Origin of the sequence: Hymenobacter sublimis (assembly GCF_023101345.1) — a bacterium.
GTDB lineage: Bacteria > Bacteroidota > Bacteroidia > Cytophagales > Hymenobacteraceae > Hymenobacter > Hymenobacter sublimis.
In genome coordinates this window covers 2,612,033-2,937,500 of the sequence record NZ_CP095848.1, presented here as the reverse complement: position 1 = coordinate 2,937,500, position 325,468 = coordinate 2,612,033, and the positions used below count along the sequence as shown (strand labels likewise).

Below are 325,468 nucleotides of genomic sequence, written 5' to 3'. Positions count from 1 at the left end.
GGCTTGGAAGCAGCCATTCCTTTAAAGAGTGCGTAACAGCTCACTGGTCGAGCGAGAGGGCATCGATAATACGCGGGCATCAAGTCCGGTACCGAAGCGATGGATTTAGCTTATAGCTAAGTGGTAGGGGAGCATTCTGGTCAGCGGAGAAGGTGACTTGTCAGAGTTGCTGGAGCGGCCAGAAAAGCAAATGTAGGCATGAGTAACGATAAAGGGGGTGAGAAACCCCCTCGCCGATAGACTAAGGTTTCCTGCTCAACGCTAATCGGAGCAGGGTTAGTCGGGACCTAAGGCTACGCCGAGAGGCTACGTCGATGGACAGCGGGTTGATATTCCCGCACTTATTTAGTGGAGTGATGCAGTGACGCAGAAGTGAAAGAGACGCGGGCGGACGGAAGTGCCCGTTAAAGCGTGTAGGTAGTGGGAGGGTAGTTAAGTACGCCCACCTAGCTGAAACGTGATAGTACCTAGCGGCTTCGGCCAATGGGATAGTTCTCCTAATCAGACTGCCAAGAAAACCTGCTAAGCGTTTACTGCTAGATAACCCGTACCGCAAACCGACACAGGTAGTCAAGGAGAGCATCCTGAGGCGCTCGAGTGAATCATGGCCAAGGAACTCGGCAAAATGGTCCTGTAACTTCGGGAGAAGGGACGCTTCCTCCAGTGATGGAGAAGCCGCAGTGAAAAGGCCCAGGCGACTGTTTAACAAAAACACATGGCTTTGCGAACGCGTAAGCGGAAGTATAAGGCCTGACACCTGCCCGGTGCCGGAAGGTTAAGAGGGGAACTTAGCGCAAGCGAAGGTTTGAATCGAAGCCCCGGTAAACGGCGGCCGTAACTATAACGGTCCTAAGGTAGCGAAATTCCTTGTCGGGTAAGTTCCGACCTGCACGAATGGTGTAACGATCTGGGCGCTGTCTCAGCCATGAGCTCGGTGAAATTGTAGTCTCGGTGAAGATGCCGAGTACCCGCCACGGGACGGAAAGACCCCGTGCACCTTTACTATAGGTTGACATTGATGCTGGACAACACATGTGTAGGATAGGTGGGAGGCTGTGAACCCGGGCCGCCAGGTCTGGGGGAGCCAACGTTGAAATACCACCCTTGTGTTGTTTGGCACCTAATCTGGAAACGGAAACAGTGTCTGCTGGGTAGTTTGACTGGGGTGGTCGCCTCCAAAAATGTATCGGAGGCTTTCAAAGGTCCGCTCAGTACGCTTGGTAACCGTACGCAGAGCGCAATAGCAGAAGCGGGCTTGACTGTGAGGCCTACAAGCCGAGCAGGGTCGAAAGACGGATATAGTGATCCGGTGGTTCCGCATGGAAGGGCCATCGCTCAAAGGATAAAAGGTACGCCGGGGATAACAGGCTGATCTCCCCCAAGAGCTCATATCGACGGGGAGGTTTGGCACCTCGATGTCGGCTCGTCACGTCCTGGGGCTGGAGAAGGTCCCAAGGGTTCGGCTGTTCGCCGATTAAAGTGGCACGCGAGCTGGGTTCAGAACGTCGTGAGACAGTTCGGTCCCTATCTGTGGTGGGCGTAGGATATTTGACAGGACCTGACTTTAGTACGAGAGGACCGAGTTGGACCAGCCGCTCGTGCACCGGTTGTGACGCCAGTTGCAGCGCCGGGTAGCGACGCTGGGATGAGATAAGCGCTGAAAGCATCTAAGTGCGAAACTCACCTGAAGATGAGATATCCGATAGAAGAGTCGTTGGAGACCACAACGTTGATAGGCCCTAGGTGTAGAGCGCGAAATCGCACAGCCGAGGGGTACTAAGGACTCGAACACTTCTGTAGCATACGTAGCTCACCTCTTTCTTTTTCCTACTCTGCCTCTATGTTAAAATACGACAGCCCTTGTCCGCTTCGGTGGACAGGATGCTGGCTTGATAATGGTGGCTTTAGCCCGGGTGTTCACCTCTTCCCATTCCGAACAGAGTCGTTAAGCCCCGGAGCGCCTATGGTACTGCCTTCACCGGCGGGAGAGTCGGTCGCCGCCAACCTTATCATTTATGTGCCTCGGCCCCCCGCGACTTCGTGCTGCGGGGGGCCGACGTGCGTTATCCCCCTATCCCTATGCTCCCCCTCGCCTCTACTCGGTAGAGCAGAGAGGCGGGGTACTTGCCTTGAATCGTTCAGTAGTACAACAACATTAGTATTTATCTACAACTAGATGATACATAGTGGATTGAACCTTGTAGTTTGATAGTGGGTAACTTGTTAATAGATATTAGGTGCATCATAAAGAGAGTCTTTGTGTTTATCTTCAAGGATTCACTTCTTACAGCATGGTTTTTACCTATCCGTGGTTTTTAATTGGGTTGGCTTCTATTGCTATTCCAATTGCAATTCACTTGTTTGAACTAAGGCGCCCACAAAAGCTGCTTTTTTCTAACGTAGAGTTTATTAGTGAGGTAAAGCTGGTTACTGCGCGTCAGCGAAAATTGAGGCACTTAGCAGTGTTAGCTGCGCGCATAGGTCTGTTGGGCTTTCTAGTTCTGTTGTTCGCGCAGCCCTTTATTCCTGCCCCGATAGAGTCGAAGTCAGATAATGGAACGGTAGGGGTGATACTGGACAACTCGCCTAGTATGCGTCGGCTGGGGCGTAATGAGCAGTCAGTGCTGGAGCATGGTATTCAAGAAGCTTCTGCGTTGCCTTTAGCTTTTCCCGCTACCGCACGTTACTCGTTGTTGCCTGCAGGAAAATCAGCTTTGGGAGCTCCAGAGTACCAGGTTGCAGTTGAGCAGATTCAGGCAACAGGTCAGAACACTGACTTAGGGCAATGGCTGCTGCAAAATCAGCAGCAACAAGCAGTTGATCCTTTGTTTGTCTTTTCCGATTTCCAGAAAAAAAGCTTTTCTACACAATCCATCCGTGAGCTTGATACTACTCGGCAGGTATTCTTGGTGCCGCTAGCTGCGCAAGATGGTCCTAATGCCTTTGTTGATAGTGTATGGCTTGATGATGCTTTCGTCCGGCAGGGAGTAGACTTGCGTCTTCGTATTCGCTTGCGGAACGGAGGGGAACAGCCGGCCACCAATTGTCAGGTTAAAGTATTTGTTGGTCGTCAACAGGCCGCTGCGCTGCAAGTCAGTGTACCAGCGCAGCAAACGGTGACAACTCAGGTCCGGGTGCGGTTGTCTGATGCCGCAGCACAGGCATGCCGAGTGGAGATAGAGGACTTTCCGGTTGACTTCGATAATACTTACTGCTTTACTCTGCAGCCTGCTACCCAAATTTCAGTGGTTGAACTGGCCACTGAGCAGCAGTTGGCGCGGCTCTACGCGAACGAACCTTTGTTCTCATATCGCCACGTTGGAACGCTGCCGTCAGATTATCAAAGCATACTCAATGCAAATTTGCTGGTGCTACGGGAGGCTCCTGCTATTTCAGTTGGGCTACGCGAAAATCTACGGCGGGCCGTCCAGCAAGGAGCAAGCGTGGTTGTTATACCCTCTGCTATTGGTAGTAGCCAGGAATCGTATACTCGGCTGTTTCGGGAATTAGGTGTTGGCTCAGTCCAATGGCAACCACAATCGAGCAGCGGACCTGTGCTACAGGAGGTTGCAATGCCCAGTGCGCAAAACCCGTTTTTTCGGGACGTCTTCACGAATGCCAACCAGCGGGCCGGCATGCCTAAGGCAGCACCCATACTAGGCTGGTCTCGTTCCGGTACTGATGTACTACGCATGCGAGATGGCCAAGAGTATCTAGCTGGTTTTCCCAGCGGCAAAGGAATGGTATATGTGTTTGCCGCCCCCTTGAATAGCCTTTACTCAGACTTTGCCCAACACCCCCTGTTTGTGCCCGTCATGTACCGCCTGGCCATGGAAAGCTATCAGCAGGAGCAGCTGCCCGCCTACCGGCTCAATCAGCAGACAATAGCGCTCCGTTTGCCGAAGCTGGAACAGGCCAGCCTCGCAGACAATGTGGTATACCGTTTAGTAAAGGACAGCCTTACCTATATTCCTGTTCAGCGTCAGCAAGGGGGCGTATTGCACCTAGATGTGCCGCCCGGATTGCAGGAGCCTGGTTTCTATAGCTTACAACGAGCCGGCAAGACAGTTGCTACCCTTGCTTTTAACTTCGATAAGCGAGAGTCAGACCTGCGCAGTTATTCTGCTGCTGAACTACGGCAACTGGTAGGGCCCAATCGGCCAAATATTCAGGTATATGAACCGGGGCAGGCGCAAACTGTGGCGGCGCACTACCGAGCCACGCGTGTAGGGGTTCCCTTGTGGCGCTACTGCTTATGGGGGGCGCTAGCTTGCTTACTGCTAGAAGGTGTGCTGTTGCGGTGGAACCGCCGTCCTGCTCCGGCAGCAGCCGTAGCTGCTTAGTTTGCCTGTTGACGTTGTATCTTGCCACTCCTATTATTCCTTGGCATTGGCATCAACTTCTCCTTCCTCACACCCGGTTCTGCGCACTGCCATATTGTATGGCTTTCTAACAGGAGCGCTCTGCATTGCCTGGGTGCTGTTCCTGCACCTGACCGACAACAATGCGTACGGTCCCAAACGGACGCTCTCTGACTTTTTTCCCCCGGTGGCGGCCGTTATAAGTCAAATTCTGTTGCGCCGCTACTACGCTAATGGTCCGGGCCTGGGCAAGTCTATTGGCGTCGGGCTACTCACTACCTTAGTTGGGGCCAGTGTAGCGGCAGTAGGATTGTACACTTTCTCGCAGCTAACGGGGCCTGCGCCTATTGAACAGCATTTGGCAGAGGCCCGTCAACTACTAACGAACGCCCAGGCTTTTTACCTAAAGCAGCCCAACGGACGGCAGCAGTATGAGGCAGCTCTACGCGACCTAGCACGTACGCCGGCCGCTTTTGCCCAGGATGAATTATTTAAGAAGATGATATTTGGGGTGTTGCTTAGTATCCCGGGTGGGGTGTTTTTGCGGAAATAATCTACCTTCCGCCCTCATAACAACCAAACATCCTCTGCTATGGAAAACACCGCTACCCCCGCCGTCACTCCAGCCTCGGTTGGCATTCGCTACGGCCTCATCGTTGGCATTGCTGGAGTTATCCTGGACCTGATCTTCAGGATGACAGGCCTGGGCTTCAAAATGCCCGTGGTGTCACTAGTGCTGATAGCTGCTCTCTGGATTGTAGGCATGGTGATGGCGCACAAGGAATTTAAGCGGAGTAACAACGGCTTTATGACGTACAAGCAAGGCATTGTCATCGGTCTGATGATTGGCTTGCTGTACGGCATCCTATCAGGTATTTTCAATTACGTATACATTAACTTCCTCGACACCAACTATGTGCAGTCCGTACGTGACTACACGGAGGAAACGCTCGCCAAGCTTAATTTGCCGGAAGAGGCAATGGAAAAAGGCTTGGCTGACTTCACCCAGGAGAAAATGGGTTCCGCGCTGTCGATCGTCAAAACAATCTTTGGAGGCGTAATAGGCGGTTTGATTTTATCCTTGATTATTTCGGCCTTCACCAAACATTCCCGTCCTGAGTTTGAGTAAGCGTCTTTCGCAGCATTTCCCCGTTGAGCTGTCCATTGTCATTCCCCTGCTCAACGAAGCCGAGTCTTTGCCAGAACTCACGCGCTGGATTCATCGGGTGCTTACCCAGCACGGGCTCACGTATGAAGTCATTCTGATTGACGATGGCTCGACGGATACTTCCTGGGAAGTAATTGAGGAGTTAGCGGCCGATGACGTGCACCTGCGCGGCATTCGCTTCAACCGCAACTACGGTAAGTCGGCGGCCCTGAACGTGGGATTCAAGGAAACTACCGGCCGGGTGGTTTGCACCATGGATGCCGACCTGCAAGACTCACCGGAGGAACTGCCGGGCCTCTACCGCATGATTACGGAGGAAGGCCTGGACCTGGTAAGCGGCTGGAAAAAGAAGCGCTACGATCCGCTCAGCAAAACCATTCCTACCAAGCTCTTCAACGGCGTCACGCGCTGGATTTCCGGCATCAATCTGCACGACTTTAACTGCGGATTGAAGGCCTACGACAGCCGCGTGGTGAAAAGTGTGGAGGTATATGGCGAAATGCACCGTTACATCCCGGTAATTGCCAAGTGGGCCGGCTTCCGCAAGATTGGGGAGAAGGTAGTGCAGCACCAGGAGCGCAAGTACGGTGTCACAAAATTCGGGTTGGAGCGGTTCGTGTACGGCTTCCTCGATCTAATGAGCATCACTTTCGTGAGCCGGTTTCGGCGGCGGCCGATGCACTTTTTCGGTACGCTAGGCTCCTTGTCGTTTTTAGTGGGCATGCTAATTACCCTGTGGCTGGTAGGGGAGAAGGTGTGGCTAGCCCAGCACAACCTGCACGCCCGCGACGTTACGGCACAGCCTCTGTTTTTCCTGGCGCTGGTCGCCGTTATCATTGGAATACAGCTGTTCCTAGCGGGTTTTCTAGCAGAAATGGTCCAACTGAACGGCGCCCACCGCAACGACTACCTAGTGCGGGAACGACTGAATTTGAAGTAACAACCCACATCGAAGCCGCCCTGCCCTGTATGGCAGGGCGGTTTTGTAGTAGCTTACGTGTATGAAAGTCGTCATTATTGGCCCGGCCTACCCACTACGGGGCGGACTGGCAACCTACAACGAGCGGCTGGCGCGGGCTTTCCGGGAGGCCGGCGACGAGGTGCGCCTGGTAACTTTTTCGCTCCAGTACCCTGACTTTCTGTTTCCGGGCCAGACGCAGTTCAGCACGGAGCCCGGTCCCAAGGACCTGGACATTGAGGTCAGCCTAAACTCAGTGAATCCGCTGAGCTGGTACAAGGTAGGCAACCGGCTGCGGCGGGAGCGACCCGATGTGGTCATATTTCGGTTTTGGCTACCCTTCATGGGGCCAGCCCTTGGTACAGTGGCTCGCCTGGTGCGCCGCAACCGCCATACCCGGGTAGTCGCCATCACCGACAACGTAATTCCGCACGAAAAGCGTCCCGGCGACCGTCCACTCACGCGCTACTTCCTGGCCGCCTGTCAGGGCTTCGTGACCATGAGCCGGGCCGTGCTGGCCGATTTGCGCCGCCTGCACTTCAAGCAGCCCGCCCTGTACCGGCCCCATCCGCTCTACGACAACTTCGGGCCACTTAAGCCCAAGGCGGAAGCCCTACGCACCCTAGGCCTCGATCCGCAGGTGGGGTATTTGTTATTCTTTGGCTTCATTCGAGCGTACAAAGGCTTGGACATTCTCCTGCAGGCCTTCGCGGATGAGCGCCTCACCAAGCTGCCCGTGAAGCTTATTATTGCCGGCGAGTATTACGAAGATGCAGCGCCTTACGAAGAACTAATACGCCAGCACCAGCTGGAAAATCGCCTGGTCCGAGCCACCGATTTCATTCCGAACGAAAAGGTGGTAGACTACTTCTGCGCCGCTGATATGGTGGTGCAACCCTACAAAAACGCTACCCAAAGCGGCGTCTCCCAAATTGCCTACCATTTCAGCCGCCCCATGCTGGTAACAGACGTAGGCGGGCTGGCTGAGCTGATTCCGAACGGCGAGGTAGGCTACGTGGTGCCGCCTACCCCCAAAGCCATTGCCGATGCCCTGGTCGATTTCTACGAGCAGGAGCGGGAACAGGAGTTTACGGCCGGCGTGTGGGCCAAGAAAAAGGAATTCTCGTGGGAGGTAATGGTAAAGGCTCTGAAGGAAGTGGCGCAGGTTAACGAACCAGCTGTATAATGGGCGCAGCTACACCGTATCGCGTTATCATAGGAAGCCCTGTCGATTACGAAGAGCTGGTCGCCTACGTCGTTATTGGAGGGCGAGACGTTGCACTGCTAAATCAGGATAATGGGCCAGATGATATCAGAGTAGAGTTTTTGCAAGAAAGCAAGAACGGCGCTGGAGTAGAGCTAAACACACTGCTTGAAGCTTTGCAAGCCGCCAAAAGAATTCTGTTGAACAAGTAGATCTTGTTACACGGCCACGCTGGCTCGCACGGCCTCAAACACCTTCTGCGCCGGCAAATCCTCCATGCAACTGGTGCCGAGCTTGCAGGAGCCGCGGTAAAAGCACACGCACTGGCGGTCAGGCTGCACGAGTTGGCCCCGGCCGTAGAGGTCAAATTCGTAGGGGTTGAAGATGTTATTCATCAGAACGGTGGGCTTGCGCAGGGCAATGCTGATGTGCATAGCCATGGTTACCTGCGTTACGATGCCGTCCATTTGGTGCATGAGGTTGATGAACTGCGGCAGCGGAAAGGTGCCCAGGTAAGCCGCGCCGGTAGCGGCTTGCAGGCGTTGGTTACGCTCCGCCTCTGCCTCGCCGCCCAGCAGCACGGGCGCGTAACCGGCCGCCTGCAGCTGGCTAATCAGGGTTTCCCACTTCTCATCTGACCACAGGCGGGTTGTCCACCGGTCGCCGCAGCCGGTATTCAGGCCGATGCGCGGGCGGCCCGTGGGCAGGGCGCTCCAGTTATAGCCCTTGTCTTCGTGGGTGTCAAAGACGTACTCCTCGCCCCGAAAATCGAACCCACTAAGCTCAAAAATTTCCTGCACGTAAGGCTTCTGATTCTGCAAGCTCAACTCGTCGAAGACACCAGTGAGGTACTTATGGTCAGCCAAAGCATTGCCGGGCCAAGCTACCCCGTACTGGGGGTGCAGGGTATAGCCAAACTTTCGAGTAGCCCGAATGGAGTCATGCAAGGCGCAGGCTTCCTTGTCCTTGTCCAGGTTGAATAGAATGTCGAATTCCCGCTGCTGCAGGTGTAGCACGGCGGGCAAGTCCAGCTTCAGGACCTCATCAATGACGCCTTGGGGCAAAATGGCGGGCGTCAGGGTCAGCCAGGTAATCTTGCTGGCCGGGTACTCCTGCCGCAGCCGCCGCAGTAACGGGGTAGTCCGAATCACGTCGCCAATGGCTCCGAGCTTGATAATTAGAATGCGCTGCTCAATGGGCGCGTAAACCGGGCAATTGGCGCACTGGTAGCCGTGCTCTTTGTTGGGGCGGCAAGGAATATCACCGCGGAAATGGCGGCAGTCAGGATGAACGGATACGCCGTTGGAAAGCTGGGGCACGGTACAGGAGCGGGATATGAGCCGGTAAAAATAGCAGGGCTACCTCAATAAAGCAGTTTCCTATCTTGACCAACCTAGCATGGGGTAGGAAAACTCCAGGGTTATTCCTCCTAAGTAATCAACTTACCTCACTTCACTATGCATGCCACAGTCCTCTGTTTAAACTACCTTACCGGTACAGAAACTACTTATGAATTAAGGATTGTAACACATGAAATAGCTTTCTAAATACTGCTACTGATTTGTGGCAGTATTTGGAAAGCTATTTCATATGTTACAAAAATGTAGTTGAGTGGCTTCTTCGCTTAAATTAGGGATAATTCTGGCTCCGCTGACTGCTATAAGGCAGGCCTCAGGTGAGTACGATTATACTGCTTTGAAAGTGTAAGCAGGAAACCAATAACTGTTCTTCCGGAGGGAGCGTGGAAGCACTTTGTTAGCGCAGCCTATATTCCTACATAGTTAGCGGGCGTAATGGCACGCAGCTCGCCCTTCACTTTGTCGCTGACATCGAGTGTGTCAATGAAGGCGCTGATGGTTTCCTCCGTGATGGCGCCGTGGGTGCGGGTTAGGGCTTTGAGGGCATTGTAGGGGTCGGGGTAGTTTTCGCGGCGCAGAATGGTCTGCAGGGCCTCCGCCACTACGGGCCAGTTGGCGTCCAAGTCGCGGCGCAGGGCTTCTTCATCGAGGGCCAGCTTGTTTAGGCCGCGCTGCAGGGCCGTCAGGGCAATGAGGGTGTGGCCTAGCGGGACGCCCAGGTTGCGCAACACGGTGGAGTCGGTCAGGTCGCGCTGGAGGCGGGAGATGGGCAGCTTGGCGGCTAAGTGCTCAAGCACGGCGTTAGCCAGGCCCAGGTTGCCTTCTGCGTTTTCGAAATCGATGGGATTGACCTTATGCGGCATAGCCGATGACCCTACTTCGCCCTCCTTGATGGTCTGGCGGAAGTAGCCCAGGGAAATGTACTGCCACACGTCGCGGGCTAGGTCAATCAGAATGTTATTGAGGCGCTTGAGGGCGTCGCAGAGGGCCGCCAGATGGTCGTAGTGCTCAATCTGGGTGGTGGGGTAGCTACGCTTCAGGCCCAGCCGGCCTTCCACAAACTGACGGGCAAAGTTGTGCCAGTTGGTGTCGGGGTAGGCCACGTGGTGGGCGTTGAAGTTACCAGTAGCGCCGCCAAACTTGGCCCCGAAAGGCACCTGCCCGAGCAGTTCCACCTGGGCATCGAGGCGGGCCACGAACACCTGAACTTCCTTGCCCAAGCGGGTAGGAGAGGCGGGCTGGCCGTGGGTACGAGCCAGCATGGGCACGGTTGCCCACTCAGTGGCGCGGGTAGCCAGCTGGTTGCGCACTTTCGCGTAGGCCGGCAGCAGAGTATGAATTAGGGCGTGCTGCAGGCTGAGCGGAATGGCGGTGTTGTTGATATCCTGCGAGGTCAGGCCGAAGTGAATAAACTCCAGGTACTGGCCCAGGCCCCGGGCCGTGAACTGGTCGCGCAGAAAGTATTCCACGGCTTTTACGTCGTGGTTCGTGATTTTCTCGTGGGCCTTCACGGCCTCGGCATCCTCTGTTGAGAAGCCCGTGTAGATGCTACGCAGGCCTTCGAGGGTGGCAGTGTCTATATCCTGCAGCTGGGGTAGGGGTAGCTCGCAGAGGGCAATGAAGTATTCCACTTCCACGAGCACGCGGTAGCGAATCAGGGCCAGCTCCGAAAAATAGGGAGCGAGCAGGGCCACTTGGCTGCGGTAGCGCCCATCAAGCGGCGAAACGGCGGTGAGCGGCGTAAGCAGGGCGTAGTCGACAGGTGCGGACATGCGTAGAAGGAAAAATTGGCCAGGACAGGCCAAAGGTAGGGGAAGCCCCGGCGCAAGCCAATCGGGGCGCGGGCCTTTTTCGCTACCTTTGTCGTCCGAGCGGCGGTGGGTTCGGCACGAATCTGGCAGGCCCGGCCGCGACTTCCTTTCTCCCGACCTGTTCGCGTGACTCCAGCTACCAAGAAAAAAATCGGCATTGGCCTCGGCATCCTGACGGCGCTTTTGCTCCTGGGCCTCAGTATTTTCCTGTTTAAGCGTCAGCAATTGCTGGATTACGCCCTGCAGCAGGTGAAAGCCAAAGTGGAGCGCAAGTACCCCGTGGTGCTAACCCTGGGCCCGGCCCGCTTCACCGACCTGAACACGGTGCAACTCAACGGCGTGAGCCTAGTGCCCACCGCCACCCCCGATACGCTGCTGCGGGCCCAGGTAGTGCGCGCATCCCTGAGCGTGCGTAGCCTGTTTGCGGGTCGCCCAGTGTTCAGCAACCTGGAAATTGACAATGCCCGCCTCAGCGCCCGGCAAACCCGCACCGGCCAGGACAACTACTCCTTCCTCTACAAAAAGAAGAAAAACCAGCCCGAGGTACCGCGCGATACTACCAAAGGCACGAACTACGGGCTGCTGGCTAACCAACTGCTGGAGGCGACTTTCGACAACATCCCGGAGGAAGCCGACTTCCGCAATTTCCTGGTTACCTACCGCAGCCCCCGCCACGAGGCGACGCTGACCATGCCGCGCCTAGCCATTGAGGACGGCGACATTACCGGCCAGCTCACGGCCGTTATCGACTCGGTGGAAAACCGGGTGGGCGTGCAGGGCCGCATTGATGCCAGCGACTACGAGGTGGATGCGCAGGTGTTTGGCCTGGAGCGCCGGCCCGTGGTGCTGCCCTACGTGCAGAGCCGCTACGGCGCCCGGGTGCAGTTTGACACCGTGCGCGTGAGCCTCAGCGACAAAGACCTGAACGGCGACGATGAGCTAACCGTGCACGGCACGGCCTCGGCCGCCAACTTCATCGTCAATCACCCCAAGCTTTCCGACAGCGACGTACGTTTCCCGCGCGGCGGCATTGATTTCGTGATGAAGCTGGGCCAAGCCTCGTTTGCGTTGGAAAAGGGCACGCGGGTGCTACTCAACCGCATGGAGCTGTTCCCGGAGCTGAGTGTGCGCCGCCTGCCGGTGCCCGAGCGGGTGATTGGCAAGGACATCAACGGCCTGACCAACCGCAACCAACTGCTGGCCGGCATTCAGCTGAAGTTGAACGTAGAGTCGGCCGAAACCAAGGCCAACGATTTCTTCGCCTCCCTGCCCGAGGGCGTGTTTGAAACCCTGGAAGGCACCCAGGCCGAGGGTACGCTCAAGTACCGCCTAATGGCCGATTTGGACATGAATAAGCTGGACAGCCTCAAGTTCAACTCGGGGTTGCAGGCCACCAAATTTCGCATCACCCACTTCGGCCGCGAAAACCTGAACAAGCTCAACGAGGAGTTCCCCTACACGGCCTACAACGACAAGGGAGACTCCGTGAAAACCTTTATGGTAGGCCCCTCCAACCCGGAGTTCACGCCCTACAACGAGGTGTCCGATTATCTGAAGGCGGCCATTATGACGGCCGAGGACCCGCGCTTTCTTACCCACCGCGGCTTCATGGAAAAGGCCTTTGTGAAGTCGGCCATTCAGAACCTGAAGGAGCGGCGCTTTGCCCGCGGCGGCAGCACCATTTCCATGCAGCTGGTGAAAAACGTGTTCCTGACGCGGAAGAAGACCATTGTACGCAAGGCCGAAGAGGCCCTGATTGTCTGGATTATTGAAAACACCCGTCTGGCCTCCAAGGAACGGATGTTCGAGGTCTACCTGAACATCATTGAGTGGGGCCCGAAAATTTACGGTATCCACGAGGCGGCGGAATTTTACTTTGATAAGCGCCCCGATAACCTCACGCTCACCGAAAGCCTCTACCTGGCCAGCATCATTCCCAAGCCTAAGTATTACCGCTACTCCTTTAACCAGTACGGGGAGCTACGGGGCTCGGCGCGCTACTTCTACCGCCTGATTGCCGGCTTGATGGCCCGTAAAGGCCTGATTGCCCAGAGCGACTATGAGAACCTGGGCTACGCCATCAACATCAACGGCCCGGCCCGCAAGTTTATCGTGCGCGCTACCCGCGACACGGTACGCACCGTAGTAGCCGCCGATTCCTCGCAGTACGAGCCCCTGAACCTGATTGATCTGCTGGGCGGCAATACTGCCCCCGATGCCGGCGTGAACACGGCCCAGGACGCGCCCCCCGCCCAGCAACCCGCTACCCCGCCTACCAAGCCGTAAGCCTATCGGTGGTTGATAAGACAGAAAACAAAAAGCCCGCAGCTACATGGTAGTTGCGGGCTTTTTGTGTGAAAAACACAGCGTTAGTTTAGTGCTCCTCCGTGGGAACGGGCGGCTGCTCCTTCTTGGGAAACAGCAGGGAAAGGACGATGGAGCCTCCCAGAATTAGACCCACAACGCCCAGGGAAACGCCCATCGGAATATGGGCCAGATCGGCTACCAGCAGCTTCGCGCCGATAAATATCAGGATGAGCGACAGGCCGTAGTGCAGGTAGTGAAAGAGGCGCATGAGGCCCTCCAGCGCAAAGTACAGGGCCCGCAGCCCCAGCAAGGCAAACACGTTGCTGGTGTACACAATAAACGTGTCGCGCGAAATGGCCAGGATAGCCGGAATGGAGTCGGCGGCGAAAACGACGTCGGTGGTTTCTACCATCACCAGCACGACCAGCAAGGGGGTAGCAAAGAGCGTCCCGTTCTGGCGCACGAAGAACTTGCCCTCGTGCAGGCGGTTGGTAATGGGCAAGTGCCGACTCAGAAACTTGACCACGGGGTTGTTGTCGGGGTCAATTTCCGGCTCGCCGCCGCTGGTTGCCATCTTAACGCCAGTGTACACCAGGAAAGCCCCCAGCACGTACAGCAGGAAGTGAAACTTGGCCAGCAGGGCCGCCCCAGCCAAAATAAAGGCAGCCCGCAACACCAGAGCCCCAATAATGCCCCAGAACAGAATCTTGTGCTGGTACTGCTGCGGGACTTTGAAGTAGGTGAAGATCAGCAGGAAGACAAACAGGTTGTCGACGCTCAACGACTTCTCAATCAGGTAGCCGGTCAGGAACTCCAGAGCGGCCGTTTCGCCCTGCCAGCGGTACACCAGGTAGTTAAAGCCCAAAGACAGCACAATCCAGAACGCACTCCAGCCCAGGGCCTCGCGCATACGCACGACGTGGGCCTTGCGGTTGAAGACGAGCAGATCGAGCAGCAACAGAACCAGTACGAAGGCATTGAAGCCAACCCAGAAGAGCGGGGTGTTTTCCATGGGCGGTAAGATACGGGGCCGCCGCAATATGCCGCGCCAGGCACCCGAACTGTGCCCGAAGTACTTACCGGGTTTCTGAGGCGGAAGTTGCGGACCGCACCGTTAAGGTAGCACTAGCCGTAACCGACTCGCCTGGGGCCGCCGCCCGGTTAAACTGTCGAAACCAGCTGCTGATCTTCATTTGCACCACGCCAAAGAGGGCTTCCTTGAAAATGCCCTTGCTCATTTTAGACGCGCCCCGAGTCCGGTCGGTGAAAATAATGGGCACTTCCTTGATGCGGAAGCCATACTTGTAGGCCAGCCACTTCATCTCAATCTGGAAGGCGTAGCCCACAAACTTGATCTGCTCCAGCGGGATAGTGCGCAGCACCTGGGCCGTGTAGCACTTGAAGCCCGCCGTGGCATCCATGATGGGCATGCGCGTAATCAGGCGCACGTAGGCCGAGGCAAAGTACGACATCAGTACCCGGTCCATGGGCCAGTTAACCACGTTCACGCCCTGAATGTAGCGCGAGCCAATGGCCAGATCGTAGTTCTGGTGGGCGCAGGCATCGTAGAGGCGAATGAGGTCCTCGGGGTTGTGGGAGAAGTCGGCGTCCATCTCGAACACGTACTCGTAGCCGCGCGCCAGGGCCCAGCGGAAGCCGTGGATGTAGGCCGTGCCTAAGCCCAGCTTGCCGGTGCGCTCCTCCAGAAACAGCCGACCAGTAAACTCCGGCAGCAGCCCGCGCACAATCTCGGCGGTGCCATCCGGCGAGCCGTCGTCGATGACGAGCACATCGAACGGTTGGGGCAATGAGAAGACCTTGCGGATAATTAGCTCCGCATTTTCCCGCTCATTGTAGGTTGGTATCAGGACGAGCCCGTTGTTCATTGCCGTAAAGGTAGAAGTTTGTTTCGTGTGCCCTAGCAGAGCCAGGCGGCAACCGCGCGCAAACTTCGGGTGGTAGCTACAGATGCAAAAACACGGTTCTGGGTTGCCTCTTTACCGGGTTGTGCCCTCTGGCTAACATGCGAAATGAAGGCTTAAGTTCTGGCCTTGGTAATTGGTAACAGAAGGAACCAGGCGCGAAAAGGAAGGCTGCCCCTAGCGCCCCGCCAGCGTGGCGGCCAGGGCTCGGGCGTGCCGTACGCAGTCGGGTACGCCCACGCCGGCCCGCCAGTTGGCCGTTACGTGCAGGCCCTGCAGGGCCAGGGCATCGGCGGCGGCGTGGGCCGGCCCAATGCGAGCATCAAACTGCGGAATGGCCCGCTCCCAGTAGTAGCGGTGCTGCCACAGGGGCTGTACGCCGGCGCCTACGCCGTAAAAGCGACTCAGCTCCTCGTGCACGGCGGCTTTCTGCATTTCTTCCGGCTGGCGGGCCTGGGCCTCGTACTGGCTACCCCCCACAAAGGTGGTAAACAGCACCTGCCCGGCGGGCACCCGGTCCGGGAAAATAGAACTGGTCCAGATGCTGCCGGCGGCGTAGGGCTGTTCCACCTTCGGGTGCAGGGCCCCAAATCCATCGAGCGGATGTTGCACCTCGGTGCGTAGGTAGGCCGTGTACACGGCCGTCATGGGGGGGTAGTACACCTGGGCCAAGGCGGCCGCCGCTTCCGGGAACTGCGCCTGCAGTAGCGGCGCGGCGGTGTAAGTAGGCAGGGTGAGTACTACCTGGTGATAAAGGCGGGGAGCTGGTCCGGCCGTGGTTTCCAGCTCCCAGCGGCCATCATCGGCGCGGCGATGCAAGGAGGTGACTCCCTGGCCGAAATGGGCGCGGCGCAGCTTCCGGGCCAGGGTATCAGGTAGGGTTTGCAGGCCTTCCCGGAGCGTGAAGATGCGGCGCCGACCCGCCGCCGCGCTTTTGCTTTTCATCAGCCCGCGCACTACCGAGCCGTGCTGCTGCTCCAGGGCCGCTAGCTGCGGAAATGTTTTGTGCAGCAGCAGTTGCTCCGGGTCGCCGGCATAAATGCCCGAAATGAACGGATTCAGGGCGTAGTCAACTACCTCCGCCCCGAAGCGGCGGCAAAAAAAGTGGGCCAGCGTTTCCTGCGGGTCGGCCGGTACGGCCGGGCGCGTTAGCTCGCGTAGGAGGTTAAACCGGGCTTTCAGGCTGAAGAAGGAGCTGGTCAGCAGCTTCGGGGGGGAGGCGGGCAACTGCTGGTAGCGGCCCTGGCGTAGCACGTAGCGGTTCTGGCTGACGGCCGCAGCGTCCTGAATCTGTGGGGTTAACCCCAGCCCTTCCAGGAGCTCCCGCAGTTCCTCGGATAGCTGTAGGGAGTTCGGGCCGGTTTCCAGCAGGTAGGGGCCGTGCTGCTCCGAGCGGATGGTGCCGCCGGGGCGGGGCGAGGCCTCAAACAAATCGTAGTCGATGCCGGCGCGTTGCAGGTACCAGGCCAGGGTAAGGCCCGAAATGCCGCCGCCCAGAATTGCAATGGCCATGGTGGGGTAGTGAAAAGAGTAGGGTCGCGTGCGGGGCCGGCCGACTGGATGGGCCACCAGCGGCCACAAAGGTACGCAGCCGGCGGTGGCCCATCCAGTCGGCCGGACCCGCAACCGGCGCGGCCGCGTACCTTTGGTTTCTGCTTACCCTGGCCCCAACTTCTTTCTACCATTTGCTGATGAATAAAGCTGTATTCCTGGACCGTGACGGCGTGCTGAACGAGGAAATCGGGCACTATGTCTGGGAGCTGGAGAAACTGGTGGTGCTGGAGGACGTGCCCGAAAGCCTGGCCCGCCTCAAACAAGCCGGCTACTACCTCATCGTGGTAACCAACCAGGCCGGCATTGCCAAGGGCCTTTATACCGCCGCCGAGGTCGAAGCCTGCTACCAGAAGCTGCAGCAAGCCACTGACCACGCCCTCGATGCCTGCTACTTTGCCCCATCCCACCCCAGCGTTTCGGAGTCGTTGTTACGTAAGCCTGATTCACTGATGCTGGAAAAGGCCCTGGCTCGGTTTCAGCTCGACCCCGACCAGTGCTGGATGGTGGGCGACCGGCTACGCGACATGCAGGCCGGCCACAAAGTAGGCGTGCGCGGCATTTTGGTTGGCAGCTCCGAGCCGGCTACCTACCAACCCCGCGTGGCCAACCTGCGCGCCGCCACCAACCTGATTCTGGCCGGTCGTTAGCCCCTGAAAAGCCAGCAGGGGCCTCCTTCCTTGGCGAAAGAGGCCCCTGCTGGCAGAGGAAGGAGGGTGGAAGCCGTGAGAGGTTACTGCCGCTCCGGCGGGGTAGCCGTGCTGGCCATGGCCGGGGCCGCCACACGGGTGTCGGGTTTGGTAGCTGAGTAAGCCGGGCACTTAGTCCGGCAAGAAGCAGTACCCATTAGCGCGACAACGCTCAATAGGAATAGTTTCTTCATGAGAAAATGCAATAAGATGAGGTGCAAAAGCCCAACCAATCAGTTCAACAGCAGCGCTTTCCACGAGTTAACGACTGGCTAACAGTGAAATTGTCTAGTTCGTTCTAAATAATAATTTATCTAATAAGTACAAATAAGCCTTCTCCCAACAGGAAGAAGGCTTTTGCAATACAGATTTGCTACCAAACGCTGCGGCAGCTTAGGCTTTTACTGACGCTCCGTAGTCGGGCCGTGCTGGGCCGTGATAGTAGAAGAAATGCGCGAGGCATCTTTCGTGCTGCTGTAGGCCGGGCACTGGGACTTTTTGTTGCAGGAGCTGAGCCCAAGGCCGGCTACGCAAGCGAGGAGTAGCAATTTTTTCATGAGAGTAGGTAGAATAAGCGAATGGGCCAGGCCCGAATGTACGTGTCAGCTGGTAAAGGTAGCCGAAGCGGCAACGGCTTGCAACTCACCGCGCCTCGACTTCGACCAGCGGCCCTCGGAACTCGATAAAAAACGGGAGCTTCCGGAAGAGGAGGCTCCCGTTTCTACTGCCTCTTACGACTGGTAGCCCAGAATCCGCATCATCGACTCGCCGGTTTGCTCCTCGGCAAAAACCCGGTCGGTGAGAGTGCCATCTTCGGCGCGGTCCAGAATGACCATTTTCGGGGCCGGAATCAGACAGTGCTTCACGCCGCCGTAGCCCGAGAGGCTTTCCTGGTAGGCTCCGGTGTGGAAAAAGCCCACGTACAGCGGTTTGGCATCGGCGGGCTTGCGCTCGGGCAGGAACACTTGGTAAATGTGCTTTTCGGCGTTGTAGTAGTCCTGAGAATCGCAGGTGAGCCCGCCCAGCTGAATTTTCTTGTACTGTTTGTTCCAGCCGTTCAGAGCCAGCATGATGAAGCGCTGGTTCAGGGCCCAGGTGTCGGGTAGGTTCGTGATAAACGAGCCGTCAATCATGTACCACAACTCCTTGTCGTTCTGCAGCTTCTCGTCCAGAATGCTGTAGATGGTTGCCCCCGATTCGCCCACGGTGAAAATGCCGAACTCGGTGAAAATGTCCGGCTCCGGCACGCCCTCTTCCTCGCAGATGCGCTTGATGGTGCGCAGCACTTCCGCAATCATATAGGGGTAGTCGTACTCCTTCTGAATGCTGGTTTGAATGGGCAGGCCGCCCCCAATATCAATGGTGGTGAGGGTAGGGCACACCTTGCGCAGCTCGCAATACTTGTGCACGAAGCGGCTCAACTCCGACCAGTAGTAGGAGGTGTCCTTGATGCCGGTGTTGATGAAGTAGTGCAGCATGGTCAGCTCAAAGCGCGGATCGTCCTTGATCTTCTGCTGGTAGAGCGGCAGCGCGTCGGTGTAGCGGATGCCCAGGCGGGAGGTGTAAAACTGGAAGCGCGGCTCCTCGTCGGAGGCCAGGCGCATGCCCACGTTGCACTTCTCGCGCACGTTGTCGTGGTAGTAGTCTACCTCGTTGGGCGAGTCCAGAATGGGCATGCAGTTCACGAACCCGTCGTTGATCAGGCGCGTGATTTCGTACTTGTACTCCTCGGTTTTAAAGCCGTTACAGATAATGTAGGTATCCTTCGTGACCTTGCCCTTGGCGTGCATGGCCCGGATGATGTTGGTATCAAACCAGCTGGAGGTTTCGATGTGGACGCCGTTTTTCAGGGCTTCTTCCACCACGAAGCTGAAGTGCGAGGCCTTGGTGCAGTAGGCGTAGGAGTACTTGCCCTGGTAGCCGGTTTGCTCAATGCCCAGGCGGAACCACTCCTTGGCCCGCTGAATCTGGGAGCTGATTTTGGGCAGGTAAGCGAGGCGCAGGGGCGTGCCGTGCTTTTCTACCAGCGCCATGAGGTCAATATCGTGGAAGCGCAGCTCGTTTTGCTCTACCCGAAACTCGTCGGTCGGGAAATCGAACGTCTGCGAAATCAGGTCGTGGTAGGTATCCATTAAAGGAGTTGCTGAGAAAAGTTATGTGAGGGAAAAGGCTGGGCGGGCAGGTAGCCCACGGCCGGCTATTCGGTTAAAGGTTGAGCTTACCAGATTTCTAAACCCGCCGGCTTTTTCCGAACTTAGGACCCGCAAAGATACCCCCTCGCCGGGGTTTTGGTTGTGCTTTGTTCGTTGGTTGCGCCGGAAGGTCCGCGCGCGTCAAGCCTGAGCGGAAGAGTTTTCGCTCAATCGGCAAGCATCTAAACCACCTAACCTCTTTTCTGCCAATGTAATATGCGACGCATTAAGCTTCTGGAAGTACGCTCCGAACTCGGGGCCGGAACCCGTGGTGCCAGTCTGGGCGTGGATGCCCTGAAGGTGGCCTGCCTCAACAAAGGTTCTGACTACTTCCGTCGGTTCAACTCGGTTAGCGTACCCGATCTGAACCACGTGCTCTTCGAAAAAAACCATTTTCCGAAGGCCAAACACATTGATTCTATCTACACGGTGCAAAAAGGCATTGCCAGCGCCGTAGAACAAACCTTGCGCTTCGGGGAGTTCCCGCTGGTACTGGCCGGCGACCATAGCAACGCCTCCGCCACCATTGCCGGCATCAAGGCGGCTTACCCCCACAAAACGCTCGGGGTGGTGTGGGTAGATGCCCACGCCGACATCCACTCCCCATTTACTACCCCCTCGGGCAACATGCACGGCATGCCGCTCGCCATCAGTCTGGGCGACGATAACCGCGAGTGCCAGCGCAACCACGTGGAGCCCGAAACCGAGTTTTTCTGGCAGAAGCTCAAAAACCTAGGCGAGCCCGGCCCGAAAGTGACCGGGGAGCACCTGATCTACATTGTGGTGCGCGACACGGAGTACGAGGAAGACGCCATCATTGACCGCCTGGGCATCAAAAACTACAAGCTGGACGAAGTGAAGGCCAAGGGCACCCGGCAGGTGGCGCGCGAGGTGTTCGAGCGCCTGCGCTTCTGCGACATGGTGTACGTGTCCTTCGACGTTGATTCCCTGGATTCGCGCTTTAGCAAGGGCACTGGCACGCCCGTGGAGGAAGGCCTCAACGTGGAAGAAGCCATCAGCCTGTGCCGCGCCCTGCTCGACAACGACCGGGTCGTGTGCTTTGAAATGGTGGAAATCAACCCTACTCTCGACAGCGAGAACACCATGGCTACCAATGCCTTCGACATTCTGGAAGCCGCCACCGACGCCATTCAGAAGCGCCTGCGCCTGGAGGAAGTGGTCAGCCGGTAGGGGCGGGGCTTGGTTGCCGGGCTGCTCAGGCGCTTGATAACCAGGAAAAAGCGGATACATTCGTGCCTACCCGTTGCGTTTGTATCCGCTAGTTTTCCCTGCCCATGAAATCAGGTTTGTTGTGTGCTTTTGGTTTGCTGCTGCTAGCCAGCTGCACCGCTACCCCTTCGGCTCCTGGCAACGCAGGCAGCAGGCCCACTCCCGTAGTGGTGAAAGACTCCATTACAGGCAGCGTGGCCTACCGGGAGCGAATAGCGTTGTCGCCGACGGCCGTGGTGCGGGTGCACCTGCTGGATGTTTCGCTGCAGGATGTAGCCGCCACTGTTATCGATTCGGTAACAATTCGGCCCAACGGACGGCAGGTGCCGCTGCCCTTTACCCTACGCTACGATACGGCCCGCATCCGGCCCAACTACACCTACACCGTGCAGGCCCGCATTACCGATGGCGGCCGGCTGCTGTTCCGCACCGACGTGGCCTACCCCGTGCTCACGCGCGGCAACCCCAAGCGTGTGGAGCTGCTGCTGCGCCGGGCTAGCCAGTAACTACAAGGTACACCAACCCCCTGTCATTCCGAGTGGGAGCGAGGACTCTGGGCTACTCAGTAGAAGCTGACCCAGATTCCTCGCTCCCGCTTGCAATGACAGTCGGTTCAAGGGTTTACCGGCTGCCCTGGCGGTAGGGTACGCCAAATAACCAGGACGTAAGCAAGGGCACAGCAAATACGGCTACCGTGAGAATCGTCAGGCCCACATCGGCGGTTTCGCTGGCCAAGAAGTGGCTGAACGGATGCTGGGGCAGGTAGTGCTCAAATAAGGAAAGCAGCAGCTTCAGGCCCAGAATGCCGATAACGATAAACGCGGCCGTTTCCAGGAAGGGGTACTTGCCCATGAGCAGCACAAAGGCCTGCGCCACCAGCCGCATGGCCAAAATGCCAATGAATACGCCCAGGCAAATCAGGATCAGGTTGTCGGTGAAGGCCACTACGGCAAACACGTTGTCGATGGAAAAGGCCAGGTCCATGAGTTCAATTAGGGCCACGGTAGCCCAGAACGGGCCCAGCAACCCCAGGGTGCTGCGGTAGAGCCAACTTTTCTGCTTGTCCACGTCTTCCTCCTCCGAGGAGCTTCGGCTGGCAAACTGGCTGTAAGCCAGGTACAGCAGGTACAGGCCGCCCAAGGGCTTCAAATACCAGAACTGAATGAGGTAGGAGGCAAACAGAATGCAGAGCCCCCGAAACACGTAGGCCCCAATGATGCCGTAGCGGAGAGCTTTTTGCCGTTGCTCCCGGGGTAAATCGGAAACCATGGTGGCCAGCACGGCCGCGTTGTCCACGGAGAGCAGGCTTTCGATGATGACGAGGTTGCCCACGATGGCCAGGGCGGCCAGGGGATTGTCGAGGATTTGCTGGAGATGGACGTTCATGCGTGGGGCGCAAGATACTGGTTGCAGCCATACACGTAGTTGTGGCGGCTTGGGTTGGGCCAACTTCGAGGTAGCCGCTTCCTGCTGGCACAGGCGCCCCACCACGCCCACGTATTTTTTCGGCGGCATCCGGCCGGGCTTTTTACCTTTGCAGCAGCGGCTGGCGCGTTAGCCCGCCGCGCTACCCCCGTCATGAAGCCGATTCTTTGGAGCCGTATGCAACGACGACTCTAGCGTAAGCTGGGGCCCGGTCGCGGTGCTATTCACTTCCCTGAGTAGCCGCCGGCTGGCTCGTAGTTTACGCGGTATTCGTTGTGACTTTTCCACTTAATCATCTTCCGGAAGCCTAGTATCCGGCTTCTTTTAAGCGATTCGCTTTCCGTGCAACAACTCGAACAAACCCTCAAGGCGGCCCTCGGCGCCGCTATTAAAAATGTATTTGACGCCGAGGTAGCCTCGCCCCAGCTTACGTTGCAGCCCACGCGCAAGGAGTTTGCCGGCCAGTTTACGCTCGTCACGTTTCCCTTCACCAAAACCCTGGGTAAAGGCCCTGAGCAAATCGGGCAGGGCATTGGCGAGTGGCTGGTGCAGAACGAGCCCCTGGTGAAAGGCTACAACGTGGTGAAGGGCTTTCTGAACCTAGAAATTGCTGATACGGCCTGGGTAGCGCTATTCGACCGGCTGCGCCAGCTGCCGGCCGGCTCACCCGTGGAAACCGGCGGCCCCCAGAACGTGGTGGTGGAGTATTCCTCGCCCAATACCAACAAGCCCCTGCACCTGGGTCACCTGCGCAACAACTTTCTGGGCTACTCCGTGGCCGAAATTTTGAAGGCGACCGGTGCTACCGTTAACAAGGTGAACTTGGTCAACGACCGGGGCATCCACATCTGCAAGTCCATGCTGGCCTATCAGCAGTATGGCAACGGTGAAACCCCCCAGCAGGCTGGTATCAAAGGCGACCATCTGATTGGCAAGTACTACGTGCTGTTTGAAAAGCATTACCGCGAGCAGGTGCGCCAGCTCGAAGCCGAAGGTGTTGCCGCCGACGTAGCCAAGCGCCAGGCCCCGATGATGCTGGAGGCCCAGGATATGCTGCGCGCCTGGGAAGCCAACGACGAGGCGGTGGTAAGTCTCTGGAAGCAAATGAACGGCTGGGTGTATGAGGGCTTCAACGAAACCTACCAGACCATCGGCGTCGATTTTGATAAGTACTACTACGAGTCGGGCACTTACCTGCTGGGCAAGGAGCGGGTAGAGGAAGGCCTGCAGAAAGGCGTGTTTTTCCGGAAGGAAGATGGCTCGGTGTGGGTGGACCTCAAGGAAGAAGGCCTCGACGAAAAGCTGCTGCTGCGCGCCGACGGTACCAGCGTGTACATCACCCAAGACCTAGGCACGGCCGAGCTCAAGTACCAGGACTTCAACTACGACCTCTCCGTCTACGTCATTGCCGACGAGCAGAACTACCACATGCAGGTGCTCAAGGCCGTGCTCAAAAAGCTCGACAAGCCCTACGCCGACGCCATTTACCACCTCAGCTACGGCATGGTGGACCTGCCCTCGGGCAAGATGAAAAGCCGGGAAGGCACCGTCGTGGATGCTGACGAGCTGGTGCGCGAGGTAGTAACCGCCGCCCAGGCCGCTACCCTGGAAAAAGGCAAAACCGAAGGCCTCACCGACGAGCAGGCCGCTGAGCTCTACCACATGCTGGGCCTGGGCGCCCTGAAGTACTACCTGCTGAAGGTCGACCCCAAGAAGCGCATGCTCTTCAACCCCGAAGAGTCCGTGAGCCTGGAAGGTCACACCGGCCCATTCATTCAGTACTCCCACGCCCGGATTTCGGCCATCCGCCGCAAGGCCGCCGAGCTGGGCATTGCCGAAGACGCCTCCCTCGCGAGCCTCACTGAGCTGCACGACACCGAGCGGGAACTGGTGCAGGAGCTGGGCCGCTACCCCGCCGTCGTAACCGAAGCCGCCCGCACCCAGTCGCCGGCCCTGGTGGCCCAGTACGCCTACGACGTAGCCAAGGCGTACAACCGGGTGTACACCGAAGTGGAAATCTTCCGGGAGGCCGATGCCACCAAAAAGGCCTTCCGCATTGCCCTGTCGGCCCAAACGGCGCAGGCCATCAAAACCAGCATGGGCCTGCTCGGCATCCAGGTGCCCGAGCGGATGTAATGTTCACTATCAAGGCTAGCGGAGCGGCATAGTTTGCCACAGCACTATAGTGTCGGCTCGCCGGATGCCTCGCGCCGTTTGACATAACGTTCTTATCCTCACCAGCAGCACCGCCCACTACGGGTGGTGCTGCTGTTTTTCTTTTGTCATCAACATTAAGTGAGAAGCGTATGCTACCTCACCAGCAGCCTATGAAAAGCGTAGCCGTGTATTGCGGTGCCAGCAGCGGCACCAACGAATTATTCACCCAGCAGGCCCAGGCTATGGGTCGGGCCCTGGCCGAGCGGGATATGACGCTGGTGTACGGCGGCGGCCGCGTGGGCCTCATGGGCGCCGTAGCCGACAGTGCCCTGGCCCACGGCGGCAAGGTAATCGGGGTAATTCCCGATTTTCTGGTGGAAAAAGAAGTAGAGCATCGGGGCGTCACGGAGTTGCACATCGTCAAGAGCATGCACGAGCGCAAGCTGCTGATGGCCGACCTGGCGGAAGGTTTTGTGGCCATGCCCGGCGGCTACGGCACCCTGGAAGAGCTGTTTGAGGTCCTGACCTGGGGCCAACTGGGCCTGCACCGCAAGCCCATTGGCGTGCTCAACGTGGCGGGCTACTACGACCACCTGCTCCGCGCCCTCGACCACATGGCCGACGAAGGCTTGCTGCGCCGCGAAAACCGCAACCAGCTTCTGAGCAACCCTAACCCGAACGTCCTGCTCGACGCCATGCTCACGTACCAGCCCCTGAACCTGGAAAAGTGGCTAACCTCACGCACTACCTAACTGGCTTGCACCGGGGTGCGCCGCAGCCAATACAACCTGCTATTGCCCAAAAAGCCCGACCTGCGCTTGATGCGGGCCGGGCTTTTCATGGTAAGCAAGATTATTCCGGCATGCGGTACACCACGGCGTTGCAGTTCATGCCGGCCCCCACGGAGGCAAATACGATGGTTTGGCCTGGGGTGATTTCGTTGCCGTTGAGCTGGCGCTTTACCAACAAGTCAAAGAGGGTAGGTAGGGTAGCCACCGACGAGTTGCCCAGCCAGGAAATGGTCATGGGCATGACTTCTTCTGGAATGGTGGCCTCGCCATACAGGTTGTAGAGGCGCTTGAGAATGGCATCGTCCATTTTGCCGTTGGCCTGGTGCAGCAGCAGTTTGTGCATGGCCGCCAGGGGTAGGCCGGCTTTGTCGAGGCAGTCTTTGATGGCCTGGGGCACGGTTTTGAGGGCGTACTCGTAGAGCTTGCGGCCTTCCATTTTCAGAAACAGCTCCTGACCCTCGTAGGCCGGGTTATAGGAAGCGCCCATGCGCAGCAGATGGGCCGCCTGCACGGTATCGGAGCGGGTGCTGTGGCACAGGATGCCCACCGGTTCGTCGCTTTCGCGGGCTTCCAGCAGCACGGCTCCGGCCCCATCCGCGTAGAGCATACTGTCCCGGTCGTGGGGGTCGCAGACGCGCGAAAGCACCTCGGCCCCAATGACCAGCACGCGGCGGGCGTCGCCGGAGCGCAGGTAGTAGTCGGCCTGAATGAGGGCTTGCAGCCAGCCGGGACACCCGAACGGGAGGTCGTAGGCAATGGTTTGCGGGTTTTCAATGCCCAGCTTGTGCTTGACCCGGGCCGCCAAGCTCGGGACGAAGTCGGAGCGCTTGTTCGTGGCGCTGACGTCGCCGAAGTTGTGAGCCACCAAAATATAGTCCAGCTGCTCTGGGTCGGCCCCGCACGATTGCAGCGCGTCCTGGGCGGCCAGAAAGGCAATGTCAGAAGTTACTTGGTCGTCGGTGACGTAGCGGCGTTCCTGGATGTCAGTGATTTGCGCAAACCGTTCCACAATTTCCGCCCCCGACTTGGGAAGCAGCGTGCCGGTGGCATCAAAGAACGTGGAAGAGATGAACTCCTCATTTTTAACAACGCGCGAGGGGAGGTAGCTGCCTGTTCCGGTAATGACAGAATGGAGAGTCTTACGCATAACAGAAAGTGCGGAATGAGGACGCAACTATGTGTAAAAGTAGGGCCTTTTTAGCAGTGGCAGCCGGCGGGGGCGAAAAACAACTCGCTGCAACGTGTACCTTCGTTTCTGACCAGGGCCTGAACATTGCGCCGGGCCGCCGGTTGCTTGCTGACTCTTTTTCCTTAATTCCCATGAAAGCTTTGCTCCTGTCGGGGCTGCTGGCCGCGGCCGGCTTTTCCTGCAACTTCACTTCGCCTCCTACCTCCGCCATGACCCCCGAAACCACCGCCCCGGCTACCGGCACCGTGTACGACTTCACCGTAAAAAGCATTGACGGTAAAGACGTAAAGCTCAGTCAATATAAAGGCAAAAAGCTGCTCATCGTGAATACGGCCTCGGAGTGCGGCTACACGCCGCAGTACAAGGAGCTGGAGGAGCTCTACCAAAAGCACGGCGACAAGGTAGTGGTGCTGGGTTTTCCGGCCAACAACTTCGGCGGCCAGGAGCCCGGCACGGAAGCCCAGATTGCCGCATTCTGCGAGAAAAACTACGGCGTTACCTTCCCGCTGTTCAGCAAGGTTTCGGTAAAGGGCGCCGACACGGCCCCGCTCTATAAGTTTCTGGCCGACAAAGCCAAGAACGGGGCCGTAGCCGATGCCCCGAACTGGAATTTTTGCAAGTATCTGGTAGATGAAACCGGCCACGTGGTGGCGTTTTACCCCTCCAAGGTAAAGCCTATGAGCGAGGAGCTGGTAGCGGCCATTCTGAAGTAATAGCTACCCTAACCCAGTGCGGCAGCCTGCCCCGCTTGTGCTTTTGGTGGCACGGCGGAGCAGGCTGCTTTTTTCGGCCCGAAGGTAGCAGGTTTCCTACCTTCGCGCTCATAACTAACCTCTGCCCGCATGGTACGCACCGTTATTTTTGACATGGATGGAGTAATTGTAGATACGGAGCCGGTGCACCGGTATGCCTACTACTGCCATTTTGAGGAGCTGGGCATTGCGGTTTCGGACGCGGAGTATGCCACCTTCACGGGCCGCTCCACCAAGAATGTGTACCAGCACCTCAAGGACAAGCACCACCTGGGCCAGCCGGTAGAAGAGCTGGTGATGATGAAGCGGGAGTTCTTTAACCGGGCCTTCGACGAAAAACCCGACCTAGACCTGCTGGAGGGGGTACGCGCCCTCATTGAAGATCTGCACGCGCACGGCCTGCAGCTGATCCTGGCCTCTTCCGCGTCCCACTCCACCATCGACCGGGTAATGCGGCGGTTCGCGCTGGGCCCGTATTTCTCCCACCTTGTTAGCGGCGAGGACTTTCCGCGCTCCAAGCCCGACCCGGCCATTTTCATGCACGCGGCTTCCCTCTCGCATGCGCCCCAGGCGGAGTGCGTAGTCATTGAGGATTCTGCCAACGGCGTAACGGCCGCCAAAGCCGCCGGCCTGTATTGCATCGGCTACAACAGTGCGCATTCCCCGCTCCAAGACCTGAGCCACGCTGATCTGGTAGTGGGGCACTTCAACGAGCTGACCGCCGCCCGGATTGCCGCCCTTGAAACCGTGTAGGTAGAGGCGCACACTTCAAAAGCACCCGATTCTGCTTTCCACTTATGGCATCTTCTTCCTCGGCCGCGTCTGCTACCCCCACGAGCCCAGCCAAAGCCTGGCTTTCCGCCTTTCGGCCCCGCACCTTGCCGCTGGCCCTAGCCAGCATTATGGCAGGCGGGTTTCTGGCGGCTAGCCACGGGCAGTTCCGCGGCGCGGTGGTTGGGCTGGCGGCCCTCACCACCATTCTGCTCCAGATTCTCAGCAACCTTGCCAACGACTACGGCGACTCGCAGAACGGGGCCGACAGCGTGCATCGCGAGGGGCCGCAACGGGCAGTGCAAAGCGGGGCCATCAGCCCCCAGCAGATGAAAAAGGGCATGGGCGTGTTCGGGCTGCTCTCCTTGCTGAGTGGCTTGCTGCTGCTGTGGGTAGCCCTGGGTACGGCCGGCGCCTGGGTTTTCCTGGCCTTCTTTGTGCTGGGCCTGTCCGCCATTTGGGCCGCCGTAAATTATACGGCCGGCGCCAAGCCCTACGGCTACGCCGGCCTCGGTGACTTGTCGGTATTCATCTTTTTCGGCATAGTAGGAGTGTGCGGCACGTATTTTTTGCAGGCTTACAGCCAGGTGGAAGTCTGGACGCAGGCCTTGCCGCTGCCGGTGCTGCTGCCGGCCGCCGCCCTGGGCTGCTTTGCCACGGCCGTGCTCAACGTCAACAACATCCGCGACATCCGCTCCGACGAGCTAGCCGGCAAAATCACGATTCCGGTGCGCCTGGGGCCGGTACACGCCCGGCGCTACCATTGGCTGTTGCTGCTGCTCGGTGTTGGCTGCGCCGTGGTCTACGTGGCCCTTACCTACCACTCGCCCTGGCAGTGGCTGTTTCTGCTGGCGGCCCCGCTGCTGTTGCGCAACGCTACCCAGGTATGGCAGCGCCAGGAGTCCATGCAGCTCGACCCGCTGCTCAAGCAAATGGCCCTCACCACGTTGGTGTTTACCCTGCTGTTCGGGGTAGGACAGGTGTTGTAAGTGGTTGTGGGAATTACACAGCATGAAGTGCTTGTACAGCTTCAGCAGCGGCGGCAATTTTCAAGAAAAACTTCTTGGCTTATCTACAAACGTCGTTTCAGAAAGGCAGAGAAGTTCAACTAGATAGCACCTGCCCCGCTTGTGGCTACCCCACCTTGGGTGAGCGTAATTCTTGGGAAATCTGCACAATTTGTCGGTGGGAAGATGATGGGCAGGATGAAGAGGAGGCCGACGAAGTTTGGGGTGGCCCAAATGGTGGCTACTCATTAACAGAATGGAGGTTGGAAGTAGCAACTATGCTAGCCGCCCTGCAAACTGATTCAGTAGACCTTCAGCCTGAGCAGAAGGCAATTGAGGCCATACTGAGAATCATACAGGTTACAATAGATACCTGCCAACACACCGATATAGTGGCACTGCAGAAACAAATAGAAACGCTGACACTACTATTCGATAAGCTCAATGATGGGCGAATAAGCCATTGAATAAGTGTTGGCCTAATAGGCAGTCGGTCGATATAACAAACGACGCTCTCCGAAAAAGAAGCCACCCGCCTTAGCAAGCTCCTAACCCTAGGCTTACTAAACCCAGCTTTGTCGTTTAAATTTATTATAGCACATCACAGCTTACTCCATGACAAGTAAGACTCACTCACTTATCTTATTGCTGTTATTAGCAACAAATTGTCATCGTGTAAACTCTAGTAACAATAGAGTATCTAAGAAATCAGATATAGATAATGGTTATATAATCAACATGAATAATACTATGCATATGGAATCGGAAAAAGCAATAATCGACTCTGTTGATTTAGTTACTTGTACAGTAAAATCTATTTTGTCTAATAAAGATAATAATATGAAGATATTGGTTCATTACCCACTACCCGGAAGTTGGACCTATAGAATAGCGAGGTCTGTTGGATTAAACTATAAAGAATTATTGGTCAGTAAAGGGTTTGACGAATCAAGAATTGATTACGATGGAAAGAAAATTACAACTGATAATCCTAGGAAATACTCCACTTATAACAAAATAGATTTCTATGTATACAAGAATCATGAATAATACACCTGCAATTTCATTATATAAGCTATAGCCGGTTTAAGAACGATGTACGTGGTACCGCAGTAGTTGAGCCGCGCGCTGACGTCCTGGTAGGTAATCTAGTCGATGGCGGTTTGGATTGCCTGTTCAGCGCCTAGCGAGTGCAGGCCTGAGCGTGGTGTAGCCTCCTCCATCAGATCTAAACAAACAATGCTCTCCGAAAAAGAAGCCACCCGCCTTAGCAAGTTGCTCAGCCTGGTGCTGCGCCACAACCCAGCTCACTTGGGCCTGACGCTGGAGGCGCAGGGCTGGGTTGAAGTTGATACGTTGCTGGCTCAGGCCAAGGCGCACCAGGTGCCGCTCACCCGCGAAAACCTGCAGTACATTGTGGAAACCAATGCCAAGCAGCGTTTTCGTTTCTCCGAGGATCAACAGCGCATCCGGGCCAGCCAGGGCCACTCGGTGGAGGTAGCGCTGGGCTACTCGCCCGTAACGCCGCCTACTGTGCTGTACCACGGCACCGCCACCCGGCACCAGGCTTCTATCCAGCAGAATGGACTTCAGAAAATGAGCCGCCAGCACGTACACCTAAGCGCCGATATAGCCACTGCCCGGCAGGTAGGCAGCCGCCACGGCCAGCCAGTAGTGTTTGCAGTAGAGGCCGCCCGCATGCACGCCGATGGCCACTCATTTTATCAGGCTGATAATGGCGTATGGCTGACAGAGGAGGTGCCGGCTCAGTATCTGCAATTGCTGCAAGGGTAGGGTTTCTGTGTGGTAGTGCTATAGTAGTACATTGTCTGTAAAGTATAGATTATAGATAAAAACGTCATTCCGAGTGCAGCGAGGAATCTCGCGTGCTGACTATGGAGAGCTATTTCAACGTCAGCACGCGAGATGTCTCGCCGGACTCGACATGACGTTCTTTTTATTTATTGCATATGTCCAAGGAAACGTAGTAGTCTGTTCTGGCAAAAACAAAAGCCCCCGTTGCAGCTGCAATGGGGGCTTTTCTTATTAAGCTTAATTCTTTATTCGGCGCTGGGAGCTGCTGGGGCAACCACTGTGGCCTCGGCGGCGCCACCTTCTGGGCGGGGGCCACGGCCACTGCGGTTGCGGCCGCCCCGCTTGCGGCGGCGCTGGCCTTCCGGTTTCTCGCCTTCAGCGCGCGGCTCGGTGCTTACTTCGCCCTCGGGACGAGGGGCACGTGGTTCGCGGGGCGGACGAGCTTCGCCTTCCGGCCGTGGGGGGCGCGGCTCCCGGCGGGGGCGGCTCTCGCTGCCTTCGGGACGGTCTTCGCGGGGTGGGCGCTGGTAGGGCTGGGCGGGGGCTTGGCCGGCATCCAGGGCCGCTAGGGCTGCCTGGGCTTTGGCAATACGCTCTTGCTGCTGGGCATCGGGTTTGCCATCACCGCGGCCTGGGTGCGCGCCACGGCCACTGCGGCCACCTTCGCCGCGCGGGCCTCGCTCACCTTCGGGGCGGGGGCCACGGTCGCGGCCGCCACCAGAGCCCCCGCTACGTCCCCCGCGCTCCGGCCGGCCACCAACTTTACCGCGCAGGCCGCTGAAACGTTTTGGGTCGAACTCCGGCGCTTCACCCAAGCCGAGCTCTTCGGTGATATTCTTTTTCTCGATTTCCCGCTCAATCAGCTTTTCAATCTTCACCACCCGGTCCTGGTCCTGGTCCGAAATGAAGGTAATGGCCGTGCCTTTGGTAGCGGCGCGGGCCGTGCGGCCGATGCGGTGCACGTAATCCTCGGCGGCGCGCGGAATGTCGTAGTTTACCACGTGGCTCAAGGAGTCAATATCAATGCCGCGGCTGAGTACGTCGGTAGCTACCAGAATGGGGAATTGCTTGTTTTTGAAGGCGCGCATGATTTCCTCCCGCTCCTCCTGGGTGCGGTCGGAGGAGATGCCGCGAGCCTCGATGCCGAGCTTGTTGATGGCCCGCACAATGCCGCCCACGGCCGCTTTCTGCGAGGTAAATAGCACCATGCTCTGCACATCCTGGGTTTTGATGATGTGCTCCAGCAGGTAAATCTTCTGGCGGTCGAAGGCCAGGTAGAATTGCTGGTCGATGCCGGCGGCGGGCTTGGATACGGCCAGACGGATTTCCTCGGGCTGATTTAGAATCTGCTGCGAGAACTCCCGGATTTTGTTGGGCATGGTGGCCGAGAACAGCAAGGTCTGGCGCTCCTTGGGCAGCTGCCGCACAATGTTGAGGATGTCATCGGAGAAACCCATGTCCATCATCTTGTCGGCCTCATCGAGCACCAAATACTTCAGGTCCTCGAACTTGACGTAGCCCATTTGCATGTGGGCAATGAGGCGGCCGGGGGTAGCAATGATGATGTCGGCGCCGGAGGTTAGGGCGCGCTTCTGCTGTTCCCAGCCTTCGCTTTTGCCCCCGCCGTAAATGGCAATGGAGCTGGCCTCTACAAAGTAGCCGAAGCCAGTTACCTGCTCATCAATCTGAGTGGCCAGCTCACGGGTGGGAACCAGCACCAAGGTGGAGGTAGTGCCGTGCTTGGCGTGTGAAATCTTATCGAGTAGGGGCAGCAGGTAGGCGGCCGTTTTGCCGGTGCCGGTTTGGGCGCAGGCTATCAGGTCTTTGCCTTCGAGAATGCGGGGAATGGCCTGCTCCTGAATGGGCGTGGCATTCTGGTAATTCATGGCGTCCACGCCGGCCAGCAGGTCGTCGTGGAGGTTAAAATCGTGAAACTTCAAGGTTCAGCGAATTAGGATGATGAAATGGCTGACCTTGTTGTCCGGTCAGCAAACCGCTTGTGTAATGCTAACAAAGATAGGAGGAATTCGTGCCCTGCCGTTGGGCTTTGGGTAGCGGTGGCAAGCCGGGCCTGGTTAGGCGGCCGGCCCCGCCAGAATTTCCAACTGCCAGCGTAGCTCCTCCGCTCGCACCGGAAACGGCTCACCTTCCCGGATGGTCTGGTACACGGCATCAAACAAGCCACTGTAGTTGCCCCGCGGCGCCGCTACAGCCGAAGTTGTGGCTTCGGCTTCGTGCATTAAAGTCAGCTGGCCTTCCGTGCCGGCGGGCTCCTGCCCATAGGGCGCGGCTGTGGGTAGTAGGCCCTGGTCAAGCTGGCTTTCCTGCACGTCGGCGCGCTGCTTGTGCAAGGAGCCGCGGGTGCCGTGCAGCACGTAGGCCGGCACCGGGGCCGCCGTCAGCAAACTACCCGTCACAAACACGTTCAGCCCGCCAGGGTAGGCCAAATGGAAGTGGAAGTAATCATCGACCTGGGAGCCGGGGCGGTGGCTGGCCAGGGTTTTGTGCACCCGCTCCGGCCACCCAAACAAACTCAGGGCCTGGTCGAGCACGTGGGGGCCGAGGTCGTAGCTAAGGCCGCTGCCGGGGGTAGTGGGGTCTTCCTTGAACACCTTGGCGTTCAGGGCCGCCTTGTACCGATCGAAGCGAAAGTGCACTTCCGTGAGCTGGCCCAGCTGCCCGCTCTCCACTACCTGCCGTACCAACTGGAAGTCGGAATCCCAGCGGCGGTTCTGGTAGGCTAGCAGGTGGAGGCCGCGTTCCTGGGCCAGCTGCAGCAGCTCGTCCAGCTCGGCGGGGGTAGTGGCCACGGGCTTTTCGAGGAGCACGTGTTTGCCAGCCAGCAGGGCCTGTCGGGCCAGCTCAGTGTGGGTGTTGTTGGGGGTGTTGATGATGACCAGCTCCAGGGCCGCATCAGCTAGCAGCTCGGCCACGCTCCCGTAGCTCTGCACGCCCGGGTACGCCTGGGCTGCCTGCTGGCGGGTGCGCTCCACCACGGCCCGTAGCGCAAAGCCAGGGTGGGTATGAATGAAGGGGGCGTGAAAAATGCGGCCCGACATGCCGAATGCCAGCAGGCCGGTTTGAATAGAGTTAGTCATATTGCGCGGGGAAGGGGCCAGGCCTAAGCGCCGGGCCGTAGTGGCACCAGCAACGCCAGGCGGCCGTTCAGTAACAATACTAGAGCCCACCCACCACAAACCAAAACCCGGCCCCTAAAAACTGCCCCATGCTCGACCGTTTCTCAACCCAGGCCGACCTGTACGCCCGCTACCGCATTGACTACCCAGCGGCGCTGTATCAGTGGTTGCTGCCCCGGGTACCGGGGCGGGAGCGGGCCTGGGATTGTGCCACCGGTAACGGGCAGGTAGCGGTGGTGCTGGCTGGGCACTTTGGGCAGGTAGAAGCCACCGACATCAGCGCCGCCCAACTGGCCCAGGCACCGGCCCTGCCCAACATCTGCTACCAGCAGGCCCCGGCCGAACACCCGCCATTTCCGGCCGGTAGTTTTGACTTAGTAACGGTAGCCCAGGCGGTGCATTGGTTTGATATGGCGGCGTTTAACGAGGAAGTGGCCCGGGTGCTGCGGCCGGGTGGGGTAGTGGCGGAGTGGGGGTACGGGCTGGTGAGCATCAGCCCCGAACTCGACCCGCTTATCCGGGAGTTTTACGCCCGCACTATGCGCCCGTACTGGGACGCCAACCGCTGGCACATCGACGATGAGTATGCCCGGCTGCCGTTCCCATTTGCGCGGGTGGAGCACGCCCGGTTCACGGTGCAGCGCCAGTGGTCGGCCGAGTGGTTTTTGAACTACCTGCGCACCTGGTCGAGCGTGGTGAAGTACGAGCAGCAGCACGGCCAGGATCCGGTATTGCGCATTGCCCAAGAGCTAACCCAGCGCTGGGGCCCGGACGAGCGGCTGGTGGAGTTTCCGGTATTTGCGCGGCTGGGCCGGAAAGAGTAAGCGGCAGTTGTCCACCGTTCGAATGAATCAGGTATCGGGGCGTACTTTGCTGGTATGACAAATGAAGAAAGTGCCGCGGCACTAACGGATTGGCAACCACGTAGCACGCAGGCTTCGACGCCCGTAGCAGAACTTCCCCTCAGCGGCCTGCGGGTGCTGGAGCTGGCCTCGGTGCTGGCCGGTCCGCAGGTGGGGCAGTTCCTAGCCGAGCTGGGAGCTGAGGTCTTGAAGATTGAGGCTCCCGCCGGCGACGTCACCCGCACCTGGCGCACGCCGGCCGAAACGGCTGCCACTACCGTATCGGTGTATTTTTCCTGCGCCAACTGGGGCAAGCAGAGCCGGGTCCTGGACCTGACTACCCCCGCCGGCCGCGCCGAAGTGCACCGCCTAGCTGTCACCACCGACATCGTGCTGGCTAGCTACAAGCCCGGCGACGCCGAAAAGCTGGGCGTGGATTACGCCACTCTCTCGGCCCTGAACCCGCGCCTGCTTTACGGTCACATCACGGGCTACGGGGCCACGGCCCGCCGTGCTGGCTATGATGCTGTGCTGCAGGCTGAAACCGGGTTTATGCACCTGAACGCCGCCGGCCCGGGTCAGGAACCCCAGAAAATGCCTGTTGCGCTGATTGATTTGCTTACGGCCCACCAACTCAAGGAAGGGCTGCTCACGGCCCTCTACCAGCGGGAACGAACCGGCCGCGGGGCCTTGGTGCAGGTTTCGCTCTGGGATAGTGCCCTGGCTTCGCTGGCCAACCAGGCCACGGCGGCCTTGGTTACGGGCCACGACCCCGAGCCGCTGGGCTCCGGCCACCCCAGCATCGTGCCCTACGGCACCGTGTACCAAGCCGCCGACGGGGTGCGCCTGCTGCTGGCCGTGGGCACCGATCACCAGTTTCAGCACCTATGCGCCGTGCTTTCGCGGCCGGAATGGCCCCAAGATGCTAGACTTCACACCAATGCGGCGCGGGTAGCGCACCGCGCGGAATTGGAGGAGCTGCTGCGCCAGCGCATTGCGGAAGTACCCGGAGCGGAGCTTCTGGGAGAACTGCAGCAACGAATGGTGCCGGCCGGCGCCGTCCGGACGGTGGGGGAGGCCCTGGCGCAAGCGGCAGCCCAACCCATGCTACTGCCCCCAAGCCCGGAGTTTCCGTACGCGGGTTTGCGCACCGTGGCTTTCCGCAGTTCTACTTGGCCAGTAGCCGAGCGCCTACCCCCGCCGCCAATGCTGAACAGCGCGGCCCCGGAAGTGGACCAGTAGAGATGTATAAAGCCCTCGATTACCCAATTTTTCGAGACCTGAAATGCGCCAAAATACAAGCACCACGGGAGAGTGTAAGCCGAAATTGGCGCGACTTGAGGCAAGGAACCGAAGCGTTACCAGAACTATGCAGGACTTGTTTTGCGTAGATAGGGCCTTACCTGGCAGCGTACAGCGCGCAGCCTTTTCGTTACGGGCGTGTCTGGTTTAGCCCTTTTGACTTGCTTTTTCATGGAAGAAACGCCCCCTACCACGCCCATCCTCGCCTCGCCCCCTCAAACCGACGACGGTACGCCCGGTGCCCCAACCGCCACTTCTAGCGGGGCCCCTAACACCGATGGCAATGCCCCCAACGCGCCCGGCGAGCCGGCTCCTACGCCCGCCGACCGTCTCGACCAGATTTTTGACGGCCTGAAGCAAAAGTCGTCGGCCAAGCAGGCCATCTACCGCAACACGCTGGCTACCTTCGATTTACTGCGCAAGGTGTCTCAGGAGTTGGTAGTAGAGCTGAGCCGCAAGATTACCCCCGTCGATTCTACCGTCATTATCGAGTACCGACCGATAAACGACATGGAGTTTCACATCCGCTTCTCCGGCGACTTGCTCGTGTTCGTGTTGCACTCCAACATCGTAACCTTCCCCGAAGAATACGGACCAATGGCTACCAAATACGTGCAGGACGACTTCCGGCGCCGGTTTTTTGGGCACATCATGGCCTATAACTTCATGGCCGACAGCATTAAGTATCAGCGCCTGAATGACCCCGGTTACCTGGTTGGGCGCCTACTGATTAACATCGACCAGCACTACTTTCTGGAAGGCGTACAGCAGCTAGAATTGCCTGACAACGACATGTCAGATAACCTGGTTACGGAAGACGCGCTGAAGCTTTTTGTGGAAAGCGCCATGATTGCCGCCGTCAACAACGACCTGATTGCACCCCCGCTCGACGACATCCAAAAAATTAGCGTGAAGCAGAAGCTGGAAAACCAGCAGGTTAGCCGCGGTAGCAAAGTAGGTTTCAGCTTCTCCAACGAGCAAAAACACATCAGCTACTGATATAGTGAGGTGGTGACTGAGTGAGGTGTTATGGTGAGGCGGAGCCGGCGCCATGTTACCTCTCGTGGTGACAAACCTGGTAAAGAAACACGCCCTTGACGTATGGTAGCGTCAAGGGCGTGTCACATGTCAGAGGGGTAGCATAGTGGGCAGGACGGATGGCTTCGGTGCCCTTGCCATGTCACCTCACTCAGCTACTACCTCACTGTCTTACCGCCGGAGGTAACCGATTCGCTCGCGCACTTTGTTGAGCACTTCGGAGCCGTAGGCCTGGGCTTTTCGGGCACCTTCGGCGAGCTTGCGGTCTACCTCGGGCAGGTTGTTGCTGTAGAAATTGAACTGCTCCCGCTCGGCGGCGAAACGTTGCACAATCAATTCGTAGAGGGCAGTTTTGGCGTGGCCGTAGCCGAAGCCGCCGGCTTCGTAGCGCTGGCGCATATCGGCAGTTTCCTCGGCCGTAGCTAGCAGGGAGTACAGCTTGAAAGTGGTATCTGTGTCCGGGTTTTTGGGGGCCTCCAGCGGGGTACTGTCCGAAACAATGCTGCGGATGGTTTTGAGCAGGCTCTTGTCGTCGGCAAAGATGTCGATGATGTTGCCGTAGCTCTTGCTCATCTTCTGACCGTCGAGGCCCGGTATGGTCATCAGCTCGGCATCCACGCGGGCCTGGGGCAGCACAAAGGTGTCGCCGTAGCGCCCGTTGAAAGCCGCGGCAATGTCGCGGGTAATTTCCAGGTGCTGAATCTGGTCTTTGCCCACGGGCACTACCTCCGCGTCATAGAGCAGAATATCGGCGGCCATGAGCACGGGGTAGGTAAACAAGCCAGCATTCACGTTCGAGAGCCGGTCGCTTTTGTCCTTGAACGAGTGAGCGTTAGCCAGCATGGGGTAGGGCGTGAAGCACGACAGGTACCAGGTCAGCTCTGCCACCTGGGGCACATCAGACTGACGGTAAAACAGGTTTTTCTCCGTGTCGAAACCGCAGGCCAGCCAGGCGGCCGCTACGGCGTAGGTGTTCTGGCGCAGCAGCTCGGCATCCCGCACGGTAGTGAGCGAGTGCAAATCAGCAATGAAATACAAGGACTCGTTGGCTGCGTTTTTGGACAGCTCAATGGCCGGAAGGATGGCGCCAAGCAGGTTGCCCAGGTGGGGGCGGCCGGTGCTCTGAATGCCGGTGAGAATGCGGGACATGTGGGGGTTATTGAGTTGCTTTCATACCACTAGGAAGCTTTACCCCCAAGTTGTAGGAATGCACGTAGTTGACGATGTTTTCGGGAGTGACGTTGCCGCTACGGCAGCGGTACTGAAGCTCGGGGTCCTGATCAAACAAGGCAGCCACGTCCTCCGGGTCACGGGTTTCCTTAGGCAGGGAGGGGGCCTTGTTGACGTTTAGCACTACGTAAGTGGATGAGCCTTGCTTGCGTAAGACTGGCAACGTGATGTAGCTGATGTAGTTGCCAGCTTGAAAGGTATAGTGGTAGGCGTAAAGCTCAATTGATCCTTGCTCAACTACTTCCAAAAAGATAGGATCGGGGCGTCGACGATCAAAGACAGCCCTGAATGGAAATGCGTCTTCGCGTACGTAAGCATGACCGGCCAGCTGGAATTCTTGAATCAGGCCCGGCTCATATTTCGTCGAGCCGCTTTCATTCTTGACAGTCAATTTAGCCGGTCCCCAGGCTCCAGCTTCTCTGTAGAAAAGCATTCCTTCCCCAGTAGTACCGTTGGTAAGCGTAAAAGCACCGGGTTGGAAACGTTGCGCATAAGTCTTGGTAAGGGAGCTTATGCTCACTAAGATGGCGCAGAGGGCTATTTTCATGAACCTTAATTTACACGCTCACATCGGCCGCGGCCTGCTGCTGCAATTCCTGGGTTTCGTCCCGGCCTACATACCGATCAATGAGGTAGTGGGCCAGGTAAAGCAGGGGCGTGAGCAGGATGGCGGCGGCAAATTTATACCAGTAGTTGGTGTTGGCCACGCTCAGCACCTGGTCAAAAGTCCAGTTGCCGAATACATAGAAGGCCACGAACAGTACCACAAAGGAATCGACGAGCTGGGAAATAAGCGTGGAGCCCGTGGCGCGCAGCCACACGTAGCGCCCACCCGCTACCCGCCGAAACCACTGGAACACCGAGGCATCCAGCACCTGCCCGATAATAAAGGCCGTAATCGAGCCGATAATAATGCCCAACCCCTGACGGAAAATACTCTGGTAGGCAAACTCAATGTTGAAGGGCCGGCCCTGGGCATCTTGGCTATTGACGTCGAGCCAGAACTGGGCCGGGGGCAGCTTGGTAGTGGCCAGAATCACGAGGAAGGCGTACAGAATCAGGCCCACCGTCAGAAAACTCACGCGCAATACTCCTTCGCGCCCAAAATATTCATTGATGATGTCGGTGGTAATGAACACCACGGGCCAAATGATAACGCCGGCCGTCAGGTTGCCGGGCAGGCCCAGCAGCGCATCCACGGAGAATATCTTTACCCCAATGATTTCGGCCAGCAGCGCATTCACAATGAAAATACCGCTGAGCACTAGGTAAAGCTGCTGCTTTTTGTGCGTAAAAGAAGAGGCCATAGAACGAGGGGAGAGAAGACGGGAGCCGCTTAAATCGGCCCGCTGCCGGTCAGGAAAATAAAGGAAGCCTACCCAGCCGCCCGCCTACTCGGTTATGCTTACCGATAGGCCTTCCACAGCTAGCTCCGTCCACTCAAACATGGTTTTGGCTTCAGCCAGCAGGGGCTCCAAGTCGCGGTAGCGGCTGGAAAAGTGACCGATGAGCAGGCGGTGCACCTCGGCGCGGCGGGCCAGCAAACCGGCCTGGCGGGCCGTGGAATGGTGGGTTACTAAGGCCCGGTCGCGCAAATCATCTAGGAAGGTAGCCTCGTGATACAGTAGGTCCACGTCGCGCACGAGGTCGGCCAGGCTTTCCGTGTACAGCGTGTCGGAGCAGAAGGCATAGCTGCGGGCCCGCTTGGGCGCCATAGTTACGTGCGCATTAGGCACCAGCAGCTGGCCCTGCGCATTGTGCACGTCCTCGCCCAGGGTTAGGGCGTGGAGCTGGGCGTGGGTGAGGCCGGGCGGCAACAGTTCAGGGAGCAGGCGGCGGCGCTTGGGCTTTTCCCGGAACAGGTAGCCGCAGCACGGAATGCGGTGGCGCATGGGCAACGTGTGCACCGTCACGTTCTTATCCTCGAAGATGAGTTGGTGCTGGGTGGTATCAACCGGAGTGAATTCCAGCTCGAAGCTCAGGTGAGTGTAGGAATGCCGAAACTGGCTGGTCAGCACCTCATCCAGGCCGGGCGGACCAAACAAGCGCAGCGGCTCCGTGCGCCCGTTCAGGTGCATGGTACCCAGCAGTCCGAAAAGCCCGAAGAAATGGTCGCCGTGGAGGTGGCTGATGAAGATGGTGTGGATGCGCTGGTGCCGGATTTTATGCTCCATCAGGCGACGCTGGGTACCTTCGCCGCAGTCAATGAGATACTGAGCATTTCCCACGGTCAGGACCTGCGCCGTGTGGTGGCGGTCCAGGAACGGCGTAGCCGAGGCACTACCCAGAATTTTCAGCTCGAACTCCAAAACTTAGCGATTAGCTACTAGCTGTTGGCCGCTAGCTATTGCCGTGAAAGAAACAACCGAGGGCCAGATTGCGCGGGGCAAAAGGCCGAAAAAGAAAAAGCTGTTGACCAGTAGCCGTCAGTGTAAAACTAACAGCCAACAGTCAACAGCTAACAGCCTCCAAAAAACTATTCTTTGCTAGTCAGATCCCGCTCAATAGCGTGCAGGAAAATCCGGTCGATACCTTCTTCCACCGTGGGCAAAATATGCAGCACCGACTCCAGCTTGGAAATGGTGATGAGCTTCATCACGTGGTCCTGCAGCCCCGTAAGCACCAGCAAACCACCGGTAGAGTTGCAGAGGCGGTTGGCAATCAGAATGGAGCTAAGCCCGGAAGAATCCGTGTATTTAACGTTGCTTAGGTCCAAAATCAGGTTGTTGATGCCCTCGGCATTCAGCTTCACGAATTCCGATTTCAGATCGGGCGCGACCGTCGTGTCGAGCTTCTTCTCGTCAATCGTGATAATCGTGTAGGTCTCTTTTTTATCTATTGAGTACTTCATACCGCAGGTAGTTCGGTGGTTATGGGAGTTGCGAAGGTAACAAAAAAACTATTCGGGCGTGAGCAGACGACAAAGGACTTAAAAAGTGCGGTAGAGCTGCACTACGGCCTCTTTTGTTTGCTCACGCCAAACGTCAGGGTACTCCAGGTACTCTGCCAGTCAGCGGATTGCGCGGCCGGGGCGGCCACCATGCGCACGGCGCCGGCAAGGTACTCACCCGGCCCGGATATACGAAACAGCACCCGGCCGTTTTGGTTACTGCGGAGCGTATGAAGTAGCACCGGCTGCGAGGTGGGGCTCCGGTACCACAGCCGCACCGGCTGGCCAGCTACCGGCCGGCCCTCGGCCAGCACGCGCACAGTAAGTCCGGCGCCGCTGGCTAGGGTAGGCGGGTTTTGCTCGGGTATCAGCTCCAGGGGCTGGCCCACCACGCGCGCCCACGTGCGGGCCGTATCGGCGGCAGCGGCGGGCCCCACCTGAATCAGGGTTTTAGCGCACCGCCGGTAGGCCTCGCGGCCCGGCTGCCCGGTTTGGCCCCGCTGCTGGCGTTGGGCCAGCACGTAATCAAGGCCCTCGGCTTGCAGGTACGCGGTGAACTGCTCGGCGGGTAGCGTAGTAAATGCATTGTTGGTAACCAAGGCCACCATATGCGTACCGGGCTGCCGCAGGGTAATGGTGGTTGCCAGCGTGTCGGTGGTCGTAGTCAGGGGGAGCAAATTGGCCGGATCAGCGCCGGGCGCGTAGTGGAGCAGCTGAATTACCCGGTTGCGGCGGCCGCCCCAGGCCTGCCCCTGAAACCCTTGACCGGTGAGGCGCCGCAGGTGCACCGTGGCGCCGGGCAATACAAAAAATCGCGCCGGCTCCAGCCAGAACTCATTGGCCAAGGCAGTGGTGGCAATTAGCACTGCCACTACCCCGGCTAGGCTACTCCTTATAATGGTGGACTTCGGCGTCACATGTAGCGGAGGCAAAAGCGCGTGTTTAATTGGGGTAGCGGCGGGCCCGTACCGGCGGCCCGTAGTCAGATAAAAGAGCAGCCAGCTTCAAGGACGGCGTAAGCTGGCTGCTGATGTAGTGGTGGGTGGGTTACCTACTGCCGTTCCAGGGCCAGCTGGTAGGCTCGGTCATAGTGCACGCGCAGGTTTTTCCAGTCGTAGAGCTCGGCGGAGCTTTCCACGTTGTTGCGCTGCATGATTCGTTCCCGACGGTTGAGTTGCACAAACTGCCAGAGCATTTCCGTCAGCTCCTCGGCCGATTCCTCGAAGCTCTTTTCCTGGCGCTTGACCACGTAAATACCCTTGGCCTCGTGCTCAGGCACGGTTTCCATCACGTAGTCGCCGAAGCCGGAAAGGTCACTGGTAATGGCCGGTACGCCGCGGGCCACGCACTCCAGCGGGGTGTAGCCCCAGGGCTCGTAGTAGCTAGGGAAAATACCCAGGTGGCAGCCCCGCACAAACTGCCCGTACTCCATGGCAAACAAGGGCGAGGTAGGCGATACAAAGTCAGGGTGATACACGATTTTTACCCGGTCGTGCTGGTTGTTGACCAGGTTGGCGCGCCGCACGAAGTTGAGAATGTCGTCGGTGGCATCATCCACCAGGTTGTGGGTGATGACGGGGGGTAGGTTGGTGGTTTTCCAGCTTTGCAGGGTGCGGCGGTAACGGAGCTTCCAGTAGTCGTCGACTAGGGCGTCGAGGTCGGGCAGGCGGTGGTCGGTGCCGGCCGCGGCGGCGTAAAACAGCCGCTCGCCCACCTGGCGCTCAATGGCCTCGCAGGTTTCCTGTACTTCATCCAGAATGGCCCGGCTCTGCAGCACCTGGGGGTTGATGCTGTGGAAGGGGCGTTTGGTGATAAAAAACATAACTACCTGGCCTTCCAGCCCACTCTGCTGGAGGCGGTAGTTGAGGCGGGCCAGGGCCTCCAGGGTCAAGTCAAAGCCTTTGTTATGATACTCGTAGCGCCCACTCGTGAACAGGTACAGGGTCTTGTCCAGATCAAAGGAGTAGCTCTGGAAGAAGTGCGCCATCACGAACTCGTGAATCTTGGACTTGTACTGCTGGTGCAGGTTCTGAAACTCGTGCAGGGCTACAAACCGCTCAATGTTCAGCCCGTTGGGTAGCACCGCGTCCGGAATTCGGTCGAGCAGGTAGATGCACTCCCGCACCGTCAGCTCGCTTACCGTGGTAAACACGTGGGCGCCGTGGGCCGCGGCCCGCTCCATGGTTACGGCGGGCTCAATGTTGAAGTGGCGCGCCTCCGCCTGCCACTCCACCTGCATGAGGTGGTCGTAGAAGTTGGGGTCGTTCATGGCCAGGTAGCGGCCCAACAGGGTGGCGTGGGTAGTAAACACCAAATGCAGGGGCACCTGGTCGCGGCGCAGGGCCGGAATGGCCACCCCCGTCATCCACTCGTGAAAGTGCGCTACCAGCCGTTGGGGTGGTACTACCTCGGCGGCCAGAATTTCCAGGAAGGTTTTTGCCAAGTCGCCGAAAGCTACTACCTGGTGCAGCAAATCGTCGGTATCGGGCGTTGGAATCGTGTGGTGGTGCCAGAGGTCCGATTTAATCTGACCCAACCGGGGGTAGGCCTGGAAAGGATTGATCAGCACCACGCGGGGCCGGCCCGTAACCAGCCAAATACCCAGGCAGATATCATAGCCACGCTTGCGCATTTCACGCACGGCCCCGGCAAACGGGTCGTTGAGGGCAGCCATCTGCTGGTCGTCGTAGGGCTCAAACTCGCCCTGGGCCTGGTTGGCAAAGTAGGGCCCCAGCAGGCAGTACCGGTCGTCCCAGGCCTGCACCGTGGCGGGTACTTTGCTGCGGATAACGGTATAAATGCCCCCCACCTGGTTGCAAACCTCCCAGGCTACTTCCACGAGTAGGGCGTCCGGGGCAATAGGATCGGGGGCGGGAGCGGGGACTTGCATGGGAAAGAGGATTCGGTGGGAGTAGCGGCAAGATATGGTTCTGGCAGGGTTTCGCACGTAAAAAGAGCGGTGATTTGCCGGCGCAGCCAGTTTTTTACTGTCGCCGCCGGCAAATCACCGCTCTTTCTACGCAAGAGTGCCGCCAGTAGGTCCTACTCCGGCTCCTGGGAAAGGATTAGCACTGAGTACGGCGCCAGCCCGAACGTACCGTGGAAGGGCTGGTCGTCATATACCCCGTATTCGGCCTCGGTATCCACGCTCTCAAAGTTGCCGAACTCCTGGTCGTAGCCTTGCCAGTCGGAGTTGAAGCGCACGCGCCACCGGCCCGCGCGCGGTAAGCCAATGGTGTAAGCGGGGTGAGAACGGTCGGCGAAGTTGCAGAGCACCACGGTGGTGTCGCCGGGGCCGCCTTGGTCGCGGCGGATGTAAGCCAGAATCTTATCCTCATTATTGAGGTGAGATATATCCACGCGCTGGCCCAGCAGGCCCCGGGTATTGCCGTTCAGGTTCCGCCGCAGCCGAATCAGGTCCTGGTAGAGGCGCACCAAGCCGGCGTGCGTTTCGGCCCGGCTCCAGTCCAGGGGCTGATCATCGGAGAAAGAGCCGTCGGCCAGCATGTTCTGGCCCTGAAAAATCATGGGAATTCCCGGAACCGTGAATACCAGCGCCGCGCCCAGGGTAGAGCGCTTCTTTGGAAACCAGGACGCGGCGTTGCCCGGCATGATTTCCTCCGTCACGCGCGCCTTGCCATTGGCTACCTCATCGTGCGACTCAGTATAAACGACCCGCTGGAAAGCGTCGCCATTATAGACGTTACTCACGGCTTCGGCCACGGCGTGCATGTTGCGGTCGGCATCGTGCGGGGTAGTTAGCGCGTCGCGAATGGGGTAGACGAAGCCCGCGTCCCACTGGGCCGAAAAGCCTTGCCCATCCTCCTCCGGCGCCCGGGTAATGTACTCGTTGCCCAGCAAGTCCTCGGCAATGGTAATCTTCCAGGGCATCACGGCCCGGATTTCCTCATTGATCCAACGCATCAAACTCCACCCTTCGGGCAAGTCGCGGGAGGCGTCGGTGGTGCCATCCACGTTGCGGATGTGGGCAATGGCGTCGCAGCGCAGCCCGTCCACGCGGTACTCTTCCAGCCACATCAGGGCGTTGTCGCGGATGTAGCGGCGCACGGCGTCGCGGCCGTAGTCGGGGCGGTTGTGGCCCCAGGGCGTTTCGGCGCGCCAGTCGTTATAAAAGTAGATGCCGCCACCGTCGTTTTCGCTCCAGCCGTCAAACTGCCACAAGTCTAAGTCGCCGGGGCCAAAGTGATTGTACACCACGTCCAAAATAACGGCAATGCCGCGGCGGTGGGCCTGCTTGATAAACTCCTTGAAGGCCACGGCCCCGCCGTAGTCGGTTTCAATGGCGAAGGGGTGGGCCGGGTTGTAGCCCCAGGACAAGCTGCCCGGAAACTCGGTGGCCGGCATTACCTCCACGGCATTTATGCCCAGTTCCTGCAAGTGGTCCAGCTTGTCAATGGCGTCCAGGAAAGTGCCGGGCCGGGTGGGGTCAGGAGCGTGAAAGGTCCCGATATGCAGCTCATAAACCACCAACTCATTCCAGGCGGGCATCTGGAACTGGTCGTTTTCCCAGTCGAAATCGGGGTCTGGCACCACGGAGTTACCGGCCGAATGGGTGACTTCGCGGGCGTAGGGGTCGTTGCGAACTAGCGCGCCGGTGGGCGTGGTGAGGTGAAATTTGTATTCAGTGCCCGGGGCAAGGTCCGCAAAGTCGGCGGCCCAGTAGCCCTCGGCTTCGGGGTTGAGCGGGTGGGTAGTGGCATCCCACTGATTGAAGGGGCCCACCAGGGCTACGGCCGTAGCCGCCGGGGCCCACACGCGGAAGGTGGTGCCGTGTTCGTGCGGAAGAGCGCCCATGCCGGCTGGCAGCACGGCGACGGGGAGAAGGTCAGTTTTAGGCATGGGTTGTCGATGGAAAGGAGCGGGGAAGCTCGACAACCGCTCATACTGCTTGCATACCTCTTAGGTTGTAGCACGGCAGCTAAGCCACTGAAACTGAAGGCAACGAAGCTGTTCTTAGCGAGAAATAGGCTCTGGGCCTACCCTACCGCGCACTACCACGTGGAACACGCGAGAGCCTGAGCCGATGCAGGGTACCCGGCCTGGTGTGCTGCGCTACCGTCCACCGCGGCTTAACAAGGTAAGGTTAGGCTGAGGTGACGGCGGTAGTCCAGCGGTTTTGCTGGCAGCGCGGGCAGGCGTGGTTTGGCTCCGCGGACTGGTTGCGCTCCAGGTGGCCGCAACGCAGGCAGGCGAAGGTGCCGGGCGCTTTCTTTTGCTGCTGAATGTACTCCTCATCCCAATCCGGAATTAGGGTAAGGCCGGGCTGGGGCGGTTCCTGGCGCAGCAAGGTAAAGTCGCCGTTGGCTTCCATGTAGAGCCGTTTCACCTCACCAAGCTGATCGATGCTGGAAGAGCGAAGCTGGGCAAATAGCCGCTCCTGGGGTAGTACTACCTCTCGCATCTTGTCCAGGTTCAGGCAGCCATCTTCCACCATAATGGCAATATCGTCCTGCGATGCCTCCTCGAACTTTTTGCTGTGTAGCGTTTGGGCGGCAATGTAGCGTTGGCCCAGCACAATAAGCAGGGTGATGCACAGGGGTGGCACCAGCCCCCGGTCGGGGGCTTGAATGGGTACCCCAATGGCAGCAGCTAGAGAAACCAGGGCGGCCATTTCGTTGCGACTGAGCTGAGCGCCCATGCGCTTACCCATGAGGCGCATAGCCAGCAGCAGCAAGCCGTAGAGAAAGGCCCCGCGCAAGAGGGTTTCCAGCAGAAAACTCCACGGCACATCGCCTAGAAAGAACCGCAGCGGGTCAAACAAATGAAAATCCTCGGGTTTCATAAGGCAACATAAAGGCGTGAACAGGAGGAGTTTATCGGCGGCTGGCCGGGGCCGGCAACTCGTGAGCGGGAGGGAGGCGGGCTAAGCCGGAGCTTACTGCACGGCCGCTACCCACTGCTGCTGTCCGCAGTTGGGGCAGCGGTTACCGGCGTGGTCGGTGGGGGTAGCCAAGTAGCCGCAGTAGTTGCAGGTTTTTTGGTCAGGCGCCGGGGGCTGGGTGCGGCGAAGCCGGTCGTCCTGCTCGGGTAGCACCGTAAGGCCGGGCACGGGCGGGGTGCGCTTGAAAACGCTGAAGGAGCCGTCGGCCTCCATATATACCCGCTTTACCTGCCCCAGATGGGTAACTTTTTCGGCCCGCAGCTGGGCAAAAAGCTGCTCGTGCGAAACCCGTTCCTGCCGGAGCTTATCAATTTGGAGCACCCCGTTCTTAGCCAGAATGGTTACGTCGCCCTGCAGTACTACCTCTACTTTTCGCCGTTTAACGGCCAACCAGTTGAGGCCCCGCTGCAGAAACAGCACCAGCAGCAGCAAGGCCACAGCCGGGAGCAGGCCCCGGTTCGGAATCTGCATGGGTACGGCCACAATGGCGCCGAGCGTAACCATTACGGCCAGCTCAGTTATGGTTAGTTGGGCATTCATGCGCTTGCCCATCAGGCGCATAATCAGCAGGAAAATGAAGTAGATGAGCACGGTGCGCACCACCACTTCCAGGGTAAAGGCCACGGGTGCATCGCCGAACAGGATGCGGTTCCAGTCGCTGAGGTGGATGTCTTCTTTCTTCATAGGGAGCCGAAACGTTTCGTCGTTGTTCGGGAGCCGAACGGCCAAGCCGCCCCAGCCGCTACCCCTTCTCCTCAGGGCTGAACGAAGAGGCCAGGCTGGTAGTTATACCGAAAAGCTGGAAATTGCCTCCGTATAAATGCGGCCTTCCGGATGGTGCTGGCCCTCCGGCATGCGGCCCAACACAGGCCTTTTGCCCAGCACTTGCCTGAGGGGTGGCGGCTGCTTTTTCGTAGCTGGCACCTCCCGCTACCTTCATTCCGTACTCTGCTTTTTTATCCGTGCCTCGTCCTAAACCTGTTATTTACGGCCTGTACTCTTGGACTCCCGAGTTCGGCCTGAGCTACCTGCATCCGGCCAACCGCCGCTCGTTTGAGTGGCTGGAGCCCCTGGGCAAAGTCTTCGAAAAGATTGATGAAACCGAAGACTGGATTTTGCTGCGCTACGATGAGCAGCAGTTTAAAGTCAGCCGCGACCTATTCCGGGAGCTGTACGGCAAGCCACCCTTCAGCTTCGGCGACGTGGTAGGCGAAGTGCAGCCCGAACCGGGCCGGCCGCCCCACCAGGGCCTTATTTCTGACGTGTTTTACAATGAAGCCACCGATACCTTCCGGTTTCAGCTAGTAGAAAAGAAGCGCAAACTCAAGCGCATCTTCGAAGCCGAAGAATTGCGCTTGGCCTGATGATGAGATAGTGAGATGGTGATTTCTGCGCTGTCATCCTGAGCATGTAGCTTGATGCGCCACATAGCTCAGGATGATGGACTTTTACTGTGTGACGGCGGCTTTTCTAGAGCCGAAGTGTTGTTACAGACCCACCACAATACCGGCGATAATGGCCACGGCGGCTAGCACTACCAGCGCCAAGTATAGCGGGAAGGCAAAGCGCCACCACTCGTCAAACCGCACGCCGCAGGCCGCCACAATGGCCATGAGGGCACCGTTGGTGGGCGTTATCAGCTCGCAGAGGCCGGCACCGTACTGGTAGGCCAGCACCGTTACCTGGCGCGAGAGGCCGATGAGGTCGGAGAGGGGCACGAGCAGGGGCATGGTGAGCACGGCCTGGCCACTAACGCTGGGCACGGGCAGGTGCAGGGCCGTGTGCACGCCCATCATGCCCAGGGCCGCCGTCCAGGCCGGTAAGCCCGCTAGCGGCGCCGACAGGCCGTTGACAATGGTATCCACAATCTGGCCCTGCTCTAGCACCACAAAAATGGCCCGGGCAAACCCAATGAGCAGGGCAGAAAACGCAATGTCGCGGAAGCCGGCAATGAAGCCTTCGGCCGTGCCCGTTAGGCCCAGCCCGCCTACCAGGCCTGCCACTACCCCCAGCGTGAAGAACAAAGCTGCCATCTGCTCAAACTCCCAGCCCAGCTGCAGCACCCCGTAGGCAAAGAAGGCAAACCCGCTGAATAGCAGCAGTAATACTAAGCCATGGTTGCGCCCGGCGGCCAGCGTGCCGGGGGTGGTGGCATCGGCAGTTTCCGGTTGCACCCGGTGGCGCAGGGCGTAGCGCACGGTGCCGGCTATCCAGATGGTGAGGGCCAGTAGCAGGAATGCCAGGCGGAAGCCGCCGCCGGAAAGCAGGGGCAGTTGGGCCAGCTTCTGGGCAATGCCCACCTGAAATGGGTTCAGAGGGCTGAAGGCCGCCCCCACCGCCGCCGAGCCAATACTAACGGCGGCGGCCGTAACGGTGGGGTAGCCAATGCGGCGCATCAAAATCAGTAGGACGGGCACTAGGGGCACAATTTCTTCCTGCATGTTTTCCAGGGCCCCCATGGTGGCAAACAGCACCGAAATAATGGGAATTACTACGGCCTCGCGCCCCTGAAACTTCAGCAGCAGCCAATCGACGCCCCGGCGCAGGGCGCCCGTCAGGTCGACGACGGTAAAAGCCCCGCCGGCCAGAAACACCAGGAAAATCACGGAAGCCGCATCTACCAGGCCCTTCGGAATATCCACCAGCGCCTGCAGGGGGCTGACGGGGGTAGGGGCCACCCGGTGGTAGGAGCCGGCCACCACTACCTCCCGGCCCGTCACGGTATCAGTATGGCGCTCAAATACGCCCGCGGGCAAGAGGTAGCTCAGCAGGCACGCCAGCAAAATAAACCCCACCAGCAAAACCAGCGGATGCGGAAAGCGAATCGTTTTCATGCCGCGAAGATGGGAAATGGTAAGATAGTGGAGGGGCGAGATGATGAAATGGTGAGCGAGGTAGGAAATGGTAGCATGGCGGGCATGTAGCACATCAAGCCCGCGCGGTGCTATCCGTCCTCACTCAGGGACGTGTCCTGGCGAGCGAGGCGCGGCCATTCTTTCTCTCTTATGCCACACACCTGCTAACTACCCTGACAAGCCCTTCCTCAATAGTCACACGTCAAGGGTTTGTTCTATTAAGGAGGGGTAGCACACTAGGCTAGACGGATGGCCTTGAGCTACCTCACCCCACTACGTCGCCGCCCGGAACTGGCAGGTGGTATCTTTGGGTTCTGGAGCTGCTCATGAAATTTGCCGAGTTCAAACAACTACATATGTTCCGCCAGGCCGAGCACCTGCGCCGCCACGGTCAGCTGCTGGCCGAGCGGCGCCAGGACAGCTTCCGCCTGCGCCTGTTTGCCGCCGCCGACTTCTACGCCGAGGAGTGGTGTGAGTGGGACGAGGAGCGTATTCTCTTTATTCATTTGTTTCAGCACCCGGCCGGCCTGAATGAATATCTCCACGCCATCCGGCTCCCCAAGGAGTTGTAGAACAGGGGCAAAGGAGCAGTGGTGTTTATAGTAGGTTCTCTATATTGAGCCGTGAAATTCTTCCGGCTGCTTCCTGTGCTACTTGCGCTCCTGAAGGCCGCTACTGGCTACGGGCTAGCCAGCCGCGCCTACGAGCTGCACCGCGACGAGTATCTCTACCTCAACTACGGGCGGCACCTGGCCTGGGGCTACTTGGAGGTGCCCCCGCTAACGGCCCTGCAAAGTTGGATTACGCTGGCTTTGGGCGGCAGTTGGTTTTGGGTGAAGTTCTGGCCCATTCTGTGGGGTAGCCTTACGGTGTACGTGGTGGCGCGGGCTACTCAGCGGCTCGGTGGCGGCGCGTGGGCTGTGGTGCTGGCGGGGCTGTGTTATATCGTCAGTGGGTTTGCCCGCCTCAACTTTCTGTTTCAGCCCAATTCCTTCGAGGTCTTTGCCTTCACTCTGGCTTGTTACCTGCTGATCTGCTACGTGCAGCGGCCCCGGCCGCAGTACCTCTACGGCATAGGGGTAGGGCTGGGATTGGCGTTGCTTAATAAGTATTCGGCCTTATTCTTTATTGCGGCCGTGCTGGGAGCCTTGTTAGCCACGCCCCTGCGGCGGGTGCTGGCTACCCGGGCGTTCTGGCTGAGCGCCGCCCTGGCCCTGGGGCTGTGGCTGCCAAACCTGCTGTGGCAGCTGCGGCATGGCATCCCCTTTCTGCAGCACATGCGGGAATTGCACGACACCCAACTGGTGTATGTTTCGGGAGCGGCGTTCTGGCTCGATCAGGCCGTGATGTGTCTGCCGGCTTTGTGGGTATGGGTGCCAGGCCTGCTGGGGCTGCTGCTGAGTCGGCCGCTGCAACCCTACCGGGTAGTGGGGCTGATCTACTGCGGGGGCCTGCTGCTGCTCACGTTGCTGCACGGCAAAAGCTACTACGCCCTGGGCTACTACCCCATTCTGTTTGCGGCCGGGGCCGTGTGGTGGCAGCAGCAGCTCAGCCGCTGGCCCCTCCGGGCAGCCAATGTGCTGCGCCCGGCCCTGCTGGTGTTGCCGCTGCTGCTGAGCCTTCCCTTCCTACCCATCCTGTTCACGCTCAACTCGCCGGCCCGCATGGTGGCGGTGGGCCAGCATTACCGCAGCACGGGTGCCCTGCGCTGGGAAGACGGGCAAGACCACCCCTTGCCCCAGGATTTTGCCGACATGCTTGGCTGGCAGGAACTGGCCGACAAAACCTGGCAGGCTTACCAGGCCTTGCCCGCCGCCACGCGGGCCCGCACGCTTATTCTCACGGCCAACTATGGGCAAGCCGGGGCCATCAATTACGTGAACCGCCACCGTCCGCTACCCGCGGCGCATAGTTTCAATGGCAGCTACCTGTTCTGGTTTCCTGGACCGGCGGCCCGCCACTGGGAGCACATCTTGGTAATAGACGACGAGCCCGACCCTGCGCTCGGCACGCATTTTCGGCAACTCCGCCGGGCCGGGGCAGTGCGCAACCCCTACGCCCGGGAGCAAGGCACGGCCATCCTAGTCGGTTCCGGCCCCGATAGTGTTATTGTTCGGCAAATCAGCCGGGAGCATCAGCAGGCGCTGGCTACCTGGGGGCGGTTCTAGGGCAAGGCTCCCGAAAAACCACGGGCTCCGGTGAGTGCCGGAGCCCGCCTAGGTAGGTAACGGGGGCAAGCTAGCCGCGCCGGCCACGGATGTTAGTGGCGCTCAATTTCCACTATTTCGTCCTGATTGAGCATAATGTTCAGGTCGTAGCGGGTAAGCTCCACGGGCTCCGGGGCAAAGTTTTCCGGCTTGTTCAGCTCCTGAGCCCCGGTTTCGGTGTCAATTTCATAGGTGTTTGCCAGCAGCTTTACGCTGTTGCCGGCCACTTCCTGCACTTTCAGTAGGGAGTAGTGCCCGTTCTCGGTGCGGATGTAGTACAGGTCGCCTTTGTGGGGCGCGGTAATGAAGGTCTGGTTGGCTTCCTGGCTGAGGCTGTTGCTTATTACGCCCCACACTACCCCAACGGCAGCCAGCGCCACCCCCACAAAATGCCACAGCGGCACGCTGGCCCGTTGTTTTACTGCCTGAAACTCCTGCCGTAGCTCGGGCGTCATTTCCTTGGGGCGCAGCACCTGCCGGCAGTGCCCGCACTCGGAGCCCCCGGTTTTGCCCAGCGGAAACAGGGGCACCCAGTATACGTGAGCATAGCGCCCCATAACGCTAACGCGCAGACTATCAGGGGTAGCGCAGGTAGGGCAGGAGCCGGCCACAGGTTCGGTACGCAGGTGAGAAGTTCGGTAGCCGTAGATAATCATACGCAGTGGTGGGAGGTAGGCAGAGGGGCGGGGTAGGTCCTGTGAAAGTGCTAAAAGACCGGGCAAATCAGGCTTCGCCGGGCTTCAAACATTAATATTCGGAAATATATAGAATTTCAGCACTAAAAAAGGGTAAACCAGCAGAACCCTAGCTCCAGCTGGTTTACCCTTTTTCAGTACTGTTGCACTGTTTATTGGTGGTGCTTACCGTTGTTGTGCGAACCGTTGCCCGAAAAAGTCGCCGGGGTTCCAGGTGGGGCGCTGCGGATTCTGGGCCACGAGGTAGCCAATCAGGAAGTTCAGCTGCACGTACTTCTTGCCGGCCTCAAAATCAAAGGTGCCGTTGATGTCGTCCTGGGGTTTGTGGTAGGTGAGGGCGCGCCACTTCTGCACCTGCTCGCTGAGGTTGTTCTTGCCGTCGGGGGTGCGGTTGCCGTACTTAATGTGCAGGGCCGGAATGCCCTGGGCCACGAAGCTGTACTGGTCGGAGCGGATAAACCGGTTTTGGTCGGGCTCGGGGTCTTCCTCCACCGTCAGGCCCAGGTAGCGAGCTGCTTCCTCCACCGGCTGGGCCAAGGACGAATGCCGGGCGCCCAGCGGTACCACCGATAGCAGCGGGGCAATGATGGTGGGCATGTCGGTATTCACATCGGCTACTAGCGCCGTTTTGGGTACGGTTGGGCGGGCGGCAAAGTAGGCCGAGCCAAGCAGGCCCAACTCCTCACCGGTTTGCAGCACCAGCAGGATGCTGCGCTTGGGCTTCTGCTTGAGGCGAGAATAGAGCCGGGCAATTTCTAGCACCGAGGCCACGCCCGAGGCGTTGTCGTGGGCGCCGTTATAAATGGAGTCGCCTTGCACGGGAGCCGCCACGCCTAGGTGGTCGAGGTGGGCAGAGTGCACTACGTATTCGTTGCGCAGGGTAGCATCGGAACCGGTAATTTTTCCGACCACGTTGTAGCTGTCGAAATCCTGGTAAGTTGACTGCCAGCTGGCCTCCAGCGTGCCGCGCAGGGCCACCGGCGCCGGCTGGCCCTGGCGCAGGCTGCTCAGCACCCGGGCCGTATCGGTGGCCGCATTCAGCAGCAACGCCTGCAAGCCCGCCGCCGACAGCGTACCGGTCATGTTTACGCCCGAGCCGCTGATAAAGCCCCGGGCCGCGGCCACCTTGCCATCGGCCCCCAGCACGCTGGTGGTCGACAACGGCCGGCTAGCGGCCGCCGAGGCCGGGGCCGGGCGCGGGGAGGCAAACAGCACCCCCACGGCGCCGTGCTGGGCCGCAGTTTGCACCAGCAGGGTTTGGTCCTGGCTGGCGGCGGCTACGGTGCTGGGGAAGCGGCGGGGGGCTCCGCGCACAATCACGACTACCTTACCCTTTACGTCCAGGCCCTGATAGTCATCGTAGCCTTGGTCGGGGGCCGAAATACCGTAGCCGGCAAAGGCTAACCCGGTAGCGGGTAGCTGGGCGCTGGCCTGCTCCGGATGCGGGTACAAGTGAATTTCAGCGGCGGGCAGGGGCAGGCTGCCCGCTACGGGTTGGTAGCGGATGGTGGGGGTAGGCTGGGCGGTGGCCCGGCGCAGGCGCACGCGCTGCGTGAACCCGCCATCCTCGCCGGCTGGCTGCACTCCGAAGCTTTTCAGCTGGCTGGTCACGTAGTCGACGGCCATTTGGTAACCGGGCGTGCCGGGCTTTCGGCCCCGGAGTTTGTCGTCGGCCAGGTACTGAATGTGGGCCTTCACGTCATCGGGCCGGACGCGGCTTAGGGCTTTGACTACGGGTTTCGGAACGGGCGGTGCTGGTGGCAAGGGTGCGGCGCTGGTCAGGAAGGCGCCCGCCGAGAAGAGGAGCAGGGAGAGTTTCATCGGGCCAACATACGCAATAGCCCCGCCAGTAGCTACCTGCCGAAGGGCCGGGCACTGGCGGGGCCACTCACGTAGCGCGCCGTTCGGGTTAGGCCAGTTGCTCTAACTCCTTGAGGTAGGCCTCAATACGAGCGGCGTGGGCATCTAGGCGCTCCAGGCCAGAGCGAGATTCTTCCAGCTGGCCGCCTTGGTACTGCTGCACCAGGCCGCGGCCCGTATCAATCATGCGCTGCAACTCCTGCTCCAGGCGCTGCACGGGCAGGGCGGCCCCGTAGCGGGGCTTCACCACCGAGTACAGCCACTCGCCCAGCGGATTCTGGCGCATAGAGAACAGGGTGGCGTCGGGCTCCCGCACTCCATAGAGGATTGAGCGCAGCCGCGACTTAAACAGCACCTGCTTGATGCGGGCCTGTTGAAAATCGAGGTGGGTTAAATCCATGAGGAGCGGGATAAAAAAGTAACTACAGAATTAGCGAGCATCAGGTCCGCTGTTTTCAAGGGCCTGACGGGCCTCTACTAAATCCGTCACGTCGTAGGCAAATACCGTGATGCCCGCCTTCTGGCCCTGCTCTTCAAATAGCTGGTAAGTGAAGTTCAGGTAGCTGCGCTGCAGCTGGCCCGAGCCGTCCCGGTCGAGGGCAATCTGTACCTCGTTGCCGATGAATGTCTTGCCCGTGGTGAACACCCCATCCAGCAGCCCAATAAAGCCTTGCTCAACTACCTCCGGTAGGGCCTCAGCCACGGTGCGGCCCACCAGCTCCCGGTGCGGGAACAGCCGCTGATAGGGCGGGTTTACGAACTCGAAGCGGTGCTCTGGCCCCCGCAAAATGCAGATGAGCGCCGGCGTTTGCATGAACAGGTTGTAGAACGTCTCGCGCTGCTGCTGCACCTGCTGAAACGCCTGGTACGACTGATCGGAGAGCAGGGCCTGCTGCTCGTTTTGCTCCAGCAGCTCCTGCACCATCAGCTTCTGGTCGTGAATATCGGTGCCGCAGCCTACCCACATGGTCACCTCGCCGGTAGCGTTGCGACGGGGTAAGGCCCGCACCAGCACCCAGCGGTAGTGCCCGTCGTGACGGCGCAGGCGGTACTCCATCTGCAGTTCGCTGTTGTTGTCGCGGGCTTGGTTCCAGAGCCGCTGCGTGGCCGCAACGTCGTCGGGGTGAATGTCTTCGAGCCAGCCCAAGCCCAGGCTTTCCTCCCGTGAGCGGCCCGTAAACTCCAGCCAGCGCGGGTTAAAGTAGTCCGTTTCGCCGGTGGGCAGGTTGGTCCACACCATCACGGGCAACGATTCCAGAATAAACCGGGTGCGCTCCTGCTGTTCGGCCAGCTCGCGCTGTACCTGCTGGCTGCGCAGTTCGGCACGGTAGCGCTCAGTTACGTCTTGGGTGCGCTGCAAAATGAATTCCAGGGTGCCCTGCTCGGTTAAAATGGGGTAGTGGGTGGCCTCCCAGTAGCGTTCCTCCAGGCCCCCGCCTTGCTCCAAAGGCCGCTCCAGGTCGTAGCGAATTAGGGGCATGGTGTGGGGCTGGTGGGTGCGCCGCACCTGCTCGTGCGACTCCCGAATGGTAGCGGCCGAGGCCTCGTCGGAGGCGGGGTAGGCTTCGAAGAACGGTTTGCCCACGGCTTCTTCCCGGCTTTTCATGGACACGCCCACGTGGCTGTTGGTGTTATCAACAATGGTAGCCGCGGCATCCGGCGCAATTAGCAGGAAGTTATCGGGCAGGGCGTGAAACAGTTTTTGATAGTCGACGGGAAAAGAAGAGGTAGGCATGGCAGATAGAGCAGGGAAAGGGAAGCGCAAGCCAGCTAAGCAAACCGAGCCGTAGCAACGAGGCCAGCTGATAGCCGGGCAAAAAACACTGGTTTAGCAAACCCGATCAGCAGAGGAATGTTCTGGCTGGAAAACGTATTTCGCTACCTCCAGCCGTAACGGCTGGGGCCGTCGAGGTGATGGGAACAAAGAAAAACGCCGGGAAAGTGCCGCCTAGCTTCGCACCATGTGAATGTGCGGAATGCCATCTTCGAGGTAGCCCTCACCTACCTGCTGAAACCCAAAGCTTTCGTAGAAGTCCTTGAGGTAGAGCTGAGCACCAATTTGAATGGGCTGCTCGCCGAACAGCGCCGCTACCGCCGCAATGGACTCGCGCAGCAGCTCCCGGCCCAGGCCGTAGCGCCGAAACTGGGGGCTTACCACCACCCGCCCAATGCTGGCCTCGGGGTAGCTAATACCGGCCCCAAACAAGCGGGAATACGCAGCCAGCTCGCCCGTTTCCGTGTGGCCCAGCAAGTGGGTAGCGGCTTGGTCCTGGCCGTCGAGGTCCTGGAAGGCGCAGGTCTGCTCGACCACGAACACCTCGGAGCGCAGCTGCAGCAGGGCGTACAGTTCCGCGAGGGTCAGGTCAGGGAAGGGTTTGGTGGTCCAGGTCAGGGTCATGCGGCGCGGATGAAAAGATGAAGCTGCAAAGATGCGGGGCAAGCGGGGATAAACCGTTGCTGGCGGCCACCTACCTGCTTATTTCAGCGCTTGGGCGGCCCGGGCCGTATATCCTCGTAAAAGAAGTTTGCCACCCGGGCGGGGGGTAGGGCCAGGCGACAGGTGCTGTCTGTTGCGCGTGGGCGCTTCTCCTGTAAGCCTGGGCCTGTGCTTACTTTTCTGTTCCGCACTACTCCCTGCTAGTCTATGAAAAACCTACTTGTGGCCGCGCTACTTCTGACCACGGCCGGGGCCTGCTCGCCCGTCCGGATTGAGTCCACGACCCAGACGCCGGGCGTCGATTTCTCAGCCTATAAAACCTACAACTTTCTCGACGTGACGGCCCGCAACGAAGCCGCTTTTGCCGGCGGGGGCGTCGGGATTGAGGAGTTGAAACAGGCGGTGGCGCGGGAGCTGGAAAGCCGCGGCTACCAGCGTGCCGACACCCCAGACCTGTGGGTAAACATTGGGATAGTGACCGAGGAGAAAGTGCAAACTCGGGAAACCAACATTCAGTTTGATGGTCCGCGCTACATTGGGCAGCGTCGCTACCGCTGGGAAAAGCAGCAAGTACCCGTCGGGACGTACCGGGAGGGCACGGCCACGGTTGATATCGTGGATGCGGCCCGTAACCTGCAGATCTGGCAGGGGGTAGCCGCCAGCACCCTCACCAAGGACCCCGCCCGGCTGGCCGCTCGCATTGACGAGGGCATTGCTACCATGTTCGAAAAATACCCCGTGCAGCCCCGCTAAACCAGCAGAAAACCCACGGCTGAGTCACTAAATGGCTAGGCCGCTCGTATGCCTATTCATCTAACCTGCCGCGGTAGTCGCCTGCAACCGACTGCTTGGCTTCCTTACTTTCCTACCTATGTCGAAAAAGTCCAACCTTACGGCCCTGATCGGGGCTTCGCTGGCCGCCCTGGCCGCCGGTGTTTACATTAGCTACACGCAGGGGAGCTGGCCGTTTGCTAGCCAGTCTACGGGCGAGTCGTCGGATGCAGATGCCTCGGCAGATTCCTCCTCCGCTGACAAGCAAGCCGCCCCAAAAGCAGCAGGTGCCGCCGCCGCCGTTGATGTGGCCCTGACCAACGAGGTAGCCAGCTACACCGAGCATAACCCCAACAATGCCGGCGACTTCACCGACGACGGGGCCACCGGCAACGCCGACTAGCCCCCCTGGCACCTACGCCAGCGTAGTGAGTCCTATTGTGCCCTACCGAGCAAAGCGAGGAATCTGAGTTAATCTCCTAATGAGTAACCCAGATTCCTCGCTTTGCTTAGCAGGATACGTGTTGGCTTTAACGGATATGTTATCGAGAACTGTTACCAGTGAAGTCGAAGGCTGTCATGCAGTGCGCAGCGAAGCATCTCGCGTGCTGACGACTGCAACGACGCCATGCGAGATGCTTTGCTGCGCTCTGCATGATGAGCTAACACAATTCAGAAACCCGGGCTGTTCACATGCACTAGGTGTACGAGTCTTACCCGAGCCGTAAACCGGACTTCATTCACTTCAGCTTATTAGGATATCACTCAGCCAGCCAGTTTGAGCCCTGTGCCCAGGAAGCGGCCGGCGGCTTACCGGCTGCCTACCTTGTCCAGCACGGCTACAACCTCCTTAGTTGATACTTTGCGGCCCGTTTCGGCGGCGCGGTAAATGGCCTCGAGTAGCTGCACGTCGCGCAGGCCCATTTCGCCGGGTACGCGGGTGGGTTTGTTCTGCAGAATACACGCGGCGAAATCATCCATCTGGCGGGCCTGCTGGGGCACGTTGGACAGGTTCATGGCGCCTTTGCTGGTTCGGCCCTGAATGCCGCCGTAGCCAAATGCTGGTTGCAGCTCCATGAAGCCCTGGGCCGTGTTGGCGCGCAGGCGGCTATTGAGGTTTTCGGCGTAGCTGGTGCGGCACTCGGCCACGGCTCCATCGGCGAATTGCATTTGCCAGTTTACGCCCGCTTCCACCTCCTTAAATAGCACGGGGTCGGTTTTTGGGGCAAACGAAGCCGTGACGGATACCGGCAGCTGGCCTTTGGTATATACCACGCCCTGCACGCAGTAAATGCCCATGTCCATGAGCGGCCCGCCGCCGGCCAATTCCTTGTCCACGCGCCAGGGCGTGTCGTTGTTAAACCGGAAGCCATTGTCGGCTACTAGGCTCTTGATGGGGCCCAGCACCTGCTGCTGGCCCAGGCGCATCATTTCCTGGTGGTGGGGCTCAAAGTGCAGACGGTAGCCGATGCTGAATTTCTTGCCTGCTTTCTGCATGGCCGCAATCATGCGCCGGCATTCATCGGCGGTAGGGGCCATGGGCTTTTCGCAGATAACGTGCTTGCCCGCCCGGGCGGCTCGCTCTACGTACTCGGCGTGCAGGCCCACCGGCAACACGATGTACACGATGTCAATGTCGGGGTTGTCGACAATCCGGTCGAAGGTCTGGTAGGAATAAATGTTCTTTTCCGGCAACTGGTATTGCTGCCGCCATTGAGTTGCTTTGGCCGGCGTTCCCGTCACGATGCCGGCCAGCTTACACAGCTTGGTTTGCTGCAGAGCCGGGGCCAGCTGGCCGGTGCTGTACTTGCCCAAGCCCACCAGGGCCACGCCCAGCGGCTTGGCACTTTGCCCAAATGGGGTAGTCGGCTCAGTGCTAGCTTCTTCCAACCACGACAAAGGTCCTCCCATAGCTGAGGCACCCACCAAAGAAGCTCCCGCCCCCAAGGCAAGAGTGCGCATAAATTCCCGGCGAGAAGCCGCGGAGGAGTTAGCCGGATCAAAGCTGGACATAACGTGAGTAGTTAGTGTATATACAGGTACCGTATTCAGGATGTGTGGGTTACGAAAAGAGCGTGGTTCGTCGCTGGGGTATGGCTAAGCGGTTCGTGCCGCTACCCATGACGATGCGCCACTAGGTAGCGCCCGGCCCCAGCTACCAGCCCTGGCCGGGGAGCTATAAGATGAAAGAGCTAGCCGCGCCTACTGCTGACGCAGGGCCGTGAGCAGGGCCGGGGCATTGCGCTCGGCCTCGGTTTTCTCCTGGGCGGTGAGGGTAGGTTTAAGCAGCAAGTCGAAGACAGGCTGCTGGGCGGCGGGTAGGCCCGCGCGCTTCACCCGCTGGTCTTTGGGTTTCAGCCGCTGCACCAGGGCGGTTACTTCCTGCAATGCCTTTTCCGGGCTGACTGTCCGCTTGCCGGCTAGCGGCGGGGTAGTGGCCAGCCCCCCGCCCGCGTATCGCAGCTCAATGATGCAGCCCTGGCAAGCCGTGCCTTTGGGCGCTTCCTCGGAGGGGCCGGAAGTAACGGTTGCACTGTCGGTGGCGAGGTAGAGCGTGGTGCCATCGGGGGAGAGGGCCAGGTCGCGGTAACGGACCGGGCCGCGGAAGTACATCAGCGTGTCGGACGCTACGCTCGTGCCCTGGTCGTGGAGCAGCAGCCGAATCAGCTTACCCTTTTTCAGCGCCGGAATCAGCAAGGAATTGTGCCAGCCCGGAATAGCCGTGCCAGTGTACACGGCCAGACTGCTGGGTGCTTCTGAATTCCAGGTTGGCTCATCGGGCGAGTGGGCGCGGGTGCGCTCCAGCACCGTGGTCAGGAACTGGTTGCTGAGCGGATAAAGCGAGGCAATAGGGTTGCGGTAAGAAGGCCCAATAAGAGCGGCATTGGCCTTTTCGCTGCTGATGGTGGGGTAGGTAGTGTGCCAGCGCCCGGGCAAACTGGCGTGGTGAGAGGCTGCGGCGGCCAGCCCGTTGTAGTTGCCATCGGCAAAGCCCAGTACCAGCGGATGCCCGTAATTCTTGCCCCGCTCAATTAGGTTAACTTCATCATCCGAAAATGCTCCGTGCTCCGAGGCGTACAGCCGCCCCGTGCCGCCCACCACGGCGTAGGCCAGCCCCTGAGCGTTGCGGTGGCCCAGGCTCCAGACGGCGCTTTGCCGGTTGGTATTGAAGGGGTTGTCATTCGGAATCCACTGGTCGGAGGGGGCGTGGTCGACGTCGGGCTCAATGTGGAAGCGCAACACTTTGCCCTCGTAGGAAGTGGGGCTCTGGGCATGGTTGGGCCGCCCACCGTTCTCAAACTGCCCCGCGCCCAAATCACCTACGGAATAAAACAGGTAGTCGCGGCCCGCTACGGGGGCTATAAGCAGGCGCCCGGCGTTGTGGTCGTTGCTGGCCGGAATGGTGTCGCAGAGGACGAGGGGCCGACTCAGGGTTTGCGCCCGAGCGTCGTACTCGTAGCGCACGAGCCGGGCCGTGAAGAAGTGGCCGCCGTAGTTGGGGGCGCTGCCGTTGCCCGGTTGGTCGGCCCCCGCATAGCGGTAAATGTAGCTCAGGTACACGTAGGGCTTGCTGGTGAGCAGCTGCGGGTGCAGGGCCAGGCCCATCAGGCCGCCCTGGGGCCAGGGCTTGCCCCCATCCAGGGAGTCCGGAATCTTGTCGTAGCGCGGGAATTCGCGGTTTTTGCTCAGGTCCAACACCACCTGGCGGGCACCCGTGGCGGGGTTGAGGCGGCTGACGCGGTAGCCGCGGGCTTCCGTCAGCCAGAGGAAATTGTCGGGCCCGTAAGTGACTTCCCACGGGTCGCTGAGCTTTTCCGCAAGCACGCGCCGGGTAAACTGCTCGCCCAGCGGGCCGGTAGTGGTTTGGGCCGCGGCCGAAGAAATGAAAAGTGCTCCTAAGCTCCACCACACCACAATTCGCACGCGCATCCACATAAGCTTCCGGATTAAAAGGCCTTGCCATCAGGCAGGTTTTCTTACTCCCCGGCTGCGGGTTATGTTATGCTTGACCTTGCGGAAACGTAGGGGTTTTGGCTAGTAGTGGGTTGCAATCTGGGCCGTGTCCATTCCCCGCACCGCATACGAAAGCTACTCGTCCTCCGGGAACTGACCCATGCCGCCGCTCTCGAAGTCGGCAATGGCCTGCACCAGCTCCCGGTTGGTGTTCATCACGAAGGGCCCGTAGGTAGCCAGTGGCTCCTCGATAGGCTCGCCGGCCAGCACTACCAGCACGGTATCCCCGGTGGCGGTGAGGTGTACGTCCGTAGAATCCCAGCCGAACACCACAAGCTGTTTCGTGACGGCCGGGCGGTTGCCGTGCATCGTAATAGCGCCTTTCACCACGTAAATGCCCATGTTGTAGTCGGCCGGCAGCGTAAGGGTAATGGCGGCGCCGGTGGGCAGGTGCACGTCGAGCAGGGTGATGGGGGAGAAGGTTGCGGCCGGTCCGGCTACCCCCTCATACGTGCCCGATACTACCCGAATGCGGCCGCGCCCATCAGCGGTAGCCACTTCCGGAATGGCTTCGGCGCGGATGTTTTGGTAGCGGGGTGGGGCCATTTTGTCGCGGGCGGGCACGTTCACCCAGAGCTGCAGCAGCTCCAGGGTGCCGCCGCGGCGGGCAAACTCCGGCTCGTGGCGCTCCTCGTGCAGCAGGCCCGCGCCGGCCGTCATCCACTGCACGTCGCCGGGGCCGAGGGTGCCGCTGTGGCCGGCCGTGTCGCGGTGGGCCAGGTGGCCCTCGTACACCACCGTCACGGTTTCAAAGCCGCGGTGGGGGTGGGGCGGGGTACCCAGGGGCGACTCGGTGGGAGCTACTGGCATGGGCCCGGTGTGGTCGATGAGCAGGAAGGGGCTGAGCTGCCGGATGCGGGGCCCTGGCATGGGGCTGGTCACGTCGAAGCCGTCGCCGACGAATTTCTTGTTGCCATCAATTACCTGAAAAATACGGCGGCCGGTCGTCGGGGTCATAAGCAAGAGCTAGGCTACGGGTAAGCAAGAAACGGGAGTAGCTGTTGCAACCGCCCTACCAGCGCCAGGGTTTTGTCCGAGGTGTTGGCAACGCCCTTTCGGCTGAGCTAGAGTGGGTTGATGGTAAATCAGAAGACCGTCATGCAGCGCGCAGCGAAGCATCTCGCGTGCTGACGACTGCAATGACTGCAACGACGCCATGCGAGATGCTTCGCTGCGCGCTGCATGACGGTCTTTTTTGACTCAAAATTTTCTACTGTACACACAGCTTAGAGTGCGTAGAAGGTGCTGCAATTACCTGTCAAACAGATGTTTATACTTTGCCTCTGCCTGACGGTATTTTCGCTATGCATCCGTTGCCAAACGGCTACTGCTTGCACCCTAATGCTACCTGCCAACCGGCCTGCAACTACAGCAACCTTTGCATGAATGGGTCGTGGAAATCGGGGGCGAAGTGGAGCACGTTGGGCAGGTGGGCAAACTCGGCGGGCTCGTGGGTGGTGGTGAGGATGACGGTTGACATGCCGGCATGTTGGGCCGCCTCGGCGCCTTTGGGCACGTCCTCGAACACGAGGCAGTCGGTGGGAGCTACGCCGAGCAGCTGGGCGGCTTTGAGGAAGGTTTCGGGGTGGGGTTTGCTCAGCGTCACGTCGTCGGCGCTGACGATGGCCGAGAAGTAGCGGCGAATGTTGAGGCCATCGAGCACGAAATCAATGTTGAAGGGAATAGCGGCCGAGCCGATGGCCAGCCGTACGCCGCGGGCGTGGGCCTGCTGCAGGAATTCCAGCAGACCCGGCAGCAGCGCCAGATGGGGCCGAAACTCCTGCTGGTAGCGCTGCTCCTTGCGCACGGCCAGCTCGTCCATTTCCGCCGCCGTAAACCGCTCGGGCCCAAACAAGCGCACCAGCACCTCCTGGTTTTTGCCGTACATCTGCGGCTTCACCTGCTCCCAACTGAAATTGCCGCCCAGCTCCGTGTTCAGGATGTGCTGCCAGGCGCTGGTGTGGTAGTCCATGTCGTGAATCATGGTGCCGTTGAGGTCGAAGAGAAAAGCTTTCATTAGAAGTAGGTCAGGGGACAGAAGCTGTGGGGGCAAGGGCCGGAAGTTGCAAATTTGGTCTGTTTACGGCGGTTAGGTCGCGGAAGCCGCGTATGCAGCAGAAATAGTCGGTGTCAGCAGGGCCGGCAACAACACTTCATCCGGCTTATCCGACGCTTCGGTAACAGCGAGTTTCAGGCGCGGCGGCAGCAGGCCACTTTTGGCCTACTACCTCGCTGCTACCCCCATGAAACGTTTGCTACTCCTGGCCTTCCTGCTGCTGGCCTCGGCCCTGCGCCTGCTGGCCCAACCCACTACCACCCTGAGCGGCACCGTGCATGACACCGCCGGCCAGCCGCTGCCGGGCGCTAACGTGTTCCTGAAAACGACCTTCGACGGTGCCACTACTGACTCCTTAGGCCGCTTCCGGTTTGAAACTCCGGCCGCCGGCTCCTACGTGCTGCAAGCCAGCTTGCTGGGCTTCGTGACGGTGGAGCGGCCGATTACGCTTAGCGGCCAAGCGGTACGGCTTGATCTTGTCCTGAAAAGCACGCCCCACGCCCTGGGTTCGGTCATTATTACGGCCGGGGCGTTTGAGGCCAGCGACGAGCACCGTAGTGCCGCCCTCAACACCCGCGACATTCAAACCACGGCCGGGGCTTTGGCCGATGTGGCGGCCGCGTTCAATACCTTGCCCGGCACCACCCGGGTAGGCGAAGACGGCATGCTGTTCGTGCGGGGCGGGGCCGCTTCGGAAACTAAGGTGTATCTGGATGGGCTGCTGGTGCAAAACCCCTACAACGCCACGGTGGCCGCCGTGCCCGCGCGCGGCCGGTTTTCGCCCAGCTTGTTTAAAGGCACCGTGTTCAGCACCGGCGGCTACTCGGCGCAGTACGGGCAGGCCTTGTCCGGAGTGCTGCTGCTAAACTCCACCGACCTGGCCCCGGAAACCCAGACGGGCCTGTCCGTCAGCTCCCTGTTCGTGGGTGCCTCGCAGGTGAAGCGCTGGGAGCGGACGTCAATAAACGCCTCCGTTGAGTACACCAACTTGACGCCCTACCAGCGCCTGTTGCCCCAAAACGTGACGTGGTTTCAGTCGCCGCGGGGGCTGACTACCTCCCTGGGGCTGCGGCACCAAACCGGGCCGGCGGGCATGTTGAAAGTGTACGGCCGCTGGAGCCAGCAGCAATTCCACATCGGGCAGCCCAGCCCCGAGCCGGCTGGCCACCAAACGGTAGGGCTGCGCAATGGCAACGGCTACCTCAACACCACCTTCCGCAGTCCTCTGCGCCGGGGCTGGAGCCTGCAAACCGGCCTGGGTTTCAGCCACGACAACCAGCACCTAGCTCCCGATACCGTGCGCATTGCTACCCAAGAGCAGGCCGTGGTAGGCCGGCTAGTGCTCATTAACGACTCGGCCGCGACGCGCTGGAACGTGAAAGTGGGCGCTGAAGTGCTAGCCCAGAAAGTCAGCCAGGTAGTGCAGCCCAACGCCGCCGTGGCAACTATTTACACGCTTTCTTTCCTGGAGAAAAGAGCGGCGGGCTTCGTGGAATCCGACTTTCAGCTCTCAGACCGGCTGGCCGGTCGCCTGGGTGGGCGGACAGAGTATTCGGTTCTACTGGGCCGCTGGAACGCCGCCCCGCGCCTGGCCCTGGCCTACCAAACCACCGAGAATAGCTCCCTGTCTGGGGCCTACGGGCGCTTTTACCAGAGCCCGGATAACGCCCTGCTGCTGGTGCAGCCCCGCCTGCGCTTCGAGCAGGCCACGCACTCAGTGCTCACCTACCAGTACACCCGCGACCGACAGTTGCTGCAAGCCGAGGCCTACTACAAAACCTACCGCCACCTCACCCGCTACGATGGCCAGAACCCCCGCAACCCCCAGGCCTACCACAATGGCGGCTCCGGCTACGCCCGCGGCCTGGACGTGCTGTGGCGCGACCGGAAAACCATCAACAACCTGGAGTACTACCTCAGCTACGGCTTTCTGGATACCAAGCGCCAGTACCGCCACGACCCCGTGGCGGCGGTGCCCACCTTTGCGGCCCGCCACAGCCTGTCGGTGGTTGGCAAGTACTGGGCCCAGCCCTTGCGCACGTTGTTCGGGGCCACGTACAGCTACGGCAGCCCCCGCCGCTACCACGACCTGAACGACCCCGAGCACGGCTACAACCAGGGCCAGCTGCCTAGCTACCAGGACGTAAGCCTGAATGCCAGCTACATCACCCGCCTGTTCGGGCAATATACCATCCTGCACCTGGCCGCCACCAACGTGCTGGGCCGCCCGAATGTGTTTGGCTACCGTTACGCCACCCAGCCCGCCGCCGACGGCACATTCAACCGGGTGGCCCTTACGCCCACGGCCCCGCGCATGCTGTTCGTGGCCCTGTTCATTTCCATCAACAAGCACAACACCTTGGATTTGAACGAGCGGCCGGAGTAGGGCCTCCCCCCCGGCCCCCTCTCCGCGGAACAGGGGGCCGGGGGGGAGGCAACCCATGAGGGCCGACGCTTCATCCGGCTTATCCGACACTTCGGTAACGGCGAATTTCTTTCTTGTTCGCCTCGGCTCACCTTTGAATCATCAACCACCACAAACCTTTCCTCCCCATGAAAAAGTCCTTGCTCACCCTCGCCCTGGTAGCCGCTTCTTTTGCCGCCGTAGCCCAGAAGTCCGCCCCTGCCACGCCCGCCGCTACCGCCGCTACCGCCGCCCCCGACTCCTACACCGCCCTGCTGGCTGCTACCATTCAGGAACTCATGAGCACCGGCGACCCGGCCAAACTCAAGCAAGCCGATGCCAAGTTGGAGCGCGCCGCCACCGTGGCCCCCCAGGATTGGCTGCCCCGTTATTACCAGGCCTATGCCCGCACCATTACCGCCTTCGTCAGCAAGGAAGATGACGACCAGCGCGACCAATACCTAAATCAGGCAGAAGCGGCCTTGGGCCAGGCCCGCAAGCTGGGCGGCGAGGCCTCGGAGCTGCTAGTGCTGCAGGCCTACATCTACCAGGCCCGGCTGAGTATTTCGCCCATGCTGCGCTCCATGCAGTACTCCAAGCTAGTGACGGAAACCCTCGCGGCGGCCAAAAAAGTCAACCCCGCCAACCCGCGCGTGTATCTGGTGCAGGCCAACAACTTGTACTACACGCCTTCCATGTTCGGGGGAGGGGCCGAGGTAGCCAAGCCCATCTTCCAGGAAGCTCACGCACGGTTCGCTACCTTCAAGCCCAGCTCGGTGCTGGCTCCCAACTGGGGCGAGCGGCAGGTAAAAGGCCGGCTGAAAAGCTACGAAACGGCCTCCGCCAACTAAAGTGGCACTTCTCCGCTACACCGCAACAGCAGCGCCATCGGGCCGGCGCATTTGTGTCGGCCCATCAGTCAAGGTGAATTGGCCACATGGGTAGGCTGCTGGTAGTGGGGTGTGGTATCTTTTCGCTTGCTTTATTCGCTCATCAGGAGTTGTTGTTATGCTTGAATCCGCCTTTCCATCGAATCGCCCGGCCCTAGCTACTGAGGAGGCGCTGCAGGCGCGAAGAAACTCCCTGGTCGACCTGGGGCGGCACTACCCCCACCGCAAATGGGCGTTCATGCTGGGGCTGATGCTGACGTTATCGGTGGGGCTGAGCTTCGTTTTTTGCCGGGGCTGTGCCGTGTGGAGCGAGGAATTTCTGGTCACCTTCGGCTATAACTTTTGCTATACCACGGGCCTGTGGCTGGCCAATGGGTTTCCCAGCGAGTGGCTCAACCGTCGCGTCGACTGGACGATTCAGCCCATCAAGCGCTTCCTGATTACGCTGGCCATGTCGTTGGTCTTGTCCCTGATTGTGATTTTCATCGTCACTACGGGCTTCAACGTGCTCCATCACCACCAGTCCTGGCGCTCCATTACGTGGCGCCCCTTCGTAATGCCCTTGCTGATTACGGTGGTCGTGTCGTTGTTTATGCACAGCCGCTCGTTTCTGCTGAGCTGGCGCGATGCCACCACCCAGGCCGAGCGCCTGCAGAAGGAAAACGCCCAGGCCCAGGCCGACAGCCTGCGCCGCCAGCTTGATCCGCACTTCCTGTTCAACTCCCTGAACGCGCTGACTTCCCTGGTCGAGGAAAACGACCCGGCCCGGGCCACGCGCTTTATCCGCCAGCTCAGCCAGGTGTACCGCTACGTGCTCGATAGCCAGGACCAGGAAGTGGTGCCGCTCTCCGACGAGATGCGCTTCGTGGAGGCCTACCTGTTTCTGCAGCGCACCCGCCTGGGCGAGGGCGTGCAGGTGGAAATGACCGTGCCCGCCGCGGCGCTGGAAACCCTGCTGGTGCCCCCACTGGCCGTGCAGCTGCTGCTCGAAAACGCCCTCAAGCACAACGCCACCTCCCAGCGCGACCCGCTGCAGATTCGCATTGCCCTGGATGCGCAGGCCCGCACGCTCACCGTCAGCAATACCCGCCGCCCCCGCCGCCTCCCGGACGGCGAATCGACGGGGCTGGGCCTGAAAAACCTGCGCGCCCGCTACGCCTTTCTCACCAGCCAACCCGTGCAAGTGCAGGAGTCGGCCACGGAGTTTGGGGTAGTACTGCCCGTGCTGGAGCTGCGGTAAGTTGCGGTGTTGAAAGCTGTAAAACCATCCACTTTCGGCATTCGGCCCGCACACTATCTGTCCACACCAAACGCCATCCTCACTCGCCTGCTCGTCACCAAACGTCACCCTCACCCACCGCTCGTCATCCTGAGCCCCGCGAAGGATCTTATCACGCCAGAATGACGAGCGGCAGAACGAGTAAGGTTGAAACGGCTTGCTCAGACGGGATTAGGTCCTTCACTGCGTTCAGGATGACGAGCGGTGGTCAATTTCTTCGCCTTTCCTCTTCCTACTCTTTCTGCCCTTCCTATCCTTCCAGCTAGCCTCTGTCTCTATGCCCTTAACTGCTACTCAACCCCTTCGCGCCCTCATCATTGAAGACGAACCCCTGGCTGCCCGCCGCCTCACGGAGCTGCTGCGCAAGCAGCCGCGGCCAGTTGAGGTAGTGGGTACGGCCGAATCGGTGGCCGAGGCGGAGGCCCTGCTGCACGCTGTGCGTCCCGCGCCCGATGTGCTGTTCCTGGATATTCACCTGGCCGATGGATTGAGTTTCGAGCTGTTTGAGCGCCTGGAAATCCAGAGCCCGGTCATCTTCACCACCGCCTACGACAAGTACGCCCTGCGCGCCTTCAAAGTGAACAGCGTCGACTACCTGCTCAAGCCTATTGACCCCGAGGAACTTACGGCAGCTCTGCAGAAGCTGGAGCGCCAACGCCAGGCCGCTACCCCCACCTTCGACGCCAACCTGCTGGCCCAGGTACTACGCCAGGCCCAGCCGGCCCGGGAGTATAAGTCCAGGTTTGTAGTGCGGGTAGGTGAGCACCTTAAGGCCATTCCGGTGGAGCAGATTGCCTACTTCGCCAGCCTGGAAAAAGTAACCCTGCTCCACACCCGCGAGGGCCGCAAGTTTGTGGTCGACTACACCCTGGAGCAACTCGAAGGCATGCTCGACCCCACCGAGTTCTTCCGCCTCAACCGCGCCTACCTGGCCCACGCCGAGGCCATCCACGACATCATCCACTACACCAACTCCCGCCTGCAAACCATCCTTAAGCCCACCGCCCCCGACAACGACACCGTCCTGGTCAGCCGCGAAAAAGTAGCCGCCTTCAAGGCCTGGCTGGATCGGTGAGGTGGTGAAATGGTGATTCGGTGAGTTGGTGAGTGAGTGAGTGAGTGAGTGAGTTGCCGTGCTGTCATGGCGAGGAGGCACGACGAAGCCATCCTTCTTCTCCATGTGACAAGCTTAGAAAAGTGACAAGCCCTTAACGTATGGTAGCGTCAAGGGCTTGGTCACATTATAAGGGGTAGCACGTTGATCAGGAAGGATGGCGTCGTCCTGCGTCCTCGCCATGACAACACTTCACTCCATCACCAACTCACCAACTCACCATTTCACTATCTCACCGCTTACCCTTCCAGCCAGCTTTTCACGGCTGCGGCCTTCTCCCGGCTTATTAGTACTTCCTCACTGGGGGCGGGGTGCAGGTCTAGTAGCAGTTTGCCGTTGAAGTGCGGGTGCAGACGCTGCACGGCGGGCAACTGGGCAATGAACTGGCGGTTGAGGCGGAAAAACTGGCGCGGGTCGAGTAGACTTTCGAGCTGCTCCAGGGTGTAGTCGACCACGAAGCGGCGGTTGTCGGTGGTGGCGAGGGTAGTGGTTTCGTGGCGGCTCTGGAACCAGGCTACTTGCGCCACGGGCAGGGGCAGGAGCTGCTCGCCGCTGCGCACCAGGAAGCGGGTTTTGTACTGGCGGTCGGGGCGGGGTAGGGTGTCGAGCAGGCGCTCCAGGCGGTGAGCAGAATCAGTGGCCGCCCCAGACGCTGGGGCGGCCGGCGCGGCGCGCCACTCCCGCAACTTCGTGAAGGCCGCCTGCAACTCGGCCAGTTTCACGGGTTTCAGCAGGTAGTCCACACTGTTGGCCTTGAAGGCCCGGATGGCGTAGGCATCGTAGGCGGTGGTAAAAATAACCGGGCTACGTACCAGCAGCTGGTCGAAGATTTCCAGGCTCAGGCCGTCGGCCAGCTGGATATCGGAGAGGATAAGGTCCGGGGCCGGGTTGCTGCTGAGCCACTGCACGGCGTCAGTCACGCTGTCGAGCACGGCCGCTACCTGGGCATCAGGGGCGGCTTGCTGAAGCAGGCGTTGGAGCCGCTCGGCGGCAGGGTACTCATCTTCGAGCAGCAGAACAATCATACCAGCGAAATGGTGAGATGGTGAGTTCGTGGGTAATTACTGGCAGAGGCGGCTGATGCTCTGGGCAAACAGGCGGGCTGCTTCGGACGGGAACGGCTGCTTCAGCGACTGGTAAAGTGTCGCTTCAAACGTCATGTTGAAGTACTCGGCGGTGCGGCGAAATGGCACCTCGAACCCTTCGGGCAGCTCCTGGTCGGAGCCCACGGCGAGCAGGAATACGTGCTTGCCACGCAGCCCCCGGCCCAGCTGCTTGTGCGGAGGCTCGGTCAGCTCAGTCAGGCGGTCAAAGAAGTCCTTCATGCTGCCGCTCATGCTGTACCAATACACCGGTGTGGCAAACACAACGACGGGATGGTGCAGCAGCAGGTCCGCCAGCGCAAGAAACGTGTCCTGGGCGGGGTACTCCTGCGGGTAGTTATACGGCGCCACCGGCCACTGCTGCAAATCAATTAGTTGGTGAGGAACATTAGTCAGCACCTGGGAAACCAGGCGGCGGGTGTCGCCATCGGAGCGGGCACTTCCCAGGATAACCAGGGGCTTGTTCATAGGCGTTATGATGCGTGAGCAAGCTCTCGGGAGGTGGTAATCCTCGCTCGGAGCTTGGTGATGAAAGCGGGGGTAGTACGTCTGGTTAGAAGGCCGTTTCAGCAGCCAGATGCAGGCCAAAGTACCACGTCCAGGCCATAAAGAACAGCTGCAGGGGCACCCGAAACCAGAGGTAGCGCGGGCCGGAGCCATCCAGGGTGCCCGTTTGGTAGTTGAGGTTTCGGCGAGCCGCCAGGATGTTCACCGGCAAAATCAGCAGGAAAAAAATCAGTAGGCAACCAGCCGTTATACCTCGCAGCGAGGGAAAGAGCAGGCCCACGGCCGCCGCCAGCTCCAGTACACCGGTGGCGTACACCCACGCCTTTTTCGCGGGCAGAAAGGCCGGCAGCATCTGCATCATGCCCTGGGTGAAGGCAAAGTGAGCGGCCCCAGTGAAAAGGAGCATAGCCGCCATAGCCCCGTTGCCGGCCAGCCGATAATCAGCTTCGCCCCGGAAGAAATACGTGCCGGCTACGAGCAAGCCAAACACGATCAGTAAGACAAACAGTGGTTTCATGAAGAGGAGAAGGAAAGGATAATCTACGCTGCCGGCAGCAGCGGCAGCCGCACCCGAAACCAGCCCTCCGCGGCGCTGATTTCCACCGGCTGCGGGGCCCGCAGCAGCTCGTAGCGGTGGCGCACGTTGCGCAGGCCGGTGCCAGTACCCGCCGCTAGTCCGGCGGTGCGGGGGCGCAGAGTATTTTCGACCACGAAGTAACCGGTAGCCACCTCGGCCCTGAGGCGCAGCTCCAAGGGGTGCTCCCGCGAGGCCACGTTGTGCTTCAGGGCGTTTTCGACCAGCAACTGAATGCTGAGCGGGGCTACGTGCAGCGGCAAGGCAGCGGCCGGAATCTGCTGCACTACCCGCAGGTTGTCGCGGAAGCGGGCCTTGTGCAGGGCCAGGTAGGTTTCCACGAAGGCCAGCTCCTCGCTCAGGGGCACGGTAGTCCGCTCGCGGGCCAGCAGCACGTAGCGGTACACGTCGGAGAGCTGCTCCACGAACTGCTGAGCCGGCTCGTTGTCGGGCTCAATGAGGGCCGAGAGGGTGTTGAGGGAATTGAACAGGAAGTGCGGATCGAGCTGACTTTGCAGGGCCTCGAGCTGGCTCTGCACCCCGGCGCTCTGCAGTTGCTCGGCCCGGCGCACGTTCTCGGCCCACTGCCGAAAGAAATTCCAACTTTCGTAAATAAGCTGAATGACGATGGTGGGCACCATGTTCAGCCCAAACTCAAACCAAAACGTGGACCAGGTGAGGTGCCCACCTTGCAGCAGGCCGGCAATACTGCCGAGGACCAGCGTTACGGCGGCCGTAATCAGGGTGTTGATGCTGGCCAGCAGCCACAGGCGCCGGGTCGTTTGCTCTACCCGCGGAAACCGGCGAAACAACCCGATCCAGAGGGCCCGCCCCGTCAGCCAAAACGAGCACGTAAAGCCAATCGAAATAACCCAGTTGAGCAAGAATATGGGCCCCGAGCGGATGTGCAATACGCCGCGGGGCAGCAGGACCAGCAGCGCCAGCACCGGAATGCCGATCAGCAGAAACCATCGGTCGTTGATGCGGATAGGGTTGGGACGCTCGGCGGTAGGTAGGGGCATGAGGTATTACTTGCGGGGCAGCTGCTGCACGAAGCTAACCACCGCTTGCCGAAACCGCGTGGGCTGCTCCAGAAACGAATAGTGCTTGCCCGGCAGCACCACTACTTGCTGCCGCGGAAACCGGAACGACTGAGGCGTGGCGCCGGTAGTTTGGTCATCTTGCCCCGCAATAACCAGCGTAGGCATGGTCAGTTGAGCGGTGGCAGGCACGTAGTCCTGGCCGTAGTCGGGTAGGCGGCCGCTGAACACCTGGGTAGCAAAGTCCTGGTTGGCAGGTACGGCCCGGCTCACGCGGCTGGCCCGGGCCGCCAAAGAATCGGCGGAGTACTGGAGCTGCCAGGCCAGTTTCTTCTGCTGTAAGGCGCCCATCACCATGCCAAAGCGCTGCATCAGGGGCAGGTTGGGGTTGGGTTGCTGAGCGGGAGGTAGCAAGGAGGTGCCGTACTGCAGCATGCTTTCCAAGGAGGCCGGCGGGTTTAGCACACTATTCACCAGTACCAGCGCCTGCACCCGCTTGGGGTATCGGGTGGCGTAGGCCGTGGCAATGGTGCCCCCGAACGAGTGCGCCATGACTACCCACTTCTCCAGGCCCAAGTGCTGGCGCAACTCTTCCAAGTCCTGCACCATGCGGGCCAGGGAGTAGTCCTGGCGCCGGGAGCTGGCCGAGCGTCCACTGCCGCGCTGGTCGAAGTAGATCATGCGCAGTGGGTCTTCGAGCCGGTTGCCGCCCAGCTTTTCAAACGAATAGCTGCCCGCCCCAGGGCCACCGTGCACAAACACGCACGGCGTGCCCCGCCCCGCCACCTGCACAACCAGTCGCACCGAATCGGAGGTGAGCAGGGTAGTAGTGCCGGCGGTGAGGGAGGCTGATTTCGTTTGCGCCCACAACTGGCCTAGGCTAGTGAGCAGCAGCAAGCCGGCGAGTAACGCGGCAAAGGGACGGAAGCGGGGGCGGGTCATGGGGAATGGGAAAGGAGGCGTGGACAAGCGGTATAACTAGGTCAAACATCCGAAAAGCGCGTCTTTACTGCCAGCACAATCCGGGCGAAGCGCTGCCGCAACGGGGCGAAACGGAAGAAAAGGCCAGGTCAAAAGGAATGCTACTACACCTATGCCACTACCATAAGAAAGCCCAGGTGCCAAGCATTGCTGCCTGACCCCTGGGCTTCTTGCACCCCACCCCTGGGTTGCTCTTAAATAATAGTGCTCATGCCGAGCTTGATGTTGTTGCGGTGCACCTCGCAATCAGCAATGTCGAGCACGCTGTAGGCAATGAAATTACCCACCTGCTCGGTGCTGTAGAGCGTGGTAGGGTTCAGTTCCGGCGTTACTACCCCTTGGTCGAGGGCGTGCTGCACGGCGTCGCGCACGCAGTCGGCTTCTTCTGGTAAGTCGAAGTGGTCGAGCAGCAGGGCGGCCGAGAGGATGGTGGCAATGGGGTTGGCAATGCCCTTGCCCTTGGCCTGGGGGTAGGAGCCGTGGATGGGCTCGAACAGGGCCGCTCCATCTCCCACCGAAGCCGACGGCAGCAAACCCAGGGAGCCGGCAATCACCGAGGCCTCATCGGAAATGATGTCGCCGAACATGTTCTCGGTCAGGATGACGTCGAACTGGCGCGGGTTGAGGATGATTTGCATGGCGGCGTTGTCCACGAACAGGTAGTCGAGGGCTACGCTGGGATACTTGGGGGCAATGCTCTGCACGGTTTCGCGCCAGAGGCGGGAGGTTTCCAGCACGTTGGCCTTATCTACCAGCGTGAGCTGATGGCGGCGCGTTTCGGCGGCTTGGAAGGCCCGGTGCGCAATGCGCAGAATTTCCTCCCGAGAGTAGGTGCAGTGGTCGTAGGCGCTGGTGCGGTCCTCGGAGCGGCCTTTCTCCCCGAAGTAAATGCCGCCGGTCAGCTCCCGGAAAATCAGAATGTCGGTGCCCTGAATCCGCTCGGCTTTCAACGGGGAATGCTCCAGCAGCTGGTCGTAGGCCGTGATGGGGCGGATGTTGGCGTACAGCCCTAGCGACTTGCGCAACCTCAGTAGCCCTTGCTCGGGGCGCACCTTAGCCGTGGGGTCATTATCGTACTTGGGGTCCCCGATGGCGCCGAGCAACACGGCATCGGCTTGGCGGCAGGCCTCTAGGGTAGCCGCGGGCAGGGGCGAGCCGGTGGCATCAATGGCGCAAGCGCCCATCAGCTGGTAGTCGAAAGTAAACTCGTGCCCGAAACGACTGGACACGGCCCGCAGTACGCGTACGGCCTCGTTGCACACTTCCGGCCCAATCCCGTCGCCGGGCAATACCACAATTCGTTTGCTTAAAATATCCATGCTCGCTGTTGTTCGTAGGCCGTAATGGCGGCCTCCTGGCTAATGAGAAAATCGATGTCGTCGTACCCGTTGAGCAGGCACTCTTTTTTGTAAGGGTCCAGCTCGAAGTGAATGGCCGCGGCCCAACCCGGCACCGTAAGCGTCTGGGCCCGCAAATCCACTGTCAGCATGGCCCGCGCGTCCTGTGCTACTACCTCGAATAACTTCTGCAACACTTCATCGGAAACCTGCAGCGGCAGCAGGCCGGTGTTCAGGGCGTTGCCCCGGAAAATATCGGCGAAGTAGCTGCTGATAACCACCCGGAAACCGGCATCATACAGGGCCCAGGCGGCGTGCTCCCGGCTGGAGCCGCACCCGAAGTTCTTGCCCGCCAGCAGTATCTGGTGGCCCCGGTAGCGGGCGTCATTCAGCACGAAATCCGCCTTGGGCTGCCCATCAGCCGTGTAGCGCCAGTCGGCAAAGAGGTTCTGACCAAATCCTTCGCGAGTTGTCGCCTTCAGAAAGCGCGCCGGAATAATCTGGTCCGTGTCTATATTTTCTATCGGCAGTGGCACCACGCCGGAGCGCAATGTTTGGAATTTTTCCATGGGGTGAGTGGGGGTAGGAATTCGTGTTGTGGACCCCACCCCAACCCCTCCCCGGTGGGGAGGGACTTAGGTTAGCATTACAACGACTTTTATACAGGACGTTGCCTAAGTAATCTAAGCCCCTCCCCATCGGGGAGGGGTTGGGGTGGGGTTACCTAGTTCACATACTGCGTGATGTCCACCAAGCGGCCTTCCACGGCGGTAATGGCGGCTACCAGGGGGCTGGCCAGCAAGGTGCGGGCGCCGGGTCCCTGGCGACCTTCGAAGTTGCGGTTGGAGGTGGACACGCAGTAGGCGCCGGCCGGAATCTTGTCGTCGTTCATGGCCAGGCAGGCGCTGCAGCCGGGCTCGCGCAGCTCGAAGCCCGCGTCGGCCAGGACCTTGTCGAGGCCCTCGGCAATGGCTTGCTGCTCTACCTGCTTAGAGCCGGGCACGATGATGGCCTCCACGTGAGCGGCCTTCTGCTTGCCCCGCACGTAGGCCGCTACCGTGCGCAAATCCTCAATGCGCGAGTTGGTGCAGCTGCCAATGAACACGTAGTTGATTTCTTTGCCCAGCAGCGACTCGCCCGGCTGGAAGCCCATGTAGCGCAACGACTTATCGAAACTGGTGGCCTCGCTACCCCCGTTGAGCACCGGAATGTTGGCCGAGAGTGGAATGCCCATGCCAGGGTTGGTGCCGTAGGTTATCATGGGCTGAGTGGCTGCGGCGTCGAACTGCAACTCGGCGTCGAACACGGCATCTTCGTCGGAAAACAGCGTCTGCCAGTACTCCACGGCCCGGTTCCAGTTCTCGCCCCGAGGCGCGAAGCGGCGGCCTTGCAGGTAGCGGAATGTGGTAGCGTCGGGGGCGATGAGGCCGCCGCGGGCCCCCATCTCAATGCTCATGTTGCAGACCGTCATGCGGCCTTCCATGCTCAGGCCCCGAATGGCGCTGCCGGCGTACTCCACGAAGTAGCCCGTCGCCCCGCCGGTGCCGAGTTGGGATATCACATACAGAATCAAGTCCTTGGCCGTTACACCGGGCTGCAGGTCGCCGTCCAGGGTGATGCGCATGCGCTTGGGCTTGTCGAGCAGCAGGCACTGCGAGGCCATTACCTGCGTCACCTGACTGGTGCCAATGCCAAAGGCAATAGTGCCAAACGCGCCGTGGGTAGAAGTATGGCTGTCGCCGCACACCATGGTTAGGCCCGGTTGCGTGATGCCCAGCTCCGGCCCGATTACGTGCACAATGCCCTGGTACTGGTGGCCCAGACCGTACAGTTCTACCCCAAACTTGGCGCAGTTCTCCGTGAGCTTATCTACCTGGGAGCGGGAAAGCGGGTCCTGAATCGGTTGGTTTTGGTGGCGCGTGGGTACGTTGTGGTCGGCGGTGGCTACAATCTGCTCCGGGCGGCGCAGGGTCAGGCCGCGGGTCGTCAGTTCCTCAAACGCCTGCGGGCTCGTGACTTCGTGAATCAAGTGGCGGTCGATGTAAAACACGGTGAGGCCACCGGCTACTTCGCGCACCACATGCGCATCCCAGATTTTATCGAATAAGGTTTTGGATGACATGGGAGAGGGGTGGGGCTTCTTAACAGAACGATATAGAGACGCGACACTTTGCGTCTCTATCATTGCTGATGTTGTTTAGGTTGTCCTTCCGACGCAGGAAGAATCTGGGTGAAATCGTTAGGAGTTTACCCCAGATTCCTCCTGCGTCGGAAGGACAGCTGAGGCTAGTCGTTCTACTACCATTCGTTCTGACGCCGAGACGCGGAGTGTCGCGTCTCTACAACCGTTTTGGCGTTAGCAAGCGAGGTCCTGCGCTCTGCTCAGGATGACAGAGACGTGTTTACCCAACGGCAACCAGTTGCTCCTGCTCTACCATCACGTGCAAGTCCTCGTCTACCACTTCCTTTTGGCGGTCGGCGAGGACGAGGAAGGAGGCGTAGGCCTTGTTGAGGGCGGTGCGGTCGAAGTCGTAGCCGATTTTCTGGAGGCGGTAGGCTAGGGCGGCGCGGCCGGAGCGGGCCGTCAGCACAATGGCCGAATCGGGCATACCTACTTCGCGCGGGTCGATGATTTCGTAGGTTTCGCGGTGCTTGATGACGCCGTCCTGGTGGATGCCGCTGGAGTGCGAAAACGCGTTGGCGCCCACAATGGCCTTGTTCGGCTGCACCGGCATGGACATGAGGTGGGACACCATAGCCGAGGTTTCGGCGAGTAGCTTGGTGTTGATGCCCGTCTCGAAATTGAGGTAGGGATGCTGGCGCAGGACCATCACAGCTTCTTCCAGGGCCGTGTTGCCGGCCCGCTCGCCTACCCCGTTAATGGTGCACTCTACCTGCCGGGCGCCGCCCAGCACGCCCGCAATGGAGTTAGCCGTGGCCATGCCCAAATCATTATGACAATGGGTAGACAAGCGCACGTGCTCAATGCCGCGCACGTTGTCGGCCAGGTACTTGATTTTGGCGCCGTACTCACTCGGCAGGCAGTAGCCGGTGGTATCGGGAATGTTGAGCACGGTAGCGCCGGCCCGGATGGCAGCCTCGCAGACGCGGGCTAGAAATTCGTTGTCGGTGCGACCGGCGTCCTCGGCGTAAAACTCCACGTCCTCCACAAAGGACTTGGCCAGTTTCACGGCCGCTACGGCTCGTTCCAGCACTTTCTCGGGGGTAGTGCAAAGCTTGAACCGAATGTGCGACTCCGACGTGCCGATGCCCGTGTGAATGCGCGGGTACTTGGCTGATTTCAAGGCCTCGGCGGCCGTGACGATGTCGTTTTCCACGGCCCGTGAGAGGCCACACACGGTAGCGTAGCGCGTTTGGGCCGCAATGGCCGCCACCGCTGCAAAGTCGCCGGGACTCGACACCGGAAAACCGGCCTCAATCACATCCACGCCGAGTAGCTCGAGCTGGCGGGCAATCAGCAGTTTCTCGTCCCGGTTCAGCTTGCAGCCCGGCACCTGTTCCCCGTCGCGCAGGGTCGTGTCGAAGATGTGGATTTTTTGCGTGGCCATGTCGTGCGGGTTCAGTCAGCGAAAAATGCTGCCCGCAAGTACATGGCCTCGGCGTGTCAGGAAAAACGAATTGCCGGTAGGCTTACTATTTCTAATGGGTGTATTTTGAAGTGTAACTAATTGATAATCATAATGAAATGTCTTATCGAAATACGATGACCAAATGCCTGAAAGCATATTCGCTTAGCCGTAGAGGGAACTTGCTTGGCTAACGACTAACGTAAAATCTCTTATCTACACTGCTTCAGCCTGTCGTTTGGAGGCGGCAAGAATTGCAGCAGGTTTACGGGTTAGAAGGTGGAAAAGTGCTGGAGCCTCTCATCTTTACGACCTCATGCTAAGCACTACCTCGCGTAGGCAGTCAGGGCTTTCACATCATATAACGGCTTCATTCAGAGGTTAGTAGCTCGTTCGCACGGTCTGGTTAGTAGCACAACGTCAGCTGCCGAGCTGCTGCGTTGCGCTCGGCATGGCAGTCTTGGTACTAACTACTTACAACTTCCAGTAACCGAACCTTCTTACCTCTACCAGTTGCTATTTGTGTAATTAAGTAAGTTACAATCAAGAATTTGACTGTAGAACAACCACAATGCCTAACGAAAGTACCGACCCGGTTTTTCAGCTTATCAAAACCCTGACCCGCACCGAAAAGCGGCACTTCCGCCTGTTTGCCAACCGCCAGGGCTCCACTGATGGGCTAAAGTTTCTGCAGCTGTTCGACGCCCTGGAAGGGCAGCTGCGCTACGATGAGGAGCGGATACTGACCCAGGTGCCGGCCATCAAAAAAGTACAAATAGCCAACCTCAAAGCCAACCTGTACCGGCAGTTGCTGGCCAGTTTGCGCATGTACCACGCCGGCCACCACCTCGATATTCAGCTCCACGAGCAGCTCGATTATGCCCGCGTGCTCTACAACCGCGGCTTGTACCAGCAGAGCCTGCGCATGCTGGAAAAGGTGAAGGCCACCGCCCAGCAGGCCGAAATGAAGCACATAGTGCTGCTGGTGCTAGATTTTGAGAAGCTGATTGAAGGCCAGTACATTACCCGCAGCCTGCGCGGCCGGGCCCGGGAGCTGTCGGATGAGGCCACGGACACGGTGCGGCACGTGGCGCGCGAGCATGAGCTGTCGAACCTGGCTTTGCGCATGTATGGGCGCTACCTCAAAATCGGGCACACCCGCAACCAGCAGGACCACGACAACATCACGGCTTATTTCCGGGCGGGGCTACCCATGCTGGACCCCCGGCAGGCCGGTTTCTTTGAGCAGCTGTACTACTATCAGGCCCACGTCTGGTACTACACCATCACCCAGAATTTCCGCCTGTGTTTTCGCTACGCCCAGAAGTGGGTAGACCTGTTCGAAGAGAACCCACTGATGCGCGAACAGCAGGCCATGCTCTACATCAAAGGCCTACACAATCTGCTGATTACGGCGCACAACCTGCTGTACTATAGCAAGTTCGAGCAGGTGCTAGCCCAGTTGGAAGCCTACGCCGCCGACCCCGATCGGCGCACCAGCCCCAACATTGACATGCTGCTGTTTCTGTACATCTACACCAACCGGCTCAATGGGTATTTCATGCGCGGACAGTTCACGGAAGGCCTTACCATAATTCCGGAACTGCTGGAAAAGCTGGACTATTTCCGCCTGCAGCTCGACTCGCACCGACGCTTGGTATTCTACTACAAAATTGCCAGCCTCTACTTCGGCAGCGGGCAGCCCGACAAAGCCATTGAGTACCTTAACAAGGTCATTTATTTCAAGGAAGCCAGCCTGCGCGAAGACATTCAGTGCTTTGCCCGCATCCTCAACCTGATTGCCCACTACGAGGCCGGCCGCGACGAGGCCCTGGACTACCAGATTCGCTCGGTGTACCGCTTCCTGGGTAAAATGAACGACCAGCAGCAGATGCAGGAGGCCATCTTCCAGTTCCTGCGTACCCTCGGCGACGTAGCCCCTTTCCAGCTGAAAGACGCTTTTGTGAAGCTCAAAAACCACCTCATCCGCATTGCCGAAAACCCCTACGAGCGCCGGCCCTTTCTCTACCTCGACATCATTTCTTGGCTGGAAAGCAAGATTGAAAACGTACCCGTGCAGGAAGTTATCCGGCGGAAATTCAAACAGTTGAAATAGAACAATATCAGGGGAGAAGGCTACCTGCTTTCCTGCTACCAAAGTTGCCGGAGTTGGCGTAGATTGGCCGCGAGCTACCTCTACCCTTGCGCCTTGCCTTCTATGGTTAACTTCTCCGCTGCCCGCCTGGCTTATCGTTGGATAGTATTCGCTGCTGGGCTGCTGGCCCCCGGCGCGGTGCGGGCACAGGAGCCCGCGGGACCTGCCGATGTGGTGCAGTGGGTGAATCCGCTGATGGGTACTGACTCCAAGCCCGAGCTGTCCAACGGCAACACCTACCCGGCCATTGCCCTGCCCTGGGGCATGAACTTCTGGATGCCGCAAACCGGCAAAATGGGCAGCGGCTGGGCTTACCAGTACAGCGCCGACAAAATCAGGGGGTTCAAGCAGACCCACCAGCCCTCACCCTGGATGAACGACTACGGGCAGTTTGCCCTCATGCCCATCACCGGGAAGCGGCGTTTCGAGGAGGATGCCCGGGCCAGCTGGTTTACCCACAAGGCCGAAACCGCCACGCCCTACTACTACCGCGTGTACCTGGCCGACCACGACGTAACCACGGAAATTGCCCCCACGGAACGCGCGGCCCGCTTCCGCTTCACCTTCCCACGCACCGACAGCGCCTATGTGGTACTGGACGCCCTGGACAAAGGCTCGTACGTGAAGCTGCTACCCCAGCAGAACAAGATTATCGGGTACACTACCCGCAACAGCAAGGGCGTCCCGGCGAACTTCAAGAATTACTTTGTGCTGGAGTTCGACCATCCCTTCACCAGCACAGCCATCTATCAGGATAAGCAGTTGAATGTGAACAGCCTGGAAGCGCAGGCCAACCACACGGGCGCCGTAGTAGGCTTCCGGACGCGCAAGGGCGAGCAGGTGAACGTGCGCGTGGCCTCGTCCTTTATCAGCCCCGAGCAGGCAGAAATCAACCTGCGCGAAATTGGAGCCGATGATTTCGAGGCCGTGAAGCAAAAAGCCCGGCAGGCCTGGAATCAGCAGCTCGGCCGCATACAGGTGGAGGGCGGCACCGATGACCAGTTGCGCACGTTTTACTCGTGCCTGTACCGCTCCCTGCTGTTCCCGCGCAAGTTTTACGAGCTAGATGCCGCCGGCAAGCCCGTGCATTACAGTCCCTACAACGGGCAGGTGCTACCCGGCTACCTCTACACCGATACGGGCTTCTGGGACACGTTCCGGGCCCTGTTTCCCTTTCTGAACCTGATGTACCCGAGCGTGAATGCCCAGGTGCAGGAAGGGCTGGTGAATGCCTACCTGGAAGGTGGCTGGCTGCCAGAGTGGGGCAGCCCCGGCTACCGCAACGTAATGATTGGCAATAACTCAGCCTCGGTGGTAGCGGATGCCTACCTGAAAGGCGGGCGCGGCTACGACATCAACAAGCTGTATGAGGCCCTGGTGCACGGGGCCAACAACGCCGGCCCGCTGACGGCGGTGGGCCGGGCTGGCGTGGACTATTATAATAAGCTAGGCTACGTGCCCTACGATGTGAAAATCAACGAAAACGCGGCCCGCACCTTGGAATACGCCTACGACGACTTCACGATATACCAGCTGGCCAAAGCCCTGGGCCGCCCCCAAAAGGAAATCAACCTCTACGCCCAGCGCAGCCAGAACTACCGCAACTTATTCGATAAAGAAACCGGCTTAATGCGTGGCAAAAACCAGAACGGCAAGTTTCAGACGCCCTTCAACCCCTTTAAATGGGGCGATGCTTTCACGGAGGGCAACAGCTGGCACTACACCTGGTCGGTGTTTCATGACGTGCAGGGCCTGATGGATCTGATGGGCGGCCGCAAGCCCTTCGTGGCAACCCTGGACACGGTATTTACTTTGGCGCCGGTGTTTGATGAGTCATACTATGGGGAGGTGATTCACGAGATTCGGGAAATGCAGATTGCCAACATGGGCAACTACGCCCACGGCAACCAGCCCATTCAGCACATGGTCTACCTCTACAACTACGCCGGACAGCCCTGGAAAGCGCAGTACTGGGCGCGCGAGGTGCTCAACCGCCTTTACCAGCCCACCCCCGACGGCTACTGCGGCGACGAGGACAACGGCCAGACCTCCGCCTGGTACGTGTTTTCGGCCCTGGGTTTCTACCCCGTCTGCCCCGGCACCGACCAATACGTGCTGGGCGCGCCGCTCTTTAAAAAGGTAACGCTGCAGCTGGAAAACGGTAAGCAGGTAGTGCTCAGCGCGCCTAACAACAGCGCCGATAACCGCTACATCCGCGGCCTGCAGGTTAATGGCCAGGACCATAATTACAACTGGCTCAGCCACCAGGCCCTGATGCAAGGCGCTACCCTCAATTTCGACATGGCCCCCACGCCCGCCACCACCCGGGGCACTACCCCGGAAGCCGCGCCGTATTCCTTTAGCAAGCCCCAAAAGGGGCGAAAGTAGGAAGTGAGGCAAGTGTAGCTCAGGCCCCATTGGGTAGGCCAGCCGAACTTAGGTTCCGTAGGCAATAACCAAAAAGCACGTCATGCTGAGCCCTGCGAAGCATCTCCACTGCTTTACTAGAACGTCGTGTTGAGCTTGTCGAGACATCTCGCGTGCTGACGTTGCCAAACTTGCGTCACACTTCGACAAGCGGACGCTAGATCAGGCATGACGTTCATTTATTGTACTCCCAGCGCCTACAAGCGAGCATTTAGCTACCGTTGAGAAGAGTGTGCCGTTACGTTGGGGGCACTTTAGAAATGTATTTTAAGCAGCGGAGTGCCGTGCAGCGCCTGCACGAACAGCCAGCCCACGGCCCCGGCGTACAGCGCGGCGCCCAGCCAGGTTAGGACCACGGCCTGCCGGGGGCGCCACTTGCTGCCAGCCCAGCCCAGCAGCGGCACCACTTGCAGGGAGTGCAGGCCCAGGAAGTGAGCAATGCGCAGGTCGCCGGCGCGGGTGCTCCAGCCGAGGCCAGGTAGGCCGGGGCCACCATCGGGGGCGCCTACCGTGTGCTGGTTTAAGTGAATCATCATGCCGCCTAGCAGGCTCCCGAGCAGGAACAGCAGCAATCCCAGCCGCACGCCCCACACGTAGCCCGCCGGACCATGCGGGCGGTGCCGCCACACCAAGTACACGGCCCACATAGTGAGGATGGTGTTCAGCATGATGAAGACCCCCATCAGGTTAAAAACCAGCATATCGAAGCCACTATCAATGTTGTAGTGGGAGGTAGTGCCGCGGGCCGCCTGCGTTACAATGCATACCATTTCAACCACCATGCTCAGGCCTACCCCCCAGCTAATGCGTCGCACTGACTTTTGCGCCGCAGCCGGCAAATCGGCCAGCAGCCAAGCCAGAGTCCAGAGGTAGAGCAGCCCCGATAGGGCAAACTTGGCCGGCTTTATCCACACCAAGTGGCCAGTAACCACGCGCTGGTCGAGGGGAAGCAGTGCCAGTGCCAGCACCAGCAGAGCCACGTGCCCCCAGCCCGCCCAGGACAGCACCGGATTAACGCGGTGCAATACGCGCAGCCAATCGGCCACGAAGGCCACCGGTGAGGAGAAGCCGTTGGCGGGCTGAGAAGTTGAGGTTGAAGCTGTTTTCAGAGGTAGGGTGGCAGACATAGGTACAGGAGTTAGCGGGTAGCACCAGAAACCGAATCCGAAACGTGGCGGCCGTAGAAGCGCCGCACCAAGGAGTAAAGCAGCAGCCCCACCGGGCCAAACAGGAAAGTAAGGAGCAGGCACGGCACCAGCAGCCAGTGTGGCACGCCGCGCCGCCGGGCATCCAGGCTTTCCCAGATGCCCAGGCTCAAATCGAAGCAGAGGTAGTGAAGCCAGCCGGCCAGCAGTGCCCACGGGTCTTGGAACAAAGCTGCTACCTCGGTTAGAGAGCTGAAGCCGCCCTGGCCCGCCTGCGGACTCAGGTAGTGACTACCAATCAGCAGAGCATAGGCGCCGGCCAGCAGTAGGGGTAGGGCGCCGCTCAGCACAACGGCTTGCGTGAGGCGCCAGCGCGGGGCCAGCACCAGCAGGGCCCAGCCCAGCAGGGCAAGTGGGTTGGCCACGGAAAACAGGAAAGCGGGCGTAAGATGCATGGCAAGAATGAGCTGATGACGCCGTAAACTTGCACGAAAAGCGTGGCCCCACCGCCGCTAAACCGGTCGAAGCAGCTGCCACGGCGGGTGAACCGTAGGCGGTAGCCGGGTGAGCTGAAGCACCGGCATACAACTAAGCCTACCAGAAGGCGTATTTTTGCGTTGTGGAAGCTGTTTGTTTATCCCGTTTACTACCTCTGGCTGGTGTGCTGCTAACGGCCGCGCCGGCCGCTGCGGTTGCCAGTGCGCCCCCCGCCGACGATAGTTCTTTTGTGCGTCAGGCCCACCGCCGCATCGTTTTTCAGTTAGATCAGCGCTTCTCCATCCTGAATGGGAAGATAGTGGGTATCAATGGCGTAAAAGGCGGCGTTGAATGGCGCGGCCGCTGGCGAGCGGGCGTGGGTGTGTACCGCCTCTCGGGTGGGGTACCTACCCGCATTGCCCAACCGGAAGGCACCCCGCCCGGCACCCGCGACGAGGTCCGGTTTCGCTACCTGGCCGGCTACGGCGAATACGTGTTTATCGGCAACCCCCGCTGGGAACTGAGCACGCCGTTGCAGCTCGGGGCCGGCAGCTACTATACCAAATACTACTTCCCCGACGGCGGTGTACGACGCACCAAGAGCCAGGTGCTGTTCCTGCTAGAACCGTCCGTGGGGGCCCACTACCGCATATTCCGCTGGATTGGCGTGGGTGCCGGTGTGGGCTACCGCCAGGTGTGGGCGGCCGGCAAACAACCCGAGGATGAGATGAGCGGCATCATTTTCTTCGGGCGCGTCAAGCTGTTTCTCGGCGACTTAATTAAGGTAGCGCGGGGCCATGAGCGGCTGTTCTCCCAGCACGGGCTAAAGCCTGAAAAATAAGGGCAGTAAACAGAAGTATGTAGTATAAAGAGGATAGTAAAAGCAGCCCGTCATCCGGAGGCGAAAACCTCTGAGTGACGGGCTGCTTTTGCTGCGTGCTGTTTATGGTTTTACCGTGCGCCGGCTACGCCTTTGGCCGATAAGGGCCGGCGCAGCACGTAGCGGCGCACGTATTCGCTGGGCTCCCCTTTGGTGTAGTTGATGGGCTGCTCCAGAATCTGCACAATTTCCCAGCCCCGGCTACCCATGTAATTAAGAGCGCTGATGGTGGTGGCAAATACCTGAATCTTGCCGGCCTCACGCACTACCTGCTCCGAGCCGCCCAGCTTTTCGTAGCCGTAGCCGAAATCCACGTAAATGTCGCCGCTCTTTTCCTTTTCAGGCTTACCAATGTTGACAAAGCCCGTGCGCATCAGCTCACAGAACTCGTAGCGCTCGGCCTCGGCCTGCACCGCTCGGGCGGGTTGCGCCGACTGGGCCTGCACTTGCCCGGCAGTAGCCAGCAGCACGGCTGCCACCAGGGTAGGGAAGAAATTTTTCATGGGGTGATTGGTTGGTAGAGAGGGTTCAGAGTATGTCTTTCGGTTATAAAGCTGACGAAGGAAAGGCGAAGTAGTAGCGCGGCGATTGTTTGCAAAGTACTACCGTGAATGTCCTGCCGACGCAGGAGGAATTGGAGTTAATCATCAAAGGCTAAATTCAGATTCCTCCTGCGTCGGCAGGACAGTTTTGGTTAATTATCAGCTTAAAGAAGCTAGTTGTAATTAGGCAGCAGGCGGTACTGGCGGCCGTATTCTAGCATCTGTTCGGCGAAGTTGGTTGGGTACTCCAGCTTCACGTCCACGATTTTGTCGCCTTGCTTGATGGGCACCAGCCGGGGCTGAATAAACCCGACGTAGGGCGCAATATGCAGCTTTTGGTAACGGGCCAATACTTCCTTGTGCAGGACCGGATCAACCTTTACCCCGTAGGTTTCAATCAGGGCCTTGCCGGCGGCGTAGTCGCCCTCGCTGGTGATGCGCTGCAGCTCCCGCAGCAGCTGCCCGAACAGGCCACGCAGCTTCTCGTAGTCATTGATGCGGAAGTAGGTGTTGCCCTCGCGGGTCACTTTCTCAATGACGTTTTCCTTGCGGCCTTTCTCGAAAACCCACCGGGCGACCATCTGGCGGTTGCGCAAGTGGGCTTCTTCCACCGTCTCGCCGAGTTGCAGGCGCACTAGCTGGGTCAGCAGGCCGTTGCGAATGTAGCTGTCGTACTCCGCCTTGGCTACGTCGGGGGAGGGCACCACGCCCAGCTGCATCAGCTTGGGGTCGGGCAGGTAGTAGAGAGCTACCAGGTCGGCGCGGGCTTCTTCTAGGGCCGAGGCGTAGCTTTTCAGGGTTTCTTTGGGCGTGCCCACGCCCTTATTGATCTGCCCCGAGGCGTGCCCGATTACCTCGTGCATGTCGGTGTGCAACTTGGCGGCCAGCTCCGCGTAGGTGCGGGCCCGCTGCTTTTCGGCTTCGTCCAAGGCAAACTCATCTAGCATGCCGCCTGCTTCGGCCGCGTTGCTGGCCTCCACAATGTTGCCCAGCTGCACCGATTTTGAGCCGTGCTCCTTCCGAATCCAGGTAGCGTTGGGCAGGTTAATCCCGATGGGCGTTTTGGGGGCCGTGGCGCCGGCTTCCACCACCACCGTAATCACCTTGGCCGTGATGCCTACCACGTTTTGCTTGCGGTGCTGGGCCAGAATGGGCGAATGATCCTCGAACCACTGGGCCTCGTTGCCAATGGCTTGAATGCGCTTGGTGGCCTCCAAATCCTTGAACGATACCACCGACTCGTAGGCGGCGCGGTAGCCCAGCGGGTCGCCGTACACCTCAATAAAGCCGTTCACAACGTCCGTCCTCGACTTGGTGTCGTGCACCCAGGCCACGTTGTACTCGTCCCACTTCTTTAGGTCGCCGATTTGGTAGAACTCCACCAGCTTGCGCAGGGCCAGCTCCTGCTCGGGCGTTTCGGCCACGGCGGCGGCCTTGTTGAGCCAGTACACCACCTTGGTCAGGGCCCCGCCGTACATGCCCTCCGTAAACCAGACCCGCTCCACAATACGGCTCTGCTTGTCCTTCACCAGCTTGGAGTTGAGGCCGTAGGATATGGGCTGCGAGTCTTTCTTGTTGATTTTCTTGCGGTAAAAAGCCTCTACTTCCGTCTGGGTCATGCCCTCGTAGTAGTTGGTAGCGGAGGTTTTCACCAGGTCTTTGCCCGCCTCCTGGTTTACCCGCTTAGGGGCCAGGTTGGGGTCGAAGAGGATGGGTTTCAGGGTAGCCAGGAACTTGGTCACCGACTCGCCCGGCTCCAGGGGCAGCTTTTTGGCATCGGTAGCAAATATCAGCTCCCGGAAATACTCGGGCGTGCACTCCGGCACAAACTTGCGCGTGCTGTAGTGGTGGTGAATGCCGTTGCTGAACCATACGCGCTTGGCGTAGGTAGCAAACTTTTCAGCCTGGGCTATTTGCTGCTGGTTGGTGCTGGCGGTACGGCGCTCCTCGTTGGCGGGCCACAAGGCCTCCACGGTGCGGCGCACCCGCAGGTTATGCCGGTAGTTCTGGTCGTAGGTAATGTCGCGCCCACTCAGGGCCGCCTCGTAGAGGTAGTAGAGCAGCTCCTTTTGGCGGGGCTCCAACTCCTCAAAACCGGGTACCTGGTAGCGCAGAATCCGCAGGTCGGCAAACTGCTCCATCACAAGCTGGAAGGCAGGGGTAGCCGGAACTGGCGGGGCCACCGGAGCGGATTCCTCCTGCGCAGCCGCCGCGGCCAGTTGCCCTACGACCTCCGTGGTAGCGCCCGTTACGGCCGTGGTCGGAGTAGTGGTGCGGGAGGTGCTGGCGCAGCCGCTACCTAGCTGAGTCAGGAGCAGAAAAGTAGCCGCCGAAAAACGCGTATGATTCATTGAGTATGTGCAGGGTAGGAATTTGTACAAATCAACGGATAATTTCACATAGCGAAGGTGAAATAGTGAGATGGTGAAATGGTGAGTGAGCGAATAAGTGAGTTTTCCGTGCTGTCATGGTGAGGGCACCAAAGCCATCCGTTCTCTCTTCGTGACCGGCCTAGTAAACAGACAAGCCCTTACTTCCAGCACGGAGGTAAGGGCTTGTCACGTTTGGAAGGGTAGCACGTTGGGCAGGACGGATGGCCACGCTTCGCTCGCCATGACACTTCACTCACTATTTCACCATCTCACTATTTCACCATTTGCAAAGTGTTGCGACGGTCTAGTTTGCCGGAGGGCGTGGCTTGGAACTGGGGCACGAAGACGAATTCTCGGGGCTGTTCGTATTTGTCGAGGCGCTCAGAGAGCAAGGCATGTAGCTGCTGCTGCTGGGCCGCGGCTAACGGCTCGCCCTCTAGAAAGGCCGTTACCTGCTCGCCCAGGCGCTCGTCGGGGCGGCCCGCTATAAAGGCGCGGCACCGCAAGCCCAGCTCCATAAGGGCTACCTCCAGCACCTGTTCCACCTTTTCGGCCTGCACTTTCACGCCACCGCTGTTAATCACGAAATCGGCCCGGCCCAGCCACTCGAAGGTGCGCGCGTCCAGCAGGTTTACCCGGTCGTTGGTGGTGATGAGCTGGTCCTGGGTTACATCGGCCCGGATGGTGAGGCAGCCGCGCTCATCCTGGCCCACGTGTATGCCGGAAAGTACGTGGTAGTAAGGCGTTGCATCAGGGCCGTTGAGGCGGCGCAGGGCAATGTGGGAGGCCGTTTCCGTCATGCCATACGTGAGATATACGGGCACCTGTACCTGCTGAATTTCCTGCTCCAGGCTTTTCTCCACGGCCGCGCCACCTACCAAAATGCCCTTGAGGCGGTTAAGGCGCGGGGCGTGACCGGCGGCCAGCACCGCCCGCAGCTGCAGGGGCACGAAGGAAGTAAAGTCGAATTCGGCGTCGGCTGGCACCAGGGCCAGCGGGTCGGCTTGAGGCTCCACAATAGTCAAGTGCATGCGTCGCTCGAAGCCCCGCACCAGCATCATCAGTCCGCCCACAAATTCGCAGTTCAGGCACACCAGCATCCGGTCGCCGGGGCCCAGGTCGAAGTAGTCGCCGGTGCGGCGGGCAGAGGCTGCCAGCTGCTGGCGCGTCATGGTCACGCGCTGGGGTAGGCCCGTAGAGCCCGAGGTTTGCAGCCCAAACTCCTGGGCCCCATTCAGCCACTGCCGGCAGAAATCCAGCACGCGGGCTTCGTAGCCGTTCAGATCGGTAGGGGAGTTGGCGGGATATTGCTGAATGTCGGCGTAGTGAAATTCGCGCCCATTGAGCAGCAGGGAATCGGGAAGGAGGGCAGAATCAGGGGCCATGCACGAGAAAGTAGGAGAACCAGAAAGAGCCGTATACGCATCTGCTCAGCTAAGCAGCCAGCGTTGGTAGGCTGGGGCGGAGGGGGCGGTAAGAAAGGCCAACACTAGCAGCAGAAACCCATAGGCCGGCAGTTCCAGGGCCCCGCGGCTCAGCGCGTAGGCAAGCAAGAAGGGCAACCCCAGCAAGCCCAGCAAGCTGTTGCGTAGAAAAATCCGGGCCTGGTAGATTCGCATGTTTTCCTCGGCCCGTCGGCGCAGGTTGGGGCGTAGCCGCCGGGCCAGCAGGTACAGCAGCAGCCCAACCACCGGCACCAGAGCTCCCAGCAGCAGCAAGGCCGGCCCGGAAGCTGAGGGTGGTGCCTGCCGAGTGCTCAGCCCTACCTGCTTGCCCATGGCTAGCACCACGCCCACCATTAGCAGGGCTTGCCCGCCGTAGTGCAGCCAGTGCAGGCGCCAGATGCGCCGGATGGCGTGGTGAAATTCCGCATCGGTCATGGGGCGTAACAAGCAAGTAAGACGGATGGCGGGAAAGAAGGCAGGAAGCAATGCCAAAGCTCAGGCACTACCACTTCGGCATACGGAACTACCGCGCACAGGGTAAGAAACCCACGGTGGAGCTTGACTTCTAGTACGTTAAACCTGTATCTTAAACAACGTCACTACCCGCTACCCGCCATGCTACTTGTCGCCCCTGGTCCCTTTGCCCTGGCCCGAACCTTTGTGTTCCGGCGCTACCTCACGTTGCGTAGCCACGTAGTTCGCCCCGTTGCCGCCCCGCCGGTTGTAGATGCGGCTCGCAAGGCCCGTAAGCTGCTGAAGAAGCGCGCAAAGGAGGAACGCCTGCGCAACTTCTTCGGCTGGTGCGAGGGCTGCGGCGCTTACGGCTCAATATTTTAGCGGCTGCCTAGCTGCTCCGCAAGTGCTTATGCAACTGGAATAGTTCAGTTGAGCAAGGGAGCCTGAATCAGGTAGCGTGTTTCTGGCTTTCGTCAACCAGCCTGCCGGGTGGCGCCGCCGACTGTGCGTGACGTTTTTCTTCGGCTATGCGAACAGCTTGAGGAGTAAAGTTTTGCGAGGCTGTGAGGCCTTATGTTGCGGCAATCATGGTGGTTACGGCCGACGACATCATGGTCATGTAGTAGTTGGCGCAGTGCAGGACGGTAAGCAACAGCAGGGCTTTGGAGTCGGAAGCCTCAAACTCCTCCGTGGTGGTAAACGTGTAGTTGTAGTTGAACTTGCTCCACTCAAAATCGGGCTTTACTACCAGTAGCTCCTGCTCGTTGCGGCCGCGTAGCACGTACTCGCTTTTGAGCATGCTCTTGGTTTTGAAGACGAAGGCGTGGCTGCTGTCATTGAGCTTGGACTTGAGGATGATGTTGCCATCCCAATTCATTTTAAAATTCAGCAGCACCTTGTCGTGGTCTTTCAACTCAATGGTAGTACCCCAAAATCCTTTGGGCTCTAGCTGAAACGCGGAGCCATCGGCCAGGGTAGCAACAGCCTTAAAGGAAAACCATTCGCTGTAGTGCAGGGCTCCTAAAGCGGTGCCATCAGCGGCCAGTAACTCAAAATCTCTCGTGCCGTTGGCTAGTATCCGGTACGCTGCCATAGTTCTTGGAAATACCTGTTAGTAGACCGCTCGCAGCATTTGCGGAGGTGAAAATGATGGCGCATTTGCGCCCCGCCAATATAGTGGGTAGCACGTAACGGAAACCTGCTTCAACGAAGATTCTCACGCGGAGCCCGCACAAAAAAGCCCACCCGAAAAATCGGGCGGGCACTGCGTTAAATGCTGAGTAGTGTAGGAAGCTGGGACCACCCGGCTTGTTGCCGAAGTGTGGTTTTACGTGCTCTGAAGGCCTGCTACTTGCCTTGGGCTGGCTGGTCTGGCAGCAGCTTGAAGTAGGTGGCTTTAAAGCGGTTGTCTACTACCTCGCCCTGCACCTCTGCCTTCCGGATGGCCTGACAGAAACCGTCCTTGGCGTGGGCGTCCCCGTGCGAGTCGATGGTGGTGCCGTCCACGAAATAGGCTTTGCCATCTAGGCGCACGGCCAAATCACAGCTTTTGCCCGGCAGGCCCAGTCGGCACTGCCCGCAGGAGGCCTCCACCACCCGCACTTCCTTGGCCTTATCGGGGGGAGCAGCACTCGTAGCCGGCGGGGTCGACTGGGCCTGCGCGGTGCAGATGGCGGTAAAGCTCAGTAACAGCAGAAGCAGGGCAGATTTCATACGGCTTCAAGTAAGACAGGAGAGATACGGCAATATAGCCAGCCGAGGGCAAAAGCAAGTAAAGCAACACGGCCCGCATCCGCCGAGGATGCAGGCCGCAATAGAACCTTTCGGAAAGGTTACGGGAACTTGGGATACTTCGAGAAGTCGGGCTTGCGCTTTTCCAGGAAGGCATTTTTGCCTTCTTTGGCTTCTTCGGAGAGGTAGTACAGCAGCGTGGCGTTGCCGGCCAGCTCCTGAATTCCGGCCTGCCCGTCAAGCTCGGCGTTGAAGCTGGATTTGAGCATACGCAGGGCCAGGGGGCTCTTCTCCAGAATTTTGTTGCACCAAGCCACCGTTGTTTCTTCCAGCTGCTCCAGGGGTACTACCTTGTTTACTAGGCCCATGTCGAGGGCTTCCTGGGCATTGTACTGGTCGCAGAGAAACCAGATTTCGCGGGCCTTCTTCTGGCCTACCACGCGGGCGAGGTAGGAGGCTCCGAAGCCGCCATCAAACGACCCTACGTTGGGGCCGGTTTGACCAAAACGGGCGTTTTCGGCGGCAATGCTCAGGTCGCACACCACGTGCAGGACGTGGCCGCCCCCAATGGCCCAGCCCGCCACCATGGCTACCACGGGCTTCGGGATAGAGCGAATCTGCTTCTGCAAATCCAGCACGTTCAGGCGCGGCACGGTATCCTCGCCAACGTAGCCGCCTTCGCCCCGCACGCTCTGGTCGCCGCCCGAGCAGAACGCTTTGCCGCCTTCACCGGTGAGGATGATGACCCCAATGTCGGTGCGGTTGCGGCAGATGTCCATGGCCTCAATCATTTCCTGCACCGTGAGGGGCGTGAAGGCGTTGTGGACCTGGGGGCGGTTGATGCTAATCTTGGCAATGCCGCCAGACTGCGTGAAGAGGATTTCGCGGAACTCCTTAATCGGAGTCCAGGTAAGTTGTTCGGCCATAGAAAGTGGAATAGAAAAAGCGTCAAACATTCCTGCCATTCCTTGAGCTTCACCCGGTGGAGGCAACATGCTTAGGATGACAAGTAGTGGGAAAGCATTACGTAAACGAAGATCTCACCGCCGCGCGGTACTGTTCGAAGAACTCGGCGTTGGTAGGGCTGTCAGTGGTGATTTCAAGCAGACTCGCGCCGGATTCGGGTGCAAAGAAAACCGGTAAAGCCGATTCTAGTTCGGCGAAGGTGCGGGCCGTGTGGTAGCGCAGGTGGAAATCACGCGCCGTATTCTCGGCCGTGAGCGGCTGGCGCGTCTCAAAAAACTCCTCCAGCTCCGGCTGCTGACGAGGCCCATCAATCAGCCGGAAAATGCCGCCGGCGTGGTTATTCAGCAGTATCACGCGCAGATTGGGGGTAGGGTAGTTGTGCCAGAAAGCGTTGCGGTCGTAGAAGAACGCTACGTCGCCGGTAAGCAGCACCACCGGCCGGCCGGGTTGGGCCAGAGCGGCTCCAATGGCCGTGCTGGTGCAGCCGTCAATGCCGCTGGTGCCCCGGTTAGCGAAGACCTCGACGGTGCGGCCGGCCGGTACCCCCAAAATGTTGGCGTAGCGCACAGCCATGCTATTGGCCAGGTGCAGGGCCGTGCGGTCGGGTAGCAACTGCAGGGCTCGATAAATGGCCGTAAACTCATTGAACGGCTGATGAGGCTGCTGCATAAACTCCCGCAGGAACCCCTCGGCCCAATTTTCAGCTGCCAGCCACGGCTTGAGGTAGGCCGCCTTGGCCGACGCTACCGCCTCGCTCAGGTGCGCGCCGCTGCCCGGCCACGTGAGGCGGAAAGAGCCAGTCGGGGCCGGGGGCACCGCCACGCGCGTAACGTCTGGAACGGCAGTGTGGGTGGGCGCAGGTTCGAATCCCGGCAGCTCCACTGAGCTTGTGGAATCAACTGGAATCGAACCAGTGACCTGCTGAGTGAGAGAGGTGACGAGCGGATTCGAACTGATTCCGTAGTCAGTAGATGGATTCTGAGGATCAGCCGAGACGTTGGCTTTAGAGCCTCCGCCTGCATTACCTCTCGAAACTTCTTGACTCATTACCGCAAAAAAGTCGGCCGGTTCCATGCGCACTACCTTGGTTAGCGACTGGAACGTGTCGGCTACTGCGCCGGCCGGCTGGATGTGCCAGTGCTGGGCTGGCTTGGCGGTACGCAGGTAGAGTTTGAGGGCCTTGGAAATCAACGACTGGCCGAAAGTAATTAGCAGTTCCGGTTTCAGGGCTTGCTTCAGGCCTGGCTCCGGAACGGCCATAAATACATCCTGCCGACCGAGGGGGCGCAGGCGCTGATCGAAGTAGGGGGCGGCGGGCAGGTGCAGGTTGGCAATCAAATCACCGACAACTGGCACCTGGTAGGCGGCCGCAAACTGGCGCACTGCTAACAATAACTCGGCGTTGGCGGGGTGCTGTCCGGCTACCACCAGCACGCGGCTGGTCGTTTGAATGGCTTCGCGCAACTCGTGCAGCAAGGCCGCGGGCAGCAACGAGCGGCCGGGCAGCTCCCGGGTCACCTTCACCGGCTCAAATTGAAGTTCTTCGCCCGCTTTAGGGTAGAAGGGCTCCCGCAGCGGTACGTTGACCTGCACCGGCCCGGCCGGAAACTGCTCGGCCATTCCAATGGCCTCCGACACCAAGCGCCCGGCGTGCCAGTGCGCATCGGTGTGACTGGTATCGGCGGGGAAAGTAAACGTGCCTTTGGCGTGAGCCCCGTACAGGTCGGCCTGCCGAATGGTCTGCCCGTCGAGCTGGTCTATCCACTCCGGCGGCCGGTCGGCGGTGAAGACTACCAGCGGAATCTGCTGAAAATAGGCTTCGGCTACGGCCGGCGCGTAGTTCAGGCCCGCCGTGCCGGAGGTGCACACCAGCGCCACCGCCCGCCGTTGGGCCTGGGCCAGCCCCAGCCCGATAAAGGCCGCGGCCCGCTCGTCGGGTACCGTGCGCACCGTAATGGCTGGGTGGCGAGCAAAGGCAATGGTTAATGGAGCGCACCGGGACCCAGGCGAGAGCACCACGTCCGTAATACCGAGCTGGGCGCAGATTTCGGGAATATTATGAACGGCTTGCAGGGAAGACATAGAGTAGGGGATAGAGGCAAAAGGAAGCAACAAAGAATGCTTCAACAAGCGAAAACCAACTCAGGCAAAATGAGCTGCTAACGGAAGTGGGTGAAACGCATCGGCTTCTGGTGCGCCCGTGAAGCCGTTACGCAGAATATCACGGGCATCTCACGTGCTAACAACTGCAATGACAGCCCACTGCATGCCTTGCTCTGCAAGATGGCGTCGTGATGTACTGTCCACACAACTTTGCATAGCACCAATAGTTCAGCTCACTCATGCAGAATAGCGCCAATGGTGCGCAGCTTCAGCTCGGTTTCCTGCCACTCGCGCGCGGGGTCAGAGTCAATGGTCAGACCGGTACCGGCGTAGAGAATGGCTTCCTGGGGCCGCAACTGCAGGCAGCGCAGATTCACGTAGAGACGGGCCACGCCGGCCTCGGGTAGGTTTACGGGACCCAGGAAACCAGCGTAATAAGCCCGGTCGTAGCCTTCCTGGCGGCGCAGAAATTCCAGGGCCGGCTGCTTAGGAACCCCACCCACGGCCGGGGTAGGGTGCAGGAGGCGGAGCATATCGGTGCCCAGGGTTGGGAAAGGAACCTGGGTGAGGTGCACGGCAAAATCGGTGCGCAGGTGCAAGAGCTGGCCGGCAGCCACGGTACGCGGACCCCGCTCGTCGTACTCGCGCAGGCGTAACTGCTTGAAGCAATTCACAATGTAGCGCGCCACCATGGCGTGCTCCTCCAAATCTTTGTGGGCCCACTTGGCGGTGGCCGGTATCATGCCCGGCAGCAGCGGTTGGGTGCCAGCCAGGGCCATAGTTCGGAAAACCTGGTCCTCGGTAATTTCAGCCAGCACCTCGGGGGTAGCGCCCAGCCAGGTACCCACTCCCGGCGCACTCACCAATGACACGAACGCATTAGGGTAACGCTCCTGCAGCTCGTCGAACGCCGCCAGGGCATCAAAGCCGGCCGGCAACAGCCTGCGCACGGCCCGGCTTGATACTACCTTGTGCACGGTGCCGGCCTCAATGGCCGCCACCCCGGCCGCTACCAGCGCCTCATAGTCGGGTTGGGAGGCGGTAGCTGGTACTGGCTGGCGGCTCAGGTGCCAGGGAAGGTCGGCCGTGGGTGGGAGGGTAGCAAAGCGCTGTCGTAGCTCCGGCAACCGGGCCGCCGCCGCCGAACTCACCTGAATTTCCTCCGGATGGGCCAGATCAAAGTACAGGTCGGCGGGCAGGAAAAGCGGCGGGTTGTGGTCGGAATCCCGGAAGGGAAAAAAGGCGAATCCCGCCGGGGCTGTGGGCTCCAGAGCGGGCGGCAACCCTACGTAGGCGGAATCAACTTTTAAGCTCACGCACAACCGGGCGTGCTGGGCGCCGGGTAGGCGCCAAAGCGCTACCGGCCGGCCGCTACTCAGGGCCAGCGCTACTAGTCGCCGCCGCCGATCCGCCACGGGCAGGTTGGGCTGCCAGGAAATGCGCTGCAGGCTGCTCATGCCTGGGGCTTGGCGGCGGGTAAGTCAATCACGGCCATAGTAATGCGGCTGATGCACACCAGGGCCCCGGTTTCCTCGTGGGTAATCCGGATTTCCCACACCTGGGTACTGCGGCCCACGTGCAGGGCCGTGGCCCGGCCTACCACGTAGCCGTCGCGCACTCCTTTGATATGGTTGGCGTTGATTTCCAGCCCCACGCAGGCTTGCTTGGTTGGGTCGAGCCGGGTGGCGGCGGCCACGCTACCCAGGGTTTCGGCCAGGGCCACGGAGGCCCCGCCGTGCAGCAATCCCATGGGCTGATGGGTGCGGCCGTCCACGGGCATGCGGCCTTCTAGGTAGTCGTCGGTGAGGGCGGTTAGCTCAATGCCGAGGGCGTCGGCCAGGGTGGGGCGGGTGTTTACCCAGTGCTTTATTTGCTCCAGCGTCATGCGTAAGGAGTGAGGGTCGAAAGTAGATGGCCACTGCAGCGGCTGGCAGTAGTAAAACGAGGCTACCCCCGTGGTAGAATAACCGCTTCCAGGCGAAAAAGTAGGTGGAAAGGCTGGCTGAGCGGCCCGATGGTGGCAAAACCAGCGAAACAAGCCAGCTTAAACACATCTGTGCAAGCGAAAAGCCCGTACTTTAACGGCAGACACAGCAAAACTAGGGGGAAAGTGAGCGTCAAAAAAATATACCTCATCCGCCACGGCCAGACCGATTTCAACGTGCGCGGCATCGTGCAAGGCAGCGGCGTCGACTCCTCCCTGAACGAGGCGGGGCACCGCCAAGCCGCGCGTTTTTTCGCGGCCTACCGCCACGTGCCCTTCAATAAAGTGTATACCTCCCTGCTGCAGCGTACCCACCAGTCGGTGCGCGGCTTCCTGGAGCTAGGGCTACCCCACGAGCAGCACGCCGGCCTAAACGAAATCAGCTGGGGCGTCCGCGAGGGTACCCGCATCACACCTGAGGAAGACGAAGAGTACCACCAAGTGCTGCAGGATTGGCGAGCCGGCCGCACTACCTCCCGCCTGTTGGGCGGGGAAAGCCCCGAGGAGGTAGCGGCCCGGCAGCGCCCGGTTATTGAACTGCTAACCTCTCGGACCGAGGAGGAAAATGTGCTAGTGTGCATGCACGGCCGCGCCATGCGCGTGCTGCTCTGCCAGCTGCTGGGCTACCCCTTACGTCTGATGGACTCATTCGAGCACCACAACCTCTGCCTTTACCAACTCGATTACACCGGCTCCATGTTCACCGTGCGCAACTTCCTAGACGTGCGCCACCTGCAAGAAAATCATGCCTAGTCCAGGGCTGAGGGTAGCCGGGCTGGTTGGGTTGCTTTGCGGGTGCACTGCGGAATGTGAAGAACAACGAATGGCGGGCGCCCCGTCGAACGCTGTAACACTTGCTGTAGCGGAGGCGGATACTAACAAGGAGAGCTTTAGCTGCTATTTTCCGGAGTATTGCTATCAGCTGCTAGCGGCTCAGCCTACTGCATCTGTCAGGCATCAAACCTTGCGTGGAAAGGCATTTGTACGCTTTACCGTTGATTCTACCCTACGGATCAGCTCAACTCGCATCATGGGTGTACGTCTGATCTGGAAGAAATCGGGCAAGCCTTACATGAGTACAGGAATGCAACCAGACTCAGCGAAACTGCAACAGTTTTTGCCGCTGGTTGGGCCTGCAGTGCAGCAACTAAAAATGGTGCCTACCGCGCGTACTGATCGGAAGGGGTGTGGGGTAGAGCAATGGGTGGTGCCGGTAACTTTCAGGTGAATGATGGTCTGAGGGTCCGACGCTTTTCTGCTGCAATGCTAAGAGTGCTTGCCCAGGCGAAAATTCGCTGTTTTGAGCCCAATCGTAGAAGAGGGGCTTTAGTTTGCACCCCCAGAAATTCGGGCTAATTTTGGCCCACTCAACCCAACGAAGACGCAGATGGCCGAACTCATAAAAATGCCCAAAATGAGCGACACGATGACCGAAGGGGTCATTGCTTCGTGGCTCAAAAAAGTAGGCGACAAAGTAAAATCCGGGGATATCCTGGCCGAAGTTGAAACCGACAAGGCCACGATGGAGCTGGAAAATTACGAAGACGGCACCCTCCTGCACATCGGCCCGAAGGAAGGCGAATCCGTGCCCGTTGATGGCCTGCTGGCTATTGTTGGTAAGGAAGGCGAAGATATTTCTAGCCTGCTAAGCGGCGGCACCGCGCCGGCTCCCGCAGCGGAAGCTCCTAAGGCAGAGGCCGCTCCGGCTCCCACGCCGGCCCCTAGCCCAACTCCAGCTGCCACACCTGCTCCGGCGGCTCCGGTTGCTGCGGCTCCCGCGGGCAACGGCAAGAAGGCAACCGTTATCCGGATGCCGAAAATGAGCGACACCATGACGGAAGGCACCATTGCCTCCTGGCTTAAAAAGGTAGGCGACAAAGTGAAGTCTGGCGACGTGCTAGCCGAAGTGGAAACCGATAAGGCCACCATGGAGCTGGATAACTACGAGGACGGCACCCTGCTCTATATCGGCCCGAAAGAAGGCGAGGCCATTCCCGTGGATGGCATTCTGGCTATCATTGGGGAAGAAGGCGCCGACGTGCAGGCCCTGCTCGGTGGTCAGTCGGGCGGTAGCGCCCCGGCTCCGGCTGCGGCCGCTGATACAGCAACTGCTCCCGCAACCAGCTCGGCCCCAGCTCCGGCCGCAGAGGCTGCTCCTGCTCAAAACGGTGGCCGCATCTTCGCCTCGCCCTTGGCCAAGAGCATTGCCAAAGACAAAGGTATTGACCTGAGCACCATCAAAGGCTCGGGCGAAAATGGCCGCATCGTTTCTCGCGACCTGGAAAGCGCCCAGCCATCAGCGGCCGTAGCGCCGGCGGCACCTGCCCCGGCCGCTGCTCCTTCGCAGCCAGCCCAGGCCGCCAACACCCAGTCGGAATACATTCAGGCCGCCTTGCCCGAGCAGCCGAAAGCCGCTCCGGCCCCAGTGGCTACCCCCGCGCCAACCGCCGCCGAAGGCACCTACACCGATACGCCAGTATCGCAGATGCGCAAGGTGATTGCCCGCCGTCTGTCGGAAAGCCTGTTCACGGCCCCGCATTTCTATCTGACGATGGAAATCCTAATGGACCGCGCCATGGAGGTTCGCACCCAGCTCAATGCCCTGTCGCCGGTGAAGCTGTCGTTCAACGACTTGGTTATCAAGGCTGCCGCTGTGGCCCTGAAGCAGCACCCCGCCGTAAACTCTTCTTGGCTCGGCGACAAAATCCGCCAGAACAAGGTGGTAAACATTGGGGTAGCCGTGGCCGTGGATGAAGGCCTGCTGGTGCCCGTAGTGCGCAACGCCGATGGCAAAGGTCTGTCGACTATTGCTACTGAGGTGAAAGAGCTGGCCGGCAAAGCCAAGAGCAAAAAGCTGCAGCCGAGCGAGTGGGAAGGTAGTACCTTCACCATTTCCAACCTGGGCATGTTCGGCATCGATGAATTCACGGCCATCATTAACCCCCCGGATGCCTGCATTCTGGCCGTAGGTGGCATCAAGCAAACAGCCGTAGTAAAAGACGGCCAGCTGGCCATTGGCAACGTGATGAAGGTAACCTTGAGCTGCGACCATCGGGTAGTAGACGGGGCCACCGGCGCCGCTTTCCTCCAGACGCTCAAGAGCCTGCTGGAAGACCCCATGCGCATGCTCATCTGATAACTCCAGCTAGAAGTAGAATAGAAAAGCCGGCCCATTAGGGCCGGCTTTTTTGTTGCAGAGGTGGGAAATGGTTTGCCAAACGGCCGTAGAGACGCGACACTTCGCGTCTCCTTATTGAACGGTCGGGGCTGCACCGTTAGGATAAACAACCTTAGCAACGAATGAGACGCGAAGTGTCGCGTCTCTACAGCCGTGCTAGTGCGGCACGGTACCTAGGCCTAACCCGTTCCGCTCCGTGCAACTGCGCAAGATTCGGATTGAGGCCGACTACAACCGGCGGTACTTTTGAGGAAACCCTACCTCCTTCCTTCTTATGCAACTTACGCAAGCTGAGCTGGATTACGCCCGCGTGGAGCAGGCCATTGGCTACATTGCCGCCCACTTCACCGCGCAGCCTTCCCTGCACGACATTGCCGCGCACGTACACCTGAGCCCGTTCCACTTCAACCGGCTGTTTACGCGCTGGGCGGGCACGAGTCCGCAGCGGTTTTTGCGGTTCCTGACCAAGGAATACGCCCGGCAGGTACTCTTGGAGTCGGGAGACATGCTGGCCGCTACCTACCAGGCGGGCCTGTCGGGCTCCAGCCGCCTGCACGATTTGTTTGTGACCTATGAGGCCATGACGCCGGCCGAGTACCGCGCCCAGGCCGCCGGGCTGGTCATTCGCTACGGCTTTCACCCCACGCCCTTCGGCGAGTGTCTGCTCAGCCTCACGGAGCGGGGCATCTGCGGTCTAACGTTTCAATCGGCAACTGAGCGAGAAACGGCCCTTACGCAGTTGCGGACTACCTGGCCCGGCGCCACTCTACTGGCCGACGAACCCGAAACGGCGGCCGTGGCGGCCTCGCTTTTCCAGGTGCCCGGCCCCACAGCTGCCCGGCCGCTACCCCTGCTGCTGAAAGGCACCAACTTCCAGATAAAGGTGTGGGAGGCGCTGCTGCGCATTCCGGCCGGTGCCGTGGTATCGTACCGGCACATTGCGGCGGCTCTGGGGCAGCCGGGCGCCAGCCAAGCGGTAGGCGGGGCAGTGGGTGCAAACCTAATTGGCTACCTGATTCCCTGCCACCGCGTTATTCAGCAGCACGGCGGACCGGGCGGTTACCGCTGGGGTAGCGCCCGCAAACAAGCGCTGCTGGCCTGGGAAGCGGCGCGCTCGGAGCCGGTTTCCCTTGGCTGAGCGGAGCGGGGGAAGTAGCAGGCCACGCCGTTATCGGCAAATATTTATTGCAAAAACCCTATACTTACCGGCGGTGGGAGCTACGCCGGCGGCACCCGATTGTGAATCGTTCAATCGAGCAAGGGTATGAAGCAGACTATACTGGCAGTAACGCTGTGTTTGGCCAGCGTTGGCGCTTTCGCGCAAGGGCAGACCATTTCAGGGCAAATAACAGACAGCGCGGGCAAGCCCGTGATTGGGGCCACCGTAGTAGAAAAAGGCACCAACAACGGTACGGCTACCGGCAACGACGGCCGCTTTACGCTACAGGCCCGCACTGCTACCCCGCGCCTGCAAATCAGTTCCATCGGGTACGCCACGCAGGAAGTGGATGCCGCCGGCGGCCAGGTAAGCATCCGGCTGACCGACGCTACTACGGGCCTCGGCGAAGTGCAGGTAGTGGGCTCCCGCAGCCAGAACCGCTCCGTCACTGATTCGCCCTCGCCGGTGGACATTATCGACTTGCGGGAGGTAACCACCAAAACCGGTCAGCTCGACGTAAACCAGCTGCTGCAGTTTGTGGCGCCCTCCTTCAACTCCAACCGCCAAACCGGCTCGGATGGTGCCGACCACGTGGACCCCGCCACCCTGCGCGGCCTCGGCCCCGACCAAACCCTGGTACTAGTAAACGGCAAGCGTCAGCACCAATCGGCGCTGGTGAACCTGTTTGGTACCCGCGGCCGCGGCAACACCGGCACCGATTTGAACGTGATACCGGCCGCCAGCATCGAGCGGATTGAGATTCTGCGCGACGGCGCCTCGGCCCAGTACGGCTCCGATGCCATTGCCGGCGTCATCAACATCGTGCTGAAAAGCTCGGTGAAGGAGTTGACTGCCAACGTGAACTACGGAGCCTACGACGCCAAATACCGTTTCGACGACGAGAACTTCGACGGCGGCAACTTCAACGCCAACCTTAATTACGGGGTTGGGCTGGGGCAGAAGGGTAGCTTCGTGAATGCCACCGTCGACTACAACCTGCGTGAGCACACCCAACGGGCCAATGTACCCAACGCCGATGGCCTGGCCCGCCGCGAGTACGGCGACCCGGAAATTCGTAACCTCTCGGCCTACCTCAACTCCCGGTTTGCCCTCAATGACCGGTCGTACTTCTACGTGTTCGGGGGCGGCAACAAGCGCCGGGGCGACGCCTACGCCTGGACCCGCTTTGCCGACGACGACCGGAACGTGCCCGCCATCTACCCCAACGGCTTCGACCCCATCATCAGCAGCGACATTTGGGATGCCTCGGCGGTAGCGGGGCTGCGCACGGCCCTGGGCGAGTGGGAGCTGGATGTGAGTAACAACTTCGGCTCCAACCGCTTCGAGTACGGGGTCAAGAACACGCTTAATTCCTCCTTGGGCGCTAGCTCGCCTACCTCCTTCAACGCCGGTGGGTTTCAGCTCCAGCAGAACGTGGTAAACCTGGGTCTGACGCGCAACTACAAAACCGTGCTGCAGGGCCTGAACGTGGCCGCCGGGGCCGAGTGGCGCCGCGAGTGGTACTCGCTGTTTGCGGGCGAAGAAGCTTCTTACGCCAATTACGACCCCCAATCCGGGGCGGCCAGCGGCTCCCAGGGCTTTCCCGGCTACCAGCCCACCGATGCCATTAAGGCCCAGCGCGACAACGTAGCGGCCTACGCCGATGCCGAACTAAGCGTAACCCAGCGCTGGCTGCTGGCCGGGGCCCTACGCTACGAGCACTACTCCGACTTCGGCAGCACGCTCAACTACAAGCTAGCTACCCGCTTCAACCTCACGGAGTTCCTGACCCTGCGCGGCACGTACAGCACCGGCTTCCGGGCGCCCTCCCTGGCTCAGGTAAACTTCAACTCTACCTTCACCAACTTCATCAATGGCGAGCCGGTGGAGGTGCTGCTGGCCCGCAACAACAGCGCTGTAACCCAGAAACTGGGCGTGCCCAGCCTCCAGCAGGAAACCTCCAACAACGCCAACATCGGCCTCACCAGCCGCATCGGTTCCTCCCTGAGCTTGACCCTGGACGGCTACTACATCAAGGTGAAAGACCGGGTAGTGCTCACTAGCCAGTTCTCCGCCGACGACCCCGTTATCGGCCCCGATTTGCAGGCCCTGAACGTGGACCAGGCCCAGTTCTTCGCCAACGCCGCCGACACCCGCTCCCTAGGCCTCGACGTGGTGCTGAGCCACACGCTACCCCTGGGCACCGGTCGGCTGAATTCCACGCTGGCGGCCAACGTCAACAACCTGAAAATTGACCGGGTGCGTACCTCAGGCCGGCTGGCGGGGAGGGAAGAAGAGTTTTTCGGGGCTCGGGAGCAGGCCTTCGTGAAAGCCTCAGCGCCGCCCTCCAAAATCAACCTGACCTTCGACTACCAGCTCGGTCGGTTTGGGGCCTTGCTGCGCTTTGTGCGGTTTGATAAGATTACGCTCATCGACTGGGACGGCGCCTCGATGGAGTATGACTCGCGCATCACCACCGACCTAACCCTGAACTACGCGCTAACCAACCACTTGCAGTTCATTGTGGGTAGCGCTAATCTGCTAAACCGCTACCCCACCTTGTTCGATCCGCAGCGCACGGAAACCGGCGGGGCCTGGGACCCGGTGCAGATGGGCTCGAACGGCCGGTTTTACTTTGCTAAATTGCAGGCCCGTTTCTGAGTTGGTGCCAGCCCTATCATCGTCTGTCATCCTGACGAAGGAAGGACCTTATCACGCCAGTGCGGTTGCCGTTGTTACGGTCCGGGCCAGCAGGGTAAGGTCCTTGCTTCGTCAGGATGACAGATGTTTTCAGCCGGCACTGCCCACTAAAAACTGCTTATTTGATATGAGAATCCGCTCCACTACCGTCCTGGGTGTGCGCCACAACGGCGAAATTGCCCTCGGCGCCGACGGCCAGGCCACCATGGACAAGCACGTGGCCAAGAGCAACGTGCGCAAGGTGCGCAAGCTCCACGACGGCAAAGTGGTAACCGGCTTTGCCGGTTCCACCGCCGATGCCTTCATGCTGCTCGATAAGTTTGAGGAGAAGCTGGGTAGCTACAACGGCCAGCTGCGCCGCGCCGCCATTGAGCTGGCCAAGGAGTGGCGCAAAGACCAGTACCTGCGCAAGCTGGAAGCCATGATGGTAGTAGCCGACAAGGATGAGCTGCTCATTATTGCCGGCACCGGCGACGTGCTGGAGCCCGACTCCGACGTAGCCGCCATCGGCTCCGGCGCCATGTACGCCCAGGCCGCCGCCCTGGCCCTGAAAAAGCACGCCCCCCACCTCACGGCCCGCCAGATGGTAGAGGATGCCCTGCACATTGCCGCCGATATCTGCATCTATACCAACCACAACCTGATGATTGAGCAGCCCAGCTAGAACTACTTTTTTCTAGTTCCCCTCCTCAGATGAGGAGGGGTTAGGGGTGGTTGAAACCGCAGAACGATAACTAGAGCTAGTTTCTCGCCCTAGTTTTTAACCACCCCCAACCCTTCCTTTCCAAGGAGGGGAGCCTAATACCAGCTTAGTCGTACCGGGCTGTCTACCCCTGCTTTTGTGAGCAACCCAGCCGCAATGGTACCTTATGCAGAATCTTCGATACAGGACTGCCGTATTGAACGATTCTACCCTCTTTTTTGATAGAACACCGAACCCCACTACCTCTGAACCTACGATTCGATGAACGTAACGAACTTCCTCAAGCACCACTACCGCCACTTCAACGCCGCTGCTCTGATTGATGCCGCCGAAGGCTACAACAAGCACCTCGCGGAAGGGGGCAAGATGATGATTACCCTAGCCGGCGCCATGAGCACCGCCGAAATGGGCATCCAACTGGCCGAGCTCATTCGCCAGGACAAGGTGCAAATCATCAGCTGCACGGGTGCCAACCTGGAAGAGGATATCTTCAACCTGGTAGCTCACGACTTTTACGAGCGGGTACCCAACTACCGCGACCTGACGGCCGCCGACGAGCAGGCCCTGCTGGAGCGCCACATGAACCGCGTAACCGATACCTGCATTCCGGAAGAGGAAGCCATGCGCCGCCTGGAGCACTCGGTGCTCAAGTTCTGGGAGCAGGCTGATAAGGCCGGCGAGCGGTACTTCCCCCACGAGTTCTTCTACCAGATCCTGAAGTCGGGTGAGTTGGAGCAGTACTACCAGATTGACCCCAAGGACTCCTGGATGCTGGCTGCTGCCGAGAAAAACCTGCCCATCATCTGCCCCGGTTGGGAAGACTCCACGCTGGGCAACATCTTCGCCGGCCACGTTATTTCCGGCGACATCAAGAACGTGCACACTGTGCGCACCGGCATTGAGTACATGATTTACCTGGCCGAGTGGTACACCAACCAGGCTACCGAGGAAAGCAAAGTAGGCTTCTTCCAGATTGGCGGCGGCATTGCCGGCGACTTCCCCATCTGCGTAGTGCCCATGCTGCACCAGGATCTGCAGCGCACCTCGGTGCCGCTGTGGGGCTACTTCTGCCAGATTTCGGATTCGACGACTTCCTACGGTTCTTACTCCGGCGCCGTACCGAACGAGAAAATCACCTGGGGTAAGCTGGGCCAGGACACGCCCAAATTCATCATCGAGTCGGATGCTACCATCGTGGCCCCATTGGTGTTTGCTATGGTGCTAGGCCAGTAATTGGCTGCCTAGATAGCCTATAAGAAAAAGCCTGCCGCTGAAGCTTCAGCGGCAGGCTTTTGGGTTTTATTATCCAGCACTAATAAGAAATACTTTCTGCTTCTCAAGGACTAACTTCCGGCGTTGGCTGTTTTAGCTGACTTCCTATTTCACTAGCCGCGTCAGTGCCTTGGACAGCGCGTCGCCTCGTAGGTTCATGGCTATGATTCTACCAGTTGGGTCTACTAAGAAATTCTGCGGAATAGCTTGGATGAAATAGGCGCGGGCAGTCTGGCCCTCCCAGCCCTTCAGATCGGCTACTTGTGTCCAGGGTAGCTGATCATCCTGAATAGCTTTCACCCATTTTGCCCGGTCCCTGGCCTCATCGAGTGACACGCCGAGCACGTCGAAGTTCTTGTCTTTAAACGTGTGGTAGGCTTTCGCCAGGTTTGGGTTTTCCGCGCGGCACGGGCCGCACCAACTGGCCCAAAAGTCGACCAACACGTATTTGCCGCGGTAGTTCGTGAGCGAAACTTGACGACCATCTGGCGTAGCTTGGGTGAAATTTGGGGCCATTTGTCCCACCTGCAACTCTATCTCAGGCTTAATGCCCAGCGTGTTTTGCTGAATTGTCGTCCGGATTTCCTCGGCTCGCGGGCTATTGAACGCAGCGGGTGACAGGGTAGGAAGCAAAGCCATCACCAGCGCGGTGTGTGTGGGGTCCTTGCTGATACTGTTCAATACGTACAGACTGATGGGCGACGTGGGGTGGGCGCGGACGAAAATAGAATCCAGACGGGTGCGTTCCCGCAGTAAAGCCGTGCGCTGTGCCTGCAGGTCCTGCCGGAACGCCGGCAACTGCTGCTCTGGCGTTCCGGCCCGCAGCGCTTTTTCCAGCACATTCAGTTGCCGAACAATCGGTTCTGCTGCAAACCATATCTCCCGCCAGGCATCTGTGAGCGGTGTGCCGCCCACTTGCGCGTTCTTGAGCGAATCGGGGCTAGTGAAGATGAGCGTACCTAGTTCAAGGTAAAAAACTGCCTTATGATCCGACATATCGTCCATATTCCGCCGCATGGAGAGCAATCCTTTAGTGGGTTCGTCCACGGTGCCCTTCAGTTCGAAGCGCCCTCCCTTTACCACCGCAGAATCTAACATCCTCCCGCTGCGCAAATAAACGTAGGTAGGCTTGCCGCTGTACGTAGTTGGACCCAGGCGGCCCTTCAGCATGAAGGGGACAGACGGTTGCGCAGCGGCCAAGCCCGGCACCAGCAGCAGAAGAAGCAGGTAGTTCTTCATGGGTAGTGGGTATTGAAATTGATTTTTAATTATAATACTCAAATAAAAATTTGGCGCTAGTAACATAACAGGTCTCGTACGGCTTCTGCTCCGGTGCTGTGCCCAACGGGAAAATCACCAGGGCTAGGACACGCCCAAGTTCATCATCGAGTCAGATGCTACCATTGTGGCCCCGTTGGTGTTTGCCATGGTGTTGGGCCAGTAATTGGCTGCATAGCTCTTAGTAAAAAGCCCGCCGCTGGATTCAGCGGCGGGCTTTTTCATTTCAGTGAGTCAGATGCTCATCAATGAAAGATTGAATGAGTGTGTCGTCCAGGTCGTAACGGGCGGGGGCACCTGCTGTAATATTATTAATACGATTCCAACTGGGCCGGAGGTCCTCCCACCGCTGCTTAATATGGCGTAACTCTGCCGGAGTAGTCACGAAAGACTGCTCATCGAGCACTGTTAGAACGTGCTGTTGCACTTCCCAGTTATTTCCTGCTGCCTCAAATACTATTTCAAATAGCTCAACCAGTTTTTTGCGGCAGTTTAATGCCTGCAGGGCATAGACTAATGTACCTCGATTTTGAAGGTTAGCCGGGTTTTTTATTGCTTTTAATAAAGGTATTACGGCATGATTAAACCGATTTTCACGGAATACAATAGCCACCGCATTTCGGACCTGAGCATTTTCATGCACCAATAAATCGAGCAAGAATCGACGGTTTCGGCGCTGCGTGGTTTTGTGAAATCTGCCCCCAAAATGGAATAGACGATAACAGGCGTTTCGTGCTTCATTCCGATCCGCAGAGAAAACCGCAGATTTTAAGTAAGTAAGCCGGTCTTTCTTCGACATGTAGGAAAATACCTGGATTGGGAAGTCTGACAAGATAACAGACTCACCGCTGGTCGTAAATATGAAGCTGCCTTATCCTCAACACCTAGCCCTGCCGTACTACCTCTTAGTATCGGCAAAGGCACTATTTCTACCTTGCCGACATCATCCCAGCTCTATGCTTCCGCTATGCCTCTTGACCCCGCCAGCTTCCTGCAACACGCCGCCTCCGACGAGAAAACGACCGTCTATACCAAGGCTACGGACGGTAGTATGCAGGAGCATCCGGCCCTGCTCATTGCCCAAACTAAAACGCAGAAGCTATTCATTACCCTAGAAAAGCGGCGACGCTACGTGACGCACACGCAGGTACCGGGCTCCAACGATGTAGAAATCGACTTTCTGCAGGACTACGAAGAAGTAGAGGCCCTGATGGAAGATGCTGGCCTAGATGGTATTCACGACGGGGAACAGGGTATCGTGTACCACAACCTGCTATTTCTGTTAATGAACCCGTGAGCGACGGAATAAGGCAACCGGGTAGTGTCATGGCTAGGGGCACGAAGTCGTCCTTCCTCTCCATGCCAAACACCCGATAATGTAACAAGCCCTTGACGCTACCATACGTCAAGGGCTTGTTACATTTCAGAGGGGTAGCACAGTGGGCAGGATGGATGACCTCGGTGCCTTCGCCATGAGCCAACTTTCGCTTATCGCCCCGTATAATCAGCTAGCAGGCCCTCGTAAATCCAGTTGGCTAGGGCCTGGCGATTGTCGGCTACCACGAAGCGACGCTGGTCTTTGCTGTTGCGGATGTTGCCCAGCTCCATGAACACGGCCGGGGCATGGCTGGTGCGTACTTCGTAGAGGCTGCTCCGAATGGAAACGTTGCCGGAGTAGGGGCGGGTAGGCTGGGCGCGTTTGTAGCGGGCCGTGAACACCTTGTGAATGTTCTTGGCCAGGCGCAGGCCGGCCTGGCTGTTCTGGTGGTGGTAAAAGAATACGTCGATGTTCTGGCCGGCGCTGCGGCTGTCGACGTGCAAGCTCAGCAGGCGCTGGTAGGCACCTTTGTGGCGAGCGTAGAGCTGGTTGACCTGGGTCATGCGCTGGCGCAAGCGGCCAAGCTGGCTGAGCGGAATGCGCTGCTGGGGGTAGGTCAGCTCGTCGTAGTCCATTTTCAGTACGCTCTCGTCCCGGATGCCGTCGTTGGGGTCCTGTACCATCATGTACACCGTAGCGCCGTGCTCCATCAGCACCCGGGCCAGCCGGATGGTTACGTCGTAGGCGTACTCATCCTCGGCCAGCTTGTAGGTGCCGTACTGGCCGATGGCACCAGGGTCGGGGCCGGCGTGGCCCGGCGAGAGGTAGTACACTGCCCCCCGTAGGGCTCGGTCGCGGACGGGCACCGGGCCGTAGGTGGGCCCGAAAAGCTTGGCCGGAAGCATGGGGGTAGTGCTGATGCCATGCGAAGTGGCAGCGCGGGTAGCTGGCGCGGTTCTGGCGCTGCTAGTGGCGCGGGGGGTAGGGCGGGGCAGCAGGTAGGTACGCCCAATAATGAGGCCGTTGCGCTTGGTTAGGTTGGCGCGGTTCAGTTGCTGAAACTGGCGCAGGTGCCGGCTCGGAGTCAGCCCGTTGTGGTAGAGGAGCGTGTTCACTCCGTCGCCCCGTTTGGCTACTACCCGCCGATACTTGCTCTGGCTGAAGGCAAGCGTGGAAATCAGAAAGAGCAGGACGAAGAGAGTAACTGAGCGCAAAAGCAGAGGAGGTGTGATGAGAAAAGAAAAGTGGCCAGCTGGCAAAAAAGCGGTGCCAAAGCCCGTCGGCCGGCGCTGATAGCTGCCGCAACGCTCCCGACACCGGGCCGCGGGCGTTACTACACTACAAAAAAGGCGTTAAATCCTTAGAGTACGAATAAAAAAGCCTGGCAGCTACCTTAATCCACTGGGTCAAACCTCTGGCAAGGGGCCACATTCGAGTGAAGCAGTTGCCGCGGGAACCTCTCGTGGCGCTACTTTCCGGGGGAAGAAGCCAGGCGGCCGGCAGCCCGCCGGAGCAAGCGCGGTACAACTAGTTGCAGTTTTTTTGCTTCTTCAACGCATGGCAACTACACCAATTCCAAAAAAGCTGCTGGCCCGTCAGCACGAAATAACGGCCGATTTTCTGCGGGCCATAGACCAGCACCTGGAGGATGTGGTAACGGGCCGCGTCACGGAAATGCTTGAAATTCGTGACCTGGCTGATCAGCTGCACATTCATCCTACCCATCTGAGCAATACCATCAAGCTGACCACCGGCCACCCGCCCTGCTACTATTTTGAGGCGCGCATACTGGACATTGCCCGGGAGCAGCTGCGCGACCCTAGCCGCTCAGTGGCTACCATTGCGGCCGGGCTTACCTATGACCCCTCCAACTTCACAAAGTTCTTTAAACGCTTTGCCGGGTGCACGCCCAAACAGTATCGGGAGCAGGTGTGGGCCGCGGAACGAGCCGCCTCAGAATCGGAAACTCTCACCATTTAAACGGAACTACTCACCATACTTTCCGGCGGGAGGCGCAGCACCTTTGCACTGTTCACTTCAACCCCCGAAAGCAATGAGTAACACGAAAATAGCCCTCGTTACCGGCGGCAGCCGTGGCCTGGGCAAAGACATGGCTTTGAGCTTGGCCCGCAAAGGCACCAACGTACTGATTACCTACCACAGCAAAAAGGACGAAGCCGAAGCCGTGGTAGCTGAAATTCAGGGCCTGGGCCAGCAGGCGGCGGCATTGCAACTGAATGTGGCCGACAGCAAGAGCTTCGACGCCTTTTTTGCGCAGGTGCGCACTACCCTACAGAGCGCCTTCCAGGCCGAGCAGTTTCACTTTCTCGTGAACAACGCCGGGGTAGCCCTGTATTCGGCCTTCGCCGATACCACCGAAGAGCAGTTCGACGAGATGGTAGCGGTTCACTTGAAAGGTCCCTTCTTTCTAACTCAAAAAGCGTTGTCCCTGCTGGCTGATGGCGGGCGTATTATCAATATCTCCTCGGGGCTGGCGCGTTTTTCCCTGCCGGGGTCCTCGGCCTACGCCAGTATGAAAGGCGCCATTGAAGTGCTGACGCGCTACCAGGCCAAGGAGTTGGGGGCCCGCGGCATTGCAGCCAACGTGGTAGCCCCCGGGGCCATTGCCACCGATTTTGGTGGCGGGCGGGTGCGCGACGATGAGCACCTGAACCAGTTTGTAGCGTCGCAAACGGCCCTGGGCCGGGTGGGCCAGCCCGAGGACATTGGCGGGGTAGTCGCCTTCCTGTGCTCCGAGGAAGGCCGCTGGGTGAACGCGCAGCGTTTGGAAGCCTCGGGCGGAATGTTTTTCTAGGCGGTCCTGCCTAACCTTCACTTCAGCGCCCAAGCAAACAGCCTCCCGAACGTGGTTCGGGAGGCTGTTTGCTTGGGCGAGGGTAGCACTAGCTCAGACGCGGAAGGCCGGACGCTCCGGGTTCCAGATGCCCCAAGGAATCATTACCAGCACAATCAGCAGGGCAATAAGAAACCAAGTGAAGGCTTTCTTGTGCTTCACAAGAGGGTCAACGGCTTTCTTGGACAGGGTGCGACCGATTTGGGCGGCTACCACGGCCAGGATCATGCCCACCAGGTGCTCCACGGCGAAAAAGCGGCTGCCGGCGTCTTTCATCACGGCGCTACCCGCTGTTTCGAAAGCCTTAAGGCCATAGGGGCTCAGGCTGAAATACAGAATTAGGCCTAGTAGCAACTGCAGGTGCATAGAGCCCACAAAGGCGGCGCCCATACCATTGTCGGCCCCCGTCCAAGGGCGACCCTGCCGGCCCGTAAAGGCCCGAAACACAGCAATCAGCCCGAAAATAACAACCAGCCAGCGGGTCCAGGAGTGCAAGGCGAGGACGATGGTATACGTATTCATAAAAGAAAAAAGGTGAGTTGGAAGCAGTAAAGGTCGCAGCCCGGCCGGAAAATGCAAGCCCGCGCCCGCTCACCTCTCATCAACGAGCAGCGGGTAAACGCACTATGGCGCTGCTCCCGCGCCTAAGCCTGCGACTCGAACAGGGTTGGTATGGGCTCATGCTTGTGCCCTTCAAAGGTGAAAATCTTCTCCGGCACGAAACTCTCTCCTTCCTGGCGCAGAATAGCTAGGTTGTTGATGCTGATTTTCAGGTTGAACGTGTGCTGGTTCAGGTACTGCATAACGGGGCCTAGCAGCTCCGGGGTGGTGTCGTGGAGGGCCAGGGAGATGTGGGGCAGCCAGCAGTCGGGCCCGCTAAACTTGTCGGTACGCAAGCAGAGCGGCGCGGTGGCCCGCAGAATGCGCTGGTGCAGGTTGTTCAGCGCATCGGAGCGCAGCACGGGAATGTAAATGACCGGGTTTGGGCCCGGAAAAACGCCCAGGCCGGTGGTAAATGCGGCAAAGGGCTGGGTGTGGCGCGCTACATCGCGGAGCGCCTGCTTCAGCGCCGACAGCTTCCGCACCCCAGCCAGCTGGTAGGTAATATGCGGATCGGGCGTAGCCTGCACATCATCGAGGCCGAATTCGGCTTCCAGGCTCTTAATCAGACGGTTAATCCGTTCCGCGCTCTGCGGATTCAGAAGAGAAGTTATGGCCAGCATCGGTTCTTTAACTGAAAGCACTACGGATTGGTTGGGCCGCGCCGGCACGCGGCCATGAATACGATACTGCCACCCAAAGTGGGCGGCGGCCTGAAAAGCAGCCGGCAGTAGTAGCCGGGCCCGTTAGGGGCACAAAATACAAGCCCCGGCAGACATGGCAAGCCGTCAGGGACAGAAATACCGAGGCTCAACAGCACCAGATCCGGCCCCGCCGCATCCACAACGCCGGGTTTCGAACCTTGGTTGGGGGCTTCCCCGTAAGCCAAGCCGTGCTACTCTCCCGCAAACCAGCTCCTACGCTTGCTCCTGCCTCGCCCCGGCGCCACTGGGGGCGCTGGCTGCTGCTGGGGGTAGGACTGCTTGTGCTACTCGTGGGCCTGGGAGTAACCTTTTTTCTGGACCCCTGGCTGCGTCGTACGCTGGAAGAGCAGGTGGCTCAAAGCACCAAAGGCCGCTACCAACTGCGCGTTACGGAATTCCGAACCAGCCTCTGGCAGCGCAGGGCTACCCTCCGCGGCCTGCACCTGCGCACAACCGCTGCCACTTCTCCCGATTCAGCGCGCCTGCCCCGGCTACAGCTGGCACTGGGGCAGCTGAGCATTAATGGGGTGGGCCTGCTGGCTCTGCTGCGGCGACAAGAAGTGCCAGTTGACAGCATCACGCTGGATTCCCTGACTTTGCATCTGGCCTCCCTACCCCAGGGCGGGAGCCAGCAGCCTTTGCATCAACGGCTTCCCTGCAAAGCAGTACGCCTTGGTCAGCTGGCCCTGCGCCACGTGCGCGCTACCTATGGCGCGGGCAACCAGGCTCAGGTACGGCTGGGAGAAAGCGCGGTAGTGCTGCAGGACGTATGGTTAAGTGCCGCCGGGGCAGCTGACTCCGGTCGGGTAGGCTACGCGGCGGCGGTAGCTGCGCAGGTAGCCGGAGCTACCGCGCAAGTGCCGGGCCACGAGGTGAAGTTGGTGCGGGCCACGTTTTCGACTGGGAGCCGGCAACTGCGGCTTGATTCGGTGCTGGTGCATCCGCGGAAGCCCATCAGCAGCGTCCGCAGCTCGGCCATGCGCGTGAGTTTAGCCCTGCCCCAACTGGTACTACGCGGACTGGATGCTGCTCAACTGAGTCGGCGCCGGTTCCGGGCTGATACGCTGCGCGCTACCCGTCCGCGCCTGGCCCTCACCCTGCCTACCCGAAAGCCACCAGTCCTGCACGAACTCCTGCAACCCTACCTGGCGGAGTGCCGGCTAGGCAGTATGCAAGTAACTGGCGGACAGCTGCGCGTGGCCGGACTGGCCCTGGCCCCAGCCCTGGCCGATGTGGCGGTAGCAGCTAACGGCATTCAGGTGCTGCCGCGCCAAGGAACTCCCACCGACATCTATTACGCCCGCGCCTGGCAGGTACGCACCGGCGCCGCCACTGCTACCCTGGATGCGCCCTATTACCACCTTTCCTGGCAGAGCCTGCGGGCAGACAGCCGGACGGGCCAGATGCAAATTCGGCAGGTGCTGGCCTTGCCCACCATGAGCGTGGTGGAGTTGGCCCGGAGCAAAAAGCACCAGTCGGCCCACGTTTCCGTGCGCTTGCCGGAGGTAGTGCTAACCGGCCTCGATTTTCCGGCGGCCGCCAACCAGCAGCAACTGCGCGCCACAGCCCTGCTGGTCCGGCACCCCCAAATCAGCACCCGCAGCGACGGGCGTTTTGCCACCAACCCGAACATTTCCGTGGTGACGCCCGAAATGCTGGGCCGCCTACCGTTTCAGTTTGCCCTTAACCGCTTTGGCATTCAGGACGCCACCCTGGCCCTGACCTTCCGCTCCCCCCGCGACCCGCAGCCCGGCGTCATGAGTATCAACCGCCTCAACGTCAAGTTGCGCAACCTCACCAACGACCCGCGCCGCATGAGTGCCGCTACCCCCCTGACGGGCGAGGCTACCGGCTGGCTTCAAAACCAGTGCGCCGCCCGCATGAGTCTGCGAGCTAACTTGCTGGATGCCAGTGGGCGGCATACGTTACGAGGGGAGTTTGGGGCTGCGTCGCTTTCCATGCTGAACTCCATGATTGTGCCCACCCGCGGCATTGCCATCCGTAGGGGCACGGTGCGCCGCATCCGGTTTCAGATGCAGCTGGACCGCACGGCTGCCCGGGGCACCATGTGGGGCGAGTACGCCGATCTGAAGCTACAGCTGCTTAACCAGCAAGAGCGGCCTGGTGTGCTGCACCGGGTAGGTACTTCACTAGTCAACGGTATCTTCATCCGCGACAATAACCCGCGCAAGCCCGGTCAGCCCCTACAAACCGGCATCATTGCCTCGAGCCGGGAACGGCGCTACTCCGTTTTTTCCCTCTGGCGCCAAGGCATGGTGAGTGGCCTGCTCCATAGCGCCGGTGTACCAGCCGGCATGGCCAAAAAGCTTAGTGAGGCGGAGTAACGCTCAACGAATGAGGTATTTATTGCCAGCAGCTTAGTTACGGTTACTCACCTTTGTACTCAGTGGGTTTAGCGTGCTGGCGTTGGCGGAGCGAGTTAGTTCACGCTGCTTGCGTGAGTTGCTGGGCACTATTTCCTGCCTAACGCGAGCTTATTTCTGCTGCCGGAGCCATGTGTAGGCCGAGGCCACGTCGTCGAAAGTAGCTACCAGGGGTTTTTCCAGGTAGCGCATCATTTTGTCGGCGGCTGCGCGGCCCTGGAAATCGGGGGCGTACACCCAGGCCAGGTAGCGCAAACCCGCCGCGTACATATCGCGCAGCCAGGAAATGCCCCAGGTAGTAAGCTGAAGAGCGGCTCGCGTGACGTTGGAGTTATCGTTCAAAATTTTTGCGGCAGGCCATTCACTTAAAACCGTCAGAATCAGGTCGCAACCCGCCCGGCCCGACTCCTGGTTATGCTCGCCCCACCAGTTCACGTAAAGCCATTTATTATGGTAGTCGTAGCTAATGGTAATGCCCGGCGAGTCAATAATAATATGCTGCATACATAAGAAAAAAGTAGACGATAGCTGCCTGTCAACGGGTCAGGAAACAGCCAAAAACCGGAATACTGGGTTCATCAGGTCTAGCTTGGAAAACGAGGACCGGATGAAGGACGGAATCAAGAGCCCGAAGCTACGGAGGAATCGAGCCTGCTGGTTCATGTACCGACATAAATTGTTGCCCGCGCCTGATAACGTGCTTTCTGGCTTTTGCATATGCAGTTAGTGCCTCCTTTGCTGGCAGCGGAAGGAATTTTCGGTCGGCCCTGGCCTGGCGCGTGCGCCGCATCGGATTCCCCTCTATCTTGACAGGCGAAACCCTACTTCTCTATGAACCGCCGACTATTTCTGCGCAACGGCTCCCTGGCCGGACTGGCGCTGTCCTCGTTTTCCCTCGCGGCTTGCTCCACGGGGGCGAAAAAAACACTACCCCGGAAGGCGCCGCCGCTGCCGGCGATGCCGCCGCTACCGATTTTGAACTGCACGAAGCCACGGTAACGGCGCTGCAGGAAAAAATGAAGAGCGGGCAGCTAACCGCCCGCCGCATTACGGAGCTGTACCTGGAGCGGATTGAGGCCATTGATAAGGCTGGGCCCAAGCTCCGGTCGGTTATTGAGGTAAACCCCGATGCGCTCAGCATTGCCGATACCCTGGACCAGGAGCGCAAAAACGGCAAGCTGCGCGGCCCCTTGCACGGTATTCCGGTGCTGATCAAGGATAATATTGATACCGCCGACAAGCAGCAGACCACGGCCGGCTCCTTGGCCCTGGCCGGCCACAAGGCAGCCCAGGACGCCTTCATTGTGAAGAAGTTGCGCGAAGCTGGCGCCGTGGTGCTGGGCAAAACCAACCTGAGCGAGTGGGCCAACTTCCGCTCCACGCGCTCCACCAGCGGCTGGAGCAGCCGGGGCGGCCAAACCAAGAATCCCTACATTCTGGACCGCACACCTAGCGGCTCGAGCGCCGGTTCGGGGGCCGCGGCCGCGGCCAACCTCTGCGCCTTGGCCATTGGCACCGAAACGGATGGCTCCATCGTATCTCCTTCGTCGTGCAGCGGGCTGGTAGGATTTAAGCCCACGGTGGGCCTATGGAGCCGCTCCGGCATCATTCCTATTTCGGCCACCCAGGATACAGCCGGCCCCATGACCCGCACCGTGCAGGACGCCGCCATTTTGCTGGGTGCCCTGGCTGGGGAGGATGCTGCCGACGCCGTAACCAAAGAAAGCGCGGGCAAAATACAGCCCGACTACACCACATTTCTGAACCCGAACGGGTTGAAAGGCAAGCGCCTAGGCGTGGAAAAAGGCCATCTGACCGGTGCTTCCGACGCCATTCCGCTACTTAAGCAGGCCGTGGAGCTGCTGAAAGCCCAGGGCGCCACGGTGGTAGAAGTAGAGGTAGAAAAGCTTACCGACCCCCTGGGCCAAGCCGAGTACGACGTGCTGCTCTACGAGTTCAAAGACGGCGTGAACAAGTACCTGGCTACGGCCGGCGCGAACGTGAAAACCCTCACGGATGTCATTCGCTTCAACACGGAAAACAAGGCCAAGGCCATGCCTTTCTTCCAGCAGGAAATCCTGGAAGCTTCTGACAAGCTGGAAGGCCTGGCAAGCCCCAAGTACCAGGCCGCCCTGCGCAAGTCGCACCAGGGTGCCCGCGCCGCTATCGACAACGTACTGCGCGAAAACAAGCTCGATGGTCTCGTTGCCATTACCAACGCCCCGGCCCGCTGCATCGACCTGATTAACGGCGACTCAGGCGGCGGCCCCGGCTTTTCTTCGCCAGCCGCCATGGCCGGCTACCCCCACATTACGGTGCCCATGGGGCAGGTACACGGCCTGCCCGTCGGCCTTTCGTTTGTGGGTGGAGCCTACCAAGAAGGGCCGTTGCTGACCTTGGCCTACGCCTACGAGCAGGCCTCTAAAAAGCGGGTAGTCCCGGAGTTCAAGGCGCCATTTGTAGGGTAGCCCCGCCCTAGTGCTCACACGCAAAAACCGCGCGGCCCTAATCGAAGCAGACTAGGGCCGGGCGGTTTTTGCGGTTAACTAGAATCAGTGGAGTAGTCTAGCGCTGCTCCTCTTCCGTGTGCTCCCCGCGGCTGGTGCGGGTGTTGGAGGAGGTAGCGCTGCCTGAGCCACCCTCGTCGCCGGCTTCCGCGTCAAGGTTCAGCTCGTAGCCGCCTACCCCGTAGGTGGGGCGGCCCGACGATTGGCCAACCGGGCTGCCATCCTGCCGGCCTTGGGCGGCGCGTTCAGCGAGGTCGTCGTTTTCGGTCACGTTATTGGTGGGGTCGTTGGTTGCCATAGCAGTAGTGAGTCGTTACATGAACAGATACGGCCTTATACGGCCCTAGCGCTATTCGTAGCCGATTTTCCGTCAAAAACCAGCTAACTGCCTGGCTGCGGTTAGGGTACGTACTGCTCCGTTACGCTGGTTACCACGTTCTGCCGGGTCTCAACGATAAAGGGAGCATAGCGAAATACATCCGTGCCTTGAGCTACCACCTCGGCGGGAGTAGCGTTGTACTGGCGCAGCTCACCGGTTTTGTTCCAGAGCGTTAGCACGGCCTGGTCAGCGAGGCGAAAGGTGCGCTGGCGCGGGCTGTCATTTACGATGTAGTAATCGTTGAAGACCGAGTAAATCGTGTCGCCGTTTTGCACGTCCACTTGAGCGTCGCCTTTACGCTGAGCTGCGGCCACGGCATCGGCTCCGTTTAGGAACTGGATGTAGTCGACGGTGACGTAGTACTGACCTTTCTGCTGGTAGAAGCGCCGGATGTAGCCGTGGTTGCGGCCGGTAGCACCCACCGTTTCCGTCGTCGACATCTCACCTTTTACGGCGGCCGGTACGTTGTCGCGGGCCTCGGCTACGGAGGTTTCCTGCTCCGAGCGGCAGGCGGCAACGACCAAAACTAGGGCAAGGGGTAGAGGAGAGAAAGGACGGTTCATGCACAGGTGTACGGGGTAGGGAAGAGGCAGTTTGGGCGGTTTACTACAAAAGCGGCGGCGAAATATCCCGTAATTGTAAATATTATCTTTGTTTAAGACTCACCACGGCTTTCCCATGGCTCCCATCACGCAGCTTTCCCAACTCGACTTCACGAAGACGTATACTTACGCCGACTATTTGACTTGGCAGCTCTCGGAGTGGGTAGAACTAATTCGGGGCCGGGTGCGCCTGATGAGCCCCGCCCCAAAGCGGCAGCACCAAGATATTACTCGCAACATCGAGTTTTCTATTATGCAGTTCCTGCGGGGCAAGCACTGCAAGATGTATCATGCTCCGTTTGATGTGCGTCTGACCCGCGCTACCCCCAACGGCGACGCCAGCATTGAAACCGTGGTGCAGCCCGATATCTGTGTCATCTGCGACCTGCAGAAGCTCGACGACCGCGGCTGCCTCGGTGCCCCCGACTGGATTATCGAAATCCTCTCGCCCGGCAACGTTTCCCGCGACACGAAGGAGAAGTTCGACCTTTACGAGGAGGTAGGCGTGCGCGAATATTGGATGGTAACGCCCGAGCAGAAAAACGTAGTAGTATGTCTGCTAGGCGAAGATGGCCGCTACGAGCTACGCGGCGAGTTTTACGCGCCCGGCCTGATTCCGGTGGCTACCTTGCCGGAACTGCAGATGGAGTGGGCGGAGGTGTTTGAGGGCGTGTAGTAAATCGGCTTTCGGTGAGCAAGTTGAAATTTCAACGGGTGTTGAATATTTACGCAACCTTCCCATCTTTGCATCAGTTAAAAGCAAAATGGCAGGCAGCCAAACGGGTCGCCTGCCACCACTTTACCGGTGTTCGAGCCAGTAGCTGACTACGGCTCTAATTACCGCTCCCAAAGCTGTTTTGCTCAGCTCTAGAAGAACGGGAAACCAACCAGCCTTGCTGACTTGTTTCCCTTCCGTACGCACTTTCTTCATTTCCGAGTAGAAGTTAGGGTGTACCAGCACCCACTTCTTGAAACCCCGGTCTGCTCCAACAGCCGGGGTTTCGCCGTTCATAGGCAACCGTGTTGGAGGGGTGTTTACCGTACGTTGCTGGCAAGATACAAGCTGTTGGTGGGCCTGGCAAAGTGCGGCAAACTTTATAGAGACTAGGTCATAAGTATAGAAATACCCTCCGTCCAAAACCCGTACCTTTGCAGCTTCATAGCAAAGTAGGATGATTTCCATTACCGACCTCGACTTTCATTTCGGCTCGCGTACCCTCTACGACAAGGCCAACCTGCATATTAAGCCCAAGGATAAGATTGGCCTCATTGGGCTCAACGGCCGGGGCAAATCGACGCTGCTGCGTATTCTGGTGGGTGAGTACAAGCCCGACGGTGGTAGCATCTCCATGAGCAAGGACGTGAGCCTGGGCTTCCTAAACCAGGATTTGCTTAGCTACGACTCCCACGAATCCATTCTGGTGGTGGCCATGCAGGCTTTTGCCGAGGCTCTGGAGATTCAGAAGAAGATTGACGAGGTGCTGCTGGAGTTCGAAACCAACTACACCGACGACCTGGTAGAAAAGCTGGCGACCCTGCAGGAGCGGTTCGAGGCTCTGGGCGGCTACACCATGCAGGCCCGCGCTGAGGAAATCCTGGAAGGCTTGGGCTTTACCACGGAGGAGCTGCAGCGCCCCCTGAAGCTGTTCTCGGGGGGCTGGCGCATGCGCGTGATGCTGGCCAAAATCCTGCTCCAGCAACCCTCGCTACTCCTGCTCGACGAACCAACCAACCACTTGGACTTGCCCTCCATTAAGTGGATTGAAAACTACCTGGCTGGCTACGAGGGTGCCGTTATCATCGTGAGCCACGACCGGGAATTCCTGGACCGCACCACCAACACCACGGTGGAGGTAACGGGCGGCAAGCTGGTGCCCTACGCCGGCAATTATAGCTTCTACCTCGAAGAAAAGGAAGAGCGCAACGCCATTCAAAAGGGCGCCTTCGAAAACCAGCAGGCCCAGATTCGGCAGGCGGAGCGCTTTATTGAGCGGTTCAAGGCCAAGGCCAGCAAAGCCAAGCAGGCCCAAAGCCGCGTGAAGATGCTGGATAAGCTGGAGCGCATCGACGACGTAGCCCAGGACGACGCCCGCGTGAACATCAAGTTCAACTTCACCGTCACGCCCGGCCGCCACATCCTACGCATGGAGCACGTGGGCAAGAAATACGGGGAGAAAACCATCTTCCGCGATACCCACGTCCACATTGAGCGCGGCGACAAAATTGCCCTTATTGGGGCCAACGGCAAGGGCAAGTCCACGCTGATGCGCCTGGTAGCGGGCTCGGAGGCGCCATCTGCCGGCAACCACCAGTTGGGCCATAACGTCATCATGTCGTTCTACGCCCAGCACCAGCTGGAAAGTCTGCGCATTGAGAATGAGATTCTGCAGGAAATGGTGGAGGCCGGCTCGAAGCGCTCAGAAATGGAGCTGCGCTCCGTGCTGGGCTCCTTCCTGTTCACCGGCGACGACGTGTACAAGAAAATCAAGGTGCTCAGCGGGGGCGAGAAAAGCCGCGTGGCCCTGGCCAAAACCCTGATTTCGGAGGCCAACTTCTTACTCCTCGACGAACCGACCAACCACCTGGACATGCAGTCAGTGAACATCCTGATTCAGGCCCTGGATCAGTATCAGGGTACCTACATCGTGATTAGCCACGACCGTTTCTTTGTGGAGAATGTGGCCAACAAAATCTGGTACATCGAAGATTACCAACTGAAGGAGTACCCCGGCACCTACAACGAGTACGAGCAGTGGCAGGAGGACCGCGAAAAGGCCGCTAAAAAAGCCGGCCTACCCTCGCCATCGGCTCCGAAACCTCTGCCCAAGGAGGAAAAGAAAGTAGACGCTACACCCGCCAAAACGCCTTCGCCCGACCAGAAGAAAGCCTTAAAGGAGCTGGCCGAGGTAGAAAAGAAGATTGACGAGCGGGAAAAGGAGCTGGCCCAGTACGAAGCTCAACTCGCCGACCCCCAGATCTATCAGAACGCCGCCCAACTCAAGGACGCTACCCTCAAGTTTGAGCAGGTAAAAAAAGAGCTAGCCCAGCTCAACGACCGTTGGGAAATGCTGGCGGAAATGTAGAACCCGCCTGATAAAATTGAAAAGCCCCGCCGGAAGCTATTTACTCAGGGCGGGGCTTTTGAGGTTTTAATATAACAGGATACAATAGTTTACTAAGTGCATCTGCATTATTTAGTATGGGTGTTGTGGTGATGCGCACAAATGGCTACTGATATGCATGCTCCAAGAATCAATGATAGTATGACATACAAACATGATCCATATAGATCTACGTGTAGAAACAGGGCATTCAGTATCATGCATAGAGCAGCGCCAACAGCTCCACCACCTAGCCCAGAGAATATTAGGTTGCATATATAAACAAACCGTGCGTCTTTCTGCTGCTCATATTCGCTTCTGTATTTCATAGCCAAGTAGGTTTTTCTTGTTGATTACGAATTTTGCATAAGTGCAAGATAGGACGTCGGATGATGAGAATGACTTCGATTTGTATTATAACTTTTGCATTGAGTAACATAGCTGATATAGCATACTAAAAGCGCCATACTGGAGCATTTTATATCAATAAACTACCCCCTGCATATCGTTCAAAGACTTAAGGAAGGCAATAATAGCCTGCTGCTCGGCTGGGCTTAGCTTAAGCTTGTCCTCGGCTAGAGTTTGGGTAGGAACGGAGAGGCCCAGGCCGGTGCCGCCGCCTCGGTTGTAGAAGTCCAGGACCTGCTCCAGGGTTTGGTACGCGCCGTTGTGCATGTAGGGAGCGGTAAGGGCAGCATTACGGACGGTAGGAGTTTTGAAAGCGTGTCGCTGGTGGGCAATGCCGTAAAGCAGAAACTTGCCTTGGTCGGTGTCCAGGGTTGGGTGCAGGGTATCGGCCGAGGTAGGCACGCCTAGCACTTCGCTTTCGGTTTTGTCGTAGAGGGGCGGCACGGTGCCGTTGAACAGGGGCAGGTAGTGGCAGGTACCGCACTGGGCCTTGCCCATGAACAGGTTGAACCCCAGGATTTCCCGGCTGCTCAGCACGGCCGTGTCGCCGCGCAGAAACTGGTCGAAGCGGCTGTTGAGGCGCACCAGGGAGCGGACGTAAGCCGCCACCGCACGTCGGATGTTGCGCTCAGTAACAGGCTCACGCTCGGTAGTAAAGGCCTGGGCAAATAGCTTGGGGTAGGCGCCTTTGCGCCGCAGCAGGGCCGGTGCCTCACTGAGCTGGCCGCCCATTTCGGCTTTGCTGGACACGACTGCGTGCACCTGATCTTCTAGGAAATGCACCCGGCTGTCGTAGAACTGATCGGGCTGCAGGGCGGCGTTGAGCAGGGTAGGGGTGTTGCGCTCTAACTCCGCCTCGGCCAGCAGGGAACGGTTCACGCGCAACCCATCCGCGTAAGCCTGGGTGGGCACGTGGCAGCTGGCGCAGGAGCGCCCGCCGCGCCCCGATAAAATAGGCTCTTGAAACAAGGCTTCGCCGAGGGCCAGCACCGCCGGAGTGGGCGCGGCCGCATCGGCGGGGGCAAAAAATCCGGGGTCAAATGCATCGGCCACGAAAAAGCTAGCCGCATCAGCCCGCACCGCCCGGCGGGTAGCTAGGAAGGGAATCTGCCGCTGCTGCTGGGCCTCGCGCAGGGCAGCCAGGGCCGGGTTGAAATAGCGCACGAAGAAACGGGCGCGGTCAAAGGAGTTGAAGTCTTGCCCGGAGGTGGCTACGGCCGCTTCGCAGCGGCGCAAATGGGTAGTGAGGGCTGCTGGCGCGTCAAACAGGCTTACTACCTCTCGGGTAGCCTGTAGGGTAACAGCCGCTTCGGGCAGGGAGGCGTGCGCCGCCGGGGAGTCGAAACCAGAAACTCCCTTGGCGGCCAGCCGGTACAGGTTCAGGCGCAGGGCGTCAAACACTTCGGCGTCGGAAAAAGCCAGGTGGGGAGCTTGGCGCTCCAACTGCTGCACCTGAAACAGCAGGTTGTCGATTTCCTGATGAACCAGGTCCCGGTTGGCGCGGGTATCGGGAGCCGCAAACACGATTTCTTCCAGCACCTGAAACCCGCTGGGCTGAATAACCTCGCCCGGCTCGCCCGGCTCCGTTTCGGGTAGGGCCGCCCCGTTGATGCGGCCCGCCGCGTGCGGGTAGTAATATTCCACGGCAAATTCCAGGTGCTTGTACTCCCGCCGGCAAGCGGCAAACTCAACTCGTAGGGCGGTGGTATCGGCCTGGTAGGTGCGCTGCTGAAAGTGGGTTAGGGCCGCGTGTAGGCGCTTCAAATGGTCATCGTAGTAGCTTTTTACCTGCTCGGCAGGCGTGCGGTGTAGCACCGCAAACGAAAACAGCAACCCCGACAAGCCCAGCAACAAAGAGCGGAGCGCGGCGGGGTAGCAGGTCAGATTGGAAGACATTAGAAGTAGAGTTTAACCCCTGGCAGGGCCGTCTCGGCTTGGCGTTGGGCCGCCGGGGTAAAGGCGTTTTGCTTGACGATGACAGTCTTCAGCTTCTTCAGCTTGCGCAGGGAGCGGGGCAGGGCCGTAAGCTGGTTGTCGTTGACAATCAGCATTTCCAGGGCTTGCAGCTGGCCCAGGCTGTTGGGCAGGGCCTTGAGTTGGTTGCCGGACAGGATAAGCACTTTCAGATTTCGGCAGCGGCCCAGGCTGGCTGGCAACTCCTCCAGCTGGTTGTTGGACAGGTTTAGCTCCTCTAGCTGGGTGAGGCCCTCCAGGCGGGCCGGCAGATGCTGCAGCTTATTGTCGTTCAGGTACACGTAGCGCAGGTTCTGCAGGCGGCCCAGCGAAGCAGGCAGGAACAAAAGCTGATTGTGCGAAACGTCGCAGTACTCAAGCTGGGTCAGCTGCCCTACCTGCTCCGGCAGGGAGGTAAAGTTGTTGTGGGCGCTCATGAGGTAGCGCAAGCTGTCGAGACTGCCAATGCTGGGTGGTAGTTCCGTGAGCATGTTCTGCTCAATCTGCAGCTGCCGCAGCCGGCGGAGGTTGCCAATGGTCGGCGGCAAATCCAGCAAACTGTTCTTATTGACGAATAACACCCGCAGGCTATCCAACTGCACCAGGTTGTCGGGAAGGTGGCGCAGGTGGTTTTCGTGGGCAAACAACAGCCGCAGCCGCCGCAGCTGCTCCACGTTGCCGGGCAGCAGTTCCAGATTTTGCCCCCGCAGGTTCAGCTCTGTCACGCAGGCCGGCTGGCGCAGGGCACCCGGCAGGGAAAAAGAAACTTTCGTGGGGCACTGGCCCAAGCACGTGTTGCCCTGCAGAAACTGCAGGGCAACAACTAGGATGGTTAGCAAGGAGACGACAGGCTGCTTCACAGCTTGCTGAACGGACGCGTGGTGGTGGTAGTAGCCGTTTTAATAACCAGGTAGTAATACCCGCTGCGCAGCTTGCCCACGGGCACCCGCAAGGTGTTGGCCCCGGCCGTAAGGGTAGCCGGCTGTTCCAATACGCGGGCTCCCACACTGGTCAGTACTTGCAGGGTAGCGGCTTCGCGCTGGGTGTGGGTTAGGTACAGCGTTAGCTCGCCGTCCTCAATGGGGTTGGGGTAGAGCTCCACCTTCGCCAGCTCTGGCTTGCCTTTGGTTGATGACAACGGGGTAGCCGTGCCCAGCGTGCCCTTGCGGCCAATTACCAAGGCCGTCGACTTGTTGAAGACCACCGACTGGCCCGCCGCATCCGTGGTAGCCAGCGAATTGGTTTCTTCGGGGCTTTGCATGGAAATAAAGATGAACCGCTCGTCGGGCGAGAAGGTCATGCCGGTTGGCTCGCAGCCGGCGGGCGTCACGGCAAACAGCTCCACGGCCGGCGCGGCCTGGGTGTGGCAGGGCTTAATCAGCCAGATGTGGTTCAGGCCCCCGTCCTGCAGCACGTACAGGTTGCCCTGGGAATCGAAGGTAAGGTTGTCGTTGCCGGTGCGCCAGGGCTCGGAAATGGAGCCTGAACCGTAGTTGATAGTATAGGCTTGGTTGGTTACCGTGGGCGAGTTGCCGGCGAAGATTTCAAAGTTGCTGACGGTGGTGCCGCTGGCGCCCGAGTCGGTGAAGCGGTAGATGGTGCCGGGGCCTTTGGCCGTGAAGTAGATCTGGCCGGTAAGCGGGCTGATTTCCACGTCTTCTACGCCATTGAAGCTGGTTGCGCCCAGGGCCCGGGCCGCTACCGTGGTATTGTTGCACTCGGCGGGCGTAGAGTTGGGTACCTGAATCCAAGTGCCGGAAGTAGCCGTGCCAATGGCTCCGTTCAGCTTCAGCGCGTACAGGGTACCCGCTCCCAGCTGGCCGGCGGTAGTGGCCACAAACTTGTATACAAAGCTGTTGGACGAGCCATCATCTGCCCCTTCGTAGGCGGTGCGCAGGTCGGCGGCTACCACAATGTTCTCGTGCTTCAGGCGGCCCATCTGCCACAGCTTGTCGGGCTTGCCGTCGCCGTTCTGGTCCTTCACGGAGTGCGTAGCCGGGTCGATTTCCACGTTCCAGCCCGAGTCCAGGTACCCATCGTTGTTGGTATCGACGGGGTTGGTAGGGCCCAGGTTTTCCTCGCAGGTCACAATGCTGCTCCAGGGCGTTACCGTACCCGAGCAGTTGTTGATAGTACCGATAACCGGCGCAAAATTTACGGGGTACTTGGCCGTCACGTTCCAGAGCTTGGAGGTGGCATTGAAGTTCAGGCTCAGCATGCTCACGCCCGAGGTAGTGCCGGAGCCCTCGTGGTTGATGGAGAGGTAGCCGTTGGTGCTGCTGCCGTTGATGGGGGCGTAGCCCGTGAAGTCGAAAGCTTCCAGCATGTTCCCATCGGCGGCGTTGGTGTAAGCGTTGCCGCCCTGGGCTAGCAGCTGGAAGGTGTGGGTAGCCGGCAGCCGCAGGTCTTGGGGCTGAGCGGAAGGCTGCACCGAGGTAAATCGGCTGATGTGGTCTGCGGGCAGGGTCGGGCAGGCCACCTGGGCCAGCGCAGAGGAAGTGCCGCCGCCCAGCAGGGCCAAGGCTAGAAGAGTAGGAGTAGGCTTCATAGGAGGGGGTTGAGATGCGCCGCAAGTACGAAAGCCACTATTTCCTCTGATTTACGTCCAAATTAACGCTATGTCAAGTTAGCGTGACGCCAATGTTACGGACTGGTTCAACCGGGTGCGTGTCGGCTCCGGCCGCCGGGTTGCTGCCTGTTCCGGAGCTTTTGGGGCAGCTACCCCGGGGGGGCATGCGTACTCCTACCGCCTACCCCGCCCCAGATGTTCGGGCTAACGCCTACATTCGTCTTTATGCGCTACCGTTTCCTTCCCGCCTTTCTGCTGCTTGCCGCCCCCGCCTGCGTGCCACTGGGTACGCCCATCACGGACCCCAACGCCGCCCGCCGGCCTGCCACGCCCGGGCAGCGCGGCCCCGAGTACTACGCCGACAAAACCCTGCGTTACGAGGATGCCATTTACAACCCCAACGTGCGCACGGTGCAGTGCTACGTGCCCACCGGACAGGCCAATGAGGTGTTCAATCCGCCCATTATTTCCCTGGGCCAGGGCCAGCCGGTGGCGCTGGAGTTCGACGTGTTGGGCGGGCAGGGCGAGCGGCTCACGGCCAAGCTCATTCACTGCGACCTGAACTGGCAGCCCTCCGTGCTCACCGACATGCAGTTTCTGTCGGAAATCAATGAGCAGACCATTACCGATTACCGCGCCTCCATTAGCACCAAAGTGCCCTACTACCACTACCGCCTCCAGATGCCGCGGGTGAAGCTCTCGGGCAACTACCTCTGGGTCGTGCAGGGCGCGGGCGGCACGCCGTTGCTTTCCCGGCGGGTGCTGGTGTATGAGGAAGGCGGGGTGCAGGTGTTTCTGAAGCAGGGTATTCCGGTGGCGGGGCAGGAGCGCTACACCCTGCAGCAGCTCGATTTCGGTATCCGCTACACCATGCAGCTGGTAAATCCGGTGCAGGAAGTGAAGGTAGTGCTGCGCCAGAACTACCGCTGGGACAACGCACACTATAACCTGCGGCCTACCTTCGTGCGCGACGCTGAGCGCCAACTCGACTACCAGTATTTCAACTTCGAAAATGCCTTTCCGGCCCTGAGCGAGTTCCGGTTTTTTGACCTGCGTACCTTCCGCTCCTTGGGCATTGGGGTAGCCCGTCTTGATGCCGAGGCCGCTCCCCGCACCGCCCTGCTCCAACCCGAAGCAAGCCGCAACGGCCAGGCATACTCCCAGTACGACGACATCAATGGGCAGCGCGTTATTGAGAGCCGGGAGTACGGCAACGGCGCCACCAACGCCGACTACCTCGATGTGACCTTTCAACTGCGCGCCGCCCAGCCCGCGCCCGGCCCGGTGTACGTCATCGGGGCCCTGTCCGACTGGCAATTTCGCGACGAGTTCAAGCTCACGTATGATGCCGCGGCCCAGCAGTACACCGGTCACGCCCTGCTCAAGCAAGGCTACTACAATTACCTCTACGCCGTGCAAACGCCCCAGGGCCCGAACAGCGTGTATTGGGAGGGTAGCCACCAGGAAACCGAAAACCGCTACGACCTGCTGGTGTATTACCGCCCGCCCGGTACTCGCACCGACCTACTCATCGGCTATCAGACCATTGGCGTAAACAGCCGCCAGCCGTAGCGCGGTTGTAAGCCGCTGGGTATATAAGCCGAAGCGCGGCGCAACCAGGAGTTGCGCCGCGCTTTTCGTAAGAGGCGTAGGTCTGAGGGTTAAGGATGGTTTTGGCGTACTACCGTCACATTCGCGCGGCCGTCTTGCACTACCGTGCTGCTCTGCCCGGAAAGGCCTTGGTACGTGCGAGCATCGTTCCCGAAACCGCTCTGTTGTTGAATAGCCAAGCTGTTGAAGCTGTCTTGGTCAATGTAGGCTTTGTTTCCGCCACTAGACCCGTTCAGCCCCTGCGTTTGATAAGCCCGGTTGTCGGAGCCGGTTTGCTCGATAGTGGCCTCATTGCGGGAGTCGCTGCCTTGGTATTGCTCGGCTGTATTGCGGTTGCCGAACTGGGTAGCAGTAGCTAGGTTATCAGCGGAAAGTTGCTTTTGCGATAAGCGATTATTGTTACCGAGTTGAACGCCGGTGGCCGTATTGCCAAGGTTGCTCTGCTCCTGGTAGCTCTGGTTTCGGTTGCCGGTAGAACTAATGGTGGCTCGGTTGCCGAAAGCCCCCTGTATCTGCTGCGCAGTATTATCATTACCGATTTGCAGCACGGTAGCATAGTTGCCTCTTCCTAACTGGTCCTGTACAGACGCGTTGCGGTTGCCCACTTGGGTTGTTGTGGCGTCAACACTTCCTACCTGAATTTGGGAGGCCCGATTGTCATTACCCATCTGCGAGGCCGTTGCCTGACTACCCAGGAAGTTGCCGGAACCTCGTTGAGACTGCGCAATGGCGTTTCGATTTCCGAGCTGGGTAGCCGTGGCCTGGGCATACCGGTCATCCTGCGTCTGGCTGATGTCGTTTCGATTCCCGGTCTGCGTGGCGGTGGCATCGTTTGAGTAGCCTACTTGACCGACCGTAATTGCGTTTTGGCTACCGTTCTGCGTGTCGGTGGCGGTGTTCTCGTCGCCGATTTGTTGCACGGTAGTGCGGTTGTTTTGAGCGTACGCAGTGCCGCTTAGCAAAAGTCCTAGCGCCCACGCCGATGCTTGTACGGTCTTCTTCATAAGGAAAGGATATGAGAGGTGAGGAATGTATGATGTAAGTAGTAAAATAATATTAAATATTGAAATAGTTTAATAAATATTTATTTCCAGGGCCCAATACTCATCGCACAGCTAAAGGAGCCGCAAACGGTAGTCCGAAGCAGTGGCAGATTGATGTTGATTGGGGGTAGATATACTGGGTAGTCAAAACCGGCACAGAATTAGCCTCGTGGGTAGGAGCACCGTAACCTTCGGGCCCTTGAGCCTCGTTGCAGGCCTATTCCGCCCTTCGGTACCATCACTTAGCTCTCTTCCTCCCATGCAACCCACTCTCACCTCTGTTCTGCACGCCAGTGCCACGCTGGCTTTGTTACTGCCGCTGAGCGGCTCACAGCCCGCTCCGGTTGCTGCAGTTGTTCCAGCCGCCCGTCCGGTACTGCCCGTGCAAGGTGCCCAACCCGACCCCTCCGTGGTGGCCCAATTTGGTCTGCTCAACGACTCCAAGCTCCAGAGCTACATTGATAGCAAAGGCATGCAGATGGGCAAGATTTCCGACCGCCCCGCCGATGTGAAAGGCTTTACCATCGTCGATTCGCCTATTATCAACGCCTTTGCTACCCCCGATGGCCACGTGTACTTTACGCGTGGCATTATGGCGCACTTCAACAACGAGGCCCAATTCAGCGGGGTGCTCGGCCACGAAATTGGCCACATCACGGCCCGCCACGGCCAGAAGCAGCAAACCCGCTCTACCATTGCCAACGGGGCACTTATTCTGGGTTCCATCCTCTCCAAGCGGGTAGCTTCCATTGCTCAGCCCGCCTCGCAGGTAGTGGGCCTGGGCCTATTGAAGTATGGCCGCGACGATGAAAACGAGTCGGATAAGCTGGGCGTGAAGTACTCCAGCAAAATTGGCTACGATCCAGCTTCTATGGCCGATTTCTTCCTGACTCTGCAGCGCACCGAGCAGAGCAGTGGTGCCGCTACCATTCCCACCTTCCTGTCGTCGCACCCCAACTCTGCTGACCGCTACACGAACGTGAAAAAGCTAGCCCAACAGGCTGAGCAGCAGGCCGGTCGCCAACTAGCCGTGAACCGCGACCAGTACCTGCGCATGATTGAGGGCCTGCCCTACGGCGACAATCCGCGCGAAGGCTACGTGGAAAACAGCGTGTTCTACCACCCCGATCTGAAATTCCAGTTTCCGGTACCCCAGGGCTGGAAGTCGCAGAACTCGCCCAGCCAGTTTCAGATGGCCGAGCCCAGCGGCAAGGCCGTTATTGTGCTGTTGCCCGCTGGCACTGGTACCCTTGATGCCGCCGCGCAAAGCCTTGCCCAGCAACTAAAGCTGCAGAACGCCCAAGCGAGCCGCACCACCATCAACGGCTTCCCGGCCGCTGTTATCCAAGGCGACCAGGTGGGGCAGGACCAGCAAACTGGCCAGCAGGGCATCACGGCCCGCACCCTGACTTTCATCATCCAGGACGGCCAAAACCTGTACGCTTTCGTGGGCCTAACTTCGCCTGCTGCCTTCGAAACCTACGCCCCGCAGTTCCAGCGCACGGCCCAGGGCTACCGCCGCCTTACCGATGCCGCCAAGCTTAACCGCCAGCCCGAGCGAGTACGCATCAAAACCGCCAAAGCCGGTCAAACGTTGGCTTCTGCTCTAGCCGCCAACGGAATTCCCTCCAAACGCTATGAGGAACTGGCCATCCTCAACGGCATGAAAACCACTGATAAAATGACAGCTGGAATGTTGTTTAAGGTGGTAGGAAGGTAGAAGTGTAGTTCAAACCACTGACCCGCTGCTTGTCCTTACTTGAGGAATGAGCAGCGGGTCTTGTTATTATGAACCCCTGAGTAGGGCTGATTTCTGTAGAGTAAGTAGAACAGTAAGATTAATTTGTAAGTCAGCGTACCGCATACGTTCAAAAGACCTATTGCCGAACGTGGGAATATTGTAGCCCATAGTCAACTTAAACGGCCGCCCTGCAATGCCTATTTCTGGCCTAATCTTCAGATTGCCACCAGTGAAATCAGTGTAATAAATAGTATTCAGCCCACATCCCATGAACCAGACGCTAGCCCAGGCACTTGCTTTAAAGCCTATGATGGGATGTCGACGCAACTCGAATTCTGTTGAGAGACCATAAGCCAAAACTGGATCTGGATGGCGCAAATCGTCAGTAGATAACATACGATACACCCCAATCTCTAGCAATCGTCGGTTGATGGTTTGTTGGTCTTCTCGGGAACTGCCTTGGAAATTGATTCCTGCCGCAAGCTTGTATAGTTGCACCTGCTGAGCTACTGCTGTTTGAGACAGTGAACTGCTTTCTGATTTAACCTGTGCCAGCGCTAGCAAAGGAGCGTGAAAAAGAAATAGCAGTAAACAGCAGTGTATATAGTTCATAGCGTCTTGGCTGATATGTATCAGCATATAAATCAAAGCGCCCCGGTCGAATGGTTCGACCGGGGCGCTCAAGGTACTGAGCAGCCGTAGAAGCCGTGTTATGCCTTCTTTATGAACTCCGTTTTGATAACCAACATACTGCCCCCGGCTTTGCCTTCAACCTCGCTGGGGCTGTTGGTGAGGCGAATGTTCTTGACCACAGTGCCGCGCTTCAGCGCCTGCGCCATGCCTTTCACCTTTAGGTCCTTGGTAATGGTAACGGAGTCGCCCTCGATGAGCAAGTTGCCGTTGCTGTCTTTTACTTCCATCGGAGGGGTAGGCTTATCACCTGAGAGTCGAACAGAATCCGTGTAATTCGGAAAATCCGTCTAAATCCGTGATTAAACGTTGAAGCGGAAGTGCATGATGTCGCCGTCCTGCACCACGTAGTCCTTGCCTTCCACGGCCATTTTACCGGCTTCCTTAATTTTCACTTCGGTCTTGTACTCCTGGTAGTCAGCCAGCTTAATCACCTCGGCCCGGATGAAACCCTTCTCGAAGTCGGAGTGGATGACGCCGGCGGCCTGGGGCGCTTTATCGCCGCGGTGGATGGTCCAGGCGCGTACTTCCTGCACACCCGCCGTGAAGTAGGTAATCAGGTTGAGCAGCGAGTAGGAGGCGCGAATCAGGCGGTTTAGGCCCGACTCGGTGAGGCCATACTCGGCCAAAAACATTTCCTTTTCCTCGGGGTCTTCCATTTCCGCAATCTGCGACTCAATGGCGGCCGATACCAGCACCACTTCGGCGCCTTCCTGGGCTACGTGGGCCCGCAAAGCGGCCGTGTGGGCATTGCCGCCCTGAATGCTACCTTCGTCCACGTTGGCCACGTAAATCACCGGCTTGATGGTGAGCAGCTGTAGGTCGGCTACTGCTTCCAACTCCTCGGGGGTAACCTGCACGGCGCGGGCGTTCTGGCCGGCTTCCAGGGCATCTTTGAAGCGCTGCAGGGCCACTACCTCTTTCTTGGCTAGGGCGTCGCCGCTTTTGGCCGAGCGCTCTGCTTTTGCCAGCTTCTTGTCTACGCTCTCCAGGTCCTTGATCTGCAATTCGGTGTCAATGACATCCTTGTCGAAGACGGGGTCTACGCCGCCAGCTACGTGCACAATGTTGGGGTCGTCGAAGCAGCGTACCACGTGAATGATGGCGTCTACCTCCCGAATGTTGGCCAGGAACTTGTTGCCCAGGCCTTCGCCCTTGGAGGCACCCTTCACCAGGCCCGCAATGTCCACGAACTCAATGATGGTAGGCAGCACGCGCTTGGGGTTTACCAGCTGCTCCAGAATCTGGAGGCGCTCATCGGGCACGGTAATGACGCCCACGTTCGGCTCAATGGTGCAGAAAGGGTAGTTGGCCGACTCGGCCTTGGCGTTAGAAAGAGCGTTGAACAGCGTGGATTTGCCCACGTTCGGCAGGCCGACGATACCGCAGCGGAGACCCATATGACGGTGAAATAGTGAGTTAGTGAGATGGTGAGTTGGGCCCAGGGCGCAATTCGTGGCGCAAAGGTACGGGGCTTTTTCCAAGGAAAGCACGGCTGGTTAAGCCAGCCGGCCCGGAACCTAGTGCCCGCCCCGTAAAGCCGACTGGATACTTGCCGTTCAGCTGGCCCTGAAGCCAAAACGGCGCGCCCAGGCTGAAGCCGGACGCGCCGTGTGGTAGGAAGCAGAAAAAAATCAGGTAGTAATGCGTGTTTCGCTAGGCTTCCGGATAAGGGTTAGTATGTCTCGTCGGTGGCGCGGGCCGTGTAGCCACCGTCGCGGCCTTCGTTGTCGTAGGCGGGGCGGGGGCGGTCCAGTTCGGCTACTTCTTCGGGGGTCAGCAGCTCCTCGCGCACATAGTCCACGGCGTCCTGCAGGGCATCCACGAACTTGAGGAAGTCTTCCTTATAGAGGAAAATCTTGTGCTTTTCGTAAGAGAACGTATCGTCGTCGCGCAGGCGACGCTTGCTCTCCGTAATGGTCAGATAGTAGTCCTGGCCGCGGGTGGCTTTCACGTCGAAAAAGTACGTGCGCTTACCTGCTTTAATGCGTTGGGAGTAAATTTCTTCCTGGTCGTGACGGTCTTCCACAGTTCCTTCCGGTAAAGTTTTGTTATTCCAAGATTATTGAAGTTCAGCGCAAAATACGTGCTTTCAGCTAGATATAAAAATTTGAAGTCCAGCTTTTTCATTTTCCCAGGCATTCATCCCAAAAATACGGCTTTAAGCAAAATATAAGGGTTATAAGGCCTGTTAGCCCTGGTTGCAGATGGCTGGTATAAAAGCAAGATAAATATCTACACATCACTATATAAAAAATGATCCTGCTGCTTCCTGTTTGATCAGCCTGTTATGCAGGAAAGCGTCCCTAGTCCTGGGTTTTTAAGTGGTTCCTTGCCCTGGCAAAGGCCATTATGGGAGCGGCCTCACCGAACCGGTGGGAGCTGGCAACTGTTGCGGCTGCAAGGGGCCGTATCAGCGGGTTTCCTTTGGTTTCCTTGTACCTTGGTGCGGGCCTCCGTCCCAAGAAAACCACCTCTGCCCGTTATGCCTCAAGCTCTCGACTTAGCCGCCGTTCGCTCGTTTGAAAATCTGGAGTTTCTGGCTCGCCAGCTGGTGGAGGGCTTTATCACGGGCCTGCACCAGTCGCCCTACCACGGGTTTTCGGTAGAGTTTTCGGAGCACCGCCTCTACAACCCCGGGGAAAGCACCCGCCACCTCGACTGGAAAGTGTTTGCCCGCACCGATAAGCTGTTTGTGAAGCGCTATGAGGAGGAAACCAACCTGCGCTGCCACCTGCTGCTCGATGTAAGCCCGAGCATGTACTACCCGGCTCCCACCCACGATAAGCTGCGGTTTTCAGTGCTTTGCGCGGCGGCCATTACTACGCTGCTGCAAAAGCAGCGCGACGCTGTGGGCCTCGTCACCTTCGCCGACCAGGTAGAGCTGCAAACGCCCGTGCGCTCTACCAGCACGCACCGTCACACCCTGCTCCTGACCTTGCAGCAACTGCTGGAGCGCCCCGCTACCCCCGGCCGCGCCCGCACCGATGTGTCGGGTGTGATTCATACCATTGCCCAGCAAATCCCGAAACGCTCCCTAGTCGTGCTGTTTTCGGATATGCTGGGCCGGGCCCCGGAGGAGCAAACCGAGACGCTGGCCGCCCTGCAGCACCTACGCCACCAGCACCACGAGGTGCTCCTGTTCCACGTCATGGACCGCGCCACCGAGGCTGATTTCAACTTCCAGGACCGGCCCTACCTTTTCGAGGACCTGGAAACCGGGCAAACCGTGAAACTGCAGCCCAGCCAGATTCGGGAACAGTACCAGACCACCATGCGCCAGTACGAGCACGAGCTAGCCCTGCGCTGTGGGCAGTACAAGATTGATTTCGTGCCGGTTGATATCCGCGAGCCGTTTGATAAGGTGCTGTACGCCTACCTGGTGAAGCGCGGCAAGGTGCGGTAAGTAGCTGCTAAGCTCATGGAACTGTGGTATTGCCGGGTATGCGGCCTTGATTACGACGAGTCGCCGTGGGGGCCCGATGGGCACTCACCGGATTACAGCACCTGCGCGTGTTGCGGGGTAGTGTTTGGCTACGATGATTACACCCCCAATTCGGCCCGGGGGTACCGCGCCCAGTGGCTGGCGGCCGGCGCGGTGTGGTTTTACCCGAACATGAAGCCGCAAAACTGGCAGATGAACACGCAACTGCAGCAGGTGCCCGCCCGCTACCACTAGGCTTCTGCGTACTTTTGCCCCATGGAATTGCTTAACCTGCTGTTTTTTGCCCTGCCTGTCTGCCTGCTGTCGGCGGTAATGACCGTTTACATTGCGCACATGTATGGCCGGCGGTTTTGGCCGTGGCTGCTGTTTGGGTTCTTTGTGCCCTTCATTTCCACCTTTATAGCCATTGGGCTGGGCATTTGGGATGCCCGCCGCAACGAGCGGAACGGCAACACCGGGGAGTAGCGCCTACCCCGGCTGGTTATCCAAGGATTGCCAGAGGTACTTGCTGGCCAGCGTGCGGTAGGGGCGCCAGGGCTCGGCTACTTCCAGCATCCGTTTGAGCAGGGCCCGGCCGGTTTCCGGCAGGCCGTAGTGCCGGCGCATGGCATTCTGAATGCCCAAATCACCCTCGGGAAATACGTCGGGCTGATCCAGGGCAAACATCTGCAGCATTTGGGCGGTCCAGCGACCTACCCCTTTAATCTGGGTAAGGTGGCGCGTAAACTCTTCCTCCGACAGCTGGCTGAGGTGGGCGTGGTCGAGCTGGTCCTGCTGGGCGAAATCGGCAATGGCCCGCAGGTAGCCTGCTTTCTGACGCGAGATGCCCGCCGCCCGCAGGTCTTCATCGGTGAGCAGAAGCAGAGCGGCCGGCGCCGGGTAGCCATCGGGCGGAAACAAGGCCTGTACTTTGCGCCAAATGGCAGCGGCCGCTTTCGTGGAAATCTGCTGGCTGACAATGGCTCGTAGCAACGCCAGGTACAAATCCTCGTGGGCGGAAGCCGCAATAGGACGACCCTGCCGGATAAGCGCGGCCAGTACCGGGTCGGCCTGGGTTAGGTGAAGCAAGGCAGGGTTAGCAGGAAGGGGCAAGGCGCTAGCAGACATGGGCAAGGAACAGCAGGGGAGAGGTTAAGCCAAAACAATATCCAGCAGTGAAGTCGGAATCAATACTTCCCCCAGTACTTCGCCGCTGAAGGACACGCGCAGGCCGCTGAGGTTATGGCCGAAGCAAGCTCCCGTATCGATGTTAAACACGTTGGCCGCCGCATTAAACGTTGGGACGCCCGCCGGGGTAGGCGTGTGCCCTACCACCTGGCGCCGGCCCATGTTGCGCAGGGGCCCGCGCCGCCAGAGTACCCCATCCATATCTTCTGGGTCCAGGGGAGTTGGCGTATCGGCAAAACCGGCGTGGCTGATGAGCAGGTGGTCATTCTCCCAGGTGAAGGGCCGCTGCTGAAGCCAGGCCAAATGCTGGTGCAGCAGCTCGCGCCGGCCCTGGTACTGCTGCACGGTGGCCCGTCCGCCCCAGCCCAACCAGGGCGGGTTGGGGCCGTCGGGCCCGAAGTGCTTCAGCATTTCGTACTCGTGGTTGCCCAGCAGAAACACCGTGCGGCCCGGGTGCCGGGCCTCCAGCTCAATAGCCAGCTGCACGCATTCGGGTGCAAATCGGCCCCGATCCACTAGGTCGCCGGTTTGCACCAGCAGCTCCTGCGCCGGCCGCCAGTGCCCCAGCAATTCCCGAAACGTATGGTAGCAGCCGTGCACGTCTCCAATAACGAAAAGGGAAGGATTCATGGGAAAGAGGTAGGTCGAGAGCAGGGGCAGGAGCCGAAAGATACGCGGCGGCCCCCTGAAGCGCCAGCTTATGCCGGCTGCGGGGTAGGAAATCCGCCCGGGTAGGGCCTGAGGCCTGACGCCTCCGGGCCTACTCGGGCGGATTTATTTCTTACGGGTACGAAGCAACGCGGGGCTACATAGCTGCCAGCACCGCTTCTACGCGGCTGATCATGGCGTCGTCAATATCCAGGTGGGTTACAAACCGAATCATTTGGGGCCCAAAGGAGGTAGCCCGAATGCCCTGCTGCTCTAGCCGGGCCAGGAACTGCTCGGCGGGGGTAGCTTCCTGGAGGCGGAAGATGACCAAGTTGGTTTCCACGGGCAGCACTTCCGCCACGTAGCTTTGGGCCGCTAGGGTAGCACCCAACTGCCGGGCGCGGCGGTGGTCGTCGGTGAGGCGCTCCACGTTGTGTTCTAGGGCATACAGGCCCGCGGCGGCAATGTAGCCAGCTTGGCGCATGCCCCCGCCCATCACCTTGCGAATGCGCTTGGTTTTCTGGATAAACGCCTGGCTGCCCAAAAGCACGGAACCCACCGGCGCCCCCAGGCCCTTGCTTAAGCACACCGAAATGGTATCGAAAATGCGGCCATATTCCTGGGCTGGCTGGCCGGTGGCTGCCAGGGCGTTGAAGATGCGCGCTCCATCGAGGTGGAGCGGAATCTGGTGGCGGCGGGCTACTTCGGCAATGCTTTCTAGTTCCCCCAGTCCGTAGCAGCTACCCCCGCCGCGGTTGTGGGTGTTTTCCAGCGAAATGAGGCTAGTAGTGGGGTAATGCACATTCACGGGGCGGATGGCGGCCTCTACCTGGGCGGCGGTCAGGCGGCCGCGGTTGCCCGGCAGCAGAGCCACCGAAGCGCCCGAATGGAAAGCAATGCCGCCTACTTCCCACAGATAAATGTGCGAGTTCTGCTCGCAGATTACCTCCGATAGGGGCTCGGTGTGGGCCTTAATAGCAATTTGGTTGGTCATGGTGCCGGAGGGGCAGAACAAGCCGGCTTCCAGCCCGAAATGGGCGGCGGCCTCCTGCTCCAGGGCCCGCACAGTGGGGTCCTCCTCGTACACATCGTCGCCCACGCGGGCCCGGAACATGGCCTCCAGCATAGACGGAGTGGGGCGCGTCACGGTATCGGAGCGCAGGTCAATCACAGAATCATTCATGGGTTAGGATAGGAAGGAAAAGCGGGAAAGGTTTCCCGGTTTCAAATTTAGTCGTTACTTTTGCCCCTCATTTAGTAGAAGACCTAAACCGACCCGGAAAAATGACCGTTACCCGTCTGAAGCGGAAGCACCGCAAGAACATTGCCCGCGCCAACAACAAGCAGCGCATCATTAAGCAATTGCTCCTCACGCCCGTTCTGAAGAACGTGGACCTCGACGAGCTGAAGGCCCGCTTCACCAAGAGCGACGCTACGACCGAAGCCGCCGCTTAGTCCGGACTTTGCGTCTGGTGCACCTACCCCGGTGTCGGTGGGTATCAAACCAGAATTCTCAAAAGCGCCTTTTCCTGCGGGAAGAGGCGCTTTTTTAATTGGTGGAAAGTGCATAGGTAGTCGTACGAGAGCTGCGCAAGGGAAAGGCCGGAGTCAAGTTAGCAAGGTGTTATTTAGGTCCCAGTTCCACCACTTGCAGCTGCTGCACCCGGCCCTCGGCTACGGCAAAGCGTAGCAGCGTGCGCACCTTGTGGAAGCCGTGGCGACCGGCTGCGCCCGGGTTAAGGTGCAGCAAACCCAGCTTCGGGTCGGGCATTACTTTAAGAATGTGGGAGTGGCCGCTAATAAAGAGGCCGGGGCGCTCCTGCTGCACCAGGGGCCGGGCAGCGGGGCTGTAGTGGCCGGGGTAACCGCCAATGTGGGTCATGAGCACCCGCAGGCCTTCCAGCTCGAAATTCTGCACCAGCGGCTGAGTGTGGCGCACGTCGGAACCATCGATGTTGCCGTACACGCCGCGCAGGGGCGCTACTGCCGCCAGAGCTTCGGCTACTTCTGCCGTACCAAAATCACCGGCGTGCCAGATTTCGTCGCACTCCTGCAAGTGGTGCAGAATCCGCTCGTCCAGGTAGCTGTGCGTGTCAGAAAGCAGACCAATTTTCTTCATACCGACGAAGGTAGTAGGCGCGGGGCAGGTTTCCTGCCGGCTGGTGCAGCTGCTTTATTTCGTAGCGGCGCAGCTTTATACAACACAACCGCGGACATCCCGTATCTTGCCCGACCCCGGAGGCTTTCGTTTCCGGGGAAATATGCTGTGTTTTGCAGCAACCCGCCTGAGTCCCCTTTTCGCCCCTCCAGATTACCCCGCGATGAACGTTTTCATCAACGATATTCCGCTGATTATCAAGAAGAACAGCGAGAAGATATACAAGCACAAGTACGACCTGATTTTAAATCCGGAAGATGAGTTCATCTCCAAGGATCTGATTGGGGATGTGCTCGTGCGCGACGTAACGGACGTGTTCGTGGACCGGTTGCTACGTCTGATGGAAGTAAAAAAGCTGAAAAAGCTAACTTCTCTTACCCTGCTGGCGCGCAAGAAAAAGCGTCTTATTCTGCATCTGAAAGATCAGTTTAAGATTGTGAAGGCGGCCGGTGGCCTGGTGGTGAAGGATGGTCAGATTCTGATGATCTACCGGCTAGGTAAGTGGGATTTGCCCAAGGGCAAGCTTAAAAAGGAGGAAGACCCCGCCCTGGGCGCCCTGCGCGAGGTGGAAGAGGAGTGCAACATCAAGGTGGAAATTGGGGAAGACCTACCCAGCACTTGGCACTCCTACGCTTACAATGGCAATAAAATCCTGAAGAAAACAAATTGGTACATCATGCGCTGCCTGGATGACTCCTTCATGAAGCCCCAGGCCGAGGAGTACATTGAGGAGGTGCGCTGGATGACTCCGCAGGACGCGCTGAACGTGCTCGATGAATCTTATGCCAGCATTGCGCTGGTAGTGCGCCATTACCTGAGTGAAACCGCGGGTCAGGCACCCGCCGACCACGAGTCCACTAAGTAGTATTTATTCGTTTAACGATGTTTGTGCCAATGCGCCCATTTCGTTACCTGCCGTTTGCGGTGCTGCTGGGAATGGCGGCCTGCACCGGCTCCCAAACCATTTCAGAACCCAATGACCCGAGCACGGGCAGCGTAGAGGCCGGCCGAAAGGCTGCCGTAGATGTACCGGCGCTGGTAGGCCGCAACATCGACCAGGTGCGCCGGGCGCTGGGTACCCCGCAAGAAGCTCGCGACCAAAAAGTAGGCGCCGAGCCCACGGCCGAACAAATGAAGTCGACGAAGGGCGAGGACTGGATCAATACGTTTGAGCGGAACGGTACGACCATCGTGGCCACGTTCCACGCCCGCACCCGCAAAGTGCGCGACCTAGTGCTGGTGGGCACGGATGAGGATGAAATTCTGCGTAACGGCAACCTCAGCCTAACGGCCACGGACTACATTGTGCTACCCGTTGTGAATCCCCAGAACAACCGCGCAATTGTGGGTATGCGCGTTGTAGCCCGGAAATAGCCCCAGACCGATTACAGTTCACGAAAAAGGCCGCCTCAACAATGTTGGGCGGCCTTTCTCATGGGTTCTTGTGGCGTGTTAGCCGGCCGCTGGCGGTAGCGGGAAGGGTACGAAATCATCGACGTTACCGCCGAAGCGGTGAATTTCGCGGATGATGGTACTGCTAATGGCCGCCAAGGGGGGAGAGGTAATCAGGAATACGGTTTCCAGGGCTGGGTTAACGTGGCGGTTGGCCTGGGCAATGGTGTTTTCGTACTCGAAGTCAGTGGTGTTGCGCAGGCCCCGGAGCAGGAACCGGGCACCTACCTCGCGGGCAAAATCGGCCGTTAGCCCCTTGTAGGCTTGCACTGACACCCGCGGCTCGTCCCGAAAAATCTCCTCAATTAGGCTAATCATCTGCTCTACGGGCAAGTAGCGCTGCTTGCTACTGTTGTTGCCGATGGCAATAATCACCTCATCAAACAAAGCCGTACCGCGCCGTACTACATCCAAATGACCGTTGGTGAAAGGATCAAAGGAGCCAGGAAACAAGGCAATTCGCATGACGCAGTGGTGAGATGGTGAACCTGTGAAATGATGGGTGAGTGACTTAGCGAGTTTGCAAAAGGCCTGTCATCCAGGGCGGAGTGAGGAAACTTTTCGCGAAAGCACAACGGGCGTAACAATGGCATGTACTGACGAGAGAAGGCCCCTCGCGCAAGATCCAGATGACGGATTTCTTACGGAACAAACGCGCCGTTTTACCAATTCGACATCTCACCCCTTAGCATAAGTGCAGGGCGTAGAGCTCGAAGTAGCGGTACTCAAAAACGTCGTTGAGGCGGTAGCTATAGCTCAGGTCGTAGGGGCGGTTGCCGAACCGGATGTTGCGAATGTACTTGCGTAGGATGGTAAAAAGCTCGGAATCGTGCATCAGGTCGCCCCACACCGTCACCAAGTCCTGGTCGGGGTTGAGCTGCAGCTCCTGCATTACCAGAATGGTGTAGTAAATAAGGTCCTCGGGGGTGCTAAAGGGAAAGACGTTGCAGAATTCCGGCTGCTTGTCGCGCATGGCTACCAGCGTAACTTCCTGGTGGCCAATGCTCAGGTAGATGCGCCGGGCGCTACCCTGCTCGTTCTGGTGGGCTATGCCTTCCAGCAGCGTGCTGGTGTGGTGCACCAACCGGCCCTCGGGGTAGGTAGCCCGAAACCATTCGGCCAGGCCCCGCTCCGCCGCAAACACGCTGCTGATTTCCAGGCCCGTGTGGGTGTAGCAATGAACGGACTCCCGCTGTGGGTCCGTGGCGTGGTGCAGGCGCAGATAAGCGGCCTCGTCGCCGGGGCGGAAAAGGGAAGCCGGCAGCAACGTAAAATGCCGGTTCTGAACGGCTAGCAGCACCCGGTTCCAGCCGGTGCGGCCTACCAACTCGTGCTCGGCGGCCAGGGCTTGCGCCTGCGTGGCTAGGGAGCTAGCACTGTCCGGAGCCGCATAATCTTCCAGGGCCACGAACTTATTGCGGCGCACATCGGCCACGCCCACGCGCAGGCCCGCCGCACCAGCAGTCAAGTAGAGGTTATAGGCCGATAGGTTGTCCAGGTCCAGTGTTTCGTCGTGCAAGCGGTGCAGGGCAACCGGGGGCATAAAGACGGTAGTGGACATAGGGGTAGGGCAAGAAGTGGGCACGAACAGAAACAATTGTCCGCTAAAGGTACGTAGGAGCCAGCCGACTCAAAAACCGGGTTGCAAACCGGCCCTACACAGCTAACAGGCCAGCAAATAGGCCAAAGGGCTGAACCCCACTAGGAGCCTACCCTTGTTGAAACCGAATCTGAGGAATAAACACGTCATCGGGGCTGATAATGTCGCGGAGTACGGGGTGGACCTGCGAGGGTAGCAGCTGGCCCAGCTGGCGCGGCGTGACAAACTCTAGGTGAGTGAGTAGTTGGGCTTCGGCGGCGTGTTCGGGGTCGCGGCCAAGGGTAGGCGTAGCAGTTACGTCGAGGGGGCGCACTTCAAAGAACAGCTCTAGGGCCTGCAGCGTCGGACTCCGGAATTCGTGCAGGTGTAAAAATCGACCTACACTAACGGCTAGGCCCGTTTCCTCTTGAAATTCCCGAGCCAAGCACTGCTGCAGCGTTTCCCCAAATTGCCAGCCCCCGCCCGGCGGCGACCAAAACGGCAACTGGTTGGGTAGCAGCCCGCGGTGGGCCGTAAGCAGCAGGGCATCTTCCCGAACCAGCAGGCCGCACACCCGAACCCGGGCAACGCCGGCGTAGGCTTCCAGCAGGGAGGCGGAAGGAGCCGCCGAAGAAAAGTCAGTCATAAAAAAAGCACAGCACCCGGGGCGGGCTAACGCGAAGACGCAAGCTTACGAAGAAAGCAGGCACGCGGGTTCATTAACTGCCGCCCCCAGGGTTTTAGTGTGCTCAACAGCGGCTTATTCCAGCCCACCAGCGGCTGGCAGCCCACCCCGGCGCACTGCCCGGCGCTGCCGCCAGCGCCGCAACCGAACCAGCACCCACACCACGGTGCCTACCGCCAGCGCGGCTACCAGCAACGGCAGCAGCAGCCCCAGGGCCGCGCCGACAATGGCCAGCAAGTTTTCAACCGTAGCCAGCACCGGGTTGCCCAGCCCAGCCGTGGTAACGGTAGAGCCCGCCCGCAGCAGGGAGGTGCCCGTTTGAATAATGCCCGCCGTGCCGCCTCCTACCAGTACGCCCAGCCCCCAGCGCAGCACCGGGGGCATGTCTGGCAGCGCCGAGGTCATCAGGATGGTGCCGGCCAGAAAGGCCGCCGGACCGGTAATGGTATCCAGTACATTATCAACCACGGGCAGGTAGTAACCCAGAATTTCGGCCACCGTGGCCGTGCCCAGCACCGCTACGGCCGGCCAGGTACCCAGCCACGCAAAGCCCACGGATGGGGTCAGGTACCCGGTACGGTAGGCTAGGGAAGCTGCTAGCAGCGGCACGAATACGCGGAAGCCGCTGCAGGCCGCCAGCGCCAAGCCCAAAGCACCCGCCAGAAGATAATCTAGATGTTCCATTGCCAACAGGCTGAGTACGAAGGAAAACCACGGGCACCGCGCGGGCCCTGCAACCTGCAAAATATACGGAACCTTGCGGGCATCACGGCAATTGCTTCGTCTGGCCTTGGTAGGAAGCTACTCCGCAGTCGGCTACGGGAGCAGCGAAGGGTGGGCCTGGAAAGCCCGAGCTTCGGGGCCCAGGTCAGGCCGGAGTCTGCTGTTTTCTTCCCAACTTGGCGGGCCGGCCAGCACCTCCAGTGGTGCCGCGCTCAATTGTTATGAAGTGGATTATTACGGTGCTACTGCTGCTGGTAGGCCGGCCTATGGTAGCACAACACGGGTACTGGGCCGCCGACTTTGATTCGCTTAACCACGTGTTGCGGCGCCAGCAAGCGGATACCGCTCGGGTGCGGACGCTTACCCACATGCTGGATGTAGTGGAGCTGACCGAAGTGCGGCGGCGCGTGCAAGTACTTCCCCTCCTGGATGAACTGTTCCGGTTGAACGCCCGCACGCAGCAGTTGGATGAAGCTCCGTACCGAGAGCTGCGGGCTGGCGTGAATTTCTGGGTGAAAACCCGCCAGCCCCGCCAGGCTTTGGATGCTCTGCACCAAGCCATTGAGCTGTTTGACGAGGCCCGGCACCCCATTCCTTTGCTTTTGATTGACCTGGGTCCGCTCTACAATGAGCTGCGGGAATCCGACGCCCGCTTTGCCTATCTTAGCCGCAAGCTCACGCAGTACCGGGTGCAGGGAGCCATTGAAAATCAGGCGGCTTGCTACCTGGTGCTGGGCGGCACCTTCCGCCACCGCGGCGACTACAACCAGGCCATTAGCTACTACCTGCACGCGGCGGACCTGTTTCAGGGGTTTCACCGCCGCTTATACACCAACGAGCTGATGGTGGCGGGCACAACCTACGCGGAGTGGGGCAACGCCCAGAAAGCACTGCAGTACCTAAAGCAGGCGTCAGAACTGAACCGGAAATACCGCATCAAGGGGCTCCAGCGCCTGTTTGGGCTGCAGGCCGTAACCAAGCTCTACCTGCAGCAGGGCAACCTTGTAGCAGCCCTGCGCTACGCCAATCAAACCCTGGAAACGGCCCGCCTCGACTCAGTCGATAAGCTGCCATTTACGGCGTACGGCCTCGTGCTGAAAAGCCAGGTGTTGCTGGCCCAGCACCAACCCCAGCAGGTAGGGCCCTTGCTCGCCCGGGCTCAGCAAATTGCCGATTCCCTGCGCATGCCTATCACGGGCCGCCCCGGTGAGTTTGCCCTCGATGCCACCTGGGCCCAGTATTACACTGCCCGGCAGGACTACCCCCGGGCCGATGCGGCCTGGCAGCGGGCCTACGAAAAAGCCACGGCCGCTAATTTTCAGATGCTGCGTCCCAAGTACTTAAAACAGATTATTCGCTTCCAGGATGCCCGGGGCGCGGCCGAGCCCCTGCGCAGGTACACCCGAATCTACCTCGACCTAATGGATACCCTGAATGCGGCCCAGGGCAACAACCTGCTGGCTCAGTACGAAGGAGAACGAATAGAACAGGCTCAAAACAACCAGATTATACGCCTGCGCCACGAAAAAAGCCTGCAGGGCCTACGCCTCCGGCAGCGGAATCAGTTGCTAGGGGTAGCGGCCGTGGCTATTCTATTGATTTCGGGGCTGGGCTTGGCCGTGTACCGGCAGCTGCACTTGAACAAGCAGACGTTGGCCCAGCTGCGCGCTACCCAACACCAGCTGGTACAGTCCGAGAAGTGGGCCTTCGTGGGCGAGGTATCGGCGGGCATCGCCCACGAGTTGCAGAACCCGCTTAACTTCATGAAGCGGTTTGCCGAGGTCAGTACCACCATGGTCGATACCATGCATGAAGTGGGTAGCAAGCCCGGGTTGGAGCAGAAGATTCTGCTGGGGCTGCGGCAGAATTTGCAGGAAATCAGCCAACACGGCATCCGGGCCTCCGCCATTATCAAAGACATGCTGGAGCACTCCCGCGCCGGTACCGGGCAGCGCGAGCCCACCGACCTGAACGCCCTGCTGCTGGAATACCTGCAACTGGCCCGGCAAAGCCCCGAGCTGCGCGACCAAGCCCTGACCGTTGGGGTTGAAACGGACCTGGCCCCCAATCTACCCTCACTAGCCATGGTGCCCTCTGATATGGGGCGCGTGCTGCTGAATCTGTTCACGAACGCCTTATATGCTGTGGCCCAGCGCCAGCAAACCGGCGAGACAAACTACCAGCCGCTAGTGAAAGTAGGCACCCAGGCCGGGCTGAATGGGGTGGAAATTTGGGTGCAGGACAACGGCGCCGGCATGTCGCCTGAGGTTTTAGCCAACATCTTTCAGCCTTTCTTCACTACCAAGCCCGCTGGTGAGGGCACGGGCCTGGGTCTTTCCTTGAGCTACGACATCGTGAAAAGCCACGGGGGCACCATCCGGGCCGAGTCGGAGGAGGGTAGGGGCTCGAGGTTTGTTGTAACCCTGCCGGGAGCTTAAAGCGGCGTAGCTTTGTTACCCGAATACACCCCTATGCTCTCCGTTAGAACTCCCTCCGTCCGCGACTATTTCCCCTACGAACCTACCCAGGACCAGGCTACACTGTTTCGACAGATGGATGGCTTTCTGGGCGACGCTTTGCCGGGGCGCAAGGCCTTTATTCTGCGCGGGTACGCCGGTACGGGCAAAACCACCGTGGTTAGCGCCCTGGTGCAGTGGCTGCACCGCATGGGCCGCAAGTACGTGCTGATGGCTCCTACCGGCCGCGCGGCCAAGGTAATGAGCACTTACTCGGGGGTAGCAGCCAGCACCATTCACAAGAAGATTTACCGCCAAACCAGCGGTTCGCCCAGCCAAGGCCTCTCGTTTCAGCGCCAGCCTAACCGCGCCCAAGACACGCTTTTCATCGTGGACGAAGCCTCGATGATTTCCGACGAAAAGGCTTTTGGCGAAAACGGCCTGCTCGACGATTTGATGAACTACGTGTTCGAGAAAACCTCGAACCGCCTGTTGCTCATCGGTGACACGGCCCAGCTGCCGCCGGTGGGCCAACTGCTCAGCCCCGCCCTCGACGCCGAGCTGCTGCGCCACCGCTTCCGCGCCCAGGTCGATTCGGTGGAATTGCGCCAGGTGATGCGCCAGGCCGAGCAGTCGGGGATACTGATGAACGCCACAGTGCTGCGCGAAGAACTGCGCGAGGAGCACCCCCAGATTACCTTTTTCACCAAAGGCTACCCCGATATTTTCTCGATGGGTGGCGACAAGCTGGAAGACGGCCTGCGCTGGGCCTACAAGAACTTCGGCCACGAGAACAGCACCATCATCTGCCGCTCCAACAAAAACGCCAACCAGTACAACCAGTACATCCGGCGCATTCTGTTTGAGGCCGAGGATGAAATTGAGTCGGGCGACTACCTAATGGTGGTGCGCAACAATTACTACTGGCTGCCCAAGGATTCAGAAATCGGGTTTTTGGCCAACGGCGACTTTGTGCAGGTAGTGAAAATTGTGCGGCTTACCGAGGAGTTCGGCTTCCGCTTCGCCGATGCCCGCGTGCGCCTCGTGGACTACCCCGACGAGCCCGACATGGAAATCAAGCTCCTGCTCGACACCCTGCACACCGAAAGCCCGGCCCTGCCCGCCGACCGAAACAAGGCCCTTTACGACGCCGTGAGTGCCGACTATGCCCACCTCGAAACCAAAAAGGAGCGGACCGCGGCTATGCGTAAGGACCCCTTTTTGAACGCTCTGCAAGTAAAATTCGCCTACGCCCTTACCTGCCATAAAGCACAAGGCGGACAGTGGCAGGCCGTTTTCGTGGACCACGGTTTCCTGAAGGAGGACATGGTAAACAGCGAATTTGCCCGGTGGCTGTACACGGCCGTTACCCGTTCCTCGGAAAAGCTGTTCCTGTTGAACTTCAACAAGAAACTGCTCGCCGACGAAACCCAGGACTGAAGTGTCCTTTCAAGCGTCCTGCTTGATGCGCAGAATGCTCGGAAGGACAGAAGTAGGCTGAAAAAGAACGGAACCTTGTTGGGTTGCTGTTGTTCTTCACGTCAGCTTCAGGGGCGCAGGTGAAAACTGGCACGTAACTTGGCTCGGGCCCCGAAACTCGTATTTTTGTTTACCTCCAACGCATTCAAGCTTTCATTCCATGAAAAAAGCACTTTTCCTTGCTCTTTCGCTGTCCGTAATGGGCTTGGCGGCCCAGGCACAGACGGCAGCCGTGAAGCCGGCCAATGCCCAAACCAAAGTGGCCGGCCCGCAAATCCAGTTTGAGGAAATGAAGTACGACTTCGGCTCCATCAAAACCGGCGACGTGGTAGAGCACACCTTTAAGTTCAAGAACGTAGGCACTCAACCCCTGGTGATTTCCAACATCGGCGTGAGCTGCGGTTGCACTACCCCCGATTGGACCAAGGAACCCGTGATGCCTGGCAAATCGGGCACGGTTACGGCCAAGTTCAATTCGGCCGGCAAAATGGGCATTCAAAACAAAGTGCTGACCATTGAGTCTAACTCGGCCGGTGGTAACGCCATGGTGTCGCTGGTGGGCGACGTGAAAGATGCCGCCGCGGCCATGAACGTAGCTCCCGCTTCCTCCGACGTATCGGCCCCCGCTGACGTGAAAGAAGCCAAGCAGAAAACCAAAATCAGCGACAATAAAATCAAAGCCAAGCGAAAGGCTTCCTAAGCAGTGCGCTTCGGTACAGAAAGCAAAAAGGCTTGCCATTCGGCAAGCCTTTTTTGTTTGGGGCAGCATCTTGCGCTATACGTGGCGGGCGGCCAGCAGCAGCACAATCCAGCCGGCAACAAGCAATACGCCCCCGATGGGCGTAACGGCCCCCAGCTTGGTAATGCCCGTCAGGCACAGCACGTAAAGCGAGCCGCTGAACACGAGCACGCCACCCAGCCACAGCCAGGCTACCGTGCCCAGACTGCGCAATTCCGGCTTTACGTGCAGCAAAATGCCTACCGCCAGCAAAGCCAAGGCGTGGTAAAACTGGTAGCGCACGGCGGTTTCAAACGTTTCGAAGCGGCCAGATGCTTCCAGCATTTTGCGCAAGCCATGCGCCCCGAATGCCCCGATGCCCACGCCCAAAGCCCCGAGCAGGGCTGCCAATTGAAGAATAAGACGAGCCGTCATAGGAGTCTGTTGGAGGTGTTAAGTGGTAGTGAACCGGTGGTTTATTGTTGTCAGTTACTGGTTGTTGGTTGTCAGACTAGCGCTCCTGTCGGCTACGCAACCACTACTCCCTGACAACGGTAAGCTACTCGTTAGCGGGAGCCAAAAATAGCGCTGCCCACCCGAATAAGCGTGCTGCCTTCCCGCAGGGCCAGGGGGTAGTCGGAGCTCATGCCCATAGAAATTTCCCGGAACGCCTCATCCTCAGCAAAGTACAGCGCTTTCAGCTTGTCGAAGTAGCCGCGAAGCTGCCGGAACTCCCGGCGCAACTGGTCCTCATCCGGGGTGTTGGTGGCAATGCCCATCACGCCGGTCAGGCGCACGTGCTGCAACCCCCGAAACTCCGCCGACTGCAACATCTGCTCGGCTTCCGGCAGGCTCAAACCTGTTTTGGTTTCTTCGGCGGCAATATGAAACTGCAGCAGCCCCTCAATCACGCGGTTGTGCCGGGCCGCTTGCCGCTCAATTTCCAGCAGCAACTTTAGGCTGTCGATGCTCTGAATGGTGTGCACAAAAGGAGCAATGTACTTGACCTTGTTGGTTTGCAAATGCCCAATCAGGTGCCACTGCACATCGGCAGGTAACTCCGGCTGCTTGGCCGCCATTTCCTGCACCCGGTTTTCGCCGAAGATGCGGGCTCCGGCCTCATAGGCTTCGCGCAGGCGCTCTACCGGATGCGTTTTCGTGACGGCCACTAGTCGGGCGGCCGTGCCGGCAAGGTCTTGCTGAATGCGGTGCAGGTTGTCGCGAATCACGGATTGAAGCGGATTAAATACAGAGGTACACGGATTTTGTGGACGACAAAGCTACATGCCTGCGCCGACAATGGCTTTTGACTAGCAATACAGCATCAGGGCTGGACAGTTCTTATAAAACTTGGTAAAGAGAAAGCCACGCAAGCAGCCTACGGTTTAGCCCTCAACTGCGCCCCTCATGAAATCTGAGTACCTCCGTGTTAAGCCGCTTCAATCCGTAATTTAGTCTTCCAGCGCATTGGTAAGGAAGGTGTTTTTCAAACCCAGCCACACTAGCCACAGCCCTAGGCACCAGAACAGGTAGATGCGGTAGTAGTCGCGGGTGTTGCGGTAGCGGGTCTGCTTGATTTCGGACTTCTCGTAGCGGTTAATCTGGGTGAAAACCTCGCGCAGGCCGGCGTTGTCAGTAGCGCGGAAAAATCGGCCTTCGCCGGCCTGGGCAATTTGCCGCATGGTAGTTTCATCCAGGCGCGTGGTAACGTAGGTGGTGCGGCCCGTCTCGTCGGTGCCGTAGGGCACCACGCCGTCCTGCCCCAGCCCAATAGTGTAGAGCTTCAGGCCGTAGGCGTGGGCCAGCTGAGCCGCCGTGAGCGGGTCGAGGGAGCCGGCCGTGTTTTCGCCATCGGAAATCAGGATGCATACTTTGCTGCGGGAGCGGGAGTCGCGCAGGCGGTTGGTGGCCACGCCCAGGGCCGTGCCAATGGCCGTGCCATCGTTGGCAATCATGCCCAGGCGCAAGCTCTGGAGGTTGTCGCGCAGCAAGTCGTAGTCGGTGGTGAGCGGGGCCAGGGAGTAGGCGTCGCCAGCAAACACCACCAACCCGATTCGGTCGCCCTGGCGCCCGTCGATAAACCCGCGGGCTACGCGCTTAGCAGCTTCCAAGCGGTTGGGGCGCAAATCCTGCAGCTCCATGGAGCCCGACACGTCCAGCACCAGCAGAATATCAATGCCTTCGCCGCTTTGCACTACCCGCTCATCGGTGCGCTGGGGACGGGCCAGGGCCAGAATGGCAAAGCCCATGCTCAGGGCCAGCACCACATCGGGCAGAAAGCGGAGCACCGTACTCCAGTCGCGCGGCAGCTGCCCGGCCACAAAGGCTACCCCCAACTTGGCTCGGTGCCGGCGAGCTAGAGCCCAGCGTAGCACAAACAGCAGGGGCACTAGCGGCAGCAGCAGCAGCAGGCGGGGCTGCTCCCAGGTATAGCTGGCCAGGGTAGCGTAGCGCACGCTATCCAGCACGGGAGCCAATACATCGGGCCAGAGCTGCGGCATAGGGCAAAAGTAGTGATTCGGCCGGTCTGGCGGCTAAGCCGCCGGAGCCTGGGGCCGCCGCGCCGTGCCTGCAGCCACGGGCTCACCTAGCTGACGCAATACGTGGGTGTACTGCCGCTCGGCAAAGCTGCGCAGCAACTCAAAAGCCAGGTCGGTTTCCGTATCGTCCTCGGAAAACTGGTTGCCATAAATAACCCGGTCGGCCAGGCGCAGGGCCAAGCTTACGTCGGCGTCGTTCTGGTAGTGGGCCACAATTTCGCGGGTGGTCAGGCTGGTGATGTTGTAGTCTTCGAGCGTGGAGAGGTAGTTTTTCCAGAGCGTAATGGCGCGCTCCATGTTGGTCAGGGAGCGGGACAAGGTGAAGCGCTCCACGTGGCGGGCGTACTGGGCCAGAAAGTAGGCGTGATTTTTCCGGAGCCGGTAGCGGCGGTAGCGTTGGCGCAGCCCGCGCCGGAAGCCCAGCACCACCGCGCCCACCAGCAGCAACAGCAGCGCGGTTCCCGCCAGCCAATACGGGTAGTTGAACTGGGGTTCCACGGGCAGCAGCTGCAAGTTCTGGCGCAGCACGGGCGCTTCGCCGGCGCCGGTGGGGGTAGGAGCGGTGCGCACCAGCCGGACCTGGGCCGGGGCGGTGGGCAGCAGCAGCGTGTCGCGGCCGCTGAGCACGGTTACGGGCAGTACCAGCGTCTGCACGGAGTCCAGGGCGAAGGTGCGCAAGCGGTACACGGCCCGGTCGAGGCTGCGGCCCTGGCGGGTGCGGGTGGGGTAGTAGCGCCGCCCCACGTATTCGAAGGGGCTGAAATCGGCGGCGGAATCGGGGAAGATGACCTCCAGGGTGGCTCCGTGCCGGTAAAAAAGCTCGTAGTCAATTACCTCGCCCACGCGCACGGTAGGCCGCTGAAACCGGCCAGTGGGGGCTTCGGAAGCCGCTGGAGCAGCTTGGGCCGCAGTTAGTTGTGGTAGTAACCCCAGCACGAGGCTCAGTAATACGGCTCGGGCAGCGGTGCTACTTGGTTGCTCAGAAAGAAAGCGGAGCACCTTACCCACGACCCCCACGCTGGTTGCGCCGCCGGAACAGATGCACCAGCTGCGGTACAAAATCCGTGTCGGTGGCAATGGACAGATATTCGGTGCGGTGACGGCGGCAGATCTGGCCAATCTGCTCCCGGTTCTGCTCGTAGGTAGCGCGGTAGCGGGCCCGAAAGGCGGCCGAAGACGTATTCACCCACACCGTGCGCCCCGATTCCTGGTCGTGGAGCGGAATGATGCCCAGGGGCGGAAACTCCCGCTCCCGCTGATCCAGCAGCTGCAGCACAATCAGGTCGTGCTTGCGGGCTAGCATGGTCAGCTCCCGCTCGTATTCGGCATCAATAAAGTCGGAAATCAAGAGCACGATGGTGCGGCGCTTGAGCAGTCCCAGGGCCTGCTTAATGCCGCCCGCCACGGCCGTGTGGCGGCTGCGTGGGGTTAGCTCAAACAGGCGTTTAATTAGCGAATAGGCGTGCCGAATGCCCTTGCCGGGAGCTAGGTACAGCTCCTTCTGGTCGGAAAAAGCCAGAATGCCGAGCTGGGCATCTTGCCGGGCGGCGGCCAAGGCCAGCACCCCACAAATTTCTCGGCCCACGTCAATCTTACGCCGGGCCGCAGCTCCTACCTGCTGGGAGGCGCTGACATCGAGCAATAAAAGCACCTGCTGCTCCCGTTCTTCCTTGTAGGTTTTTACGAAGGTGCCGTGCCCTTTGCTGGAAACGGCCCAGTCAATGGCGCGCACCTCGTCGCCGTACTGATACAGCCGTACATCATCAAACTCCAGGCCTGTACCTTTAAAAACGGAATGAAAATCGCCCTGTAGCTGGGCATCTACCGCCTTCAGAATGCGGATTTCCATTTGCCGAAGCTTGCGGACGAGGTGCTGGAAAGGCGAATCGGCGGGTTTCATTTAGACTAAACTACGGGTTCCTCCTAACTTTGCCACTGTGAAAAAATATTCGTTTCGTGTGATGACGTGGCTGGGCGCTTTAACCCTGCTGGTTACGGCCTGCCAGAAGCCGGATGAGGTAGCGCCCCCGCGCCAGCTGATTCCGCGCGAAAAGATGGTGCGCCTGCTCATTGAGCTCCACACGCTGGAAGCCCGTACCGACGCCGCCGGCCTGCCCACCGACTCAGCGCGGGCCTTATTTCACGTAGCCCAAAAAAATCTGTACTGGCGCTACGAGGTCAACGATTCCTCGTTCACGCAGAGCTACCGCTACTACGCCATCCACGATAAGGACCTGGATGAAATTTACGCCGCGGTGGTCGACAGCCTGGCCCTGCGCGAAGCCAAGCTGCAGCCCGCTGGCACGCCCCAAGGACCCGTAATCAACCGCAACTAAATTAGGCGGCTGCCATTGGGCACGGGCCCGGCCACGGTGGCCAGCACAATGTGGCCCTCAGCATCAGCGGCTCCGGTAACGAGCACCTCGGAAAGGAACTTGCCAATTTGCTTGGGCGGAAAGTTCACGACGCACAGCACCTGCCGCCCTAGTAGTTCGGCCGGCTGGTAATGATGCGTTATTTGGGCGCTGGACTTCTTCTGTCCGATTTCGGGGCCCAAGTCAATGAGCAGCTGGTAGGCCGGCCGCCGGGCCGCCGGAAATTCCCGCGCCTCTACAATCGTCCCGACCCGCACATCAACGCGTTCAAATTCAGCCCAGGTTAGCATATGGTGGAGTTGTGAAATTATGAAGTGGTGATTGAGTGAGGTAGCAGCGTAAAGCAACTACGCTATGGGCAGCAAAACCCAAGCGGCAAAGTGCAACTGCTCACGTAAAAAAGAAATTAACGCCGCTACGCTATCCTAACGCGGGGGCACGACGGAGCCACCCAACTTGACCAACGTGCTACCCCTCTGACATGTGACAAGCCCTTACCTCCAGCACAGAAGTAAGGGCTTGTCAGGCTAGAAAGCTTGTCATAGGCAGGGGAGGAATGGCTTCGGCGCCCTCGCCATGACATATTTGAATGCGAGGATGGGTAGCGCCGATCTGCTCGCCATGACAACTCACTCATTCACCCATTCACCGTTTTACTGCTTCACCAGGGCAAAGGCCTGTAGCTGCTGGAGTTTTTGCTGCACTTGCTGCTCCCAGGCTTGCTGGCGAGGGAGGTTCAGGCCATGATTGGTTTCCTGGTCGTAGCGGGCTTCTTCGCGCTGCCAGGTCAGGAAGGCCATTTTGGTGATGTTGCTGAAGGCCGGCTGCAGCTTTTCACAGTCGAACTTGACTAAGCTCAGCTTCTGGCGTAGCAGCCGGGCGTGCACCTCCGTCAGATCAAAATGTACCTGCTCGTGGCGCAACAGGGCTGGAGTGGCCCGTTTGGGGTCGCGCACCCACGACTCGGTGGGCACGAACACCGCCTGTACCTGAGCCGAGAAAACATAATCGACGCAGCCTACCTTGGCGTCAATGGTGGAAGAAGTAAGCGCCGCCAGCCGGTCGGAGGTTGGGCGGCTTTTGAAGTCTTCCCAAGTAAGCTGCCGGTCGGCCCGCCACTCAAGCCTGGCCGGAGCCGGCTTTGCGGCCGGGGCCGCCGCGGCCGGACCTTGCCCGGCGGTAAAGAAACTCAGTAACAAGGGCAGCGACAGAGGAAACAGCATGTAGCGCTAAAGAAGCTAACGAGAAAAGATAATCAGCTGGCAGAAACCTACGCCCGGCACCCGCACCTTGTACACCTTGGTGAGTTGTTTCTGGTCGGGCAGCAGATTCTGGCTGTGCTGCTTAACGCGCGGCGAGGGCCGCTTCGTTCACGGGGGTGGCGGTTAGTACCGGTCGGCGTCGGAAACGCAGCAGCAGCACGCCAGCCACCAGGCTCAGGCCCGTAAGCAGGCCCACCCACACGCCCGTAGCGCCCCAGCCCAGCCGGAAGCCCAGCACGTAGCCTAGGGGGAGGGCGGCGGCCCAGTAAGCCAGCAGCGCCACCACAGAGGGGACCTTCACATCCTCCAGCCCCCGCAACGCCCCCAGCCCTACCACCTGCAGGCCATCGGAAACCTGAAATGCGGCGGCAATGAGCAGCAAGGAGGCCGCCTGGGCCACTACGGCGGGGTCGTGGTTGTAGTACAGCGGGATGGAGTGGCGGCCCACTACCAGCAGCACGCCCATCAGGCTCATGAAGATGAAGGTGAGCAAGTAGGCCGCCAGCCCAGCCTGCCGGGCCCCGTGGGCATCCTGGCTGCCCAGGTGCTTGCCCACCCGAATGGTAGCCGCCGCCGCAATGCCGCTGGCCGCCATGTAGGTAACGGATGCCACGTTGATGGCAATATAATGTGCGGCTAAGTCGGTGGCGCCCAGCCAGCCAATCATAATACCTGAAAAGCTAAAGGCTCCCATTTCAAACATCATCTGCACGCCAATGGGTGAGCCCAGCCCCAGGAGGCGGCGCAGGACGGTGGCATCGGGCCGCAGGTTGCGGGCAGCAGCCTCGCGGTAGGGGCGCAGGCGCACGGCGCGCAGCACATAGGCGGCCATGAGTACGGCCATGAGCACGCGGGCCAGCAGGGTAGCCCAGGCCGCGCCCATCATGCCCAGCTCCGGCAGGCCCAGCTTGCCAAACACCAGCCCGTAGCAGAGCACCGCGTTCAGCACGTTGGCCTGAATGGAAAGCAGCATGGCCTGGCGGGTAAGCCCAAGGCCTTCGGCAAACTGCTTGAAGCCTTGAAACACCATCAGGGGTAGGAGTGAGAGAAACAGGACGCGCACCCAAGGCGTGGCTAGCGCTACTACCTCAGCGGGCTGGTTGAGGTAGGGCAGCACCGTGGGCACTAGCAGGCCGCACAAAGCCAGCACTACGCCGGCCGCCAGACTTAGCCACACCCCGTTCACCAGCAGCCGGCCCAGGCCGGCCACGTCGCGGCGCCCATCGGCGGCGGCTACCAGCGGCGTGATGCCCATGGTCAGGCCCAGGCCGAGGACCATGATTACAGTGTTCACGTTGACGCTGAGCGAAACAGCGGCTAGCGGAACCTTGCCCGTCTGGCCAACCACCATCCCGTCGCAGACGTTTACCAGCACATGACCCAGCTGGCTGAGCATCACGGGATAGGCTAAGTCGAGGGTGGGCAGCAGGTGGGAGCGAAGCGAGGAGCGGGAAGACATACGGCAGCAACAAGAAGCAGCAAAGGTACAACCTCCCGTTCCCGAACCTTTCATACCTCCTCCAGATAGTGGGGCCGGTCGGCCGACTGCGTCGGCCGCTTACCTGGCAGCAAACGGAGCGCCCAACCCCACGCGCAGCCGCTCCAGTGCTTGCTCCAGCTGGGCCATTGGCACCGCATAGGATAGCCGCCCGAAGCCCGGCGCGCCGCACGTTGCGCCATCCACCACTGCTACGCCAGCTGCCTGCAGGCGAGCTACCAGCTCAGCGGAGGCGGCAGCGGGTTCCAGCTCAGGGCGCAGGTAGGCGCGCAAATCCGGGAAAAAGTAGTAGGTCGCCTCGGCTTGCGGCGGGGGCACCTGGGGCAGCAGGGCTAGCTCCGTTTGCATTAGGTGGCGAGCGGGCTGCAGGTTCTCAACTAAGCCCCCAGCAATAGCAGAGGCGTTATGTGTGGCGGCCAGGGCAGCGTGCTGCTGCAGCACTGGCACGGCGCTACCCGTAGCGTGCAGCTTGGCCACGCAGGCCTGGGCTATAGCCCGGGGAGCCACCAAGTAGCCAATGCCCCAGCCAATCAGGGCCAAAGACTTGCTGTACCCATTCACCACCAGGTGCCGCTGGTGCGGGTCGGGGAAGCTGAGCAGGGTAGGCACTGGCTCGGGGCCGAACGTAATGCCGTTATAGATTTCGTCGCTGAGCACGAACAGGTCGGGGAAGTCTTGCGTCACACGCAGCCAGCCCGCTATTTCCGCCCGCGAGTACACCCGGCCCGTGGGGTTGTTCGGGTTGGAAAGAAGCACCAAGCGGGTTCGGGGCGTGAGGGCCGCCCGCAAGGTTTCGGGCGAAAGGGCATAGTTATCGGCTGAATTGAGAGGTAGGACCCGCACGATGCCCCCCGCCCGCGTAACTAGTTCCCAGAAGCCAAACCAATTGGGAGTAGGCAGTAACACCTCGTCGCCGGGCCGAAGAACGGCTTGCAGCAGGGCAAATAGCGCCGCTTTGGTGCCACCCGTCACGACTACCTGCTCAGGCTGAACCCGATCCGCCCCGGCCTGCTGGTAAAACTCGGCTAGCGCTGCCCGCAACTCGGGTAAACCAGCCACCTCAGCTACGGGCAGCGGCCCGGTTGCCTGCAGCAGGCGCAGGGCCGCTGCTGTAGCCACAGCTGGGGGCGGAAACGAGCCGTAACCGGAGGCTAGGTTAATTACATCAGGGGCAGAAGTGGCGGACATAGCGAAGTTAAGCGACCCCTCTGCCGTTCTGGCAAGGGCGGTGTCAGGGGGTGGGTTGCAGAATTACGTCCGCAAAATAGTCCTGGGCATCGGTAAAAAACTCCTGCACCGTAAAGCCCGCCGCCTCCGCGGTAGCCGCAATGCCGGAGCGGGTGAATTTGTAGGAATTTTCGGTGTGAATCATTTCCCAAGCGGCAAAGTCCACGGCCCAATTCAGGGTAGCGAACTGGACCGTTTGGGCCCGGGAACTCACCAGGAAGGACCGCACGGCTCCGCTCAGCGGGTCATAATCCGTGTAGTGCTGCCACTGGGCTAGGTCGAAATCAGCGCCCAGCTCCCGGTTTAGGCGGCGCAGCAGGTTCAGATTGAAACGGGCCGTTACGCCCTGGCTGTCGTCGTAGGCCGCCCGAATAAGCCGCGGGTTCTTTTGCAGGTCGAAGCCTACCAGCAGCCGGTCGTCGGGGGTGAGAGGTAGGGCCAAATTCTGCAGAAAGCGGTGCCGGTCCTCGGGGAGAAAATTGCCGATGTTCGAACCCAGGAACAGCACCGCTTTGCGGCCCGGCCGGCTGGCCATGAGCCGTAACGCATCGGCGTAATCAGCCACTACGGGCTCTACGTGCAGGGTAGGCAGCTCAGCGCGCAAGCTGGCAGCCAGTCCCGCCAAAGCAGCCTCCGAAATATCCACCGGCACGTAGGTAAACTGAGCTCCGGTTTCCAGCAGATGGCGCAGCAGAATCTTGGTTTTTAGTCCGTCGCCGGCCCCCAGCTCCAGCAGGAAAAACGGCTCCGTGGGCTCCTGCGGGCGCAGGGCGGCACCAATGGCGGCTTGGTGCTGGGTTAGCAGGGTAAACTCCGTGCGGGTAGGGTAGTACTCCGGCAGGGCCATAATCTGCTGAAACAGCCGGCTACCCTCGTCATCATAGAAATACATGGACGATAACGCCTTGAACGGCCGGCTCAGCCCCGCTCGCACGTGCTGCTGCAAGGCACTGGCCGGGGTGGGCGCGCTGCTGTCTTGTGCGGCGGTAGAGGTGTCGGTTGGGGGTAGGGCAGGGGCAGGGGCGGAAGCAGGAGCAGAACGCATAGCAGAGACGAGGGAAAGGAGACGCCGGGTGCCGGCCGCCGGGCGCAAAGTAGAACAATGCGTGTGAGCAGTAGCCAAGCAGTGCCGGGAAAGGTGCGGTGGCAGGCGGCCGGAATCAGCGGGCCAGCCGGATGCCTGTAAATTGCCAGCGCTTGTCGGCGTGAAAAAAATTGCGGTACGTGAGGCGAATGTGGCTTTGGGGGGTAGCGCAGGAGCCGCCCCGCAGTACCATTTGGTTAAGCATGAATTTGCCGTTGTATTCGCCCAGGGCGCCGGCCGCGCGCCGGTAGCCGGGGTAGGGGTGGTAGGCCGAATAAGTCCACTCCCAGGCGTCGCCGAGGAGCTGGTGGCACTGGTCAGTAGGGGCGTCTGGGGCCAGAGGTTGCGGGTCGTAGAGGCCACTTTCAAGGAAAGTGCCCGTGGGCGTGGCCCCGAACTGGCGGGCAGCAATTTCCCATTCCTGCTCCGTGGGCAGGCGGCAGCCCCGCCAGTGTGCGTAGGCATCAGCCTCGTAAAAGCTAATATGCGTCACGGGGGCGGCTAGGTTCACGGGTACCAGGCCGTGGTGGGTGAAGCGGTGCCACTGCCCGTCGCGCAGTACCCAGTACAGAGGAGCTTCCCAACCCTGCTGCTGCACCAGCTCCCAGCCCTCCCCCAGCCAGTAGCGAAAGTCGCGGTAGCCGCCGGCCTCCATGAACTCTAGGTATTCAGCGTTGGTAACCAGGCGGTTTTGCAGCTCGAAATCAGCCACGTAAGTATTGTGCGGGGCCTGCTCGTTGTCAAAGCAAAACCCTTCCCCGGCAAACCCAATGAGGTGAATCCCGCCCGCCACCGGCAGCCAGCTAACAGGCGGCGCCGGTGAGGTAGCCGTTGGCAAGGCCGGCGCCGGTTGGTAGGCCGGAGCCAGCGGACTGGTGCTGAGGATGTACTTGATATCGGTGGCTAGCAGCTCCTGGTGCTGCTGCTCGTGCTGCAGGCCCAGCTCAAAGAGTTCCTGAAACGCGGCCGGTAGCGTGTCTTGCAGGGCCAGCAGCTCCTCCATTTTCCCATCTACAAAAGCTCGGTATGCATACACCTCCTGCAAAGGCGGGCGCGACAACGTGCCGCGGTCAGCGCGGTTAACGCGGGAGCCCAGGGAGTTGTAGTAGGAGTTGAACAGGAAAGCGTAGTCGGGGTGGTAAACCGAGTAGCCCGGCAGGTATTCCCGCAGCAGAAACGTTTCGAAAAACCAGGTAGTGTGGGCCAAATGCCACTTTGGAGGGCTCACATCAATGACGGGCTGCACCACGGTATCCTCGGGCAGCAAGGGGTGGCACAGGGCCTCGGTTTGTTGCCGCACGGCGCGAAACCGGCTGAGCAGGGCCGGGGCAGCGGGGGCCGCGGCGGCATGTATGGGAGCAGAAGTCAGGTTCATGACGCGAAAAGTGAGAGGCTAGCACTCCTGCTAAACGGCAAACGGGGCGGGTAGTTTTGCGGCCAGATGGTGCGTAAGCTCGGCGGTACGTGTTTGACGTAAGGGCCGCGTATAATTACGGGCAGCTCCTCAGTACAAAGCGGTATTTTACAATTACAAATTGGTTTTTGGCCATTTCTCCGGCATCTTGAGTTACCTCAGGCCGTAAAAAGAACACTTTTCGACCTGAGTATTCCTTTCCACACTTACCCCACGAGCTATGAACACCAAATCTGCCAATCGCACAAACTCCACTGAAACGCCCGTTTTAAAGCGTCCGCGGGGCTTTGCCGCCATGGACCCCGCCACCCAGCGCCGCATTGCCAGCGAGGGCGGCCGCGCCTCGCACCAGAGCGGTCGGGGTCATCGTTTTACCTCAGAAGAAGCCCGGGCTGCTGGCCGTAAGGGGGGCCAAGCAAGCCGCGGCCGCGGCACGCAGGGCACTGCCGCTGAATAAGCTTACCACTGAGGACAACGACGGAGCTGGTTTTACCAGCTCCGTCGCTTTTATAGCGCCGCTCCGGCATCGGGCTTCCGATGCCGGAGCGGCGTTTGCCGTGGGGGCTACCCCGCCGCGGGGTGGGCCGTATATTGCCGCTCCTAGCCGTTCTGTACCTGCCACCCTGTTTGCCTTGCCATGCTCCAGCTCCGCCTTTCCCGCCGCGTGTTGCACTTTAATTTTCCGGCCCGGACTTCCCGCGGAGCCCTTACCGAGCATGTAGCGCACTACCTGCACCTGCACGACTCCGCCGAGCCTCAGGTGGAAGGCCTGGGCGAAGCGGCCCCGTTGGCTGGCCTCAGCCCCGACTACCGCCCCGATTTTGAAGCTACTCTGGAAGGATTCGTGCGGGAGTTCAACCGCCGCCAGCTCCGGGAACTGCTACCCGAGGAAGCCGCCGAACTGGTAGGCCCCGAGTGGCCCGCGCTACGCTTCGCCCTGGAAACGGCCGTCCTCGACCTGCAGCACGGCGGCCGCCACTTGCTCTACGACACGGCCTTTAGCCGGGGCGAGGCTGGCGTACCCATCAACGGCCTGATTTGGATGGGTGAGGCGGCTTTTATGCGCGAGCAGATCGAAAAAAAGCTGACCGAAGGTTACACCTGCCTGAAGCTTAAAATTGGCAGCCTCGACTTCGCCACGGAGCTAGACTTGCTGCGGGAAATACGGATGGTAGCGGGGCCCGAGCGTCTGACCCTGCGTGTGGACGCCAATGGCGCATTTGCCCCCACCGAAGCCCTGCACAAGCTGGAGCAGTTAGCCCGCTTCGAGCTGCACTCCATTGAGCAGCCCATCCGGGCCGGGCAGTGGGCCGCCATGCGCGAGGTGTGCCGCCACTCGCCGGTGCCCGTAGCCCTGGACGAGGAGCTGATTGGCCTGACGGAAGTCGCCCAGCAGGAAGCCTTGCTAGAACAAACCCGCCCCGCCTACCTGATTCTGAAGCCTACCCTGGTAGGTGGCCTCCAAGCCAGCCAAGCTTGGGCCGCCCGGGCCCAGGCTCAGGGCATTGGCTGGTGGCTTACCTCGGCCCTGGAGTCGAACGTGGGGCTGAACGCCGTGAGCCAGCTGGCTAGCAGCTGCGCCCAGCCCGGTTTTCCGCAGGGATTGGGCACCGGCCAGTTGTATCATAACAATGTGGCCGCGCCCCTGCGCATTCAGGAGGGCCAGCTCTATTACAATCCGCGGGGCGTGTGGGAGAGGCCAGAAGGCTGAGTTTTTGTTGGCAACAAAGCCTAGGTAGCGGGTGCACGGAATAGGATTTTTGGTTAACTTACCAGGCCCACCTTCCCACCCCTATGTTCGTGCTAGTCTGCGCTTTTCTGCTGTTTTCGGGCCGCGCTCGGGCGGTAGGAATCCGTATGCTGCTGGCCCTGGCACTTGGGTGCTGCTTGAGCGCCGAACCGGTGCGGGCCCAGCATGCCTCGTTTCACTTGGCGGGCAAGCAGAAGCACCGGGTTCATGTACCCTTCCTGTTGCAACGCAACCTGATGGTGCTACAAATCTGGCTGAACAACAAAGGGCCCTTCAATTTTGTGCTGGACACGGGCATCAACACCTCCCTGATAACCGATCCGCGTTTGGGCCAGGAGTTGAACCTATCGGTGGGCCGGCGCTTCCTGGTTGCCGGGGCCGGGGAGGAAAATCCGCTGGAGGCGTTTCACATACCGGCCGTGGCCGTGCGCCTGCCGGGCAAGGCAGAAGCACCGGCCCTGCCCTTTCTGATGCTCTCCGATGATGTGCTGAACCTGTCCGGCTACGTGGGCATCCCCATTCATGGCCTGTTGGGCTCCGACGTTTTTCAGAGCTTTGTGGTGGAGGTAAACCCCGCCGAAGAACTAATTACCCTGCACAACCCAGCCTCCTTTCGCGCCCCGCGCGGCCGGCGCTGGGCCCGCATCCCCCTGGATATGGAGGGGCGCAAGCCCTACGTTACGCTGCCCGTCCAGTTGAATGATTCCCTGAGCCTACCCCTAAAACTGGTACTCGACACCGGCGCCGGCCACGCCCTGTCGGTTGAAACCACCTCCGACGCGCGCCTGGCCGTGCCGCCTACCCGGTTGCGCACCCAACTCGGGCGCGGGCTCAACGGCAATATCAACGGGTATTTAGGGCGCGTACCGGCCCTGCAACTGGGGCGCTACCGGGTACCGGCCCTGTTAACTTCCTTTCCTGACGCGGCTGATGTAGCCATGCGGGCCGATGTACCCCGCAATGGCAACCTGGGGTTTGAACTGCTTAAGCGCTTTACCGTCATCATTGATTACGCCCACAACCAGCTGCTGCTCCGCCCCAACCTCACCTTCCGCGACCCATTTGAGCACGACATGTGCGGGTTTGAGGTGCTGGCGACGGGCCCAAACTACCGGCAATACCGCGTACTGCGCGTAGATGCGAGCGGCCCGGCGGCTGAGGCCGGCATTCGGCCCGGCGACGAAATTTTGTCCATTAATCTGCTGCCCAGTGATGCCATCAGCTTAACCCAGCTGAGCCGGCTCCTGCATTCAGCCGACGGCCGCACCCTCTTATTTGTGGTGCGTCGCTCCACCGGCGACCTGTTCACGACGGCCGTACGCCTGAAACGGCAGATCTAGTGCGGCCCAGCCCAGCAACTCCCGGCACAAAACCAAAACTCAGCTATTTGGGCTGGAGCGCAGCCATCTGCCCCGGCGGGGCGTAAACGCTCCGGAGCCAGCCCGCTGCACGCGTCGGCTTCGCTCGTCAAAATCCGTACCTTAGAAGCTGCCCCATTCCGGTTGCTTTCCCACGCCCGCCCATTTCTTCCGCATGGCTTACCCCTTGTCTGCCGCGCAGCTTCAGGTGCCACCCGCCATCCAGGCGAATCAGCATATCTACTCTGATTATTTCGACGAAAATTTCGTGGAAACCCTGGACCGCAACATTCTTCAGCTGCTCGACCGGGTCTGGTTTCGCTCGAAACTGGTGGGGTTCGAGAATTTCCCGCAGCGCAACCGGCCCGACCGGCCCCTGATTTTTGCCTCCAACCACTCCGGTATGGCTTTCCCCTGGGATGCCATGGTAGCCTTGTCGCACCTGTGGCGCCGCCTACCCAACCTCTCCGATTTACCCCGGCCCCTGTCGGCGCCCATGCTCTCCCAATCGGTACTGATGAATCCGTTTCTGGTGAAAAACTTCTGGAAGAAGTGCGGCTGCGTGGATGCTACTACGCTCAACTTCGAGACGATGATGTACTACCAGAAGCATAACCTGATGCTCTATCCCGAGGGAGTGGCGGGCATCGGCAAGGGCTTCAACCGGAAGTATCAGCTGCAGCGCCTAGCTACCAGCATCGTGCGCCTGGGCATTGAGCACCGCACCGATATTGTGCCCTTTTACACCATCAATGGCGAGTACCTGAATCCTCACGCCTACAGCTGGGATTGGGTGAACCGGCTAAGCAAGAAAATTGGTATTCCCTTTATCCCGATGGGCCCAATTCTGCTACTGGTGCTGCTGCAGCCGTGGTTTTTTTACATGGCGTTTCCCGCCAAACTCACCTTTGTGCTGGGGCAGCGCATCCGGCCCTACGAGCTGACGAACAAGGCTACCCCCGAGCTAACCCGCCCCGAATACGAAGAGCTGTCGGGCCAGATTCGGGACCGGATGCAGACGGAGCTGGACGCCGCCGTGCAGCAATACGGGCAGCAGCCCTACCGCTGGGCCGAGCTGTGGCAGCGCATCAAGGAGAACTGGCGCTACTTCCCGTTTTTCCTGCCCTGGGCCTGGCCGGCGCTGTTTCGGGAGTTTGAGCGCCAGTACGTGCACAACGGCCGCCGCGACTTCACCCTGGATTTGCGCAGGCCCGGTGCCTACTGGCGCATGCTGTGGCGCAATCCGTTCACCCTCACCTTCTTTATTCCCGTATTAGGGTGGATTCCCATTGCCATTCGCGGCTACAAAGGCCACCGAATCGGGAAAAGCCAACCTGCCAAGTGAATGGGCACCTGCTCCCACGTCTGGGCCACCCTTGTAATGAGCACAAGTTGGTTCTGCGTCGGGCGGGCCACGTAATCTGACGGGGGCTACCTCACTACCTAATCGTTCGTCATTCAATGCCCTCCACGCAGCATGTACTTTTAAAGCAACTTCTTACCGCCGCCACGGGACCACTAGCCCGGCGCCGGCCGGGACTGGCAGCTATGCGTCTGGCCCTGGAAGTTGCCTCCTTGGGTCAGCTCATGCCCTGGAACGTGTTTCTTAAAGATGCAGACGTGGACGGCATGGCCGCCGAATGGATACAACCGGCCGAAGCTACGCCGGGGCGGGTACTGCTGTACCTGCACGGCGGCGGCTACGTGCTGGGTTCCCTGAACACGCACCGGGCCCTAATCGGGGCTTTGGCCCAGCAGTGCGGGGTTAACGCCTTGGCCATCAACTACCGCAAGGCTCCTGAATACCCTTTTCCAGCGGCCCTCGACGACGCCCAGCTAGCTTACCGCTGGCTGCTGAACCAAGGCTACGCCGCCACTGACATTATTGTGGCCGGCGACTCGGCCGGGGGCGGCTTGGCGCTGGCCCTGCTGCTGGCCTTGCGAGCCAACCAGGAACCCCTGCCTGCCGCCGCCGTTGGCCTTTCCCCCTGGACCGATTTGGTGCTGCCAACTAGTGTGCTTCGGCGCGTGTGTCAGGAGGAAAGCCAGGTGCTGGAAGCCTTGGAAATCAGGGGATGGGGTCCGCTTTACGCGGCGGCCGCGTCTCTTGCGCATCCGTTGGTGTCGCCGGTGCGGGCTGAACTGTACGGCCTACCCCCGTTGCTCATCCAGATTTCCGACGCCGAGGTGCTGGGCGACGACGTGCTCCGGTTTGTGCAAAAGGCGCGTGCGGCCGGCTCGCCCGTAACCCTGCAGGTGTTCGAGGGGCTGGTGCACTGGTGGCATTTGTTCTGGCTCTTTCTGCCCGAGGCCCGTGTCGCCCTGCGCCGGGTAGCCGATTTTACCCATCAGGTGTGGGCGGCACCCGAAGCGGCCAAGGCGGCGTAAATGCTACCTCTGGCCCAGCACTACAACTGCCCGCTGCCTCGCTGCCAGTTCAGCATTATTAGGGGTAGGAGCGGTAAAAGATGGCCCCAGCCACGGTGTTGTACCTCCGGTTTTTGCGTATTCTCTTCATTCTCACCCTCATTTTCTAACTCCTTGGTTCCATGGAAGATCTGTTTAAGAAGTTCATCAATGCTGGCGTGGGCCTCGTTTCGCTCACCAACGACCGGGTGCAGAGCACCATCGACAAGCTGGTGCAGGATAGCAAACTCTCGGAGCAAGAGGGCGCCAAAATCATGGACGAGCTGAAGAAAAATACCGATACCAAGCGGCAGGAGCTGGAAAAGCAGTTTCAAGGCCTGGCTTCCCGCCTGATGAAAACCGCCGGCATTGCTACCAACGCCGACGTGGAAGAATTGAAGCGCACGGTGAAAGGGGGCTCGAAGTCGAAGGCCGCGGGTGCTTCTGACGACGCGGCCGCTACCTCACCCGCGGCCGGTAAGGTTAGCTCCACTTCCGTGAAGGCTACCACCACGGCCGCAAAAACCGCAGCGGCCGTGAAAGCCGCCAGCGCCAAAAGCGGCAACACCACCAGCAAGCCCAAGAAAGCAAGCACCCCGGAAAGCAAGGAAGAAAAGGCCAACAAAACGGCCGCCAAGAAAGCCATTTCGCCCAACGACAACACCTCAAGCAGCGGCAGCCAGCTCTCGTAGCTGATCGGCCAAACGCTCATCTGAAAACCCCGGTCATGCAGCATGGCTGGGGTTTTTATCTTTCTTCGTCGGAGGCTGGGGGTATCAACTCTCCGCCGCTAACCTAGTACTTTGGCGGTGGCAGCGGGTTGTAGTAGCTGCCAGGCATGCTCATTTTGCGCTTCATGTTCAAAAACACCATTTCCAACCTCACGCGCATCCGGCAGGTGGCCGAAGTGCTCATTCGCTACGGTTTTGAGGATGTGGTAACCAGCACGGCCCTCCGGCGACTGGTACCGCCAGGCCGGCGCCGCTCGTGGCAGGAAGGAGAGCAGGCCGTGTTTGAAACCACGCGCTGGCAGCGCATTCGCATGATTATCGAGGAGCTGGGGCCTACTTTTATCAAGCTGGCCCAGGCCCTAAGCAACCGCGCCGACCTGCTACCCCAACCCCTCATCGACGAGTTTGAGAAGCTGCAAAGCAACGTGCCGCCGTTTCCGGTGGCTCAGGCCCGCCAGATTATTGAGCAGGAGCTAGGTTGCCCGCTGGAAGAGGTGTTTACGGAGTTTGATGAGGTGCCTTTGGGCTCGGCCAGCATCGGGCAGGTGCACGGAGCCCGCCTGCTGTCCGGCGAGCGGGTGGTGGTGAAAGTGCAGCGCCCCGACGTACAGGAAAAAGTGCGCACCGACCTAAGTTTGCTGCACGAGCTGGTGCGCCTGACGGCCCCATTTCTGCGCCGCCAGGGCCTGAACAATCCCCAGGACATTGTAGATGCCTTCGAGCGGAGCATGACCAAGGAGCTGGACTACACCTCCGAGGCGCGCAGCATGGAGCAGTTCCGCAAGCTCTACGAGGACTATGACACGTTCTACATCCCGCGGCCCTACCGGGAGCTAAGCACTAACCGCATCCTGGTAATTGAGTTCGTGAGCGGCTGCAAGATTACCGACAAACCGCAGCTGCTGGAGTGGGGCCTGAGTCCGGAGAAAGTGGCCGAAACGGGCATGGACATCTACCTGACCCAGATTTTCGAATTTGGTGCCTTCCATGCCGATCCTCACCCCGGCAACGTGCTAGTGCGCCCCGACGGTACCCTGGTCCTCATCGACTTCGGCATGGTTGGGCGCCTGACCAAGCAGCAGAAATATGCCTTTGCCGGCGTATTCATCGGCATGGCCCGCCAGGATGCGCGCGGCATGGCCCTGAACTTCCGCCGCCTGGCCCTAACCTCGGAAATCCCCGATATGCGCGCCTTCGAGGCTGATTTGGCCCAACTAATCGAGGATTTTGCGACCCTCGATGTCAAGGAAATGAGCATGTCGGACCTGGCCGACTCCTTGCAGGGCGTCATTTACCGCTATAAGCTGCAGGTGCCCGGCGCCGTGTTTTTAATTCTGCGGGCCCTCGTGATTCTGGAAGGCATTGGTAAGGTGCTGCACCCGCGCTTCAATACCTTCGAGTTCGTGCGGCCCTACGGTACGCGCATCATTGCCGAGCAGTATTCGGCCGAAAACATCCAGAACGAGGCCCTGTACACCGGTACTCAACTGCTGGCCCTACTGCAAACCCTACCCACCGACGTCCGGCAAATCATGCGCAAAATCTCCCGCGGCGACCTGCGGGTGCGCGTGGAGCTGAGCGGCTACCAACTGCTCCTGCGCAAAGCTGACCAGCTAGTCAGCCGGGGAATTTTGGCGGCCGTAGCCGTAGCCATGATTGTGTTTGCCGGCCTGAGCTTGCTAGGCCGCTACCCCGCCTCTATGCCCTACCACCGCGGCCTACCGGTAGTTACGTGGTACAGCCTGGGAGTAGCCGCTTTCCTGCTCCTCATTCTGTTTATTCTGGGTACCAAGAACGAGCGGCGCGGGGAGTAGAAGGAAACTTGACGTAGCAGAGAGCCCCAGATGACAGCGTGCTAACGCAATACAAACTCATAACCTATCTGAGCACCTAGCAAGGCCATCCGAAGGGCCTTGCCCTCCGTCAGAATGCTCTGGCCATAGTGCAAACTTAGCAGAACATCGTGGCGAGGTGCCAGTGGTATCCATAAACCAGTTCCGGCTCTACCTTGAATATTAATTTGACCGGAGCGGTCGACCCGTGTTTCGCGGGTTGGAAGTACACTAGTGTACTTTTGACGGGTATAATATTCAGCATTTAGAGTCATGCCACCGGACAGCGACATGAACACAAAAGGCCGTACTCGTCCTGGTTGACCGAATGTCCTGCCTAACCCGATTCCTGCCATAAGACTGGTAATACGATACTTGTCAATCTGAGTGCTTGTAAACAGATTGGTGCCGGTGTACACCGAATATTCCTGCAAGCCACCACGTAGCTGTTGCACAGTTGCACTGCCAGATAGCCACCAACCGTTGGACCGTAAGAGGCGTAATTCTATCCCGGCTGTTGCTCCAGGCTGGAGATTGGCGTCGACACCTTCAGGCTTGGGTTTCCCGTCGAATGTTGAATAGATAGAGTATCCTATTCCAGTTATAATGCCTAGACGCAGCTGAGAGGTAGAAGATTTCGGCTTTATGGGCTTCCAGCTAGCGTCTACGCAACGGTTGTACTGCCGAAGGAGCAATACTATGTTGCGCGCTTCAAAACGCCGGGCTATTATTCGTTGGTCCGACCAATCTATTGATTTACAGTGGCTTAGATAGCGGTTGAACAGCAAGACCCAATTTCGAGCTGTCAACTCGTAAAGAGTGTCAGACGTAGAAGGTTGCAGCAAGAGCTCTGCACTATCAGACGAGGTAGTGTACAAACTAGCCGATCCTACTAAAAGTGGCCGCACGAAGCGTAGTGAGTCGCGGCCCGACTTTAGGCGTGCTAGCCGGCTGACGTACACGGTCCGCTGACCAATACTGTAGGCATGCGCCTGAGAGGGTCGAAAAAACCGAGGTGGCACTCCTGCCTGGGCGTAGAAGGCGACGCGCTGCACATCAGTTTCGGCTATGAAGCCTCGTAATGTGTCACCGTTGAGCGTAACCACATGACCTGGTAAGCCTTGGGCTTTTATTACGGTGTAGCTGAAGTAGCTGAGTAAAAAAAGAACTGAGGCGTACAATCGAACCATATAGAAAAGTGCAATGAGAGGAATAAAGACATAGAAAAAGCCTGAGCTACATCGCTCAGGCTTTCCGGGTACAATACTAGTTGAAGACGAGCTTACTTTAGCTGCATGTCATCAATAATAGCCTGAATTTTTTCGCCGGCGAGGCGGTCGGCTAGGTCATAATCCACGGCGGAGGCCAGGGGCTGGCGCACGCTGAAGTAGAACTTGATTTTGGGCTCGGTGCCGCTGGGGCGGGCCGATATTTTGCTGCCGTCTTCCAAGATGAACTGGAGCACGTTGGAGCTTTCCAGGCCGGTTTCAGTTTCCAGGTTGGTGCGCAGGTCGCGGATGCGGCCGGTTTTGTAGTCGCGCAGCTCTACCACGGGTTGGCCGGCAATGGTGCGGGGCGGGTTAGCGCGCAACTCGCGCATCATTTCCTGAATTTCCTCGGCTCCACGCTGGCCCTTTTTGGTTAAGGAAATCAGGTGCTCCTTATAGAAGCCATAGGTGGCGTACATGTGCACCATCTCCTCGTATAAGGTGTGGCCGTGGTCCTTGGCAACGGCAGCCATTTCGGCTAGTAGGGCGCAAGCAGAAATAGCGTCTTTGTCGCGCACGAAGGAGCCAATCATGTAGCCGTAGCTTTCCTCGCCGCCCCCAATGTAGTTCTGCTGACCTTCTAGGTCGCGGATGATGCCGGCAATGTACTTGAAGCCCGTCAGGGTCTGGTAGGCCTGCACGCCGTGGGCACGGGCAATGTCGCCGAGCACGTCGCTGGTTACAATGGTATAGACGATGAAGTCCTGCTCAGTCATTTTGCCGGCCTGTTTGCGGGCCGAAAGCAGGTAGTGCGTCAGTAGAGCAGCGGTTTGGTTGCCGTTTACCAGCACCCACTCGCCCTTGTTGTCTTTCACGGCAATACCCACGCGGTCCGAATCGGGGTCAGTAGCCAACACTAGGTCCGCATCGAGGGCTTTGGCCTGGTCCAGGGCCATTTGCATGGCTACTTTCTCTTCGGGGTTCGGCGACTGTACTGTGGGGAAGTTACCATCGGGCGTGGCCTGGGCTTCTACTACGTGCACGTTGGTGAAGCCAAGCTGGGCCAGGGCCTTGGGTACCAGCGTGATACCCGTGCCATGCAAGGGCGTGTACACAATCTTCAAGTTGTGCTGGCGCTGGATGGCGGTTGGGTTGATGCTCAACTCTTTTACCTTGGCCAAGTAAGCAGCATCCAGTTCGGCTCCAATCAGGTGAATCCGGGAAGAGTCAGCCTGAAAGCGCACTTCACTAACTGACTGGATAGCTTCTACTTCTCGGATGATGTTCTTGTCGTGCGGGGCCACTACCTGGGCGCCGTCGTTCCAGTACACCTTGAAGCCATTGTACTCCTTGGGGTTGTGCGAGGCCGTGACCACGCAGCCGCTCTGGCAACCTAGCTGGCGAATAGCAAACGACAACTCGGGGGTAGGGCGGAGGGCCTCAAACAGATACACCGTAATGCCGTTGGCCGAGAAAATGTCGGCGGCAATGCGGGCAAACTCCGGGCTGTTGTTGCGCGAGTCGTGGGCTATAGCCACCTTTATTTCCTGGCCGGGAAAGCTCTGAAGCAGGTAGTTGCTCAGGCCCTGGGTAGCCATGCCCAGGGTGTAGCGGTTCATGCGGTTGGAGCCGGGGCCCATGATGCCGCGCAAACCGCCGGTACCAAATTCGAGGTTGCGGTAGAAGGCGTCGGAAAGGAAATCCTCCTGATTTTCTGCCAGCATCTGGCGAATGGCCGACTGGGTTTCGGCGTCGTAGCTACCCGTAAGCCAGGTATTGATTTTCTCGTGAATGTCAGGCGTCAGGGCCATACGCGGGAAGGGTTGAACGGTAGGATTCGAATAACGGGAGTAAAGAAAACAGGTTTCCCGTGGTGTTGGGCATAGGTAATCAAACTTCCCGCATAAAGCACCCAAGAGCTAGCAGTTGATCCTTGGCTAGAAATAGTTGAACCTGAGCAAGGTTAAGTTCGGCGTTAGACTCAGTTTGCCGCGCGCAGATATAACCTTTGCGTCATCGGGCCCCAAAGCCGTTCAAGTAAAAGCAGAAAGCCCCGGTGCTGGTAGCGCCGGGGCTTTCTGCTTTTACTTTGACAATATATTTTATAGGTTACCGCGCAGGGCTTGCTCCCGCTCAATGGCTTCAAACAGGGCCTTGAAGTTGCCTTTGCCGAAGCTCTTGGCGCCTTTGCGCTGAATGATTTCGTAGAACACCGTCGGGCGGTCTTCCACGGGCTTCGTGAAGATTTGCAGCAGGTAGCCTTCTTCGTCGCGGTCCACGAGCAGGTTGAGGGCTTTGATGCTTTCCAAATCTTCATCGATGGCTCCAATGCGGTCCAGCAGGTCCTCGTAGTAGGCGCCCGGCACGGTCAGGAACTCCACGCCGCGGCGGCGCAGCTCGGTTACCGTGGCCCGAATGTCGTTGGTGGCAATAGCAATATGCTGCACCCCAGGCGAGTGGTAGTAGTCGAGGTATTCCTCAATCTGCGACTTTTTCTTGCCCTCGGCGGGCTCATTGATAGGGAATTTCACGTAGCCGTTGCCGTTGCTGACTACCTTCGACATCAGCGCCGAGTACTCCGTGCTAATGTCGTCGTCGTCGAAGGTTAGAAGCAGCTTAAAGCCCATAACGTCTTCGTAAAACTTCACCCATTGGTTCATTTCGCCCCAGCCTACGTTGCCTACGCAATGGTCCACGTGCAGCAAACCCACTGCGGCGCCCTGGGGCACAGTGCTGGTTTTGGCCACGAAACCGGGCATAAACGCGCCGCGGTAGTTGCTACGCTCCACAAAGGTGTGAATGGTTTCGCCGTAGGTATAAATGCCCGACAGCGTCACGGAGCCGTTTTCGTCCTCAATGGTGTAGGGCTCGAAGGCGGGCTTGGCTCCGCGCTTCGTGGTTTCCTCGAAGGATTTACGGGCATCGTCTACCCACAGGGCCATTACCTTTACCCCGTCGCCGTGCTGGGCTACGTGGCGCGTGATGTCGGAGTCGGGCAGCAGGGAGGTGGTAAGTACGAAGCGGATTTTGTTTTGCTGGAGCACATAGCTGGCCCGGTCGCGCACCCCAGTTTCGGGACCGGCATAGGCCACCAACTCAAAGCCAAACGCGGCTTGGTAGTAGTAGGCCGACTGCTTGGCGTTACCGACGTAAAACTCGACGTAATCGGTGCCATTGAGGGGCAGAAAGTCTTGGGCGGGATGGGCCTGAACGGCCGGAGAGGTCATAGTTTCCATGGGCGGAACGGATTGAGTAGCGGGTGGATGGGGTTACCTGGGTAAAAATACTGGTTTAGGTTAAATCATTCCCTTTCGGCTGAATAGAGCGGGTAGTGGTAATAGATGGCGTACCGGCGTCCTTAAATACGCAGGTTTAAAGATGAGCAGCTGCACCCGGTTAGGACATTCTTCGTAGAATTGGGACGAAAGCCGGATTCCCTATACGAAACTGCCGAATCCTCTTCACCTTTGTAGCCTTAACCCCTTGCTTTACCCTTATGAATCCGGAAGAGCTGAACCGCGCCCTCGTGGCCCTCATCGAGAAGAAAGCCGAGCTGCACAAGCTCACGTATGATGATGCCCGCTACGATGACGTAGAAGAAGAGCTGCACGACCTGGAAGACGACTTCAACGACGAATATGGCGCTTTCCTGGAAGCAGCCCTGGAAAAAGTCCACACCGACTTGGGTTCCGACACCGATGTGCTGCTGCCAACCGCCTACCTGCCCGCCAACACCAGCGGTACGCCCTCGCCCAAGGAAGGCGTCTGGATTGACTCCGAGAAATACTCCGGCAAAGAGGCCCGCCTAACCCTGGTGCCCAACCCCACGCGCCTCGTAATAACGGTTGGTAAAGCCGTGCAGCAGGAAGTCTGGAAAGCCTAAGGCTCAATAGAAAATAAAGAATGAGGAATGAAGAGTGAGAAAGTGGCTACCCCGCCGCACCTCACTTCTTGTTCCTCATTTTTCATTCCTGAGTATTCATCAAACAACATGTTATACCGCATTGCCGAACCCGCCGACTGGCAGCAGGCCCAGCAAACGGGCTTGTTTGTTAGCCCTGATTTAGCGGCCGAAGGATTTATTCATAGCTCGGAGCGCCATCAGATTCTGGCCACGGCCCGCCGCTACTACCCCGGCCGCACTGATTTATGGTTGTTAGAGTGGGACGAGGTGGCCTTGCGTAGTGCCGGTGTGCGCGTAGAACGGGAGTGGGTCGAAAGCCGGCAACAGCACTTTGCGCACGTGTTCGGGCCTGTGCCCCTGGCCGCCGTACGGCGGGTGTGGGTGCTACGACCCGATACGGCCGGCAAATTTCACTTACCCCCGGAGCTGGCGGAGTGAGAGTTGGAATTATTGTTGCTATTAGAAAATGCTATATAGGACGGAAGTGATTCTTGCTTTTGGCTCTTGTTTATTCGATTTCATGATTTCTTTTTTACCTCGATGCGTGTCTCGATGCTACTTATCGGTCGTGGGCTACCCGTGCTGCTGGGCCTGGTACTCTCGGCCTGCGGCGCCACTTCGTCTCTGAGCGTAACGCCCCGGCAAGCGAACGGCCCCTGGGTTAATGGGCACCCCACCAGCCTTATTCGCCACCCCGACAGCGTGCAGGTGCGCGCCGGTTTTATTCGCTCTGAGCCCGCGGAGCTAGTATTCGAAACGGAAATTACCAATACCTCCGACCGGCCTGTGCTGGTGGCTCCCGAAACCTTTTACCTGCTGCTACTGCCGCCCGACTCAGCCGCCGAAGCCACCATGACCAAAGGCATCTTTGACAGCCGGGTACCCGCCCTCAACCCCGAAGTGCAGCTGCAGCAGCTCCGCGCCAAGCTGGACAAGGAAGCTGACAAAGCTACTGGTGTCAGTTGGTTTGAAATTCTGACCAGCGCTACCCACATTGCCGAGGACGTAGCCAGCATCAGCAAAAAGGAAACCGCCGAGCAGGTTGCGGAGCGCGACTACCGCCACCAAAGCGACGAAGCGTACTTTGATGAGCAGCGCGAAAACCACGCCCAGAAAGCCGACCACCTGTATAGTCAGCACGAAAACCTAGCCGCCGTGGTTCTGCGCAAAACCACCCTGGAGCCCGGGCAGCGCGTGCGCGGCCACGTATATTTTCCGCGCAAAGATTACGCGAAGCGGCTACGGCTCGTGGTGTTCTTCGATGAACGGCCCGTGCAGTTCGAGTACACCCAAACCATGCAGCGGCACTAGGTTGGGTAAACAGTCGGAACTGTTGCTTTGCCTAAGTAGCCCTGTAGAAACGTCGCATCCCTTGTGCTTACATGCAGAATGGCAGAATCAGCACGCGAGAAGCTTCGCTATGCCCGGCGTGACAGTTATTAACCTACCCGGTAATACCTTCTAGAACCTACTGAAGTGTAAGTATCAGGCACGGCAAGACAGCTGCTACTCTGTAGGAGTAGGTTTCCGGAAGGGCTAGCCGAAAAACGTCTGGTATGCCCGGTGAAACTCTGAAAATAAACAGGACAGCAATTCGTTGAGTTATACTTTCCTGGAGCCTCTATTGCCAGACCTTATTGCTGTTGTATTAACGTGCATTTCTTCTACCGCGTCACGGAAGCAAAACACTGGATTACCGCTCAGAAAACAGGTTTTTTTGCCAGCCCCGACCTGTTAATTACCGGATTTATTCACGCCTCACCCCCGCAACAGGTGCTGGTTACGGCTGGCTTGTATTTTGCCACCGAGCCGGAGGTTCTAGCCCTGGAAATTGATATGGACCTGCTTCGCGCCGCCGGTATTGAGGTGGAACTACAGTGGCGGGAAGAGCGAGAAGCGACGTTTGCTCACATTTTCGGTCCTATTCCACTTAATGCCGTACGGCGTGTGCTCACCTTGCGTAGCAACGCAACCGGTCAGTTCCATTTCAGTCAACAGCCCGCGTCGTAAGCATTTCCGGCTGGCTGTTAGGTACAAAACAAAGCCCCGCTCCTAGCTGAAGCGGGGCTTGCTGTTTACACGAACTCGGCTAGTTCTAGCCACCGCTCGCCTTTGCTGTCCAGGTCGGCATCGGTGCGCTTGAGCTGGGCGGCCCAGTCGGCTAGCTCCTGGTGAGAACCGGTGCCGGAGTTGAGCTTTTCAATGAGTTGCTGCTTAACGACTTCCAGTTGTTCCAGCTCCTTCTCCAGGGTTTCGTATTCCTTTTTCTCGGCGAAGGTAGCCTTGCGCTTAGCCGCGGCTGGGGCTGCCACCGGTGCGGGCGGCGCGGCCACCGGCGCCGCCGATACCGTGCCTTTGGGTGGTCGGGCGGCTGTTTCGGCGTCCTGCTCCTTTTGCCACTCGCGGTAGTCGGTGTAGTTGCCGGGGAACTGCCGGATGTTGCCGCCGGGCTCCAGGGCAAACACCTGCTCCACCAGCGCGTCCATAAAGTACCGGTCGTGCGACACGATAATCAAACAGCCCTGGAAGTTGAGCAGGAAATCTTCCAGAATGTTCAGGGTGATGATGTCCAGGTCGTTGGTTGGTTCGTCGAGAATCAGGAAGTTCGGATTCTTGATGAGCACGCGCAACAGCTGCAACCGGCGCTTTTCGCCCCCGCTGAGCTTGCTAACCAAGGTGTACTGCTGGGCTGGCGGAAACTGGAAGTGCTGCAGAAACTGCGAGGCCGTAACGCTGCTGCCATCGGCCATTTCCACCACTTCCGCTACCTCCTTCACAATGTCAATTACGCGCTGCGAGGGGTCGAAATCCAGCTCTGTCTGGGTGTAGTAGCCGAACACGGTGGTCTGGCCGGCATCTACTACCCCCGAGTCGGGCGCGAGCTTGCCGGTGAGCATGTTCAGCAGCGTCGACTTGCCGGCGCCGTTCGGTCCTACTAGACCAATCCGGTCCTTTTTCTTGAACACGTAGCTGAAGTCCTTCAGCACCACCTTGCCGCCGAACTGCTTGTGCAAGTGCTCTACCTCGATGATTTTGCCGCCCTGGCGGGTGGTTTTCACCGATAGCTCCATTTCCGGGCCTTTCACGCGGCCCTTGGCTTTTTCCTGGGTGTCGTAGAAAGCGTCGATGCGGGCTTTTTGCTTGGTACCGCGGGCCTGGGGCTGGCGGCGCATCCACTCCAGCTCCTTGCGCAGCAAGTTGCGGGCCTTTTCCACTTCGGCCGTTTCCATCTGCTCCCGGTCGGCTTTCTTCTCCACGAAGTAGGAGTAGTTGCCCTGGTAGCGGTGCACGCGGCCCTGGTCCAGCTCCACAATTTCGTTGGCCACTTTATCCAGGAAATACCGGTCGTGGGTAACCATGAGCAAGGTGAGGGTAGGGGAGGCCAGCCGGTTTTCCAGCCACTCAATGGTAGCTAGGTCCAAGTGGTTGGTAGGCTCGTCGAGGATGAGCACGTCGGGCTCCTCAATGAGCACCCGGGCCAGGGCCACGCGCTTGCGCTGCCCCCCGGAAAGCTTGCTCACGGGCCGCTCCAGCAAATCACCGAGGATGCCCAGGCGCCCCAGAATTTGCTTTACCTGGGCGTCGTAGTCCCAGGCATTATAGGTGTCCATCAGCTCCATAACCCGTTGCAGGTCGTTGGCAGAATGGTTCGGGTCGTTGACGACGTGCTCGTAGTCGCGGATGGCAGCCAAGGTATCGTTCTGGCTGGCGAAGATGGTTTGCTCTACGTTTAGCGACTCATCGAACACCGGCTGCTGCCCCAGAAAGGACACCCGGATGTCTTTGCGCACGCTCACCTCGCCGCTGTCCGGCGGCTCTAGGCCGGCCAGAATGCGCAGCAAAGTGGTTTTACCCGAGCCGTTGATGCCTACCAGGGCCACACGCTGCCCCTGTTGCAGCCCGAAGTTCAGTTCCCGGAACAACCACCGGTCGGCGTAATTTTTCGAAAGATTCTCAGCAGAAAGCAGATTCATAGCCGCAAAGGTACGACCGGTCGGGTGGTGAAACAGGGAAATGGTGAAATAGTGAGGTGGTGCATGACGTGTCGTGGCGAGCGGGGCGCGGCCATTCCTCCTGACCAGCGTGCTACCCCTGGAATTGGGACAAGCGTTTGACGACTGTGCTAGCGTCGAGGGCTTGTCACGCTATTTGGTGTCTGGTCGTAAGAGAGGAAAGATGGCTTCGGTGCGCTTGCTATGACAGCACTTCACGTATTCGCTCATTCGCCACCTCACCATTGCACTATCTCACCTTATATATCCGGCAGTGGAAGTTACACGCCTGTAGTTGCGTGCGCATGGCCGGGGTAAACCCTTCGAACCCGTAGGCCGGTAGGGTGAGAAAGTGGGGCGCATCGAGGAGGCGGTGGTAGCTAGCCGGCGCGGCAACTGGCTGGCAGTTTGAGCTGAGCAGAGGATACAGGAAAGTGAAGTTGACAAGTAGCAGGGAGTCGGGTGGGGTAGCGGGCGGGGCGAAACGGCGCGCAGGGGGCACCGAGTAGTTTAGCAAGGGGCCAACGCCGCCTTCATTCAGGTAGCGCAGGGGAGCAGTGGGCGGCAGGTGGTAGGCGGCCAGCACATCGCGCGGATAGGCTAGGGCCAGATACGCCCGCCCGAAGCGCCCCAAGTGTACCAGCGCGGCTCCCACCAAAAGAACAGTGGCCGCCCGGCGCAGCAGGCCAGGGCGTAGCAAGTGCAGGGCGGTACCGGCATACAGCACCAGAAATGGCAGGAAGAAATGAACAAGTCGGCCGTAGAGCACCAGCTGATGGGCAAAAAACACGAGGCTGGCGTGGCCCAGCCAGGCGACTAGCGGCGCCAGGGCTACCACCCGGGTAAGCGGCGCCGGGTGCTTCGTGAGCAAAGCCCACAGACCAGGTAGCGCGAGCAGCAGCAACAGGCCACCCGTCGGTCCCTCCACCTGCCAGAGGTAGCGCGGTAGAAAAGAAAACCCTTCGCCGAAGTCGCCCTGATTTACCGTGGCCGGCAGATGCTGCAGGGTGCGCAGGTAGGAAATATGCCCCACCCGCGTCAGGATTTCCAGCGGAGCCACTACCAGTCCCGCGCCGGCCAGAAAGCCTAGCGCTGCCCGCTTCCATTGCGCCCGCCCGGTGGAGGCCAGCAGCATAGCCCCCGGCAGCAGAGGAGCGAAGTAGTAGCCCGGATACACCGCAAACGCCAACACGCCTAATGTGCCCGCCAGCAGGCCCCGGCGCCACGGGCTGCGTAGCGCCGCCGTGGGGGCAGAGAGGAGCACCAACGCCAGTAGCACCAGGCCCAGGGCCGTATCATAAGGAAACAAGTGCCGGACGTAGAGCTGGCTACTAGCCAAAGCCGAATACACGACCAGAACCACGTCGGCCGCGGCAACGGGCAGCCAGCGCCGGGCCAGCCGCCACAACAGCGCCATGTTCAGCGCCAACACCAGCCAGCCAAAAAGTTGGGGCAGTAACAAGGAGGCCGGGGAGGTAGGCGGTAGGTGCCAGAAATACTCAAGTGCAACCTGCCCGGCCGCCACAGGCAGGCGGAGCAGGGCATCGGCGGGACGGCCCTGGGTGTTGGCCAGGTGCAGACAGGCCAACTCGAAGTGGCCCTCCAGCATGGCTGCTACCGCCTCCACTGATTTTAAATGCCGCTCTTCATCCGGAAATGCCAGCGCCCCTCCGGTCGTCATGGCCCAGAGGCGACCCGCTAAAATCAGCAGCAGAGGTAGCCCCGGCCAGAGCCACCGGCCTCCGGCCGCCCGCGCCAGGGCAAATACGTTGGGCATAAAAACAGCGTAGCGGTTGCCGGCAATAAGCAGCCGCACCAAAAGGAATAAGCCGAAGCTACAAGAGGATATGCGACAAAGGCACGCGTTATGAGCCAGTTCGGGCCAAAAGAACCGCCTCCAATAGGGCCTGCAAAGTTAAATCACCCGCACTCGGTCGCGGTTGGTGTCGTCGCGCAGGATTTCCAGGCCCCGGTACGCCAGCGGGCGGCCGGTGTTGTGGGTGAGGGGGCCGCCATCGGCGTGCAAATGCGCCACATCGAGCACCAGCTGGGTGTATTTTCGCTCGCCTAACTCAATGGCGACGGGGCGGCCTTGGCCAGAATCGAAGCCAGCCAGGGCTTGGTCAATTTCTTCCAGAACTTTACTCATAACTCAGGACGGCACGCGTGAAGGCAGGAAATATAGGAACTTGTCGGGATTGTGTGCTAGCGGCTGCGCATTATCCTACGTAAACCGGCTGGCCTGACCTGTCTTGCTGGCGCTGCGCCGCCGCTTGGCACGGACCTCAGAACACCTCGTACCTTCGCCCGGCTATGGCATCAACTTCCCCTGACTTAACTACGCGGCCCATCGGCGTTTTCGATAGCGGCATTGGCGGCCTTACGGTGGCGCGGGCCGTTAACCGCGTACTACCCCACGAGCGACTCGTGTACTTCGGCGACACGGCCCACCTGCCCTACGGCGACAAAAGCACGGCGGCTATTCAGGCTTACTCAGTCAAAATCTGCGACTTACTGCTCAAGCAGCAGTGCAAAGTGATTCTGATTGCTTGCAACTCGGCCTCGGCCGCCGCCTATGAGCTAGTACGCGAGTACGTGGGCTCCAAGGCGCGGGTGCTGAACGTAATCGACCCCATTGTGGCCCACGTGGGTCAGCAGTACGCGGGCCGGACGGTGGGCCTCATTGGCACCAAGCAAACCGTGAACAGCAACGTGTACCGCAAAAAAATAGATGACTTGGATGCCGGCGTGCAGCTGCAGAGTTTGGCTACCCCGCTGCTGGCCCCCATGATTGAGGAAGGTTTTTTTGACAACACCATTGCCGGCAACATCATTGAAAGCTACCTCTCCAACCCCGGCCTGGAGGGCATTGAGGCCTTGGTGCTGGCCTGCACGCACTACCCGCTCATCAAGCAGCAGATTGCCGAGTTTTACCAGGGCCGGACGGAAGTGCTAGATGCCTCCGACGTGGTAGCGGCCCACGTGCAGCGCTACCTCACCGAAAACCACCTGGCTGCCCGCCCCGGCCCAGCGGCCTCCACGCACCATTTCTACGTATCAGATTTTACCCGATCTTTCGAGGAAAGCACCCGCATCTTTTTCGGGCAGGAAGTACACCTGGAGCACTACCCGTTGTGGGAGTAACGTGCCGGTTGCCCCACTCGCCCGCTTTCTATTATCCTTCGTCCTACTTACCTGACTTCCTATGAACAAGCCGTATTACCAACTCGGAGACTGGCGGCGCAACGTATTGCTGGTGGCAGCCGCCACGAGCCTGGGCCTGCTGCTACCCGCCTGTTCCGGCAACTCGTCTGACACGGAGCAGACCGCCCAGGGTAGCTGGGGCAGTGAAAGCAATGGCAACGCCGACTCCTACTCCGAAGGCGTTATCACGGAAATGACGGAGGTGAAGCCCGGCGAGTGGAAAATTACCGCCGAGCGGCCCGCCGGCAAAGAGGAAGTAGCCGCCGTGCTTCATCATTTCGATGGCAAGGTAGATACGCTGCAGGGCCAGGCGTTGCAGCGGCAAATGCAGGAGTACACCCGCGTAAACCCCGAAAACCGCGTGGGCGGCACCAGCATGATGGACATTCTCATGTGGGGCGGCATTGGCTACATGGCTGGCCGCTTCTTGACGCCCAACGTAGGCGCCTACGCCAACCCGGGTCTGGTGCAGCAGAACAACGGCTGGCGCGCCCGGGTAGCGAATGAGCGGGACCAAGGCCGGGGCTTCTTCGGCCGAGGCTTCGCCGGAAACCGAACGGCTGCTTCTTCCGGCATCCGGCCCAGCTCTAGTGTCACGCGGAGCACGGGCTACGGTCGGAGTAGTATCCGCAGCAGCGCCCCTAGCTCCAGCCGCAGCTCGGGGTTCGGCAGTCGGGGTGGCAGCCGCGGGTTTGGCGGCTAGAACCTAAGGTGCCAGCGCCCCAGCCGCGCCAGATACGCCTTGCTCTTTTACTCCGTTAGTTTGCCTTCCTCATGCCGAATACAATTCACTTATTGCCTTTATCGGGCGACGTAGCGCCTTCTGTGCGGGCCTTGGGCTGGGAGTGGGCGGTGGAAGATGCCTGCCAGAACTACGTGGCCCGCGAGGCCGTGCAGCTGCCCGAAGCCGAAGCCGACGCCTTACTGCAGGCCACGGATACGCTCTACGACCTGCTCGTGCAAAGCATTCCGGATGAGCTGCCCGACACGTTTCTGCGGGAGCTGGCCATTCCCGAGAACCTCTGGCAGGCTGTGCGCCATTCCTGGCACGATGAGCGACACTGGCACCTGTACGGCCGCTTTGATCTGGCCCAAACCCCCGATGGCCCCAAGCTGCTGGAGTTCAACGCCGATACGGCCACTGGTTTGCCCGAAACCGCCGTAGTGCAATGGGCTAGCCTTATGGCGGCTAATCTGGCTGACGATGACCGCCAAGCCAACGGCCTCTTTGAAGGACTGCAGGCCCAGCTGGCCCACTGGCAAGAACTGAACGCCGATCTGGAGCCTACCTTGTTATTGCTGCACCTACCCAATAGCGCCGAGGATGCCACCAACTGCACCCTTGTAGCGGAAGCCGCCGCCGAAGCGGGCTTTACTCAGGTGCACATCTGTTCCGTAGATGAAATGCAGGTAGCCGTGCAGGGGGAGGAGCGGGGCGTGTGGGCCCAAACCGCCCCCGAGCAGTGGCAACGCTTCAGCTTCGTATTCAAGCTGGTGCCCTGGGAGCTGCTGGCCGAGGAGGAACCCGACCTCACCCGCGACCTGACGGAGCTACTGCGAAGTCGTGACGTAATCATTGCCAACCCGGCCTACTCCCTGCTATTTCAAAGCAAGGGCATTCTGGCGTGGCTCTGGCAGTGCTTTCCGCATCATCCGCTTTTGCTGGAGGCGTCTCGCTCGGCTCTGACTGGGCATCAGGTAAGCAAACCCGTGTTGGGCCGGGAGGGGCAAGACATTGCCGAGCTAGGAGGCGCGGCGGGCGCGGCCAGCTCCGTAGCTGGCGACTACGCTGATCAACCGATTATCTACCAACGCTTTGCCGAGCTGCCCACCGATGCCAGTGGTCGTCTGTACCAAGCTGGGGTTTTCTGGGCGGGGGGCGCCTGCGCCATTGGCTACCGCCGCGAGGTCGGCATTATTACAAACCTGTCGGAGTTCGTGCCGCACGTGCTGACGTAGGGCCGTCGCCACAGCTTAGGCATTGTGCCGCGCTCTTCACCCCAAATGGTGAGGGGCGCGGCACACTTGTTTTTACGCTACGTGATATTATGGCAAGAATATATTTCAATAAATATAGTTTCAATGACTTGCATTATTTTGCTAAATAATTACATTTATACCGTCGTGTTGGCTACTACTTCACCACCGGCTTCTTTCTCTTCTTTCCAGCTTCTTGTCCTGAGTCAGCTTTGCCGTCTGAAGCTTCCTTGGTCGCATTTTACGCTCTTGTGGTGATGGCCTCTGCATCCAAACCAAAGTCATCCAGTGCTGCCCCTACCCCTATATTCTGGTGGCGACCTTGGGTGATGGGGCTCAGTTGTTGGCTTCTGCTCTGCCTGCTAGCTACCCGGGCACAAGCCCAAACTCCGGCTAAGCCTGGCCCCAAGCCCAAAGTTCAGAAAGAATCGGAGGCGGCTCCGCTGTCGGCTAAGAAGCTGGAGGAAGCCCTGCAGCTGCTGCTTAAAGCCACCTCTGACTCGGCCCAAAACCGGCAGCGCCGGCAGTTCCGTCCCACGGAGATTGAAGGGCTGGTGATGGACCAGACCATTACCAAAGTCGGCCACGACTTCTACGATGAGTTCTTTACCAAGTGGGAGGCTCCCGCAGAACTCGGCGACTATACCATCGTGATTCGGGAAAAGCCCGCCCGAGGCACCAGCACACTGATATCGGTTGAGGTGAACGACAACGAATTGGTGGAGCTACCCCTGCAGCCTAAAGCCGAGGCTATTGAAGAAATGGCCGCCTACGCCCTGGAGGTTGCCACCAGCTTTTTACAACAAACCCGCAACGAAAGCCGGCAGCTAGAGCGCGGCGGCCGCGCGCCGGTTGAACTTTTTTAATCTGCTACCTCACCCACATTCCTTTCTATATGACTCAGTATCTACTACGAGTAGCCTTGGTAGTAACGCTGGCCTTGGGCGCCCACTGCGCCACGGGTCAAGACCTGGTATATGAACCCAAAAACCCTTCCTTCGGGGGTGGCAACACGTTCAACTACGCTTGGCTGCTCAGCTCGGCGCAAGCCCAGAATACCATTGATGACCCGGCGGCTACCGTGAACAACCCTTTCCAGCAGGATCCGCTCAAACAGTTTGAGCAAAACCTGAACCAGCAGATACTAGGTCAGCTAGCCCAGCGCCTAATTGGCAACCAGTTTGGGAGCGGCGGCAATGGGCAGGGCTTGCAGGCCGGCAACTATACGGTTGGTTCCTACCAGATTAACGTGGTTCCTTCCAACGGAGGCTTCTCCATCCAGATTACCGATACCAGCACGGGTAATCAGACCACGGTAACCGTTCCCTACTTCTAAGCGCCGCTTCCCGGTAGCCCTATGTTGCTCGTTGTGTATCGTCGGTTGTTGGTTGTGTTGTTGCTATCCGGAGCCGTTACGGCTTGTGCTCCGTACTTTCATCAGCCCTTTAAAGTAGAGCAGGCCCGGCTGGGGGCCGAGGTACAGGGCAACCAGTTGCTGCGGCAGCTGCCCGAGCCGCGGGAGCGAATTGTAGCCGCAGTGTACAAATTCCGCGACCAAACCGGGCAGTATAAGCCCAGCCAAAATGGCTCGAGCTTTTCCACGGCCATTACCCAGGGCGGCACGAGCATTCTGCTGCGGGCCTTGGAAGAGTCGCGGTGGTTTAACCCTATTGAGCGCGAAAACCTGGGAAATCTGCTGAATGAGCGGAAAATTATTCGCTCTAGCCGGGCTGAGTACCAGGAAATGACGGGCCAGCGCCAGCCGGCTCTGCCTTCCCTGCTGTTTGCCGGTATCATCCTCGAAGGCGGCATCATCTCCTACGATGCTAACCTAATTACCGGGGGCGCGGGTCTGCGCTACTTTGGGGCCGGCGCCTCGGGCCAGTACCGGCAAGACCGGGTGACGGTGTATCTGCGGGCCATCAGCACCAGCACGGGCGAGATTCTCAAGACGGTGTACACTTCCAAAACCATCTTGTCTCAGCAGGTTGACGCTAGCTTGTTTCGCTTTGTGAACTTCAAGCGCCTGCTGGAAACCGAAACCGGCTTCACGTACAATGAGCCCACGGAAATGGCTGTTAAGGAGGCCATTGAAAAATCGGTGGAGGCACTGGTGTACGAGGGAATTCAGGAGCAGCTATGGGCCCCGCGCAATGAGGCCGACCGGAAAGGCCCCGCCCTGGCCGAATACCTGCAAGAAAAGCGGGAAAATGCCGACATAGATGTGCTGGGTCGGGTGCAGCGCGACCGGCGCGGCCGGATTGGCCTGGGCCTGAGCGGGGCTACCATCCGCTACAACGGCGACTTTAGCCGACCCCAGGTGCGGGGCGGCGGCGAGCTAAACCTGCGCTACCAGGCGGCCAACCCCAAGTTCTCAGGAGGCATCAATATCGGCCGCTTCGAGTTAGGCGCCGGCGACTTCTACCGGGAAACCTTTAACTACCTTGAATTGAGCGGGCAGTACCGCCTATTCCCGCGCGACCGGTTCACTCCTTATATAACCGTGGGAGGAGGGGTGACTACCCGCGCGGCTGGCGCTACTACCCAAACGGCGCTAGGGCATGTGCTAGGCGGAATAGGCATGGAGGTGTTGCCCACTGACCGGGTAGGCATAAGCCTAAGCGTTGATAACCACTATTACCTGACCGATCAGCTGGACCAATTAACCCTTGGCAAGTACAACGATTCTTACTGGGCTCTTCGCGCTGGCTTTACTTTCTACCTGGGCCGAAACAAAGGAAAAGTAACACCAGCGCCTGTTCGTTAAGCTCCTCTGTGCGTCGCTTATAAGGGATTTCATATATTCATAAAGTTATTATATAATTATGTTGGTAAAAATTATAACAATATTTATTGATGACGTCTTGACTTTTAACTTTTATAATATATGTTTGTATCATTCCTCCGGAGGGAATAAGAAATAGTGATTTAGTTCAATAAAAGTTGCCTCCCATTCCCCAAATCTTCCCCACCATGAAAAAAATCTCGTTCCTCGCTGCATCCCTTCTAGTAGCCGGAGGTGCTTTCGCCCAGGGCAATACTCAGTCATCCACATCTACAGGTAATGCAAACAGTGTTACAGTAACGCAGAGCGGTAGCTCCAGCTCGGCCGTTGGCACGCAGTTGGGTAATAGCAACGCCCTCACCCAGTCACAGTCCGGGGGCTCCAGCAACTCTGCAACTTCCAATCAGCGCGGTGATTCCCAGCGTGCCTTCCAGACCCAGGTAGGTTCCTCGAACACGGCCAGCGTTCGGCAAGGTGACGGCATGCCGCTAGACAATGGCAACCTCTCTACGCAAACCCAGACCGGTAACAGCAACAGAGCTTCCGCTCAGCAGCTCAGCGGTGCCAACACCTCTACCCAGGAGCAGACGGGTACTACGAACGAAGCCACTGTATTCCAGAGCGGCAGCGAAGGTAACGTAGCCCGTCAGCGTCAGCGCGCTTCTATTGATTATAGCGCCCAGGACAACAAAGCTAGCATCTCGCAGTTGGGTAGCGGCAACAACGCCGACCAGGACCAGCGTGGTTTGTTCAACGAAGCTACTGCCATCCAGGACGGGGTTGGTAACCGCTCTGCCCAAACCCAGGGCGTAATTGTGCACAGCTTCAATGGCCGCGCTTTCGTGGAGCAGATTGGTAACGGCAACTCGGCCTCGCAAACCCAGGTGTACGACAACCAGAACGCCCGGATTGAGCAGACTGGCAACAACAGCGTTGCTGTGCAGGAGCAGGCGTCGCTGGTTGACTTCCAGGCTGGCAATAGCGCTTACATCGACCAGGATGGTGACAGCCACTTCGCTCGTCAGCGTCAGCTGGGTGCCGCCAACCAGGCCAGCACCTACCAGGGCTCGAATGGCAATAGCAGCGACGTACTGCAAGTGGGCAACAACAACGTAAGCGTTGTAAAGCAGAACCACCCGTAGTTTCTGCGCTTAAACGTCCTGCCTAACCGGTAGAAGTCAGGTAGCACCTCTTGGAACCACCGGTTGGTCTGGGGGTGCTACCTACACGTTTAAGCCTACCCCTTGTAGCAGTTGAGTTGGCTTCTCTTGCTTCGTGCTTTGCCGGCTCCATGTTCCAGTTTTCTTCCTACCGAAAGCACCATGCCTACCCTCCAGTGGCAGGGTGCTTTTGGTCGTTAAAAAGAATTTTACCATTTGTATTTTTTTATTAAAAAATAAACCTATTTTTATAACGCCTCACCGTGGCTTTTGCCTCTATATTTCTATAAATCAGAGTAGTTACTTTCCTTTCATTGGTTTTTCCTTTTTGCATATGAAACCTACTACTGTGAAGTATGTACCGCTGGCCCTGCTGCTAAGTATTGGGGCCGCGCGGGCACAGGGCAACCGTGACCCGGACGGCGTAAGCACTGGGCAGCAACTCATTCAGGCCTTTGGCACTAGCCAACTGACCCCCAGCGAAGTGGCCGCCAGCGCAGCTGGTGTCAACCAGGCTACCCTGGTTCAGCAGGGCAATGCCAACGTGAGCACCATCAGCCAGACGCTGCTTAGCGCAGGGCAGGGCAACATGGCGGCCGTGCTGCAGAACGGCAACAACAATGCCGCCGCCGCGCTGCAAAACGGAGTGAATAACCGAACTACCATCACCCAGATCGGCAACAGCAACGTGGCCGTCAGTGATATTACTGGTTACAACACCGAGTCCACTGTTCTGCAGAACGGGAACCGCAACCAAGTGGAGCAGCAGCTTATCCGGGACAGCCAGCGCTACACCGTTGAACAGCTAGGCAATAACAACAACTTGGTGCAGCGCGAAACCAGCGGTACTACCCCTGGCTACAACGTGACCATGAAGGGGAACGGAATCCAGATTATGATTGAACAGGGCCGGGTTTCCCGTCTGCCCTAGCTCTAAGCACCACCAGGCCGGAATGGCTGGTATAAATCCGGCCTGGTGCTGCCGAGTGGTAGTAGCTTTTTCCAACGTGTACCCTCACCGCTAGCGTTGCTAATGCCATGAAGAGATACCTGCTTATTGCCGCTTTACCCTTACCCATGTCTATGCAACAAACGCTACCTGCTCAACCGGAACCTGCGCCCTGTCAGGCCCGCCTAGCCACCCACCAGGAAGGCAACATGCTGACCCTGATAGGGGAGGGGCAGAACAACACGGCTCACCCCATGCGCCTGCGCTATGAGCTCCTGACCAGCCGCCAGGGCAAAGCCGGTACCTCGCGCAATGCGCAATCTGGTAACGTAACGCTGGCCCCCAACCAAAAAGCTGCTCTATCCCAGACTTCCATCAACATCGCCCCTTCTGATCATTACCAGATTCATCTGCGCCTCTTTGATAGCCAGAACCATGTAGTAGCCCACGACTCGCTGCTACAATAACACTATATCTGTTCCTGCTAACTCTGGTACCCTCTCCGCTAGCGTTGCGCCCTGTTCCGCCTTCCACCCATAGCCACTCTATGTTTTCGTTTTTACGCCTAGCAACCCGGCTGCTGCTGGTTCTGTTGCTTAGCCAAGGTTTGTTTGCTTGTGAAGATACTACCGTTGAGCCTGGGCAAAATGGTACGTTAGAAGGAGTGGTGCTGGATGCTGTAAACAATCAACCCGTTGCTAACGCCGCTATTACCACCAACCCCGCTACCTCTTCCTACACCACTGATGCTCAGGGAAAATTCGCCATAGCAGGCGTGCCCTTGGGTAAATACGCCCTAAGTATCCGCAAAACGGACTACAAGCAGGAAACGGTAAATGTGCAGGTAAACCAGAATACTCCAACCGAGGTAAAGGTTATCCTGGAGCGGGCGGCCGGGTCGAACAAGCGCCCCAACGTTCCCACTACCCCAACGCCCACCGACCGGGCCACCAACCAGCCCACGTCGGTAACGCTCCGCTGGCGCTCTACTGACCCCGATGGGAAAACAGATACTCTTCGCAACGACGTTATCCTTTACGAAAGCGGCTCCACGGACCGTCGGCAACTGCTGAGTAACTCCCGCGACACGACCGTAGTGGCCAGCAACCTGAAGTACAATACTACCTACTTCTGGCAGGTAACCGTGCGCGACAAAGCCGGCGAAACGGTGAAGGGCGACATCTGGAGCTTCCAAACTAGGGCCCAGCCAGACAACCGCTTTTTGTTTGCCCGGGAGGAAAATGGGAATACCGATGTGTATTCCTCCGATGAAACCGGCGCCAATTTGCTTCGCCTCACCAGTTCGCCCTTCGTTGAAACCGCCCCGCAGCTAAGTCCTAACCGCGACCGGGTAGCCTACACCTCCAACGCAACCGGGCAATTCCAGATTTACACAATGAACCGGGACGGCTCCGATGCGCGCCAGGTAACCCTGATACCTGTGGATGGCTACTTTAACCAAGGAATCGGGTACCGCTGGTCGCCGGACGGGGCGCAGCTATTATATAGTAGTTACAACAAGCTCTACCGGATCAACCGCGACGGTACCGGTCTGACGCTGCTGGCCACGGCGCCCCAAGACCGCCATTTCCGCGAATGTGACTGGACGGCCCAGGGAAACCGTATCGTCGTGCAAACGGTAGGCGTCAGTGTATACGACGCGGAACTCTACCTGTTCAACGCCGATGGCTCGAACCGTACGCTACTCGTCAGCAACTTGCCGGGCCGCCTCGACTCGCCTTCATTCAGCGTAGATGGGCGGCGGGTGCTCTATACCCGGGACTTGGATGGCTACGAAGATGCGACGGGCCGGCAGCTAAACGCGCACATCTTCACGCAAAATCTTGATGGCACCGGAGTAGTGGACGTGTCAGCAGGCCCCGGCGGAACGTCTTCCACGAGCAAGGCGAACGGCTTCAACGACATAGTGCCCCGCTACGCTCCAGATGGCTCAAAGATCATCTTCGCGCAGGTTAACAATGTAAACCGCTCTACGCCCGATGTTTACAACGTAGACCTGGACGGCCGCAACCGCACCCGGTTATTCCAAAATGCCACCCTGCCTGATTGGAAATAGAAGACAGTAAGTTAAGATGAGGACGCAACGGAGCAAAGCACACAGCTTTGCTCCGTTTTTTTATGCCCTAACAGTTGATGAGCGTTTGTTCCGCGGCATTTGCTTAATGGTAGTAGCAATAACTCGTGGGCTGTGTAGGAAGTGTTTCACTTGGGTATTAGTGGTGAAGCCCGGTGCTACGATAATATACTAGTATGCAATTATCTATATAATAGATATTTAGCTAGCGTATTTTATTAGCCGCCTATCGTTTACCTTTGCGCGAAGGTCATAAATAGTATGCAGGATTACGCACAGAAACATGCATCTTTGCATTTAGCACAGAATAGAAACAAAGCTGGAGTGTAATTCTGCTTTCCTCTCTAAATGAAAAATCATATTCTATACTTAATAATATAAAGTAGGACTTCGTTGAGAGTTGATTGGCATGAATTGTGATACTCAGCCGCCTAAAGCAGTATATGAGAAAATGTAAAATGTATTATATAACCATTGAAAAGTACTAGTCTTTGGTATAATATCCCCGTATGTGTGCGTGGATCGACAGCCGGGTAGCAAGTCAGCTGTCAGACACCGTATCTATTTCTTACTCCTAGTTTTCTTTTGCAAACCTTCCCTTTCTATAACTCATGAAAAACAAGTACTTGAGTAACCACAAGCGAGGCCATTTGAGCCGCTTATGGGTCCTTCTGGTAATGCTGCTGGCCCTGCCGTTTATGGCGCAAGCGCAGTCGCTTACAGTTAGCCCCGCTACAACTGAAACTAATCCAGATGATTACGGCTCAGTTGCAATTGGGGCAGTTTCAACCCCTGCAAAACAGTATACCTTCACTGGCACCGGTTTATCGGGCAACATAACAGTGAGCTTTGCTAATGCAACCTCCTTCGAGGGTAGTGTTGACAACGTCAACTTCACAAGTTCATTAGTTCTACCATCTAGTGGTGGTACTATCTTTGTTCGTTTCAGACCCCAAAGGTTGGGAACTACTACTGATGAGTTTATTCAAGCTACTGGCCCTGCCAATCGTAGCACAATTTCTGCCTTTATAGATGTTCGTGGTACAGGTACGCCTGGTGCACCTACTATTTCGGTCGATCCTACTGCCCTTGGCTTTGGTAACCAAGTAACCAACACTACCTCGTCGCCGATGAGCGTAAATGTTACGGCTACTTCACTAACGGATGGTATCACAGTTACTGCTCCTGCTGGTTTCCAAGTGAGCACTACTGCCAATGGTACTTATTCGCAAACGTTGACCTTGCCCCAAACTGGTGGTGCTGTTAATACAACGGTGTTTGTAGTTTTCACCCCAACCGCTGCTCAGAACTACGTTGATGTAGTAACCTTTGCCAGTGCTGGTGCTACTACTCGTAATGTAAGTGTATCGGGTGTGGGTGTATTGCCTCCCGCTACCTTGGCGGTAAATCCTACCCAGCTTTCTTTCCCCAGCACCCAAGCCGGACAAGTTTCTGCTTCGCAAAACTTCACTGTTACGGGTTCTAATCTGACGGACGTTGTTACGGTGACTGCTCCCAGCGGCTTCTTGATTCGTCAGGGAACTTCGGGTAGCTTCGCCCAAACCGTTACACTGACTCCTGTTAACAACTCGGTCAACACTACTCTGCAGGCTCAGTTCGCTCCTACCGCAGCTGGCACTTACAGTGCTGCCATCACAGTAGCTACCGCTGGTAATGGTGGTGCTAGCGCCTCTGTAACAGTAACGGGAACTGCCACGGCTGCTCCTACCGGTCCGTTCATCGTAGTGGATCCTTCCTCACTGGACTTTGGTACCGTTACCAGCAGTGGATCAGCCCAGACGCTTTCATTCACTGTGAATGCTGGTAACCTGACGGCTCCTTTGGTGCTCACAGCTTCTAACCCTAACATCGAATTCCGTGATGCAACCTCTGGCGGCGACTTCGCCAAGGGTAGCCTTAGCATTGCTCCGAGCAACAACACTGTTTCGCCCCGTACTATTGAAGTGAGATTGGTGCAGACTATTGCTACTGGTCCGTTCACTGGTAACATTACTGCCTCTAGCACTGGAGCTACCTCGCAGGTTGTATCTATCACGGCAAACAACGCAACAGGTAACAACTCCTCTATTAACACTTCCGGCACTCTTCAGCAATTCTCAACAGTTCCAGGTGTTGCTTCTGCTGTGCAATCCTACCGCGTGTCGGGTACCAACTTGTTGCAAGACATTCGGGTAGCTGCGCCGACTTACTTCCAAGTATCCTTGGATCCTACGTTTGCTGGTATTACTACTACGGGTAACTCTATTACGGTTGCCCGGGTTGGTAACGACGTTCCTGAAACTACAGTTTACGTTCGTTTCCTGCCCCCAGGCGCCTTGGCTACTACCTCGGTTATTCTGAATTCCAGTGAGCCAGCCATTACCCAGGGTGTTTCGGTAGAAGGCACCAGCCGCCCTTCAGTGGCATTGAACAATGCGTTCCAGGAAGTACGGAACATTGTAATCAACACTACTTCGCCTTCTCAGGCACTGGTTATCAATGCCCAGCGTGTACTGCAGCCAGTAATTATTAGCAAGGCGCTAAGTAGCAACCCGTTGAATCCAAACAACGTCGAGCAGTTCGAGCTTTCGCTGGATAACGTAACCTTTACGAACTCCTTGACGCTGACTCCTAACTCGTCGACGTACAGCATTAACCAGCCCATCTACGTGCGGTACAAGCCAACGTACTTAGGCAGTGGCCAGTCAACGCTCCAATTCCAGAGCAATGACTTTGAGAATAAGGCAACTCAGTCTTTCGACCGTAACGCACTGCTCTCGGGTCGCTCGATTGACGTTGAGCCCACTATGCGTAATGTTCCTTCAGTGGTACGTGGCAACACTACGGCGACTGTAACCTTCAACTTGCCTGCTGACTATATTGCTCAAGGATATGGAGAAGGCCGTCTGATTGTAGCAAGCACTCAGTCGCAATTCCCGGCAGATACGCGGCCAGCTGACGGTACTGGTTACCAGACTGGTAACCAGATTTACGGTGCTGGTGACCAAGTTGCTCCTGGCTTCTATGTAGTGTATGCTGGTGCTAACCAATCAGTAGTAGTAGAAGGGCTGGACGTAGGTACTACCTATTACTTCTACACGTTCGAGTTCAACAATATCAACCCGAACCCAGCTGTACAGATTCAGGGCGCTGAAAACTACCTGTCGCCGCCGGTGCCGAATACCATTCCTGGTATCATTGCTCCTTCGCCGCTGCCCGTTACGCTGGTGTCGTTTGACGCCAAGGTTCGAGGTAGCAAAGTAGCTCTGACTTGGGTTACGGCTTCGGAACTGAACAACAAAGGATTTGAAGTAGAGCGTAGCCGTGATGGTAAGACGTTTGAGTCTATCCTGTCGCGGGAGGGTAAGGGTACTACAACCGCCCGTACTACCTATACTGCCGCTGATGAGCAGCCCCTGAGTGGTACTTCGTACTACCGCCTCAAGCAGACGGATTTTAACGGTACTACCAGCTTCAGCTCACCAGTAGTAATCAACTTCCTCCGTTCCGGCGACGTCACGATGTATCCGAACCCAGTGGAAGATCAGTTGACCATCGAATTGGGTGGCGCTACGGAAGGTGTAATGGTAAGCATCACTGATGCCAGCGGCCGCACGATTCGGAGCCAGAAGCTAGATGCTACCGGCAAGCTGAATATGGGTGACTTGAAAACCGGTACCTACTTGGTAACAGTAGGCGAAGGCGACGCAAAAGTGACGCGTCGTATCGTGAAAAAGTAAAGTCAGCTTACGGCATAATAGAAAAGCGTCATCCTCAAAAAGGGTGGCGCTTTTTTATGTTGGTATGCTACTGGCTTAAATTATATCATACTGATTCCAATCGTTTTTCTTTAGAACCAGTATAAATCCGAATAATCTCCCATTACCAAAACTCCACCTCCCATGAAAACTTCCCTGAAATCATTTCTAGCCGTAGCAGCCTTCCTCACCTTCGCTGCATCTTCTTGCTCCGAACAGACCCAGAAAAACGCGGAAGCTACCGCTGATAGCGCCGCTTCTGATGTTAGCAATGCTACCGATCAGGCCGCCGATGCTACTAGCAATGCTGCCGATAATGTGCAAGCTGACATGGCACCCGAAGCCGGTGACACGGCCGTAGTTCAGAACAAGGAGGCCGATAAGCTAGTAGAAGAAGTGCCTGAAAAGCAATAGTTTCTTCGTTGCTGAATACGTGTGAATAAATAACTCTTACCATATAGGGTAGGAGTACAATAAAAAAGCCCAGGTTAAAAACCTGGGCTTTTTTATTGTACTCAACTAGTATCGTTACACCGAAAAACTCTCCCCACAACCACAGGTGCGGGAAGCGTTAGGGTTATCGAAAAAGAAGCCTTTGCCGTTGAGCCCATCCGAGAAATCGAGCTGGGTACCGGCTAGGTACAGGAAGCTCTTCATGTCAACCACTACCCGTACGCCTTTGTCCTCAAACTCCTGGTCCATGGGCTTGACTTCATTGTCGAAATCAAGCTTGTAGCTTAGGCCGGAACAGCCGCCGCCAGCCACGGAAGCCCGCAGACGATAGGTAGTATCCAGTTCAGCATCTTGCATGAGCTTCTCAACTTTCTCCTTGGCTTTGTCAGAAACGGTAATCATGGGTAAAAAAGCTAATCCGGTCCGCAGGCAATGGCGTCCAGGTGAATGTCAGATAGAGAACACCAAAGATACGGCGCTTGTTCAGAAACATTCTAAGAACTAGGATTCAGGACTACGCTGAATACAGTAATTGTGGTTAGGTCGCGGCCATAATAGAGCTTATCTAACGCTTCGTACACGTTGTGAGCCCGGAAATAAGAGGTTTGCAGCTCTTTGTCGCCACGTGTGCGCCACTGGATGGTGTAGGAGCTTTCTTCGTCCCGATAGCGCTGCACGTACGTCAGCATCTTGCGCAAGGCTTCCAACTTATCGGAACCCACCTCATACCGGAATAGGAAGCTTTGGTGGTGGCGCGGATTAACGGTAATCAAATCCAGGCGAGTTTGCCCATCTAACTGCCGAAATTCAAACAACAAGTTACCTGCTCCCAAACCCAGATAGTCTTCTATCTGACGTTGTATCCGGGCGCTTTCAACGTGCACGTTGGTAGGAGAAAAGTCCATGGCGTAAAGGTGAGATACGAAAAAGGAGAGGTGAGAAGCAGACTATTTGCAAGTCTTGCTTCTCACCTCTCACTTCTGGTCCTAGTGAGGACTTAGTGGTGCGACTTCGGCATCTCCAGCTCCGGCAAACCGTTCTTTACGCGGTAATCGTTGATAGCTGATTTGATAGCGTCTTCGGCCAGCACGGAGCAGTGAATTTTTACGGGCGGCAGCGCCAGCTCTTCCACAATCTCCATGTTGTCAATGGCCAAGGCCTCATCTACAGTTTTGCCCTTGAGCCACTCGGTAGCCAATGATGACGACGCAATGGCTGAACCGCAGCCGAAAGTCTTAAACTTAGCGTCGGTGATGGTATTGGTAGTCTCATCTACCTCGATTTGCAGACGCATTACGTCGCCGCACTCGGGAGCACCAACCAACCCAGTACCCACGTTCTTTTTGCTCTTATCCAGCGTGCCTACGTTGCGCGGGTTGCTGTAATGGTCGATTACCTTATCGGAGTAAGCCATGGCTTTATTTTCTTCAATTAAGAGTTATCAGAGTAAGTTGCCTGTTAGCAGCAGGTGCTCCAACAGGCAACTAAAGTTCTAGTGTTCAGCCCACTCAATGGAGTTGAGGTCAATGCCTTCCTTGAACATCTCCCATAGGGGCGACATTTCGCGGAGTTTGGTAACGGCTTCTTTTACGTGGTTGATGGCGTAATCGATTTGCTCGTCGGTGGTGAAGCGGCTCAGGCCAAAGCGCAGGGAGCTATGGGCCAGGTCGTCGCTCAAGCCTAGGGCCTTCAGTACGTAAGAAGGCTCCAACGAAGCCGAAGTGCAGGCAGAGCCCGAAGACACAGCTAGGTCTTTCACGCCCATCATCAGGCCTTCGCCTTCTACATATTTAAAGGAGATGTTGGCTACGTGGGGTAGGCGGTGCTCACGCGAACCGTTCACGTAGCTTTCCTCTAGAGTCAGCAACTCCTGCTCCAGCCGGTCGCGCATGGCGCTCAAACGAGCGGTATCAGCGGCCATATCCTGCTTGCATAGCTCGCAGGCTTTGCCTAGACCCACAATACCGGGTACGTTCAGGGTGCCCGAACGCATGCCGCGTTCGTGACCGCCACCGTCCATCTGGGCCGTTACCTTCACGCGCGGGTTTTTGCGGCGTACGTACAACGCACCTACTCCTTTAGGGCCGTACATCTTGTGGGCCGAAAAAGCCATCAGGTCGATGCCGTCAGCAAGTACATCCACCGGAACTTTGCCAACTGCCTGAGTGCCATCGGTCATGAACAGAGCGCCGTGCTTATGGGCAATCTGGGCAATTTCGCGGATGGGCTGAATGGTGCCGGTTTCGTTGTTGCCGTACATGATGGTCACCAGAATGGTTTCTGGCGTCATGGCTGCTTCCAACTCTTCCAAGCTAATCAGGCCTTCAGCGTTAACGGGCAGGTAGGTTACGCGGCCGCCTAGCTTTTCAATATGCTTGCAGGTGTCGAGAACGGCTTTGTGTTCCGTGGTGGCGGTGATGATGTGGTTGCCCTTCTGCGAGTACATTTCGAAAACGCCCTTAATGCCGAGGTTGTCGGATTCAGTAGCGCCCGAAGTGAAGATAATTTCTTTGGGGTCACAGTTAATCAGGCTGGCAATTTGCTCGCGGGCGTAATCCACGGCCTCCTCGGCAGCCCAGCCGAAGGGGTGGTTGCGCGAAGCGGCGTTGCCGAATACCTCGGTCAGGTACGGCATCATGGCCTCCAGGACGCGCGGGTCGAGGGGCGTAGTAGCGTTGTTGTCGAGGTAAATAGGTAGCTTGAGCATGGCTCGGGGGTCTGGTTTCAGCGGAGAATCATTCGCAGGTAGAACACAAAAACCACAGAACAGGTTTTACTTTCTTCCCACATTTGCAGTGCAAAAGTAGAACAAATCCAAAGAAGCCGCGCTATGCGGCTACCTCGCATTTTCGACCAACCCATGCTCACCAACCTCGAACATCTCGGCCTTGCCGTCAAAGACCTAGAAGCGGCCACGGCCCTGTATACTACCCTGCTGGGGCAGGCGCCCTACAAGCGGGAACATGTAGCCTCTGAGGCCGTGGATACAGTGTTTTTTCAAGTAGGCGGCTCGAAAATAGAGCTGGTAGCCGGCACCTCGCCTGAGAGTGCCATCACGCGCTACCTGGACAAAAAGCCGGAGGGAATTCACCACGTAGCTTTCGAGGTAGACGACATCCGGGCTGAAATGGCGCGGCTGCGGGCTGAAGGGTTCGTGTTGCTGAACGAGGAGCCCAAGCCCGGTGCCGATAATAAGCTGGTGTGTTTCGTGCATCCTAAGTCAGCGGGTGGCGTGCTCGTGGAGCTGTGCCAGAGTATACAATAGGGTGTTGAGGCCTTGGGAGCTTAGGGTCTTGGATGGTATTCCGGCGGTGCTGAAACGCCTTCTGCATTCCATGCCCGAAACTCCAAGGCCATAACATCTTAAATCACCAAAAAGCCAAACCATCAAACTCCCAAGACCTTAGGCCCCAAAGTTCCTAAGAACCCAAATCATATGAATACTAAATTCTTTCGTGAGGAGGTAGACGCCGCCGTGGATGCGCTGCTGATGCAACAGGTGATTCTCTACCCTACGGATACCGTGTGGGGCCTGGGCTGCGACGCCGAACTGCCCCGCGCGGTGGAGCAGATCTATAAGCTGAAAAACCGCCCGCCCGAAAAGGCCTGCATTGTACTGGTGGCCGACGCGGAAATGTTTGCCCGGTACGCCGCCGTAGTGCCCCCAAACCTGCCCGAACTGCTGGCCGCCCAGCAGCGGCCTACTACGTACGTGGTGCCCGGCAGCCGCCACTTAGCCCCGAACCTACTGGCCCCCGATGGCACCATTGGGCTCCGGGTGGTGCAGGCGGACGAATTTTGCCAGAAGATAGTGCGGCGCCTGGGGCACGGGGTTGTTTCTACCTCGGCTAACCGGAGCGGAGAAGCCACGCCGGCCGTGTTTGCCGAAATTGACCCGGCCCTGGTGCGCCAGGTGGACTACGTAGCGCACTGGCGCCAAGACGACCAGAACCGCGCCGCGCCCTCGCGGGTAGTGCGGGTAGGGCCCGCCGGCGAGTTGGAGGTGTTGCGTGATTAGGTTGCTCTGGAATGAGCCTTGCAAAAGCCGAGGCCGTACCTTTGCCGCTCAACGTACTTTCGCATGAACCAGCCGCACTTACCCGCTCTTCCGTTGTTTCAAACCATTGCCGATGCCGCCGGCGAACTAGGCTACCCCGCTTACGTGATTGGGGGCTACGTTCGGGATTTGGCCCTGGGCCGGGAAAGTAAAGACGTAGATGTGGTGTGCGTGGGCGACGGCATTGAACTGGCCCAGACCGTAGGACGCAAGCTGCCGGGCCGCCCGCGCGTAACGGTATTCAAGAATTTTGGGACGGCCATGTTGCCTACCCCCGAAATTGAGGTGGAATTCGTCGGAGCCCGCAAGGAAAGCTACCGGGCCGACAGCCGGAAACCGGAAGTAGAAGCTGGCACGTTGGAGGAAGACCTGGCCCGCCGCGACTTCACTATCAACGCCCTCGGGCTCAGCCTAAACCCAGCAGACTTTGGGGCTTTGGTGGACCGCTACGATGGCATGGGCGACTTGCAGCGCAAGCTTATCCGGACGCCCCTGGACCCCGACGTAACGTTTTCCGACGATCCGTTGCGCATGCTGCGAGCCATTCGGTTTGCTACCCAGTTGAACTTCGATATTGAGCCTGACACGTTCGACGCCTTGGCTCGCAACAAGGAGCGCATTAAGATCATTTCGCAGGAGCGCATCACCACGGAGCTCAACAAAATCATCATGGCTCCGAAGCCTAGTTATGGCTTTAAGCTGCTGTTTCAGTGTGGCCTCTTGCACCTAATCTTTCCGAAAATGGCCCAGCTCTATGGGGTTGAGAAAGTGGGGCAGCACGCGCATAAAGACAATTTTTACCATACCCTGCAGGTGCTGGATAATGTAGTGGCGGCTGGCGGCGACCTATGGCTGCGCTGGGCGGCTATCTTGCACGACATTGCCAAGCCGGCCACCAAACGCTACGACAAGCGCGTGGGCTGGACCTTCCACGGGCACGAAGACAAGGGCGCGCGCTGGGTGCCCGGCATCTTTACCGACCTGAAACTGCCCCTAGGCGAAGAAATGCGCCAGGTGCAGAAGCTCGTGCGCCTGCACCTGCGACCCATTGCTTTAGTTAAGGAAATCGTGACGGACTCGGCGGTGCGCCGGTTGCTCTTTGAAGCCGGCGACGACATTGACCGCCTAATGCTGCTCTGCCGGGCCGATATTACCAGCAAGGACCACCAGCGCGTGGCGCGCTACCTGCGCAACTTTGATGTGGTAGAGCAGAAGCTCAAGGAGGTAGAAGAAAAGGACCACCTGCGCAACTTCAAGCCCGTCATCACTGGCGAAATCATTATGGAAACCTTCCGCCTGCGGCCTTCCCGGGAGGTAGGCGAGCTGAAGGAAGCCGTGCTGGAAGCCATTCTCGACGGCAAAGTCCGCAATGAGTACGAAGAGGCTTTCCCCTTCCTCTTAGCACTAGGCCAACAAAAAGGTCTCGAAGCAGTGAAGTAGCGAGGTGGTAAACAGGTGAGCCTGCTGTACTGGCATGGCAAGCAGCGCGACATCATCTGTCCTGCCCAACGTGCTACCCCTCAGAACATGACAAACCCTTGCCGTTCGCACTAACGGCAAGGGTTTGTCATGTTCTTGGCTTGTCACAAGAGAGAGAAGAATAACGGCGTGCCCCTCGCTAGGACAACTCACACTTTCACCACTACTCAGGAAATAAGTGAAGGAAGCCGGACCTTCCTGTTGCAGCAGGGGGGGTAGGTCACGGCTTCCTTCGGGTCTCACCTTTTCACTCACTCAAGATAGACCCTTGTATGCGTTGCGCAGGCGCAGGGTGGTAGATGTAAGGAGTGGGCACCTAGTTGCCTGAAAAGTATCGGGGCAACGCTGGTTATGTGCATTTTCGAGGTATAGAACGGAGTAAGTTAAGGAGGGTTACAGCTGGTCAGGAAAACGCTGGCGGGGGCATAACCACGTAGTATTTACGGCCTTGGGGGAACAGATAAGTTAGTCAACGGCCCGGATGGTGGCGGCTCCAATGGCCTCGCGGCGCACAGTACCGGGCTTGCCGCTATACTCAATCAGGCTCGCACCGACGGCATTTGCTTCTAGCTCCTGGGTGACCTGTACGCGCACCTTGCTGGCTCCAATGGCATCAATATCGGCGCGTTGAGCCGTAAACTCGGCGGCGGCTACTTCGCAGGCGCCGGTGCCTTCTACCTCTAGGTTGTTGGCGCTGCCTTGCAGAGCGGCCTGGCAACCGCCGGCTAGTTCCATGCGCAGTTCCTGCAAATCTCCCTGCAGGCGGAGCTGGCTGCCGCCGGCCTGTTGCACGCGCAAGTTGCCGGAATTGAAGCCGTTTACCTGGGCCCGGGTACCACCTACCAAGCTTAGCTCATTGAGTTCTGGTAGTTCAATGGTCAGCAATACTTCCTCCGTGGAGCCGCGGCGAGAGTCGAACAAGTCGCGGTTGCGGGGGCTGATGGTCAGCTCCTGACCGTCGCGCTCAATCTTGATGTCGCGCAGGGCACGGCCGCTGCCAGCCGCCCGTACGCTGTAGCCGCTGCCCTGGCGTACTACAACCCGGTAAGGACCCACAACGCTCAGGTGGTCAAAATCTGTTTCGTCGAAGCGCTGCCGCTCTGAGCCGTAGGAGTTTTCATCGGTGCTGAAGGATTCCACGCCGCCGAAGTTCAGGCTAATATCGGCGTCTTCACGGCCCTCGTTGTAGTCGTCATTGTCCTCGCCTTCCTCCCGCTCACTGTTAGGGCCGCCGCGCAGGTCGGCTTCCGTGCAGTTCACGCACGCTACCTTGTTGCCCTGCATCCGGAACAAGAACTTCTCGGGGTGGTAGGGCTCTTGCTCATTCACGAAATCCTCGGCGTTCAACCAGTCGGCAAACTGCTCCGTCATGCGGAACGTACGGCCCTGGGGCACCAGCAGGCGCAGGCGCATTTCCTGGTCGCGGTAGCGGGCGTTGGGCTGGTACGTGAAGTGGTCGTCTACGCTCAAGGTCGAGTCGTTGAGTACCCGCAGCGTGTGCAGGGTAGAGGTGGCGGCCGTACGGCGGGCCAGCGAATCGGTAGCGCCCTTGGCCGAGATGATGCGCTCCAGGCGGAGCACCTGGCCGCTGTCGATACCCACGATGTCCAGGTCTACCCATTCGTCATTCTCGAGCTGGCGGCGTTCCAGCACCAGCGACGAACGAGTCAGGCCATTGAGCGGCACGGTTTGGGTAATTTCTTCCTGCCGCTGAAACTCACGAGCCAAGCGGGTACCTGCCACCGAGCTGCCTACCACGCCCAGCAACCACAAGCCCAGTAAGCTCAACGACGCGGTGCGGTTCAGGATGGTGCGCCGCAGCAGCAGCCCCAGGCCCGAAAGCAGCAGGGCCAGGGCCGGAATGGCCGTGAGCAGGTAGAAGCTCAGGACGGCCAGCGGCGAAATATCATTGAAGAGGACAAAGGGCTGGAACGGACCGAAGTCAAGGTTGTCAGAGGCCGAAATCACGCCCAGACCCACACCCATCATGATGGTGCTGGCCAGTAGCCACCCAAAGCCCGTGAGCACCAGAATACCCCCGGCTACTACCCGGATGATAGAGCCCAAAGAGTTAATCAGCGGGCTGATATTGGTAAAGAAGTTCTCCAGAAAAGTACCAACGGGCCGGTTGTTCACGGGCGTGCCGCCTTCTTCAAAAGGGCTGTTACGCAGGTTGTTATCCAGGGCCGACAGGGTTACCGCGTCGCCGCGCATGCGGAGCTTGTCGGAGGCGGTTTTCGCCTCCGGCAAGAGAATCCACAGGATGATGTAGAGCGGCAGGGCGAAGCCGCCGGCAAACAACCCCACAATGAACAGAATCCGAATCAGGACCACATCTACCCGGAAGTACGCCGCTAGCCCCGAGGAAACGCCCCCGACTTTGCCCGTATCCGTGTCGCGGTAGAGTTTTTTAAACACGGGGTCCTCGTTGGTAGGCGTGCCGTCGAAGCGGGTAGGCAGCACCACCCAGAGGATGATGTAGGTCAGGACGGATACTACCGGCAGCTTCTCGCCAAACTCTTCCATCAGCGTGTCATCAAACAGAATTGGAAGCACGATGAGCAGAAGCAGGAAGCCCAGCCGAATCCAGAGCGGATTGATGACGAAGTACCGGGCTAAGCCGGCCGCTACCCCCGCCACCTTGCGGTTGGCCATGTCGCGGTAGAGACGTTTGGTGCCCTCTGCCTCTTCCGCGGGGGCGGTGGCAGACGAACCCGAGCCCGTGTTACTACCGGCCGAGTAACCGGCGGAAGTACGGGGGCCGGTGTAGGTGCCCTGGGCCGAGCCCGTAGCCACGGCTTCGGCCAGGATTTCCTCGTCGTCCTCGGCCTCGTCGGCGGTCTGGAAGTCGCTCACGCGACCCATTTTGGCGGTCATGGCCTCCACGTCTTCCAGCGTAATCACCTGCTTAAGCCCCGAGAGGCGGGCGGCGAACAGCTCGGCGATGCGGCTTTCGATATCGGCCACGATTTCCTCGTGACCCCGGTAGCCGCTGAAGTGGGCTTTCACTTCCGCCAGGTAGCGGCTGAGCACGTCGTAGCCATCTTCCTCAATGTGGAAGATCATGCCCTGAAGGTTGATGCTGATATTCTTTTTCATCTCAGTGCTGCAACAATTCAAGAATAACTGGAAGGTGAGCGGGCAGGCTGGTTAAAGCAACGGCTCCGCGGGGAGGGCGCTGCCGTTGGCGTGGGGCTTCTGGCGAATGATGCGGATGGAGTCCTGGACTTCTTCCCAGGTCAGGCGCAGCTGGTGCAGAAACTCCTGGCCGGCTTCGGTGAGGGTGTAATACTTGCGGGGAGGGCCACTGGTAGATTCTTTCCAGGTGTAGTCCAGCAGGCCCGCGTTTTTGAGGCGCGTCAGCAGCGGGTAGAGCGTGCCTTCCACCACAATCATGCGGGCGGAGGTAAGCTCTTCGAGCATGTCAGACGCATAGACCTCCCCGCGGGCAATGATTTCCAGGATGCAGAACTCCAGGATGCCCTTCCGCATCTGCACTTGGGTGTTCTCGACTTTCATGGGCTGAGGCAGATATCGGTGAAGAATGAGTCAAAGATATGTAAAGGTACTATGTAACACAAGGTACTGGGTAAAAATATTTTTGGTTGCGCTTCAAACCGAAAATTTGGCTGGAAGGGAAGAGAGAAACGGTTACCAGCAAGTGACTGACCGAAGTTAGCTTGCCCCGGCAACGGGTAGGGGAGGTGCCAAACCAGGCTCAGGTGAGGGTTCTAAGGTTTTCGGGCGGCGTGTTTACCCGCTGGAAACCAGCGTTAACCGAGAAGTACAATCCAGCTCGCACTATTAATGAGTATCTTGCGTTGCTGCCGCGTTACCTTTCCCTAGTTGTTATCTGGTTTACTTCTCTATGCCGCACTTTTTCCGTTGTACTTCGCTGGTGCTGGGCCTGGGGCTGAGCGTGGGGGCCCTGGCCCCGGCTTTCGCCCAAACCAAAACGCCCAAATACAGCAATGAATTTTTGAATATTGGGGTTGGGGGCCGGGCCCTGGGTATGGGCAAAGTACAGGTCAGTCTGGCCGATGACGCCACGGCCGGCTACTGGAACCCCGCCGGACTGGCCAGCCAGAAAACCAAGTACGATGCCGTGCTCATGCACTCCGAGTTGTTCTCGGGCATCGTAAAAAACGACTACGCGGCCTTTTCCATGGCTCTCGACGATAAAAGCGCCATTGGGGCCAGCTTTATCCGGTTGGGCGTAGATGACATTGCCGACACCCGGGCCCTGGTCAATGAGTACGGCTACATCAACTACGACAACATCCGCTACTTCTCCGTCGCCGATTACGCCCTGCTGCTCACGTACGCCCGCAAGATTGGGAATATAGAAGGCCTGCAGGTGGGAGCCAACGCTAAGGTGGTGTATCGCAACATCGGCAGCTTCGCCAATGCCATTGGGTTTGGCCTAGATGCCGGCGCTCAGTACCAGCGCAACAACTGGCGCCTGGCCCTCATGGCCCGCGACATCACCACTACCTATAATGCGTGGTCAATCAATTCGGAGGAGTACGAAGGCTACGCCGTTGAGACGGATGCCATTCCGAAAAACAGCACCGAAATTACCCTGCCCACGTTTGTGCTGGGCGTTGGGCGCACGGTAAAGCTCCCGAACGAATTTACCGCCACGGCCGCCGTGGACTTGGAGCTGACCACCGATGGGCAGCGCAATACGCTCGTTTCATCGAAAGTCGTGAGCCTGGACCCGCGGGCCGGCCTGGAGCTGGGCTACAAGCAGTTGGTGTATTTGCGCGGTGGCGTGGGTAACATCCAGCAGGTCCAATCCTTCACTGGTAAGGAAGAATGGAAGATGCAGCCCAGCTTAGGCGTCGGACTGGCCCTGAGCGGCCTGCGCCTGGACATGGCCCTCTCGCGCCTGGCCGTGGAAAAGTTGGGGCGACAGTCGCAGCCTACTTCCATTATCGTTTCGCTGGGTTACGGCATTAAATAAAGCAGTTCCCGGTAGTAGCCCGTCAGGCAGCCTACGGGAAACCTATCCAATTACAGAGAAATACTAATTGTCTTTCCTATGAAGCAAGCTTACCAGCAACAATGGTGGCTCTTGTTCCTGCTCCTGGTGCTTAGCGCGGCGGGAGCCCGCGCCCAATCCGGGCCTTATGGCAACGAGTGGATTGTACCGGGCCAGCAGTACTACAAAGTGAAAGTAGCCCGCGACGGGCTCTACCGCCTCGATTACCAATACTTGCAGCAGGCGGGCATTACGGGTGTGAGTCCGCAGCGCCTGCAAGTATGGCGGCGGGGTAGGGAGGTAGCGGTGCACGTAGGTGGCAACCAGACTACCCTAGACCAGAGCACGTTCATCGAGTTCTTCGGCCAGAAAAATGACGGCACCCTCGACCGGGGCATGTTCAAGAACGCCGCCGACAACCCTCAGCCCTACTATAGCCTGTTCACGGACACGGCCGCCTACTTTATTACCTGGTCGAGCACGGCCCAGGGCCGGCGCATGGCCCAAACCAACCCAGCTGCTACGGCCACGCCGCATGCCCGCCGGATCCGGCAGCCCCTGCGCGTATTCTCGAACTCCTACAATACCATCAACGACGAGACCAATGTGTACAACTCCTGGTCGGAGCGGGGGGAAAATTTCCTGAGCGATGAGTTTGCCACTCAGCCCTTCGTCGTGGCCTTTGACTCCGTGTGGGCCGTGGCCAGCGGCGGGCCCGTGCCGCGGGTAACGCTGCAGGTGGTGGGCAAAACCATGGGCCAACACCGCACCCAGGTTAGCGTAGTAGAAGCCAACGGTACTACCCGCGTGCTGGGCACGCTTAATTACGCCAACTTCGACTACGCCCGCGGCTCGTACGAGCTACGGGCCTCAGACCGCAACGCCAACGGGCGGGTGCAGCTGCAGCTAACCCAGCTTCTGGGCAACACCTCCAACAGTGTGCGCGGTGACCGAGCCCGGGTGGCTTACGCCCGCCTGACCTACGCACAGAACAGCCGCTGGCCCCAGCGCCAGACCCAGCTGTTTTTTGCCAATGACTCCACTCTCACCGGCGGGCCGGCGTACTACCTGCTCGACTCCATTCCGGCCACGGTGCGCGGCTACGACGTCACCGACCCTTACTCCGTGCAGCGCGTGGAAGGCCAGGCGGGCACTGCTGCCACCCAGCGGGGCTTCGTATTCGCGGATGCTACCACGGCCCGGACCCGGCAACTGCTGCTGGCCGACGCCAGCCGCGCCCTGGTGCCCCGGCCAGCTCAGCGCGTGTACTTCCGTACAATTTCGCCGGCCGCGCACAACTTCCTGATTGTAACCAGCCGGGTGCTCATGCACCAGGCCGGCACCACGGCCAACCCCGTGCGAGCCTATGCCAACTACCGGGCTAGCACTGGCTGGGATACGCTGGTCGTGACATCGGAATTACTTTACGACCAGTTTCACTACGGGGAGCGGTCCTCGCTGGCGGTGCGGCAGTTTGCCCAGTGGATGCTGGCTGGTAGCTCCCGTGCTAAATCGTTGCTGCTGCTGGGCAAAGGCATTGGGGTAAGCGAGTTCTGTGGCGTTTCCTTCCGCCGAGACCCCGAAAACTACCGCGACTGTCTGGGCTTTACCGGCAGCTCCGCTGTGGTGCGCAACCTAGTGCCGGCCAGTACCCGCGGTATTTCGGATATCTTTTTCACGGCCGACTGGCAGAATGGCGACTACCGGCCGCGCATGAGCACCGGGCGCATTGCCGCCCAGACGCCCCAGCACGTACTCAACTACCTCAACAAGCTCAAGGAGCACGAGGCCCTGGGCTACGCCCCCTGGCGGCGCAACGTGTTGCACATGGTTGGCAGCATTAATGCTACCGAGGCGGTGGTCTTTGAAAACTACCTCAACAAGTACGGCACCTACGTGCGGCGCCCACCCTTCGCTGGCAACGTGGTAAAAACCTACCGCCGCGCCGATTACCCGGGTACGATTCCCGGCGCTACCCCGCCCTTGAACCTGGCCGCTGATTTCAACGCGGGTCTATCGTTTATTTCTTATTTCGGGCACGGTGGCCCCCAGACCTTGGCCTGGCAGATTGCCCGAATTAATGATGCCGCTAACGGCTTCGCCAACCAGGGCAAGTACCCAGTGTGGTATATCAGCGGCTGCTCGGCGGGCAACGCGTTTACCTCCTACGGCTCCTTCGGTGAGGACTACATGCTGGCTGAGAACAAAGGGGTAGTTGGCTTTCTAAGTGAGTCGGACCTGGGCTTTGACCCGGACCTGGACGCCCTGCACACCGAAATTGTGAAGCTGCTGTTCTCGGACCCCACCTGGTACGGCAAGCCCGTGGCGGAGGTGCAGCAGGAAGCCGTGCGGCGCCTGCAAACCAATGGTAGCGCCTCCAGCATCGCCGGCCTGATGAATACCGTCTGGCAAGGCGACCCGGCCCTCAAGCTGTTTTCTCCCCTGAAGCCCGACTTCCAGACCGCTAATAGCCAGTTACAGGTTTCGCCGAGCATCATCCCGATTACGGCTGCCCGCTTTGACTTGAAAGTGACGGTCAGCAACCCCGGCCGCAGTGCCACCGGCACGCTCGATATTCGGGTAACCCGGAGCTACGGCAACGGTCGGGCCAACGAGGTGTTGCTGTTCGAGAACCTGCGCCAAGCCCGCCGCGACACCACCTACACGCTCAGCATCACCAACCCCAGCACGGGTAGTATTGCTGGCCTCAATACATTCTTGGTAGAAGTTGACCCCGCCAATAAAATTGACGAATCGGACGAGACCAACAACCAAGGCACACTTACCTATACCTTCCTGACGGGCGGCGTAACGGCGCTGAGCCCGCCCGAATTCGGGATTGTGGGTAGCCGGTCGGTGCGGCTAGTAGGCCAAAGCAGCGTACTTACCGTGACCAGCCGCGAGTACGACATGGAACTGGACACGGTCCAGACCTTCAACAGCGCTCAGCTCAAAACCAAGCGTGTGGCCGCCGTGATGGTACCGGAGTGGAGCGAAACCCTCCCTAGCTTCGCCGGCCGCGACAGTGTGGTGTGGTACTGGCGCCTGCGCCTGCACGCTCCGCAGGGCGACGAAAGCCCGGATTGGGTGGTAAGCTCCTTCCGCGTAATAAACGGCCGCAACGGCGGCTGGTCGCAGAGTCACCCGGGCCAGTTCCGCCGCGACGAGCGCAGTGGCATTGAGGTAGCCGTGCCCGGTGGGCAGTGGAGCTTCAATGCTGGCACGCAGGAAGCTACCGTAACCTCTACCCGCATCGGCCCGGCCCGGGAGTGGCAATCAGTCTTCCACACCATCCGAACCAGCACTAACAGCAACTACACGCTTCGGCTGTTGGGCGTTGACTCGCTGGGGGTAGTGACAGTACTCAACCCCAACATTACCAGCCGCACACTGGCCTTAACCGGCATTTCGGCCCAGAAGTACCCTTACCTGCAGCTGCAAGCGGTGCTGCGCCAAACCGGTAGCGGTCCGGCTCCGCAGCTAGAGCAGTGGCTGGTAACGTACCAGGGCATTCCTGAGGGCGTGGTTCGGCGGGATGTGGTGCTGGCCTCTGCGCCAGCGGCCTATGATGCCGCCACGCTGGCCCAACAGGCCCGCACAGGCACGCTGACCATTCCGGTAAGCTTCCAGAATGTGGCCGACTTCGACTTCACCGACCCTTTGGTAGCCTACATTCTGGTGCGCGACAATGCCAACCACATCGTACAGAAAAACGTGGTGTTCCGGGGTAGCCCACTGTTGGCGCACTCCCAGCGCACCTACGAGGTGAAGTTGAACATTGTAGGTCTGACGGGCACGCTCAGCGGACAGGTGGTCCTGAACCCTCGCCGCCAACCCGAGCAGTATTACTTTAATAACGAGTTGCCGCTGCCGAGCTTCGAGGTGGAAAACCGGGACACGCCGCCGGTGCTGGATGTGGCCTTTGATGGTCGCCACCTGCTCAACGGTGACATCGTTTCGACTCAGCCCATCATCAGCATTCAGCTGCGCGACGCGGACCGGCTGCGCCCTATGAAGGACCGTTCGGCCTTTATCGTGACGCTGACCCGCCCTAACGCTACGGCCTCCGTGCCGGTTGATCTGAATGCGGCGGGCATCACCTTCGTGGCCGACTCGGCCCAGGGTACGGCTCGGCTGGAGTATCAGCCTGGCAAGGCTACCCCTCTGCCCGATGGGGTATACACGCTGGAAGTGCAGGGCCGCGACGGCTCGGGTAACTTAGCTGCCTCGGAGCCCTACCGCATTACGTTTGAGGTAATCAGCAACACGAGCATCACCAACGTTTTCCCGTACCCAAACCCCGTAATCAGCAAAACGAAGTTTGTGTTCACGCTCACGGGTAGTACCGTGCCGCGCAATATGAAAATTCAGATTGTGAGCCTGACGGGCCGGGTAGTTAAGGAAATTATGATGGCCGACCTGGGGCCGCTGCGCATCGGTAACAACGTATCGGAGTATGCCTGGGACGGCACCGACGACTACGGCGACCGGCTGGCTAATGGCACCTACCTCTACCGGGTGGTCCTAGACGACCCCGAAGGCCAGTTCAAGCAGCGGCAAACCAGCGCCGATAAGGCCTTCAAGAAAGGTTGGGGCAAGCTGGTACTGCTCCGCTAGCGGTGTTGTAGCGAGTTACTAATTCGGTGAGTTGTTGTTCTTTCAAAGGCCACAATTCACCACGTAAAAAGCCCCGGCAGAAATACTGTCGGGGCTTTTTGTTGTACTTGAACCAAGGAAATATCTAAGCTTAAGCTGCCAAGCTGTCAAATCTACTAAAGCACTGAATTATTACCTCGCCGCTACCGGCGCCGCAGGGTCACGAAGCTGAAGGCGTAGGCGTGCTTCTCGTCAGGTTCGTGCCGCTCCCGGGATTCTTCGCGCCATTCTGCTGGGCTCAGCGGCGGGAAGGTCACATCACCCTCAAATGAATGGTGTACTTCAGTCAGGTACACCACGTCGGCGGCGGGTAGGGCTTGGCGGTATATTTCTCCACCCCCGATAATGAATACTTCCTCATCCAGGGCACGAGCTGCTTCCAGGGCTTGTAGCACACCAAAGGCCGTCTGACAGCCTTCTGCCTGCCAGTCGGTCTGGCGGGTTACCACTAGGTTGATCCGATTAGGGAGAGGGCGGCCGATGCTCTCGAAGGTGCGCCGACCCATGACGATGGGATGGCCCTGGGTGAGCTGCTTGAAGTGTTTTAAATCCAGGGGCAAGTGCCAGAGCAGCCGGTTTTCTCCCCCAATAACGCCGTTTTCAGCTACAGCTACTACGAGTGCAGTCATATGTGATAGTAGGTAGGTACAGAGTGAAAATAGGTTAGGTGCATGAGGCCGGAGACAAGCGTCCCGTCGTACTGCTCCGGACTATCAGAACAGTGTCATTCCGAGCAAAGCGAGGAATCTGGGTTACCTTTTTTTGCTGGAAGCCAGATTCCTCGCTTTGCTCGGAATGACAAAAATACGTGCTGGAGCCCCGCTGCTGGGGTGCTTCGTTATACGGTTAGCCGGCCAGCGAGGCGACATTGAAGCCCCGCAGAAACTCAACCACGGGCATCCGCTTTTTGCCTTCCAGCTGCACGGCCAGCAAATCCAGCAGGCCGTTGGCAGTTTGCACGCGCAGGTAGTGGCGGCCGTCGGTAAACCAGCGGCCGGGGGTGGAAACGTCGGGTCCACTGGCTTCCTCATCGTCGAGGGGCTGAGCCTTGAACACCTTGAGCGTGCGGCCATCGGGTAGCTGGGTAAAGGCCGTGGGAAGGGGGGAGAGGCCGCGGACCAGGTTGGCCAAGGCCGGCGCCGATTGGTGAAAATCTAGGCGGCCAGTTTCCTTTTGGAGCTTGGGCGCCGGTCGCAACTCAGGCAGCTCGGGTTGCGGGATGCTAGGCGCCGTGCCCGCCGCAATGGCCTGCACGGAGCGCAAGGCCAGCTGGGCACCGGCTGTTTTCAGCTTTTCATATAAGGTGCCAAAGTCATCTTCGGGGTCAATATCCACAGCATCCTGGTAAATCAGGTTACCAGTGTCGATTTCGTGACGCAGGAAAAAGCTGGTGACGCCCGTGCGCGTATCGCCGTGAATGAGGGCCCAGTTGATGGGTGCTGCCCCGCGGTACTGGGGCAGCAAGGAAGCGTGAATGTTAATGGAGCCCAACCGCGGCATGTTCCAAACGGCTTCGGGCAGCATGCGGAAGGCCACAACTACCTGCAAATCGGCAGCGTAGCTTTGCAGCTCCTGCTGAAACTCGGGAGCCTTCAGGTTGGTCGGCTGCAGCACCGGTACACCGTGGCGCCCAGCGGCCTGCTTCACCGCTGACTCCTGGAGCTGCCGCCCCCGGCCGGCGGGCTTGTCGGGAGCCGTTACCACAGCCACTACCTGGCCACCGGGCCAAGCTAGTAAGGCTTCGAGGGTAGGCACCGCGAATTCGGGCGTGCCCATAAAAATGAGACGGAGGGGAGTTGATGCGGCCAGTGAAGTCATAGGGGCAAAGGTAGAAATCCTGGCCTCCTGAGCCGCGTAGGTTAGGAGGCCAGGATTTCTACTTGAAATCAGGGTAGAGCAGATACTTCTGGCGGAGCGCCTTGTACTGGCCCAGCTTCGGCTCCCAGGACTGGCGGATTTCCTGCTCAGTTTTGCCGGCTATGATTTGCTGGCGCAGGGCGGCGGTGCCCGCCAACCGCTCAAAGCCTTTGTTAAAGAAATTGGCTTTGTCGGTGCTCTGCTGGTAGAAATCGAGCAGGTATTTCAGCGTAAAACCCACCTCGTTACCAGTTTGGCGCAAATCTAGGCCGTAGCAAAGCTTGCCGTTTTGGGGTGGGGAGGTGGAGGCGGTGTTGGGGGTCGGGGTAAAGCTGAACGGGCGGGTTTTGGGCTGGGTGGGCGCGCCAATCACCTCAAAAGGTGTAGCCGTGCCCCGACCCACGCTCACGTCGGTGCCTTCAAACAGGCATAGGCTGGCGTAAAGCGCCACGGAGTGGGCCGTGGGCAGGTTGGGGGAGGGGCGCACCGGCAGTTCGTAGCGCGTCTCGTGGGTGTAGCCCTGCATGGGAATGACGGTTAGGCGGCACTGGCGTTTGCCCTCCAGCCACTTTTCCCCGTTAATCATCTGGGCCAGCTCGCCTACCGTCAGGCCGTGCACAATGGGAATGGGGTGCATGCCCACGAAGGTTTTAAACTCGGGCTCTAGCACGGGCCCATCCACGTACCAGCCGTTAGGATTGGGGCGGTCCAGCACCAGTATCTCCTTGTTTTGCTCCGCCGCCGCTTCCATCACGTAGTGCATAGTGCTAATGAACGTGTAGAAGCGCGTGCCCACATCCTGAATGTCGAAAATCAGCACATCCACGTCGCGCAGCATTTCCGTGGTAGGCTTTTTAGTGGCCCCGTACAAGCTGAGAGCGGGCAAACCACTACGGGCATCCTTGCCGTCCTTGATGGTGGCGCCATCGGCAGCTTCGCCCCGGAAGCCGTGCTCCGGCCCGAAAATCACTCGCACATTCGCGCCTTGGGCCAGCAGCGTATCAACCAAAAAGGCCCTTCCTACCTTGGCCGACTGGTTAACCACCACGCCTACCCGCTTGCCTTTCAGAAGCGGCAGGTACCGGCTGAACTGCTCGGCTCCCACGCGCAAAGGCTCGGCGGCCGGCAGTAGCACTTGGGGCGGAGAGGCCAGCGTTTGCCGCAGGGGAGCATTACTGGTATCCGGTGCAGGCTGCTTGGCGGCTGAGGCTGCTTGGGGCGCGCGGGCGCAGTCAGAAAGGAAAAGAGAAAGGCCTAGTAGGCTCGCAGACAGGATGGAAGGCATAGGCGGGGCGGGAAAGTGGAAAACTGCCGGGATTCGTCTAGCTTTACGCCGGTGAACGTCTCGCAGTACATATCTAATAAGATCGATGGGGCCGATGCAGGTTCATTTACCTCGTCGGTGACAAAGATAGCCATCATCAGCATTGCCATGGGATTGGCCGTGATGGTGGTGTCGTTTGCTATTCTGGAGGGCTTCCGCAACGAAATCCAGAACAAAATCTTCTCCTTCGGCTCCCACTTGCAAATCAGCAAGTACGATACCAATAACTCCCTGGAAGTAGAGCCCATTGGGGGGCCACGGCTGGTAAAGCAGCTGCAACACAACCCACAGGTATCTTCCATCCAGCCGTTTGCCCGCAAAACGGCCATCATTAAAACCAAGGAGGAAGTGCTAGGGGTAGTGCTGAAAGGCATTGACGAGAAAAGCGGCCGCTCGCCCATGCGCCAAAATCTGGTCAGCGGCAAGTTTCTGACGTTCTCGGACACGGCCGCCAGCAACGACGTGCTGCTCTCGCGCAAGGTGGCCGATAAGCTCCGCCTTAAGCCCGGCGACAAGGCCCTGTTCTACTTCATCCAGAACCCGCCCCGGGTGCGCCAGTTCACGGTGCGCGGCATCTACCAAACCGGCCTCGACGAGTTCGACGAAGCCTACGTCATCGGCGACATTCAGCAGGTGCGCGACCTAACCAGTTGGCCCGACTCGCTGGTGGGTGGGCTGGAAATCACGCTCAAGGACTTCAACCGCCTGGACCCCGTAGCTGACAACCTTTACGAGAACCTGCGCTACGACTTAAAACTGGACAAAATCACGGACCAGTACGCCCAGCTCTTCGACTGGCTGAAGCTGCTGAACCGCAACGTGGTTATCTTCCTGGTGCTGATCATCTTCGTGGCCACGTTCAACATGGTAGCCACCATCTTCATTATGATTCTGGAGCGCACCAACATGATTGGGGTGCTCAAGGCCATCGGAGCTACGGATAACCAAATTCGGAGCATGTTCTTTTTCCGGGGCCTGAGCCTGACGGTGCGGGGCATGTTCTATGGCAACCTGATTGGGCTGGGCTTCTGCGCCGTTCAGTACTTTTTCCACCCCATCCCGCTGGACCCCGAAAACTACTACATGGATCGGGTGCCGATTCACTGGGACCCGCTGATGATAGTGGTGCTCAACGCCGCTACCTTCCTCACCTCCCTGCTGGCCGTCCTAATTCCGACCTACCTGATTTCGCGCATTAAGCCCGTAGTAGCCATCAAATTCGACTAAGGCTTAGCCTGGTTTTTTGCGGCGACCCACAAAAGCATGCGGAGAGTAGTCGAGACAGAAGCTTATAACTTCAGATAGTATAAAGCCTGTCATCCTGAGCGGAGCGAAGGACCTTCTCACGTCAGAACGCTTGTCGTTTCAACATGAGAAAGTCCTTCGCTCCGCTCAGGATGACAGGCTTTTTTACAGAACTTGGCCGGACGCATCCGTTAGGGAAAGTGGCCCACTACAGCCACTGGCTCTGCAAAATCAGGTTAGGATCGGGGCAGAGGGCAGCCCACTTCTCGCGCTCCTCCACCAGTCCTACCCCCGGAAAGTCGCCGGAGCGGCCTTCCAAGTCGGCAATTACTTGGAAGTGCAGGTGGGGCGGCCAGTCGCCGTTTTCGGGGGCGGGGCCTACCTCCGTGAAGGTGTCGCCTTTTTCGATGCGCATGCCGGGGCGAAGCAGCAAGGTTTCGCGGCGGGTGAGGTGGCCGTAGAGGGTGTAGAAAACGGTGTCTTCGAGTTGGTGCTGCAAAATGACGGTAGGGCCATAGTCGCCGAAGTTGTCGTTGTCCTGCACGCTGTGCACTACCGCGTCGAGGGGGGCCAGCACGGGCGTACCGGCCCGCAGCCACACATCCACGCCTAGGTGCAGGGAGCGGGCGGGCACGGTGGGGTCGCCGAACAGGCCGGGGCTGCGGCGGTAAATCACCCGGTTTTCCAGGTAGCCGCCTACCCCAATATGCGCATCTTGAGCCGCCAGGAGCCGCGCCACCAACTCCTCAAAGGCGGGCGTGTCGCGCAGATCGGCGTTCTGAAGCAGCGGATTGGCGGCCGTAAAATCGAGGCGGGCTACATCGGGGGCGCTGAGGTCTACGGGTAGAACCGGGCCGAATTCGTGCTGATGGCGTTCGAGTAGGGAAGCGAGCATGGAAAAAAAGTCAGGAGTGGCAGCACGCGAAGCGAGGTACCTAGAGGGAAGTCAGGAGGAAACCGTTGCGCGACTACGTATTAAACCTTTGGCTGCCCAGGCGAGTAGGTGGCGGTACGAAGCCGCCGCCCCAAGTAGCCGCAAGATTTTGTACGTAGCATCAACGCGGCGCAAGCTACAGCGTACGCCACATTATCCCGTATTTTCGCCCTTTATTCAGCCCAGACTTTCAGTCCCAAGTCCTCTTCCATGAGCAGTGCCTACCTAACGCTTACTGTCGTTGAGCTAACCCAGGAAACGCCCGATGCAGTTACCATTCACTTCGAACGTCCCGACCGTCAGGCAATTGCCTGCCAGCCCGGCCAGTTTCTGACGTTGATTTTACCTTGTGGCCCCGGCGGAAAAAAGGAGCGCCGGGCTTACTCCCTGAGCAGCACCCCCAATGAAGCGCCGCGCCTGGCCGTAACAGTGAAGCGGGTAGCGGGCGGTCTGGTCAGCAACTATCTGCTTGATACGGTGCGAGTAGGGCAGCAGCTGGAAGTGATGGCCCCACTGGGCAACTTCACGCTGGTGCCCCAGCCCAAGTCGGCCCGCTCCATTGTGCTAATAGGGGCCGGCTCGGGCATTACGCCCCTGATGAGCATGCTCAAGGCGGTGCTGCGCGAGGAGCCCCAAAGCCATGTGCTGCTCGTGTACGGCAACCGCAACGAGGAAGCGGTGATTTTTGCTACCCAGCTCCGCCAGCTGGAGCAGCAGTACGCCGGTCGTTTTCAGGTGGAGCACGTGTATAGCCAGCCCAAGAATCCTACTAGTGGGCACCTGCACACCGGCCGCCTCAACCGCACCATGCTCCTGCGCATTCTGGAGCAGCGCCACCAGTTTCCGGCTGCTCAGGCCGAGTACTTCCTCTGCGGGCCCGATGGCCTGATGGTAGAAGCGCAGGCGGCCCTGGAGCTGCTTGGAGTGCCCGCCAGCCGCGTCCGCCGCGAGAGTTTCGTAGCCGCCGCCGACGCTTCCGAAACGGCGGCTGCCCAGCCCAGCGGCCACGGCGACGTATCGACGGCACCCGACGATACGCCCGGGGCCTATACTGTCACCATCAACTATGAGGGGTCAGAATACCAATTCCCCGTGGCGCCCAACCAAACGATTCTGGAGGCCGCCCTCGATCAGGACATCGATTTGCCCTACTCCTGCCAGGCGGGGCTGTGCACGGCCTGCCGCGGCAAGTGCCTTTCGGGCAAGGTGCATCTTGATGAGCGGGAAGGCTTATCGGATGCGGAAATAAAACAGGGCTACGTGCTGACTTGCGTTGGTCACCCGCTGACCAGCGACGTAGTAATTGAAATCGACTAGCCAGCTGCCGCCGGTTGTGAGCCCGAGAAAAATAATTCGGTATTCTTGAGCTTCCTTCAGCGGCGGCGCGTACGTGGATAGGGCCCTTCCAGTCTGGTGCGGGCGGTACTGCTGGCTCGGGATTAAATACATATCCCAGTAAACCCAAGGCGGCAAAACTGATCTATGAACAAGCAACATTATGTTGCTACATTGTTCAAACTTACGAAGCCCGTTTCTGGTAGTACCTTCTCCGGCAACCAGTGCGGTCTGCTTCTACTTTCTGATTCGATTATGACATACTCCGCTCCCGCGGCCGAGCTGGCAACTGAAACCCAGCGGCCGCCCCGGCACTACCTTCCTGAGTCGTTTACTGTTACGGATTGGGAGGCCATTGAACCCTTCTTTATTGAACTGCGCGACCGGGCCATTCACTCGGCTCAGGAACTGGAGCAGTGGCTCTTAAACCGCTCAGAGCTGGAAGCGGTACTGAGCGAGGATTTGGCTTGGCGCTACATCCGCATGACCTGCGACACCCAAGACCAGCCCCAGGCGGAGGCGTTCCAGTACTTCGTGAGCGAAATTGAGCCCAACGTGGCGCCCTACGACCACGCCCTGAACGAGAAGATGATGGCTTCTCCGTTCCTGGACGAGCTAGACCCGGCCCGCTACCGGGTGTTCGTGCGCTCAGTGCGCCAGGCCCTGGAAATCTACCGGGCCGAAAACATTTCGCTCAAAACTGAAATCAGCACCAAGCAGCAGCAGTACGCCGCCATTGCCGGTGCCATGACGGTAACGCTGGATGGGGAAGAGCTAACCCTGCCCCGGGCCGCCGACCGCCTCAAAAGTCCCGACCGTACCGTGCGTGAGCAGGCTTGGCGGGCCATTCAGGAGCGCCGCCTGCGGGATGCTCAGCCTCTGGACGTGCTCTATACCGAACTCATTCAGCTACGCCATCAGGTAGCGCGCAACGCGGGTTTTTCTAACTTCCGCGACTACATGTTTGCGGCCCTGGGCCGCTTCGATTATACCCCGCAGGACACCTTTAACTTCCACCAGGCCATCCGCGAAACGGTGGTGCCCCTGATTGACGACCTGGACCTGGAACGCCGCCAGGACTTGGCCCTGCCTGAGCTGCGCCCCTGGGACCTAGACGTGGACGTATCGGGCAAGGCGCCGCTACGGCCGTTTGAAACGGGCGAGGAGTTGCTGGAGAAAACCGTCACGGTGTTCGACCGCCTCGACCCCTTCCTGGGCCAGTGCCTGCGCACCATGCGCGACATGGGCAACCTCGACCTGGAATCTCGCAAGGGCAAGGCGCCCGGCGGCTACAACTACCCCCTGGATGAAACCGGCGTGCCGTTCATTTTCATGAATGCCACCAGTTCCCTGCGCGACGTGGTAACCATGCTGCACGAGGGCGGCCATGCCGTGCACTCCTTCCTGACCCGCCGCCTACCCCTCGGGGCCGACAAGCACCCCCCATCTGAGGTAGCGGAGTTGGCATCCATGAGCATGGAGCTGATCAGCATGGACCACTGGAACGTGTTCTTCACGGATGAGGATGAGCTGCGCCGAGCCAAGAAAACCCACCTCGAAAGCGTGCTCGAAACCTTTCCTTGGGTAGCTACCATCGATAAGTTTCAGCACTGGGTGTACGAAAACCCGAACCACACGCTGGCCGAGCGCCACCAGCACTGGACGCGCATTTTCGATGAGTTCAACCAGCGCACCGTGAGCTGGCAGGGACTGGAGCACGCCAAGCCCTACCTCTGGCAGAAGCAGCTTCACCTGTACGAGGTTCCGTTCTACTACATCGAGTACGCCATGGCCCAGCTCGGGGCCATTGCCGTGTGGCGCAACTTCCGCCAGAATCCGCAGGCGGCTCTGCAGGGCTATCAGCGCGCTTTGGCCCTGGGCTACACCGCCCCCATTAGCGAAATCTACGCCGCCGCCGGTATTCGTTTCGACTTCAGCACGGAGTACCTGCGTACTCTCGCCGACTTCGTGCGCGACGAAATGGCCAAGTTGTAAGCAAGAATTTGCTTTAACCAAACAGGGGCAGCCGAACACTTCGGCTGCCCCTGTTTGGTTATATACTGTATGTCACGCAAGGCAAATGCTTCGCTACCCCATAAAGTACACCTGAAACGCTCAGGGGTAAGAAGTCTAAGCTGCCGTTTGTCCTTCCGACGTAAGAGGAATCTGGGTTAGACTCCAAGGGCTTAACCTAGATTCCTCCTGCGTCGGGATGACAAACGGCGTGAGGTTCGCTGCAACCGACTAGTTCTGCAGCGTGAACAGGGGTAGGGGCTTGAGCTTGATGTACTTGCCACCTAGCTGCTCTAGCTCAGCAGTATGCACTTGCAGGTAGTTGTTGAAGCGACTCGCGGCCTGGTCATAACGGACGCGGAAGCTAACCAACTCCGCATCGGCGGACTGAATCTGGTCAGTGAGGGTTTTGACGGGTGCCGATGGCTCCCGGTCAGCGGGCAGGGCCACGGCGTACACCACGCGTAGCAAGGAATCCTGGGCCGCGTCGTAGGCATCAATCCGCGCCGATTCGGCCATGGTTTGCTGGTCGTAGCGGCGGCGCACTAGCCGGTCGTTGGCGTACTGCAACTGAGCCAGCTGCGTCCGGTCGATGCCGGGTTGGGCGCTTAGTTCCCGCAGCAGCTGGCGGGTGTCGCGCAGCTTGCCATCGTCGGAGGCCACCATTTCGCTCCAACGCGAGTCCACTGAATCCTGTAAAATATCGAGCTGTACTTTGACGGCCTGGGCCGAGGCCGGATCAATGCTCTTGGGGGTGCGGTTGCAGCTAATCGTAGTAAGGGTGGCCAGGGCCAGAAACAGGGAAGTAAGACGCTTCATAGAAGGACAAAAGAGAGTAGCAGTAGGCCAACGAATATTCCCCAAAAAACGCTCATTAAACAAGCGCAACTACTTGAAATTATACTACTGTATTAGCTGCTAGCCGCGCGAAAAAGCAGGGCCAGAATGCCCGGCCGCGGGACCCGGAGGTAGCGCCAAGCTAAGCCGCTGGCCTTAACGCCGCGTAGCCCGTGTTCGTACTAGTCGTCCGGCAGCGTACCTTTGCGCCCACTTCCTGTTGCCCCGCCGGGGTAGCAGCACCAGGCTTCTCCTTCGTATCCTTATTGCCTCTATGACGCCCCTCGATAAAGTCGGCGAATTTGGTCTGATCCGCCGAATTCAGGAAAACATTCAGCTTACCCAGCCTAGCACCATTCTGGGCATCGGCGACGACGCCGCTATTCTGGCCCCGCCTGCCGGGCAGGAGGTCGTTATCAGCACGGACCTGTTGGTGGAAGGCGTCCATTTCGACCTCACGTTCTGCCCGCTCAAGCACCTAGGGTACAAAGCCGTGGCCGTGAACGTCTCGGATATTGCCGCCATGAATGCCCTGCCCACCCAGCTGGTAGTAGCCCTAAGCGTGCCTTCGCGCTTTTCCGTAGAAGCCATCGACGAGCTGTACCAAGGCATGCGCCTGGCCTGCGAGGCCTACAACGTGGATTTGGTGGGCGGCGACACTACCGCCAGCCGCTCGGGCCTGACCATTGGTATTACGGCCCTGGGGCAGGTAGCTGCCGGCGAGGCCGTGCGCCGCAGCGGAGCCGGTCCCAACGACCTGATTTGCGTAACCGGCGACTTAGGCGGCGCTTTCCTAGGCCTGCAGGTGCTGGAACGCGAAAAGCAAGCCTGGCAAGCCGACCCCGAAACCCAGCCTGAGCTAGAGAAGTACCCCTACGTGCTCCAGCGCCAACTGCGCCCCGAGGCCCGCATGGACGTAGTGCACGAACTGCGCGATTTGGGCGTGGCGCCCACCAGCATGATTGACGTGTCGGACGGGCTGGCTTCCGAGGTGCTGCACCTGTGCCAGGCCAGCGGCACCGGAGCCCGCATCTTCACCGAAAACCTGCCCATTGCCAACCCTACCCTGGAGGTAGCCGAGGAATTCAACCTCGACCCCATCATGTGCATGCTCAACGGCGGCGAGGACTACGAACTCCTGTTTACCGTGCCCCTCTCAGCCCACGATAAACTCAAAAACCACCCCGATATCACCATCATCGGCCACATGGTCGACAAGAGCGAGGGCGCCAACCTCATTACCAAAGCCGGCCAGCCCGTGCCGCTCCGCGCCCAGGGTTTCCAGCATTTCGAGTAACACACCCGTCATTGCGAGCCGGAGGCGAAGCAATCCGTCCTGTACAAAGTGCTACCCTTGAAAACGCGACAAGCCCTTACCTCCACCACGGAAGTAAGGGCTTGTCAACTTATTAGGTGTGTGGCGAAAGACAGGAAGGATGGCTTCGGTGCTCTCGCCATGACCAACGTTTTGGCTAATCCTCGGGGTAGGGGATGTAGACGAAGTTGGTAAACTCCTCGTCCAGCACGAACAGGCAGCAATACTCATCGGCGTCGCGGTAGGTGCTCTGGAAGGCTTCGATGCCCTCCTGGCCCACAATGCCCTGCTGCACAAACAGCTCTAGGTAGCTGGCGAAAACATGCCACTCCAGGTTGGCTTCGTCGGCGTTGATCAGCAGGCCACCCAGCGGCACTTCTTGACGGGCAAATACAAAGATGGGATACTTCGAAATATCCCGCTTGCGGATTTGAGAAGAAGCCTCGCTGAGCGTATCAGAAACGGCAGCGAAATCCTTGGTGATGGTGCCGAGGTATTTGCCGTTCAGTTCGGGGTCGTTGGTGTAATCCATGTTGGGGTTTTATGCAAGTCTGATAGGTTTCCACAACAAGTAGAAAGCTATGCCATAAGCGAGTCCATTAGTTGCTGCTGCAGATATCAATATGAAATTTAAATGCTGCATGTCGACTTCTGTACTCTTTCGAAAAACGAAAGTCAAAGACGATACGATGAATATCATTAATCCATACATGCACATAGTTAAAGCAAACTGAACGAGGTTTAGCCTACTGTGCAGACGCTTAATGTATTTTCTGGGTAATTGAATAAAAAGGACATTATAGGCTAAACTCACAAACCAAGAGAAGCAAGAAAACCATAGCATATCTTTCCCTAGGGAATAATCCCAGAAATAGTATAATCCTGCTAAAATAGATACTTGCATAGCTGTCCAGCCTGCAATAAAGGCTGAGAACGAAGCAAGGGAATAGCTATTCATAACATGTAGTCTACTTCAACTCCAGCAGCACCACATTCTCCACGTGGTGGGTGTGCGGGAACATATCTACGGGCTGCACTTTCACCACTTTATAAGCCTCATCTAGCAGCTCTAGGTCGCGGGCCTGGGTGCCGGGGTTGCAGCTGACGTACACGATGCGGGGGGCGCGCATTTCCAGTAGGCGAGCTACTACGTCGGGGTGCATGCCGGCGCGGGGCGGGTCGGTGATGACCACGTCGGGGCGGCCGTGCCGGGCAATGAACTCGGCGTTGAGCACGTCCTTCATGTCGCCGGCGTAAAACTCCGTGTTGGTCGTGCTGTTAATCTCGGAGTTAATGTAGGCGTCTTTCACCGCCGACTCCACGTACTCCACACCCACTACGTGCTTGGCCTGCCGGGCCACAAAGTTGGCAATGGTACCAGCGCCCGTGTAAAGGTCATACACCAGTTCTGAGCCGGTGAGCTGGGCAAACTCGCGGGTGATTTTGTAAAGGTTGTAGGCGCCTTCCGAGTTGGTTTGGTAGAACGATTTCGGCCCCACGCGGAAGCGCAACCCTTCCATTTCCTCGTGAATAAACGGCTCGCCCTTGTAGCACACCACCTCCAGGTCGTGGAAGGTTTCGTTGCCCTTATCGTTGAGCACGTAGTTCAGGGAGGTTATCTGCGGGAACCGCTCATAGATGAAATCTAGCAAAGGCAGCAGGGCATCATGGGCGTAGTAGCACTGCAGAATCACCATCAGGTCGCCGCTGTTGGCCGTTCGGATGATGAGGTTGCGCAAAAAGCCCTGCTGGGTTACCAGGTTGTTAAAGGGTAGGTCGTGCTCCAGGGCGTAGTCGCGGATGGCCAGCCGAATCTGGTTGCTGGGGTCGGGTTGCAGCCAGCAGTGGTTCACGTCCAGGATCTTATCGAAGCGGGCCGGCGTGTGAAAGCCCAGCACGCGCCGCTCGTAATCGTGGCCGCTGTTGATTTGCTCGTTAGTCAGCCAGCCGTTGTGGCTGAAGGTGTATTCGAGCTTGTTGCGGTAGTACGTCTGGTCGGGGGAGGGTTGGATGGGTAGGATTTCTGGCAGGGCTACTTTGCCAATGCGCTGCAAGGTGTCGGCCACCTGCTGATGCTTGAACTTGAGTTGAGTTTCGTAGGCCAAGTGCTGCCACTTACAGCCCCCGCAGGTGCCAAAATGCTCACAGAACGGCGTTACGCGCAGGTCGGAGTACTTGTGGAAGTGCGTGGGCACGGCTTCCAGAAAGTTCTTTTTAGCCTTGGTTACGCGCAGGTCCACCACGTCGCCGGGTGCCACTTGCGTTACAAAAATGACCAGGTTCTCGCGGCGCACCAGGCATTTGCCCTCCGCTACCATGTCGGTAATTTCGACCTCGCGGAGCAGTTCCGCCGGAATGTTTTTTACTGATTTCCTCACAAGAGCAAAGGTAATCACGGATTCAGACGGATGTTGAGGATGACGCGGATTTCGTAGGGTAGCGGGGCCACTGGAACGCCAGGTGGCGGGCATGAAAGGGCGCGGGCATGCTCTCCTAGCTGCCACCTCCGGCGGCTGTGGTAAGTCAGAGAGGTTGAGTTGGGGCGGGTGAGGTAGTGCGGCTGCGTGCCGGGTAGCAACGGGTAGGTCAGAGCCAGCCAGGGCCGCCGGTTACCTTTCAGTAAAGCCAAGGTTGCGGTGGGCCTGGGCGTAGGCAACGTCCGGGCCAGCAGCCCCACCAGTTGCAGCAACAACGCCAGCCAGTAGCAGGCAGGGCCGAAAAAAAGCGCCGCCCGGATTTTCCGAACGGCGCTTTTCAGTGGAGTATTGCTAGTTAGCGGGCAATTTCAAACCAGCCCTTGTAACTAGTGCCGTTGTCGAGCTTGAACAGGTAGTAGTACACTCCGTTGCCGCAGCCCTCGCCCCCGAAGTTGTTGCGGTAGTTACGGGTTTCGTACACCTGCTTGCCGTAGCGGTTGTACACCGAGAGGGTGTTGCTGGGGTAGAGCTGCACGTTGTCAATTACCAGCACGTCATTTTTACCGTCGGCGTTGGGCGTGATGATGTTGTAGAAGCCCAGCTTGTTTTCGAACGTCACGCAGGCATCGTTGGAGCTGGCCGTGCGGGCTACGGCATCGGTGCTGATGGCCTGCACCCGGAAGCACTGGCTAAAGCCCGACCGGCTGGAGGGCAGCGCGTACGTGAGCGTGGCGCCGTTGACCACGGCTATCTGCTCGGCCATGCCGTTGTCGGCCACGCGGCTTACCCGGTACTCCTGCACCGTAAAGCCCTGGTAGGCCGTCCAGGTAACCTGCACCGTGCCCTGCTGGCGGGTATCAGTGGCCTCAGCGGCGGTGGCTTTGGTCAGAATGGTGGTGTGCTGGGTGCTGCTCAGCAGCGTACCACAGGCATTAGTCAAATCCACCCGGTACTCGTAGGCATTGGCGTCGGCGTCGGCGGTTTTATCCGTGAAGCTGGTAGCGGTGTTGGCCGCCGTGCCTACCGCCGTGAAGGTGGCCGTGCTGCCGGCGTCGCGGCGCATAATGCGCACTTGGTTGGTATTACCGGTATTATTGGGTACGGCCAGGGCCAAGGTTACGCTTCGGTCGTTGGCCGCGGCGTCTACGGAAGCCGCCGTCAGGCTTACCGTGGCGTTATCGGGCCGGATAGTGAAGGTAGCCGCGCAACTCTGGCTGGTCGTTTCCGTCACGCTCAGCGTCACGTTACCGCTGCCCGCGGGCACGTCAAGCCGCACCGCATTGGTGCCCTGCCCGCTTACGAGGGTAGCCCCGGTAACCGTCCACTGGTATAGGCCGCCCGGGAAGTTAGCCACGGAATAGGTTAGACCCGTGCGGGCCTCGGGGCAGTAGCTCGGCGGGCCGGCAATAGTTAGCGGCGCCACTACCTCAAAGGCTTTGGTGTATACCTGCCCCACGCAGCCGTTAGCGTTGGTTTCCCGAATGGTGAGGGTGTACGGCGTAGCACTGGCAGCCGGCGTAGGCAGCGAAACCGTGTTGCCGGTGCCCGTCAGGGTAGTGCCGTTCAGCGTAAAGGCGTAGGTAGAAGTGGCCGCGCCCGGCAGCGCGAAGCTCAGGGAAGTGGTACTAGCGCACACCCGGCTCGGGCCGGTAATGGCTAGGTTGGTAGCCGGACCAGGCAGCACGTTCACGTACAGCGTGTCGCTCACGCCCCGGCAAATGCCGCCGGCTGGGTTGCTGGATTCCGTCACGACCAGCTTGGCCAGGCCGGGCTGGGTGAAGTTTACCTGAATGCTGGCCTGCGAGGTCGATACCTGGGTACCGCCCACAACCTGCCAGGCGTACACCGAGCCGTTGGTGTACTGGGTTTGGTAGGTGAAGGGCCCGCCCGTCTGGCAGACTTGCACCGGGCCCGTGGGCCGGGCCGTAGCCAGTTGCTGATTAACGCGCACGGGCAGTACCACCGTATCGGAGGAGCACCCGAAGGCGTTGAGCTGGAAGACTTGCACGCTGGCCGTGGTGGAGGCCGTGCCCCAGTTCACGGTAATGGCGCTGGTGCCTTGGCCGCTGGCTACGGTGCCGCCCTGCACTCGCCACTGGTAAGCCGTGCCGCGCGGATTCCGAATGCTATAAGCCACGCCCTGCACCGTGGGACACACCGAAACGCTGCCCTGAATGCTGTCAGCCGCCGGACGCGGGTTGACGGTCACGCGCACGGTGGAGGTAGCAGTACAGTTCTGCGCCGTGGTGGCAGTGAGAGTGTAGGTCAGGGTCAGGGGCGCGCCAGTGCGGTTCACCGCCATCAGCACAGGCCGGGCCGTGGTGGCATTGCTCAGGCCGGTGGCCGGGCTCCACTGGTAGGAGTAGCCTGGCAGGGCCGCAGTGCCCAGCGTCACTTGCTGGCCGTCGCAGAGGGTTGTATTGGGGCCCGCGTTAGCCACGGCGGCGGGGTTCACCGTTACCCGTACGGTGCTGGTGGCTACGCAACCGTTGGCCGTAGTAGCCGTGAGGGTAAACGTGTAGAGCTGCGGGGTAGTAGTGGTGTTCGTCAGGCTGAAGACAGGCTGGGCGGCGGTGGCGCTGCTTAAGCCCGTAGCAGGACTCCACTGATACGTAGTGCCCGTTACGGCCGCGGCGCCCAGGGTCGTACTTTCCCCGGAGCACAAGGCGCGGTCAGGGCCAGCCGCAGCCACGACGGCTGGGTTTACCGTCACCCGCACGGTGCTAGTAGCCGTGCAGCCATTGGCCGTGGTAGCAGTAAGTGTGAAAGTGTACTCTTGCGGGGCAGTGCCGGTATTTGCTAGGCTAAACACGGGTTGGGCGGCCGTGCTGCTGCTGAGGCCAGCCGCGGGGCTCCACTGATAGGTAGTACCAGCAACAGGCGTACTGCCCAGAGTCGTTGGCTCACTTGAGCACACGGCCCGGTCGGGGCCGGCATTGGCTACGGCCGCCGGATTCACCGTTACCCGCACGGTGCTAGTAGCCGTGCAGCCCTGAGCGGTGGTGGCCGTGAGGGTATAGGTGTGCACCTGGGGGGCGGAGCCAGTATTCGGCAGGTTGAAGGTAGGCTGAGCGGCCGTCGTGCTACTCAGGCCCGCGGCCGGGCTCCAGGCGTAGGTGGTGCCGGCTACTGGTGCAGTTCCAAGGGTAGTGGTTTCCGCGGAGCATACGGCCCGGTCGGAACCGGCATCCGCTACGGCGGCCGGGTTTACCGTTACTTGCACGGTGCTGGTGGCCGTGCAGCCGGCGGCCGTCGTTACCGTAACCAAGTAAGAAAGCGTCTGGGGTGCGCCGGTGGTATTGCTGGGCGTCAGCACTGGTTGAGCGACAGTAGCACTGCTTAGGCCCGTGGCCGGGCTCCACTGGTAGGTAGAGCCGGCCAGCGCCGCCGTACCGAGCGTAACTGGCACCCCCGAGCAGGTGGTGCGGCTGGGGCCGGCATCCGCTACCGCCACCGGATTCACCACTACCTGCACGGTGCTGGTAGCAAAGCAGCCGTTGGCGGTAGTAGCCCGCAGCGTGTAGGTAAAGGTTTGTGCGGCCCCCGTTGTGTTCGATAAGGTGAGGGTAGGTTGGGCCGCCGTAGCGCTGCTCAGCCCGGTGGCCGGGCTCCACTGGTAGGTGTAACCCGTCAGCGCCGCCGTGCCGAGCGTGACTGGCGCGCCGGAGCAGGTCGCCAAATCGGAACCGGCATTAGCCACGGCCGTGGCCGTGACCGTTACCGTCACCTGCCGCGAGTACGTGCAGGTGCCGTCGGTGCTTTGCACGGTGTAGGTAGTCGTTTGGGTGGGAGTAACTGTAATGCTGGCCCCGGTGAAGGTTTGTCCACCCCCGGTCCAGGTGTAAGTCTGGCCACCGCTGGCCGTTAGGGTAGTGGAGCCGCCCAGGCAGATGCTCACGTTGGGGCTGGCCGTTAGGGTGCCCGCGGCGCGCAGATTCACCGCCTTAAACGCCGAATCAGTAGGGCAGCTTAGCACCGACAGGCCCTGCACCCGCAGGGAGCCCGCTGAGGCCGCGCCCCACAGCACCTGAATGGTGCGGCCCGTTGCGGAGCCCTGAATCGTGCCGCCGCGCACTACCCAGCGGTAGGCCCCCGTAACGGGGCCCTGCGCGGTGTAGGTGCGGGCCTGGCCCCGGTCGCACACCACGGAGTCGCCGGCAATGCGGTTGGGGCCGCTGGCGCGCGTCACGGTAATGCGAAAAATCTCGGCAATGCTCTTGCTGCTACACGTGTTGTCCGACACAGTCACGACCACGTCGTAAGGGGTAGCGCGGGCATCGCCGCAGCGCGAAGCAAACCGGAATGCGCCGGTTACGGGGCTGGTTCCGCTCACGGAGGCCCCCCCAATGGGAGTACCGCTGGGCAGCGTGCCCTGGTTGTTGTTGAGGCTGGCGTTGAAAGGCCCGTTACCATCGAGCAGCACGCTGTTCACCCGCATCACCAACGACTGGTTTTCCGGGTCCGAGGCCACAATGTTGAAGTTCACGGTCTGGCCTTCCTCAATGGTGTAGTCGCGGATGGACACGGAGGGCGGACTAAACACCGGCGCCTGGTTGGGCTGGCACACCCTGGAAACCAGCTGAATATCGCGCCGAGTAGTGCCCACTAGCACCTCTCGGCCATTCACGGTGCGGTACTCTTTCACGTCCACAGCCACAACAAACTTGCCCTGAATGCGGGTTGCGTACCGGCTCAGGCCGGTGCTGGCATTTAGAGAGGCGAAGCTGCCGGTACCCGGCCCGAACGGCTGGGTTTGGCTGTAACCCGTAGCGTAATCTACGGGTAGAGGCGGCGGGGTGAAGTTGCCGAAGGGCGGGCTGCCCTGGTAGGGCGTGCCAAACGTGTAGGTCAGCCGGTCGCCATCGGCGTCGTAGGCGTTGTTGAGAATGAGGCTGGTGTCGCCCTGGCAAATAACAGCCACGGCCGTATCCGAAAAGACCGGGGAGGTGTTGGGCAGTAGGGGCGGGGCAATGTCGGCGTAAAGCGTCATGTTGGTACCCCCTGGGTTCAGCAGGTTGGTCACGTCCACGTTGCGCGCGGCATCGGTGTACACGGCGTAATAGCCCTCAAACGAGTTCGGCAGGTTCACTACCGTTACGTACTTGGCCAGCGTAACGCGGGGCGGCCGGCTATTAGGCAGGGTGCAAGTACCCGGCGAGGGCGGGGTAATTTCCACAAAGCTGGTGCGCGGCACAGTAACCGACATAATTCGCGCCCCATTCTGCGACTTATTATAAAAGCTGATGTCTACGCTCAGGCGGCCATCGGGCGCCACTGAGCCCGACTCCTTGTTCAGGTATACCAGCACCGTAACCTGGTAGCGGAAGGGAGCCGTAGTTGGCCCGTTGGCATCCAGGTATTTATAATTCATTTCACCACCCAGCAAGTGGGTAGCCGCGGCGGGCAGTGCCCCCACCGTAAGCCAAATCAACAGCAGGAAACAGGTGCGTAGTAAACGTGTTGGCATAGAATAAAAAAGAAGATGCAAGGAAAGAAGCCCGGCTGGCGCCGTATGGCTAAAAAGTCAAATTCAGGCAAGGCTGTCGGCTAACCGAAGCTAGGCCTCAGCATAGCCGGCCCAGCGCACCGCGGCCGCCAGCGCAGGTAGTAGCGGGTGCTTTAGCACCTCAGCACGGGTAGTAATAGTAAGGGCGTCGCTACCAGCGGAAGCAAGTCGCACAAACAGGCGCGTTTACTTAAGGCTATGGGCACATGAACGGATAATAATCAGGATGTTAACGGCTATTGCTTGTCCACTCACGATAGTGCATTGTAGCGTGTTGATAGCAAAAGTACCTTCTGCGTTCCAATCCTCCCAATGGTAAATTTCCGGTCTGCATCCCCCGTTTTCAGAAAGCCGCCGCGGGTTAGTAGCACTGTACGGCAAGCCTGACTGCCTTTCTGCAGGGTAAGGCGGTTTGGACAGCAGAAAGAAACGAGTTCAGCTAGCTGCGCCAAACGCCCATTTATACAGCGTGTTTTTTTGCTCTGAATCACACGAAAAGGCTGGGGCATACAAAGCAAAGGAAACACCGGTACGGCGTAGCTCGAAGATAGTGACAATAGCGTGATAAAATACAATTTGTGCTTCGACCACGCGCTCCATGTCCTGTCAGCGGCGTAGTGCTATAAGGCTAGTTGAGGCTCGTTAGTGGCATTATGCTGGCAGAATTACCCGTAGTTTTGCGCGCTTTCCAGCCGGAGGGCATCTGGTTATTTCCTTTTCATGAAAGACAACGTAGTGCTCATTACGGGCGGTACCTCCGGCATTGGCCGGGCTACTGCTCTGGCATTTGGGCGGGCCGGGGCCCGCGTAGCCATTACCGGCCGCGACGAAGCCCGTTTGCAGGATACGGCCCGGGAGCTGGCCAGCCTCGGAATCAGTCACCTAGCCATCCGTGCCGATGTGGGGGTAGAGGCTGATTCGGAGCGGGCCGTACAAGAAACCGTGGCCGCTTTTGGCCGCCTGGACGTGCTCATCAACAATGCGGGCATCAGCATGCGGGCCCTGTTCCGCGACGCCGACTTGGACGTTATCCGGCGCCTGATGCAAACCAATTTTTTTGGGACGGTGTACACCACCAAGTTTGCTCTACCCCACATTACCCAGGCCAAAGGCTCCATCGTGGGCGTCAGCAGCATTGCCGGCTACCGCGGCCTGCCGGGCCGAACGGGTTACTCGGCTTCGAAATTCGCCATGCACGGCTTTCTAGAGGCCCTTCGCACCGAGTTACTGCCCCAGGGCGTGCACGTGCTGCTGGCTTGCCCCGGTTTTACGGCCTCCAACATCCGCAACGTGGCCCTGGCCGCCGACGGTTCGGCCCAGGGTGAGTCGCCGCGGAATGAGCAACAGATGATGAGCAGCGAAGAAGTGGCCCAGCACCTGCTCCGCGCCGTGCAGCAGCGCCGCCGCGACTTGGTGCTGACCGGTCAGGGCAAGCTCACGGTGTTCCTGAACAAATGGCTGCCGGGCCTAGCCGATAAGCTGGTGTTAAACCATTTTCGGAAGGAAGAGCCCGACTTTACCCTCTAAGCATCTTGCCCCAACCGCACCGAAGCCGGCCGTTTTTTCTAGAACGGCCGGCTTCGGCGTTACTGCCTGATAATTTTATCTCATTCAACCAGCAGTAAATCGGGGCGGCGGATGTAGGCGTCGCGGCCCTGCCACTGCACGCGGTACCAAATGTCGTGCTGGCCTTGCACCTCGAAACGGTCGCCGGCGGCGGCTGTTGTAAGCCAAGCTGAACCCGCGCTAGGGCCAGCCATGAGCGGTGCCCGCGGCCGCGACACCAGCCCTACCCGGCCCGGCCCCAGCAGGTTCAGGAACAAGCCCAGCACGAGCAGGTAGGTAGCATACATGGCCCACCAAGCGCGGTCGGCGGTGCGGCGGCGCACCAGCAGCAGCGTACCGCCAGCCACGGCTAGTGCTAGCAGCACCTGCAGCAGGCGGTAGTAGTAGCGCTGGACGGTAATGGCCAGGTTTTGCCGCCAGGTATTGGGGTAGCCCGTTAGGCGGTGCTGCTGGGCGATGTCCACCATTTTTTCCCAGGTAGTATGCCGGGGCTGCCAGGCCTGGGCCAAGCTCAGGTAATAAAGCGCCGCCGGATAATGCCCGAGACCCTCCTGAGTATAGGCCATGCGCAACAGCTGCTGCGCCGACTGTACACCGTCCTGCTCCCGTACGCGGCGGTAGAGCGGGTAGGCCTGCTCTGGACGACCCGTTTCAAACAGGGAATCAGCATGCAGAAGGCGTGGAGTAACTTTTTGGGCCTGAGCCGCTTGAAAAATCAGGGCTCCAAAAAGGAAAAAAAGGAGGACTTTTTTTAGCAAAACAGTTGCACGGTTAAACTTGGGCCTCTACTTTTGTGCCACAATCAGCGAAAAACATTCGCCGTTTGCAAAGAAAACAAATGATTCTGTAGCTCAGCTGGTAGAGCAATACACTTTTAATGTATGGGTCCTGGGTTCGAATCCCAGCGGGATCACCACCGCCCTGGTTGCCACTGGCAGCCAGGGCGTTTGCTTTACCAGAGATTAGGTCCGAAGCCTGCTTCGGTTACCGATGAGGTGATAGGTCACGCCGTTATTGCCTGGGCTGTTAGCCGTCAATACGAGTGAATCCTCTACATACTTCTGGGCTGGCCGGCGGCTTATAGTTGCGCCACGCAGAGTTCTAAAAACAAACAGCTCCGGCCAACTGGCCGGAGCTGTTTGTTTAGTAACACGAGTAGTGCGGTAGCCAATGCTTGGCTGTGCGCAGCATAAGCGCCGGAGAGCGGTTAAGATTATGGCCGCAAGGCGGCATAACAGCTTTTATGCCATCAGCCTCGTTGCGCTAAGCCAGGCTTTTTTCCCGCTGCCGCATCCGCTGGTGAAGGGCCGTGTTTTTGGTGCGCAGGGCCGCTTGCACGTCCGAGGCCGCCATGCGGCCAGTTTCGGCGGCGCCATTCATGAAGCCCTGGTACCAGGCGCTGCAATGCTCACCGGCGAAAAATAGGTTGCCCACGGGTTTGCCTTCGGCCCCGGCAATAGTGCTGAACTGTCCTACCCGGTAGCAGGCGTAGCTAGCCAGCGTGTGCGGGTGCGTAGGCCAGTGGAAGCGCTCAACCTGGCCGTTGAAGGCGGCCTGCGTACCCGGCCAGGCCTTTTCCAGTACGGGCAGAAACTTGCCGGCCTGCGACTGGGCCGAACCGGAGCCCACAGCTACGCCCGCTTGTCCGCCCAGATAGACGGTAAACGCCGTCTGGGTGGTGGGCTGCAATTGGCCGCTGTCCCAACCACTCTGAGCCGTCTGGTCGGAGAACAGGTAGCCAGTGTAGCCATTGTTGCGCCAGGGCCGGCCATTAAAGCCCAAAAATAGCTTGGCATTGGTACCGTAGCCCAGGTTCTGGATGGCGTTCAGCTTCCAAGCGGGCAAGGCTACCTGCAAATCTACCGTCCGCAGAATGGTAAAAGGAATGGTCAGTACCACGTAATCGGCTACCACGGTGAGGCGAGTGCCGCTGGCTTGCTCGAACGTTAGGTGGTATTCGCTACCCTGCTGGCTCAGGGCCACGAGCTTGTGCTGCAGCGTTACCTGACCGGCTAACTGCTCGTGCAGGGCATCGGTGAGCTGCTGGTTGCCACCCTTAATTTTGTAGCGTTCATCGCTAACACCAAAAATGTCAAAAGTGCCCTTGCTGGTGTCGGCCGAGAACAGCCACAGGAAGTTAATCGAGGTCTGGTCATTTACTTCCCGTCCGTACTCGGTCAGGTAGGCCACTTCCAGCAACGTCCGGATCCAGCCTGTCATGTGAATCGAGTCGAAATAGGCGGCAATCGACATCTGATCAAAGCGGGCTGCGGCCGCGTTCATCTTCTCGAAGGTGATAGTGCCCGGCAGCGAGCGAATATCAGCCTGCATTTGCCGCGCGTACGGCTGGAAAGCGGCAATTACCTGCGCTACGGTGTACTGCTTGCCCCCGAAGAAATAGGCGTCCTTTTGCAGCACGGTTTCGCTGGGCGACTCTACATCGTAGAGAGGCAAGCCAAACTCCTGGGCTAGCTGCAGCATGTCGGCGTGGCCGCTGTCAATAAACTCGCCTCCCAGCTCCGTGGTGAGCCCAGGACCCATTAGGCCGCGGGCGGTGAAAATGCGGCCCCCGGCCCGGTTGCTGGCTTCGTACACGCGGGCCGGCACGCCAGCTTTCTTGAGCTGATAGGCGCAGTTCAAACCGGCCATGCCTGCCCCCACTACCACTACCCGCGGGGCTACCCCCGTAAGCGAGCCCAGGCTTTGCTGCCTTTGCGGCTCCAACGCAGGCTCCACTACCTCCGTGTCGCAGGCAGATAGCAGCCCGCCGGCGCTAACTAACAGGCCCATTTTGGCTGTGTTAGTGAGAAAGTCGCGTCGCGTCTGGCTGGTAGCCATTTCGGCAAGCTCATCGGCCGAGGGAGCCCCCGGCTCGTTAGCGACTACGGCCAGTCGGAAAGCTTGCTGTAAGGAGCGCAGCAACTGCGTGCGGGCCTGGGGAATAGAAGAAGTAAACGGTAGCTTCATGTGGGTAGGCGTATGAGTGGAAAGTATGAAGGATACTAATGAAAGTATGAAGGATACTAATGATGGAGCGCGGCCTGGGCAGTGGTAGCAACATCCGCTGCTTCCACTGCCCGAGTCGACTTACTTTTTAACCGGCTCAACAATCCACTCCCGGATTGCTTCCTGGGCCTGGGGTGAGAATATTTCCTTGGCTTGCCCGTTCACCAGGGGCCACTCCTTGGGGTCAGGCTGAAACAAATGGTTGACGCCGGGTAGCTTGCGGCTGACCACGCTTTTGTTATTTTTCAGGCCTTTCGCCAGGGGAGCCATGTTAGCGTCGGCGGCCACGTACAGGTCGGCCGTTCCGTTGAGCAGCAGCACGGGGCACTTCACGTCGGGAAGCTTAGCAATGGGGTTAAACGACAGGAATTGCCGGTAGCGGGCCGAGGTAAGCTCGGCGGCGCTGGCTTTAGCTGCCGCCGGATCCATGGAGGAATTGTTTTGGCGCAGCATGTTGGCCACAATGGCCTGTGCTTGGGCGTCATCGGGAGTTTGCCGAATGATTTCGAGCATGGCCTGCTGGCGCTTCACAGCTTGTTCAACCTGTGCTTGATCCGTACCCAAGGAGCGCAGCACATTGGTTTGTTGCTGAATAACAATGTCGCTGCCAGGCAGCCCGTGCGCGGCCAGGGCCACTACAAAGGCGGGGGGGAGGGGTTGAGCCGCCGCCAGCAGGGCCACGTTGCCACCCTCACCGTGCCCAATAATACCCAGGCGGGTTAAATCTACCTCGGGGCGAGTACGCAGGAAGTTTAGCGCCGCCTGCACGTCCGTTACCACGTCGGAAATGGTAGCTGGAGCCGCCGAGCCGCTGGAGCCGCCCACACCCCGGTCATCAAAGCGCAGAACGGCAATGCCACGGCGGGTTAGGTAGTCGGCCAGCGCGCCCATAGGGCGGTAGTCGCCTACGGTGCCGTCCCGGTCCTGGGCTCCGGCGTCGGAAACCAACACGGCGGTCGGGAACGGCCCTGTGCCCGGGGGTAAGGACAACAGGCCGGCTAGGCGGAGTGCCTCCTGGCTGCTGGTAAACGTCACTTCTTCTTCCTGGTAAGGGGGCGTCAGTCGGGTTTTGGCGCCCGCCACGGCCGAGGCCGGCACCAGCTGCAGGGTCAGGGGCGTTTTGAAGCCATTTTGGCGCCAGGTGCCCTGTACTTGTTGCCCGCTGGCGGAAAGCTGCCCGGTAAAGCGGCTACCTACCTGCTCAGCCACGAAGCTTACCGAATCGCCCTGCACTTCCACGGCCACTGAAATACCGCTCACCCGTTGAATGGGCACATCCAGGGTCGCAAAGTAGCTGCCACCGGTCAGCGGCACTACCCGGAAAACCACTTCCCACTGACCACCAGGTACTTTCAACGGGCCTTTCCAGAGCCCATCGAGGGGAGAAGCAGGAGCTCGCAGAGGGGCAGCGGCCGCCAGCACGCTGTGCAGCAGCAACAGGATAATAACATACGAAATAGCGTAGTGCTTCTTCATACAGGAGGTAGTAGAGCTAAGCAAAAGAAAACGGCTCCCGGACCGGCCGCTTCTCCCCGGCAGGGAAGGTAGGCCGCCGGCCCGGGAAACTGGTAGCCCGCAGCTTACAGGCCGAAGTTATACACTGCCTTTAGGTAGAAGAACGTCCCGTTGAAGTTCATCTGGTGGGAGTGGTAAGGCAGAATGTCGAAGTCGTAGGGCAGGTAGGAAGGCTGGCCGTACTTGTTTTGGAAGTAGGCGTCGAACTCAGCCTGGGTTTTGAAGCCGATTGGGGGATTACCGTTGCGGGCAGCTTCGGCAATGGTGTTAGGCTGCACATTGAACAAGTTGTTCACGCCGGCCGTGAGCTGCAGGGCCTGCTTGGGCTTGTAGCTCAGCTGCAGATCCGTGGTCAGCCGGGGCTTGAACACCAGATAGTAGCTGCCTTCAGCCAAGGGGTCAAAGTTGAAATCGTAGCTGCTAACCTGCCCGTAGCGGACGTTGCGCACCAGTAGGTTAAACTTGCCTACCTCGTAGCTCGTGTTTAGAATGAGCTTGCTCTTGGGGTTACCCGTCTCAATCAGCGAAAGCTGGCGCTGATCCACATAGTTATTACCCAGGTCGTCGTCGCTCTGCAGCTTGGCAAAAGCTGTTGGCACGTCAATGCTACGGATGGTGTTGCGGTTGAAGTTAGCCGCCAGGCTGGCCAGGAAGTTGCCGCGACCCACGGGGCGGCGGTAGCTGGCTACCAGGTCCAGGCCCTGGGTGCGCGTGTTTACCGCGTTAGTAAAGAACTGGGCGTTGGTGGCGTTGGCTTGGGTGAGGGCCGCATCCAGGGCCGGCGTGATGCCCTGGCCCAGCAAACCCGACAGGATAATCCGGTCATCAATGGCAATCTGATAGGCGTCCACCGTGAAGGTCAGGGCGGGCGAAGGCGTCAGGATCAGGCCGGCGCTAAAGTTGCGCGACTTTTCGGGCTGCAGGGCCGGAATACCGGCCGCGCGGGTTACCTCGCTCTGGTTGTTGAAGATACCCGTGTACACTACCCCGTTATTGACGGGTAGTAGCGTGAGCTGACGGTACAGCGCCTGCTGCAAGGATGGAGCCCGGAAGCCCGTGTTGTAGCCAGCCCGCACCGAAAGAAACTTGGCCAGCTGCAGGCGGGTGTTCAGCTTGTAAATGAAGGCCGAGCCAAAGTCTGAGTAATTCTCAAAGCGTACGGCCGTGCCAATCGTCCACTTTTTGGTGATGTCAGCTTCCACGTCCACGAAGCCCCCGATGTTGTTGCGGTTGCCCTCGATGGCTGCCGCGGGGTCAAAGCCGATAAAGCCCTGAGCGCCACCCGAGGCCCCGGCGGCACCCCTTCCGTAATCCTTCCAGGAAGCCTCTTCACCAGCAAAAATTAGGTAGTTCTCGGTGCGGTACTCCGTGCCGAAGGCTACGTTGGTGCCGGCCAGTACCTGCGGAAACAGCCGGCTCAGGGTGGCGTTGGTTACGTTCTGGCGGAACTGCAGGCCGCCGGCATCAAACTGGGTAGGCGAGGCCGTACCTAGGGTGCTGTTAAGCGTGTTGCTGACATCGTAGTGCATGCGGTTGAGGCCCACTACGTGGCTGACATCCAGCTTCCACTGACCTAGGCTAGCCGTAATGCCGGCCGCCCCGGACGCATCATGAATGCGCGTGTTGATGTTGGGCTGGTAGCCCAGGGGGAAGATGCTATCCACAATGTCGGCGGGTTGGGCCGAGGGTAGCACCCAAGGCGCAACGGCTCGGCCGCGGCGGTAGTTAAAGCCCCCAAAGGAGTAGAACGATACCTTGTTGCTGAGCGGAGCGCCCAGGTTATAGAGCAGCCGGTAATTGCGGATTTTGGCGTCGCCGTTTACCTGCTCGAAGTCCCGGTAAGTTTTGCCGTTCGCGGCTAGCGCGGAATCTTCGGAGGCGCGGTTGCTGGAAAATACTGGCCAGGAATTGAGGCTGCGCGAGTACTGGCGGGTAGTGGCGCCGCGGTAATCCACGTCGCCGGTCAGGTTCAGGAAGCCTTTCTGGCCCAGTTTAAAGCCTTTGTTTAGGCTAAACAGGGTGCTCAGACCGTCGCCGGCGCTGGTAATGCCCGTGCTCAGCAGCACGTTGCCACCTTTGTTGTCGGCGCGCAGGTTGATGTTCATAACCCCGGCAATGGCATCGGAGCCGTACTGGGCCGCGGCGCCGTCGCGCAGCACCTCAATCCGGTCAATGGCATTGGAGGAAACCGTGTTCAGGTCATAGCCTACGTTGCCCACGCCACGGCTACCGAGTAGGTTAATCAGGGCCGTGGTGTGGCGGCGCTTGCCGTTCACTAGCACCAGCATCTGGTCCGGGCTCAGGCCCCGTAGCGACGACGGATCGACGTGGTCGGCCCCGTCGGCGGAGGTTTGGCGGGTCGAGTTAAAGGAAGGCACCGAGTAGTTCAGAATCTGGGTCAGATCAGTCTGGGGCCCGGTGGCCAGCAGCTCACGCATGTCAATTACGTCTACCGGTACCGCGGACTCCAGCACCGTGCGGTCAATCCGGCGCGTACCCACTTGCACCACGTCGGGGGCTAGCGCAATGCTGAGCTGCACCGCTTTATCAGCAGACAGGAACACGTTGGTAATCACCTGAGTACGGAAGCTAGGCTGCGTTACCTGGACGGCAAAGGGCCCGCCAACAAGTGCATCCGGAATGCTAAAGATGCCCGCCGAATCGGTGGCCGCGGCGCGGCGCAGTCCCGTGGGCAAGTGAATGGCCGTAACGGCCGCTCCGGCAACAGGGCTACCCGTTACGGACACTACAGTGCCACCCAGGGCTGCCGTAGCTGTTTGCCCCCAGGTTGTATGAATAGTACAAAAAACAAGGCAGGTTAACACCAGCCACACGCGGGTAAAAGTTGGGTTCATTCAAATTCTAATTTTAGGAATAATAGTGTAAGATCGTATCAATTTGACTCGATTCGCAAGACGACTTTCACTATTTCCATAGCATGTAGTTATTTTGATGTAATAATTATATTATATCTTACTTTAATCAAGAAAACATAGAAGAAACTGGATATTCATGCTCTTGTTTTATCGTTTGGTCTTTCCCAATTCAAGTCCAATGGAGCGTTTGTTGCTTTGCATTTCTCGGTGAAAGCCGTAAAAGCCTACCTGATTTTTAGGGCAAAGGCTCTACCCTTTCCTTTTCGCCTGGACTACTGTTGTGTGAACCGAACCTGGCGGTGGCCGGTGAAGTGCAAATCATAGCCGCTCCTCTTGGGGTAGAAGAAGCCTGTTGTCGGGCCGTATCAGCGGGTTAGGACGCAGTTTGAGGTAACCTCAACAGTAGTAGAAGACTAGAGTGCTACCTTTGCCCGATGAACTACGCCTTCTTGCAGCAGTTGCTGGCCGCCGTTGAAAAATATGAGGCGCAGTCTTTACCCGATCAGCCCAACCAACTGGCAGACTTTTCTCACTGGCTACAAGCCCATACCAGCGCCCCCCCAGACACAACTACCGTTAGTCGGGAGCAAGTACACGTCCGGGAGTTTGATGAGTCACGCATCAGCAAGCTCATCACCTTTCTATCCCGCTACGCCCGCTCGTATTCGCGCCTGGCCCTGCGCGATTCTCCCCTGACTACCCTGGAAGACTTCACTTACCTGGCTACCCTGAACGCCTACCAGCCCCTGAGCAAGACGGATCTGATAGGACGGAACATCCACGAAAAATCAGGGGGCATGGAGGTTATCCGGCGCTTACACAAGCAAGGACTGGTTACGGAGCAGATGCACTCGCATGATCGGCGCAGCCGTGTACTCATGCTTTCAGATAGTGGTCGGGAGGTATTGTTCCAGCTTTTTGAGCGCATGGAGCAGGTAGCGCGTGTGCTGGCCGGCAACCTGAACACGCCTGAGCGCCAGCAGCTTCTGTATCTGCTGCTGAAATTGGACGCGTATCATTACCCGCGCTTTCATCAGCAGCGGGCCAAAACCCTGGACGAACTGCTGGACGCCTATGAGCAATAGCCGGCCTACCTGCCGCCGTAGGCTTGCAACGCTGTGCCGCTTTCCGGTGGCTGCCCTGCTGGCAAGACCAAGGGATTGCCAGCGGCCAAATATGGGCGCGCCCGCCACTTGGGGGCATCCATCACCAGGGTAACCAGCAAGGCGTGGGGCACAGTCACGACGGAAGCCGCTAGTACTACCAGTCCCAGCCAGGCATTCTGGGCCGGAAGCCAAGTGCCACCTAGGGCATGCGCGCCGGCTAGCAACACCAAACTCGCGGCCAGCATGGGCCAGGCGCGACGGGCGAAAAATAGCAGCTTCCGCCGCCCCCGTGCGCCCAACCGGCTCGGCCCCGCCGCGTAGCCAAGCAGGGGCGCAAGCCGCAAAATGTGCTGTAAGCTGTGCCAAAACACGAAATACACGCCCAGGGCCAGCAAGGGCGGCCAACTGCTGAACAAGCACGCTAGCAAGCACACTTCCCCCACATCGCGCAGCCAGCGGCCAGGTAGGCGCTGCCAGCCCAAGTACGCCCACAACCCCAGGTGTCCGGCTAGTACCAGCCCTAGCAGCCCTCCGGGTGCGTAGGAATCAAGCTGAGCGGGCGGGGCGCCGGTCAGCAGCAACAGCCCATTCACGTGCCCTACCGTTTCAGCGGGCCAGAAGTACGCCGGCAGCGCCAATAGCAAGACTCCACGAAGTAGGCTGTGCGCCAACCAAATGCCACGCTGCGGGTAGGCCGGCGCATCAGCCGAACCCCAGTGCCAGGCAGTCAGGCCAAAAAAGAAAACCGCCGCCACGCCTGGCCACTGCCACCACACCAACCCAACACCCCCGGCCAAGCCGAGGTAGCCGAGCCCAAACCGCACCTGGTACACCCAGCGGGAACCCCGGACCGGACGATACACGGGCCACACCAGCTGGTCGCAGGCGCCGTGGGCAACTCCCAAGCCCAGCAGGCCCACGAGCAGCACCGGCCCCAACACGGTGGTGGCATAGGCCGGAAACCGGACGAGCAGGCAGCAAGCGGCTACCAGCGCATAGGAGCAAGCCTGCCCCCAGCTTAGGCAAGTAAATAGGCTGCCGCCGGGTAGGGGAGGTAGTGATAGAAAACGCATACTATAAAAGAGCCGCTAACCAGATTTCTTAGCCCGAAGCGCAACCGGACCGCGCGTAACCCAGCCAGCTACGGGTAGAAAGCAGTATATGGGCCGCTGCCGCTACACTTCCTGCAACAGCAGCTGCATGCGGCGGATGCCTTCCTCGTTCAGGGGTTTGGTGAAAAATCCTTTTACCTCACGGTGAGCCAGCAGCTTGCTGGAGTCCTCGGGGTTGATGGAGGAAGTAAGAATAAAAATATTCACGGGGTGGGGGAGGGCTAGCGTAGCGCAGGCATCCAGAAATTCCCAGCCATCCATCAGGGGCATGTCCAAATCTAGCAGGATAAGGTCTGGGAGGGGCGCTTGCTGCTGCAGGCACCCTTGCAGTTGGTCAAAGGCCTGCTGTCCGTTGGTGTAGGTTTGCACCTCACTGCTGAGCAAGTTCTTTTTCACGATTAACTCTGAAATGACGGAGCTAATTCGGTCATTTTCAATGACGTATACTAATTTTGGCGCTTTTGCCACGGGCGGGTGAGACATAATAAGGACGGCAACAAATTCCGAGCCTAAGACGGACGTAGGGTTTCTACCGCCAATAAGATAGTGACCCGCTTATGCAGACCAAGGGCCTATTGGAAAAAGATAACTGCGTAACCCAAGCTGGGAAAAATTCTCGATTCAGGATTAAAAATTTGATAGTTCGTTATTTGTTTGAAACAATGAGGTTATTTTGAGTTTACTACACAATACAAAGAACCACACGGCTCTGTTTAACGCCAAGTAGAAGTATTCTTTTCGCAAGAAAAGCTACTGGCGTACCGAACTACGTAGCTGCTTCCGCCTATTTGTTACCCTTTCACCACTAGCTCCTACCCCATGCCCCTGCGACCATTCTTTGTTCAGCTTTACAAGCAGTTGTAATACAATGAGTTATTTAGAGCAAGAGCTGCGCGCATTACAAGCCTCAGACGAAACCGTTTTTGACTTTATCCAGGAATCAACGCTGGCTGGGCTGTGGTACTGGAACCTGACGGGGGACCAGGAGAAGTGGGCTACTGCCAAATTCTGGCGTAGTCTGGATTATGAGCCCGATGCTCAGTTCAACCAGGCGGCGGCTTGGAAGGCAGCCATTAGCCCCGAGGAGGAAACCGCTACGGCTGAGTACATAGCCACCAGTATTGCCGATCATACCTACTCCTTCGACCAAGTGGTACAGGCTACCTGCCACGATGGCTCGACGATGTGGCTGCACTGCTGGGGGCTGGTGCTGCGCAACAACCTGGGGCAGCCCCACCGCCTGCTCGGGGTGCTGGTAGACATTACCCGGCAGCGCAACGAGGAAATCAGCGCCCAGGAAGTAGCCGGCCACTACGGGGCAATTCTGGGCAACCAGTCGGTGTACATTATCCGGACCGACGCGCGGGGCAACTACACCTACGTGAACGATTTCTTCTACGAGCGTTTCGGGCTGGACAGCAAAATCATCGGCACCTCATCCCTGATGAGCATTATTGAGGAGGACCGCGCCAAGTGCCTGGTTACGGTGGGCCTGTGCTTTGAAGAGCCCAACGTGCCCCACCAGGTAATTTTGCGCAAGCCCTACCACGACAATGCGGTGAAGTCCAACCACTGGGAGTTCAAAGGGATTGTGGGCAGCAACGGGGAGGTAGTGGAAATTCAGTGCGTGGGCTACGACGTGACGCTGCTGGTAGACAATTTGGAGCGGTCCAAGCAGCTGCTGGCCCTTACCAACCAGCAAAACGCCCGGCTTCAGAACTTCGCCTACATCATTTCCCACAACATCCGCTCGCACTCCGCCAACCTGACGGCCCTGGTAAAATTCCTGCAGAACGCCACGGATGAAGCCCAGGCCACCATGTTTCTGGAGATGCTCAAAACCAGCACCGACAAGCTGGCCGAGACCATCATCAACCTGAATGAGATTGTCACGGTTAATAACATGGGTTTGCAGCCCAAGGAGATGCGCGGCCTGCGCCAGGAGGTAAGCCGCACTCTGGAGGCCATGAATGTTCTGATTCACGAAAGCCAATTAACTGTTACCCTGAACATTCCGGAGGAAGTAACAGTACAGGTAGTACCCGCCTACCTAGACAGCATTTTGCTTAACCTGCTCAGTAACGCCATCAAGTACCGCTCGGCAAGTGCTTCGCCGCAACTAACCCTGGATAGCTACCGCGAGGGCGACTACACCGTGCTAAGTGTGGCCGATAACGGGCGGGGCATTGACATGGCCCGCAACCACAACAAGATTTTTGGGATGTACAAAACCTTCCATGACAATGAAGACGCGCGCGGGCTGGGCCTTTTTATTGTGAAGAACCAGATTGAAGCCATGAACGGCAAAATTGAAGTCGCCAGCGAAGTTGGCGTGGGTACTACCTTCAAAGTGTACTTTAGTGAAATTGTTTGAGTTAGTATATGTCATTGAGGACGACTTCATTACGTCCAAAATCACGGAGTTGTATCTGCAGCAGCACGGGGCGTTCAAGCGCGTGCAAAAGTACAAGAACGGGCAGCCCGCCCTGGACGCGCTTCACCGCGCCTCCGACCAGCCCGCCAAACTCCCAGATTTGATTTTGCTAGACCTGAACATGCCCGTCATGGATGGCTGGGAGTTTCTAGACGCCCTTTCGGCCGAGCACTGGCCCAAGCCCGTGCCCGTGTGCGTGCTCACCTCCTCCATTAACCCCGACGACATCAAAAGGGCCACCTCCTACACCGCCGTGCAGGGCTACTTTATCAAGCCCATGGATGCCCACTTGGTTGATGAAATGGTGCAATTGCTGGAGTAGAGAGCCGCGCCACTACCCCAAGCGGCGGAAAGCTAAATGCAGAAAACCATGGAGTTCTGCAGCTCGTCGCCGTCGTAGATGGTAGCAATGCCCACTTTGGTGGGGTGGGGGTCGAGTAGGGTTGCGTTGTGCTTGGGCGAGTTCTGATAGGCGCGCAAAATCTGGCCCTCAATGCTGCGAAGGTTACCGGGCCGCATGCCCCGAAACCGCACGCAGTTCTCGTAGCCGTAGCTTATAAAGCCGCTGGCTTTCTCAAATCGGTGCCCCACGGCCGCCAGCCGCTCCCGCGGCGTGGGGTAGAGGGGGTGGTAATGGCCGTGGGTGCGGTGGGTAAGGTTATAGATGGCTTGCAGGCGGGCCGCTCGACAGGCCGTTTCACTGAGTACCAGGGGTGGCAAGCCAGCCCGCTGACGGTAGGCATTGCACTGCCGGAGCAACTCCCGGGCGGTGTCCACATCGGCCCACTGCTGAACGGGAGCAGCAGTTTCCCGATGCCCGGACCCGACGACGTTACTGAGCGACGTGAAACACGTCAGCAGCAGCACATAAACGTAATTCATGAGGTATTAAAGAAAGAAGATAAGGGGGCCAGAAGGACCGGAGCCAGCAGCTGAGCAGCCCGCTGACAGCCAGCCATTTGTCCGCCGTTCTGTTAGCAAAAAAGCCCAATCAGAACCTGAACGGTTGTCAGGTTGCAAGTAGTATGCCAGGCCCCAGCTAGGAAGCCAAGCGGCGGGCAAGAGCGCCCAAGAATACGCAGCAAGAGCCACCGTATTAGAAGGCAAGCTGCACGCCAAGGGTGGTCCAGCGGTGGGTGCGGCCACCCTGAAACTCGGGCGAAATCCACGTTAGCGCACCTTCCAGCCGCACGCCCGCGTAGCCTACGCCTACCGTGCCCGTGCCGCGCGCCACGGCCCGGCTAACGGCGGATGTGGGCAGCACGTACGGTGAGCGGCGGTTCAGTAGCCCCCCTTGCAAGGTGGCATTGTATCCCACCAGCCGACCTTCTAGCTGCGCCTGGGCGTAGGCTTGCACCAGTGGCTGCCCCGCGCGATTACCCCGCGAGGCAACACCCAACGACTCAAAAGCCGAGGGCCGCTGCCCTAACCGCACAGTGGCACCCGTTCCGGCGTAGGTGTGCAGCGTGCCTACCGATGCGCTAGCCTGCCCGGTTAGCTCCAAGAAGTGCCCCAGGGCCAGCAGTTGCTTTTCTAGCCGGCCTTCGTAGCCCAGCACCAGGTCAGTTCGCACTTGGTAGTCCCAGCCGCGCGGGGTGGGGGCCCCCAGCCATTCGTGCAGTTTGGTTTGAAAGCCTTTGGCTCCCGCGGCCGGCCCTATAAAGCCCACATTCAGGGCGGTAGTTATGAGCAAGCGGCGGGCCGGGTGCCGGGCCACGCGCAGCAAATCAGCGTAGATGTAGGAGGCGTAGGGCCGGTCGCCTACCCGAATGAAAGGGTCCTGAATTCGCAGGGGCGTAAACCCATCGTAGTGCAGCCGGATGCCGTGATACAAGATACTGCCGTGCGGAACGGGCCCCAGGATTCGGTTTACCGGTGAGTGCTGTAGCGCCGGGCTTACCAGCAGCAAGGTCATGCCCTGGGTGAAGTAGTAGTCCGTACGCAGGAAGGCGTCGTTGGCAAAGGAGTAGGCCAGCAGTCGGTCGGGGCTGGTGCGCGTGCTGTCCGCGCGGTCCTGGGCATAGCCCGCAGCAGGAACTACCAGCAGCACGAGTACACCCAGCAACCAACGCAGCATAAACAGGAAAAGGAGAGGATCAGCAAACCTACGTAGCTGCCACCACAAGCGGGTTGGTTGCTGTGGGTGATTACCGCGCAGGTGAAAGTATAATCAGACCTACGTAGTAAAATGGCAGAAGTAACCACTTGGTAACCTGGGTTTTTACGGGTGCAACCAGGGTAGCCTATTCCTTGCTTCAGCGCTTGCCTTGCTTAGCAACTCTACCGGTGGAAATATTAGCTGTGGGGTCCGAGCAATTCCGGTTGGGTTACGCAGATGGCTTCACCAAGCCGCAACTGCCCCGCTACTTTAGAAGGGGGCTGCTGCAGAAAGTGGCGAAAGTCATGCACCAAGTGGCTTTGGTCGTAGTAGCCGTAGTGTTCCAGTAGGGAGCCCCAGTCTGGGGTAGCACCGTGGCGGCCCGGGTGCGGCAAGTCGGCCAACACCAATCGGAAACGCAGAAAACGAGCTGCTTCCTTGGCTGAAAAGCCCAAGTATTTCTGGAAGCGCAACTGCACGGCGCGCTCCGAGCGGTGACTAGCCGCAGCCAGCACCTTGAGCGGATTTAGGTGGGAGCCCGGCGCCAGCAGAGGCAAGTGCGCCAGTAACTCAGCCTGGGAGGCGTCGGTCGCTCGCAGGTAGGGTAGGCAAAAAGCAGTGAGCATCGACCCAAGCTGAGCCGGGCCGGAGCAAGACCGCAGTTGCTCCCAAAGCTCGGTAAAGCACCGGTGGCCAACCAAGGCATCCGGGTCAGTCAGGCCAGGGCCCAGAGCAACGACGGGAATCTGAAACAAACGGTAGAAGCCTGCCAGGGTGAAGGTAACGGCCAGCACCCGCGCGCCGCCCGCTAGCCGGTACTGCCAAGCCGTTTTCACTGGCCCAAGTAGGCCGCTGCCTACCAGCGGATACACCGGGGCCAGGGCCGCGCTGGTGATGGGCCATACTTCGGCGCGGCCCGGCCCGAGGTCAAAGAGCAGCACTACCTGAAAAGCGGGTAGCAACGTGCGCACCACGGGCGCCGCCCCCGGCTCAGTGGTGAAGAGTACTAGGTGCTGGATAACCTCCCGCAGAACGGGCGGCGGTAGCATGAAGTGCTCTTGCAGGGAAGAGGGCAGGGCAGACACGGGCAGCTTCGTTTTCTTACAAGTTTACGCGGCAAGGGCCAGATAGCTTTGTCACAGCTTCTTCCCCTAAGGTAGTACTCGCTTTACTCTCACGAGCGGAACCCTCACGAGCAGACGCTACCCCACTGTTCACTTTTCTACATTCTTACGCTCATGAAGCATTCTTCTGTCTCCGCCCTGCCGGCTACCGGTGTTGCCCCAACTCTGCTTATTTCCGGTGCTACTGGCACGGTTGGCACCCAACTTGCCCGGCGGTTGGCGGCCCAGGGCGTACCATTCCGGGCCCTGGTCCGCGACGTAAATAGCGCGCCGGCAATGGCCTTGCAGCAGCTGCCGGGAGCCGAACTGGTGACCGGCGACCTAAACGACCCCGCTAGCGTGGGGCGGGCGCTGGTGGGCATGAAGCGGGCCTTCCTACTCACGCCCTCCTCGGCCCAGGCCGAAGCCCAGCAGGTGGCTTTCGTAGAGCAGGCCCAACTAGCAGGGGTGCAGCATGTGGTCAAGCTTTCACAATGGGCGGCCGAGGCTGAGTCGCCGGTGCGGTTTCTGCGCTACCACGCCGTGGTGGAGGCCGCCATCCGGGCCAGCGGCCTCGCGTACACGTTTTTACGCCCCAACCTATTTATGCAAGGCTTGCTGGCATTTCAGGGTACCATTGCGGCGCAAGGCCAGTTTTTCGCCCCTGTCGGGGAGGCGCGAATCAGCGTGGTAGACGTGCGCGACATTGCCGCTGCCGCCGCGGCTGCCCTCACCGAAACCGGCCACGAAAACCGCACCTACGACCTGACCGGTCCCCAGGCCCTCACCCACGCCGACATGGCGTGTGCACTGGCCCTGGCCACCGACCGCCCCGTAACTTTCCTTGATGTGCCCCCGGCGGCCATGCGCGGGGCGCTGCTGGGCCTGGGCATGGATCCCTGGATGGCGGAGGGGTTGGTGGAAGATTACGCCCACTACCACCGCGGAGAAGCGGCCACCGTGGCGCCGGGCGTGCAACAGGCCACCGGCCGCGCCCCGCGTTCCTTTGCCAGCTTCGCCCGCGACTATGCCCCCGCTTTTGGCGCTCCGGCTCCGGTAGTAGCTCTCTAGTAGCATCTGCTCCCGCAGGAATCGGCCGGTCTACTATGCTATCCGCGCCACGGGGTAGGAGGCTGCCGTGCCGGAAGCATGCCGCGAGTTGGCTAGGTTGGTGCTAGGTAGCTGAGGCGGAGCAAGGATGCCGGCAGAAGTGGTAGCTGGTGGTGTGGTGGCATCCTGGGGTAGAAGCAATGCCAACCGGGGAACATCGTTGTACCTTGCGTAACGTCCACGTTCTTCTCGCTTTCCACGTCCTTATGGCTGCTTCAGAACCCTCCGTGCCACCTGTTCGTCCTTCCGCTGCCCGCCTGGAAAAAGCGCGCAAGCGTGACCGGGTGAAGGAAGCGTTTTTCCTGACTCAGAATGTCGTGCGCGGTAACGTACTGCATAACACGGGAGGGGCCTTTCACGTCATGCGGCTGCTGTCCATTCACAAGATGCCCGCCGGCCTGTTGGCTCCTGAGCATCCTTGGGTGACGGGACTGCTGCCTAACTCGGAAGAACCCATCTGGCCGCGCAACCTCGTGTTTCGTACCCCAGTGGGTACGCAGTGGGCCAAAGCCGACTACGTACCGGAGCCGGATGAAGCCATCGTCGGGAAAGTGGGGCGCTTCTTGGCAGCCATGGTGCGCAAGTCGGTGGCTACGCCGGAAATCCCGCACGGCCCGCAGCGGCGCATGCCCCACGCCATCAACTACCTGCACGGCGCGGTGCACTACAACGGCCTGTCCTTGCTTTTCAACACCTTCGCCGAGGCCATGCAGTACCTAGCCGATACGCGTTTTCGTCAGGAGCTGCGCCGGCTGATTCGTCAGGAAGGGCGCGAAGTCACACTGGTGTTTCGCGAGCGAAACTATGACCCGCAGGAGTTTGCCTACTTCTCGGCCTTCGTCATGTCGCACTTGCCCTGGTTTGCCAACGTCAACGGGGCGGGGCGCAAGGTCATGTGGGGCAATCCTTCCCCGTACCCGGCCGTGAACATCATCAATGGGGCTTGGGTAGCCGACATTAGCCGCTTGCGCCACGGAGATGCGCTAGGCATCGTGCGCCCGCCCGTGGAGGCGGGCTGCTACTTTCAGGGCGACTACGGCGTGCCCACTCGCGACTTCCATTCCCTGGAGCGCCTGCACGCCTACCTGATCAATCAGTGGGTACGACGCCGGGGCTTTCGTGGCGGACTTTACTTTGTGGACCGGCGGCGCGTTGAGCCCGAGCGCTACCAACAGTACCTGGCATCAGATGGGCAGCAGTGGACCGGCAATCAGCCCCTGCCAAACCCTCTGCGTCAGCGCTGGTTGCGCTGGCGAGCTAAGCGCAAGCCGGGCCAGCCCTAAGCTACCCCAGCCTGGCCCCGAAAACCTGCCAGTTGCCTGCGGCTCGGCCTTGGCAGGTGGCTGCGCTGGTAGTTAGTGTTAATTTGTTTTATTTAACTGCTTATAAGATAATAGCTTATAAACTGTAACGGCTGGCGGAAGTATTACCGTAGCGTGACTTTTTCTCCGCTTCTGGCGGCTTTGTAAATGGCGTCCAGCACGCGCAGGTCTTTTCGTCCTTCTTCCCCAGAAATGTGAGCCGGCAAGGGCTTGTCTTCCAGTAGGTAAGGAGCAATTCCATCGAGCTGGGCAGCTTGTTGATTAAGCACGGGAAAGTTGAATGCGCCCTGGCTGCTCTTGCCCTGGAATGGGCCGTAGCTCAGGCCCGGGCTCAACTCAAAGGAGCCGTTATCGGCCGAGGCAAAAAACCGGTCGATGTTGCACGTAGAAGTGGTAGTAGAAGTACACACGGCCCCGCTGGGAAACGTTAGCTGCCAGCTGATGGACTCCTCTACCTCCTTGAATAGCTCCGGCATGGTAACGGGCCCGAATTGCGCCGTAACGGCCACCGGCTCCTCCCCAAGCACGTAGCGGCTGCTTTGCACGCAGTACACCCCCAGGTTCATGAGCGGGCCGCCGCCGGCCAAGGCTTTCTTTAGGTGCCAGTCGTCGGGGCTGATACCGGCCAGCCGGTACCCCAGGGAGGACTCAATCAGGCGGACTTGCCCAAACAACTTTTCCTGACCCAGCCGTTTGATTTCCTGGTGGTGGGGCTCGTAGTGCAGGCGGTAGCCCACCGCTAGTTGCACTCCGGCCTTCTTGCAGGCCGCTATCATTTCCTGACAATCCTGTTCGGTCAGGGCCATGGGCTTCTCGACAATCACGTGCTTACCGGCCCGGGCTGCCCGCAACGTAAACTCCTTGTGCAGGGCGTTGGGTAGGGTAATGTACACGGCATCAATAGCTTTGTTGGTCAGAATCTTATCAAAGTTCTGGTAGGAGTATACATTCTTCTCGGGGATGCGGTGGTCGGTGCGCCACGCGGCGGCCTTGGCCGGGGTACCCGTAACGATTCCGGCCAGCTGGCAATACTGTGACGCCGCCAAGCCCTCCCGCACCAGGTTTGCGTACCGACCCAGCCCGCAGAGGGCCACTTGGAGCTTTTTGCCGGCATACAGCGGAGCCTGCTTCTCCGCAGAAAACGCAACGGAAGGCAAGAACGCCGCGGCGCCTACCCCTACACCAAGCTGCTCAACAAACCTGCGCCGGGATACTTTTTTCATGGGACTGGGGAGGGAATAGGGGAACGACTAACGAGTGAAATGGGCCAATGTCACCTTCGCCCGGGCATGGTAGCGAAGTGAATAGTGGGCGAGTAACGCACTACCGCCGGGTTAAGGTATGGAAGGTGAGGTGAACTATGCAGCAATGTGCCCCGCCCAATTACTCTACCCTCTGGTTTCTGCCGGTGCGCTTAAGTGTGGCGGCAGTTTGTGTGCTAGAAGCAGCGGTTTGTGTAGGCCGCCCGGCAGTAGCCCGCCCGACCTTTGCCAGGCAAACAAACCACATACTCCTACTAACCTTCTTACTAATGAACAGCGTTGCACAAGTTGCTCTGGGCCGTCAAGGCCTGCACGTTTCAGTCCAGGGGCTGGGCTGCATGGGCATGTCAAACTTTGCGGGCGGCACTATCTACGGCACCCCCAACGATGCGGAAAGCATTGCTACTATTCACCGCGCCCAGGAATTGGGCGTCACCATGCTCGACACGGCCGATGTGTACGGCCCGTTCGCCAACGAGCGGCTGGTGGGCCAGGCCATTGCCGGCCGCCGGGCGCAGTACACAGTGGCCACCAAGTTTGGGTTTGCCATTGGCGCCGATGGAAACTGGAACGGGCGCTACAATGGCCGGCCTGAGTACGTGCGCACCTCCATTGAGCGCTCCTTGCGCAACCTGGGAACCGAGTACGTGGACCTCTACTACCTGCACCGCCTCGACCCAGAAACGCCCATTGAAGAAACCGTAGGCGCCATGAGCCGCCTCGTGGAGGAGGGCAAAGTCCGCTACCTGGGCCTCTCCGAAGTATCCGCAGACATCCTGCGGCGGGCACACGCCGTGCACCCCATCACAGCCCTGGAAACCGAATATTCCCTCTTTGATAGGGGCGTGGAAGAAAACGGGGTGCTACGCGCTACCCAGGAAATGGGCATTGGCTTCGTAGGCTATTCGCCGCTGGGCCGGGGCTTTCTGTCGGGTACCATCAAGACTCCGGACGACTTCGAACCCACCGACTCGCGCCGATTTTTTCCGCGCTACCAGGGCGAGAACTTCCACAAAAACCTGGAGCTGGTAAACACCCTCCACACCCTGGCGGCGGCCAAGGGCGTGAGTGCAGCGCAGCTGGCCCTGGCGTGGGTGCTAGCCCAAGGGGTAGTGGCCATTCCTGGTACCAAGCGCCGCCCGTATCTGGAAGCGAATGTAGCCGCCACCAGCATCCAGCTCAGCCCCGCCGAGCTGGCCGAGCTGGATGCGGTGCTACCCGTGGGTAGCGTCGTTGGCGGAGCTTACCCCGAAGGCATGTAAATTGGGGCAGCGGGCCGGCCGTGTCCTTGTGCGACTTTTGTATCATTCGTTTCTGTGTACTTCCGCATGAAGCCATCCTCCCAAGCGTTTCAGGTGCTAGCCACGGTTACGGACTACACCCGGTTGTACGGCTTGCCGGCGCCGGCGCATCCGCTGCTCACGCTCATTGACTTGCGGCGGAGTCGGGAGCTGGGGCAAGCGGCTGGCGCGCCGCCCGTAACGGCACCCGTTATTCTGCAGTTCTACTCCGTTTTCCTGAAACGGGGCCTGAACGGGCCGCTGTACTACGGGCACCAACCCTACGATTTCAGCGAGGGTGTGCTGGGCTTTTCGGCTCCCGGCCAAGTGTTTCGCGTAGATGAGAGCCTGGATATTTCGGGGGTTAGCGGGTGGATGCTGCTGTTTCACCCGGACCTGCTGGCCCGCTACCCCCTGGGCCAGCGCATAGCCGACTATACTTTCTTTTCCTACGATGTACACGAGGCCCTGCACCTGTCAGCTCAGGAAGAACAAAGCCTCGACAGCCTGCTGCACAGCCTCAAGCTAGAGCACGAGCGGCCCATTGACGCCTTTAGTCAAGATGTGCTGGTTTCGCAGCTGGAAGTGCTGCTCAACTACGCCAACCGCTACTACCACCGCCAGTTTCTGACCCGGCGCACCCCGGCGCACGATTTGCTGACCCGTTTCGAAGCCCTGCTAGGGGCCTACTTTGCGCCCGGCAACCAACTACCCCTGCCTACGGTGCACTACTTCGCCGAGGCCCTGCACGTGTCGCCCGCTTACCTGGGCGACATGCTGCGGACCCTGACCGGGCAGACTACCCAGCAGCACATCCATCACAGCCTGATTGAGAAAGCCAAACAGCTGCTGCTCACCACCTCCCTGACCGTGAACGAAACTGCCTTTCGGCTGGGCTTCGAGTATCCGTACTATTTCAGTCGGCTGTTCAAAAGCAAAACCGGCCTGAGCCCGGCCGCCTTCCGCTTCTCGGCCCAGTAAGCTGTGTAGGTACCGCAGCTTGGGTATATTGTGTTGATAGAAAGTGAGTTGTGAACTGAGAGTCGTGCGTGCCGCTTTGATCAAGTAGCTTGCAACGTGGTGCACTGCTCCCCACCGGCACGCTAGTCTAGTTTAATCCAACCTTGCCTTTCATAGACTCAAGTAGTTTGCCCGAGTCAAAGCCGACGCCTTTTTTGAACACGATTTCCATGCGCCGAACCTGCTGGATGTCCTGCTCCGGGTCGCCACTGAGCAGCACCAGATCCGCCTGCTTACCCGCCTCAATCGTGCCTATTTCCTTGTCCCGGTTTAGGTAGCGGGCTCCATTCAGGGTGCTGATTTTAATGGCTTCAACCGCCGTGAAACCAGCTTCTACCAGTAGCTCCAGCTGCCGCCGGTTGGCGTACCCGGCAATGGTACGTCCGGCCCCGGTGGGGTCGGTGCCCGCCACCAGCAAGCCGCCGGCATCATAGAACTGCTTTTCCCAGGCCATTTCCTTTTTAAACAGGCGTACGCTGGCCGTATCGCGCCGCTGGTTCTGCTGCCAGGTAGCCGTTTCGCGCTCCTGCAGCTGCGGAATCAGTGCCTCCAAACCACCGCCCAGCACTACCTCGCGGTTGGTGTAGGGCTCGAAAACGGGCAGGGTGGAGGTAAGCGTGACTTTTTTGCTGACCAGCAGCCGAATCAGGTCCTGCATGGCCAGGCTGTTCACCGGTAGCTGCAGCAACGACTGACGCCCGGCGGGATAATCTGCCACATCAACTGCCTTGTTGGGTACAAAATCCGTGCTGGCCATAAACCCGTGCTCCAGGTTATCAATGCCAAGCTCCGCGGCCTCCCGATACGTAATGGAGCACAGGTGCCCGGTTACCTTGAGGTGGCGGGCATGGGCCTCGCGCACCACGGCGGCCAGGTCGGCGCGCGTGGCGTGCATGTACATCTTAAAGGAGGTACAGCCTTTATTGGCCCAGAAAACCGTGGACGCGGCCGCATCGTCGGGGCCGTTGATGGTGTTCAGGGCCGGAATATCCAAGCCCGGCTCTTCCATGTAAGGAGCCGTTACGTCCATTTCGGGACCAATGAGCTTGCCCTCCCGAATCATGCGCTGAATGGCTAGGTCGGTTTGCGGCTCAATGCTGCCCGCCGTGCGAATGGTAGTAGCCCCGCCAGCCAAATATAGCCGAGGAAAGGAGTAGGGCATCTGGGCAATGTTGAAGTAGCCGCCCGCCGGCATGGTGTAATACAGGTGCTCATGCAGCATTACCAGGCCTGGAATCAGGGTTTTGCCCGCGCAATTGATTACCTGAGCATCAACGGGAACCTTCACCTTCTTCACCGGACCTACCTGCACAATGCGCCCGCCTTGCACTAGCACGGTTTGGTGCAGCCGCGCCGGGCTACCGGTACCATCAATCACCTTGGCATCAACCAAGGCAATGGAAGGGCTACTTACCTTGATAAACTCCCGGACCTGCGGGGTAAACTGCTGGGCCCGGCCGGGCATAGTGGCCGCAAGAAGCAGCCACGCGCCTAGCAAACAGCGCAAACGGATAGAGAAAGGCAGCATCAGGTTGGTAGACAAGGGTAGTAGGTAGGCTGCAAGATAAGAGAACGGCTGGCCGCTGCCCTCACCTCCGACACCGACTAAGCTTACTACCTGCCTAAGGGCTTCCGAGCTTTGGGTAACGCCTTGTTTGCGGGTACTTTTTCGAAGCGCAAGGGTTTGGTAAATGGAAGTACAACCTCCAAGCCGGTTACCCGGTGCTGGGCATCTTGCAGCACTGTGAAGTCGAATTTGTCGCGGCCGGTATCGTGGGTAGTTAGCGCCGTGAAGTGCTGGTTGTGGTGGTGCTGGGCAAATCCCTGAAAGCCGTAATACTGAAAATGTAGCTGATTAGCAGCGGGTTGGGTAAGCGTGATAGTGCCGTAAGCCGGATGCACATATTCCCTGATGCAGGCCGGGAGCAGGGCCAAAGCCGTTTTGTCCTGGATGGGTAGGGGAGTGAGCAGTTCTTTATCAGTGGCCTTATTAGCCTTGGCAATAACAAACTGCTCGAAATCAGTCATTCTTGCATAGTTATCATCCACGAAAATATTTGTGGCATAACGGATTAGCAGGTTTTGCAGCTCCGTCTGCTGGTTGCACATGATGACGATGCCGAACCCGTTTAGTGGCATCAATAAAATGCGGCTGCTTTGGCCGGCCGTTCGGCCATCGTGGTAAATGATGTTTCGCTTGGTGTCAACGTCCCAGCCAATGCCGTAGAATATTTCCTCGGCGGCATTGCGCACGGTTAGGGGGCTGGTCAGGTAGGCAAACTGCTGAGGCGAGAGGAAGGGCTGGGAGCCGAGCGCGCCCTTGTTCACCAACATACTTAGCCAAGTGGCCATGTCGGTAATGGTGGAGCTGATGCTGCCGGCCGCGCCGCTGGCATCTAGGTTGGTGTGGGGCACTATAGTTTTGCCGTCGTTGCGGTAGCTGAGGGTATGCTCCGCATACTGCAGGAACTCCCGGGAGGTAGCAAACGACGCGTGCATGCCCAGGGGCTGAAAGATTCGGCGCCGGACTAGCTCTTCCCAGGGGGTAGCGGTGGCTCGCTCTGCCAAAATGCCGGCCACCATGTACAGCAGGTTATTGTAAAGAAACTTCTCCCGGAAAGTGCCATTAAAGCTCAGAAAGGGAAGTTTCGTTAGTACTTCCTTTCCGGTAAATGCCGGCCCATAGAGCAGGTAGTAATGTTGGTCGAGCCCAACTCGGTGAGTGAAGATATCTTGGAGGGTAGCGTTTTGGGTGGCGTAGGCATCTGCCAGCGTGAATTCGGGCAAGTGCCGGCGGACTTTATCATCCCAACTCAATACGCCTTCCTGCACCAGCTGAGCGGTAATCACCCCGGCAAAGGCCTTGGTACAGGAGCCGATTTCAAATAGCGTGTTGTTGGTGACCGGCAACTGTTTGGCCACGTCGCGGTAGCCCAGGCCGCCCTTGTACACCAGTTTTTTGTCGTGCAGAATGGCAATGGCCATGCCGGGGTTGTGCGCTTGCTGCCGAAGCGAATCGGTTAGCTTCAGGAAGTAAGCTAGCTTTTGCTCCACAGTTTTGCCAGCCGGCAACCGAGCCCCCGCTCGGCCTGGGCTCGGTTCAGGCCATCCTATTTCCGCCGCTTGGGTTGGAGAGGCGAACAGGGCCAGCGTGCAGAGCAGCCCGAGTAGTACTGCTCGGTACCGGGGCTGCCAGCTGCGGCAGGCAACGGTTTGGTTGGCGCGGGCGGGCAGGGGTAGTAAAAAAAACGGGGTCGTTAGTTGGCTCAGCGGGGAATGGCACATGGCTCCTTACGTTTACATGACCTGGTAGTGGCGCCAGGCCCAGCAAAAGTGAGAAGCCACATCCGCCGCCGCGACGGACTAAAAAAGTCGAACTATTTATTCTTCTACCTACACCGTTCGGCTTTAGCGAAGAGGCGTTCGACTTTTTGCAACTGGTTTTTAATCAGATGTTTAAAATCGAGTGCGGCGCTGAGCCAGCCTCGGTTACGTGGCCTGCGGAGGCTGCACCTAGGCCGTGCGGTACTGGGTTGGAGTTAGGCCAGTGTGCTTTTTGAAGGAGGTGTTAAAGGAGGATTTCGAGTTGAAGCCAACCGCGTAGAGCACCTCCAGAACTGTCACTTTGCCCTGGGCCGGGTCTTTCAGCAGGTGCCGGGCCTTGGTGATGCGGTACTCATTCACAAAGTCGAAGAAGTGCTGATTTAAATGGTGATTAATTAACCAGGACAGTTCGCGCACGGGCATGTTGACCTGCCGGGCCAACTCTTGCACGGTTAGCTCCGCATTGAGGTAGGGCTCTGCCTGCTCCATGTAAGCCCGGAGTCGGGTAATCTGGGCCTCGATTTCTGGGCTTCGGGCGGCTGGCCCAGTAGCTGGGGTTGGGCACGGGGCCTCTGCCAAGGGCTTGATGGTTGAATCGATGCTGCGAAAAAGCTCGGGGTGGTGCAGGGCCTTGAGTACGCACCAGCACATCATGGCTGTGGCATTGAGCCCCACCCACACTTCCATGCCGGTGAACAGCTCCTGGTAGGAGGTAAAGCGCAAAGCTTGTTTTACCAGTACCAGAACGTGCAAAAACGTCAGGATCAGGGTTAAGCGAAACAACCAGTGGTAGGTGATGCTGGAGGGGTTAGCGTAATTCTCCGCGTAGGTGCGCCGGTAGCGCCGCAGGGTGCGAAAGGCGGCAACGGTATAGAACCCGAATTGCAAATGCCCTAGTACCCGACTAAAGATAATTTCGGGCATTGCCCCAAACTGGTGCAGAAACGCTGTTTGGGCCTCGAAATCGGTCAGATAAAACCGCGGCAGCAGTACAAGGGTAAGGAGGCCGAAGGGCAGCAGGTGCCACCAGTGCTTGGCCCGGAACCGGAAATCAGCGTAACAAACCGCCAACACATATAGGTAGTAGGCGGGGTTGATTAGCGTGTTCAGGGTGATTTTAAACAGGAGCACTGCCGGGTAGCGCTGCAAAAAATCGTTCAGAAACCAGGAGCTGATATCGGCTGCATTCAGCAGGATAAACGCACTGAACAGCACATTGCTCAGGCGGTTTTTCGTGCTGACAGTCAGTAGAAACACGGCCAGCAAACACGAAATAAAGACAGCCAGTAAACTGATAAGCTGGATCAGACTTGTATCGTGCATAAGTGAGGGGTAGGGAGGCAAGCTACCAAGATATTCAAATCAGCGACTGTTACGGTCTTTTTCACGCCCCTCTCATAGCGGCTGCCGGGCCTGTGGCGGCAGCAACCATTACCTAGCGCTTCGCTTGATTTGCCTAGTTCTAGCTTTCCGGCCCGGCCGGAGCAGCAGCCCGCAGCAGGGGGGCCACGCGCGTACCAAGCAACTCAATGGCGCGCAGCAGGCTGTCGTGGGGCAAGGTAGCCACGTCCATCTGGAAGGTGACCCGCGAAATGCCGCCCAGCGCTTCACTGTGGCGCAGAATCTTGGCCACTACTTCCTCGGGGCTACCAACCAGCAAGGCTCCCAGCGGGCCCGCCTGGGCCATAAACTGCGCCTGCGTTACGGGGGAGCCGCCCCGCTCCCGGGCCCGACTGGTAAACGTGCGGGCATAGCCCGGATAAAACTCTTGCTGAGCTTGTTCGGTTGTGGGAGCCACGTAACCCAGGGAGTGCAGGCCCACCTGCAACTGCTCAGCCGAGTGGCCAGCCCGCCTTCCTGCTTCCCGATACAAATCAACCAGGGGGCGGAAGCGGTGCGTTTCACCCCCAATAACGGCCACCATCAGGGGCAGGCCCAGCGTACCGGCGCGCGCAAAGGATTGGGGCGTACCTCCCACGCCCACCCACACGGGCAGCGGCTGTTGCAGGGGGCGCGGATAGATGCCCTGCCCCGTCAGGGCGGGCCGAAACCGGCCGGACCAGTGCACGCGCTCCTGGGCCCGGATGGCGAGCAACAGATCAAGCTTTTCGGTAAATAAGGCGTCGTAGTCGTCGAGGTCGAAGCCAAAGAGCGGGAAGGCTTCAATGGAAGAGCCCCGGCCCACCACCAGCTCGGCCCGTCCCTGGGAAAGAAGGTCGAGGGTAGCAAACTGTTGGAACACCCGCACCGGGTCTGCCGCGCTGAGCACCGTAACGGCGCTGGTCAGGCGAATGCGCCGGGTGCGGGCGGCGGCCGCGGCCAGAATAACCGCCGTTGCCGAGTCAAGGTACTCCGGCCGGTGATGCTCCCCAATACCAAATACGTCCAGACCCACCTGATCGGCCCGCTCAATCCGGTCGAGCAGCTGCCCCATTGCTTCGGAGCGAGTAAGGGTAGTGCCGGTCCCATTATCTAGAAGGGCGGCCGCGAAACTGTCGATTCCTACTTGCATAAAGCTGTTGTTGAGGTTACTAAGTGCGCTACACCGCAACTAGCAGCGGGAGCAGTAGAGGGGTAGGAGCGCGCATAAACTACGCCCGCCCTACGGGGGCAAGTACTACGCAGGAGGCTTGGGTAGGCCCCGTTGGCGCGCGGAGGCAAGGTCACGTAGCCGCTGATTTTGCTCCCGGACCAAGCGTCGGTGCTTGGCTTGCCCCACCACCTGCGCCCCATAGATGCCGGTGTGCCCCGAGAATAAATACGCTACCACGCAGGTCAGGCCCAGGTACACCCCGGCCTGGGCGCCAAACAGCTCTAGCCCCATGAAGGTACAGGCCAGCGGCGTGTTAGCTGCTCCCGCAAACACGGCCACAAAACCCATGGCGGCCAGCAGGGCCACGGGCAGCGGCAACACCACCGCCAGGGCTGAGCCCAGGGTTGCTCCAATAAAAAACAACGGCGTAACCTCTCCGCCCTTGAAGCCGCACCCCAAAGTAAGGGCCGTCAGCGCCAGTTTGAGCAGGAAGTCTTGGGGTGGAAGCGGGGTCTGGAAAGCAGCCACAAGGGTAGGAATGCCCAGGCCGATATATTTGGTTGTACCAAGCGCAGCCACGGCCAGCGCCACCAGCAAGCCGCCCAGAGCGGGCCGTAGCGGAGGGTAGGAAATCTGGGCAAACCAGCGGCTAACCAGATGCGTGAGGGCGGCGAAGCTGCGGGCCACAAGGCCAAACAGTAGCCCGCAGCCGGCAGTCAGCAGGAGATTTAGGGCGGTGACCCCCCCGGTTTCCAACTGCGGGTACGGGGTGTGACCCACGCCCCAAGCGCGCGTAACCAGGTCGGCAAGGATGGCGGCCAGAAAGCTCGGCCCAATGGCCTCATACCGGATGGCGCCAATCAGAAAAACCTCCAGCCCGAACAAGGCCCCCGCCAGGGGCGTGCCGAACACCGAGGCAAACCCGGCACTGATACCCGCAATCAGCAGAATTTTACGGTCGCGGGGGCGCAAGCCGAGCAGGCGCGTGAGTTGGTCGGCCAGGGTACCGCCTAGCTGAACCGCGGTGCCTTCGCGCCCGGCCGAGCCGCCGAACAAGTGCGTGGCCAGCGTCCCGAATAGCACGAGCGGCGCCATGCGCAGCGGTATCACCCGCCGTGGGTTATGAATTTCCTCCAGAAGCAGGTTGTTGCCGCTACCTACCTGCTGCCCCCAGTAGTGGTAGGTAGCCCCCACCAGGAAGCCCCCGGCGGGAAGCAGCCAGATAACAGCGGGGTGCGCCTCTCGCCATGCCGTAACGTAATCAAGAGCCAGCAGGAAGAAGGCCGAAGCCGAACCCACCAACAGGCCCACGACAGCGCAGATCAGCCCCCACCGGCCCAGAAACAGCAGTTGCTGCAGCGGCTCCTGGGGTAGGGCAGCCCTCACAAACGAGAAGCGGGATTGAAAAGGAGCCACAAACAGGTGAAAAATGCTGCCAACGCCCCCAGTTCAGAAGCGGTCCGCCTGGAAGTTGGGCCTGCGGCTGGCGTTTCGTCGAAAGCGCGAGCAGCAGGCCCAACGCTAACAAGGAAGGCAATGCGTGCGAAACGAAAACCGAAAGAGCCTAACCTGCCTACCCGGCCGCGGGGTAGGCGGCCCTGAGCACAAAGGCGTTGAACAGCTTAGCGGCCGAAATCGTCCTGAACGCGCACAATATCGTTTTCGTCGGAAGGCTGGCTGGCATCGGTGTGCTGCCATATCTCGGCAATGGTGCCCCAGCCATCGAGGCCAATGAGGCGGTGCCGCTCGCCTTGCTGCAGGGTAATTTGCTCGCCCGGGCCGTAAGTTTTCAACTCGCCTTCCTCATCAGTCGGGCTGGTGATGATGCCCACCGTGCCTTCTACTACCCGCCAGATTTCGGCGCGGCGGTAATGATACTGCCACGAGAGGCGCTGGTGCGGAGCTACCAGTAACACCTTGGGACTAAGCTTGCCCGAAATGCGTAGGTCATCCACCGACAGGCCGTCGAAATACGTGTCGGCGAATTGCTGGGCCTGGTTCTCATCGATAACGAAGAAGCCGCCCCAGGGGCGCGTCTGGTCTCGTTGGGTAATGCCAAAGCCCTGCTGCTGGAGCTGCGCTTCAATCTGCTGAAATACCTGTGGTTTGGACAGTTCAGAACTCATACGCAGAGTAAAAGAAATAAGAAAGTGAAAGTAAAAAGGACTCGGCAGCGGCGGCTTAATGTGCCGGCTGCGGCTCCCGCGAACGGTGCAGGGAGGAAGTGCGGATAATAAGCTCGGGCTTTAGAATGAGGTGGGGCGGTTCGTAGGCTGGGCCGCGCTTGAGCAGCTGTAGAAACAGGCGCACGGCCGTTTCGCCCATTTGCTCCGCCCGCTGGTCTACTACCGTCAGGTGGGGCTCCGTCATGGTAGTGAAGGGCTCGTTGCTGAAGCAGGCCAGGGCAATGTCCTGGGGTACGCGCACGGGTTTCTCCCGCAACACTTCCAGGGCCCCAACGGAGGGAATGGCGTAGGCGGCAAACACCCCGTCCAGGTTCGGCACCAGGGCCAGCAGGTGTTGCATGGCCAGCCGGCCGGCGTCGTGGGTTAAAGCCGGCAGGGAATACACGTGCTGCTCGTCGAAGGGTAGGCCGTGAGCCTCCAGGGCAGCTTTATAGCCTAAAAAACGGTTGCGGCTGGTGTTCAGGTGCTGGGGGCCGGCCAGGTGGGCAATGCGGGTGCAGCCCTGCTCAATCAGGTGGCGTACGGCCTGGTAAGCCCCCTGGAAGTCATCGAGCACCACAGCCATGCTGCGAGGCAAATCCGGGGCCCGGTCGAAGAATACCAGCGGCGTGCCTTGCCGCCGGACCTGCTCAAAGTGCTGCACCTGGTCGAGGGTAGTAGCCGACACCGACATCAGAATGCCTTCTACCTGGGCCGCCAGCAGGGTTTCAATGTTGCGCTGCTCGCGCCGGACGTCTTCGTTGGACTGGCACAGCAGCACGTTGAAGCCTTCGCGGGTGGCTACCTTCTCAATGCCATTCATAACGGCCGGAAAAAAGTAGCCCTTGATGTGGGGCACAATGACGCCGAGAGTTTTGCTGTGGCCTTTGCGCAGGGCCGCGGCCAGTTGGTTGGGGCGGTAGTTCAGCTCCTGGGCCAGGCGCCGCACTCGCTCTTTGGTGGCTTCCCCAATATCCCGGTGGTCGGCCAGGGCCCTTGAGACGGTGGATGTGGACAGGTTCAGCTGTTGGGCTAAGTCTCGAAGGGAAGTTTGCTGCTTTTTAACGGCCATAAAGTGGTGCCTTCACAGAGAACAGGCGGTGCTCCCGTGGCAAGTAACAACCCAGACGGCAAGTGAGCCACAAAAAACTTGTAAACCCGCAAAAAGCTCCGGCCGAGCCCGCCCCTCGTTGCTCCGTAGCCTGGGTAGCGCAGCAGCACGCACACCCCAGGTAATTGCGCGCGTTACTCTAAACTTAAGGCCTTCAGCACCCGCTCCTGATCCGATAAATCACCCACCAGCTGACGAACCAAGCCCGGCCGTTTTTTCACCAGGCAGGGAATACCAAGCAGGCTTTCCTGGCCGGCACGCTCGGGATGTTCATTCAGGTCAACCACATCCAGGGTATGTCGGCCCGAGAGATACTGCGCGCATATACGCTGAATATTGGCTAGGGCGCGCAAGGACTTGGCGGTGCTACCCACTACAAACAGGTGCAACTCGTATTCCAATTCAACCAAGGGAAGGTCTTGTCCGGCAGAAACAGGGAAAGGTACCATATACAAGACGCACGCTAACAAATACAGCCAAAGAGAGTACGGCTCAGGAAGCCAGCCCCGAAAACCTGCAAAAGGTGGCTTATCCCTTTGGCGCTCCGCAACGAAACTACCCGGGCTTTTACGCGCCTGCCCGCCATAAGGATAACCTTACGGCGGGCAGCGCTTACGTATAGCCAGTAATGGGAGGCTACCTAACCGGGTACTATTACAGTTTTCGCACCCAAATGTTGCGGTAGCTGATGGGCTCACTTTTATCGCCATGCGCCTGGAGCTTGATGGGAGTGGGACCGTGGGCTTGTTGGTAGCTGGGCTGCCCGATGTAAAGCGTTGGCCCCGAAAGCGCCACGTTATGCTGCACCACTACCCCGTTGAAAAGCACCGTCACGCGGGCTGGCGCCTGCACCGAGCCATCGGCCTTAAAAACGGGAGCTGTCCAAAGTACGTCGTAGCTCTGCCACTCGCCGGGCTTGCGGGCGGGGTTGGCCAGGGGCACGTGCTGCTTGTAGATGCTACCGGCCATGCCGTTCACGTAGGTTTTGTTCTGGTAGGAGTCCAGAATCTGCAGCTCGTAGCCTAGGTCGCCCTTGCCCAGGGAAGCCAGAAACACGCCGCTGTTGCCGCGCACTTGGCCAGTGCCTTCAATGGTAGCCGGAATGCGCCATTCCAGGTGCAGCTGGTAATTAGTGAAAGTCTGTTTGGTTTCGATGTTGCCGTTGGCCTTGTCCACCGTCAGCAACCCGCCCGCTACCTTCCATTTGGCCGGCGCAGCGCGGTTTTCCGTTGACACCCACTGGCTTAGGTCTTTGCCATTAAATAGCACCAGGGCGTCAGCGGGTGGCGGTGGGAAACTGGGAGTAGCCGCTACGCTTTTTGGCACGGGCTCCCACACTTCGGTGGCTTCGGGTTTGCCGGTTTGTTGGGCCTGAGTCATGAGGGGAGTGCTAAGCAGAAACGCAGAAACGAGGACAGCAGGCTTCATAGAAAGCAGGGCAGGTAGGAAGTCGATGGAAGTCAGTTGAACGGGTTATTCCGAGCAGAGCGAGGAATCTGGATTTATCTCCTGAAATATGAACCCAGATTCCTCGCTACGCTCGGAATGACATTATACATCACACAGCTGAATGGCTTGGCGCAGGGAGGCCAGCTTATCGGCTTGCTGGGGCATGAACTCCTGGGCCACGTACCCTTGGAAGCCGGTGGCTTTGATGGCGCGCATAATGGCCGGGTAGTTCAGCTCCTGGCTGTCCCCGATTTCGTGGCGGCCCGGTACGCCGGCCGTGTGGTAGTGGGCAATGTAGGGGTGGTACTCCGTGAGGGTGCGAATCACGTCGCCCTCATTGATTTGCATGTGGTAGATGTCGTAGAGCAGCTTGAAGTTTTCGGAGCCCAGGCGCTTGGCCAGCTCCACGCCCCAAGCGGTTCGGTCGCACTGGTAGTCTTTGTGGTCGATTTTGCTGTTGAGCAGCTCCATGACCAGCACTACCTTGTGCTGGGCGGCCAGCTTCACCAGGGGCTGCAGGCCCCGCACGCAGTTAGCCCAACCGGCTTCATCCGAAAGGCCCCGGCGGCTGCCGCTAAAGCAAATCAGGTTAGTGTAGCCGGCCTGGGCTACCCGCGGAATCATCTCGGCGTACTGCTTCTGTAGCTGGGCGTGAAACCGTGGGTCGTTGAAGCCGTCGGTGAGGTTGATTTCGGCGCCGTTGCACATGGGCGAATCGAGGCCGTATTTCTTCAGCGTCGGCCAGTCCTTGGGCCCCACCAGGTCAATCCCCTGGATGCCCATTTCCTTGGCGGCTGCGCAAAGCTGCTCCAAGGGCAGGTCCTGGAAGCACCAGCGGCACACAGAGTGCTTGAAGCTGTTTTTCAAGGTAGTAAGCGCTTGTGCTCGTTTGTCATCGGGGGCGCAGGCACTGCCAATACCCAGGGTTCCGACGGCGGCCGTAGTAGTGAGCAGACCTTTAAGTGCAGAGCGGCGGTTCCAGGTGCTCATGGGACTAGGTAGCTTGGGTTGCCAACGTGGGAGCCGCATCAACGGAGGCCTGTTCAGTGGCCTGGGGCTGGGCGCGGTCCTTGAACATGAGCAGGAACAGCAGCACTACACCTCCCGCAATGGCGGCCGGAATCAGCCAGATCATGCGCCAGTCGTGGGTGCCGCCGGGGGTCTGGTAGTTGTCGAAGATGCGGCCCGAAAGCAGGGTGCCGATGAGCATGCCTACCCCGTAGGTAGCCAGGGTAATAAAGCCCTGGGCCGAGCTTTTGAACCGTTCCCCGGCTAGGTTATCAGTGTAAATCTGGCCCGTTACGAAGAAGAAGTCGTAGCAGATACCGTGCAGCACAATGCCCACAATCAACATCCAGTAGTTGCTTTCGGCATTGCCGTAGGCAAAGAACACGTAACGCAGCACCCAGGCCAGCATGCCAATGGCCAGCATTTTCTTCACGCCCAGGCGGCTGAAAAACACCGGAATCAAGAGCATAAACAGCAGTTCCGATACTTGCCCCAAGCTCTGCACGCCGGCGGCGGCTTTCATGCCTACTTCGTTCAGGAAGGGGTTGGTGAAGCCGTAGTAAAAGGCCAGCGGAATGCAGATGGCAATGGAGGCCAGAAAGAAGATAAGGTAGGAGCGGTTCTTCAGCAAGCCGATGGCATCTAGGCCCAGCATATCGCCCAGGGAGCTGGCCTGACCGCGCTTCACGGGCGGGGTAGCGGGCAGCGTAAAGCTGAACAACCCCAACAGGGCCGAAGCGCCGGCCGCCATCAGGAAGGTAGCCTGCAGGCTACCGCTCTGCTCCCAATTCAGCCACCCAATAGTTAGGCCGGCCACAATCCAGCCCAATGTACCCAGCACCCGGATGGTGGCAAACTCCTTCTGCGGATTCTGCATCTGCCGAAACGCAATGGAGTTGACCAGGGCCAGCGTGGGCATGTACAAAATCATGTAGGTCAGGATGCTCGGGTAGAAGGAGCTGAAGTCGGGGGCCGTGGAGGCGCGCCAGAGCAGCAGCGCCCCGGCCAGGTGCAGTACCCCGAGAATCTTCTGGGCCGAGAAAAACCGGTCGGCAATTAGCCCGATGATAAACGGCGCCACAATGGCCCCAATGGACTGGGTCAGAAACGCTACCCCTACCTGCGTGCCGGAGGCGCTCAGGTTGCGCAGCAAATAGGTCCCCAGCGTCACGAACCACGCGCCCCAGATGAAAAACTCCAGGAACATCATGATGGACAGCTTAATCCGGGTAGTGGTATTCATAAGCGGTAGGAATAGGGGAAGGAAAAGGCTGACTATCTAGAACAGTAGTATTTGAAAAGCACGTGGTCTTGTCATGCTGAGCTTGTCGAAGCATCTCTACCTCTGGCTAACTCCTATCGTGAGGCCGAAGCGGCAGAGATACTTCGACAAGCTCAGCATGCCACGATTTGCTTGCTTTATGGCCTTTTAGGCGTGGCAAGCCTTTGGGCGTGGTATGTTACGTGTATTCTGAAACTACTTCAGAGTCAGGATATAACGCACCATTTCCTCGGCGTCGGCTTTGGACAAGCCGGGGTGCGGGGTCATGGCGATGTCGCCCCAGTTGCCTTTGCCGCCGGTTATGACCTTGCCGGCCAGCATGCTGACGTTGGCGGCCGTGGCAGGATATTTTTCGGCTACGGCCTTGTAGGCGGGCCCGAGCAGCTTCTCGTTTTCGCGGTGGCAACCCGTGCAGTCGGCGCCCTCAATTAGCTTGGCACCCTTGGCTACCGCGCCCCCGGTTGGGGCCGTGCCGATTTTGGTGGAGTTGGTATCTATCTGGGGCTGGTGGGCCACGGCCGTTACGTTGGAGCCGGTGGTGCTGTCGGTGTCCAACGTTTCTTCGGTATCGGCCAGGGTATAGTCTTCCTTGGCAGCAGGCTTTTCGGAACCAGAGCCGCAGGCGGCCAGGCTAGCGCAGAAGCTGAGGAGTAGGATGGCGTTTTTCATGGAAAGGAATCAGGGTAGTTAAAGACCAAGCAGGGTTTTGTTGCGGGCTTCATCGGTGCCAGCCGCCGCAAAATCGTCAAAGGCTTTGTCCGTGACGCGGATAATGTGGTTCTGGATGAAGGTGGCCCCTTCGCGGGCCCCATCTTCGGGATGTTTCAGGGCGCATTCCCACTCCAGCACGGCCCAGCCGGGAAAGTCGTAGGCGGCCATTTTGCTGAAAACGGCTTTGAAATCGACCTGCCCGTCGCCGAGGGAGCGGAAGCGGCCGGCCCGGTCGAGCCAACTCTGGTAGCCCCCGTACACGCCCTGGCGGCCCGTGGGGTTAAACTCGGCGTCCTTGACGTGGAAGGCCCGAATCCGCTCGTGGTAAATGTCAATGTACTCGAGGTAGTCCAGGCACTGGAGCACGAAGTGGGAGGGGTCGTAGAGTAGGCAGGCGCGCGGGTGCTGCTGCACTTTGTCGAGAAACATTTCGTAGCTGATGCCGTCGTGCAGGTCCTCGCCGGCGTGCACCTCGTAGCACACGTCCACGCCGCACGCATCGAAAGTGTTCAGGATGGGTAGCCAGCGCCGGGCTAACTCCGTGAAACCAGTTTCGACGATGCCGGCCGGGCGCTGGGGCCAGGGGTAGACCATGGGCCAGAGCAGGGCCCCGCTGAAGGTGGCGTGAGCCGTCAGTCCCAGGTTTTGGGAAGCTTTGGCGGCGTATTTGAGCTGTTGCACGGCCCACTCCTGGCGGGCTTGGGGGTTGCCCCGCACCGCTTCCGGCGCGAAGCCATCGAACAGCTGGTCGTAGGCGGGGTTCACGGCCACCAACTGGCCTTGCAGGTGGGTAGAAAGCTCGGTGATTTCCAGCCCCGCCGCCTGCACTTTGCCCTTTAGCTCGTCGGCGTAGGTTTTGCTCTCGGCGGCCAGCTGCAGGTCGATAAAGCGGCTGTCTAGGGTTGGGAGTTGTACTCCTTTAAAGCCCAGGCTACTAGCCCACTGGCAGATGGACTCCAAGCTGTTGAATGGGGGCTGATCGGAAATGAACTGCGCCAGGAAAATAGCAGGTCCCTTGATGGTTTTCATGGTTTAGCTGTTAGCTGATGGCTGTTAGCTGATGGCTACGGGCTGTTTTGTCATAAGAGCTAACAGCCAGCAACTATCAGCTAACAGCTAAACGGAGTCCACTTTTGCTCGGAGCGGCCCGAGGCAATGACGTTTTCAATGAAGGCCATGCCGCGCACTCCCTCCGCAATGCTAGGGTAGTCCAGGGCTTCGGGCGGGGCGGTAGTGCCACTTAGGTCGGCTTGCAAACTCAGGGCGAAGTTGCGGTAGAGGTTGGCGAAGGCTTCGAGGTAGCCCTCGGGGTGGCCGGCCGGGGTGCGGGTGTTGTGCTGGGCGTAGGAGCTGACGTAACCCGTGCCCGCCCGGCGGATTTCCGTGGGCCGGTCCAGCCACTTCACCAGCAGGGTGTTGGCATCAACCTGCTGCCATTCCAGCCCGCCTTTTTCGCCGTACACGCGCAGGCGCACGTTGTTTTCCTCGCCGGCCGCTACCTGGGTAGCTACCAGCACCCCACTGGCTCCGCCCGAGAGGCGAAGCAGCACGGCCCCGTCGTCATCGAGCTGGCGGCCGGGTACTACCGTGTTAATGTCGGCGCACAGCTGGCTAACCTGTAGGCCAGTCACATATTCTAGCAGGTTGAAGGCGTGAGTGCCAATGTCGCCCATGGCCCCGGCCACGCCGCTCCGGGCGGGGTCGGTGCGCCAGGCGGCCTGCTTGTTACTGCCGCCTTCCTCAAAGGTGCTAAGCCAGCCCTGGGGGTACTCCACGTAGGCCTTGCGGATGGTGCCCAGCTCGCCGGAGGCTACCAGCTGCCGCGCTTCCTTTACCATGGGGTAGCCGGTGTAGGTATGCGTCAGGCAGAAGCGGCAGTTGCTGGCTTCCGCCACGGCTTGCAACTCCTTGGCCTCGGCCAGGGAAAATGTCATAGGCTTATCCAGGATGACGTGGAAGCCGTTTTCCAGGGCTAGCTTGGCGGGGGCAAAGTGCAAATGGTTGGGCGTCACGATGGACAGCACCTGCACCCGCTCCGTTTCCGGCCGTTGCTTTTCCCCATAAATCAGCTCCTCAAACGAGCCGTAGACGCGTTCCGGCGCCAGGCCCAGCAGCTGCCCGCTGGCCCGGGAGGTTTCGGGGTTGCTGCTAAAGGCGCCGGCTACCAAGTCGTAGAGGCCATCCAGGGCGGCGGCATGACGATGAACCGCGCCAATAAATGCGCCTTGTCCGCCGCCAATCATGCCTAATCGTAATTTCATGCTATTCAAGTACGCAGATCATTCTTTGTATCTGCTGATAGTAGAGACGCAACACTTCGCGTCTCAATTGTTGCTGACGATGTTTAGGCTGTCATTCCGAGCAGCGCGAGGAATCTGGGTCAGCTTCTTGTGAGTAATCCAGATTCCTCGCGCTGCTCGGAATGACAGATAAATGCTGCTTTTCAAGGCTGGAGCGAGGGCACGCGATGCTACCCGGCCCCTAGGTGGTAGCCCAGGCCCGGTCGCCTTTTTTATACGGCACGCAGCCATCGTATTTGCCTGGCACGGGCAGGTAGCGTAGGGCCTTGGTGCTGCCTGTCTCGGAGGTAAAGTAACCCAACAAGGTCAGTTCCTTGATCATGCGGAAGTAGTGGTTGGGCGCCTCCCGGGTTTTGGTTTTGCTATAGTTTTTCTGCTCCGCGTCGAGGGCCGTGAGTAGGGCCGTGCGCTGGGCCGGGTCCAGCTCCATAAAACCCTTGCCGTTTTTCTTTTGGCTGGCCTGCTCCAGCTGGGTCAAGCCTTTCAGGAAAATCTGTTGGTCTTCCGGCTTGTAGCAGTCTTTCACCATTACGGCCATAAAGGAGCCCACGTCGGCAGCTTTGGCGCCGGGCGTTTTGGTGGTAGGCAGAATGGTTTCGCCCACTTCGTTGAGGTAGGCTACCTGCTCTTGGCTGAGAAAGGGCTTTTCCTGCTTCTTAACCGTGGCCTTTTTCTCTTTCTCCGCCTCGGGCGAGGAGCAGCTGGTCAGGAAATAGTCGCCCCCGATGAGGGTGCCACCCATGATGAGGGCCACCCGGGCTACTGCGTCTCTTCTGTTCATAACAGGCTGATATTAGACGTTTTGCTTTTTCAATTCCCCCACCGCGTGGTCGACGGCGCGGGCCGTGAGGGCCATGTAGGTGAGGGAGGGGTTTTGGCAGGCCGCGGAGGTCATGCAGGCCCCGTCCGTGACGTACACGTTGGGCGCATCCCAGACCTGGTTGTACTGGTTGAGCACCGAGGTTTTCGGGTCGCGGCCCATGCGGGCGGTGCCCATCTCGTGGATGCCGCCGCCCATGTTGTAGCCGTTGTTGTAGGTTTTTACGTTTTTGAGGCCCGCCTTTTCCAGCATTTCCTGGGCATCCTGCATCATGTCGATGCGCATTTTCTGCTCGTTGTCGCGGATGGTAGCGTCCATGGCCAGCACCGGCAGGCCCCACTTGTCCTTCTTGGTTTTGTCGAGGAAGATGCGGTTGTCGTGGTAGGGGAGGGTTTCACCGAAGGCTCCCAGGCCCATGGTCCACTGGCCCGGCTCGGTGAGGGCGTCCTTGAAGTCGCCGCCGAAGCTCATTTCGGCAATTTCCCGGCTCCAGCCTTCCCGGCCGGCTCCGCCCTGGTAGCCAAAGCCCCGGATGTAGTCGCGCTTGTCGCCGAACAAGTTGCGGAAGCGCGGCACGTAAATGCCGTTGGCCCGCCGCCCGTACACGTATTTGTCCTCGTAGCCGGGCATCTCGCCGTGGGCCCCCACCCGGAAGTGGTGGTCCATTACGTTGTGGCCCAGCTCCCCGCTGCTGCTACCCAGGCCTTCGGGCCACACGTCGGTGGCGGAGTTCATCAGCACCCAGGCCGAGTTCAGGGCCGAAGCGTTGAGGAAGACGATTTTGGCGAAGTACTCGTAGGTCTGGTTGGTTTCCGCGTCGAGCACTTCCACGCCCTTGGCCCGCTTGGTGTCCTTGTCGTAGAGGATGCGCGTGACAATGGAATGGGGCCGCAGCGTGAGGTTGCCCGTGGCCACCGCCGCTGGCAAGCTGGCCGACTGGGTGCTGAAATAGGCTCCGAAGGGGCAGCCCAGCCAGCACTTATTGCGGTACTGGCAGTTGGTGCGGTTGTTATGGGGCTTGGTGATGTTGGCCGTGCGCCCAATCACCATGTGGCGGTCCTTGTAGTTTTTCTTGATGCGGGCCGCTACGTCTTTTTCCACGCAGTTCATTTCCATGGGCGGCATAAAGTCGCCATCGGGGAGCTGGGGTAGGCCGTCCCGGTTGCCGCTGATGCCCGCGAACCGCTCGGCGTGGCTGTACCAGGGCGCCAGGTCCTTGTAGCGGATGGGCCAGTCGACGGCTACCCCATCCTTGGCGTTGGCCTCAAAGTCATAGTCGCTCCAGCGGTACGACTGCCGCCCCCACATCAGGGAGCGGCCGCCCACCTGGTAGCCCCGAAACCAGTCGAAGGGCTTGACCTCCACGTAGGGGCTTTCCTTCTCATTTACCCAGAAATCGAGGTTACTCTCGTTCAGGGTGTAGTCCCGACCCAGGACGGGGTAGTCCTTGATCATCTGCTGGGTTTTGCCCCCGCGGTGGGGTAGCTCCCAGGGCGCTGCGTTGGCATTCACGTAGTCTTTGATGTGCTCTACGTTGCGGCCCCGCTCCAGCATGATGGTTTTCAGGCCCTTCTCCGTCAGCTCCTTGGCGGCCATGCCGCCCGAAATGCCGGAGCCGATGACAATTGCATCGTACGTGTTATTTGCCATGTACTTGTGGGAATTAAGGTAGCGCAGTTTCCGGCGGGTAGGTGCGGCTTGTTAGTGGCTGATTTTCAGGTGGAATAAACCAACAAGCAGCACCTGCTTTATACCAGGGTGCGCTTGATGTGGGTGATGCTTTTCTTGATGCTGTCGAAGGGGGAGCCGGGCGTCTGGTCTTGCTCCACGAAAAAGTACTTCATGCCCGATTTGCCGGCCTGGGCGAAGATGCGCTTGAAGTCGATGACCCCGCTGCCTACCTCCGTAAAGTCGCGCTTGGGCGTCTTGTCCATGTCCTTCACGTGCCAGAGCGGGAAGCGGCCAGGGTGCTGCTGGAACAGGGCCACGGGGTCCTTGCCGGCTTTGGTGGCCCAGTACAGGTCCAGCTCCATCTTCACCAAGTCCTTGTCGGTGGCGCGGAGCAGCACGTCGTAGGGCACCTGGCCCTCCAGGGGCATAAACTCGAAGTCGTGGTTGTGGTAGCACATCTGCAGACCGGCCTTCTTGCACCGTTCTCCGGCCTTGTTCAGGCGGTCGGCTAGCAACTTGTAGTGGTCGAGGTTGCCGCGCTCCGCCTCCGAGAGGTAGGCGCACACCATGTACTTTACCCCGGCCTGGGCCGCATCGTCCACGGCTTTGTCCCAACCGTAGAGCATGGTGCCCTGTACCGGTTGGTTTTGGTATTGCTCCTCGCCGAGGCGGTAGTGGCTGCTGGGCATGATCAGGCCTGCCTGCTTAAGCTGCTTGGCAAAGGCGGCCGCCGTCATGCCGTAAAAGTTCTGGCTGCCCGTGTAGGTAGCGCCCTCCACGGAAGTATAGCCTAACTGCGCCACCTGAGCCAGCGTACCCGCCGGGTCCTTCTGCATGGCGTCGCGGACGGTGTATAGCTGCAGACCGATGTAAGACTTGGGGGCGGAAGCAGCGGCAGCTACTAGGGAAGGAGCCAGAAAAGCACCTGCCGAAAGCAGGCCGGCAGACTTTACAAAAGCACGGCGGGATGTACTCATAGAAGAAAGGAATAAGAAGGCGCGAAACGTAGACAGCAGCAAAAAACAAAGCCCGCGTATCGTGTGAAAAATGCCACACCACAGGGATTCTACCCGTCTAGCTACCGCCAATGTATTATTCCTTCTGTCGAGAATCCAAGCATTATTAACCCCTTGCAAAGCATAATAAAGGGCTGTAAGCCAAGGCTTATACACTTACTACACACGCGGGCCTTACATATGGGTCCGTTGCAGCCTGCAACGCAATTTTCCCGCGTAGGAGCATACACTTACAGCACACCCGTAATCTTAATACGTTGGTTTGCTTTTTATTAACAAACCAGCAGTTACTTACCCAGGATAAAGCTAAAATCTGCCCGGTGAGTGTATGCTTACCTACCCTGTTGGGTTGGGTGTAATGTACTATATATAAAAATCATAATGTGTTCAATAGCCTTGGGTTTGGGCACGCAAAAGCCCCTTGATGAATGGTAGCTGCTACCGTTCATCAAGGGGCTTAGTTGGGGAAGTGGTGCTCTATTGCTGAGCCTGGCGCTTCTTCAGTTCCTCGTACGTTTTCTGCGACTGAGCGTACTGGCGTTCTACTTCCAGGCGCAGGGAGCCGGTTAGGGTCTGGCTGCTGAGGGCGTCCTCGTAGGCTTTCAGAGCCCACTCTTCGCCGTAGATGTTAGACCCGAGAATGGCTTTTTCGTCGGCGCCGGTCAGTGCGGCTTTGGCATCCATCCAGCGGCGGTAGAGCTTGCCCTTGAGGGTGGTGCTGGTTTCGCGGCCGCCGCCTAGCTCGCGCAGGTGGTCGTTTAGCTGGTTGGCAAAGCGCTGGCTCTGGCTGACGAGCTGCTTGTAGTAGCCACGCTGCTGGGCATCCTGGCTTTCGTCTACGGCCCGCTGGTAGCCCTCAATCCGGTCATTTACAAAATAGAGCAGCTCGCGCAGGGTGCTGGTTTCGTCGCCCTCACTAGCGGCGCCTTTCTTGCTGCGGTTGGTGAGCACGGCGGCTCCAATCAGGATAAGGGCTCCGCCTACCACTTTTTGAGTAGTGCTGAGCTTACCGATGCTGGAGCTGGCTTTCTTTAGCGAGGGGCCCAGCTGGTTGAGCAGGCCGCCTAAGTTGTCTTTGCCAATGAGTTGCTGGGCCTGATCCAGCAGGGAGCCATTCGAATTCGTATCGGAGCCGGCTGCGGAGTTTGTTTGTGGTTGGTTCATACAGGTAGTAGCTAAGGTTGATCAGCTACCCCTTACGGTTGTTCCTCACAGTTCGTTAACCTGTTTTTCAACTTGCCAAGTTTTCGCTGGCGGCTAGCTCGTCCTTGGTTTCCGTTGGTAAGCCGGAAAGCTGCCCCGCAAACTTCCACCAGCCCCATTATTTGCATAGGCTGAAAAAACAAGCGGCACTCTCGTAAGAATGCCGCTTGCTACAACTTAAATCAACTTATCAGGGGTAATTGGCAGCTCCCGAATTCGCTTGCCGGTGGCGTTAAACACGGCGTTGGCAATGGCGGGGGCTACCCCAATAATGGCAATTTCGCCAATGCCTTTGGTACCCAAGGCATTCACGTGCGGGTCGGGTTGGTTGACGAAAGCCACCTGCACATCCGGCGAATCGGCGTGTACGGGCACGTGGTAGTCGGCGAAGTCTTTGGTGACGTAGCGGCCGAATCGGTCGTCGATGCGGGCGTGCTCCATCAGGGCCATGCCGATGCCGCCCACGGCGCCGCCTTTCATCTGGTTGCCGGCGGTTTTCTCATTAACAATGGTGCCGGCATCGGCGCAGGAAACCAGTTTGCTAACCCGCACCTCACCTGTAAGCTGGTGTACCCGCACCTCCGCAAAATGCACCGAAAAGGAGTACATGGAGTACTTCTGGCCCTCGCCGCCGGGCTTGGCTTCTACCGTTGCAGAAACGTTTTGCTGTCCATTCTGCCGTAGAATGTCGCTGTAGGATATTTTAACGCTAGGGTTGTTGCGGAGACTAATCTGCAAGGGCAGCTTGCCATTGGCATCATTGCGCATCACCGTTTGGCCGCCTTCGAACGTAATATCTTCCGCTTTGGCAGTGCTGAAAGCCGCTCCAGCCAGGGTGCGCAGCTTGTCTTTCAGGGCCAGGCAGGCTTCCTGGGTGGCCGGACCCACGCTGTTTACGGTGGAGGAGCCGCCCTGAGTGCCGGCCTTGGGGAAGGACGAGTTGCCCAGCTCAAAGCGAATATTATCGGGTGAAATACCCAAAGTATCGGCCGCAATCTGGGTCATGGCGGTGCCGGTGCCGGGGCCAATATCGGTGGTGGCGCATTGGAGCAGTACGGTGCCGTTGGGCAGTAACTGGGCGCCTACGGTGGCCGCGCCGCGGTGCGCCCCGAAGGTGCCTACCCCCATGCCGTAGCCAATCAGCCAGTCCCCGTCGCGCAGGGAGCCGGGCTTGAGCTGGCGCTTATTCCAGCCAATGCGGTCCGCCCCTAGCTGGTAGCATTCTTTCAGAAATTTGGTGCTCCAGGGCTTGTTCTTCTCCGGGTCCTCGTCGGTGTAATTGCGCAGGCGGAACTCCAGCGGGTCCAGGTTCAGCATATAGGCCATTTCATCCATGGCCGACTCCAGAGCAAACGCGCCGGTGGCCTCGCCGGGGCCGCGCATCCAGATGGGCGAACCAATGTCCAGGGCCGCCAGACGGTAGCGCGTCGTCACGTTCGGCGACTGATACATCATGCGCGTCTGAGCCAAGGTCGATTCAGTAAACTCCTCATAGCTAGAAGTTTGACCAATGCTCTCGTGGGTGATGGCCGTGATTTTACCATCGGGCGTGGCGCTCATGCCCAGCTTTTGCCAGGTGTAAGGCCGGTAGCCTACCATCGTGAACATCTGCTCCCGGGTCAGCATCAGCTTCACGGGTCGGTTTACCACCTTGGCCGCCAAAATGGCCGCCGCCTCGTGGGGCCAGCTGTGCAGGGCGTTGCCGAAAGCGCCGCCTACGTAGGTAGCAATGACTTTTACGTTTTCCTCGGGCAGGCCCCACTGCTTGGCAAAGTCGCGGCGGGTAGCCATAGTGCCCTGGGTCTTATCGTAAAGCGTGAGCCGATCGGGCGCTTCCCAATGAGCCGTAATGGCTTGCAGCTCCATGGGGTGATGCACTTCGGTGGGAATCACGTACTCGCTTTCCAGCTTCACGGCGCCCGTTTTGTAGGCATCTACCTGGCCGCGCTGGTAGTCGTTCATCGGGTTCTTGGGGTTCTTCTTGGCTGCGGTGGGCAAGAAGGCTTTGTCGGCGTTGGCCTCCAGGTTGGTTTGGTGCGCTTCCTTAGCATACTGCGCCTTCACGAGCCCAGCGGCGTAGCGGGCCCGCTCCCAGCTGTCGGCCACCACCACAGCAATGGGCTGGTCGTTGAAGCGAATCTTGTCGTCGTTGAACACCTGCAGGGGGTTGCCCTGGGTTTGCGGCTGCGAGGGGTCCTTGCCTTCGGGCTTGGGGCCCGGGGGCTTTGGAGCGTTGAGGTGGCTGATAACGGCCAGCACGCCCGGGGCCCGCTCGGCCGCTTTGGTGTCAAGGCCAGAGAGGCGACCTTTCGTGACGGTGCTACCCACCAGCACGGCGTAGGTGATGTTGGGCAACTGGTATTCGGCCGAGTAGGTAGCCGCGCCCGTTACTTTCTGGTGGCCGTCGACCCGGTTCATCGGCGCCCCGATCTGCTTTTTCGGCTTGGGTTGTTCGTTCATGAGTTCGGGGCGTTAGGCGGCGCTAGCGGCGGTTTTCAACGCCTGAATGATGGTGTTGGGGCCCAGCGTGAGCTTGTAGGCGTTGTGCTTGAAGGCTTTGGCACCTTGCATGGCCACGGTGGCCGCCTGCCGGAAGGTTTCCTCGGTGGCGGGCTTGCCTACCAGGGCCTGCTCGGCAGCCGTGAGGCGCCAGGGCTTGTGGGCCACCCCGCCCATGGCCAGGCGGGCGGCCTTAATGGTGTTGTTGCTGTCTAAGTCCAGAGCCGCGGCTACGGAGAGCAGGGCAAACGCGTAGGAGGCCCGCTCGCGCACTTTCTGGTAGTGCACGTGCTTGGTAAAAGGCCCATCCGGAATATCCACAGCGGTAATTAGCTCGCCGGGCTCCAGGGTAGTGTCTTTCTGGGGCGTGTCGCCGGGCAGGCGGTGCAGCTCGGCAAAGGGGATGCTGCGGTTGCCCTTGGGGCCGCTCACCTGCACCGTAGCATCGAGGGCCACCAGGGCCACGCTCATGTCGGAGGGGTGCACGGCAATGCACTTATCGGAAAAACCGAAGATGGCGTGCATGCGGTTGATGCCTTCCAGGGCCCCGCAGCCCGTGCCCGGCTCCCGCTTGTTGCAGGGCATGGCCGTGTCATAAAAGTAGGAGCAGCGGGTGCGCTGGAGCATGTTGCCCCCGATGGTAGCCATGTTGCGCAGCTGGGCTGAAGCGCCGGCGTTCAGAGCCAGGGCCAGCAACGGCTGCCGTTCGCGCACCTGCTTGTCGTCGGCTACCGTGGAGTTTAGGGCCAGGGCTCCGATGCGCAGCTTGCCGGGGTCGTGGTCAATGCGGGTCAGGGGTAGGCGGTTGATGTCCACCAGCTTCTGGGGCGTCATCACTCCGCGCTTCATCAGGTCAACGAGGTTGGTGCCGCCAGCAATGAAGGTGGCCGTAGCATCCTTGGCTACCGCATCAATGGCAGCCTGTTGCTTGGTAGGGCGGACGTATTGGAACTGATTCATGCTGAGTCGTTATACTTTTTGCCCGCCGCCTTTGACCTCCTGAATGGCGGCCACAATGTTGGAGTAAGCGCCGCAGCGGCAGATGTTCCCGCTCATGTACTCCCGGATTTCGCCCTCCGAATCGGCTTTGCCCTCCCGGATGCAGGCCACGGCCGACATAATCTGGCCGGGGGTGCAGTAGCCGCACTGGAAGCCGTCGTGCTTCACGAAGGCCTCCTGCATGGGATGGAGCTTGTCGCCGTCGGCCAGGCCCTCAATGGTGGTAATTTTCTTACCCTCGTGCATCACGGCGAAGCTTAGGCAACTGTTCACCCGTTGCCCGTCCACGTGCACCGTGCAGGCCCCGCACTGCCCGTAGTCGCAGCCTTTTTTGGTGCCGGTTAGGTTGAGGTTTTCGCGCAGGAAGTCCAGCAGCGTGGTGCGGGGCTCCACCGATGCCTTGTGCTTAACGCCGTTTACTTCCAGCTTCAGCGGAATCTTCTCAAAAACGGCGGCCACTTTCTCGTCCAGCTCGTGGGCGGCGGCCTGCACCAACGGCCCCGGCACCAGGGCCATAGCCGTCAGCACCGACGATTGTTTCAGGAAGCTCCGGCGGGCCTCGTCGTGGCCGCTGCCGGGCGTGTCGTGTTCAGGGTTCATAGCTCTAGCTAGTGGAAAGGGTCAGGGGAAAGTCCAGACGCGGACAAAGACGCGGCACAGCCGCCGCAGTTGCGGCGGGCATGGATCAGTAACCAGCGTTCCAGACTTAAGTTAAGCACAAGTCCAGGAAATTCATCCTATAAAAACCCGAAAAAAGCCTGCTGTCCGCGGCCAAGCACAACCGTTTCAACCAGCCACCGCATCGGCTAGGCTACGGCAAGCAGAACAAAAGCCGGGGCATATCAGGCTGTAAACAAGGGCGCTACCCCGCGGCTAGCTGCCGACACTCAGCGTGGCGCGGGCAGCTTGTCAGGTGGTCGTTGACGAGGCCGGCGGTTTGCATTAGGTTGTAACACGTCACCGGCCCGGTCATGACGAATCCGCGCCGCTTTAGCTCCTGGCTCAGGGCCAAGCTGGCCGGCGTAGAAACCGGCGGTGGATTGTCGGAGCTACGCTGGACATCAAGCGGCTTGCCCCCGACAAAGGCGTAAAAGAAGGGCAGAAGCTGCGCTTGGCCGCCTACCTCCCGGCGGAGTTGCAACCAGGCGCGGGCGTTCTGAATGGTAGCTTCTAGCTTGCGGCGGTTCCGGATGATGCGCGGGTTCAGTAGCAGCTCCTCTACTTCCGCCTCTCTAAACCGGGCCAGCTTCTCTGGGTCGAAACCCGCCAGCAACTCCCGGAACGCCTCGCGCCGCCGCAGCACCACCGGGAAGTCGAAGCCTAGTTGAAAGGTGTGGAGCACCAGGTACTCAAACAGAATGTCCGGGTCTGCAACCGGCTCGCCCCACTCGTGGTCATGGAAGCTTTGGAGCAGCTCGTTCTGCTGCATCCAGTGGCAAGGCGGGGGAGGGTTCATCGGGAAGCTGTGGGGTAGGAGGTCGTACGCTAACGCAAAACCTGCTCCCTCAGATTTCAAGCTACTATACTAGCTCCTGGACAGTAGCTGTAGGAACCGCCGCTATTCCAGCTTCGGGCATTGACTATACTAGCTATAATTGTCATGCCGAGCAGCGCGAGGAATCTGAGTTACTCATCAGAAGCTAAACCCAGATTCCTCGCGCTGCTCGGCATGACAACGGGCTGTTACTTTCCTACGGTTACTTCCTTGGGCTGGCGCGACACCAGGTCCACGTCGGTGATTTGCTGGGGGAACCAGACCACCATTTCGCCCTTGCCGCGGTTGGCCCAGGCGTAGTAGGGAATGGCCGTTAGGGTCTGGCGGGTGGTGCTGATGGAGTTGTTAGCGGCATCAATTTGCACGGCAGGCACGGTGGCCTGGAGCTGCATGATGCCGTTAAGTACTTCGGGCTGGTAATTGGTAGTGAAGGAGGTAGCAGCCGGCACGATGAGGTTGCTAGCCTTGCCATTATTGTCCTTCCACTCAGCGCAGTACACCACGGGGCCGCGCTGCAGGGCCACCCGGCCTAGGTTGTCCTGCACTTTGGGGTTGGCCACTACCTGGCGCACGTCCATGGGTAGTTTTACTTCTACCACGTCGCCCCGGCGCCACTTGCGGGGTAGCACGGCATAGCCCTGGCGGGTGGTGTACTGCACGGGCTTGCCGTTTACCGTGATGCTTACCTTCTGGTCTGATGTCGTGGCGAAGCGGTACAGATCAGAGGGGACGGCCTCGTTGCGGGCCCAACCGGGCAGGCGCACCAGCAGGTTGAAGTCGGTGGTAGCGGCGGGGCTGATGGTGAACTTCAAGTCGCCCTGCCAGGGGTAGTTGTGTTGCTGGGTGATGCGCACGGCCTTGTTGTTCACTTTCAAATCGGTAGTGCCGCTGATGAACAGGTTGGCGTACACGTCATGGCCCTTCTGGGCGTACACGTAGCCCGGCAAGGAAGGCATCAGGCGGGCCATGTTGGTGGGGCAGCAGGAACAGTCAAACCAGCCGGCGCGCTGGGGCTCGGTCTGGGGGAAGCTCGTGCTGTTTTTGATCTGCATGGCGTTGGAGTAGAAAAAGGACTTACCATCGAGCCCTACCCCCGAAATCAGCCCGTTGTAGAGTACTTTCTCCAGCACGTCCACGTACTTCGCGTCGCCGTGGAGCTGGAACATGCGCTGGTTCCAGTACACGTTGGCCACGGCGGCGCAGGTTTCGTTGTAGGCCGTGGTGTTGGGCAGCTCGTAATTGCCCCCGAACCGCTCGCCGCCGGGCACGGCGCCGGTGCCGCCCGTCACGTAGAGCTTCTTGCTGACCATGTTCTGCCAGATGCTGTCCACGGCGGCTAGCAGCTTCTGGTCGCCGGTGAGGGCGGCTACGTCGGCCATGGCGGAGTACAGGTATTCGGCGCGCACGGCGTGTCCTTCGGCTTCGCGCTGGTCTACTACGGGCTTGTGGTCCTGCCAGTACGAGCCGTTGCGCCACGCATCGGGGCTTTTGGGGTCGTAGCCTTTGTACTTGCCACGTTCCTCCAGAAAAAACTTAGCTGTGCTTAAGTACTCGGGCTTGCCCGTAACGCGGTAGAGCTTCACCAGGCCCATTTCCACAATCTCGTGGCCGGGTGCTACCCCGCGCTTGCCTGGCCCAAATACGGAGCATACCAGGTCGGCGTTTTTGAGGGCAATATTCAGCAGGCTTTTCTTGTCCGTGGCCTCGTAGTGCGCTACGGCGGCTTCGTATAGGTGGCCCGAGTTATACAGCTCGTGGCTTAGTTCCCGCTCCTTTACCCAGCGCTCCGGCCCGGCCCACTCGTGGGGGTGAGCCGGGTCGATGGTGCGGGCGGTATAGAGGTAACCATCGGGCTCCTGAGCGGCGGCCACTTTCTTGATCAGCTCGTCCATGTACTCGTCCAGCTTCTCGTCGGGGTAGAGCTTAAGCGAGTACGAGGCGCCTTCAATGGTCTTGTAGATGTCGGTATCGTCGAAGGGAAAGATGGTAGCAAACTTGCCCGACTTGGCCGCGGCCATTTCAAAGTTCTTGACCCGACTGGTGGCCTCGCACCGCTGAAACGAGGCCGGAATGGTCACGTCGGTGTTGGTTTTGAGGCGGGGCAGCCAGAAGTTATCGGCCAGCTTCACCTTGGTAAACGAAACCGCCTGGATGGGGTAGTCAGACCGTTTTATTGATTGGGCAAAGCCGGGTGAGCTTAGCAAACCGAGCAGGGCCAGGGAAGGAAGGAAGCGTTTCATAGGAAGGTAGGATGTAGAGGTAAGAAGCTAGAATTAGGCAGCTAGTTCCCCTCCTTGAAAATGTCGCGCATCAAGCAAGGTGAGCCAGGGGTGGTTGAGGGACAGCAGAACGATTACTGGCTTTAGTTTTTAGCGCTAGTTTGCCTCACCCCAAACCCCTCTCCGAAGGGAGAGGAGAGTAGTTGCCAGCTCTATTTCTTGGTTTTTGAAATCCGGTACAGCTTGGCGCCGTGTCGGCGCACGTAGGGCGCAAACTCTCCCGTAGCGGCGGTGGTAGTCTTGCCGGTCCACAAGTCCCGGACGGTGCAGGGGCCCATTAGGCCTAGTTGCGCCAGTGCTACGGAGACGCGGGCGGAGTCGGCGGGCATGGGTCGGAAGGGGTTTTTGGTAAAGACCAAAAACTGCAGCGTGCCGCCGGTATTCTGCGCGGCGCCCGCATTGTCGAGGCCAGCGGTGGCTTGGAAGCGGGTGAAGCCAGTGGGCAGGTCGTACTCAATCATCGAGTTGGAGTGAGTACCAATGCCCTGGTCGTATTTCTTGCCCGCCACCAGCAAGTCGGCACCCGATACGCTCTTGTTCGCAGCTGCTTTGCCCCAGCCAGCGGAAGCCGTTTTCCAAGGCAGAGAAGTAAGTAGCACGGAGTTGGAGCCGTTGCGAAGCACCGGGTTCAGCCAATTGGCGTGGTCCCAGGCAATATCGTCGCCCCCGTCGCGCACGTTGAGGTAGAGCTTGGATGCGCCGCTGATGTCCACGTCTACGGGCTGGCTCTGGCCGGGCGTTTGGCGAGTAATAACGGCGCTGGCCCAGGCAGCTTCCGAGGCGGGTGCTAGTTCCTGATCCTGGGCGTTGAAGAGGGCCAGGAACTTGTCGCCGGTGTTAGGGTCGTCGGCGGTCCAGGCAATCAGGTTGTCTTTCCGAAACAGCTGGCGGTTGTTGGTGCTGGTGCGGTGCATGGCTAGCACGTCCTTGTTCGTGAGCAAAGACAGCGTGAAAGCGTCGTTGCTGGGCAAATCGCCGCCGAACATGAGCGGGGAGCGGAAGATGCTCCACAGGCTCATGAGCGTGTACTGCTCGTCGCGGGTGAAGCGCGACATCCGGTCGTCGCCGCGCTCGGCCCGAATGCCGATGCGGCCCAGCGGGAGCATGTCGGCATCGGGGTAGGCGCCGGGGCGGATGTAGGGCGCCCAGCGGTTGCACACCTCGAAGTGCTCCTTGAGTTGCTCCCAGGAGTCCCAAAAGTCGCCGACGGTGCGCCACATGTTGGCGTGCTGCTGCACGTGCTTGGCCTCTGTAATGGGCGTTTCGCCGGGTGAGGTGCTGAGCACAATTCGGCGGCCCGATAAGTCAATAGCCCGCCGGATCATTTCTACCTCCGGCTTGTGGTAGGGCGAGGACAAGTCGTCAACCTTCACAAAATCAACTCCCCAGCTGGCGTACAGCTGGAACAGGGAGTTGTAGTACTCCTGGGCCCCGGGCCGCCCGGCCACCACCGTGTACATGTCGTGGAGCCAGCCCGCTTGGCCTTCCTTGGAATAAATGTCGGCGGCCGTGGCCTTGCTGCCGAGGATGGGCAACTGCCGCTGCACCGCTACCACCGGCACCCCGCGCATGATGTGAATGCCGAATTTGAGCCCCCGGGCGTGCAGGTAGTCGGCTAGAGGTTTGAAGCCCTTGCCACCCGCCGCCGAGGGAAACCGGTTCGGGGCCGGCACGAAGCGGCCGTACGAGTCGATGTTCCAGTCGGGGTTTTTCTCGTTGTAGCCGTGGGCCGTGTCGTTGCCCACGTACCAGCGGATATCTACTACCACGTACTCCCAGCCGCTGCTTTTCAGGTAGCGGGCCATGTAGTCGGCGTTGGCTTTCACCTCGGCTTCGGTCACAGTAGGTCCGTAGCAGTCCCAGCTATTCCAGCCCAGGGGCGGGGTAGGGGCCCACTGGTGGAAATCGGTTTTGGCAGCAGCCTTCTGCGCTGTTGCGGGGGTAGCAGCCACTACGCTGGTTAACAGAAAACCGGCTGTAAGCTGCGTCAGGGTGCGTCCTCTCATCAGGCGTTGAAGTTTGCCAGCGGGCCCCTCAGCTCTTCTCCTAGGAAAGCCGAGGGGCCACTGTTTATTGCACAACTAGTTTCTGGGTGTAAGTGCCTTGCCCCCCGCTCACGTGCAGTAGGTACAGCCCGGCCTTGAGGTTGGCCTCCACCACCACCGATGGCTGGCCGGTGCTGGTGCGGGCGTACACCTGACGGCCGTGCACGTCGGCCAGCGTGATGGTAACGCCCGAAGCGGCCAGCTCCTGCCCGAGCGCCACCGTGAAGCGGCCCCGTTCGGTGGGGTTGGGGTACACGCTGAACTGCGCGGTGTTGGCACTCTGGGTTGCCAACACCCGGGCGCTGGTGGCCGGGGCAATGGCCCATTTCTGGCAGTTGTTACCGAGGTAGTCATAGAGGGCCAGCTGCACGCCGGCGGTGCTGGAGCAGGCCGGCACTTCCACAGCGCGTCCCCCATTCACCGACGACAGCACGTACTGGCCGGTGCTGGCCCGCTCCACCTTGAAGCGCTGATTGGCGGCCCCGTTGTATGGATACAGCTGGAGCTTGGCGCCGTTGTTGGGGTTATTGGCAAGGACATCGGCGGCCAAGCCGGCCCCCACGGCCGAGGTGATTTTGTACTCCCCGTTGCCGTCGGGCGTGAGGTTCCACTGCTGGCAGGCTAGGCCGGGGGTGCTGGTGCCCTGGGCAATGGCCTGGCCTTGCACGCCGGTGCAGCCCCAAGCATCCCACACCAGCCCGCTGTTTGCGTTGGCAAGCGTATAGCGGCCGGCCGCCAGCCAGTCGCGGGTGATGAAGGGCCAGGCCGCGGCATCCCAGCCCATGTTGCCCACACTCAGGCGGGCGCGACCGTTCTGGTTGCTGTCGTAATAATGGTGGGTGAGGTAGTTGGCGCCGTTTTCCTGGAACAAGCCCACGTGGCCCGGGCCCACATAATTGCCCTTGGTAGCAATAAGGGTAGTGCCACCGTTCTTGTTTAAGTCCACCCCGTTTTTATCTAGGTAAGGCCCCGTGATGCTGGTGGAGCGGCCAACCTGAATGTAGTAGGTGCTGCTGGAGCCCTGGCAGCAGGCTCCTTTGTTGATGAACAGGTAGTAATAGCTGCCGTTGCGCACGATGTAGGGCGCTTCGCTGCCGCTGTTGTTGCGCGTCACACCGTCGGCGGCTACGTTGCCGGCCAGCCAGCTGAAGCTGGTGCCCGAGCGTTTGCCGGTCAGGCCATCGAGCTTAATCAGGCCAATACCTTTGAAAAACGAGCCGTAACTCATCCACAACCCGCCGCTGGCGTCGGTCACCACGGCCGGGTCGATGGCGTTGGAGGCGCTGCTGCCCGTGGTCGAAATAACCTCGCCCTGGTCTATCCACTGGTAGTTAGGGTTAGCCGGGTCCAGGGTTACGTTGGTGGCCAGCCCGATGGTGGAAGTGTTGGAGCCGAACGTAGAAACCGAGTAGTACAAGTAAAACTTGCCGTTGCGGTACACGCACTCGGGGGCCCAAAAGTCGCCGGTAAAGCCGGGTACTTTACTTTGAATCCAGCTAGGGTAGGAGCCGGCCGCAAACACCGGCCGGGGCCCCGATTGCCAGGTTACCAGGTCAGTAGAGTACATGGCATAGATGCCCGTGCCAGTCGTGAAAATCCAGTACGTATTGCCATCCTTGACAATGGTAGAGGGGTCGTGGCAGTTGTCGTTGCCTTGGAGGGCCGAGGCCCGGAAGCTAAGCCCAGCCGTGAGAGCCAGCAGCAAGGCCAGCAGGCGCAGGGCCCGCCAAGTAAGGTGGCGGCCAGCCCGCACGCGAGCCAGGAGTAGGGTAGACGTGGTGTTCATGGTAGTGGGTTTTGGATTGGAAGAACACAGAGCGAGTTTTCAGAAAGCACAACGGGGGCATGAACACGATAGTCACGCCCCCGTTGTGGTGGTACTAGCGGCCCTTGGCAGAAGCCGCGTGATAAAGGCTACCTAGTAGCCGCTACCAGAACTTGACGTAGAGCGCCGTGAGCATCAGCATGGTGATGACGATGAGCGACATGGTCTGGGTACTCACGCGGAACATGCTGGGACTGAGCTGAATGGCCCGTGGGTTCACCACCGGCCCGGCCAAACTCACGCCCACCATCAGCACGAAGGTGAAGGCAAACGAAAGGCCCATGCAGATCAGGAAGGGGATTTCGTAGGCCCCGCGCCCGTTCGGGAAGGCTGTGTACAGAATGGTTTCCGGGCCTAGCACCGTGGGAGCGTAGTTGTTGAAGAACACCGATAAGGCAAAGCCGGCCAGAATGCCCACGATGCCCGCCGTAGCAGTGGTGCGCTTCCAGAACATGCCCAGCAGGAACACGGCCAGAATACCGGGCGAGATAAAGCCCGTGTACTTCTGAATAAACTGGAAGCCGCCTTCGCCCCCAATGCCCAGCAAATCTTGCCAGGTCATGGCCACGCTCAGCACAATAGCCGCCAGAATGGTCACCCGGCCTACCCACACCTGCTTTTTCTCCGTGGCGTCCTTGTTGAGGTAGCGCTTGTAGATGTCGAGGGTGAAGATGGTGGAAATAGAGTTGACCTTGCCCGCCAGGGAGGCCACGATGGCCGCCGTCAGGGCCGCCATGCTCAGGCCTTTCAGGCCGTTGGGCAGGAAGGTGAGAATGGCGGAGTAGGCGTTATCGGAGTTGAAAGAACCGGTAGAGGACATTTCGGCCTGCAAGCCGCCGTTTTGGTACAGCACGTAGGCGGCAATGCCGGGCAGCATCACAATCACGGGCATCATCAGCTTCAGGATACCGGCGAACAGAATGCCGGTGCGGGCCGTGTGCAGGTCGGCGCCCAGAGCGCGCTGGGTGATGTACTGGTTGCAACCCCAGTAGTTCAGGTTCACAATCCACTGGCCGGCGAAGTACATGGCAATGCCGGGCAGGGCCAGGTACTTGTCGATTTCCACCTGGGGCGTGGCCTGGGTGGGCTTGTCGAAAATCATGCGGAAGTGGTCAGGGGCGCGGTCCATGAGGGCCGTGAAGCCGGAAATGGCCCCGCCGTCCAGGCCAAACTGGTTGCTTACCAGCGTCAGGGCAATGTAGGTGGTTACCAGGCCGCCTACCACCAGCACCACCACCTGAATCACGTCGGTGTAGCCCACTACCTTCATACCCCCAATGGAGATGAAGAGCGAGAACAAGGCCAGTAGCACAATGATGACGTGAAAACTGTCGCCCCCAATCAGGTTGCTCAGGGCCAGGGCCCCGAGGTAGAGAATGGAAGTCAGGTTAACGAGCACGTAGAGAAAGAGCCAGAAAATGCTCATAATCAGGCTCAGGGTGGAGTTGTAGCGCTGCTCCAGAAACTGCGGCATCGTGAAGATTTTATTCTTCAAATACACCGGCATAAAGAACACGGCCACAATAATGAGCACCACGGCCGCCACCCACTCGTAGGCGGCCACGGCTACCCCTACCTTAAAGCCCGAGCCCGACATGCCGATGAACTGCTCGGCCGAAATATTGGAGGCAATCATGGAGGCTCCGATGGCCCACCACGTCAGGGAGCCTTCGGCCAGGAAGTAGTCTTTGGTACTCTGCTCGGCTTTCTGCTTGCTCTTGTAGATGTAAAACCCGTAGGCCGAAACCCCAATCAGGTACACAAAGAAGACGAGCAGGTCAAGCGTAGTAAGGTTATTACGCATGGAATATGGGAAGGCGGGCTGTTGAAGTGTGGGAAAGGGGAACTAGACAGTAGGCTGAAATGACCGTCCTGCCTGATCTGGCAGGACAGTTACCTTGGCAACGTCAGCCCGCGAGATTCCTCGGTAAGCTCGGAATGACGTTCTAGTTAGCGTAGCGGCTTACCGCTGGCTGAAGGCCACGTCGTTGTAGCGCAGCTCGTTTTTGAAGGTGCGCAGCTTGGTTTCGTCGTCGATGATGACGTACTCGATGCCGGCCATTTCGGCGAAGTCCTCGAGGTACTCGGCCGTCAGGTTCTGGCTGTAGCCGGTGTGGTGGGCACCGCCGGCGTAAATCCAGGCGGCCGCGCCTACGCTCAGGCTGGGCTTCACCTGCCAGAGCACGCGGGCTACGGGCAGCTTGGGCAAGTCCTGCTCCGGGGCTACGGCTTCTACCTCATTCACTACCAAGCGGAAGCGGTGGCCGAGGTCCACGATGGTAGCATTCAGAGCCGGGCCGGCGGGGCAGTTGAACACCAGACGGGCCGGATCAGCCTTGCCCCCGATGCCCAGCGGATGTACTTCTACCTTGGCTTTGCCTTCCGCAATGGTGGGGCAGATTTCCAGCATGTGGGAGCCGAGTACCTGCTCGTTGCCGGGCTGGAAGTGGTAGGTGTAGTCTTCCATGAAGGAGTTACCGCCGGGCAAGCCCGCACCCATTACTTTCATGGCGCGCACCAGAGCTGAGGTTTTCCAGTCGCCCTCGCCGCCGAAGCCGTAGCCCTCGGCCATCAGGCGCTGGGTAGCAATGCCGGGCAGCTGGGCCATGCCATGCAAATCCTCGAAGGTATCGGTGAAGCCGATGGCCTTGGTGTCCTGCAGGAACTGGCGCATGCCCACCTCAATGCGGGCCGCCTCGCGCAGGCTTTCACGCTGCGCGCCGCCTTCACGGAGCGAGTCGCCCAGCTCATATTCCTGCTCGTAGGTAGCCAACAGCGCGTTCACCTGCTCGTCGGTGGCCTGGTTGATGACGGCTACCAAGTCGCCGATGCCGTAGGTGTTCACCGAGTAGCCAAACTTCAGCTCGGCTTCTACCTTGTCGCCTTCGGTTACGGCTACGTAGCGCATGTTGTCGCCGAAGCGCACGATGCGGGCGCCCTGCCAGTCGGCCCAGGCCGAGGCCGCGCGGGCCCAGATGCTGAGGCGCTCGTGCACATCAGCGCTCTGCCAGTGGCCCACTACCACCTTGCGCTTGAGGCGCAGACGGGCCCCAATGAAGCCAAACTCCCGGTCGCCGTGCGCCGATTGGTTGGTGTTCATGAAGTCCATATCAATGTCGCCCCACGGAATGTCGCGGTTGAACTGAGTGTGCAGGTGGGCCAGGGGCTTTTGCAGAATCTTCAGGCCGTTGATCCACATTTTGGCCGGCGAGAAGGTGTGCATCCATGCAATCAACCCCACGCAGTTCTTGGTGGTGTTGGCCTGCTGCACCAGTTGGTAAATCTCATCCGGACCCGTCAGCACCGGCTTATACACGATTTTGATGGGTAGGGCAGTACCCAGAGCCTCGGCAATCTGCTGGGAGTGCTGGGCTACCTGCTCCAGGGTTTCGGGGCCATAGAGGTGCTGGCTACCGGTGATAAACCAGGCTTCGTAGTGGGAAATGTCAATCATATGCTTGGGGTGGAGATGTCAGAGAGTTATCAGACAGAAGGAGGCGAAGCTGAAGTATTCCGCACGCTGATGTTGTAGTGCTATTGTCATGCAGAGCCGGAGGCGAAGCATCTCGCGGGCTGACACCTAATTACTACTGCAACATCAGCGCGCGAGATGCTTCGCTGCGCTCTGCATGACGGACGTTTTATCGTTCTTGGTAAACAGCTTCCTTACGACTGCCCGTAATAAGAATGCACGCCGTGTTTGCGCTCGTAGTGCTTTTGAATCAGGGCGTCTTTGAGGCGGGGCACGTCGGGGCGGAGGGTGCAGCTGAGGTAGGCTATGCGGGCTACTTCTTCCAGCACGGCGCTGTGATACACGGCTTTTTCCACGGTTTTGCCCCAAGTGAAGGGCGCGTGGTTGCTCAGGAGCACCATTTCCACTTCCTCGGGGGAGAGGCCGCGGCGCTGGAATTCGTTGATGATCTGCCAGCCGGTTTGATGCTCGTAGTCGCCGGCAATCATGGCGTCTTCCATGGGCGGGGCGCAGGGAATATCGGCCGTGAGGTGGTCGGCGTGGGTGGTGCCCAGGATGGGGATGTCGAGCTGCGCCTGTGCCCAGGCCGTGGCGTAGGTGGAGTGCGTATGCACGATGCCGCCAATGTGCTCCCAGTGGCTGTAGAGCACCGCGTGGGTTTTGGTATCGGAAGAAGGCCGCTTAGTGCCTTCCACTATCTCATTGGCAAAGCTCACGATGACAATGTCTTCGGGCCGGAGGGTAGCGTAGGGCACGCCGCTGGGCTTGATGGCAAACACCCGCTTCTCCCGATCCACTACGCTGGCATTGCCGAAGGTGAACAGCACCAACCCCAGTTGGGGCAGCTGCATGTTGGCCTCGTAGCAGGCCTGCTTTAAGTCTTGATACTGGCTCATGCTTGGTCGACTAACTCCGTTTCGGCCACTTCGCCGGGCTGCAGTTGGGTAGCGTGTTCTACATACTGCCCGAAGGCCTGGTACTGCTCGTAGCGGCGCTGATAGTCGGCTACGCGGGCAGGGTTGGGGGTATAGGTTTCGGCGAAGCCGTTGCCCATAGCCTTCTGGGCGGTTACTACATCGGGGTGGATGCCGGCCGCTACGGCCGCGTACATGGCCGAGCCCAGGGCGGGCGCCTGGTCCGATTCGGCTACCTTGATGGGGCGGTTCAGCACGTCGGCCAGGGTCTGCATCATAAAGCCCGACTTCTTGGCCACGCCACCTAGGCCAATGACCTGCTTAATCGGAATGCCTTCCTGCTCGAAGCGCTCCACAATTTGCTTGGAACCGTAGCAGATGGACTCCACCAGGGCCCGGAAAATCTGCGGGGCTGAGGTGCCCATGGTCAGGTTCATGATAGCGCCTTTCAGGGCCTGGTTGGCGTCGGGCGTACGGCGGCCGTTCACCCAGTCCAGGGCCAATACCTGCGATTCTTCGGGGTTTACGGCCGCGGCGGCTACGTTCAGCTCGGCCATCATCTTGTCGCTCAGCTCCTCGCGCAGCGCTGCCTGCTGCTCCGGGGTTAGCACCGAGGATTGGGGTAGCAAGGTGCGCAAGGGCCACTCAATCACCCCACGGAACCAAGCCAGCAAGTCGCCCACGGCCGACTGCCCAGCCTCCAGGCCCAGCATGCCCGGAATCACCGAGCCATCGACCTGCCCGCAGATGCCGGGCACTAGCTTGCCGCCTACCTCGTCCATGGGGGCCACCACAATGTCGCAGGTGGAAGTACCCATCACCTTCACCATGGAGTACGCCTCAATTTCGCCCGCCACCGCGCCGGCGTGGGCGTCAAAGGAGCCCACGGCTACCACGGTGTTGGTGGTCAAACCCAGGCGCTGGGCCCACTCTTCCGACAGGTTGCCGGCTACTTCATCGGCGGTGTAGGTTTCTTCGAACAGCCGCTCGCGCAGGCCGACTAGTTTGGGCTCCAGCAGGGTCAAGAATTCTTCGGAGGGGAGGCCACCCCAGCTCTCGTGCCACATGGCTTTGTGGCCAGCGGCGCAGCGGCTGCGCTTAAAGGTTTTCAGCTCGCCGCCGGTGAGCAACAGGGTCAGCCAGTCGCAGTGCTCCATCCAGGAGTAGGCGGCCTGGGCCACGGCTTCGTCCTCGCGTACTACGTGGGCAATTTTGGCCCAGAACCACTCCGAGGAGTAAATACCACCTTCAAACTGGGTGAAATCTTCGCCACCCCAGGTGCGGGCTTTCCGGTTGATTTCGGCGGCTTCGGGCAGGGCCGTGTGGTCTTTCCAGAGCACGAACATGGCGTTCGGGTTTTCTTCGAAGCCCGGCTTTAGCGCCAGGGCTACCCCGTGCTCATCCACGGGACCGGGCGTGGAGCCGGTGGTGTCGACGGCCAGACCTACAATCTGCTCGGCTGGCACCTTTTGGGCCACGCGGCGCACGGTAGCCTCTAGGCCTTCAATGTGGTCTAAGGGGTGCTGGCGAAACTGGTTTTTGGTGGCATTGCAGTAGCGCTGCTCCTTCCAGCGGGCGTACAGATGCACGGCCTGGGCAATTTCAACGCCGGTATGAGCATTCACCAGCACGGCCCGCACCGAGTCGGAGCCGTAGTCGATGCCAATAACGTAGGCATCTGTTGAGGTAGGAGTTTGCACGGGAAAGGTGAGTTAGTGATTCAGTGAATTAGTGAGGCGTGAGATGGTGAACAGGTAAGGTTGCTGTTCTATGGGCGCTATTGGAGCCGCTAGCACAGCAAACGCGCTAGTCCACCATCTCACCAGTTCACTTACCGCCGCACGCCAAACGTGTAGGTAGTCGTGGATTGCAACGTCTGGCCCGGCTGGAGAATGGTGCTCGGGAACTTGGGCTGGTTGGGCGAATCGGGGAAGTGCTGGGTTTCCATGCAGAAGCCCGCGTGCTTGCCGTACACCGTGCCGCCTTTCCCGCGCAGGGTACCATCGAGGAAGTTGCCGGTGTAGAACTGCAGGCCGGGCTCGGTGGTCTGCACCGTCATGGTGCGGCCCGAGGTAGGCTCGTACACGGTAGCGGCTGGGTGCATGCCGCTGGCCTGGTTCAGCGCCCAGTTATGGTCGTAACCGCCGGGCACCTGCCCAATCCGCTCCCCAATGGCGTGGGGCGTAGTGAAGTCAAAGGGCGTGCCTTTGACGGGGCGCAACTCGCCGGTCGGGATGAGTCCCGCGTCGACCACGTTGTAACGGTCGGCGTCAATAGTTACCACATGGCCCAGAATATCCTTACTCTGACCCAGGCCCAGGTTGAAGTAGGCGTGGTTAGTCAGGTTGACGGGGGTAGCCTTATCGGTGGTGGCTGAGTAGTCGATCTTTAGAGCGTCGTCGTTGGTGAGCGTGTACACCACCTTCACGGTGAGGTTGCCGGGGTAGCCCTCTTCGCCATCTTTGCTCAGATAGGTGAGCGTCAGCGTCTGCCCGTCGGCGGACGTACCGGGCTGAGCCTGCCATATTACCTTATCAAAACCCTTTTTGCCCCCGTGCAGGGTGTTTACGCCGTTGTTCTTGGCCAACGTATATTCCTTGCCATCGAGGGTGAACTTGCCCTTGGCAATGCGGTTGCCGTAGCGCCCAATCAGGGCTCCAAAGTAGGGCCCCGATTTTAGAAATTCTGGGCTCTGGTAGCCGCTCACGTTGTCAAAGCCGAGTACTATGTTGCCGAGCTTACCCGCTTTGTCGGGCACCAGCAGGCTCGTGACGGTGCCGCCGTAATTCGTGATGCTTACCTGCAGGCCGTGGGTATTGGTGAGCGTATAGAGCTGCACTTCGGTGCCATCCAAAGTCTTGCCGAACGAGGCCGAGGTAGGGGCCGACGCCGCTGTGGTCGTAGCAGTTTGAGTGGAATCAGTCATGGTTTGGGAAGCACCGGCGGCCGAGTGTTCATTGGGAGCTGACTGGTTGCAGCTGGCTACCAGCAGGAGCCCAGCCACACGGCTGGTCCATGCACCGACACGGTTACGTTTTGTCATGAGCGGAGGAAGTGGGAATTTTTGTGAGGGAGGTAAAAACGCAAGGAAGTAAACTTGATAAGCAGATTATATAGATAGTATAACAATGGATTGTGTAAGAAAGTAGATAGCACAAATAATTGATATACACTTAGTTATGCAAAAGCTCTGTTCGAGTTACATCCTTCCTGATGGTGAAGAAATGGCTAATGTGCGTGTAAAGTAGAAAATCCTTTTGATTCTACACAATCGTTTGTGTTTGTCAAAGAAAAAAAGCCGGTAGAAAGGTCGAGAATACGGCCTCTCCACCGGCTAAGTCGAGTTTATAGAACGGTTATCTTTTGTGTTAAAGAGCCACTAGGTCGGCGTACGCACACTACGTAGACCCCTGGCTGCAAACCAGCCGCTACCGACAAAGTGGTCTGCTGCTTGCCAAAAACGTGTTGGTACACCACCGCCCCCAGCAAATTGCGGACTTCCACCTGCGTAATCTCCCTGATTGGTTGGGTGCCTAACTCAACGGTAAACCCTTGCTGCCCGGCCGGAACCGGATATATACTGATGTCCTGTAGCTGCGCACCCTTCACCGCCAGTGGTGTGTTAGTAGGCGTAAGCGACCAGCGCTGACAACTGCAACCATTATAATCCCACAGCCCCAGTTGCTGCCCGGCGGCAGTAGAGGCATTCGGTACTTCCACCACCCGGTTGCCATTTAGTGAAGCGAATACGAGTGTTCCATTCGCCGCCCGGTCAATGTGAAAGCGCTGGCAGTCGTCGTCAGTGTAAGCCCCGAGTTGGAGTTTAGCACCAGCGGCATCAGAGCATCCGGCCACGCTAGCCGTTAACCCCCCTTGCTGATTGGTAACACGGTAGTCACCATTACCAAGGGCGGCGAAATTCCATTGCTGACAAGGTTGATTACTGAAGGTATTTTGGGTGATAGGAGTGCTACCACTGGCGCAACCCGCTTCCCACACAAGGCCACTAGTCTGCGCTGTACTGATGACATAGCGGCCCGCTGTCACCCAGTCGCGACTGATGCTAGGCCAACCAGCAGTTGTCCAGATGAGCTGAGCCAAGCCTAGTTTAGGGACACCACCATCATACGAGTCGTAGTAGTGGTAGGAAAAATAGTTGACACCTCCTTCTTCCAGAATTCCGGCGTGCCCTGGCCCTCGGTAACGGCCTGACCCGCTTAACAGAGTCGTACCGCCGCCATTGTTAAGGTCAACACCCTGCTGGTCGAGAAAAGGCCCGGTGGGGGAAAGGGAGCGTCCTACTAGGATATGGTACGTACTGAGCGCGCCCTGACAGCACGTACCACGATTAAGAAACAGATAGTAGTACCCATCGTGCTCCTTAATGTAGGCAGCTTCCGCACCATTATTTCCTACAGCGAACTGATTGGTGTTAAGTAATTTGCCGCTAGTAGGGTTAAGCTCTACTACCCGAATACCACCGAAGTAAGACCCATAGGTTAGCCACACGCGGTTGTTGGCGTCGCGAAAAATGGCGGGATCAATGGCGTTAGGTTGCGATGAGTTAATAGCCGTGCTGGAAATCACTTCGCCCTGATCAGTCCAACGATAATCAGGGCTGTTGGGGTCCAGCGTGGGGTTTGTAACCAGGCCTATTGCTGAGAAGCCCGATCCAAACGTGGAACACGAGTAATACAGGTAGTACTTCCCATTCATAAAGAAGCACTCAGGAGCCCAAAATAAGCCTGCAAAACCAGGCACCTTACTGTTGATCCAACTTGGGTAGCCATTGTTTGGAAACACCGGACGCGGCCCCGGCCTCCAGTGCACCAAGTCAGTAGAATACAGGCTATATATGCCGTCACCAGTTGCGAACGTCCAGTACGTGTTGCCGTGCTTAATAATAGTGGAAGGATCGTGTAAGCCAGGCTGCCCCTGCAATGCCGTCGCCCGAAAGACGTGACCGCCAAGCAGCAGCATTACGACCAACAGCAGGCGTATTATCCGGGAAGGAGAGGGTAGAGAAATAGACATCATGGGTGGAGATGAGGGTGATAAAAGACGGGTGAGCCCCTTGTAGGTCTACTCGCCCGCTGGCTTACGAATGGGCATGTTGGGGGCCACTGGAGAGCCAAAATTTGGCGTTCCATCACTGTTCCAGCTGAACTTTTGCATGCGAGGGCTACGCTTGTCGAAGCAGCCTTCCCCCGGGTTGTTATTTGCGTGGTAAACCAGCCAATTTTCGCTTCCATCCTTGGATACGAAGAAGCCATTATGGCCCGGAGCATACACGTTACCGCTCGGGTTTTTCGTAAACACCGGCTGCGCCGACTTACGCCACGACGTTGGCAACATAGGGTCGGCTGTAGTAGTGGTGCGAAGCATGCCCAGGGTATAGTCGTCGGTGCCGCAGAAGCTGGCGGAGTAAACAAGGAAAGTCTGGCCGTTGCGTTGCAGAATCTCTGGCCCCTCATTCACATAGGGTGGGCCCACATTTTCCCAAGGGTATTCCGGATGGCTAAGCTCTACGCGTGGTCCGGTTAGGGTCCAGGGGTTGCTCATTTTTGAGATATAAAGGCGCTGGATACCGTCGCGCCCATTATGGCCCGACCAGATAAAATAGCGGTTACCGTTCTGCTCCAGCACGGTGCCGTCGATAGCCCAGAAGTCTTCTGTAGGGTTAAAGATGCGACCCTTGTCAACCCATGTGCCGGTAGTCGGATCAGCACTTGCATTTTCGAGCACCCAGGTGCGCTGCTGGCCTAAGTCGGGGCCAGCCGGGCCGGCTGAGTAGTAGAGGTACCATTTGCCATCAAAGAAGTAGAGCTCAGGCGCCCAAAGGTTGCCCGCCGCCGCGCCCGTAGTAGGTGGCCGCCACACAATAGTTGCAGTGGCCAGAGGCAGATCAGACATCTTGGCCGTTTTCCAGATGCGCAGGTCGTTATAAGTAGTATGTAAGTAGTAGTAATAGCCATCTTTCTGCGCCACAAACGGATCGGCCCCGGTAGGCAGCAGCGGATTAGTAAACGTGGTGCTGGATGGAGCTGGCGCGGGTGGTGAAGGAGTTACTGGCCGGGCTGCTTGATCTTTGCCGCAGCCACCCACGGCCAGCAGCAGACTAAGTAGGCCACCATACAAGAGACTGGACGAAGAATATTGCACAAGTCAGGGAAGCAGATGATGGAGCCAAGCAAGAGGCTTGGCACCCAAAAAGCCGCTCCGGTACTGGACCGGAGCGGCTGTTGGCAGGCGATGCGTGCGCAGGTTACAGACCTATGCTAGTAGCCAGGGTTTTGCTTTACACCTGGGTCAATGTCAATATCGCGCTGCGGAATGGGTAGCAGTTTGGAGATGCCGAGGCGGAAATTGTTAAAATCGGCATCGCGGTTTTTTAACTCGTCAATGCCGGCCTGCGTATCCATCAGGCCCCAGCGTAAAATGTCGTACCAGCGGGTGCCTTCGCCAGCTAGTTCTTTGGCCCGCTCACTACGGATGAGTGGGCGCAACGTAGCTGCCGTGTAGGTGCCGGTAAGCGGGGCCAAATTCACGGAAGGCCGCTGCCGCACCATATTTACTAGCTGCACCGCATCGGCAGTGCGGCCAAGCTCCGTCAGTGCTTCGGCTTGCATCAGCAGCACATCGGCGTAGCGAATTACACGATGGTTGATGCCAGAGGTGAAATTTTCGTTCGTGCGGGTTCGGTCGTTAAGGTACTTGCGCCAGTATTGTTGAGAAGGATTCCAGCCCCATTCTGCAAAGGTTTTACCATAGAAGCGCTCCGGATTTCTGTTGCTAATGATGCTTACGTCGCGGCGCGGGTCAATCAGATGCCGGGTGGTGCTACCGGGCGCAAAGTTTACCGTCGAATCTCGGTACTCATCTAGTAGCCAGCGCCGGGGCTGCACGTCGGCAAACGTAGGGCCGGGAGGGCCGAAGAAGTTAGGCCGGTCGTGGCTTTCCGAGGCGGCGGCGTTGTCCTGCCCCTGGCCCAGTTCTAACACGGCACTTGTGAACTGTACCTCAAACAACGATTCAGAGTTGTTTTCATTGGCGTCCGTGAAGTTGTCGAGATAGTTCGGTACCAGTGAGTATTTGCCGGAATTAATGATTTCCGTAAATAAGGCGGACGCTTCTGAGTACTTGCGCTGGTGCATGTACACGCGAGCCAGTAACGCCTGCGCTGCTCCCTTCGTAACGCGGCCTTTTTCAGCTGCGCTGTATTCGAGAGGTAGATTTGGAATGGCGGCTAATAGATCGGCAATAATCAGAGCTTCTGCTTCGGCTTGTGTTCCTTGTTTAACACGAGTAGTAATCGTAGACTCGACCGTTATCAAGGGGATATTGCCGAAGAAGTAAGCCAGGTCGAAGTAGGATAGCGCCCGAATAAACTGCGTTTCTGCCAGCAGACGTTTTTTCAACGTCTCATCCATAGTAATGCCTGGTACATTGGTCAGCACCTGATTGGTGCGGAAAATGGTGCGATAGTAGTCGTTCCAGGCGAAGGACGAAATGAAAAAGTTATTATCAGGAGTAAGGAAGCGCGTGAAATTGGCTAGCTCCACGAATGGGCTTTGGCTGTAAGATTCATCGGAGCGGTGGGCCATAAAGTGCCAGCTCCGGTAGTAAACAGCAAACTGTTGTAAGCCCGAATAACAGGCGTACACGCCCTTTACGGCGTCATCGGAGGTTTTCCAGAACTCAGCCGTAGTTGGAGCGTTCGGGTTAGTTTTATCCAGCAAATCCTTCTCGCAGCCCGTGGTAGTGAGAAAAAGACCGCCAGCGCACAGCAGCGCAACCAGCTTATTGGTTTTCATATTCTTGGGAGGTAAAATCGGTTAGGCCAGCGCAGCTCAGTTCCCTGAGCCTCGCCACACACTACTAGAAATTGAGTTGCACGCCACCAATGACCGTGCGCACGTTGGGGTACGAGCCGTCATCAATGCCACGGCTAAAGAAGCCGGTACCAGGCGTTTCAGGGTCGAAGCCGGTGTACTTGGTGAAGGTCAGTATGTTGGTGCCTGTCACGTAAAAGCGCACAGAGCCTAGGCTGGGTACCATACTGGTTAGGCTTTTCGGAATGGTGTAGCCAAGCTGAATGTTCTTGAGACGCAAGTAATTACCGCTTTCAAGCCACCGCGTGGTGTTAGCTAGGGAGTTTTGACCGGCGGCAATGCCTAAGTTACCTGCTCCGCCACCTTGTAGGAGTCGGGGCGTCGTTGTCGAAGGGTTATCGGGCGACCAAGGAGTTACGTCAGCATCGTAGTTGTTAGGCCCATTGTAGCTTTCCAAAGCCCGCTTGGCTACATTATATACTTTGTTGCCAAGCGAGGACTGCAGGAACAGCGACAGGTCAAAGTTCTTGTAACCTGCATTCAGATTTAGCCCCAATTGAATCTTAGGAATGGCACTACCTACAAATACGCGGTCTGCAAGGTCAATTTTACCGTCGTCATTAGTGTCCTTATAGCGCACGTCGCCGGGCGAGGCATACGCTTGAATAACGGTGCCGTTCGACGATTTATGGTTGTTTACCTCTTCCTGCGTTTGGAAAATACCATCGAATGGAATTAGAAAGAATTCACCTACCCCACGCCCAAGTTGCGTGCGAGTAGGGCCCTCACCGCCCCCAATCGTCTGGCCTTCAACCGCCACCTTAGTAACCTTATTCTTCACCGTAGTTAAGGTAAAGTCGGCGCCATAGGTGAAGGATTCTTTGTTCTCGTGGTAGCCAAGGGCCAATTCCAAACCGCGGTTCTCGAGGCTGCCTGCATTTTGCAGCGGATTACCGCCGAAGTTACCCAGGTACGTGGGCACTTGCACTTCGACAAGCGCTTTGCGAGTTTCGGCAACGTAGTAGTCAACGGAGAAGTTGAGCCGGTTATCTAGTGTAACCAAGTCGAAGCCGATGTTTTTGGTAGCGCGCTCCTCCCACTGCACATCAGGGCTGTTCAACCGAATCTGCGAAGCTCCGTTTACGATCTGCTGGTTTGTGCCAATGACGTAGTTAATATTCTGACCCACAAATGCGTAGGGCAGATAGTTGTCATACAGAGCTTCATTACCGATAACGCCGTAGCTGGCCCGCAGCTTCAGGTTATTGATTTGGGGTAATGCCGACTTAAAGAAATCTTCCTCGCTAATGCGCCAGCCCAGCGAGACGGCCCCAAAATCGGCCTGCTGGTTTTGCTTGGCAAAGCGCGACGACGCGTCGCGGCGTCCGCTCAGCGAGAGCAGGTAGCGGTTTTTATAGTCGTACGTAGCCTGCGTGAAAAACGAGCGGATGCCGTATTCCGTTGATCCGCCAAGGATTGCGCCCTTTTGGGTACCGGCACTCAACTCAAAGTAGTACCGGGGAGACGAGGTGAAGTTTTGAGCTCCTGCCTGCACGTTATGCTGGCGGTAGCTCTGCACACCATAACCCACCAGCGCGTTGATGTGGTTTTCGCCTAATGTCTTGGTGAAATTCAGCGTATTCTCGGCCATTAGGTACGTGTCATAACCTAAAAACTCATTCAGCGAAGCCGAGGTAATTTCTGTGTTCTGCCGGATGATGCCGGTTTTCTGGGCATCCACGTTGGCATAGGTGTGCAGGTTCAGGCCTACGTTCAAACGGTAAGTCAAGAAATCGAAAATCGATACATCGGCGCTGGCATTACCAACCAGTCTGTTTTCAGATTGAGTACGACGCAACAGTTCCTGGGCACCCACCGGGTTGGTGGCAAAGGTATTGAGGCGGGTAGAGCCTACCCCAAAGCCACCCTTAAGGTTGGTAGGGTCGTACACCGGAATGCTCGGAATCATCAATAGCACGTCAATGAACGGCACACCGTTCAGGAGCGTGGCATCGGTATGCAAAAACTGCAAATTTTCCTGAAACCGGAACCGGCCGCGGCTTATGCCTGAGTTCAAACGCAGACTGTAGCGCTTAAAGTCAGGGCCTTTTACAATGCCTTCCTGGTGGAAATAATCTCCTGAAACCAAAAAGTTGCTAGAACTTTTGTCGCCGACGCTACCGCCGCCAATAGTCAGATTGTAGTTTTCACGGCGGCCAACCTGAAGGAAGGCATCCTGCCAATCGGTATCGACACTGGGGTCGAAAGTGCCACCCTCCGATACTGGTACGGCGCCCGATAAGCTGTTCTGGCCTGCGTTGAGAATGTCGAGGCCCGCATTGCTATAAGCAACCCGCGCGCGTTGCGCCCACTCACTGGCGTTGGTGAGATTATACTTTTTGCGCGCCTGATCTACACCAACGTACCCATTAAAGCTGATGGTTGGTGTACCTGCCCGGCCCTTTTTAGTTGTAATCTGAATTACTCCATTAGCGCCGCTAGAGCCATAAACGGCCGTTGAAGAGGCATCCTTCAGTACAGTTAAGGTTTCAATATCATTGGGGTTCAAGCTACGCGGATCCGTAGTCCAGACACCATCAATGACGTAGAGCGGACCCGTATTGGCTAGGCCAAGCGAACCAATGCCGCGAATCGTTACTACTGGCGCGTCGCCGGGGCCACCAGTGCCTTGCACGTTCACTCCAGGGGTACGGCCCTGCAACTGCTGGGCTACCGTTGGTACGGGTGTTTTATTGGCTTCCTTTACATCGAGGCTGCTAGTAGCGCTGGTCAGGTTTTGCCGGTCTTGGGCTAGGTAACCTACCACTACTACCTCCGAGAGGCTGCGGCTGTCGGGAGCAAGGGCCACATTGACGGAAGTGCGGCCGCTGATGGGTACTTCCTGAGCGGTGTAGCCGACAAAGGAAAACTGCAGCGTGCCATTGTCGGGGGCGGTTAGCGTGAAGCGGCCGTCGGCATCGGTTTGGGTACCTACGGTGGAGCCCTTGACGATGACGTTCACGCCCGGCAGCCCACTGCCTTTTTCATCTACCACGCGGCCAGACACGGTAATGTCAGCGCGAGAAGCGGCAACTTGATGAGAGGAAGATTCATTGGCAATACCAACGGTGTGGGCAAGCGCAGGCTGCAGGGGTAGGCAGCAGAGCAGGGCTGGAATGGTAGCCCGGCGCATCTTGGGTATAGGCTTTTTCATGTAAGAGGGTGTGGGAATTATGGAAAGACTAACACAATCGTTTGTGTTTTTATTCTTCACAAACGATTGTGTACAGGAGTACAAAAAAAGGCTCGATGGAAAATACGGACCTAGGAGGTTCTGAGAAGGGTAGTGGGGTGAAAATCTACCCTTGAGCAGCAGCAATAACTTGGGTGAGTAAGATTAGCGAAATCGTAACAAATTACCAACAAATTATTACAGGTCTTTTTATGGAAAGCCTATTCACTGCTAAAAAGCAACGCTTCAATACGTATACTGTAGTGCATGAAACGGCATTGTACGCAGACCGGCACTACTTGCCAGGAGTTGTCGCGGGCAAGTACCTGAGTAGTATTACTAAGTAGCCGCGGCTAGTTTGCTGCTGTTCCTACACCATGACGGTAAGTGCTTTCCTGGCGTGTTGGGTTGTTAGACACTAACTGCTTGAGAAGCAAGCTCTACACAACGCAGCTGGCAGCAACCTTCAGGGCAGAACCGCAACCTTTAGGGAGGTGGGCTGCAGTTTCAGGCGAGCGGCCAACAGTCCAATAGCGGCTCCCAGCCCAGCAACCAGAGCAAAGGACACGCGCAAGCTCAGGACTTCCGCCACTAGCCCGATCAGCGGCGGACCCAGCAGAAATCCCAAGTAGCCAATGGAAGAAACCGTAGCTAGCGCCACACCCGGCGACACCGTAGTGGATTGGCCGGCCGCGCTGTAGGCCAGCGGCGTAACGGAGGCAATGCCAAAACCTACCAGTAAAAACCCTACCCCTGCGGGCACTACCGCGGGCCAGGCCACTGCTAACAGCAACCCGAGCGTAATCAGGGCGCTGCTGAGTTGCAGCATGCGTTGGGTACCGAAACGGTGGGTGAAATAATCGGAGATAAAGCGACCCAGGGCCATGGTGCTCATGCACGCCACGTACCCGGCCGTAACCAATGAAGCATCAGGCTGCACTACCTTCTGAAAGTACACCCCGCTCCAGTCAAACATGCAGCCCTCGCACAGCATCCCGCAAAAGGCAATCAGGCCGATGCGCAGCAGGTAGGGCTCTGGTCGGCGCAGGCTGGAGCCGCCGGCATCAGGGCCCGTATCCAGAGATAGGGTGCGCTGGTGGGCTAGCAGGGTGAGCAGTAGCCCGCTACCCGTTATGAGCAGGAAGTGTTCGAGCGGGGTGTAGCGCCACTGGAGCAGGAGGGTGCCCACGGCCCCGCCCAGAAAGCCAGCCAAACTCCATAGCCCATGAAAGGAGGCCATGATGGGTTTGCCGTAGGCCGCCTGCACGCCTATGGCCTGAGTATTCACGGAAATATTAAGCAGGTTGCCTGCAAAACCAAACAATACCAGACTGCTTGCCAAACTCCAAAAGCTGCCCGCCCAGCCCAGCAGGGGCAGAAAGCCCGCGTACAGGCAAGTAGCCGCCAGCACTACCAGTCGGCTGCCGTACGTGTGCACCAACCAGCCTGCTACCGGCAAGGCCAGCATGGAACCTACGGGCAGGGCTAGCAGCAATTGGCCCAGCTCGCCCTCACTGAGCTTCAGCCGCAGCCCGATGTCGGGAATACGGGAGGCCCAGGAGGCGAAACACAGACCGGCCACAAAAAATAGGGCGCTAACCGCTACCCGGTGCTGGACGGGAGTACGCTCCGCCATAGAAAAATATGGTAAGAAAAAGCGGGGAGAGCCCAAGGCTTTCCCCGCTTCACAGTACTACTAGCAGTACCCATCAGCCCCGAAACAGGGGCAGGGCACTTGCTTCACCAAGACAACAACGGCCGTGCGCTACTCCGGCCAGGCAAGCACAGGGCCCGTTAGGCCGGGGTGCTGGCCAAGGCTTCTTGGCGCTTCTGCTCCAGCACGCGCATCAGCTTGCCGAAGGGCTCCGTGAACTTCTGGGCACCTTCCTGCTCCAACTGGTTACTCAGGGCTTCCAGGTCGAGGCCCAATTCCGGCAGCCGGTCGAGCACGGCTACTTCCTGCTTATCGGCTAGGCGGTTGGCCGGCTGACCTTTGGCACGGTAGAAGTCCAGGGTTTCCACTGGAATAGTGTTGACCGTGTTGGGGCCGATGAGGGCTTCCACGTACTTCAAATCGTCGTAATTGGGGTTCTTGTTGCCGGTGCTGGCCCAGAGCAGGCGCTGGGGCTGGGCACCTTGAGCCCGCAACGCCTCCCAGCGCGGACCAGCAAAAATTTCCTGGAATACCTCATAGGCGCGCTTGGCGCTGGCAATAGCTACTTGCCCCACCAGGCTCTGCGCCAAGGCCCCTTTCTCGCCACCTTCCGCGGCCAGCTTTTCCAGCTGGGGGTCAATCAGCACGTCAATCCGGCTCAGGAAAAAGCTAGCCACCGAATCAATCCGGCGAATGGGCTTGCCGGCCGCTGCCCGGTCTTCGAGGCCCGCCAGGAAGGCTTCGGCCACCAAACGGTAGCGCTCCACGCTGAAAATCAGGGTCACGTTGACGTTCACGCCCGCGGCAATCAGCTGCCGAATAGCTGGTAAGCCCGCCGGGGTAGCAGGCACCTTAATCATTACGTTGGGGCGGTTTACCGTTTGCCAGAAGTGCAGCCCTTCCGCTACCGTGCCCTCGGTGTCGTTTACCAGCTCCGGCGATACTTCCAGGCTCACGTACCCATCGCCGCCGTTTTCGGGGTGGTCGTAGAGGGGGCGCAGCAGGTCGCAGGCCTGCTGCACGTCGGCCATGGCCAGCTCGGCGTAAATCTGGTCGGCCGAGAGGCCCTGCTGGGCCAGCCGGCGGATATCGTCGGCGTAGTCGTCGGAGCCGGCAATGGCTTTCTCGAAAATGGCGGGGTTAGAGGTTACGCCCCGCAGTCCATCTTCGGTAATCAGGCGCTGTAACTCCCCGTTGTGCAGGATGTTACGACGGATATAATCCAGCCAAATGCTCTGGCCGAAGTCGTGAATGGCAACAAGTGGGTTCATATGTGTGGGTGGTGTTGAAGTAGTAGAAATGTGAGAAAGTAAGTGGAAGGTGGGCAGTATACTCCGTAGTAAAGAGGTAAAAAGGACGTCATGTTGAGCTTGTCGAAGTATCTCGCGGGCTGACTCTGAATGACTGCCCTACATCGGCCCGCGAGATGCTTCGGCTACGCCTCTGCATGACCGTTACTTCACAACCTCAGCACACAAGATGCTTCATGCCGTTCAGCATGCCGTTCTGTTAAAGCCAACAAGTATTACGACAGAACTTCCTTCTTTTCAATTTCGGCGGGCTGCCCCTGCAGTACGTGGTGGGCCTGCTTGACTACATTCTCCACCGAGAAGCCGAACAGCTCCAAAACCGCCTCGCCGGGCCCCGATTCGCCGAAGCGGTTCATGGCAATGACGGTGCCCTCATCGGTTACGTACTTGTGCCAGCCCATGGGCGAGCCGGCCTCAATAGCCACGCGCTTGCGAACCGTGGGAGGCAGCACCTGCTGCTGATAGACCTTGTCCTGCTTCTCAAATAGCTCCCACGACGGCATGCTTATTACGCGGGCGGCCACGCCTTGTTCCTGTAGCGCTTCCTGGGCTTGCAAGGCCAACGCTACTTCCGAGCCCGTAGCCAGCAGCAGCAGCTGGGGCTGGCCGCCTTCGGCTTCGCGCAGGATGTAGGCGCCGCGGGCCACGCCCTCCCGAGCCGAGCCGAACTGGCTTGGGTCGAGCACCGGCAGCTTCTGGCGCGAGAGAATAAGTACCACCGGCGACTTGGGGGTAGTCAGGGCCACGCGCCAGGATTCCACGGTTTCGTTGGCATCGGCGGGGCGCAGCACCACAATGTTCGGGATGGTGCGCAGGGCCGCCACCTGCTCCACGGGCTGGTGGGTGGGCCCGTCCTCGCCCAGCCCGATGCTGTCGTGGGTGAAGACGAACGTCGCGGCCGACTCGGCCAGGGCCGTGAGGCGGATGGCGCCGCGCATGTAGTCGGAGAAGGTCAGGAAGGTGCCACCGTAAGTGCGCACACCGCCGTGGTGGGCCATGCCGTTCATGGCCCCGCCCATGGCGTGCTCCCGCACCCCAAACCAAATGTTGTTGTGCTCATAGGAGCCGGGCTGAAAGCTCACGGCCCCGCTGGTGGGCATTTCGTTGGAACTGGCCAGGTCGGCGGAGCCCCCGAACAGGAAAGGTACCGACTGCTTCAGGGCGTTCAGGGCTTTGCCCGAGGCCTGGCGGGTAGCCAGGGCGCCATCGGCGGCGGTAAAAACGGGCAGCGAGGCATCCCAGCCTGCGGGCAGCTCACCCGCAAACGAAGTTCGGAACAGTTCCCACGCTGTTGGGTACTCCTGCCGGAACGCCTCTGTTTTCTGCTGCCATTCTGCCTGAAGTTGTGCGCCGTGCTGCCCGGCCTCGGCCAGGTGCGTGCGTACTTCCTCGGGTACGATAAAGGTGGCTTCGGGGTCGAAGCCGAAAAACTGCTTGGCTTTTTTCAAATTGTCGGGGCCCAGCGGCGAGCCGTGCACTTTGCTGGTGCCTTCTTGGGGGCTGCCGTAGCCAATGATGGTTTTCACCGAGATGATAGAGGGCCGCTCCGTATCCTGCTGGGCCGCCCGAATGGCCGCCTCAATGGCATCCAGGTCGTTGCCGTCGGTCACGCGCTGGGTATGCCAGCCGTAGGCCGCGAAGCGGGCCAGGGCATCCTCGGTGTAGGAAAGGTTGGTGGGCCCGTCCAGGCAGATATCGTTGTCGTCGTAGAGGTAGATGAGCTTACCCAGCTTCAAGTGGCCGGCTAGGGAGGCTGCCTCGGCCGCAATACCCTCCATCAGGTCCCCATCCGAAACGATGGCGTAGGTATAGTGGTCCATCAGGGGGTAGCCGGGCTGGTTGTACACGGCCGCCAGGTGCGCCTCGGCCATGGCCATGCCCACCCCGTTGGCGAAGCCCTGACCCAGGGGGCCAGTAGTGACTTCCACGCCCGGCGTGATGTTGGACTCCGGGTGGCCCGGCGTTTTGGAGTGCAGCTGCCGGAAGGCCTTCAAGTCGTCCATGGACAAGTCGTAGCCGTAGAGGTGCAGCAGGCTGTAGAGCAGGGCCGAGCCGTGGCCGGCCGACAGCACAAACCGGTCGCGGTTGGGCCACTTAGGGTCCTGGGGGTTGAAGCGCAGAAAGCGGGAAAACAGCACGTAGGCCATGGGCGCAGCCCCAAGCGGCAGGCCCGGGTGCCCAGAGTTGGCCGCCTGTACCATGTCGACCGACAGCAGCCGGATGGTGTTCACGCTTAGTTCAGCGGGGGAAGTAGCAGAGTTAGTCACGGGAAGTCAGAAAAGGGTAGGACAAATGCCAAGCTACGGCTTCGCGGGGCCTTGGGCTAGGCTCAAGTGAAGCGGAATAAGAGAAAAAGGACCGGAATCGATACCGTAATCGGTGCCGGTAGCTGGCAGTCTGGCAAGTAAGTTGAAAAGTAGGGTTTGTTGGCAATATGCACAAACGATTGTGCGCTGAAACAACGGCTTTGTCCTAAGGTTGTACTACCGGCCAGCCCGCTGCATCCCAGCTAAGCTTTTCCAGCCGAAGCTTGGAGCGGCCCTTGTCAGCCGCGTCGTAGCCGTGGAAAACCAGATAATCGGTCTGGTCGAAGGTGTACACCGAGTTATGGCCCAGGCCAAACCAGTTCTTGTCGCCGGCCAGCACCTGGGTACCGCCGCCCTGCTCCAGGGGAGTGCCGGCCTTGTCCAGGTAAGGACCGGTAACGGCTTTGGCGCGACCCACCATAATCTTATACGTGCTTTGCGGGCCTCGGCAGCAGTAATCGAAGGACGTAAAGAGGTAGTAGTAGCCGTTCCGACGGAAGATGAAAGGCGCTTCAATGGCCCCGTCGCCGGGCAAGGAATCGTTGAGTTGAGGGGTGCGGGGGCGCTTGGCAATAGTGCGCCACTGCTCAGGCTGGGCCGGGGCCGTAAGGTCGGGGCGGAGCTTAACCAGCTTGATGCCTTCCCAAAAAGAGCCAAACGACAGCCAGGGCGCACCCGCCTCGTCGCGGATCAGGTTAGGGTCGATGGCGTTCCACATGTCGCGCCCCGGCACCGACTGCACTACCCGGCCCTGGTCTACCCACTTGTAGTCTTTGGAGGTAGGGTCTAGGGTTTTGTTGGTAGCCAGCCCAATGCAGGACGTATTCTTACCAAAGGCCGAAATCGAGTAGAATAACGAATACACGCCGTTGTGAAACGAAATATCGGGTGCCCAAATGTGGTTGTTCTTAAACCCTGGCACGGCCTGGGTGGCCCAGGCGGGGGCTTCAGCAAAAACAGGCTTTTCCCGAGTCCAGGTCTTACGGTCCTTCGACGACCACACCGCAATGCCGGGCCCCGTGCAGAACATGTAGTACGTGCCATTCTGCTGGGCCATTACTGGGTCGTGGGCCGGAATAAGCGTCGGAGCGGTTTGGGCCCGGGCCTCCACCACAGTCAGCAGCAAAGCTAGGGGTAGCAGGCACTTTCGTAGGGCTGAATACATAAACGATTGTGTTGAGTGGAAGAGGCATTGACTGTGCCGGCCAACGAATTACTTCGCGGGCTTCACGCCTTCCGTCGTCATAACCACCCGCTTCATCGTCCCATCCTTATTATAGTAGAGGTAGTCAATGCAAACAGAGCGGCGGAATGAGCCCCCGTCAGTTGGAATGCTACCGTTGTGGTAGATGAAGTAAGACTGGCCCTTGAAGTCGATGATGGCCTGGTGGTTGGTGTTGGAGTTGCCGGCTACCTCATTGAGCAGGCCCTTGAATTCCCAGGGGCCTTCCGGGCTGCGGCTCATGGCATAGGCAATCTTCTCAGGAAACTGGTAGGCGTAGCTTAGATAGTACCAGCCACCGCGCTTGTGCACCCAGGGTGCCTCCGTGAAGTTGGGCAGGGTCGTCACCTTATTAATGGGCCCGTCCAACTCCGTCATATTGGACTTGAGCTTGGCCCAGTAGCAGTTCGTATTGCCCCAGTAGAGGTAGGCCTGGCCTTTGTCGTCCACGAATACAGTGGGGTCGATGTCGTCCCACATGATGGGGCTTTCGGTCAGGTTGTTGGTAATCAGGGCCGAGCCCCGGGCGTCCCGGAACGGGCCCGTCGGGCTATCAGCCACGGCTACCCCAATGGCCTTGCCCGGCACGGAGCCGTGCTCTACGGCCGCGTACCAGTAGAACTTGCCGCCTCGCTCAATTACCTGGGAAGCCCAGGCATCATCCTTGGCCCAGGCAAAGGCCTTGACGTTCAGGGGCGAAGCATGCTCTTTCCAGTGCACCATGTCCTGGGAGGAGTAGCATAGCCACTCGTGCATCACGTAACCGTCGCGGCGGGGCGGGGCCTCGTCGTGGCCGGTGTAGAGGTACACGGTACCGTTGTGTACCAGAGCAGCCGGGTCGGCGGTGTACTTGTCTTTAATAACTGGGTTGCTAGCCACGGGCACCGGGGCCGCCTGCCCCAGCGCCGCGGTGGGCGCTAGGGTAGGGGCCGCCAGCAGCAAGCTGGCCAGCAGGGGTAAAGCGGCGGGAAGCAGGGCGTTTTTCATGGGTTGGGGGGCCATTGCTTAGCGCTTGCCGGGAATGCGCAGCACCGTGAACGAGTTAGGGGCCAGCGTGTAGGTTACGTTCGAGGAGGAAATCTTAAACGACTCGTCCTTGGGGGCAACGTTCATGGGCTGGTTTAGGCTGTTCACGGCGTTGAGGTCGTTGCTGGCCAGCACCGTGGCTTTGCCGGTTTTGCCCAGCTTTTTCACGCCTTGCAGGCTAACCGTAACGGGCCGGGCCTCGGGCGAGTAGTTCACCAGCTTCACAATGATTTCCCCGGTTTTATCGTCGGCGGTGGCGCTGCTGAACAGGTTTTCGGCCCCGTTCTTGGCACCCGCCCCGCGCTGCACCGGTAGCATGGTAGTGCCGGGGTTGGTACTGTACATCTTTTGCACGTAGTAGTTGGGCGTGCCGTAGGCCTTCAGGTTGTCAAACCAGATTAGGTCCGGCGTCCACTGCCAGGCATCCACGTGGGCGAACAGCGGGGCGTAGGAGGCCATGATAACCTTATCGGCGTTGCGCTCCAGGCCGGTCATGAAGGCGGCTTCCGAAATGGCACAGTCCCAGCTATTCTTGTTGTCGGGGCTCCCGATGGCCACGCTCTGGGCGGCGTACTCGCCGGCGAAAATCTTACTGCCGGTGGTGGGGTAGTTGTCGTAGCGGCCCACGTTCTGGCGGAACCACTCGGGCTTGGCGTAGTAATGCTCGTCAATAACCTCGGCCTTCAGCTCGCGCAGACGCTCCGTGGCCTTAGTGAACAGCTCCCCGTCGGGGCTCGGACCGGCGCTGGATACAATGTTGATGCTGGGGTACTTGGCCTTCACGGCTTTCATGAACGGCTCGTAGCGCTCCAGATACTGGGGGCCCCACTGCTCGTTGCCAATACCGATAAACTTGAGGTTGAACGGAGCGGCGTGCCCCATAGCCACGCGCTTAGCGCCCCAGGTGGAGCTGGCTGGACCGTTGGCAAACTCAATCAAATCCAGCGCGTCCTGAATAAACGTTTCCAGGGACGGATCATCGTCGGCGTGGTTGTGGCCGGTGCTGGCTGAGGCGCTGGGGCCGCTGCCGCCGCCCGTGGCCGCGCTGCTGATGGGAGCCAGCTCCGAGGAGTTAAACTGGCAGGCCATGCCCACGTTCAGAATGGGCACGGGCTCAGCCCCGATGTCCTCGGAAAGCTGGAAATATTCAAAGAAGCCCAGCCCGAACGACTGGTAGTAATCGGGGGTGGAGCGGTGCCGGAACTCCATGTTCCAGCGGTTAATCAAGGGCACGCGGGAGGCCAGGTCGCCGATGGATTCCTTCCACTGGTAGCGCTCCGACAGGGTCCGGCCCTCCACGATGCAGCCGCCGGGAAAGCGCAGGAAGCCGGGGTTCATATCCTTGAGCAGCTGCACCAGATCAGTGCGCATGCCGTTCTCCCGCTGGTTATAGGTGTCTTTCGGAAACAGCGACACTACATCAATATCCAAGGTTCCGGCGCCTTCCAGCGTCAGCTTAAGCTGGGCCCGGGCCGCCGTGGCGGAGGGTTTTAACACAACGGTGTACTTCTTCCATTGGTCGGTGAGGCCCGTAACCTGGGTTTCGGCCAGTACGCGGCCCGAGGTAGCCGCTTCGGGCCCCGACCCCGGGCGCCCTTGCTCTTCCAGAGCCACCCGCAGGCCACTCACGCTACCCGGCCCGCGCCGCAGATACACCGAAAACGTATACTCGGCGCCCTGCTTGACGCCCATGCCCCGGAAGCCTTCGTTTACCAGGCCCGCGTCGGGATTGGCCGTGCGGGCCGTTAGGCGCGCAAAGTGGTTGTTGGTGGCGCTGATGGGCCGCTCGCTTACCACGGTGTACGTCTGCAGGCCGGCCCCGCCCCGAATGGCGTTCCAGCCAATAAAGTGCTGACCCTGAATCTCAAACGATTTGTTTTTGACCAGCTCTGGGTACAAGCCGCCATCAGCCGCGAAGTTGATGTCCTCGAAGAAGAGGCCGTACATGGTTTTGGCGATGGGTGCGCCGGGCTTATTAACCTGGACCGTCAGGGTGTTGGCCGCCGTGGGTTTGGTTTGGGCTAGGGCAGCAGGTAAACCAAGGGCGCTGCACAAAGCCAGGCCCGTAGCCAACTGCGCAATACGGGTGGGGGAAGATGTGGGCATAGGAGAAAGGGAAATGAGCGAAGTGCGGGTAAGCTGGTGGGTTGACCTCGGCCGCGGGCAAAGCGGCGGAGTTAAAACTTTCGGTGGCACCCTGGCCGGTAGAAGGAATACCGAATTGGAAATGGCACAATCGATTGTGTAAAGTAATAAGAAAAACTCAACATGCCGGCAGTTTATTTCGCAAATCAGCTTGCGGCCGGATAATCAAGCGCAGAAGAGTTATATTTAGGCTCTGCCTCCTACTTCACTAGCAGAATCAGCAGCGGGTTCTTCCTGCAACGCTGCCCATAAGATTACAAATTCTACTATCTTTACACAAAGCATTGTGTAGCGCCTTATAGTATGGCTCCCCGAAAAAAGCAAGCCCCGGATTCAACTACAACCAGTCCCGTTTCCATGGCCGATCTGGCCCGGGAGCTAGGCGTGTCCATGACCACCATTTCGCGGGCGCTCAGTGACCACCACAGCATTGGGCCGGCCATGAAGCAGAAGGTGCTCAAGCTGGCTAAGAAGTACAACTACCAGCCCAACCGCCTGGCCTCGGCCCTGCGCAAGGGCAAAAGCCAGCTGCTTGGCATTGTGGTGCCCTACATTGAGGGGCGGTTTTTCCCGTCGGTGGTGCATGGCATTGAAACGGCCGCCAGCCGGGCGGGCTACAACGTTATTATCTGCCAGTCGAACGAGGACGTGGCCCAGGAGCGGCGCAACCTCGACATCCTGCTCAGCGCCCAGGTGGCGGGTATTCTGGTGTCGCTCTCGCGCACTACCCTTGACTTCCGCCATTTCGAGAAAGTGCGCGGCCGGGGCCTGCCGTTGGTGTTTTTCGACCGGATTGTGGAGGGTGACAACGTAAATGCCGTGGTGCTCGACGACCAGGAGGGTGGCTACGTTTCTACCCGCCACCTGCTCAACCAGGGCTGCCGCCGCATTGCCCACCTAGCCGGTCCCCAACACCTGAACATTTACAAAAACCGCCGCCAGGGCTACCTCGATGCGCTGCGGGAAGCCGGTTTGCCCGAAGACGAAAGCCTGATTCTGTACTCGGATATGGCCCAGGACCAGGGCGCCGAGGGCATGCGCCAGCTGCTGGCCCTACCTACTCCCCCGGATGGCGTGTTTGCCGCCGGTGACTACTGCGCCCTTGGGGCCCTGCAGGAAGCGCACCGCCAGGGCCTGCGCGTGCCCGAGGACGTGGCTATTTCTGGTTTCAGCAACGAAACCTTCACCGTCATCACCCAGCCTCCCATCACCACCATCGACCAGCGCTGTGAGGAAATGGGCCAGGCCGCCGTGCGGCTGCTGCTGGAGTTGATTGAGGCCGACGGCCGCCCGTTTACCCCCCGCCAAGTGGCCCTGCGGCCGGAACTGCTGGTGCGCGGCTCCTCCGACCGCCTGCCCCCGGCCCCGGCTGGCCCCCTGCGCGACCCCTCGGCTAAGTTTATCGGGACGGTTGCCTAGTAACCCCGCCGGCCGCTGCTACCCTTCATGACGGACTACCTGCTCTTCCTAGACACGGAAACCACCGGCCTGCCTACCCGCTGGGACCGGCCCCACAGCCAGGAAAATGCCTGGCCCAGCGTGGCGCAGGTAGGGTGGGTGGTCTACACCGGGCAGGGCGAGTTCGTGAAGGCCGATCAGGCCTACCTCCAGATTCCAGCTGGGAGTATGCCGGCCGCCGCCATTGCCATTCACGGCCTGACCCCGGAGTTCTTGCAGGCGCAGGGGCAGCCCCCGGAACCCGTCTTGCGCCGCCTGCTCCAGGATTTGACCACGTACCGGCCCCGCGTGGTTGGGCATTTTCTGCGCCTTGATTTTCACGTGTTGGGAGCAGCCTTCGCCCGGGTAGGGCTACCTAACCCACTGCCCGGCCTGCCGCAGTTCTGCACAATGGCGGCCACCTGGCCCCCACTGCCGGGCGGCCCGGCGCGCCGCCTTCGCCTGCATGAGCTGCACGAACTGCTGTTCGCTGAACCCCTGGCGCACCACCACGACGCCTACGTGGACGCCGTAGCCACAGCCCGCTGCTTTTTCGAGCTGCGCCGCCGCGGCTTGCTTCCCGAAGAAATCCTGGAGGGCCAGCAGCTCCTGACCGTGCCGGAGGGTAGGCCGCTAGGCTGGCTGGAGCCCGGGGGGTGGTGGCTGGGCCTGCTGGTGGCGGGGTTGCTTCTGCTTGTATATTGGCTGCTCTATGGATAATCGCCTTGCTTTTCTTCGTACCGTTGCGCCCTTCAACCTCCTGCCCGAGGAGGTGCTGCTGGGAGTAGTAGACCTGCTGCAGGAAGTGCGCCACCCGCGCGAAACGCTGCTCTACCAGCAGGATACGTCCAAGGTGCGCAGCCTCGATATTATTGTGGAGGGCAAGTACGAAACGTTCTTCTATGACAGTCAGCAGCACAAGCGCCTGCCCGAGGTGTATGGCCCCGGCACCTGCTACGGCGGCATGTCCATTCTGCTCAACAAGAAACGCTCCTTGCGCACGGTAATCGTGCACAAGGGCACGCGCGTGCTCCAGCTAGCCCGCCGCGACTTTCGAGCCCTGTGCCAGGCCTACGGACCGTTCTTTCACTACTTCACGGCCCGCTACGGGGAGCGGATGCTCAACGAGGAGTTTGCCCACTTCGTGAAGCCCGTTAACCCGCCGGAGCAGAACTTTCTGGTGGCCGATCAGCTGTTCTCCCGCCGCATCAGCACCGTGGAGGTGCGCGAGCTGGTGACCTGCCCCGGCAGTGAGCCGATTTACGAAGTGGCCCGGCGCATGGCTGCCGCCAAGGTCAGCTGCCTATTCGTGACCGATACCGACACGGGGGCCATCAGCGGCTACTGCACCGACATTACCCTGCGCGACTCCGTAATTGCCCGCCAGTTGGATGCGGCCCGGCCGGTGGCGGACGTGGCGGCCACCCCGCTGGTGTCTATTTCGCAGGATGCCTTCGTGTATGAGGCCATTCTGCTGATGTTTCAGACCAAAACCCGCTACCTGCTGGTGGAGCGGGCCGGCGAGTACGTGGGTTTCCTGAGCCGCAATAAGCTGCTCAGCGACCTGGCCCAGTCGCCATTCATGTTCATTCAGGCCGTGAAGCTAGCCCAGGGCACCCGGGAGCTGAAGCGGCGCTGGCAAATGGTACCCGACATCGTCAACCAGCTCCTGAGCCGGGGCGTGAAGGCCGACATCGTGAACCAGGTGATTTCCACCGTGGCCGATACCATTGCCCTGAAGGTGATTGAAAACGTGCTGGCCGAGCTAGGGCCGGCCCCGGCCAAGTTCGTGTTCATGGTGCTGGGTAGCGAAGGCCGCCAGGAGCAAACTCTGCTCACGGACCAGGACAACGCCATCATCTACGAGGACAAGGCCAACGAGCAACGCGAGCTGGTGCGGGAGTACTTCCTGCGCTTTGCCACGGCCGTTTCCGACCAGCTTAATCACATTGGGCTGCACTACTGCAGCGGGGGCTTCATGGCCAAGAACCCCAAGTGGACCCATTCCCTCTCGCACTGGAAGCGCAACTACCACCAGTGGATGAGCGAATCGAACCCCGAAACGGTGATGCAGTTTGCTACCTTCTTCGACTGCCGCTACCTCTACGGCGAGGCCAGCCTGATGCGGGAGCTGCAGGAGTTTCTGCGCCAGGAACTGGCCCAGCCCCTGGAGCGCTTCCTGTTCTTCATGGCCAAAAACGCCCTGCAGTACGAGCCCCCGCTGACGTTCTTCCGCAACATTCGCACCTTCGCCCAGGAGGGCCAGCAGGTGTTTGACCTGAAAAAGGCCATGACCCCAATTGTGGACCTAGTGCGGGTGTACGCGCTGCAGCACCAGCTGCTACCCACCAACACCGGTGAGCGGCTGGCCGGACTGCGGGAGCAGGGCGTGTTCAATGCCAAGGAAACCCAGGAACTGCTGCAGGCCTACTACTACCTGATGGGCATGCGCCTGCAGAAACAGGCCCGCCAGATCATCAATGACCGCACTACCCCCACCAACTACCTGGACCCGACCTCTCTTACCCAGGTCGAACAAGTCACGCTTAAGGAAATATTCAAAGTCATCAGTGACTTTCAACTCAAAATCAAGGTCAGTTTCACGAAGTCATTGTAGGTGTTTTTCTGGTGGGCGGCTGCCGGGGCTCGAATAGGAGAAGGCGTAAAATGGAGCTGGAAACCAGGGAATTATCTAGCCTTGGTTGTGCGTTGAGTACGAGCTTCCGCACGGAAGCTCTCTATTAAGGTGCCTCCAGGTTTATGCTCTTATTTGATTCGCCGTCTTTTACAATATTTCACAAGCAGGAGCAGAACTGGCTCCACGTAGAGTTGCGCGGAACCCACACGCCACGTTTGGTGGAGGAAAACTGCAGCCTGCTACTGGCCGCTGTGCGCAGCACCCACAGCCAGAAAGTTCTGAACGACTCCACTGAACTGCTGGATGGCTGGGCGCCTACCACGCCGTGGTTGGGGCAGACTTTCTACCCCCGGTTGGTTGAGGAAGGAATTACATCCATGGCCGTGCTAAACGCCATGGACTGGCCCGGGCGGCTGTGCATCCAGGCCATGCTGCGCCACACCCAGCAGCCCACGGTGCAGCTCTTCGAATTTGACGAAATGACCACCGCCCAGCAGTGGCTATATACCAACTAGGGTAGGGTATTCCGCTGATAACGCCGACTTGTTTGCCTAGATCTGGCCCGCTTGGCAGGTGGTAAATTTGCGTAAAATCCGCAGGGTAAATACGGGTTTTGACGGGCTTAAATGAGGAGCCTGGCTTCTAGCTTTGCAGTGTTTCTTGGAATAGTATATACCAAATCTACTGTAAGTGCCAGCTCAGACGTTAACTATTCAGTTCGGGGGGCCTCCTACTAACCAGGGGGTAAGTGTGCGCGGCACCTGCAGCACCGCGGAAGAGGCACAATGTCTGCAAGAGGCTCTGAACAAGGCCATTGCCCGCGGCAGCGACACGCTCTGGGTTGATTGCCAACAGCTACGTAGCGTTTCTTATGAGGGGCAGCAGGCTATATTTCAGGCCGAGCAGCAGGCCCGGCTGGCCCACCTCATTATTTACTGGTGTGGCATGTCCAGCGCCCTAATTCAGGAACTCTCGGCTACGGGCTTATACCTGCTGTTGCGCAGCCTGCCCGCTACCCGCTACCAGGGTCCGGAACACGTGCGGCAGGGCAAGGCAACCGTGTTTGAGTGTTAAACAAGCCAGAAAACAGCGGGCCTTCTGCGGGGTACGTTTTGCCCGCCAACCGTGGGGTGCTGGGCGTATGCGGGTGGCAGGCGCCGGGTGGCGCAGAACTGATTTATTCGGGTAGGGCAATCTGGTTAGGGTAATGCTAGCGTACGTAAAAGAGCACCATCCTAACTTGCTTATGCATTTTCAGGCGCCTCCTGCCTCCATGCCCGTTGCAGAACAACATGCCTGGGCGAAACGGTTGCTGCAGGCAGAGTACATTTCTGGCATCAGTCAGGAAGGCACAACGCTGGTGACGGCTGCCACGATGCAGCTACTACAGCGCTACGTAACGGGCGAATTTTCCCTGCCCGAATTCATTGTATTACAAACCCAACGACTCCGGGGCTGGTAGCCCCGGAGTTGTTGCATGGGGGCTAGTTGTCCTGCTGAAGCCAGGTTCGAGCTACGTCTTCCTCCGTAAAATATTGAAACAAAGGCGGATTAGTGCCCAGGGCCTGCCCCACGGCCCGTGCGGCCTGCCGGCGCACTGTGTCTTGGCTTTCTACAATGGCGCAGCGGTTGTAAGCGCATTCCTGCACGGCCCGCGGAATCCAATGCTCCACAATCCAGCGTTGCTCAGCTAGGGGTAGGGGCTGCCGCTGCCGCTGGTCGGTGAGTAGCTTACGCGCCGCATGATGCCGCAGCGCCTGCAACGTGTGTGCGTAGATGGACTGCAACTCGGGGGAGCTAATGGGAGCATCAGACCAGGTGAGCTGTACAAACCCCGCGAGGTCGTAGGTAATGCTACCCAGCGGATTGCGGTAGTACTGCAGAATAGAGGACATACTAACTCAGGGCGGGAACAGGGTGGGCCCGGGCAGCAAAGCGGCCGACGCCGTAAAAGCGCGGCCGCGTACTCGCGCCCGGTAGAGAGGCGAAAGTACGCAGCCGCGCATCGTGGGCAGCAGTTTTTCGATGAACGGCCCCCTCTACCAGGTGACCAGCTGCCCCGCTTCCCTACCTCCCGGGGCCCTGACATGCCCGCAAGAGCACCCTCTGAGCTCGTGTGAGAGGTAGGACAACGGGCTACGCCAGCGGCCGGGCTTGCCCTTTAGTTATTGCGCCGGAACGTGAGGTAGTCGAGGTAGTAAAGGACTTTCACCGAAAGGGAGTTGTTGTGGGGTGTATTGATGGTGTTGTTGAAGTTGTTGAAATACTGCGGAGTAGCCTCCTCGGCCAGCAAAAAGGTGGAGCCCGCATTCTTCCAAACGATGCTGACTTGGGAGCCGGGCGCAAACCACCAGGAGTACACCGCGTCCACGTTGAAGGCATTGTAGGTATTGTCGCGGTTGCGGCGGTAGTCTACCAGCGTTTCCTGGCCTCCGGGGCCGAGGGCGGCGAAATCGGCGTAGCGCACGTTGCTGGTGTAGTGGCGCGTACGCAGGGTAAACGACATGCGGTTGGTAAAGGTGTACGCCACGGATACGACGTTGGAAACGGTGGCCACGTCGCGGCGGCCCAGCATAAGTTGGCCGAGGAAGGGCTGGTCCAGCACCTCCTGGGCACTCAGGCCGCCGTTCACGTAGCCAATCTGGTTATCGGCCAAGCTCCAATCCAAGCTGTAGCGGAAAGTAAGGTGGTCATTGACGCGGTAGCGGGGGTAGAAACCGGCACTGTAGCGCAGGCGCCGCGCCCGGGCCAGGCGCTCATCTAGGCCGTAGAGGCGGCCGCCGGCATTCACGCCGTACGCGAATTTGCGGCGGGAGTCGGAGTTGACAAACAGCACGATGCCGGCGTTGCCGGGCACGCGCACAAAGTACTCGCCCAGCGGGAAGGTGCGAGGCTCGTAAAAGTCGTGGGTGACGGGGCTGGCGTCGAAATCGTAGCCCACCTGCAGAAAGCTTTTGGTAAAGGTGGTGTTGAACCCGGTGTAGAAGTTCATGTTCTGGTAGCGGGTAGGCTTGTAAAGCAGCGAATGACTCACCTGCCCGAAAAAGGCCATGTTGTTCACCTTCCAGAAGGGCTTAAACTTGCGGTAGGCTGCGTGCACCGACTGCCGGATGTTGTTGTTGCCGAACAGAATGCCCAGGTCGTTGGGGTTGTAGGAGGCTGACTCGATGCCGTGGTGGAGCCCCCAGGTAAAGCTGCCGCTGATTTTGCCGACGCCCAGCTGGTACTTGTAGCCGTCCTGGTCGTCAATCTGCTGCTCGGAGCCGAACACGGTGCCGCGCCGCCGCGAGTACACCAGGCTGCCATCCACGGCGTAGGCGTTTTTCTTGTTGGCGAAGCGGAACAAGCCGCCGGTTACATTGGCGTCGTAGGTGCTACCCCAGCGCGTAACGTTGGTATTGATGAGCGAAACGTAGGAGTTGTTCTTCAGGCTCTGGTCCAGCACCATGATGTTGTAGTTGCTGAACGGCTGGGTGAGCACCTCCCGCTGCTGGCTGGTTTCGTCGTTGCGCACGGTGGCATACACGTCGTTGCTCAGGGCATTGAAAAAACCCACCCCCAGGCCGTTTTTCGTGCGGCCCGATACTTTGGTGGCGTTGAGCAGGCGCGTTTCGGCCGGGTTGCGCACTAGCTTCTCCTTGCTACCCAGCGGCACGCCGTAAAACCCGATGGGGGTAGCGCCCACGCGGCGAGAATAAAACAGGTTGCCCTTGTTGAACAGCTCCGTGCCTTCGGTGAAAAACTGGCGGTTTTCGTTGAACTGTACCTCGAAGGGCGAGAGGTTCAGCACTTGATTGTCGCTCTGCACCTGCCCAAAGTCGGGCACCAGCGTGGCGTCCAGAGTGAAGCTTTCGTTGATGCCCCACTTCACGTCGGCTCCGCCGTTGAAGTTGGTCGTAGTGCGCCGGGTGGCCTCCGCGTTCAGCGGATTGTGGTTGACGTAGGCCGAGACGTAAGGCGTGAGCGAGAGGCGCAGCGGGGGCTTGATGTCGCGCACCCCGCGCAACTCCCCCCACTGGTTCACAAAACCATTGACGGCCGGTTTTACCTCATTCCAGAAAAACTGGGCGTTGTCGCGCTTGCGCTGGCGGGCAAAGTTGAGGCCCCAAAGCTGCTCGGGCGCATTACTAAACCGGAGTGCGGAGTAGGGAATGCGCAGTTCGGCAATCCAGTCGGTGCCGCGCATGCTGGTGCGCGCGTCCCACACGGCATTCCAGTTGAAATCCTCGCCCCCGGCCGGGGAGTAGCGCGCATCCAGCTGCACGCCGGAGGTAGTAACAGTGAAGTTGTAACCGTTTAACTGATCCTGGTAAGTGTCCAGGAATACTGAGAATAGGTCGGTGTTGCCGAAATGGTCCCGCTGGGTCATTTCGCGCAGAATGGAGTCCTGGGCCACATCGTGCATCACGGCCCCGATGTAGAGGTTGGCGTCATCGTAGAGGATGCGCACTTCCGTTTTCTGCTTTTCCGGCACGCCGGGATTGGGGCGCTGCTGCACAAAATCAGAAGCCACGGGGGCCTGCTGCCACACCGCCTCATCCAACACGCCATCAAGCTTGATAGCCTGCGTAATGCGTACGGCCTGCAGCTGGCGCTTGGGAGCCGGCGTGGTAGCCGCGCCCGCTACCGGGGCCGCCGCCTGGGCCAGAGCCGAAAGGTGGGCGCTTGCCCAGCACCCCAACAGCAGCAGGAAAAAACGCAAAGTAAAAAGTGCTTTCATAGCCGAAGAGGGGAATTTTGGAGGGCTAATGGGAGGACGTAAGGATTGAAAAAGGCGGGGCATAGCGGGGGCTGGCAGCGGTTAAAACCGCGCTTGGCTAAAGCCCAACGGAAGGGGTAGGGTAGGAGGGGCGAAAGGCCGGGTGCTCCGGCGGCGGGCGCTAGTGCGGGGCCCTGGTTGCAGCCAGAAGCCCCGCGGCGAGGCCACTCACTTCGCCTTGCGGATGTAGATATTTCCGTTCAGAGTTTTCATCATGAACTCGGCGCCGCCGCCGTTGAGCTTGCCGCTCGTCCAGCTTTCCTGGCTCACGCGGTAGGTGCCGTCCTTGGTCGTGCGAGTCACTTTGGGCGCACTATTATCAACGGTCAAATCAAAGTCGCTGTAAATTTCGCCCCGGTCCGACTTGAGCTTCAGATCAGCCTTGGCCCGGGCGGGCAAACTCACGTCAATCTTGCCATTGACGCTGGAAAAGGCCATGGGCACGCCGCCGGTAATGTCCTTGAAGGTCGATACAATGTCGCCGTTTACGGTGTTGAGCACGGCCGAGCCCGCTACGTCTTCCAAACGAATGGAGCCATTGACGTTAGAAATTTCCAGCTCCCCGGCCACATTCTGCACCGAAATATTGCCTTCGTTGACGGTAGCCAGCTGCAGGGAAAACTGCCGGGGCACTTTAATCACAAAGTCCACTGGGTTCTGCCACGACTGGGTTTTCAGGTACACGTGGTTGTCTTTTTCCTGGGCCGTAACATCGAGGCCATTAACCCGCGACAGGCGGCGCATGCCGTTGGGGGCAACCTCCTCGGAGGAGCTGGACTCGCGGCGGCTGGCGCGGTTGGCCACGTCAATCACCACGTCGCGGCCGCTGGTACCTTCCACCCGAATCGAGCCACCGACAAGTTTCAGGTGGAGCACTCCGGGCTTACCCGGCGAGCTGAGGGCTACGGTAAGTTGTTCTTTGCCTGCTTGCTGGGCCATGAGCGGCCGGGCCCCCGCCAGTACTAGTAGGGTCAGAAGGGTACGAAAAAGGATCTGGTTCATCGGGTTTGCTGTTTGATGGTGACGTTGCCGTTGATGGTTTCAAAGCGGAAATCAGGTCCGCCTTTGCCCAGCCGCACGGCCGTCTCCTTGCTGATTTTGTATTTAATGCTCTGGCCGTCGCGCTGCTGATTTTGCGTCACGCGGGCGGGCAGTACTTCGGCCTTCGGAAAATCGGTGTACATCTCGCCGTGCATGCTCTTAAAGTAGAGGTCCGCGGATACGGAGGCAGGGTAGCTCACCAGAATGTTCCCGTTGATAGTATGGTAGGAGGAGGCCTGGGTAGGAGCGGCGGCGTAGCTGACCTCCACGTCGCCGTTTACGGTGTGGGCCAGCGTGGCCTGCTGGGCGTTTTTGATGCTGACGGCCCCGTTCACGTTGCGGGCCTGCAGCGGCCCGGTTACGTCCTGAACTTGTACTTTGCCCCCGTTCACCGTTGAAACGCGCACTTCCATGCCGGCCGGTACTTTCAGGGTGTAGTCGAACTGGTAGGAGTAGCGCGGCCGCTCGTCGTTTTTCCAGTTGTCGCGGAAGCGGTCCGGCTGGTTTTGGCGCCTCGGCCGCGAGTCTTGGGGGCCGGCCACGTAGAGTAGCACACTGTCGGCGTGCTGCTCGAAACCGGGTTGGGCCTCTTTCTGCCCCTGGGCCAGCAGCTCCGCGCTGGGGGCCTTAATGGTTTTGGTGATTTCAACGACTACCGTTTTGCCGCTGTAGCCCTGCACCGTCACGGAGCCGAAGATGTTGTAGAGGGCCAGGGTAGCGCGGCTGGCGTCGCCGGCAATGGTGAACTCGCGGGTGATTTTCTCGGTGGCTTCGCGGTTCTGAGCCTGCAGGGAGCAGCTAGGCAACCACAGCAGCAGGCAGGTTAGGCTGAGTAGGGGGAGGAGTTTCATGGTGGGTAGATGAGGTAGAGGGATGAGGCGCCCGGTCAGTAGACAGGGTTTCAATGCTTTGCTCGATTTTGTCTTTCACCTGCTCGTTCAGGTTTTCCTGCTGAAGCAGCTTGCGCAAGGGGCGCACCGAGCCGCGCTCCTGCAGTTGCACCATCACATCGGCCAGCGCCGACTGCACCAAGGGCGAGTCCTGGAGGGTGAGGGAGCGAACCAGCCCCTGCCGCACCATGGGGTCCTGGCTCAGGCCCGCCAGCACTTCCAGCGAGGCTAGCCGCACGTTCACGTTCGGGTCCTGATTGAGGGTGCTGAGCAGGGCCGCCACTACCCGTTCGTTGGTGGGCGCAACTTCCTCGGCGTAGCTCACGGCCCGCAGGCGCTGCACGGCCGAGGGGTTATTGAGCAAAGCCAGCACCTGGGTTTGCTGCTTCGTAGTAGCAGCCAGGGCGGGGGCTTCGGCCGGTTGAGACCGAACGGCTACCTCGGACGTCTCCGCGGTACCTTTCAGGCCGTAGCCGGCCACCAGTCCTACTAGTAGCAGGGCTAGGCTAGTAGCCAGCCGCACGGCGTAGGCCGGCTGCCACCAGGCCCGCAGGCGGGCCAGCAACGCGCCCAACGACCAGCGCTGCCGCCGTTGCTCTGCGCGTTGGAACTCAGCGAGCAGGGAGTAAAAGTTGGGGCGCAGCTGCTCGCTGGGCTCCGGCACGGGCAAGTGGCCTAGGTTATTCCACAGCGCCTGCACCGTTGCCAGCTCCTGCTGGCAGCCGGGGCACTGGGTTAAGTGGGCTTGCACGGCCTGGTGCTGGTCAGCTGGCAGGGTGCCCGCCAGCCAGTCCATCAGCTCCTCTTGTACGCCCTCACAGTTCACGGACTTTGCTTCCATTTTCCAGTTTCAAGTAGATATCCTTCAATTGGCAGAGGGCCCGGTGCGCGCGCACCTTCACGGCTCCTACCGTAGTGTCGAGCAGTTGCGCTATCTGCTCGTATTTCAGCTCCTGGAAGCGGCTCAATACGAGCACTTCCCGTTGGTCGGCGCTGAGTTTGGCCATGGCCCGGTGCAGAAGCGCTACCTCCTGGGTCCGTTGCAGACCGGCATCGGCGGTGGGGCCGCCAGCAATTTTTTCGGCCCAGTCGGCCACGTCCTGGTGGTGGAGGGAGGCCTTGTTTTTCTTGGCGGCATCAGCTAGCACGTTGCGCGCCAAATGGTACATCCAGGTCCGAAACTCGCCCTCCCCGTTAAAGGTGTGACGGTACTTCAGCATCCGGTAGAACACGTTCTGCACCAAGTCTTCGCTGGCGGTGCTGTTGCCATTGGAGTGGTAGAAAAACGCGAACAGCGCCCGGTGGTACCGCTCAAACAGCAGCCCCATCTTATCGACCTGGCCGGCCTTTACCTGCAGCATGAGCGAGTTGTCCGTAAGCGAGTTCAAGCCGAGGGTCGGTAAGAGGTGGGAGCGAATTCGGCGGTGGAAACTTCGCCTTTTCCCGAAGGTTACAGCTTCAGCAGAAATTATTTTTCGAACCTGCTTTTTACCTGCTGCTAGTGGCGGCAATAGCAGCGGCAGCACAAAGCGTAGGCGACGCCCCAGCGGCTCGCGCCAAGAAGCGTCGGGGCCAGGCAAGCCAATAAAAACCGGGTACCGGTTAATACTGATTTTAATCTCCGTATTAACCTCAAAGCCAACCAGCATAATCTTTCAAGACCTGGTTATTGGTAGGCAAATAGCTGATATGTAGTAAGTTGTACAGGGTGCCTGCGCCGGCTGTTCTCGAGCTCAACCTTAACGCCAACTCCGGAGCACCGTATGAAGAGCAGTCAGCCTGCTTGGGCTGCGTTTTCTGTTCTCTTATCCCACTACTATGTTCGACAAACTGGAAACCTTAGATGACCTGCTAGAAATGCAGCTCAAAGACCTGTACAGCGCCGAAAATCAACTGGTGAAAGCCCTGCCCAAAATGGCTAGCAAAGCCAAAGACGCCCGCCTGCGCCAGGGTTTCGAAATGCATTTGCGCGAAACTGAAAAGCAAGTAGAGCGTTTGGAGCAAATTGGCCAGACCCTGGGCATTGATCTGGACGGCCACACCTGCAAAGCCATGGAAGGCCTGATCGCGGAAGGCCAGGAAACCATGTCGGAGCGGGCCACTGATGAAGTGATGGACGCCGCCCTGATTGCCGCCGCACAGCGCATTGAGCACTACGAAATTTCGGGCTACGGCACCGCTGCTCACTACGCCGAGCGCCTGGGGCAGCAGCAAGTAGCTAGCCTGCTGCAGCAAACCCTCAGCGAGGAGCAGCACACCGATACCAAGCTGAACGAACTGGCTAAGAATTACATCAACGCCAAAGCCGTTTAAGTACCCGTTCTCCTGTGATGCCTCAGGCTGTACTCGTTGCAACGAGTGCAGCCTGAGGCATATTTCTTTCAACTGACTACTCCCATGCCTACCAAAAAACGTACTCTCGCAGCTTCTTGCCCCGTTCCCAAGGGTAAACTATTACTGATTGGCGGCCATGAGCACAAGGGCGATGCGCCGGAAGATGATGAACAGGCGGCCCGCAACGTAAACTTTGCGCCAGAAGCCATTTTGCGCCGCCTGGCCGACGAAATTGGCAACCGGGGGCCGCTGGTGGTAATACCCACTGCTTCCGAAGAACCCCACGAGGCGGCCCAGGATTACGTGCGGGCATTTCACCGCATTGGGGGGCCTACGGTGGAGGTCCTGAACATTAAAACCCGCACTGAGGCCAACAACGAGGAATTCATTCGGGTGCTGGATACGGCCGGCGGCGTGCTCTTTACCGGTGGCGACCAGTTGCGGCTTACGGCCTTATTGGGCGGCACGCTTATGCAGCGGTGCCTGCACGAGCGGTATTCCAATGAGGAGTTTATTATTGCCGGCACCAGCGCGGGAGCCACGGCCATGAGCACGCCCATGATTTACCAGGGCCGCAACGATGCGGGCTTTCTAAAAGGCGAAATTCACATCACAACTGGTCTGGAGTTGATGCACGACGTAGCCGTGGATACGCACTTCGTAGCGCGCGGCCGCATTGTGCGCATGGCCCAGATTCTGGCTACCAACCCAGCCTGCGTGGGCATGGGCCTGGAAGAAGACACGGCCGTACTCGTAACGGAGGGCCGGGAACTGGAAGTGCTGGGCAGCGGGCTGGTTATCATCCTGGATGCGCGGTCCTGCAGCTCCACTAACATCCACGAAATAGCCCCGAATACGCCTTTCACCATGCGCGGCATCGACCTTCACTTGCTGGCCAGCGGCGAGCAGTACACCCTACCTATTCAGCCCCGGCTGTACGCCTAATCGAGCCTTACGGTCTTTACCCAATAAGGCCAAGCTGCCGCCGGAGAGTTAGGTGGTGTGAGCAGACTAGAACTGTTGCACCCTGTATGGTAGTCGTGGATCAACTGCTAACAACTCTTAGTAGCTGTCTTGGCTCACTGAATCCGCGAGGCTTTGCGCCAGCTGCCTGTTTTGGACAATAAGAGAATGGCCCGTCGTGCAAATGCTTTGCACGACGGGCCATTCTCTTATTGGCTACAGGTTTGCTAATGCTGCCAGCTATGCCTCTTTAATCAGGCCTTTTTCCATGGCGTATTTAATGAGAGCGGCCGTGTTTTTCACCTGCGTTTTTTCGATGATGTTCTGGCGGTGCGTTTCGATGGTGCGCTTGCTGGTGAAAAGCTTGTCGGCTATTTCATTGGTAGTCAGTCCTTCCGCAATCAGATGCAGCACCTCCCGCTCCCGGTTCGACAAGTCGCTAGATTTCTTGAGCTGCTCCTCGCCGTAGCTGCCCGTCAGGTTCAATACCTTCCGTAGCATAACCAGTCCCAGCTCACTGCACAAGTAGGGCTTGCCCGCCGCCACGGTGTGCAAGGCTACTACTATTTCCGACTTGTCAGCGTTTTTTAGCACGTAGCCGTGGGCGCCGGCATCGAGCACCTGACCAATGTTCCGCTCGTGGTTCAGCATGGAAAGAATGAGAATGCGCGTGTCCGGAAACTCTTCGCGCAAGCGCTTGGTAGTAGCCAGACCATCGAGCACGGGCATATTCATGTCCAGCATCACCACATCGACCGGAGTGGTGGGGAGGCGCTCTAGCAGTTCCTGCCCGTTGCCTGCTTCCGCAACAATAGAGAGGGTAGGCTCCGTGGCTAAGGCGGCGCGTAAACCTTCCCGCACAATGGCGTGGTCATCAACTAAAAAAATTCGAATCATGCCAGAGAAGAGTAAGGGCCAACCAAACCGGGTAGGAGGTCAGCTGGCGGCGGATTAGAAGGGAGGTGAGGCGCCTCGAACCCCGGAGTATACCAATGGGGCAAGAATAACGCTTCGCTGTTTTTGCCGCAACATCAGCTAAAAAGGCAATAGTTGCATCCAGCCTCACCAGTATACGAGTCTGGGGTGGGAAGATTAAAACGGTTGCAGCGGCGGTGGCTATTACCGGCATTTGGTGGCCGCTATGTGCGGTTTAAAGGGGGTAGCTAGCCCGCTGGTACCGTCTACGTATTAATCACCTCCGTTTTTATTCCAAGAAAAACCAGTATTTATTCTTTTTACATATTTTCAATTCTCTGAAGAGATTGTCCGTATAGCCGAAGGAAATTTTGTGGCTGCCTGCGCTTGGGCACTCTCTATGCGGGGTGCCAAGGCCAGAAAAGCTTAGTACCTCACGTTGATATTCTTCCTATGTATAGAGCACGAATGCCCTGGTTAGCAACTCTTTTGGTTAGTGGCGCTTTAAGCCTAGGCGCCTGCAACGGCGACAAAGGCCGCGACGCCAACACCGCCACCAGCCCTGATGCCAGCGGCGACATGGACAGCAACGGCAGCGCCGACATCAACGGCTACCCCGATGCTACCTCCGATTCTATCAGCGCTGCCCCGGAGTCGCAGGGCGGCTCCACTACCGCTCAATCATTGCCCGACGAGACGAAGGGCGCCGGTTCCCCGGAAACGACGGCCCCAGTGGGCGGCGTGGGCGGTAATACCACTAGTGGGGGCGGCTCTACTTCGGGCAGCGGTAACGGCTCGACTGGCTCTACCACGGGGGGCCAGTAAGCCCTGTTGTACTAGCTCTGTACGCTACTTTTTCAACTTTCTTTTCCTCAACCATACTCTTTCTGCGCTATGAAAAAAGCATCTGTTTTCCTCGGTTCCGCCTTTATCGCCGCCTTTGTTGCCGCGGCTGGCATTGAAGTATCGTCTGCTACCCCCACTGCCACGCTGGAGCAAGGCACCACTACCGGTGGCACGGGCGGCGGCAGCACATCGGGCACTACTACTAGCGGCTCCACCACTTCGGGCGGAACTACTAGCGGCTCCACTTCCGGTTCCATGACTTCGGGTGGTACTACCAGCGGTACTACTTCCGGCTCCATGACCTCGGGTTCTACCTCGGGCAGCACTACTTCGGGTGGCAGCACCTCCGGTTCGGGCTCCATGACCTCGGGCGGCAGCACCAGTGGCTCTACCTCGGGCTCCGGTTCAATGACCTCTGGCTCCAGCACCTCCGGCCGTTCTAGCCGCTCGGGTTCTACTAAGGCAACCAAAAAGACTTCTTCGGGCCGCACCACTTCGGGCCGTACTACCTCCGGCCGCACCACTAGCGGGGGCAGCACTTCGGGCTCTACTAGCGGTAGCACCACCTACTAAGGCTGCCTAGGCTGCCTTTTTTCCGAGCCTGATAAGAACCCTGAAGCGGCCTGCTACGCACTGGCTGGCGCATTCGGGGTTCTTGTCGGGCTCGGAATGGTATAGGCCCGCCAAGCCGCCGCAGCTGCGCGGCCGGGTGGGTTCTGTCTGCTCTTTTCTCTTCTGTCCGGATACGGCATGCCAGCTCTATATACGGTGTTGCGGCGTTTTTTTGAGGTTGACTTACGTGCCCTGGCCCTGTTGCGAGCGGCCGTGGCTATTGTTCTGCTCATTGATATTGGTGTCCGCAGCACCGATTTAGAAGCGTTTTACTCCAACATAGGCGTGCTGCCCCTGTCCGTGCTGTTGGAGCACAGCTGGAATCCGTATGAGTTTTCCTTGCATGCTAGCAGTGGCTTGTGGCAGGTGCAGGCTGTACTGTTTCTGCTGGCCGCCGCCGCCGCCGTAGCCTTGCTGCTCGGCTACCAAACGCGCCTAATGACGTTTTTGTCCTGGGTGCTGCTGGTGTCGGTGCAGAACCGTAACCCCCTGATTCTGCAGGGCGGCGACGATTTGCTGCGGATGCTTTTGTTCTGGGGCTTCTTTTTGCCCTGGGGACGGGTGTACTCCCTGGATGCCCGCCGTAAGCCCCTGCCCGCCAGCATGACGTACGCCAGTGCAGCCACGCTGGCCTACGTGGTGCAGTTGGCGCTGGTGTACTGGTGCACCGCCTTACTTAAAAGCAGCCCGGAGTGGCACCAAGAAGGTACCGCCCTGTACTATGCCTTCAGCCTCGACCAGGTAGTGCTGCCCGGCGGCCGGCTGCTGTATCCGTACCCGGGCCTGCTCCAGGCCTTTACCTGGATGACCTTTTACCTGGAAATGCTACTGCCCTGCGTGCTGTTCATTCCGTGGCGGGTACCGTGGTGGCGGCTGCTTTTTGTGGGAGTAATATACGGCTTTCACCTTGGAATCAGCCTGACGCTCTTCGTGGGTCTGTTTTTCCTGATTAACTGGGCCTCGGTGCTAGGGCTGCTGCCCGGCAGCGCCATGGATTGGTTGGAGCGCAAGCTGGTGCCGGCTTACCAGCGCCTCGGCCCCCAGGTGGCGGCGCGGCTGGTGCAGCCCTGGAACACGCGCCTGGCCCAGTGGCGTAGCGGCGTGCGGCTGCGGGTAGAAACGTCGTTGGAGCTTTCTGAGGGCTTTCGGAATCTGCTGCGGGCCGTGCGCGAAGGGGCGGTGCTGGGACTGCTGGCCTACGTGTGCTGGTGGAACCTAGACAGCATCGTTCGGCCCGAGTGGACCATGCGCCAGCCCATGCGTTGGTTGGGCTACCTAGTACGCACCGATCAGCATTGGGGCATGTTTGCGCCCTCCGTATTCAAAGACGACGGCTGGTACATTCTCGATGGTACCACCCAGGATGGCCGTCACGTCGATCTGAACCAGGAGGGTAGGGGCACGACCCTAGAAAAGCCTGCCTCCGTGGTTTCCCTGTTCCGCAACGACCGGTGGCGCAAGTACTCGGAGAACTACCTGTTCGTGGATAACTCCTTTATGCGGCCCTATTACTGCAACTACCTGCTGCGCATCTGGCACGAAAACCCTACTCATCCGCCCCTGCGGCAACTCGATGTCATTTACATGAAGGAGGTGTCACTGCCTGATTACAAAGTGGCCGCTCCTACCCGGGAAGTGTTGTGCAGCTGCGCCCTACCCGCTCCGTCTGCCCGCTAACGGCAGTAGAGAAGTACTCTCTCTTTGTTCACTTTTTCGTTCTGCTTATGTCTGCTTCAACCCCCAAAGCCACCGATACCCGCGCCAACACGCCCGCCCTGCACCCCGTGGTGCCGGGGT

General features: G+C 59.1%; 276 protein-coding genes, 1 tRNA gene, 2 rRNA genes and 1 pseudogene (2 of these 280 cut by a window edge). 113 read left to right on the top strand and 167 right to left on the bottom strand.

What is annotated here, in order from left to right; translation table 11 throughout:
• The 7 genes from MWH26_RS12260 to MWH26_RS12230 all read left to right on the top strand — a co-directional run.
• A 23S ribosomal RNA gene (locus MWH26_RS12260) occupies positions 1-1,799 on the top strand; it begins 1,103 nt to the left of the window's first position.
• 95 nt (positions 1,800-1,894) lie between these two features.
• A 5S ribosomal RNA gene (gene rrf, locus MWH26_RS12255) occupies positions 1,895-2,006 on the top strand.
• A gap of 285 nt (positions 2,007-2,291) precedes the next feature.
• Positions 2,292-4,343 (top strand): BatA domain-containing protein, encoded by a 2,052-nt coding sequence (locus MWH26_RS12250; protein WP_247974520.1) that lies wholly within the window; start codon positions 2,292-2,294, stop codon positions 4,341-4,343.
• A 46-nt stretch (positions 4,344-4,389) separates the two neighbouring features.
• Positions 4,390-4,914 (top strand): DUF4199 domain-containing protein, encoded by a 525-nt coding sequence (locus tag MWH26_RS12245; protein WP_247974519.1) that lies wholly within the window; start codon positions 4,390-4,392, stop codon positions 4,912-4,914.
• A 39-nt stretch (positions 4,915-4,953) separates the two neighbouring features.
• Positions 4,954-5,490: a DUF4199 domain-containing protein gene (locus MWH26_RS12240; RefSeq protein ID WP_247974518.1), complete on the top strand. Its 537-nt coding sequence runs from the start codon at positions 4,954-4,956 to the stop codon at positions 5,488-5,490.
• A complete protein-coding gene (locus MWH26_RS12235) occupies positions 5,483-6,469 on the top strand; it encodes a glycosyltransferase family 2 protein (protein ID WP_244696900.1) in 987 nt (328 codons plus the stop codon). The genes MWH26_RS12240 and MWH26_RS12235 overlap by 8 nt, the downstream gene beginning before the upstream one ends.
• 61 nt (positions 6,470-6,530) lie before the next feature.
• Complete coding sequence (locus tag MWH26_RS12230) at positions 6,531-7,673, top strand: glycosyltransferase (protein WP_247974517.1); 1,143 nt, start codon at positions 6,531-6,533, stop codon at positions 7,671-7,673.
• A 236-nt stretch (positions 7,674-7,909) separates the two neighbouring features.
• Here MWH26_RS12230 and MWH26_RS12225 read toward each other — a convergent pair whose 3' ends face one another.
• Positions 7,910-9,010: a glycosyltransferase family 9 protein gene (locus MWH26_RS12225; RefSeq protein WP_247974516.1), complete on the bottom strand. Its 1,101-nt coding sequence runs from the start codon at positions 9,008-9,010 to the stop codon at positions 7,910-7,912.
• Positions 9,011-9,456: 446 nt separating this feature from the next.
• Positions 9,457-10,821, bottom strand: a complete 1,365-nt coding sequence (purB, locus tag MWH26_RS12220; RefSeq protein WP_247974515.1) for an adenylosuccinate lyase — start codon at positions 10,819-10,821, stop codon at positions 9,457-9,459.
• Between the two features lie 165 nt (positions 10,822-10,986).
• Between purB and MWH26_RS12215 the strand changes: the two genes are divergently transcribed.
• Entirely contained in the window at positions 10,987-13,146 is a 2,160-nt protein-coding gene (locus MWH26_RS12215; RefSeq protein ID WP_247974514.1) for a biosynthetic peptidoglycan transglycosylase, read from the top strand.
• A gap of 88 nt (positions 13,147-13,234) precedes the next feature.
• Here MWH26_RS12215 and MWH26_RS12210 read toward each other — a convergent pair whose 3' ends face one another.
• The 3 genes from MWH26_RS12210 to hemG all read right to left on the bottom strand — a co-directional run bounded on the left by MWH26_RS12210 (position 13,235) and on the right by hemG (position 16,601).
• A complete protein-coding gene (locus MWH26_RS12210) occupies positions 13,235-14,179 on the bottom strand; it encodes a TerC family protein (protein ID WP_247974513.1) in 945 nt (314 codons plus the stop codon).
• Between the two features lie 64 nt (positions 14,180-14,243).
• Positions 14,244-15,053: a polyprenol monophosphomannose synthase gene (locus MWH26_RS12205; protein WP_247974512.1), complete on the bottom strand. Its 810-nt coding sequence runs from the start codon at positions 15,051-15,053 to the stop codon at positions 14,244-14,246.
• 213 nt (positions 15,054-15,266) lie between these two features.
• Complete coding sequence (gene hemG, locus MWH26_RS12200) at positions 15,267-16,601, bottom strand: protoporphyrinogen oxidase (RefSeq protein WP_247974511.1); 1,335 nt, start codon at positions 16,599-16,601, stop codon at positions 15,267-15,269.
• A gap of 179 nt (positions 16,602-16,780) precedes the next feature.
• Between hemG and MWH26_RS12195 the strand changes: the two genes are divergently transcribed.
• Complete coding sequence (locus MWH26_RS12195) at positions 16,781-17,290, top strand: D-glycero-alpha-D-manno-heptose-1,7-bisphosphate 7-phosphatase (RefSeq protein ID WP_247974510.1); 510 nt, start codon at positions 16,781-16,783, stop codon at positions 17,288-17,290.
• Between the two features lie 83 nt (positions 17,291-17,373).
• Here MWH26_RS12195 and MWH26_RS12190 read toward each other — a convergent pair whose 3' ends face one another.
• The 3 genes from MWH26_RS12190 to MWH26_RS12180 all read right to left on the bottom strand — a co-directional run bounded on the left by MWH26_RS12190 (position 17,374) and on the right by MWH26_RS12180 (position 19,461).
• Positions 17,374-17,523, bottom strand: a complete 150-nt coding sequence (locus MWH26_RS12190; protein WP_247974509.1) for a hypothetical protein — start codon at positions 17,521-17,523, stop codon at positions 17,374-17,376.
• Between the two features lie 207 nt (positions 17,524-17,730).
• A complete protein-coding gene (locus tag MWH26_RS12185) occupies positions 17,731-17,886 on the bottom strand; it encodes a hypothetical protein (RefSeq protein WP_244696888.1) in 156 nt (51 codons plus the stop codon).
• A 174-nt stretch (positions 17,887-18,060) separates the two neighbouring features.
• Positions 18,061-19,461, bottom strand: coding sequence for a type III PLP-dependent enzyme domain-containing protein (locus tag MWH26_RS12180; RefSeq protein ID WP_247974508.1), 1,401 nt, complete (start codon positions 19,459-19,461; stop codon positions 18,061-18,063).
• 276 nt (positions 19,462-19,737) lie between these two features.
• Between MWH26_RS12180 and MWH26_RS12175 the strand changes: the two genes are divergently transcribed.
• The gene (locus MWH26_RS12175; protein WP_247974507.1) at positions 19,738-20,712 is read left to right on the top strand and encodes an arginase; all 975 of its coding nucleotides are present in this window, start codon (positions 19,738-19,740) and stop codon (positions 20,710-20,712) included.
• 104 nt (positions 20,713-20,816) lie between these two features.
• Positions 20,817-21,257 carry a YbaY family lipoprotein gene (locus tag MWH26_RS12170; RefSeq protein ID WP_247974506.1) on the top strand — a complete coding sequence of 147 codons (441 nt, stop codon included), beginning with the start codon at positions 20,817-20,819 and terminating at the stop codon, positions 21,255-21,257.
• Between the two features lie 115 nt (positions 21,258-21,372).
• On the opposite strand, the gene MWH26_RS12165 is transcribed toward MWH26_RS12170, so the two are convergent.
• A complete protein-coding gene (locus MWH26_RS12165) occupies positions 21,373-22,137 on the bottom strand; it encodes a MeeY/MeeF family manganese export membrane protein (RefSeq protein WP_247974505.1) in 765 nt (254 codons plus the stop codon).
• A 381-nt stretch (positions 22,138-22,518) separates the two neighbouring features.
• On the opposite strand from MWH26_RS12165, the gene argS reads away from it, so the two are divergent.
• On the top strand, positions 22,519-24,312 hold the full coding sequence (gene argS, locus MWH26_RS12160) for an arginine--tRNA ligase (RefSeq protein ID WP_247974504.1): 1,794 nt from the start codon (positions 22,519-22,521) through the stop codon (positions 24,310-24,312).
• Between the two features lie 191 nt (positions 24,313-24,503).
• On the top strand, positions 24,504-25,085 hold the full coding sequence (locus tag MWH26_RS12155; RefSeq protein ID WP_247974503.1) for an LOG family protein: 582 nt from the start codon (positions 24,504-24,506) through the stop codon (positions 25,083-25,085).
• 100 nt (positions 25,086-25,185) lie between these two features.
• Here the strand turns inward: MWH26_RS12155 and MWH26_RS12150 are convergent, their stop codons facing one another.
• Positions 25,186-26,271: a 3-oxoacyl-ACP synthase III family protein gene (locus MWH26_RS12150; protein WP_247974502.1), complete on the bottom strand. Its 1,086-nt coding sequence runs from the start codon at positions 26,269-26,271 to the stop codon at positions 25,186-25,188.
• 173 nt (positions 26,272-26,444) lie between these two features.
• Between MWH26_RS12150 and MWH26_RS12145 the strand changes: the two genes are divergently transcribed.
• From MWH26_RS12145 to MWH26_RS12130, 5 genes are all read left to right on the top strand, one after another.
• Complete coding sequence (locus MWH26_RS12145; RefSeq protein ID WP_375374017.1) at positions 26,445-27,026, top strand: glutathione peroxidase; 582 nt, start codon at positions 26,445-26,447, stop codon at positions 27,024-27,026.
• A 129-nt stretch (positions 27,027-27,155) separates the two neighbouring features.
• Positions 27,156-27,818 carry an HAD family hydrolase gene (locus MWH26_RS12140; protein WP_247974501.1) on the top strand — a complete coding sequence of 221 codons (663 nt, stop codon included), beginning with the start codon at positions 27,156-27,158 and terminating at the stop codon, positions 27,816-27,818.
• A gap of 44 nt (positions 27,819-27,862) precedes the next feature.
• Positions 27,863-28,825 carry a 1,4-dihydroxy-2-naphthoate polyprenyltransferase gene (locus tag MWH26_RS12135; RefSeq protein ID WP_247974500.1) on the top strand — a complete coding sequence of 321 codons (963 nt, stop codon included), beginning with the start codon at positions 27,863-27,865 and terminating at the stop codon, positions 28,823-28,825.
• A gap of 74 nt (positions 28,826-28,899) precedes the next feature.
• Positions 28,900-29,310: a CPCC family cysteine-rich protein gene (locus MWH26_RS20265; protein WP_375374016.1), complete on the top strand. Its 411-nt coding sequence runs from the start codon at positions 28,900-28,902 to the stop codon at positions 29,308-29,310.
• A gap of 772 nt (positions 29,311-30,082) precedes the next feature.
• Positions 30,083-30,637 carry an RNA 2'-phosphotransferase gene (locus MWH26_RS12130; protein ID WP_247974499.1) on the top strand — a complete coding sequence of 185 codons (555 nt, stop codon included), beginning with the start codon at positions 30,083-30,085 and terminating at the stop codon, positions 30,635-30,637.
• Between the two features lie 266 nt (positions 30,638-30,903).
• Here the strand turns inward: MWH26_RS12130 and MWH26_RS12125 are convergent, their stop codons facing one another.
• The gene (locus MWH26_RS12125; RefSeq protein WP_247977091.1) at positions 30,904-32,544 is read right to left on the bottom strand and encodes a DEAD/DEAH box helicase; all 1,641 of its coding nucleotides are present in this window, start codon (positions 32,542-32,544) and stop codon (positions 30,904-30,906) included.
• A 189-nt stretch (positions 32,545-32,733) separates the two neighbouring features.
• Positions 32,734-33,756: a Gfo/Idh/MocA family protein gene (locus tag MWH26_RS12120; RefSeq protein WP_247974498.1), complete on the bottom strand. Its 1,023-nt coding sequence runs from the start codon at positions 33,754-33,756 to the stop codon at positions 32,734-32,736.
• Positions 33,757-33,884: 128 nt separating this feature from the next.
• Between MWH26_RS12120 and MWH26_RS12115 the strand changes: the two genes are divergently transcribed.
• From MWH26_RS12115 to MWH26_RS12105, 3 genes are all read left to right on the top strand, one after another.
• A complete protein-coding gene (locus MWH26_RS12115; RefSeq protein ID WP_247974497.1) occupies positions 33,885-34,619 on the top strand; it encodes a class I SAM-dependent methyltransferase in 735 nt (244 codons plus the stop codon).
• Positions 34,620-34,673: 54 nt separating this feature from the next.
• On the top strand, positions 34,674-35,879 hold the full coding sequence (locus MWH26_RS12110; protein ID WP_247974496.1) for a CaiB/BaiF CoA transferase family protein: 1,206 nt from the start codon (positions 34,674-34,676) through the stop codon (positions 35,877-35,879).
• Between the two features lie 231 nt (positions 35,880-36,110).
• Positions 36,111-36,938 carry a hypothetical protein gene (locus MWH26_RS12105; RefSeq protein ID WP_247974495.1) on the top strand — a complete coding sequence of 276 codons (828 nt, stop codon included), beginning with the start codon at positions 36,111-36,113 and terminating at the stop codon, positions 36,936-36,938.
• Between the two features lie 210 nt (positions 36,939-37,148).
• Here MWH26_RS12105 and trpS read toward each other — a convergent pair whose 3' ends face one another.
• The 10 genes from trpS to MWH26_RS12055 all read right to left on the bottom strand — a co-directional run bounded on the left by trpS (position 37,149) and on the right by MWH26_RS12055 (position 47,683).
• Entirely contained in the window at positions 37,149-38,126 is a 978-nt protein-coding gene (gene trpS, locus MWH26_RS12100; RefSeq protein WP_247974494.1) for a tryptophan--tRNA ligase, read from the bottom strand.
• Positions 38,127-38,133: 7 nt separating this feature from the next.
• Positions 38,134-38,754 carry a hypothetical protein gene (locus tag MWH26_RS12095; protein WP_247974493.1) on the bottom strand — a complete coding sequence of 207 codons (621 nt, stop codon included), beginning with the start codon at positions 38,752-38,754 and terminating at the stop codon, positions 38,134-38,136.
• Positions 38,755-38,764: 10 nt separating this feature from the next.
• A complete protein-coding gene (locus MWH26_RS12090) occupies positions 38,765-39,514 on the bottom strand; it encodes a queuosine precursor transporter (RefSeq protein ID WP_244696871.1) in 750 nt (249 codons plus the stop codon).
• 84 nt (positions 39,515-39,598) lie between these two features.
• Positions 39,599-40,516, bottom strand: a complete 918-nt coding sequence (locus MWH26_RS12085; protein ID WP_247974492.1) for a ribonuclease Z — start codon at positions 40,514-40,516, stop codon at positions 39,599-39,601.
• A gap of 167 nt (positions 40,517-40,683) precedes the next feature.
• A complete protein-coding gene (locus tag MWH26_RS12080) occupies positions 40,684-41,058 on the bottom strand; it encodes an STAS domain-containing protein (RefSeq protein WP_044002696.1) in 375 nt (124 codons plus the stop codon).
• Positions 41,059-41,159: 101 nt separating this feature from the next.
• On the bottom strand, positions 41,160-42,014 hold the full coding sequence (locus MWH26_RS12075) for a DUF4198 domain-containing protein (protein ID WP_247974491.1): 855 nt from the start codon (positions 42,012-42,014) through the stop codon (positions 41,160-41,162).
• Positions 42,015-42,148: 134 nt separating this feature from the next.
• A complete protein-coding gene (locus MWH26_RS12070; protein ID WP_247974490.1) occupies positions 42,149-43,987 on the bottom strand; it encodes a glycosyltransferase in 1,839 nt (612 codons plus the stop codon).
• A gap of 152 nt (positions 43,988-44,139) precedes the next feature.
• Positions 44,140-45,957 carry an alpha-amylase family glycosyl hydrolase gene (locus tag MWH26_RS12065; protein ID WP_247974489.1) on the bottom strand — a complete coding sequence of 606 codons (1,818 nt, stop codon included), beginning with the start codon at positions 45,955-45,957 and terminating at the stop codon, positions 44,140-44,142.
• A 244-nt stretch (positions 45,958-46,201) separates the two neighbouring features.
• Positions 46,202-46,900 carry a DUF421 domain-containing protein gene (locus MWH26_RS12060; protein WP_247974488.1) on the bottom strand — a complete coding sequence of 233 codons (699 nt, stop codon included), beginning with the start codon at positions 46,898-46,900 and terminating at the stop codon, positions 46,202-46,204.
• Between the two features lie 93 nt (positions 46,901-46,993).
• Positions 46,994-47,683, bottom strand: coding sequence for a DUF421 domain-containing protein (locus MWH26_RS12055; RefSeq protein ID WP_247974487.1), 690 nt, complete (start codon positions 47,681-47,683; stop codon positions 46,994-46,996).
• Positions 47,684-47,961: 278 nt separating this feature from the next.
• Between MWH26_RS12055 and MWH26_RS12050 the strand changes: the two genes are divergently transcribed.
• Positions 47,962-48,363: a DUF6960 family protein gene (locus MWH26_RS12050; RefSeq protein WP_244696865.1), complete on the top strand. Its 402-nt coding sequence runs from the start codon at positions 47,962-47,964 to the stop codon at positions 48,361-48,363.
• A gap of 123 nt (positions 48,364-48,486) precedes the next feature.
• On the opposite strand, the gene MWH26_RS12045 is transcribed toward MWH26_RS12050, so the two are convergent.
• Positions 48,487-49,833: a YfcC family protein gene (locus MWH26_RS12045; protein ID WP_247974486.1), complete on the bottom strand. Its 1,347-nt coding sequence runs from the start codon at positions 49,831-49,833 to the stop codon at positions 48,487-48,489.
• A 347-nt stretch (positions 49,834-50,180) separates the two neighbouring features.
• Here MWH26_RS12045 and MWH26_RS12040 point away from each other — a divergent pair, with 347 nt between their 5' ends.
• Entirely contained in the window at positions 50,181-50,426 is a 246-nt protein-coding gene (locus MWH26_RS12040) for a hypothetical protein (RefSeq protein ID WP_244696863.1), read from the top strand.
• 75 nt (positions 50,427-50,501) lie between these two features.
• Entirely contained in the window at positions 50,502-52,022 is a 1,521-nt protein-coding gene (locus MWH26_RS12035) for a glycosyltransferase family 39 protein (protein ID WP_247974485.1), read from the top strand.
• A 92-nt stretch (positions 52,023-52,114) separates the two neighbouring features.
• Here MWH26_RS12035 and MWH26_RS12030 read toward each other — a convergent pair whose 3' ends face one another.
• The 5 genes from MWH26_RS12030 to MWH26_RS12010 form a co-directional block, all read right to left on the bottom strand.
• Positions 52,115-52,717, bottom strand: coding sequence for a hypothetical protein (locus tag MWH26_RS12030; protein ID WP_244696861.1), 603 nt, complete (start codon positions 52,715-52,717; stop codon positions 52,115-52,117).
• 204 nt (positions 52,718-52,921) lie between these two features.
• Positions 52,922-54,577, bottom strand: a complete 1,656-nt coding sequence (locus tag MWH26_RS12025; RefSeq protein ID WP_247974484.1) for a M28 family peptidase — start codon at positions 54,575-54,577, stop codon at positions 52,922-52,924.
• 88 nt (positions 54,578-54,665) lie between these two features.
• Positions 54,666-55,016, bottom strand: a complete 351-nt coding sequence (locus tag MWH26_RS12020) for a hypothetical protein (RefSeq protein WP_244696858.1) — start codon at positions 55,014-55,016, stop codon at positions 54,666-54,668.
• Between the two features lie 30 nt (positions 55,017-55,046).
• Positions 55,047-56,351, bottom strand: coding sequence for a PAS domain-containing protein (locus tag MWH26_RS12015; RefSeq protein WP_244696857.1), 1,305 nt, complete (start codon positions 56,349-56,351; stop codon positions 55,047-55,049).
• 213 nt (positions 56,352-56,564) lie between these two features.
• Complete coding sequence (locus MWH26_RS12010; protein ID WP_244698663.1) at positions 56,565-57,014, bottom strand: GNAT family N-acetyltransferase; 450 nt, start codon at positions 57,012-57,014, stop codon at positions 56,565-56,567.
• Positions 57,015-57,260: 246 nt separating this feature from the next.
• On the opposite strand from MWH26_RS12010, the gene MWH26_RS12005 reads away from it, so the two are divergent.
• Together MWH26_RS12005 and MWH26_RS12000 are read left to right on the top strand one after the other, a co-directional pair.
• The gene (locus MWH26_RS12005) at positions 57,261-57,806 is read left to right on the top strand and encodes a DUF4136 domain-containing protein (protein ID WP_244696856.1); all 546 of its coding nucleotides are present in this window, start codon (positions 57,261-57,263) and stop codon (positions 57,804-57,806) included.
• A 118-nt stretch (positions 57,807-57,924) separates the two neighbouring features.
• Positions 57,925-58,227 carry a hypothetical protein gene (locus MWH26_RS12000; protein WP_247974483.1) on the top strand — a complete coding sequence of 101 codons (303 nt, stop codon included), beginning with the start codon at positions 57,925-57,927 and terminating at the stop codon, positions 58,225-58,227.
• A gap of 407 nt (positions 58,228-58,634) precedes the next feature.
• Here MWH26_RS12000 and MWH26_RS11995 read toward each other — a convergent pair whose 3' ends face one another.
• The 4 genes from MWH26_RS11995 to MWH26_RS11980 all read right to left on the bottom strand — a co-directional run bounded on the left by MWH26_RS11995 (position 58,635) and on the right by MWH26_RS11980 (position 63,855).
• Positions 58,635-59,837: a Gfo/Idh/MocA family protein gene (locus tag MWH26_RS11995; RefSeq protein WP_247974482.1), complete on the bottom strand. Its 1,203-nt coding sequence runs from the start codon at positions 59,835-59,837 to the stop codon at positions 58,635-58,637.
• A gap of 189 nt (positions 59,838-60,026) precedes the next feature.
• The gene (locus tag MWH26_RS11990) at positions 60,027-61,760 is read right to left on the bottom strand and encodes a PQQ-dependent sugar dehydrogenase (protein ID WP_247974481.1); all 1,734 of its coding nucleotides are present in this window, start codon (positions 61,758-61,760) and stop codon (positions 60,027-60,029) included.
• A 153-nt stretch (positions 61,761-61,913) separates the two neighbouring features.
• Positions 61,914-62,795 carry a pirin family protein gene (locus MWH26_RS11985; protein ID WP_247974480.1) on the bottom strand — a complete coding sequence of 294 codons (882 nt, stop codon included), beginning with the start codon at positions 62,793-62,795 and terminating at the stop codon, positions 61,914-61,916.
• 409 nt (positions 62,796-63,204) lie between these two features.
• Complete coding sequence (locus MWH26_RS11980; RefSeq protein WP_247974479.1) at positions 63,205-63,855, bottom strand: HAD family hydrolase; 651 nt, start codon at positions 63,853-63,855, stop codon at positions 63,205-63,207.
• 226 nt (positions 63,856-64,081) lie between these two features.
• Here MWH26_RS11980 and MWH26_RS11975 point away from each other — a divergent pair, with 226 nt between their 5' ends.
• The 4 genes from MWH26_RS11975 (at position 64,082) to MWH26_RS11960 (ending at position 69,542) form a co-directional block, all read left to right on the top strand.
• Positions 64,082-66,280 carry a TonB-dependent receptor gene (locus MWH26_RS11975; RefSeq protein WP_247974478.1) on the top strand — a complete coding sequence of 733 codons (2,199 nt, stop codon included), beginning with the start codon at positions 64,082-64,084 and terminating at the stop codon, positions 66,278-66,280.
• A 167-nt stretch (positions 66,281-66,447) separates the two neighbouring features.
• The gene (locus MWH26_RS11970) at positions 66,448-67,149 is read left to right on the top strand and encodes a hypothetical protein (RefSeq protein WP_247974477.1); all 702 of its coding nucleotides are present in this window, start codon (positions 66,448-66,450) and stop codon (positions 67,147-67,149) included.
• Positions 67,150-67,306: 157 nt separating this feature from the next.
• Positions 67,307-68,428, top strand: coding sequence for a sensor histidine kinase (locus MWH26_RS11965; RefSeq protein ID WP_247974476.1), 1,122 nt, complete (start codon positions 67,307-67,309; stop codon positions 68,426-68,428).
• Positions 68,429-68,744: 316 nt separating this feature from the next.
• Entirely contained in the window at positions 68,745-69,542 is a 798-nt protein-coding gene (locus tag MWH26_RS11960; protein ID WP_247974475.1) for a LytR/AlgR family response regulator transcription factor, read from the top strand.
• A gap of 278 nt (positions 69,543-69,820) precedes the next feature.
• Here MWH26_RS11960 and MWH26_RS11955 read toward each other — a convergent pair whose 3' ends face one another.
• The 9 genes from MWH26_RS11955 to MWH26_RS11915 form a co-directional block, all read right to left on the bottom strand.
• A complete protein-coding gene (locus MWH26_RS11955; RefSeq protein WP_247974474.1) occupies positions 69,821-70,606 on the bottom strand; it encodes a LytR/AlgR family response regulator transcription factor in 786 nt (261 codons plus the stop codon).
• 36 nt (positions 70,607-70,642) lie between these two features.
• The gene (locus MWH26_RS11950) at positions 70,643-71,152 is read right to left on the bottom strand and encodes a flavodoxin family protein (RefSeq protein WP_247974473.1); all 510 of its coding nucleotides are present in this window, start codon (positions 71,150-71,152) and stop codon (positions 70,643-70,645) included.
• Between the two features lie 85 nt (positions 71,153-71,237).
• Positions 71,238-71,708: a DoxX family protein gene (locus tag MWH26_RS11945; protein ID WP_247974472.1), complete on the bottom strand. Its 471-nt coding sequence runs from the start codon at positions 71,706-71,708 to the stop codon at positions 71,238-71,240.
• Positions 71,709-71,731: 23 nt separating this feature from the next.
• Positions 71,732-72,787 carry a sensor histidine kinase gene (locus MWH26_RS11940; protein ID WP_247974471.1) on the bottom strand — a complete coding sequence of 352 codons (1,056 nt, stop codon included), beginning with the start codon at positions 72,785-72,787 and terminating at the stop codon, positions 71,732-71,734.
• Between the two features lie 6 nt (positions 72,788-72,793).
• The gene (locus tag MWH26_RS11935; protein ID WP_247974470.1) at positions 72,794-73,747 is read right to left on the bottom strand and encodes an alpha/beta fold hydrolase; all 954 of its coding nucleotides are present in this window, start codon (positions 73,745-73,747) and stop codon (positions 72,794-72,796) included.
• 233 nt (positions 73,748-73,980) lie between these two features.
• Positions 73,981-75,105, bottom strand: coding sequence for a 3-isopropylmalate dehydrogenase (gene leuB, locus MWH26_RS11930; RefSeq protein ID WP_247974469.1), 1,125 nt, complete (start codon positions 75,103-75,105; stop codon positions 73,981-73,983).
• A complete protein-coding gene (gene leuD, locus MWH26_RS11925; protein ID WP_247974468.1) occupies positions 75,093-75,692 on the bottom strand; it encodes a 3-isopropylmalate dehydratase small subunit in 600 nt (199 codons plus the stop codon). The genes leuB and leuD overlap by 13 nt, the downstream gene beginning before the upstream one ends.
• Positions 75,693-75,847: 155 nt before the next feature.
• Entirely contained in the window at positions 75,848-77,245 is a 1,398-nt protein-coding gene (gene leuC / locus MWH26_RS11920) for a 3-isopropylmalate dehydratase large subunit (RefSeq protein ID WP_247974467.1), read from the bottom strand.
• 280 nt (positions 77,246-77,525) lie between these two features.
• Entirely contained in the window at positions 77,526-78,692 is a 1,167-nt protein-coding gene (locus MWH26_RS11915) for a 2-isopropylmalate synthase (protein ID WP_247974466.1), read from the bottom strand.
• 589 nt (positions 78,693-79,281) lie between these two features.
• Between MWH26_RS11915 and MWH26_RS11910 the strand changes: the two genes are divergently transcribed.
• Together MWH26_RS11910 and MWH26_RS11905 are read left to right on the top strand one after the other, a co-directional pair.
• On the top strand, positions 79,282-80,826 hold the full coding sequence (locus MWH26_RS11910) for a hypothetical protein (RefSeq protein WP_247974465.1): 1,545 nt from the start codon (positions 79,282-79,284) through the stop codon (positions 80,824-80,826).
• Positions 80,827-80,928: 102 nt separating this feature from the next.
• Positions 80,929-83,253 (top strand): GH92 family glycosyl hydrolase, encoded by a 2,325-nt coding sequence (locus tag MWH26_RS11905; protein ID WP_247977090.1) that lies wholly within the window; start codon positions 80,929-80,931, stop codon positions 83,251-83,253.
• Positions 83,254-83,546: 293 nt separating this feature from the next.
• Here the strand turns inward: MWH26_RS11905 and MWH26_RS11900 are convergent, their stop codons facing one another.
• Both MWH26_RS11900 and MWH26_RS11895 read right to left on the bottom strand, forming a co-directional pair.
• Positions 83,547-84,419: a hypothetical protein gene (locus tag MWH26_RS11900; RefSeq protein WP_247974464.1), complete on the bottom strand. Its 873-nt coding sequence runs from the start codon at positions 84,417-84,419 to the stop codon at positions 83,547-83,549.
• Between the two features lie 11 nt (positions 84,420-84,430).
• Entirely contained in the window at positions 84,431-84,892 is a 462-nt protein-coding gene (locus MWH26_RS11895; protein ID WP_244696834.1) for an ABA4-like family protein, read from the bottom strand.
• A gap of 206 nt (positions 84,893-85,098) precedes the next feature.
• Here MWH26_RS11895 and MWH26_RS11890 point away from each other — a divergent pair, with 206 nt between their 5' ends.
• Positions 85,099-85,755: a hypothetical protein gene (locus MWH26_RS11890; protein WP_247974463.1), complete on the top strand. Its 657-nt coding sequence runs from the start codon at positions 85,099-85,101 to the stop codon at positions 85,753-85,755.
• Positions 85,756-85,865: 110 nt separating this feature from the next.
• Here MWH26_RS11890 and MWH26_RS11885 read toward each other — a convergent pair whose 3' ends face one another.
• From MWH26_RS11885 to MWH26_RS11870, 4 genes are all read right to left on the bottom strand, one after another.
• Entirely contained in the window at positions 85,866-86,297 is a 432-nt protein-coding gene (locus tag MWH26_RS11885) for a hypothetical protein (RefSeq protein WP_247974462.1), read from the bottom strand.
• A 212-nt stretch (positions 86,298-86,509) separates the two neighbouring features.
• The gene (locus tag MWH26_RS11880) at positions 86,510-88,687 is read right to left on the bottom strand and encodes a dipeptidyl-peptidase 3 family protein (RefSeq protein ID WP_247974461.1); all 2,178 of its coding nucleotides are present in this window, start codon (positions 88,685-88,687) and stop codon (positions 86,510-86,512) included.
• Positions 88,688-88,980: 293 nt separating this feature from the next.
• Positions 88,981-90,093: an AMP-binding protein gene (locus MWH26_RS11875; RefSeq protein ID WP_247974460.1), complete on the bottom strand. Its 1,113-nt coding sequence runs from the start codon at positions 90,091-90,093 to the stop codon at positions 88,981-88,983.
• Positions 90,094-90,138: 45 nt separating this feature from the next.
• Positions 90,139-90,588: a hypothetical protein gene (locus tag MWH26_RS11870; protein ID WP_247974459.1), complete on the bottom strand. Its 450-nt coding sequence runs from the start codon at positions 90,586-90,588 to the stop codon at positions 90,139-90,141.
• A gap of 180 nt (positions 90,589-90,768) precedes the next feature.
• Between MWH26_RS11870 and MWH26_RS11865 the strand changes: the two genes are divergently transcribed.
• Complete coding sequence (locus MWH26_RS11865) at positions 90,769-90,990, top strand: hypothetical protein (protein ID WP_244696828.1); 222 nt, start codon at positions 90,769-90,771, stop codon at positions 90,988-90,990.
• Between the two features lie 190 nt (positions 90,991-91,180).
• Here MWH26_RS11865 and MWH26_RS11860 read toward each other — a convergent pair whose 3' ends face one another.
• The 6 genes from MWH26_RS11860 to MWH26_RS11835 form a co-directional block, all read right to left on the bottom strand.
• On the bottom strand, positions 91,181-91,702 hold the full coding sequence (locus tag MWH26_RS11860) for a hypothetical protein (protein WP_247974458.1): 522 nt from the start codon (positions 91,700-91,702) through the stop codon (positions 91,181-91,183).
• A gap of 254 nt (positions 91,703-91,956) precedes the next feature.
• The gene (locus MWH26_RS11855; RefSeq protein ID WP_247974457.1) at positions 91,957-92,322 is read right to left on the bottom strand and encodes a DUF6370 family protein; all 366 of its coding nucleotides are present in this window, start codon (positions 92,320-92,322) and stop codon (positions 91,957-91,959) included.
• A gap of 119 nt (positions 92,323-92,441) precedes the next feature.
• Positions 92,442-93,266: a 1,4-dihydroxy-2-naphthoyl-CoA synthase gene (gene menB, locus MWH26_RS11850; RefSeq protein ID WP_247974456.1), complete on the bottom strand. Its 825-nt coding sequence runs from the start codon at positions 93,264-93,266 to the stop codon at positions 92,442-92,444.
• Between the two features lie 97 nt (positions 93,267-93,363).
• Positions 93,364-95,388, bottom strand: coding sequence for a 2-succinyl-5-enolpyruvyl-6-hydroxy-3-cyclohexene-1-carboxylic-acid synthase (gene menD / locus MWH26_RS11845; protein WP_247974455.1), 2,025 nt, complete (start codon positions 95,386-95,388; stop codon positions 93,364-93,366).
• Between the two features lie 254 nt (positions 95,389-95,642).
• Positions 95,643-96,866: a chorismate-binding protein gene (locus tag MWH26_RS11840; RefSeq protein WP_247974454.1), complete on the bottom strand. Its 1,224-nt coding sequence runs from the start codon at positions 96,864-96,866 to the stop codon at positions 95,643-95,645.
• A complete protein-coding gene (locus MWH26_RS11835; protein ID WP_244696822.1) occupies positions 96,863-97,294 on the bottom strand; it encodes a hotdog fold thioesterase in 432 nt (143 codons plus the stop codon). Before MWH26_RS11835 ends, MWH26_RS11840 begins: the two co-directional genes overlap by 4 nt.
• A gap of 225 nt (positions 97,295-97,519) precedes the next feature.
• Here MWH26_RS11835 and MWH26_RS11830 point away from each other — a divergent pair, with 225 nt between their 5' ends.
• The 6 genes from MWH26_RS11830 (at position 97,520) to MWH26_RS11805 (ending at position 106,366) form a co-directional block, all read left to right on the top strand.
• Positions 97,520-98,146 carry a histidine phosphatase family protein gene (locus MWH26_RS11830; protein ID WP_247974453.1) on the top strand — a complete coding sequence of 209 codons (627 nt, stop codon included), beginning with the start codon at positions 97,520-97,522 and terminating at the stop codon, positions 98,144-98,146.
• A gap of 634 nt (positions 98,147-98,780) precedes the next feature.
• Entirely contained in the window at positions 98,781-100,529 is a 1,749-nt protein-coding gene (locus tag MWH26_RS11825; protein WP_247974452.1) for a pyruvate dehydrogenase complex dihydrolipoamide acetyltransferase, read from the top strand.
• Between the two features lie 316 nt (positions 100,530-100,845).
• Entirely contained in the window at positions 100,846-101,709 is an 864-nt protein-coding gene (locus tag MWH26_RS11820) for a bifunctional transcriptional activator/DNA repair enzyme AdaA (RefSeq protein WP_247974451.1), read from the top strand.
• A gap of 126 nt (positions 101,710-101,835) precedes the next feature.
• Positions 101,836-104,391 carry a TonB-dependent receptor gene (locus tag MWH26_RS11815; protein ID WP_247974450.1) on the top strand — a complete coding sequence of 852 codons (2,556 nt, stop codon included), beginning with the start codon at positions 101,836-101,838 and terminating at the stop codon, positions 104,389-104,391.
• Positions 104,392-104,557: 166 nt separating this feature from the next.
• Positions 104,558-105,094 (top strand): ATP-dependent protease subunit HslV, encoded by a 537-nt coding sequence (hslV, locus tag MWH26_RS11810; RefSeq protein ID WP_244696817.1) that lies wholly within the window; start codon positions 104,558-104,560, stop codon positions 105,092-105,094.
• A 300-nt stretch (positions 105,095-105,394) separates the two neighbouring features.
• Positions 105,395-106,366, top strand: coding sequence for a deoxyhypusine synthase family protein (locus tag MWH26_RS11805; RefSeq protein ID WP_244696816.1), 972 nt, complete (start codon positions 105,395-105,397; stop codon positions 106,364-106,366).
• Positions 106,367-106,510: 144 nt separating this feature from the next.
• Here MWH26_RS11805 and MWH26_RS11800 read toward each other — a convergent pair whose 3' ends face one another.
• The gene (locus MWH26_RS11800) at positions 106,511-107,644 is read right to left on the bottom strand and encodes a TlpA disulfide reductase family protein (protein ID WP_247974449.1); all 1,134 of its coding nucleotides are present in this window, start codon (positions 107,642-107,644) and stop codon (positions 106,511-106,513) included.
• Positions 107,645-107,718: 74 nt separating this feature from the next.
• Between MWH26_RS11800 and MWH26_RS11795 the strand changes: the two are divergent.
• Positions 107,719-107,849: pseudogene (locus MWH26_RS11795) on the top strand (deoxyhypusine synthase family protein); the annotation flags it as partial.
• Positions 107,850-107,909: 60 nt separating this feature from the next.
• On the opposite strand, the gene MWH26_RS11790 reads toward MWH26_RS11795, so the two are convergent.
• On the bottom strand, positions 107,910-108,482 hold the full coding sequence (locus MWH26_RS11790; protein ID WP_244696814.1) for a hypothetical protein: 573 nt from the start codon (positions 108,480-108,482) through the stop codon (positions 107,910-107,912).
• 168 nt (positions 108,483-108,650) lie between these two features.
• On the opposite strand from MWH26_RS11790, the gene MWH26_RS11785 reads away from it, so the two are divergent.
• On the top strand, positions 108,651-108,980 hold the full coding sequence (locus MWH26_RS11785) for a hypothetical protein (protein ID WP_247974448.1): 330 nt from the start codon (positions 108,651-108,653) through the stop codon (positions 108,978-108,980).
• A 191-nt stretch (positions 108,981-109,171) separates the two neighbouring features.
• Here the strand turns inward: MWH26_RS11785 and MWH26_RS11780 are convergent, their stop codons facing one another.
• Complete coding sequence (locus MWH26_RS11780) at positions 109,172-110,215, bottom strand: N-acetylmuramoyl-L-alanine amidase family protein (protein ID WP_247974447.1); 1,044 nt, start codon at positions 110,213-110,215, stop codon at positions 109,172-109,174.
• A 343-nt stretch (positions 110,216-110,558) separates the two neighbouring features.
• Here MWH26_RS11780 and MWH26_RS11775 point away from each other — a divergent pair, with 343 nt between their 5' ends.
• Together MWH26_RS11775 and MWH26_RS11770 are read left to right on the top strand one after the other, a co-directional pair.
• Positions 110,559-110,981 carry a helix-turn-helix domain-containing protein gene (locus tag MWH26_RS11775; protein WP_247974446.1) on the top strand — a complete coding sequence of 141 codons (423 nt, stop codon included), beginning with the start codon at positions 110,559-110,561 and terminating at the stop codon, positions 110,979-110,981.
• A 73-nt stretch (positions 110,982-111,054) separates the two neighbouring features.
• On the top strand, positions 111,055-111,816 hold the full coding sequence (locus MWH26_RS11770) for an SDR family oxidoreductase (RefSeq protein WP_247974445.1): 762 nt from the start codon (positions 111,055-111,057) through the stop codon (positions 111,814-111,816).
• A gap of 93 nt (positions 111,817-111,909) precedes the next feature.
• On the opposite strand, the gene MWH26_RS11765 is transcribed toward MWH26_RS11770, so the two are convergent.
• Together MWH26_RS11765 and MWH26_RS11760 are read right to left on the bottom strand one after the other, a co-directional pair.
• Positions 111,910-112,377: a hypothetical protein gene (locus tag MWH26_RS11765; RefSeq protein ID WP_247974444.1), complete on the bottom strand. Its 468-nt coding sequence runs from the start codon at positions 112,375-112,377 to the stop codon at positions 111,910-111,912.
• 122 nt (positions 112,378-112,499) lie between these two features.
• Entirely contained in the window at positions 112,500-113,078 is a 579-nt protein-coding gene (locus MWH26_RS11760; protein ID WP_247974443.1) for a 2'-5' RNA ligase family protein, read from the bottom strand.
• 269 nt (positions 113,079-113,347) lie between these two features.
• Here MWH26_RS11760 and MWH26_RS11755 point away from each other — a divergent pair, with 269 nt between their 5' ends.
• The gene (locus tag MWH26_RS11755) at positions 113,348-115,504 is read left to right on the top strand and encodes a DUF748 domain-containing protein (RefSeq protein WP_247974442.1); all 2,157 of its coding nucleotides are present in this window, start codon (positions 113,348-113,350) and stop codon (positions 115,502-115,504) included.
• A 150-nt stretch (positions 115,505-115,654) separates the two neighbouring features.
• Here MWH26_RS11755 and MWH26_RS11750 read toward each other — a convergent pair whose 3' ends face one another.
• Positions 115,655-116,047 (bottom strand): hypothetical protein, encoded by a 393-nt coding sequence (locus MWH26_RS11750; RefSeq protein ID WP_244696806.1) that lies wholly within the window; start codon positions 116,045-116,047, stop codon positions 115,655-115,657.
• Between the two features lie 398 nt (positions 116,048-116,445).
• On the opposite strand from MWH26_RS11750, the gene MWH26_RS11745 reads away from it, so the two are divergent.
• Positions 116,446-118,011: an amidase gene (locus tag MWH26_RS11745; RefSeq protein ID WP_247974441.1), complete on the top strand. Its 1,566-nt coding sequence runs from the start codon at positions 116,446-116,448 to the stop codon at positions 118,009-118,011.
• Between the two features lie 97 nt (positions 118,012-118,108).
• On the opposite strand, the gene MWH26_RS11740 is transcribed toward MWH26_RS11745, so the two are convergent.
• Together MWH26_RS11740 and MWH26_RS11735 are read right to left on the bottom strand one after the other, a co-directional pair.
• Positions 118,109-118,348 carry a hypothetical protein gene (locus MWH26_RS11740; protein ID WP_247974440.1) on the bottom strand — a complete coding sequence of 80 codons (240 nt, stop codon included), beginning with the start codon at positions 118,346-118,348 and terminating at the stop codon, positions 118,109-118,111.
• A gap of 101 nt (positions 118,349-118,449) precedes the next feature.
• Positions 118,450-118,992, bottom strand: coding sequence for a hypothetical protein (locus tag MWH26_RS11735; protein WP_247974439.1), 543 nt, complete (start codon positions 118,990-118,992; stop codon positions 118,450-118,452).
• A 115-nt stretch (positions 118,993-119,107) separates the two neighbouring features.
• Between MWH26_RS11735 and MWH26_RS11730 the strand changes: the two genes are divergently transcribed.
• Positions 119,108-119,707 (top strand): Uma2 family endonuclease, encoded by a 600-nt coding sequence (locus tag MWH26_RS11730; protein ID WP_247974438.1) that lies wholly within the window; start codon positions 119,108-119,110, stop codon positions 119,705-119,707.
• Between the two features lie 123 nt (positions 119,708-119,830).
• On the opposite strand, the gene MWH26_RS11725 is transcribed toward MWH26_RS11730, so the two are convergent.
• Positions 119,831-120,214, bottom strand: a complete 384-nt coding sequence (locus tag MWH26_RS11725; protein WP_247974437.1) for a hypothetical protein — start codon at positions 120,212-120,214, stop codon at positions 119,831-119,833.
• Here MWH26_RS11725 and MWH26_RS11720 point away from each other — a divergent pair.
• Positions 120,204-122,114 (top strand): ABC-F family ATP-binding cassette domain-containing protein, encoded by a 1,911-nt coding sequence (locus tag MWH26_RS11720; RefSeq protein ID WP_247974436.1) that lies wholly within the window; start codon positions 120,204-120,206, stop codon positions 122,112-122,114. The genes MWH26_RS11725 and MWH26_RS11720 overlap by 11 nt on opposite strands.
• Positions 122,115-122,615: 501 nt before the next feature.
• Here the strand turns inward: MWH26_RS11720 and MWH26_RS11715 are convergent.
• The 3 genes from MWH26_RS11715 to MWH26_RS11705 are packed head-to-tail and all read right to left on the bottom strand — an operon-like array spanning position 122,616 to position 127,041.
• Entirely contained in the window at positions 122,616-124,436 is a 1,821-nt protein-coding gene (locus tag MWH26_RS11715; protein WP_247974435.1) for a cytochrome-c peroxidase, read from the bottom strand.
• The gene (locus MWH26_RS11710; protein ID WP_247974434.1) at positions 124,436-125,332 is read right to left on the bottom strand and encodes a leucine-rich repeat domain-containing protein; all 897 of its coding nucleotides are present in this window, start codon (positions 125,330-125,332) and stop codon (positions 124,436-124,438) included. Before MWH26_RS11710 ends, MWH26_RS11715 begins: the two co-directional genes overlap by 1 nt.
• Before the next feature lie 17 nt (positions 125,333-125,349).
• A complete protein-coding gene (locus MWH26_RS11705; protein ID WP_247974433.1) occupies positions 125,350-127,041 on the bottom strand; it encodes a PhoX family protein in 1,692 nt (563 codons plus the stop codon).
• Between the two features lie 246 nt (positions 127,042-127,287).
• Between MWH26_RS11705 and MWH26_RS11700 the strand changes: the two genes are divergently transcribed.
• Complete coding sequence (locus MWH26_RS11700; RefSeq protein ID WP_247974432.1) at positions 127,288-128,634, top strand: type IX secretion system plug protein; 1,347 nt, start codon at positions 127,288-127,290, stop codon at positions 128,632-128,634.
• Positions 128,635-128,723: 89 nt separating this feature from the next.
• On the opposite strand, the gene MWH26_RS11695 is transcribed toward MWH26_RS11700, so the two are convergent.
• Positions 128,724-129,677: a hypothetical protein gene (locus MWH26_RS11695; RefSeq protein ID WP_247974431.1), complete on the bottom strand. Its 954-nt coding sequence runs from the start codon at positions 129,675-129,677 to the stop codon at positions 128,724-128,726.
• A 298-nt stretch (positions 129,678-129,975) separates the two neighbouring features.
• Here MWH26_RS11695 and MWH26_RS11690 point away from each other — a divergent pair, with 298 nt between their 5' ends.
• On the top strand, positions 129,976-131,436 hold the full coding sequence (locus tag MWH26_RS11690; protein WP_247974430.1) for a M48 family metalloprotease: 1,461 nt from the start codon (positions 129,976-129,978) through the stop codon (positions 131,434-131,436).
• A gap of 66 nt (positions 131,437-131,502) precedes the next feature.
• On the opposite strand, the gene MWH26_RS11685 is transcribed toward MWH26_RS11690, so the two are convergent.
• The 4 genes from MWH26_RS11685 to MWH26_RS11670 form a co-directional block, all read right to left on the bottom strand.
• A complete protein-coding gene (locus MWH26_RS11685) occupies positions 131,503-132,096 on the bottom strand; it encodes a hypothetical protein (protein WP_247974429.1) in 594 nt (197 codons plus the stop codon).
• Between the two features lie 71 nt (positions 132,097-132,167).
• The gene (locus tag MWH26_RS11680) at positions 132,168-132,377 is read right to left on the bottom strand and encodes an alkylphosphonate utilization protein (protein WP_247974428.1); all 210 of its coding nucleotides are present in this window, start codon (positions 132,375-132,377) and stop codon (positions 132,168-132,170) included.
• A 72-nt stretch (positions 132,378-132,449) separates the two neighbouring features.
• Positions 132,450-133,547, bottom strand: coding sequence for a redox-regulated ATPase YchF (ychF, locus tag MWH26_RS11675; RefSeq protein ID WP_247974427.1), 1,098 nt, complete (start codon positions 133,545-133,547; stop codon positions 132,450-132,452).
• A gap of 275 nt (positions 133,548-133,822) precedes the next feature.
• Positions 133,823-134,176, bottom strand: a complete 354-nt coding sequence (locus MWH26_RS11670) for a DUF3276 family protein (RefSeq protein WP_247974426.1) — start codon at positions 134,174-134,176, stop codon at positions 133,823-133,825.
• Between the two features lie 456 nt (positions 134,177-134,632).
• Between MWH26_RS11670 and MWH26_RS11665 the strand changes: the two genes are divergently transcribed.
• Genes MWH26_RS11665 through MWH26_RS11655 form a run of 3 tightly spaced genes read left to right on the top strand, consistent with a single transcriptional unit; the run spans position 134,633 to position 136,057 of the window.
• Positions 134,633-135,553: a DUF58 domain-containing protein gene (locus MWH26_RS11665; protein ID WP_247974425.1), complete on the top strand. Its 921-nt coding sequence runs from the start codon at positions 134,633-134,635 to the stop codon at positions 135,551-135,553.
• Positions 135,554-135,568: 15 nt separating this feature from the next.
• Entirely contained in the window at positions 135,569-135,826 is a 258-nt protein-coding gene (locus tag MWH26_RS11660; RefSeq protein WP_247974424.1) for a hypothetical protein, read from the top strand.
• A gap of 21 nt (positions 135,827-135,847) precedes the next feature.
• Entirely contained in the window at positions 135,848-136,057 is a 210-nt protein-coding gene (locus tag MWH26_RS11655) for a hypothetical protein (RefSeq protein WP_244696787.1), read from the top strand.
• 3 nt (positions 136,058-136,060) lie between these two features.
• On the opposite strand, the gene MWH26_RS11650 is transcribed toward MWH26_RS11655, so the two are convergent.
• The 3 genes from MWH26_RS11650 to MWH26_RS11640 form a co-directional block, all read right to left on the bottom strand.
• Positions 136,061-136,699, bottom strand: a complete 639-nt coding sequence (locus tag MWH26_RS11650; RefSeq protein WP_247974423.1) for a DNA-3-methyladenine glycosylase family protein — start codon at positions 136,697-136,699, stop codon at positions 136,061-136,063.
• A 24-nt stretch (positions 136,700-136,723) separates the two neighbouring features.
• A complete protein-coding gene (locus MWH26_RS11645; protein ID WP_247974422.1) occupies positions 136,724-137,389 on the bottom strand; it encodes a metallophosphoesterase in 666 nt (221 codons plus the stop codon).
• 175 nt (positions 137,390-137,564) lie between these two features.
• On the bottom strand, positions 137,565-138,590 hold the full coding sequence (locus MWH26_RS11640; protein WP_247974421.1) for a threonine aldolase family protein: 1,026 nt from the start codon (positions 138,588-138,590) through the stop codon (positions 137,565-137,567).
• A gap of 101 nt (positions 138,591-138,691) precedes the next feature.
• Here MWH26_RS11640 and MWH26_RS11635 point away from each other — a divergent pair, with 101 nt between their 5' ends.
• Positions 138,692-138,862 (top strand): hypothetical protein, encoded by a 171-nt coding sequence (locus MWH26_RS11635; protein ID WP_244696784.1) that lies wholly within the window; start codon positions 138,692-138,694, stop codon positions 138,860-138,862.
• Between the two features lie 169 nt (positions 138,863-139,031).
• Here the strand turns inward: MWH26_RS11635 and MWH26_RS11630 are convergent, their stop codons facing one another.
• The gene (locus tag MWH26_RS11630; RefSeq protein ID WP_247974420.1) at positions 139,032-139,526 is read right to left on the bottom strand and encodes a metallophosphoesterase family protein; all 495 of its coding nucleotides are present in this window, start codon (positions 139,524-139,526) and stop codon (positions 139,032-139,034) included.
• A gap of 202 nt (positions 139,527-139,728) precedes the next feature.
• On the opposite strand from MWH26_RS11630, the gene MWH26_RS11625 reads away from it, so the two are divergent.
• The gene (locus MWH26_RS11625; RefSeq protein WP_244696783.1) at positions 139,729-140,430 is read left to right on the top strand and encodes an NUDIX hydrolase; all 702 of its coding nucleotides are present in this window, start codon (positions 139,729-139,731) and stop codon (positions 140,428-140,430) included.
• Between the two features lie 29 nt (positions 140,431-140,459).
• Positions 140,460-140,939 carry a hypothetical protein gene (locus MWH26_RS11620; RefSeq protein WP_247974419.1) on the top strand — a complete coding sequence of 160 codons (480 nt, stop codon included), beginning with the start codon at positions 140,460-140,462 and terminating at the stop codon, positions 140,937-140,939.
• 78 nt (positions 140,940-141,017) lie between these two features.
• On the opposite strand, the gene coaD is transcribed toward MWH26_RS11620, so the two are convergent.
• From coaD to MWH26_RS11600, 4 genes are all read right to left on the bottom strand, one after another.
• Positions 141,018-141,482, bottom strand: coding sequence for a pantetheine-phosphate adenylyltransferase (gene coaD / locus MWH26_RS11615; RefSeq protein WP_247974418.1), 465 nt, complete (start codon positions 141,480-141,482; stop codon positions 141,018-141,020).
• Between the two features lie 220 nt (positions 141,483-141,702).
• The gene (locus MWH26_RS11610; protein ID WP_244696781.1) at positions 141,703-142,578 is read right to left on the bottom strand and encodes a DUF3822 family protein; all 876 of its coding nucleotides are present in this window, start codon (positions 142,576-142,578) and stop codon (positions 141,703-141,705) included.
• A 148-nt stretch (positions 142,579-142,726) separates the two neighbouring features.
• Positions 142,727-143,242 (bottom strand): NUDIX domain-containing protein, encoded by a 516-nt coding sequence (locus tag MWH26_RS11605; protein ID WP_247974417.1) that lies wholly within the window; start codon positions 143,240-143,242, stop codon positions 142,727-142,729.
• 114 nt (positions 143,243-143,356) lie between these two features.
• Positions 143,357-143,965: a DUF4126 domain-containing protein gene (locus MWH26_RS11600; RefSeq protein ID WP_247974416.1), complete on the bottom strand. Its 609-nt coding sequence runs from the start codon at positions 143,963-143,965 to the stop codon at positions 143,357-143,359.
• A 260-nt stretch (positions 143,966-144,225) separates the two neighbouring features.
• Between MWH26_RS11600 and MWH26_RS11595 the strand changes: the two genes are divergently transcribed.
• From MWH26_RS11595 to MWH26_RS11585, 3 genes are all read left to right on the top strand, one after another.
• Entirely contained in the window at positions 144,226-146,442 is a 2,217-nt protein-coding gene (locus tag MWH26_RS11595) for an ATP-binding protein (protein ID WP_247974415.1), read from the top strand.
• Positions 146,443-146,475: 33 nt separating this feature from the next.
• Positions 146,476-147,900, top strand: coding sequence for an ATP-dependent DNA helicase (locus MWH26_RS11590; RefSeq protein WP_247974414.1), 1,425 nt, complete (start codon positions 146,476-146,478; stop codon positions 147,898-147,900).
• Positions 147,901-148,099: 199 nt separating this feature from the next.
• Positions 148,100-148,639, top strand: a complete 540-nt coding sequence (locus tag MWH26_RS11585) for a DUF1573 domain-containing protein (RefSeq protein WP_247974413.1) — start codon at positions 148,100-148,102, stop codon at positions 148,637-148,639.
• Between the two features lie 75 nt (positions 148,640-148,714).
• Here the strand turns inward: MWH26_RS11585 and MWH26_RS11580 are convergent, their stop codons facing one another.
• From MWH26_RS11580 to MWH26_RS11560, 5 genes are all read right to left on the bottom strand, one after another.
• Entirely contained in the window at positions 148,715-149,092 is a 378-nt protein-coding gene (locus tag MWH26_RS11580) for a DUF423 domain-containing protein (protein WP_247974412.1), read from the bottom strand.
• 131 nt (positions 149,093-149,223) lie between these two features.
• Positions 149,224-149,886, bottom strand: a complete 663-nt coding sequence (locus MWH26_RS11575) for a YggS family pyridoxal phosphate-dependent enzyme (protein ID WP_247974411.1) — start codon at positions 149,884-149,886, stop codon at positions 149,224-149,226.
• Between the two features lie 222 nt (positions 149,887-150,108).
• The gene (locus MWH26_RS11570) at positions 150,109-151,158 is read right to left on the bottom strand and encodes a vWA domain-containing protein (protein ID WP_247974410.1); all 1,050 of its coding nucleotides are present in this window, start codon (positions 151,156-151,158) and stop codon (positions 150,109-150,111) included.
• 33 nt (positions 151,159-151,191) lie between these two features.
• Positions 151,192-152,133: a hypothetical protein gene (locus MWH26_RS11565; protein ID WP_247974409.1), complete on the bottom strand. Its 942-nt coding sequence runs from the start codon at positions 152,131-152,133 to the stop codon at positions 151,192-151,194.
• 64 nt (positions 152,134-152,197) lie between these two features.
• Positions 152,198-153,097 carry a DUF58 domain-containing protein gene (locus MWH26_RS11560; protein WP_244696775.1) on the bottom strand — a complete coding sequence of 300 codons (900 nt, stop codon included), beginning with the start codon at positions 153,095-153,097 and terminating at the stop codon, positions 152,198-152,200.
• Positions 153,098-153,134: 37 nt separating this feature from the next.
• Between MWH26_RS11560 and MWH26_RS11555 the strand changes: the two genes are divergently transcribed.
• Positions 153,135-153,533 (top strand): DUF4296 domain-containing protein, encoded by a 399-nt coding sequence (locus MWH26_RS11555; protein WP_244696774.1) that lies wholly within the window; start codon positions 153,135-153,137, stop codon positions 153,531-153,533.
• On the opposite strand, the gene MWH26_RS11550 is transcribed toward MWH26_RS11555, so the two are convergent.
• The 6 genes from MWH26_RS11550 to egtB form a co-directional block, all read right to left on the bottom strand.
• Positions 153,530-153,862, bottom strand: a complete 333-nt coding sequence (locus MWH26_RS11550; RefSeq protein WP_247974408.1) for a tRNA-binding protein — start codon at positions 153,860-153,862, stop codon at positions 153,530-153,532. The genes MWH26_RS11555 and MWH26_RS11550 overlap by 4 nt on opposite strands.
• Before the next feature lie 363 nt (positions 153,863-154,225).
• The gene (locus MWH26_RS11545) at positions 154,226-154,795 is read right to left on the bottom strand and encodes a DUF922 domain-containing protein (protein ID WP_244696772.1); all 570 of its coding nucleotides are present in this window, start codon (positions 154,793-154,795) and stop codon (positions 154,226-154,228) included.
• A 121-nt stretch (positions 154,796-154,916) separates the two neighbouring features.
• Positions 154,917-156,293: an MATE family efflux transporter gene (locus MWH26_RS11540; protein WP_247974407.1), complete on the bottom strand. Its 1,377-nt coding sequence runs from the start codon at positions 156,291-156,293 to the stop codon at positions 154,917-154,919.
• 99 nt (positions 156,294-156,392) lie between these two features.
• Positions 156,393-157,520 carry a pyridoxal phosphate-dependent aminotransferase gene (locus tag MWH26_RS11535; RefSeq protein WP_247974406.1) on the bottom strand — a complete coding sequence of 376 codons (1,128 nt, stop codon included), beginning with the start codon at positions 157,518-157,520 and terminating at the stop codon, positions 156,393-156,395.
• 43 nt (positions 157,521-157,563) lie between these two features.
• Positions 157,564-158,604 carry an L-histidine N(alpha)-methyltransferase gene (gene egtD / locus MWH26_RS11530; protein WP_247974405.1) on the bottom strand — a complete coding sequence of 347 codons (1,041 nt, stop codon included), beginning with the start codon at positions 158,602-158,604 and terminating at the stop codon, positions 157,564-157,566.
• Between the two features lie 115 nt (positions 158,605-158,719).
• Entirely contained in the window at positions 158,720-160,018 is a 1,299-nt protein-coding gene (egtB, locus tag MWH26_RS11525; protein ID WP_247974404.1) for an ergothioneine biosynthesis protein EgtB, read from the bottom strand.
• A 259-nt stretch (positions 160,019-160,277) separates the two neighbouring features.
• Between egtB and MWH26_RS11520 the strand changes: the two genes are divergently transcribed.
• The 7 genes from MWH26_RS11520 (at position 160,278) to MWH26_RS11490 (ending at position 168,116) form a co-directional block, all read left to right on the top strand.
• The gene (locus tag MWH26_RS11520) at positions 160,278-160,514 is read left to right on the top strand and encodes a KGG domain-containing protein (RefSeq protein WP_244696769.1); all 237 of its coding nucleotides are present in this window, start codon (positions 160,278-160,280) and stop codon (positions 160,512-160,514) included.
• Positions 160,515-160,694: 180 nt separating this feature from the next.
• Positions 160,695-161,768 (top strand): o-succinylbenzoate synthase, encoded by a 1,074-nt coding sequence (locus MWH26_RS11515; RefSeq protein ID WP_247974403.1) that lies wholly within the window; start codon positions 160,695-160,697, stop codon positions 161,766-161,768.
• 83 nt (positions 161,769-161,851) lie between these two features.
• Positions 161,852-163,147, top strand: coding sequence for an aspartyl protease family protein (locus tag MWH26_RS11510; RefSeq protein WP_247974402.1), 1,296 nt, complete (start codon positions 161,852-161,854; stop codon positions 163,145-163,147).
• A 193-nt stretch (positions 163,148-163,340) separates the two neighbouring features.
• On the top strand, positions 163,341-164,510 hold the full coding sequence (locus MWH26_RS11505; RefSeq protein WP_247974401.1) for a lysophospholipid acyltransferase family protein: 1,170 nt from the start codon (positions 163,341-163,343) through the stop codon (positions 164,508-164,510).
• A 116-nt stretch (positions 164,511-164,626) separates the two neighbouring features.
• Positions 164,627-165,553 (top strand): alpha/beta hydrolase, encoded by a 927-nt coding sequence (locus MWH26_RS11500; protein WP_247974400.1) that lies wholly within the window; start codon positions 164,627-164,629, stop codon positions 165,551-165,553.
• Between the two features lie 161 nt (positions 165,554-165,714).
• Positions 165,715-166,263: a phasin family protein gene (locus tag MWH26_RS11495; RefSeq protein ID WP_247974399.1), complete on the top strand. Its 549-nt coding sequence runs from the start codon at positions 165,715-165,717 to the stop codon at positions 166,261-166,263.
• 146 nt (positions 166,264-166,409) lie between these two features.
• The gene (locus MWH26_RS11490) at positions 166,410-168,116 is read left to right on the top strand and encodes an ABC1 kinase family protein (protein WP_247974398.1); all 1,707 of its coding nucleotides are present in this window, start codon (positions 166,410-166,412) and stop codon (positions 168,114-168,116) included.
• Positions 168,117-169,416: 1,300 nt separating this feature from the next.
• Here the strand turns inward: MWH26_RS11490 and MWH26_RS11485 are convergent.
• Positions 169,417-171,153 carry a phospho-sugar mutase gene (locus MWH26_RS11485; RefSeq protein ID WP_247974397.1) on the bottom strand — a complete coding sequence of 579 codons (1,737 nt, stop codon included), beginning with the start codon at positions 171,151-171,153 and terminating at the stop codon, positions 169,417-169,419.
• A 291-nt stretch (positions 171,154-171,444) separates the two neighbouring features.
• Entirely contained in the window at positions 171,445-172,578 is a 1,134-nt protein-coding gene (hppD, locus tag MWH26_RS11480) for a 4-hydroxyphenylpyruvate dioxygenase (RefSeq protein WP_247974396.1), read from the bottom strand.
• A gap of 260 nt (positions 172,579-172,838) precedes the next feature.
• On the opposite strand from hppD, the gene MWH26_RS11475 reads away from it, so the two are divergent.
• The 4 genes from MWH26_RS11475 (at position 172,839) to MWH26_RS11460 (ending at position 175,256) form a co-directional block, all read left to right on the top strand.
• Positions 172,839-173,225 (top strand): hypothetical protein, encoded by a 387-nt coding sequence (locus MWH26_RS11475; RefSeq protein WP_244696759.1) that lies wholly within the window; start codon positions 172,839-172,841, stop codon positions 173,223-173,225.
• 108 nt (positions 173,226-173,333) lie between these two features.
• Positions 173,334-173,684, top strand: coding sequence for a DUF952 domain-containing protein (locus tag MWH26_RS11470; RefSeq protein ID WP_247974395.1), 351 nt, complete (start codon positions 173,334-173,336; stop codon positions 173,682-173,684).
• Positions 173,685-173,786: 102 nt separating this feature from the next.
• Complete coding sequence (locus tag MWH26_RS11465) at positions 173,787-174,557, top strand: hypothetical protein (RefSeq protein ID WP_247974394.1); 771 nt, start codon at positions 173,787-173,789, stop codon at positions 174,555-174,557.
• Positions 174,558-174,899: 342 nt separating this feature from the next.
• Positions 174,900-175,256, top strand: coding sequence for a DUF952 domain-containing protein (locus tag MWH26_RS11460; RefSeq protein ID WP_247974393.1), 357 nt, complete (start codon positions 174,900-174,902; stop codon positions 175,254-175,256).
• A gap of 65 nt (positions 175,257-175,321) precedes the next feature.
• Here the strand turns inward: MWH26_RS11460 and MWH26_RS11455 are convergent, their stop codons facing one another.
• The 3 genes from MWH26_RS11455 to MWH26_RS11445 all read right to left on the bottom strand — a co-directional run bounded on the left by MWH26_RS11455 (position 175,322) and on the right by MWH26_RS11445 (position 179,387).
• Positions 175,322-177,220 carry an ABC-F family ATP-binding cassette domain-containing protein gene (locus MWH26_RS11455; protein ID WP_247974392.1) on the bottom strand — a complete coding sequence of 633 codons (1,899 nt, stop codon included), beginning with the start codon at positions 177,218-177,220 and terminating at the stop codon, positions 175,322-175,324.
• A gap of 268 nt (positions 177,221-177,488) precedes the next feature.
• Complete coding sequence (locus MWH26_RS11450; RefSeq protein ID WP_247974391.1) at positions 177,489-179,015, bottom strand: hypothetical protein; 1,527 nt, start codon at positions 179,013-179,015, stop codon at positions 177,489-177,491.
• 138 nt (positions 179,016-179,153) lie between these two features.
• On the bottom strand, positions 179,154-179,387 hold the full coding sequence (locus tag MWH26_RS11445) for a hypothetical protein (RefSeq protein ID WP_188558266.1): 234 nt from the start codon (positions 179,385-179,387) through the stop codon (positions 179,154-179,156).
• Between the two features lie 164 nt (positions 179,388-179,551).
• Here MWH26_RS11445 and murI point away from each other — a divergent pair, with 164 nt between their 5' ends.
• From murI to MWH26_RS11385, 12 genes are all read left to right on the top strand, one after another.
• Positions 179,552-180,382, top strand: a complete 831-nt coding sequence (gene murI, locus MWH26_RS11440) for a glutamate racemase (protein ID WP_247974390.1) — start codon at positions 179,552-179,554, stop codon at positions 180,380-180,382.
• Positions 180,383-180,443: 61 nt separating this feature from the next.
• Entirely contained in the window at positions 180,444-181,145 is a 702-nt protein-coding gene (locus MWH26_RS11435) for a Cj0371 family chemotaxis-regulating polar lipoprotein (RefSeq protein ID WP_247974389.1), read from the top strand.
• 71 nt (positions 181,146-181,216) lie between these two features.
• The gene (locus MWH26_RS11430) at positions 181,217-182,401 is read left to right on the top strand and encodes a glutathionylspermidine synthase family protein (RefSeq protein ID WP_247974388.1); all 1,185 of its coding nucleotides are present in this window, start codon (positions 181,217-181,219) and stop codon (positions 182,399-182,401) included.
• 347 nt (positions 182,402-182,748) lie between these two features.
• The gene (locus tag MWH26_RS11425; RefSeq protein ID WP_247974387.1) at positions 182,749-183,285 is read left to right on the top strand and encodes a CsgE family curli-type amyloid fiber assembly protein; all 537 of its coding nucleotides are present in this window, start codon (positions 182,749-182,751) and stop codon (positions 183,283-183,285) included.
• 29 nt (positions 183,286-183,314) lie between these two features.
• Complete coding sequence (locus tag MWH26_RS11420) at positions 183,315-183,755, top strand: curli production assembly/transport component CsgF (protein ID WP_247974386.1); 441 nt, start codon at positions 183,315-183,317, stop codon at positions 183,753-183,755.
• Between the two features lie 21 nt (positions 183,756-183,776).
• On the top strand, positions 183,777-185,186 hold the full coding sequence (locus MWH26_RS11415) for a CsgG/HfaB family protein (RefSeq protein WP_247974385.1): 1,410 nt from the start codon (positions 183,777-183,779) through the stop codon (positions 185,184-185,186).
• A gap of 206 nt (positions 185,187-185,392) precedes the next feature.
• The gene (locus tag MWH26_RS11410) at positions 185,393-186,346 is read left to right on the top strand and encodes a hypothetical protein (protein WP_247974384.1); all 954 of its coding nucleotides are present in this window, start codon (positions 185,393-185,395) and stop codon (positions 186,344-186,346) included.
• 352 nt (positions 186,347-186,698) lie between these two features.
• Positions 186,699-187,295 carry a hypothetical protein gene (locus MWH26_RS11405; protein ID WP_247974383.1) on the top strand — a complete coding sequence of 199 codons (597 nt, stop codon included), beginning with the start codon at positions 186,699-186,701 and terminating at the stop codon, positions 187,293-187,295.
• A 146-nt stretch (positions 187,296-187,441) separates the two neighbouring features.
• Positions 187,442-187,780 (top strand): curli-like amyloid fiber formation chaperone CsgH, encoded by a 339-nt coding sequence (gene csgH / locus MWH26_RS11400; RefSeq protein ID WP_244696744.1) that lies wholly within the window; start codon positions 187,442-187,444, stop codon positions 187,778-187,780.
• Positions 187,781-187,860: 80 nt separating this feature from the next.
• The gene (locus tag MWH26_RS11395) at positions 187,861-189,390 is read left to right on the top strand and encodes a carboxypeptidase regulatory-like domain-containing protein (RefSeq protein ID WP_247974382.1); all 1,530 of its coding nucleotides are present in this window, start codon (positions 187,861-187,863) and stop codon (positions 189,388-189,390) included.
• Between the two features lie 1,148 nt (positions 189,391-190,538).
• The gene (locus MWH26_RS11390; RefSeq protein ID WP_247974381.1) at positions 190,539-193,148 is read left to right on the top strand and encodes a T9SS type A sorting domain-containing protein; all 2,610 of its coding nucleotides are present in this window, start codon (positions 190,539-190,541) and stop codon (positions 193,146-193,148) included.
• A 162-nt stretch (positions 193,149-193,310) separates the two neighbouring features.
• Positions 193,311-193,580, top strand: coding sequence for a hypothetical protein (locus MWH26_RS11385; protein ID WP_244696740.1), 270 nt, complete (start codon positions 193,311-193,313; stop codon positions 193,578-193,580).
• Between the two features lie 114 nt (positions 193,581-193,694).
• Here the strand turns inward: MWH26_RS11385 and MWH26_RS11380 are convergent, their stop codons facing one another.
• From MWH26_RS11380 to MWH26_RS11365, 4 genes are all read right to left on the bottom strand, one after another.
• Positions 193,695-194,021 (bottom strand): HesB/IscA family protein, encoded by a 327-nt coding sequence (locus MWH26_RS11380; RefSeq protein ID WP_244696739.1) that lies wholly within the window; start codon positions 194,019-194,021, stop codon positions 193,695-193,697.
• A gap of 92 nt (positions 194,022-194,113) precedes the next feature.
• A complete protein-coding gene (locus tag MWH26_RS11375) occupies positions 194,114-194,524 on the bottom strand; it encodes a hypothetical protein (RefSeq protein ID WP_244696738.1) in 411 nt (136 codons plus the stop codon).
• 92 nt (positions 194,525-194,616) lie between these two features.
• On the bottom strand, positions 194,617-195,033 hold the full coding sequence (gene iscU / locus MWH26_RS11370) for a Fe-S cluster assembly scaffold IscU (RefSeq protein ID WP_188558280.1): 417 nt from the start codon (positions 195,031-195,033) through the stop codon (positions 194,617-194,619).
• A 78-nt stretch (positions 195,034-195,111) separates the two neighbouring features.
• Positions 195,112-196,326 carry an IscS subfamily cysteine desulfurase gene (locus tag MWH26_RS11365; RefSeq protein WP_244696737.1) on the bottom strand — a complete coding sequence of 405 codons (1,215 nt, stop codon included), beginning with the start codon at positions 196,324-196,326 and terminating at the stop codon, positions 195,112-195,114.
• A gap of 153 nt (positions 196,327-196,479) precedes the next feature.
• Here MWH26_RS11365 and mce point away from each other — a divergent pair, with 153 nt between their 5' ends.
• The 3 genes from mce (at position 196,480) to MWH26_RS11350 (ending at position 199,116) form a co-directional block, all read left to right on the top strand.
• Positions 196,480-196,884: a methylmalonyl-CoA epimerase gene (gene mce, locus MWH26_RS11360; RefSeq protein ID WP_247977089.1), complete on the top strand. Its 405-nt coding sequence runs from the start codon at positions 196,480-196,482 to the stop codon at positions 196,882-196,884.
• A gap of 171 nt (positions 196,885-197,055) precedes the next feature.
• Positions 197,056-197,637, top strand: coding sequence for an L-threonylcarbamoyladenylate synthase (locus tag MWH26_RS11355; protein ID WP_247974380.1), 582 nt, complete (start codon positions 197,056-197,058; stop codon positions 197,635-197,637).
• 63 nt (positions 197,638-197,700) lie between these two features.
• Positions 197,701-199,116 carry a CCA tRNA nucleotidyltransferase gene (locus MWH26_RS11350; RefSeq protein WP_247974379.1) on the top strand — a complete coding sequence of 472 codons (1,416 nt, stop codon included), beginning with the start codon at positions 197,701-197,703 and terminating at the stop codon, positions 199,114-199,116.
• 504 nt (positions 199,117-199,620) lie between these two features.
• Here MWH26_RS11350 and MWH26_RS11345 read toward each other — a convergent pair.
• Complete coding sequence (locus MWH26_RS11345; RefSeq protein ID WP_247974378.1) at positions 199,621-202,254, bottom strand: PspC domain-containing protein; 2,634 nt, start codon at positions 202,252-202,254, stop codon at positions 199,621-199,623.
• A gap of 51 nt (positions 202,255-202,305) precedes the next feature.
• Positions 202,306-202,674 (bottom strand): PadR family transcriptional regulator, encoded by a 369-nt coding sequence (locus MWH26_RS11340; RefSeq protein WP_244696730.1) that lies wholly within the window; start codon positions 202,672-202,674, stop codon positions 202,306-202,308.
• Positions 202,675-203,023: 349 nt separating this feature from the next.
• Here MWH26_RS11340 and MWH26_RS11335 point away from each other — a divergent pair, with 349 nt between their 5' ends.
• Both MWH26_RS11335 and porU2 read left to right on the top strand, forming a co-directional pair.
• On the top strand, positions 203,024-204,121 hold the full coding sequence (locus MWH26_RS11335; RefSeq protein ID WP_244696729.1) for a putative type IX sorting system protein PorV2: 1,098 nt from the start codon (positions 203,024-203,026) through the stop codon (positions 204,119-204,121).
• Between the two features lie 78 nt (positions 204,122-204,199).
• Positions 204,200-208,756 carry a putative type IX secretion system sortase PorU2 gene (gene porU2, locus MWH26_RS11330; protein ID WP_247974377.1) on the top strand — a complete coding sequence of 1,519 codons (4,557 nt, stop codon included), beginning with the start codon at positions 204,200-204,202 and terminating at the stop codon, positions 208,754-208,756.
• Positions 208,757-208,938: 182 nt separating this feature from the next.
• On the opposite strand, the gene MWH26_RS11325 is transcribed toward porU2, so the two are convergent.
• The 3 genes from MWH26_RS11325 to MWH26_RS11315 form a co-directional block, all read right to left on the bottom strand.
• A complete protein-coding gene (locus MWH26_RS11325; RefSeq protein ID WP_247974376.1) occupies positions 208,939-209,424 on the bottom strand; it encodes a dihydrofolate reductase in 486 nt (161 codons plus the stop codon).
• Positions 209,425-209,641: 217 nt separating this feature from the next.
• Positions 209,642-210,613 (bottom strand): methionyl-tRNA formyltransferase, encoded by a 972-nt coding sequence (gene fmt, locus MWH26_RS11320; RefSeq protein WP_247974375.1) that lies wholly within the window; start codon positions 210,611-210,613, stop codon positions 209,642-209,644.
• A gap of 58 nt (positions 210,614-210,671) precedes the next feature.
• Positions 210,672-211,937 carry an exo-beta-N-acetylmuramidase NamZ family protein gene (locus MWH26_RS11315; protein ID WP_244696725.1) on the bottom strand — a complete coding sequence of 422 codons (1,266 nt, stop codon included), beginning with the start codon at positions 211,935-211,937 and terminating at the stop codon, positions 210,672-210,674.
• Positions 211,938-212,054: 117 nt separating this feature from the next.
• Between MWH26_RS11315 and MWH26_RS11310 the strand changes: the two genes are divergently transcribed.
• Positions 212,055-213,203, top strand: a complete 1,149-nt coding sequence (locus tag MWH26_RS11310) for an ABC transporter permease (RefSeq protein ID WP_247974374.1) — start codon at positions 212,055-212,057, stop codon at positions 213,201-213,203.
• A 226-nt stretch (positions 213,204-213,429) separates the two neighbouring features.
• Here MWH26_RS11310 and MWH26_RS11305 read toward each other — a convergent pair whose 3' ends face one another.
• Positions 213,430-214,116, bottom strand: coding sequence for a peptidoglycan DD-metalloendopeptidase family protein (locus tag MWH26_RS11305; protein WP_247974373.1), 687 nt, complete (start codon positions 214,114-214,116; stop codon positions 213,430-213,432).
• A gap of 249 nt (positions 214,117-214,365) precedes the next feature.
• Here MWH26_RS11305 and MWH26_RS11300 point away from each other — a divergent pair, with 249 nt between their 5' ends.
• Positions 214,366-215,472 carry a ferredoxin--NADP reductase gene (locus tag MWH26_RS11300; protein WP_247974372.1) on the top strand — a complete coding sequence of 369 codons (1,107 nt, stop codon included), beginning with the start codon at positions 214,366-214,368 and terminating at the stop codon, positions 215,470-215,472.
• Between the two features lie 273 nt (positions 215,473-215,745).
• Complete coding sequence (locus tag MWH26_RS11295) at positions 215,746-217,485, top strand: M3 family oligoendopeptidase (protein WP_247974371.1); 1,740 nt, start codon at positions 215,746-215,748, stop codon at positions 217,483-217,485.
• A gap of 249 nt (positions 217,486-217,734) precedes the next feature.
• Here MWH26_RS11295 and MWH26_RS11290 read toward each other — a convergent pair whose 3' ends face one another.
• Entirely contained in the window at positions 217,735-218,322 is a 588-nt protein-coding gene (locus MWH26_RS11290; RefSeq protein WP_244696721.1) for a hypothetical protein, read from the bottom strand.
• A 292-nt stretch (positions 218,323-218,614) separates the two neighbouring features.
• Between MWH26_RS11290 and thiL the strand changes: the two genes are divergently transcribed.
• A complete protein-coding gene (thiL, locus tag MWH26_RS11285; RefSeq protein WP_247974370.1) occupies positions 218,615-219,637 on the top strand; it encodes a thiamine-phosphate kinase in 1,023 nt (340 codons plus the stop codon).
• 175 nt (positions 219,638-219,812) lie between these two features.
• On the opposite strand, the gene MWH26_RS11280 is transcribed toward thiL, so the two are convergent.
• The 5 genes from MWH26_RS11280 to MWH26_RS20150 form a co-directional block, all read right to left on the bottom strand.
• Positions 219,813-220,187 carry a hypothetical protein gene (locus MWH26_RS11280; protein WP_171593189.1) on the bottom strand — a complete coding sequence of 125 codons (375 nt, stop codon included), beginning with the start codon at positions 220,185-220,187 and terminating at the stop codon, positions 219,813-219,815.
• A gap of 436 nt (positions 220,188-220,623) precedes the next feature.
• Entirely contained in the window at positions 220,624-222,033 is a 1,410-nt protein-coding gene (gene rlmD / locus MWH26_RS11275) for a 23S rRNA (uracil(1939)-C(5))-methyltransferase RlmD (protein WP_247974369.1), read from the bottom strand.
• A 14-nt stretch (positions 222,034-222,047) separates the two neighbouring features.
• Positions 222,048-222,347: a hypothetical protein gene (locus MWH26_RS11270; RefSeq protein ID WP_247974368.1), complete on the bottom strand. Its 300-nt coding sequence runs from the start codon at positions 222,345-222,347 to the stop codon at positions 222,048-222,050.
• Between the two features lie 80 nt (positions 222,348-222,427).
• Complete coding sequence (locus MWH26_RS11265) at positions 222,428-227,539, bottom strand: PKD-like domain-containing protein (protein ID WP_247974367.1); 5,112 nt, start codon at positions 227,537-227,539, stop codon at positions 222,428-222,430.
• Between the two features lie 90 nt (positions 227,540-227,629).
• Positions 227,630-227,752, bottom strand: a complete 123-nt coding sequence (locus tag MWH26_RS20150) for a hypothetical protein (protein WP_262921949.1) — start codon at positions 227,750-227,752, stop codon at positions 227,630-227,632.
• Positions 227,753-228,298: 546 nt separating this feature from the next.
• On the opposite strand from MWH26_RS20150, the gene MWH26_RS11260 reads away from it, so the two are divergent.
• Positions 228,299-229,105: an SDR family oxidoreductase gene (locus MWH26_RS11260; RefSeq protein WP_247974366.1), complete on the top strand. Its 807-nt coding sequence runs from the start codon at positions 228,299-228,301 to the stop codon at positions 229,103-229,105.
• Positions 229,106-229,185: 80 nt separating this feature from the next.
• Here MWH26_RS11260 and MWH26_RS11255 read toward each other — a convergent pair whose 3' ends face one another.
• Positions 229,186-229,902, bottom strand: a complete 717-nt coding sequence (locus MWH26_RS11255; RefSeq protein ID WP_247974365.1) for an SH3 domain-containing protein — start codon at positions 229,900-229,902, stop codon at positions 229,186-229,188.
• 82 nt (positions 229,903-229,984) lie between these two features.
• On the opposite strand from MWH26_RS11255, the gene MWH26_RS11250 reads away from it, so the two are divergent.
• Positions 229,985-230,060, top strand: a tRNA-Lys gene (locus tag MWH26_RS11250).
• Between the two features lie 347 nt (positions 230,061-230,407).
• Here the strand turns inward: MWH26_RS11250 and MWH26_RS11245 are convergent.
• From MWH26_RS11245 to MWH26_RS11235, 3 genes are all read right to left on the bottom strand, one after another.
• Complete coding sequence (locus tag MWH26_RS11245; protein ID WP_247974364.1) at positions 230,408-232,111, bottom strand: flavin monoamine oxidase family protein; 1,704 nt, start codon at positions 232,109-232,111, stop codon at positions 230,408-230,410.
• 120 nt (positions 232,112-232,231) lie between these two features.
• A complete protein-coding gene (locus tag MWH26_RS11240) occupies positions 232,232-233,626 on the bottom strand; it encodes an alpha/beta hydrolase family protein (protein ID WP_247974363.1) in 1,395 nt (464 codons plus the stop codon).
• Between the two features lie 104 nt (positions 233,627-233,730).
• Entirely contained in the window at positions 233,731-236,520 is a 2,790-nt protein-coding gene (locus MWH26_RS11235) for a TonB-dependent receptor (RefSeq protein WP_247974362.1), read from the bottom strand.
• A 455-nt stretch (positions 236,521-236,975) separates the two neighbouring features.
• Between MWH26_RS11235 and MWH26_RS11230 the strand changes: the two genes are divergently transcribed.
• A complete protein-coding gene (locus tag MWH26_RS11230) occupies positions 236,976-237,626 on the top strand; it encodes a MarR family winged helix-turn-helix transcriptional regulator (protein WP_247974361.1) in 651 nt (216 codons plus the stop codon).
• A 5-nt stretch (positions 237,627-237,631) separates the two neighbouring features.
• On the opposite strand, the gene MWH26_RS11225 is transcribed toward MWH26_RS11230, so the two are convergent.
• Together MWH26_RS11225 and MWH26_RS11220 are read right to left on the bottom strand one after the other, a co-directional pair.
• A complete protein-coding gene (locus MWH26_RS11225; protein WP_247974360.1) occupies positions 237,632-238,720 on the bottom strand; it encodes a Brp/Blh family beta-carotene 15,15'-dioxygenase in 1,089 nt (362 codons plus the stop codon).
• Between the two features lie 102 nt (positions 238,721-238,822).
• The gene (locus tag MWH26_RS11220; RefSeq protein ID WP_247974359.1) at positions 238,823-239,242 is read right to left on the bottom strand and encodes a response regulator; all 420 of its coding nucleotides are present in this window, start codon (positions 239,240-239,242) and stop codon (positions 238,823-238,825) included.
• Positions 239,243-239,627: 385 nt separating this feature from the next.
• On the opposite strand from MWH26_RS11220, the gene MWH26_RS11215 reads away from it, so the two are divergent.
• Positions 239,628-241,133, top strand: a complete 1,506-nt coding sequence (locus tag MWH26_RS11215; protein WP_247974358.1) for a sensor histidine kinase — start codon at positions 239,628-239,630, stop codon at positions 241,131-241,133.
• Positions 241,120-241,515, top strand: a complete 396-nt coding sequence (locus MWH26_RS11210; protein WP_244696700.1) for a response regulator — start codon at positions 241,120-241,122, stop codon at positions 241,513-241,515. Before MWH26_RS11215 ends, MWH26_RS11210 begins: the two co-directional genes overlap by 14 nt.
• Before the next feature lie 32 nt (positions 241,516-241,547).
• On the opposite strand, the gene MWH26_RS11205 is transcribed toward MWH26_RS11210, so the two are convergent.
• From MWH26_RS11205 to MWH26_RS11195, 3 genes are all read right to left on the bottom strand, one after another.
• Positions 241,548-242,075 carry a CAP domain-containing protein gene (locus MWH26_RS11205; protein WP_247974357.1) on the bottom strand — a complete coding sequence of 176 codons (528 nt, stop codon included), beginning with the start codon at positions 242,073-242,075 and terminating at the stop codon, positions 241,548-241,550.
• Positions 242,076-242,289: 214 nt separating this feature from the next.
• The gene (locus tag MWH26_RS11200) at positions 242,290-243,270 is read right to left on the bottom strand and encodes a lipid A deacylase LpxR family protein (RefSeq protein WP_247974356.1); all 981 of its coding nucleotides are present in this window, start codon (positions 243,268-243,270) and stop codon (positions 242,290-242,292) included.
• A 218-nt stretch (positions 243,271-243,488) separates the two neighbouring features.
• Positions 243,489-244,376, bottom strand: a complete 888-nt coding sequence (locus MWH26_RS11195) for a helix-turn-helix domain-containing protein (RefSeq protein ID WP_247974355.1) — start codon at positions 244,374-244,376, stop codon at positions 243,489-243,491.
• Between the two features lie 153 nt (positions 244,377-244,529).
• Here MWH26_RS11195 and MWH26_RS11190 point away from each other — a divergent pair, with 153 nt between their 5' ends.
• Together MWH26_RS11190 and MWH26_RS11185 are read left to right on the top strand one after the other, a co-directional pair.
• Positions 244,530-245,465 carry an SDR family oxidoreductase gene (locus MWH26_RS11190; protein WP_247974354.1) on the top strand — a complete coding sequence of 312 codons (936 nt, stop codon included), beginning with the start codon at positions 244,530-244,532 and terminating at the stop codon, positions 245,463-245,465.
• A 245-nt stretch (positions 245,466-245,710) separates the two neighbouring features.
• On the top strand, positions 245,711-246,787 hold the full coding sequence (locus MWH26_RS11185; RefSeq protein ID WP_247974353.1) for a hypothetical protein: 1,077 nt from the start codon (positions 245,711-245,713) through the stop codon (positions 246,785-246,787).
• A gap of 143 nt (positions 246,788-246,930) precedes the next feature.
• Here the strand turns inward: MWH26_RS11185 and MWH26_RS11180 are convergent, their stop codons facing one another.
• The gene (locus tag MWH26_RS11180; RefSeq protein ID WP_247974352.1) at positions 246,931-248,049 is read right to left on the bottom strand and encodes a Gfo/Idh/MocA family protein; all 1,119 of its coding nucleotides are present in this window, start codon (positions 248,047-248,049) and stop codon (positions 246,931-246,933) included.
• Between the two features lie 308 nt (positions 248,050-248,357).
• Between MWH26_RS11180 and MWH26_RS11175 the strand changes: the two genes are divergently transcribed.
• Together MWH26_RS11175 and MWH26_RS11170 are read left to right on the top strand one after the other, a co-directional pair.
• A complete protein-coding gene (locus MWH26_RS11175) occupies positions 248,358-249,350 on the top strand; it encodes an aldo/keto reductase (RefSeq protein WP_247974351.1) in 993 nt (330 codons plus the stop codon).
• A gap of 66 nt (positions 249,351-249,416) precedes the next feature.
• Positions 249,417-250,349 (top strand): helix-turn-helix domain-containing protein, encoded by a 933-nt coding sequence (locus tag MWH26_RS11170; RefSeq protein ID WP_247974350.1) that lies wholly within the window; start codon positions 249,417-249,419, stop codon positions 250,347-250,349.
• Between the two features lie 127 nt (positions 250,350-250,476).
• On the opposite strand, the gene MWH26_RS11165 is transcribed toward MWH26_RS11170, so the two are convergent.
• The 40 genes from MWH26_RS11165 to MWH26_RS10970 all read right to left on the bottom strand — a co-directional run bounded on the left by MWH26_RS11165 (position 250,477) and on the right by MWH26_RS10970 (position 307,197).
• Positions 250,477-251,916, bottom strand: a complete 1,440-nt coding sequence (locus MWH26_RS11165) for an amidohydrolase family protein (protein ID WP_247974349.1) — start codon at positions 251,914-251,916, stop codon at positions 250,477-250,479.
• Between the two features lie 86 nt (positions 251,917-252,002).
• Entirely contained in the window at positions 252,003-253,673 is a 1,671-nt protein-coding gene (locus MWH26_RS11160; protein ID WP_247974348.1) for a serine hydrolase domain-containing protein, read from the bottom strand.
• A gap of 228 nt (positions 253,674-253,901) precedes the next feature.
• The gene (locus MWH26_RS11155; RefSeq protein WP_247974347.1) at positions 253,902-255,035 is read right to left on the bottom strand and encodes a helix-turn-helix domain-containing protein; all 1,134 of its coding nucleotides are present in this window, start codon (positions 255,033-255,035) and stop codon (positions 253,902-253,904) included.
• 139 nt (positions 255,036-255,174) lie between these two features.
• Positions 255,175-256,224 (bottom strand): Atu2307/SP_0267 family LLM class monooxygenase, encoded by a 1,050-nt coding sequence (locus MWH26_RS11150; RefSeq protein WP_247974346.1) that lies wholly within the window; start codon positions 256,222-256,224, stop codon positions 255,175-255,177.
• A gap of 105 nt (positions 256,225-256,329) precedes the next feature.
• The gene (locus MWH26_RS11145; protein ID WP_247974345.1) at positions 256,330-257,661 is read right to left on the bottom strand and encodes a voltage-gated chloride channel family protein; all 1,332 of its coding nucleotides are present in this window, start codon (positions 257,659-257,661) and stop codon (positions 256,330-256,332) included.
• A gap of 206 nt (positions 257,662-257,867) precedes the next feature.
• The gene (locus MWH26_RS11140; RefSeq protein ID WP_247974344.1) at positions 257,868-258,371 is read right to left on the bottom strand and encodes a cupin domain-containing protein; all 504 of its coding nucleotides are present in this window, start codon (positions 258,369-258,371) and stop codon (positions 257,868-257,870) included.
• A gap of 55 nt (positions 258,372-258,426) precedes the next feature.
• Positions 258,427-259,482, bottom strand: coding sequence for a LacI family DNA-binding transcriptional regulator (locus tag MWH26_RS11135; RefSeq protein ID WP_247974343.1), 1,056 nt, complete (start codon positions 259,480-259,482; stop codon positions 258,427-258,429).
• 173 nt (positions 259,483-259,655) lie between these two features.
• A complete protein-coding gene (locus tag MWH26_RS11130; RefSeq protein ID WP_247974342.1) occupies positions 259,656-259,970 on the bottom strand; it encodes a circadian clock KaiB family protein in 315 nt (104 codons plus the stop codon).
• A gap of 205 nt (positions 259,971-260,175) precedes the next feature.
• Positions 260,176-260,949 (bottom strand): 3-keto-disaccharide hydrolase, encoded by a 774-nt coding sequence (locus MWH26_RS11125; protein WP_244696685.1) that lies wholly within the window; start codon positions 260,947-260,949, stop codon positions 260,176-260,178.
• Between the two features lie 123 nt (positions 260,950-261,072).
• Entirely contained in the window at positions 261,073-261,960 is an 888-nt protein-coding gene (locus MWH26_RS11120; RefSeq protein WP_247974341.1) for a hydroxypyruvate isomerase family protein, read from the bottom strand.
• Between the two features lie 4 nt (positions 261,961-261,964).
• Entirely contained in the window at positions 261,965-263,221 is a 1,257-nt protein-coding gene (locus MWH26_RS11115; RefSeq protein WP_247974340.1) for a nucleoside permease, read from the bottom strand.
• Positions 263,222-263,455: 234 nt separating this feature from the next.
• Entirely contained in the window at positions 263,456-263,929 is a 474-nt protein-coding gene (locus tag MWH26_RS11110) for a c-type cytochrome (RefSeq protein ID WP_247974339.1), read from the bottom strand.
• A gap of 18 nt (positions 263,930-263,947) precedes the next feature.
• Positions 263,948-265,000 carry a sugar phosphate isomerase/epimerase family protein gene (locus tag MWH26_RS11105; RefSeq protein WP_247974338.1) on the bottom strand — a complete coding sequence of 351 codons (1,053 nt, stop codon included), beginning with the start codon at positions 264,998-265,000 and terminating at the stop codon, positions 263,948-263,950.
• An 80-nt stretch (positions 265,001-265,080) separates the two neighbouring features.
• A complete protein-coding gene (locus tag MWH26_RS11100; protein ID WP_247974337.1) occupies positions 265,081-266,232 on the bottom strand; it encodes a Gfo/Idh/MocA family protein in 1,152 nt (383 codons plus the stop codon).
• Positions 266,233-266,452: 220 nt separating this feature from the next.
• The gene (locus tag MWH26_RS11095) at positions 266,453-267,052 is read right to left on the bottom strand and encodes a gluconate 2-dehydrogenase subunit 3 family protein (protein ID WP_247974336.1); all 600 of its coding nucleotides are present in this window, start codon (positions 267,050-267,052) and stop codon (positions 266,453-266,455) included.
• A gap of 12 nt (positions 267,053-267,064) precedes the next feature.
• Positions 267,065-268,741, bottom strand: coding sequence for a GMC oxidoreductase (locus tag MWH26_RS11090; protein ID WP_247974335.1), 1,677 nt, complete (start codon positions 268,739-268,741; stop codon positions 267,065-267,067).
• A 98-nt stretch (positions 268,742-268,839) separates the two neighbouring features.
• A complete protein-coding gene (locus tag MWH26_RS11085; protein ID WP_247974334.1) occupies positions 268,840-269,739 on the bottom strand; it encodes a sugar phosphate isomerase/epimerase family protein in 900 nt (299 codons plus the stop codon).
• 516 nt (positions 269,740-270,255) lie between these two features.
• Positions 270,256-270,942 (bottom strand): ferritin-like domain-containing protein, encoded by a 687-nt coding sequence (locus tag MWH26_RS11080; RefSeq protein WP_244696677.1) that lies wholly within the window; start codon positions 270,940-270,942, stop codon positions 270,256-270,258.
• A 216-nt stretch (positions 270,943-271,158) separates the two neighbouring features.
• Positions 271,159-273,441: a xanthine dehydrogenase family protein molybdopterin-binding subunit gene (locus MWH26_RS11075; RefSeq protein ID WP_247974333.1), complete on the bottom strand. Its 2,283-nt coding sequence runs from the start codon at positions 273,439-273,441 to the stop codon at positions 271,159-271,161.
• Between the two features lie 12 nt (positions 273,442-273,453).
• Positions 273,454-274,440, bottom strand: coding sequence for an FAD binding domain-containing protein (locus MWH26_RS11070; protein ID WP_247974332.1), 987 nt, complete (start codon positions 274,438-274,440; stop codon positions 273,454-273,456).
• Between the two features lie 9 nt (positions 274,441-274,449).
• Complete coding sequence (locus MWH26_RS11065; protein ID WP_247974331.1) at positions 274,450-275,079, bottom strand: (2Fe-2S)-binding protein; 630 nt, start codon at positions 275,077-275,079, stop codon at positions 274,450-274,452.
• 262 nt (positions 275,080-275,341) lie between these two features.
• A complete protein-coding gene (locus tag MWH26_RS11060; RefSeq protein ID WP_247974330.1) occupies positions 275,342-275,935 on the bottom strand; it encodes a DNA-3-methyladenine glycosylase I in 594 nt (197 codons plus the stop codon).
• A 227-nt stretch (positions 275,936-276,162) separates the two neighbouring features.
• Positions 276,163-278,214 carry a glycoside hydrolase family 127 protein gene (locus MWH26_RS11055; protein WP_247974329.1) on the bottom strand — a complete coding sequence of 684 codons (2,052 nt, stop codon included), beginning with the start codon at positions 278,212-278,214 and terminating at the stop codon, positions 276,163-276,165.
• 191 nt (positions 278,215-278,405) lie between these two features.
• Positions 278,406-280,259, bottom strand: coding sequence for a beta-L-arabinopyranosidase (locus MWH26_RS11050; protein ID WP_247974328.1), 1,854 nt, complete (start codon positions 280,257-280,259; stop codon positions 278,406-278,408).
• A 64-nt stretch (positions 280,260-280,323) separates the two neighbouring features.
• Positions 280,324-282,084: a family 43 glycosylhydrolase gene (locus MWH26_RS11045; protein ID WP_247974327.1), complete on the bottom strand. Its 1,761-nt coding sequence runs from the start codon at positions 282,082-282,084 to the stop codon at positions 280,324-280,326.
• Between the two features lie 142 nt (positions 282,085-282,226).
• Positions 282,227-283,927 (bottom strand): sodium:solute symporter family transporter, encoded by a 1,701-nt coding sequence (locus MWH26_RS11040; RefSeq protein WP_244696669.1) that lies wholly within the window; start codon positions 283,925-283,927, stop codon positions 282,227-282,229.
• A 159-nt stretch (positions 283,928-284,086) separates the two neighbouring features.
• Positions 284,087-285,577: an L-arabinose isomerase gene (araA, locus tag MWH26_RS11035; protein WP_247974326.1), complete on the bottom strand. Its 1,491-nt coding sequence runs from the start codon at positions 285,575-285,577 to the stop codon at positions 284,087-284,089.
• A gap of 212 nt (positions 285,578-285,789) precedes the next feature.
• Complete coding sequence (locus tag MWH26_RS11030; protein WP_247974325.1) at positions 285,790-286,491, bottom strand: L-ribulose-5-phosphate 4-epimerase; 702 nt, start codon at positions 286,489-286,491, stop codon at positions 285,790-285,792.
• Positions 286,488-288,209 (bottom strand): ribulokinase, encoded by a 1,722-nt coding sequence (locus MWH26_RS11025; RefSeq protein WP_247974324.1) that lies wholly within the window; start codon positions 288,207-288,209, stop codon positions 286,488-286,490. The genes MWH26_RS11030 and MWH26_RS11025 overlap by 4 nt, the downstream gene beginning before the upstream one ends.
• Positions 288,210-288,340: 131 nt before the next feature.
• Positions 288,341-289,552, bottom strand: coding sequence for an aldose epimerase family protein (locus MWH26_RS11020; RefSeq protein ID WP_375374015.1), 1,212 nt, complete (start codon positions 289,550-289,552; stop codon positions 288,341-288,343).
• A gap of 302 nt (positions 289,553-289,854) precedes the next feature.
• Entirely contained in the window at positions 289,855-291,546 is a 1,692-nt protein-coding gene (locus tag MWH26_RS11015; protein ID WP_247974323.1) for a family 43 glycosylhydrolase, read from the bottom strand.
• Positions 291,547-291,591: 45 nt separating this feature from the next.
• The gene (locus tag MWH26_RS11010; RefSeq protein ID WP_247974322.1) at positions 291,592-292,671 is read right to left on the bottom strand and encodes a glycoside hydrolase family 43 protein; all 1,080 of its coding nucleotides are present in this window, start codon (positions 292,669-292,671) and stop codon (positions 291,592-291,594) included.
• 116 nt (positions 292,672-292,787) lie between these two features.
• Positions 292,788-294,323 (bottom strand): RagB/SusD family nutrient uptake outer membrane protein, encoded by a 1,536-nt coding sequence (locus tag MWH26_RS11005; RefSeq protein WP_247974321.1) that lies wholly within the window; start codon positions 294,321-294,323, stop codon positions 292,788-292,790.
• 64 nt (positions 294,324-294,387) lie between these two features.
• Positions 294,388-297,555: a SusC/RagA family TonB-linked outer membrane protein gene (locus MWH26_RS11000; protein WP_247974320.1), complete on the bottom strand. Its 3,168-nt coding sequence runs from the start codon at positions 297,553-297,555 to the stop codon at positions 294,388-294,390.
• Positions 297,556-298,039: 484 nt separating this feature from the next.
• Positions 298,040-299,209 carry an MFS transporter gene (locus MWH26_RS10995; protein ID WP_247974319.1) on the bottom strand — a complete coding sequence of 390 codons (1,170 nt, stop codon included), beginning with the start codon at positions 299,207-299,209 and terminating at the stop codon, positions 298,040-298,042.
• A 158-nt stretch (positions 299,210-299,367) separates the two neighbouring features.
• Complete coding sequence (gene tal / locus MWH26_RS10990) at positions 299,368-300,498, bottom strand: transaldolase (protein ID WP_247974318.1); 1,131 nt, start codon at positions 300,496-300,498, stop codon at positions 299,368-299,370.
• Between the two features lie 254 nt (positions 300,499-300,752).
• Complete coding sequence (tkt, locus tag MWH26_RS10985; RefSeq protein WP_262921948.1) at positions 300,753-302,804, bottom strand: transketolase; 2,052 nt, start codon at positions 302,802-302,804, stop codon at positions 300,753-300,755.
• A 205-nt stretch (positions 302,805-303,009) separates the two neighbouring features.
• Entirely contained in the window at positions 303,010-304,008 is a 999-nt protein-coding gene (locus MWH26_RS10980) for an arabinan endo-1,5-alpha-L-arabinosidase (RefSeq protein ID WP_247974317.1), read from the bottom strand.
• Positions 304,009-304,056: 48 nt separating this feature from the next.
• Positions 304,057-305,052: a glycoside hydrolase family 43 protein gene (locus tag MWH26_RS10975; protein WP_247974316.1), complete on the bottom strand. Its 996-nt coding sequence runs from the start codon at positions 305,050-305,052 to the stop codon at positions 304,057-304,059.
• Positions 305,053-305,070: 18 nt separating this feature from the next.
• Positions 305,071-307,197 (bottom strand): alpha-L-arabinofuranosidase family protein, encoded by a 2,127-nt coding sequence (locus MWH26_RS10970; protein WP_247974315.1) that lies wholly within the window; start codon positions 307,195-307,197, stop codon positions 305,071-305,073.
• Between the two features lie 342 nt (positions 307,198-307,539).
• Between MWH26_RS10970 and MWH26_RS10965 the strand changes: the two genes are divergently transcribed.
• From MWH26_RS10965 to MWH26_RS10935, 6 genes are all read left to right on the top strand, one after another.
• Complete coding sequence (locus tag MWH26_RS10965; RefSeq protein ID WP_247974314.1) at positions 307,540-308,655, top strand: LacI family DNA-binding transcriptional regulator; 1,116 nt, start codon at positions 307,540-307,542, stop codon at positions 308,653-308,655.
• A gap of 27 nt (positions 308,656-308,682) precedes the next feature.
• Positions 308,683-309,393 carry a 3'-5' exonuclease gene (locus MWH26_RS10960; RefSeq protein ID WP_247974313.1) on the top strand — a complete coding sequence of 237 codons (711 nt, stop codon included), beginning with the start codon at positions 308,683-308,685 and terminating at the stop codon, positions 309,391-309,393.
• Positions 309,386-311,290, top strand: a complete 1,905-nt coding sequence (locus MWH26_RS10950; protein ID WP_311136861.1) for a DUF294 nucleotidyltransferase-like domain-containing protein — start codon at positions 309,386-309,388, stop codon at positions 311,288-311,290. Before MWH26_RS10960 ends, MWH26_RS10950 begins: the two co-directional genes overlap by 8 nt.
• A 143-nt stretch (positions 311,291-311,433) precedes the next feature.
• On the top strand, positions 311,434-311,826 hold the full coding sequence (locus MWH26_RS10945) for a hypothetical protein (protein WP_247974312.1): 393 nt from the start codon (positions 311,434-311,436) through the stop codon (positions 311,824-311,826).
• A gap of 175 nt (positions 311,827-312,001) precedes the next feature.
• Positions 312,002-312,385 (top strand): STAS domain-containing protein, encoded by a 384-nt coding sequence (locus MWH26_RS10940; RefSeq protein ID WP_247974311.1) that lies wholly within the window; start codon positions 312,002-312,004, stop codon positions 312,383-312,385.
• Positions 312,386-312,584: 199 nt separating this feature from the next.
• Positions 312,585-312,773, top strand: a complete 189-nt coding sequence (locus MWH26_RS10935) for a hypothetical protein (RefSeq protein ID WP_229728734.1) — start codon at positions 312,585-312,587, stop codon at positions 312,771-312,773.
• A 22-nt stretch (positions 312,774-312,795) separates the two neighbouring features.
• Here MWH26_RS10935 and MWH26_RS10930 read toward each other — a convergent pair whose 3' ends face one another.
• The 6 genes from MWH26_RS10930 to MWH26_RS10905 all read right to left on the bottom strand — a co-directional run bounded on the left by MWH26_RS10930 (position 312,796) and on the right by MWH26_RS10905 (position 319,389).
• Positions 312,796-313,206: a hypothetical protein gene (locus MWH26_RS10930; RefSeq protein WP_247974310.1), complete on the bottom strand. Its 411-nt coding sequence runs from the start codon at positions 313,204-313,206 to the stop codon at positions 312,796-312,798.
• A 266-nt stretch (positions 313,207-313,472) separates the two neighbouring features.
• Positions 313,473-316,031, bottom strand: coding sequence for a DUF5916 domain-containing protein (locus MWH26_RS10925; protein ID WP_247974309.1), 2,559 nt, complete (start codon positions 316,029-316,031; stop codon positions 313,473-313,475).
• A 207-nt stretch (positions 316,032-316,238) separates the two neighbouring features.
• Positions 316,239-317,072, bottom strand: a complete 834-nt coding sequence (locus tag MWH26_RS10920) for a DUF4097 family beta strand repeat-containing protein (RefSeq protein ID WP_247974308.1) — start codon at positions 317,070-317,072, stop codon at positions 316,239-316,241.
• Positions 317,069-317,962: a DUF4097 family beta strand repeat-containing protein gene (locus MWH26_RS10915; RefSeq protein WP_247974307.1), complete on the bottom strand. Its 894-nt coding sequence runs from the start codon at positions 317,960-317,962 to the stop codon at positions 317,069-317,071. Before MWH26_RS10915 ends, MWH26_RS10920 begins: the two co-directional genes overlap by 4 nt.
• Positions 317,910-318,842 (bottom strand): zf-HC2 domain-containing protein, encoded by a 933-nt coding sequence (locus MWH26_RS10910; RefSeq protein WP_247974306.1) that lies wholly within the window; start codon positions 318,840-318,842, stop codon positions 317,910-317,912. The genes MWH26_RS10915 and MWH26_RS10910 overlap by 53 nt, the downstream gene beginning before the upstream one ends.
• Positions 318,817-319,389, bottom strand: a complete 573-nt coding sequence (locus MWH26_RS10905; protein WP_311136860.1) for an RNA polymerase sigma factor — start codon at positions 319,387-319,389, stop codon at positions 318,817-318,819. The genes MWH26_RS10910 and MWH26_RS10905 overlap by 26 nt, the downstream gene beginning before the upstream one ends.
• Positions 319,390-319,819: 430 nt before the next feature.
• Between MWH26_RS10905 and MWH26_RS10900 the strand changes: the two genes are divergently transcribed.
• On the top strand, positions 319,820-320,314 hold the full coding sequence (locus MWH26_RS10900; RefSeq protein WP_244696647.1) for a YciE/YciF ferroxidase family protein: 495 nt from the start codon (positions 319,820-319,822) through the stop codon (positions 320,312-320,314).
• 84 nt (positions 320,315-320,398) lie between these two features.
• Positions 320,399-321,280 (top strand): cyanophycinase, encoded by an 882-nt coding sequence (locus tag MWH26_RS10895; RefSeq protein WP_247974305.1) that lies wholly within the window; start codon positions 320,399-320,401, stop codon positions 321,278-321,280.
• Between the two features lie 258 nt (positions 321,281-321,538).
• On the opposite strand, the gene MWH26_RS10890 is transcribed toward MWH26_RS10895, so the two are convergent.
• A complete protein-coding gene (locus tag MWH26_RS10890; RefSeq protein WP_244696644.1) occupies positions 321,539-322,195 on the bottom strand; it encodes a response regulator in 657 nt (218 codons plus the stop codon).
• Positions 322,196-322,681: 486 nt separating this feature from the next.
• On the opposite strand from MWH26_RS10890, the gene MWH26_RS10885 reads away from it, so the two are divergent.
• The 4 genes from MWH26_RS10885 to MWH26_RS10870 form a co-directional block, all read left to right on the top strand.
• The gene (locus MWH26_RS10885) at positions 322,682-323,038 is read left to right on the top strand and encodes a hypothetical protein (RefSeq protein WP_247974304.1); all 357 of its coding nucleotides are present in this window, start codon (positions 322,682-322,684) and stop codon (positions 323,036-323,038) included.
• A 69-nt stretch (positions 323,039-323,107) separates the two neighbouring features.
• A complete protein-coding gene (locus MWH26_RS10880) occupies positions 323,108-323,632 on the top strand; it encodes a hypothetical protein (protein WP_244696642.1) in 525 nt (174 codons plus the stop codon).
• A 177-nt stretch (positions 323,633-323,809) separates the two neighbouring features.
• Positions 323,810-325,348, top strand: coding sequence for an HTTM domain-containing protein (locus tag MWH26_RS10875; protein ID WP_247974303.1), 1,539 nt, complete (start codon positions 323,810-323,812; stop codon positions 325,346-325,348).
• A 47-nt stretch (positions 325,349-325,395) separates the two neighbouring features.
• Positions 325,396-325,468, top strand: the 5' portion of a protein-coding gene (locus tag MWH26_RS10870; RefSeq protein ID WP_247974302.1) for an MBL fold metallo-hydrolase. 947 nt of this gene lie beyond the right edge of the window; the window shows 73 of its 1,020 coding nt (coding positions 1-73); its start codon is at positions 325,396-325,398; its stop codon lies off the right edge, out of view.

What these genes read in the sequence shown, in the direction of transcription:
- MWH26_RS10995 (WP_247974319.1), bottom strand. Translation starts at nt 299,209, where the DNA reads ATGGCGGAGCGTACTCCCGTCCAGCACCGGGTAGCGGTTAGCGCCCTA.
- MWH26_RS11955 (WP_247974474.1), bottom strand. Translation starts at nt 70,606, where the DNA reads ATGATTGTTCTGCTGCTCGAAGATGAGTACCCTGCCGCCGAGCGGCTC.
- MWH26_RS12045 (WP_247974486.1), bottom strand. Translation starts at nt 49,833, where the DNA reads ATGAAAACGATTCGCTTTCCGCATCCGCTGGTTTTGCTGGTGGGGTTT.
- MWH26_RS11605 (WP_247974417.1), bottom strand. Translation starts at nt 143,242, where the DNA reads ATGACTGACTTTTCTTCGGCGGCTCCTTCCGCCTCCCTGCTGGAAGCC.
- MWH26_RS12210 (WP_247974513.1), bottom strand. Translation starts at nt 14,179, where the DNA reads ATGGAAAACACCCCGCTCTTCTGGGTTGGCTTCAATGCCTTCGTACTG.
- MWH26_RS11315 (WP_244696725.1), bottom strand. Translation starts at nt 211,937, where the DNA reads ATGCCTTCCATCCTGTCTGCGAGCCTACTAGGCCTTTCTCTTTTCCTT.
- egtD (WP_247974405.1), bottom strand. Translation starts at nt 158,604, where the DNA reads ATGCGTTCTGCTCCTGCTTCCGCCCCTGCCCCTGCCCTACCCCCAACC.
- MWH26_RS11080 (WP_244696677.1), bottom strand. Translation starts at nt 270,942, where the DNA reads ATGAACCAACCACAAACAAACTCCGCAGCCGGCTCCGATACGAATTCG.
- araA (WP_247974326.1), bottom strand. Translation starts at nt 285,577, where the DNA reads ATGATTGACATTTCCCACTACGAAGCCTGGTTTATCACCGGTAGCCAG.
- MWH26_RS11415 (WP_247974385.1), top strand. Translation starts at nt 183,777, where the DNA reads ATGTTGCTCGTTGTGTATCGTCGGTTGTTGGTTGTGTTGTTGCTATCC.
- MWH26_RS11815 (WP_247974450.1), top strand. Translation starts at nt 101,836, where the DNA reads ATGAAGCAGACTATACTGGCAGTAACGCTGTGTTTGGCCAGCGTTGGC.
- MWH26_RS11840 (WP_247974454.1), bottom strand. Translation starts at nt 96,866, where the DNA reads ATGAGCAGCCTGCAGCGCATTTCCTGGCAGCCCAACCTGCCCGTGGCG.
- MWH26_RS11000 (WP_247974320.1), bottom strand. Translation starts at nt 297,555, where the DNA reads ATGAAAAAGCCTATACCCAAGATGCGCCGGGCTACCATTCCAGCCCTG.
- MWH26_RS11505 (WP_247974401.1), top strand. Translation starts at nt 163,341, where the DNA reads ATGGCTTACCCCTTGTCTGCCGCGCAGCTTCAGGTGCCACCCGCCATC.
- MWH26_RS11140 (WP_247974344.1), bottom strand. Translation starts at nt 258,371, where the DNA reads ATGAGTTCTGAACTGTCCAAACCACAGGTATTTCAGCAGATTGAAGCG.
- MWH26_RS11500 (WP_247974400.1), top strand. Translation starts at nt 164,627, where the DNA reads ATGCCCTCCACGCAGCATGTACTTTTAAAGCAACTTCTTACCGCCGCC.
- MWH26_RS11170 (WP_247974350.1), top strand. Translation starts at nt 249,417, where the DNA reads ATGAAGCCATCCTCCCAAGCGTTTCAGGTGCTAGCCACGGTTACGGAC.
- MWH26_RS11280 (WP_171593189.1), bottom strand. Translation starts at nt 220,187, where the DNA reads ATGGATTACACCAACGACCCCGAACTGAACGGCAAATACCTCGGCACC.
- MWH26_RS11965 (WP_247974476.1), top strand. Translation starts at nt 67,307, where the DNA reads ATGCTTGAATCCGCCTTTCCATCGAATCGCCCGGCCCTAGCTACTGAG.
- MWH26_RS11590 (WP_247974414.1), top strand. Translation starts at nt 146,476, where the DNA reads ATGCTCTCCGTTAGAACTCCCTCCGTCCGCGACTATTTCCCCTACGAA.
- MWH26_RS11085 (WP_247974334.1), bottom strand. Translation starts at nt 269,739, where the DNA reads ATGAGTACATCCCGCCGTGCTTTTGTAAAGTCTGCCGGCCTGCTTTCG.
- leuD (WP_247974468.1), bottom strand. Translation starts at nt 75,692, where the DNA reads ATGGAAAAATTCCAAACATTGCGCTCCGGCGTGGTGCCACTGCCGATA.
- MWH26_RS11685 (WP_247974429.1), bottom strand. Translation starts at nt 132,096, where the DNA reads ATGCTGATACATATCAGCCAAGACGCTATGAACTATATACACTGCTGT.
- MWH26_RS11405 (WP_247974383.1), top strand. Translation starts at nt 186,699, where the DNA reads ATGAAACCTACTACTGTGAAGTATGTACCGCTGGCCCTGCTGCTAAGT.
- MWH26_RS11230 (WP_247974361.1), top strand. Translation starts at nt 236,976, where the DNA reads ATGAACTACGCCTTCTTGCAGCAGTTGCTGGCCGCCGTTGAAAAATAT.
- MWH26_RS10900 (WP_244696647.1), top strand. Translation starts at nt 319,820, where the DNA reads ATGTTCGACAAACTGGAAACCTTAGATGACCTGCTAGAAATGCAGCTC.
- MWH26_RS11485 (WP_247974397.1), bottom strand. Translation starts at nt 171,153, where the DNA reads ATGGCCCTGACGCCTGACATTCACGAGAAAATCAATACCTGGCTTACG.
- MWH26_RS11550 (WP_247974408.1), bottom strand. Translation starts at nt 153,862, where the DNA reads ATGCTAACCTGGGCTGAATTTGAACGCGTTGATGTGCGGGTCGGGACG.
- MWH26_RS11980 (WP_247974479.1), bottom strand. Translation starts at nt 63,855, where the DNA reads ATGAAAGCTTTTCTCTTCGACCTCAACGGCACCATGATTCACGACATG.
- MWH26_RS10895 (WP_247974305.1), top strand. Translation starts at nt 320,399, where the DNA reads ATGCCTACCAAAAAACGTACTCTCGCAGCTTCTTGCCCCGTTCCCAAG.
- MWH26_RS12130 (WP_247974499.1), top strand. Translation starts at nt 30,083, where the DNA reads ATGCTCTCCGAAAAAGAAGCCACCCGCCTTAGCAAGTTGCTCAGCCTG.
- MWH26_RS11235 (WP_247974362.1), bottom strand. Translation starts at nt 236,520, where the DNA reads ATGAACCCAACTTTTACCCGCGTGTGGCTGGTGTTAACCTGCCTTGTT.
- MWH26_RS11040 (WP_244696669.1), bottom strand. Translation starts at nt 283,927, where the DNA reads ATGCGTAATAACCTTACTACGCTTGACCTGCTCGTCTTCTTTGTGTAC.
- MWH26_RS10875 (WP_247974303.1), top strand. Translation starts at nt 323,810, where the DNA reads ATGCCAGCTCTATATACGGTGTTGCGGCGTTTTTTTGAGGTTGACTTA.
- MWH26_RS12170 (WP_247974506.1), top strand. Translation starts at nt 20,817, where the DNA reads ATGAAATCAGGTTTGTTGTGTGCTTTTGGTTTGCTGCTGCTAGCCAGC.
- leuB (WP_247974469.1), bottom strand. Translation starts at nt 75,105, where the DNA reads ATGGATATTTTAAGCAAACGAATTGTGGTATTGCCCGGCGACGGGATT.
- MWH26_RS11305 (WP_247974373.1), bottom strand. Translation starts at nt 214,116, where the DNA reads ATGCTCGCTTCCCTACTCGAACGCCATCAGCACGAATTCGGCCCGGTT.
- MWH26_RS12065 (WP_247974489.1), bottom strand. Translation starts at nt 45,957, where the DNA reads ATGCCTAAAACTGACCTTCTCCCCGTCGCCGTGCTGCCAGCCGGCATG.
- MWH26_RS10915 (WP_247974307.1), bottom strand. Translation starts at nt 317,962, where the DNA reads ATGAAACTCCTCCCCCTACTCAGCCTAACCTGCCTGCTGCTGTGGTTG.
- MWH26_RS11915 (WP_247974466.1), bottom strand. Translation starts at nt 78,692, where the DNA reads ATGGCCACGCAAAAAATCCACATCTTCGACACGACCCTGCGCGACGGG.
- MWH26_RS12145 (WP_375374017.1), top strand. Translation starts at nt 26,445, where the DNA reads ATGAAAGCTTTGCTCCTGTCGGGGCTGCTGGCCGCGGCCGGCTTTTCC.
- MWH26_RS11610 (WP_244696781.1), bottom strand. Translation starts at nt 142,578, where the DNA reads ATGTCCACTACCGTCTTTATGCCCCCGGTTGCCCTGCACCGCTTGCAC.
- fmt (WP_247974375.1), bottom strand. Translation starts at nt 210,613, where the DNA reads ATGACTTCACTGGCCGCATCAACTCCCCTCCGTCTCATTTTTATGGGC.
- MWH26_RS11910 (WP_247974465.1), top strand. Translation starts at nt 79,282, where the DNA reads ATGCCTAACGAAAGTACCGACCCGGTTTTTCAGCTTATCAAAACCCTG.
- MWH26_RS11420 (WP_247974386.1), top strand. Translation starts at nt 183,315, where the DNA reads ATGACTCAGTATCTACTACGAGTAGCCTTGGTAGTAACGCTGGCCTTG.
- MWH26_RS11655 (WP_244696787.1), top strand. Translation starts at nt 135,848, where the DNA reads ATGGAATTGCTTAACCTGCTGTTTTTTGCCCTGCCTGTCTGCCTGCTG.
- MWH26_RS11115 (WP_247974340.1), bottom strand. Translation starts at nt 263,221, where the DNA reads ATGAATACCACTACCCGGATTAAGCTGTCCATCATGATGTTCCTGGAG.
- thiL (WP_247974370.1), top strand. Translation starts at nt 218,615, where the DNA reads ATGACGCCCCTCGATAAAGTCGGCGAATTTGGTCTGATCCGCCGAATT.
- MWH26_RS11345 (WP_247974378.1), bottom strand. Translation starts at nt 202,254, where the DNA reads ATGAAAAAGAATATCAGCATCAACCTTCAGGGCATGATCTTCCACATT.
- MWH26_RS11425 (WP_247974387.1), top strand. Translation starts at nt 182,749, where the DNA reads ATGGGGCTCAGTTGTTGGCTTCTGCTCTGCCTGCTAGCTACCCGGGCA.
- MWH26_RS11625 (WP_244696783.1), top strand. Translation starts at nt 139,729, where the DNA reads ATGAACGTTTTCATCAACGATATTCCGCTGATTATCAAGAAGAACAGC.
- MWH26_RS12090 (WP_244696871.1), bottom strand. Translation starts at nt 39,514, where the DNA reads ATGGCCTCTTCTTTTACGCACAAAAAGCAGCAGCTTTACCTAGTGCTC.
- MWH26_RS11700 (WP_247974432.1), top strand. Translation starts at nt 127,288, where the DNA reads ATGCGCTACCGTTTCCTTCCCGCCTTTCTGCTGCTTGCCGCCCCCGCC.
- MWH26_RS11730 (WP_247974438.1), top strand. Translation starts at nt 119,108, where the DNA reads ATGGCTCCCATCACGCAGCTTTCCCAACTCGACTTCACGAAGACGTAT.
- MWH26_RS11585 (WP_247974413.1), top strand. Translation starts at nt 148,100, where the DNA reads ATGAAAAAAGCACTTTTCCTTGCTCTTTCGCTGTCCGTAATGGGCTTG.
- MWH26_RS11635 (WP_244696784.1), top strand. Translation starts at nt 138,692, where the DNA reads ATGACCGTTACCCGTCTGAAGCGGAAGCACCGCAAGAACATTGCCCGC.
- MWH26_RS11875 (WP_247974460.1), bottom strand. Translation starts at nt 90,093, where the DNA reads ATGGCCCCTGATTCTGCCCTCCTTCCCGATTCCCTGCTGCTCAATGGG.
- MWH26_RS12205 (WP_247974512.1), bottom strand. Translation starts at nt 15,053, where the DNA reads ATGAACAACGGGCTCGTCCTGATACCAACCTACAATGAGCGGGAAAAT.
- MWH26_RS11740 (WP_247974440.1), bottom strand. Translation starts at nt 118,348, where the DNA reads ATGGCAACCAACGACCCCACCAATAACGTGACCGAAAACGACGACCTC.
- MWH26_RS11770 (WP_247974445.1), top strand. Translation starts at nt 111,055, where the DNA reads ATGAGTAACACGAAAATAGCCCTCGTTACCGGCGGCAGCCGTGGCCTG.
- MWH26_RS11515 (WP_247974403.1), top strand. Translation starts at nt 160,695, where the DNA reads ATGCTCCAGCTCCGCCTTTCCCGCCGCGTGTTGCACTTTAATTTTCCG.
- MWH26_RS11790 (WP_244696814.1), bottom strand. Translation starts at nt 108,482, where the DNA reads ATGTCGAAGAAAGACCGGCTTACTTACTTAAAATCTGCGGTTTTCTCT.
- MWH26_RS12000 (WP_247974483.1), top strand. Translation starts at nt 57,925, where the DNA reads ATGTCGAAAAAGTCCAACCTTACGGCCCTGATCGGGGCTTCGCTGGCC.
- MWH26_RS11380 (WP_244696739.1), bottom strand. Translation starts at nt 194,021, where the DNA reads ATGATTACCGTTTCTGACAAAGCCAAGGAGAAAGTTGAGAAGCTCATG.
- MWH26_RS11535 (WP_247974406.1), bottom strand. Translation starts at nt 157,520, where the DNA reads ATGTCCGCCACTTCTGCCCCTGATGTAATTAACCTAGCCTCCGGTTAC.
- MWH26_RS11950 (WP_247974473.1), bottom strand. Translation starts at nt 71,152, where the DNA reads ATGAACAAGCCCCTGGTTATCCTGGGAAGTGCCCGCTCCGATGGCGAC.
- MWH26_RS11020 (WP_375374015.1), bottom strand. Translation starts at nt 289,552, where the DNA reads ATGACAAAACGTAACCGTGTCGGTGCATGGACCAGCCGTGTGGCTGGG.
- MWH26_RS11620 (WP_247974419.1), top strand. Translation starts at nt 140,460, where the DNA reads ATGCGCCCATTTCGTTACCTGCCGTTTGCGGTGCTGCTGGGAATGGCG.
- MWH26_RS11495 (WP_247974399.1), top strand. Translation starts at nt 165,715, where the DNA reads ATGGAAGATCTGTTTAAGAAGTTCATCAATGCTGGCGTGGGCCTCGTT.
- MWH26_RS11225 (WP_247974360.1), bottom strand. Translation starts at nt 238,720, where the DNA reads ATGCGTTTTCTATCACTACCTCCCCTACCCGGCGGCAGCCTATTTACT.
- MWH26_RS11120 (WP_247974341.1), bottom strand. Translation starts at nt 261,960, where the DNA reads ATGAGCACCTGGAACCGCCGCTCTGCACTTAAAGGTCTGCTCACTACT.
- MWH26_RS12005 (WP_244696856.1), top strand. Translation starts at nt 57,261, where the DNA reads ATGAAAAACCTACTTGTGGCCGCGCTACTTCTGACCACGGCCGGGGCC.
- MWH26_RS11045 (WP_247974327.1), bottom strand. Translation starts at nt 282,084, where the DNA reads ATGAACACCACGTCTACCCTACTCCTGGCTCGCGTGCGGGCTGGCCGC.
- MWH26_RS10890 (WP_244696644.1), bottom strand. Translation starts at nt 322,195, where the DNA reads ATGATTCGAATTTTTTTAGTTGATGACCACGCCATTGTGCGGGAAGGT.
- MWH26_RS11200 (WP_247974356.1), bottom strand. Translation starts at nt 243,270, where the DNA reads ATGCTGCGTTGGTTGCTGGGTGTACTCGTGCTGCTGGTAGTTCCTGCT.
- menB (WP_247974456.1), bottom strand. Translation starts at nt 93,266, where the DNA reads ATGGCCGAACAACTTACCTGGACTCCGATTAAGGAGTTCCGCGAAATC.
- MWH26_RS11015 (WP_247974323.1), bottom strand. Translation starts at nt 291,546, where the DNA reads ATGATGTCTATTTCTCTACCCTCTCCTTCCCGGATAATACGCCTGCTG.
- MWH26_RS12240 (WP_247974518.1), top strand. Translation starts at nt 4,954, where the DNA reads ATGGAAAACACCGCTACCCCCGCCGTCACTCCAGCCTCGGTTGGCATT.
- MWH26_RS11470 (WP_247974395.1), top strand. Translation starts at nt 173,334, where the DNA reads ATGTTATACCGCATTGCCGAACCCGCCGACTGGCAGCAGGCCCAGCAA.
- MWH26_RS11865 (WP_244696828.1), top strand. Translation starts at nt 90,769, where the DNA reads ATGCTACTTGTCGCCCCTGGTCCCTTTGCCCTGGCCCGAACCTTTGTG.
- MWH26_RS11975 (WP_247974478.1), top strand. Translation starts at nt 64,082, where the DNA reads ATGAAACGTTTGCTACTCCTGGCCTTCCTGCTGCTGGCCTCGGCCCTG.
- MWH26_RS11060 (WP_247974330.1), bottom strand. Translation starts at nt 275,935, where the DNA reads ATGAACCCTCCCCCGCCTTGCCACTGGATGCAGCAGAACGAGCTGCTC.
- tal (WP_247974318.1), bottom strand. Translation starts at nt 300,498, where the DNA reads ATGAACCCACTTGTTGCCATTCACGACTTCGGCCAGAGCATTTGGCTG.
- MWH26_RS12180 (WP_247974508.1), bottom strand. Translation starts at nt 19,461, where the DNA reads ATGGATACCTACCACGACCTGATTTCGCAGACGTTCGATTTCCCGACC.
- MWH26_RS11995 (WP_247974482.1), bottom strand. Translation starts at nt 59,837, where the DNA reads ATGTCCAGCTTTGATCCGGCTAACTCCTCCGCGGCTTCTCGCCGGGAA.
- porU2 (WP_247974377.1), top strand. Translation starts at nt 204,200, where the DNA reads ATGAAGCAAGCTTACCAGCAACAATGGTGGCTCTTGTTCCTGCTCCTG.
- MWH26_RS11410 (WP_247974384.1), top strand. Translation starts at nt 185,393, where the DNA reads ATGAAAAAAATCTCGTTCCTCGCTGCATCCCTTCTAGTAGCCGGAGGT.
- MWH26_RS10920 (WP_247974308.1), bottom strand. Translation starts at nt 317,072, where the DNA reads ATGAACCAGATCCTTTTTCGTACCCTTCTGACCCTACTAGTACTGGCG.
- MWH26_RS12135 (WP_247974500.1), top strand. Translation starts at nt 27,863, where the DNA reads ATGGCATCTTCTTCCTCGGCCGCGTCTGCTACCCCCACGAGCCCAGCC.
- ychF (WP_247974427.1), bottom strand. Translation starts at nt 133,547, where the DNA reads ATGGGTCTCCGCTGCGGTATCGTCGGCCTGCCGAACGTGGGCAAATCC.
- MWH26_RS11095 (WP_247974336.1), bottom strand. Translation starts at nt 267,052, where the DNA reads ATGAACAGAAGAGACGCAGTAGCCCGGGTGGCCCTCATCATGGGTGGC.
- MWH26_RS12030 (WP_244696861.1), bottom strand. Translation starts at nt 52,717, where the DNA reads ATGATTATCTACGGCTACCGAACTTCTCACCTGCGTACCGAACCTGTG.
- MWH26_RS11430 (WP_247974388.1), top strand. Translation starts at nt 181,217, where the DNA reads ATGCCGAATACAATTCACTTATTGCCTTTATCGGGCGACGTAGCGCCT.
- MWH26_RS11295 (WP_247974371.1), top strand. Translation starts at nt 215,746, where the DNA reads ATGACATACTCCGCTCCCGCGGCCGAGCTGGCAACTGAAACCCAGCGG.
- MWH26_RS12025 (WP_247974484.1), bottom strand. Translation starts at nt 54,577, where the DNA reads ATGAAACTCTCCCTGCTCCTCTTCTCGGCGGGCGCCTTCCTGACCAGC.
- MWH26_RS10960 (WP_247974313.1), top strand. Translation starts at nt 308,683, where the DNA reads ATGACGGACTACCTGCTCTTCCTAGACACGGAAACCACCGGCCTGCCT.
- coaD (WP_247974418.1), bottom strand. Translation starts at nt 141,482, where the DNA reads ATGCGAATTGCCTTGTTTCCTGGCTCCTTTGATCCTTTCACCAACGGT.
- MWH26_RS12230 (WP_247974517.1), top strand. Translation starts at nt 6,531, where the DNA reads ATGAAAGTCGTCATTATTGGCCCGGCCTACCCACTACGGGGCGGACTG.
- MWH26_RS12070 (WP_247974490.1), bottom strand. Translation starts at nt 43,987, where the DNA reads ATGCAAGTCCCCGCTCCCGCCCCCGATCCTATTGCCCCGGACGCCCTA.
- leuC (WP_247974467.1), bottom strand. Translation starts at nt 77,245, where the DNA reads ATGTCATCCAAAACCTTATTCGATAAAATCTGGGATGCGCATGTGGTG.
- MWH26_RS11335 (WP_244696729.1), top strand. Translation starts at nt 203,024, where the DNA reads ATGCCGCACTTTTTCCGTTGTACTTCGCTGGTGCTGGGCCTGGGGCTG.
- MWH26_RS12195 (WP_247974510.1), top strand. Translation starts at nt 16,781, where the DNA reads ATGAATAAAGCTGTATTCCTGGACCGTGACGGCGTGCTGAACGAGGAA.
- MWH26_RS11750 (WP_244696806.1), bottom strand. Translation starts at nt 116,047, where the DNA reads ATGCAGCATATTATTATTGACTCGCCGGGCATTACCATTAGCTACGAC.
- MWH26_RS10885 (WP_247974304.1), top strand. Translation starts at nt 322,682, where the DNA reads ATGCCCTGGTTAGCAACTCTTTTGGTTAGTGGCGCTTTAAGCCTAGGC.
- MWH26_RS11960 (WP_247974475.1), top strand. Translation starts at nt 68,745, where the DNA reads ATGCCCTTAACTGCTACTCAACCCCTTCGCGCCCTCATCATTGAAGAC.
- MWH26_RS11090 (WP_247974335.1), bottom strand. Translation starts at nt 268,741, where the DNA reads ATGGCAAATAACACGTACGATGCAATTGTCATCGGCTCCGGCATTTCG.
- MWH26_RS11385 (WP_244696740.1), top strand. Translation starts at nt 193,311, where the DNA reads ATGAAAACTTCCCTGAAATCATTTCTAGCCGTAGCAGCCTTCCTCACC.
- MWH26_RS11970 (WP_247974477.1), top strand. Translation starts at nt 66,448, where the DNA reads ATGAAAAAGTCCTTGCTCACCCTCGCCCTGGTAGCCGCTTCTTTTGCC.
- MWH26_RS11545 (WP_244696772.1), bottom strand. Translation starts at nt 154,795, where the DNA reads ATGCTGTTTCCTCTGTCGCTGCCCTTGTTACTGAGTTTCTTTACCGCC.
- MWH26_RS11180 (WP_247974352.1), bottom strand. Translation starts at nt 248,049, where the DNA reads ATGAAAAAAGTATCCCGGCGCAGGTTTGTTGAGCAGCTTGGTGTAGGG.
- MWH26_RS11595 (WP_247974415.1), top strand. Translation starts at nt 144,226, where the DNA reads ATGAAGTGGATTATTACGGTGCTACTGCTGCTGGTAGGCCGGCCTATG.
- MWH26_RS11065 (WP_247974331.1), bottom strand. Translation starts at nt 275,079, where the DNA reads ATGAACCCTGAACACGACACGCCCGGCAGCGGCCACGACGAGGCCCGC.
- MWH26_RS11350 (WP_247974379.1), top strand. Translation starts at nt 197,701, where the DNA reads ATGAACCAGCCGCACTTACCCGCTCTTCCGTTGTTTCAAACCATTGCC.
- MWH26_RS11800 (WP_247974449.1), bottom strand. Translation starts at nt 107,644, where the DNA reads ATGAAGAACTACCTGCTTCTTCTGCTGCTGGTGCCGGGCTTGGCCGCT.
- MWH26_RS11825 (WP_247974452.1), top strand. Translation starts at nt 98,781, where the DNA reads ATGGCCGAACTCATAAAAATGCCCAAAATGAGCGACACGATGACCGAA.
- MWH26_RS11100 (WP_247974337.1), bottom strand. Translation starts at nt 266,232, where the DNA reads ATGAAATTACGATTAGGCATGATTGGCGGCGGACAAGGCGCATTTATT.
- MWH26_RS11325 (WP_247974376.1), bottom strand. Translation starts at nt 209,424, where the DNA reads ATGACTGCACTCGTAGTAGCTGTAGCTGAAAACGGCGTTATTGGGGGA.
- MWH26_RS11690 (WP_247974430.1), top strand. Translation starts at nt 129,976, where the DNA reads ATGCAACCCACTCTCACCTCTGTTCTGCACGCCAGTGCCACGCTGGCT.
- MWH26_RS11215 (WP_247974358.1), top strand. Translation starts at nt 239,628, where the DNA reads ATGAGTTATTTAGAGCAAGAGCTGCGCGCATTACAAGCCTCAGACGAA.
- MWH26_RS10980 (WP_247974317.1), bottom strand. Translation starts at nt 304,008, where the DNA reads ATGTATTCAGCCCTACGAAAGTGCCTGCTACCCCTAGCTTTGCTGCTG.
- MWH26_RS10950 (WP_311136861.1), top strand. Translation starts at nt 309,386, where the DNA reads ATGGATAATCGCCTTGCTTTTCTTCGTACCGTTGCGCCCTTCAACCTC.
- MWH26_RS11290 (WP_244696721.1), bottom strand. Translation starts at nt 218,322, where the DNA reads ATGAAGCGTCTTACTTCCCTGTTTCTGGCCCTGGCCACCCTTACTACG.
- MWH26_RS11600 (WP_247974416.1), bottom strand. Translation starts at nt 143,965, where the DNA reads ATGGAACATCTAGATTATCTTCTGGCGGGTGCTTTGGGCTTGGCGCTG.
- MWH26_RS11395 (WP_247974382.1), top strand. Translation starts at nt 187,861, where the DNA reads ATGTTTTCGTTTTTACGCCTAGCAACCCGGCTGCTGCTGGTTCTGTTG.
- murI (WP_247974390.1), top strand. Translation starts at nt 179,552, where the DNA reads ATGGCATCAACTTCCCCTGACTTAACTACGCGGCCCATCGGCGTTTTC.
- menD (WP_247974455.1), bottom strand. Translation starts at nt 95,388, where the DNA reads ATGTCTTCCCTGCAAGCCGTTCATAATATTCCCGAAATCTGCGCCCAG.
- purB (WP_247974515.1), bottom strand. Translation starts at nt 10,821, where the DNA reads ATGTCCGCACCTGTCGACTACGCCCTGCTTACGCCGCTCACCGCCGTT.
- MWH26_RS12150 (WP_247974502.1), bottom strand. Translation starts at nt 26,271, where the DNA reads ATGCGTAAGACTCTCCATTCTGTCATTACCGGAACAGGCAGCTACCTC.
- MWH26_RS11760 (WP_247974443.1), bottom strand. Translation starts at nt 113,078, where the DNA reads ATGCTGGCCATAACTTCTCTTCTGAATCCGCAGAGCGCGGAACGGATT.
- MWH26_RS11895 (WP_244696834.1), bottom strand. Translation starts at nt 84,892, where the DNA reads ATGCATCTTACGCCCGCTTTCCTGTTTTCCGTGGCCAACCCACTTGCC.
- MWH26_RS11880 (WP_247974461.1), bottom strand. Translation starts at nt 88,687, where the DNA reads ATGAATCATACGCGTTTTTCGGCGGCTACTTTTCTGCTCCTGACTCAG.
- egtB (WP_247974404.1), bottom strand. Translation starts at nt 160,018, where the DNA reads ATGAACCTGACTTCTGCTCCCATACATGCCGCCGCGGCCCCCGCTGCC.
- MWH26_RS12060 (WP_247974488.1), bottom strand. Translation starts at nt 46,900, where the DNA reads ATGAAACCCGAGGATTTTCATTTGTTTGACCCGCTGCGGTTCTTTCTA.
- MWH26_RS11645 (WP_247974422.1), bottom strand. Translation starts at nt 137,389, where the DNA reads ATGAATCCTTCCCTTTTCGTTATTGGAGACGTGCACGGCTGCTACCAT.
- MWH26_RS11070 (WP_247974332.1), bottom strand. Translation starts at nt 274,440, where the DNA reads ATGAATCAGTTCCAATACGTCCGCCCTACCAAGCAACAGGCTGCCATT.
- hemG (WP_247974511.1), bottom strand. Translation starts at nt 16,601, where the DNA reads ATGGCCATTGCAATTCTGGGCGGCGGCATTTCGGGCCTTACCCTGGCC.
- MWH26_RS11705 (WP_247974433.1), bottom strand. Translation starts at nt 127,041, where the DNA reads ATGAAGCCTACTCCTACTCTTCTAGCCTTGGCCCTGCTGGGCGGCGGC.
- MWH26_RS10925 (WP_247974309.1), bottom strand. Translation starts at nt 316,031, where the DNA reads ATGAAAGCACTTTTTACTTTGCGTTTTTTCCTGCTGCTGTTGGGGTGC.
- MWH26_RS11155 (WP_247974347.1), bottom strand. Translation starts at nt 255,035, where the DNA reads ATGCACGATACAAGTCTGATCCAGCTTATCAGTTTACTGGCTGTCTTT.
- MWH26_RS11340 (WP_244696730.1), bottom strand. Translation starts at nt 202,674, where the DNA reads ATGAAAGTCGAGAACACCCAAGTGCAGATGCGGAAGGGCATCCTGGAG.
- MWH26_RS11855 (WP_247974457.1), bottom strand. Translation starts at nt 92,322, where the DNA reads ATGAAATCTGCCCTGCTTCTGCTGTTACTGAGCTTTACCGCCATCTGC.
- MWH26_RS11390 (WP_247974381.1), top strand. Translation starts at nt 190,539, where the DNA reads ATGAGCGTAAATGTTACGGCTACTTCACTAACGGATGGTATCACAGTT.
- MWH26_RS11365 (WP_244696737.1), bottom strand. Translation starts at nt 196,326, where the DNA reads ATGCTCAAGCTACCTATTTACCTCGACAACAACGCTACTACGCCCCTC.
- MWH26_RS10910 (WP_247974306.1), bottom strand. Translation starts at nt 318,842, where the DNA reads ATGGAAGCAAAGTCCGTGAACTGTGAGGGCGTACAAGAGGAGCTGATG.
- MWH26_RS11945 (WP_247974472.1), bottom strand. Translation starts at nt 71,708, where the DNA reads ATGAAACCACTGTTTGTCTTACTGATCGTGTTTGGCTTGCTCGTAGCC.
- MWH26_RS11030 (WP_247974325.1), bottom strand. Translation starts at nt 286,491, where the DNA reads ATGAGCCAGTATCAAGACTTAAAGCAGGCCTGCTACGAGGCCAACATG.
- hslV (WP_244696817.1), top strand. Translation starts at nt 104,558, where the DNA reads ATGAGAATCCGCTCCACTACCGTCCTGGGTGTGCGCCACAACGGCGAA.
- MWH26_RS11150 (WP_247974346.1), bottom strand. Translation starts at nt 256,224, where the DNA reads ATGCAAGTAGGAATCGACAGTTTCGCGGCCGCCCTTCTAGATAATGGG.
- MWH26_RS11650 (WP_247974423.1), bottom strand. Translation starts at nt 136,699, where the DNA reads ATGTCTGCTAGCGCCTTGCCCCTTCCTGCTAACCCTGCCTTGCTTCAC.
- MWH26_RS11660 (WP_247974424.1), top strand. Translation starts at nt 135,569, where the DNA reads ATGGAACTGTGGTATTGCCGGGTATGCGGCCTTGATTACGACGAGTCG.
- MWH26_RS11375 (WP_244696738.1), bottom strand. Translation starts at nt 194,524, where the DNA reads ATGGACTTTTCTCCTACCAACGTGCACGTTGAAAGCGCCCGGATACAA.
- MWH26_RS11640 (WP_247974421.1), bottom strand. Translation starts at nt 138,590, where the DNA reads ATGAATGATTCTGTGATTGACCTGCGCTCCGATACCGTGACGCGCCCC.
- MWH26_RS11465 (WP_247974394.1), top strand. Translation starts at nt 173,787, where the DNA reads ATGCGTGTCTCGATGCTACTTATCGGTCGTGGGCTACCCGTGCTGCTG.
- trpS (WP_247974494.1), bottom strand. Translation starts at nt 38,126, where the DNA reads ATGTCCCGCATTCTCACCGGCATTCAGAGCACCGGCCGCCCCCACCTG.
- MWH26_RS11785 (WP_247974448.1), top strand. Translation starts at nt 108,651, where the DNA reads ATGCCTCTTGACCCCGCCAGCTTCCTGCAACACGCCGCCTCCGACGAG.
- MWH26_RS11820 (WP_247974451.1), top strand. Translation starts at nt 100,846, where the DNA reads ATGCAACTTACGCAAGCTGAGCTGGATTACGCCCGCGTGGAGCAGGCC.
- MWH26_RS11805 (WP_244696816.1), top strand. Translation starts at nt 105,395, where the DNA reads ATGAACGTAACGAACTTCCTCAAGCACCACTACCGCCACTTCAACGCC.
- MWH26_RS11435 (WP_247974389.1), top strand. Translation starts at nt 180,444, where the DNA reads ATGAACAAGCCGTATTACCAACTCGGAGACTGGCGGCGCAACGTATTG.
- MWH26_RS11125 (WP_244696685.1), bottom strand. Translation starts at nt 260,949, where the DNA reads ATGAAGCCTGCTGTCCTCGTTTCTGCGTTTCTGCTTAGCACTCCCCTC.
- MWH26_RS11835 (WP_244696822.1), bottom strand. Translation starts at nt 97,294, where the DNA reads ATGACGCTGGAGCAAATAAAGCACTGGGTAAACACCCGCCCCACCCTG.
- MWH26_RS10965 (WP_247974314.1), top strand. Translation starts at nt 307,540, where the DNA reads ATGGCTCCCCGAAAAAAGCAAGCCCCGGATTCAACTACAACCAGTCCC.
- MWH26_RS11870 (WP_247974459.1), bottom strand. Translation starts at nt 90,588, where the DNA reads ATGACCGATGCGGAATTTCACCACGCCATCCGGCGCATCTGGCGCCTG.
- MWH26_RS11355 (WP_247974380.1), top strand. Translation starts at nt 197,056, where the DNA reads ATGAATACTAAATTCTTTCGTGAGGAGGTAGACGCCGCCGTGGATGCG.
- MWH26_RS11175 (WP_247974351.1), top strand. Translation starts at nt 248,358, where the DNA reads ATGAACAGCGTTGCACAAGTTGCTCTGGGCCGTCAAGGCCTGCACGTT.
- MWH26_RS11205 (WP_247974357.1), bottom strand. Translation starts at nt 242,075, where the DNA reads ATGAATTACGTTTATGTGCTGCTGCTGACGTGTTTCACGTCGCTCAGT.
- MWH26_RS11580 (WP_247974412.1), bottom strand. Translation starts at nt 149,092, where the DNA reads ATGACGGCTCGTCTTATTCTTCAATTGGCAGCCCTGCTCGGGGCTTTG.
- MWH26_RS11735 (WP_247974439.1), bottom strand. Translation starts at nt 118,992, where the DNA reads ATGAACCGTCCTTTCTCTCCTCTACCCCTTGCCCTAGTTTTGGTCGTT.
- MWH26_RS11110 (WP_247974339.1), bottom strand. Translation starts at nt 263,929, where the DNA reads ATGAAAAACGCCATCCTACTCCTCAGCTTCTGCGCTAGCCTGGCCGCC.
- MWH26_RS10970 (WP_247974315.1), bottom strand. Translation starts at nt 307,197, where the DNA reads ATGCCCACATCTTCCCCCACCCGTATTGCGCAGTTGGCTACGGGCCTG.
- MWH26_RS11860 (WP_247974458.1), bottom strand. Translation starts at nt 91,702, where the DNA reads ATGGCAGCGTACCGGATACTAGCCAACGGCACGAGAGATTTTGAGTTA.
- MWH26_RS11135 (WP_247974343.1), bottom strand. Translation starts at nt 259,482, where the DNA reads ATGGCCGTTAAAAAGCAGCAAACTTCCCTTCGAGACTTAGCCCAACAG.
- MWH26_RS12095 (WP_247974493.1), bottom strand. Translation starts at nt 38,754, where the DNA reads ATGAAAATAGCCCTCTGCGCCATCTTAGTGAGCATAAGCTCCCTTACC.
- MWH26_RS12175 (WP_247974507.1), top strand. Translation starts at nt 19,738, where the DNA reads ATGCGACGCATTAAGCTTCTGGAAGTACGCTCCGAACTCGGGGCCGGA.
- MWH26_RS11720 (WP_247974436.1), top strand. Translation starts at nt 120,204, where the DNA reads ATGATTTCCATTACCGACCTCGACTTTCATTTCGGCTCGCGTACCCTC.
- MWH26_RS11055 (WP_247974329.1), bottom strand. Translation starts at nt 278,214, where the DNA reads ATGAAACGCTTCCTTCCTTCCCTGGCCCTGCTCGGTTTGCTAAGCTCA.
- MWH26_RS11190 (WP_247974354.1), top strand. Translation starts at nt 244,530, where the DNA reads ATGAAGCATTCTTCTGTCTCCGCCCTGCCGGCTACCGGTGTTGCCCCA.
- MWH26_RS12110 (WP_247974496.1), top strand. Translation starts at nt 34,674, where the DNA reads ATGACAAATGAAGAAAGTGCCGCGGCACTAACGGATTGGCAACCACGT.
- MWH26_RS11105 (WP_247974338.1), bottom strand. Translation starts at nt 265,000, where the DNA reads ATGAAAACCATCAAGGGACCTGCTATTTTCCTGGCGCAGTTCATTTCC.
- MWH26_RS11520 (WP_244696769.1), top strand. Translation starts at nt 160,278, where the DNA reads ATGAACACCAAATCTGCCAATCGCACAAACTCCACTGAAACGCCCGTT.
- MWH26_RS11630 (WP_247974420.1), bottom strand. Translation starts at nt 139,526, where the DNA reads ATGAAGAAAATTGGTCTGCTTTCTGACACGCACAGCTACCTGGACGAG.
- MWH26_RS11450 (WP_247974391.1), bottom strand. Translation starts at nt 179,015, where the DNA reads ATGCCCAACGTATTTGCCCTGGCGCGGGCGGCCGGAGGCCGGTGGCTC.
- MWH26_RS12155 (WP_247974503.1), top strand. Translation starts at nt 24,504, where the DNA reads ATGAAAAGCGTAGCCGTGTATTGCGGTGCCAGCAGCGGCACCAACGAA.
- MWH26_RS11560 (WP_244696775.1), bottom strand. Translation starts at nt 153,097, where the DNA reads ATGAAACCCGCCGATTCGCCTTTCCAGCACCTCGTCCGCAAGCTTCGG.
- MWH26_RS11220 (WP_247974359.1), bottom strand. Translation starts at nt 239,242, where the DNA reads ATGTCTCACCCGCCCGTGGCAAAAGCGCCAAAATTAGTATACGTCATT.
- MWH26_RS10945 (WP_247974312.1), top strand. Translation starts at nt 311,434, where the DNA reads ATGCTCTTATTTGATTCGCCGTCTTTTACAATATTTCACAAGCAGGAG.
- MWH26_RS11510 (WP_247974402.1), top strand. Translation starts at nt 161,852, where the DNA reads ATGTTCGTGCTAGTCTGCGCTTTTCTGCTGTTTTCGGGCCGCGCTCGG.
- MWH26_RS12010 (WP_244698663.1), bottom strand. Translation starts at nt 57,014, where the DNA reads ATGACCCTGACCTGGACCACCAAACCCTTCCCTGACCTGACCCTCGCG.
- MWH26_RS11445 (WP_188558266.1), bottom strand. Translation starts at nt 179,387, where the DNA reads ATGAGTAAAGTTCTGGAAGAAATTGACCAAGCCCTGGCTGGCTTCGAT.
- MWH26_RS12165 (WP_247974505.1), bottom strand. Translation starts at nt 22,137, where the DNA reads ATGAACGTCCATCTCCAGCAAATCCTCGACAATCCCCTGGCCGCCCTG.
- mce (WP_247977089.1), top strand. Translation starts at nt 196,480, where the DNA reads ATGCTCACCAACCTCGAACATCTCGGCCTTGCCGTCAAAGACCTAGAA.
- csgH (WP_244696744.1), top strand. Translation starts at nt 187,442, where the DNA reads ATGTCTATGCAACAAACGCTACCTGCTCAACCGGAACCTGCGCCCTGT.
- MWH26_RS12185 (WP_244696888.1), bottom strand. Translation starts at nt 17,886, where the DNA reads ATGAAAAAATTGCTACTCCTCGCTTGCGTAGCCGGCCTTGGGCTCAGC.
- MWH26_RS12080 (WP_044002696.1), bottom strand. Translation starts at nt 41,058, where the DNA reads ATGAAGTACTCAATAGATAAAAAAGAGACCTACACGATTATCACGATT.
- MWH26_RS11695 (WP_247974431.1), bottom strand. Translation starts at nt 129,677, where the DNA reads ATGAAGAAGACCGTACAAGCATCGGCGTGGGCGCTAGGACTTTTGCTA.
- MWH26_RS11665 (WP_247974425.1), top strand. Translation starts at nt 134,633, where the DNA reads ATGCCTCAAGCTCTCGACTTAGCCGCCGTTCGCTCGTTTGAAAATCTG.
- MWH26_RS11185 (WP_247974353.1), top strand. Translation starts at nt 245,711, where the DNA reads ATGGCTGCTTCAGAACCCTCCGTGCCACCTGTTCGTCCTTCCGCTGCC.
- MWH26_RS11725 (WP_247974437.1), bottom strand. Translation starts at nt 120,214, where the DNA reads ATGGAAATCATCCTACTTTGCTATGAAGCTGCAAAGGTACGGGTTTTG.
- MWH26_RS11245 (WP_247974364.1), bottom strand. Translation starts at nt 232,111, where the DNA reads ATGAAGCTACCGTTTACTTCTTCTATTCCCCAGGCCCGCACGCAGTTG.
- MWH26_RS11490 (WP_247974398.1), top strand. Translation starts at nt 166,410, where the DNA reads ATGCTCATTTTGCGCTTCATGTTCAAAAACACCATTTCCAACCTCACG.
- MWH26_RS11715 (WP_247974435.1), bottom strand. Translation starts at nt 124,436, where the DNA reads ATGTCTTCCAATCTGACCTGCTACCCCGCCGCGCTCCGCTCTTTGTTG.
- hppD (WP_247974396.1), bottom strand. Translation starts at nt 172,578, where the DNA reads ATGGAAACTATGACCTCTCCGGCCGTTCAGGCCCATCCCGCCCAAGAC.
- MWH26_RS12055 (WP_247974487.1), bottom strand. Translation starts at nt 47,683, where the DNA reads ATGAAGAAAGAAGACATCCACCTCAGCGACTGGAACCGCATCCTGTTC.
- MWH26_RS10880 (WP_244696642.1), top strand. Translation starts at nt 323,108, where the DNA reads ATGAAAAAAGCATCTGTTTTCCTCGGTTCCGCCTTTATCGCCGCCTTT.
- MWH26_RS11130 (WP_247974342.1), bottom strand. Translation starts at nt 259,970, where the DNA reads ATGGTACCTTTCCCTGTTTCTGCCGGACAAGACCTTCCCTTGGTTGAA.
- MWH26_RS11005 (WP_247974321.1), bottom strand. Translation starts at nt 294,323, where the DNA reads ATGAAAACCAATAAGCTGGTTGCGCTGCTGTGCGCTGGCGGTCTTTTT.
- MWH26_RS11160 (WP_247974348.1), bottom strand. Translation starts at nt 253,673, where the DNA reads ATGTGCCATTCCCCGCTGAGCCAACTAACGACCCCGTTTTTTTTACTA.
- MWH26_RS11265 (WP_247974367.1), bottom strand. Translation starts at nt 227,539, where the DNA reads ATGCCAACACGTTTACTACGCACCTGTTTCCTGCTGTTGATTTGGCTT.
- MWH26_RS10935 (WP_229728734.1), top strand. Translation starts at nt 312,585, where the DNA reads ATGCCCGTTGCAGAACAACATGCCTGGGCGAAACGGTTGCTGCAGGCA.
- MWH26_RS12105 (WP_247974495.1), top strand. Translation starts at nt 36,111, where the DNA reads ATGGAAGAAACGCCCCCTACCACGCCCATCCTCGCCTCGCCCCCTCAA.
- MWH26_RS11240 (WP_247974363.1), bottom strand. Translation starts at nt 233,626, where the DNA reads ATGAAGAAGCACTACGCTATTTCGTATGTTATTATCCTGTTGCTGCTG.
- MWH26_RS11905 (WP_247977090.1), top strand. Translation starts at nt 80,929, where the DNA reads ATGGTTAACTTCTCCGCTGCCCGCCTGGCTTATCGTTGGATAGTATTC.
- MWH26_RS11455 (WP_247974392.1), bottom strand. Translation starts at nt 177,220, where the DNA reads ATGAATCTGCTTTCTGCTGAGAATCTTTCGAAAAATTACGCCGACCGG.
- MWH26_RS11900 (WP_247974464.1), bottom strand. Translation starts at nt 84,419, where the DNA reads ATGTCTGCCACCCTACCTCTGAAAACAGCTTCAACCTCAACTTCTCAG.
- MWH26_RS12115 (WP_247974497.1), top strand. Translation starts at nt 33,885, where the DNA reads ATGCTCGACCGTTTCTCAACCCAGGCCGACCTGTACGCCCGCTACCGC.
- MWH26_RS12120 (WP_247974498.1), bottom strand. Translation starts at nt 33,756, where the DNA reads ATGACTAACTCTATTCAAACCGGCCTGCTGGCATTCGGCATGTCGGGC.
- MWH26_RS11475 (WP_244696759.1), top strand. Translation starts at nt 172,839, where the DNA reads ATGAATCCGGAAGAGCTGAACCGCGCCCTCGTGGCCCTCATCGAGAAG.
- MWH26_RS11260 (WP_247974366.1), top strand. Translation starts at nt 228,299, where the DNA reads ATGAAAGACAACGTAGTGCTCATTACGGGCGGTACCTCCGGCATTGGC.
- MWH26_RS11990 (WP_247974481.1), bottom strand. Translation starts at nt 61,760, where the DNA reads ATGTGGATGCGCGTGCGAATTGTGGTGTGGTGGAGCTTAGGAGCACTT.
- MWH26_RS12250 (WP_247974520.1), top strand. Translation starts at nt 2,292, where the DNA reads ATGGTTTTTACCTATCCGTGGTTTTTAATTGGGTTGGCTTCTATTGCT.
- MWH26_RS12015 (WP_244696857.1), bottom strand. Translation starts at nt 56,351, where the DNA reads ATGCCTACCTCTTCTTTTCCCGTCGACTATCAAAAACTGTTTCACGCC.
- MWH26_RS11985 (WP_247974480.1), bottom strand. Translation starts at nt 62,795, where the DNA reads ATGACCCCGACGACCGGCCGCCGTATTTTTCAGGTAATTGATGGCAAC.
- MWH26_RS11540 (WP_247974407.1), bottom strand. Translation starts at nt 156,293, where the DNA reads ATGTCTTCCCGCTCCTCGCTTCGCTCCCACCTGCTGCCCACCCTCGAC.
- MWH26_RS12020 (WP_244696858.1), bottom strand. Translation starts at nt 55,016, where the DNA reads ATGGATTTAACCCACCTCGATTTTCAACAGGCCCGCATCAAGCAGGTG.
- MWH26_RS11940 (WP_247974471.1), bottom strand. Translation starts at nt 72,787, where the DNA reads ATGCCCCTACCTACCGCCGAGCGTCCCAACCCTATCCGCATCAACGAC.
- iscU (WP_188558280.1), bottom strand. Translation starts at nt 195,033, where the DNA reads ATGGCTTACTCCGATAAGGTAATCGACCATTACAGCAACCCGCGCAAC.
- MWH26_RS12125 (WP_247977091.1), bottom strand. Translation starts at nt 32,544, where the DNA reads ATGAATTACCAGAATGCCACGCCCATTCAGGAGCAGGCCATTCCCCGC.
- MWH26_RS11935 (WP_247974470.1), bottom strand. Translation starts at nt 73,747, where the DNA reads ATGACCCGCCCCCGCTTCCGTCCCTTTGCCGCGTTACTCGCCGGCTTG.
- MWH26_RS11680 (WP_247974428.1), bottom strand. Translation starts at nt 132,377, where the DNA reads ATGGAAGTAAAAGACAGCAACGGCAACTTGCTCATCGAGGGCGACTCC.
- MWH26_RS11765 (WP_247974444.1), bottom strand. Translation starts at nt 112,377, where the DNA reads ATGAATACGTATACCATCGTCCTCGCCTTGCACTCCTGGACCCGCTGG.
- MWH26_RS12140 (WP_247974501.1), top strand. Translation starts at nt 27,156, where the DNA reads ATGGTACGCACCGTTATTTTTGACATGGATGGAGTAATTGTAGATACG.
- MWH26_RS12190 (WP_247974509.1), bottom strand. Translation starts at nt 17,523, where the DNA reads ATGAAGAAACTATTCCTATTGAGCGTTGTCGCGCTAATGGGTACTGCT.
- MWH26_RS11300 (WP_247974372.1), top strand. Translation starts at nt 214,366, where the DNA reads ATGAGCAGTGCCTACCTAACGCTTACTGTCGTTGAGCTAACCCAGGAA.
- MWH26_RS10975 (WP_247974316.1), bottom strand. Translation starts at nt 305,052, where the DNA reads ATGAAAAACGCCCTGCTTCCCGCCGCTTTACCCCTGCTGGCCAGCTTG.
- MWH26_RS11165 (WP_247974349.1), bottom strand. Translation starts at nt 251,916, where the DNA reads ATGCTGCCTTTCTCTATCCGTTTGCGCTGTTTGCTAGGCGCGTGGCTG.
- MWH26_RS11570 (WP_247974410.1), bottom strand. Translation starts at nt 151,158, where the DNA reads ATGCCGCAGCTCTGGCCCGATGTATTGGCTCCCGTGCTGGATAGCGTG.
- MWH26_RS11885 (WP_247974462.1), bottom strand. Translation starts at nt 86,297, where the DNA reads ATGAAAAATTTCTTCCCTACCCTGGTGGCAGCCGTGCTGCTGGCTACT.
- MWH26_RS11775 (WP_247974446.1), top strand. Translation starts at nt 110,559, where the DNA reads ATGGCAACTACACCAATTCCAAAAAAGCTGCTGGCCCGTCAGCACGAA.
- MWH26_RS11075 (WP_247974333.1), bottom strand. Translation starts at nt 273,441, where the DNA reads ATGAACGAACAACCCAAGCCGAAAAAGCAGATCGGGGCGCCGATGAAC.
- MWH26_RS12040 (WP_244696863.1), top strand. Translation starts at nt 50,181, where the DNA reads ATGAAATTTGCCGAGTTCAAACAACTACATATGTTCCGCCAGGCCGAG.
- MWH26_RS10930 (WP_247974310.1), bottom strand. Translation starts at nt 313,206, where the DNA reads ATGTCCTCTATTCTGCAGTACTACCGCAATCCGCTGGGTAGCATTACC.
- MWH26_RS11050 (WP_247974328.1), bottom strand. Translation starts at nt 280,259, where the DNA reads ATGAGAGGACGCACCCTGACGCAGCTTACAGCCGGTTTTCTGTTAACC.